Origin of the sequence: Francisella halioticida (assembly GCF_002211785.1) — a bacterium.
Lineage (GTDB): Bacteria > Pseudomonadota > Gammaproteobacteria > Francisellales > Francisellaceae > Francisella > Francisella halioticida.
This window is the reverse complement of record NZ_CP022132.1, coordinates 1,842,776-2,197,430: the sequence shown is the minus strand read 5'-3', so window position 1 is coordinate 2,197,430 and position 354,655 is coordinate 1,842,776. Positions and strand designations below refer to the sequence as shown.

Below are 354,655 nucleotides of genomic sequence, written 5' to 3'. Positions count from 1 at the left end.
AACTAAAATATATCCAAAGACCTTTATAAACAAAGGGTTAGATGTTTTTAAAAGCAAAAAATAACTGAATGAGTAAGATTGTATTGTAATAATGCTAAAGAAGCAATCATAAAAAAACCAGCCTGTGGATAATTATGTTAATTAATTTGTTTATTTTCTGTTTAAACTATTGTTCATTAACTTATTCATAAATATGTTGATATTTTTGTTGATAATTCTGATTATTTTTCATCCACATTTTTATCCATATTAATTTTATATTACTTCTACACTCTTATACATTCTTTTCAATATACTTAAAACCTTTTAAATAACTAGTTTATAGAAAGTTATCAACACTTAAATGCCTACATAATAAATAATAATATAAAAAAAGAAAAAATACTTTATATAAGTATAATAAAAGAAAAAAGGCTTAAAAATATAAAAAAAAATTATTTTGTTTATAATAAATGTTAGTTAAATTTTAAAATCTTTTAATAAATGTCTTTAAATACAGAAATATTTCTAAATATAAATAAATATGAACAAAGAATAGCAGTTAAAGAAAATAATGTTTTAAAAGAAATTTTAATAGAAAGAGATAATCAAAAAAGAATAGTTGGAAATATCTACAAAGGAAAAATAATAAGAGTTTTACCTGGAATGCAAGCAGCTTTTGTTGATATAGGTTTAGAAAAAGCAGGCTTTTTACATTTATCTGAAGTTATTCCCATAGAAAGAGATTATAGCGAAACAGATGAAAAATTTAAGCTGAAAAAATTAAATACCGAAGATATTAATAAGTGGTTACGTGAAGGACAAGAGGTTTTAGTACAAGTAGTAAAAGAAAGTATAGGGAATAAAGGAGTTAAGTTAACATCTCATTTATCAGTATCATCTAGATTTTTAGTTTTTTTACCAGATTTAGATCACATAGGAATCTCTTTAAAAATAAATATAGAAGAAGAAAAACAAAGATTATTAGATTCAATACAAAAAATAACACAAAGTGAAAACCCTCGTGGTTATATTTTACGAACAGCTGCTGAAGGAGCTAGTTTTGAAGAGTTAGAAAATGATATAAAGTTTTTAAATACTTTATGGCAATATATTTTAGATACTTCAAGCACTATTATAAAATCAGGCATTGTTTATGAAGACTTTAGTTTAATAATAAAAACAATTAATATTTTTGCTAATGATAATCCTAATAAAATCCTTGTAGATAATATTGATTCATATAAAGAAATTTGCCATTTTGCTGATAAATATATTCCTGGCTTAAGAGATAAAATAGAGCTTTATCAAAAACATAATATTTTTGAAGAATTTGATATAGAAAATGAGATAAATAAAGCACTAAATAAAAAAGTTTATTTAAAATCTGGAGGTTATCTAATAATAGAACAAACCGAAGCAATGATAACAATAGATGTAAATACAGGAGGTTTTATTGGCAGTAAAAATCTTGAAGAAACTATTTTTAAAACGAATTTAGAAGCTACAAAAGAACTAGCAAGGCAACTTAGATTAAGAAATCTAGGAGGTATAATAATAGTTGATTTTATAGATATGATGGATCAATCAAATAAAAAGCAAGTTTTAGAGGCTTTAAAGAAAGAATTAGAAATTGATAAGGCTAAGACTAGTGTTAGTGACATATCAGAGCTAGGATTGGTTGAAATGACTCGTAAAAGGGTTCAGGAAAGCTTAGCAAGGACTTTATGTAAACCTTGCGAGCATTGTAATGGCAAAGGAAATGTTAAAACATTACAGACTATTTGCTATGATATTTTTAGAGAAATAAAATCTGAAGCTATAAATTATCCTAACTATAATAATTTTTTATTAATTTCTTCAAAAAAAATTATTGATTATATTGAAAGAGAAGAGTCTATATGGCTTGCAGAATTGGAGTTATATATACAAAAAAATATCCATTTAAAATCTGAAAATAACCATATATACAATCAATATGACATAATTCCATTAAATTAAAAAAAATAAAAAAATGTTATTGACAGTATTACAAAAGAATATATAATACTAACTCATAGTCGCCGACTTAGCTCAATAGGTAGAGCAACTGACTTGTAATCAGTAGGTCGCCAGTTCGATTCCGGCAGTCGGCACCATAAAAAACGGAGTGGTAGTTCAGTTTGGTTAGAATACCTGCCTGTCACGCAGGGGGTCGCGGGTTCGAGTCCCGTCCATTCCGCCATATTCTCATTAAGGTCTATTTCTTAAAACTCAGTTTCCCCTTTTTACTTCTGATATGATTTAGACCTTAATTTATTCTATTTTCTTGATGTATAGTAATTTCGATTTTACGATTTTTATGATATAAAAAATCAAAATGTATGTTTCAAAGCAAAATAGCTTTCAACATTTCTCAAAATCATCCACAAAAAGGCTTAAACTGCCTAAATTTATAGACCTATAGATACACTTATCCTAGTAGAGCTACACGGGTATTCGTTTTCTGCTAGCTAATTAGGTATGAAATTGCATTAATTGTTTGGTTGATTTTACAATGACTCTAAATGAAGGTAATAATTGAGCTCCACATAATATACATTTTAAAGGATCAACATTAAAAGATAGTAAAGACATTTGTTGGTAAGATATATCAACTTTAACTTTAGGCTTATGTCCTAATATCTCATAAATCTTAGGTAATAATTCACCTCTGACAGCATTAGCTAGAAATCCATAATACCTAATCATTCTAAAGCCTTTTTCAGGTATATGTTGAATGAATCTTTCGATAAATTCATCCATAGTAAGCTCTAGGTCTTGGTGTTTACTATTTCGATGATTAAGAAACCTAAATTTGATTGTATTACCATCATATGATCATACCCTCCTATTTGGGACACTTAGGTGTTAAGAAAAGGAGACAAGATGAGATATACAAAAGAGTTTAAAGATGAAGCTGTTAAATTATGTTTACAACCAGATGCAAATAGACGAGAAATAGCAGATAACTTAGGGGTTAAATATAAAACCATTTGCAGTTGGATATCCAAAGCCATGTCAAACCCTCAGAAAGAAATAAAGATAGATTATAAAACGCAGTACCAGCAACTATCTTTTGAAAATACTGATTTGAAGAAAAAACTCAAACAGGCAGAAACAGAGCGTGAAATACTAAAAAAGGCAGCAGCGTACTTTGCAAAGCAAAATCTGTAAGGTACGCCTTTATTAAGGAGCATTATAAAGTTATGCCAGTAACAACACTATGTAAATCTTTGAATGTGAGCACATCTTCATATTACAGATGGATTCATAAACCTATAGGTAAAAGGCAATGCTGAACTAGATGATGCTATTTTAATGAACATAAATCTAGATATGGAAGTGTTAGGATATACAAAGAGCTTAAAGATATGGGTTGGAAAGTTACTCAACCTAGAGTATCTAAACGTATGAAATTACTTGGTTTACATGCTAAAGCGGCTCGTAAGCATAAGAAAACTACAGATTCTAACCACAACAAACATGTTTATGATAATTTATTAGAACAAAACTTCACTGCTTTATCTGTAAATCATAGGTGGGTTACAAATATAACTTATGTACCTACACAAGAGGGGTGGCTGTATCTTTGTGTGATTATACACTCTGATAAATGGTCACAGTACTGTAGCAAACAATATCAAGACATTATTAAAGAACACTGGCTACTATCAAGTATGAGCTCTAAAGGATGCTGTTACGATAATGCTGCTTGTGAAAGTTTCTTTGGAACTTTAAAAGTAGAGTTAGTACATGATGAAAGCTATAAAACTAGAGAAGAAGCTAAACTATCAATATTTGAATATATAATGGAAAATGAAGTAGTAAACTGTCCCAAATTGACGGGGTAGATAAATATTCTTTTATTTTAGACATCGCTATAGGTGGTTTTTTGATATATCTTCCAATGTATGTGATAGTATGTTCATAATAAGAAACTATGATTGATTTTATCTCTTAAATAAGAATATATATTTTAATAAAAAGAACTTTTGTTTAGTAAATTAAATAATGTATTAGAGTCTTTTACAAGCTTACTAATTTGAATGTAATTGAAAAGATAGATACATAAAAATGGGATCGCTTTCATCAGCAAAATATACATTAATATATTTATTATATGTATCCCTTTGTTTATATATTGATATTATTTTGTAATGGTGTATCATTACAAAGATACAAAATAATTATTTTTTTAAAATTATGGCTTCAAGCAAGAATGGCTGGAATCAATTAATAGATATTTTAGCCAAAACTACAGATTCAAATGATATATCCGCTCTTTGTGACTTTCTATTTACTAAAGAAGAGAAAGAGCAGGTAAATAATAGAGTTTTATTAACTAAGCAATTAGTAAATAAAACTAAATCACAAAGGGAAATATCTAAAAATTTAGGGATTAGTATTTGTACAGTAACAAGATGCTCTAATGCTTTGAAAGAATGTTCCATAAAAATAAAAGAAATATTTGGAAAATAATATTAAAAAATTAGTAAGGTAAATAATGATAGATAAAAAAATACCCAAAGAAGAAAATAAAAAAGGCTTTTTAGTATCAAATATACATAAAATAGATTATCAAGAAGACTTAAACAAATGTTTTGTTAATTTATGTACAGATAAAAAAAATACTATCTTATTAGAATCTGCAGAGATAGATACAAAAGATAAATTAAAAAGTATTTTAGTATTAAATAGTGCTTTGAGAGTTTCATGTATAGGTAATAAAGTTATTATAAAAGCTTTATCTGAAAATGGAGAAAGTGCTTTAAGTACTATAAAAGATAGAGTAAAAAGTAGCATACAAACTAATTATAAAAATAAAGAAGTAATTTTTACTTTTAATAATAAAAAAGCTAGCAACCATAATGAGCATGAAAATCTTAAAAAAGAATCTGTTTTTGATGGTTTAAGATTAATAAAAGAAAATTTTGAAGTATCTAATAAATTTAGTATATTTTTGGCTGGATTATTTGCTTATGACGTAGTAGGTAACTTTGAAAATATAGATAATGTAAAACGTAAAAATAAATGTCCTGATTATGTGTTTTATTTAGCTGACACTATTTTAGTTAGTGATCATAAACAGAAAAAAACTTATATTCAAACTAATAGCTTTAATTCTAAGAATATTAAGGAACTATGCAGTAATATTAAGTTTATTAAAGAAAATATAAATAATAATGTAAGCATTAAAATTGAAAAGTTTGATAATTTAAAACCACAAGAATCAATAAATGATAGAGATTTTTGCAATATTGTTGATCAGTTAAAATCTCATATTATAGATGGTGATATATTTCAAGTTGTACCATCAAGAAGCTTTTTTTTGCCATGTCAAAATTCTTTAGAAGTTTATAAAGAACTTAAACGCACAAATCCTAGTCCTTATATGTTTTATATGCAAGATGAGGACTTTATACTTTTTGGAGCATCACCAGAAAGCGCCTTAAAATATCAAAAAAACACTAATCAAGTTGAAATATATCCTATAGCTGGTACACGTAGACGTGGTAAAAATTCTAATGGTAGTATTAATCCAGATTTAGATAGTAGAATAGAATTAGAGCTTAGATTAGATATAAAAGAAAATGCTGAACATATGATGTTAGTTGATTTAGCTAGAAATGATGTTACAAGAATATCAAAAACAGGGACTAGATATTTAGCAGATCTATTAAAAGTTGATAAATATAGCCATGTAATGCATTTGGTGTCAAGAGTAGTTGGCCAACTTGCTAATGATCTGGATGCACTTCATGCTTATCAGGCATCTATGAATATGGGAACACTTACTGGTGCTCCAAAGATAAAAGCTATGCAATTAATTTCTGAAGTAGAAAAACAAACAAGAGGCGGATATGGTGGAGCTGTAGGCTATCTAAATGGTTATGGTGATTTAGATAGTTGTATAGTCATTCGTTCTGCTTATGTTGAAGATAATATTGCAGAAATTCAAGCAGGGGCTGGTGTAGTCCTAGATTCTATACCTATAGCAGAAGCTGATGAAACTAGAACAAAAGCACAAGCTGTAATAACAGCTATTAAAAATGTACATGGAGTATAACTAATGGCAAATATTATATTTATAGATAATTTTGATTCTTTTTCTTATAATTTAGTTGATGAGTTTAAAATTTTGGGAAATAATGTTGAAGTATATAGAAATAATTTATATTTAGAAGTTTTGCTTGATAAAATAAATTCAGTAGAAAACCCAATAGTTGTTATATCTCCAGGCCCTGGTAGCCCAGCTAATGCAGGTTGTATAGTTGATTTAATTTCTATAATAAAAGGAAAAGTTCCTATAATAGGTATTTGCTTGGGCCATCAAGCTATAATAGAAGCTTATGGTGGGATAATTTCACATGCTAATGAAATAGTGCACGGAAAGATATCTAAAGTAAAACATAATAATCATACTATTTTTAATGATTTAGAATCTCCATTAACTGTGGCTAGATATCATTCATTAGTGGCAATAAAAGTACCTACAGGGTTAGAAAATATAGCTGAAGTTAATGATCTAGTTATGGCTGTTGTAGATGATAAAAATAAAGTTTGTGGTCTACAATTTCATCCAGAATCTATAATGACAATACATGGTTCTAAACTTTTAGATAATGTAGTTAAATGGATACAACAATGAGTGATTTAAGAAAGATAGTTGATAAGTTGTATAATTTAGAAGATTTGAGTTATCAAGAAAGCTATCAATTATTTTATTTTTTCATTAAAGGTGAAGTAGAGCTAGCTCTACAAACAAGTATATTAACGGCTCTTAAACTGAAAAAAGAAACACCTATCGAGATAGCAGGAGCAGCAAAAGCATTGGTTGATAATACCAAAAAATTTCCAAAAATTAATGGAGATTTAGCTGGTATAGTGGGCACAGGAGGAGATGGTTTTAATACCATTAATATATCTACAACTGCGGCTATAGTTGCAGCTGCAGCAGGTTATAAAATAGCTAAATATGGTGGTAGAAGTGTATCAAGTAAATCAGGATCTTTTGATCTTTTAGAATCTTTTGGAGTAAATATAGAACTTTCACCAGAAAAAACTAAAGAATGCATAAATAAAAATAATTTAGGTTTTTTATTTGCTCCTTTTTATAGTAAAGGTTTTAAGTATGTAAAACAAGCCAGGTCAATTCTGAAAACTAGAACTATTTTTAATATTCTTGGACCTTTAATAAATCCAGCTAAACCAAACAAGGTTATTATAGGTGTTTATTCTAAAGATTTAATTTTGCCAATGGCAAAAACTTTAATTAATTTAGAAATAGAAAGAGCTTTAGTAGTACATGGAAGTGGTTTAGATGAAGTTGCGATACACGATGATACTTATATTGCAGAGATAAAAAATAATAAAATTAAAGAGTATATCGTTTCACCAAAAGATTTTGGTATAGATAGTTTTGCTATTAAAGAAATCGAAGGTGGTTTACCACAAGAAAATAAATATATTATAGAGCAAATTCTTTTAGGCAAAGGAAAAAAAGCTCATAACATTGCTGTTGCTGTTAATGTGGCAATGCTTATGAAGCTTTATGGTAAAAATAACTTAATGGAAAATACACAGTATATTTTAGAATTAATTAAGTCTGGTAAATGTTTTAAAATTTTAGAAAAAGTTAAGAATTATGGGAATAAATAATGAAAAAAATAGTTTATAGTTTATCCATATTATGTTGTAGTTTAGGATTTTAAGCCAATGAAAATATCAAATATGATAAAGCTGTTTTTGCAGGTGGTTGTTTTTGGTGTTTAGAGTCAGATTTTCAATATATGCAAAAACATCCCAGTTTAAGCCATAATGGTATTATAAATATTGTCTCAGGCTATGATGGAGGGTTACAAAAGTACCCTACGTATAAAAAAGTATCATCAGTAACTACAGATTATAAAAAAAATTAGTTGAGGTTATATATAATCCTAAAAAATTAGCTATAAAGAGCTAGATGTATAGTAATTTCGATTTTACAATTTTACGATTTTTATGATATAAAAAATCAAAATGTATGTTTCAAAGCAAAATAGCTTTCAACATTTCTCAAAATCATCCACAAAAAGGCTTAAACTGCCTAAATTTAATGAATAGCGATTTCGATATTGCGTAAAAAATGCTGAAAAATCCAAATTTCAGATAATCAAAAAATGACAAAACTCATATGCTCACAAAAATACACTTATCATAGTTATTTGATACTAAAATAAAGTTATTCTTAACCAATTCCATATTCCAGACGAATTAATCCCTGTAGTGCTAAATAATTCGTTTTCTTTTTGCCAGATGTTCATGGTGATTCATAAAATCTTTTGAGCTCAATCCAATTACAGTACCTGTGAGTAGTAGTTGCGAACCACACAATATGCATTCTAAAGGATCAACAGTAAAAGATTTTTTGTACAGCTCAGCCCATTTGGTTTTAGTGGTAGCTTTAGGATCTTGCTTAAATATCTGATATATCTTCGGCAACAATTTACCTCTAACACAGTTTGCGAGAAAGCCGAAGTATCTGATGAGTCTAAATCCTTTGGGAGGTATATGCTGAGTAAATCTATCTAAGAAATCATTCATATCTAGAGTTTCATTTTTGAATTTAGATATTTTGTGATCTAAATATCTAAATGTAACTTCTTTACCATCATAATGCTTTAAGCGAGACATTGATATAGGTGGTCTTCGGATATATCTACCAAGATATGCTATTGTGTTTTTTGGATTATTTGTAGGCTCTGCAAAATGTATAACCCACTGTTTATTAAACTGTTCGTCAATTTCAGTTTGTGTAAGATGCTCTCTGAGTAAGTTTAAAACTCTATATCGCCACATAGGCATAATCACCTTTTTTACAAACCTAATTTTCTTCCAAACATTTTTATCATTAATACCGCCCATAGTTACTGACATGTGTAGATGAGTATTCCAATTAAGAGCTCTACCAAAAGTATGGATAGCCATAAACATCCCAATACGAATACCTTTTTGTTTCTTGGCAATTTCATTGAAAATATCGCCAGCTATCTTTGGAAGTTTGTTAAGAAGTTTCCAATCTTTGAATAATGGCCATAAAGTATCAGGCATTGTTAGAGTTATATGTTGCCAGTCACAATTAGGCAAAGTTTCTAATTGCTCATTAATCCAATCGTTGGTTGGTTTAACTCCACATGTTTGACAATATCTACATGAGCAACTATGAGTGACATTCTTGGAGTGTAAGCATTTGGGGTTAGAGCAGCTGTAGTGATGAAAACCTCTGGCACGGATGCCACAAGCTAAGCATCTTAACTATTGTCTCAACTACCTCAGTTCTGATGATATCTTTATATGTTTGATAATAATCCCACCAAGCATTTTTATACTGCAGTAGCTCTTGGATTTTAGTTGGTGTTCTAATTGGTCAAATATAAATCAAACGAAGTTGATTTATATTGTATCAAAAAACCCTAGTTTGGTTAAGATTTAAGTTACCAACGCAGTTGGTTACCTTGATGAATAGCGATTTCGATATTGATGAATAGCGATTTCGATATTGCGTAAAAAATGCTGAAAAATCCAAATTTCAGATAATCAAAAAATGACAAAACTCATATGCTCACAAAAATACACTTATCATAGTTATTTGATACTAAAATAAAGTTATTCTTAACCAATTCCATATTCCAGACGAATTAATCCCTGTAGTGCTAAATAATTCGTTTTCTTTTTGCCAGATGTTCATGGTGATTCATAAAATCTTTTGAGCTCAATCCAATTACAGTACCTGTGAGTAGTAGTTGCGAACCACACAATATGCATTCTAAAGGATCAACAGTAAAAGATTTTTTGTACAGCTCAGCCCATTTGGTTTTAGTGGTAGCTTTAGGATCTTGCTTAAATATCTGATATATCTTCGGCAACAATTTACCTCTAACACAGTTTGCGAGAAAGCCGAAGTATCTGATGAGTCTAAATCCTTTGGGAGGTATATGCTGAGTAAATCTATCTAAGAAATCATTCATATCTAGAGTTTCATTTTTGAATTTAGATATTTTGTGATCTAAATATCTAAATGTAACTTCTTTACCATCATAATGCTTTAAGCGAGACATTGATATAGGTGGTCTTCGGATATATCTACCAAGATATGCTATTGTGTTTTTTGGATTATTTGTAGGCTCTGCAAAATGTATAACCCACTGTTTATTAAACTGTTCGTCAATTTCAGTTTGTGTAAGATGCTCTCTGAGTAAGTTTAAAACTCTATATCGCCACATAGGCATAATCACCTTTTTTACAAACCTAATTTTCTTCCAAACATTTTTATCATTAATACCGCCCATAGTTACTGACATGTGTAGATGAGTATTCCAATTAAGAGCTCTACCAAAAGTATGGATAGCCATAAACATCCCAATACGAATACCTTTTTGTTTCTTGGCAATTTCATTGAAAATATCGCCAGCTATCTTTGGAAGTTTGTTAAGAAGTTTCCAATCTTTGAATAATGGCCATAAAGTATCAGGCATTGTTAGAGTTATATGTTGCCAGTCACAATTAGGCAAAGTTTCTAATTGCTCATTAATCCAATCGTTGGTTGGTTTAACTCCACATGTTTGACAATATCTACATGAGCAACTATGAGTGACATTCTTGGAGTGTAAGCATTTGGGGTTAGAGCAGCTGTAGTGATGAAAACCTCTGGCACGGATGCCACAAGCTAAGCATCTTAACTATTGTCTCAACTACCTCAGTTCTGATGATATCTTTATATGTTTGATAATAATCCCACCAAGCATTTTTATACTGCAGTAGCTCTTGGATTTTAGTTGGTGTTCTAATTGGTCAAATATAAATCAAACGAAGTTGATTTATATTGTATCAAAAAACCCTAGTTTGGTTAAGATTTAAGTTACCAACGCAGTTGGTTACCTTGTAGAATATTTTTACCGTCGTATAAACCCTACCAATTCAAAAGGACAGTTTTGTGATAAAGGTAAGCAATATAAATCTACAATTTATTATATGAATGAAAATCAAAAAACTATTGCTGATGATGTTACAAAAAAACTAAAAAAAATATTTAGTAAAAATAATAAAAAAGTATATACTCAGATTTTGTCAACGACAAAATTCTATGAAGCTGAAAAGTATCATCAAAATTATCATTATAAGAATCCTAAAAGGTATTGTTATTATCGTACAGGTTGTGGGCGTGATGAAACAATAAATAAAGTTTGGAAAAATATAGATTGGAAATATAGTAATGTAGTTCCTTTTAATATAGCATCTAGCTATGCAGAATGTTTAACTAGATAAATATGAGAATAGTAGGTGTATCAACAAAAGTTTCTAATGATAGAGATGATTTACTTGAACAAGCATGGGAATTATTCTTTAATAGTGAAGTTTTAGAGTATCTCAATGGACAAAACTTATCTCAAGATATAATATCAGTTTATTATGAATATGAAGGTGATCATACAGCCCCTTATACTCTTTTAATAGGTTATGAAGTAAATAATTCTTTTGAAACTCCGATAGGCTTAGATTCAGTTATTCTTGAGAAGAATCATAAAATTTTTAGGGTAGAAGGAGACCTTCCTGATGCTGCTATAGAAAAATGGCGAGAGATTTGGAGTGATAATTCTAAAAAAAGAGTATATAAAGCTGATTTTGATAGATATAATCCAATCGAAGATTTTGTTGAGATTAATGTTGAATATAGTAGCTATTAATTAATAATGTAATAGATATATATTAGTTTTTGATTAAATATAAGCTTTAGGTATATATTAATCTATTTATGACCATGAATCACTTAATTGTTTAAATGCCATTTTATATAAAAAATTTAAATAAATTAATTAATTAAAAATTATCATGAAACCATTTATAAATTTAGATGAAATAGACACTTTTGAAGAGTCTAAGGAAGGTTCTTATCAAGAAAAATTTGCAAGTATTAGTGATAAAAGAGGAGCAAAGCTTTTAGGATATAGTATTACAATAGTTCCACCAGGAAAGAAAGCTTGCCCTTTCCATAATCATAGAATAAATGAAGAAATGTTCATTATCCTTGAAGGTGTTGGAACTTTGCGTTTTGGTGATATTGAATATCAAATACAAAAGCATGATATTATAGTTTGTCCTCCAGGAGATAGAGCTGTTGCTCATCAGATTTTAAATACAGGAAAATATGATTTGAAGTACTTTTGTATTAGTAGGAATGAACCTTACGATATTTGTGAATATCCAGATTCTAATAAGCTCATGTCGATGGTTGGAGAAGTAGGTAACAGTAAATTAAGACATATTTTTAGAGTTTCTGATGAGGTGGATTATTTTGATGGAGAAAAATAATCATATTATTCGTTTTAAAGTATAAAAATTAAACTTTTAAATATTTTTCGTTTAAAATATTACTTAAAATTAAAAAGAAATATTAATAAGTATGGAAACTATATTAGCAAAAATTGTTGAAGCAAAAAGAAAATGGCTTTTTTCTAAAAAAAGATTATTCCCTTTAGAAATTTTTAAAAATGAAGTTGATAAAACTGATAGAAAATTTTATGAGGCTTTAGACTCTCAAAAAGCAGTCTTTATATTAGAATGTAAAAAAGGCTCCCCTTCTAAAGGAATTATTCGTAAAAAATTTAATTTAAATGAAATAGCTTCAGTATATAAAAAGTATGCAAATGCCATTTCTGTTTTGACTGATGAAGAGTTTTTTATGGGAAGTTTTACAAATTTAGAAATTGTAAGAAATCAAGTAACACAGCCTATACTTTGTAAAGACTTTATTATAGATGAATATCAAATATATTTAGCAAGACACTATAAAGCCGATGCTATACTACTAATGCTTTCTATTTTGGATGATAATGAATATAAAAAACTAGCTAAAGTTGCTAGTCGTTTTGGTATGGGAATACTTACAGAAGCTAGTAATGAAGAAGAACTTCAAAGAGCTGTAAATCTAAAAGCAAAAGTGATAGGTATAAATAATCGTAATCTTAGAGATTTATCCATAGATTTAAATACTACTCGAGTGTTGGCTCCTAAAGTACCAAAAGATACTATTGTTATTTCTGAATCTGGGATTTATAAAAATCAAGAAGTAAGAGAGCTTAGAAACTGTGTAAATGGCTTTCTTATAGGTAGTTCTATTATGGGTGAGCGTAATTTAGAGCTTGCTGTGAGAAAAATAATATATGGATTTAATAAAGTGTGCGGGCTAACATCTGTAGAAAATGCCCAAAAAGCTTATGATGCAGGTGCTATTTATGGAGGATTTATATTTGTTAAGAAGTCGCCTCGATATATAAAATTTGACATGGCAAAATCTATAGCTAGAAAAGTTAAATTAAATTATGTGGGTGTCTTTGCTAACGCTAATATTGAGGATGTTGTTAATACGTCCTATGATTTGAAATTAAGTGCGATTCAGCTTCATGGTGATGAAGATCAAGAATATATAAATATTTTAAAATCTAAATTACATAGAAATCGCCAAATATGGAAAGCTTATGGAGTAGATAAAACTATTCCTAAGTTATTAGATAATGTTGACTATCATTTATTAGATGCTCAGATAGATGGACAATCTGGAGGTACAGGCAAAAGTTTTGATTGGGACCTTATTAAAGATAAAAATAATATAATATTAGCTGGTGGGTTAAGTTCTAAAAATATAGCTAAAGCAATAGAGTTAAAATGCTCTGCGTATGATATTAATTCGGGTGTTGAATCTGAACCTGGTCAAAAAGATCAGAATAAGTTAAAAGAAATTTTTGATGTTATTAGAAACTACTAATAATTTAAGATTATTTTTTAGATATTTATATATTAAGACTTTTTCGTAAAAAGTTGTTTATATTTATAGTTAATATAAATTAATCTAGAGAAGGTCTAATTTTTCTTGACAACTCTGCAGCAGAGTTGGTTTTTTAAAGAATTATTATACTTGTCATGTTGTATAATAATTGTAACTAATCTTAGTGGCTGCTATTCTTAAGTATAAATAAAGTTGACTTAAAAATTATTATGTCTCAGCCTAAAATTAAGTATTTAAAAGACTATAAACCAAGTAATTATCTTATAAATGAAACTCATCTAACATTTAATCTAGATGAATCAAAAACAATAGTAACAGCAGACTTACATATTACCAAAGATCCTGCTAATAATGAAAGTAACTCATTGGTTTTAGATGGTGTAGATTTAAAACTACTATCAATTAAAATAGATAATAAAGATTTATCAAAATATGATTTTGATATAAATAATAACCAGTTAATTATCCATGAAGTCCCTGGAAATTTTATTCTAAACACTGTAGTTGAGATTAATCCATCTGCAAATACCTCTTTAGAAGGATTATATAAATCAGGAGATGTATTTTGTACACAGTGTGAGGCCACTGGTTTTAGAAAAATTACGTACTATCTAGATAGACCTGATGTAATGTCATCTTACACTGTTAAAATCATCGCTAATAAGCAAAAATATCCTGTTATTTTATCTAATGGAGATAAAATTGATTCTGGAGATATTTCAGATACTTTACATTTTGCCACATGGAAAGATCCTTTTAAAAAACCTTGCTATTTATTTGCTTTAGTGGCTGGAGATTTAGCTAGTATTAAAGATACTTTTACTACTAAATCAAATCGTAAGGTTAATCTAGAAATTTATGCATTTAAACAAGATATTGATAAATGTAATTATGCAATGCAAGCTGTAAAAGATTCAATGAAATGGGATGAAGAAAGATTTAACTTAGAGTATGATCTTGATACTTTTATGATTGTTGCTGTACCGGATTTTAATGCTGGTGCAATGGAAAATAAGGGTTTAAATATATTTAACACTAAATATATAATGGCTAGTGATAAAACGGCTACTGATAAGGATTTTGAACTTATTCAAAGTGTTGTGGGACATGAATATTTTCACAATTGGACAGGTGATAGAGTTACATGTCGTGATTGGTCTCAGCTAAGCTTAAAAGAAGGTTTGACTGTATTTAGAGATCAAGAATTTACTTCTGATTTAAACTCAAGAAATGTTAAGCGTATAGATGATGTACGTATTATTAGAAGTGCTCAATTTGCTGAAGATGCTAGCCCTATGTCTCATCCTATTCGTCCAGAATCGTACATTGAGATGAATAATTTCTACACTGTAACTGTGTATCATAAAGGCGCTGAGATTATTAGAATGATTCATACTTTATTAGGCGAAGAAGGTTTTCAAAAAGGTATGAAACTATATTTTGAAAGACATGATGGTCAGGCTGTAATATGTGATGATTTTGTAAATGCTATGGCAGATGCTAATAATCGTGATTTTAGCTTGTTTAAGAGATGGTATGCTCAATCCGGCACACCAAATATTAAAGTTAGTGAGGATTATGACGCGCAAAGTCAAACTTATAGCTTAATATTAGAGCAAACTACTCGACCAACTGCAGATCAGAAAGAAAAACAAGCTCTTCATATACCTGTTAAAATGGGACTGATCACTCCAGAAGGTGAAAATCTCGTAGAGCAAGCTATTGAGCTTAAAGAACAAAAGCAGACTTACACTTTTGAGAATATTACAGCAAAACCAGTAGTTTCATTGTTTAGAGATTTTTCGGCACCTGTGAAGGTTGAGCATAAGCGTACTGAAAGCGAACTATTACATATTATTAAATATGATAATAATGCCTTTAATCGTTGGGACTCTTTACAACAGTTAGCTATAAATATGATTTTAGCTAATTCTGATGTAAGCGGTGAGTTCTTGAATGCTTTTAAATCAATTCTAAACGATAAAGAATTAGATAAAGCATTAATTAGTGATGCTCTACTAATACCAAATGAGTCTACAATTGCTCAGACAATGCCTGTAATTGCAGTTGATGATATTGTTTTATCACGCAAAAAAGTTGTAAACCAACTAGCAGATAAACTAAAAGATAATTGGTTAGCTATATATCAAGAATGTAATGATAATAAGCCATATACTCTTTCAGCTGAGCAAATTGCTAAGAGAAGGCTAAAAGGTGTATGCTTAAATTATTTAATGAATGCTAGTGATCAAACTAAATGTACTGAGTTAGCGCAACAACTATTTGATAATGCTGATAATATGACGGATCAACAGTCAGCATTTTCAGCACTTTTAAAGTCAAATGATAAACAAATTCGAGATAATGCTATCAATAAGTTCTATAAGCGTTGGAAGCATGAAGATTTAGTAGTAAATAAATGGTTAGTATCTCAAGCTCAAATCTCTCATGAATCAGCCTTAGATATAGTTGAAGGCTTAGTTAATCACTCTGCATACAACTCTAAAAACCCTAATAAAGTTTACTCACTTATTGGTGGCTTCGGTGCTAATTTTTCACAATATCATCGTAAAGATGGTTTAGGATATGCTTTCATGGCTGATATAGTCCTAGAGCTTGATAAAATCAACCATCAAGTTGCTGCTAGAATGGCTCGTAATTTAATGAGTTGGAAGCGCTATGACTATGATAGACAAGCTCTGATGAAAAAAGAACTTGAAAGAATCAAAGCATCAAATCCAAGTAAAAATGTCTTTGAGATTGTTAGTAAGAGTTTAGATTTATAGTCGTTTGTATATTTACTATCAATCTATTTTAATAAAATACAAAAAACAATATGATTTATAGCTCTATTAGAGTTACTACTCATAAATAAAGACTACTGATTTAACATCTATAGTTATTCCCGCGCAGGCGGGAATAAGAGATCCCCGTGTCAAGCACGAGGATTTTATATGGTATTTTTTTACTTATAAGATTGGAGTATGATTAAATCAACAATCTTAAATATTCTTTCTGTAATATTTTCTACTTTTAAGAATATCCAAAATATTTAATATTTTATTGTAAGTTCTTTATGGGGTATATCAAAAGCGTATTATAAGAATGTATGATCTACCCCGTCAATTTGGGACAGTTTACTACTTCATTTTCCATTATATATTCAAATTGATATGGAGTCATATAATTTATTGTAGAATGTCTCCTTTTTGTATTATAGTAAGCTTCAATATATTCAAATATTGATAGTTTAGCTTCTTCTCTAGTTTTATAGCTTTCATCATGTACTAACTCTACTTTTAAAGTTCCAAAGAAACTTTCACAAGCAGCATTATCGTAACAGCATCCTTTAGAGCTCATACTTGATAGTAGCCAGTATTCTTTAATAATGTCTTGATATTGTTTGCTACAGTACTGTGACCCTTTATCAGAGTGTATAATCACACCACTAGGAAAATTTCTTCTAAATAATGCCATATTTAAAGCATTACAAACTAAATCCGCTTTCATCCTAGAATCCATTGCCCAACCAATAACTGATCTTGAGAATAAATCTATAATCACACAAAGATACAGCCACCCCTCTTGTGTAGGTACATAAGTTATATCTGTAACCCACCTATGATTTACAGATAAAGCAGTGAAGTTTTGTTCTAATAAATTATCATAAACATGTTTGTTGTGGTTAGAATCTGTAGTTTTCTTATGCTTACGAGCCGCTTTAGCATGTAAACCAAGTAATTTCATACGTTTAGATACTCTAGGTTGAGTAACTTTCCAACCCATATCTTTAAGCTCTTTGTATATCCTAACACTTCCATATCTAGATTTATGTTCATTAAAATAGCATCATCTAGTTCAGCATCATTATATTGCCTTTTACCTATAGGTTTATGAATCCATCTGTAATATGAAGATGTGCTCACATTCAAAGATTTACATAGTGTTGTTACTGGCATAACTTTATAATGCTCCTTAATAAAGGCGTACCTTACAGATTTTGCTTTGCAAAGTACGCTGCTGCCTTTTTTAGTATTTCACGCTCTGTTTCTGCCTGTTTGAGTTTTTTCTTCAAATCAGTATTTTCAAAAGATAGTTGCTGGTACTGCATTTTATAATCTATCTTTATTTCTTTCTGAGGGTTTGACATGGCTTTGGATATCCAACTGCAAATGGTTTTATATTTAACCCCTAAATTATCTGCTATTTCTCGTCTATTTGCATCTGGTTGTAAACATAATTTAACAGCTTCATCTTTAAACTCTTTTGTATATCTCATCTTGTCTCCTTTTCTTAACACCTAAGTGTCCCAAATAGAAGGGTATGATCAATTCCCTAAATAGTCCCTTTATGGGAACGCTGTTTTATAAAACAACAGTTATTCTCAGTCAGTCAAATATCGCCAAAAATCATTTTAGCTGCTTTCTTTGCTTTACACAACTCGACTATTATATTTCATATGCTAATGCAGTTGTTGTAATTGTTGTTATTGGTTGCTTACCAGGTAGGCTTACATTAGTACCATTTAGCTGGAACTGAAGCTGGAGGCTCAAGTTTTTATATAATTTAACTGATAATATAGCATTGCTTTGATATATAAATACATTAGGGTTGACAGTATTATTATCCTGATACGCATAGTTAACTATAAAATCTTCTCTAAAACTCGAATCTTTTGTAAAATTCCATACATATTGCAAGCCTGATTGCCCACCAAATCCATTAGAAAATTGACCTGTGCTAATAAGTTCGTTTTGCGTTAAGCTTGGTCCTGCTGTTAGATTTAATGACATATCATCACTTTTATATAAAACTCTCTTATAGCCCGCAGATTCCATAAAAACATAATTAAAGACATCTAACTCATCACGCAAGAAGTTCAAATTACCATATACGCCGTTAACTTTATCAAAATCCCATGAAGTCTTAGCATTTAACTGTGCCCTATTTACTCTAACTCCTGATTTATCAGAAACCGTATCATTATGGCTATATAAATAGTTAAATAATAAATTATTTTGCCACTGCTCTGTTGGCTTATAATTAATATTTATTCCAACATTTATGTTGGTAGTAGCACTATTACCAGTAACAATACTTCCACCTAAACCAATAGATGTACCTTTCCAAGGACTATTATCTTTCTTTTCTTCTTTTTTATTATCTTTTAAGGTTACTTGTTTAAGTTTGGTTGAGGATGACTCTGCTTTAGCTTCTACATTATCTTTTGTAGGAATATGCTTATCTTGTTCTTTATTGGTTGTATTATCTGATTGCTCTGCTAACTTTTTATATTTCTCAGCTAATTTATTATATTCTAAATACTTCTCCATAGCACCTTGCTTGGTAATAGCATCTAATGACGTAGTAAAACATAAAAATGCAAAAAGAATTACAATGTTTTTCTTAATATTACCACCTTGCATTGAGTATCCATTTTAGAGATAAAATATAACTGCTAGAGTAACACATTTTATAAAAAAACAGATATATTTAAGACCTGATAGCTAGTATGCATATAAAATCTAGTTTGATCATAACAATAAATAGAAATATAGGTTCTGTCGCAAACTGACAGTATCATGAGTATATAGTATAATTTTATCATAGATTTTATTTCAAAATACAAATGATAGATTTCACAGTAAACTGTCCCTGTTATTCAATACCACTTTATAAAATATTTTTATTCCTTGCTTTTATGCAGCATCTAAAATACCAGAATATACTTCATCAGGAGTCATATATCCAATACTAGAATGTAGTCTTTCATTGTTGTAAATATCAATATATTCTTTGATACCTACTTTAGCCTCTTTCATAGTTATATATGATGCCGGATAAACATTTTCATATTTCAGTGTTCTCCAAAATCTCTCAATTGCAATATTATCTATAGATCTTCCTTTAGCATCCATAGATTTATTTATTTTATTATCAGATAATATTTTAATATGCTCTTTTGCTGTATATTGAGTTCCTTGATCAGAGTTAAAGATATCAGGTTTACCATATTTAAATAACGCTTCTTTTAACACACTAGTTGTTAGATGTGTATCCATAGTATTAGAAATCTTCCAAGCTAGTATTTTCTTGCTATGCCAATCTATTATGGCTGCTAAATATGCATACCCACATTCTAGTCTAATATACGTGATATCAGCACTCCATACCTTATTAGCTTTATCTATAACAACCTAATTCGTCTCATTTTTAAATACATTAAGTAAGTATGGATATTTCTTGTGTTGCTTATTAATGACAGTTGTCTTTTTTTTAGGATACAATGCCTTAATACCCATGAATTCCATAGCACTTTTGATTAGCTTCCTTCCAACTAGAAATCCTAATCTATTTAGCAACTTTACTAGCCTTCTCGTACCATAATATGGATGTTTAGTATGTATCAAATCTATTGCATTTAATAGTTTAATATCATCATTACTACTAAATTTTGATATTGGTGTATAATAGTACACACTCTTAAATACAGATAATAGTTTAAGCTGATTATTTAAAGATAATTCTAGCTTAGTATCTACAGAGTTTACTCTATCATTTGATGATACCAAGCTTTTTAGCTTTCCCATTAAAAAATCCCTCTCTACTATTACCTCGACTAGTTTTTTACTTGTTGCATCTTTATCTTTTCTAAGCTCATCTATTTCCTGCTTATACTCCTTAACAACAGAGCTTTTATCAAATGCTAAGCAAGCATTAGATAAAAATTGCTGCTTCCAATTGTGCACGTTTTTAGGAAGTAAATCATACTTACTTGCTATCTCATTAACTGTCATATCGCCTTCTAGCAATTCTATAATTACTTTAGCTTTAAAATCAGCTGTATACGTTACTCTTTTTTTACTCATTTATCTATTTCCTAATTTATCTAGTTAAGTTTAACATCTAGGAATAAAAATCTTTCTAAAATCAGTAGCTTTTTCTGGGGACATTATACAATCGTTGGGTTATCAAATATTCTAAAGAATTAGAGATAGTCTTTAGTAATAGTTTTAGAAAATATGGTAGCTATATAAGCTGGAAGATGGATGAAACCTACCTTAAGCTTAAAGGTAAAGATGTTTATTTATACAGAGCTATAGATAAACACGGAGATACTTTAGAGTTTATGGTTAGTGAAAAAAGAGATGAAAAAGCTTCGCGTAAATTCTTTAAGAAAACTATTGGTAAACATGGTTTACCAGATAAATTAAATGTAGATAAATCAGGAGCCAATGAAGCTGCTTTATTAACTATCAATATCTTTCTATTCTTGCTTGGTATATGGTTAACCTATGGTATAGAGATTAGACAAAACAAATATCTAAATAATTTGATAGAGCAAGATCATAGAAGTATCAAAAGATTGATACGCCCCATGATGGGTTTTAAATCTTGGGATTCTATGGATTCTACTATAGCTGGTTATGAATTAGTAAATATGATTAAAAAAGGTCAGCATATTTACGCTGAAAATATGACTGTTTGGGATCAATTTTATAGCATAGCTGGATAACTGTATCTAGAGGATAATTATTTTATAAAAATTGTGACTATACTGGCAGTTTGCGACAGAACCGAATACTGGATTACCCATCTATAGATAGTTGAGTTATATAGTTACTAAAACGCTATCTAAACTTAGTCGAGACTTTGGTAATCTTGAGTTATAGTCATTTTCTTGATGACGATACCCTATAGCTAGAGCTACGTCACATTGATAGCCAGAAAGTTCATTTTTAAATTCTTCGTTAACTAAATCAATATCTATACCTTCCAATGGGGTTGAATCTATTTTAAGACGAGCTAATGTATGTAGAGTATTACCAAATGCGATATATGTTTGTGCTTTTGTCCAGCGACTATTATCTCCATTCTCATCAGTATTAAGATCGACAAACATGAATGCTCCAAAAGCATTTTCACGATCTTGAGACTTTGTCCTACCATCGACAATTTGTTTATCTACAACTTTAGCATAATCATCACGAGTATAGCGTGGGTTATACGCAAATAGAATAATATGTGAGCTATCAAATACATGAGGTTGGTTAAATTGAAATTTGTTGACAAAAGTTTTACTCATTCGCTTTTTAGCTTTCTCGCTTTCAATAACAACAAATCTCCATGGCTGTGAGTTTATAGATGATGGTGATAAGCGCATAGACTCAAACAGCACATTAAGATCCATTTGAGTAATCTTCTTGGTAGAATCATATTTTTTGGTAGTACTTCTAGAGAGCATGTCTATAATAATTTGATGGTCCATATTTAAGAGCCTTTATGTTAACTTTAATTAATTAAATTGTTTAAAGTATATAATACTATACAAATTTTATATTTTTATTTTTTCAAGCTAAAAATTTTATTCAAACTAACCGATGTGATACAATTCTATTGAAAAGAAATGAGTAATTATCTATAAAAGGAAAGCAATGCCATTACTAACTATTATCGCAAATATTTATGTTAAAAAAGAGTTCCAAAGCCAAGTAAAAAAAGAGTTATTGAAATTAGTTGAAATAACCCGTAATGAAAAAGGGTGTTTACATTATCAACTTCATCAAGACAATGATGATGAGCTACATTTTATGTTTTATGAAACATGGGAAACTAAAGATTTACTACAACAACATTTAAGCAGTAATCACATGAAATCGTATATTAAAGCTACTAATAATATGATTAGCTCATTGCAAATAACCAAGATGAAAAAAATATAGTTTCTATTACAAAGTACTTGAAGATAACTACACCATTAAAATGTTTATATTTAAATTCATTCATAATAAATTAGACAGAAAAATAAAGTAAAGTTTAATAAAATAGCTCCAATTAGTCAATATTTGCAACAGTGTCGGAATACTCCATAACATTATCTAAAATCTTACTAATTTTGATAGGAGCATCAGAATAATGATTAATATTTTTGTATTCTAATCTATATGAAGAATTCATACGTATTTGTACAGCTATATCAGAAATATATTCTAATAGTTCACATAACTCCTGCGTTAAATAAATAGCTTGTTTGTTCATATTAATGTCCTCACAGTTTTTCCTTTTTTCTTACCTCATTCGTGGTTAAAAAAAGAGAAATATTATTTATCCATCATTGGTTTACCTTTTAAATCAGCAAATGTTCTTTCACATTGGGGATATCCTGTACAGCCCCACCATTTGCCTTTCTTACCATCACGTTGTTTAAGATCAGATCCACAATCAGGACATTTATCTTTAGATATTTTAGGTTGTACAGGCTTGCCTCTACTATCCTCTAAAAATGTCTCACAACCATTTTTTCTTTCAGAACACATCCAATAAAAGCCTTTCTTAGGTGGCTTTGATTTAAGGCGTATTAATTCATGCTGACATTTAGGACATGGGTTTTTAACAAACTTTTTAACATTACCTATTTGACCTATAATAATCGGTTCTGTCGCAAACTGTCAGTATCATGAGTATATAGTATAATTTTATCATAGATTTTATTTCAAAATACAAATGATAGATTTCACAGGTAGGCACTTTACCAAATTATTGATACTTCAAGCAGTCAGATGGTATTTATCATATCCATTGAGTTATAGGCATGTAGAAGAACTAATGAAAGAGCGAGTAATTAAGGTAGACCATAGCACTATCAATCGTTGGGTTATCAAATATTCTAAAGAATTAGAGATAGTCTTTAGTAATAGTTTTAGAAAATATGGTAGCTATATAAGCTGGAAGATGGATGAAACCTACCTTAAGCTTAAAGGTAAAGATGTTTATTTATACAGAGCTATAGATAAACACGGAGATACTTTAGAGTTTATGGTTAGTGAAAAAAGAGATGAAAAAGCTTCGCGTAAATTCTTTAAGAAAACTATTGGTAAACATGGTTTACCAGATAAATTAAATGTAGATAAATCAGGAGCCAATGAAGCTGCTTTATTAACTATCAATATCTTTCTATTCTTGCTTGGTATATGGTTAACCTATGGTATAGAGATTAGACAAAACAAATATCTAAATAATTTGATAGAGCAAGATCATAGAAGTATCAAAAGATTGATACGCCCCATGATGGGTTTTAAATCTTGGGATTCTATGGATTCTACTATAGCTGGTTATGAATTAGTAAATATGATTAAAAAAGGTCAGCATATTTACGCTGAAAATATGACTGTTTGGGATCAATTTTATAGCATAGCTGGATAACTGTATCTAGAGGATAATTATTTTATAAAAATTGTGACTATACTGGCAGTTTGCGACAGAACCCTTTGGATATCCAACTGCAAATGGTTTTATATTTAACCCCTAAATTATCTGCTATTTCTCGTCTATTTGCATCTGGTTGTAAACATAATTTAACAGCTTCATCTTTAAACTCTTTTGTATATCTCATCTTGTCTCCTTTTCTTAACACCTAAGTGTCCCAAATAGGAGGGTATGATCATAGTTAACTTATTGCCTGTAGCTGGTTTAATTCCATGGTATGGATATATTATATTAATAATCATTCTAGCTATTAAGCCTATGAGATCTAATTTATTTTGGTAAGAATGAAACTTATTTCTTTTAAGAACCAATTAATTATATAGTTAACCCAAAAATATCATGTTGAATACATAAGAAATAGCATCAGATAAATAATCATGTGGAAGTAAATAGAAAAAGCAATACTAATATTAGGTTGAAGTAGTAGCTTTAGCTTGATTAGGTGACATCTTGTCGTAGTATGAAACATACAGATTTAAGATTAAAAGTATTATATATAAAAATATAGTATAATAGCAGCGAACTATAAGGATAAAAAAAGTTTTATAATTTTTAATTATTAAAAATAGAGTTATCCCTTAATCATATCAATAAATTAAAGTTATCTATTTTAAATACACTTTATTAGATTTAATAATAATTTGTAACTATCTTTAGATTTTATTTTTGTTCATAAATGCATTAAAAATTTAAAAAGTAAGAGTAGTTTATTATGAAAAAACAAAAGACAGCAATTATTTATTGCGAAGCAAATTTTGGTAAGCTTGATGGTAAAACAGCTAATGGATTAATCAGATATTCTGATGAATATAAGATCTTAGCTGTAATTGATAGCACTAAAGCAAATTTAGATTCTGGTGTTGTGCTTGATAATATCCCAAATGGGATTCCAATATATGATAGTTATATATCTGCATTAAAAGAGCTACCCAATAAAGCTAATTACTTTATATTAGGAATGGCTCCAGCCACGGGTATTTTATCAAATAAAGAACGTAAAATAATTATGGAGATAATTAAACTAGGAATAAATATTATAAATGGATTGCATGTATTTTTAAATGATGACCCTGAATTATCATTTACAGCAGCTAAACATAATGTAAAAATATTAGATATTAGAAAGCCCCCAGAGAAAAAAAACTTAAGAATATATAATGGAGATATTTCTAAAGTAACTTGCCCCATAATCGCTATATTAGGTACAGATTGTGCTATTGGCAAGCGCACAACCACTAATATACTTACAAAGATTTTTAATGAGGCAGGATATAAGGCTGTTATGGTTGGTACAGGTCAAACTAGCCTAATTCAGGGAGCAAAATATGGTGTAGCAATAGATGCAATACCCTCACAGTTTTGTATTGGTGAGCTAGAGGCGACTGTGGTTTCAGCATTTAACGAAGAGCAACCCGATATTATCTTTGTTGAAGGCCAAAGTTCTTTAAGTCATCCAGCTTTTTCTAGTAGTTCTTTCATTCTTCGAGCTTGTTGTCCAGATGCAGTAATTCTCCAACATGCGCCCAAAAGAGAGTATCGTTGTGATTTTGAGAATATAAAAATGCCAAAGCTTAGTAATGAAATAAATCTGATAGAAACTTTCTCACAAACTAAGGTTATAGGTATTAGTATTAATCATGAAAATATTGATGCTGCTGAGATTAAACAAATAATAAATAACTACAGTAAAAAATATAAAATTCCCACAGCAGATGCATTAAGATCATCTCCTGATTATTTCATCGATATGATTGTTTCAGAGTTTCCACAGTTGAGTGGTAAATTTAATACTTAATGGCAACACCTCGACTAATAATAGATCTTAAAAAGATAGAGCATAATGCTAAAGTATTAGTAAGTCGCTTAGGTCATTTAGATATATCTGTGACTGGTATAATAAAAGTTATGCAAGGTTCACCAATTATAGCAAGAGCTTTGATGAGATCTGGAGTTATCTCTATTGGAGACTCTCATATCCAAAATATAGAACTAATGTGTAGAAATAATATTCCAATTCAGATGAGTCTAATTCGTTCGCCTATGCTTAGTCAGATTCAACGAATTATATTATCAGGTTCTATCAGCTTTAATAGCGAAATTATAGTAATAGAAGCTCTTTCTAAAATGGCATGTAAATTAAACTTAAATCATCAAATTATATTAATGATTGAATTGGGTGATCTCAGAGAAGGTATTTTACCAAAAGATGTTTTAACTTTTATAGATAAAGTTTTAACTTTACCAAATATTAGTCTTAAAGGAATAGCAACTAATTTAATGTGTTTGAATGATTGTGCTCCAGATGATACTAAAATGAGCCAACTGTCATCTATAGCTGATTCTATCGAAAAAACGTTCAATATTAAATTAGATATAATAAGTGGTGGCAATTCAGCAAATCTTAATTGGGCACTAAATAATAAAAGTAATATTGGTAAGATTAATAACCTTCGTCTTGGAGAGGCTATTTTTATAGGTATGAATCCCTTAGATAATAGTTTAATTAAAGGGTTATACCAAGATGCAATATCTCTTGTTGCAGAAGTTATAGAGTCAAAAGTAAAACCAAGCGTATCAAGTAACAATAAAAAATATCAATCCATTCTAGCTATTGGAAATCAAGATATAGATTCTAATGGGGTTAAATGTCTATCTGGTTATAAAATTTTAGGGGCAACAAGTGATCATTTGATTATAGACTCTATGAATAAGTTAATTCCTATAGGAACTGAGCTTAATTTTATTATTAACTATACTTCTCTTCTTAAAGCTATGATGTCATCACTAGTAGAGAAAGTTTTTATTTGAGTTAATTTAGATACCATTTTTTATTGATATGGATATACCATTAGGGGTTCCGTTCCTATAAGCCAAATAATGTTAAGTTTAATTTTGCAAGCTAAATTAGCTTTTCTAAACTTAGATAAATTAAACAACATATTCAAACCTTGAGATCCTTTATTTACAATACTTATAAGTTATTTCATAAAGTTTAAAAAAAGAACCGTTATTTTGAACTCTAATATTAAAATCATAAAATTAGCCAAATTATATAAAATCCTCTACAATGTATGTATATCAAATCTTTTCCAATTTAAATGTGGCCCTTCATCGCACATAGCTTAACACCGGTCCTATTTGCAATATAACGCTTCAGATTACTCACTAAAAAAATTTTCTGTATTAATTCTGTTTGATTCAATGGTTATTAACTCATTAGTTAAAGTCTTCGTTAAAGTAAATATGCTAGCTACTGCATAAGATGTAAAATCATCTAATAATTTTTGTGCTTTCTCAGGAAATATTTGATATATTTCCAAATATTTTTTTTCAAATACTATTTGTTTATCTTTTATTTGTGTATTTAATGCACTATAGCCATGTTTAATTATTGGAGCATATTCAGTAAAATTTAGCATTCCTATCATTTGTAACTTTCTAAATATCCAATATGCTGAAAAATCATCTGCATTATTATCGCCTATTTGATATGCTGAAGGGATTTTAGCTCCATAGTAAAAAGGCATATAAATACTTAAAGCGCCCATTCCTAAGCTTAAGTATTTTATATTTGCTATAGATATAGGTAAATTTTTTCTTAAACATAATATATGAGACTGTTTAGTTCTATATACTGAAATTGGTCTTATTTTTGACGGAAATTGATAAGTATTTAGTAGAGTTCCCTCAAAATGGCTTTGTAAACCCTTTTCTATATCCGTAATTGAAATTTTCTTTTCTGGCATTAAGAAAGTTGGTAAACTATTCTTGTAATAAGATTTATTTTTTTCTGAAGAAGTAAATACGTTTTGTAAATACTTAACCCGTGGATAATTATAATCTCTGTCTGATAAATCGTCTTTACTATAAATTTCTCTGAAATTAAAATCGCCTGACTTATATAGTTCAGAATCTCTAGCAAAATTAATTAGATTCTTAGACATTAAAATATTTTTTTTATCCTTAAAGTTTATAATTCCTATTCTACTTTGATTAGCTGATATAAAATACTTATCATTTGGTATTCTTAATGCTACCCAATTATGCCCTCCAGCATTTTCAAGGTACCATGCCTCATACTTGTCAGCGAATCCTACCCCAAACCCTTCAGCTGAACCATAATTTTCAATTATATTACCTAAACATTTAACACCCTCTTTAGCCGTTTTAATTTGTGGTAATATAATTGTTATTATAGCCTCTTCTGACACACCATCTTTAAGATATGGATCATTTTCTAAAACTTTATTATTACTAAAAATTGTTTCTGTTGCAGACATCCCCACGCCAACATCATTGAAACCAGCCTCTTCAAAGCTTTTATTATGAGATTGCCATGCTGGCAATCCAGAATACCCTAATAATTTATTAGGTAATTGATATTTAAATTTATTATTTAAATCCATAATATTTTGATATAAATACCCGTAGCGCATTGGTGAATGGTAAATAAACCTTGAGGCATTATTACCAAGTCCACCATCATCATTTCTAGCAAGAATGATGCTTCCATTATTAGATGCTTTATTACCAACAATAATAGTCGTGCATGAAAACTTTCCCATTATAAAGTATCCTTTTAAATTAAAATTAGCTATTTTTAATGATCATTCAACATTTTAAATCTAATATTTAATTTCCATTTGTAAACTCCTTAATTAAGTGCTTGTTTTGTTTTAAATATAATTGACTCAAATATTGCTATACCTCTATCAACTATATTGATGATCGATTTACTATTTTCAACATCGTTATTTTTAAGATAAGCTTTTAAAGCTTCACACCTTTTAACCTGAAAACCACACTCTTTAACTGTTTCATGAAAATTATTTGACTTAATAGCATTACTTAGAACATGAAACTCATGGATAACATGGGAGTACTCCATAACATTATCTAGAATTTTACTAATTTTGATTGGTGCATCAGAATAATGATTAAGATTTTTATATTCTGACCTATATGAAGAGTTCATGCGTATTTGGATAGCTATATCAGAGATATATTCTAATAGCTCACATAATTCTTGTGTCAAATTGATAGCTTGTTTATTCATATTAACGTCCTACAGTTTTCTCATTGCTTTACCTCAATCGTGGTCAAAAAAAGGGAAATAACATTATTCCCCTTTTTCTTTATCGACTTTTTTGCCTTTGAAATTAATTTCAAAAAGAGGTTCTGTCGCAAACTGCCAGTATAGTCACAATTTTTATAAAATAATTATCCTCTAGATACAGTTATCCAGCTATGCTATAAAATTGATCCCAAACAGTCATATTTTCAGCGTAAATATGCTGACTTTTTTTAATCATATTTACTAATTCATAACCAGCTATAGTAGAATCCATAGAATCCCAAGATTTAAAACCCATCATGGGGCGTATCAATCTTTTGATACTTCTATGATCTTGCTCTATCAAATTATTTAGATATTTGTTTTGTCTAATCTCTATACCATAGGTTAACCATATACCAAGCAAGAATAGAAAGATATTGATAGTTAATAAAGCAGCTTCATTGGCTCCTGATTTATCTACATTTAATTTATCTGGTAAACCATGTTTACCAATAGTTTTCTTAAAGAATTTACGCGCAGCTTTTTCATCTCTTTTTTCACTAACCATAAACTCTAAAGTATCTCCGTGTTTATCTATAGCTCTGTATAAATAAACATCTTTACCTTTAAGCTTAAGGTAGGTTTCATCCATCTTCCAGCTTATATAGCTACCATATTTTCTAAAACTATTACTAAAGACTATCTCTAATTCTTTAGAATATTTGATAACCCAACGATTGATAGTGCTATGGTCTACCTTAATTACTCGCTCTTTCATTAGTTCTTCTACATGCCTATAACTCAATGGATATGATAAATACCATCTGACTGCTTGAAGTATCAATAATTTGGTAAAGTGCCTACCTGTGAAATCTATCATTTGTATTTTGAAATAAAATCTATGATAAAATTATACTATATACTCATGATACTGACAGTTTGCGACAGAACCCGATATCTTCATCATACCTTACATTTTTCCACCTAATAGATTTATGTAGTAAATCACATTCCTTATTTGTCTGATATATTACAGGCCTAGCACCCATATTGAACAATTCTCTTTTATTAAAAATAATCCCAAACTCACTATATCTATTTTTACCAAATCCATTTTTCTCAATAATTCCTTTAGGAGTTTCGGTAAAACAAATACAATCCCATTTTCCTTTTATATTTTCACAGGACCCCAATAATACTCCATTATCTAGTATTTCTAATAAATTTTGAAAGGAAATCTCTTTGCTTTCACCTTTTGTAAAATGTATTAACTTATCTGATAGATCACTTCTTTTCATTAAGACCTCTGTCATCATTTATACTGTCCTGCGACTTTTAATCATTATGCTACCTCTAATGGTGCCACATGTTTGTGTGTCTGTTTCGCACTATATAAATCATATAGCATTTGTAAATTTAGCCAAAAGTCAGGTGTTACTCCAAAAGTTTCACTTAATGATAATGCACTGTCGGCTGTTATTCCTCTTTTGCCATTTACAATCTCATTAACTCTTGCATAAGTCCAACCTAAATGATTTGCTAATTTTGTTTGTGTTATTGATAGAGGTTCAATAAATTCATGTAGTAATATTTCACCTGGATGTGTTGGTTTTCTATTTGATGGTATAAGCATAATTTTACTCCCTATAGTTACTTAATGATAATCAACTATATCAACATCATAAGCATTGTTATCTTTCCATTTAAATATCACTCTATATTGGTCGTTTATTCTAATTGAGTGATATTCTTTTAAATTGCCTTTTAATTGCTCTAAACGATTATTAGGAGGTATTCTTAAATCTTCTATAACTTTGGCAGCATTAACCATATCAAGTTTTCTAATAGCTGTTTTATATATTGTATTTGGTATTTTACGAGCATGCTTACTTGAGACACCATTATATATATCGTTGGCTGATTGACTTGCAAAATTTATTATCATGAATCAACTATTTAACTTTCTATATTTATATGATATATCAATACTCGATATAATAATAGCTTTATTGAAATATTCTTACTTTAATTTCAAGTCAGAACACTTTACTATATGATCTTTTAGTTTCAAATCGGGGTTTTTAATATTTTTGTAATAGAAACATCTTTGAAAATCATGCTGTTTACTTGTAATTATTTTTGCATATCCTTTCGGAATTGCTTGACCATCCTTTAAAGTTTTTGGTTTTTCGCTGAAATATACTATATCAAGTACATTAACACTACCAAGCTTAACAGCAGTAACTCTTGAATATCTTTCAGCTTTACTCCAAGCAGTTCTATTTACTTTAGGGTATTGAGGTGTCATATTAGCCATAGAGAAAGTAGCTTTTTGTGCTGATTTATCATAATTAAAAGCTCCATTAGGGGCTAAATGACCTCTATCAAAACCTGTCTTTTTATATGAATAAGGACTCATTCTACATTTTACTGGAAGTCGTGAGTCTGCATGGAATTTAACTCTACTTCTACTTAGTTTTTTCTTATACATGTCTGCTTTTGTAATATTATAGTCAACAGCTAAAGCTGACTTATAATTATAGTCAAAACATATATCCATATACTTATTATGTAATACTTGACTACATTTGAAGTTAGATAAAACAAGCCTATTATTTATATCAGCATATAACAAAGTAATAGGTGCGCAGGTTAACAGTATTAATAAATATATTTTAGATTTCATAATTTCTCTTAATTATATGGTTATGTTTTTTGTTAGTCTTTTTATTCTTAAAAGCTGTTAGTAGCTAGTAACTATTTTGTTTTAAATTAATGGCGTTCCCGAGATGATTCGAACATCCGACCTGTCGCTTAGGAGGCGACCGCTCTATCCTACTGAGCTACGGGAACATAATCTATAAACTATTCTTATTTTTACTTGTAGCATCAAAATTAAAAGCGATAACAGGAATCATGTTCATATCATCAGCATTTAGTTCAGTTGCATATCTACATTTATCTTTACCAAATTTATTAGCAATAGCATCTTTAACGGCATCAATCCTACTTGATTTACTATCTGATGTTGCAAACATATCAATCTGTCCTTTATCTTTATCATATAGTTTATCGCATGCTAAACCTACTTTATATAAAGGTTCACCTTTCCATAGCTTTAAATGTTCAATTATTGACTTATTGAAATTTGTATCTGAGCTAGTGTTATGTTCAAAATTATATACTTTTTTAATACAGTGTCTTTGTGCTTGTAGGAATATAGCTACTCGAGGAGTAACAAAATCTTGTGACCTTAGTCTTCTAGTTAATCGATGAGCTAATTGATGTAGCACTCCTTCTATCTGATTTCTATTTGTTGTCTTTGGAGGTAATACTTTACTATGACCAATAGATTTAGGTTTTTGATATTTTGTGTTAACTGGTACTGGATCATGACCAAGGCAAGCTGATTGTAGCCTAGCTCCAGTATCTCCACGAATACTAGATAATAGATTTTTAGGAGCATGTTCTAAATCACCACATTTATAGTATCCTTTTGAATTTAGATAATTAACAAGGCTTGGTCCAATACCACACATTTTAGCTAAGTCATGATTAGCAATATAGTCTTTAATTTGATGAGGTGGAACTATTGTAGTTTTACCTTTATTTAATCCAGCACAGAATTTAGCTGTAAGCTTACCTTCACTAATACCAATTGAACAGACAATACCGCCACTAACCTCAAAAACTATTTTTCTAATTAAAGTAGCAATGTTTTCTACGGATTTATATAAACTTAAAACAGGCTTTAAATCCATAAAACATTCATCAATACTAAATACTTCAACATCTGGAGTGATATTTTTAATAGCATTCATAATATTTGCGGATATTTCAGAATATCTATTAGGTCTAGATGATCTAATAACAATATCAGGACATAAGGAATAAGCTTCTTTTAAATGCATTCCTGTTCTAATTCCATAAGACCTAGCTATATAACATGAAGATATTATAGTAGTTCCTGAATTACCATTAATAACGACGACTGGTTTATTTTTAAGCTCAGGGAAATCTACTTTCTCACAAGAAGGGAAAAATGCCTGCATATCGACAAGAGCAATACATCTAGTCCAAACATCTTGTGTATCCATGATTTTCTCTAATTGTTATTAGCTTATCAATTATTTTATTCGCTTCTGCCATAGAAGCAACATTAATATTTTTACGGTGGGATAATTTAGTAATTTTAGATCCATAATCACAGACAACTAGAATATCATTAAATAAGTCGTTAATAATTGAGATATTGTAATATTTAGTATCTGTTTCCATTTGGATCATAATTTATTCAGAAAGGTATATCATCATCAAAGTTTTTATTGATTTCATCAAACGATGGGACATTATCCTTAGCAGTTTTACCTTTAACCTTGGCATAGTCATCATTTACTGTCTCAGCGGCTGATTGATTATTTGTCGGAGCAGAACCTTGTTGAGCTTCAGGATAATTATCATAACTAGGAGCAGGGCGGTTATCTTGATTACCACCACCTAATAATTGAAAGTTACTAGTAATTACCTCTGTAGAGTATCTATCTTGTCCAGAGTTATCTTGCCACTTATTAGTTCTAATTCTACCTTCAACATATAAAGCATCACCTTTTTTACAATACTGTTGAATAACCTCAGCACCTTTACCAAAGATAACTACTCTATGCCATTCAGTTTGAGTCTCTTCTTTGAATACTTCATTAGTAGCTAAACTAATAGTAGCAACTATAGTACCACTTTGAGTCTGTCTAATTTCTGGATCATTACCAAGCCTACCAAGAAGTATAACTTTATTTACTGTGCCTTTAGCCATAATTAACCTTTAATAGTATCTTTTAGAGTTTTACCAGCTTTAAAACTTGGCACAGTAGCTGCAGCTATTTTAATAGGTTCACCAGTCTTTGGATTTCTACCATCTCGAGCAGCTCTTTTCTTAGCTTGGAATGTACCAAAACCAACAAGAGTAACATCTTCTTTCTTTTTAAGAGAATCTGTCACAGCATTAGTCAAAGCATCTAAACAAGTTTTAGCTATTTCTAAACTTACATCAGCATCAGCTGCAATAGTATGTATTAATTCATTTTTATTCATATATTTTACCTCTTTATTATTTTGGCAATAGTTTTAAAAGCACTGTCAAAACTAACTATATAATTAGTTTCTAATTGTTGTAAAGTATAAATCTACTTTATTACATAAGCTTTTTATTTATTTTGTTCAAAAGTATTTGTGATTCTGCTTTTGATACTCCGCTAAAACTAGTACCTTTAATATATAGTTTTGCTTGATTTGGATTACTTGCTACTGGACTAATAGCAAAATCCACTTTTTTACCTTGATTGTTTTGGGCTTCTATCATGTGAGTATTATCTTTACTATTATTCTCAGTTTTAATAACTGTATATCCAGAAGATTTTAAAATATCATTAACTGCTTGTGTAACTTCTTTAGGAGTTTTCTCGTATGCATTAGATGCATCTGGATTATTCATCCAATTATAAGCTAGATAGCCAGTAGCAACCCCAGCTAAAGCTAAGCCTGTAATTGCCATTTGAGTATTACTACAGCTTGTTAATGCTAGTGTAGATATACCAAGTGCTACAAAGAGTTTTGTTGTCTTATTCATCGTTCCATTTATCCATTGATTTGATTAATTCAGCGAATATATCAGACATTAATAGTAGATCTGCTTCTTGGCTTTCATTATTATTAAGATCTTTAATTCCATCTAAAAACTTAATTGATTTAAATTGTAGTTTAGTATTAACAGTCATAGCTAATTGCTCATTCCAGACTATAGCTAATTCAGTGATATATCCACCAGCTTCTACAAATGATTTGATTTGCTCATTTAACATAGCTGATCCTTGACATGAAATATTAGCTACACCGTCACCAATATCACTAGTAAGTTTACATTTGTCTGATATCTCAACATCTAAAGGATTAGCATTGTCTATAAACCAATTAGTAAGTATTTCTGTTTCATCTTTTTGTACTGGTTCAAATCTAGCTTCACATCTTTGTAGTAATTCTAATATATCAGCTATTTGATTATAAGATACGTTATCAATAATTAAATAGTTATTTGTAAGATCTAAATAGCCATAGATCTTTTTAAATTTACTAAATGCTTGGGGTAATAGTCTTTGCTCAGTATCTTCTTTGATTTCAGTTTTTTCTTTTTTACCGACATAACGAGTTTCTTCTAACTCTTCTATATATGCTTGTGCTTCTTGATTAATAATTTGAGCTGGAAGTAGTTTGTCTTGAGTCATTAAACAAAAAGCCGCTAAATGATTAAATCTAAAAAGACAGTTTTCTTCACCTTTAATAAAGGGGTTTATAAATCCTTTAGTTGATCTTTGGGATTTACTACACGGTATAAAAGCCAATTTATTAATTGAATCTTCAAAGATATCAATATTAATATCAGTAATTTTAAATGCAGTTAGGTTTTTAAAAAACATAAATTATTATTTCCAATTTTATATTTTATTATTAAGTTATTATTATTTTTCTTTAAACTGGTCTTCACCAGTTTCTTTTAAGAACTCAAAAGCTTTTATTAATGATTTCTCATGCCATTCTGTAAGCTGATACTGTTTAGCAGATTTACCTATTTTTAATAGTTGATTATGCTCGATTCTTAGTATTTTCTTTTCTAAATCTTTTTGCTGTTCTTTTAACTTTTGTAATTGTTCAGATTGTGTAGTAGCCATTCTGTAATTTCCCATTTTAGTTATATAATTAATGATAACAAATTTATCTATTTTTATAGATATTTTTCAAAACCTTATCAATCTTATTTTGAATTTGAGAATTTCTTCTAGCTATAAAATACGGTTCTGTCGCAAACTGTCAGTATCATGAGTATATAGTATAATTTTATCATAGATTTTATTTCAAAATACAAATGATAGATTTCACAGGTAGGCACTTTACCAAATTATTGATACTTCAAGCAGTCAGATGGTATTTATCATATCCATTGAGTTATAGGCATGTAGAAGAACTAATGAAAGAGCGAGTAATTAAGGTAGACCATAGCACTATCAATCGTTGGGTTATCAAATATTCTAAAGAATTAGAGATAGTCTTTAGTAATAGTTTTAGAAAATATGGTAGCTATATAAGCTGGAAGATGGATGAAACCTACCTTAAGCTTAAAGGTAAAGATGTTTATTTATACAGAGCTATAGATAAACACGGAGATACTTTAGAGTTTATGGTTAGTGAAAAAAGAGATGAAAAAGCTTCGCGTAAATTCTTTAAGAAAACTATTGGTAAACATGGTTTACCAGATAAATTAAATGTAGATAAATCAGGAGCCAATGAAGCTGCTTTATTAACTATCAATATTTTTCTATTCTTGCTTGGTATATGGTTAACCTATGGTATAGAGATTAGACAAAACAAATATCTAAATAATTTGATAGAGCAAGATCATAGAAGTATCAAAAGATTGATACGCCCCATGATGGGTTTTAAATCTTGGGATTCTATGGATTCTACTATAGCTGGTTATGAATTAGTAAATATGATTAAAAAAGGTCAGCATATTTACGCTGAAAATATGACTGTTTGGGATCAATTTTATAGCATAGCTGGATAACTGTATCTAGAGGATAATTATTTTATAAAAATTGTGACTATACTGGCAGTTTGCGACAGAACCTATATTATTAGTAGTTACCATGTCATTTATCTTTGTTATTATAGATGATATTTCTTTAGTTTAGTAAAATAAGATATCATTGATAGTCTAAGTGGAAAAATATTAAGATATGAACTCTAGATTTATTGGTTCAGTTTTCCTTATAGTTGGTACAACTATTGGTGCTGGAATGTTATCGTTGCCTTTAGTTGTAGCAGCATGCGGCTTTATGACTGCGGCTATACTCTTAGTTTTATCATGGAGTATTATGTACATTACGGCCTTAAAACTGTTAAATGTTTGTACAGAATATCCTTTAGGTGCAAATTTTACAACAATGATGTCATCAAGAGCACCAAAGCTATATACATTTTTTTTTAGCATTATTTATTTGCTATTATTATATTCTTTACTATCAGCTTATACTACCCAAGGCTCTTCACTTATATCTACAATAGGTGGTGTAAATGAGCCAAGTAAATCGCAAATTGGAATATCAGCAATTGTTTTTATACTAATATTTGCAGCATTAATGTTTAGCTATAAATTAAGTGATTATACAAATAGAATTTTTGTTACCTTAAAACTAGTGTTTTTTATAGTAGCTACGGTAATTATGTTATTTTATATAAATAAATACTATTTAAATGATATGCCGTCAGGTGCTTCAGCACTTATATTTGCTTGGCCAACTCTTTTGCCAGCGTTTGGTTTTCATAATATTATTCCTGTTATTTATGAATATCAAAAAGGTGATATTAAGAATATTAAGAGAAGTATACTTATAGGTAGTATAAGTGTTTTAATTATTTATATAGTGTGGGTGTTCTTATCTTTAGGAGTCCTTCCTCAACACGGATTATTTAGTTATCATGTACTATTTTTGTCAGGAGATGATACGCCAAGTGGTTTAGTAGAAGAGATTAAAGCAATATCAGAGTCAAATGCATTGGGGGTCACACTAAACTTATTCATTCATATTGCGGTGATAACATCTTTCATAGGTGTTGGTATATCCATGATGCATTATATCCGTGATCTATTTATTAGATATAATAAACACGTACATAGTTTAGTTGTAGCTTTGATATGCTTTATTCCTCCATTAATCTTTACAGTATTTTATCCAAGAGGGTTTATCTTAGCATTACAGTATGCAGCAATATTTGCGGTTATAATATTTGTTTATACTCCAACATTTCTTAGTGCTAGAAAAGATCTTAAAGTGAATTTTTCACATATATATGCTGTATCAATGGGGAGTGCAGTGATTCTTTTTGAGATCTTTAATTTATGTTTTGATACTAATCCTTATGTAGGCTAGTTTTGGCTAAAAACTTTATTTACACCATAAGGGGATGGCGCATCGCTAATATTAGCAAGAGTGGTGTGAATAAGCATGCAAAAATGACCCCTTTTAGGGGTAAATTAGCACAGAAAAATGCCCCCCCTGAGGTGTAAACTACCCTACATTTTTTATAAATATAGGGCTTAAATTAAGGTGATAAAAATGGATAAAAAAACAGCCATTTTAGTAATGCGTCGTGAAGGCAATTCAATAAGTTAAATATGTACTAGCCTGAATGTGTCAAAGAACACAGTCAGAAAAATTATCCGAGAAAAAGATGTTGAGTATATTCCTAAACAATAAACTGGGTTCTGTCGCAAACTGCCAGTATAGTCACAATTTTTATAAAATAATTATCCTCTAGATACAGTTATCCAGCTATGCTATAAAATTGATCCCAAACAGTCATATTTTCAGCGTAAATATGCTGACTTTTTTTAATCATATTTACTAATTCATAACCAGCTATAGTAGAATCCATAGAATCCCAAGATTTAAAACCCATCATGGGGCGTATCAATCTTTTGATACTTCTATGATCTTGCTCTATCAAATTATTTAGATATTTGTTTTGTCTAATCTCTATACCATAGGTTAACCATATACCAAGCAAGAATAGAAAGATATTGATAGTTAATAAAGCAGCTTCATTGGCTCCTGATTTATCTACATTTAATTTATCTGGTAAACCATGTTTACCAATAGTTTTCTTAAAGAATTTACGCGCAGCTTTTTCATCTCTTTTTTCACTAACCATAAACTCTAAAGTATCTCCGTGTTTATCTATAGCTCTGTATAAATAAACATCTTTACCTTTAAGCTTAAGGTAGGTTTCATCCATCTTCCAGCTTATATAGCTACCATATTTTCTAAAACTATTACTAAAGACTATCTCTAATTCTTTAGAATATTTGATAACCCAACGATTGATAGTGCTATGGTCTACCTTAATTACTCGCTCTTTCATTAGTTCTTCTACATGCCTATAACTCAATGGATATGATAAATACCATCTGACTGCTTGAAGTATCAATAATTTGGTAAAGTGCCTACCTGTGAAATCTATCATTTGTATTTTGAAATAAAATCTATGATAAAATTATACTATATACTCATGATACTGGCAGTTTACGACAGAACCCCAAAATTCGGTGCCTATAGGAGTCAATTTTCAATGCCTATTGACAGCATCTGATTTTTTATATTTTTGAATTATAAGAAATTTGGATTTTTCAGCATTTTTTACGCAATATCGAAATAGCTATTCATCAAGAGCCTCAATAAGTATTTTAGTGAAATCCCTTAACATCAAAAATATATATTACATACAGTCATAATATTGAGTAATTAAAACTACTTGATATAGTTAGTGAGTCCATGTATGTCTCTCAACAAGAGTAACATAAGTTATTTTTCACCAATTATTAAAGAAATTTTTTCTTTGATATTCTTACTCTTATTAACAGTATTTATGTATATACATTCTTTATGTAATATTTTGAACCCTGATGATTCCAAGGCTTGATAGTTATGATTATCACAATTACCAAATGCTATAAGTATTTTTTGATTTTTATATATTAAATTATAGTTTCTTAAAAAGATTGGTTTACTTTTAGAAAATGCTGCCAAATAATATTCTTCATAACCCCCAACATACAAAATTGGTTCTTGATAATACTTACTCCAAAATACATCTGCTTTTTTAGCTATATCATTACCTACATTTTCAGAAATAATATTACTATTAAAATATTTAACTAAATTATAAGATGCAAAAATCACAAACTGTAAAGTTACCAATATAAAAATAAGTTTTTTAAAATTTATACTTTCTACTATTTTTAAATTAAATAATTTATAAATGGCAGGAATAAATAAGGCCATTAAAGGTAATACCCAACCATCTGGAAGCTTGCCATAAAAACTTTGTAATAATGAAACAAATACTAATGGATATAGCCATACAGCTACTAAAGGGTGTGTAATATTATAAATAAAGCTTTTATTATTACTAGTTATTTTTTTAAATCTAATAAAAATGTATATTATTACAATAGGAGCTGCTGAGTAAATGAAAGGCAGTATATTATAAAACTGCCCTATAAAGAAATTAACAAGTAAGCTATAGTGATGAGAATTCCCTGATGAATTAGCTTCTTTAAATATCCATAATATAGGAGTATAATTTTGTTTAATTATACCTAATATTGCTGGTATTATTGCTATACAAAATACAATTGCCGCGGTAATTAATTTAGAAAGATACTCTTTTTTAAAGTAAAAAATAATATATATAAACATTATTCCTGAAAGTAATAATATTTCAAATTTAGCATATACACCTAAAGCAGTAAACACTGCTAACATTAACCAATTCTTATAGCTATTATCATCAAATATAAGAATAAAATAATATGATGTAATAACCCAAAAAGGTAAAAGTATTAAATTCTGATTATACATTAAGAAATACTGTAATATATAATATGCACCAAATGTTGAAATTATCGTTATAAAGGTAGCGTCTTTCTTTGAAAAAAATCTTTTACAAATCTTATAGGTGTAAATTAAAGAAACTAATACGCATACACCACTAGATAAAACATCTGCTAAAATAGCATCGTCACCTGTTATAACTGATAAAATTTTTAATAGAAAGGCTCCTAATCCTGGATGCTTATCATACATTATACTAAGAGAATTCGACCATGCTAAATTTTCAGCTGCATTTCCAGCTATTGCATATCTATTATAAAATAATGCTGTTAATCCCACCCATATAAATAAGTATAAAAACAAATATACTATTAAATATTTATTTATGTTCTTTTTTTTTAGAATATGCCACATAATAAACTATCCCAACCATAATAATTTTATTTATTATGACCTAAATTAATTATTAAAACTAGTATTATACCTGTTATTCTCAGTGAGAGCAATATTTTATTTACTGATCATACCCTCCTATTTGGGACACTTAGGTGTTAAGAAAAGGAGACAAGATGAGATATACAAAAGAGTTTAAAGATGAAGCTGTTAAATTATGTTTACAACCAGATGCAAATAGACGATAAATAGCAGATAATTTAGGGGTTAAATATAAAACCATTTGCAGTTGGATATCCAAAGCCATGTCAAACCCTCAGAAAGAAATAAAGATAGATTATAAAACGCAGTACCAGCAACTATCTTTTGAAAATACTGATTTGAAGAAAAAACTCAAACAGGCAGAAACAGAGCGTGAAATACTAAAAAAGTCAGCAGCGTACTTTGCAAAGCAAAATCTGTAAGGTACGCCTTTATTAAGGAGCATTATAAAGTTATGCCAGTAACAACACTATGTAAATCTTTGAATGTGAGCACATCTTCATATTACAGATGGATTCATAAACCTATAGGTAAAAGGTATAATGTTCCCAGAAAAAGCTACTGATTTTAGAAAGATTTTTATTCCTAGATGTTAAACTTAACTAGATAAATTAGGAAATAGATAAATGAGTAAAAAAAGAGTAACGTATACAGCTGATTTTAAAGCTAAAGTAATTATAGAATTGCTAGAAGGCGATATGACAGTTAATGAGATAGCAAGTAAGTATGATTTACTTCCTAAAAACGTGCATAATTGGAAGCAGCAATTTTTATCTAATGCTTGCTTAGCATTTGATAAAAGCTCTGTTGTTAAGGAGTATAAGCAGGAAATAGATGAGCTTAGAAAAGATAAAGATGCAACAAGTAAAGAACTAGTCGAGGTAATAGTAGAGAGGGATTTTTTAATGGGAAAGCTAAAAAGCTTGGTATCATCAAATGATAGAGTAAACTCTGTAGATACTAAGCTAGAATTATCTTTAAATAATCAGCTTAAACTATTATCTGTATCTAAGAGTGTGTACTATTATACACCAATATCAAAATTTAGTAGTAATGATGATATTAAACTATTAAATGCAATAGATTTGATACATACTAAACATCCATATTATGGTACGAGAAGTCTAGTAAAGTTGCTAAATAGATTAGGATTTCTAGTTGGAAGGAAGCTAATCAAAAGTGCTATGGAATTCATGGGTATTAAGGCATTGTATCCTAAAAAAAAGACAACTGTCATTAATAAGCAACACAAGAAATATCCATACTTACTTAATGTATTTAAAAATGAGACGAATCAGGTTGTTATAGATAAAGCTAATAAGGTATGGAGTGCTGATATCACGTATATTAGACTAGAATGTGGGTATGCATATTTAGCAGCCATAATAGATTGGCATAGCAAGAAAACACTAGCTTGGAAGATTTCTAATACTATGGATACACATCTAACAACTAGTGTGTTAAAAGAAGCGTTATTTAAATATGGTAAACCTGATATCTTTAACTCTAATCAAGGAACTCAATATACAGCAAAAGAGCATATTAAAATATTATCTGATAATAAAATAAATATATCTATGGATGCTAAAGGAAGATCTATAGATAATATTGCAATTGAGAGATTTTGGAGAACACTGAAATATGAAAATGTTTATCCGGCATCATATATAACTATGAAAGAGGCTAAAGTAGGTATCAAAGAATATATTGATATTTACAACAATGAAAGACTACATTCTAGTATTGGATATATGACTCCTGATGAAGTATATTCTGGTATTTTAGATGCTGCATAAAAGCAAGGAATAAAAATATTTTATAAAGTGGTATTGAATAACAGGGACAGTTTACTAGAGAAGAAGCTAAACTATCAATATTTGAATATATTGAAGCTTACTATAATACAAAAAGGAGACATTCTACAATAAATTATATGACTCCATATCAATTTGAATATATAATGGAAAATGAAGTAGTAAACTGTCCCAAATTGACGGGGTAGATCATTCATTGATGAATTTAGTCTCTGATTTATTTCTAAATTTAGTCCAAAGATTGAATTGTCCTTTTTTAAACATCCTCATCCATTCATAACCAATAAGTGTAGCATTAGCTGATTTCATGGTTTTAAAACCATGACAATTTTTTTAATTTTTTTGTCATAGTAATTTTAAGAAGTATCTTTTTTTGATATTTGATGATTTATGTTATAATGTTATAACAATATTAAAGGAGATTAAAGTTATGAGTATTGAAGTATCAAAAAGAGAATTTGTTCATAATGTATCTAAGTATGTCTCATTGGTAAAAGACACGTCAGATAAAATTATTGTTACCAATAGAGGAAAGGGTGAGTGCATTTTATCAGCAGTTAGCTCACAAAAAAAAGCTAGAAAAGAAGCTTTAGCAAAAATAAGAAATAAATTTAAAGATAAACTGAAATGTGACAATATTACAGAGACAGTGTTACCAGAAATGAATTTATAATTATGTTGAGAAAGCCTGTTGTTTTAGATACATGTGCTATAGCATATCTTTTTCTATCTGGTGAACTAGATACTAAGCATCAGGTAAGCAAAGAGTTATTATCCTATATAGAAGATAATGGAGCTATTATTCTTTCAATATCATTTGCTGAGCTAGAATGTTTAATAAGGAAAAACTATAACTCATTATCATCTAAGAATGTGGATGAGCTATACAAAGAATTATCTAAAGCTTTTGATATTGTTGATATAGATACAGATTTATGGTTAGAGGCTGTTAGGTTAGAATGGGAGCATAAAGATCCAGCAGATAGATTAATCGTAGCATATGCTAAGTATTATAACTATCCTGTAGCTACATCAGATCTTAAGATTAAAAGTTACTACGATAATACGATTATATGAAGTGTCGCAAAGACTAATAGAAGGTGACAAGGAATAATTTGTGCAGTTAGATTTGTTCACACATGAAGAGGTTAAGTTAAAGCCTCGAAGAAATCCAGGTAGACCGTCAAAGATAACAGAAGAAAAAGTCTTTGCTGTTATGAATGATATTAACAAACAATCTAGCAATAAGAAATTAACTAACAAAATAATTATCCAAAAGCATAATATTTCAGAACGCACATTCTATCGCATTAAATCTGGTGATAAAAAATACTTAGAGCAATTTAATTTAGCAGTTCAAAAAGAATCAGAAGAATTTTCTTTAATCTTATCTGAATAATTGTTACAGCAAGGTATTAATAATGGAGACATCAAAGCTATCAAATAATGCTATATTAATTTCAAGTCAGAACACTTTACTATATGATCTTTTAGTTTCAAATCGGGGTTTTTAATATTTTTGTAATAGAAACATCTTTGAAAATCATGCTGTTTACTTGTAATTATTTTTGCATATCCTTTCGGAATTGCTTGACCATCCTTTAAAGTTTTTGGTTTTTCGCTGAAATATACTATATCAAGTACATTAACACTACCAAGCTTAACAGCAGTAACTCTTGAATATCTTTCAGCTTTACTCCAAGCAGTTCTATTTACTTTAGGGTATTGAGGTGTCATATTAGCCATAGAGAAAGTAGCTTTTTGTGCTGATTTATCATAATTAAAAGCTCCATTAGGGGCTAAATGACCTCTATCAAAACCTGTCTTTTTATATGAATAAGGACTCATTCTACATTTTACTGGAAGTCGTGAGTCTGCATGGAATTTAACTCTACTTCTACTTAGTTTTTTCTTATACATGTCTGCTTTTGTAATATTATAGTCAACAGCTAAAGCTGACTTATAATTATAGTCAAAACATATATCCATATACTTATTATGTAATACTTGACTACATTTGAAGTTAGATAAAACAAGCCTATTATTTATATCAGCATATAACAAAGTAATAGGTGCGCAGGTTAACAGTATTAATAAATATATTTTAGATTTCATAATTTCTCTTAATTATATGGTTATGTTTTTTGTTAGTCTTTTTATTCTTAAAAGCTGTTAGTAGCTAGTAACTATTTTGTTTTAAATTAATGGCGTTCCCGAGATGATTCGAACATCCGACCTGTCGCTTAGGAGGCGACCGCTCTATCCTACTGAGCTACGGGAACATAATCTATAAACTATTCTTATTTTTACTTGTAGCATCAAAATTAAAAGCGATAACAGGAATCATGTTCATATCATCAGCATTTAGTTCAGTTGCATATCTACATTTATCTTTACCAAATTTATTAGCAATAGCATCTTTAACGGCATCAATCCTACTTGATTTACTATCTGATGTTGCAAACATATCAATCTGTCCTTTATCTTTATCATATAGTTTATCGCATGCTAAACCTACTTTATATAAAGGTTCACCTTTCCATAGCTTTAAATGTTCAATTATTGACTTATTGAAATTTGTATCTGAGCTAGTGTTATGTTCAAAATTATATACTTTTTTAATACAGTGTCTTTGTGCTTGTAGGAATATAGCTACTCGAGGAGTAACAAAATCTTGTGACCTTAGTCTTCTAGTTAATCGATGAGCTAATTGATGTAGCACTCCTTCTATCTGATTTCTATTTGTTGTCTTTGGAGGTAATACTTTACTATGACCAATAGATTTAGGTTTTTGATATTTTGTGTTAACTGGTACTGGATCATGACCAAGGCAAGCTGATTGTAGCCTAGCTCCAGTATCTCCACGAATACTAGATAATAGATTTTTAGGAGCATGTTCTAAATCACCACATTTATAGTATCCTTTTGAATTTAGATAATTAACAAGGCTTGGTCCAATACCACACATTTTAGCTAAGTCATGATTAGCAATATAGTCTTTAATTTGATGAGGTGGAACTATTGTAGTTTTACCTTTATTTAATCCAGAACAGAATTTAGCTGTAAGTTTACCTTCACTAATACCAATAGAGCAGACAATACCTCCACTTATTTCAAAAACTGTTTTTCTAATTGTGAATAAGCATGCAAAAATGCCCCCTTTTAGGGGCAAATAAGCACAGAAAAATGCCCCCCTGAGGTGGTAAACTACCCTACATTTTTTATAAATATAGGGCTTAAATTAAGGTGATAAAAATGGATAAAAAAACAGCCATTTTAGTAATGCGTCGTGAAGGCAATTCAATAAGTGAAATATGTACTAGCCTGAATGTGTCAAAGAACACAGTCAGAAAAATTATCCGAGAAAAAGATGTTGAGTATATTCCTAAACAATATCAACGTAAAGTGACTTTTTACCCAAAGTTACAAGACTATATCAAGATACTTGAAGAAATGCTTGCACATGATTTGAAGCTAGAAAAGAAATCTCAGAGAAGTACTCGTAAATATCATAACCAGTTAGAAGCTCTAGGCTATACAGGCTCTTATGATTCTGTAAGAAAGGTATGTTAAGAAATACTACGAAAAACACACTGCTCAACTAAAGGATAGCTTTATACCACTATACTTTGACCCTGATGAAGCTTACCAATTTGATTGGAGTGAAGAAACTGTAGAGTTAGGTGTAAAGATAACTAAAATAAAATTAGCTCATTTTAAATTGTCTTATAGCAGGATGTTTTTTGTGATTGCATACCTAAGAGAAAGTCAAGAAATGCTGTTTGATGCACATGATAAGGCTTTTGAGTTCTTTGGTGGAGTAACTCAAAGAGGTATCTATGATAATATGAAAACAGCAGTAGATAAAGTGTTTGTGAGCAAATCCAACCGTAAGTTCAATCAAAACTTCTTATGTATGTTAAAGCATTATGTTATAGAGCCCACAGCATGTAACCCAGCTTCAGGATGGGAAAAAGGACAAGTAGAAAACCAAGTTGATAATATCAGAGATTGGCTATTCAAGCCAAGGTTGAAATTTGATACATTGGAGGAGCTTAATAGACATTTACAACAAAGAGTATTAGATATATCTAAACAACGCAAACATACAGAAATAAGAGATAAAACTATTTATGATGTGTTTAGACAAGAAAAAAGCTTATTGCGAGACTTTAGTTCCCCCTTTAATGGGTATAAAGAAATTACACGCAAGGTAGATAAGACCTGTTTGGTTAGCTACGATAGTAATAGATATAGTGTCGCTTGTGAATATGCTAATAGATCTGTAGATGTTAGAGCTTATCCAAGCAAAATAAGAATTTTCTGTAATGGTAACAAGATTGCTACACATGATATATGTTTAGATAGAAATAAAAGGATACTTAACCCATATCATTATCTAAACCTTTTGGAAAGAAAGCCAGGAGCGTTGAGAAATGGAGAACCTTTTAAAGATTGGGTTTTACCTAAAAGTATTTTAAAAGTTAAAGATCTTCTGATGTCTAAGAACGGTGGAGATAGGCAAGCTGTTGAGGTTCTATTATCTTTGAGAGATTATGGCATTGAGGCTGTTGAAATAGCATGTGACTTAGATATTGGTAGTAATGTTATAAATTCTCAGCATATTATAAACTCAATAATACGTTTAAAATGTGAGAAAGGTGCACCTATAGTTGATGTTGATGATAGTCTAAAGCTTAAGAATCCACCAATAGCTAACTGTAATAATTATAATCAATTATTAGGAGGTCTATAAATATGATAGAACTTCAAGAGTATTTAAAAAAGTTACATCTAAGTACAGTTTTAGATGGTCTTAAAGAGATTGATAAGGATGATACTCAATATTATAAGTGGTTAGAGGAGCAACTTGAGAAAGAGGTCAGTTATAGAGCTGTTAAATCAATTAATAATCAAATTAAATTGGCTAAGTTCCCTACAGCTAAATCTTTGGATGAATTTGATTTTGATAAGAGTGTAATCAACAAAGAGCTTGTTATAGGCTTACAAAGCACAGGTTTGGTAGATAGTAAGCGTAACATTATTTTAGTTGGTGGTTACTGGCACTGGTAAGACTCATACAGCTATAGCCATTGCTAGAGAAATAGTCAAATTAGGTAGGAAAGCAAGATTTCACAATATCGTTGATTTGGTTAACCAATTAGAGCAGCAGAAGTTAAACAATAACTCGGGAAAGCTTGCGGAAAAGTTAAAATCAATGGATGTGATTGTTTTAGATGAATTGGGCTATTTACCTTTCTCAAAGTCTGAAGGAGCTTTATTATTCCACCTTCTGAGTAAGTTACATGAAAATGTATCTTTGATTATAACTTCAAATTTATCTTTTGGAGAATGGACACAGATTTTTAGTGATAAGAAGATGACTTCAGCTATGCTAGATCGTTTAACTTTTAACTATGAAATTATTGAAACTGGCAATGATAGTTTTAGACTTAAAAATAGGAAATAAAACAGATGATTTTGACTGACTAAAAATCAGTCATTTTAGGTCCTCTAGGGGGTCAAAAATTCGGTGCCTATCGGGGTCAATTTTCAATGCCTATTGACATCAAGCATCACCAGAGAGTCTTTTCTACGCTTTTATGGGAGGAATAGTTTTTAATTTAGCCAATATATTGCTTGTTCCTGCTATTGATATAGCTGGGATGTCTGTGGCATTTCCTTTAGCTATAGGTTTAGCTTTGGTTATAGGAGTTATTACAAACTATATAGCAACACCTTTGGGTCAACCTATGGTATTGTTTTTTAGGAGTCTTAAGTGTACTTGCAGCAATTATTATTGATGCGATTATATATAAGCGTATTTCCGATAATAAAAACAAAAATATGCTAAAAGGCTTCATAGTTTCCATAATATCAGGTATTCTAATGGGCTTTTTCTACCCTTTAGTTATAAAATAAATATCTAGTAATTTTGTTACTCCTCAAGCTGGCTTGATGACACCTTATACAGCTAGTTTTATATTTGCATTGGGAATTTTTATATCAAATTTTGTAATTAATGGTTGGATGATTAAGTTTCCTATTTCTGGTAAAAAACTTAAATTTAAAGATTACTTCTCACAAGGTACCCCTTGGTTACATATTATAGGTATTTTAGGTGGAGTAATTTGGGGCGTAGGATCTTGTTTGAATTTTATAGCTTCTGGTATTGCTGGACCTTCTATTTCTTACGGCTTAGGTCAGGGAGCAACAATGGTAGCCGCTTTTTGGAGGGTATTTATTTGGAAAGAGTTTGCCAAAGCCCCAAAAGGTACAAATAAGCTGATAATTTTAATGTTTATAACATATTTATTAGGATTAACACTTATTGTTTTAGCTAAAAATATTTAATAATAAAACTTGGGTTATTAAAAATTAAAAACTTCTAAATACATTAATAACTCTACCAATAATTTCAGCTTCAGAAGGTTGTTTTATTTCATTATTATTTTGAAAATCTGAATTAAGAGGCATTAGGTATAGTTTTCCATCTTCTATATATACAAGCTTAACAGTAGCCCCATCAGAGTTTTTAGCAACTATAACTTTTCCAACTAGATTCATTATATTTATATCATTAGGATCAACAATAATAGTTTCTCCCTCCTCTAGAGAATATTTGGCATATTTTTTATCAAGCTTTTGTTTATCATTATAGTCATAGTTCATGCTACTACCTTTAACTTCTAATAAGAAACCATTTTTAGGTATCATGTTAAATGGTAAATTCACATACCTTATAGGGTCTATTTCATAGGATGATTGAGTAAATTCCCCAGCTTGAACATATGATAATACGGGTACTCTAATAGACATACTACTAGTCGTGCTTGACTCGTCTATGTCTAAAATTTTCATTACCTCTAAATGTGTATCATATGCTGGAGAGTTAATACCTGCGACCCAATGTTTAATAGTTCTCTCACTTTTACCTAATATTTCGGCAAGTTCTTTTTGCTTCATTCCTATTTTTTTAAGAGTAGGTTTTAGATCTTTAGAATATTTAAACATAAACTATAACGCATTTTGGATTTTATATAATTATAAGATTTTTATTTAAAGCAATCAATAAAATAATTAAAAATAAGTGTATTTTATCTTCACTTTAGTGAAAAATATGATATATTTTAAAATGTAAGGTGAAAAAATAAGGCACTAAATAGAATAAAGAAAGCAAACATAAATTATTCAAAAGCTTTTTATAAATTTATTTTTCTAGGCTTAAAGAGTAATTTATAAAAGAGGAGTTACTTATGCGCAGATATTGTATAATTCAAGAGAATAATAAAGTAAAAAAATTGTTATCAATAATAAAAACTCATTATAAAGCAGAGTATGGAGATTCTTTAATACAAGAAGTTAATCTTAGTCATGTTATTAACAAAGTATATAATAATAATATAAAAAAACTGGTCAAAGATCTTTGGCAAGATTTAGAGCTTAAATTAGGATATGAAATAAGGTTACTAGAAGTTAATAGTAAAGTTAGTATTCTTCATAAACTTAATAGAAGAGCTAAAGACTTGTGCTTTATAGTAAAGATTAGAGCAGATATAACATCGGAAGGTATTTTCGATTCCATATATAATGCTTCTGATTTCAAAGTAAAACTAAGAGCAATAAAAGTATAGTTTATTTTCAAATTATTTATTAACTAAAAAAACACTCACAAAGCTTTTACCCTGAATATCATCTCCAGTATTAGATGTATTTTTTGTATTATCTATCTTTATATAGTTATCTAAGGATGCAGAGTATATTTTAATTTTTGGTAATTTATTTATTACATTAGTAATCAAAGGATTTTATAATACCCCATGAAATTTTAACAACAATTTTGAGAATTTAGTTCCTAAAGTAGCTAAACTATAAATGAGCAATTTAGGATAAATGTAAATGAGTAATAAGAGAAAAATATATACCGTTGAATTTAAGACTAAAGTTGTCTTGGAAGTATTGGGGAAAGATCAAACAATCACACAGTTATCAGTAAAATATAATATTACGCCCAAAAACATAAATAATTGAAAAACAGCCTTTTTAGAAAATGCTGAGTTGGCAATGGATCCATCCAAATCAGTATCACAATATAAAAAAGACAATGCAAAGCTTCAAACCAAGATAGATCAGTATTCTAAGAAGGTTGGACAACTAACAATTGAGAAGGAATTTCTTGAGGGAAAGCTCGTAAGCTTGGGATTATCTGATAGAAAAGCGATGATTGATCCTAAGCATAAATTATCTGTTGTAAAACAAAGTTTCTTATTAGAAGTTTCTAGAGCTGGTTTATATTACAAGCCTGTGGTTAACGAACATAAAGAAGAAGTAAAAGCAAAGCTTATACAGATACATGAGGAGATTCCCTGCTACGGCTATATAAAAGCTCATAAGCAATTAATAGAAGATGGGTTTAGCATCTGTGAGAACACAGTACAAAAGTATCGTAAAGAGTTAGGCATCAAAGCTATATTGGCGGTGAAAAAACCAAACTTAAACTTATCTGAACCTAACAAAGAGCATGCTATTTATAGTTACAAACTAAAAGGTTTAAGCATATTGAGACCTAATCAAGTTTGGTCTACAGATATTACATATATTAAGACTGATGCTGGCACAGTTTATATGGCAGCTATTATTGATTGGTACTCTAAGGCTGTACTAAGTTGGGAGATATCCAACACTATGGATAGTAGTTTAGTTATGAAAGTTTTAAATGAAGCTCTGTATAAATATGGAGTACCAGAAATATTTAACACTGATCAAGGTAGCCAGTACACATCTAACATTCATATCCAAACATTATTGGATAAAAAAATTACTATATCTATGGATGGTAAAGGTAGAGCAACTGATAACATTTGCATCGAAAGATTTTGGAGAAGTGCTAAATGTGAGAGATTTTATTTAAATCAATATCCTGGCATTGTTGAACTAAGAAACGATGTGGATGATTATATAGATTTTTATAATAATAGAAGATTTCATGAGTCTATCAATTATAAAAAACCTATGGAATTTTATTACGATAACTTATTGGAAAAACGGGCGGCTTAGATGGGAACTAAATAATTGAAAATATTGTTTAATTTATTGGGGTAGTATAATTATCTATAATTCAGGTCGCAAACGCAATTTGCATTTCTTGACTCCTATACCTACAAAAATTCAGATGGAGTCCTTGACATTTAAAAAGATACCTAATATCATTAAATAATTATTTACTTTTATTTTATGTCGCATGAGATGTGAATTAATGCCACTTCTAACTGATGAGAAATTGCTAAATTCTTGCTTTAATGATGTTAAAGCAAAAAGAAAGAATCTCATTATATCAGTGAGTGATCCTCTATACTTAAAAAATGGAATAAACGACTGGATCAAACTTCTCATCAACTAATAAACTTAAAGGTGACCTGAATGTTACTTCTGCAACAACAACTAAAACGACTGGATCAATATATCAAACTTCGAGAATCTGAACGCCGTACAGTCTTCGGACACAGTAAGGCCTCTAAACTCGCAGCCGCTAAGTCTGCACGTGCTTGGCTGACAGGTGACCTTGATCTGATCCCAGTCAAACACCGAACCGCTCTTGCTCAAGGCAGACTTGGTAGTATATTTGAAACCTTTTGTAAATACTCGCAGGATCGGAAAACCTGCTTAACCTTGCCGTCTACTGATCCTCGTGTGAAACGAGCGGGCTTCCTCAATTTAATACATTTTGTCTGGCTCGGCAAACCAATTTACGACTTCAATCCTCAGTTATTCAAAAATTTACAACTTTACGCCACTATCTCGGACATGCCCGTGATCTTGTGGGTGGACAAAGTTCAAGCCACCATACGGCAACCATTAATAAATACCACGAGTCGGCTGAATTTAATCGAGCACCCCTCGCAAGCTGATGTTGGGTGCATAAACATTATAGACTTGAAATTAATTGACGAAGAACTATCTAACCTAGTACCTGATCTGAGTTCGATAGAAGATTATAACTTTTTTAAAGGCTACCGTTTGTTTGACGCACAGCTGCCCCGTTTTGAAAAAGCCGACCAAATTATTAGACGTGTTCGACACACTATTAATACTAACTCAGACATGGCCCACCGCTTTCGACATCTCGATGTGAGAACCACTTCTAACAAACAAAATTATGCTATAGCTAGTGACTACTATCGAATCTTGATAGTATATCTCTTTGGCGGAATGTATCAAGACTGTGACAACGGTGTCGTTGCCCCGAATAATTCTGTACAACACGCCAGACTTAAACGCTGTAACATCCTGGGAAACACTCTATATAACTCTAAATCGTTCGGGAATAGTTGTTTCGCATCATTGCGGCGTAATAAAGCCCTGCTTTATTACATGGTCTTTATGATTTATGACATCTCACCATTAATCAACATATCTGGTGAATCTTGGAGTGACTTGAGTCCTATTCGTCGAAAATTCCAGACCCGTGCGGAATACAACGCGGCGGTCCAGGAAGAGTTACGCGACGTACAGAGCGACATAGCACGCACTCCCCTTGAAAAACGTAATGGAGAGCTGTGGGAACGCAAACTTCAAACGTTCAATGACGACTGTGAAACCGTTCGGCGCGATGTCGCTGCCGGGCGAATCGCTAAGGCAGATGAAGAATACGGGTGGGATGTAACGAACGAAGAACGATTCAATATGGTTCATTCTTTGAACTCTGCCAGCGACACGTTCGAACGAGTTCAAAGACAACAAATCCCATCCGTCCTACCTGGTTTCACAGCTCAGCATGAAACTCGTAATCTCCTAGAACGTGATTTCAAAAATCCCGCCGGGTTCACCTATGATAAATTTAACAATATCAATCTCTCTTCACCTAAATTTGATGTGACGATGCAAAGAGGTCCGGTACTTTTAACTCTTTTGTGCATGGCTCTTGAAGATCAAGGGGACAATTTGGAACTCGCTGAATTTCCTTTCTTCTCACGATTCCGCGTCGGTACAGACCACGCGTGGATGTAAATAGTTAAAACTTAAACTACCGATTTACCTCATCTTTCGTGCTTTTGACTCTCTGATAGAACACGATCCTTCGGGACCGTATGTTTCTAGATTTTCCATTATATCTTCACTGTGCCTCGGCTTCATATAATATATTGTCAGTAATTCTCAGTCAGAATTGTAGTGGGTTTAAACCAATAATATTATTGTATTAGTTTCGCACTATTTTTTGTATTTTAGTTCCAAAAATCATTAGACCTGTTTCTGAATAAAGATATTTTTGTCAAAGATTCATGAAATCAGCTAAAATATACAAATACTAGAAAAGCACTATATATCTTAATGCTAGACATAGAAAAAATTTTGACAGATGAAAGAATATGTAGGGCCTTAACAGGACAAAGCATCTCATTGATATATAATCTACTACCTATGTTTGAAGAAGCATTAATATCATTTAAATCTAATAAGAAAGATAGAAAGCGAGCTATTGGAGGAGGACAAGAAGGTAAATTACCAACTACCAAAGCAAAGTTAATTTTCATACTAATTTATTTAAAAGTATATCCGACATATGACCTATTTAGGGTATTAACAAATCGTAGTATAAGCAAATGTTATGAATCAGTAAAGCAGCTATTACCCATATTAGAACAGGCATTAGGTAAGTCATATGTTTTGCATAAAAGAAAAATTAAGTGATTAAGTGAGTTTTACAGTGGCTTTGGAAATATTAAAGATATTTTTATCGATGGAGATGAGCGACCAGTTCAAAAACCTAAGAATACTAAAAAGCAAAGAAATCTATATTCAGGTAAGAAGAAAAGTCATACTAGAAAAAATATAGTTGCTTGTGATCATAGTAGAAAGATCTTATTTTTATCTCCTACTAAATCAGGAAAAAGACATGATAAAAAATGATCATACCCTCCTATTTGGGACACTTAGGTGTTAAGAAAAGGAGACAAGATGAGATATACAAAAGAGTTTAAAGATGAAGCTGTTAAATTATGTTTACAACCAGATGCAAATAGACGAGAAATAGCAGATAATTTAGGGGTTAAATATAAAACCATTTGCAGTTGGATATCCAAAGCCATGTCAAACCCTCAGAAAGAAATAAAGATAGATTATAAAACGCAGTACCAGCAACTATCTTTTGAAAATACTGATTTGAAGAAAAAACTCAAACAGGCAGAAACAGAGCGTGAAATACTAAAAAAGTCAGCAGCGTACTTTGCAAAGCAAAATCTGTAAGGTACGCCTTTATTAAGGAGCATTATAAAGTTATGCCAGTAACAACACTATGTAAATCTTTGAATGTGAGCACATCTTCATATTACAGATGGATTCATAAACCTATAGGTAAAAGGCAATATAATGATGCTGAACTAGATGATGCTATTTTAATGAACATAAATCTAGATATGGAAGTGTTAGGATATACAAAGAGCTTAAAGATATGGGTTGGAAAGTTACTCAACCTAGAGTATCTAAACGTATGAAATTACTTGGTTTACATGCTAAAGCGGCTCGTAAGCATAAGAAAACTACAGATTCTAACCACAACAAACATGTTTATGATAATTTATTAGAACAAAACTTCACTGCTTTATCTGTAAATCATAGGTGGGTTACAGATATAACTTATGTACCTACACAAGAGGGGAGGCTGTATCTTTGTGTGATTATAGATTTATTCTCAAGATCAGTTATTGGTTGGGCAATGGATTCTAGGATGAAAGCGGATTTAGTTTGTAATGCTTTAAATATGGCATTCTTTAGAAGAAATTTTCCTAGTGGTGTGATTATACACTCTGATAAAGGGTCACAGTACTGTAGCAAACAATATCAAGACATTATTAAAGAAACACTGGCTACTATCAAGTATGAGCTCTAAAGGATGCTGTTACGATAATGCTGCTTGTGAAAGTTTCTTTGGAACTTTAAAAGTAGAGTTAGTACATGATGAAAGCTATAAAACTAGAGAAGAAGCTAAACTATCAATATTTGAATATATTGAAGCTTACTATAATACAAAAAGGAGACATTCTACAATAAATTATATGACTCCATATCAATTTGAATATATAATGGAAAATGAAGTAGTAAACTGTCCCAAATTGACGGGGTAGATCAGTATCTAGTGATAGCTGATTTTGGAAATATTGTACCAATGCAATCAGTTTGCGACAGAACCGAGAAGAGCCATTATTATCTGATAAAATCAGTCTTAGCACTCACCTAATACTTCAAACTCATCATATTCAAGTAGTGCGCTACCATCTTGTTGAATTTGCCAATATTCTTCATGAACAATACCAAAAGCTTTGTTCATTTTCCACTTAGATTTTAATATATAACCATTTTCTTTGGGCTCCCAATTCACCTCAGAGTAACTGACATTAGAGAAACCATCATCGATTAATTTTTGCCAGAAATTTTGTATTGATTCTTTACCTACAAACTCTCCAAAAGGTTTAGCGACCATTGTGCAGTTAGAGGTATATTGTTCGGCACAGCCTTTAGCGTCCTTTGCATTAAATGCATCTTGCCATTTTTTTATAGCTAATTTACATTTATCTAGATTATTCATAATTTATAATTTATAATCCTTATAAAATATTGATATTAAACTCTAACTATAACATTAATTTTGGACACCGTCAAGCTAACTCCCAAATCTGGAAGTTGAACTACAAAATCAGTGATTATGGTATGTTTTTTAATTTTATGGCTTTGGTTGTGAAGAAAACTTATTTTTCTTATCTGAATTAAGATATTTTTATATTTTGGCGTTGTAGATATACACTTATCCTAGTTTAAGGACTATTTCATTGTAAAAAATGTAGCTCAAAATTATTTTTTCTAATATTTTCAATGGTTGTTCTGATTACATCAATAGCACTTTCTTGAAGCTTTACATATAATGTTCCCAGAAAAAGCTACTGATTTTAGAAAGATTTTTATTCCTAGATGTTAAACTTAACTAGATAAATTAGGAAATAGATAAATGAGTAAAAAAAGAGTAACGTATACAGCTGATTTTAAAGCTAAAGTAATTATAGAATTGCTAGAAGGCGATATGACAGTTAATGAGATAGCAAGTAAGTATGATTTACTTCCTAAAAACGTGCATAATTGGAAGCAGCAATTTTTATCTAATGCTTGCTTAGCATTTGATAAAAGCTCTGTTGTTAAGGAGTATAAGCAGGAAATAGATGAGCTTAGAAAAGATAAAGATGCAACAAGTAAAGAACTAGGCGAGGTAATAGTAGAGAGGGATTTTTTAATGGGAAAGCTAAAAAAGCTTGGTATCATCAAATGATAGAGTAAACTCTGTAGATACTAAGCTAGAATTATCTTTAAATAATCAGCTTAAACTATTATCTGTATCTAAGAGTGTGTACTATTATACACCAATATCAAAATTTAGTAGTAATGATGATATTAGACTATTAAATGCAATAGATTTGATACATACTAAACATCCATATTATGGTACGAGAAGGCTAGTAAAGTTGCTAAATAGATTAGGATTTCTAGTTGGAAGGAAGCTAATCAAAAGTGCTATGGAATTCATGGGTATTAAGGCATTGTATCCTAAAAAAAAGACAACTGTCATTAATAAGCAACACAAGAAATATCCATACTTACTTAATGTATTTAAAAATGAGACGAATCAGGTTGTTATAGATAAAGCTAATAAGGTATGGAGTGCTGATATCACGTATATTAGACTAGAATGTGGGTATGCATATTTAGCAGCCATAATAGATTGGCATAGTAAGAAAACACTAGCTTGGAAGATTTCTAATACTATGGATACACATCTAACAACTAGTGTGTTAAAAGAAGCGTTATTTAAATATGGTAAACCTGATATCTTTAACTCTGATCAAGGAACTCAATATACAGCAAAAGAGCATATTAAAATATTATCTGATAATAAAATAAATATATCTATGGATGCTAAAGGAAGATCTATAGATAATATTGCAATTGAGAGATTTTGGAGAACACTGAAATATGAAAATGTTTATCCGGCATCATATATAACTATGAAAGAGGCTAAAGTAGGTATCAAAGAATATATTGATATTTACAACAATGAAAGACTACATTCTAGTATTGGATATATGACTCCTGATGAAGTATATTCTGGTATTTTAGATGCTGTATAAAAGCAAGGAATAAAAATATTTTATAATAGTGGTATTGAATAACAGGGACAGTTTATTATATAGTATTTGAGATTCCGCTGATAGGTGGAAGAGATTACTACACATCAAAAGTCCTATGTTATGATAATGCTGCTTGTGAAAGCTTCTTTGGAACTCTAAAGGTAGAGTTAGTGCATGATGAAAAATATAAAACTAGAGATGAGGCTAAATCTTCAATCTTTGAATATATTGAGGCTTATTATAATACTAAAAGGAAGCATTCAACTATAAATTACATGACTCCTAGTCACTTTGAATATATAATGAAGAATGAAGTTAACAACTGTCCCAAATTAGCAGGATAGATCAATTTCTAACCATGCGCGGTGGTGGAGTTACATCTCTTGACATTAGTAATCCTTCTGAGCCGAAAATTCTAGATCATTGGCAATCCAAGAAGAAAATCATGGGAGATGTAGAGGGGCAAGATTTAATTGGAAACACCTTAGTTGTCACAGGAAGAAATGGTTTTTTATATTTATTAAATATATCAAATCCAAAAAATATAACTCTTATTAAAAGTTATAACGTTCCTGGATTTAATGGAGAGTTTTCTTTACTACACAATAAAGTGTATAAGCAAGGTAAAAGAGTATGTTGCGGTAACATCAGCTCTTATGAATAAACTAGTAATAATTGAGATAACTCATAACCAACCAAAACTAATAAGTTCAATAGAAACGGTTAAAGGTATCGAAGCTGTATATATTAAGAAATATAATGATCACATATATGCTATTGTCGGAGGTTTTTTTAGTAATTCAGTTGAGGTTTTAGATATTATAAATCCTAAAGTTATTAGATATTCTAAGGCTATAACAAAACCTTATTATCTCCAGATGTGCTCTAATATTGCTAAGAATTCTGATATTTTATACATGGCCTTATGGGGGAGTAAATGTAGAGGGCTGGCAAGTTTTAATATAAAAGACCCCGCGAATATTAAAGAGTTAAGTCATATATGTACCAAACAATCAGCCAAAGCTAATAGGGTTAGAATAGAGAATAATTACGCATTTTTACCTTTAGAACAATAAAATACCGGAGCATTAAGTATAATCGACATTGCTAACCCTTATAATTTAAAGCAAGTTGCTGTAATAAAAAACATTCCAAATATAAAGAAATCATATACATTAAGCGTGAAAGATAATTATATCTATATTTTTGGTACAAAAGCCAATAATTTGACTATTCTTAAATTAAACAAGTAAAGCATTTATATGGTCGAAGGGATAGCTTAAAGTTTATCCGTTGATATCTATATTGAATCTAGGTATTTTTAGAGTTAGGCATAAAGTTATGATATTTTACACGCTCTCATTAATCTCCTGTTGAGGATAAAGTAACAATTTTTATTGTGTAATCATTGTAATAGTTATGAATAAATATATTTTTGCCACTGTATTGAATATCTAGAATTTTATTCCCTGTTGAATCAGTAATTATCCTTTGATTTTGAGTTTCTTTAACAGATGCTCCACTATTTAAAAACATTTTATTAACTACGTCTATAGGAGCTTGGCTTATTATAAACTCAATTAAGCTTTGCTTTACGCCTATATCTTTATTTGGCATTGGTAGACTACTACTTTTTATGTTTTTACCGTTATAGCTAAGTTTGAATAAAGATCCTCCCCAAGCAGATAGGGCTATCATAGTTATGCTTTTAGAGTTGACTTTGACTATAACTCTTGTAGTGAAGTGAGTTTTTTTACCATTATCTATATATGTTGCAGAAACAATTTGAGAGATGGTTGTGTTTAATTTTAGCTGCCTAGGTTGAGGTAATACAGCAGCTACCTCTGGTGTTATATTTATCTGATTATTAATCTGCTTCTTTGATTGTAAAAATGAGCAGTTATAGAGTAAAAAACAGATGATAATTACTAAAAATTTATTGTTCATGTGTTACCTTTGTTACTATTGGAGATAAGATAAATGCTAAAGTAATACCAGTTAGTGCTGTAATTCCAAAGTACTCTATAGCGGGAGTACTGCTCAAAGATAATAATCCGAATGTTAAAACGGTTGTTATTGCGGATAATGATAAAGCTAACATTGTACTATTAAACTTATGATCATGACTTTCTGCTAAAAATAGCACATAATCCATACTTATACCCAAAACCAAAATTGTTGCAAGTATGCTAAATAGAGTAAAGGGGATATCAAAAATTCCAAGTATAGCTATAGAGGATAAGCAAGATAGTATAGGTACTAAAATATAAATAAGAGATTTTTTGAAACCATATCTTAGAACTAATCCAATCCAGAGTAAAAATATTACACCAATTAACACATAAGATATTATTGATTTATAATGTCCAAATATTTTGCTAATTTGTTTAGTATCGTCGATTACGTAAACATTTTTTTGATTAGTCAAAAGCTCTTTGAGTTTAGATATATCTATATTCTTTGATAATAGTATAGCTAAGGCCTTGTAGTTACTTGGTTGTTCTCCTAAATATAAGAAGCTTGTTTGTTTAGATATGGGATTATTTAGCCAGTGTGAAAGAGTTAGTGGAGAAAATGAGATCTCATTTAAGTTTGTAACAAGCTGTTCTTGTTGAGCCTTTGTAAAGCCTACTTTATTTAAATATTGTTGCATATATTTACTATGTATGAGTTTTTTTGTTTCATCATAGTTTTCTTTTTGTTGATTAATACTCGGAATGTAGTCACTAATACTTATTAAAGGGTGATTTATATTTGTAAAGTTCTTTCTTATTATACTGGATGTTCTATGGGCTTTTTCTATAAGTTCTTTATTCGAATTAGCTAAAACAATAATATAGTTAAGGCCAATGTTGCTTCCTATTACTTGTTTTATGTATGCTTCTTGCTTTATAAGCTTTTCAGATGTTGGCTGCAATATGTGAATATCATCGTTTGAATGTGTCTTATAAACTCCTACCATAGCTAATATAAGTATACTAAAAAAGATTACAAAGCAAATTTTGATACTTAAATTTTTCCAAAAAGATAAATATCCGTTTGAAAGGTGTAATAATATAGGGTGTTTGGCTGGGTATTTTACTTTTGAAAGAGCATAAGGGAAAAAGCAAACTACAGTAAAATATGAAACACTTAACCCTGTAATTGCAAATATGGCAAGCTGGCGTAATCCAGGAAAAGGTACTAACCCAATTATAATAAAAGCTATAATAATATTTATAAGTGCCAGAGTAATGCCAGAGAGTATTTTATCTAAGCCTTTTTTTGAACATGAGTTCTTACCTGCTAAAAGCATCTCAGAGTAGAAAAAGAAAGCGTAGTCTACTGAGACTCCGATTAAACTAGCTCCAAAGACTAGTGTGAATAAAAACACACTGCCAAAAATATAGTGAGTAACTACAAACGCTGCAACAAAGCCACATAGTATTGAGAAGACTGTAAAAAAGAAAGGCTTAATTGATTTAAATGTAAATATTATTAGTAATAAAATACCAATCAAGCCACCTATTCCTATAGTGTTTACTTCATGGTGAGCAGATTGCGCACCAGCATTGGCGTAAAAAAGCATACCAGTTTTTAATACTTCTATGTCATTTCTTGAAACATCATTGATGGCAGTATCTATGACATTCATTAAATTTTTTTGAGAAGTTAAGGAAAAGCTTTTACCTTTGGTTTCTGTTTTTATTAGAACATAATATTTATTATTTTTCTTTGCTATAAGAAAACTGTTATTTAATTTAAGTTTAGAGCTTGGTTTTGGGAGGTTAAACAAAAAATTTTGATATGTAAAAAAAGGATCACTATTTAGCAGTTTTCTATTTACTATTCCTGTGGGGTTATAAATATTTGCTAGAGCATTTTGGTATATTCTTTCATAATTATGGGATGTAAGTAAATCCTTATCTTTGGGACTTAGCAATTGTAATCTGTATGGAAAGTAAAATGATCCCCAAGAAAGCTCTTGTGTAGAGCTAATACCAGTATTTATTTTTTCGAATAGATTACTTTTTTTCAGTAAGATGCTAAACTTACTAGCAGCTAATTCGGCTTTTTGTTCATTATTTTCTCCTACTAAAAATATAATATTATCACTTATCTCATTTGAAAATTTACTTGTAGCGGATACTAAAGTTGGAGATGAGTGCTGCGAGGGTAGTAATGCTAATATATTAGTATTTAAATTAGGGTTTCTGGCGATATATAGACCAAAAATAATAAAGCTAATAACAATAGCTATTGCCCATAGGATAAACCGAATAATATACTTATCTTTCATTGCTTATTTATTCTTTTTTATATTGAGTAACTGTATTTTTATTATGTTATTTTGAGTATCATTAACTTCAATATGTGTAATATATTTTCCACCTTTTAAGATTATTTTCTTTATAGCCTTATTAATAGGTGTAGACTTTGGACTAAGTACTATAGTCCATTTATCTGTATTACCTTTAAATTTCATATTAAAGTACTCATTAATAGATGAGGCATCACCTTTTAGCATAGACATAAAAATATTTGTAAAGGTAAAGACTACAGGCTGTTTTTCTTGGGTAAGAATATTTTGAGGATTATCCATTATTGTTTGTGAAAGCTTATTTTTTGATAATTTTAGCTCAATCTTAATTGGCTTTTGTTGTATCCAAATTAAAGAGTTCTTACCTTTTAATTGAAAAGTTCCTGAAGATTTAAGGTCATTATCTAGACCTGAAATTTGTCTTGTTTGTATAAATTTTCCTGAAATATTTGAGTTTGATGTAAGTTGTTTTTCAACAGATATGAAATCCTGATTTTGAGATGCAGGAGCTGCATACAAAGATACGATAGTAATAAAAATGCTAAGAATGAATAACGTTATTTTTTTCATTTTCAATTAGACCTTTTATTTTTTGTTGCCATTGTTTAGGGGTTATAAAGCATGTTTCTTTTTTTTCAATGTTAACTGCTAGTTGAACTATAGAGCCTTCTGTGATTTTTATGTCTGTACTTTGATCTCTTATGATGTGATTTATTTTTAGTCGATACTCAAATTCTATAAGATCACATTGTATATATATTTTTTGTTTAAATGAGGCTGGTTTGATACATTCTAGTCTTACGTCCACTACAGGCCAAGCATATCCATCATTTTTCATCTGGATATAGTCATAATTTATATGTTCTAACATGCCACATCTAGCCATTTCAAAATATTTAATATAATGACCATGCCAAACAATCTGGAGCATGTCTGTATCAAAAAATGGTATTTCCATATTGAAATAGTAGGTAAATAGACTATGTTGTTTCATCTGATCTCTCCACTATACCAAAAATCAAAAAAATTGAACCACTGCAGACTATATAGTTTACAGTATAACTCAAGTAAACTTGCATATTGTTGAGAATATTTTTCTAGATCGGCTTTCCTATTCTTTTTATTCAGAGTTATACCATCTAGACTAAAATTATCAAAAATTAGGTCAAAAGTGTCATTTTTTTTAGGGCAAAGCATAAAATAAGCAGGGCACTTTAAAAGAGAGGCTAGAATAAAAGCTCCTTGAGGAAAAGCAGCTTTCTCTCCTAGGAAAACTGAATTAACCTCTCTTTCGGGTTTTGTTATAGAAGTTCTATCAGCAGCTATGACAATAAACTCACCATTTTGTACACGATCATATAAGTTTATAGCTAATTCTGGTGAAACTTCTTGTACACAGATCATTCCTATCTCATATTTAGAAGTCACTTTGGTTAACAGCTTATTAAACTTTGGAGCATGTTTACTAAAAACAAGAGCATTTATTTTCATTTGATAGTCATACTTAGAAAGAGCTCTTGCCACATCTAGATTACCTATATGAGCAGTAAAAATAATGCCGCCTTTTTTTGAAGATATAGCATTATTTAAGTTACTTCTATGTTGCTTGGAGAAATTTATATCTTTCATTGTAATCTTACCATTCCATACAGCAAACTTATCTATAATCATTTCTCCAAATGCTAGAAAATGTTTGAAACTGTGAAGCCATAATTTAAAACCACAAATATTTTTATCTAAATGCTGGATATATATAAAAGAACTTTTACGAGCATCTTTATAGAGTAAAAAATAATAAAGCATAATAACATACATAATTAAATATGTTATCCTACGACCAAATAGTCGAAATAAAATAAGTGTAAACTTCAAACCAAATAGGCCTCCGGCTTCTTTTATTCTAGACCAATGCTTCAATTAAATTTTCTCCTTGTTAGTAGAATGGGGATCCTAAGTAACATGCCTGCTACTAATTTAGTATGTGTCCATGATATTTTGACATTATCTTTAAACATTCTAAAGTTAGAGTAACCATTTTTTGGATAAATAATCTTTGTATCTATAAATTGGATGTTTATACCTGCCCAATACATTCTAACAATTATATCAATATCAAATCCCATTCCTTTGGAAAAGCCTCTTTTTTTAGCCACTTGCATATAAGGTGTCAGAGGGTATATTCTAAAACCACACATTGCCTCTTTTATTTGTAATGTCCATGTTTCTATAGCTACCCAAAAGTTTGTTATTTTACGGCCGTGAAGTCTACTTTTAGGTATACTATCATCATATATGGGTATTCCAGATACTAGGTCAAAAGGGTACTTATTAATCTTATCTATAAATAATGGAATATCTGTAAAGTTATGCTGTCCATCGGCATCTATTTGAAGTATATGAGTGTAATTTAGCTCAAAAGCTATTTTTGCGCCAATTGTTACAGCTGACCCTTTGCCTTTGTTTGTACTAAGCATAACCGTTTTCACTATATTACTAAATTTTGAGTCTAACTTCTTGATGGACTCTTTCGTCGTCTTATCATTACCATCATCTATGATAATAATAGGTAGGTTAAACTTGGAAATATTTTTTATCGTATCATATATCTGCTTTCCGTGCTTATATACGGGCACAATCACACATAAGTTTATCTCAGCCATAATTTATTTTACCTAAAGATGCTTGCTCATTATTTAATAAGATTTCAAAAGAAATACAGTTGTTATTATTGATTAACTTGATTGTTATTTGGCTATCAGGCAATATGGCCATTTTAAATTTAGTTTGAGGAATTTCTGAAACAGAAAACCTATCAAGCTTAAAAACGTGATTTGCTAGGTTTATAATAAGCTCTAGTTGAGCTATTCCTGGAAGTATTGGATAATTGTCAAAATGACCTCTAAAAAAATCACACTCTTTGGAGACATAAGAGGATATTACAGCACTATGATCATTATCTATCTTTATATTTTTGATTTCGAAGTAATTTTTTATCATTTAGGGCTCGTTTATTTTTATGGAGCTTTTTTATGAGTCTCTCATATATCGCTAACTATTGTCAAACTGGTTTTAAATGCAGTGTAAAGACATCTAAATTATTTTGATAATTATGCTAATTTAAGCGTTTATTAAATTTCTTATTCATAATAATTATATGAATTTTCCAAAGTTTAAAGTATTTTATACATTTATGCTTCAAATTCTTTAAGTATAACGCTTAGACTATGTTTACCTTGGGTGTTTGTTGGGATATTGTTGATGAACCTCCATTGTTTAGGAATAGTTTCTATACTAAAATATTTTTTCAAATAGTTTTTAAACTTAGAGACTAATTCTTGCTTTTGTATATGACTAAGTATCGATTTTCTGTTTTCAGAGAGACAAACTAAAACTGCGATATATTCTCTATAGCTTTCTCTTTTAATACAAGCAGCATCTCTAATTAAAGGATTTTCAATGAGAATTTCTTCCATATGAGATAAAGATACTCTTTTGCCTGCTATCTTGACAGTTCTGTCAATCCTACCCTTAAGAGTAAAGCTATTATTTGGATGTATTTCTACTACGTCTTGCATAGCTTGCTCAGGATCTTTGAAAAAAGGTGATTTAACAATGAGTAAATTATCTCTTATAAGTATATCAACTCCTTTAAAAGCATTCCAATTGCTATTTATAAGTTGTTGTCTATAAGCAATCACTCCTGTTTCTGTACTTCCATAGATTTCTAGTATAGGAATATTATAGTGTTCATTGAATTCACTAGCATTATCACGTTTTAATTCACTAGCAGCTGAAATAAGTAAACTATTTTTAATATTATCAACTCTTGTGCGCAAATGAGAAATAATCAAAGGTGTTGTTATAAGAATTACGTTGTCCAGAGCTAGTTTTCTATTGATATTTTCTGGTATAAATAATTTTGTTGTGTGTATTATCTTTTTATTTAGTAGTGGATAAATTATAAAAAAGCTAAATCCATAAAGATGCTGATGTGAGACAGTTGAGTAAACTTGAGCCTTTCTAAGGCCAAACTCATTTATCTTTTTATTCAAAACAAAACTCTCTTTCTCTAGATTGATTGTATTTTTGATGTATTTTTTGTATTCCCTTGTTGATCCCGATGTAAAAAAAATAGAGTCGGTATTTTTGATAGAAAACCTTTTTGTACTCCTTGTATTAAAGCTAATATCATCATCAAATATTATAATATCATACTCTGTTTTAAGCTTATTTAGAGTTCCTTGCTGATTATTAGGAGGCATTACTGTAGTTTTACCGAGGAAGTTGCATGCAATCCAAGCACAACAAAAAAAGTAAACATCATCTATAGCTAAAGCAATTTTTTGTTTATTTAAAAGTGAATTTCCCCAAAGATTAGCAAGAGAGTTAATATCTGTTATAAACTGTTTGGCTGAGATTTCAGAGGAGTTTTTTATAAATACTGTCCTAGATGGACTTTGTTCAAATAAACTTAATACTTCTTTAAGCATGACTATCGAAATTGCCTCCTAATGAAAAATCTAATAATTATCTCAATCGTAGCTAGTAATCCAATAAGAAGATAGCTTATTAATCCATTATATAGTGTCCAAATTTCTATAGATCCAAAAACTGTAAATGTTGATACCAGTGCATTTAAGCAGAAAAAGATACACCAAGAGAATGTTACACACCAAGTGTATTTGATAGCGTAAGTTGGCAAGGGAAGTTTGTTTACTCTTTCTGCAAATTTTGTGATGATGCTTTTTTCTTGAAATAGAGAGTAGGAGAAAATGCCAAATAGTATTATATTTACAAAAATAGGATACAGCTGCATCACTATTATGTTGTTTATAAGTGCCGCAGTTATCGCTAATACAACCCCCATAATACAAATAACTTTCCAAATAATATTCTTATCTTTGATAATTAATGATCTTAAACAGAATAGTAAAGCTATTAGTAAACCAATATATTTTAAAGATAAGGATTTGATTCCCACAAACACAATAAAAGGATATAATATTGTTAGGGAAATAAGAATGATTTTAAATGAATTTTTCACTGTAAAGGGGCTACTCTGATTCCATAACTTTTGAAATAATATCGACTACATCCTTTATTGTTCTAACAGACTTAAATTCCTCAGGGCTGAATTTACGTTTAGTAATACTTTGTAACTGAACTATTAGATCGACAGCATCGATACTATCTAGTTCTAAGTCTTCATACAGGCTAGATTCTAGAGATATATCACCCTTATCTATTTCAAATAATTCCTGTAGCATATCTTGAAGTTTAATAAAAATTTCTTCTTTAGAAAAACTCATGCTTCACACCATTAAGATTTATTTTTTTCTACAAACTTTGCTAGAGATGCGACGGACCTAAAATGTTTTTTAATATTCTCATCTGCTACATCAAGGCTTATATTGTAACATTTTTTTAAATAAACACCAATTTCTAAACCATCTATAGAGTCAAGGCCTAATCCACCATCAAAAAGAGCCTCATTGGCATCAATTTCATCTGGAGTTATATCCTCTAAATTTAGAACTTCTATAATCATTTTTTTTATTTCTTCTTCCATACCTGTATCTTACTCATGCTTTATAAACGATCTTTTTGGGAGAGTGCTATCTGTAAGTATCTTGTAAGTCTTCGTGCAGCTAGCGAAGGGAGTCCATTGGCTTCCTTAATAAAGCTTTCAGAGTCAATCTCATCTCCTACAACCACCTTAAAAACAGGGGTTGAATCTGGAATGTTATACCATTTACTATTTTTTGTCAAAGTTGCGGGGTGGCAAAATATATGGATAATTCTTATTTTGGCTTTTGTTCTAATTGCTAGTTGAGATGCGCCTCTTTTAAAATCTAGAGGTTTTCCTGGTTTTGATCGCGTACCTTCTGGAAATACCAGAAGGTTTCTACCTTGAGCAATAATGTTATTTAATTCAGAAATAGTTTGTTCAGGGTTTAAATTTGGGATATACCCAGCTGTTTCGATAACATGCCTAAAAAAGAAATTCTGCCATAAGCTATGTTTTACAATATTATCACAAAGTTTAAGTCTTGACACTATTGCAACGTAGTCAATTAAAGTAGGATGATTTGCTATTAGGATACAACCTTTAGCTTGTTGTAACTTTTCGATATTTTCAAATTGAAATCGTATTACTCGTAAATGATGCACCATTCCAATAAAGAATCTAAAAACATAACTTATTATATGTTGGGCATGTTTTACTCTAGATTGATCATCTTTAATAAAAAGACTGATAAAAGGGAAATAAATATATCCTAGGATAGCTCCTCCAAAACTAAAAGTTAAGAAGCAAAATCCTTGAGCAAGAGCTCTATACAATTTGTTTAATTTTTTCATATTTTAATTTCTTTGAATTGTAAGCTTAGATAGTATTAAAGTTTCTTTTACTTCTTTTGTTAACCAGCTTGCAAATATCAGTGCAGGAGGGATACTATTATAACTAATATTTTTTTTATTTATAGAAAGGTCGATAGCTTGACTACTACCAGAAATTGGCTTTTTAGATACAATAAAGCTGACTCCATAAGCTAAGTTGTATTTTATGTTTAATTCATTAAAGATTTCTGGAACATTATCATCAAAGACCGTTAATAATACAGTATTGAAGTCTTGTAACTGTGTAATGGAATCTATTAGTCCCATTTGAAAGGTTTCCTTATTAGCTGCAATTGAGTTAAAAGGGATACTGAGATTTTTATGAGCTGAGATGAGTCCAGATGGCGTATTATGTACAGATTGCGAAAAGCTATTTGGAGAAAGGATTTGGTTATTAGAAATATCTTTGAGTATGTTTATAGTATTATTGAGTTCTCCGTGCTGAGATGCAAAAACAGCGGCGTCAATATGTTGAAAATTAAATTGAGGTAGTGATATTGATATGGCAATTTTACTAGATCTGCTACACCTTCTTCTGATATTGGTTGGAATTAAGGACGTATTTATATCAATTTCTTTTTCTAGAAAAAGTTTATTGTTGATATGGCTTATTGTTGATATATCTTTTAAGCTTGGTGCTAAAGTGAGTAAAGAGCTAATATAGATTTTCATACATAGCCTTAAGTTATATTAATGCAAGGAGTATAGCATATTTTGTATATGTATGATGAGAATAATGCCAGCATTTTAATGTACATATTAACTTTTTTGTGACATCATCTAGGCAACACACTTACTATAAACCTTGCGAAATGAAGAGAGTATTAAATGATTGATATTAATCTAACGGCCAAGGTCGTTATAATCGGAGCAGGACCTTCTGGAAGTGTTGCAGCGTCTTTGTTAGCACAAAAAGGGTATGAAGTAATAATTGTAGAAAAAGAACAGTTTCCTAGATTTTCAATTGGTGAAAGCTTACTGCCTCAATCAATGACATTTTTTAAGCAAGCTGGACTGCTTGATGAAATTAGCAAAGAAGAATGTTTTCAATATAAGAATGGAGCTGTTTTTAGTAACAGTTTTAAATTTACATCTGTAGATTTTAATGAGAAATTTGCGAATGGGTATTCGTCAACATATCAGGTTAAAAGAGGAGTTTTTGATAAGATTTTAGCAGATAAAGTTGAAAGTTCTGGTGTTAAGGTTTTTTATAAAACTCAGGTGAAAGATGTTTTACAGAATAGTAAAGGTATTCAGCTAAAGGTATATAACTTAGAGACCCATAAAGAATACTTTATAGATGCTGAATTTATATTAGATGGGAGTGGATTTGGCAGAGTATTGCCAAGGTTACTTAATTTAGAAACCCCTTCAGAGTTTCCTACTAGGCATGCTTATTTTTGCCATATTAGAGATAATATAAAAAGAGAGGATTTTGATAGAAATAAAATATTCATTGGGATTCATCCGAGGCAAAGAGATATTTGGTATTGGTTGATTCCCTTTGCTGATGGTACCGCATCAGTGGGTGTTGTAGTTCCTAATGATTTCTTTAATGATAATAACTCGACCACCACTAATGAGCACGTATTAAAAGATTTTATTCAACAGATGCCATACTTAGATAGTATTTTAGAAAACGCAGTGTTTATTACAAATGCTCAAAAAATAACAGGATACTCTTCTAATGTTTCTAGGTTATATGGGGATAATTACGCTCTTTTAGGTAATGCAGCAGAGTTTTTAGATCCTGTATTTTCCTCAGGTATTACTATAGCTGTTAAATCTGCTTCATTAGCTGTAAATGTTTTGGATAAGCGCTTTAGAGGAGAAGAAGTTGATTGGAGTGAGGAGTTTGTTAAACCTTTATATGTAGGTATTAATACGTTTAAAGAATTTGTCCATGCTTGGTATTCTGGAGAGCTCCAAAAAATTATTTTTCAAAGTAATATTAATTCAAGTATAAAACGGATGGTAATATCGGTATTAGCTGGATATGCTTGGGATGAAAATAACCCGTTTGTAAATGACAGTAAAAGAAAACTGAAGCTTTTATCTAGTTTATGCTCGGATATATAAAATCTCTTTATCTTATTATATTGCCTTTAAGAGCTACTCCAGTCATTATTAGTCCTTCAGCGCATACAAAAGTCTTTGAGTTGTTGGTGGGGTTGTTTTTCCAATTAGATTCTATATTAGCTACGCCTTTACCGTTAACAGCTTGAGCTTGCTTCTTCAAGTCAATAAGAGCAGAATAGAATACCCAATTACAAGCTTTTAAATTACTTTTTAAGACTCCATTTGACCTGTTACTTGTATATATTGTTTCCCCTTTTGTATATTCAAAAGGTTTAGAATCTTTGCCAAAATAAAATTTAAAATCACCAAGTTGAGTTTTTACTTTTTTTGGCATAGAATCCATAGCATTTTTAATTTCCATATTATAAATATCATTACTGGCATAGTTTAACATTGGTGTTGATAGTAAGATCACAAAGCACAGCACCTTTAAAAATATAGATTTATTCATGAGTTGTTTTTTTTAGGTTTAATCAGTGTTTAAATAATATCATGATAAGTGATCTTTTGATAATAAAATCAACTACCTGTTACAAGTAGTAGCAAGGTATGAGTTGCTCTAATCGTAACTTTAGCTATTCTTGCTTTACGTAATCTATTGTGTTATTTGTCCTAATTTAACATAGTTTGGTATCATACTTTCATGCTACCTACAAAATATCTATATCTATAACTTTCCTTTCTAAATATGCGAGAGTAAACTTTGAATATGTCTATTGCTATGCTAATCCTACGTGGAAATTAACTGAACTAAAAAGTGTACATATCTTTATCTATTTCAACTTCTATAAAATTGGCTAGTACTTAGTTCTAGCTTGGTATATTTCCCTGGAACTACCATTATACGCCCTAAAAGACGGAAAATAAAACTCTAAGAGCTTAAAATTTCTTAAATATAAGAGAGGTGTTAACTCCTCCAAAAGCAAAGTTATTAGACATAATATAGTTCAGATCAGTTTTCTTAGGCTTTTTTAAATAATTAAGTTTGGCGCATCTATTATCAACCTCTAGTAAGTTTACATTAGGTATTATTAACCCTCTGTTCATCATCTCTATAGATAGCCATGCTTCTAACGCTCCACAAGCCCCTAATGTATGTCCGAAATAACCTTTCAAAGAGCTTATATTCATATCTTTATTAAAAACTTTTGAGGTTGCTATACTTTCAGCAATATCTCCAAGCTCTGTGGATGTTCCATGAGCATTAACATAATCTACTTCACCTGCTTTTATTTTTGCATCTTTTAGAGCAAGCTCTAAGGCTATTTGTATTTTGTCTGCAGTTGGTTGAGTCACATGTTCAGCATCACAATTTGTTCCATATCCAACGACTTCAGCATATATTTTAGCACCACGATTTTGTGCATGTTCTAAAGATTCTAAAATTAAGGTTGTAGCACCTTCACCTATCACTAGACCATCACGATCTTTATCAAAAGGTCTCGGAACATGTTCTGGATTATCATTTTTTTGACTTGTTGCAAAAAATGTATCGAAAATTGCTACTTGACTTAAGCACAATTCTTCAGCTCCTCCTGCTATCACAATATCTTGCATGCCATATTTAATATTTTCATAGGCATACCCAATAGCTTGGCTGCTAGATGTGCAAGCACTTGATGTTGGTATTAAGCGACCTGTTATACCAAAAAATAAAGCAAGATTGACAGCACAGGTATGGCTCATACCTTTAATATATGTTGTAGCATTTACATTACCTATTTTTTCTTCTGTAAGAATAGAAAGTAGCTCAGAAAGAGGTTCAGGACTACCTGAACATGAGCCATAAGCGATACCGGTTTTGCCGTTGCTCAAAATATCCTGTTGGTTTAGTAAATTAGCATCACTTAGTGCCTGGGATGTAGCTAGAGTGGCTAGTTTTGATACTTTACCCATGCTACGAGTTTTTTTACGAGATGCTTTGGGAAATTCAAAATCATTTATAGGCGCCGCTAGTCGAGTATTTAAACCATCTATGTGGTCCCATGGCATTCTTTGAGTTGCTGTTTTACCTTTTAAAAGTTTTGAAAATATAGAATCTGCGTCGTTACCAAGTGCAGTTATCCCTGACATTCCTGTAATGACAACTTTTTTCATTAAGCTAAACCTCCATTTACGGATATAACTTGCCTAGTTATATAGCTTGCGGAGTCTGACATAAGAAATTCTGCTAGGCATGCAACTTCATCAACAGTACCAGCTCTTTTCATAGGGATATGTTTTACTATCTCATCGTAATGCTCTATTTTATTGGTCATTTCAGTTTCTATAAGTCCAGGAGCAATACAGTTTACAGTTATTTTCCTCTTGGCTAACTCTACAGCTAAAGCTTTTGAAGCTCCTATGATGCCTGCTTTAGCAGCACTATAGTTTACTTGGCCTCTATTTCCAATAACTCCAGAAACTGAAGACATGTTTATTATTCTGCCGCCTTTTCTAAGTTGTATCATTGGCATAATACATGGTTTTAAGACATTGAAAAAGCTATCTAAGTTTACATCAAGGACACTAAACCATTCTTCTTTAGACATGGCTGGGAATGCACTATCCTTGCATACACCAGCGTTATTAACTATACCGTAAAATGCTCCTTTTTTATCTATATAGTTAGTTATCCTCTCCATTGTTTGTTCATTATTAGATACATCAAAACTGATAATATCAGCTGAATAACCCATATCTAATATTTGTTCTTGAACATTCTTTGCCCCATTTAAATCCTTATTATAGTGTATAGTTATATGTCTTTTTTGTGATGCTAGTTTCAAAGCTAATGCTTTCCCTATACCTTTGCTAGCTCCTGTGATTAGTATTCTTTTCATTTAAAAGCCTCTTTTAAGGATTTTTTTTGTGTCATTAATATCTTCTGGTTGATAAGCGTTCATTGTTACAGTAGCAACAATACTATTATTTAACTTTACTTTGCAATTAAATACTCCAGTTCCTTTATCTAATACTATGCATTCAGCAAAGATATCCAAAGTATTACCTAGCTTATATTCCTTTATACTTGTTTTGTATTTTCTTATACTTAGTAAAAAACCTATAGATGGTTTTATACATGGATCAGGATTATTTACTTTGGAGTAGACTGCTGAAGTTTGTGCCATCATTTCTATAGATACCCAGTGGGGGATACTATTAGTTTTTTCTATAAAAAATAGATTATTTTCTCTTATTGTTGATCTGCAGTGGATAATTTCATTGTTAAAACTAATAAACTCATCAACAAGTCTCATGGTATCTGTTTGAGGAATTAGAAGGTCTATGCTACACATTACTACCCCCTATTATTACGCTTACATTATTTCCACCAAAGGCGAAAGAGTTACTCATGAAGTAGGCATCATTATATTTAGTATCTTTGGTTATTATACCAGGATAAGAAATAATATTTTTATCAGAAATACTCTGTTTGGGAAGCATTTTTTTTGGATTATATTTATTGGAAGCAAGAAGCCAGCAGAAAGCGATTTCTGTAGCTCCAGCAGCACCTAATGTGTGGCCTGAAAGATGCTTGGTTGAACTACAAGGAATAGTAACTTGTTTAAAAGTATTTCTAACGGCATTAATTTCCATACTGTCATTGAGTATAGTTGCTGTACCATGCAGGTTTAGGTATCCAATATTACAAGGTTCAATATTTGCATTATTGATAGCTTTCAGCATGGCCGTTTTTGCACCGTCTCCCTTAGGATCTGGGGAAGTTATGTGATATCCATCAGAAGATTCACCTACACCTAAAAGTGAGATTTCAGATTTATCTCGTGACATGATAAAAATAGCGGCACCTTCACCAATGTTTATTCCATTCCTATGATCATGAAAAGGCTTACAAATACTTTCTGATACTAAGTTGAGACAATCAAATCCATTAAGTGTTAGGTCGCAAAGGGTGTCACAGCCGCCAACAATAACTGCATCACATAAGTTTTGTTTAAGCAAGCGTGCTGCAGAAGCAAAAGCTTTTCCGCTTGATGAACATGCAGTTGAGATTGTATAGGACATATTTTCAAGCTTAAAATAATCTTTTAAAAACTCACTAAGCCCACCAGGCTCCTGCTGCTCATAACTAAACTCTTTTGGAAGAGTTTCTTTTTGAAGTTTATTACTAATAGCTTTTTCACCATTATCAATTCCTGATGTACTGGTACCACACACTACAGCAACTCTATCTTTTCCATATTTAAGAATGGTAGTTTGTATTTGATGTTCTATCTGTAGGCAGGCATGTAGTATTAGTTGATTATTTCTGCAGTTATATTTTTTTAGTTCAGCAGATATGTCGGGAAGTTTAGTTTTAACAGAACCAACAAAAGTTTGTTTACCAGAAATGAGATTTTTCTTAGTTTGTAAGCCTGTCTGGTTTTTTAATATTGAATCAGTAACTTCCTCTTTTGAATCTCCTAAGCTATTTATTATACCTAGGGCGTTTAAATATATTTCATTTTTTGCCATAACACTAAAAATTTTAAAGAGGTAACTTTACTTTATAGTATATGTGCTATTATCGAATATTTAAATAGTTTTACTCCAAGGAAAACGCATCTAATTTTTATGAATAAGAGGTTTGATAACTTATTTTTTAAGTTATTAATTAATAAATAGAGCTCTAACACATACATAATAGTTTTTTGCTAGGCAATACTTGCTTTATTTTAAGGAGATTATTAATGTTATTTATATTTTGTTATTGAAATATTTTATTCTCAACATACTTAGCAAAAGCTTTATGTGCATAGCTAGTTGGATGTACTTGCCCAGCAAAAAGATACTTATTATACTTACCATTTATATAGTTTTTAGGAATACATATAAGCGCATTTGAGCCATTGAAGTTGCATGCAGATTGTGTCACATTAGAAAATTTATACTCAGTACTGCCTATTTTTATTTTTTTATCCTTAACAATTGTGTTAAAAAACTTTTGGGAATCAATAATGTTTATACCTTTAGGAGAAATATCTCTTTTCAACTCGTCATTAAAAGCTCTTGATAGAGAATTAAATAGTGAGGTTTTGAAACTGTGTAAGTTTTTGCCATTAGCTGTAGCTATAGGCGTTATTCCCAGATCAGGTAAGTTAATAACATATATATTTCTTGGTTTTGCTCCGTGCTTAATTAGATAGCTTGTGTCGTATGCAATATCCTTTGCAGCATTAACCATACCTCTTATTTCATTAGTAGGTGAGACATTATCCGTGACTAAATATTTTACTAAAAAGTAAACTTTTGCCAATATTGATTGATTATTTGTAAAACTCTCAAGCTGTAAAAAAGTATTATTTGCTCCTGCCCATATAATATAGATAGTATTAGGGTTAGCTTTATTATTATGTTGTTTTAGATAACTATCAATCTGATTATACTTTTCGATTGTGTTTTGTTGACTATTGTCACAGCTTTCACCTGCTCTCAAGGGTCCTATAGGTGGTGGGGTATAGTCATCTTTTTCACCGATACCATTACAAATTGTAGTAGCTCCTCCAGCTGCATAATCATTACCACTTAAAGATGGCTTTACAGATCTACTTATGTTTTTCTTTGGAGTGAAAATGTTATTAGGAGTTGCTATGCTCTTATTATTTATACCTAAATATTGTGGCCATACTGTATAACCTTCGTTAGGACTAGAATAAGTAGCTTGTTTAACTTTTTTTGAATTTCCAAGTATTGTTGGCCAATCTTTATCAATATTATGAAAGTTATTTGTATAACCTGAATCACTTAGACTATCTCCAAATACTACTATATTTTGAATTTTTTCTCCAAAAGAGCTTTGTATAAGTAAAATTAAGGATATAGATAGTAAAAAAAAAATTCTTAACACAATGGTTCTATTGTCTAATTAATCATAAAGAGAGATATAATACTCAAATAATATTCTAAAAGCTATACTTCTTTAATAACCAGTCTTATCAAGAAATTTTTTTATAGCAGTTTAAAATACGTAATTTATTAGCTTGAAAAATAGCAACTAAGCCTCAAATTTATAATAGATAAATATTTTTATTTGGGGAAAATTAATTAAATGGATATAAATAAATTCACAATAAAGTTACAAGAAGCTCTTGCTGATGCTCAATCATATGCATTTCAGCAAAAGGCTATTGAATTTACATCAGCTCATTTGTTAAAATCTTTATTAGAGCAAAATGATAGTGTAGTAATATCAATACTAAGTGTTTGTGGAGTTAACTCAAAAGATCTTACCAAGGTTGTGAATAATATTGTTGATGGGGTAGCTATATTATCAGGAGAAAGTAATCCACAAGTATCTCCATCTCGAGATTTAATATCCACATTGCATAAAATGCAGGAGTTAGCAAGTAGAAATGGTGATGAGTTTATCTCAAGTGAGATTTTTCTATTAGCTTCTCTAGAAGACAAAAGTTTAACAGAGCTATATAGTAAGTTTGGTATTACAAAAGAAAAAATTACAAAAGCAGTTAATGATTATCGCGGAGGGGAAAAAGTGAGTAGTCAAAATCAAGAAAATATGAAAGGTGCATTAGATAAGTATACTGTAGATCTAACAGACTTAGCAAAGAGAGGAAAAATTGATCCAATTATTGGCAGAGATAGTGAAATTCGCAGAACAATACAAGTACTACAAAGAAGAACAAAAAACAATCCTGTACTTATAGGAGAGCCTGGTGTTGGTAAAACTGCTATTGTAGAAGGTTTGGCACAAAGAATTATAAATAATGAAGTACCAGAAGGTGTTAAAGGTAAAAAAGTATTATCATTGGATATGGGAGCATTATTAGCAGGGGCTAAATTTAGGGGAGATTTTGAGGAACGTTTGAAATCTGTACTAAAAGAATTGGCAAAACAGGAGGGTAATGTAATCTTATTTATTGATGAATTACATACTATGGTTGGTGCAGGTAAATCTGAAGGTTCTATGGATGCTGGCAATATGCTCAAACCTGCTTTAGCTAGAGGTGAATTAAAGTGTGTAGGTGCAACAACTCTAGATGAGTATCGTGAGCATGTTGAGAAAGATTCAGCTCTTGAAAGAAGGTTTCAAAAAGTGCTCGTGGATGAACCTAATGTTGAGGATACTATTGCCATACTTAGGGGTTTAAAAGAAAGGTATGAACTGCACCATGGTGTGAACATCACAGACTCTGCTATTGTGAGTGCAGCAACCCTATCTCATAGATATATAAGTGACAGACAGCTACCAGATAAAGCTATTGATTTAGTTGATGAAGCGGCAAGCCAAATCCGTATGGAAATTGATTCTAAGCCAGAAAAAATGGAAAGCTTATATAGAAAAATTATCCAACTTAAAATGCAGCGCGAACAGCTAAAAAAAGAAAAAGATGAAGCTACTAAAAAACGCCTAAAAATACTTGAAGAAGAAATAAAAGGTTTAGAATCTGAATACAAAGGCTTTGAAGAACTTTGGAAAGCTGAAAAACTAAAAATGCAAGGGGCTAGCAAGCTTAAAGAAAAACTTGAAAAAGCTAAGTTTGAATTAGAAAAACACCAAAGAACTGGTGATCTGACAAAAATGTCTGAACTACAATATGGTGTAATCCCTGAGCTTGAAACTCAGATAAAACAAATAGAAGCAACTGAAGCAGAACCTTCTGAGAACAAACTAGTAAGAACATCTGTTACAGAAAATGAAATTGCTGATGTAGTTTCTAAAGCTACAGGAATACCAGTATCTAAAATGATGGAAGGGGAAAAAGAAAAACTTCTAAATATGGAAAGCTTCCTACATAAAAGAGTAATTGGTCAAGATCAAGCTATAAAAGCAGTATCTAACGCTGTTAGAAGATCTCGCTCAGGCTTATCAGATCCAAATAAACCAATAGGCTCATTTATGTTCTTAGGCCCAACAGGCGTTGGTAAGACAGAGCTTACAAAAGCCTTAGCAGAATTTCTGTTTGATGACCAAGATGTAATGCTTAGAGTAGATATGTCTGAGTTTATGGAGAAACACTCAGTAGCAAGATTAATAGGTGCACCCCCAGGGTATGTTGGTTATGAGCAAGGTGGTTACCTTACAGAGCATGTTAGAAGAAAACCGTATTCTGTAATCTTACTAGATGAAATTGAAAAAGCACATGCTGACGTATTTAACATACTACTACAAGTATTGGATGATGGTCGTTTAACTGATGGCCAAGGTAGAACGGTTGACTTTAAAAACACTGTAATAGTTATGACTTCAAATCTTGGATCACACAAAATTCAAGAGATGCAAGATCAAGACTATGAAACAATAAAGTCTGTTGTAATGGAAATGGTACTTAGTCATTTCAGACCAGAGTTTGTAAACAGAGTTGATGATGCTATTGTCTTTGAACCTCTAAATAAAGAGATGATAACTGAAATAGCTAAGATACAGATCAAACGCTTAGAAAAACGATTAGCAGATCTAGACATAGAATTAGAAGTTACACCTAGAGCTATGGATAAATTAGCTGATGCTGGATTTGATCCTGTATTTGGTGCTAGACCTCTTAAGCGTGCTATCCAAAACAATTTAGAAAATCCTCTAGCTCTTAAATTACTAGATGGTGAATTTAAAGCTGAAGACAAAATTACTGTTGATGTGGACATTGATAACAGTATAGTTTTCTCTAAATAAATTTTCTTTCTAAACCAAAATTATTCAAATTTTCTAGTAAATAATAGTTACTATATTCAGTATATTGATCCAATTTTAAAACAATACTATAGATGAAGGCTCTTGCTAATGTCAAATTGGCTTCGGTGAGCAAAAGAAGATACGAATGTTATTGATACCTTGATCTAGAAGGTTTTATTTGCTACTTGATCGTTTAATTATAGTGTAAATATAAATGTGTTTAGTGCTTGGGTAAATACTACTACAATGGTTATGGATAATACTATATTTCATAAGAGGTAAAGATATATTAAATATACTTTAAAGCCTATATTTAGCTAGCAAAACAGCCTTACAGTTTTCTTACTAAATTTACTCCATCGCTTATCGAAATTATACAAAATTTGACTCTATTATCATTATAAATTAATTCATTCAGCTTACGAATAGTGACTGTACTTTCTTCATTATCTGAGTTATTAGCAACTTTTCCAGACCAAAGAACATTGTCTATAGCAATAACTCCACCAGAATTCATTAAACTTAATGTTTGCTCATAGTAATTTATATAGTTAGGCTTATCTGCATCAATATAAGCAAAGTCAAACTTCTTATCTAACTGTATAAATTTATCTAAAGTTTCTAGTGCTGGCGCTATATTTAAATTAATTTTATGCTCAACATCGGCTTCCTGCCAAAAGTGTTTATATGGATCAATATATTCATAGCTAATATCACAAGCCTCTATTTTACCATTGGCTGGTAAAGCTTGCGCCATAACTAAAGTAGAGAACCCACGGAAAACACCTATCTCTAAAATATTTTTGGCATTGATCATCTTTATAAGTAGGCTTATTAATTGAAGTTGATTTGGTGAGCTAAGCATATTACTAAACTTATCATTTTTAGCTTTATTAAAAAGTTTTTCTGTAACTCTATCCAGATTTACAGAGTTATCATCAATATATTGATTAAGGTTAGAGTTATTAAACAAAGACTCAATTGACATTATCGAATTCTCAAAAATTTAGACACGTATCAATCACTATAAACGATCAATGCTATGAAAAAAAGAGAGGTTATAATTTTTTAAATTTTTTTAGTAATAGAAAATGTCCAAAACCAGAATATAAGGGAATAAACTCCCCACCACTCGATAATACTTTGATTTCGATGGGTCGGGGTCATAAATATTGATACAATCATCGTTATTATTGTTACTAGTATAGCTAGTCTACGCAATATTATAGGTAGTTTATTTATTTTATCAGTGTATTTATATTCGATAACCGTATACCAAACCTGGCATAATGTCATTAAGGCAAAAAATACTGCAACACTCTTTAAGTGAAACTGCATAGGTGTGTTCTGACCATCGATCACTGATGTGCCTATTATCAGCCCTATGCAGCCAACTATAGCTAAAAATAGTATAATTGTGCCTTGCTTTATAACAGCTTTACTATTACCGCTTATCTGTACTAACAATTGTTGTATAAAAAAGAAAATAACAGCCATAAGCGTTGCTGTAGGTATTAAAATAGCCTTTAGCATATACTTCTCATATGATGTAAAGCCTGCATGTGTTATATCTGAGCATCCAGATATAAATGGATTACATAGCGTATTATGATGGTCTGCTATAGATACAAGATAGGTAGCAAAGAAAAGAACAGCTACAGATATTGTCGTAACTGCTATAAGTTTTCTTGGGTCAAGTTCGGCTTTCATATTCAGTTAACTCCAATGTAATTCTAAGAGTTATGGTATCATTAGTTTATAAATATTTCTAATGTTAAGATAATTCTTTATAAAACGAATGATATTTACCTTTGATTTATCTGTGCTATAATCTGTGGGTTTTCTTTAAAAAAATATTAAGTAAAAAACGAAAGGATTTAAATAAAATGCCATTTGTAGTTACTGAAAATTGCATCAAATGTAAGTATGGTGATTGTGTTGAAGTTTGTCCTGTAGATTGCTTCTATGAAGGTCCAAACATGCTTGTGATTAACCCAGATGAATGTATAGATTGTGCTCTATGTGAGCCTGAATGCCCTGTTGAAGCTATTAAATCTAGTGATGATTTGACTGAAAGCGAAGAGCAAATGCTTGAGTTAAATAGAGAGCTTGCTAACACTTGGCCAAACATAGTAGAAAAATGTGATCCATGTGAAGATGCTGACAATTGGGCATCTGTGCCAGATAAGTTAAAATATTTAGAAAAATAATATCTATCCTATCTCTATTTTTATCGATGTAATTAAATATCTTACGTATTGCGAGATTGTTTAAAGTCTAAGGGCAAAATTTATATCTTTGTTAAGATATATTCCGTTGTATTTCTATTCATTCTCATTATGAATCAGATAGAAATAATAAGTTATAATAGTACGGTTTTTTGATAGGTTTCTAAAAGGGTAAAATAGTAGTATTTAGATATGTTCAATAATTGCTAAAAGGTGGGCTTTGAGCTCTGATAAGTAATGGGTGTAATACTTCTGCCCGAGTTGCTAATGAGGATTATGCTATGTTTTTACCAAAACATTGATATGTTCGTATTGGGAAGTATCAAAATATACGTATTAGTTGAGGATGAAGAATTAGCAAAAGTTATATAATAAGCTCTTAGTTCTAAAGAGGAGTCTTAAAGAAATAAAGATTTGTAACTCCGGTTAGAAAAGACTACTTATCGGATATTAAAATATTAATAACTCCAGAACTAATATAAGCTAAACTTATGTAAATTATAAAAACTATATATTTTACTCTAATTAATCCAGAGATCATAATAGATTTATAAAGTCCATATTCTATAAGAGATTATAAAATGAAAAAAGTAATATTAGCTATATTAATAGTATTTGGTTTAATTTCAACAAGTTTTAGTTACGGAGTAGCTACTCAAGTTTCTAGCGGTTCTTTTCCACCTCCAGTATTACAGTTGGCACCTTAAATATAAAATGTCAAAATTGTATCCCTTATTAGCTACTCAAATCTCTATATTGAAAGATTTTTTATTTTTATAAAACTTTGTTTTTCAGTACTTAGAGATACCGGGTTTTAAATATTATAGCCTTTAAAATTTAGCTTGAGTAGTATTTAATGCCTCTTTTAATTTTTTCTTTACCATTTTCAGTTCGCCATTTATTAGTATCTCTCAGGCTATATGCACAACCACAATATTCCTGCTGATAGAATTTTTCTTTCTTAGATATTTCCAACATCCTATAAGAACCTCCTTTTTTACGCCAGTTTAAGTCCCAATACTGAATGTTTTCAAATAAAGATGCTGCTTTTTTACCTGATGTATTTATCTGTTCCATATTTTTCCACTTAGAAATCCCTAATGTACTAGATATGAGTGTAAAAGCATTCTTGCTAGCATATTCAGCAGTTTTGACAAACCTCATATCAAAACACATTGTACATCTGATACCTTTTTCTGGTTCATTTTCCATGCCTTTAGCTAAGTTAAACCAGTTATCTTTGTCATAGTCAGCATCAATAAATGCCATACCTAACTTATCAGCATATCTTTTATTTTCTTCTTTCCTTATTATATATTCTTCTGTTGGATGAATGTTTGGGTTATAAAAGAAAATAGTGACATCTATATCTGACGCAGCTAATGCATCCATAACTTCACCAGCACAAGGTGCACAACATGAGTGTAGTAATATTTTTTTACTATTATCAGGAGTTTCTAGCTTAGGCCTCTTATAGTTATCTAATAAATACTCTTCATTCATCATAGCTTATAGTTTCTCTAAATTTATTATATTTTTATTAACGTAATATTTATTTTAATAAATTAATGAAGCCATATATACCAAAAATACTATTTTTTAAATAATCTCTATTAAACTAACTTGTAAAAAGCGATTAATTAACTAATAAAAAACATAAAGATCCTATAAAATGAAAAAATTTTTACTATTTGTTTTTTTAGTAATTTTTTTAAATAGCTGCACATTTCAACATAGGCCAGATCATTTCTCTGTAGCCCCTTTAAAGAAAAGTAATCATAGTAAATTACTTACTAATAAAAACGCGAATAATCAAGATTTTTTTAGTAATAAGTAATATATTATTTCCATCCAAGTTGGTGTTCTATAGAAAAGTTTTATAGAATTAGCCTCACCTTAATATAATATTAAATGAAAATGCTAAAAAAATATTCTCTATTAATTGCTATAGGGCTTATCTGGGGATCACAATTTATTTTCCAAAAGGAGGCTATCGAGAGCTTTCCTCCTATATTAATAGCTTTTGCAAGATCGTTAATTGGCTGTATAGTACTTTGTAGTGTTTGTTATTTTTTTAAACTAAAATCAAACTCTTTTAAGAAGGATTTTGCCATATACTCATTAATATCTTTTTTAGAAGCTACTATGCCATTTATGTTAATACCTTGGTGGCAAAAGTTCACGAGTCCATCAATTACAGCTGTTTTGACTGGAACAATTCCTTTCTTTGTTGTTTTGCTAGGGCCTTTAGTCATAAGGTCAAAAATCACTTTATCAAATATATTGAGCATTTCTATAGGATTTATTGGTCTTATAGTACTTTTTTACCCTGATTTAGTATCTCAAAATCATTCTTTTAATATATTAGGTATATTAGCTATATTAATAGCAACAACATCTTTTGCTTTAGCTTTACTGTTATTAAGTAAATTCTGTTTTCATGATACTCCTCTATTATAGTTTAGAGAAATATTCTTATCGCTTCAACTATACAATTAATTATATTAGTAGCTATATTTAAACCTAATTATAGTGGTATTCATTACTCAATACTTTCTTTATTTTCATTATTATATTTAGGAGTTTTTTGTGCAGGAATTGTTTATTTTCTATATGCGTCTCTTATAAAGCTTACTGGCCCAGTATTTACGTCCTTCACTAACTATCTTGTACCTTTATTTGGAGTTGTTTTTGGTATTTTAATAAATCATAATCCATCTAATTTCACTATTTGGATTGCTTTAGTAATTATTCTTTTTGCAGTTAGTTTGAACTATATAATTAGACACTAAAGTAATAATTTTTACTTAATTATTCTTTTCTATACTAGATTTGTTTTTTTTGATAAAATATAAATGTAATCTAAAACAAAAGGAGAATACAAATGAAGTGTCCATTTAAAGAAAGTGAATCATGTAGTAAAAAAAATGGATTATATGCTTTGGCGATGTTTTTAACCGTACTTGGTGTTGCTGTAGCACTAAAAATTATTACCTTAATTTTATGTATATTTCCAGGATCTATACATGAAAATACTTGGCTAGTAGTTATTTCTATTGTTTTAGTTCTATTTGCTGCTAAATGTCGTAAAAGTGGGCATTGCTGTGGCTTAGAGTCTAATAATAGCTCATGTACTAAAAAAGAATCTGATAAAGAATGCTGTAATAAAGATGAAGAAACTAAAGATGGTTCTCAAAATTAATTTTTCTTAGTATTTGATTTTTATCTATCTCTTAGATTTAAATTATTTTTTTGGAGTTTGTACATAAATGCAATATTTAAAGCAGGGCGATTGCATGAAATTAAATTACTAATCTAAATGTTATAATATTGCATATTTATTTACATGAGTAGTATGCAAATTGGACATAATAGAAGCTTTAAAAAAGATAGAAGACCCGAGGCAACAGGGTAAAATAGATTACTCATTAGTAAATATACTTTTCATATCAATATGTGCAATTTTTAATAGTGCTGAGACATGGGAAGATATTGTAATGTACGCTAAATATAGAGAAGATTGGCTATCTAAATACATTGATATGTCCACTGGGATTCCAAGTTAGTATACTTTTAGAAGAGTGTTCGGATTAATATCTCCTGATGAAATCAGCCAGCTAACACAAGATATTATATCTAAGTTTTTTACCACTCAGAAGCAACATATCTGCATCGACGGTAAATCTATGAGGGGTAATAAGTCTAAAGCCAAGGGTATCAGGCCAGTTCAAATAGTTAGTGCATGGTCAGAAACTCTAGGTATAAGTTTAAGTGAGGTTAGTGTCGATAAGAAGTCTAATGAAATCACAGCAATCCCTTTGTTATTGGATATATTAGACATTGATGGTAGCACTATTTCAATAGATGCTATGGGTACACAAAAAGAAATAGCGGAGAAGATTATAGATAAAAATGCTCACTATGTATTAGCACTAAAAGGCAATAAAGGTAAATTTTTCGATACAGTACAATCATACATGCAAGAGCATGGTCAGACATCTAAAGATCTTAAGTCTGATTACTTTGATGAGTCTCACGGCCGGTGTGTTAGGCGTCGTTTTTTTGCTGTAGATATACCTGATCACATACAAGATATAAATGAGTTTAAGAATCTTAAAAGTATTATAGCTACTGAGAACATTTCTATGAGATCTGCTGATGCTCCAGTTACATCAGAATGGCGTTATTTCATAACTGATCACGATAAAAATGAAACTCTTATTCCAGATTATGTTAGAGGACACTGGGGAGTTGAAAATAAGTTGCACTGGCAACTTGATGTTCATTTAGGTGATGATAAGGATAAAAAGTTAGATCGCAATGCAACTGAGAATATTTCTAGAATAAAACGATTGTTGCTTAATTTGGTAAAGAAAAATGATGCTAACTCTAAAAAAAGTGTCAGGAGCAGGCTGAAAATGATGCTTTGGGATGAAGAATATTTTTTAAAGATTCTTTCAACATAAAAATATCCACTTGTTTTAGCCTAAAAAGATGTTGTTGTAGCAATAGCTATGCTTAAAAATTGATAAAACCGTCATATTTAGTATAAATCTCATGAGACACCGAGATTTATAAAATTTTATAGGATAATTACATTCAATTTTTTATTCAAAATAAATATCTATATTTCATGCAATCGCCCTGATATTTAAAGCAACATTGTGAGTTTACCTTAAATGAAGGCTTACAAGAATATAATAAAAACTATCCTTTTCTAAATTCTAATGATGGCCATGATGAAGCTAGTAAATGGTTTAAAAAAACCATGATATAACTCATGTTTTATTTGGAGCTATCCCTTTTGAAATTAGAGGTGAAGCTATAAATGATACTTGAACTTTAGTAGGTACAAATGTTACTTTTAAAGGTTATAAAGAGTTTTTTAAATTTGTAAACTATAAAACAGTTATAAATAGTTATCTTAAAAAATATAAGTATAAATTTGTAGTTTATTTGGTAATGCTTAAATATATACCAGCATGCTTACTAGCGGTATTTAAAGCTTATAGAATGTCTAAGAAGTGGGATTGGTATAATTATAATAACTATTTAGATATTCCTCTTAGAGATATAAGAAAAGAGTTTAATATAAAAGTTATAAAGCCTTAGAAAAAATCTTTTTTAAAATTATAATTGAGCTATTTTTATTTAGCACAATAATCTCTTTGGTTTACTAATACTATATATAAACCTGCCGATATAACTATAAAAACTAAGATAAATAAATCATAAGAAGTAATATTTTCATATACAAATCCAAGTATTAACTCAGCAACTAAATATGCGAAAATAGCCCATGAAGAAGCAAAAGCTTTTACAATATTAGCTATATTTCCTTTACTATCCATATAAGCATATATTAGGAAAAATACTATATGAAGTGTTAAAGCTACTATTAAGTTAAGTACACCTGCTATCATCAATAAATAGGTTAGAATCATATATACAAGAAATGCTACAAGTCTAGGAAAAAGTATATAGTTTATTGGCAATGGATCATTTTTATTGCTTTTAATTTTTGCATAAGCAATAGGTAGAGCAATACAAGAAACTAAAATAAATGTAGTTGTCAAGGATGCTATCATTTGCCAGTTTCTAAAGAAAAATATCAAAACTATAGAGCAAATAAATGTAAATATAAGTGAAGTGCGAGAAATATTAACTCCCTTCGTTACACTAGCAAAATATGCAGGCATCTGCTTTGCTTTTGACATTTCATTAAGCATACGAGCACTACCACCTAAGTATACAATGCCTGTTCCTGATAGACTAATTAAAGCGTCAGCATACAAAACTATAGCTAGAGCATTTATGCCTAATATGCCTGCTAGTTGAGCTAGAGGAGATTCAAAGTTTAGGCCTCCCCAACCATTCGTTAACATTTTCTCAGGCACTGCGCCTATGAAAGATATCTGTAATAAAAGATATATAAATAATACTATTAGTACACTACTAACTAAAGCTATTGGTATATTTTTTCTTGGGTTTTCCAGTTCTGCTGAAAAGCTGGCAGCCATTTGAAATCCAAAGAAAGAATAAAAAATACCACAAGAAACAATGGCATTAAAAACACCGCTTACACCTTTAGGCATAAAACTAACATTACTACCACTAAAGTTACTAGAATGAAATGCTGCGAACATAATTATCAAAGATGTAACTATAGGTATAATAATTTTCAAAGAAGTCAAAGAGTTATTTATTTTTGATAATGATTTTATTCCCCAGTAATTTATCAATGTATATACCAGCATAAATAAAACAACTACAACTACCCCTAAAAAAGTAAGTTCTCCACTACTAAAAATATAAGGAGTAATTGGTTTATAGATAGAAGAAATATACTGTGTAGTGGCCATAGCTTCTGATGGCACAATAATAAGTCCCAACATCCAGTTTGATAATCCTGTCACAAAACCAAAATGTTGATTATGTGATAATGTTATTAATTGTGTAAATAATCCATTTGTTTGATATTTAACAGCAATTTCCGCTAATAAAAAGGCCATTATAAGAACTATAAATGCACCGATAATCCACGAAAATATCGATGCAGCTCCTGCTGCTTGAGATGCGTAGTATGATGCATATAACCATCCACTGCCTACCATGGTACCTACACTTAATGCTATAGCAGTAAATAAACTAGGTTTTTTTTGTTTTTCATATTTTGTCTAAAATATTTTTTTTAAATAGATACATTATTCTTAACTATGAATAAATAATCAATATTTTTATTCTAAAATTTCTATAGCTCTTGTAATATATAGTTTTGAAATCTTATTGGATGCCATTAAAATACTCTTGGCTTAAGTTATATCTAAAATAGCATAATAAGTTTCAAAAAAAATAATTTATAGTTACTATATTGTTCTATATTTATTTATTGCTTTTCATAAATGCTTCATATACTTGATTTTTGTACAATGATTGTTAATTTACTGTGTACTTTCTTACTTGCGGGACTTTATGTGGTTGGTTGGCCTATTGGTATATTAGGTCTTATTATGAGTGCCAGTTTATTCTCAATCAGTGGGTTATATGCTGATGCAATATTACAAATAGTTTTGTTGTTTAGTTTTGGTTATGGTTGGTATACCTGGCAGAGAAACCCAGCTGGTGATAAAGTTATTGTGCATAGGCTTAATGTTATAGGATGGCTAAAGGTCTTATTCTATATAGTATTATTGGGATTGCTTGTTTCGCAGCTACTTATAAGCTACACAAATTCAACAACTCCATATATGGATGGATTTACTAGCACTGCATCATTAATTTGCGTATTTTTAGCAAGCAGGAAGGTTGTTGATAATTGGATAATTTGGATTTTTGTTGATTCTACATACGTGTTCTTATATGTTTATAAGAGTTTATTTTTCGCAGCAATTACTACACTTATATACTTAATGGTGGCAATACATGGATATAGGCACTGGAAGAAGGCGGTGTAATTATGCTATTAGATGCACATGTTCATTCAGATAAATACTCGTTAGATGATTTTAAGAAAGTTGTTATTGAATGTAGAACTTATAATATAAAGCTTTTATCTGTTGCAATGTGTATACCATTATACGAGAATATAAAGAATTTAAGTCATAAATACGAGTTTATTATTCCTTCTTTTGGAATTCATCCATGGAAAGCAAGATTGTACGCTAATAAATTAACATCTATTGATCAATATTTGTCTGAAAATGAGTTTATAGGGGAAATAGGATTAGACAAAAGATTCTTGAAATATGCATCTCCTTATGCTGATCAGCAAAAAGTATTTGAATATATTATTTCTCATTCTCAAACAAAAGGTGAGCTTTTGAACTTACATACAAGTGGTACAGAAATAGAAGTTGTAGATTTATTAGATAAATATAATTGTAATAGGTTTATGGTTCATTGGTATTCGGGGAAATTAGATACTATAGATAAGTATTTAGCTTTGGGAGGTTTTTTCTATTGGAGTTGAAGTGTTGTTTAGTAAGCATATTGAGCAGATAGTTGCTAAACTGCCTCTTGAGAGAATTTTAGTGGAAACAGATAATCCTTCGGCACATTCGTGGCTTCTAGGTGAGGAAGTTAATAATGGTATGCCGACGCTGTTATTTAAAGTTATAGATAAAGTTAGTGAAATAAAAAAAATTCCAGTAGATGAGTTTTTTAGCTATTTAGAAAAAAATCAAAAAAATATTTTATTTTAACAGTTTGCGATATTCATATAAGTCAAATATTGGATTTTTATTGGAGGTATTAGTATTGTGTCCAATGCCAGCTGAGTAGGGTGTTACTATAGTGTGAGAAATAAAACCAAATCAATATGTAAGTAGAATTAAGATGATTATTGTTGAAAATATTCTAACTAACCTTTCATTATTTAAGTCTTCTATATTATTTTGATTTAATTGATTTTCCTATTAACTCTTATTACCATTAAGCTATAGTTTCAAAATTAGAAAAAAATCTTTTTATTAAAAAGCCTTTTTCTCTGAGAGAAAGAATTATAGATTATGGAAAGGTTTGTTAAAAATAGCGTATCAAAATATTTGTACAATAAGTTTTATAAGATATTATTATTTGATAAATCTCAAACTAAATTCAAAGGTGACCTTATGCCATTATATCCAGAAATTGAACCGTATAATGAAGAGTTTTTAGAAGTTTCTGATACTCATACAATATTTTTTGAAGAATGTGGAAATCCTGAAGGTAAGCCTGTTGTATTTATTCATGGAGGTCCTGGCGGAGGTATTCAACCTAGCTACAGGCAATATTTTAATCCAGAGAAATATCGTATTATCTTGGTTGATCAGAGAGGTTGTGGTAAGAGTACACCATTTGCAGACTTACATGAGAATACAACTTGGCATCTGGTAGAAGATTTTGAGAAAATCCGCAAAAAGTTAAGTATTAACAAATGGATGGTTTTTGGAGGTTCTTGGGGGAGTACATTAGGTTTAGCATATGCGCAAACACATTCAGAGGTCGTCACAGAGCTTGTTCTTAGAGGTATATTCTTGGGAAGATATAAAGAAATATCGTGGTTGTATCAGTATGGGGCGAGTGAAGTGTTTCCTGATATGTGGGAGCAGTATATAGCTCCAATACCATCAGAGTCCAGGGATGATTTTATATCTGCATATCATAGTATATTGACTGGTAGCGATGATGATCTTAAGAGGAAAGCTGCAAAAGCATGGAGTGCTTGGGAGGCTTCAACAAGTAAGCTACATATAGACCAAGAATTAATAAATAAATACTCAGGAGACAAATTTAGTTTAGCCTTTGCAAGAATAGAGAGTCATTTCTTTAAGAATAAACTTTTCTTAGAAGAGGCTCAGCTACTAAAAAATGCTCATAAAATCAAAAATATACCAGGAGTTATCGTACAAGGGCGTTATGATATGGATTGTCCAGCAGTTAGTGCTTGGGATTTACATAAAGCTTGGCCAACAGCTAAATTAGAAATCATTCCAGATGCTGGCCACTCTATCAGTGAGCCTGGAATTATAGAAGCATTAGTTAAAGCAACAGATAGTTTTGCTAAATAACCATTTTAAATTGGTTGCATCAATTTTAGCTCTATAAGGCTTTTAAAAGTCTATCAAAAAGGCAATATTTCAGTGAGATATATATTGACAAAACATATATTTTTGTTTTGAAATAAAATAATTTTAAGCTAGAGATAAGAAGTTACAAAAAAGTTTAAAAATATTCAAAAAAGCGCTTGCGTTTTGGATGGATGATGCGTATTATATGTCTTCACCGGCTGACGAGTGATGTTGCTGGTAAGAGGCTAAGGTCTTTTAAGATATTTAATAGATATATTATATACAAACACTTTGTTAAAGAATTTGAGTAATCAGTAGTTAGAGTCAGAATTTGAGAATTAAACTGAAGAGTTTGATCCTGGCTCAGATTGAACGCTGGTGGCATGCTTAACACATGCAAGTCGAACGGTAACAGGAGAAGCTTGCTTCTTGCTGACGAGTGGCGGACGGGTGAGTAACGCGTAGGAATCTGCCCATTTGTGGGGGATACCAGTTGGAAACGACTGTTAATACCGCATACTATCTGAGGATTAAAGGTGGCCTTTGTGCTGCCGCAGATGGATGAGCCTGCGTTAGATTAGCTTGTTGGTGGGGTAAAGGCCTACCAAGGCTACGATCTATAGCTGATTTGAGAGGATGATCAGCCACATTGGGACTGAGACACGGCCCAAACTCCTACGGGAGGCAGCAGTGGGGAATATTGGACAATGGAGGAAACTCTGATCCAGCAATGCCATGTGTGTGAAGAAGGCTCTAGGGTTGTAAAGCACTTTAGTTGGGGAGGAAAGCTTATGAGTTAATAGCTCATGAGAAGGACGTTACCCAAAGAATAAGGACCGGCTAACTCCGTGCCAGCAGCCGCGGTAATACGGGGGGTCCGAGCGTTAATCGGAATTACTGGGCGTAAAGGGTCTGTAGGTGGTTTGTTAAGTCAGATGTGAAAGCCCAGGGCTCAACCTTGGAACTGCATTTGATACTGGCAAACTAGAGTATGGTAGAGGAATGGGGAATTTCTGGTGTAGCGGTGAAATGCGTAGAGATCAGAAGGAACACCAATGGCGAAGGCAACATTCTGGACCAATACTGACACTGAGGGACGAAAGCGTGGGGATCAAACAGGATTAGATACCCTGGTAGTCCACGCTGTAAACGATGAGTACTAGCTGTTGGATTCGGTGTAAAGGATCTAGTGGCGTAGCTAACGCGTTAAGTACTCCGCCTGGGGACTACGGCCGCAAGGCTAAAACTCAAAGGAATTGACGGGGACCCGCACAAGCGGTGGAGCATGTGGTTTAATTCGATGCAACGCGAAGAACCTTACCTGGTCTTGACATCCTGCGAACTTTCTAGAGATAGATTGGTGCCTTCGGGAACGCAGTGACAGGTGCTGCACGGCTGTCGTCAGCTCGTGTTGTGAAATGTTGGGTTAAGTCCCGCAACGAGCGCAACCCCTATTGATAGTTACCATCATTAAGTTGGGTACTCTATTGAGACTGCCGCTGACAAGGCGGAGGAAGGTGGGGACGACGTCAAGTCATCATGGCCCTTACGACCAGGGCTACACACGTGCTACAATGGGTATTACAGAGGGCAGCGAAGTAGCGATATGGAGCGAAACTCAGAAAGGTACTCTTAGTCCGGATTGCAGTCTGCAACTCGACTGCATGAAGTCGGAATCGCTAGTAATCGCAGGTCAGAATACTGCGGTGAATACGTTCCCGGGTCTTGTACACACCGCCCGTCACACCATGGGAGTGGGTTGCTCCAGAAGTAGATAGCTTAACGAATGGGCGTTTACCACGGAGTGATTCATGACTGGGGTGAAGTCGTAACAAGGTAGCCGTAGGGGAACCTGCGGCTGGATCACCTCCTTAACGGAAATACGAAAAAAATAATAAGCTTTGACTATTGGTTTTCAGATAATTTAGCTTAGTGTTTGTAGATAATATATTTTAGTGTAAATAAAATACGGGTCTGTAGCTCAGTTGGTTAGAGCGCACCCCTGATAAGGGTGAGGTCGGTAGTTCGAGTCTACTCAGACCCACCAGTTTTTGGGGCCATAGCTCAGCTGGGAGAGCACCTGCTTTGCACGCAGGGGGTCAGCGGTTCGATCCCGCTTGGCTCCACCATTGTTTTATTTGCATGATATAGAGATATTTAACAATTTAGTATAGAAATAGACTTAAGAGAATAAGTGCAAGCGGTGGATGCCTTGGCATTCAGAGGCGATGAAGGACGTGTTAATCTGCGATAAGCTTCGGTTAGTTGGTAAATAAACTATGATCCGGAGATTTCCGAATGGGGGAACCCACCTAACATCAGTTAGGTACTCACTCGATATGGAGTGTAGAGCGAACGAGGGGAACTGAAACATCTAAGTACCCTTAGGAAGAGAAATCAATTGAGATTCCCATAGTAGCGGCGAGCGAAGTGGGAAGAGCCTGGTATGATTTAGCTATAATTATAGTAGAACAAGTTGGGAAGCTTGACGATAGAGGGTGATAGTCCCGTATACGAAATAATCATAGTGGAACTAAGCATACGAACAAGTAGGACGGGGCACGAGAAACCTTGTTTGAACATGGGGGGACCATCCTCCAAGGCTAAATACTCCTGAATGACCGATAGTGAACTAGTACCGTGAGGGAAAGGTGAAAAGAACCCTTATAAAGGGAGTGAAATAGAATCTGAAACCGCTTGCATACAAGCAGTAGGAGCACGATTTAGTTGTGTGACTGCGTACCTTTTGTATAATGGGTCAGCGAGTTACTTTTAGTGGCAAGGATAACTGAATAAGGGATCCGTAGCGAAAGCGAGTCTTAATAGGGCGACTAGTCGCTAGGAGTAGACCCGAAACCGGCGCGATCTATCCATGGCCAGGTTGAAGGTTAGGTAATACTAACTGGAGGACCGAACCCAATAATGTTGCAAAATTATGGGATGAGCTGTGGATCGGAGTGAAAGGCTAATCAAGCACGGAGATAGCTGGTTCTCCCCGAAAACTATTTAGGTAGTGCCTCGTGTATAACTGATTGGGGTAAAGCACTGTTTCGACGATGGGGGTTTTACGACCTTACTGACTCGATGCAAACTCAGAATACGATCAAGTTCAATCACGGGAGACACACTGCGGGTGCTAAGGTCCGTAGTGGAGAGGGAAACAGCCCAGACCGCCAACTAAGGTCCCCAAGTCATAGCTAAGTGGGAAACGAAGTGGGAAGGCCCAGACAGCCAGGAGGTTGGCTTAGAAGCAGCCATCCTTTAAAGAAAGCGTAATAGCTCACTGGTCGAGTCGGCCTGCACGTAAGATTTAACGGGGCTAAGCTATGCACCGAAGTTGCGGAATATATAGTATATATTGGTAGGGGAGCGTTCTGTAAGCCGATGAAGGTGAATTGAGAAGTTTGCTGGAGGTATCAGAAGTGCGAATGCTGACATGAGTAACGTAAAATAAGTGAGATTCTTATTGGCCGAAAACCCAAGGATTCCTACGCAATGTTAATCAACGTAGGGTAAGCCGGCCCCTAAGGCGTAGCTGAAGAGTGAAGTCGATGGGAAACAGGTTAATATTCCTGTGCCGCTTATATGAACGAAGGAGGGACGGAGAAGGTTAGGTAGGCCTGGCGAATGGTTGTCCAGGTAAAAGTATGTAGGTAGAGATGCTAGGCAAATCCGGCATTTTGTTGATCTGAGATACGAGACGAAGTCAAACTTGTTTGACGAAGCTATTGATACCAAGCTTCCAGGAAAAGCTTCTAAGTATATTGTATAAGTGACCGTACTGTAAACCGACACTGGTGGGTAGGTAGAGAATACTAAGGCTATGAGATAACTCTGGTGAAGGAACTAGGCAAAATGACACCGTAACTTTGGAAGAAGGTGTGCCCTTGATGGTGATAAGACTTGCTCTTTGAGCTGTTGGGGGTTGCAGATACCAGGTGGCTGCGACTGTTTATCAAAAACACAGCACTCTGCTAAATCGTAAGATGAAGTATAGGGTGTGACGCCTGCCCGGTGCTGGAAGGTTAATTGAAGGGGTTAGCGCAAGCGAAGCTCTGGATCGAAGCCCCAGTAAACGGCGGCCGTAACTATAACGGTCCTAAGGTAGCGAAATTCCTTGTCGGGTAAGTTCCGACCTGCACGAATGGCGTAACGACGGCCACACTGTCTCCACCAGAGACTCAGTGAAATTGAAATCGCTGTGAAGATGCAGTGTACCCGCGGTTAGACGGAAAGACCCCGTGAACCTTTACTACAGCTTTGCACTGGACTTTGAATATTTATGTGTAGGATAGGTGGGAGACTATGAAGCATGATCGCTAGATTGTGTGGAGTCGACCTTGAAATACCACCCTTGAATATTTAGAGTTCTAACTCAGGAGAAATTCGAGGACAGTGTATGGTGGGTAGTTTGACTGGGGCGGTCTCCTCCTAAAGAGTAACGGAGGAGTACGAAGGTGCACTCGGTATGGTCGGAAATCATACCTAGAGTATAAAGGCAAAAGTGCGCTTGACTGCGAGAGTGACGGCTCGAGCAGGTACGAAAGTAGGTCTTAGTGATCCGGTGGTTCTGTATGGAAAGGCCATCGCTCAACGGATAAAAGGTACTCCGGGGATAACAGGCTGATTCCTCCCAAGAGTTCATATCGACGGAGGAGTTTGGCACCTCGATGTCGGCTCATCACATCCTGGGGCTGAAGCAGGTCCCAAGGGTATGGCTGTTCGCCATTTAAAGTGGTACGCGAGCTGGGTTCAGAACGTCGTGAGACAGTTCGGTCCCTATCTGCCGTGGGCGTTAGAGATTTGAGAAGAGTTGCTCCTAGTACGAGAGGACCGGAGTGAACGAACCACTGGTGTTCCGGTTGTTTCGCCAGAAGCATTGCCGGGTAGCTACGTTCGGAAGGGATAACCGCTGAAAGCATCTAAGCGGGAAGCCTCCTTCAAGATTAGATCTCTCTAGCTATAAGCTAGTAAGGAACGTTGGAGACTACGACGTTGATAGGCTGGATGTGGAAGTACAGTAATGTATGAAGCTTACCAGTACTAATGATCCGAGAGACTTAAGTCTATTTCTATGCTGAATTGTTAAATATTTTTAATCCAAAACATAAAGTTTTGGCGATGATAGCTTGTAGGAACCACCTGATCCCATTCCGAACTCAGAAGTGAAACTATAACACGCCGATGATAGTCTGGCATTTGCTCAGGTGAAAGTAGGTAGTCGCCATCTTTTTCGAATATCAAAGTCTCAACAACAAGAGCACAATATGAAAGCCTTGCCTAATCAGCAGGGCTTTTTTTGTTTCTGACGATTAATAATTTTACATACAAGAAGTTTAACTATAGTCATATTTTCCGTAAATATCATTTAAATAATAATTGTTACCATTGCTTTAACAGTTAAATAATACTGTTTAGTTTAAAAAATAGGAGATATTATTATGGAATTAAAAAAGGTCGCAATTTCAGCATTAACGTGCTCACTTATGGGTATAGGTTCATTTGGAGTAGCAAATGCTGCAGATGGTAGTTTAACTCCGAATGGAAAGTGGGTAGGTGGATATTATGTTGATTGGTCTTATTGGCGTAAACCTGTTGGAGTTAAAAAAAAATATGGTTTCAGGAGAGAAGCCTAGTTTTATAACTTATGCATTTTTAAGTATTAAAAACTCTAGTGATAAATCTTCACAACAAAGCTATGGAGGTATGACTTATGGTAGTGCAGGGATTGATCGTCTTGATAATGGTATAGTATATAACTTAGATCTTAAATTAGAGCCTAATGTAAATAATAAAATTCAGAGTTATTTAAAAGATTACGCAAGACAAAATAATGTCCCTTTATTAGCTTCTATTGGGGGCTGGAGCTTTGCCTCACAATTTGACCATATGTACAATGATGCTAAGAACGCTGCTAATGGTGGTGAAATTACAGCAAATAATCCTGTAGTTAAGACATTCGTAGATTCTACTCTTAGATATGTTGAAGCTCATGGCTTAGATGGTATAAACCTTGATTGGGAATATCCTGGTTATCTTAGAGGAGGTAAGTTAAATGCTAATGTTGTTCAAGATGAGGGTAGATTCTTTACATTAATAGTTGAATAATTACGTTCAAAATTTGGTAGTAATTATTTATTAACTGCTGCAGTATGGTCAAATATGAATAAAGATAAAATTACTGCAGATGGCTCTATAAACTGGGGTGAAGTATCTAAAAATCTTAACTGGATTGATCTAATGTCATTTGATCAACATGGTGAATTTGATGCTGCTGATGGAGGTAGTGGCAAAGCACTTTCTATGACCGAAATCAAGGAACTTGAAGTTGCAATAAAATCTTATATCGATGCAGTTGTTCCTGCTAAGAAGATCATATTGGGCATACCAGCATATGCGCGCGAAATGATTGTGAAAGATGTACCTACGGCATCGAATAATTTTGGTTATAATGAAAGCTTGAAATATACTAATATAGATCAGGTGTTTAATGCATTCAAACAAAATTACTATGATAGTGGTAAATATCAATATGCTTATAACGCAAATCCTGATGCTTACAATCCTGCTGGTGGTATGGTTGATTTTAAAGGATCTTATAATTATTCATGTTTTGTTAATTTAGTTTCTGGTGGTGCTGAGCAATCAACATGTTCAGTTAATAATTCTTCTTTAGATAATCGTGAAATATGGGAGCTAAGTTACCTACAGGTCTTAAGCTTGCTTATTTAAAAGGTAAAGATGATGTAGATGATGTCGCATGGATGTATTCTGATGCAAGATGGTCTGTTGTACCTATCAAGATGGTCTGTTGTACCTATCAAGGTAACCAACTGCGTTGGTAACTTAAATCTTAACCAAACTAGGGTTTTTTGATACAATATAAATCAACTTCGTTTGATTTATATTTGACCAATTAGAACACCAACTAAAATCCAAGAGCTACTGCAGTATAAAAATGCTTGGTGGGATTATTATCAAACATATAAAGATATCATCAGAACTGAGGTAGTTGAGACAATAGTTAAGATGCTTAGCTGTGGCATCCGTGCCAGAGGTTTTCATCACTACAGCTGCTCTAACCCCAAATGCTTACACTCCAAGAATGTCACTCATAGTTGCTCATGTAGATATTGTCAAACATGTGGAGTTAAACCAACCAACGATTGGATTAATGAGCAATTAGAAACTTTGCCTAATTGTGACTGGCAACATATAACTCTAACAATGCCTGATACTTTATGGCCATTATTCAAAGATTGGAAACTTCTTAACAAACTTCCAAAGATAGCTGGCGATATTTTCAATGAAATTGCCAAGAAACAAAAAGGTATTCGTATTGGGATGTTTATGGCTATCCATACTTTTGGTAGAGCTCTTAATTGGAATACTCATCTACACATGTCAGTAACTATGGGCGGTATTAATGATAAAAATGTTTGGAAGAAAATTAGGTTTGTAAAAAAGGTGATTATGCCTATGTGGCGATATAGAGTTTTAAACTTACTCAGAGAGCATCTTACACAAACTGAAATTGACGAACAGTTTAATAAACAGTGGGTTATACATTTTGCAGAGCCTACAAATAATCCAAAAAACACAATAGCATATCTTGGTAGATATATCCGAAGACCACCTATATCAATGTCTCGCTTAAAGCATTATGATGGTAAAGAAGTTACATTTAGATATTTAGATCACAAAATATCTAAATTCAAAAATGAAACTCTAGATATGAATGATTTCTTAGATAGATTTACTCAGCATATACCTCCCAAAGGATTTAGACTCATCAGATACTTCGGCTTTCTCGCAAACTGTGTTAGAGGTAAATTGTTGCCGAAGATATATCAGATATTTAAGCAAGATCCTAAAGCTACCACTAAAACCAAATGGGCTGAGCTGTACAAAAAATCTTTTACTGTTGATCCTTTAGAATGCATATTGTGTGGTTCGCAACTACTACTCACAGGTACTGTAATTGGATTGAGCTCAAAAGATTTTATGAATCACCATGAACATCTGGCAAAAAGAAAACGAATTATTTAGCACTACAGGGATTAATTCGTCTGGAATATGGAATTGGTTAAGAATAACTTTATTTTAGTATCAAATAACTATGATAAGTGTATTTTTGTGAGCATATGAGTTTTGTCATTTTTTGATTATCTGAAATTTGGATTTTTCAGCATTTTTTACGCAATATCGAAATCGCTATTCATCAATATCGAAATCGCTATTCATGAACTTTTCTGGAGCTCCATCTCAGTCTTATGATGACTATCCAGTATTTACTTTTGATACACAACAGACTGTTAAATTTAAAATTGACAATATTGTTAAAAAGTATGATCTTGGAGGAGTATGGTTCTGGACTTTAGGTAGTGATTCATTAGAATCATCAAGTGCTGCAAAATACTCATTATTCCATGCTGCTTATCAAGCACTGAATGGAGGTACTCCTACTCCTACTCAGATCCCAGAGTATGTTGAGGAAGCTAGCTATAGTGCTGGAGATAAGGTTAGTATTAGTAATATAATATATGAATGTAATAAACCTTGGCCTTATGGTGGATGGTGTAGTCAAGCGTCTTTTAGACCAGATGGAATGTATGGTAGTAATGCTTGGACTAAGATAGGTACTGTTCCAACGCCAACACCAACACCTACTATTCCAGATTATTCTACTGGAACTAGATATAGTAAAGGTAACCAGGTTATGGTTGGTAATAGAGCATATCAATGTAAAAGCAATAGCTTATGTAAAAGAAGTTTCTTTAGACCAGGCAGTCAATTTGGTGGATTCGCTTGGAAAAGAATATAAAAAATTATATCTAAATCTTTTTTAATAGTTTCTTTTATAAATTTCAAAAGACTGATCATATCCTCCTATTTGGGGTTAATTACAGATAGCACTGTTTTTTCTGGAGTACCCATCTCAAAGGTATGTGCTACAATGGTTTTACGCTGTTTAATTTTTACTAATTTGGTCCAGTAAATTTTTAACAATCCCTTTAATATCAATGCTTTCAGCGTTCTCAGAAAAAACAAAATTTTAAGGAAAATTTATGTGATGCCACGAAAGAGGTGAAAGTCTTTTTATTCAGTCTCAGTTCGGAGTTTAAACCCTTATAAAATAAGTGTTTAATTTCGAGTAAACTCACTAAGAATTACAGTATCAAAAATCTAAGCTTAAATCATAATAAAGTAAGGTTTTTAGGATTTAATAGTTTTACTAACTCTGATTTTTTAATATTAGTTTCAGATACTGCTACATCTACAACTGACATGTTTTTTTCATAAGCTTTCTTTTGCTATTAAGGCAGCTTTTTTATAACCAACATACTCATTAAGTGCTGTTGCAAGAATGGGATTTTTTGAAAGATTTTTATTAATATTATCGAATCTTACTTTAAATGTTGCAATAGCTTTCTCTGCTAAATGCTCAGCTGAATTACCCATTAAAGATATACTTTCTAAAAGGTTGTGGGCTATAACTGGTAACATGACATTTAATTGAAATAAACCACTTTGAGCACCTGTTGTTATGCAAGTATCATTACCTATAACTTGAGCACAAGTCATACAAACTGCTTCTGGTATTACAGGGTTAACCTTACCAGGCATGATACTACTTCCAGGTTGTAAGGCTTCTAACTCTATTTCATTGAACCCTGACAAAGGACCACTATTCATTATTCTTAAATCATTAGATACTTTCATTAAACTAGTAGCCATGCTTTTTAAGCATGAAGATAGTTCTAGGCTATTTTCTTGACCACTTATAGAAGTAAAGTAATTTCTACTAGGCTTGACATCAACTGTGGTAATATCTGTAAGTACCTGTGCAATATCTTCAGCAAAATTATCAGGTGCATTAATACATGTTCCTATTGCAGTACCTCCTTGAGCAATCCTACAAAATCTAGGAATGCAATCCTCTAAACGTTGAATATTTTCTTCAAATTGATACCGCCATCCAGATATTTCTTGTGAAAAATCTATAGGCATAGCATCCATTAAATGCGTTCTTCCTGTTTTAACACATCCTCTTAAATGATTTTCTTTTTCTCTGCATATTTCAATAAGCTTTTTTAGTTTTGGCAACAAATTATTTTTTACTAATAATAGTGATGAAACTGTTATGGATGTAGGTATTACATCATTGCTACTTTGACTCATATTTACATCATCGTTAGGGTCTAATAATATATTGAATTTTTCTTTTGCTATACCTGAAATGACTTCATTGACATTCATATTAGTACTAGTACTAGTACTAGTACTAGTACCAGAACCAGTCTGAAATATATCCAACGTAAATTGATCCAAATAATTATTAGATCTAAGTTCTTCACAAGAATTTTGTATAGCATTGAGTTTTTTATCAGATAATTTATTAGATTTATTATTAACAATAGCTACTGCTTGTTTTATATAAAGTACAGCATCTATAAACTCTTTTGACATTTTTAAATTACTAATTTTAAAATTATTTATAGCTCTCTGTGTTTGAGCCCCATATAAAACGCTTTCTTTAACATCAACATCACCTAAACTATCTGTTTTAATAGGCATATCTCAAACTCCTTTATGTTTAAATATAAAAAGTTACAACTTTCAGAAAAATATTTTTTCTATAGACTTATATATTGCCATGCTACAGGAAAACATCTTCTTAACTTTTCATGTGAGAATGTATAGTTAAAAAAAGAAGCCCAAAAATAATAGAGAAACAAGAAGCTAATAAAATAGCAAGTTTTATGCTATTCATAAATTGCTCCTGTGAAGCCAGATTGGCAATAAATAGTGCCATTGTGAATCCAGCTCCTGCTAGTATTGCTCCTCCAATTAATAATCCCCAATTTAGATCGGATGGAAACTTAGCAATTTTTGTAACTATAGCCAGCCAGCTAAATAATAATATACCAATAGGTTTACCTAATACAAAAGCCACGAATATAGAAAATATAAGATAGCTATTTATATTATTAAATGAAAGAGTTATGCTAGCGTTTGCTAGTATAAAAAGTGGAAGTATAACAAAATTAACCCATGGATGTAGAATTACTATTAATCTTTCTATAGGCGATAATGATTCACGAATAGCTATTTCAGCCATATATAAGGTATGCCTATCTTTAGTATCATAACTATTTTCCTTATTTGTAGGATGAGAAGTTACATTATTAAGAATATTATATAATCTTGTATCATCAACCCATCTTCTAGAAGGAGTCATTAAACCTAAAATTACTCCCGCAATCGTAGCATGAATTCCAGAAACATCAAATAAAATCCATATTATACATCCGATGACAATATATATTTTTAGATCACGAACACCAACTATACCCATTAAACGAATTATGATTAATACACTTACTGCTAGTATAATTATCAACCAATATAAATGATGACTATAAAAAAAAGTTACTACAAGTATAGAACATACATCATCAACAATAGCTAAAGAAAGAAGAAAAATACGTAAGCTATTATTAATTCGAGAACCTAATATTCCCAAAGCTCCGACTACAAGAGCTGTATCTGTCACCATTACAGTACCCCAAGAAGATATTTCAGGTCTACCCTGTAGTAAAATAACATAAAATATTACAGGTATTAACATCCCACCTAATGCTGCCAATGTGGCAAAAATCCCTTCACGAAACTTATCTATTCCACCAAAAGCAAAATGTCTTTTTAACTCCAAAGATATTATGAAAAAAAATAGAGTCATTAACCCATCATTAATCCATTCTTTTATTGATTTTGAAAAATCATAAGAACTTATATGAACCCCAAGTTTTGTTTCCCAAATTTGACTAAAACTATTAGCCCAAGGAGAATTTGATAAAATTAAAGCTACTATTGTAGAAAATAATAGTATTAATCCACTTATAGCTTCTATATGTAGAAAGCGAGATAATGGATTTGATAGTTTGTTTATAAATTCTTTAGGTAAGCGTACTGACTTTACCTCAGAGTCATGTATTTTACTCATGTTGAGAACCTTTATATTGATAACTTGTTAGCAGAACATATGATAACTAAAACGTTAGATTCATTATTGTAGATATAGTGCGTTTTTATAATAAAGTTTTTAGTTCTCTTAAATAATCTTTTGTTTTTCTTAAACCTTCTGATTGATTATTACATATCTCTGGTCTCATATTTTGATTTTGTGCATCCATCTCTGAAGAACAATCTATAGCATTTTGTTCAAGTAAATATATTTTTCTCTTTTTATTAATTCCCATTCTATATATTAGATTTGCTTCTTTTAGCATATTCATTTGTTCACCAGCTTAAGGTATCGTTTGCAGGTAAACTAGCTACCAATTAAACGACCGTTTTCTTGGTTATTAAGATATTATGACATTTTAGCATAAAATTAACAAATAAACTCATTGCAAAAAACTAAATGAGTTTGTATCATCATTTTTATCTTTATTTATACATATTTTAGCTTTATGTTAATTGGTTACGCTCGTGTCTCAAAAGCTGATGGTAGTCAGATTCTTGATTTACAAATTGATGCTTTAGTAAAAGCAGGCATTAATCAAAAAAGAATTTATAGTGATCATGCGTCTAGCCGTAAAGATTCAAGACCAGGATTAGAATCATGCCTTAAAGCATTACAGCCAGGAAACACATTAGTTGTTTGGAAACTTGATCGTCTAGGTAGAGATATGAAGGACTTAGTAACCTTGGTAGATGAGTTACATGAATCAGGTATTAACTTCAAAGTATTAGAAGGTCATGGTGCTCAAATAGATACCACTACAGCTAATGGTAGACTTATATTTGGTATATTTGCATCGCTTGCCGAGTATGAGCGTGAGCTAATAAGAGAAAGAACTTATGCTGGTTTAGCAGCAGCACGAGCTAGAGGTAGAAAAGGTGGTCGTCCCTCAAAAATGGATAAAGCTACCTTGAGAATGGCTATGTCTGCAATGTCTGATAAAAATACTATAGCTTCTGATATAGCTAAAAGATTAGGTATAACAAACTACCACACTATATAAATATGTAAATGGTGATGGCTCTCTTAAAGCTGCTGGAGAAAAGATAATAAATAATGGCAATTCATAATAGTTTAAAAATACTAAATAAGGGAGAAATAGCTGAGTTATTTGATATCCCCAAAATTGATGCTCAAGATCGAGAGTTATTCTTTGAACTGACTATTGAAGATGAAGAGTACTTATCTACCCAATCAGAACTTATAAATAAGCTCGATTATATTTTACAAATTGGCTATTTCAGAGCAACACGTTATTTTTATAAGTTTAAGTTTGCTGATGTAATTGAAGATGCTCAGTATATCATTAATAGATATTATTCTAGACAAGCTATTCCTAAAAGGCTAGTTGATAAAAACAAGTACTATGCAGCCCAGCATTTTATTATGAAAATATATAATTATCGACGATGTGATTCAGAGTTTCAAATTGAACTAGCTAGACAGGCAAACCGTTTATCACAAAGAGATTTAACACCTAGATTTATTTTTGATTAACTTTTGCACTATTGTGAGCAGCATCAAATAATACGACCTAAATATTCAACTTTACAAAGTATTGTATCAAAAGCCATTCTTAGAGAAGAAAATAGACTAGTAGTGAAACTCGGGAGTTTACTGAATAAAGAGTCAAAAGATACACTAGACTCTCTAATTTCTAATGATAATACGATATCTAGTTTAGCTTTGTTAAAGCAAGATGCTAAAAGCTTTACAACTACAGAAATGGAGGCAGAACTAGTTAAACAAAAAAGATTGTTAAGGTATATAAAAAATCAAAACATGTTCTTCTATATCTTGGTCTTTCTAGGCAGAATCTTAATTATTATGCTGATATCTGTGAATACTATAGCACGTATAGAATTAATGAAATAAAGATTAAAAAAGCTCGTTTGCTTATTATATGCCTAATATGGCAAAGGTTTATGAAAATAACTGATCATTTGATAGATTTTTTCATCTACAAATTAAACTGGTATGAGACAGAAGCTGAAAAGCATGCTAATGATCAAATATTAGAAGCAAAAGTTAAAGTAGATAAGAATATAAAGAAAGCGGCTAAAATTATAAAAATTGTAGGTGATGAGAATGTTGATCCAATAAGTATTAGACCAAATTGTTTTAACATAGTGAGCCAAGAGAAGTTTAGTAAGTTTACTAATAACTTCGCTAAACCAATTTTGGATCAACAACAATATCTTTGGGAGTTTTACGATGATGAAAATGGGTCAATAAAACGTAACTTACGTAATATTGCACTATCTTTTGACATTGATTTTGGCAATCAAGATAATCTTAAAAAAGCATTCGAATATGTTAAAGATTATTGGCAAACTGCTGATAAAAATAAAGCCCCCATAGCCGAAGACGTTCCTATTAATTTTATTAGCAAATCAAAACACAAATATATTATATATAAAAAATTAGTTAAGCCCACCTCTAAAAAAGTGAGAAAGCTTGCTCATATAAATATTAGAAGATATGAAATGGCAATTTATCAAGCTTTATCATCAGCCATTACAAGTGGTAATATTTTTATTCAAGTAGTGTTAACTACCGTAGCCTAGAGTCAGAAATAATCAAAAAAGCAATCTGGAGTAAGGATAAATCTAATATATTAAAATCATTATCAGATTGCATAAATACTGACGATATTTCCAGCATATTAGCTGAACTTAAAGAGGAGCTTTCAGATCAGTATAAGGATGTTAACCAAAGAATTAAATCTAAAGAAAATGAGTATATCAAAATTGATGAAAATGGTGGTAAAGTTACTTGGCGTTTACCCTATAAGAGAGAAGATGATTCTGCGGATAACCCATACTATGAGAAGTTTACATCTACAGGAATATCCGAAGTTATTGATTTTGCAGCCAATAATACTAACTTCTTTGACAGCTTCAAGCATATATTAAATAAAGGATCTAAATCAAAACCTCGTAATAAAGATCTCAAAGCATATTTGGTATCTCAAGGAGAGGCTATTGGGCATAAGAAAGTAGCTGAATCTTCAGATGTTAGCTATCAAAACCTAATAGATATTGAAGGTAAGTTTATAAGAGTAGACTCACTTGTAGAAGCTGGAGATATTATTATAGATGCAATTTCAAAGCTACCAATATTTAAATATTATAATCTTTCAGATTATGGTATACATGCTAGTTTAGATAGTCAAAAAATAGAAATAAAATACCAAACAATTTTATCTAGATACTCAACTAAATACTTCGGCTATGGAAAGGGAGTTGTTTCATATAGCCTAATAGCTAATCACTTACCAGTTAGCACTAAGATTATTGGTGCTAATGAGCATGAAAGTCATTATGTTTTGGATATTATTTATAATAATAGTAGTGATCTGAATATTACTACAGTCTCTGGCGATATGCATTCAGTAAATAGAGTAAACTTTGCACTATTGAAGTTATTTGGTTACAGCTTTATGCCTCGAATGCCTTCTATAAATTTAAAGGCTGAGCACTCATTAGTTGCCTTTAAAGGCATGAAAAGCTTTAAAAATGATCTTATAAAACCATCTTACACTGTTGATGAAGCGTTAATTATTAGTGAGTGGGATGAGATTCAAAGAATATTAGCATCTATAGCTAAAAAAGATACTTCACAGAGTACAATTATCAAAAAGCTATCATCGTACTCTAGAAAAAATAGGACTCTTAGAGCTCTTACTGAATTTGATAAAATAGTTATGAGTATTTATGTTTTAAAGTATATTGATGATATTCAATTACGTAGAAATGTTCATCGTGCACTTAACCGTGGAGAAGCATTCCATCAGCTTAGAAAAGCACATTATTCCAAGTTAATGGCAAAAAAATACTAGGGAAATCAGAAAATTAACTAGAAATAAGTAATCAGTGTAACAGAGTGTTAGCTTGTTGTATCATTTACTATAATGCATGCTTGCTTTCTGAGTTATTAGAACATGTTGAAAGTGAAAATAATAAAGAATTGGGTGATCAAATTAAGAAACTCTCACCTGTAGCATGGCAACATATTATCTTACTTGGAAATTTTGTTTTTTCTGAAGTTACTGAAAACATTGATATTAAAGGGATTGTGAAAAATGCACTGGACAAAATTAGTAAAAATTAAGCAGTGTCTAACCATTGTAGCACATATCTTTGAGATGGGTGATTCAGAAAAATCAGTGCTATCTGTAATTAACCCCTATTTGGGACACTTAGGTGTTAAGAAAAGGAGACAAGATGAGATATACAAAAGAGTTTAAAGATGAAGCTGTTAAATTATGTTTACAACCAGATGCAAATAGACGAGAAATAGCAGATAATTTAGGGGTTAAATATAAAACCATTTGCAGTTGGATATCCAAAGCCATGTCAAACCCTCAGAAAGAAATAAAGATAGATTATAAAACGCAGTACCAGCAACTATCTTTTGAAAATACTGATTTGAAGAAAAAACTCAAACAGGCAGAAACAGAGCGTGAAATACTAAAAAAGGCACAGCGTACTTTGCAAAGCAAAATCTGTAAGGTACGCCTTTATTAAGGAGCATTATAAAGTTATGCCAGTAACAACACTATGTAAATCTTTGAATGTGAGCACATCTTCATATTACAGATGGATTCATAAACCTATAGGTAAAAGGCAATATAATGATGCTGAACTAGATGATGCTATTTTAATGAACATAAATCTAGATATGGAAGTGTTAGGATATACAAAGAGCTTAAAGATATGGGTTGGAAAGTTACTCAACCTAGAGTATCTAAACGTATGAAATTACTTGGTTTACATGCTAAAGCGGCTCGTAAGCATAAGAAAACTATAGATTCTAACCACAACAAACATGTTTCTGATAATTTATTAGAACAAAACTTCACTGCTTTATCTGTAAATCATAGGTGGGTTACAGATATAACTTATGTACCTACACAAGAGGGGTGGCTGTATCTTTGTGTGATTATACACTCTGATAAAGGGTCACAGTACTGTAGCAAACAATATCAAGACATTATTAAAGAACACTGGCTACTATCAAGTATGAGCTCTAAAGGATGCTGTTACGATAATGCTGCTTGTGAAAGTTTCTTTGGAACTTTAAAAGTAGAGTTAGTACATGATGAAAGCTATAAAACTAGAGAAGAAGCTAAACTATCAATATTTGAATATATTGAAGCTTACTATAATACAAAAAGGAGACATTCTACAATAAATTATATGACTCCATATCAATTTGAATATATAATGGAAAATGAAGTAGTAAACTGTCACAAATTGACGGGGTAGATCAGCAAATGTTGATTTAGCTAAAGTGAAAGTGCAGATTGCACGTCAGCAAAGTCGTTTAGTTAGAGCACCGACAGATGGTGTTATTGTTGACCGTATTCATGGTCTTGGAGGTGTGATAGTCAAATCTACAGATGCTTTAGCAACAATTGTACCAGATAGTAAGTCAAGGATAGTCGAGCTATGGTTAAATAGTATGGATATTCCATTAGTGAGTGTTGGTGATAAAGTGATGTTGCAATTTGAAGGCTGGCCAGCAATACAGTTTAGTGGTTGGCCTCAAGTTGCTATAGGAACTTTTGAGGGAGAAATTATATTTATTTCTCCACAAAATAATGCTCAAGGACAATTTAAGATTTTTGTAAAACAAAGTGGTAAACGTGATTAGCCGTCTCCGGAAGTGCTTAGGTTAGGTACAAAAGTTCATGGTTGGGTGTTGTTGAATAATGTTAGTCTAGGATATGAATTATGGCGCAGGTATAATGGTTTCTCAATAAATTTAAATAGCAGTGAGCTTCGTATTGGTGTTAATAAAAATAAAGTAGTGAAGAAGTCAGTGACTGTCAAAGAGCAAATAAATAGCCAGCCATCAAATATAAAATAACACTGTATATCTTTCTTTATTTTTATGAGTATCTTATAATTCCAAAGGTATTTATTTCTAATAATTTATTTAGGTGTTTAAATGGACAAAAAATTAGTAAAACATATTGCTAAGTTATCTAGTTTTGATTTGACTGATGCACAGCTTGAGCAATATACACAAGATCTGACAAATATCTGTGAGATTTTAGATACGGTCAAAGATTTTGATGCGCAAGGTGCCAAACCTATGGTTTCACCTATTAGTATGGATTTTAAATTTCGTGAAGATATTCCACAAGATCAAGATAATAGAGCAAGTTTTGATAAATTTGCTTGTGAAATTGTTGACGATTACTTTATGGTGCCACAGGTTGTTAAATAGGATGAACAATGTCATATATTAAAAAAATAAGAGCACGTCTAGACAATGGCGAGATAACTTCAGTTGAGTTAGCTAGGCAGTATGTAACTAAGATAAAAGATCAAGATAAGCAAATAAACTCTGTGATTACTTTGTGTGAAGAGCAGGCTATAAAAGAAGCTCAAGAAGCTGATCGTGTTATATCTGAAGGTAAACAAGGGCTACTAACAGGAATTCCTATTTTGCATAAAGATCTTTTTTGTACTAAAGATATAAGAACTACAGCCGCATCAAAAATGTTAGATAATTTTATTGCTCCTTATGATTCTACAGTAACTAAGAATTGTAAAGACCAAGGGATGGTAACTCTTGGAAAGGTTAATATGGATGAGTTTGCTATGGGTTCTACTAATGAACATAGCTACTATGGTGCTGTAAGTAATCCTTGGGACTTAGAAAGAGTACCTGGTGGGTCATCAGGAGGCTCTGCTGCTGCAGTGGCTGCTGGGTTTGCACCAGTTAGTACAGGTTCTGATACGGGAGGTTCTATTAGGCAGCCCGCCAGTTTTTGTGGTTTGACAGCAATGAAGCCAACATATGGTAGCACGTCTAGGTTTGGTATGGTTGCATTTTCATCATCGTTTGATCAGGCTGGGATATTTGGCCACTATGCAGAAGATGTTGCTATTATGTTAGATACTATTGCTGGAGAATGTGAGTTTGATTCTACTTGTGTAGGAGTTGAGATTAATCACTTTACTAAAGATTTAGAGAAAGATATTGCTGGGAAAATAATAGGTGTAGATAAGAGCTTGATCAAGGACTTACCTACACGAGTCCAAGAAGCAGTGCAAAAAACTTTAGAAAAGCTAAAAGGATTGGGGGCTGAGATTAAATTTGTAAAAGTTCCAGACTTAAAAGAGGCTTTATCAACTTATTACATTATTACTCCAGCAGAAGCGGCTGCTAATTTAGCTAGATATGATGGTATTAGGTATGGTTATCGTAACCCTGAAGCTAAGGATTTAGATGAATTATATATAAAATCACGCACAGATAGCTTTGGTGAGGAGGTTAAGCGTAGAATTATGATAGGAAACTATGTGTTAGCATCTAGTCAATATGATTCATACTATAATAAAGCTCAGCAGTTACGCAGAGTAATGACAGATCAGATTAATAAAATCTTTGCTGAAGTTGATGCTATATTTATGCCGGCATCGCCGAGTGAGGCCTTCAAAAAAGGTGATAAACTTGACCCTGTTTCAGCTTATTTATCTGATATTTACACAATTACAGCAAATATTTCTGGTTTGCCTGCTATATCATTCCCAATTGGTTTTGCAAATGGTTTGCCTGTTGGTGGACAGCTTATGGCAAAAGCATTTAATGATAATGTTTTAACGCAAATAGTAACACAGTACCAAAAGCATAATGGTGTTGAAGAATTTATCTTAGAACAAGCGAGGATTTAAATAGTGAATTGGGAAATGGTAATAGGACTAGAAGTTCACATTCAGTTAAGCACTAAATCTAAGCTGTTTTCAACTTCAGCTACAAAATACGGTCAACATCAAAACACGCAAGCAGCATTTTTGGATTTGGGTTTACCAGGGACATTACCTGTAATAAACAAAGAAGTTATTCATAAAGCAACGATGTTTGGCTTAGCAATAGATGCAAAAATTTCAAAAAATAGTTTTTTTGCACGTAAGAATTATTTTTATCCAGATTTACCTAAAGGTTATCAGATAAGTCAGTCGACAAACCCTATAGTGCAAGAGGGTAGTCTAGATATTGAGACTTCAAAAAGCCAAAAAACAATCCGTATAGAAAGAGCTCATTTAGAGGAAGATGCTGGTAAGTCTATCCATGGTTATATTGCTGGTGAAACTGGCTTGGATTATAATCGTGCAGGGACTCCTCTTTTAGAAATTGTGACGCATCCGGATTTTAGGTCTGCTGAAGAGGTTTCTGTGTATCTGAAAAAGCTACATCAATTGGTTAAGCACTTGGGAATTTGTGATGGTAATATGCAAGAAGGTTCATTTAGGTGTGATGTAAATTTATCTATCAGACCAGAGGGTCAATTAGAGTTTGGTACCCGTGCAGAACTAAAAAATATTAACTCATTTAGATTTATTGATAAGGCCATTGAGTATGAGTATGCTCGTCAAATGGCTGTAGTAGAGTCTGGAGGTAAAGTTGTTCAAGAGACTCGACTTTATGATGCTGATGCGAATGAAACACGTTCTATGCGTGCAAAAGAAGATGCTTTTGATTATCGTTACTTTCCGGATCCTGATCTTTTACCATTAATAATCACAGATGAATATATTAACAATATAAGAAAACAGATGCCTCTTAAACCAGAAGAGCGTGAAGCATTATATTGTAAGCATCTAGCGGATCAGGAAGTAGAGTTTTTATTATCAAATCTTGAAGTAGCGGACTACTATGATAGAGTTGCATTGGTAATAGGACATAAACCAGCGTATAATTGGGTAACAGTTGATTTGATGTCAATGTTAAATAGAGCTGAAAAAGAGTTCGCTGCTGATGTAGTTCCGGCTGAGGTTTTATTGGATATTATTAACAATGTGCAAAAGGATGTTATTTCACAAGCTAATGGTAAAAAAGTTATAGCTGATTATATTGAGTCAGCTGATTCGGTAGAAGCTATTATTGAGAAATTGGGCTTAAAGCAAGTTTCTGATGAGGGAGCTATACGTGAGTTAGTTCAAAGTATAATAGTCGCTAATCCGCAGCAGGCAGCAGATTTTAAGGCAGGTAAGACTAAGCTAATGGGCTTCTTTGTTGGTCAAGCTATGAAAGCAAGTAAAGGCAAAGCAAACCCTAAACAGGTTAATCAAATAGTTCAAGAAGAGCTTAATAAATAGGAAGAAGGTATTATGAGGAATACAAATAAATTTTACTATGATCTTATGAAGTTAAACGTTTTAAGTAGTAGTTATGTTGATGATGCTTACAAAGCTGCTTGGGAAGGTAATGTTTATCCTCTTTTTCACGATAGTAAATATGAGTTTCATTATGAAACTGCAAAGTATTTTGATAGAGCGGATGAAAAAACGATAGATAAGCTTTGCTCATTACTAGATGATTATATTGATGAGAAAGCAGATTTTACTGATTTTGAGAAAAAAGTAGAGAAAATAGTTGGTAAGGGGAATACTTTTTATGTCTTAAATTATATCTTTAAAGCAGGACAATATAAGAAGCTTTTAGCAAACATTCAGTTAAATAAAATGCATTTTAGTCAGCATTTTATTGATCGTTTTGAAGTTAATGGTTATTGGACTTAATATTCTAGATACTTTTTTTAAAATCTTATATATATACAGAAAGATCTAAGGTGACTGTATTCATATGTTTATCATTATACAATTGTTGATATGAATACTCTATCCCCATCAAAATATTATTATCAAAATAAGCACGTTGTGAAGAAAGTAGTAATTGTCTTTGTATTCCTATTGGAGATTTTCCAAGAGAAAGGGGGGATGCTGTCAAGGGCATAGGTATATTTGTAGCATTATAAGTTTGTCCATATGAAATACCAAAGTTGGTATTTCTATCTTCTAGTACTAAAGAGTAGTTTGCAGCTGTATACCATCCCCCTGCTAAAACATTTTCATTTATATCATTGAAATCATTTCTATTTGTTGTACTTGCCCAACCAGCTCCAATATTTAAAAAGCCATCGTATATAGTATAAGTTAAGTTACCGTTTATATTGAAGCTTCCTATACTATCGTTAGGGCTATCTTTGCTTGCTAAAAATTGACTTATAGAAGCATTACCTGCTCCAGCTATATTGTAGACATATCCTGTATTTAAGCCAATAGCTAAGTTTTCAGTCAAGCTCTCTGCATAGAACATCCCTGTTGAAAAGTTGGCCTGATTGTCATTAGATCCAAAAACAGCAATATTTGCATTTAATATATCATTCTTATAATTAAGAGATATATTTGTTGTTCTTCCAGGTGCTAGAAATCCTGTTATCCCTCCAGTCCATGGCCCACCGCCACTAAAAGCTCCAACAGAAAGCTTACTTCTTCCAGCAGTTAGAAAAAATGGTGATGTATCTAAGTTTCCAAGTATGACAAAGGCATTTTCTAGTCCAAAGTTATTTAGTTCACTGGTACTAATATCAAATTGTGCAGTAACATAATGTCCGATATTAGATAGAAAATATAAGGTTGCTGATGTTAGAAATATATTTTGCCCATGGTTTGCTAAAATATTATTTTTATTTGATATTCCACCACTGCCAAACCATGCTTGAGCATCAACTTCAATTTTTCCACCTAAAAATATAGAATAGCTGTCAAACTTATTTCGTTGTCCAATTACTGTAGATGCAAATAAGCTACCTGATATCATACCAATTGGTATACTATTATTACCTGAATAAGATCCAAGAAAGGTTATTTGTCCTCTAGTTGTAATTGCTGGGGCACCTCCTACATTGATAGCTCCATTGAGGTCAAAGATTTTTCCTAAAGGCTTACTTTTTAAATCAATAATCGAACTGTTATTGTCAATACTTATAGCAATTTCGTAAGAGTCTTTATTATTAATAGTAGAGTATGAATCTATTTCTTTAATTTTTGAGTTATATGTAGAGAATTCAGTTTGATTTTGTTGTAGATTTTGTATTTCAGATTTTAAGCTTTGTATTCTTAACTTTAATTCTAAGGTTTGTTCTAATGTGCTTGATGTTTGATCCTTATTCTTTGAAAAGCTTATTTCAATGGTAAGAATAAAAATAAATAAAGTGTATATTATATGAAGAATATTTATATGTACTAGCATTATAAATAAGTTATAGGATAAAAGCATAAGCAAATATTATATTAAATGATAATGATAATCAACATCATTTAGATTGCGTGGTTAGGTTTTTGATGAAGGAATCAGTAAATGTACAGGAAAATATTATATATTTTATTGAGTTATATTGTGAGGTAGCTTTTTTAGAAGAAAAAATGCAATTAAGAAACTTGGTATTGAGAGAGTTCCTCCTAATATGAAGAGCATAGAATAACCAATACGAGTAGCTAAAAAACCACTAATAGACATACCTACGATATATATAAGAAGCTCAGCACATACTAGTATTGTAAAATCTGTACCTGCTTGGTCTTTTGAGCTGAATTTCATAAATATGGTATATAAAACGATCATTTCCATAAGCCGGGAGGCCATATTCAATAAAACAATACTAAAAATGATTATTTGATTATCTATTTTATATAAGCTAATAATTCCAATAGAGAAGTAATAAAATCCTCTTATTATTGCCAATAAAGTTAAAAGAGAGGTTTCTCTATAGAAATTAAATAAGTAGCTTATTAAAGCAGCTCCAAAAATTCCAATGATAGCACTGCCAGCTCCCATTATTATACCTATTGTACTTAGAGGGATATGGGAGTCCACTAAAAATTATAATGTCCCCAGAAAAAGCTACTGATTTTAGAAAGATTTTTATTCCTAGATGTTAAAGTTAACTAGATAAATTAGGAAATGGATAAATGAGTAAAAAAAGAGTAACGTATACAGCTGATTTTAAAGCTAAAGTAATTATAGAATTGCTAGAAGGCGATATGACAGTTAATGAGATAGCAAGTAAGTATGATTTACTTCCTAAAAACGTGCACAATTGGAAGCAGCAATTTTTATCTAATGCTTGCTTAGCATTTGATAAAAGCTCTGTTGTTAAGGAGTATAAGCAGGAAATAGATGAGCTTAGAAAAGATAAAGATGCAACAAGTAAAGAACTAGTCGAGGTAATAGTAGAGAGGGATTTTTTAATGGGAAAGCTAAAAAGCTTGGTATCATCAAATGATAGAGTAAACTCTGTAGATACTAAGCTAGAATTATCTTTAAATAATCAGCTTAAACTATTATCTGTATCTAAGAGTGTGTACTATTATACACCAATATCAAAATTTAGTAGTAATGATGATATTAGACTATTAAATGCAATAGATTTGATACATACTAAACATCCATATTATGGTACGAGAAGGCTAGTAAAGTTGCTAAATAGATTAGGATTTCTAGTTGGAAGGAAGCTAATCAAAAGTGCTATGGAATTCATGGGTATTAAGGCATTGTATCCTAAAAAAAAGACAACTGTCATTAATAAGCAACACAAGAAATATCCATACTTACTTAATGTATTTAAAAATGAGACGAATCAGGTTGTTATAGATAAAGCTAATAAGGTATGGAGTGCTGATATCACGTATATTAGACTAGAATGTGGGTATGCATATTTAGCAGCCATAATAGATTGGCATAGCAAGAAAACACTAGCTTGGAAGATTTCTAATACTATGGATACACATCTAACAACTAGTGTGTTAAAAGAAGCGTTATTTAAATATGGTAAACCTGATATCTTTAACTCTGATCAAGGAACTCAATATACAGCAAAAGAGCATATTAAAATATTATCTGATAATAAAATAAATATATCTATGGATGCTAAAGGAAGATCTATAGATAATATTGCAATTGAGAGATTTTGGAGAACACTGAAATATGAAAATGTTTATCCGGCATCATATATAACTATGAAAGAGGCTAAAGTAGGTATCAAAGAATATATTGATATTTACAACAATGAAAGACTACATTCTAGTATTGGATATATGACTCCTGATGAAGTATATTCTGGTATTTTAGATGCTGCATAAAAGCAAGGAATAAAAATATTTTATAAAGTGGTATTGAATAACAGGGACAGTTTAGGGTATTCGTTTTCTGCTAGCTAATTCGGTATGAAATTGCATTAATTGTTTGATTTTCTGGAAGTCCTCTATAAACGGCCGTGTTTAATATGTTTAGAGGTAGTTTTATACTATATTTTTCTGGGTGAGATATGTTTGACATAGTTCTTATTGATTGCATTGCTAAGTATTGGTCTGGTAATTTACCAAGAAATATAATATCTTTATCAGCAATGTATTTAGCAAGCTGTTGCATTATGGCATTTTTCCATTGCCATGGGTGAACAGGTAAAATATAAAAATCATTAGGGTTTTTATCATTCATACTAATCATTTTATTAAAACTTTCCAAAGTTTCTAAATTGATCTCTTTATTTATTATCTGTGAGTAGTCTAGATTTGATACGCATGAGAAAGTCACTAAATTTTTATTTATAGCTATCCAGGATAGGTTTATGATTTTTTGCATTTCAGGAGCGTAGTTCGCATAGTCTGAGGCATTAAAACCAATACGTCCTTTGTTTATTACAAACCATGGGTGGCCTATCATATTACCTTCTATATATGCATAAGGAAGTTTATATATATCTTTGGCAGAGGGTTTATTTTTATCTAATATAGCAATATCTGCATATATAGTATTATTAAGCTCTTTTATAAAGTGAGCAGTTGTTGTAGGGTTTATTTTTGTAATAGGTAATGTATCTATAATAAGTTTTATAGCATCATTAGCAATCTCATGGTTATTCTTTTCGTATCTTGTGACAGAATTTTTATGGATAATAAGATTTCCATAAATTCTTTTAGAAGCTTTAAATTTATAATATAAAGAAGAATTAATTTCTAGAGTATAAAATTCTTGATCTATATCCTTTTGAACTAGACTAAAAATTCCCTCATAACTAAACTCAGAAATTATTTTTTCTAATAGATTTGTGCTAGCTATTTTATAGTGATTTACTTTATTATTCATAGATATAATCTCCTAATATTTTTTTGGTATTCCAAAGCTTGAGAAAATATAATTTGATGGAATGCGATAAACTTCTTCATTAAGAAGTTTATTAGCTATTATAGTATTTCTATATGCACCTAGTCCTAAGTCAGGTGTGCCAACACCATGGGTATGCATTTCAGCATTTTGGACAAAGATATTTAGATTTGTTCCTTGAGTTACCAGTTTGTAATCTCTTGTTATATTGAGTTGATTATTCTCATCACGCTTAATGAATTTATTTATATTTGTAATAGTTTTGTCTATATCTGTCTTATATCCAGTTGCTGCAATAACCCTCTCTGTCTTGATTAAAAAATCTTTGTTTTGTTGGTTATGATAGAAAGAACAATAAAGCTTACTGTTATCATTTACTGTTATTAATTCACTATTTGCAATAAGTTCGACGCTATTTTTATTTTGTATTGTTTCTTCATAGAGGGCGTCATAAATATCAGATATAGTTTTGGCACTTATACCTTTATATAATAAGCTTTGTTCTTTTATAAGCTTTGGCTTTTTTATATTAGGGAGATTATAAAAATAATCAGTATAGTCAGGTTAAAAATATTCTAGTCCAAGCTTAGAATACTCCATAGGAAAAAAGCCTTTACTTCTAGTTACCCAAGTGATTTTTGTCGAATCCTTTTTTGATTTCATTAAATATAAAAATATCTCACCAGCGCTTTGGCCAGAGCCTACTAGAGTTAGATGTTTATCTTTTAGAATTTCATTTTTTATATTGATATATTCACTACTATGATGGATATTTTTTGTATTGGATATATGAGAGGGTAGTCTAGGTATTGTTCCTAATCCTAGCACAATATTTTTTGTTAAATATTTTTTTTCATTACCATATTTATCTTTAACCGTTACATTCCAGAATTCATGATTAGATTCTTTTAGGTATTCTATATTTGTAACTTCATAACCAAATTTGCAAGAGTTACAATTTTTAGCAACCCATGAGCAGTAATCATTATATTATTGTCTTGGAATAAAAAAATTTTCTTTAAAGTAAAACTTATAAATGCGGTTTTGCTTATTTAAGTAATTTAGAAAAGTAAATTTACTAGTTGGGTCAGCCATGGTTACTAAATCTGCTAAGAATGGTACTTGTAGCGTAGTCCAACTCATCATTAATCCTGGGTACCAGTTAAAATCTTCTTTTTTATCAAAAAAAATACTCTCTAGAGATTCATCGTTTAAAAGAGCCGCTAACCCCAAGTTGAACGGGCCTATACCTATTCCAATAACATCATAAATTTTCATACAATCTCCTTAAAAGGATTATTAGTGTTAACATAAATTGATTGGCTTGTTAAAGGTGCTTGTAATTCATCAAGACCATTAAGCCTTGTATGTAAATTAGCTTTTAGTGGAAACTGTCCTAGATTTAGAATTTTTTTTATGAATTTATTACACGTTTGATATTTATCTAAAAAGCCTTCTAAAAAAGCGATGGTTATTTTTATCAAATCTCTCTCGCTAATATAGCCTGTGTTAGCTACAGCTTCTATAACAGAGATTAGCTGATTAACTATAAAATAATAGCAGAAATGATGATCTATAAATTCCTGAGATCCTTCACATAAATCACTAATATCTCCAAAGTTAGCTTTATTAAGCTCAGGATGATCTTTTATATAATAATATCCTTGGCTATCACGATAGTAACTTTCAACAGGTAAACCATGCTCTAATTTAACCAGTAAGTTTTGTTGATGGGCTTCTAGAGCAATGCCATATTTTGAGTATAACCAAAGTATGGGAGTAACAGCTACAGATAAATATGTTTCAAACCAGTAAATAGCAGCATCATAAGTAGGGGCATTATTATGCACACTAAAGTATTGAATTAGCGAGATAATACGAGTTCTTTCGTTAAATGGGTTAGGCTCAGTTAAGCTAGCAATGCATGCAATATCATCTTGTGGATTAAAACTTGCATCACGAATAATACATATGCTTGGATCAAAAATTTTATTATTAACTTTGATTGCTGAGAAAGCCGGATCTGTAATTAAACTAAAGTATGGAAACTTTTTATTTAAGATAGGTTTCAAATGCTCATTATATAATCTATGAACAGATAGGCTTCGGCTACATTCTTTAGCTAAGTTTATCCTGACTGAATTTGTGATAGCAATACTTAGTGAAAACTTTAACATGATATCAAATTTTGGTGAATATAAAGTCCTAACTGATGTAGTTGGATAAAACCATGGCCCCATAATACCAATATCAATAATTTTATTTTCAGCCTTATATTTTTTTATTTCATCTTGTTGTGCTAAATAACTGGCTTGCCAAGGGTGTAGCGTAAAAAGCTGATAGTTCTTATTTTGTTTTATTAGAATATTTTCTTTCTCTAAAAAGCTTAAAAAAATATCATTAACATTTTTATTAAGTAGAGAGCATGTCTCTAATATATTTTTATCAACGTACATATAGTGAAGTTGTAACTTTCCATTTGTTTCAGGAGAATATTTGATAAATTCGCTTTTTGAAAAACCTTTTCTACTTTTAGGGTCAGGTTGTAGTCTATGTCCTCTTATTAGGTTTTGCTCATTTGCAATGAAAGAGCTTTGGCAACCAAAAAACTCATCAAGTTTATGTTTTCTATTTTGTAATATAGAAGTAATATTCATTGTGGAATCTGCTATTCTGTCTATAAGATCTTTTTTCCCATTTAATTTCTTAGTAATTAAAAGCACTGCTTCAAGAGGGTCTAATTTTAACTTCTCTTCTTGCTTAATCAGATAACAAGGGAGTTGCCATATTGGTGATTTTAGTATTGGAGAAATTTTTACTGAGATTTCAAACCTGGATTTTATAGAGTCCAAATTTATGCTAAATTGATATCCATTGTCTAAGTTTTTATTTAAGCTGTAATCATTAAATTCACGATAGTAGCAGTTAAGAAAATTCTTTAGTGTTATTTCATTGGCGTATTTAATCATTTTTATTTACCTCTATTTGGTTTTTGAGTAAATTGCCATGTGTTTTTATTTGGCTAATGCAGTCATTAATTAATTCTTGTGTGATCATTGGGTTGACTAGAGTAATCTTTAAATAGATATTTTTATTAATTTTTGTTTGTGCAATAACAAAATTACCGCTATGAAATATAAGCTTATGGATCTTACTATTAATAGAATTTAGATCAGCTAAATTTAAGCTATTATAGAAATATCTAAAGACAACAGTATTAAGGCAATTATCAAGGTGTTGATACTTTTTATATGCTAGTTGTAAATTGTCATTATTACTTATTGATTTGATAGTTTCTATAGTTGTCTCAATAATGTAATTAATCCATTTTGAAAATAAATTTGTGCCACTACACTGTAAAGATATAAAAATCTTAAGAGCGTCAAATCTACGTGTTGTTTGAATTGATTTATCTACTAAATTTAAACAATCAAAGCCATCTTTTTCTGGATTAAGATACTCTGCATGGTAATTAAGAAGTTCAAAGCTTAATTTATCTTTACAAAAAAAAGCACCACAGCTAATGGGTTGAAAAAAAAGCTTATGAAAATCAACGGTTATAGAATTAGCTAATTCTAAGCCGTTAAGTCGATGTTTATATTTATCAGATAATATTAACGCTCCGCCAACAGCGGCATCTGCATGAAGCCAGATATTGTTTTTATTAGCAATTTTCGCTATTTCTTTAATATTGTCAATACAGCCAAAATCAGTATCGCCAACTGTCGTAACTATGCATATAGGTATTAAGTTCTGCGTTTTAAGTTTAGCTATTTTTAATATTAAATCCTGTGTATCTAGTTGGAGGTTATTACCCGTTTTTATTAGCTCAATAGAGTTTTTGCCCAACCCTAATATAGATAGAGACTTATGCACAGAAAAGTGTGTTTTCTCTGTGCATAATATCCGAAACTTGTTAGCAATATCTGGCAAACCGAAGTCTACTACTTTATGCTTTAGGATATTTTCGCAGAAGTGATCTCTAGCTAAAAGTAGCCCCATTAAGTTTGATTGTGTTCCACCACTTGTAAATATACCATCTGATTTTGTACTATCTTTATAGATTAGTGAGTTTAGCCAGTCGGTAATGTTTTGCTCAATATAGGTAGCAGTAGGACTTTGATCCCAAGAGTCCATGGATTGATTTAGTGATGAAATAAATACTTCAGCAATTAATGACGGTGTCATTACAGGACAATGTAGGTGTGCCATTGATGCAGGAGAATTTATATTTAGAGAATTTTTAAAAATATCACTTAATTGATTTTTTATAATGCTATTTAGTTTTTGAGGTTGCTCATTTATTTTGAACTGATTAACTATATTCTTTAGCTGATCTGTAATTACTTCTAAAGCATCTTGTACGCTACGCTTATATAAATTAATACTTTCATTAGAGTTATTTAAGAAATACTTATTAAGGTTTAAACTCATATATTCTCCTTAATAGAGCTTTCTAATATTTCTACTACTTGATCAATTTGCTCTTCAGTTATAGTTAGAGGAGGTAAGAACCTAATAGTTCCTCCAAAACGCCCTCCAAGTTCAACGATTAAGTTTTTATCAAAGCAAGCTTTCTTGATTTTTAGGGCTCTTTCTCCATCTGCTGGTAAACTCCCAATAATGTCAGGTTTAAATGCAGTATTGACTATTTCCATACCTATCATTAATCCTTCACCACGAACATCACCTATGATGTTATATTTGGTTTTTAGCTCATTTAATCTATCCAAAAAATATTTACCATTTTTACTTACTTGTTTCAAAAATTTGGGATTATTAACTTTATTTAGAACAACACTACCAGCAGCCATAGCTAAAACATTGCCTCGAAATGTCCCTGTATGAGCTCCAGGTTTCCATGTATCTAAGTAGCTTTTATACAGAATTACAGATATTGGAAGACCGCCTCCGAGTGCCTTTGATAGAACTATGACATCTGGATAAATTCCAGATTTCTCAAAAGCATATAAGTACCCTGTTCTACCTATTCCACACTGAACCTCATCAACAATTAGAGGAATATCTAGTTCTTTAGTAAGTTTTCTTATAGCTTTTAACCATTTTACTGGAGCAGGGATTACACCTCCTTCACCTTGAATTGGCTCTAATATAATAGCTGCAGGTTTTTTTATACCACTTTCAGGATCTTTTAATAGGCGAGAGATCATTTGTATATTTACATCAATACTTTGTTCATCTTTTAATCCAAAAGGGCAACGATAAGAGTATGGATAAGGAAGAAAATGCGTGTAGGGAGTAAGTCCACCAACATTTTCTTTTGGTTCTAGGTTCCCCATTAGAGAGAGAGTGCCCTGAGTCATACCGTGATAGGCGCCATGAAAAGCAATAATGTTTTCTTTACTAGTTGTGATTTTACATAATTTTATAGCAGCTTCTACTGCATCAGATCCACTAGGACTACAAAATTGAATTTTTGTTTTATCATGGTAAGAAGGTGGTAAGCTATTTAATAATTGATCCATAAAACTATGTTTTTCTTCAGTAAGTAAATCTAGTGTGTGTATAGGGGTTTCTCTATCAACTGTTGTAAGTATAGCTTTTGTGATTTCTGGGTGATTATGGCCGAGAGCTATGCTCCCAGCCCCTGCTAAGCAATCTATATAATCTTTTCCTTGTATGTCTGTTAGGTAGATTCCACGAGCTTTTTTTATTACAAGTGGATTCTTTCTCGGGTAGCTTCTAGCATTTGATTCCCAGTCAGATTGATTTTTTAGCATTAATTGTTGAATAAGGAGGCTCATGTGAATATCACTTTAATTAGCATTGATAATCATTATCATTTAGAATATATTTAAATGCAATCATTAATTACAAAAAAATAATCTTATGAAAAAAAAGACTAATGTTGCAAAGTTTGGAGGAACCAGTGTAGGAAATGTTTCTGCAATACAAAAATGCGTGAATATAGTAAAAAAATAATGATATAGGAATTATTGTGGTAAGCGCTCAGGCAGGAGTTACTGATTTGCTTGAGAAACTTTTAAATAGTGGTGCCAGTAATTATAGAGAAATCATTTTGAAATTACATGATATTGTAGATCCATTAGTTGACTATGTTGGCAGCGTAGATTGCTATATAAACTCTTTATTTAATGAGCTAGATGTTCTGTGTCAGATGCTGTACCAATCTAGATCAAAAAATCTAAAATTACATGCGCCGATACTGGCTTTTGGTGAGAGAGTTTCGGCGTATGTTTTTAATCAAATTTTGAAGAAAAATAATATAGATTAAGAATATATTGATGCGAAAAAAATTATAAAAACACAGGGCTGTTATATTAAAGCAAGACCAGTTATTGAAGATATTGCTAGCCAAGCAAAAAAATATCTAGAAAATACCAGTAAAATACTTGTCCTTGAAGGTTTTGTTAGTTCAAATAGTAAGAGCGAGACAACCGTTTTGGGTAGAGGTGGAAGTGATTATTCAGCGGCTCTTGTAGCTGAAGCTATCAAAGCACATATGTTGTATATTTGGACAGATGTCACAGGTATTTACCAAGCAGATCCAAAGCTTGTACCTAAATCACAGATAATAGAAAGGATAAATTTTGAAGAGGCTATTGAATTGGCTAGTTTTGGTGCAAAAGTTCTGCATCCTGATACACTATTTCCTGTACTGAGAAGTAATACAAAAGTATTTGTTGGCTCTACCTTTTGTCCTGAAAAAGGAGGTACATATATAGATAATGGTAAAAGTGATAAAAGAAGTATGATTAAGGCTATTACTGAACGAGGAAAACAAACTTTAATCAATGTGAAATCTCTGAATCAGAATGTAGCAGGACTAATTGATCAAGTATTTTTAGTCTTAAAAAAAATATGATGTAAAGGTAGATATAGTAAACTTAACAAAGATAATTTTTTCTTTTGTTATTACTCAGCCTGATAGTGTCATAGAGAAATTAATACTTAAAGATTTAGCGCAATTAAAAGAGGTGGAAATAACTTTAGAGCATAATTTATTTTTAACAACAGTCGTTGGGAATAGTTTGGATAAAATACCACGACTGTTAAGTAATATTTTAGATAGATTAGGCTCTTTAAATGTTAAACTGTCAGGGTATGGTGCTACTGGAAAAAGTTTATATTTATTAAGTGACAATGATAACTTCTTAGAAAAAGTGTATAAGGAGTTATTTTAAACAAATCAAACGAAAATCATTTTTTCCTGCAAGATTTACATTTGGTATAAAGGTTTAAACTATGATCTATTAACTCTGCGCCAAATGATGCAGCGATTTGTTTTTGAAGTTTTTCTATTTCTTCATTGTAGAACTCTTGAATTTCATTGCATTCGATACATATTATGTGATCATGATGACTTCCTTGATTTAGTTCATACATAACTTGATCATTGTCTAACTTAAGCCGACTTATTATTCCAGCTGATTCAAACTGTCCAAGAACTCTATATACAGTTGCGATGCCTGTACCACTTCCTTGAGATTTAAGTTCAGAAAATATATCATCGGTACTAAAGTGCTTATCAAGATTTTCTTCAAATAGTTTTAATATTTCCAAACGAGGCTGGGTGACTTTAAAGCCAAACTTTTTTAGATCAAAATTTTTAGAATTCATTTTTTACTTTTCTGACTTTGACTATTTCTTAGAATGAATTTTGACATAGTTCTTACCATTAATGCAAATATTAAAACGTATTTTAGGTAGCGTATTTGGTTAAAATGTTATTAATAGAGTTATTTTAGCCATAAGTTAGTATTTTGTGAATTATATATTAAGTTAATGTGTTGCCTGAATCTTTTAATGATACATCTGCTGTAAATACTCTTCTAGCTTTGTACTTGGGGGTTAATTATGCTATCATTGGCTTACTAATTATATTTATAAAATCCTTCTATGGTTATTAGTGTTTATGAGCAATTTGCTCCAATTTTGATATTTCTTATTATTGCCTTTGGTTTGGGTGCCGCTTTTGCAATAGTGGGTAAGGTATTGTCTACTATTGTTGGCGCGAACAATCCAGGAGAAACAAAGGGTGAAACATTTGAATGTGGGTTCCCAACATTTGGTGATGCAAGAGAAAAGCTAGATGTTAGATTCTATCTGATTGCTGTACTTTTTTTGGTTTTTGATTTGGAACTGGCATTTATTATTCCTTGGGGAATAAATTTAAGGGCTAGCGCTGGTCATCCAGCTATTTCAGGGCATGCGTTTGTGGCAATGATTATATTTTTGGCAGTGCTGTTTTTAGGGTTGATATATGCCTGGAAGAAAGGAGCTTTAGAATGGGAATAGGTAATGAAAATAAAGGATTCATAACAGCAAGTGCAGATGCGCTTATAAACTGGGTGCGAACTGGATCTCTTTGGCCTGTTACAACAGGTTTGGCATGTTGTGCTGTTGAGATGATGCACGCAGGAGCGGCAAGATATGATTTGGATAGGTTTGGCATTGTTTTTAGGCCATCCCCAAGACAGTCTGACGTGCTTATTGTTGCTGGGACTCTATGTAATAAGATGGCGCCAGCACTACGACAAGTATATGATCAAATGCCAGATCCTAAGTGGGTGATTTCTATGGGTTCATGTGCAAATGGTGGTGGCTATTATCACTACTCTTATTCTGTTGTTAGAGGTTGTGATAGAATTGTTCCCGTTGATATCTACGTTCCAGGATGTCCTCCAACTGCTGAGGCTTTAGTTTATGGGATTATACAACTGCAAAATAAAATTATTAGAACAAATACTATAGCGAGGAAGTAGTGGTGAGCGTTTCTTTACAGGATCATTTTGATAACTTAGGTAAAGTTCTAGATGGTTTAGGTGTTAAAAGCTATATTGCTTATGATGAGATTACAGTTGTTGTAAAAGATCAAAGAGATATTCATATTGTTCTTAAGAAACTCAAAAAAGGATATTCCTTTGAGCAGCTAACTGATGTGACAGCCGTTGATTATTTGACTTATGGTCAGTCTGATTGGCAGATTGGTAAAATTGTGTCGCAGCAAGGTTTTTCAAGAGCACGTCAGCAAGGTTTTGAGACTACTGATGTTGTAAATAGGTTTGAAATTGTTTATCAGTTGTTAAGTATGGCAAATAATACTCGCGTTAGAGTTAAGTGTAAGCTGAAAGACTCTCAAATTATTCTGATAGAATCTGTTAGTGATCTTTGGCCTTCGGCTAATTGGGCTGAAAGAGAGGTTTATGATATGTTCGGAATCTATTTCAATGACCATCCAGATTTAAGAAGGGTGCTAACAGATTATGGTTTTGTTGGTCATCCTTTAAGAAAAGATTTTCCTCAGACTGGATATGTTGAAATGCGCTACGATGAGAATCTTGGAAAAGTTGTGTATGAGCCTGTAGAAATTGATAACAGAGTGAATGCCCCAAGAGTTGTTCGTAATTAATAAAACTGTGGATTTATAATATGGCAGAGTATAAGAATTATACGTTGAATTTTGGTCCAGTTCACCCGGCAGCACATGGTGTTCTTAGGCTTATTTTAGAGCTTGATGGTGAGAATGTTGTTCGAGCAGATCCGCATGTGGGATTGTTGCATAGAGGTACAGAAAAGCTTGCTGAATACAAACCATATAATCAAAGCATAGGTTATATGGATAGGTTAGATTATGTATCTATGATGTGTAATGAACATGCCTATGTTATGGCGATAGAGAAGCTACTTGAGTTAGAGGTGCCAGAAAGAGGTCAGTATATTCGAGTATTATTTGCTGAAATGACAAGGATTCTTAACCATCTTCTATGGGTTGCTGCTTGTGGTATTGATTTGGGTGCGATGACAGTTTTTTTGTATGCTTTTAGAGTCAGAGAAGATTTGTTTGACTGTTATGAAGCTGTTTCTGGGGCACGTATGCATGCAGCATATTTTAGACCAGGTGGCGTGGCTCGAGATCTGCCAACAAAAATGCCTCAGTATAAGCAAACTAGATTTACTAGTAAAAGGAAGACTAAAAAGATAAATGCTAATAGACAAGGTAGTATGTTAGATTTTTTAGATTCTTTTGTTGTTGATTTTGAAAAATCTCTTGATGAGATTGATACTCTTTTAACAGATAATAGGCTATGGAAGCAGAGAACAGTTGATATTGGTGTTGTGACTGCTGAGAGATCTAAAGAACTTGGTTTTACAGGCCCTATGCTTAGAGGTAGCGGAGTCGCTTGGGATCTTAGAAAATCCCAACCTTATGAAGTTTATGATAAGTTAGACTTTGATATTCCTGTTGGCGCAAATGGTGATTGTTATGATAGATATCTTGTTAGGATGGCTGAAATGCGTGAGTCAAACAAGATTATGAAACAATGTGTTGATTGGTTGAGGGCTAATCCTGGTCCTGTGCTTTCAAATGATCATAAAGTTGCCCCCCCAACAAGAAATGCAATGAAGAATAATATGGAAGAGTTGATTCATCACTTTAAGCTTTTTTCAGAAGGTTATTGTACACCAGAAGGAGAAGTTTATGTTGGGACTGAACATCCTAAGGGTGAATTTGGAGTGTATATAAAGTCTGATGGTGCGAATAAACCGTATAGGTTAAAAATGAGAGCTCCTGGGTTTGCAAATATTAGTGCAATGGATGAGTTATTGGCGGGACATATGCTGGCGGATGCTCCAGCAATTATCTCAACGATAGATGTTGTGTTTGGTGATGTGGATAGGTAGAGGAAGGATGTCTTTAGTAGATTTAATATCGCTTCAAGCGAGAGAAGATATTGATAGAGTTTTAAGTAAGTTTCCAGCAGATCAAAGAAGATCTGCTATTTTAGAAGGGTTGCATATTTTACAAGATCAAAATGGTGGTTTCTTAACTGATGAATTGCAAACAGCTTTAGCAGAATATATACAGGTTAGCAAAGTTGATGTTTATGAGGTTGCCACATTTTATTGTATGTATGATTTAAAATCGGTTGGCAGGCACAAGTTAAACCTTTGCACTAATGTTTCGTGTATGTTAAATGGGGCATATGATATTTTAAAGCATATTGAGAAAAAGCTTAGTATCAAACCTGGCCAGACGACAAAAGATGGACGTATAACTCTAAAGGAAGTAGAGTGCCAGGGTGCGTGCTGTGGTTCACCGATGCTTGAGGTGGATAAAGTTTTTTATGAAAATTTGACTATAGAAAAGGTGAATCAACTTATTGATTCTTTGGAGTAGTTGTAAATGGCTAATGAAGTTTGTTTTCGAACTCTACATTTAAGTGAGTCACATAGCTTAGAGTCTTACTTATCTGTAGGAGGTTATTCTTATTGGAATAGGGTGTTAACTGAAAAGATTACTCCTGAACAGATAATAGAAGAGTTAAAAATATCTGGGCTTAGAGGTAGAGGTGGTGCAGGATTTCCTACCGGATTAAAGTGGAGCTTTATGCCACGTAATACGCCTGGACAAAAATATGTGGTTTGTAACTCAGATGAGGGTGAACCAGGAACTTGTAAAGATAGAGAAATTCTTAGAAGAAATCCTCATCAGCTTATAGAAGGTATGGCTATTGCTGGCTATGTGGTTGGTGCTACAGCTGGGTATAATTATACAAGAGGAGAATTTTATGAGCCGATAAGGAAATTTGAGGATGCCCTTATAGAAGCATATCAAGCAGGTATATTAGGTTCTAATATTAAATCATCAGGTATTTCATTTGATTTATATTCTGCTGTTGGTGCTGGTGCATATATATGTGGAGAAGAGACTGCTCTTCTAAACTCTTTAGAAGGGAAGAAAGGACGTCCAAGATTTAAGCCTCCATTTCCGGCCTTTGTAGGTTTATATGGTAGGCCAACAAATATAAATAACACAGAAACTTACGCTTCTGTTCCCACGATATTACAGCATGGGGGCGAGTGGTTTAAAAAATTGGGTACTAAAAAAAGTGGTGGTACAAAACTATTTTGTGTTTCTGGACATGTTCAAAAGCAAAGAGTTGTTGAGATTAGCTTAGGGATGTCTTTTAAAGAATTGTTAGAGATGTGCGGAGGCGTACGTAATGGTCATAAGCTAAAAGCAGTGATTCCTGGGGGAAGTTCTTCGAAGATCTTAACTGGCGATGAAATGATGCAGGTTAATATGGATTATGAATCTATAGGTGAAGCAGGCTCAATGCTAGGTTCTGGAGGAGTTGTAGTTTTAGATGAAACTACTTGTATGGTAAGGACTTTAGCTAGGTTAGCAGATTTTTATCATGAAGAGTCCTGTGGTCAGTGTACTCCATGTAGAGAAGGTACTGGCTGGTTGGCTCGTACATTACATAGAATTGTTGCTGGAGAAGGTAAGCCAGAAGATATAGATAATCTTGTAAGAGTGGCGACTAATATTGAAGGAAATAGTATTTGTGGTTTAGGTGATGCAGCTGCATGGCCGGTGCAAAGTTATATAAATAAATTTAGAGATGAATTTGTCTATATGATTGAGAATAGTGGTAAAAGTATAGTGGATCAATAGTTGATTGAGGTAGTTTTGTGTCAGACAATAAAGAGTCCAAGAAAATAAATATAGAGATTGATGGTAAAAATTATGAAGCTTTACCTAATCAGTCAATTATAGAAGTTGCAGATGATAATGGTATTTACATTCCAAGGTTTTGCTATCATAAGAAGTTATCCATAGCTGCTAACTGTAGAATGTGCTTAGTTGATGTTGATGGTGCCAGACGTGCATCTCCAGCTTGCGCAACTCCTATTATGGATGGAATGAAAGTGAAAACTCGTTCAGAAACAGCACTAAAAATGCAGAAAGACATGATGGAGTTTTTACTAATAAATCATCCTCTAGATTGTCCTATATGTGACCAAGGTGGTGAGTGTGAACTCCAAGATATTGCTATGGGTTATGGTAAAACAGCTTCTGAGTATGTTGAAACAAAAAGAGCTGTTGAAGATCCTGATTTAGGCTCATTGGTAGCAACAGATATGACAAGGTGTATTTTATGTACGCGCTGTGTTCGTTTTGGCGAGGAAGTTGCTGGAGTTAAAGAATTAGGTGTTATGGGAAGAGGAGACCATTCTTCCATTAGTACTTATGTTTCTGGTGACATGGTTGACTCAGAAATATCTGGAAATGTAATTGACTTATGTCCAGTTGGAGCTCTTACATCAAAACCTTTTAGATTTAAAGCAAGGGCTTGGGAGCTTAAGCAATATCCATCGATTTCAGCAGGCGATGCTTTGGCAACGGAAATAAATGCTCATGTTTATCAAAATAAATTAGTTAGAGTTGTCCCCAGAGAGAATGAGACAACAGGAACATGGATCTCTGATAGAGATAGATTTGAATATGCTGGATTGTATAGTCAAGAAAGAATTCAGCAGCCAATGATTAAAAAGTCAGGTGGCTGGTCTAATGTGTCTTGGGAAGAAGCTCTTGATTTTGTTAAAGTAGCTATTGAAAAAACTAAAGAAAAAGATGGGGTTGATGCTATTTCAGCTATTATGTCTGAAGCTTCATCATCAGAAGAAATGTTTTTGATGAAAAAATTACTAGCTTCTGTAGGCTCAAAGAATATAGATGCTCGTGTTAGGCAATATGCTGATATTTCGGGAATTAGTTCTGGTAAAGGCCTTAGCTGTTCTTTAGATGATATTAGAAATAGTGACTTCATATTAGTGTTTGGCTCAAATATCAGGAAGGAATATCCATTAGTTAACTTAGCAGTTAAAGATGCTGTTGAAAAAAATAGTGCGAGTGTTGTTGCTTGGAATGTTTGTGATTATAGTTTTAACTATGATATTAAGCAGGTTAGACTAGCTGCAGATAATATTCAGTACATAGCTTTATCATTACTTAAAGCAATTTTTGTCAGAGCAAACTTGCCTTATGGTGATTTAGATGAAATATTAAGAAAAGTTGATCCTGCAGCAGAGATAAGGGAAACTGCTGATAAAATAATAGCTGCAGAGAATCCAAAAATAATTATTGGCCAAGATATCGTTAACTCAGATGGCTTTGAGACAGTTTTTTGTGTATTGGATGTTTTAGAAAAAGTTACAAACATTAAAGGTGGTGTTTTAACGAGTAATGTTAACTCAGTGGCCGCGGATAGAATTTTAAGTTCATCTAAATCAAAATTTAGTACTTACAAGTGTTTGAATGGTCAAACAAACACCAAACTTCTTTTAACAGCACATACTGAATTAGCTAAAGATAGTTTGTATGGTGAGCAGAAGCTTAGAAAAGCTTTAGATGATATAGATATAGTTGTAAGCTTTACTCCATTTGCAGATAAGTTTACTAAAGATACATCAGATATAATTATTCCGATAGCAACTCATTATGAAACAAATGGTAGTTTTGTTGATATGTTTGGCAACAAGAAAAACTTTAAACAAGTTGTTAAGCCTTTTGCTGAAAATAAAGAGTTGTGGAGAGTGTTAAGAGTCGTTGGTAATCTTCTTAACTTAGAAGGTTTTGAATATGATTCTATAGATGAAATCTCTGAAGATGCTTATGCTAATCGAGCTAGAGTATCTATAAACCATGTTACTCAAATATTAAATGCTAATCTTGATTACCAAAAAAACATAGCATTTTTAGCGTCTAATCCAACTTATGGGTCTAGCAGTTTACTAAGAAGAGCAGAGCCACTACAGCAAACAAAAGATGCTAAGAGGTTTGTCGGAGTGAGAATTTCTCAAGAGTTGGCTGAAAATATAGGTCTAAGTACTGAGTCAGGAACTGTTAAGATTTATGATATTGATAATGAGATAAATCCGGAGGTTGTTGTTGATGCAGGTTTACAGGCTAAAAATATTATGATTCCAAGAAGTCTATTTAAGGATTTCATGCTTGGAGATAGTCTGAATATTAAGCTAATAGAGGGGGAGGTATAATATGATAGGCTATGTTTTATGGACGATACTGTATACATTGTTAATAATAATTCCTCTAATATTGGTTGTTGCATACTATACTTATGCAGAAAGGAAGGTTATTGGATATATGCAAGATAGACTTGGACCTAATAGGGTTGGTTCATTTGGTTTATTGCAGCCAATATTTGATGCTTTAAAGCTTTTTTTAAAAGAAATAATTATACCGAATAACTCAAATAAGTATTTATTCTTTATCGCACCAATTTTAGCTTTTGCACCAGCATATGCAGCATGGGCAGTTATTCCTTTCTCAAAAGGCGTCGTGTTATCAAACATGAATTTAGGTTTGTTGTATATATTAGCAATGACTTCATTTTCAATTTATGGAATTGTAATAGCTGGCTGGGCGTCAAATAATAAATACTCGTTATTTGGAGCTTTAAGAGCAGGCGCTCAAGTTATATCTTATGAATTAGCTATGAGTTTTTCTATTGTAGGTGTTGTGATTGCAGCAGGTTCAATGGGAATTATAGGAATTATAGATGCTCAAACTGGTGGTATATGGCACTGGTACTTTATTCCATTGTTTCCACTGTTTATTGTATATTTTATCGCTGGTATAGCTGAGACAAATAGAGCTCCTTTTGATGTTGTAGAAGGCGAATCAGAAATTGTTGCTGGACACCATATAGAATATACAGGTGCTAGGTTTGCTTTATTCTTCTTAGCTGAATATGCAAATATGATTTTAATAAGCATTTTGACATCTATTTTATTTTTAGGTGGTTGGAATTCGCCATTCCAAGCAACTCCTTTAGAGCATATATTTAGTTTTGTACCTGGTGTTATTTGGTTATTTGGTAAAACTGGTATGTTTATGTTTATGTTTTTATGGGTGAGAGCTACATATCCTAGATATAGATATGATCAGATTATGCGTCTAGGTTGGAAAATATTTATACCTTTAACATTTGTTTGGGTCGTAGTTGTTGCTTGTATGGTTAGATTTGGCTTAGGGCCTTGGTGGTAAAAGGATAGTGATATGAGAAATGTAACGAATTTTTTTAAAACCTTTTTACTGTGGGAGCTTCTAAAAGGTCTTAAAGTAACAGGAAAGCACTTTTTTACGCGCAAGGTTACTGTACAGTATCCGGATGAAAAGACGCCAATATCAAATAGATTTAGAGGTTTGCATGCCCTTAGACGTTATGAGAATGGTGAGGAGAGATGTATTGCGTGTAAGCTATGTGAAGTTGTTTGTCCTGCTTTGGCGATTACAATTAACTCAACAGAAAGAGAGGATGGCTCACGTAGAACATCTAGCTATGAGATAGACTTGTTTAAGTGTATTTTTTGCGGTTATTGTGAAGAGTCTTGTCCTGTTGATTCAATTGTTGAGACAAGCATTTTGGAATACCATTTTGAAGAGCGTGGTGAGAATATTATGACAAAAGCTAAGCTTCTTGCTGTAGGGGATAAGTATGAGTCGCAAATAGCTGCTGATAGACTGCAAGATAAGGATTTTAGGTAAGAAAATGATTGTGACAGATATTTTATTTTATATTTTTGCATCGTTAGCTATTATTTCTGCTTTAGTATTAGTGTTGGGGAATAACCCAGTTAACTCTGTAATTGCTATGATTTTTATATTCATATTTACTGCAGCTGTTTGGATTATTCTACAACAGGTATATTTAGCATTATTGCTTATAGTTGTTTATGTTGGCGCAGTGTTGGTAATGTTCTTATTTGTAGTATTTATGTTAGATCTACATGTTGAGAAAGAAGGAAGAGTAGGTAGGTTTTTTTACGCTTTAGCAGCCATAATTGTTTGTGCTATATTTGCAACGATTATTAGTTATGCTGTAACACACGTATTTGCAAGTTCTAGTATGCAAGGTGGAGTTGGTGGTGTAAAAATAATAGGTTCAACTATGTTTAATAAAAATAACTTATATGTGTTTGAACTTATAGATTTTATATTGTTAGCAGCAATGACTGCGGCAATAACATTAACGTTACGACCAAAGCGTAAGGATAATAAATCAGTTAATCCAGCTAAACAGGTTAAGGTTAGGGCGAAAGATCGTCTAACTATGGTAAAAATACCAAGTAATAAAGAGGGTGCGAAAGATGGGCAGTAGTATCTCAGTTTCAGTTACAGATGGGTTGATTTTCAGTACAATTCTATTTGTTATAAGTGTTGCGGGCATTATTATAAATAGGAGAAGCATCCTTATACTTCTTATGTCTATAGAGCTAATGCTTTTAGCAGTCAATACGAATTTTTTGATATTTGCTAATATGCATCATCAGGCTATGGGAGGAGTTTTTGTGTTCTTTATAATGGCAGTAGCAGCCGCTGAAACAGCAATAGGTTTAGCTATTGTTGTTGCAATATCAAGAAAACGTAAAACTATTGATTTAAGTAAACTTAATACACTGAGAGGTTAATCAAGCTATGATAATAAGTAATCAACTAGCAGCTGTATTAATCGCGGTTATAGTTTTAGCACCTTTACTAGGAGCAATAATTGCTGGTTTTGGTGGCAAATCTGTTAAAAATTCAGGTGTTAATTTTTTCACAATTACTTTATGTGGACTTTCTTTTGTTCTTAGTGTGATTTTAGCTTACGGTGTATTTGGTGGTTCTGAAGTCTATAGTGTTAGCTACTATCAGTGGGCCCCAGTCTCAAATATGTTTTCTTTTGATGTTGGTTTTACTGTAAACAGAATCACAGTATATATGATGCTGATTGTAACGTTTGTATCAACACTAGTACATATTTACTCTATTGGTTATATGAAAGGTGAAGAAGGGTATGCGAGATTTTTCTCTTATATTTCTGGCTTTACTTTTGCAATGCTATGTTTGGTCATGGGTAACAATTTTCTACTTTTATTCTTTGGTTGGGAAGGTGTTGGCTTATTCTCGTATTTATTAATAGGTTTTTACTTTAATAGAGATAGTGCTAATATAGCAAGTTTAAGAGCTTTTATTGTAAACAGAATAGGTGATTTAGGTTTCTTGCTAGGTGTAGGAGCTGTTATTCTGTATACAGGATCAGTTGATTATACAACTGTTTTTGCGGCTTTACCTAATATTGATAATACTCAGGTTGTACACTTTTTAGGAATTAGTTTTAGCCCAGTTACTTTAATATGTGTACTTTTATTTATCGGAGCGATGGGTAAATCTGCACAATTTCCACTACATTCTTGGCTAGAAGGATCGATGGAAGGTCCTACACCAATTTCAGCGCTAATACATGCTGCAACAATGGTTACCGCAGGTGTGTTTATGGTTGCTAGACTTTCTCCAATGTTTGTTTTATCTGAAGCTGCTTTGAGTTTTGTGCTTATTATAGGGGCAATTACATGTTTGTTTATGGGCTTAATTGCTATTGTACAAACAGACATTAAGAGAGTTATTGCATACTGTACATTATCGCAACTTGGTTATATGATGGTTGCACAAGGTGCTGGGGCATTTTCAATTGGTATGTTCCACCTTATGACTCACGCAATGTTTAAAGCATTGTTATTCTTAGCAGCTGGTTCTGTAATTATTGCAATGCATCATGAGCAAGATATTCGTAGAATGGGAGGTTTAAGAAAATATATGCCTATAACTTACTTATGTATGTTTATAGGTGCATGGGCGCTTGCAGCATTGCCTCCATTCTCTGGTTTCTTCTCTAAAGATTTAATTATTGAGGCAGCCCATACAACAACAGTATTTGGCCATCAGTTTGCCTACTATATGGTGTTGGCATGTGCATTTGTAACATCTTTTTATATATTCAGAATGTTTTTCTTAGTCTTTCATGGTAAAGAGAGGATGTCTGATGAAGAAAAATCACACCTTAAAGAATCTTCTTTAAGTATATTGATACCTCTAATATTACTGGCTATACCTTCTGCCTTTATTGGAGAGTATTTCTTTACTAGTATATTGTCGCAAAGTCACGGGCTGTTTGGTAATACGATAAGCTCATATACTCAAGCTGGATTGCATGGAATGTCTGTTACAGCTGATTTAGCGAGTGAGCCTAGTACTTTAAATGCATTTACTTTTATTAAGCATTCAGTTTCAACTGTGCCTTTTTGGTTAGCTATAAGTGCTTTAGTATTATCATATGTACTACATATATGGATCCCAAGTATTCCAAGAGCTTTAGCTAGTACAAAATCTGGAATTGGAATTGTTTACCATATTTTGGTTAAAAAATATTTTATCGATGCATTATATGATGTTGTTTTCGTAGCTATTTTCTTAGCTATTAGTAATTTTTTATGGAAAGCTATAGATATATTCATTATAGATAAGGCAGTTGTACAAGGCACATCTAACTTAATTTATCATACAGGTGATAGTTTTAGAAAGATCCAACGTGGATATCTGTTTGACTATGCATTTGTGTTGATGATAGGTGTATTGTTATTTATGGTTTTGCTGATTTTAGTTTAGGCAGGTTAGGGGTAAATTTGTATTATGAATTTAGGAAATTATTTATTAAGTTTGATAATTTGGCTACCAATTGTTGGTGGCTTTGTTGTCTTAGCAACAAAAACTAAAGAGTTGAATGGAGATGCTGCACGCTGGGTTGCGTTAGTATTTAGCTGTTTAACTTTAGTGCTATGTGTGCCGCTAGTAACAGCTTTTGATTATGGTAGTTCTGCTATGCAGTTTCAGGAATCTGTTACGTGGTTCAAAGTTTTTGGTATGCATGATGTTTATTATGGACTTGGTGTTGGTGGCTTTTCAGTATTGTTTATAGTTTTGACATGTTTTGCGACATTAGTAATTGTGTTGGCTGCGTGGACATCAATTACGACTAAAATTAGGCAGTACATGGCAATATTTTTAATTACGTGTGGTCTAACAAATGGTGTTTTCTGTGCGACAGACTCGATATTGTTCTATGTCTTCTGGGAGGCACTACTTATTCCAACGTGTCTTGGTATTGGTATTTGGGGTGGTAAGAACAAAGCATATGCTGCTGTTAAATATTTCATGTATACCTTCTTTGGTTCGGTATTTTTGCTGGCTGCCATACTATATATACAGACAAAGGTAGCGGAGTCACCTTCTGATATTTTAGTAAGTGCTGATACTTATTCTATTCAGAACTTTATTGCTTGGGCAACACACTCTCAAGCATTAGCAAATGGTGTTAATTTTACCCTTACTGCACAGTGGCTTGTTTTTGGAGCATTTTTCTTGGCATTTGCAGTTAAAATTCCAATGTGGCCATTCCATTCGTGGTTGCCAGATGCTCACTCAGAGGCTCCTGCGGGTGGTTCTGTTATCCTTGCGGCTTTGATGCTTAAGTTAGGTGCATATGGTTTCTTGAGGTTTGCTATTCCTATGTTGTCAGAAGTTACGGCATCTTTAGAGTATGCTTTAATTATATTATCTTTGATCGCTATAGTATATGTTGGTATAGTTGCTGTAGCTCAAACAGATGTAAAAAGGCTGATCGCATACTCATCAATCTCACATATGGGGCTTGTTACTCTTGGTTTATTCTCAATCTTTATTTTAAAAAATGCAAACACGGTTCTAGGAACTACTCATGCACAGCTTGCTATTCAAGGTGCTGTATTTCAAATGATAGCCCATGCGTTTTCATCAGGGGGAATGTTTATAGGTATCGGTTATTTATATTTAAGAATGCATACAAGGCAGATTTCGGATTTTTCTGGTGTGGCTAAAACTATGCCTATATTTGCAACGTTTTTCTTACTTTTTTGTATGGCTAATGTTGGCCTACCTGGTACAAGTGGTTTTGTTGGAGAGTTTATGATTCTATTGGCAGTATTTCAATATTCTCCTTTAATAGCCTTGATTGCAGGTTTAACTCTGATAATAGCACCTATATATACACTATGGATGTATAAGAGAGTTTTCTTTGGAGAAGTCATATCTACGCAAGTAGCTAATCTTACAGATTTGAATAAGATGGAGTTGTTTGTATTTATATTGTTAGCGGTGCCGACTTTATTGTTTGGTTTCTATCCAGAGCCGATATTGCATCTTTCTGCTGCTGCATCGGCAAATATTGTTGGTTTATCTCTATAAGGTGGTGTTTTGATTATGAATTTATCAATACTTTACATATTACCGGAAATATTATTAGCTGTTGGTATTATTGCTATAATGTTTTCAGGATTATTCTTACATGGAAAAATAAGAAATATAAATTATATATTTTTCCAAGTATTCGCAGTGTTAGCTCTTATAGCAACATTTGCTAAAATCTACTTGCTTCAGTCAAGTGGATCTGTGTTTGAAGGACAGGTTGTATTTAGTGGTTTTGCTTATACCTTACAAATTACTATATTAGTTTTATCTCTGTTTGTTGCGTTGTACTCAAGAGACTATGTTAGAGATAGGAAAATATCTGATGGTGATTTTTATACCCTTTTAATGTTGTGTATATTAGGGGCGATGGTTCTAACAGCAGCACATAGTTTAATAACTATATATGTCGGTTTAGAACTTTTATCACTACCTTTGTATGCTTTAATAGCCATTTATAGAAATTCAGGTGAGGGCTTAGAAGCTGCCATTAAATACTTTGTATTAGGAGCGATTGCTTCAGCTCTTTTACTATTTGGTATGTCATTTGTTTATGGAATTACAGGTCAGCTAGATATTTCAGGAATAGCTCATGCTTTAGCACAGAATAACTTCACAGGTTTGGAGCAGAAATTTTTACTTGTTTGTTTAGTAATGATGATTGCAACATTCTTATTTAAGCTTGGAGCATTTCCATTTCATATGTGGCTACCTGATGTTTATCAGGGCGCACCAAATGCAGTAGCTAATATTGTTGCGACTATTCCTAAGGTAGCAGCTTTTGCTATGCTTGTGAATATTCTTTTTGTAGGCTTTCCTTCATTAAAAGACTCTTGGGTGTATTTATTTAAAGTAATTGGTATATTATCAATATTTTTTGGTAGTTTAGTTGCTTTATCACAAACTAATATAAAGAGGCTGCTTGGATACTCAACAGTTTCACAAATAGGTTTTGTACTTTTAGCTACAACATTAAATCCTCAAGGATATGCATTAACTACAGCAAGCTTCTATGTGATTGTTTATGTATTTACTGCCTTAGCAGCTTTTGGTGTGCTTACAACTATTAGTGTTGGTGGTTATGAAGTGCAAACTTTAAGAGATCTGAAAGGCTTTAATACAAAAAATTCTTGGTTGTCGTTTATTCTACTTATAGTTTTATTCTCAATGGCTGGTATTCCTCCATTTGGTGGTTTTATAGCTAAGCTATTTGTTGTGATGGGGTTAATAAATGATGGTAACTATATTTTAGCATGCTTTGTGTTGATGATGGCTGTGATAGCATCATTCTATTATGTTAGAGTTATTAAAACTATGTACTTTGATGAGCCTGAAAATGATCGTAAAGTAGAAGCGTCTTTATTAACTCTTGTTGCATTAAGTGTGAATGGCTTAGTTTTATTATTCTTAGGTATTATGCCTATGCTTCTTCTAGGTGTTCTTTCCCAGGTTACAGACGTTATATAAAGTTTAATCATTATTGCCTATTTATTTCATAACTTTTATACTTCTAATTAGAAATAATTAATTTTTTGTTGTTATGAAAGAAATTTTAGGTCCAGTAAATGATGTTATCAAAAATTCTAAAGAGAATATAGTTAACAAAAGTCTCAAGAGACTTGATGTTGTTAGTAGAGAAGAGTTTGAAACTCAAAAAAAGATATTGTTAAAAACAAGGCAAAAGCTTGAGCAGATAGAAGCAAAATTAGATACGCTTCTTGATGATAAAGGCTGATATGTCTTTAGCAATATTAAAAAGTAGAGCTCAGCTCGGTATTGAGGCTCCATCAGTATCTATAAAAGTTCATTTATCCAATGGGTTGCCAGGATTATCAATAGTTGGTCTACCTGAAGCAGCTGTTAAAGAAAGTAAAGATCGTGTCCGTAGTGCAATTATAAACTCGGGTTTTAATTTTCCAAATAAACGAATAACTATAAATCTTGCTCCTGCTGATTTGCTTAAAAGTAGCGGACGTTTCGATTTGCCAATAGCATTAGGTGTTTTATACGCTTCTAGACAAATTAATCCAACCAAAAAAATTGATGATTATAAGTTTGCTGGCGAATTATCTTTAAGTGGAAAACTTAGGAAAATATCTAGTGCTATCTCAATGGCAATAAAATGCGTACAGAATAATAAAAAACTTATTATTCCACTTCAAAATGAAAAGTAAATAGCTCTTGTAGAAGATATTCATGCGTACGCTTTAAATGATTTAAATCAAGTTGTTGATTTCTTATCTGGTGACATGGTCAAACAAAAAATTAAGTTTGAAACATATATTAGTTTTGATGGTTTGTATCAGGATCTAGAAGATATTAAAGGGCAGTACCAGGCTAAACGAGCCTTGGAGATAGCTGCTGTAGGTGGGCACAATATTCTTTTAGTGGGTCCTCCGGGTACAGGTAAGACAATGTTGGCTAGTAGGTTAAACTCTATTTTGCCACCACTAGACAAGAAAGAGGCTCTATCATCAGCTATGATTGCCTCAATTAAAGGTGAATCAGGTATTGCAGAGAGTTTTTATAAAAGACCATTTAGGCATCCTCACCATACCTCTTCAGGAGTATCTCTAGTTGGAGGGGGTAGCAATCTGATCTACCCCGTCAATTTGTGACAGTTTACTACTTCATTTTCCATTATATATTCAAATTGATATGGAGTCATATAATTTATTGTAGAATGTCTCCTTTTTGTATTATAGTAAGCTTCAATATATTCAAATATTGATAGTTTAGCTTCTTCTCTAGTTTTATAGCTTTCATCATGTACTAACTCTACTTTTAAAGTTCCAAAGAAACTTTCACAAGCAGCATTATCGTAACAGCATCCTTTAGAGCTCATACTTGATAGTAGCCAGTGTTCTTTAATAATGTCTTGATATTGTTTGCTACAGTACTGTGACCCTTTATCAGAGTGTATAATCACACAAAGATACAGCCACCCCTCTTGTGTAGGTACATAAGTTATATCTGTAACCCACCTATGATTTACAGATAAAGCAGTGAAGTTTTGTTCTAATAAATTATCAGAAACATGTTTGTTGTGGTTAGAATCTATAGTTTTCTTATGCTTACGAGCCGCTTTAGCATGTAAACCAAGTAATTTCATACGTTTAGATACTCTAGGTTGAGTAACTTTCCAACCCATATCTTTAAGCTCTTTGTATATCCTAACACTTCCATATCTAGATTTATGTTCATTAAAATAGCATCATCTAGTTCAGCATTGCCTTTTACCTATAGGTTTATGAATCCATCTGTAATATGAAGATGTGCTCACATTCAAAGATTTACATAGTGTTGTTACTGGCATAACTTTATAATGCTCCTTAATAAAGGCGTACCTTACAGATTTTGCTTTGCAAAGTACGCTGTGCCTTTTTTAGTATTTCACGCTCTGTTTCTGCCTGTTTGAGTTTTTTCTTCAAATCAGTATTTTCAAAAGATAGTTGCTGGTACTGCGTTTTATAATCTATCTTTATTTCTTTCTGAGGGTTTGACATGGCTTTGGATATCCAACTGCAAATGGTTTTATATTTAACCCCTAAATTATCTGCTATTTCTCGTCTATTTGCATCTGGTTGTAAACATAATTTAACAGCTTCATCTTTAAACTCTTTTGTATATCTCATCTTGTCTCCTTTTCTTAACACCTAAGTGTCCCAAATAGGAGGGTATGATCAGTTAATAAAGTCGCTATACAAGAAGCAATAAGTTATAGAAAAATGGACAAATTTATTAAGTAGCTTTAGAATAATAACATTATGAAATAACTAAAGTAGTCTGAAGTAAAAATTGCTCTATTTTTAAACTACTTTATTTTCTATAATTATTATCATGAATATAATTGAACGCTAGTTAGCGTTTTTGGAACGAAAAGGTACTATTTTATGAGAGAGCTTTTTTTAGATGCATTTGGTGAAAAGAAATTAGACAAGCCTCCTATATGGATTATGCGCCAAGCAGGTAGATATTTACCTGAGTATAGAGCAGTTAGGTTAAAGTTTGAGAACTTTATGGATATGTGTCGTGATGCTGAAGCTTGTTGCGAAGTAGCGCTTCATCCATTAGATCGGTATGATCTTGATGCTGCTATCGTTTTTTCAGATATTTTAACAATTCCTGAAGTGATGGGAATGGATCTTAAGTTTATTAAAGGTGTTGGACCAGTATTTTCGGATCCTATCGAATTTGAGAAGGATCTAGATAAACTAAAATCTGTGGAAGAGAGTGTTGGAGGTTTAGAATATGTTTATAATGCTGTTAAAACTACTAAATCAGCAATAAAAGTGCCTTTGATAGGTTTTACAGGTAGTCCATGGACTTTAGCTGCGTATATGATTGAGGGTTCAGGATCAAAACAGTTTAATAAGTTACGAAAAATGATGTATTCAAATTCTGAATTAATGCATACTTTACTGCATAAATTAGCTGATATAACAGTTATATACTTACTTGAGCAGGTTAAGTCAGGAGCTAACTCTTTAATGATTTTTGATACGTGGGGGGGAATTCTACCATTGGAGCAGTATAAAGCATTTTCTTTAAAATATATGGAGTGTATTGCTAAAAGAGTTAAGCAAAGTGTAGATGTTCCAATTGTGTTTTTTACTAAAGGTGGCGCAAACTTTTTTGGTGAGTTAAAAGATAAGTCTTGTGACGGTGTAGGTGTTGACTGGAATATGACTATAAAGCAGGCCCGTCACAGAGTTGGTGTAGGCAAAGTTCTTCAAGGTAACTTTGATCCTGCTTTTCTTTATGGGAGTTCAGATAGTATTAGGCAAACAGTTAAGAAACATATGGAGTTTATTCAATCAGATAGATTAAATAACTATATTGTGAATCTCGGTCATGGTATTTATCCTGATATAGATCCTGATAATGTTAAAGTAATGGTAGATGCTATCAGAGAATTTAGTGTTTAGGAAAAACTTAATTACAATAAAGATTTATTAAAAGTCTTGACATAGTCGAAAACACTGTTATTATATACAGCTATAGACGCGGGGTGGAGCAGCTTGGTAGCTCGTCGGGCTCATAACCCGAAGGTCGTTGGTTCAAATCCAGCCCCCGCTACCAATCATGAATTTTTTATAAAGGCCCTTTAAGGGCCTTTTTGATATCTGGAGATATGAAAGATCTAAGGGGTGAAAATGTTACTAGATAATTTATATGATATAGTAGAACCCATCGCGGCTGACTTAGGCTATATTTTATGGGGGATAGAGGTTGTAGTAGGAAGTGGCAAAGTTACTATACGTATCTTTATTGATCATGAGGGTGGCGTTTCTGTTGATGATTGTCAGACTATTAGTAAAGAAGTTAGTACAATGTTTGATGTTGAGGATCCTGTATCTGGAGAATATGTCTTAGAAGTATCTTCTCCAGGCATGAATCGCCAGATTTTCAATATAACTCAGGCACAAGCACTGGTAGGTTTCAATGTGAAAGCTGTTACTTTAGCACCTGTTGAATTACAGACAAAGTTCAAGGGCTTGCTAAAAAAAGTTGATGGTAATAATGTTATTCTAGAGCTAGAGAATAGCAAAGAGGTGAGCTTTGATTTTGATGAGCTTAAAAGGTTAAGAGTGTCACCAGATTTTAGTTAGATAGAAGGAATTAGATATGAGCAAAGAATTATTGTTAGTATTAGAAACTGTAGCTAATGAAAAAGATATTTCAAAGGATCTTTTATTTGAGGCTATGGAAGAGGCTTTGGCTATTGTAACTAAAAAAGAACTTGATGAGCAAATGAATATAGAAGTTACTATTGATAGGGTAACAGGAGATTTTACAGCGAATAGAGTTTGGCATATTGTTTCTGAAGATGAAGATTTAATAGATTATTCAAAGGAGCTCTATGAAGATGTTGCTCAAGAGAAAGGCTATAATGTTAAAGCTGGTGATGTGATTCGTGAGCCAGTAGAAGTTAAAGAATATGGTCGTATAGCAGCGACAATGGCGAAACAAATTTTGATGAAAAAAATCAAAAACTTTGAGAAAGAAAAAACAGCAAAAATTTATCAAGGTAAAATCGGTGATATTGTTTATGGTGAAGTTAAAAGAGCAACATATGAAATATTGATTATTGACCTTGGTAGCAATGCTGAAGGTATCTTGCTTAAGAAAGATCTTATCGCTAGAGAAAGATTCCGTGTTGGTGATAAAATTAGAGTGTGCGTAGAAAGCGTTGAGCAGGATGAGTTTGGCAAACCAAACACTGTGATGCTAAGTAGAGCAAGTAATACAATGCTAAAAGCATTATTTAAATTAGAAGTTCCAGAAGTGGAAGAAGAGCTTATAAATATAGTAAGTGTTGTTCGTGAGCCAGGTTTTAGATCTAAGGTAACAGTTAAAAGTAATGATAAGAGAATTGATCCTTGTGGTGCATGTGTAGGTGTTAGAGGCTCAAGGATTCATTCGATAATGAATGAATTAAATGGTGAGAAAGTTGACGTTATTCTTTGGGATGAGGATGCTGTACAGTATGCAATTAACTCTTTATCTCCTGTAGATTCTGAGGACATATTAGAAGTTAATGTTGATGAAGAGTCAAATGCAATGGATATTGTTGTTAAGCAGGAAAGTTTATCTAAGGCAATTGGAAAAAATGGTGTTAATGTAAGATTAGCTAGTGCTCTTATTGGTTGGAGAATAAATGTTCTATCTGATACTGAGCAAGAAGAAAAGCAAATATCTATAGTAGAGAAGTTTGTTGAAGTCTTAGATATAGATCATGATTTTGCTTTAGTATTGATAGAGGAAGGCATAGAGACTCTTGAAGATTTGGCTTATTTGGATAGAGATGAACTTTTAGAGATTGAAGGCTTTGGTGAAGATGTTGTTGATGAACTTCAAGAAAGAGCTAAAGCAGCAGTTTTATCAGAAGCTTTAGGCGATGGTGAGCCAGCGGAAGACTTACTAAATATGCAAGGAATGAATCAAGATTTAGCAAATCAACTAGCTCAGAATAATATAGTTACTATGGAAAATCTAGCAGAATTATCAGTTGATGAGCTACTTGATATTGTGGTTATGGATGAAGAACAAGCAACAGATTTAATTATGCAAGCTAGAGCTCCTTGGTTTGAATAGGAAAGTACACGTATAATATAGAGTACAAGGGAGAGGAAAATGGCAGATATTACAGTTGGGCAATTGGCACAACAAACCAACAAAGATGTAGATACATTACTAAAACAACTTGAGTCTTTTGGTATATCTAAATCTAATGAAAAAGATACACTTACATCTGATGAGATGAAGACACTTTTAGCAAAAATTAACAGTGCAAAAAGCCCATCAACTAGAAAAAAAGTAACAACTATGCAGCTTGATGGTAAGCATAAAATAAATGTTTCAGTTAAGCGCAAAAGACGTGTTGCTAAAAGAGTCGAAGATGTTAAACCAGTTGCTCTGGATAGTGGTGCACAAGCTCAAGAACAATCTGTTAATGATGCTCAGCCTGTGACTGAATTCAAAAAAGAACAAGCTTTAGCTCCAGTAGAAAAGAGATTTGAGAAAGAAGTTAAGACTGTTGCGACACAAGAGTTTAAAGCATCTACTGTAAAAAGTAGTGGTTTTAAGATAACGTCAATGCCTGAGGTAGTCTCGAAGGCAAACAACCAAGAAGAGAATACTTCTAAAGCAGATGATGCTAATAGTAAACAATTAAAGAAAAAACCTGTAAAGAAAGCTTTTTCTGAATCTACTAGTAATACTAAGTATAAGAGAGAAGAAGAAGAAAAAAAATCTAAAGCTAAGAAAACTAGTGGTAAAGGATTTAAAAAAGCTAATCCTAGACAGTTATCTCAGCTTACAGGTGATTTAGACTCATTTGATGGGTTTAGCTCTAGAAAAGGTAAGGTTAAACCTTCAAAAGTTAAAAGGCAAGAATTCACAAAACCTGTTGAAAATACAGTAAAAACTGTAGAAATATATGAGGGAGTCACTGTTAGTGACCTGGCACAGAAGATGGCTGTTAAAGGTGCTGAAGTTGTTAAAATATTATTTAATATGGGCGTAATGGCAACTATTAATCAGTCTTTAGATCAAGATACAGCGATTTTAATAGTTGAGGAAATGGGCCATAAATATACTCTACATAATGAAAATGCTTTAGAAGAAGCTATTACAACAGTTGATAGAAGTGGTCATGAACAAATTTCAAGAGCGCCAGTAGTTACTATTATGGGTCATGTTGACCATGGTAAGACATCTTTACTTGATTATATTCGTAATGCTAGGGTTGTTGATGGTGAGGCAGGTGGTATAACACAGCATATTGGAGCATATTCTGTAAAAACTAAGAAAGGATCTTTAACCTTTTTAGATACTCCTGGGCATGAAGCTTTTACCTCTATGCGTGCTAGAGGTGCTAAGAGTACGGATATTGTAATTCTAGTTGTAGCTGCAGATGATGGCGTAATGCCACAGACTGAAGAAGCTATTCAACATGCTAAAGCTGCTAAAGTTCCAATAGTTGTAGCTGTAAATAAAATAGATAAAGATGATGCTGATCCAGACAAGGTTATTGGAGAGTTAGCTCAGAGAAATGTTATCCCAGAATCTTGGGGTGGTGATGTGATGTTTGCCAATGTTTCTGCAAAAACAGGAGAAGGTGTTTCTGGGCTTTTAGATGCTGTGTTATTACAATCTGAGGTGCTTGAATTGGAAGCTTTTGCTGATGGTAATGCTGAAGGAGTTGTTGTTGAGTCTCGTTTAGAAAAAGGGCGTGGTCCGGTTGCAACTGCATTAGTTCAGAATGGTAAGCTTAAGCAAGGCGATATAATTCTTTGTGGTAAGGAGTATGGACGTGTTAGGGCTATGTATAATGATCTTGGTAGTCAAATCGAGATAGCAGGACCTTCTACTCCAGTTGAGATACTTGGCTTGTCAGGTGTTCCAGCAGCTGGAGATGAGATGATTGTTGTTGAGAATGATAAGAAGGCAAAAGAAGTTGCAACACAAAGGGCTCAAAAACAAAAAGAAGCTAAAATTGCTCAAGAACAAGCTCTTAAGTTATCTAATATGTTTAATAACATGGGTAAAGATGGAGAACAACAAATACTTAAAATTATTCTTAAAGGTGATGTCCAAGGTTCTGTAGAGGCTATTAGAGAGTCATTGAATAAGCTTTCAACAGAGGACGTTAAGGTTGATATTATTGCTGGTGGTATCGGTGGAATTACCTCATCTGATGTTACTTTGGCAGTTGCTTCAACAGCTGTTATTGTTGGTTTTAATGTTCGTGCTGATGGTGCAGCTAAGAAGTTAGCTGAGAGTGATGGTGTTGAGCTTCGTTATTATAATATTATTTATGACTTAATAGATGATGTTAAGAAAGCGATGACGGGTCTGTTATCTCCAGAGATGAAAGAGCAAATTATTGGTATTGCTGAAGTTAGAGAGGTTTATAGATCATCTAAGTTTGGTTCAATCGCAGGTTGTATGGTTATTGAAGGAACTGTAAAAAGAACTAATCCTATCCGTGTACTAAGAGATAGTGTTGTTATTTATGAAGGAAGCCTTGAATCACTGAAAAGATTCAAAGATGATACAGCAGAGGTCAAAAAAGGCATGGAATGTGGTATCGGTGTGAAAAACTATAATGATGTCCACGCAGGTGATCAAATAGAGGTATTTGAGGTTATTGAAGTAGCTAAGGAGCTATAAGTATTATGGCTGCAGAAGGTAGAGTACAAAGAGTAGCAAGTGAATTACAGAAGGTGATATCATTATTGCTACGTACTAAAATAAAAGATCCTAAACTTGCTACGGCAACTATAACAGAAATAGATCTTTCTAGAGATTTGTCGTATGCAAAAGTTTACTATACTTGCATTGTTGCTGAAGATGGTGAGTATATTTCAAAAGCTTTTGATAAATCAAAAGGTTTCTTCAGGTCATCAATAGCAAAATCTTTAAATCTAAGAATAGTGCCGAATCTTAAATTTATCTATGATAAATCACTAGATTACGGTATGGAAATGGAAGATAAAATACAAAAAGCTTTAGATGCAGATTCTAAGATAATCAAGAAAGATGATAAGTCTCTTGAAGATAATTATAAAGATAGCAGTAAAGAAAATAAAGCTGAAAAATTGAGGTAGATTTTCTATGAGCAAACTTACTGCTATTAGAGGGTTTAATGATACATTGCCTGAGCAAAGCCACAAGTGGCAGTTTTTAGAATCTAAAATAAAATCCATTCTTAATAATTATAATTATGATGAAGTTAGGCTTCCAATTCTAGAAAAGAGTGAACTTTTTCATAGAAGTGTTGGTGAAACATCTGATATTGTTTCAAAAGAGACATATGATTTTTTTGATAGAAATGGGGATGGTCTGACTTTACGTCCAGAAGGAACTGCTGGGTGTGTAAGAATGGTTATAGAAAATAGCTTAGCCAATAGAGGACAAACCCAGAAGCTCTGGTATTGTGGACCAATGTTTCGTTATGAGCGCCCACAGAAAGGGCGCTATCGTCAGTTTTACCAGCTAGGTGTTGAAGCTTATGGCTTTGATTCGATCGGTATTGATTTAGAAATTATTTCTGTGGCATGGAACTTATTTAAAGAGTTGGATATTTCAGGGCATGTTACACTAGAGTTAAATAGTTTAGGCTCTAATACTAATAGACAAGAGTATGTTAAAGCGCTATTGAAATATTTAGAGACATATCACAATGAGTTAGATGAAGACTCTATTAAAAAGTTAAACAAAAACCCTTTGAGAATATTAGATTCAAAAATATCAAAAATTCAAGAAATTCTTGAGAATGCTCCAAAACTAATAGACTTTATCGATGATGAATTAAAGCTAAGATTTGAGCAGACTTGTGAATATCTTGATGCAATAGGGGTTAAATATGTGGTCAACTATAACCTTGTAAGAGGTTTAGACTATTATAGTGGATTAGTTTTTGAATGGACGACTGATAAGCTGGGCGCACAAAGTGCCATTTGTGCTGGAGGGAGATACGATAGTCTAATAGAAACTCTTGGTGGTCAAAAGGCTGGATCGATAGGTTTTGCTATTGGTATGGAACGTTTGCTATTACTTTTAGAGGAGCTTGGTAAACTATCAATCAAAAAAGATGTTTGCGATGTTTTCTTTGTGTTAGATAAAGAACAATTACATAAATCTTTCACAATAGTTGAAAATGTTAGGGCTGCTCTTCCTTGTTTAAGAATTTGTATGGATCTTAAGAGTGGTGGTTTTAAATCACAATTTAAAAAAGCTGACAAATCAGGTGCAAAAATTGCTGTAATAATTGGTTATGATGAATTCCAAAATGGAGTTGCTAGTATTAAGTATCTTCAACAAGAGCATCCTCAGAAACAAGTTTTATTGAGTGAGCTGGTAAATTTTTTAGAAAGATAGGGGTATGAAATTAAAATTACATAATATAAAAGGTTATGCTTGGATTGTTGTCGTTCTAAGTTCATTCTTGTTGATAGACAAGTATATAATGAATGTCTCTCCTAGTTTAATTGCTAATGATTTGATGAGTAGTTTTTCAATAGATGCTACTGAAATGAGTGCAATGGTTTCATTGTTTTTATGGTCTGTGGTGTTTTGTCAGTTTTTTATAGCTGGACCAATTGTTGATAGATTGGGGTTTAGAAAGGTTAGCTTCTTTTCTTTGATCTTATCTGCTGTTGGGTTATTACTGTTTGTTTTATCAGCAGATATTCATAGCTTTGTTCTAGGTTGCGTCTCAAGATTAATTATTGGTATTGGAGCATCTTTTGCAACAGTGGGATATATAAAAGCAGCAGCAGTATGGTTCAGTCCACGTAAATTTGCATTTGTTTGTAGTTTTCTTATGACGGCTGCAATGACTGGAGCATTATTAGGACAGGTCCCTTTAGCGTATCTTATAGAGCTAACAGGATCATGGCATACAGCTTTAGAGAGTTATGCTTGTTTTAGTGTTGTTATGGCGCTGCTTTATTTGGCTTTAGTCAGAGATTATAATCCCTATGCATTACATGTAAATGAAAAAACAACTGACTCAGGAACCCTGGCAAGTATAAAGAAAGTATTATTAAATAAAAATAATTGGTATCTTACTTTATATACAGGCTTAACTTTTACAACAATAGATGTCTTTGGTGGAATTTGGGGTAATAATTATTTTAGAGAGTTATATGGAATAACTTCAAAAGATGCATCATTTATTGTATCTATGATGTTCTTAGGTCTTGCAATAGGCTCTCCAGTTATAGGGAAGCTTTCTGAAAAGTTTGATAACAGGATAGGAATAATGGTTGTGTTTCATATTATTGCAACTATTTCATTGGCAGCTGTTTTACAGTTTAAACTTACACCAGCTTTTTCTGGGATTTTATTGTTTACATTTGGCTTTTGTCTGGGTGTTTATATGTTGGCTTTTGCTATAGGTAATAGAATTAATCCTATAGTTGTAGCAGCAACAGTTGCAGCTCTTATCAATACGGGAGAGCCATTGCTTGGAGCATTATTTGATCCTCTTATCGGACATATGCTAGATATGACATGGACAGGTCAATATATTGATGTTAATAATAGTATTACTAATGTAGTTTCAAAAGGCGCACATAGGTACTTTGGAGTCGAAGCTTATCATAATGCCTTCTTGATATTAGTTTTAAGTATGATTGTGTCATTTTTCTTATTAATTTTAGTTAAAGATAGAGAAGTTAAGTGAAAAAATGAATCTTAAAGAAATATATTTTGAAAAAGTTAAGAAGCTTAATTTAAAAGCAGACTCTTTACAAATTGAGGCTGTAGAAAGTTTACAAGAGATAGTTGATCAACTACTTTCGAAAAAGGTCTCAAAAATTAGATTATTTACTAAACCTATCTATCCATTTATTAATGGATTGTATATGTGGGGAGGTGTTGGTAGAGGTAAAACATTTATTATGGATATTTTCTATAATAACTTACCTATAGAGAAGAAAAAACGTCAGCATTTTTCGCATTTTATGAAAAGCATTCATTCACAACTGAAAAAGTATCAAGGTAAAAAAAATCCTATATCAAAAGTGGCTTACGATATGGCTAAAGAAATGCAAATAATATGCTTTGATGAATTTTTTGTTGAAGATATTGCTGATGCAATGATACTAGGGGGTGTTTTTACAGAACTGTTTAAGCTGGGAGTAGTCTTAGTAGCAACTTCTAATATAGAGCCAGAAAAATTATATCGCAATGGCTTACAAAGAGAGCTATTTTTGCCAGCGATTGATATTTTGGTTGAACATGTTAATATTCTAAATTTAGATTCTGGTATAGATTATCGCTTTCGTTTGCCCACAGATTATATGAATTATTTATATCCATATAATGAGCAAAATCGGAAGAACTTTTTTGATAGATTCTTTATAAGAAACAAGCATTTTGATAAAGATTCTAAAATAGAGGTTTTAGGAAGAAGTATTTCTACACTGCTTTTAAGTAATAGTGATGTTTGTTTTGACTTTAAGGTTATCTGTGGTAACGGTAGAAGTTCGCAAGACTATATAGATATTTGTGAGAGGTTTGAGCAAATATTTATATATAATTTGGTTGGTTTTGATGAGTATAATGAAGATATGGCGAGACGTTTCATTGCTATTATAGATGAGCTTTATGACCAAAATAAAAAAGTCATAATTTTGGCTAATTATGATTTTAAAGATATGTATAAAGGTGAGAGACTAAAATTTGAGTTTCAACGAACAGTGAGTCGACTTAACGATATGCAAAATCCAAGATTTGGAGCATTAGATGAATAAGGTTCAGTTTCTTGAGGTTTCTGAAGATGTTAATAGTCAACGTATAGATAATTTTTTAATAGGGCAATTTTCAAGGTTGCCTAGGTCTTTAATTTATCGCTGGATTCGAAAAGGAGAGTTACGAGTAAATAAAAAAAGAGTGAAACAAACATCACGAGTTAGTGCTGGAGATATTGTTCGAGTACCTCCATTTAGTCTTGAAGAAGATCAAAAACAAATAAGAATATCACAATCGCATCTTGATTTTCTTGAACAACAAATACTCTATGAAAATGACGATTATATGGTTGTAGATAAGCCATCAGGAATGGCAGTACATGGAGGGTCTGGAGTAAGTTCAGGGTTAGTAGAGCGCTTAAGACAGTTACGACCAAAGGCTAAACGTTTAGATTTGGTTCACAGGTTAGATAAGGAAACTTCTGGCTGTGTCATCTTAGCTAAAAAGCACAGTTCACTGGTTTACTTTTTTGATTTATTTAAACAGAGAAAGGTTAATAAAGTTTATTATGCTATAGTACACGGTAACTGGAATAAAACTATTAAAGAAATAGATTTACCATTAAAAAGAACAGAAACTATGGATGGTCAGAGGCTTGTTAAAGTTGATAGGAAAGAAGGCAAGAAAGCTTTTACAAAAATTATATCTGTCAAATATTTAGGTGATTATAGTTTACTTGAGATTAAATTAGAAACCGGACGAACTCATCAGATTAGAGTGCACACAAAATCTGTAGGTAATCCTATTGTTGCAGATAAAAAATATGGCTTTACCAATAAAGATGAGCAATTACTTAATAAAGGTGTTGATAAACTATTGTTGCATGCAGGTAGATTAGAGTTTTTTGATGAAAAACAACAAAAGAAAATATCTATAACTGCTGAACTAGATAGAAAATTTGATAGATTTTTATTAAATTAGGCTTTAGTATCTTTAATCATGATTAAAATTATTAGTGATGCAATCATACTAACAACAAGTGTTGTAAAAGCAAAGTGGTAAGAGCTTAGATCAAAGTATTTGATATCTACTGAACTTGTGTGTTGAGAGACTATTTCACCTGCTTTATTAATATATTTACCAGTCCAAGACAAGTCTAAGAAATATCCTATTAGTGGATCAAATATAGCTCCTAGAATAGGTTCTCCAGTATTTATAAAAGCAGCAACTGTGGCAGTTATTATGATTGGATTGATACGGTTGCCTATAGCAAATGAAAGCATATAAATTCCCAGACATAAGCCAAAAATAAATAGCAATATTGCTGATATTGTAGCACTAGTTTTTGCTAGCAAAACAAAACTGATGGCTATAGTACCTATTATATGAAAAAATATCATTACACCTTTTCGACTATTAAGAGTTTCAGATAGCTTACCAATGATAGGGGATCCTATAGCCATACCAATAAATATCATTGATATTATGCTAGCAGCTTCTTCTTTAGAAATGTGATAAGCCTCACGAAAATATGCATTGCCCCAAAACCCTGCAAATGCATCAACAGCTGTAAAACTAAGTCCAACATAAAATGTTAAAAGCCAATTGTTCTTGTTTTTAACAACTTCTTTTAGGGCATCTATAGTCTTTAGCTGGTTGTTAGGGGAGTTAGCATTAGGTTGTTTGGGGTTAAAATCACGGACAATAATATAATATACAACACCCATTAGTAAACTAGCTACAGAAAATAGTAGCATAGCCATTTTCCAGTCACCGCAAAGACTAATTAAATATGCTAGAGGGGCTTGAGCGCATAATGCTCCAATCATTGCGGCAGTGGCTAAGAAACTCGCTGCAAAAGCAAATTTACGAGGTTTAAACCATACTGAAACGGCTTTAAGGTAAGATATTGTAGCAAAAGAAACACCTAATCCTGTAATTATTCTAGCGATATATGCCATGCTAAGACTACCAATATTTGCTGCAACTACAAACAATATAACTCCAATAGCTGAGATGATTATTGAGATAGGGCTAATTAATCTAAAACCAAATTTATCAATAATTGGCCCAGCTAGAAAAAGTTGACAAATAATAATGGACCAGAAAAAAGCAGAGCCTAAAGCACCTGTTTCTGTGGCATTTGTACCAAAATTTGCCATCATGTTATCTGTAATAAGGCTTGGAAAAACCTGCATGACATATTTGTCAAACAACAAAAAAGAACTTAGTATAATTATTATCCAAGCATAGCCTCGTATGTTGTGTATTTTTTGCTCCATAAATCTATTATTGTATTATCAAGATATAAGTATAAGCTTTAATTTTAAGCTTGAAAGCATACTAATTCAAGATAAAAGCTTTTCTTTTCTAATATAATATTTTTTGTTATGATAAGGAATGATTTTTATTAACTGATGTATATGTTTATGCTAGCAAACATAAAGATTGATGCTAAAAAGTTTGTATTGATGCAAGTAACCTTAGTTCTGATTGGCTATATTGTTACACTTACATTTTTTAATTATCCATATGCAAATTCTTTTTTTATGGGAGCTATAACTATGTTTATTGCTAATTTTGTATTTTTTGGTAGACTTTTTATCAGCAAACAGTTCTCTCCTGGTGTTGAGATTGCTGTTTTTTATTTAAGTGAGTTACTTAAGCTAAGTATAGTAGTAGTCATAACTATAATGTTAGCCATTTATGTAAAACCGAAATTATTTTCTTACATTTCTGGATTAGTTTTGTTACAATTAGTGGCGTGTTTTGTGCCTATCTTGTTTAAGAAGACCAGATAGGATTATTTTTGTGGTTTGAAATAAAAATATAATACTTTTAGAGTAATATTTAATTTATATTGGTGGAAAGTTTAATGGCAAATACAGAGGCAGGCTCTCAAATAGCTACTGAATATGTTCAGCATCATTTGCATCATTGGCAAATAAGCTTAGGAAAAGGTTCTTTCTGGCAGCTTAACGTTGATTCGCTTCTAGTAAGCGGAATCTTAGGTGTTGTTTTTATTCTTGTGATGTTCTTGGTAGCGAGAAGAGTTCATTCTGGTGTACCTGGTAAACTTCAAAATATAGTTGAGGCTATATGGGAATGGATGGATGGATTAGTTGCCGAAAACTATCATCATAAAAGAGATTTTGTAACCCCTTTAGCTCTTACAATATTTGTCTGGGTTGTTTTAATGAATCTCATGGATCTTTTACCTGCAGACCTTTTTGGTTGGATCCTCAGTTTTTTTGCAGGAGGTCATGAGCCTTATTTTAGGGTTGTTCCTACAGCTGATCCAAATGTGACATTTGCTATGTCTATAGCAGTATTTTTCTTGGTTGTCTTTTATAACCTTAAAGCAAAAGGGTTTGGGTTGTTTAAAGAAATTTTAAGTGCGCCTTTCGGTATTTGGTTATTTCCGCTAAATATATTTTTTAGATTAGTTGATGAGATTGTTAAACCAGTTTCTTTATCACTGCGTTTGTTCGGTAATATTTTTGCCGGTGAACTTATCTTTATCCTTATAGCTTTGTTACCTTGGTGGTTCCAGTGGATGTTAGGTGGAGTGTGGGCTATATTCCATATATTAATAGTTTTGATACAGGCATTTGTATTTATGATGCTAACTGTGGTGTATTTGAATATGGCTCAAGAAGCCCATTAGTTTTAGTTAACTTTAAAAAATAAATCTTTAGAAAAAACAGGAGAAATGAAAAATGAATATGTCTTTACAAGTATTAGGGAATTTAAATGGCTTGACTGCAATTGCAGTTGCTTTGTTGATTTCTTTACCTGCATTAGGAACAGCTATTGGTTTTGGTGTTCTTGGTGGTAAGTATCTTGAAGGCGTTGCTCGTCAGCCTGAGCTAGGAGGTATGTTGCTTGGTCGTATGTTTATTGTTGCTGCTTTTGTGGATGCGTTTGCTGCAATCTCAATAGCTATTGGCTTTTTAGTTCTTTATGCAAACCCTCTAGCAATCTCTGGTTTAGCAGAGGCTGCTCAAAAAGTAGTTGGTGCATAGATAAAATTATAAAATCATGAATTTCATTATCTAAAGGATAAGTAGATGGATATTAATATAACCCTAATAGGCCAAATGATAACATTTGCAATCTTTGTTGGTTTTACAATGAAGTTTGTATGGCCACCACTGCGCAAAGCTTTAGACGAGCGTAGAGAGAAGATAGCTGAAGGTTTAGCTTCTGCTGATAGGGCATCTAGAGAATTAGAAGTTGCTAAAAGAAAATCAGCTGAAGTTTTGCGTGAAGCAAAAGCAAAGGCCACTGAAATAGTCGAGAATGCTTATGTTAGGGCACATAAGGTTGATGAACAAGCAAAAGAAGAAGCTATTGCAGCAGCTGATAAAATTAAGAGTATGGCTATGGCTGAGATTGAGCAAGAAAAAATTAAGGCTAGAGAAGAACTTAAAGAAGAACTTGTTGGCTTAGCTATGGCTGGTGCTAGTAAGATCATATCAGCAAAAGTTGATCAAAAAGCTAGTTATAAGATTTTAAAAGATTTTGTAGAGAAGGTATAATTTTAATAAGGTAGACACATGGTAAATCTAAGTGTGATTGCGAAACCATATGCAAAAGCTGCATTTGAGTTTGCAAATGAAAATAATCTACTACAAGAATGGTCTAAGTCACTCAAGTTATTTGCTGAGTTAGTTAAGGATAGTTCTATTTCAGAGGTTATATCCAGTCCTGTTTTTTCGCAAATAGAAATTGTACATGAGTTAGAAAATCAATTAGATGAAAATTTTTTTAACTTTCTTAACTTAATAGCTGAGAATAAAAAATTATCTGTTTTGCCAGAAGTAGCGGAGCAGTTTGAAGCTATTAAAAATATTCATAACAATACTAAAACAGCAAATGTTACTTTAGCATATGAAGCTGATGAAGATTTGTTAGTTAATTTAAAAGAAAGTATAGAAAAAAGATTTGAATGCTCTATAGATGTTAAAGTAGATATCGATCCTTCAATAATTGGTGGAGCGATAATTAAGGTTGGCGATACAGTTATTGATAGTTCTGTATCTGGTCGTTTAGAGAATTTAAAAAATATTTTGTTATCATAAATTATAGGAAGTGAGCTTATGCAATTAAGTCCATCAGAAATAAGTGGTTTAATAAAACAAAGAATTGAAAAGTTCGATAATGCTATCGAGCTTAAGTTAGAAGGAACGATCGTTAGTGTAGCTGACGGTATTGTTACTATATATGGTCTGAATGATGTAACTGCTGGTGAGATGATTAAATTACCAGGAGATGTTTACGGTCTTGCTCTTAACTTAAATACTGACTCTGTTGGATCAGTTGTATTAGGTGAGTATGATCATATCAAAGAGGGTGACAAAGCATACTGTACAGGTAGAATATTAGAAGTACCTGTTGGAGAAGCTCTACTTGGAAGAGTTGTAGATGCTTTAGGTAACCCTATTGATGGGAAAGGTGAAATAGAGACTGACCATTCATCTCCAATCGAGAAGATTGCTCCAGGGGTTATTTGGAGAAAGTCTGTAGATCAAGCTTTACAAACTGGTATTAAATCAATTGACTCTATGGTTCCAATTGGAAGAGGTCAAAGAGAGCTTATTATTGGTGATAGGCAGATTGGTAAGACAGCCATTGCTATTGATACAATTATCAACCAAAAAGGATCTGGTGTTAAGTGTATTTATGTAGCTATTGGTCAAAAGGCTTCATCAATCGCTAATATAGTTAGACAGTTAGAGGAGCATGGAGCTATGGAGCATACTATTATTGTTGCTGCGACAGCTTCAGATTCTGCTGCATTACAATATATCGCACCTTATGCTGGTTGTTCTATGGGTGAATATTTTAGAGATCTTGGAGAAGATGCTCTTATTATCTATGACGATTTAACTAAGCAAGCTTGGGCTTATAGGCAAATTTCGCTATTATTGAGAAGACCTCCAGGACGTGAAGCATATCCAGGTGATGTTTTCTATCTTCATTCAAGACTTTTAGAAAGAGCTGCTAGAGTGAACGAAGAATATGTTGAGAAATTTACCGAAGGCAGAGTAAAGGGTAAAACGGGTTCTTTAACTGCATTACCTATTATTGAAACTCAAGCGGGTGATATATCAGCATTTGTACCTACAAATGTAATCTCTATTACTGACGGCCAGATATTCTTAGAGACAGATTTGTTTAATTCAGGCTTAAGACCTGCGATTAATCCAGGTAATTCTGTATCTCGTGTTGGTGGTGCAGCACAGACTAAAATTATCAAGAAATTAGGTGGTGGTATTCGTCTGGCTTTAGCTCAATTTAGAGAGTTAGAAGCATTTTCTCAGTTTGCTTCTGACTTGGATGAAGCAACAAGAGCCCAGTTAAGTAGAGGTCAAAGAGTAACTGAACTTCTAAAACAGAAGCAGTTCTCTACACTATCTATTGCATTAATGGCTTTATCATTATATGCAGTTGATAATGGCTATTTAGATAGCTTAGGAGTTTCAGAAGTTATACCTTTTGAAGCAGCCTTACATGCTTTAGCTGAAGATAAATATGCTGATATAATTGCTGATATTAATCAGACAGGTAAATATGATGCAGAAACTGCTGATAAGTTGAAAACTATTGTAGAAGACTGCAAAGCAAATCAAGCTTGGTAGGAGTGTAGACTATGTCTAATGCTAGAGAAATAAAATCTAAAGTAGCCAGTGTTAAAAATACTCAAAAAATTACGGGTGCGATGGAGCTAGTTGCTGCGAGTAAAATGAGAGGTGCTATCGTTAGAATGAATAATGTGCGTCCTTATGTTGAAAGTGCTAACACTATTATTAAGAATGTTACTGCTGCTAGTATTGATTATCCTAATCCTTATCTATTTGATAGAGAAATAAAAAGAGTAGGTTATATCATTGCATCAACAGATAGAGGTTTATGTGGAGGCTTAAACATTAATCTTTTCAAGCATATACTAAAAGATATAAAGAAATATTTTGATAGTAAGGTTGATGTTGATGTTTGTGTTATTGGTTCAAAAGCTGAAACTTTCTTTGCAAAATTTAAAGATGTAAATGTTGTAGCAACAGCTCATTATAATGATAAAGATTTAGATGGTAGTGTTCGAACTATAGGCGGTGCTGTTAAGGTAATGTTAGATAAGTTTACAAATGGTGAAATTGATAGGTTATATATGGGTGGAAACCAATTCTTAGGCACTATCAAACAAAAGCCAAGACTACAGACGCTATTACCTATTCAAGATATCTTCTCAGAAAAAGAGATAAAAGCGAATAAAGAACAAGCTTCTAAAGGCCATTGGGATTACATCTATGAAAGGGATATAGAAGAGGTTTTGAATGCTCTTTGTATTCGGTATATTGAAGCTCAAGTTCGAGGAGCAATATTGGAAAATGCTGCATGTGAGCAGGCTGCTCGTATGATGGCTATGAAAAATGCAACTGATAATGCTAGTGACATTATTGATCAGTTGAAACTAGATTATAATAAAGTAAGGCAGGCTATGATTACACAAGAGCTTGCAGAAATTTGTTCAGGTGCGGCAGCAGTTTAGGAGAGGTAAATGAGTACAGGTAAAATTATTCAGGTAATTGGAGCTGTTATCGATGTAGAATTTTCTAGAGATAACACTCCAAAAGTATATGATGCTTTAAATGTAGAAGAGGCTGGTCTAGTACTAGAGGTGCAGCAGCAGATTGGTGACGGTGTGGTTCGTACTATTGCAATGGGATCTAGTGATGGTCTTAGACGCGGTATGGAAGTTAAAAATACTAACGCTCCTATTTCTGTGCCAGTTGGACAAGGTACTCTAGGGCGTATTATGAATGTGTTGGGTGAGCCAATAGATGAGGCTGGACCTATTGAATATACTGAAACAAGATCTATACATCAAGCTCCTCCTGCATATGATGAGTTAGCATTAAGTACAGAAATTTTGGAAACAGGTATTAAAGTCGTTGACCTTATTTGCCCATTTGCTAAAGGTGGTAAAGTAGGTTTATTTGGTGGTGCAGGTGTTGGTAAAACTGTAACAATGATGGAGCTTATTAATAACATTGCTAAAGAACATAGTGGTTACTCGGTGTTTGCAGGTGTTGGTGAAAGAACTCGTGAGGGCAATGATTTTTACTACGAGATGAAAGACTCAAACGTACTAGATAAGGTATCTTTAGTATATGGTCAGATGAATGAGCCGCCAGGAAATAGATTAAGAGTAGCTCTTAGCGGTTTAACAATTGCTGAAGGCTTCCGTGATGAGAAGCGTGACGTATTAATGTTTATTGATAATATCTATCGTTATACTCTGGCAGGTACAGAGGTTTCAGCTCTTTTAGGACGTATGCCTTCTGCGGTAGGTTATCAACCAACGTTAGCAGCTGAAATGGGTGCGCTGCAGGAGAGAATTACATCTACTAAGACTGGTTCAATTACTTCAGTTCAGGCCGTATATGTGCCAGCAGATGACTTAACAGATCCATCTCCAGCAACGACATTCTCTCATTTAGATGCGACAATTGTACTATCACGCCAGATTGCTGAGCTAGGTATCTATCCGGCGGTTGATCCATTGGATTCTACATCTAGACAGTTGGATCCTTTAGTAGTAGGCTATGATCATTATGAAACAGCTCGTGCAGTACAAAAAGTACTACAAAGATATAAGGAATTAAAAGATATTATTGCGATTCTTGGTATGGATGAACTATCTGATGAAGATAAGAAAACTGTAGATAGAGCACGTAAGATCCAAAGATTTTTATCGCAGCCTTTCCATGTTGCTGAAGTATTTACTGGAAACCCTGGTAAGTTTGTATCATTAAAAGATACTGTTTCTAGCTTTAAAGCTATTGTTAATGGTGAATATGATCATTTACCAGAGCAAGCTTTCTACATGGTTGGCTCTATACAAGAAGCGATCGAGAAAGCCAAAACTCTATAAGTAGGGTGAAAATATGATAAAAAATTATCTACAAGTTAATGTTGTAAGCCCTTTAGGGTCAGTCTTTAAGGGTGAAGCTGATATAGTAAGTCTTCGTGGCTCAGCAGGTGAAATGGGTATAGCCTATGGACATACTGAGTTATTGTCAACTATGCCTGCTGGCGTTATAAATATCAGAAAAGATGAGCATACTGATGTTTTATATGTGTCTGGAGGAATTCTTGAGGTTACTCCAACTCGAGTAACCATTATGGTTGATGATATGGAGAGAGCAGAAAACCTTAATCAAGCAGAAGCGGAAAAAGCAAAGGCTCGAGCACAAGAAGCTCTTAAAAATCCAGATGCATCTAAACTGGACATAGAAGCTGCGGATAAAAGGTTGAAAGAGGCTGATGCTCGTCTTAAAGCTCTTAACTCTTCTAAAGGTTTATATTATTCAAAAGATGATTAATAAATATAAAACTAACTACCTAGTTACTGTAGTTTTCACAAATATTCTTTTGAGTACATTTAAACATAACTAAATATACTGCAATGTTGTATAAAGATTTATATGAAGATATAATAGATTTTTATACTATATCTATAGTTTTAAAGTATGCAACTTAAGAAAAATACTTCTTTAATAGTATTTTTGTTTTTTATATTTGCTAATTTTCTTTTCGCAGAAGAGATAGGTGGTTCTACTACAAAACAATTAAGTTCCCAGGCTTCTTTAGGTGATGAACAAAGAGGTAGCTCAACTACTTCTTTACCAGATAAAATAATAGCTGGTTTTTAGATATTCGTACTCCAAGTTCAATGAAAAGAGTAGATATAAAGCAGGTGAAAAAAGATGGCTATAATGTCATAGTTTTGGCATTTGGTGAAGTTCATGGAACCAATATAGACTTTTATTCTTCTAATAGGTCATCGAAAAGTCTAGAGCATGCTGTTGTTAATAAGATTAAACAAGCTAAAAAAATGCATATGGAGGTATTAATAGCTGTTGGAGGGTTCCTAATACTTTTCCCCTGGTATAAAAAAAGGCCAAAGTGATCCTGTAGTTTTGGGAAAAGGAATGTCTGATAAGCAAATAAATGAATTAGCTGAAAATATAGTTGCTTTTCTTGATAAATATAATATTGATGGAATAGTTTATAGCTTTAAAAAATATACCTCTCCAAATTTCATTGATAAGCTTTCTACTAAATTGAAAAAAATAAATCCCAATATCATAATTTCTATAGCTCCTAGTGTTAAGGATTATAAGTTAGTAACAACTGGTAGAAGCAATGATTATGATAAAACTATACAAGATGGTAATATTGATTACATTATGTTGTTGGAATTTAATACCTACCCAGAATATGATCCAAATTTTATTTTTGACAGTTATGAAAAAATAATTAAAAATACTAAGATACCATTAAAAACTAAAATATATATCGTAGAACCGACAACAGCAGTAGCTGGAGGCGTTGATACAATTTATCCTTCTCAAGGAGATGCAACAACGTCGCTAACTACTCAACAAGCCGTTAAATTAATGCTTCCATAGCTTGAAAAACTAAAATTTAAACCTAGATATGTTGGTATTGCAGGGTGGTCGCTAAATATTGATTATGCTGCTGATTTATATGGCAGTCACAAGCACGTGCCAGGAACTTTTGCAAAGGATCTTAGAGACTGTATTTATAAAAATATTTGTAATTCTATGCAAAATAAAATTCAAGGGTCTGTTGTTGCTGGTTTTTTACCTCTCTGGGGTAAAAATAGTTCGTATAATATTTTTGGTAAACAAGTAACCTCAAAGCCTATAGATATTCAAATACCAAAATAAAAGGAGTATTGTGACCAGTATCCTGGTGTTTGTAAAAATAATGTAATAATAACAGCATATTTGACCTATAGTAATAGTCAAGGCTTTAGGTTATCCTTTAATCAAGAGAATGGTAGTCCGAAGAAAATATATTCTCCGGAACAGCTGAAAGCTTTCGTTAAGTATATGACAGCTAAAGGCAAGCATGTATTAATTTCTTATGGTGGTGAGACATCGCATATTGATTGGAAAACTATTAATTTTGATGGTGTTAAAAAAATAGTTCAAGATTATGGTTTTAATGGTATAAATTTTAACTTAGTTGGTACAGAGATTCCTGGAAATCAAAAGACAGCAGCTTTGGCAGCTAAAAAAATAAAGGAGTTGTGTAATTCTCTAAAACAGAAGATACCGAATTTTTGGTTAACATTTTCTCCTAAATGGCATTACATAGTAACTCCAGTGGCAAAAAATAATAAAGATAGTATTTTTGTGAATCACGGCTATATTGATCTTCTCAAAGATATTGGTATAAATAATATAAACTATATATTTTTAAATACTTATGCTGAAAAAGTAGTAGATGGAATTTTTAGCTTTGATAAAGTTTAAAGATGGTAGTTACTTAAAAATCACACCTCTAGAAGGGTATGATAAGTTTCTAGCCTCACTAGCATGGTCTTTGACAACAGACGAAGGTTATAATGCTAATCTACCAAAATATAGTAGGGCGAATGAATCTATTCATATACCTGCTAATAAATTAGTATTTATGATTCCGGCAACTAAAGGTTCTGTGCATGGGGGTATGACATATGTATGATCTACCCCGTCAATTTGTGACAGTTTACTACTTCATTTTCCATTATATATTCAAATTGATATGGAGTCATATAATTTATTGTAGAATGTCTCCTTTTTGTATTATAGTAAGCTTCAATATATTCAAATATTGATAGTTTAGCTTCTTCTCTAGTTTTATAGCTTTCATCATGTACTAACTCTACTTTTAAAGTTCCAAAGAAACTTTCACAAGCAGCATTATCGTAACAGCATCCTTTAGAGCTCATACTTGATAGTAGCCAGTGTTCTTTAATAATGTCTTGATATTGTTTGCTACAGTACTGTGACCCTTTATCAGAGTGTATAATCACACCACTAGGAAAATTTCTTCTAAAGAATGCCATATTTAAAGCATTACAAACTAAATCCGCTTTCATCCTAGAATCCATTGCCCAACCAATAACTGATCTTGAGAATAAATCTATAATCACACAAAGATACAGCCACCCCTCTTGTGTAGGTACATAAGTTATATCTGTAACCCACCTATGATTTACAGATAAAGCAGTGAAGTTTTGTTCTAATAAATTATCATAAACATGTTTGTTGTGGTTAGAATCTGTAGTTTTCTTATGCTTACGAGCCGCTTTAGCATGTAAACCAAGTAATTTCATACGTTTAGATACTCTAGGTTGAGTAACTTTCCAACCCATATCTTTAAGCTCTTTGTATATCCTAACACTTCCATATCTAGATTTATGTTCATTAAAATAGCATCATCTAGTTCAGCATCATTATATTGCCTTTTACCTATAGGTTTATGAATCCATCTGTAATATGAAGATGTGCTCACATTCAAAGATTTACATAGTGTTGTTACTGGCATAACTTTATAATGCTCCTTAATAAAGGCGTACCTTACAGATTTTGCTTTGCAAAGTAAGCTGTGCCTTTTTTAGTATTTCACGCTCTGTTTCTGCCTGTTTGAGTTTTTTCTTCAAATCAGTATTTTCAAAAGATAGTTGCTGGTACTGCGTTTTATAATCTATCTTTATTTCTTTCTGAGGGTTTGACATGGCTTTGGATATCCAACTGCAAATGGTTTTATATTTAACCCCTAAGTTATCTGCTATTTCTCGTCTATTTGCATCTGGTTGTAAACATAATTTAACAGCTTCATCTTTAAACTCTTTTGTATATCTCATCTTGTCTCCTTTTCTTAACACCTAAGTGTCCCAAATAGGAGGGTATGATCAGTAGAAAGTATGAATGCTTAATTGGGAAACAAAATATGCAATGATTTATCTAGGAAAAAAGATATGCTGCTTGGAATGGTGTGATAAATAAACCTTTAAATCTATCTAATAATTAATACTCCTGATTGACAGGAGGGTTATGCTAAGGTGATTTTATATACCTAGATGGGATAAGTATTACAAGGCTGGTACAATCGCTACAGCCAATAACCAGCAATCAAGTTTATGTGCTGAAAGTTTATAATCCATGGGTCAATATAGAAGTGATGCTTGGGCAAAAGTATAAATCATTTCTTTGGTGAGAATAGATTAATTATAGATCCGAAAGAATATCAGCTTTGGTCATGAGTCTTAAGATTAAAGTAATTTAAAAAGTTATTTATTTTCGAACTGAAATCTACTTAATTGTGTCTATTAGTTCTTGAAGCTCTCCGGAATCTTTCATTTCCATTATGATATCGCAGCCGCCAACTAGTTCACCTTTGGCCCAAAGTTGGGGAAATGTTGGCCAGTCAGCATATTTTGGTAAAATAGCTCTGATATCTGGATTTTCTAAAATATTTACAAAAGCAAATGGCTTTCCACATGATCTTATCGCTGTCGCAGTATGAGCAGAGAAGCCACATTGAGGTAAATTAGGAGAGCCTTTCATATATAAGATAATATCATTTTCTTTTATTTGTTTTTCAATTCGATCTACAACTTTTTGCTCTTCTGGTGTATACATCACAAATTTTCCTTTTGTTTGTTAGCTAAGTAAGTTTAGAAATTTAGTTTAAAAGATGATAGCATATTATATTAAATTGGTATAGTATCAAAACGTTACAAATATTTTAAAAATAAGTAAAAGGAGTAATAAAATGAAGTTTAAATTGCCAAAGTTACCTTATGCTCAAGATGCTCTAGAGCCTGTGATTTCAAAAGAAACTATAGAGTACCATTATGGTAAGCATCATCAAACATACGTTACAAATCTGAATAATTTAATAGAAGGAACTGAGCATTCAGGCCAAACTATAGAAGAGATTATAAAAGCATCTTCAGGTGGCTTATTTAATAATGCTGCTCAGGTCTATAATCACACTTTTTATTGGAATTGTTTCTCTCCAAACAAAACTAAACCGTCTAATCAATTAAAGGTAGCGATTGTAGAGACCTTTGGTTCTTTTGATAAATTTAAAGAAGAGTTTTCTAAAACAGCAGTTACTACGTTTGGTTCTGGTTGGGCTTGGTTGGTTAAGGATTCATCTGGTAAGCTAGAGATTCTTAGCACGAGCAATGCTGGATGTCCTTTAACTAATAATAAGCATCCATTATTGACTTTTGATGTGTGGGAGCATGCATATTATATTGATCATCGTAATGCTAGACCAAAACATGTTAAAGCTTTGTGGGATATCATTAACTGGGAATTTGTTTCCGAACAGTTTGCAAAGTAATTAAATATATGGCTAAAAGTAAGTTATCTTTAATATCTTTCATTACCGGGGTATTGTTAATATTCTTGGCAATGCTAATTGTAGTGTTATTCCCAAATCTTAAAATTACTGAAACTGTAAAAAATATAGTTCTATTGATTCTTTTGTTTCCATGGGCTGTTTTCATTTTGTCTATCCTATTTTATAATAAAAAAAGTAAGAGCTAGTTCTATTCAAGGTTGGCCATTAACTTTATTTTCTCTTTAAATAAGTAAATAACTATAGAAACTATAATTCCTACTATAAAGCTAAATATAAATAGTCCTTCCCAGTTATAAAGGCTTTGGATATATCCAGCAAGAGGGCCAATAATAACTCTACCTAGAGAATCAATGGAGCTTAAAATTGCAAATTGGGTAGCTGAGAATTTTACATTAACAAGACTCATTATCATAGCAACTAGTATCGCGGTTCCCATTGCTCCGCAGAAATATTCTACAGCAACAGAAGATACCATTAGGTAATAGTTTTTGCCAACTATGGCTAGTAAAGCATAGGTCAGGTTTGCACAGGCCATAATAATGCTAAAATATAAGAAGCTTTTATAAACACCTATTTTTTTTGCGATTAATCCTCCCACGACCAGCCCAGCCAGAGAAGGAAGCAATGCAAAGGCTTTATATGCGATAGCAATTGTAGTTTTATCAAACCCTAAGTCAATAAAGAAAAGAGAGTTTAATGAAAATGCGATAGCATCAGCAAGCTTGTATGCGATAATAATAATTATAATAATAAAAGCTGTATAAAGTCCTCGTCGTGTAAAGAATTCAATAAAAGGTAGTATGAAAGCATCTTTAAAGTTTTTTGGATAATCTTGGAATTCACTTTCTTTTAATATAAGTGTGTAAAGTGGACATATGATAAAAAATGGCACTATCATTAGCCATGCTAGATTCCAGTTGTTGTTTAACTTCTCTACTATAATTAATACAATTGATCCTGTTACTAGCATACCTATTCGATATCCCATAACAGCCACAGCATTTCCTAATGCTCTTTCTGATTCTGTGAGGATTTCAGTTTGATATGCATTTATAGCTATATCTTGAGTTGCTGAAGTGAAGCATATTAAAAAGCCAATAAAAGCTATTATAAAAGGAGAGTTTGCAGGAGAGAATCTACTCATAACTATTAATAATAGAATTAAAGTTATTTGTGTTAGAAGAATCCAGCCTTTTCTACGTCCAAATTTAGGTATTTTTATTTTATCTAAAAAAGGAGCCCATAAGTATTTAAATGTATACGGTATAGCAATAAGTGTTAGAAAGCCAATATCTTTTGTTTCTATGCCATTGTCTTTATACCAAAGAAATAAAGATGATGCTGTAAGCATAAGTGGAAAGCCTGAAGCATAACCTAGCACAAACATGCTAAACATCTTAGCCTGTTTAAAAGGAGCTGAGAGCTTTTCTATTAATGTGGGATTGTTAGTCATTCTTTCTATTAAATTATAGATAAACTAATAGAAGAATAATTTAAATTAAAGAAAAAGTAAATAGATTAATTGGAGGAAAAATTATAAGTCCCTACTAGTTTCACCAGTGTATAACTGTCTAGGGCGACCAATTTTTTGTGCAGAGTCATTAACCATTTCTATCCATTGAGATATCCAACCTGATGTTCTAGCAAGAGCAAATATTGCTGTGAACATGTCTTCAGGGATGCCCATAGCTTTTAGGATAATGCCTGAGTAGAAATCTACATTAGGGAAAAGTTTTCTCTGAATAAAGAACTCATCTTGTAATGCAATTTCTTCTAGTTTTTTAGCTACTGTTAGAAGAGGATTATCACTATTGCCAAGCTTGGCTAGAATTTCTTCACAGTTTTTCTTCATAGCTGTGGCTCTTGGGTCAGTGTTTTTATATACTCTATGACCGAAGCCCATTAGTCTAAATGGATCATCTTTATCCTTAGCTTTAGCTATATACTTGTCAATGTCATTAATACTGCCAATTTTAGATAACATTTTAAGAACAGCTTCATTAGCTCCTCCATGAGCAGGCCCCCAAAGAGCAGTAATGCCTGCAATAATCGCAGCATATGGAGATGTTCCTGTAGACCCCGATAGTCTGACTGTAGAGGTAGAAGCATTTTGTTCATGATCTGCATGTAAAACAAAAATTGTATCCATAGCTTCTACATGTAAAGGGTCTGGTACATAGCTTTCATCTTCAGCAAACGTTAGGTATAGAAAGTTTTCAGCATAACCAAACTCGGGTTTTGGCTCTAGAAATTTTTTACCTTGATTGTGCCTGTGTGCTAAAGCAGCAATAGTGGCTACCTTTGCTATTAAATTTTTAGCTGTAGTATCTTGATCTTCTTTTTGACCTCTATGAATATATTCAGCAGCCAAGACATTAACACCAGCGATTAAGCTGGACATTGGATGAGCATGCTGAGGCAGTGCTGAAATTGCTGATTTCACATGCTCACAGACTGTCATTTTGGAAACAATTTCTTTTCTGAAAGCTGCTTTTTGCTCATCTGTTGGAAGAATGTTGTAGATTAAGGCGAAACAAAGCGTTCTATAGTTTGATTTTTCAACCCATTGCTCTATTGGGTAGCCTCTATGAAGAAGTATCCCTTTGCCTCCGTCAATGTATGTTATTTGTGATTCACATGCAGCTGTTGACATGAATCCAGGATCATAAGTAAAAACACCATGTTTTACTAGTGAAGAAACGTCTATGCAGTCATTACCTAGACTAGGAGAGTATACTGGTAATTGTATATCAATATTTTTTTCTGCATATTTAAGAGTTGCGTATTTGCTCATTAAAATTGGCCTCCAAATAAAAGAGTTGATCAAAAAAACCTTATACAAGTTTGTTTGCAGTAAAAAGATACCTTGTAAATAATACACACGGTATCACCACAAATGAAAATAATAAGCTAAAGATTGCTTTTTTGCAAATAAAAAAACACATACTACAAAAGCTAGGTATAAATATAAATATTTTGTTGCTTTTATTGATGAATAAAATTATAGTCAAAACTTTGCTTAAATTATTTGAATTTGATTCTACAAAAATATATTATTAATGTGTCGTATAACATTGGTTTGAGTCTAGTTTATTTTATATATAAAAATTGCTTCGGAGGGACATCGAGCGTGAAAAAAATTACCAATATTGACTTAATGTCGATAAAATCGTATAACTTTCCTGTTACCGCGATAAGTTCTATATTGCATCGCATATCAGGGGTGATTCTGATAATCGCTATACCATTAGTCATTGTAGGCATGAATTATTCTCTTGCCGGACCAAGTGGTTATGAAGATACTGTGTCCGTCTTAACAAAAAGCTGGGTTAGTATATTCTTTTGGTTATTTTTGTCTGCAATAACTTATCATGTGTATGCTGGTATTAGACATATGATTATGGATATAGGTTTTGGTGAAAGTATGGGAGTTGCTAAATTTACGTCTCTAACAGTAATTGTCTTAGGCGTTCTATCAGCTATTTTTTGGGGGTGTTACTTGTGGCTATAATTTCATTAACTTCTTCAGGTGTTAAGGACTTTTTTGTCCAACGAGTTACGGCTGTAATTATTGCTGTTTATTTTGCATATCTTTTAATTGAAGCATTATGTTTATCTCACTCAGGCAGTTTAAATTATGATAGCTGGAGGGGACTGTTTACTGACGGGATGTTCTTCAGGATTGCTACACTTATTGCTTATCTGGCGATGTTTTTTCATGCTTGGGTAGGAATATGGATTATTTGCGGTGATTATATTAAGTGTGCCTGGGCTTCTGCTCTTGTTATGCTAAGTTTTGTTTTAGTTTATGTATTCTGCTTTTTTTGGTTATTTGCAGTTTTATTTTTCTATTAAGAGGTTGTTTTTATGAGTATAGCTACACAAGAATTTGATGCTATTGTTATTGGTGCTGGTGGAGCAGGTTTGAGAGCAGCGTTTCAATTATCCCAGTCTGGGTTTAAAACTGCTGTTGTTTCTAAAGTTTTTCCTACAAGATCTCATACGGTTGCAGCCCAAGGTGGTATTGCAGCAGCTTTAGGAAATATTAAGTATGATGATGATCTTCCTTCTGATGACTGGAAGTGGCACATGTATGATACAGTAAAAGGATCTGACTATATCGGTGATCAAGATGCTATTGAGTATATGTGTGAACATGCACCACAGTCTATTATAGAATTAGAGCATATGGGCATGCCTTTTTCACGTTTAGAAGATGGTAAAATATATCAACGTGCCTTTGGTGGTATGTCAAGAAATTTTGATCCGGCAAATCAAGCAAAAAGAACATGTGCTGCTTCTGATAGAACAGGGCATGCATTATTACATACTCTTTATCAAGGTAATTTAGCACATAAAACTAATTTTTATACTGAATGGTTCGCTGTTGATTTAGTTAAAGCTGATGATGGTAGTGTATCTGGTGTTATTGCTTTATGTATAGAAACTGGTGAGACAGTGTTTTTAAAGTCGAAGTTAACTATATTAGCAACTGGTGGAGCAGGACGTATTTATGAGTCTAGCACTAATGCGTATATTAATACTGGAGATGGTATGGGGTTAGCCTTAAGAGCTGATATTCCTCTTCAAGATATGGAGTTTTGGCAATTTCATCCTACTGGTATTGCTGGTGCTGGTGTTTTAGTTACTGAAGGATGTCGTGGTGAAGGAGGTATTCTGCGCAATAAAAATGGTGAGAGGTTTATGGAGCGTTATGCTCCTAATGCTAAAGATCTTGCCTGTCGTGACGTTGTATCAAGAGCCTCTCAACAGGAAATTATGGAAGGTCGTGGTGATACATTCGGCGGCTCAAACTGTGTATGGTTAGATTTAACACATCTTGGTGAAGATGTGATTGATGAGAGACTACCTACAGTTAGGGAACTTGCTAGAACATTTGCTGGTGTAGATCCTGTAGAGAAACCAATTCCAGTGGTGCCAACATGCCACTATCAAATGGGAGGTATTCCAACTAATAAGCACGGGCAGGTTATTACGCAAAAAAATGGTGAAGATGAAATTATTGGCGGTCTATATGCTGTTGGTGAGTGTGCATCAGTGTCTGTACATGGAGCTAATAGATTAGGTAGTAACTCTTTGCTTGACTTAGTTGTGTTTGGTAGGGCAGCAGGAATGCATGCTGAACAAAGCTTAAAAGAAGGAATGACTTTAAAAGAAACTTCTCAAGAAAATGTTGAGAAAGCTACTGCTAGAATTAAGAAATGGGACTCTTCTGAGGATAGAGGTTGCAAAGAAAAAATCTCTGAACTTAGAAAAGAACTTCAGCAAACAATGCAGCAGTACTTCTCAGTGTTTAGGCAAGAAAGTACAATGAAAGAAGGCTTAGATAAATTATATAAGCTGAGAGAAAGGTTAGAAAATGCTGTCTTAGAAGATAATTCTAGAGTATTTAATATGATGAGAATAGAGGCTTTAGAGCTTGATAATCTGATGTTAACAGCAGTTTCTACAGCTAAGCTTGCTTTAGAAAGAACAGAGTCAAGAGGAGCTCATTCAAGAGTTGACTATCCTGATAGGGATGATAAAAACTGGATGAAGCACACGTTATACTCCTTAGATGAAGATAAAACATCCTCTCGTGGTGTAAATATGTCTCCAACTAAAGTTAAAGCTTTTCAACCAGCAGAACGTAAGTATTAATTACAAGGATTTATATAATGGACGTAAGATTTAAAATTTATAGATATAATCCAGAAGTTGACAATAAGCCTTATTATGATGAATATACAGTTTCAGTAGAAAATGAAGGTGTTAAGGTTTTAACTGCTTTAGAGCTTATTAAAGAACAAGATCCTACTCTTGCAATGAGAAGGTCATGTCGAGAAGGCGTTTGCGGTTCTGATGGTATGAATATCAATGGTAAAAATCGTTTAGCTTGTATTACTTCTATCGGTGAATTAAGACAACCTATCAAGGTAAATCCATTGCCGGGCCTGCCTGTGGTTAGAGATTTGATTGTTGATATGAAGCAATTTTACAAAAACTATGAGAAAGTTAAGCCTTATCTTATAAATGATGATGAGCTTCCTGTTAAAGAGAGATTACAGTCTCCAGAGGATAGAGCTAAATTAGATGGTTTGTATGAGTGTGTTTTATGTGCTTGCTGTACTACATCTTGTCCATCTTTTTGGTGGAACCCTGATAAGTTTATAGGCCCGTCTGGACTTTTACAGGCTTATAGATTTATTGCTGACTCAAGAGATACGGCTACTAATGAGAGACTTGAAGATTTGAAAGACCCGTTTAGTCTATTTAGATGTAGAACTATTATGAATTGTGTTTCAGTATGTCCAAAAGGATTAAATCCTACAGAAGCAATTGGTAAGATAAGGTCTGCATTATTAAAAAAAAATGTGTAAAAAATTAAAACCTGTATTTAGGTATTTATATGGAAAAAAAACAATCAGAATTTAGTCAATGGCTAGATACTACGCAGTTCTTTGGTGGTAATCTAGAATATCTTGAATCAATATATGATGATTATATTTTGGGCAATTACGAAGGAATAGATCCTAAGTGGTTGTCCTTTTTTGATTCTGTAGCTACTGCAACAGATACTGTACATAGAGATTTGGTTAATGAGTTCAAAAATTTAGCTAAGCATAAAACTGGTAGTACTGTTGTTGTTGGTGAAAATGATATAACTTTAAAAGTGAAATCTTTGATTAAATCATATCGTTCACATGGTTATAAATCAGCAAACATAGATCCGTTAGGTCTGACAAGATTTAAAAGAGATTCTGGACTTGAGTTATCTGCTCATGGTTTATCTAGTAATGATTTGTCTGAAGAGGTGAGTCTAGGAGATTTTACCAGTAATAAATCAATTCCTCTAAATCAAATTATTGAAAAAGCAAAATCAATTTATGAATCAAACATTGGCTATGAGTATAGGTATATTGGTAATAAAGAAGAAAAGCTTTGGTTACAAGATAAAATAGAAAATTCACCACCTGCTTCTAGTAGTGAAAAGAAATGGATCTTACAACAGTTGGTTGCAGCAGAAGGATTAGAGAAATATCTTGCTCTTAGGTATGTTGGTCAAAAAAGATTTGGTTTGGAAGGTGGGGAATCTCTTATACCGTCATTACAGCATATTATAGAAAAATCAGTTGCTAAGCATGAGACACGTTTTGTGCAGTTAGGTATGGCACATAGAGGTCGTTTAAATGTTCTTGTGAATATTTTAGGTAAGAATCCTAAGGAATTATTTGAAGAATTTGAAGGTAAGCAGAGTGAAAAGAGCTTATCAGGTGATGTAAAATATCACTTGGGTTATTCTAACTACAGAAGTGTAGATGGTAAGGAGGCAAAGATTGCTTTAGCATTTAACCCTTCTCATCTTGAGGTTGTTGACCCTGTTGTTGAAGGAGCAGCTAAAGCCATTCAAGATAAGCTTGAAGGAAATGTGCAGAACAAGGTTTTACCTATTCTAATTCATGGAGACTCTGCTTTTTGTGGACAAGGGATTGTAATGGAAACATTTGGATTCTCACTTACAGATGCATATGGAACTGGCGGTACTGTACATCTTGTTGTTAATAACCAAGTAGGGTTTACAACAAGTAGTAAATTTGGAGTTAATAGAAGTAGTAACTATTCTACTGATATTGCTAAAATGGTGGATGCGCCTATTTTTCATGTTAATGGCGATGATCCTGAAGCTGTTGTTAAAGTGACTGCTATTGCTTTAGAATATCGTATGAAATTTAATAAAGATGTTGTTATTGATTTGGTTTGTTATCGTAGAAATGGTCATAATGAAACAGATGAACCTTCAGGAACTCAGCCAGAAATGTATGAGGTAATTAAAAAACTTCCTACTACCTTGAAACAATATAGTGAAAGTTTGATAAAACAAGGGATTACTGATGTTGACTTTGTTTCTAGACTTACTTCAGGATATCGTAGTAAGTTAGATGAGGGTCGAGTCACTGTTGATATTCTTGATAGAAGCACAATCAAAGATAAGCTAAAAGTTTGTGATTGGGTGCCATATATAGGTAAACAAGAAACTAAGTATGATTATAAGCCAATATCTAACGAAACTCTTAAAGAACTTGCATTAAAAATGAGCACAGTTCCAGAGGATGTCAAAGCTCAAATGCAAGTTAAAAAAGCTATTGCAGATAGAGTCAAAATGGCTAATGGTGAACTTCCTTTAAACTGGGGCTTTGCAGAATCTTTGGCATATGCAACAATACTTGATCAGGGGTATCCTGTAAGAATTTCTGGTGAAGATAGTGGTAGAGGTACCTTTTCACATCGTCATGCAGTAGTTAAAAATATGGATACTAAATCGCCATTAAAAGAATATGTTCCGTTAGAGCATATTAATGAAAAAGCTAGGTTTGATATTATAGACTCAACTCTTTCAGAATATGGTGTTTTAGGATTTGAGTATGGTTATAGTTGTTATAGCCCAGATTCTTTAGTGATTTGGGAAGCACAGTTTGGTGACTTTGTTAATACTGCCCAAGTTGTGATAGATCAGTTTCTTGTTGCAGCTGAAGAAAAATGGGGTATTTTATCTGGATTGACTATGTTTTTACCTCATGGTCAAGAAGGTGCTGGTGCTGAGCATTCATCTGCAAGATTAGAGAGATTTTTAAGCTCGTGTGCTAATAATAATATGCAGGTTTGTACACCAACAACACCCGCGCAAATTTACCATCTTTTGAGACGTCAAGTTATTAGACCTCTTAGAAAACCTCTGATAGTAATGACACCTAAGAGTTTACTAAGAAACCCTATGGCAGTTTCATCATTAGACGAGTTAGCTAAAGGTAAATTCAAGCCAGTAATTGATGATGTAAATGCTAAAGCTAATAAGATCAAAAAGCTAATATTATGTAATGGTAAAGTATATTATGATCTTATGAGTAGAAAACAAGATAAGTATGATGATATTGCAGTTGTGAGATTGGAAGAGCTGTATCCATTTCCTAGAGCAGAGGCAGCTGAAATTTTTGCTAAATATGCAAATGCTGAAAAAATTGTTTGGTTACAAGAAGAGCCACAAAATAAAGGAGCTTGGTATAATATTAGACATTTTATTGAGAAACTTGTACATAAGGACCAACAATTATTGTGTGTTGCTAGAGAAAGGTCATCTACTCCAGCAGTTGGTTACCATGCTCTTTACGTTAAGCAGCAACAAGAAATTATAGATAAAGCTTTAGAAATATAAAATAAATTATTACTAGGAGTAAAAAATGATTAAATTAAAAGTACCTATGTTTCCAGAGTCAGTAGCAGATGGCACATTAGCCCAGTGGAATAAAAAGGAAGGTGACTTTGTAGAAGAGGGTGATATTTTAGCGGAAATAGAAACAGATAAAGTTGTATTAGAAGTTCCTGCAACAGTTAATGGTATCTTAAAAAGTATTAAAAAAAATGAAGGTGATATTGTTCTTTCTGAAGAGGCTTTAGCAAGTATTGATACAGATGCCTCTCCATCGCAAGAAACTAAAGAAAAAAAAATTGCTCCTCAATTGGAAGTATCTCAAGAGAAAACGGCAACAGGTGCTGAAATAGATGTTAAAGCTCCAGTTTTTCCAGAATCAGTAGCAGATGGCACAATCTCCGAATGGCATAAAAATGAGGGTGATACTGTCTCTGAAGGTGATATTTTAGCAGAAATAGAAACAGATAAAGTTGTACTAGAAGTTCCAGCAGCGTCAAATGGAACTTTAGCAAAAATATTAAAGCCAGCTGGAGAGACCGTTCTTTCATCTGAGATGATTGCTAATATTGTTGAAGGTGCTGTAGCTATTTCGTCACAGATTAATCAATCTGACAAGCAATCTGCAAAGTCTAATAGCAACGATCCTCATTTAGTTCCATCAGCACGTAAAGCTTTCAATGCTAGTGGACTAGATTCAGCAGCGAGTATCCAGGGCACAGGTAAAAAGGGACGCATAACAACTGATGATGTTAAAAAAGCTACAACTATTTCAAGTAGTAGTACACAACAGGCTCCAGTTGCACAGCAAGGCTCTAGGTTTGAGAAGCGAGTTAAGATGACTCGTTTACGTCAAACTATTGCAAATAGATTAGTACAGGTCCAGCATACAAATGCAATATTAACTACTTTTAATGAAGTAGATATGACAGCGGTAATGGAGCTTAGAAAGAAATATAAAGATATGTTTATTAAAGAGCATGATACTAAGCTTGGCTTTATGTCTTTCTTTATCAAAGCTGCGACTGAAGCTCTTAAGAAATTCCCTGATGTTAATGCATCTATTGATGGTGATGAGGTTGTTTATCATAACTATTTTGATATTGGTATTGCAGTAGGTACTGACAGAGGCTTAGTAGTTCCTGTACTAAGAGATACAGATGATAAATCTTTAGCTGATTTAGAAGTAGATGTCTTTGACAAAGCAATTAAAGGCCGTGATGGTAAATTAGGGCTAGAAGATATGCAAGGTGGTACATTTACTATTACAAATGGTGGTACTTACGGTTCTATGTTATCTACACCTATCATAAACTCGCCTCAGAGTGCGATTTTAGGTATGCATAATATTGTTGAGCGTCCTATGGTTGTAAATAGTGAGATTAAGATTCGTCCAATTATGTATTTAGCTTTATCTTATGATCATAGAATTATTGATGGTGGTACTTCTGTAAGATTTCTGAAAATGATTAAGGAATTATTAGAAGATCCAAATAGAATTCTTCTTCAAGTTTAAGTTTTTCTTTTTAATTTTTTTTCTAAAAGGTATTTTTCTATGAGTTTAGATTTTATAAAAAATAAGATTGTTGCTGTGTCAAATTTTCCTAAGTCGGGTATTATATTTAGAGATATTACTCCTTTACTAGCTGATCCTAATGGTTTAAAGTTAACAGCTCAAACGATGGCAGATGAGCTGAAAAAAAATGAAATTAAGCCAACAGTAATTGCAGGTACAGAAAGTAGGGGCTTCATTTTTGGAGTTGCACTTGCAGAAGTTCTAGGCTTGGGTTTTGTACCTGTGAGAAAGCCTGGTAAGCTTCCTAGAGAGACTCATAAAATAAACTATGAGTTAGAATATGGTAGTGATAGCTTAGAAGTTCATAAAGATGCATTTACAGCAGAAGATAAAGTGCTTGTGGTTGATGATTTATTAGCTACTGGTGGAACTGCAAAAGCAACAACTAAGCTTATAGAAAAAACAGAAGCGAAAGTGGCTGCTCTTATTTTTGTTATGGAGCTTGATGGTTTAGGTGGTAGAGAAGCTCTAGAAGGCTACAATGTTTCGGCATTATTAAAATTTTAAAAGGTAAGTTATGGCAAAGTACTTTGGCACAGATGGAATTAGGGGTGATGTTGGTAATTCAACCATTACAGCCGAGTTTATGCAAAAATTAGGTAATTCTGTTGGTTCTTTAATCAATGATAAAGGCTATGCAAAATTTGTAGTTATCGGTCAAGATACACGTAGTTCAGGCAGGCTTTTAAAGTTTGCTTTAGTTTCAGGATTAAATGCTGCGGGTATAGATGTAATAGACCTAGGAGTTGTGCCAACTCCTGTAGTGGCATTTATGACAGTTAAACATAAAGCTTCTGCTGGATTTGTAATTACAGCATCTCATAATAGATTCACTGATAATGGTGTTAAACTATTTTCATCTGATGGTTTTAAACTTGATGATTCCTTAGAAGAAGAAGTTGAAGCTAAAATTGATAGTAACTTTATTTATCAACCTGAGTATAGGTTTGGTAATTATAAGGTTTTAGATAACTCGATTGATGAGTATATGTCAGAAATATATGAGCGTTTTGGAAGTATAGTAAAATACAAAGGTAAAGTAGTCGTTGATTGTGCTCATGGTGCGGCATCACATAACTTAGAAGCTTTACTTGATAAATTTAATATTGATTATGTTTCAATTGCTTCTAATCCTGATGGTGTAAATATAAATGTTGAGTGTGGTGCTACTTGTATAGATAATATCAAAAAAGCTCTGAAAGAACATAATGCTGATCTAGGTATTTCTTTAGATGGAGATGCAGATAGAATAATCATAGTCGATGAGAATGCTGAAGAGATTGATGGTGATGGGATTTTAAATATTGTTGCTCAGCATAGCGACATTTGTGGAGGGACTAATGGTATAGTTGGCACACAGATGACAAACATGAGTTATGAAAATCACTACAAAGCTAATAACATTCCATTTGTACGATCTAAAGTTGGTGATAGATATGTGCTTGAAGATCTAAAAAAATATGGTTATAAAATTGGTGGAGAGTCATCAGGTCATGTGATTAATCTAAATTTTGGTACTACAGGAGATGGTTTATTTACAGCTATACAATTACTAGCTATTTTTTCACATGTAGATAAACCTGTATCTAAGTTTAAACTACAAGGTGATATGCTTATGCAGCAAACTTTGATTAATGTACCTTTAACAAGAAAAGTTACAGCACAAGATTTAGAAAAAATGGTTGGTGATGTTACAGATGTAGAAAAGAGATTAGCTAGTAGGGGTAGAGTTTTATTAAGACCTTCTGGAACGGAGCCTGTATTGAGAGTTATGGTTGAAGCAGATGATGATGTTTTAGCTTTAAAGGAAGCTGAATATTTAGTAGAACAAGTAAAACAAAAGTTGGTATAAAGATGCAAAAATTAATTATGGGAAACTGGAAGATGAACGGTAGCTCTACAAGTATAAAAGAGCTTTGTAGTGGTATTTCTCAAGTAAAATATGATAGTTCAAAAGTTGGTGTAGCTGTTTTTCCATCAAGTTTATATGTAAAAGAAGTGATCTCTCAGCTGCCAGAAAATATAGGTATAGGCTTCCAAAATATTACTTTTTATGATAATGGTGCTTATACAGGAGAGATATCCGCTGATATGCTACATGACGTTGGTTGTAGTTATTTGTTAATAGGACATTCTGAGAGAAGGGCTCTATTTGATGAGTCAGATAAAGATGTTTTCAAAAAAATAGAGAAAGTTATAGATACATCTGTAATACCTGTAGTATGTATTGGAGAGTCATTGAAAGATAGAGAGGACGGCAATCTAGAAAAAGTTTTAGAAACTCAGCTAAAACTAGTTTTAAATAATCTTTCTATTAACCAATTAGCAAAAATTGTTATTGCTTATGAACCTGTATGGGCAATAGGAACGGGAGTTGTAGCATCTTTAGAACAAGTACAAGAAACACATCGGTTTATCCGCTCATTAGTTGCTAAAGTAGATGAAAATCTTGCTAAAAATATGAAAATAGTGTATGGTGGTAGCCTAAAAGCTGGAAATGCTAAGGATATATTAAATCTACCAGATGTTGATGGTGGTTTAATTGGTGGAGCGTCTCTTAAAGCTTCTGAGTTTAACGAAATAATAAATCAAGCAAATAAAATATGTACGAAATAATTTTAACTATAGATATTATTGCAGCTATTGCGATTGTTGTACTAGTTTTACTACAACAAGGTAAAGGCGCTAATATGGGCGTATCTTTTGGTGGTGGAGCTTCAAATACAGTTTTTGGAAGCAAGGGAGCTGCGTCTTTCTTGTTTAAGATGACAGTGTTTTTCACAGCGCTATTTTTTTTGTGTTGTCTTAGTTTGGGATATTTAGGTAAAAGTTCTAACTCACATGCCACTGCGAGCTCTGCTAGTTCTGAAAAATCGATAGCTAGTCAATATGATCAGTATCAGCAAGAAGTTTCCAAAGCATCAGGTACTAAGCAAGAAGCAGCTACAAAAAAATAATCTCATAATTTGATCTTTTGCACTGGTGGTGGAATTGGTAGACACGCCATCTTGAGGGGGTGGTGTCCGTAGGACGTGTGGGTTCAAGTCCCACTCAGTGCACCAAAAAATTATTCTTTAGAAAAAACTATATTATTTTTTTAATTTTATAACTAATATATAATTATGCTTTGTTATAAATTTACAAATCCAATATGAAGAATATTGCTAAAGAAGTTGTAGATAGAAATATTATTGAAGGTACTAGATATTTTATATCCTTGGTCGAGCTTGGTTCATATACAGCAGTTAAAAATTTTTATTCCGTAGAAATAAATACGGTTAGAAGTAAGCTTGAAATATTAGAGGCATTCTTAGAAGTTAAATTAACACAAGCTAATAGTAATAAAATAGATATAACAAAAGATGGCATGAAGTATTATTTATCTTGTCATCGACTTTACACAGATCTAGAAAGTAGTATTCTAAGTGCAAAAGATAAAGGCATAGATAAGCTAAACTATATAAGAGTTTTTGGTACTAGAGTATTTATAAACTATCTGTTACAAAACCTACATGAAATCGATAAAAACTATACCTTTACTTTTGATAGTTATTTACTATATCAGTCAAACACTTATTTTCACCATTTGAATAATTATGATATTGCAATTGTAACCTCTAAAGATTTAGATAAGATTGACCAAGATCGTTGGATAATATGCACAAGTGTTGATTCAGCTAACTTACCCTCGAGAGTTTATGCTGGAGAGGAAATAATTAAAGAATATGATCATTGATAATGAACCTAATAATATATTAAAAGTGCCTTTCGTTTTTAGAAGAGACACTATGAATGATCAAAGCTTAAATTTTAAGTTTGATGATTATACTACCCCAATAAATTAAACAATATTTTCAATTATTTAGTTCCCATCTAAGCCGCCCGTTTTTCCAATAAGTTATCGTAATAAAATTCCATAGGTTTTTTATAATTGATAGACTCATGAAATCTTCTATTATTATAAAAATCTATATAATCATCCACATCGTTTCTTAGTTCAACAATGCCAGGATATTGATTTAAATAAAATCTCTCACATTTAGCACTTCTCCAAAATCTTTCGATGCAAATGTTATCAGTTGCTCTACCTTTACCATCCATAGATATAGTAATTTTTTTATCCAATAATGTTTGGATATGAATGTTAGATGTGTACTGGCTACCTTGATCAGTGTTAAATATTTCTGGTACTCCATATTTATACAGAGCTTCATTTAAAACTTTCATAACTAAACTACTATCCATAGTGTTGGATATCTCCCAACTTAGTACAGCCTTAGAGTACCAATCAATAATAGCTGCCATATAAACTGTGCCAGCATCAGTCTTAATATATGTAATATCTGTAGACCAAACTTGATTAGGTCTCAATATGCTTAAACCTTTTAGTTTGTAACTATAAATAGCATGCTCTTTGTTAGGTTCAGATAAGTTTAAGTTTGGTTTTTTCACCGCCAATATAGCTTTGATGCCTAACTCTTTACGATACTTTTGTACTGTGTTCTCACAGATGCTAAACCCATCTTCTATTAATTGCTTATGAGCTTTTATATAGCCGTAGCAGGGAATCTCCTCATGTATCTGTATAAGCTTTGCTTTTACTTCTTCTTTATGTTCGTTAACCACAGGCTTGTAATATAAACCAGCTCTAGAAACTTCTAATAAGAAACTTTGTTTTACAACAGATAATTTATGCTTAGGATCAATCATCGCTTTTCTATCAGATAATCCCAAGCTTACGAGCTTTCCCTCAAGAAATTCCTTCTCAATTGTTAGTTGTCCAACCTTCTTAGAATACTGATCTATCTTGGTTTGAAGCTTTGCATTGTCTTTTTTATATTGTGATACTGATTTGGATGGATCCATTGCCAACTCAGCATTTTCTAAAAAGGCTGTTTTTCAATTATTTATGTTTTTGGGCGTAATATTATATTTTACTGATAACTGTGTGATTGTTTGATCTTTCCCCAATACTTCCAAGACAACTTTAGTCTTAAATTCAACGGTATATATTTTTCTCTTATTACTCATTTACATTTATCCTAAATTGCTCATTTATAGTTTAGCTACTTTAGGATCAAAATTGTTGTTAAAATTTCATGGGGTATTATAGATGATGACTCACATTTTTTAATTAAGAATGTTAAATATGTTGTTGAAGATGATAATCAAAAAATAAAATTAATACAAAATAATTTAGCAGCAGGTGTTTTGGTTGAAAACTATGATGAAATTTCAAAATGATTCTCTATGAGACAAGTAAAGAATATTTCTGCTAAGACTTTTCACGATAGGCAAACAGTTATTGTTTCAAAATATCTGAAGGATAGAACAAAAATAATTAATTTTTTAAAGAATCAGATTGATAAATATGTAAATATGGTCTTTAAGGATGAAAGTTAAAATATTACAAGAAATTGAGTACTAACATTGTAAATGTTATATTGAGTATTAATAGTTAAATTAATTAAGAATGGAAAGGGTTAATTATGAGAAAGTTAATTTTAAATATATCTGGTATTGCTTTGTCAATAGCTATGTTGTCATCCACGGCTATGGCTGATGATATTCCACCTGCTGGGTCTCTGCCTATTAGTAAGATTGTTGCTAATATATATTCTCAAGGGTATGATGGAATTAATAAAGTAGAATATGAGGATGGTGTTTATAAAGCAAAAGTTATCAATAAAGATGGCCAAGAACAGTATTTATACATAGATCCAACGACAGGTACTGTCCCAGCTAAGAAGTCTAAAATAAAAGAGATAAATATGAGTCAAGCAATAAATGCGGTACCTAAAGATAGATGCAAGACAATTACAGAGATTGATAACTCTAAAGGAGCATTTAAAGTAGAATGTCTAGATTCCAATAATCAAGAGGTTAAAGTAGTTATTGATGCAATAAGTGGAAAAGTTTCTCAAGTTAGATACGATGATTAAATAAAAAGGTTAATGCAATCATTTAAAAATAAATATCCTTTTTGTGTTGGTTTGACTTGATTATCTATGATTTGAAGTAAGCCTCTATTTAGACCAATCTGCAATTTTTCTTGAATAACATCATTAGATAAGAATGTTTGCTTTTCAAAAATATCTAAAGAAAAGCCATTTTTAAGTCTTAGTGTATTTAACATAAATTCATAAATTAAATTTTGTTGTGTTACTATATTGGAATCTTTTATAAAATTCTTGACTTGAGTGTATATCTTTGGGTGTTTATGCTTCCAGGATCTTTTTATTTCTTTTGTTTTAAGATCTGTGATTTTACTGTGAGCTCCTGCTCCAATTCCGATATAGTCGCCAAACATCCAATAGTTAGAGTTATGTTTTGATCTTAGATTGTTTTTTGCATATGCAGAAATCTCGTATTGTTTGTATCCCTTGTTATCAAGAAGCTTTTTACCGGCCAATTCAATATTTTCTAAAGTTTCCTCATCTGGGAGCTTTGGTGGCTTAGCTGCAAATAGAGTATTTGGTTCAATAGTTAGTTGATACCATGAAATATGTGTTGGTTGCATAGTTATAGCTTCTGAGATATCAAATATTCCATCATCAAGATTTTGGTTTGGTAAACCATGCATAATATCTATGTTAAAGTTTGAGATTCTTGATTTTTTAATTTCTTCGATAGTATTGTAGACATTTTGAGTATTATGAATTCTACCTAAGCTTTTGAGCTTTTCATCTTGGAAGCTTTGGACACCAAGAGATATTCTATTTATACCAATATTTTGATAACTTGATATTGAACCTCTCTCTATAGTACCTGGATTCATTTCTAAAGTTATTTCACAATTGCTATTAAGTCTAGCATTTTTACCTATATGTTCTAAGACTTTATTAAGATACTCTGGTTTAAATAACGATGGTGTTCCTCCACCTATAAAAATACTAATTACTTCTCTATCTTGTAGGTCATTAATATGATCATTAAAGTCAGTTATAAGTCGTTTGTAATATTGTTTAGATAGGTATAAGTCATCTTTTATAGCATGTGAGTTAAAGTCACAATATGGGCACTTGCGAACACACCATGGGAAGTGAATGTAGATGCTGATTTGTTCTTGTATGTTAAACATGATTTGAAGCAGTTATGTTTCTATTTTAATGCTTTTTATTTTCACTATTTATATAAAGTTTTTTCATTATATAAACAGGGCGATGTTTCGATTCTATAAATATTCTACCTATATATTTTCCAAGTATGCCAATACTGATCATTTGTAAACCACTAAGAAATAATAAAATAGTTATTATTGACGCATATCCAGGAACATGTATACCAAACAAAATTACTTTGGCAATTATAAAAAGGCCATATAAAAAAGCTATTAGCGCAACAAATATCCCTAGATATGACCAAATTTCTAAAGGAGCTTTGCTAAAGCTAGTTATTCCATCTATAGAAAATTTAAAAAGTTTAAAATAATTCCACTTGGTTTCACCAGCAATACGAGATTCTCTTTTGTGATAAAGAATTTTTTCTTTAAATCCTATCCAGGCAAATAGACCTTTATTAAATCTAATTTTTTCTTCCAAAGATAAGAAAGCATCAATTGCTTGACGATTAAGTAATCTATAATCTCCAGCATTAGGTATTAATTTTGTATCATCACTTATTTTATTTATAAGCTTGTAAAAAATACCAGCAGTTTTTTTCTTTGTGTTGCTATCGGTTTCCCTATTTTCTCTAACGGCAGTAACAACTTCATAGCCATCTAACCAATGCTTAATCATATCTGTAATTAATTCTGGAGGATCTTGTAAGTCAGCATCTATAGAAATTGCAGCATCGCCTGAGCAATTATCAAAACCTGCATATAAAGCAGCTTCTTTACCAAAGTTTCTTGAGAGATCTACAATCTTTATATTTTGATTTATTTTTTGTCTTTGTAGTAAATCATAAAGGGTGCTATCTGTGCTGCCATCATTTATAAAAACAAGTTCATACTTGACTGGAAGCTTCTCAACAATAGGTATAAGTCTATTAAAGAGGTGTTCTAAGCCATCATGTTCATCTTTGACAGGAATAATAATACTAACCAATTTCATCTTATTAAATCCATTTGAGAGTGGTTCACACAGTCATAGATCAGATTCTATACTAAATATCTTCTTTTGAAAAGGTTTTAAATACTTGGAGTGCACGTTTAGTTAATCCAGTTTTATTACTATTTTGTCTAATATTTGTTTATTATGCCGTTCGTCTTGTTTTAAAATCTAGAGCCGTAGCTATATTATCTACTGTTATTACAATGACAACAATAATGATTTTATTTGTTGGTAGATATTTGGATATAGACCTAGGTATAGCTGTATTTTTAAATTTAACTTTGCTCAGCTATTGGATAAGTTTAAAGTATGATGATAACTATAGGAAGAGTACTTACTGGCTTATTATAGCGTTTGTTTTTTCAGGGTTAGCTGTAATGACAAAGGGACTTATGGGAATAGTGTTTCCTATGGCTATAGTCGGAATATATTCTATAGTAATGCTAGAGTGGAAAAGATTACTTGATATTAGGCTATATCTAGGACTAATAATAGTGTTGGTTATATCTGTACCATGGATTGTTGCTGTAGATGATCGTTATTCTGGGTTTGCTTATTATTATATAATGGTTCAACAGGTATTAAGATATGCAACAAACTCCCAGGATAGAGATGTTTCTATTATTATTTATTTTCTTGCATCGATAGCTGCATTTTTCCCTTGGACATTCTTTTTACCTCAAGCTCTTAGAAAATTTTTCTCTAAGAAAAGTTTCAAAGATAGAAAAAATAATAAACTGGAGTGGTTTTTATTTATATGGGGAAGTTTTATCTTTGTATTTTTTGCTATGTCGAAGTCTTTTCTGTTTGGCTATTTAACACCTTTAATATTGCCTTTTGGAATATTGATAGCTATATATATTGATAAGTTGTCAAAAGGAAGTTTTTCTAAACTTGATAAGCTATCTATAATAGTTCCAACATTCTTATTTGCCTTACTGCCTATAGCAAGCATAGTAATTTTAGCCCTGCCTATGGTTAGAGGATATATTTGGCAAGTGGCAATTTTATTATTACCAATATTTATTATTTCAATACTCGCGACATTTATTCTTGTTAAGGCTATTAAAAAAAACAAGAGCTTAAAAAGGTAGTTGCTTGTTTTTCTGTAGTGATGATATTTGTAGCAAATTTTGGCTATTGGGTGGGAGCGTATTTAGATGGTAAAAATGTAGAAAAATTCGCAGATGATATAAATTTGATAGCTAAAAAGTATCTAAATATTAAGCTTTATACTAGCCATAGGTTTTATGAAATAGGGTTTTATACTAAAAAAATACCTGTGATGATAAATGATGAGCAAGAATTGGATTATGCTAAAAGTTTTAAAAATTCAGGTACGAAAAAATATATGATGACCTATGATGAATTTATAAGCACTTGGAATAGTTCAAAAAAATTAGATTTAATTATTATTAGAAATAAGCATAATACACATTTAAGAGAAAAAGACCATGCTTTTACAGATTATAAAAAAGATATTGATAAGAATAAGTTTTTTGTTTTAGATAGAACTAATTATGCAACATTAGTGGCAAATAGGAATATCTCAATTTAGGTTTTAAAGATTAAAAATTTACTTACAATAAAAGTATATACAGCAACCAGTCCCATAGTAATAAATAAAGCCAATAGATACTGTATTTTCAAAATATGTAGCAGTATATAGTAAATAGATTCGTTTAGAGCTAAGCCAATCATTACATTTATAAAAAATTGTGAAGCAGCTCTTTTATGAGATTTTGTTGTAGTTGAGAACGTAAGAAACCTATGACCAAAATAGCTAATATTAAAAGCAATCAAAAAAGCAAAGAAATTAGCTACTAATGGCTTAAAGATATTCAGTTCAACAAGTAACCAGACGATAATAAAGTTTGTTATTGAAGCTAAAATACCAACAAAGGCAAAGAAAATAACTTGTTTTTTTAACATTGTTTGTGGAGTTTTGATGCTGTTGTTTATATTATAACTATTAGTAACAATTTTATAAGAGAAAGTTGGGATGCAGATAATAAAATATCAATTAGGGATAGTAGAAAACCTACCTTCATCAGCGAAGTATATGATGTTTAATCTAAAAAAAGGCGTAGATATAAAGTTCGGCTTAAAGGTATTACAAAGATTTGTTGATGGTAAAAGTGCAGTCGCAGGTTTTGGTGGAGATCTTTTAGAGATGTTTAATATACCTAAAGATGAAAACTATCAAAGAGCTAAATTTAATAATGAAAGAATGTCAGATAATGATGGTTATGATTTAGTGTTGTGGTTGCGAAATGATGACATGGGTGAGTTATTTCATAATGCTGCAAATATTAGAAAAGCTCTTAGCGATTATTTTTCTTTTGAAAAAAATATTTCAAGCTATATATATCATGGTAAATATGATCTTTCTGGTTTTGAAGATGGAATAGAAAACCCAAAAGGTGAAGAAGAAGTCCCTGCTGCTATAGCTATGGATGGAAGCCTAGAAGGATCAAGTTTTTGGGTGCTTCAACAGTGGTTACATGATTTTGATTGGTTAAATAGTGCTAGCCAAACACGGAAAGAAGAATGCATAGGTAGGTCGCTAGACGACTCACATCAATTTAAAAATTTAAAAGATTTTGCTCATGTGAAAAGATCTGCAAAAGAGAATTTTGAACCAGAAGCATTGCTTCTGAGAAAATCTATGCCTTGGTCAGATGATAGTTTAGAAGGTGGTTTTATGTTTTCAGCATTTGCTCCTTCATTTAGATCTTTTAATCTACAGATGGGGAATATGCTTGGTGGCAATGATGGCATAATAGACGGAGTGTTTAAATTTTCTAAAATCATTCAAACTAGTTATCTATGGTGCCCGCCATTTAAAAAAGGTAGACTAGATATATCTTTGTTAAGATGTTGATAGTATTTTGAAAAAAATAATTGAGGAAGTTTATGAAAATTATAATTAAATGGTTTTTGGTTTTTTTAGTAATATTTATTGTGGTTGGCTTAGTTGTATATATTAAAGAGGAAAAATATATAAGACAAGAAACCATGCTAAATCAAAACCATCCCAAGCCTAAGGTAGTTCCGAATAAGCATTATAATAATAAAATAATTTTTATTAATTTGAATACACATACTAAAGATATACATACTAAAGATACACATACTAAAGATACACATACTAAAGATACACATACTAAAGATACACATACTAAAGATACACATACTAAAGAGAAAAAAAAGCTAGCTCAAGATATTATATTTAAAGGAAACTATATTAAGCTAGGGTTTGTTGTTGGGAACTATTCTAGTGGTGACGTATCTTTAGACCTTACAAAAAAGTCAGTAAAGGTGACATGTCCTAGTGGTTTTGCTATCTTTCCGAATATTGTAATTACTGATTTTGGCTCTCAAAGCGAGACCCTTAGATGTAATAGACAGGAAGGTTGCGATGTTTTTTTTGACATGTATATCAATGGGATTGGTTTTTTTGCTCAGGCACGAAATGAAGCTAAAAATTCTGTAATTAGTTTAGTTAAAAATGATAAAGATGGAGTTGGAGCTATATGTGTTAAAAAAGATCAAATAAAAGATTGGAAATAATTTTTAAATTTAGAATTTATTTGATGATAAGAGTTAAGGAAATTTATGCGAGGTGTAAAATATATATTAATAGTATTAATAATTACTAGTTTAGCTGCTTGTTCTAAGGGAAATAATGAAACAAGTCAAACTGTTTTATTTACAGGAGATTATGCAAGATCAGGATTTAAACCAGGTGCATATGGATCAGAACTAGGAGCTTTAAATTTATCTATTAATCAAGTTAAAATAACTTGTCCAGATGGTTATGTAATTCCTTCTACTATTGGTGAACTAAGTTTTGGCCCTAAATTGCCTCAGGCTACCTGCGATAGAAAAGGGGGTTGTCAAACAGTTACAGTATTACTAATAAATCCTAAAACTTTTTCTGTTAAAAAAGAGTCTGTACCTGCTGATAAGCTAACTTATATGCAAGCAAATAATAAGATAGCATTAGGGGCTGTGTGCGTTAAAAAAGATCAAGTGAAAAATTGGGTTTAGCCTTATAAAAAAGCGATATGTCAAAACTTGATTTGATGTAATCTTATTAGCTTCATCTTTACTTAATTCTGATGTTCTTCGAGCTTATAAGACATAAGCAGAATTTACTATAAAACCTAATTCAATTACCAGTTAATTTAGCTAGAGTTATTATTTTGTATAACTGTTTTTAGTTAGTGCCATTTGTTATTTTTGTATAGCTCCTTTGAAATTATATAGGGTTTTATGTTTTCTACTTTTAATTCTCCTTCTTTTAGACTTAAGGTTTTTTATCAAAGTTTTTCTAAAAGGGTATTATTATAATGTAGCTTAGAATAATTGATAAATATATCCAAAAATTTTGGTAATTGTGGCATAAGAAGTTAGATATCTTAAATTAAAGATAATATTTTTTTAAGCAGTTCTATATAAAGAGAGGAGTTAAAATCAAAGCTTTGAAGAGGTTTATTTTATATACAAATAAGCTTTTACAGGTTAAAATGTACCTGTATGCAAAAAAAATATGGTATCTACGGAGGTTAAAGCATGTCTGATATTAAAAATATCACTAAGCTGCAGATAGAAGATAAAGGAAATAAATATTCTCTATATAGCTTAAAGAAACTTTCTCAAGAACTTGGTAAAGATGTAAATCGTCTGCCATATTCAATAAGAGTATTACTTGAAAACCAACTAAGAAATATCGATGGTTACAAGGTAAAAGAAGAAGATATGAATAAGGTACTAGACTGGGATGCAAAAGCTAGTTCTAGACCTGAGGTTCCACATATGCCTGCTAGAGTTGTAATGCAAGATTTTACAGGTGTTCCAGCAGTAGTTGATTTAGCGGCTATGAGAAAAGCTATCAAAGATGCTGGTGGGAATGCTGATAAAATTAATCCCCTTGTAGATACAGCCATGGTTATCGACCACTCTGTTCAAGTAGATTACTATGGTACAAAAACAGCATTAGCGCAGAACGTAGCAAAAGAGTTTGAAAGAAACGGTGAAAGATATAGCTTACTTAAATGGGCACAAAAAGCATTTGATGATTTCACAGTTGTACCACCAGGAATGGGTATTATCCACCAAGTGAACCTAGAGTATCTTGCAAAAGGTGCATTGGTTAAAAATATAGACGGTGAAAGTATAATTTATCCAGATACGTTAGTTGGTACAGATTCTCATACTACTATGATCAATGGTGTTGGTGTAGTAGGTTGGGGTGTTGGCGGTATTGAGGCCGAGGCTGTAATGCTTGGTCAACCATACTATATGGTACTTCCTGATGTTGTTGGTGTAAAACTTACTGGTAAACTAAAAACTGGGGTAACAGCTACTGATTTGGTTCTAAAAATTACTGAAGTACTTAGAAAGCACGGTGTAGTAGGTAAGTTTGTAGAGTATTATGGTGAAGGTTTAGAGAGTTTGTCTCTACCAGATAGAGCTACTATTGCAAATATGGCTCCAGAGTATGGTGCTACTATTGGTTTCTTCCCTGTTGATGAAGTTACTTTAGATTTCTTTAATAACACTAACCGTAGTGAGCTTGTAGATGCTGCGCGTGAGATGTATAAAGAACAGTTACTATTCAGAGAAAACCCAGCTGAAGAGCCAGAATATTCTAGCGCTGTAGAAATTGATTTATCTGAAGTTGGGTCTAACCTTGCAGGACCTAAGCGTCCACAAGATAGAGTTGCTTTCCATGATATGAAGAAAGCCTTTGCAGAAGCTTTAGTCCATGAGCAAGGTTTACATGGCTTTGGTCTATCTAAAGAAGAGATTGAAAAATCTGTAGAGGTAAAAGGTCTTGATGAGTCTATTACACATGGTTCACTTGCTATTGCTGCAATTACATCATGTACAAACACATCAAATCCATCATTACTTTTAGGTGCAGGTTTGCTTGCTAAAAAGGCAAATGAAAAAGGCTTAAAAGTTAAGCCTTTTGTTAAGACTTCTTTAGCTCCTGGATCACAGGTTGTGACTCAATATTTAGAGAAAGCTAATTTACTTCCAGAACTTGAAAATTTAGGCTTTAACTTGGTTGGTTATGGTTGTACTACATGTATTGGTAACTCAGGACCATTAGATCAGCCTGTAGTTGATGCAATTGATGAGGCAGATCTTGTAGTAGCTTCTGTAAGTTCTGGCAACCGTAACTTTGAAGGACGTATTAACCCTTACGTTAAAGCGAATTATTTAGCATCACCAATTCATGTTGTAGCTTATGCTTTAGTTGGTACAGTTGATTTTGATCTGGTTGAAGATGCTATTGGAGTTGATGCTGAAGGTAATAAAGTGTATCTCGCAGATGTATGGCCAACTACTGAAGAAATTGCAGCTATTCAATCTGATGTGATTAATTCAGCAATGTTTGAGAAAGCATATGCGACAGTACTTGATGGTACACAAGATTGGCAAAAACTTGATGCTCCTGAAGGTAAGCTATATGAGTTTGATAAATCTTCCACTTATATTCAGTGCCCTAGCTTCTTTGAAAAGTTTGCAGAGGGTAATGATAATCTTGATATCAAAGGCGCTAGGACTCTTTTGATGTTAGGTGATTCTGTAACTACAGACCATATATCGCCAGCTGGTGCAATACCAGAAGAGTATCCTGCGGGACAATATTTAAAATCACATGGGGTTGAGAAAAAAGACTTTAACTCATATGGTTCTCGTCGTGGTAACCATGAGGTTATGATGAGAGGTACTTTTGCAAATATTCGTATTCGTAACCTACTTTTAGATAATGTTGAAGGTGGTTTTACTAAGTATCATTTCGATGGTTCTCAACAATATCTATTTGATGCTGCAATGAAGTATAAAGAGAAAGATGTTCCATTAGTTATTTTAGCAGGTAAAGAGTATGGAACTGGTTCATCTCGTGACTGGGCAGCTAAAGGTACTTTCTTACTAGGTGTTAAAGCTGTTATTGCTGAGAGCTATGAAAGGATTCATAGATCAAATCTAGTAGGTATGGGTGTATTACCTCTTGAATATGTTGATGGACAAAGTGCTAAAACTCTTGGTTTAGATGGTTCTGAAATGTTTAATATCAAAAACTTAAATAATATTCAGCCGCGTCAAAGAGTTGTTGTTGAAGCTGTACATCCTGAGACTGCTCATACAACAACATTTGAAGCTTTAGCACGTTTGGATGCAGATGTTGATGTTGATTATCTGAAAAATGGTGGTATTTTACAAACTGTTTTAAAAGACATGATGTCATCTGATACTTCCCAAAGCTCTAGTGCTACTGAATCAAAACCTTCATCAGAGTGCTCTTCAGAAACATCTTGTCCATTTGCTAAAATGGCAAATTTCTTTAAGAAAATATTTAAATAGTTTTTTCTCTTTTTATTAGATGTTAGTCTAATATCTTTGGATTATCCTTCCAGTATGTAACATTATTATTTTCTAGGTTAACCTTTATTCTATCTGTAGTATCTGGATGCTTCATAAAAAACACGATGGATATTGCTATATCATTTGTATGATTTTCAACTTGGTGGAGCTCATTTCTATCTAACTCTATTGTAGTCCCTTCATTAAATAACATTGGTTTAGCTTTTGGGAGTTTATGCTTAGATGGGTATGGTTTAGCTATACTACCATACAAGTATTGAGTTTCTAAACCTTGTATTGTTATCGATGAAGACCAGGTATCATGATTATGAATAGGAGTTGTGTAGTGTGCTCCCCATGCTTGTATGCTTAAGCAATGCTCATCTTTGGCATTTAAGTGTATAGGTAAAATGTAGAATCTGTCGTCATCAATATTTTTTCTAAAAAAAGATAAGTTAAACCAAGTATCTTTTGTTTTATATAGCTTTAGAAGCATTTCTTTTACTACTTCTTTTTTTTCTTCTAAACATTGTGATTTTTCAATTTTAGATATAAATGGGGTAGTTATTTCTGTAATTTGATTAAGCATTTTATTTACTTATTCAAAGTCGCTTTATAGTACATGACTTTAAATGATACCTTAACTTTATACTACCCCAATAAATTAAACAATATTTTCAATTATTTAGTTCCCATCTAAGCCGCCCGTTTTTCCAATAAGTTATCGTAATAAAATTCCATAGGTTTTTTATAATTGATAGACTCATGAAATCTTCTATTATTATAAAGATCTATATAATCATCCACATCGTTTCTTAGTTCAACAATGCCAGGATATTGATTTAAATAAAATCTCTCACATTTAGCACTTCTCCAAAATCTTTCGATGCAAATGTTATCAGTTGCTCTACCTTTAGCATCCATAGATATATTTATTTTATTATCAGATAATATTTTAATATGCTCTTTTGCTGTATATTGAGTTCCTTGATCAGAGTTAAAGATATCAGGTTTACCATATTTAAATAACGCTTCTTTTAACACACTAGTTGTTAGATGTGTATCCATAGTATTAAGAAATCTTCCAAGCTAGTATTTTCTTGCTATGCCAATCTATTATGGCTGCTAAATATGCATACCCACATTCTAGTCTAATATACGTGATATCAGCACTCCATACCTTATTAGCTTTATCTATAACAACCTGATTCGTCTCATTTTTAAATACATTAAGTAAGTATGGATATTTCTTGTGTTGCTTATTAATGACAGTTGTCTTTTTTTTAGGATACAATGCCTTAATACCCATGAATTCCATAGCACTTTTGATTAGCTTCCTTCCAACTAGAAATCCTAATCTATTTAGCAACTTTACTAGCCTTCTCGTACCATAATATGGATGTTTAGTATGTATCAAATCCATTGCATTTAATAGTCTAATATCATCATTACTATTAAATTTTGATATTGGTGTATAATAGTACACACTCTTAGATACAGATAATAGTTTAAGCTGATTATTTAAAGATAATTCTAGCTTAGTATCTACAGAGTTTACTCTATCATTTGATGATACCAAGCTTTTTAGCTTTCCCATTAAAAAATCCCTCTCTACTATTACCTCGACTAGTTTTTTACTTGTTGCATCTTTATCTTTTCTAAGCTCATCTATTTCCTGCTTATACTCCTTAACAACAGAGCTTTTATCAAATGCTAAGCAAGCATTAGATAAAAATTGCTGCTTCCAATTATGCACGTTTTTAGGAAGTAAATCATACTTACTTGCTATCTCATTAACTGTCATATCGCCTTCTAGCAATTCTATAATTACTTTAGCTTTAAAATCAGCTGTATACGTTACTCTTTTTTTACTCATTTATCTATTTCCTAATTTATCTAGTTAAGTTTAACATCTAGGAATAAAAATCTTTCTAAAATCAGTAGCTTTTTCTGGGGACATTATAATTTTTCGTCGTTTAGAAAATAAGATTCCTACACTTGATCAATTTGGAGCTCCTAAAATTCTTAAAGAAGTACAAGCTAAAAAAGGTGGTTTAATTCTTGTAACTGACCCCACTGGTTCAGGTAAAAGTAGTACTTTGGCAGCATTAGTTAATGAAATAAACAAAAAAGAGGATTCTCATATTTTAACTATCGAAGATCCTGTTGAGTTTGTCCATGTTAGTCAAAGAGCGTTAGTTAATCAACGTGAAGTAAAAAGAGATACTAAAAGTTTTAATGCGGCATTAAAATCAGCACTTAGAGAAGATCCTGATTGTATTCTTGTTGGTGAAATGAGAGATTTAGAGACTATTCGTTTGGCATTAGAAGCCGCTGAGACAGGACATTTGGTTTTTAGGAACTTTTTACATACAATGTCAGCTATTAAAACTGTTGATAGGGTTATTTCGGTATTTCCTCCTGCTGAGCAAGAGTTAGTACGAAACATGCTAGCAGAATCTTTACAAATAGTTATTTCACAAAGATTGCTAAACGTAAAGGAGGGGGACGAGTTGCTAGCTATGAGGTGCTTATTTCTAACTCAGGTATTCGAAATATGATCAAAGAAAATAAGCTTTCTCAGATATATACAGCCTTACAAACAGGTACTTCAAAAGGTATGTCAACAATGGAGCAAAGTATAGAGAATCTGCTTAAAGAAGGAACTATTACACCAGAAGAGGCAGCTAAGTATATAGTTGTTAGATAATTTAATAGCCTAGTTTCTCTTTTATTTTTCCTCTAAAAATATAATAAGCATAGCCAGTATAAAGCAATAACAATGGTATCATAATAATAGCGGGTATTAATGTAAATAATAAAGTTGTATCACTGGCTTGAGCTTGTAAATAAGTTATTTTATAAGGTATTATATAAGGGAAAATAAGAGTTAACATGCTTATATAAGTAAATATAAAAATAGCGACTGCTAGCCAATATGGTAGAACATGGTTCTTTGCATCAATAACTTTTATTAAGATGAAAAAGCTAATTAAAGTAAGAATGAATAATTCTCCTAGTATTACCATCTTGTATAAGTTATTTAGAGGAAGATTTACATATAATGGTGTAATAATACCTATTATAAGCATCATAAAGGCCAGAATCTTACTACAGTTTTTGGCAAACTGTTTTGCTTTTGTGAGTAACTCATCTTCAGTTTTTAGTATTAAGCGAGTAGCTCCTAATAGGCTATAGCCAAAAACCAAAGTAATTCCAGTTACAGAAGAAAACCCAATACCGTAGAAAGTGTTATGTGGGAATCCAATAATTAACTCACCAACTATGTAGCCTTGTAAAAAAGTAGCTACAAAAGATGATATGAAAAATAAACGATCCCAGTTCTTGATACCTTTTTGTGAAGACTTTAATCTAAACTCAAAGCATATCCCTCTAAGTAGTATCATTACTACAAGTAAAATTGCTGACAGGTATATTTTCGGAAAAATATATGCAAATGCTATTGGGAACATACCGTAAAAACACGCTAAAGCAAAAACTAACCATGTTTGATTACCATCCCATGTGGGGTAATAAAACACTTGTTGCTATATCTCTTTGATGATCATTTAGGAAAGGAAATAATATTCCCATTTCTAAGGCAAAACCATCTAAAATAACATATAAAAGTAAAGCAAATGCAATTATAATCAACCAAATTAGTGCTAAATCCATGATTTATTCCTCATCACTTATATTCTTTTCAACTGATTGAAAGTATGAGTAAGGCATTCTTTCTTCTCCAAGACTACTTGGACCATCTTTCACAATTTTTAGTAAATATTTGAAATAGAAGTAACCGAATATAATAAAGTAAACAATGATTATCGAAGCTAATGAAATAAAAACCTGCCAAAAACTAATATCACTTACAGAATATTGAGTTCTGAGAATATTATAAACAACCCATGGTTGCCTACCAAACTCTGCAGTGAGCCATCCTGTGATAATTGCAACAAAACCTAGAGGTGTTGTTATTGTACAAAGTTTGAGAAACCACTTTGATGAATATATTTTTTTTCTTGGTAATAGCGTTGTTCCAACTAAGCCAATTAAAATCATTAGTGTACCAATACCAACCATTATTCTAAAACTATAAAACACGACTGCTACTACAGGCCTATCTTTTTCAGGGACTGATTTTAATCCTATTAGTTTACCATTAAGTTTATGAGTATTTATCAAAGACGCTAGCTTAGGAATTTCTATGGAAAATAAGTTTTTTTCTTGAGATTCGCTTGGATATGCAAAAATAACAAAAGGAGCACCTTTTTGTGTATTCCAAATGCCTTCTATAGCAGCTGTTTTTAGAGGCTGATTTTCATGAACTTTTCTACCAACATCATCACCAACTAAAAGCTGACTTAAGCTTAGTATTAATATTGATATTATTGAAAACTTAACACAAGTTTTTGCAAAAGAATGATGCTTATCTTTTATAAGATAATAAGAACTAACTCCCAAAATAACCATCAAGGTACTTAGGTAGGCAGCTAAAAGCATATGTATATACCTAGGAATCACAGATGGGTTAAATATAACGTGATACCAGCTATAGATTTCAAACCTACCATTTATATAATTAACACCATCAGGAGTCTGCATCCAAGAGTTTGCTGACAATATCCAAAAAGCTGATAGTGTAACACCAACAAATATGATGAAGTTTGCTAAGAAGTGCATGTATTTATTGATTCGACCCCAGCCAAAAATCATTATCCCTAAAGCACCTGCTTCAATAAAAAACGCTGTTAGAACTTCATAAGTAAATAAAGATCCAAGTACAGGCCCCACCTTCTCTGCAAATCCAGCCCAGTTAGCTCCGAATTGGAATTCCATGACAATACCTGAAACAACGCCCATACCGAATGTTAGAGCAAATGTTTTTGTCCAAAACTTAACAATAGACAGATATTTGTCATTTTTTGTAATTAACCAAAGAGCCTCAAAGATCATCAAAAAAGTTGACAATCCTATACTAAAGGCTGGAAACAGTATATGAAAGCTTACGGTGAAAGCAAACTGTATTCTTGAAAGAATTTCGACCCAGTACATAGAAAAACTCTTATTTATTAGTGCTACTTAAAATCCAGCTTTAAAAGCTAGTTATTCTCGGCTGAGAGGACTGAATTTGTAACTATAGAGTCTCATATTGTAGTAGTATGCTCAAGTTATTTTAATAATAAAAATAAAATGTAAGGTTCATTAGTATATTTTTATCAATATAATTGTAAGTATAGTGAAGGAAGTATTATGAGGAATAGAATGAAAATATTAATAGCAGGAGGTTCGGGATTTGTCGGTAGAGAGCTATCTAAACATCTAAGTAGTAAATATGAACTAACTCTTTTAACTAGATTAGAAAAGAATATTCTAGAAAACTATCATAACTTAATTACATGGGGGCAGTTAACAGAGCAAAATATTACTAAGTACGATATTGTCATAAATTTATGTGGTTACAATATTGGTCAGAAGAGCTGGAGTAGAACAGTTAAAAAAAGAATATTATCAAGCCGTATTGAGCCAACTAATAAATTGGTCAAGCTTATAGGAAATAAAAACATTTGGTTAATAAATGCTAATGCTATAGGATATTATAATTTTTCTAAATTAATCCAAGATGAATATAATCATAGTAGAGATTATGATAAATTGAACTTTGGGCAAGAAGTTGTTGATGAATGGGAGAAATGTTTAGTTGACTCTCAGCTTCAAAGATATACAATTTTTCGCTTTGGAGTGGTTATTGGTAATGGTGGAGCTTTGCAGAAGGTATCTATGTCAGCCAAACTTGGATTTATAGCTATGTTAGGAGATGGTCTTAATTATATGAGTTGGGTCAGTGTACATGATTTATGTAGAGTTTTTGATTTTGTTATTAATAATAAATTTGATAATAAAGAAATATTTAACCTTACATCACCAAATGTGTGTCAACATCAAGTATTAATGAAATTGTTGAAAAAGTATTTAGTTAAAAAATATATAATCAAAATGCCAGCGTTTGTAGTTAAGCTACTGTTTGGTCAGATGGGTGAGGAATTATTACTTTCAAGTCAGAATATTAAACCTACAAGATTACTTTCAAAAGGCTTTGTGTTTGAAGATCTAAAAATGCAAAAAGCCTTAGAAAGATATATGTAAACAAGTAAAACCTCTGTTACTAATTTATAGTTGACTTTCAGAGCTGTAGTTTGTAGGTATTTTAACTGTTACAGTAAGTCCTTTTTGGTCAATATTATTTTTAGCAGAAATTTTGCCATGATGAAGTCTAACAATCTCTGTAACTATTGCTAGGCCTAATCCACTACCATCTTCACCAGTTCCAGTTTCGCGATAAAACCTATCAAAAATCCGATCAATGTTTTCTTGAGGAACACCAATACCATTATCTTTTATCTTAACAATTATGATGCTATCTTCTTGGTAAGAATGTATTTCAATATTTCCTCCATTTGGAGTATATTTTATAGCATTTGAAATTAGGTTTTTAAATAGTATTCCAAGCAGATAGTCATTACTGTAACAATAGATTTGATTTTTACATGGAAAGAATGATACTTCAATATCCTTTTCAATTGCTTTAATAGCATTATCTGCAATAAGAGTTTCAAGGGTTTTATTAATCATAAGCTTTTTACCAAATGTAATTTGTTCATTTGGCTGAATTCGACTGAGTGTTAATAGTTGATCAATAATATGTGAATATCTATTGGTTGAGCTTTCAATCTTTACTAGCTTTTGTTTAATCTCTCCAATATCGTCTGATGCAAGTGCAATTTCGACTAGTGTTTTGACGCCAGCAATAGGCGTTTTTAACTCGTGAGCAGCATCACCAGAGAAGCGCTTTTCTCTTTCTAATGTTTCATGGAATTTTTCAATTAGAGAGTTTATCTGTTCAACTAAAGATTTAATTTCATAAGGAATGATATCTTCATCAAGTTTTTCATTCTTACGAGGGTTTATTTTTGCAACACGTTTATTTATACGTTTAAGAGGATGCAGAGCAGTCTTTAAAATATAATATATAAAAGCGATTAAAATTATGTAGGTTGAAGCTAATAGTATTGCAAATTTAAAAATTATTTGTCTAGAAACTTTATCTTTAGCCTCATTGTTTGCAAATATCGTTATGATTTTGTCATTATCCGTTTTTAATGTATATATGTACCAGTGTTTTTTGGTTCCTGATGCATTACTATAGAACCAGTCAAAACCAGCTTTTGAAACAATACTTTCATAATCTTTATGAAAAATTGGAAGATTAGAAGTTTTTAATAATAACTTTTTATGCTTAAGATCATAAACAATAAAGCCAACACTTTCATTATGATTTTTAATATCTAAAAACGATGAAGATATTTTATTGACAATTATATTTGTAGCATGTTTATCACTTTCTAAAGGATATATTTTCAAAACTGTCTCAATAACTTGAGCGGCAGACCTTAATTGATAATCAAAGAGAGCATCGTTTTGATGTTTAACTTGATAGAAACTAAAAACTGATATTACAAGCATAAATACAGCAAAGAAGCTTGCGAAAGAGACAACCAAAAAACTTAATATTGAGCCTTCTTTCTTATTTTTTATAAACATGCTATTTGTGCTTTTATTCAACTTATTGGTATATTATAAAGAATTTTGAAATTTATTATTAGTTTTATAGTTGTTATAATAATTTGTAATATTTAAAAATTATATAAGAGTGTATAGTTTACTAAATTTTATGAGTAAAATAGCTAAGCCTTTCTATACAAAATATTATGAGTGTGCGACTTTGTACTTCTATACAGATGAGGATCTTAGGTTTGATCTTGTTATAACCTGCCCTCATGCAGATCTTGGGAGTAACTTTACTGAATTTGATTATCCTGCTATAAAGCAGTTAGTGAAATTAGAAAAAAAAGATTTTGATGATTTCTTATCGATTGAATATGACTTTGGAACATATTCTCTTAGCCATGCTATAGCTCAAAAATTATATTCAGAATATAGTTTATATACTTTAATTATGGAACCAACATTTCCTCGTTCAATATTAGATGCTGGAAGGCTATATCCAAATTGTATAAGAAATATTATTGACTATGACCAGCATCCTAAATTAAAAAATTCTTTGGTAAAACTTTATGATGAGTATATGCAGAAACTTTGCCATGTTGTTGCAGTCGCCAAGAACTATAATGCTATTTCTATAGATTTGCATACGATGTCTAGTTACTCTCCAAATGTTATCCAAGAGAGATATTCTGAGGCAATAATAGAAACTCCAGAAACATTAGATGATTATATTGATTTATACAGAAAGGCACATATGGAAGGAGAAAAAAGAATAACTGAGCTTTTTACGGGAGATGCTCGTAATGGTATTTTTGCTTCTAAAGAGCTGTTAGGATCTTTGTCTTGTGAATTAGAAGCAATGGGTATAGATATACAGTACGATAAGCCATATATTCTTGCTGAGCATTTAGTGGCTCACTACCTTGTTTGCGAATTAGAAACTGTCTGTATTGATATACCTAAGGACCTTTTATCTAAAATAACAACGGCAGATAATGAAAAATACGATATAGCTAACTTAGAAGTTGATCAAAAAAAGTTAATATCAATGGCCGAAGCTTTTGCTAAGGCTATTGCTGGTACGTGTAAACAAAAACAATTGAAAGGCGCATAATTTATGGCAATAAAAACAACAAATTCTATTTCTGAAAAAATTTGGGGCAAAAAAGCTATTCATATACCTAATACTACAGATATATATGGAGCTGATTTAGTTAGCTCTTTTGTAGATAAGTATGTTACGCGTACACTCTGTTTACTTGCTAAAGACCATAAAATAGTTTTGCCTAAGAAGACTCATGATGAAGTCAAAAAAATAGTTTCTTATTTTAATAAGATTGGTCTTGATTATATAAATATGGAAAATTTTATATTTCTGCATAATGAACATTATCGGTTCTCAACAATTGTTATGAATTATGTAGATCAGATTCTAGAGTTTAGCAATCCTGAGTATACACATCTTGTACCTTTTACTTCAGCCACTGCAATTGAATTATTAGGAATTAAATATAAGAAAAACTATGGATTATCAGAGGCACTTTCTCAATTTTTAAATGATAAGTCTTTCTTAAGGCAGATGTTACATGATAAGGGCATATTAGTTCCTAGTGTAAACATAATTTCAACAGTTAGTGATGATGACTATGTTAAAAAAGCATTAAAAATATATCGTAAATATGAGAATAAAGGTATATATGAATGCGCTGTAATTATACCTAGAGCTTGCTCAGGTTATGGCATCCATTGTTTTCAAAGTGAAAAGGCATTGAGAGAAATTTTAAAGCTCATGAGAAGAGTGGAAATATTTATGATTGATCCATGGTTAGACAATCTTGGGTCGCCGGCTTTTCAAGTAAGTGTTGCTGATAAAAAAGATGACGATATTTGTTTAGGACTAAGTGATCAAATGCTAGATGGACAGACTCATTTAGGCAATAAATATAAATCTGAATTTAGTGATGAGCCAGCTGTTATTGAAATGTGTGATGAGGTAACTGAAATTCTACGTGATATGGGAGTTCGAGGAATTGTTGGTGTTGATCTTTTGATACGTAAAATAGATGGAAAGATTGTTCCATACGTCTTAGAAGTTAATGCAAGACAAACAGGAGCAATATATGCTGGATTTTTAGCCTATGAAATACGTAATGGCGAACATAAACCGTGGGTTGGACATAATAATGTAGTTGTACCAGAAGGTTCAACGATAGAAGACTATCATGAGTATTTAAAGTCAAAAGAAATAGATTATACGTATGGTGATAATGAAGGTGTTATTATTACCTGTATAGGAAATCTTGAACTAAACCATAAAGTAATGATTTTAGTTATCGCTGATACTGATGATCGTTTAAATGAAATTCTTGATATAGCAACTTCTTTTGAATAAATATTTTTCCATATATTAAATCTAATCTATTTTATTTAGTGTAGCTAGTAATTAAAAGTAATCGAAAAGAGCATTCTTTGGATATCCTATTATTTTATTGCTTGAAGTATGCCTGTAATTATCATTTGTGTACTAATAATTGTTAGTATCATTCCCATAAGTCTTTCGATTGCTCTCATACCTCTTTTGCCTAAAATACGCTTTAAAAAAGGAGCAATTAAAAGTATTAATAAGGTGGCAAGACAGGCCAGGGTTATTGATAGCCAACTTAACCATAAGCCTATACAATTGTGCTGAGCTATGATCATGACCATTGCGATACTTGAGGGGCCTGCCATTAAAGGGACTGCTAATGGCACAATAAAAGGGTCTGTATCATCTTCGGGTCTCATATTTTCATCAGATATCATCTTTAACGCCATGATAAATAAAATCACACCACCTGAGACTTGTACTGCTGCGACAGAGATACTCATTAAGCTTAAAATAGTTTTACCACAGAAGAAAAATAAACTGAGTATAAAAAAAGCTATTATCATTTCCCTTATGATTATTTTTCTTTGATCAATACTGTTGTATTTTCTAAGTATACTTAGAAATATAGGAATATTACCGATTCCGTCTGTTAATAAAAATATTGTTACAAATATTGTGTAAAAATTCATAGTTAATCTGCCTATTAAAGTGTTAATCAATGTTAAAACAAATTTAACTTTGATTAAAAAAACATGTCCTAAATTTATTTCTGTAATTTATTTGATGTTACGTTTTTAAAAAGTAAGAACATTAGCTTTTGTTTGAATGTATGTAATCTATCATATTGTTTTCATTGATGCCACTTTCTTCAGCATGAACTGTCTATACTAAACTATAGCTTTTGTTATATAGACTGTTGAAAATTTAAGTTCAAAGATTATATATTTGAAAAATATATCTAATCATAACTATCATAAATTTATAAATATTTGTGATTTTTAAAACGTATCGAGAGGCTCAAAAAACGATATATTCAAATAGTAAGCATTTTGAATAAATAGCTAAATAATTTAATAAGTCTTTTATATGCATGATTTATAAGATATGAAATTAAGTTTATGCATAAAAAATTATATGGAGTATAGATGATAGATGAGGTTTTAGACAAGAAGACCCCAAAAACAATGCTAATATTGATTACTGTAGTAGCGGCATTAGCTGGTCTTTTATTTGGTATTGATACAGGGGTGATTTCTGGTGCATTACCAATTTTACAAAAAAATTTTAATATAAGTACATTTGAGCAAGAGACTGTTGTAAGTGCAGTTTTATTTGGTGCTTTTATAGGTACTATAGTGGGTTCATTTCTATCTAGAAGATTTGGGAGGAAGACTTCTTTAATAATCGCAGCAGCTTTATACACGATAGGATCATTACTTTCAGCAAGCGCATCTGGACCAGACAGCTTAATATTCTATCGCCTTATTTTAGGTTTTTCTGTAGGAATAGCTGCTTTTGTAGCACCGATGTATTTATCTGAAATGGCCCCTAAGCATTTACGTGGTGGTATTATAAGTATGTATCAGGTTATGGTATATGTCGGAATTTTACTTTCTTTTATCAGTGATACTGTTTTTAGTTATTTTGAATCATGGCGCGGAATGTTAGGCATTATTGCTGTTCCATCGATTATCATGTTTCTTTTATTATGATTGCTACTAAAAAGTCCTAGGTGGTTGTTTTTAGCAGGTAAAGGTCAAAAGGAAGTAGAAGAAGTTCTTTTGAAAATAAGAAGAAACAGCTCTGAAATTCAGACTGAAATAACAGAGATGAACACTGTAGCACAACAGACAAAAAATGATAGTGGCTTAAAACTTTTCTTCTCAAATAATAATTTTAGAAGAGTAGTCGGTCTTGGCGTGTTGCTGCAAGTTATGCAGCAGTTTACAGGGATTAATATGATATTTTATTATGCTTCTAAGATATTTGGGATGGCAGGATTTGAATCAACAACTTCTCAAGGCTGGGTTACTGTATTTATTGGTGTAGTTAATATTATAGCATGCTTAGCTGCAATTCCTTTTGTTGATAGAAAGGGAAGAAAACCTCTGCTATATTATGGATATGTTGGCATGACTATATCAATGCTATTATTATCGATAGTTTTCTATATTGGAGTAACGTCATTATTTATAGAAATATTAGCAATCATTGCAATCTTGGGTTTCTTAATAACTTTTGCATTTAGTTCAGGGCCTGTTATTTGGGTACTATGTGCAGAAATTTTCCCATTACATGGTCGTGATTTTGGTTTATGTGTAGCAACTTGTGCAAACTGGATATCAAATTTTATTTTAGCTCTATTCTTCTTGAGTATGCTTAATGCTATAGGAGCTAGCAATACCTTTCTGGTTTTCACTATTTTTAATTTTATTTGTTTATTCTTTATCTATTTTCTGTTGCCAGAAACAAAAGGTGTTTCACTGGAATCTATTGAGGAGAAACTTAGTTCAGGAGCATCTTTAAGAAATATTGGAGAGTAATGATGAAACGTATTGCTGAGATTATCCGAGTTAAGAAAGATAGGCTTTCTGAGTATGTAAAATTACATAATAATATTCCTGATGAAGTTTTAGTAGAAATAAAAAAAGCAAACATAAGTAATTATTCTATTTTTCTCGATAAAGAAACCTTGTTTGCCTATTTTGAATATACTGGTGATGACTTTGAAAGAGATATGTCGAGAATGGCTAAATCTGAAATTATAAAGATATGGTGGCGTAAGACTGATTTATGCCAAGAGCCTTTTTTAGATAGAGATCAGGGAGATTGGTGGAAGAAATTAGAGCAAGTTTTTTTATGGAGTAAATAGGTTAGGTATCCTACTTCAAATATAAATAAATTAGTAATTGTTATAAAGGAGTAATTATGAGTAGGTTAAAAGGTAAAGTTGCAATAGTTACAGCAGCTGGTCAAGGTATAGGCAAAGCAACGGCTTTGGCCTTTGCAAGACAAGGAGCCAAGGTGTATGCTACGGATATTAACAGGCAAACGTTGCAAGAACTTTCTCAAGAGTGTAGCTTCATTGAAATATTTGAATTAGATGTTACTAAGCAGCAACAAATTGAGAGCTTTGCAAATAAGATAGGTAGTGTTGATATATTATTTAATTGTGCAGGATTTGTTCATCATGGCACGTTTTTAGAAACAGAAGTTTCAGATTTGGACTGGTCTTTTAACTTAAATGTACGTTCTATGTATTTTATGATTAAAGCTTTTCTACCAGTTATGTTGGAACAAAAAAGTGGTTCAATAATTAATATGTCATCAGTAGCATCTAGTATCAAAGGTGTACCAAATCGTTTTGTTTATACTACAACTAAAGCCGCTACTATTGGCTTAACAAAATCAATAGCAGCAGATTTTGTTAAAGATGGCATTCGTGTAAACGCAATTTGTCCAGGAACTATTGAATCTCCATCTTTATTAGCTAGGATCAAAGCTCAAGGAGGCGAGCAGGCCAGACTGGACTTTATTAATCGCCAGCCTATGGGTAGATTAGGTGTAGTTGATGAAGTTGCTGCATTAGCTGTTTATTTAGCTAGTGATGAAAGTGTTTTCGTTACCGGTGGGCAGCATGTCATAGATGGTGGTTGGGCAAATTAAAATAAATTTAAATTATGAAAGAATATAGATAATAAAGGAGAATATGGAAGATGAAATTCTTACGTTATGGAGAGGTAAATAATGAAAAACCTGCTGTTTTGGATGAAAAGGGTAATGTTAGAGATTTATCAGGGCATGTAAAAGACATTTCCTCACAAACGATTAATTATATTTTAGAAGAGCTTATTGTAGATAAAGATTTTAATATCGAAGAATTACCAATAGTAGATAAAGCAAATATTTTACGAATTGGTGCTCCAATTTCAGGCGTTGGTAAATTTATCTGTATTGGGTTAAATTATATTGATCATGCAGAAGAAAGTAAAATGGCACGACCATCAGAGCCACTTGTTTTTTTCAAAATTCACAAGTGCTTTATGCGGCCCTAATGATGATATCATTATTCCTCCAAATTCTAAGAAGGTTGATTGGGAAGTAGAGCTAGGTGTAATTATTGGAAAAGATGGTATTCATATAGATGAAGCTGATGCGATGTCACATGTTGCAGGATTTTGTGTTATTAATGACCTTTCAGAGAGAGAGTTTCAACTATAAAGACATGGTCAGTGGGTTAAAGGTAAGAGTTATCGTAATTTTGGTCCTATTGGTCCTTGGCTAGTTACTCAAGATGAGATCAATGATGTTGATGATCTAAATATGCATTTATCAGTTAATGCTAAAGAGTTCCAGAATGGTAATACAAAAGACCTAATTTTTAAAATACCTCATTTAATATCCTACCTTAGTCAGTTTTGTGATTTAAAAGAGGGAGATATTATCTCAACAGGGACTCCAAAAGGAGTTGGTATAGGTCAAAATCCTCAAGTTTATCTAAAAGCAGGAGATAGTGTTGTGCTATCTATAGCAGGTTTGGGAGAGCAAAGACAAAAAGTTATTAATTACAAAGCATAAAGGCTGGCTATAACTATGATTATAAAAGATATAACAGTTCATGATATACGCTTTCAGACTTCGAAAAGCTTAGATGGCTCAGATGCAATGAATAAAGATCCTGATTATTCAGCTGCATATGTTATTTTGCATACAGATCAGGGGTTACAAGGTCATGGTTTAACATTTAGCATAGGTCGAGGTAACGAGGTCTGTGTAGCAGCAGTAGAAGCCTTATCATACTTAGTTAAGGGTCATGCTTTGTCTGAGTTTACTAATGATATGGGTAAATTCTTGAAATATATCACAGGTGATAGTCAATTACGATGGTTAGGTCCTGATAAAGGAGCTATTCATTTAGCAACAGCTGCTATTGTAAATGCTGTATGGGATTTATGGGCTAAGGTAGAAAAAAAACCTTTATGGAAATTAATTACGGATATGTCCCCAGAAGAGCTTATTAAATGTATTGATTTTACATATATAACAGATGTCATAACTCGATCAGAAGCTTTAAAAATTCTTAAAAGCAAAGAAGCTACAAAACATCAGCGTATCCAATAAATGCTTGAAAATGGTTACCCAGCTTATACAACTTCAGCTGGTTGGTTAGATTATTCTGATGATAAACTTAGAAGGTTATGTCAAGAGTCAGTAGATTTAGGCTGGAACTATATAAAGTTAAAAGTAGGTGAAAATATCGATGATGATATTAGACGATGTGGTATTGCTAGAGAAGTTATAGGAGCTGATCGACGTTTAATGATCGACGCCAATTAGTGTTGGGAAGTAAGTGAAGCTGTTGAGTGAGTTAATAAACTCAAGCGATTTGATCCATGGTTTATTGAAGAACCTACAAGCCCTGACGATGTGTTAGGGCATAAGAAAATACGTCAGCAAATTAAACCAGTTAAGGTAGCAACAGGAGAGCATTGTCAGAATCGCATAATATTCAAGCAGTTTATTGAATCTGGAGCATTAGATGTTTGTCAAATTGATAGTTGTAGACTAGGTGGAGTTAATGAAATTTTAAGTGTTTATCTTATGGCAGCTAAGTATAATATTCCAGTTTGTCCTCATGCTGGAGGAGTTGGCTTATGTGAATATGTTCAACATCTTTCTTTTATTGATTATATTGCTATTTCCGGAACACTTGAAGATAGAGTGACTGAGTATGTTGATCACTTGCATGAACATTTCGTTAATCCTGTAGTTATTGAAAATGGTTGCTATAGGGCTCCAATGGCTCCTGGTTATAGTATAGAAATGTTCCAAGAGTCATTAAAAACCTATAGTTACCCTCTTGGTAAAGCATGGTGTCAAGTGTAAAGAAGAGATAATTTATGAATTATAGAAAGTTAGGCAAACTGCCATTAACTGTATCAGAGATAGGCTTTGGTGGAGCTCCAATAGGTAACCTATATACTAGTGTTAGTAATGATCAAGTTACTTCAGTTATAGATTCTGCTTGGGAGCAAGGAGTTCGCTATTTTGATACAGCTCCTCAGTATGGCCATGGTTTAAGTGAGCATCGACTTGGTTATAATTTGTATAAATACCCTAGAGATGAGTTTGTGCTATCAACCAAAGTTGGCAAGGTTTTAACTCCTGCTCGTGGAAATTTTAAGACTGATGAAGAGTGGTTTGTAAATCCCTTACCTAATGAAATTCATTATGATTATTCCTATACTGGCTTTATGAGAAGTATTGAAGGGAGCTTACAACGTTTGGGAGTAAATTATCTTGATATTGTTCATATCCACGATTTAGATAGAATAGTTTTAGGTAGTGATTTTGAAAGGCAATTTGCTATTACTATGAGATCTGGTTATAAAGCTTTAGAAGAGCTAAAAAACCAAGGGATAATAAAAGCAATTAGTTTGGGTGTAAAACAATGGCAAGTTTGTGATCAAGCTTTACAGCAGGCAGATTTTGACTGCTTTATGCTACAAGGGAGTTATACGCTTTTAGACCAAAGTGCCAAGGAATTTTTAAATACTTGCTTTCAAAAACAGATCGCTGTATTACAAGCAAGACCCTTTGAATCAGGTATTTTAGCTACAGGTATCCATAAGGATATGAAATATAATTATATTTCTCCAGATGAGAATATCCAAAAGAAAGTTATGGAAATACAAAAACTATGCACTAAATATAACTTAGCTATAAATGCTGTAGCATTAGCTTTTCCTCTACGTCACCCTAGTATGGCTTCTGTAGTTACAGGAATGAGACAAAGTAGCGAATTAAGAAACAATATTGAAGCATATCAGAAATTAATCCCCATTGGATTGTGGCAAGATCTAAATGAAATATTGATCTAAATTATGGAACCAAACTTATGATACTTGATTCGCATGTGCATTTTATAGACTATCAGAATAATAAGGATGATTATCCATGGATAGATTCTAATATGGATGTCCTAAAGCAAGAGTTATTGCCTCAACAACTATATCATGATAGTCGAATATCTAATGTAAATTCAGTGATAGCAATACAAGCAGTACGATCTATAAAAGAAACAGAATGGTTATTAAAACTTGCTACTGAAAATGATTTTATTGCAGGAGTTGTTGGTTGGGTTGATTTAAGTTCAAACAGTGCTTTGATAAATCTAAGAAAACTTAGCAAAAATAATAAATTTATCGGTGTTCGTAACATGCTACAAGATAGAGAGAATATTGATTTTATGTTATCAGATGATTTCTGTAGAGGAATATCATCATTAAGTTTATTTGATATTAGTTATGATCTATTAATAAAGCCAGAACATATAGAGAATGCATCTAAGCTAGTTTCTAAATACCCAGATATAAAATTCATAGTTGATCATATGGCAAAGCCTTGTATAAAAGATCAAAAATTTGAAGGCTGGAAAGAGGATATGATTGAATTATCAAAATATGAGAATGTAGCTTGTAAACTCTCGGGATTAGTTACAGAAGCAGATACAAATAATTGGAAGTTTGCAGACTTCACAGGCTATTTAGATATTATCTTCCAAAACTTTGGTAGTAATAGAGTCATATATGGTTCAGATTGGCCTGTTCATAAGCTTGCCAGTACATATCGACAACAATTTAGTATAATAAATGATTATATAATAAATAATACATCTAACGTCAAACAAACTTATGAGAAAATATTTTTTAGAAATGCTTTAAGTTTTTATCCACGCTTAAAAATTAGTAATTCTTAGCAATGAGAATAGTATTTCACCTATTTTTTGTGTGCTCAAGAAAACAGCCTGTATTTGTGTGGGCGAATAAACATTCTTGGTTTTACATTACAAAAATTTTGGAAACTATATTAACTTTAGATATTTTAAAATCTAAAAAGCTTATAATTTAAGCATTGATTTATTTTGGAAGAAAGAAGGCAAAAGGTATACCAATAACAGCTGTAAAACAAATGCTTAGAAGAATCTTTGGAGTGGCCACATACCAGCCATTACTCCAGGAGCTGCTCGAATAAAAAAAATCATAACTATAGCTTAAAGTTGCAATCAAACATATTGTCCGCAATAGTAATCAAAAAAATTGTGAGATTCATCCATGGAATTATTAACTTAATGTTTCAAAGTTATTAGCACATCAAAGAAATATTGATTATTCAAAATAGAATTTTTAATTGATCTCTTCGTATTAATAATAAGTATTATTAGTCTGTTCTATAATTTCTATTTAAGTTCATCTACTATTTTTTGTTGTTCAATATCTAGTTTAACAGACTTTGATTTATCACTAGCAATATACATATAGACAACAGGTAGGACAACTAAAGAGAAAAGAGCTCCAATAACTAGACCACTTGATATAACTACACCAATACAGTTCCTACTTACTGCACCAGCTCCTGTAGAGGTGACAAGAGGAATTACACCAACAACCATAGCTGATACAGTCATTAATATCGGTCTTAAACGTTGTGATGAGGATTTGACGATTGCATCATATTTACTTAATCTTTCATGTTTTTGTAAATGATTGGCAAACTCAACAACCATAATTCCTTGTTTTGATATTAGTCCTATTAGTGTTACTAGACCAAGCTCAGTGTAGATATTTAGTGAAGCCCAACCTGCACCAATATATTGCCCGACATATAAAGGAATCAAGGCTCCTGAAATAGCCATTGGGATGGTTACTAGGATAACTAGTGAATCTCTAAAACTTTCAAATTGAGCAGATAGAGCTAAGAATATTAGCACAATTGCAAAAGCAAAGGCGACCATCATGGTATTGCCATTTTCAACATATTGGCGAGCTGAACCTGAGAAATTATATGAGAATCCCGCTGGTAGTTGGTCTCTAACTACATTTTTAACATAATCAACAGCTTGTCCCTGGGTGACACCGGGCGCCATAACTGCAGAAATTGTTGCAGAGTTTAGCTGTTGGAAAGTGTTTTGTGTTAGAGGTTGTCCTTTTGTTTTAAATGTCATTAGAGCTGATAGGGGAACTTCGGAATTAAATAAATCTGAAGAGTCATCTGAGCGTATAAAGATACTTCCTAGTTGTTCTTGGGTTAACATCTCATTTCTAGCTAATTGAGGTATCACTTGGAAACTATAACCTTTGAGGAAGAAATAGTTTATGTAACCACCAGCATATGAAGAGCCAAGTGTTTTGGCAATATCAGCCATTGTGATTCCTAGGATGCCTGCTTTTTCACGATCTATGTTTATATCAACAACAGGGTTATCAAATTTAAGGTCGCTTTGTGTAAAAACAAATAGGCCACTTTTCATCATCTTATCAATGACTTTATTAGTAATGTCATTTATTGCTTTATAATCATTAACACTTTGAATAACCAGAGAGAGAGGGGCACCTCGAGGAATCCCCGGTAGAGAAGGCATTTGTTGTACATATGTTTGTATACCAGGCAATGCAGTTACTCTAGATTGGATTAAGTTAGCTGCCTTTTGCTGAGAAATTTTTCTGTCATCCCAAGGTTTCATAATAAATCCACTAAAGATTACATTAGAACCCATTACACCGTTTAGAATAAAAGTATCTTTTTTACCAGGTACTTTGTCTAAAGTTTGATTTAGCTTTTTACCAAAAGCTTCTGAGTAATTAATATTCGCAGAAGATGGGGCTTGACCTATTACCGCAATAAATCCCTGATCTTCAGTTGGAGCAAGTTCTGATTTGATGCCAGTCCCCATTATAAAACAGCTAATAAGTACTATAATTCCCATTATAGCAATGGCTGGTTTTATATCTAAAACAAATATGAGTAAAGACTTATATTTTGCTGTTAACTTACTAAATACTGAATCTACAAATTTCACTAATTTAGAGCTCATCATTTGGCGATTAAGTACTTTTGAACATATCATTGGCGATAGTGTATAGGCAACTATACCAGATATAAGTACAGCTCCAGCAAGTGAGTAGGCAAACTCAGTAAATAATTGTCCTGTAAATCCTCCCATCATTCCAATAGGAGCATATACGACTAGTAGAGTTAAAGTCATTAATACTACAGGGTTAGCTATTTCTCTAGCCCCTTTTATTGCTGCAGGGAAAGGTTCCATGCCTTCTTCAATATGGCGATAAATATTTTCAAGTACAACAATAGCGTCATCAACCACTAATCCTATGGCAAGGATCATCGCTAATAAGGTTAGGAGATTTATTGAGAATCCCATCATGCTCATTAAGAAAAAAGAGCCTATAATTGATAAAGGAATAGCTATTACAGGTACAATAATTGCTCTTAGTGACCCTAAAAATAAAAACATTACAATAGACACGATAATTATTGCTTCAGCAAGAGTGTGAATAACCTCATCAATTGAGCTTTCTATATATAAGGTTTGGTTGTAAGCAATATCAACATCTAAACCATTAGGTAAGCTGGCTTTAATATTTGGAAGTTCTTTGATTAGATTGGCAACAACTGAAAGGGGATTATCTTCTGGTGAAACTACTGCACCTGCAAGTACAGCATTTTTACCAGCAAAGTATACTGAAGAGTTATAGTCTTGAGCGCCAAGTTCTACTTTTGCAACATCTTTCAGTCTAACTACTTGTTTACTACTTTTTTTGATAATGAGGTTTTCATAGTCTTGGGCTTTAGACATACTTGTCTCAGGGTTTAGCGTATAGTTTAAATATGGTCCTTGTATTTGACCACCAGCTGAGACCAAACTGTTAGCGCCAATTGCTTGAGATAGCTCATTAGGAGTTATGCCATATTCTGCCATACGAGATTTGTTAGGATATGCACGCATTGCATATGGCTTATTGCCCCATACATCTATTTCTGATAATCCACCTTTAGCAAGTAGTTTTGGTGTTAGCTCTGAGTTTATATATGCAGATATTTCTGAGGAATCCATTGTTTTACTGGTAAAAGCAAGAATTAATGCGGGGAAATTATCAGCTGGATTTAATTTGATTGCAGGAGAATAAGCATCTTTGGGTAGTTGATTAAGAACAGAGTTTACATTTTGTACAACTTCAGATAAAACATCATTAGAGTTATAGCCAAGCTTAACATATACCGTAATTGTACTAGTTCCTAGGGCAGACTCAGATGTCATATAGTCGATGCCTTTTGATGAGCCGACAGATGCTTCTATTGGTCTAGTTACAAATGCTTGAATCGTTGCTGGGTTTGCGCCTGGGTATGATGTTGTAACTGTGATGGTTGCACTATCAATATAGGGATATTGCCTAATCTGAAGGTTAAAAAATGAACCAACTCCAACAACAATAATCATAAAACTTATTGAAAGAGATAAAACAGGTCTTCTTATGAAAATATCAATAAGACGCATTGTTACATTCCTTGTTCATATATATTATTGTTTAATTTTACGCTATTGTTTAGCATCGCATCACTTCCCTTATGGAGTTTGTTTTGTCCGGAAGTGATTATTGTTGTTCCAGATTTTAAACCATTAACTAGAGCAAGATTGTTTCTTGTTTCTATGACATTAATGTTAGCTTGACCAACTTTATATAGGGTTTTATCTAAAGTAACAGTTTTCATCCCTCCTTCTGCTGTAGATGTATATGATACTTTTTGAGGCTTACCATCCTTGTTTAAAACCGGTTTTAAAGTAAATACCGACTCTCCATACAAACTGTATGATACCGCGTTTCTTGGAATTACAATGGAGTCTTTTTTTATTGGTAGGCTTACATGAACAGTTAAAAACATACCAGGGACAATTTGACGTTTTGTATTTTTGTATGTTGCTTGAACCATTATTGATCTGTTTGAGTCATTAATAAAAGAGTTTATGGCAGTGATTTTTGCAGTAAATTTCCTGCCAGGATATGAGTCAGAATAGAAGTTAATGCTTTGTCCTATTTTTATCATACTAACTTTGTTTTGTTGTATTGAGAATGTAATAAAAATTGGATTTACTTTTGTAAGTGTTGCAGCGTTGTCACCATTCTTAAAGTATTGCCCTAAACTTATGTTTCTAAGACCTATTTTGCCATCAAAAGGAGCTTTAACTTCTTTAAAACCAATTTGAGATTCAATGTTTTGTACTTGTGCTAAGGCTGCTAAATAGTTTGCGTTAGCTTTATCTGCAGTTTCTTTTGATGTAGCTCTTTGCTCTACAAGCTTGTTATAACGGCCTGTGGTTATCTTAGCAAGTTTTAGTTTTGAAAAAGCTTCCTCCAAATTTGCTTTTAATTGGCTTGTATCTAATTTGAAAAGTAGGTCGCCTTTTTTTACTTCTTGCCCACTTTTGAAATTAATTTCACTAACAATACCACCAGACTGTGATGAAATTTGTGTTGACTGAATAGCTTGTGCTTCACCAATAGTATTAATAATTTGTTGCCAATCTGTTTTTTTCACAATAGTTGATGTAACTGGAACAGGTTGAGGCACATAAGATGCCATACCTTTTTTTATCATGCTTTGTATAAACTCAGCAAATCCAAAGATGCTTCCAAATATTAGCAGTGTTGCTACCACCACTACTACCGAGGCAACATTCTTATTTTGTAGTTTGGCAAGTAATGCTCTTATTTTTTTAATTTGAAATATGAAATAAACAATTGTCAAAGTTAAACCTAATTTGCCTAAGATTAGCCATGCAATTATGATTGTTATTACGCCAAAGATAGTGTAGTTTTTTTTATTAGCATTAATTTTTTGTTTAATTTTTTCAAAAGTTTTTTTGAAGTCCACAGTTTTATCTCACTATTTTTTAAATATTTTTATAAAAAGGCTGATACAATTGACTACCAGTAAGCAGCTAAAGAATAAAAAGCTATAAACTGCTAGGCTATAGCCAGAAATCTGTTTAGAGATTTCTGAGCAACTTTCAACTGATCCTGTAATCGATTTGGTAACACTAAGTAAAAACGGATTATCTATCCCACCACATGAAGCAACATTTGTTGTTGGAGTGTTGGTGAAATACTGTAAATGTATTTGGTCTGCGGCGACATACATGCCTAGGATTATAACTGCTAAAGTCATTATTTGTATGGCTAGTGAAAAGCCTTTTGGTGATTTTTTAATCCATCCTAATATACTAAAAACTAGTATACATAGTACAGATAATTGTTGTAAAAGACACATGGGACATGGCTTCCACCCAAGAATAGTCATTGTAAAAACAACTGTACATAAGGTTAAAATACAGACTACGGTGTTGATAGGAAAAATATAGTTGTTGATGTTTCTCATTCTGCGAAGTATTTTTTTATAAAAAAGGCTTTCGCAATTGTATCACAATTTTAGTTCATTTTTTATAGTATCAATATAGAGATTATTTATGGAGTTTTTTAGATCACTTTTATGAGTGTCAGTTACTATTCTCTGCACATTTAAATTATTAATGATATCTATAGTTCTTTCTAGAGATTTATAATTTCTTAGAGCCTTTTTTGTTTTGGTAATATTTATGTACTTTACGTACACCTCAGTACCTTTTTTAAACAAGATTCTATTTCTTAGTAAGTTTGCACTTTTTATAAGGTTTAAAGCTATTGATGCATTTATGTGGTCTTCCAGTATTTGTCTGATATTAATGGCTGCATTTAGTATTTTAAATTGTTCATTTGTTAATAATAATTCTCTCTTTATGCATTCTAGATGTTTTTTAGGAATTTCTAAAAAACATAAGGCAATTTTTTGCCTTGTATCTGAGTTTATATACTTATGGTTGTTAAAGAAATTTGTGTTAGGTATCAATCTAAGTAAGTTTTTTATTGTTGGAAATACTTTTTCTAATGAGCCTAGATTATCTAGTGTCTCAAAAAAAACTTTAGGGTTTGTAAGAGCTTTAATAAATTCTATATGCAAACGCTCTTTTGAAAGATGATCTAATTCATCAGTTTTTGAAAGGTATCTTGCAAGTTGTTTAGTTTCATATGCTACCGAGAAGTTAAATTCAGAAAGTTGAGACTTAAATCTGGCTAATCGAATAACCCGTAAAGGATCATCAATAAAAGCTTCTGAGGTATGTCGTAAAACTCTGTCTTTGACATCTTGTTGGCCATTGAAGGGATCTATTATATTGCCATTTTCCCCTATAGCCATAGAGTTAATAGTTAAATCTCTACGTTTAAGATCATCTTCAAGGGTTGTATCTTTTGAGAAGAATGTTTCAAAGCCGTGATATCCTTTTGCAACTTTCTTTTCTGATCTGGCAAGAGCATATTCTTCTTTTGTTTTTGGGTCTAGAAAAACTGGAAATGAGGAGTTGATTTTAAGATATCCTGTAGATAACATTTGTTCTTCAGTTGCTCCAACAACAAGCCAGTCTCTATCTTTGTGAGACAATCTTAGTAATCTATCTCTAACTGCACCACCGACTAGATATACTCTCATCATTCAGCTAGTTAAATTTGCTTAGCTTTATATTAACAGAAAAAAGTGTATAATTATTCGTTACTTAATGTCGTTTAAAAGCATCTTTTTATAAATTATGGCAAATATGATTGATAAATTAGACCTTAAATCACAAGGCCCAGGGTCTCTTAGTGGTGAAATGTCAAGTAAAGAAAAGGTAACAACTCTTTATAAAAGGCTATTAGGCCAAGTTAAACACTTATGGCATTTCTTGGTTTTAGCTGCTATAGGTAGTATATTTTTCTCAGCAGCTGATGCTTCGATGATATACCTTATAAATCCTATACTAAACTATGGTTTTGGTGCTGGTGGAGATGTCACCAAGCAAAGTGCTAGTATCTTGATGTTGATGGGTGTTGGTATGGTTGGGCTATTAACAATGAGATCTATAGGGTCTTTTCTGTCTAGCTACTTTATAGGCTCGCTAGGACAAAAAGTTGTATATAAGTTTAGAAAAGACATCTATAAACGATTTATGAATCTACCAGCGACTTTTTTTGATAAGCATTCTTCAGGTCAAATTATTTCAAGGCTTTTATACAATGTTGATCAGGTTACTGAAGCTACATCAACGGCTATTATAACAGTAGTTCAAGATGGTACTTTTGTAATAGGTCTTGTGATAGTGATGGTTATATCAAGTTGGCAGCTATCTTTATTTTTGATATTAGTTGGTCCATTTTTAGGTGTATTTATATCTCTGATAAACAAGAAATTCAGATCATTAAGTAGAAATACTCAGTCATCCATGGGTAATGTTACCCATACTGCGGAAGAAACTCTTAGAAACTATAAAGAAATAAGAATATTTGGTGCACAAGATAAACAACAAAATAAGTTTTTTAAAAGTCTTGACTATACCTATTCTCAACAGATAAGAACAATTGCTTTAGATTCTTTAACATCACCTATTATTCAGATTATAGCATCTCTTGTTTTGGCACTTTCGTTATTTACAATTGCTATTTTTGGTACTAATGAAGGTGGAGGATCATCTTGGTTAACAGCTGGCTCCTTTGCATCTTTCTTTGCAGCAGCAGCAGCTATTTTGAAACCAATAAAGAATCTTACCAAGGTAAATGTGGTTATTCAGAAAGCTGTGGCAGCAACTGAGGATATCTTTTATATTCTTGATTATCCAGCAGAAGAAGAAACTGGTAAAAAAGAGCTTAAGAATATATCTGGTGATGTAAGCATTAAAGATGTAAGTTTTGCCTTTAGTACACTTAATGTTTTAAATGGCGTAAGTGTTGATATCAATGCTGGTGAAACAGTGGCATTCGTTGGTAAGTCAGGTAGCGGGAAAACTACACTTACAAGTATTATTTCAAGATTTTATACCCAGCATAATGGGCAGATAGTTCTTGATGGTGTAGACACTCGTGAACTATCATTAGAGAATTTAAGATCTCATTTATCGATGGTTTCACAAAATGTTCATCTATTTGATGACACTGTTTATAATAATATTGCTTTTGGTTTATCAAAAGAAGTCTCAGAAGAGGAAGTTATAGATGTTCTTAAAAGAGCAAATGCTTATGATTTTGTCCAAGAATTGCCAGAAGGTATGCATACAAATATAGGGAATAATGGCTCTAAACTATCTGGGGGCCAAAGACAGAGAATTTCAATAGCTAGGGCATTATTAAAAAATGCGCCCATACTAATATTTGATGAGGCTACTAGTGCGCTAGATAATGAGTCAGAAAGAGTTGTTCAGCAAGAGCTTGAGAGCCTAACTAAATCATGTACAACTTTGGTCATTGCACATAGATTAAGTACAGTTGAAAGTGCTGACAAGATTGTTGTTATGGATGGTGGGAGAATTGTTGAAAGTGGTAAACATGAAGAGCTTCTGGAACAAGGAGGTCTTTATACTAGATTATATAAATCTGGACTTGAGTAGTTAAATGATAGACAGATTCTGGTACCAGCGAAATCCAAATTTGTTGAGCTATATTCTAAAACCTATTTCTAGTATTTTTTCAAAAATTGCTACTAATCGCAAACTAAAACAGCAACAGACACAATATAAATCAAAGATACCTGTTGTTATCGTTGGTAATATATCTGTTGGTGGTACAGGAAAGACTCCTGTAGTTAGAAGGTTAATTCAAGAATATCTAACTGAAGATAAGCATCCTGTAATTATCAGCCGTGGCTACGGTGCAAAAGCTGAAAGCTATCCGTTTGAGGTTAGTTCAGATACTCCGGCTGATAAGTGTGGTGATGAGCCAGCGATGTTGTATGATGCTTTAAGTGGCCAAGTGCCAATAGTTATATCACCTCAAAGAGTTGATTCTGTAAAATATATTGAAGAAAAATATCCAAGTACTGATGTTATAGTTAGTGATGATGGTTTACAGCACTATAAGCTTGCTAGAGATAAAGAAATAGTAGTTGTGGATGCCGGTAGAATGTTTGGTAATCAATTATGCATTCCTGCTGGACCCTTAAGAGAGCCTGTTGATAGATTGAAATCAGTTGATGAAATTATTGTTATTGGTAATTGTTCTGAAGAAGATAAAAGCTACTTAAGAAATTATAATCAAAATATTACTTTTGCTAAGATTGCTGCAACTGAGTTTGTGAATATTGTCTCAGACGAAAGAGTATATAAAGATCAATTTTTGAATAAAAAAGTTGTTGCTGTGGCGGGTATCGGTAATCCAACTAAATTTTTTCAAACTTTAGTAGATAATAGAGTAGATATCGTTGATAAAAAAATATTCAAAGATCACTATAAGTTTGAGCAAAAGGATTTTGCTAATATTAAAGATAACCAAGCAGTCGTTATGACATATAAAGATGCTATCAAATGTAAATCTTTTGCCAGAGATAATTGGTGGTATCTAGATATAGAGTTATTATTGTAGCTTTAATTGTATGTTAAGGGAAACTGGTCATATTAAAATATGGATAAACGTTGGAAGGATGAATATTAAGGTTATTCTTTCATTTATAATATGATCACCAATTAATTTTTTAGTTTGAGCTAAATTCTAATTTTTAGATATGGCGAATTTAAATATAGTTAATAAGATTAAGCTTAATAAAATTGTACAAAACCCAGCTAGCATGAATGGGACTTTTGATGTCTGGGCATTGAATAAATTATAATAATCTCCATGTAAATAATTTTGAAATAGATCATTATATGTCCTTTCCTTTTGGTAATTTTGCCTATACAAATTCATTTAGAGAAGAGTTATATGATAGCTTTGAAACTTATGCTGATACCACATTTGAATTAATAGATGCTTTATCATCATCAAATGCTAAAACTGCTGTTGAGCTATCTTTATCCCCATTTTTTACTCGACAATATAGCAGCATATCTCAGATACTAAAGATAGAATCACAATCATCGATATTGGGTAAAGTGGGAACAAAATTGATTAATGAAATAAAATTAAACAATTCATCCAACATACATTTTTATGCTCTAGATGAAACATCAATCTTAAAGCCTAACTCAAAAAGCATGGATAGAAGAAGATTTGTTTATGGATTGACTAATGGTACGGGTAAAGTTGGCATAGGTCATTCATACTCTTATTTAGTATACTTAGGCAGGAGATGGGGCAATGGGTGGTACCTGTTAATTTGCAGCGAGTGACTGCTGCTGATTCTGGTATTAGTGTAGGCTTAGATCAATTCCATAAATACATATCTAATCAAGAGAATTCAGGAGATATTAATGTTCTGATTGGTGACTCAAAATACAGTTCAATGGAATGTATTCATAGAGTTTACTCAGAACATAATAATACATTATTGTTAAGCAGGCTTAACTCTGTTAGAAATTTATCTTTTCAAGATCATAGTGATAATAAGCTCAAAAAATATGGTGAGTCTTTTAAATTAAATGATGAATCAACATGGACTACAGCTCCATCTGATTCTGAACAATGTGAAATAGTTACCACACGAGGAAAAGTATATACTGTAAAATTGACTCGTTGGAATAATTTAATTATTCATGGAAAAAGGAACATGCCAATGCATGAGAATTGTTTTGATATTGTTAAAGTTCAAGTTTTTAAAGACAATGGAGATCCAGTATACTACAAAAATATGTGGTTGATGTTAGCTGGCAAAGATAGAGGAAAGCTGACTAGTTTTGAAATATTTTCTAGATATTCAAGTAGATTTAATATTGAGCATTTCTTTAGGTTTTCTAAGCAACATTTACTTTTAGGTAAATATGAAACTCCAGATACTCCAACACTAGATATTTGGAATCAAGTTAGTGTACTTGCCTACATAAATTCACTTGCATGTGCAAGTTTATTGGATACGGATTTATTACATCCTTGGCAAAAACAAATGCGTAAAAACAATAGTATTTACACGCCTTATCAAGTGCAAAGGAATCTATCAACCATATTACAAGAGATTGGTTCACCAGCAAAGCATTGTGTATATAAATCTCATGGATATGGACGAGCTCCAGGTACTATTTTAAATAAAAGAGCTTCTTATCAGCCTTATAAAAAATCAGAAAATAGTGAGTATGGTAAAAAACAAAAAATACCAGACTCTAAGATAGTTTTGAAAAAGTCTAAAAATGAAATAATTAGTGTTCTAGAACTAACAAATCATCAAACTAATTTGTTAAATTCCTATATAAATTAGGCAGATTTTAGAAAATTATATAGTATTTGAGATTCCGCTGATAGGTGGAAGAGATTACTACACATCAAAAGTCCTAATGAAACTATGTGGTGTAAGAGTTAGTTTTGACTCAACAAATGTAAATAATGATGCTGTTAAGGCATTAGAAAAAGTTATCATTGCAGAAGCGGTACCATAACCTGTCGAAATAGAAATTATACCTAAAGAAGTGAACATTGGACCTAAAAATCCAATACCAAATGTTATGACATAAATACCTATCAACATGATTATTGGTATACTAGAACTAAATAACATTACTCCGATAGTAATGATTGTTAACATAATTACAGGCATTCTTTTTTTATGAAGAATATGGGATAGCTTACCAACCAAAATTGTTGAGACCACATAGGTTGCAGCTAATAATAAGATAACTATATAGAAAGAGATATGTATAGTTGAAGTTTTGTGTTGTAGCATTAGTCCTAAATTAACTAGTATTACCTGGATGTATGTACAGTAACAGAGAGCTAAGCTAAACATTGAGATAATAAAAGTTTTATTTTTAATATGAGATAACAAAATATGATGTATTGCAGATAAACTGATAAGCTTTTGAAGCTTAGCATCTTGGCGAAGTATTTTTTGACTATATATTAAGAGTGAAATTTCAACAATAGCTACGATAAGGTAGCTTGTTTGCCAGGTAGAAAATTTCGCCATTACGTTTCCATATAGTGTTCCAAAAGTTGGAGCTAAAACTAGTAATGCTGATAATATAGCATAGGTTTTTTTAGGTCAACGTGGTCTTTTGCGTGTCTTGTAATAAGTGAGCGAGCAATACCTGGATAACATCCTGTACCAATGCCTATGCAGAAAAAAGCAAAATATAATACATTTTTGTTTCCAGCGAAGAAAGCAATACATAGTCAAGTTATTGAAATTATTTGTGCATATTTTAAGATTTTATATGCGCCGAAAATATCAGATAAACAAGTGAAACTAATTGCTGAAATTGAAAATGTCATAAAGAGTATTGATATTGCTAAGTGAGTGTCTTGAATAGATACTCCTAGATTAGAACTTAATCTTGGCTGTAATCCAACAGAGAACATTAGGCTAAAATAACCTAAAAAAATAAGTAAAAACCCAGTGGTTTTATAAGACTGTTGTGAGCTTGGCATTAGAATTGTTTTTGATGAGATACAGTCTTCCAGTGTAGCAAATAAAGTTATCTGGTTGAAGCCATTTTGTATCAAATAATATGTCTAGAGAGAAGTGTTAGTGTGAAAAAATAATCTTTGATTTTAATATGAAGATATTATTATACTAGTAGGGATCGTTAAATAAAGTAACCATATAGAGTTAATATTAGTAATCAATTTGCTATACTTTGTTATATATATTACCATTTACCTTGATGTAAATATTCTGGTAAACCTCTATGCAAAAAATAGTTCTAGTTGATGGCTCATCTTATTTATTTAGGGCCTACCATGCGTTACCAAATCTTTCTAATAGTCAGGGAGAGCCAACTGGTGCTATTCTTGGAGTGATTAATATGCTCAAGAAATTACCAGCTATATATAATACTGAATATGTTGCAGTAGTTTTTGATCCTAAAGGTAAAAATTTTCGTCATGAGATGTATTCTGAATATAAAGCCAATCGTAAAGCTATGGATGATGAGTTAAGAGTGCAAATACAGCCTCTTCATGAAATTATCAAAAAGATGGGTTTTCCTCTTATTGTAAAAGATGGTGTAGAAGCTGATGATGTCATTGGAACGTTAGCAAGAGAACTAGAATCACAAGGTTATGAGATTGTTATCTCTACAGGTGATAAAGATATGGCGCAGTTGGTTACTGAAAAAGTGGTTTTGTATGATTCTATGAAGAATATAACTGCAGATATATCTGGAGTCTTAGATAGATATCAGGTTCGACCAGATCAAATAATAGATTATTTAGCTCTTATGGGGGATTCTTCTGATAATATTCCGGGCGTGCCTAAAGTCGGTTCTAAAACAGCAGTTAAGTGGTTACAACAGTATGAGAATATTGATGGCGTAATAAAGAGCTCTAATGAAATAAAAGGAAAAGTTGGTGAGAATTTGCGAAACAGTATTGATCTTTTAAGATTATCATACCAGCTTGCAACAATAAAATGTGATCTTGATCTTAGCTTGAGTATAGAAGACCTTAAGTGCCAAAAAGCAGATACAGACTACCTCGCATCAGCTTTTGCAAAATATGAATTTAACTCACTACTGAGAAGTTTAAATGTAGACACTAAATCAGCATCAGCTAAAGTACAACTTCCTAAAACTATAGAGGTTGAATATAAGACTGTTTTATCGGATCAAGAACTCAATGGTTTGGTAGAAGTTTTAAGAAATAGTAATATTTTTTCCTTTGATACTGAGACGGACTCTTTAAATACTTATGAGGCTAATTTGGTAGGGCTATCTTTTTGTGCTAAAGAGGGTGAGGCATATTATATTCCTGTGCAGCATAGATATCTAGGTGTCCCACAACAGCTTGAACTAGACATGGTTTTAGAAAAATTAAAAGTAATATTTGCAGATTCTAAAAAAGCAAAGATTGCACATAATTTTAAATTTGATGAGAAGGTGCTATCGAAATACGGTGTGGAAATTAGGGGGGAGATTCATGATACTATGATTATGGCTTATGTGTTGAAAAGTAGTGGTAATCATGATATGGATAGTCTTTCTAAGGAGCATCTTGATATTTCACCGATCCCTTACAGTGAAATAGCTGGCACAGGTAGAAAAAAACAAACTTTGGACCAAATAGAGATTGAGGTGGTTGCCAAATATGCTGCTGAAGATGCCGATATTACTTTTAGACTTTTTAATCATCTGAATAGTTTTCTTGATAAAGAAGCAAATCTTTATAACTTATATTCTCAAGTTGAAATGCCTCTTACGCTTATCCTTAATAATATGGAGAAGATAGGTGTAAAAATTGATGCTGATAAATTAATAGAGCAAAGTGCTAGCCTTAATAAAAGTATTATTAGAATTCAAGAAGAATGTTATGAACTTGCAGGATTAGAGTTTAATTTATCATCTCCAATGCAGTTAAGAGAAATCCTTTTTGAAAAGATGGACATTCCGGTAATTAAGAAAACAGCAAAAGGTCAAGCCTCAACTTCTGAAGAAGTGTTGGTTCAACTAGCTGAAGAATATGGAATAGCTGCTTTAATTATGAAATATCGCCACCTGTCTAAGTTGAAAAATACTTATACTGACAAGCTTCCTAAAACGCTAGATAGTGATTCAAGAGCACATACTTCGTATAATCAAACAGGGACTGTTACAGGAAGACTATCATCTTCTGATCCAAACTTACAAAACATACCAATCAAAAGCCCTGAAGGACGTAAAATCAGACAAGCGTTTGTTGCCGAAGATGGAAGCTGTATAGTTGCTGCAGATTATTCTCAGATTGAACTTAGAATTATGGCACATCTATCAAAAGATGAAAACCTTCTTAAAGCTTTTAACAATGGCTTAGATATTCATAGTGCAACAGCTGCTGAGGTTTTGGGTATTGAGATTAGTGAGGTTACAAATGAGCAAAGAAGAAGAGCAAAAGCTATAAACTTTGGTCTTATCTATGGTATGAGCGCTTTTGGTCTGGCAAAACAGCTTGAGGTAGCTAGAAATGAGGCACAAGAGTACATAAATGTATACTTTAATCGCTATCCAAAGGTTAAAGAATATATGACAAAAGCTAAAGAGTTTGCTAAACAGAGTGGGTATGTTGAAACAATACTTGGTCGTAGACTATATTTGCCTGAAATTAGCTCAAGAAATGTGATGCAAAGAAATGCTGCTGAAAGAGCTGCAATTAATGCTCCAATGCAGGGAACGGCTGCAGATATTATAAAAAAAGCGATGATAAAGGTTAACACCATGATCTCTCAGGAGTATAATGGCAAGATTAAAATGGTAATGCAGGTCCATGATGAACTTGTTTTTGAAGTTGAAAAAAATAAAGTTGAAGAAATTTCTGCAAAAATAAAAGAAATAATGGAAGATGCGATTAAGCTTAGTGTACCCCTAGAAGTCAATGTTGATACTGGTGATAATTGGGATCAGGCACATTAATATATATTAGGATTTATTATGCTACTAGTAATGGATGTAGGCAACTCTCATATGCATATTGGAGTTTTTGAAGGAGAACAGATAGTTAGCCAAATTAGATATTCAACTTCATCGGTTGATTCGACTTCAGATCAGATGGGAGTTTTTTTAAGACAAGCTTTGAGAGAAAATTCTGTAGATTTAAATAAAATAGATGGTTGTGCAATATCTTCTGTAGTGCCTCATCTTAACTATTCATTAGGGTCTGCAGTTATAAAATACTTTGATATTAAACCATTTTTTATTAGTATGGATAATACAGGTCTTGATATGTCAGCGGTTGAAGCACACCAAGTAGGAGCTGATCGGATTGCTAGTTGTATTGGAGCTGTAGCAGATCATCCAAATAAAGATCTTCTAATAATAGATTTAGGAACAGCAACTACTTTTGATGTTGTTACTAAAGACAGACAGTACTTGAGTGGTTCAATTATGCCTGGTGTCAAATTGTCATTAAATGCTTTATGCGAGGGAGCTTCTCAATTATCCTCTGTAACCATTATAAAACCAGAGGTTACTATTGGCTATGATACTAAGACTAATATTCGATCTGGACTATATTATGGTCACCTTGGAGCTTTAAGAGAGCTTAAGAATAGAAGTCTAGGAGAACTAAAAAATAAGAATGTGTATACTATAGCAACAGGTGGTTTTGCTAATTTGTTTAAAGATGAAGGGATATTTGATGAAATATCTCCTGATTTAATTTTACGCGGTATAAGAATTGCATTCTTAGAGAATAATTAAAATCAAAAGGTTCTATGAAATGTTAAAAAATAAAAAAGTAGTTATTTTAATGTTTGACTCATTTGGTATTGGTCAGGCCCCTGATGCGGCACAGTTTGGTGATCAAGGTTCAGACACATTAGGCCATATAGTTGAATATTTTAGTAAAAATGGCATGAATCTTAAATTGCCAAACCTCTCTAAAAGAGGTCTTAAGAAAGTTGCTGAGCATAATAGGAATGCTTTGTTAGCTCAAGATATCTCAATATCTGATAGCATTGTAAATTCAAAATATGGTTATTGTGCTGAAATAAGTAAAGGTAAAGATACTCCTAGTGGACATTGGGAACTTGCAGGTGTACCTGTAATGTTTGACTGGTATTATTTCACTACAAAAGAAAATCAAAGTTGCTTTGATCAAGAATTTATAGAGAGGTGGGTTGATAAAGCAGGTCTTAAGGATGGTTTTATAGATGCTGGGTATGCATCTGGGACTGAAGTTCTCAAAGAGCATGGTTGTGAAAGTTGCGTAACTAAAAAACCTATAGTATACACATCAGCAGATAGTGTTTTTCAAATTGCTGCTCATGAAGATTATTTTGGTTTAGATAAGCTTTTAAATATTTGTAAGATTGCCCGAGAGATTCTTGATGATATGGGAATGAAAGTAGGTAGAGTTATTGCGCGCCCATTTATTGGAGAATCTGCAGATGAGTATGTTCGTACGGGCAACCGTAAAGACTTTTCAATTTTACCTCCAGGACCTACTCTACTAGATAAGCTGAAACAAGCCGGTGGAAAAGTTGTCTCAATTGGCAAGATTGCGGATATTTATGCAAATCAAGGTATTAGTAAACAACTTAAAGCAACAGGTTTAGAAGAGCTTTTTGATAAAACTGTGTCAGAATATTCTTTAGCAAAGGGAAATACACTTATATTTACTAACTTTGTTGATTTGGATTCAAGCTATGGACATCGTAGAAATCCTAAAGGTTATGGCAAAGCTTTAGAATATCTAGATACAAGAGTTTCCGACTTAGATAACTTATTAGATGATGATACTATCGTTATATTAGCAGCAGATCATGGTTGTGATCCAACAGCTCCAGGTTCTGATCACACCAGAGAATGTATACCATTCTTACTTTGGGGTAAGAAAATAGAATCTGAATTCATTGGACAAAGAAATACTTTTGCTGATATTGGTCAGAGTATTGCTGATTTTATGGGAGTTGAGCCATTAAGTTTTGGTAAATCAATATTTGAGAAAAATGATGATTAGTAAACAAAAAATAGTATCACTCATGGATTTAACACTATTAGGTGGTGATGATACAGACGAAGATATTCTTAAACTGTGCTCTAAAGCTAAAAACTCCCTAGGTGATGTTGCTGCTTTATGCGTTTATAAAGAGTTTATTCCAGCTGTTAAAAAAGAGCTTGGGGAAAATTTTAAAGTTGCCACTGTAGTTAATTTTCCTAGTGGGGGTGCTAGTATTAAAGATGTCCTTAGTGAGACAAAACAAGCTTTGATATTAGGCGCTGATGAAATTGATTTGGTTATAGATTATAAAGAGTATATTGAGAAAGAAAGCTCTGAAAGATCAAAGCATATGGTCTCTCAGGTTAAAGATCTCTGTAGTAATAAAGTACTTAAAGTAATAATAGAGTCTGGTGAGCTTCAATCAAGAGATTTGATTGAAAGAGTATCTTCTGATGTCATAGTTGCTGGCGCAGATTTTATAAAAACATCAACAGGAAGGACTAAGATCGGGGCAACTCTTGAAGCTGCTGAAACAATGTTAAAGATTATTAAAGAATTAGATGAAAAAGTAGGGTTTAAAGCTTCTGGTGGAATAAAGAACTACGCACAAGCAGTTACATATGTTGAATTAGCTGATGAGATACTCGGCAAAGAGTATGTGAATCCCACAACTTTTAGGTTGGGCGTAAGTAGTCTTTTAGATAACTTATTAAATAATTTAAGGTTAGAAAAAAATGATTACTAAATTGATATTTTTTGTTTTAGGTGTTGTTGTTGTTTTTATCTTATCGTTTTTGTGGAGTAGTGATAGAAAAAAAATACGCTATAATTATTTGGGCATAATACTCATTGTACAAATATTGTTAGCTTATTTTCTACTAAGATCTTCTATTGGTGAAGATATTGTAGGTGTTATCGTTAGAGGTTTTGATGTATTGCTTCAGTGTGCTAATGATGGAACTAGATTTATTTTTGGTTCCCTTACTGATATGGATGGTGGACATTTATTTTTCTTTACTGTAGGTATGCCTATAGTTCTTATGTCAGCATTAATTGGTATTTTACAGTATTTCAAAATATTACCTGTTATTATCAAGGTTGTTGGTTTTATTTTGTCTAAGATTACAGGGATGGGAAGATTGGAATCATTTAATGCTGTAAGCTCTCTATCTGTTGGTCAGTCAGAGAACTTTATTGCATATAAGAAGATTATAGGTCATTTGCCATCAAATGTTTTGTACACGATGGCAGCTACAGCCATGTCTACGGTATCATTGGCTATTTCAGGAGCTTATATGCAAATGCTTAGTGTGAAGAATGGTTTTGATCCTAAGTTTGTTATAGTCGCTATGGTGATGAATATGTTTGGTACATTTTTTGTGCTTACTGTTATTAATCCATATGATAAATCAGAAGATATAAGCTTTGATAGTTTACATGAAGCATATGATGAGAGATCAGAAAAACAAAGTTTCTTTGAAATGTTGACAGAGTATATTTTAGATGGTTTCAAGGTGGCCGTAATTGTGTGTGCAATGCTAATAGGTTTTATAGCATTGATCAGTTTATTAAATACGTTATTTATTTCTATATTTAGTATATCGTTTACAGGAATTTTAGGTTATGTTTTTTATCCATTTGCATGGGTTTTGCACATTCCTAATAATCAGATTCATTTGGCAGGTCAAATAATGGGTACCAAGATAGTTACTAATGAGTTTGCAGCTATAGACTTTATGGTTAAGCATTCTGCTGAGTTAACATCACACACAAAAGCTGTAGTATCTGTTTTTCTTATATCTTTTGCAAATTTTGCATCGATAGGTATTATTATTGGAGCTATTCAGGCTCTTAGCAAAGAGGCATCTGTAAAAGTGGCAAAATTTAGTTTGAAGATTTTATATGGAGCTGTGTTAGTTAGCTTGTTATCTGCTGTGATAGTAGGGTTTGTTGTTTAAAGGTTAAAAGATGCAAAGTAAATTTATTGTAATAGAGGGACTTGATGGGGCTGGCAAAAGTACAGCTATTGGTTTTATTAAGAAGTATTTACAGGGAAAAAATTTACCGGCAGTTTATACTCGCGAACCTGGTGGAACAAAAATAGCTGAAGATATTAGAAGATTAGCATTAAAAAATTATACAGATGAATCTGTGCATTCTGATACTGAATTGCTTTTAATGTATGCAAGTAGATTGCAGCATGTGCATAGTTTGATAAATCCATCTTTACAAAAAGGATTAAATGTAGTCTCAGATAGATTTTATTGGTCAAGTATGGCCTATCAAGGTGGTGGTAGGGGTATTGATTCAAAAAAAATAAGAGCTTTAAATAATGGTTTTCTTAAAAATTGCGAGCCTGATTTAATTATATACCTTGATATTGATCCTATAATTGGTTTACTGAGAGCTAACAAGGTAGGTAGTCCAGATAGGATAGAACAGGCCGGTCTTAAGTTTTTTAATAGAACTCGAGAAGTTTTTAAAGATCTTGTTAAAGAATCAAATAGGGCAGTAGAAATTGATGCCTCTCAGTCTATAGCTAGTATTGAAAAGCAAATGTATAAAATATTAGATAATTATTTTAGTTTTTAAAGTGAAATATTTTTAGTAAACTTCTTTAATTAAATATTTATGACTAGATTAATATTAAGTCGTCATGCTGACTTTACTTCAGCATATCACTATAGAATAAACTTTAAAGATCTTGAAATAAATTCAGGAGGATTAGTAAGTTATAGTTTTAATGATGGTTTAATTATAACTTCTAAAAATTGGAGACATAATGAACGAACTACTAAAACAAATTGCAAAACGTAGAACTTTTGCTATTATTTCGCATCCAGATGCAGGTAAAACAACTATCACGGAGAAAATGCTCCTTTTTGGAAATGCCATTAAAACAGCAGGAACAGTTAAGGCAAAAAAGAGTGGTGTGCATGCAACATCTGACTGGATGGAAATGGAAAAACAAAGAGGTATTTCAATAACTACCTCTGTGATGCAGTTCCCATATAATGATCGTGTGGTTAATTTACTTGATACTCCGGGACATGAAGACTTTTCAGAAGATACGTACCGTACACTTACAGCAGTTGATTCAGCTTTAATGGTTGTAGATGCTGTCAAAGGTGTTGAAGATAGAACTATTAAACTGATGAATGTCTGTCGCCTACGTGATACTCCTATTGTGACTTTTATGAATAAATTTGATAGAGATACTCGTGATCCATTAGAACTTTTGGATGAGGTTGAAGATATCCTTAAGATTAAATGTGCTCCCATGAACTGGCCTATTGGTATGGGCAAGTACTATAAAGGTGTTTATGATCTTTATAATGATGAAGTTACTTTATTTGAAACAGGTCATGGTCATGAGATTTATCCATATAAAAAAATAAAAGGCTTGGAAAACGCTAAAGATTCTATAGGTTTAGATTTATATGATGATCTAGAAATGGAAATTGAGCTTGTAAGAGGAGCGAGTCATCGATTTGACGAGCAAGAATTCTTAGAAGGTAAAATTACTCCTGTATATTTTGGTACGGCATTAAGTAATTTTGGTGTCAAAGAAATGATGGATGGGTTTACAAAATATGCTCCTGCACCTCAGCATCGTGAAGCTGATCAAAGAAGTGTCCAGACAGATGAGAAAAAACTAAGTGGTTTTGTTTTTAAAATTCAGGCCAATATGGATGAAAAACATAGAGATAGGATAGCATTCTTTAGAATTTGTTCTGGTAAGTATGAGAAAGGAATGAAAATTTTTCATGAAAGAACAAGTAAGATGATGCAAATTTCAAAAGCTTTAACATTTATGGCAGGAGAGAGAACTCAGGTTGAAGAAGGTTATGCTGGAGATATTATAGGCTTACATAATCATGGAAGTATCCAAATTGGTGATAGTTTTACACAAGGTGAGAAATTAAAATTTAAAGGAATACCTAATTTTGCTCCTGAGATATTTAAAAGGGTCAAATTAAATGACCCATTGAAAATGAAAGCATTACAAAAAGGTTTAGTACAGCTTTCTGAAGAGGGTGCTACGCAAGTATTTAAGCCTATAATATCTAATGATTTAGTTGTTGGAGCCGTTGGTGTTTTACAATTTGATGTGGTTGCTCAACGTTTAGCAACAGAGTATAATGTAAAGTGTTCTTATGAAGGTGTGAATGTTGTTTTGGCACGTTGGTTTTTTTGTGATGATGGCAAAAAGCTCAATGATTTTAAGAAAAAATATGAGGCTAATTTGGCATATGATGGGGCTGGTTATCTAACGTATCTTGCACCTACAGGTGTCAATTTGCAGTTGGCTCAAGATAAAAATCCAGATATTATTTTCAGTGCGACAAGAGAGCATTAAAATCATATGCTTTTTAAGTAGAAAAAATATGCTATAATTTTCAAGTCTTTGTTTATAGGTTACTAGGGTGCTAAATGTTTAAAGGTATCAATAAAATTCTTATTGCTGGGGTTGCTTTAGCAGCTATACAGTCAGCTTTATCAATGGAAATATATACTGTTAAGTCGGGAGATTATTTATATAAGATAGCAAAAATTCATTCAGTAAAGGGGATAAGTAATTCTGAATTGACGGATGCTATAAAAGGAATAAATAAATCAGAAATACCCGGTATTGTCGATAATAGAATAAAAATCGGCGATAAGCTGGCTATTCCGACAACAAAGGGTGAAGTTGAAGATGGCTTGACTTTAGTTAGAAATCAGATGATTCAAGGTTCATACGATCAGTCAGATAATAACTTGCCATCTACTCCAAATAACTCTGGTAAAGCTAGGCTTAGTGATAAATCTATGGTTCCAACACCAAAAGAAACGATCACATCAGCAGTACCTAGTGTAATTAGTCAGGATAAGATACCAGTGTTAGTTCCTGGGAATAGTAATCCTGCAAATAGTAGTGCTTCAGAAACATCAGCAGTACCTAGTGTAATTAGTCAGGATAAGATACCAGTGTTAGTTCCTGGGAATAGTAATCCTGCAAATAGTAGTGCTTCAGAAACATATGGAAGTAACTTAAATAGTGGTATTGACTCTAATAGTATAAGTGAGACAGCATCGTTGGATGAAAATTCAGGATCACTTTTCTCTTCTTTGTTTAAACTAATAGTTTATATAGCTATTTTAGCAGTAATATTTTTCATAGCTAAAAAGTTTTGGGAAGGTAGAAATTCTAAAAAAGAACAAAAGTTAGAGATTTTAGGCAAAAGAAAAAGAGATCACTTAATGTCAAGGATTTCTCCAGTTGTGTCAGATAATGATTTTTATAAATCTGATAATGCTCAGCAGCAGACCTCTCAAGAAGAATTCGATTTTTTTGCTAATAATGAAAAATCAAACTCTGAAGATAAGCTAGAAATAGATCAACAGGAGTCTAATGTTGAAGGAGAATCTAAAGACTTAGATATTAAAAGTCTAGAGAGTGATTTTCAGAATCAAAAAAATGTAGCTATTAAAACTGAAAAAGGTGTAGTATTTGAGACTACCAGTGATGATGTGATTGTTGGCAATGATTATAACGAAGTTGAAGAGCTTGATTCTCAAGACCAAACTGAGCAAGAGCTTCAGTATATAGATGAGCTAATTGAACAATACTTAGACAGTGAAAAATATCTTGAAGCTAGTATAACAATACAAGATGCGCTGGAAAAAAATCCAAATAATATTGAGTTACGTTATAGGCTTTTGGAAGTTTATGCTCAGGCTGGCGATGAAATTGCTTTTGAGGGAGAAGTTCACTTTATTAAATCTAAGAATATAGTGAGCATGTTTGATCCATTACATCAGAAAATTGCTAAGCTTAGAGACAAATACTTTGAATAAGCCTGTTTAACATAATTTTTAGAGAAAAAAATGCTTTTTAAAAAGAAAAAAAATGTCGAAAGTAATTATGTTTCCTCGACCCAACCAGAGAATAATAAGAAAAGACTATTTTCAAGGCTACAATCAGGACTCTCAAAAACTGCAGGTAAGTTTGGGGGTGGTCTAAGCACTCTATTAATGGGGCAAAAGGTTGTCGATGAGGATCTTCTTGAAGATATCGAAATGCAGCTTTTAACTGCTGATGTTGGTGTTGAAGCTACGGATGAGATAATAAAACATTTACGTGATAAAGTAGCAAGAAATGAGTTACAAACAGCTGATAAGCTTAATGATATAATTCAGCAAAAATTAACAGAAATAATACTACCTTGCCAGCAACCTTTAGAAATTAATTCAGACAATGCTCCTTATGTAATACTAGTGGTAGGTGTTAATGGAGTTGGTAAAACTACAACAATAGGCAAACTTACAAAGAAGCTACAATCTCAAGGTAAGTCTGTTATGCTTGCTGCTGGAGATACTTTTAGGGCTGCAGCTGTAGAACAACTCTGTGAATGGGGAGATAGAAATAATACTCAAGTGATATATCGACATGAAGGTGCTGATAGTGCTTCTGTAATATATGATGCTATTGGCTCTGCTAGGGTAAAAGAAGTAGACGTTGTGATCGCTGATACTGCAGGTAGGTTACATAATAAAGATAATCTTATGCAAGAGCTTAAAAAAGTAGTTAAAGTTATTAAGAAAGTAGATAGATCTGCTCCTCATGAAGTTATGCTTGTAGTCGATGCGACAACGGGGGGTAATGCTCTTAGCCAAGCTGAGGCTTTTCATGATATAATTGATCTTACTGGAATAACTATAACAAAACTTGATGGTACAGCTAAGGGAGGAATTGTTTTCTCGATAGCTAGAAAGCTTGGTTTACCACTTAGATTCGTTGGTGTTGGAGAGAAAATAGATGATCTTCAAGCTTTTAATGCAAAAGACTTTATAAGAGCTCTTTTTGATACACAGTAATTAGTGTAAATATTTATTAACTGATTTTAATATTTTAAACTTATTCACTTTGCTTAGCAGATATTATTGAATTTAATTAGTTCGTTTTTTTATAATTGATTTTAATGTGAAAAGGAATAACTAAACTGTCCCTGTTATTCAATACCACTTTATAAAATATTTTTATTCCTTGCTTTTATGCAGCATCTAAAATACCAGAATATACTTCATCAGGAGTCATATATCCAATACTAGAATGTAGTCTTTCATTGTTGTAAATATCAATATATTCTTTGATACCTACTTTAGCCTCTTTCATAGTTATATATGATGCCGGATAAACATTTTCATATTTCAGTGTTCTCCAAAATCTCTCAATTGCAATATTATCTATAGATCTTCCTTTAGCATCCATAGATATATTTATTTTATTATCAGATAATATTTTAATATGCTCTTTTGCTGTATATTGAGTTCCTTGATCAGAGTTAAAGATATCAGGTTTACCATATTTAAATAACGCTTCTTTTAACACACTAGTTGTTAGATGTGTATCCATAGTATTAGAAATCTTCCAAGCTAGTGTTTTCTTGCTATGCCAATCTATTATGGCTGCTAAATATGCATACCCACATTCTAGTCTAATATACGTGATATCAGCACTCCATACCTTATTAGCTTTATCTATAACAACCTGATTCGTCTCATTTTTAAATACATTAAGTAAGTATGGATATTTCTTGTGTTGCTTATTAATGACAGTTGTCTTTTTTTTAGGATACAATGCCTTAATACCCATGAATTCCATAGCACTTTTGATTAGCTTCCTTCCAACTAGAAATCCTAATCTATTTAGCAACTTTACTAGCCTTCTCGTACCATAATATGGATGTTTAGTATGTATCAAATCTATTGCATTTAATAGTCTAATATCATCATTACTACTAAATTTTGATATTGGTGTATAATAGTACACACTCTTAGATACAGATAATAGTTTAAGCTGATTATTTAAAGATAATTCTAGCTTAGTATCTACAGAGTTTACTCTATCATTTGATGATACCAAGCTTTTTAGCTTTCCCATTAAAAAATCCCTCTCTACTATTACCTCGACTAGTTCTTTACTTGTTGCATCTTTATCTTTTCTAAGCTCATCTATTTCCTGCTTATACTCCTTAACAACAGAGCTTTTATCAAATGCTAAGCAAGCATTAGATAAAAATTGCTGCTTCCAATTGTGCACGTTTTTAGGAAGTAAATCATACTTACTTGCTATCTCATTAACTGTCATATCGCCTTCTAGCAATTCTATAATTACTTTAGCTTTAAAATCAGCTGTATACGTTACTCTTTTTTTACTCATTTATCCATTTCCTAATTTATCTAGTTAACTTTAACATCTAGGAATAAAAATCTTTCTAAAATCAGTAGCTTTTTCTGGGAACATTATAAACTTTACTCTTTATTCAGCTTTATTAATGTTTTATCGTATACATAGTGATAAAGCTATAATTTTTTTGATAAGAAATACTCAAATGCTAGATTTATAAAATTTCCTGGTATATGATCAAGTTGAGAGCTATTATTTTCTCTTTTGTGGGGAAGTAGTTTGTATTGTCAATTTTAAGTATGAGGTAATCTTAATATATGTCGGAAATAAGTAAAGAAAATATTAGAACTCCTTTTTGGGTTTTATGGACTCTTGAGTTATGGGAACGTTTTGGTTATTATGGTTTACAAGCAATTTTAGCAATATATTTTGCTAAACATCTTGGCTTTAGTGATGCTAACGCAATGCTGATTTTTGGTTCTTTTTCAGCTCTTTTATATGGAGGGCCATTGATTGGTGGATGGATAGGTGATAACTATCTAGGTGCTAAGAGAACTATTTTTGTAGGTGCTGGAATTCTGGCATTATCATATTTTTGCTTAAGTATATCTTCAAGTTTGTCTGGTATATTTGATATAAGCGAAAGAGCCGCAGTAATGTATTCTTTAGCTGGAGTGGCTATTGGTGGTGGTTTATTTAAAGCTAATCCAACGTCTCTTATATCAAAGCTGTATAGTAAAGGAGATCCAGCTTTAGATGGCGCAATGACTCTTTATTACATGGCAATTAATGTTGGATCTTTTGTTTCTATGATTATTACTCCTATTGTTGCTGCAAAATATGGTTATATGCATGCGTTTTTTGTATCTGCTTTTGGTATGTTTTTAGGATTACTTAGTTATACTTTTTTCTATCCTAAAATTATGCATGTAGCAACAGAAGCTGGCTTAAAGAAAATAAGTTACTCTAGGTTATTGGTAGTTATTGTTGGGGCTTTTGTAGCTATATTAATTACAGGTAACATTTTGGAACATACAGATTTATGTAGAGTTATTGTTGGAGCAATTACAATAGGCGCATTAGTTTACTTTTTTATGAAACTTTTCCAGCAAAATAGTCATGAACAAAAAAGAATGATTGTTGCTTTAATACTTATTGTTCAAGGTATAATATTTTTCGTTTTATATCAGCAAATGCCAACATCGCTGAACTTCTTTGCAGTAAATAATGTTGATACTCATTTTCTTGGAATGAATTTAGAGCCAGAGCAGTGGCAGGTTCTTAACCCTCTTGTGATTATTATAATGTCTCCAATACTGTCTGTTTTATACAAAAAAATTCCTGGGACACATGTAACAAAATTTTGTTTTGGTATGACTCTTTGCGCATTAGCATTTTTAGTGTTGTATTTTCCTCAGTTTACTACAACTACAGGTGTTGTTTCAGGCTGGTGGCTTGTTCTTAGCTATTGGTTACAATCTACAGGTGAGCTTTTAATCTCAGCATTAGGATTATCAATGGTTGCTGAGCTTTTCCCTAGAAAAATGAGTGGATTTGCTTTGGGGATGTGGGCTTTAACAACAATGGTTGCAGGTCCTATTGGTGGTGGTGTTGGAGCATTAACAGCCCCTCCTGTAGGAGAACATTTTACTAAGCTTGAAAGTATTGCTGTTTATGGCCATGTATTCTTGATAATAGGTATATTTGTAGCAGTTGTTGCAATTATTATGTGGGTATCTCGTGGTTGGTTAAACAGAATTATTGAAAGTACTCGGGCATATGTTAATGAGAATTTACATAACCCAAATGATGATTTTCTTCTAGATAAAGGCCACTAAATTTGGTCTAAACACCTTTGGATGTACCATTTTTTATAAAATTGAAACCACATTTAAATTTTTTTATAGATGTTTGTAAATAACTTTTTTAATTCTTATTTTTCAGTAACTTGAAGTAATTTCTAAATTTCATTTTCTTAATTCGTTCTAATATGCAAAGGCTTTCTAATGTGAATAATAGGTTTTATAGTCATGAGATAGAAGTTATAGAAAACTTAGAACATTATTTATGAATGCGAATAATTTAATAAAAGCCATAAAGAATTACTTTATTAGAATATGCTACAACACTTATTTTAGTGGTCTATATATAATACCCCATGAAATTTTAACAACAATTTTGAGAATTTAGTTCCTAAAGTAGCTAAACTATAAATGAGCAATTTAGGATAAATGTAAATGAGTAATAAGAGAAAAATATATACCGTTGAATTTAAGACTAAAGTTGTCTTGGAAGTATTGGGGAAAGATCAAACAATCACACAGTTATCAGTAAAATATAATATTACGCCCAAAAACATAAATAATTGAAAAACAGCCTTTTTAGAAAATGCTGAGTTGGCAATGGATCCATCCAAATCAGTATCACAATATAAAAAAGACAATGCAAAGCTTCAAACCAAGATAGATCAGTATTCTAAGAAGGTTGGACAACTAACAATTGAGAAGGAATTTCTTGAGGGAAAGCTCGTAAGCTTGGGATTATCTGATAGAAAAGCGATGATTGATCCTAAGCATAAATTATCTGTTGTAAAACAAAGTTTCTTATTAGAAGTTTCTAGAGCTGGTTTATATTACAAGCCTGTGGTTAACGAACATAAAGAAGAAGTAAAAGCAAAGCTTATACAGATACATGAGGAGATTCCCTGCTACGGCTATATAAAAGCTCATAAGCAATTAATAGAAGATGGGTTTAGCATCTGTGAGAACACAGTACAAAAGTATCGTAAAGAGTTAGGCATCAAAGCTATATTGGCGGTGAAAAAACCAAACTTAAACTTATCTGAACCTAACAAAGAGCATGCTATTTATAGTTACAAACTAAAAGGTTTAAGCATATTGAGACCTAATCAAGTTTGGTCTACAGATATTACATATATTAAGACTGATGCTGGCACAGTTTATATGGCAGCTATTATTGATTGGTACTCTAAGGCTGTACTAAGTTGGGAGATATCCAACACTATGGATAGTAGTTTAGTTATGAAAGTTTTAAATGAAGCTCTGTATAAATATGGAGTACCAGAAATATTTAACACTGATCAAGGTAGCCAGTACACATCTAACATTCATATCCAAACATTATTGGATAAAAAAATTACTATATCTATGGATGGTAAAGGTAGAGCAACTGATAACATTTGCATCGAAAGATTTTGGAGAAGTGCTAAATGTGAGAGATTTTATTTAAATCAATATCCTGGCATTGTTGAACTAAGAAACGATGTGGATGATTATATAGATTTTTATAATAATAGAAGATTTCATGAGTCTATCAATTATAAAAAACCTATGGAATTTTATTACGATAACTTATTGGAAAAACGGGCGGCTTAGATGGGAACTAAATAATTAAAAATATTGTTTAATTTATTGGGGTAGTATACTTAATTACCACAAATTTAAAACTAGAATATGAAAAGATTTAATAAGTTTGAGCTCTATCACCATAGTTTTCTAGCCAATCTCGACGATCTTTAGACCTTTTTTTAGCTAACAGCTTATCTAACATCTCACTGTCATCGTAAATATCGGATATAGTTAGTTGTAATAATCTTCTGGATGATACATCCATAGCTGATTCACGTAGCTGTATAGGATTCATCTCTCCAAGACCTTTAAAACGCATGATGTTAATTTTGCCTGATAATTTAGAGTTTTCTGCTAAAATAGTTTCTTTTTCGCCCTCATCTAATGCATAAAAGGTATTTTTACCAATATCAACTCTAAATAAAGGTGGTTGAGCTATATAAATATGGCCATTTTCAATAAGTTTTCTAAAATGCTTTAGAAACATTGCACATAATAACGTAGCAATGTGCAATCCATCAGAATCAGCATCTGCAAGAATACATATTTTGTTATATCTAAGTCCAGATATATCATCACTATCAGGATCAACACCTATCGCTGTAGCTATATTATGAACCTCTTGGGAATTCATAATAGTATTAGCATCAAGTTCCCAACTATTTAAAATTTTACCTTTAAGAGGCATCACTGCCTGAAAATTTTTATTACGAGCTTGTTTTGCAGAACCGCCTGCTGAGTCTCCTTCTACAATAAAAATTTCAGTTGAGCTTACATCTGAGCTAATACAATCTGTTAGTTTCCCAGGTAAGCGAATAGATGTATTCATTATGCGTTTGCGAGCAGTTTTTTTATCTGCATTAATACGTTTTTGAGCAATACTATTGATATTCTCTATTATTTGGTGAGCTTCTTCAGTATTTTGGTTAAGCCATATTGTTAGTAGATCTTTTATTGTTGTTGCAACAAATGCAGTTACATCTTTATTAGATAGCTTTTCTTTAGTTTGGCCGGCAAACTGTGGGTTTGTTATTTTTAATGATATAACATAGTTTAATTGAGCAAATGAGTCATTTGCTGTAATTCTTATATTTTTAATGCTAAGAGAGTTTTTTTCTATATATGTTTTTACAGCGTCATAGATACCGTTTTTAAGACCTGTGACATGAGTTCCATCTTGAGGTGTCGGAATTAAATTAACATAACTGTTTTTTATAACTTCAGAAGGAGTTTCACACCAGCAAAAAACGGCATCTAAAAAAGATTCTCCATTTGAAAAATTATCTATCATAAAAGGTTTGTTTGGAAGAGTACTAGATTCTAGCTTATGATCTAAATAGTCCTTAAGCCCATCTTCAAAATGCCATGCTAACTTTTCTTTTTTAACTTCATTTGAATATTTGATTGTAAGAGCTTTACAAAGAATTGCCTTTGCCTCAAGTAAATTTTTTAGAGCTTTAAGATTTATCTTTATATCATCAAAATATTTATTATTTGGCCAAAATCTAATTTTTGTGCCAGTATTTTTTTTACCAACGGTATCAATAATTTCTAAATCTTTAGTTTTAAAACCATTTTCAAATACTACATGATAAAGTTTACCATCTCTTTTAATGTCAGCTTCAAGCTTACTTGATAATGCATTAACAACAGAAACACCAACGCCATGAAGACCTCCAGAGTGAGTATAGTTCTTATTGCTAAATTTACCACCCGAGTGGAGCTTAGTCATAATAAGTTCAATTCCTGACATCTTATGCTCTGGATGGATATCTACAGGCATTCCGCGACCATTATCAGAGATTTCGACACTATTATCTTCATAAAGAATGATGTCTATTTTGTTGGCAAAGCCCGCTAAAACTTCATCAACGCTATTATCTATAATTTCTTGTATTAGATGGTTAGGGTTTTCTGTATTAGTGTACATTCCTGGTCTTTTTTTGACAGGGTCAAGGCCAGTTAGTACTTCAATTGATTTAGCATTATAGTTTTGCATTAATATTAATTAGATTGATAAATTATATTTATTAAAGGAAATTTTATCACATAATATGCTTAATTCGTAAGCTTAGTAAAGTGTTAGTAGCTATTTCCTTAAGAAGTAGCAGCTATAAGGTAGAAATACTATAAGTCCAATTAAAGGTAACAGTATAAATGCAAGCGATAGTGTAAATTCACTTCCTAGATTAATTTGACTCATAATTGCTGTTGTAATTGAAGCAATTCCCATTTGCATAAAGCCCATTATCGATGAGGCAGCTCCAGCAGTTGTAGTGAAATTTTCTAAAGCTATAGGAGTTAGTAAAGGTACGCTAAAAGATACTCCTACAAACGTTAGCGATAGTATAGCTGTTAAAGCTAGAGATAATTCTAACCCAGTAAGTTTTTTAAATGCATAAACTAGTAAAACTCCTGAGACTAAAGTACAAGCCATACCAAAATTAATAAGATACTTATAAGCTATTATATGACTAAGTTTTGAGCAAACAATAGAGCCTGAGACAACAGCAATAACCATTAAAGTAAGTAAGTATAAAAAGTTTGATTTTTCTAGTTTTAATATATTTACAAATATATCCGGTGCGGTTACAAGACAAGCATATATGATACTGATATTTAGACCTAATACAAAAGTGGCAAAAAAGAATTGGTGATCTTTAAATAATGAGAAATAATTTTTAAATAGAGATTTTATTGTTAAAGCTTCAAAGTTTTTTTCTCTAATTGTTTCAGGGAAAAATATAGCAACTTTCATAAAAAGCAGACTTGCTGCAATCAGTAATACCCAAAATATTAGTGATGGGCTTAAAAACACACCAAGTATAGCTCCAAATGCAGGAGCTAATGCAAATGCTATATTCATAATAGCAAATATTGCTCCTTGCTCGCTGATCTTAAAGGCATCTTTAACAGCAACAGTGGCAATAACCCCCCCAGCAGCAGCCCCAAAACCTTGTAGAAGTCGAGCATATATTAAGGTATCAATATGATCACTAAATAAGCATATTATCGAGCTAATTATAAAAAAGCATGACCCAATTAGCATTATTGGTTTACGTCCAAATCTATCAGAGAAAGGACCGTATAAAATTTGGCTAATAGAGTAACCTAGTAAGTATGAGGTTATTGTAAGTTGAACGTGAGGGTAATCAGTACTAAGAATTTTCTTTAACTCAGGTAGTGCCGGAGCGTAGATAGTATCGCCAAACGGTCCTAGAGAAACCATTAAGATTAAAATGAATATTGATGGTCTTATACCTTTATACATTAGCAGATTTACCTTTACTAAAGTCTCCTATTATTATATTAACTTTTAAGCCTTTTGCATCTTCTTTTTTAGATTTTTTAATTGCTTCTGCTATAGCAGTCGGTTTAATTGATGGATTAATATGATTAACATTATTGCCCTTATCAACTTTATAGTCGCCGAGAATACTTTCATATATAACTTTATCACTATAAGCATCAACTAAGTAAGTTGTACCATCTTCAGCTTCAATAAGAATTCCCTCTTTTGTTGGTATTAATTGAGCAGAGATTCCTGTATTTGGAAGTAATGTAGGTGTTGGTGTGAGTTTATATCTGCCAAGGTATTCACCATTTAGTGAACTAAAAAAGTGTAGATATCCTTGATAGTCAGCTACAACTATTAAACCTTTGTAATATACTGGAGCAGTTATCTTACGCCATTTTAGTGTATCTTGAGTCCAAACTGTTTCACCATTTTGGATGTTATATGCTTTAAGTTCACTATCTGCTTGAGTTGTAAAAATAACATTATTATCAATAGCCATGTTACTGATTATAGATGCTTTTTTCGCCCATAGCATTTTTCCAGAATCTTTATCTAGAGCTACTATAGCCCCTTGAAATGCTGCAAAGATTAAATAATGCTGATACAGCATTGGATTTGCAGTTATATCAACCATTTTATCTGCTGGAGATGATCCGTGAGCAATAGCTATTGGTATATTAATAGTTTTATCACCATTTTTAACTGTAAAACCAATAACAGTACCAAAAGCAGATCCTATCATTACTGTATCATTTAGTACGATAGGAGAAGAGTTTCCAGGTAGAGTTAATTCTGGGATGTTGTTTGAGGCTCCCCACTCTTTTGTTCCATTTCTGGCATCAAAAGCTGAAACAGAGCCATCATGAGTATGAGTATAAATGTAGTTGCTATAAACAGTTGGCTGAGCAAATAGACTACTTGGAGCTTGACTAAGCCACAGAATTTTACCAGTTTTAGCATCTAAGGCGGTAATTTTGCCCTTAATTGAACCAAAAATTACAGAATTTGCGATAGTGTTTGGTTCAGCAGATAAGCTTGAATTAGTATTTTTTTTCCATATTACATCACCATTTTTCATTGATAAGGCATATACCATACCATTTTCATTAGGAACAAATGCTATACCATCTGAATATGTTGGCGCTAAATTGTAGTTGCCTAAACCATTATCACCATTGCCAGTGGTTTCTTTCCATTTTACTTTTATATGAACTTGTTTAGGTGGCTTCTCATTAAGAGGAGTTGGAGGCGGTACATTACTTTTAGAACAACTAGCTATTAAAAAGGACAATAGTAGGGGTATTGTTAAAAAATAGGATTTTTTCATTGTTTCTAATTTAGTAGTTATTTATTAGTTGAGTAATTACTTGTTTAAATTTAGCAGAGCTAGTTGGGTCTTGCAGAGCTTTATGCCAAGCACCTAGAGCTTTAGTTTTATCATTCTTTTGATGATACGCTTGACCTAAAAGCACCAAAGGATAAGCTTTATTGTTTAATGCTCCTAAGCTTTGTAAAGTTTTTATTGCTTGGTCTGACTGTTTAGATGCAATGTAAAGACTAGCAAGTCTAGTTTTAGTAACGTTAGTCAAACTATTATCAGGATTGTCTTTGATACTTTGTTTTAGTACTTTTATCGCTTTTGGTAGATTTGTGATATTCATATTGAAATTACTAGTATCTAATTTCGTTGGGGTTATATACAAATCTGCTAACTGCCAGCTAGCAAATATACCAAAGCTAGTATTTGGGTACTGATTTACAACTGATGTAAATTTAGATATTTTTGTACCTGACGTTACATCTAGATTTTCGCTAGCAATTAAAGCTTTTTGATAAGCATTGGATGCTTCTAAAATTTTTTTGTGATTGTTTGAGTTATAAAGCTGGAATATTATTATGCATATCATTGCTACAATAACTATCCCAATTATTGTGTAGAATGTTTGGTTTTGTTTTTTAGTTAAACCTTTAATACTCATATTTATGATTTATTTTTTCAATAAATTTTACAACATCTTAACATAAAAGTAGTAAACGTTCTAAGTTTATTAATCAGATTAGAATGTAATGTCTAATACTTTTATGCTAAAATAAACCTTCGTTTTTCTAAGTTAATTATTTGTAATACGTTTTTATTTTTAATATGGCATTAATATCTTTAGCAATTGATTATAAGAAGTCTCCAATAGAGGCCCGTAGTGAGTTTGCACTCTCTGGTTTAGATGTATCTATGTTATATAGATCAATACTTGCTATAGATAATGTCATTCATGCGGTTATTCTGTCGACATGCAACCGCACAGAAATATACCTAGAAATATCAGATCTGAGAGTAGTTGATGATGTTTTGTTATGGTGGCAAGGATATGTTAGAAACCCTCAATATACGATAAAAGATTATCTTAAACTAAGGCAAGGTACCGAAGTTATTATGCATCTTATGAAACTTGCATGTGGCTTAGAATCAATGGTTTTAGGCGAGCCACAAATATTAGGGCAAGTTAAAGATTCATATACTTTAAGTAAGAAAAATCATGCATTAGGTAAGGAACTAGATAGAGTCTTCCAGAAAGTTTTTGCAACTGCAAAAAAAGTACGTAGTGAAACTAGAATTGGACACTGCCCAGTTTCGGTTGCTTTTTCAGCAATTACTTTAGCTAAAAAACAATTAGATAATATCTCGACAAAAAATGTACTTATTATTGGTGCTGGACAAACAGGGGAATTATTATTTAGGCATGTTACAGCTCTAGCACCAAAGCAAATTATGCTAGCTAATAGGACTATTGAAAAAGCAGAGAGAATTACCTCTGCTTTTAGAGGTGCAAGCTCACATTCGTTGGCAGATTTAGAAAGACTAGTAGAAAAAGCAGATATTATAATTACAGCTGTAAATGCGAAAGATTATATGATCTCAGTAGATGATATTGATATTAAGCCAAGAATTTTTATAGATATCTCAATACCTCAAGCCTTGGATCCTAAGCTAGGAGAGATAGGTGAAAATGTTTATTACTGTGTTGATGATATTAATGCGGTGATTGCTGATAATAAAGATAAAAGAAAGCATGAGAGTTCTCGATCAGAAAAGATTATTGTCAAATCACTAGAAGAATATTTAGAAAAAGAAAAAGCAATTATATCAAATAGTGCTATCAAAGAGCTTTTTGATAAGGCTGACGGTTTAGTTGATTTTTCTTTAGAGAAAAGTTTAGCTAAGATTAGAAATGGCAAAGATGCTGAAGAAATTATAAAAAGATTTGCCTATGAAATTAAGAGGAAAGTTTTGCACTATCCTGTGATGGGTATGAAAGAAGCTTCTAAGCAAGGCAGGAGTGATTGTCTTGTATGTATGAAACGTATGTTTGGTTTAAATGTGGAAAAATAAATGAAAGATTCAATTAAAGCAAAATTACAAAGTTTGATTGAAAGGCATGAAGAAGTAGGTGCCTTACTAAGTGATGCTGATATTATTTCAGATCAAAATAAATTTAGAGATTTATCAAGAGAATATTCACATCTAGAGCCAATAGTAAAAGCATTTAAAGATTATTCTCAAGCCCAAGAAGATAAAGAAGCAGCTCAAGAAATGCTTAGTGAAAAAGATGCTGAGCTTGTTGAAATGGCAAAAGAAGAGCTTAAATTAGCAAATGAAATTATAGAGAATCTTGAGGCAGAGTTACAGGTCCTTTTGTTACCTCGTGATCCTAACGATGATGCTAATGTTTTCTTAGAGATTAGAGCTGGTACTGGAGGCGATGAGGCTTCGATATTTTCTGGTGATTTATTTAAGATGTATTCTAGGTATGCAGAGCAAAGAGGTTGGAAAGTTGAAGTGATTTCAGCCAGTGAAGGTGAACATGGTGGATATAAAGAAATTATTTCAAAAATTAACGGTGAAGGGGCATATTCACAGTTAAAATTTGAATCTGGTGCTCATAGAGTACAGCGTGTACCGGCAACGGAGTCTCAGGGTAGGGTACATACATCAGCTTGTACTGTTGCAGTTATGCCAGAAGTTGATGAGGTAGAAGGAATTGATCTAAACCCAGCAGATCTAAAGGTTGATACTTTTAGAGCTTCTGGTGCAGGTGGGCAGCACGTTAACAAAACTGATTCAGCGATTAGGATTACACATATTCCAACGGGTGTTGTTGTAGAGTGCCAAGACCAAAGATCTCAACATAAAAACCGTGCCGCAGCAATGTCAATGTTAAAGTCAAGACTACTTCAGGCAGAGATAGATAAGCAACAAAAAGAGCAGTCTGATACACGTAAAAATTTAGTCGGAAGCGGTGATAGGTCTGAGAGAATTAGAACTTATAATTACCCACAAGGTAGAGTTACAGATCATCGTATAAATTTGACTCTTTATAAGCTTGATGAAGTTGTAGAGGGTAGTTTAGATAGTATTATCCAACCTTTAGTTTTAGAGTATCAAGCAGATCTTTTAGCAACAATGTCAGATGAGTAATTATACAATTTCATCTTTTACTTCTTATATAATTAAAAATTATAAGCAAGGACAGCTCAATGAGTTATCCTTACATGATCAAGCTCAGTTCAAATCTATCTACATAGAGACTCAATGTTCTACTGATGACTTGTTTATATTTAAAAATGATATTCAGGCAATTATTTGTGATGTTTTAAATGTTGATAAGACTTATCTATATTTAAATTCTGATAAAATCTTAGATGACTATATTGTTAAAAGAATAGATACTGAAATTTATCGTTATCTAAGTGGAGAGCCTTTGGCTTATATCCTGGGCTATAAGTATTTTTGGGAGCAAAAGCTTTTTGTAACGCAAGATACTCTTATCCCACGAGCAGATACTGAAGTTCTGATTGAAGCTGTTTTAGGTGATGTATCAAATAAAGATACTAAGTTAAATATACTTGATTTAGGGACTGGAACTGGAGCTATAGCTTTGGCACTAGCATCTGAATTACCAAAGAGTCAAGTTATAGCAGTTGATTTCTCAAATAAAGCGTTAGATATAGCTAAGAAAAATGCTAAAGAAAATAAAATATCTAATGTTGAGTTTATCCAAAGTGATTGGTATGAAAATATGGGTAGTAGAAGATTTGATATTATTGTTTCTAATTCTCCTTACATTGATTTTGATGATGAGAATATTACTCAAGAGGTAAAAAAACATGAGCCTCAAAGTGCTTTATTTTCCAAAGATAATGGCTTAGCAGATATTAAAACTATTGTTTCTCAGTCTCCACTACATTTAAATACAAATGGTCATATATATATTGAACATGGTCTTAACCAAGCAAATGATGTAGCAAATATCTTAAAATTTAGTCAGTTTATTAAAATTGAAACTACTAAAGATTTGAATAATAAAGATAGATGCACACACGCTATATTTAACAAAAATTTGATATAAAATCTTTTTTTTAAACTATATTTAATTTTAAAATAATAGCCTTTTAATAGCCACTCAAGAAACCCTAGTTATTGAATCAAAATGATTAGATTTAAAAGGATTAGATGTGTTCTATGATAAGATTTATATACACAAATTGTGAATTTGTAAAGTTGATGGAGCTTATGAAAAGTGTAAAAAATAAAGGATTTATAATATTGGAGGTGTTAATATCATCTGCCTTAGCTATGTTCTTGTTTTTGCGGTTTTTTACACTATAGGTAATATAATTTGCTAAAGCAATTTTAATAGAGAAGAAAGTTGAATTAGCTGATGAATTAGATAATAGAATTAGTGACTTTATGCTGACATGAAAGTTTAATGATGGCTCAACTACAAATATGAATTTTTCTAAATCTATAGGTGTGGATAATATCCAAATATTTACTGCAGTAAATGAGAATTTTGACCTACAGATAATAAAAAGAGCATATGCTAAGAGTTCGGTTGTAGATATAATAACCCAGGAGTTAGGCGCCTTTATGCAAAAAGCTAATGAAATATACATAAATTCAGGAGTTACTGTAATAGATGATCCTTCAATAATTGCGCAGATAGATGCCGCGAGAAAACAACTATTGTCTTCTAGTACTGAGAATCATTCAAGTAGTACAGGGGTATCATTAAATTTAGGTAATACTCAGCTTAATACAACACAACCTTTGGATAATTCTCCTTTTGACTTTTTTGGAGCACGTGTGCTCATTGGTCCTATGACTAATGCAGATATTACACCCTCTGGAATAAAATGGCATTGTACACCTTATGGATTTACTAAAGATCTTTTGCCTTCATGGTGTGTTGTATAAAATATAGGAGTTTATTGTGAGACTAGAGATTAAAGTAAGAAAGCAAAAAGGTTTTACCTTAATTAGCCTTTTAATCTCTAGTGCTATAGCAATGATCGTTATGGCGGCTTTAATAGTTTCCTATATTACAATAAAAAATGAATACAATTCACATAAAGATAAAACAGAGATCGAGACGAAAGAGCTATTAGTCAAAGGTATTATCTATGATTTTGTTAAAGATGTTGGCTTTGCGTGTAAGTTTGGATACTTTAATCAAGACTATTATGATAGTACGTCAGATTCGTTAGATGGTTATTTTACAAATAATTCAGCAATTACGATGGGTTTGCTTCCTTTCTCAAGTGGGTCGAGCTTTTCAGAAGCATTAAAAAAAGACTGTAAAGGGGAATGTTTTCAGGCGGGTAGTGATTATATTATGATTAAAAAAGAAGAAAGCCATACAGAATTTAGTGCCACAAATGCCTTGGATTATACTACCCCAATAAATTAAACAATATTTTCAATTATTTAGTTCCCATCTAAGCCGCCCGTTTTTCCAATAAGTTATCGTAATAAAATTCCATAGGTTTTTTATAATTGATAGACTCATGAAATCTTCTATTATTATAAAAATCTATATAATCATCCACATCGTTTCTTAGTTCAACAATGCCAGGATATTGATTTAAATAAAATCTCTCACATTTAGCACTTCTCCAAAATCTTTCGATGCAAATGTTATCAGTTGCTCTACCTTTACCATCCATAGATATAGTAATTTTTTTATCCAATAATGTTTGGATATGAATGTTAGATGTGTACTGGCTACCTTGATCAGTGTTAAATATTTCTGGTACTCCATATTTATACAGAGCTTCATTTAAAACTTTCATAACTAAACTACTATCCATAGTGTTGGATATCTCCCAACTTAGTACAGCCTTAGAGTACCAATCAATAATAGCTGCCATATAAACTGTGCCAGCATCAGTCTTAATATATGTAATATCTGTAGACCAAACTTGATTAGGTCTCAATATGCTTAAACCTTTTAGTTTGTAACTATAAATAGCATGCTCTTTGTTAGGTTCAGATAAGTTTAAGTTTGGTTTTTTCACCGCCAATATAGCTTTGATGCCTAACTCTTTACGATACTTTTGTACTGTGTTCTCACAGATGCTAAACCCATCTTCTATTAATTGCTTATGAGCTTTTATATAGCCGTAGCAGGGAATCTCCTCATGTATCTGTATAAGCTTTGCTTTTACTTCTTCTTTATGTTCGTTAACCACAGGCTTGTAATATAAACCAGCTCTAGAAACTTCTAATAAGAAACTTTGTTTTACAACAGATAATTTATGCTTAGGATCAATCATCGCTTTTCTATCAGATAATCCCAAGCTTACGAGCTTTCCCTCAAGAAATTCCTTCTCAATTGTTAGTTGTCCAACCTTCTTAGAATACTGATCTATCTTGGTTTGAAGCTTTGCATTGTCTTTTTTATATTGTGATACTGATTTGGATGGATCCATTGCCAACTCAGCATTTTCTAAAAAGGCTGTTTTTCAATTATTTATGTTTTTGGGCGTAATATTATATTTTACTGATAACTGTGTGATTGTTTGATCTTTCCTCAATACTTCCAAGACAACTTTAGTCTTAAATTCAACGGTATATATTTTTCTCTTATTACTCATTTACATTTATCCTAAATTGCTCATTTATAGTTTAGCTACTTTAGGAACTAAATTCTCAAAATTGTTGTTAAAATTTCATGGGGTATTATAGATACGACGCTTAGTGTTAAATCAGTAAGTGATATTAGTGTAGGAGATTATTTATTATTATGTAATAAAAATAGTATAAATTTAGTTAGAGCTTCGAGTATAAATGCTAGTACGAATGTTACTGGTTTATCTAGTAAACCTCAAAATACAGAGTACTATCCAGGAGACTATGTTGGCAAGTATTCTTTAGAGATACTTTATATAAGAGATACTGGCCAGAAAGATGCTGATGGTCAGGATATATATTCATTATATGTATATATAAAAGGAAATTCATCAGCAAGTAAGTCATATGAGTTGGTACGAGGGGTGCAAGATATGCAAGTTGAGTATGCAACAGTGAGTAGTGGAAACGTTGTGTGGCATAGTGTTTTTTCGGATACTGCTATAGATACCTCAGGATATTCAGCAATTAAGGTGTCGTTTTAGTATTGATGGTAAAAGCTTTAATAAGGTGGTTAATTTATAGGATTTTTATATGAGAATTAAAAATATAAGAGGATCTTCATTGTTAGCGGTACTTATATTTGCCTTTGTTATAATGGTTGTAATATCTGCTTTGGCATACAACTTCAATGTAAGTTCTCTTTCAATAAAAACCCAAATAGATGAGACAGAGAATATAAATGTTTATGAGGGGTATTTTAAAAATGTTATAGGCTTAGCAGATTTATTAGCAGATTCTGAGGCTACTATTGATCAGTTTAAATTTCTCACACAAGTTAATAGTATTACTCCAGGATTTAATTTTGAGAATGCGAATATAATGCTATATGGTTCAACACCATCTTTAATTAGTTATAATTTAACTCATCATTCTTATGATGATAATGTTCATAAGTATTCTCGAAACTTTATATTTAATATTTTACCAAATATAACTATGACACAATATAAAGAGACAATAATTCCATTAAATCTTCCATATATAAATACTGATGCAATGAGTAGCGCTTTAAAAAATTACAAATTAGGGACATCACAAGACAATAAAATAGCTATATATGGCGGATACATAGGATATATTCAGAAGCCAATATTTGATAATGATTATGGTTCAGAAGGAGGGGAGAGTGGAGAGTGTAAAGGTAAAGGTAAAGGTAAAGGTAAAGGTAAAGGTAAAGGTAAAGGTAAAGGTAAAGGTAAAGGTAAAAAAGATTGTGGCACTCCTAAACAAGATCATCATATTGTAATATGTCATAAGCCAGGTAGTCAAAATAAGATTATGAGTGTCGCAGGATTAAGCTGGGAAGGTCATCGTGGCCATGGAGATTATCGAGGTGCATGCTTTGATAACCCAAGTGAAACATTAGTTATTAATGCTTACGGTAACAATTTAGATATTGGTTTTCCAGTAATTTTGTCATTAAGTAATTATAAGCTTAGTGTGGGCTGGAGTCTTGTTGGAGGAGAATGGAATTTTCATTTAGCTATATATGATTTTGATAGAGTGTATACATCGTCAACGACTCTTTCTAACCTTCGTAGTAATCCTTCGCAAGCTAGAGTAAATTTATCTAATTGGCAAGAAGTTCAAGGTCTAGCAGGTGCTGATGGAGATATAACTTTAGTTAAATGGTATTATGATGATGCTCAAGAAGCATTGAAACTTTTAATTTTAGAGAAATTTCTTAGATCTTGGAGTTATGAATTAGATACATATAAGACAACATATAATAATTATAGTAAGGCTTATACAGCTGTTAAAACAGATAAATATACTGTTGGTAGCAATGATTTTGATAGCTCAAATATTCATATATTTATATCTGATGCTTTATTTACGCTAAACTCGGGAGCTACCTTAATTTTTGAACAAAAAAATATTCTAGATTTTAATTTAGGAGGCAACTATCTTTTTGGTGATGGTACTGGCTCAAAAAAAGCTACTTTAGCTGCGGATGTACTTGATGATCCAATCTTGGTAAAGAAAAATGCAACTCAATTTTATATAATGTATTTTAATAATGATAAGTTGTATATATATCTTTATAGTCGAGGAATATCTGTGCCTACTTCAGTCGCACTGCAAGATTTTCCAGGGGAGATTATACAAAAACTCATCGTAAAATTCGGTGCATTGTTTATTGTTACAGACAAGAATATATATGTTGAAGATATTTCCTCAAGATCTTTAATAAGTGTCGTACCTACATCCTCAGGATCAAACTTTCAGATAAATCGTGATGGAGATGGCAAGATTTATGCTATGAGTAATGGCTTACAGTGTAGTATTGATGGCAACTGTAATAATGCCCTTAGAATATATTTGGATACCGGTTGTTCAGCAATGTCAAAATTAGATGGAATTGGCTTACACCTTAATGTAGTATACAAAAGCTTTGAGCATTAAAAGTTCAAAAAAAAATAATATTAGATATACTGGTATTCTATAATATAACAATATGTGAAATTAGGTTATTTATCTTATGATTTTTTATAATTCCTTATCTGGAAAAAAAGAAGAGTTTAAGCCGATTGAGGTGAGTAAGATTAAAATGTATGCATGTGGTGTGACAGTTTATGATGATTGTCATATAGGTCATGCGAGGACTTATATAGCTTTTGATGTTATTAATAGATATTTTAAGTATCGTGGATTTGATGTTACATTGGTAAGAAATATTACTGATATTGATGACAAAATTATCAAAAGATCAAACGAGAATAAAGAATCTACCGCTGAGTTAGTTGATAGAAATATTAAAGCAATGCACGACGTTTTTGCAAGATTAAATATTCTTGAGCCAACCAGAGAGCCAAGGGCTACAGAGACGATTCCTGAGATGATAGCTATGATTGAAACACTTGTTGATAAAGAGTATGCATATCAAGGCTCGAATGGTGATGTTTTTTATCGAGTAGCTAAGTTTGCTGATTATGGTAAGCTAAGTAAGCAAAATCTTGAAGCATTACAACAAAGTTCAAGGGTTGATGTCGTTGATGAAAAAGAATATCCTATGGATTTCGTACTTTGGAAAATGGCAAAAAATGGTGAGCCTGCTTGGGATTCACCGTGGGGAGCTGGACGTCCAGGTTGGCATATTGAATGCTCTGCAATGTCAAAAAAGCTACTAGGTGAGACTTTTGATATTCATGCTGGTGGTTCTGATCTTAGATTTCCTCATCATGAGAATGAAATAGCTCAATCTGAGGCTTGTAATGGATGCACATTTGCTAATTATTGGCTTCATTCAGGTATGGTGAAAATTAATGCTGAGAAAATGTCTAAATCTTTAAATAATTTCTTTACAATAGTTGATGTATTAGAAGAGTATCATCCTGAAGTTGTCAGATATTTTTTGGCTTCTACGGTTTATAGAAGTGAGATTAATTACTCAAAGGAAAATCTTGATAATGCAAGAGCTTCTATCGAAAGATTATTTAATGCTCTAAGAGATGTTGAGCCTATTGAAGTAAACCTTCCTGATGATGCTAGTCAGTATGAAGAGAAATTTATAAAGGTGATGGATAATGATTTTAATACTCCAGAAGCATTAGCTGTTTTATTTAGCTTAGCTAAGAAAATAAATATTCTAAAGGCTACAAATAAGTATAAAGCTAGTGGATATGCGTATCTTTTACGCAAGCTTTGTAATGTATTAGGTATATTATTTACAGATATAGAAGAATATTTTAAGCAAGATGATGACGTTGATGATAGTGAGATTGAAAAACTCATTGCAGAAAGGACTCAAGCAAAAAAAGACAAAAATTATGCTAGGGCTGATGAAATTAGAAATCAGCTTCAAGAGCAAGGAATAATATTAGAAGATAGTGTATCTGGTACTACATGGAAAAAAGGTTAGTGAATGTATAGTCAAGAAAAACAACAGGATATTATAAATAATTTACATACGATAAGAGACTATATACGTTGGTGTATTTCTGAAATGTCGGTTAATCAAGCATATTTTGGCCATGGTTCTGACTCTGTTTGGGACGAGGCTGTACATTTGGTTCTTTCAGCGATTAATGTGTCGTATGATATAGATAGTGATATGGTTGCATCTAAACTCTTAATGGAAGAAAAACAGCGAATAATAGGGTATGTTTATCAAAGAGCATGTCAGCGTAAACCGTTACCGTATATTCTTAAGAAAGCATGGTTTGCAGGTATGGAGTTTGATATTGATGAGAGAGTAATTATACCTCGCTCCCCTATAGCGGAGCTTATAGGTAATGATTTTGCTCCATGGGTTAATGATATAGGTGATGTAAAAAATGTTTTAGATTTATGTACGGGAAGTGGTTGTATAGGTATTGCATCAACAACTGTTTTTGAAGATGCAAATATTACTTTGGTAGATATTTCTGATGATGCTCTAGCTATAGCAAACCACAATATAAAGAAGCATCAGATTACAGATAGAGTACAAGCCGTAAAATCAGATTTATTTGCTAATTTAAAGGGACAAAGATTTGATGTTATAGTATCAAATCCTCCTTATGTAGATAAAGAAGACTTAGATAGTATGCCTAAAGAATATCACTATGAGCCAAGATTGGCTCTTGAAGCTGGAGATGATGGGTTAGATCTTGCTAAAAAAATAATTTTAGAAGCAGACCTATATATGACTGAAAATGGTGTGTTGATTGTGGAGGTTGGTAATAGCCAATATACTTTGATTGAAATGTGTCCAGATATTCCTTTTACATGGTTGAGTTTTAGTGATGGTGGTGATGGTGTATTTTTACTGACTTATGAGGAACTTGTTAAATATAAAGATTTATTTAAGCAGTATTTTAGTAATCAGAATCAGTTAAATAATAAAAGTTTTGTAATTTAATATAACTTTATAGGGGTTGTATATGACTAGTGGCCCATTCAAGAGAATATCTTCTGATAAAACGGTTATTTTAATAATTTGTCTTTTTGGACTTATGTCTCAGTTTGCTACAGATAGCTTTACTCCATCTTTACCACATATTGCAAGCTATTTTGGTGCAATAGATAGAGATGTTAAGTTTACAGTTGGAATATATTTCTTAGGTATGGCATGTTCAATGCTTGGTTTTGGCCATCTTTCTGATAAATATGGGCGTAAGCAAGCACTTTTAGTGGGCTATGTAGTTTTTTGTTTAGCTAGTGTTCTTTGTATGCTAGCACAAAGTGAAAATCAACTGCTATTTTTTCGTTTTATACAAGGTATAGGGATGGGAAGCTCATTTGTATCTTTTAGAGCTATTATGAAAGATGTATTTAGTGATAGTCAGTCATTAGCTAAGGCAAGTCTTGTAATCAGCAGTATTGTGTCTTTGACTCCACCTTTGGCTCCAATAACAGGAGGTTTCATACAGGAGTATATTGGATGGCGTGGTAATTTTGCACTACATTCATTAATGGCTATTATTATTATTATGTTTTTGGTAAAATATCTACATTTGGAAGCTATACCAAAAAGTAATTATAAGCTTTTAGAATCATATAAGAGGGTTTTGTCAAATAAGACTTTTGTTTTAAATGCTATTTGTAGTGGCTTGGCATTATCTTTGGTTTTTGTGTTTGCAACACTTTCACCATTTTTCTTTCAAGAGCGTTTAAAATTTTCAGCAATTGAATTTTCATTTTTATCAGCAGCAATAATTATTCCTTCGGCAATATTCTTGATTATCTTTAAAAACATAATAAGTAAACTAGATATGAATAAGGTAATACTATATTGTGGGTGTTTTTCAACACTTAGTGGTTTAGTACTGGCTTTCTCATATTTTGTGTTTGGAATAGCTCCTTTAGTAATTGTTATATTATGTGCGCTAGCTTTTTGTGGTAATGTTTTTCAATATACAGCTACCTATGTATGCGCATATAAGGATGTCCATACAGAGGTAGGTGTTGCATCAGCTATGTTTGGGTTTATACAAATAATTGTTACCACATTAGTATCATCAGCTGTTTCTTATGTGAATTTAAGTAATCAAATTATCTTTGGGATACTAATGGCTATTCCACCATTTTTGATAGTTTTGTTGAAAATAGTTGATATCAAGAAATTATTAAATAAGCATGACTAAATAATATGATCATACCCTCCTATTTGGGACACTTAGGTGTTAAGAAAAGGAGACAAGATGAGATATACAAAAGAGTTTAAAGATGAAGCTGTTAAATTATGTTTACAACCAGATGCAAATAGACGAGAAATAGCAGATAACTTAGGGGTTAAATATAAAACCATTTGCAGTTGGATATCCAAAGCCATGTCAAACCCTCAGAAAGAAATAAAGATAGATTATAAAACGCAGTACCAGCAACTATCTTTTGAAAATACTGATTTGAAGAAAAAACTCAAACAGGCAGAAACAGAGCGTGAAATACTAAAAAAGGCACAGCTTACTTTGCAAAGCAAAATCTGTAAGGTACGCCTTTATTAAGGAGCATTATAAAGTTATGCCAGTAACAACACTATGTAAATCTTTGAATGTGAGCACATCTTCATATTACAGATGGATTCATAAACCTATAGGTAAAAGGCAATATAATGATGCTGAACTAGATGATGCTATTTTAATGAACATAAATCTAGATATGGAAGTGTTAGGATATACAAAGAGCTTAAAGATATGGGTTGGAAAGTTACTCAACCTAGAGTATCTAAACGTATGAAATTACTTGGTTTACATGCTAAAGCGGCTCGTAAGCATAAGAAAACTACAGATTCTAACCACAACAAACATGTTTATGATAATTTATTAGAACAAAACTTCACTGCTTTATCTGTAAATCATAGGTGGGTTACAGATATAACTTATGTACCTACACAAGAGGGGTGGCTGTATCTTTGTGTGATTATAGATTTATTCTCAAGATCAGTTATTGGTTGGGCAATGGATTCTAGGATGAAAGCGGATTTAGTTTGTAATGCTTTAAATATGGCATTCTTTAGAAGAAATTTTCCTAGTGGTGTGATTATACACTCTGATAAAGGGTCACAGTACTGTAGCAAACAATATCAAGACATTATTAAAGAACACTGGCTACTATCAAGTATGAGCTCTAAAGGATGCTGTTACGATAATGCTGCTTGTGAAAGTTTCTTTGGAACTTTAAAAGTAGAGTTAGTACATGATGAAAGCTATAAAACTAGAGAAGAAGCTAAACTATCAATATTTGAATATATTGAAGCTTACTATAATACAAAAAGGAGACATTCTACAATAAATTATATGACTCCATATCAATTTGAATATATAATGGAAAATGAAGTAGTAAACTGTCCCAAATTGACGGGGTAGATCAGTCTTTATTCATTTATGATAGGGGTGGCCTTCTAAAATTGTATAGGATCTATATAGTTGTTCTGCTATTATAATACGTACAATAGGATGTGGAAAAGTCATTTTAGATATGGATATTTTTTCTTTTGCGAGATCTTTTATACTTTGATGAATACCGTCTGGACCTCCAATTAATATTACAATGTTTGGATTATTAAATTTCCAATTTTGCATTTTATCGGCGAGTTCCTCTGTAGAGATAATTTTAGATTTCACATCAAGTATCACTAAATGATCTGAATTATTAATTTTATTTAAAATTATCTTGGCTTCTTGTTCCATCCATATATTAGGATTGCCTGTTTTGGTTCTTTTTGCTATTGGTAATTCTATTAGCTCAATAGCAATACTTTTGCTAAGTCTTTTTTTGTATTCGTTAAATCCATCCGTAACCCACTTAGGTGGTTTTTCTCCTAGAGATATAATTTTTATTTTCATTTAAAATTTCTTGTTTTCTAAAATAATATAATGTTTTTTGTTACTTACTGCATAAGCTACTGCGACATACTTTTTTCATTGTAGAAAAAGTATACAAAACTGCTTAGCATAACGCTATCATAGCCTAGAATGGATGGAAAATAAAAAATTCTTTGTTCAAACAGTTTTATTTTTTTAAACTACTTTCCATTAATGTGCATTTTTAATTAGCGAGAGATTTAGTATTTACAAGTTAAAATTATCTTGTGAAACAAAGTAGATTATTCTTAGATAGATCTTGATTAAACTCATATCCTGCGACATTAAACTTTTTAATGTCATTGATGTTTTCTATTTGATTTTCAAGGATAAATCTAGTCATTAACCCACGAGCTTTTTTAGCATGGATTCCTATAGTTTTAAATATTCCATTTTTATTCTCTTTAAAGTCTATATCTAACCATGTAGCATCTAGAACTTTTCTATCTATTGCTTGTGAATATTCATTTGAAGCAAGGTTAATTAGAGTTTTATTTTTTTGTTTAGCAAAAAAATAATTTAATTGCGATGTGATTTTATTTTGCCAGTATTTATATAAGACTTTCTCATCAATTTTTATTTTTGTGCCCATTTCTAGCCTATAGGCTTGCATCAAATCAAGAGGTCGTATAAGTCCATATAGTCCGGATAACATTAGTAAATGATCTTGCGTATACTTGACTGTTTGATTATCTAGAGTTTTAGCATCTAGACCCTTGTAAACATCTCCACTAAAGGTAAAAATAGCAGCTTTTGAATTTGAAATATCATAGTTGTTTGGATTGAAGCTATTATGTTTATCAAATACTTTTTGAGCTAATTTTGAGCTAATTTTCATTAGTTTTTCAATTTCATCTATTTCATAATGTTTTAGCTTGTTAATCAAAAGATTAATCTGATCTTTAAAAATAGGTTGAGTGAAATTGTAGTTTTCTTTTAAAGGATCAAGATTCTGACTTTTCGCTGGAGATATTACTATAATCATTTTGTATTATTTTGTGAATGCTTTGGCTTAATAATAGCAATTTACATTAGATAATGGAATTTGCTTTGATAGCTTGTAATATATATACATATCTAGTAATATGTACATTGCTAACTTGGTTTCCACGCAATGGTAGGCTGTGAACCCCACCAGATCCGGAAGGAAGCAACGGTAACAGTTGATCCATGTGCCGTGTTAAGGCTAAGTTAGCAATTCAAAGATACAAAATTTACTTTTGATATGTTTTTTTATAATAGTATTATTTTAGTGTATGGTGTAATGTAAGTCATAGTGAACTATTTTTTATGATGAAATGAATTTTTCTAAATTAGAAAGCATTATTAATTATGATATTGACCATGGTTTTCCTGGTGCTGTAGTAAGTGTTTTATATCAAGGTGAAGAAGTTTATAAGAAAACTTTTGGTTATGCTTGTCGGTATGATAAAGAGGGCGAAAAGCTTACAAATCCTCAAGCTTTAACACAAAATATGTTATTTGATGTTGCATCTATAACAAAGATTTTTGCTACGACGTATGCTGTTATGTATCTTTATCAACGAAACCTTATAAATCTAGATGCTTTAATTAGTGAATATATTCCTGAATTTAAGTTTGTTAATACAACTTATATCCCTAGTGTTCGTGATTTGTTGTGTCACACTAGTGGAGTTGAGCCATTTTTTGATTTTTATAATAACCACACAGCTGATCTACTATATAGTCAAGACCGCCAGATAACTGTAAAGCTTTTGAAAACAAAAATGTCTGTAATCGAGCCAGCACATAAATATTGTATATATAGTGATATTGGTATGCAAATACTGGGATGTGTGATTGAAGCTATTACAAAGAAGCAATTAGATATTTTTCTTGAAGAAAATATTTATTCCGCAATAGGTCTAAAAAATACATGTTTTAATCCATTAGAAAGAGGCTATTTACCAGAAAAGATTGTAGCAACTCAAGTTGATGGGCACTGTAATTTTGGTACAACGAATTTCAATAGTATAAAGACAGATACTTTAAGAGGCTATGTACATGATGAGAAAGCTCTATACTCTATGGGGGGAGTTGCTGGACATGCTGGGTTGTTTTCAACTATAGATGATGCAATTAAACTAGCAGAGTTAATATATAGAGAAAATGATGTTTTTTCTAAAGATGTCGTTAGGATATTTAGTCAACCATATGACACTAATAGTGCATTTGCTTTAGGGTTCTGGACCGCAAAAGGTAGAAAAAACAGACATCTATTTGGGGAAAACTGCAGTGATCAAACAATAGGCCATACAGGATTTACAGGTCAGTGTTTTGTCTCGGATTCCAAGAATAAAGTTACTGTTATGATCATGACAAATAGTGTGCATAGTACTATTATTTATCCTAGGATATTTGAAGGTAAAACATTTAGAACAGGCATGTATGGGCAGTTAATAGATTCAGTTTACGATGAGTTAGAAATATAGGTGATATTTGTGAATTTAAATTTTAGATATAGTTTTAAATATATATTGACGGTATATATTTTAGCTGCGATATTAGGCGGTTATGCTTTGGCTATTGTAGGAGGCATTGGTGAAGAAATACGTCGTAGCTTTCACTTAAATACTCATCAGTTATCAATATTACTAGGACTAGTATTTTTAGGTGGAGTTTTAGCAAAGATAATTTGGCTAGCTACCGACTATATCGGGCGAAAATTTATGATTTTAATTTTTGTGGTGTTTTATATTATAGGAACCTATATTTTTGTGATTGCCCAAGGGTATGAAACATTAATCGTTGCGAGGCTAATCCAAGGAGGATCCATCTTATTGGGGTCTTATGCTTTTCCTATATATATAACAGAAATTTCTCCAGCTGATCGTCGTGGTAGGTATGTAGCACTGTTCCAGTTATTATGGACTGCTGGCATGTGTCTTTCTGGGGTTTTAATATTCTTATTTTATGATGTGCTCGATTGGAGCGAATACTTTTATATAACGTTGACTATTGGTGTTGTTTTGTTAATAGCTTCTAGCTTTTTACCATCTAGTCCAACCTGGCTAGTGCTCAAAAATAGAATTGATGCAGCATATAATGTTATTAAAAAAACTCAGCCTAATCTTACAGATACTGAAATTAAAAAACATATTGAAGATATTAAGATTAGCCTAAGAATACATGCTCCTAGGAGTTTTGTTAATAAGCTTTTAATAGGTAAAGATATTTGGCCTGTGGTAATAGTTACTGTAGTTTTGATTTTAAATCAACTTACAGGGATTAATTTTATTGTTTTCTCATCTGAGTTAATAATAGCACCACTAACATCAAGTAGCTATGTTGCTCATACAGCTAACTTTCTTATCTTAGCTGTTAACTTTGTTGTTACAATTTTAACAATATTTGTTATTGATAAGTGGGGTAGGAAGAAAGTTATTTATATGGGGCTGACAGTAGGGTTAGCTAGTATGCTAGGGCTAGTTATTTTATATAGTCTTCCTAATTTTGCATATAACTATGTATTAGTGATTATCTTGTTAACAATATGTATAGCAGGATTAGCATTTGGGCCCTCTGGGGTGATTGTGACTCTTATAAATGAATTGCTGCCGAATAGAGTAAGGATAATAGGAATATTTATGGCGGGAGTTGTATCAATGCTATTTTCATTTTACTTTATAGGTTATTTCTTAAAAATAGGTCAAAACTGGGGTTTTAATGTAATGTTTGGCCTATTACTTATAAGCTCATGTATTTATTTTTGGGTTGTTAAAAAATTTGTTCCGGAAACTGCTGGTAAGACACTTGAAGAGATTGAAAATAAATTTGAATAATCTTAGGTAATTTTTTTATTAGTACTCGGCGATATACTGAATATTTTAGCCAAGTTTAATATTAATCAAACTAATTTTTCCTAATTAAATAGCTATATATAATCCAAAATTAACTTTCCACGCTATCTGATTAACTAAAAATTCATCTAAAATTTGGAATATATCCATTTTTTTAGAAATACTTGAAGAGATAAGTTATAGCTTTTGTATTATAAAAATATATAATTTAAAGGCTATCCAAATTAGCAGGCATTTATACTTTTGTAAGGAATTGTAAGCTAAAAGCATAACTTAGTTATTTTTTATAAAGTTTAACTAGATAAAATTTTTATCGTTTTGTTACATCTATATTCTAAAGTGGAAAAATCGTGGTAGCTATGAGTGGACTTGAACCACCGACCCCAGCATTATGAATGCTGTGCTCTAACCAGCTGAGCTACATAGCCACAAATGATGTAGCATATTATATTTACTTTATAGTAATTGTCAATATTAATTAATCACGATATTAAAAAAAATATTACTAATGTTTTATTACTTGCTAAAAGGGTTGGTTTTGTAGTACGATATAAGCCAAGAGTACAAAGGGATTGATCCCTCTATAAAATGATAAAAGAATAAAATGTCTGAAGGTAGAAATAAATTAAACGATTTTTCGCTATTACAATCTTTACTGGGTGGTTCTTCTAAAATAGAAGAAAAGACTTCTAGGATGAAACAAGCAAGAGATAAAAACATCTCAAAGAACAAGAATACATCCAAGGTGCCTGCTAAAAAAGTAGAAGATAGAGATACATCATTTATTCGAATCCCTCAATACGGCCATAGAATAAATAATAAAATAGTCGATGAGTTACAGAATCCCCAAATAGAAAATTTTGAGGAACTTATAGTAACAGTTGATGTTGAGAAAGAAAGACAAAAAGAAGAAGCTAGGTTATTTAAGTGGCTATGTAAACGTTTTCCAAGATGTTTTGATCCTATGAATAAGAAACCTCTTAAAATAGGTATAAGTCCAGAAATAGAAATAATCTATCAAAATGAGCACTTTGCTCCAGTTGATAATCTAGTGCTTAGAAATGTTTTACGTCGTTATGTTGGAGATACTCGCTATCATAAAGCAGTCTTTGAATTAAAACAAAGATTTAACCTTCAAGGTCAACCGGTTGAAGATTATTCTTCTGAGCATATTGAGTATTCTAAAAAGCGTTTAGATGAGATTGCTGAAAAAGCTGAGTTTAGAGCAAAGGGTCTAAGTATGAAAGACTATTACGAATACAAAAAGCAACAATTAGAAGAGGACGTTGATACAAAAGAATAAGTTTTTCGTCCAGAAAAATTATCTAAAGTTATTGTCTATTTTGATCTTTAAGTTTATTATTTGATTAATACTGTAATCTATGGCTTCTAATATCCATGAGTTTTTTTAAATTTTATAAGCAAAGGAATATATTATTCTATATAAGTATCTTTGTTTTGTTGGCCGTAAGTTTGTTATCAAGCTGTGCAAAAGATAATGGTATAGCTAGAGAGCTTCCCTTGATAAAGCACAACTATTCAAAATCAAAGCATACAGCATATCAGATTTTTGGTTTTGATTATGCAACTACTCCTAAAGATATATATAATGTTGTTAATAAGGTGCCAACCAAATTTACAGTAAATGTGTATATTGCTGATAATGAAAACTGTGAATTTACTTATACTAAAGATGAAAGTGGCGACCACCAAGGTCAGTTTAGAAGCTCACAATCTTTCACGGCATATTTATCTGGTAAAAATGAACTACTGAGACTTGAGTGTGAGGGTAAACAATCAAATATTGATTATAAAATAGTAGCATATGCAAATGGTGTGGAATACGATAATATTGGGAATTTGTCATACTTAGTTGAATCAGGGGTTATCTAAAAGTTGATTATTTTCTCCAGAAATCTGGTATGAAGAGAACTAATAATGTGAATATTTCTAGACGTCCTGCAATCATTGCAAAGTCACATATCCAAAGAGCATCTTTGGGAAGATTCTTAAAATTAGAGCTGATTTCACCTAAGCCAGGTCCTACATTTGATAATGTTGTTGCGATTGTTGAAAATGCAGTAGCAATATCTAGCCCACAACCCAATAAGGCTAACCAGCCAATTGCAAAGACTATAATATAAACAGAGATAAAACCAGATACTCTATTAAGAGCTTGTTCTGAGATGTTTACGTCATCTAGTTTTACGGTAAACATTCCCTGAGGATGGATTACTCTTTTTGCTTCAAGCATAGCTTTCTCTTTAAAAAGAATAGCACGTATCATTTTCAGGCCACCAGCTGTAGATCCACCACAACCTCCGATAATTGCTATAAACATAAGTAAGACTGGCAAAAAACTAGGCCATAGATAGTAATTTGTATCAGATACAAACCCTGCGCTGGAACTAATAGATATCACTTGGAATACGCTATTAAAAATTATATGGAATGTATCATAGAGACTGCTACTAGTGTTAGCTAGTAGTGTGATACTAACTATCAAAGATGTGAAAAAAAGGAAATAAAAATATGCTTTAAATTCAACATTCTTAAAGTAGTGGTTAATCTTAAATTTTGATAGTGCTATATAATGTGCCTTAAAGCTGGTAGCTCCTAAAAAAAGGAAAATAGCACAAACAAGAAGCACACCTGTTGATTTGTTTGTCATGCTAGCATCACTAGGAGTGAATCCACCTGTTGAAACGGTCGAAAACGTATAACATATGGCATCAAATGGTCCCATACCAACAATTAGATATGATATAAAGCATAGAAAAGTAAGTAACAGATATACCATCCATAATGCTTTTGCAGTACTAGAAATCTTTGGAGCAATTTTATCATCTTTCCATTGACCTGTTACTTCAGCTTTATATAGTTGCATACCTCCAACGCCTAGTAAAGGAAGAATCGCAACTGTTAAAACAACAATTCCCATACCACCAAAAAACTCTGTTTGTTGGCGATAAAATAAAATACTATTAGGAAGCTTATCTAACCCTTCAATTACAGTACCTCCTGTGGTGGTAAACCCAGATACAGATTCAAATATAGCATGTGTAAAAGACAAATCTAAGCCTGGAAATGTCATATACGGGATAGCTCCAAATACTGAAACGAATATCCAAACTAGAGCCACGATTAGAAAACCATCTTTATTTGACAGTTTTTTATCTGATTTGCGAGCAATAAACCATAATAAAAAGCCACATAAAAAAGTGACAGTAAAACTTGAAATAAAAGGGTACGAATTATTTTCTTTATAAATATAATCAATGATTATAGGACTAAGCATAGTAAGACTTAGGAACATCAAAAATATACCAATTATTTTAGGTTTTTGGCTTAACTTCATTAATTAACGCTTCAAAAGCTTTATATTTTAGATGTTTAGTTTAGTACAATTATCCTAAAGCTACAAGTTCAACGACTAACATATGAAAGTTGTCAACTAAAAAGAGACTCAGAAACGAAGTTCTATTTTTCTAAAAAATCCTAAAGCTATAGACTATTTTCGCCAAAAATCTGGCATAAAAAGAACTAATACTGTAAATATTTCCAGACGACCCGCAATCATAGCAAAATTACATATCCAAATAGCATGATTAGGTACGGTCTTGAAATTTGAACCAATTTGACCTAATCCAGGACCTACATTTTACAGTGTTGTTGCAATTGCTGAAAATGCTGTATCTGGACTTAGGCTACATGCCAACTAGTAAAAAAGCTATAAAGCAGAGAAATGTTAGTAAGACATACACTAACCACATTGCTTTGGCTGTAGTTGATATCCTTGGAGCTATTTTTTCATCTTTACCTAAACTGTTACCTCAGCTTTATACAGTTGCATGCCATCAACACCTCTAACAGTGGCAAAATAGCAACAGTTAAGACCACAATCCCCATACCTCCAAAGAAATGTGTTTGTTGGCGATAATATAAGATGCTATGAGGTAATTTATCTAAATCTGTTATTACAGTCGCGCCAGTGGTGGTAAATCCTGAGATTGATTCAAATATAGCATGAGTAAAAGATAAATCTAGCCCAGGAAATACCATATAAGGAATACCATATAAGGAATACCATATAAGGAATACCACCAAAGACTGTAACAAAAACCCAAACAAGTGTAACAATAACAAAACCATCTTTATTTGTGATTTTTTTGCTTGCTTTACGTCCAATAAACCATAATAAAAAACCACATAAAAATGTTATCGTAAAGCTTAATAGAAAAGGATATATATTTGACTCGTTGTAGATATAGTCAACAACAATAGGTGTAAGCATTGTAAGGCTTAAAACATTAAGAACATACCTATTATCTTAGGGTTTTGACTTAACCTCATCGACACAATACTTAAAAGCTATATTTTACTGGTGACTTTGATGTTTAGTTTAGTATAATTATGTTTAAGCTACAAGGTAAATTATTAGTATCTAAGAGAGGTTCTTACTATGATGAAACTTATATTAAGGTTAGCTCATCTATTTGATAATAAAAAAGATAGAGCATACGTGAGTGAGGCAGATAAGCTTTTACAAGAGTTTGATAAAACCAATCCTCAAAAATCAGAATCACAAAAAAAGGAAATTTTGAAGCATAGAAATATTTATAAAAGGGAAGAAAAACCAAAAACTAGCTTTTTAGATGGTTAATCTTGATTCATATGCTTTATCTAATATTTTTTTAAAAAGCTAAAATCAAACAGGTCTTCTTCTGACTCCGTTATGTGTCAAGCAAACTTAGCAATTCTAATACAGCTTGAACTCTTAGCCTGCAATACGTTCATCATGTAGAGATGTCTCAAGCTATAATAATGAAACAAGAAGTAGTTCAGAAAATAATACCCTTAATAAGGGTTATGGTTCCAATGTTCTAAATGCTGGAACTAGTGGTGATGCAGTTAATTTAGGTTGGAATGGAAATAGTTAAAGTAACTATGGTGGTGCATTAGGTAGTGATAATCTGGTTATTAAGATAGAAGGAGATTCTTTAGGTGGATTATGAAATCTTATGTTTTAGATCTTGATCTTCATGAGGTAGCTACTAATTTTTCAGATGGTGATCCTTTTCTAGGAGAAGTTTTGAGAATGTAAAGATTATAAATTCAGAAAATGGTGAAGAAGTTTTTTTCAGCAACTAAAAACCTAGATAAAAGTTAGACTAAAGTATACTAAATTTTATACATATATTTTATAATCTGAGTGAAGCTCTTGAGAGAGTAATTATGACTATATGATTTGGTTTTTTGCTGGTATACTGTGTATTATTTTTTTGGAAGGATGTAGATGAAAAAGAAATTTGTATCGTTATTGTTATTGTGTTCGTTAACTTTTTATCTCTAAATAGTTGTTTTTGGTTAGCTATAGCGGGTGTTGGTGTTGCAGGAGCATATATGGTTGATAAGAAGTAGTTTCTTAAAAATTATTAATAATATTCTTCAGTGTTCTTAGGGTTTAAAATTAATTTAGACAAGCTTTTTAATAGAGCCTAAGCCAGTAAATAAATAGGAAAATATAAAGATTTTTGCATAATTAAACTTTTTATTAATCTTAGTAAGTAAGCAAAAAATCATGAACGTTAATATTATCGATTATTGTAGTTATGTGTACTCCATGGATTTAGATATTCTCGAATAGATGTTTTATAATATGTATCATTTATTGCAGATTCTAGATCAGATAGACTTTTTTTAACCTCTTCATCCTTAGATTTATATAATAAAGGATAATTCTCTTCAATATATTCGAGTTTTTGTTTTAGATTTGGAAGTAAATTAACATTTTGTTCATTTTTATAAAACTTTGCATAATAATTTTAAATTAAAGTTTTTATGGTACTATTTTCGGTAACTTATACCTTATATTCACTTAATAAATCCTGTAAACTATCATAATTAACTTGAGCAGCATCTCGCTTCTCATTAATAAGGTTAAAAATTCTTTCTTTATATGAACTATTACTTAAACTGTTTATACCTCTCATATTATAACCATGGTTTACGGCTTTCTTTGGCGCCATGAAAATATCAAGAACTTTTTTGACATCTTTGCCTGTATTCATATAATCTTTCAGTGCTTTAGAGCCATCTACCATGAGATTATAAAAAGCAACTCCTTGGTTTTGTCTCATAGTCGCAAATTGTGCACCATCTAAGCTGAAGGAACTTGTTCCTGAAAAAGGTTTTATTGTTGATCCTAGCGACGATGCAATGTCACTGGGTGAAGAGGTGGATGATACCATAGAGCCAATTTCTTTCACAAAATCTTTAATTTGTATGTCTTTAAGATTAGAAAATTGTTTTTTTAGAGTGCTCTCATATCCTCCGTATAAATTAATAGCCATTCGTGGAACTTGAACTCCTAATATTATCAAATCTATCACTTGATTCCAAAAATCTAGGTTTTCAGGATTTTTATGACTTATATCAACTCGTTGTCCACAACGACTCATGTATAAGTGTGATCTACCCCGTCAATTTGGGACAGTTTACTACTTCATTTTCCATTATATATTCAAATTGATATGGAGTCATATAATTTATTGTAGAATGTCTCCTTTTTGTATTATAGTAGCTTCAATATATTCAAATATTGATAGTTTAGCTTCTTCTCTAGTTTTATAGCTTTCATCATGTACTAACTCTACTTTTAAAGTTCCAAAGAAACTTTCACAAGCAGCATTATCGTAACAGCATCCTTTAGAGCTCATACTTGATAGTAGCCAGTATTCTTTAATAATGTCTTGATATTGTTTGCTACAGTACTGTGACCCTTTATCAGAGTGTATAATCACACCACTAGGAAAATTTCTTCTAAAGAATGCCATATTTAAAGCATTACAAACTAAATCCGCTTTCATCCTAGAATCCATTGCCCAACCAATAACTGATCTTGAGAATAAATCTATAATCACACAAAGATACAGCCACCCCTCTTGTGTAGGTACATAAGTTATATCTGTAACCCACCTATGATTTACAGATAAAGCAGTGAAGTTTTGTTCTAATAAATTATCATAAACATGTTTGTTGTGGTTAGAATCTGTAGTTTTCTTATGCTTACGAGCCGCTTTAGCATGTAAACCAAGTAATTTCATACGTTTAGATACTCTAGGTTGAGTAACTTTCCAACCCATATCTTTAAGCTCTTTGTATATCCTAACACTTCCATATCTAGATTTATGTTCATTAAAATAGCATCATCTAGTTCAGCATCATTATATTGCCTTTTACCTATAGGTTTATGAATCCATCTGTAATATGAAGATGTGCTCACATTCAAAGATTTACATAGTGTTGTTACTGGCATAACTTTATAATGCTCCTTAATAAAGGCGTACCTTACAGATTTTGCTTTGCAAAGTACGCTGCTGACTTTTTTAGTATTTCACGCTCTGTTTCTGCCTGTTTGAGTTTTTTCTTCAAATCAGTATTTTCAAAAGATAGTTGCTGGTACTGCGTTTTATAATCTATCTTTATTTCTTTCTGAGGGTTTGACATGGCTTTGGATATCCAACTGCAAATGGTTTTATATTTAACCCCTAAATTATCTGCTATTTCTCGTCTATTTGCATCTGGTTGTAAACATAATTTAACAGCTTCATCTTTAAACTCTTTTGTATATCTCATCTTGTCTCCTTTTCTTAACACCTAAGTGTCCCAAATAGGAGGGTATGATCAAATGTATTCATAGAGTTTACTCAGAACATAATTAAACTGTCCCTATTATTCAATACCACTTTATAAAATATTTTTATTCCTTGCTTTTATGCAGCATCTAAAATACCAGAATATACTTCATCAGGAGTCATATATCCAATACTAGAATGTAGTCTTTCATTGTTGTAAATATCAATATATTCTTTGATACCTACTTTAGCCTCTTTCATAGTTATATATGATGCCGGATAAACATTTTCATATTTCAGTGTTCTCCAAAATCTCTCAATTGCAATATTATCTATAGATCTTCCTTTAGCATCCATAGATTTATTTATTTTATTATCAGATAATATTTTAATATGCTCTTTTGCTGTATATTGAGTTCCTTGATCAGAGTTAAAGATATCAGGTTTACCATATTTAAATAACGCTTCTTTTAACACACTAGTTGTTAGATGTGTATCCATAGTATTAGAAATCTTCCAAGCTAGTATTTTCTTGCTATGCCAATCTATTATGGCTGCTAAATATGCATACCCACATTCTAGTCTAATATACGTGATATCAGCACTCCATACCTTATTAGCTTTATCTATAACAACCTGATTCGTCTCATTTTTAAATACATTAAGTAAGTATGGATATTTCTTGTGTTGCTTATTAATGACAGTTGTCTTTTTTTTAGGATACAATGCCTTAATACCCATGAATTCCATAGCACTTTTGATTAGCTTCCTTCCAACTAGAAATCCTAATCTATTTAGCAACTTTACTAGACTTCTCGTACCATAATATGGATGTTTAGTATGTATCAAATCTATTGCATTTAATAGTTTAATATCATCATTACTACTAAATTTTGATATTGGTGTATAATAGTACACACTCTTAGATACAGATAATAGTTTAAGCTGATTATTTAAAGATAATTCTAGCTTAGTATCTACAGAGTTTACTCTATCATTTGATGATACCAAGCTTTTTTAGCTTTCCCATTAAAAAATCCCTCTCTACTATTACCTCGACTAGTTTTTTACTTGTTGCATCTTTATCTTTTCTAAGCTCATTTATTTCCTGCTTATACTCCTTAACAACAGAGCTTTTATCAAATGCTAAGCAAGCATTAGATAAAAATTGCTGCTTCCAATTATGCACGTTTTTAGGAAGTAAATCATACTTACTTGCTATCTCATTAACTGTCATATCGCCTTCTAGCAATTCTATAATTACTTTAGCTTTAAAATCAGCTGTATACGTTACTCTTTTTTTACTCATTTATCTATTTCCTAATTTATCTAGTTAAGTTTAACATCTAGGAATAAAAATCTTTCTAAAATCAGTAGCTTTTTCTGAGGACATTATATATAATATGATTTATTAAGTTCTGACTTATATGTTACAAACTATGGTGATGGGAATACCTCAGCTAAAATACCATATAGAGATCCTCTAATTCAAGATAAAGAAAGTATTTTATGGGTAAAAAGTTGGGTAGCGATCTTAGATCAATTAAGCTTGATGGTTTAATATCATTTGTAAAAATAAATAAAATTTTAGATCACTGCTGATTATTTTGAATCAAAAAAATGCTGATCTAATTATATAAAAACATGGTGAATCATATGATTATCTCTTCTCCCTCTGACTACCGCGAAGCAGCAAAAAGAAAACTTCCTCGTTTTCTTTTTGATTATATTGATGGTGGTGCAAATATAGAACAAACATTACAATCTAATGTGTCAGATTTATCTAGAATTAGGCTAAGACAAAGAATCTTAAAAAATATCAAAGATCTAAGCTTAAAAGCATCATTATTTAATCAAGAACTATCAATGCCAATTATCTTAGCCCCTGTAGCACTAAGTGGAATGTATGCGCGTAGAGGTGAGGTTCAACTAGCCAGAGCAGCTAAAAATAGTGGTATTGATTTAATACAATCTACAGTCTCCGTATGTTCAGTTGAAGAAGTATCTTCAGCATTGACCGAACCTCCTTGGTTTCAACTTTATGTACTTAAAGATCGTGCTTTTATGAAAAATATGTTGCAGCGAGCTCAGAGATTGGGTGTTACAAAGTTAGTTTTTACGGTAGATATGCCAACGCCAGGTACACGATATCGTGATGCACACTCTGGTATGTCAGGTAAGTTCTCTGCTCAAAGACGGATATTGCAAGCCTGTATGAAACCAGCATGGGCACTTGATGTTGGATTACTAGGAAGACCTCATGATTTAGGAAATATTTCAAAATATCTAGGTAAAAAAATAAATCTCAAAGATTATATTGGTTGGTTAGCTCAAAATTTTGACCCCTCTATTAGTTGGAATGATTTAGAGTGGATAAGGGAATTCTGGAAAGGGTCTCTTATTATAAAAGGAATTTTAGATTCTGAAGATGCAAAAAGTGCTGTGAAATTGGGAGCTGATGGAATTGTTGTTTCAAATCATGGTGGCCGTCAACTTGATGGTGTGGCTTCATCAGTCAAGGCTTTACCAAAAATAGCAGATACTGTTGGGAATGATTTAACGGTATTAGTGGATTCAGGAGTTCGTTCGGGTTTAGATGTGGTTCGTATGTTAGCATTAGGAGCAAAAGGTGTATTACTTGGGCGATCTGCAACTTATGCTTTAGCTACAAAAGGACAGTGTGGTGTTGAGAATTTATTGAATATATATGCTCAGGAAATGAAAGTTGCAATGACTTTGACAGGAGTAACTAATGTTAATCAGCTAAGCAAAAAAAATTTAGATATATAATATGACTTCTTAAAACATGAACATCTAAAATAGATTTTTAATGAAATGATTATATTTTTAAAATATTATAATGGTTAATTTTTTTATAAAAGAAGCTAAGTAAAATATATGTTATTATTAGAGATGATATTAAAGGTTACTTTGATATAGGTCGTAGTGAGATGGGCTAGTTTTTTTTGCTAGAGACCATAATAAAACTGCAAAAATACCAAGACAAATATATATGGTAATTATTTGGATCATATTTGTAAGTTTAATATGTGAAAATAGTATTAACCCAATACCACTAAAAAACATTTTTATAGAGCTCTGAACAGCACTAGCTATGCCTTTGTCTTTTTTTATACTTTGCATGCACATTGAGATTATCAAGGCTGCTGCAATACCACATAAAAAAGCTGTGCCAATACCAAATATTACTATGGTAAAAGTGTCTGTGTATATTTTGAATATCAATATAAGCACGATAAAATGAATCAAGTATAGCTTGAGTAGTACGCCAAGAATTTTTTCAGATGAATATTTATAAAGAAAGCGTTGTAAACAAAAAGCACCTGCTGCTAAGCTTAATGCATAAAACCATTGGTTATAACGCTTAAATGTAAGTTATGTAATACAAAAGGAAGCATATTATAAAAACTTATAGAATAGACATAGATTAAAGCTGAAAATAAACTCATAATAAAAAATATCTATCCTTGAAAAATTCTAAATATTTATTGACAGTAGTTTTAAAATTTACTCTATATTTTATGATTTTAGAGGTCTCTGGCATTAATTTAAAAATAAGTAAAAAAACTATAATATTTATAGTCACTAATGTAATTAGAGAAAGTCTTCATGAACTAACTGATTGAATAAATGCCCCTAGCACAGGAGCTATAATATCCCCAGAAAAAGCTACTGATTTTAGAAAGATTTTTATTCCTAGATGTTAAACTTAACTAGATAAATTAGGAAATAGATAAATGAGTAAAAAAAGAGTAACGTATACAGCTGATTTTAAAGCTAAAGTAATTATAGAATTGCTAGAAGGCGATATGACAGTTAATGAGATAGCAAGTAAGTATGATTTACTTCCTAAAAACGTGCATAATTGGAAGCAGCAATTTTTATCTAATGCTTGCTTAGCATTTGATAAAAGCTCTGTTGTTAAGGAGTATAAGCAGGAAATAGATGAGCTTAGAAAAGATAAAGATGCAACAAGTAAAGAACTAATCGAGGTAATAGTAGAGAGGGATTTTTTAATGGGAAAGCTAAAAAGCTTGGTATCATCAAATGATAGAGTAAACTCTGTAGATACTAAGCTAGAATTATCTTTAAATAATCAGCTTAAACTATTATCTGTATCTAAGAGTGTGTACTATTATACACCAATATCAAAATTTAGTAGTAATGATGATATTAGACTATTAAATGCAATAGATTTGATACATACTAAACATCCATATTATGGTACGAGAAGGCTAGTAAAGTTGCTAAATAGATTAGGATTTCTAGTTGGAAGGAAGCTAATCAAAAGTGCTATGGAATTCATGGGTATTAAGGCATTGTATCCTAAAAAAAAGACAACTGTCATTAATAAGCAACACAAGAAATATCCATACTTACTTAATGTATTTAAAAATGAGACGAATCAGGTTGTTATAGATAAAGCTAATAAGGTATGGAGTGCTGATATCACGTATATTAGACTAGAATGTGGGTATGCATATTTAGCAGCCATAATAGATTGGCATAGCAAGAAAACACTAGCTTGGAAGATTTCTAATACTATGGATACACATCTAACAACTAGTGTGTTAAAAGAAGCGTTATTTAAATATGGTAAACCTGATATCTTTAACTCTGATCAAGGAACTCAATATACAGCAAAAGAGCATATTAAAATATTATCTGATAATAAAATAAATATATCTATGGATGCTAAAGGAAGATCTATAGATAATATTGCAATTGAGAGATTTTGGAGAACACTGAAATATGAAAATGTTTATCCGGCATCATATATAACTATGAAAGAGGCTAAAGTAGGTATCAAAGAATATATTGATATTTACAACAATATACTACCCCAATAAATTAAACAATATTTTCAATTATTTAGTTCCCATCTAAGCCGCCCGTTTTTCCAATAAGTTATCGTAATAAAATTCCATAGGTTTTTTATAATTGATAGACTCATGAAATCTTCTATTATTATAAAAATCTATATAATCATCCACATCGTTTCTTAGTTCAACAATGCCAGGATATTGATTTAAATAAAATCTCTCACATTTAGCACTTATCCAAAATCTTTCGATGCAAATGTTATCAGTTGCTCTACCTTTACCATCCATAGATATAGTAATTTTTTTATCCAATAATGTTTGGATATGAATGTTAGATGTGTACTGGCTACCTTGATCAGTGTTAAATATTTCTGGTACTCCATATTTATACAGAGCTTCATTTAAAACTTTCATAACTAAACTACTATCCATAGTGTTGGATATCTCCCAACTTAGTACAGCCTTAGAGTACCAATCAATAATAGCTGCCATATAAACTGTGCCAGCATCAGTCTTAATATATGTAATATCTGTAGACCAAACTTGATTAGGTCTCAATATGCTTAAACCTTTTAGTTTGTAACTATAAATAGCATGCTCTTTGTTAGGTTCAGATAAGTTTAAGTTTGGTTTTTTCACCGCCAATATAGCTTTGATGCCTAACTCTTTACGATACTTTTGTACTGTGTTCTCACAGATGCTAAACCCATCTTCTATTAATTGCTTATGAGCTTTTATATAGCCGTAGCAGGGAATCTCCTCATGTATCTGTATAAGCTTTGCTTTTACTTCTTCTTTATGTTCGTTAACCACAGGCTTGTAATATAAACCAGCTCTAGAAACTTCTAATAAGAAACTTTGTTTTACAACAGATAATTTATGCTTAGGATCAATCATCGCTTTTCTATCAGATAATCCCAAGCTTACGAGCTTTCCCTCAAGAAATTCCTTCTCAATTGTTAGTTGTCCAACCTTCTTAGAATACTGATCTATCTTGGTTTGAAGCTTTGCATTGTCTTTTTTATATTGTGATACTGATTTGGATGGATCCATTACCAACTCAGCATTTTCTAAAAAGGCTGTTTTTCAATTATTTATGTTTTTGGGCGTAATATTATATTTTACTGATAACTGTGTGATTGTTTGATCTTTCCCCAATACTTCCAAGACAACTTTAGTCTTAAATTCAACGGTATATATTTTTCTCTTATTACTCATTTACATTTATCCTAAATTGCTCATTTATAGTTTAGCTACTTTAGGAACTAAATTCTCAAAATTGTTGTTAAAATTTCATGGGGTATTATACAATGAAAGACTACATTCTAGTATTGGATATATGACTCCTGATGAAGTATATTCTGGTATTTTAGATGCTGCATAAAAGCAAGGAATAAAAATATTTTATAAAGTGGTATTGAATAACAGGGACAGTTTACTTAATTATATTAGAATTAACTTTCTACGACCAAACCTATCGCTTAGAAAACCATATGGTAATAGAAAAATTCCAAGTATAAGCATATATATTAGAACACTATTTTTTAGTATTGATTGAGATGTGGCAAAATCATTTTTTATATATGGTAAAGAAGGGCTTATGAAGTCTATAGACATCAGGCCAGTTAAGACTAATTAGACAACTAAACGCTAGAGATACACGGTATGCTTTAAGCACAGCTTTACTTACATAAGTTAGGATTCCCATATGATATCATACAACTAAAAATAATCGTCATTTAAATATTATTTAAATCCTGAAACCCTGTTTTGCTATGGAATTTGTATTTATCCATACTGCTCAGATATACTAATTTTAGTTCTAATTTGAGATTTTATATATTAGAGGTAATTTTATGTCTGTTACATTATATGGTAATCGTTTTGTAATTTACACTAAGAAAGTATTAGCTGTTTTAGATTTAAAATCCATTCCATGCACTCTTAATACAGAGACTCCAAAAGAGTATGAAAAAATTCACCCATTAAAGCAAATTTCTGCTATCGTTGATGATGAACCTGTTGCAGATTCATCTGTTATTTGTGCCTTTTTAGATAAAAAGTATCTTGAAGGTATGTAATAGGTATATTTTGTTGAGTAGTAAAAAAATAGTTAATTATGAATTCGTATATGCTTTAAAAAGCTTAGGATTATTTTTTAACCATTGATTGAATTGATTAACTAGCTTTTTACCATTAGCCGTTTTATTGAACATAAAGGCTTTAAAAGAGCTATTGCTATCTATTTGAACTGGTATTTGGCATACTTGTGGGTTAATAGAATGTTGATATGCGATTTCTACGCTATCAGTAATCATTATGTTAGGGTGAATATTACCTAAGCCATTAGTTATCGATTTTACAGCTAGCTTATTATCGTTTATTATTAGAAGATTTGCATTCTTAAGTTTTTGTAATGCAAACTTTTCATTAGTACCACCTCTATTTTCAATGACTAATGTTTTTGAATTATCGATATCTTCAAAATTTCTATATCTATTTAAGTTTTTGCAGTCTGTCATGGCAGCCTTTCTAGAAGTAGCTAAAGGAGTAGAAAATACGAAGTCTTTTTGACGTTGAGCAGTTATAGTCATTCCACCTACAAAAACTTGAAACTTATTTGCTTTAAGGTCTTCTGAAGCAGTTTTCCAAGAAGTTTTAACAAATTTAATATTTTCTTTTTGGGCTTTGGCAAACTCTTTTATAAGTTGTATATCTTTACCATTAAATGTATTAGTTGTTTTGTTATAATTGGAAAAAGGAAGGTAGTCTCCAGTAGTTCCGACTACAATATCACAATATCCAGATGTAAAAAGAAATAAGCTTGCAATAGTTATATAGATAAGTTTTCTCATAATTAATTTATATTTAAAGTTATTGATTATAAGATTCTATACTAATAGACAGATGAAAAAAATATTTGATAGTAAAGTTTGTAAGTATTAGTCTTCTTTTTTATCCATTTTACCTGCAACAAAACAGCCTATGCCAACAGCAGCAAATGCTGAAATTATCCATACTAAATAAAACATAATAAATCTCCTTTTTTAGTACATCTCATGTGAGTTAGCTTTTATTTCTGCAGCAGATGTTCTACGCCCATTTGCCCACATTTTCTTATATACAAAGAATGTATAGCTAAATACTATTGGAAGTATAATAGCAACGGCACATAGAATACCTATTAATGAAGTTTGACTACTACTAGCATTAAATATTGTTAAGCTGTATTTGTAATCACCAACATTAGATACCATAATGAATGGGAATAATGCAAAACCAATTGTTAACACTGAACCAAACAGTGAGGTTAAACTTGCTAAAAATGCTGAACCATCTTTATCTTTATTGTTAAATACAATAACAAGTATTGCAGCAGCAACGGCTAAAACAGGTGCGAACCACATCCAAACATGTGCATGGTTAAAGTTATAGAACCATGAGTAGCCAGTTGTTATTTTACCTGCTGTAAATGCATGATGCAATGCACTAGATGCATGTGCAAAAGCTGGATCTGTAACGTACTGATAGCCTGGGATAAAAGATATCCAAACCGCAGCAACTATAAATAGTACGATATATATAACTGTTGTAATGTTGGAGATCTTTTTGAATCTATCTCTTAGCACACCGTCTGTTCTAAGTTTGCCATAAGTAGAACCATGCATTAATGCCATATTTAGAGCAAATACTCCAAATAGTAATGCAAAAGGAGTTAGTAGATTTAATAATGTAACCCACATAGATTGGTACTGGCCATTTGTCACTGTACCATAAATTAGTCTAGCTGTATCATCATAAGATATTGGGAAACCAAGGTATAGATTGCCAACAGCAACACCCATAACAACTATAGGAATGATACTGCCTAGAACAAGCATCCAGTCCCAGAAGTTTCTCCATTTGTCACTATCTATTTTCTTTCTATACTCAAAAGCAGGCGGTCTTAGGAAAAGTCCCCATAGTACAACTAATATTGCGATGTATAATCCTGAGAAACTTGTAGCATAAACTTGTGGCCAAATGGCAAAAAGTGCACCGCCGGCAGTAATAAACCAAACTTGAGATCCATCCCAAGTAGGTCCTACAGTATTTATGATGGCTCTTTTTTCATAGTTATCTTTACCAACAAACTTAGCAAGAATACCTATCCCAAAGTCAAAACCAACTGTTGCAGCTACTAAGAATATAAGAACTCCAACAACTAGCCAAGAGATAATTTGTAAAACATCTAATAACATTTATCTCTCCTTATTTATCTTTATTGTTTTGTTCAAAATGATACTTACCAGAACCTAGTGAGCTAGGACCTAATTTTGCATATTTGAACATTAAGAATAGCAATACCGCAAATAGAGAAGTATCTATTAGCAAGAATATTAACATAGAAGTACCAATATCAGCAGCTGTTAAGGCTGATGAACTAATACTTGTAGGTAGCTGATGATACACAGTCCAAGGTTGACGACCATGCTCTGTTACAAACCATCCACATACACAAGCAATAAATGGTAGTGGAATTGATAAAGTCATAACTCTTAGGACAAATTTACTAAACTTAGTATTACCAAGAGAGTTTTTCGCTAGAAGTACTAAACCAACAAACATTAATGCAAATAGTAAGAAACCGATTCCTACCATTACTCTAAATGTCCAGAAGATACTAGCTACATCAGGTACCATATTGGTTGCAACTTGTTTTATTGCCTCTGGATTGTTAGCTAGCTTAGCAATTGTTGCTGAGTCAGCTTTACCATATTTTTCTTGGGCAACTTGAACAAGTAATTTACCAAAGCCCATGTATCTTTGATACTGAGGGTTGTTATAATTTGCATAATTACTATTAGGAGTATCGCCTTTGTGACCAGACTCTCTCCATTTTAGAAGATCTGCATAAGCAAGACCACCATCTCTAATCATTACAATAGCAGCTGGAACTTTCTCATATTTTTGGGGATTAGCTGCAGCTACAGTAGGAGAAACATCAGCTGTTTCACCTGTTTTAATATTCCTATAATAAGCTAGATTAGGATCTCTTTTACCATTTTGCATTTCTCCGTATAGTATAGCTTTAACACCAGGAACTTGAGCAGTTGTCGTGTGTGTTGCTATTAGACCAAGCGCCATAGGAAGTTTTATGCTGTAATTATCTTCTTGCTTTTCTTGATCAGGGAATGTTATAGCGTTAAATGATGCTGGAGCTGGTGAAGTATTCCATTCACCTTCAATAGCTGCCATTTTTAATGGTTGTACTTTCCAAGCATCTTGTCCATTAGCATCACCAAAGAAGATAGCCATAGTACAAGCTACGATACCAAACCCTAAACCAACAGCTAGAGACCTCTTAGCAAATGTAGTATCACGACCTTTAAGTAGGTAGTATGCACTGATACCTATAACAAAAGTTGCGCCAGTTGTGTATCCAGCTGTGATTACATGTCCAAAATTTGATTGAGCAGTAGAATTTAAGAATACATCTAGTAAGCTAACAGTTTCCATTCTCATAGTTGAAGCAACAAATTCAGCTCCTACAGGGTGTTGCATATAACCATTTGCAACTAGAATCAGTAAAGCTGAGAAGCTAGAACCTATAGCTAAACAAAATGTAGAAAATAAATGTTGTTTCTTTGAGAGCTGATCCCAACCAAAGAAAAATAAACCAGCGAAAGTCGACTCAAGCATGAATGCAGCCATACCTTCAATAGCTAGAGGGGTACCAAAAACATCTCCTACTGATTGTGAGTAGTATGACCAGTTGGTACCAAATTCAAACTCCATGGTTAGACCAGTGATAATTCCTAGAGCGAAGTTTATTCCAAGTAATTTACCCCAAAACTTCACCATATCTTTATAAACTTCTTTACCTGTCCTTATGTACATTAGTTCCATCGTGAATAAAATCCACGTTAGTCCTAAAGTTAAAGGAACAAATAAGAAGTGAAATGATACTGTTAGACCAAACTGCAATCTTGCTAAGTCAACAGACATGAGCGTTGGTAACATAATGTTGCTTCTCCTTATGATATTCGAGTAACGAAAGGTTGTTTTTTTTCTAAAAATAGAAAGTTGGAAAGAAAAATTGGCCTGTAATTAGAGTAGTCACTTTTTCTAACCTTTAACTGTACACATGGATTCTAACATAAAAATTGCTTAAATCAAAAATTAAATATGTGCCTAAAGCATTGTAAATAAAGAACTTTACTATACCAAAATGGTATAGTTTATGTCTTTTCTTGAGGAATATTTATATCTAATATAGTGGTTATTTTATTAAATTCATTTTTTGAATAAACAAAGCTTCATCAAATTCTTTTTTATCAATCTTTATATATATAGAATTCTCTTCAAAACATATTATTGATTCATATAAGCCCTTTTCTGAAGCAATTATTTTCTTTAATTTTTTTTCTAGTTCTGGGGTTATTTTATCAAGTTTATAAACTTTTGAGTTTAAGTAGGTTGGCTCAGCCATTATTAGTGTAACTAAAAACCATAAAAAAGCTAGAATTGTACAGAAAATTAGAACCCCAGATATATGAAATTTGTGGAATATGATTCCTCCCATTACTCCACCGATAAATATACCAAAGAATTGACAGCTAGAAAAAATACCCATAGCAGTTCCTTTACTACCGGCAGGAGCTATTTTCGAAACCCATGACGGTAGGCATGATTCTAAAAATGTAAATGCAGCAAAGAAAAAAGTCAAAACTATACTTAGAATTATCGTATGGTTGAAGCTTATTACCAAAAGACCTAGACAGGCACTTAAAAGTAAAACTGCGATAATGAAGAATTTTCTCATTTTACGCTGTGTTTCCGCGATCATAACAAATGGAAACATCATACTAAAAGATATAATTAGTACAGGAAGGTATATAAGCCATTGATAGTCAGAAGATATCTGTAAAATATTTGTAATAATTGGAGGAATTACTATAAATAAAGCTGTAAGTGTTGCATGCAGAGTAAAGATACCATAATTAAGCTTTAATAGCTCTTTATGGGTTATGATATCTTTAATGAGTGTTAAAACAGGTTTTGCCTCGTGATGAAAGCTTGGAGTTTTTGGAGTTGGTATTTTTGTTAAAATAAAAATACTAATACCCCCACAAACTGCAGTTAGCCAAAAAATACCAGATAGTCTGATAATACTGTTTAGTATAGAGCTTATCATCATTGCTATTAAAAATGAAAAGCCAATTGACATTCCTATAAGAGACATGGCCTTAAGGCGGTTTTCTTCTTTTGTTGAGTCAGCAACTAAAGCAGTTAGCGTACTTCCTATAGCTCCAGCACCTTGTATAGCACGCCCAATAATTATTCCATATATAGTGGTTGAGCAGGCCGCAACAATACTACCAATGATAAAAAATATTAAACCAATTAGTATAATAGGTTTACGTCCAAACTTATCTGATAAAATACTTAATATGATTTGTAGCATTGCTTGACTTAAGCCATAAACACCCAGAGCTAGCCCTATTAAAAATGGTGTTGCGTATTGTATATGGTTAATATATAAGCTAAATATCGGGAAAATAATAAATAGGCCAATCATTCTAAAGCCATATATTAGAGAGATATTTATGGTAGTTCTTAATTCTTTGTTGTACATTAAAATTTTTATTTGTAATAAAAATATTGATGAGTATAGCGAATATAAAGCTATATTCAAATACTAAAAATATTTATTTAATTAATGAATTTCTTTTCATATTTATGTAATATGAATGTAATTTACTTGGTAAAGTGTATGTTTAGAAACTAAACGATTTGTATTTAATTGTAATTTAAAAGGAATGTATTTATGAACTGTAGAAAATACTTACTAGTATTTGCAAGTATAATTGGGGTGCTGTCTTTATCTAGTTGCAAAGGCGGTATTTGGAATCCAATGGGCGTTATTACATCACAAGAAAAACAGTTGTTAATATTTGCAACTGTCATTATGCTTTTTGTAGTTATTCCAGTTATTATTTTGACACTTTGGTTTGCTTGTAAATATAGAGATGGTGCTGATTCTGAATATAAACCAACTTGGAATCATAGTAATAAACTAGAAATAATCTGTTGGGGCGTACCTTTTGTAATAATTTTGATATTATCAATTGTCACATGGAAAACAACGCACACGCTAAGTCCATATAAACCTTTAGAGTCAGATAAGAAGACTATAGAAATAGATGTGGTTGCTTTGAACTGGAAATGGATGTTTATCTATCCTGAGTATGATATAGCTACAGTTAATTATATTGAGATACCTAAAGATCGCCCAATTAATTTCAAGATAACATCAGCAGCACCAATGAACTCTTTCTTTATTCCAGAGTTAGCAGGACAAATATATGCAATGACAGGTATGACAACCCAGCTACATGTAATTGCTGAGCATGAAGGTAAGTATAGAGGTTTTTCCGCAAACTATACAGGTATAGGTTTTGCTGAGATGCAATTTTATACAAAGGTAACTAGCCAAGCTGATTTTGATAAGTGGGTTAAAGAAGTTAAGGGTGGGAAACATCAATCATTAACATGGAATTACTTCTGGAAGGATCTTGTTAAAGATTCTATAGATAATCCAGTAGCATACTATTCTCATGTTGATAAGAATTTATTTAATCATATTGTTATGTCGTATATGATGCCAAATTATAAGCCTGGTGATATGGCTAATGGAATGTCTAGTATGCACCATGGTCATGACATGCATCATAATCATAGTATGTAATTAGTTAAGTAGTAGTTTATAAATAGGAGATAAGTATGCTAGAAGCATTAATTGGGAAACTAAGTAATCCACATTTAGTCTTTCCATACCTATATGAGCCAGTAAGCCAGCAGTTAATCATATTGGCAATGTTTATTGGTATCGTAGTTGCAGGTGTGGTAGTTCTAGGTGGCATTACATATTTTAAAAAATGGGGTTACTTATGGAGAGAATGGTTTACAACCGTTGATCATAAGAAAATAGGGACAATGTATACTATCGTTGCATTAGTTATGATGTTTCGTGGGTTTGCTGATGCAGCAATGATGAGAACTCAGCAGGCATTAACTTCTGGTAATAGCACTGGTTATTTAATTCCTGAACATTTTGATCAGATTTTCACAGCTCATGGCGTGATTATGATATTTTTCGTAGCTATGCCTTTAGTGTTTGCACTAATGAATTGGGTCATTCCTCTGCAGATTGGTGCTAGAGATGTTGCTTTTCCTTATATGAATTCTTTGAGTTTCTGGTTATTTATTGTAGGTGCTATGCTGATAAACATTTCTCTATTAGTTGGAGATTTTGCTCATGCTGGGTGGCTTGCTTACCCACCTTTTTCTGAAATTACCTATAGCCCGACAGTTGGAACTGATTATTATATATGGGGTCTACAGATATCTGGAATTGGTTCATTAATGACAGGTATTAATTTCTTCGTAACTATCATCAAGATGCGTTGTAAAGGAATGACTCTAATGAAAATGCCAATATTTACGTGGGCATCTTTCTGTTCTGTTATTTTAGTAATAGCAGCATTTCCAGTGTTAACAGTGACTTTGACACTATTAACCTTAGACAGATATTTTGGTACGCACTTCTTCACAGTTTCTGGTGGTGGTGACCAAATGATGTATGTAAACCTTATCTGGATATGGGGACATCCTGAAGTTTATATTCTTGTGCTTCCTATGTTCGGTGTATTTTCAGAAGTTGCAGCGACTTTCTCTAAGAAGCCTCTATTTGGATATACAACAATGGTTTGGGCTAGTATAGTTATCACTATATTGTCATTTACAGTATGGCTTCACCACTTTTTTACAATGGGAGCTAGCGCAAATGTCAATGCATTCTTTGGAATCATGACAATGATTATTGCGATTCCTACAGGGGTTAAGATCTTTAATTGGTTATTTACTATGTATAAAGGTCGTATAACATTTGCAACACCTATGATGTGGCTTATAGGTTTCATGATAGTTTTCTCTGTTGGTGGTATGACAGGTGTATTATTATCAGTGCCAGGTGTTGACTTCCAGATGCATAATAGTGTATTTCTGATTGCTCATTTTCATAATGTTATTATTGGTGGGGTTGTCTTTGGTGCATTTGCTGGTCTTACATTTTGGTTTCCAAAAGTATTTGGCTTTAAGTTAAATGAGCGTTTAGGTAAGTGTGCATTCTGGTGCTGGTTAGTAGGTTTCTTCGTTGCGTTTATGCCTTTATATATTCTAGGTATGATGGGAATGACAAGAAGACTATATCACTATGATGCATCAACTGGCTATCAACCTTTATTAATTGTTGCTTGGGTAGGTGCTTTGATTATTGGATTAGGTATCTTATTCCAAGTTCTACAAATTCTTGTGAGTATTAAAGACAGAGAAAAAAACCGTGTTGGTTCAGATGCTTGGGGTTATGGGCGTACTTTAGAGTGGGGTATTCCATCGCCTGTGCCTTTTTATAATTTTTCGCATGATCCAGTTGTTGAAGAGCGCGATGCTTACTGGGATCATAAAGAAAAAGGCCTAGGCGTTGATAATAAACCACTTATCGATGATAAAAAATATGAAGATATTCATATGCCAAGAAATACTTCTGTAGGAGTTATTATTGGGGCGTTTAGTTTTGTGTTTGGTTTTGCTGCTGTGTGGCATATTTGGTGGTTAGCTATAGTAGGTGTTGTTGGTATTATCAGCACAGTATTATGTAGATCTTTTAATTATAATCTTGACTACTACGTAAAAGCTGATGAAGTTAAAGATGTTGAAAATAAATATAATCAACAAGGGGAGTTACGCGTATGAATACAGTAACTGCAGAGAATCATCACCACGAACATCATTTTGATGGTTCTAAAAGTGTATTTGGTTTTTGGATTTACATAATGAGTGACTGTGTGCTTTTTGCAACATTATTTGCGGTGTTTGCAGTGTTTCATGAGCACACTTTTGGCGGGGTAGCTTCGCACGAGATTTTTAACCTACCATTTGTGTTTGTTGAAACTATGCTTTTATTAGTAAGTAGTTTTACATTTGGTTTGGCAATGCTTAACCGTAATTCTGGTAATATTGGCACAGTCATAAAGTTTTTATGGATAACTTTCTTTCTAGGTTTGGGCTTTATATGCATGGAAGTGTTTGAGTTCTATGAGCTAGTAATGGAAGGTCATACTTGGTCGTCAAGTGCATTTTTATCATCTTTCTTTGTTCTTGTTGGGACTCATGGTCTGCATGTAACAATGGGGCTTTTATGGATTGTAAGTATGATATTCCAGCTTAAGAAATATGGTATGAATCCTATGGCTAAAACAAAACTTACTTATTTAGGGCTGTTTTGGCATTTCTTAGATATCGTATGGATATTTGTATTTTCAATAGTTTACTTATTAGGAGCAGTATAGTATGGCTAAAGAACATTTATATGATCAAGCTACTGGTGCTGCATATGGAACTTATAAAAGTTATATAACGGGTTTTGTTCTATCTGTTATAACAACAACGATAGCTTTTGTACTTGTTGGGTTTAGTTTGTTACCTCCAATAGCTTTGTGTGTTGCTGTGGCAATTTTAGCTATTGTACAACTTTTTATTCAGCTAGTATATTTCTTACACCTTAGTACAGATTCAAAGGCGCTATGGAATTTGGTAAGTGCAATATTCGCAGCTATTATTGTAGTAATTGTAGTCGCCGGTACTATGTGGATCATGTTTGATTTGTATGACATGATGATGTAACTCTTTTAAACTAGCTTTCTTTTATGATGTCTTTGAAAAAATATTTCCAATTAGCTAAGCCAGGTATTATTTTTGGCAACCTTATTACTCTTACAGGTGGGTTCTTATTAGCAACGCATAGAGAAATTGGTCTTGAGTATTTAGCCTTATTCTTTTATGTGATGGTAGGTGTTGCTTTAATGATAGCAGCAGGTTGTGTATTTAATAATATCTATGATAAAGATATTGATGGTGCAATGACACGCACAAACAATCGCCCATTAGTTACTGGAGATATTTCTATAGTTCAAGCAGCTATATATGGATTTATATTATTTATATTGAGTTGTCTAGTACTATATTATTTTGTAAATCTTATAACCTTAAGCATTATAATTGTTGGTTTTGTTATTTATGTAGGGATCTATACATTATCAAAACGTATGACTGTACATGCAACTGTATTAGGAGGTATCTCAGGTGCTATTCCTCCAGTAGCTGGATACACCGCTGTTGTTAACGGCTTAGACTATAATGCTTTAGGCTTATTTCTTATTTTATTTTTTTGGCAAATACCTCACTCTTATGCAATAGCAATATTATATATGGATGATTATAAAAAAGTCTCCTTACCAATGCTACCTTTAGTTAGAGGGATAACGTATACCAAAAAAATTATGTTGATATATCTAGTACTATTTGTATTATCGTGTAGCTTACCAATGTTGCTAGGAGACGCAGATTTATTATCTTTTGTTTTTTGTATGCTTATATCTTTATTTTGGTTATATAAGTCTATGAAGTCTTATATCAGTGATGAGGATAGAGTTTTTGCGAAAACAGTGTTTAAATTTTCTATTATTGTTATTACAGTGATTTGTTTAACTTTTGGTTAAATAATTTAAATGCTTATAAATCGATATTTAAACTTTTTGCTATTGCTTTAAGTTTTTTCATAGTTTCAGGTAGCTTTCGAATAGCAATCCATTGTTTAGCTAACTCTTTATCTTTGTAAGCAGGATAACCCATATGACTCTCACCAGCAGGGATATCCCACATAACACCAGCTTTAGCACCAACTTTAGCACCGCTACCAATATTTATATGGTCTTTAACACCAGCATTGCCCGCAATTACAACACCGTCACCAATAGTAACTGAACCACTAATTCCTGCCTGACCACAGATCATGCAACCTCTACCAATTGTAACATTGTGACCTATTTGGACTAGGTTATCTATTTTTGTGAAATCACCAATTATGGTAGAACCATACTTTGCAAGATCTATACAGGTGCCAGATCCAATATCAACATAACTACCAATTACAACATTACCAATATGAGGTATTCTAATAATACTTTTACCATCTTGTGATGGTCTATAGCCAAATCCATCGCTTCCAATGGAGCAGTTTGAATATAATCGACAAAAATGACCTATTTTTGTTCTTTCACGAATTGTTGTATTTGGCCATATTATACAGCTTTGGCCTATGCTTGTTTGGTCATAGACACATACATTAGCATATATTATTGTGTTATCACCAATAGATACATTTTTGCCAACGTAAGCTCCTGGTCCAATAGATACATTTTTGCCTATTTTGGCTGTTGGATCTATGACAGCTTTTTCATGGATACCATTTTGCTCTGGGTTAGGTTCTGAGAATAACTCTAAGGCTATAGCCATCGCAAGATCAGCATTTTCTACAACTATTAGAGGTTTATTATTGATGCCTAGTAGTTCTTTACTTATATCTTCACTAACTATAGCGGCAGAAGCATTAGACTCTTTCCATAGTCTAATATGTTCATATTTGTTTATAAGAGTTAAATCATCTTGGCTAGCAATACTAGCATAGTTTAGGCCTGATATTGAGACGTTTTCATTTGATGGATTTATCAGTTTGCCACTGATTTGCTGAGAGATTTCTTTAACAGAATATTTCATGTAAAAATTTAAAATTTATTTTAAAGATTGACTTAAGGGTAACAGTTTTCTTTGGTTTTTTATACAAAAGAATTAATCACCGACTCCAAAGTCAGTATTATCTATAAGTATTTCAAATTGAGGGTCATCAAAAAGCTTACAGTATTCTTTTAAAAACCATTTTTTTAAACTTTCATCTGCTTTAATACGGGTTGTATTATTAACATATAGATTAATAGTTGTATGCTTAAAGTGGTTCTTTGCTATTTGAATATCTTTTCTGATAAGCTCTTTAGTTTGCCCTTGGACACCTATTAATAGACAAACTGAATCAAACATCTTACTTAGTTGCTCTGGAGAGTCATGATAAAATCCTTTATTTAATAATTTTTCTCTAAAGTTATAATCAAAACTTTCAAGCCCTGTTTTTATAAAGATTTCAGTTTCAAAAATATCTTTAATTTTATGTAAATGATCTTTATACATCCAGTGAGCTTCAACGAAAAGTAATTTGATGTTTTTTTCTTCTATAACTTTTTTGATACGATTTTTTGTTTGTAATGGTAACTCAAAAATATTCCCAGAATTTATAATCTCTAATATTCCAAATTTACCTGTGACATTTTTTAAGACTTCAAAATTTATACTATTAATTTCATCAATATTTTTAGAGTTATCCAAGATATAGTCACAAAATGTACATTTACCATAGGCACATGGTCGGCTTTTTAGAAGAACAATTTCGCGCTTGTATCTATGCACATTTGTTATTTTGCTATAGCGTTGCATTATTTAATGTACTCCTGTGCTTGGACTAGAGCAAGCTCATCGGTATTTAATTCATGAGTTACTCTAAAAATTCCGTCTAAGCATTCTGTAACTGCTTTTAGAGCTTCTGTTAGATTTTTACCTTTTAATAAATAACTTAGAAACATTGCTGCAGTGATGTCCCCTGAGCCACTAACTTTAGGTCGGACTTTGTATTTAGGGGATTCTAGATGGGAAAAAGTGCCTTTGTTATATATTGCTATACCAGTTTTTGCATTACTAAAAGATACGCTGGTTACTATAATTATTAGTTTATTATTTTTTGTTATCTTAATTAGTTTTTTACATGCTTTGGCAATATCATCATAATCTTTAATCTCAGTACTACTGAGTATACCCAATTCAAATAAATTTGGTGTAATAATGTCAGCTAATGGTAATAGATGTTCAAGAAAAATGCTAGGATGATCTTTAGATGCAAAAATATGCCCGTGTTCTTGGTCATCATATTTGTCACCAAAAACTGGATCACAGCAGTACAAGCTATCACGATTTTCTTCTTTAAGCTCGGTGACAGTGTTAGCGATAACTTTTGCGACTTCAAGATCACCAATATATCCAGATAAGATAGCATCTTGCTTGGCTAAAAAATTGTTAGCTATCATTCCATCTATAACGTTTTGAATATCATTAGAATTAAAGAAAGACCCTTTAAAAAAATCATATTGAGTGTGATTTGATAACTGTACAGTATATATAGGAGATACATCTATACCGAGCTTTTGCATTGGAAACACAGCTGCTTTATTTCCTGCATAACCATAAGCAACATGTGATTGTATAGAAAGTACACGAGGTGTTTTAAAAGACATTTAATGTTATAGACCTAAGTTTATTCTTATATTTGCAAGTAAATCAACGGATGCTTGTTTATCACCAAGCTTACCAATTTTTGTGTATATATTGACTGTACTTCCATTAGCTTTAACTATTCTAACATTAAAATTATCAATGCCTGACTCATTAAAGTAATTTTTATCTGTTGCAAATGTTCCAGATATATCAGCAGATTTATTATGTATAGAACTGTTCGTGATATTATAAATCTTACTGTTGTTAAGTGCTAGTTTAGTAGCATCATAAACACTGCTTATACTAGTATTATCTATCTGAGCTGAGAAAGTACCATTTACGGATCTAACAATAGAGTCACCAGTATTGTTAAGGTCATTAGATAAGCTAGCATTGCTTGAGCAACTTGTAAGAGCAGAAATAGCTAATACACCAACAGCTAAAAGTTTAATTTTTTTCATTTTGATTTACTCCTTTATAGTTAACTGGTAAGAATTTTATAATAGTATTTGTTTTTTGTAAATTAACTATATAAGGTTTAAACCCTTGCAAAAGTAGTAATAGCCCCTATACTTCTAATCAAGAGATTTACAATTTGGGAGGATATTGATGTCTGTTTATAGTCAATTTGGAGAGTTATTAGAGTTTTTAAATAATCGTGTTGTAGGACAGGAAAACCTAAATAAACGTTTACTTATAGCGTTGTTGGCAGGAGGACATTTGCTTGTTGAAGGTGCTCCAGGACTAGCAAAAACTACAGCGATTAAAACTTTGTCAGAGAGTATAGACTGTTCATATCATAGAGTGCAGTTTACTCCTGATCTTTTACCTTCAGATTTAACAGGTACAGAGATATATATACCACAACAGCAGCGTTTTGAATTTCAGTCTGGACCTTTATTTCACAATTTACTTTTGGCTGATGAGATAAATAGAGCCCCAGCTAAGGTTCAATCAGCATTGCTTGAAGCAATGGGTGAGAAACAAATAACAGTAGGTAAACAGACATATCCACTATCTGATTTGTTCATGGTGATGGCAACACAAAATCCAATTGAACAAGAAGGTACATATCCATTACCAGAGGCTCAGCTAGATAGATTTATGATGTTTGTCAAAATTGAATATCCTGATCCAAAAACTGAAGCAAAAATATTAGCTATAAGTAGAGGTGAAGCTTTAGGACATAAACTTGAGCACCCAAGTATTCACCAAGATACTATCTTTAAAGCGCAGCAAGAAGTTTTAAATATCAGGATTTCTGATGCTGTCGAACAATATATTATTCAGTTAATACTAGCTACTAGAGATCCTTCAAAATATAATCAAAATATTAAAAAATGGATTGCATTTGGATCTAGCCCAAGAGGAACAATTGCTTTAGATAGAGCTGCAAGAGCTCATGCTTGGCTTATAGACCATGATTATGTTTCGCCAAGTGATATCCATGCGGTTGTTTACGAGGTGTTACGTCATAGAATACTTCTGACTTTTGAAGCTGAGGTTGATGGAGTAACAACAGATGATGTTATTACTGAATTATTGAAGGTTGTGCCGATACCGTAGGGTTATATGATTTAGGTTTAGGTAGGGACAGCAAATTATGACTTGTCCTTACGACACGAAACAATATCATAAAGAGAAATTATGAAAAATTACAAAGGAATAAAACCTGATGTTCAAGAGCTTTTAAGTTATCGTTATCAAACTAAATCTCTCAAACTGTTCGCTAGTCAGAGAGTAAATAGTGTAAATGCTGGAAATAGCCTTTCTAAGGCAAAGGGTCGCGGTATGGACTTTGATGAAGTTAGGCATTATCAAGCTGGCGATGATATTCGTTTGATGCACTGGTCTCTTACAGCGCGATTAGGTAAACCTTATACAAAAGTTTATCACGAAGAAAAAGAGAGAAGTTTATATTTTGTTTTGGATCAGAGTAAAACTATGCATTTTGGAACTAGGGAGTGTTTTAAGAGTGTTAAAGCTTCAAATACTCTTGCTTTGATAGGTTTTGGGGCATTAGAGGCACATGAAAAAGTTGGTGGTATAATTTTTGACGATAATGGTTATAATTTTTATCCTGCAAAACAAAATAAATCAGCTTTAGTCAAGATGTTTAACTTTGTTGCAAATGATGATAAAAAGTATCAGTTATCCTCTGATAAAGGACTTGCTGAAGCTTTAAAGTTTATTTATGCAAAGGTTCGCAGCAGTAGTATAGTAGTTGTTATAAGTGATTTTAGCAGCTTTGATGAAGAAGCTAATAGATATCTTAAGCTATTAAATAATAAAAACTCAGTTATCAATGTATTTAGTTATGATCCTATAGAAAAAGATCTTCCTGGTTTAGACACTTACTATTTTAGTGATGGTAAGCAGAAAGTTGTTTTAGATTCTGCAAGTAAAAAACAAAATCAAGTTTATAAGAATATTTATAAAAGTAGACATGATGCTATAGAAGAGTTTTCACGTAAGAATAAGACAGGCTTTATAGAGATTGCTACAAATGATAGTTTGGTTAAGACAATAAATTATGGGGTAGCAAATTATGCAAAATAATAATCTTTTAGCGCAATTAAAAGATATTTATTTGCCTGATAGAATTTCCCAGTTATGGCCATTGGCATACGGATGGTGGATAGTCTTAGGTATTATTGTTCTAATAATTATCTTAGCAATGATTATTTTACGCATAAAGAAAAAGAAAAAACAATATAAGAACTCTATAATAGATGAGTTTAGACAAGAAGTGGAGAATGTCTATAAAGATGATCCAATGCATGTTTTAGAAAGTATATCTGTGTATTTAAAAAGAGTTGCAATGCAAAAGTTCCCTAATGAGCAGATAAAAACTTTATACGGTGAAAAATGGTTGGAGTTTTTAGATTCAAAGATAGATGATGAGAGTTTTGAAACAACTAAAGCAAGATTGCTTGAAAATACCTATAAACGAGTTGAGTTAGATAGGCTAACTTTTGATGAAATAATGGTTGTAGCTGAGAAGTGGTTGAGGAGAGTCATATGATAAATATTGAATATCCTTGGTTTCTTATTTTGGTGATTTTGCCTGTATTGGCGTATTGGATTTTCCCCAGAGCTAAAAATAATCAGCAATCAGCATTAAAAATGCCTTTTTTTGATGAATTACAATCACAACTAGGTAGTCACAGTGCTCATGACTTCACAAAAGCGAACTATTTTAAATATATTCTAGCTATTATTTGGCTGCTTTTGATTATCTCTGGATCAGGAATTCAACGGTTAGGGAAACCAATTAGTATGCCACAAAGTGGTAGAGCTTTGATGATGGCTATAGATCTTTCAGGAAGTATGGCTATACAAGATATGGAAAAACTTAATGGAAAAATGGAGTCAAGATTTGATCTGGTCATGCGGGTGGCAAATCAGTTCTTAGATACTCGAAAAGGTGATCGTGTTGGACTTGTGCTTTTTGGAACACGAGCATACCTACAAACCCCATTAACATTTGATATTCCAACAGTTAAAAAAATGCTCGATGATTCTAGTATTGCTATAGCTGGGCCAAATACGGCAATAGGTGATGCGCTTGGCTTGTCTGTCAAAAAATTAGAACCATATCCAAATGATTCAAAAGCTATTATATTACTCACAGATGGTGATAATACTGCAGGTTTGCTACAACCATTGCAAGCTGCAGAGATTGCTAAGCAATATGGTATAAAAATCTATACGATAGCTCTTGGTGGTGGGCAGATACTTATTCAGACTGCTTTTGGAAAAAAATTAGTAAATACATCAGAAGACTTAGCGATAGATACCTTAAAGAAAATAGCTGAGATGACTGGGGGACAATACTTTAGAGCTCAAAATAGTAGTTCTTTGAAAAATATATATAAAGATATAGATAAGCTTGAACCAATCAAATTAGATAAAACTATAGTTAGACCAGTTACATATCTTTATCCGTGGAGTTTAGGTTTAGCATTGATTTTGAGTTTTGTAGTTGCTGGAATTTGGCTAAAACGTAGAGTAGGGCACTAAATATGGACTTTCATCTATTAAGACCTTGGTGGCTTTTGGCCTTAATACCTGTAGGTATTTTGATTATATTATTTTTTAAATATTCAGCTAAATCTAATAGTTGGAGTAAGTATTGTGATAGTCATTTACTTGAACATGTGACTATAGGACAAGATTCAAAAACAAATAAAACATTAATGCCTCTAATGTTTTTGATTTTATGGGGTGTAGCTGTATTTGCATTAGCAGGACCAACCTACAAGCATAAAGATATTCCAGTTTATCAAAAAAATATTTCAAGAGTTATAGCTCTAGATGTTTCTCAATCTATGGATACTGCAGATGTATCGCCAAGTAGACTGGAGCGCGCTAAATATAAAATACTTGATATATTACGTAGAATAAAAGAAGGCCAGGTTGGGATGCTAGTATTTTCGAGTGAGCCTTTTGTTGTTACCCCACTGACTTCAGATGCAAAAACTGTTGCAAATCTAGTCCCTGTATTAAATTCAGATATTGTTCCAGTACAGGGACATAATATTACAAGAGCGATAAAGAAATCTGCGAAACTTATTGATCAAGCTAGAGTATTAGATGGACAAATTATATTGGTAACTGACTCAACTCCTTCTACTAAGGCAATAGAAGAGGCGAAGGATTTAGCTAATAAGGGTATAAAAATAGATGTATATGCTATAGGGACTCCTCAGGGTGTAATAGCTAAAGATGCGAAAGGTAATTATCTTAAGAATACGAAAGGCGATATTCAATATTTTGGGGTTAATCTTTCCAAACTTAGATCTTTAGCAAATGCCGGAGATGGTAAGTTAGTAACTTTGACAAATAACAATGCAGATATTAAGAGTTTGCTGTCAGAAAAAATAAATGTAGGGACAAAAAAATCAAAACAGGATTCAGTAAATATCTTTTGGCAAGATGATGGTATCTATATTGTATGGGTGTTGAGTATTTTGAGTGTTTTTATCTTTAGAAGAGGTGTTTTGGAGAGAATATGTCGTTAAAGAAATTAATATTTGTTTTAATGCTGATACCTAGTCTTTCTTTTGCTAGTGGTTGGGATGATTTATGGCAAACAAAAGATCAGCAAGGTATGAGTTACTATGATAGTGGTAATACCAAAGAAGCGGCTGTAACTTTTGAGAATAGTGATTGGAAGGGGGGGTCATATTATAAGTCTGGTGATTATAAAAGTGCATATCAAGAATTCAAAAAAGATACCTCAGCAAAAGGACTTTATAATCAAGGTAACGCTTTGACGCATTTAGGTGATTATAAGAAAGCTATAGATACTTATAAAAATGCTATTAAAAAAAGACCAGATTTTGAAGATGCTAGAAATAATTTAGAAATAGCAAAAGAGTTAGAAAAGCAAAAAAAGAAACAACAGAACAAAGACAATAAGAATAATAAAGATAATAAAGATAATAAGAATAATAAAGATAATAAAGATAATAAGAATAATAAAGATAATAAGAATAATAAAGATAATAAGAATAATAAAGATAATAAGAATAATAAAGATAATAAGAATAATAAAGATAATAAGAATAATAAAGATAATAAGAGTAATAAAGACAATAAGAGTAATAAAGACAATAAGAACAATAAAGATAAGCAAAAAGCTAAACAAAACAATATAAATCAGCGTCAGAAAGAACTTGATAAAAAAGAATCGAATAAACTTTTATCAATGATTGATGATGATCCAGGCGGACTTCTTAGAAATAAATTTGCACGTGACTACCAAAGAATGATAGGAGATAAACGTGAAAGCTAAACTATTTAAATTAATAAGTATTTTTACATTATCAATAATGGTCGTAAATATTAGTTATGCTAAGGTATCAGCTACTGTTAGTAGAAATCATAATGAAAAAGGAGAAACATTTGAACTGGTTTTACATCTAGATAGTTTCAACATTCGACCAAACCTAGATGTTTTGAATAAAAACTTCACTGTTTATAATACAAGCACTAGTAGTAAAACGACTATTATCAATGGTAAGAGAAATTCTCATTTTGAGATGATAGTTACCTTGATACCAAATAAAACAGGTAGACTGGTAATACCTGCAATAAAGATTGGAAATCAAACAACAAAACCAATTGATATAGAAGTGGATAAAGAGCTTTCCAATGAGGAGCAAAGTAAGTATCAAGATCTTTTTGCTATAGGTACATTAGATACTAGTCAGACTTATGTAAATGTGCCAGTTTTGTATACTCTAAGAATATATACTTCAAGGCCAATATTAAGTCTACAACCTAAACCATTTGATATAAAAAAGTCAGATATTAAAACAACAAATCATCGTAAAACTTATCAAAAGAGTATAAATGGTAAGCTATATGATGTTGTTGAAGAGAGTTTTTTAATAATCCCAAATACTACTGGAGCTATAAAAATTCCAGCGATTGTCTTACAAGCTACTATTCCTAATGCTTTTGGTCAGCTTGGGACTAAGATAAAGTTATTCTCAACTAAAGCTAAAACCCTAAATGTTAAACCTGTTCCAAACAATATAAGTATTAAAGATTGGTTCCCTGCGTCAGAGGTGAAAATCAGTGATAATTGGTCACAAGATAAAGGTGTCAAGGAAGGACAGCTTTTAACTCGAACCGTTAAAGTTAAAGCCGAAGGTGTTTTAAGTAGTGATATTCCTGATCTAGAGTTTAAATCGTCAGATGTTTTTAACGTATATCCAGAAAAGCCAGAGCTGCAAGATATTGAAAAAGGGGGGCATCTTACAGGTGTTGCAACTTATAAGATTGGCTATATGCCTATTAAAAAAGGTAAAGTTACAGTACCTGATGTTAAGCTTAAATGGTATGATGTTGATACGCATAAGTCTAAAGTAGCCACCTTAGCAACCAAGACTTTTGATGTTCAAAAAGGTAAGATGTTAAATAATCTTGTTGGTAATAATAGTCCACCACCACAAATTATTGAAAAAACTGTACAAGATCCTTTCTGGCGGGATATAGCTATAGCTTTCATTGTTTTATGGGTATTGACTTTAATATTGTTAATAAAAAATAGATATTCAAAGAAAGTAGTTAAGGTTATAGATGAGGTTGAATCTGAGCAAGCAGAGAAAATAGTAGGTCTAAAAGAAATTAAAAAAGCATGTTCTAGTAAAGATAATATTCAATTGCAGAAAGCTATCATCAGTTGGGCTAATACTAAGTCAGATAAACATATATTTTCACTATTGGAGATAGCACGAGTTTTCCCAGAGTTAGAGAAAATTCTGAAAGATCTGAATGGTGCAATATACGCTAAAAAAGATTTTAACCAGTATAAAGAGTTACTAGAGTTAATTAAAAAAGTTAAGAAGGTTAAAAAAAATAAATCTAATAATTTAATAAAGGAGCTATATGAATGATAGATATAAAAAAAATACTTTTTAGTATATTTATGCTTTTATCAATGGTAGTTATAGTTAATGCAGAAACTGTTTTAGTAACAGGATTTACTCCCTTTGGTGGAGATAAAATTAACTCAGCTTGGCAAGCAGTCAAAGGTCTACCAGATACTATTAATGGTGTGACGATTGTGAAAAAGCAATTACCAGTATCATTTAAACGTTCAACTGAAAAATTAGATAATTTAATAAAACAATATAATCCAGATATTATTATAAACGTAGGAGAAGCTGGAGGTAGATCAGCAGTTTCTCTTGAAAGAGTTGCTATAAATGTTGATGATGCTAGAATCCCTGATAATGATAGTAATCAACCTAAAAATAAAAAAATATCTGAAAAAGGTAAAAATGCATATTTTACTAAGCTACCTATCTACCAAATAGATAGTTTAGTAAAAGAGCAAGGAATTCCAGTTTATGTATCTAATACTGCTGGGACTTTTGTATGTAATCATATTATGTATCATTTACTACAATTATTAAATAAAAGATATCCTAATAAAATTGGTGGATTTATACATATTCCATATGCTCCTGTCCAAGTTGTTAATAAGAAAAATACTCCTAGCATGAGTACTTCTGATGCCACACAAGCATTAGTGAAAGCTATACAAGTATCAATCAAAGCTCAAGGGTAGCTAGCTATGCAGATGATAAAGAAGGATTGGAAGTATTATCTAGGGCTTATGCTTTTTTGCTTGTCATTTGCACCGTATATAATAGTTTTTTGTATAATGCCTTTTTTAGATTTATCGACAGCCAGCTATTTGGCAGTGTCATCTATATTACTAGTAAGTGCAGAAGGGGTGTTTGTTTTATCTGTAATGCTACTTGGAAAAACTATAGTGGATGCAATAAAGGCAGGTATAAAGAAAATATTTAAATCTGCTTTTTCACAACAAAAATCTATTAGTTATCAAAGATACTTGCTTGGTATGATTATGTTTTTTGCAAGCTTAATATATCCTACGGTAATTACTGAAATGATCCTTATTTTTAATAAGATTAAAGAAGTAGGTGAGCTTAATATGGTTTTTATTTTATTTAGTGGAGATGTAATATTTATAGCAAGTTTCTTTGTTCTAGGATCTGACTTTATAACAAAATTAAAGTCAGCATTTAAGCATCAGCAATAGTATAAGCTTAGCTTATTTATGCTAAACTAGCATTTAAATATGAAATGCCTACTTAGTCAGAATACTTATTTAGAAATATTCTGTAAAAGTTTCGGTATAAAAGCTAAAGACATTTTTTATGAAAGTTGAATTTCAAGTTTTACAAACATCTGAACAGAAAGTACTTCTAGATTCTATAGTTGATCATGTTTTAGAGAACTATAGACGTAGCACATTTGCAATTTTAGCTCCTACAGGGATTGCAAAAGAACTAGATGAAAGGTTGTGGCAACCAGGAGAAGAATCCTTTATCCCCCATCATTGCGCTATAAGCGCTAGCCAGTATAATCAATATAAAAATATTCCTATCCTTATAACAGATAATCTATTTATTACTTCTGGCTTTGATGTGTTGATAAATATTATGGATGTAGCTGTAGATCCTCAAAGGATTAAGATAAAAGAGCTTAAAGAGTTTGTTTATCAAGATGAGCAGGCCTTGTTAGCTTCACGTAAAAAATATATCTATTACAAAGAATATAATTTAGAAATTAATACGATAAAAGAGTAATATACTACCCTAATAAATTAAACAATATTTTCAATTATTTAGTTCCCATCTAAGCCGCCCGTTTTTCCAATAAGTTATCGTAATAAAATTCCATAGGTTTTTTATAATTGATAGACTCATGAAATCTTCTATTATTATAAAAATCTATATAATCATCCACATCGTTTCTTAGTTCAACAATGCCAGGATATTGATTTAAATAAAATCTCTCACATTTAGCACTTCTCCAAAATCTTTCGATGCAAATGTTATCAGTTGCTCTACCTTTACCATCCATAGATATAGTAATTTTTTTATCCAATAATGTTTGGATATGAATGTTAGATGTGTACTGGCTACCTTGATTAGTGTTAAATATTTCTGGTACTCCATATTTATACAGAGCTTCATTTAAAACTTTCATAACTAAACTACTATCCATAGTGTTGGATATCTCCCAACTTAGTACAGCCTTAGAGTACCAATCAATAATAGCTGCCATATAAACTGTGCCAGCATCAGTCTTAATATATGTAATATCTGTAGACCAAACTTGATTAGGTCTCAATATGCTTAAACCTTTTAGTTTGTAACTATAAATAGCATGCTCTTTGTTAGGTTCAGATAAGTTTAAGTTTGGTTTTTTCACCGCCAATATAGCTTTGATGCCTAACTCTTTACGATATTTTTGTACTGTGTTCTCACAGATGCTAAACCCATCTTCTATTAATTGCTTATGAGCTTTTATATAGCCGTAGCAGGGAATCTCCTCATGTATCTGTATAAGCTTTGCTTTTACTTCTTCTTTATGTTCGTTAACCACAGGCTTGTAATATAAACCAGCTCTAGAAACTTCTAATAAGAAACTTTGTTTTACAACAGATAATTTATGCTTAGGATCAATCATCGCTTTTCTATCAGATAATCCCAAGCTTACGAGCTTTCCCTCAAGAAATTCCTTCTCAATTGTTAGTTGTCCAACCTTCTTAGAATACTGATCTATCTTGGTTTGAAGCTTTGCATTGTCTTTTTTATATTGTGATACTGATTTGGATGGATCCATTGCCAACTCAGCATTTTCTAAAAAGGCTGTTTTTCAATTATTTATGTTTTTGGGCGTAATATTATATTTTACTGATAACTGTGTGATTGTTTGATCTTTCCCCAATACTTCCAAGACAACTTTAGTCTTAAATTCAACGGTATATATTTTTCTCTTATTACTCATTTACATTTATCCTAAATTGCTCATTTATAGTTTAGCTACTTTAGGAACTAAATTCTCAAAATTGTTGTTAAAATTTCATGGGGTATTATAATTTTAAAAGGTTCTGTTCTGCTTTTGCATTTAATACAGTTGCTTGATCTTTTTCGTATTGAGATTTGGAGCTACTTTATTTTGATTCTTTATCAAGGTTGCCAGCATCAGTAGTTAGATTACTTGCTTGTAGCTTTTCATCTTTTGCTTTTTGGTTTAAGTCATGCTGTTGTTGCTCTAAGTTTGCTCTTTTTTATTAGGGCCACAAGATGCTAGTAATAGTGCACAGATTCGAGTAATTAGTATGGTTGTTAACGTTTTCTTAAAGTTCATTTTTTTCCTTGATTATGTATTCAAACATATGTGTTATATGGCTTCTGAGATAAGTGATCTCATTCCTTTATAAAGATATTATGATAGAGAAAAAGATGTTAGTAAATACTAAGCTGTATAGATTAATGTTTTATGTATTTTTTATTAAATAGTTATTTAAAATAAATTAACTGCATGAAGAAACATTATAAAACAAAATATAGTTATAACCCCTGCAGTGAAGTTTAGCTCATTCTTATTACAAAAGATTGAAATTAAAAACCAGATTATAATTCCAGTAGCAATTCCTGTTGATATTGATGAAGATAGGGTCATCATAATGATAGTAAAGAACGCTGGAGTTGCCTGAATAAAATCATACCAGTCAACTTTTGCTACTTGCTGCATCATCATTATACCTATTAATACAAGCGCTGGTGAAATTACCTCTATAGGAATAGAACTTATTAATGGAGATAAAAATAAAAATGGTAAAAACATTAGCCCGGCAAATATTGCTGTAAGACCAGAACGGGCTCCTTGAGCAATACCTACACCAGATTCAACAACAACTGTTGATGGGCTTGAGCCTAGTATTCCTGATACTGTTGCGCTTGCAGCATCTGCAAGAAAAGTTTTTTTAAGTTCTTTATCTCTATAGTTGTGCTTTCTTTTCATACTTGCATAAAGACTTGAGATAGTTCCTGTACCATCAAATAAACTTAGGAAACAAAAGGTAAAGATCGTTGGTAATATAGCAAACTTTAGACCATTAATAAGATTTATTTGTCCAATTAATGAGAAGTCTGGTAGGCTTATCATGTGGCTAGGAAGTGATACTATTTTCTCATGACTAATATAAGATAGTGGAAATGATATTATATATCCAATAAGAATAACTATAATAATTGAAGCAGGAATTTTTTTGATAAACAAAATTATTAACAAAACTAAGCATATTAAAAATAATACAATGTGTGGATTAATTGTATTAAGAGTTAATAGGCCTTCATGGGATGTTATGAAATGACTATTTACAAGACCAATATAAGCTATAAAGAGTCCTATACCCGCACCTAAAGATTGCTTAATTGATTTGGGTAGACTAAGCATAATCCTAGTACGGATATTTAAAATCACCAGCAAGCTAAATATTATTCCAGACCAAAACGTTGCTCCTAGTACTGTTTGCCATGGTAAGTGATAGACTGATACAGCTGTATATGAAAAGAAAATATTCATCCCCATTCCTGGTGCAATTACAAATGGATTACGAGTGAAGATTCCCATAATTATACTACCAAAGGCAGATACTAGAATAGTACTGGTAACTAATGCATTACTGGGCATGCCTGCAGAAGCTAAAATCTTTGGATTAACCACAATAATATATGAGATTGCTAAGAAAGAGGCTAGGCCTGCCAAAAATTCTTTTTTTATGGATGTGTTATTTGCTTTTAAGTCAAAAAAAGACTCTACTTTATTTAACATTTTTATACTACCAAATTACTAAAAACTATATTTTAGTGATAAGTAGTAAAAAAGTCTATTTAGTTTTACTAATATCAAAAAAAACAAACCAAATAGGCCGTAAAGTGCTTGATTTAATAATTACATTAATATTACACTGTTAGAATTGATTAGTTTTAAGAGGATATTTAAATGAAAAAACTTTATAAAGTTTTAGTTGTTACTCTAGGTTTATTGAATTTTTCAGCCAATGTATTTTCTTATGTTTTAAAAGTAAATAATCCCGAGTTCATAGCTGATATAGTGTAAAAAAAACTCTATTTTGCGGTAGAGTAAACATCTTTTTCAAAAAATGACAAATAAAAATAAAAGGAGAATAATATGAATAATACTAAGTTTAGAAGGGAAGGGAATAAGTATATAGTATCTCAAGAAGATATTAACTTTTTTCATGAAAATGGTTATGTAGTTTTCCATGATGTTATTAATGAAGAAGAGTTGAAAAAAATTGATAAAATTTATGAGATTTTTCTAAAAGGTGAAGTCAAAAACATGGGAAGAGATTTTGTGACATGAGTAGCGGTTTTGATACTAAAGTAGAAAGCTTTAATTTAGTAAATAATATGTTACCAAGAATTTATTATCCTAATTTACAAGACAACATTTTTGAACAAGTAACATCTTACATGGCTAAGCAATTACTAGGGAATGACATGACTATAGATTATGATCAATTTTTAAGTAAAAAGCCAGGTAAGACTAAAGCGGCTTTTGCAATGCATGAAGATATGGGGTATTGGCCTAAAGATACACCTGATACTAAAACAGCTACTTTTTGTTTAGCACTTACTCCATCTAATAAAGAAAATGGTTGTTTGCAGTTTATACCGGGTTCGAATAAGAGTAAAAAAATAGTGAAGCATAAACCAATTCAGCTTGACCCAAATAAAAAGAATGAAAATAGAGAAGATGCTCATGCTCTAGTCTTAGATGATAAAGATATTAAAGGTGAAGTTGTTCATGTTGAAGTGCCTAGAGGTTCTATTACTGTTCATGATTAATGGATTATTCACGGTTCTGCTGGAAATACTTCTGATAATTGGAGAAAAACCTACGTGCTTGCGTATAAATCTCAGCAAACGGTTGATTTTGAAAGATCAATAGGCTTTACACATTCTCATAATGATAGGATTAATGCTGCTATTCATAAAACAAAGTAGTTAGTTAATCTATTATAGTCGCATACTTTGCTTTCTAAAGTGAAATTTTATTTTAAAGTAGTTCTTTAATTTTTATCACAAGTATTATAATTCAGGAAAATTAAATGGAAGATCAAAAAGAGTATAGAAGAATTGTTTATTTAATAGCAATAATAGCTGCCTTAGGAGGATTATTATTCGGTTTAGATCAAGGATTTGTAGCTACAGCTTTAAAGTCTATAAAAACAGCCTACTCTCTTACAACGTATCAAGTTGAATCATACACGGCTATACTTGCTATTGGAGGAGTGTTTGGTACTGTGTGTGCTGGTTTTACGAATAAATTTATAGGACGAAAGAATTCTTTGGTTTTAGCTGGGATTATATTTACATTGATGTCTTTTGTATCGGCGTTACTGCCTAGTTTTGAGATTTTAAAATTAGCTAGATTTTTTTAGGTTTTGCAGTAAGGATAGCTTCATTTTATGTACCTTTATATTTGGCAGAAACAGCACCAAAAAAAATAAGAGGGGGAATAGGAGCATTATTTCAATTAATGATTACTGTAGGAATCTTTGTTATAACCCTGGCAAACTATTTAATATCAAAGCTTATAGGAAATATTGAATTATCTTTAACGACTATGTTTATATTTTTATTAGTATTTTCTTTATTAATGCTTTTATTTTGCTTATTTTTACCAAAGAGTCCAAAGTGGTTGATGGCTAAAAATAAAAAGCCTCAAGCTATAGCTATTTTAAATCGTTTATGGGATAGTAAAAGTTCAATAGAGAAGGAAATACTGAGTTCGAGGCAACTAGAGCTAAGACAATAAAAGAGCCTATTTATAAGTTAGTATTTGAGAAATTTTTTTAAAAGTTTTACTTGTAGGTGTGGTTATTCAAATGTTTCAACAATTAGTCGGGATTAATTTTATAATCTACTATGCCCCTACCACTCTAGGCTATGCTGGACTAACTGGTGCATTTGCTATATTGATTCTATATTTTATACTTATGTTGTTCACTTTTCCTGCACTTAAACTTACTGATAGATGGGGGCGAAAAAAAAACTATTGTATACTGGGTCAGTAGTTATGATGATATCCATGCTACTTTCAGCACTTTCCTTCTATATGTTGGGTAAGTTAATAGGTATACAAAATGATTAAGTGATATTTTTTAGATATCTATTATTAGCTTCTTTTGCTATTTATATTATGGCGTTTGCTGTAAGTTGGGGGCCTGTAACTTGGATTATATATTCTGAAATATTTCCTTTTAAATCTAAAGAGATAGGTATGACTATAACAACAATGGTAAACTGGACTTTTGTTGGTATTGTTTCTTTGACTAGCTTGTCAGTTATGAAAGAGTTTGGTAATTTTGCATCTCCCTTAATGTTTGCTGCTTTTTGTTTATTATCTATTATATTTTTAAAACTATTTGTTCCAGAAACAAAAGGTATAAGTTTGGAAAAAAATAGAGAGTAATTTAATATCAGGATGTAAGCTTAGAGACTTAGGTGAAGAAAAAATCTTAATCGTAAATTAAGTTTATTACTTTAGTTTTATATATTTTTTGTATAGTTCATCTAGCTGCTGTCTAATATTAATACCAATTTGTTTGTAATCATACTCACGTAGATTTGCTAAAGATACTCTCGCAGAAGGGTGTTCAACGTCAAAGCCTTTGCCTGGTAATAAGACAATCCCAGTTTCAACTGCTAAAATTTTTAAAGCTTCTGAAGCACTATAATTCCTTATTAACCATCTAGAAAAATCTTTGTTATATATTTTTTGTGTGAGTTTTTCTAAGTCTAGTAGTATGTAATAGCCAACATCATTCTCATCAATATCTATCTGTAGTTTTTGTGAAATAGAATTATGTAAAATATTATAACGTCTATGAATGATATTTTTGTCCTCTTTACGATAAATATCTTGATTATCTAATAAGCTAGAAAGTGCAAATAATGTCATTTGTAATTGTTGAGGTAGTGATATTCCAGCAGTATTATTTAAAGCTATTGAGCGACTATCAGCAACTAATCTATCAATGAATTTTAGTTTTCTAGAGGATGTTGTTAGGTATCCATAATGTTTATCAAGCTCTTCTAATTTTTGATTATCTAATCCTTTTATTAGATGATCGAAAACATTATTTTTATGTAAAGCAATAGTGCCAATACGCCAACCTGTTGCGCCAAAGTACTTTGAGAAAGAGTAAACACAAAGAGTATTATAAGGACATTTAGAAAATATAGATTCAAAATTATCTGAGAAAGTAGCATATACATCGTCAGTAATAACTATAAGATCTTGTCTTTCATTTTTGATTATCTTAGCAATTTTATCTAAGACGAAGTCACTCATTTTTACAGAAGGGGGGTTGCTGGGGTTTACTAGGCATAGAATTTTTATAGCAGGATCTATTAATTTTTCGAGTTCTTTATCTGGTACTTGACAGCTATCTTGCTCACTAGCGTGAATATGAACTATTTCATTGTTGTATTCAGGTAAGATTGGAATCTCAAGGTAAGGAGAAGAAATAGGTGTGATCATCGCTATTTTATCATTTTGTTTTAGTAATCCATTTATCTTTGCAGACTGAAAAATATATGTCATTGCTGCAGTGCCACCTTCAGTTGCAAAGATATCAAACTCTAAAGGAGTGTCAGAATTTTGATATAGTTCATTACGTAAATAATGCATCACAATATTTTCTGAGATAGGAAGCATCCTTGGTGGATAAGGATAGTTGCAGCCTAAAAAGGCTTCAACCATTTCGTATAGAAAATCTGCTTTGCTGACTCCCAAATGATCATTTACAAATGAAAGAGCTGCTTTTAAAAAATCAATACCTTTTTCGTTTTCATTAAGTAAAGTGTAATAATCAAACCTCTCAATAATGCTTTTTTTTCTGATAGGCCTCCAAAAAGATTGTCTAAATAAGAATAGGATCTTTCAGACTCTTTAATAGCAAAATCTCCTAAGCGTAAAAAGGCATATCTAGGCGCTATTGCTAAAAAATTAAGATTTCCTCTACCAGCATTTAACATGAGTCTGTCTGTTTTACCTTTTGCTAATTTTATTAACTCTTCTTTGAATTCAAGTGGGCTTAGATTTTGTTTCTGCATAGTTTTTTTAAGTCCTTATTTTGGTATGATTGTCCTAGGAAAAATAATGTTAGGCCATCTTCTTTGATCGCGGTTATTGCTTGAGGGCCAGCTGTGATTCCAACACGAGCAATAAATATTGCTAAATCAATATCTCTGATAAAGTTTGCTGCTCCCAAAAGAAGGTTACTGTATTGATGTTTTATAGATTTAATATAGTCATATATTTGTCTTAATACAAAAATTTTATGTTTTATTTTGCCAACTAAACCCCTTAAGCTAATGGTTAGAAATAATACTATAAAAAGATCTCTAAAAGTGCTGGGAATTTGCTCTAAAGACATTTTGAAAGCTATCTGTATATAGTTATGTAGTTATGTAGTTATGTAGTTATGTAGTTATGTAGTTATGTAGTTATGTAGTTATGTAGTTATAAGTATAACAAACCTATAAAGCATAATACTTAACTTAAAACGTTATTTTTATTGAGTATTTATATATCCTCCAGGAATAGGCTCTATTAAAGATTTAAGCTCTAGTTCAAAAAGGATTGTTGTCACTTGATTATATGGGAGTTTAGATTTTATAATTATGTCATCTAGAGTTGTTAATTCTTTATTGATAATATCAAAAATATTTTTTTCAGAGTTGCTTAGATTTATTCGCTCTTGATTATTTAGTCGTGTACTGGATTGAGTGTTATTTTGGAATATATTTATTTCTTGAAAAATGTCATTTATATCACTAACAAATTTGGCTCCTTGCTTTATTAGTTCATTACATCCTTCGCTGGTTTTACTAAAAATATTCCCTGGTATTGCAAAAACTTCTTTGTTTTGATCTAAGGCTAATTGAGCTGTAATTAATGAGCTGCTTTTTTTGGCAGCTTCAACGATTACAACTCCTTTTGCTAAGCCACTAATTATACGATTTCTTTGAGGGAAGTTATGACGTAGAGGATCTGTACCTAAAGCAAATTCAGAAATTATTAAGTTATTAGTTTCAATAAGCTTATTATAGAGCTCTCTATTTGAACTGGGGTATATTACATCAACACCGGTTCCAACTACAGCTATTGTGTTTAGATTATTTTCAATTGCAAACTTATGTGCTAAAGTATCAATACCATATGCAAGTCCACTTGTTATTGATATTTGCGAATTTTGAAGGTCAGAGCAGAGCTTTTTTGTTACGTTCCTTCCATAGGCGGAATGATTCCTTGCCCCAACTATAGCTAATTGTGATTTTTTTATAAGTTCTATGTTTCCTATACCATATATTACAGTAGGAGGGCTTGCTAGTTGCTTTAGATTTTCAGAATAATTACTATCTAAAAAAGTTAATATTTGGTTTTTTGGGTGAGCTAACCATTTATTGACTTTCTCTAGATATTTGTTGTATTTTTTTGCATTTAAAAAATCTATAGTTTCCTGGTGTAAAGATAAGGACTTTAAATATTTAGAAGGTTGTTTAATGATTTCTTCAAAACAAAAACCTTCTGATAAAGCTTTTAAAAAACGACTGGTACCAAAATATGGAGTGTGTGATAGGATAATTAGATTTTTTGTGTTGTCTTGCATTACAAAGTAGTTGTTGCCATTGCGTTATCAGTTATTTCTTGTAAAGAATTTACTACGAGCATTATAGAGTAATGGTCAGACTTTCTATAAATAAAACCATATCCTATATATCTTGGAGGCACTGGGAAGCCATCTGTTCTTGTTGCATGTTCATACAAGATCATTTCAGTGCCTACTTTTAAACCGTCAGAAGAACCTTTGTTCAAGAGAATGCTATTATAAGATGATGAGAACGTATTTGTATTCATTACATCTTCCATAACATTAGCTATAACTCTGTCTTTTACTCTAAAAGTTTCTTCAGGTAGCTTCTCAGATATAATATCATCGGGAATAACATAATCGCCAACACTGGCTTCACGATTCATATTCTTTGTTTGTAATGCTGTTATACCTTGGTAAGTGAATTTATATATTGCAGACCCTAGTTTATAAACTTTCTGGTCGTCATTAAAGTTAGCAATTGATTTTGGTTTAGACACTATAATAAAGTTACTACTGTCATCTTTTGTGGTATATTGTTTATTGGCAAATATGGTGAAGTTAGGTCCTAGCACAGGTCTTTTTTCTCGAGAATCATATATTTCAGAAGTATCTTTTAGTTGGTTACCATTAAGAAGGAATACATTTGAAAAGAACTTAGAATAATCTGATGGGCGTAAGTGTTTTAAACTTTGTTCAATATTATCAATTTGCTCAACCAATTCGCTTTCTATGGATATTTCTACTCTTTGGTTGATAGCTCTATTTGCATTAGAATCATTGGGGGCTATAGGGTCTTGGTATCCCATCGCTTTAACTGTAATGCCGTCTGCTGGCTCTATACTATCATTTTGTTCTAACCCTTTCTTAATTAGGTATTCTCTGACACTAATTGCTCTATTTTTAGATAGTCGAATATTGTGTTCAGTTAGTAGGTTTTTATCGGTGATAAGATCTGAGTCGATTTTGCCAGCATAGCCTTTTACCGTGAATTTGGTTGTGCCAGTAAGCTTTAGATATGCATATAGTTTATTTAAAACGGCTTTAGCTTGATTGTTTAATGTAAAACTATCAGTGTCGAATTTAATATTTGTTTCTATTAAGTCTGTACCTTGTTGACGTTGGATACAGATAAATGATTTATCACTTTTGAGCATGTTTGAAGTGCAGTATTTCATTGTTGGGAATGATAATGGCTTATTATCTTCTTGGTCCTTTTTATCCATAGTGTCACAGCTTGTAACAAATACTGCAAATATTATCAAAGGAATAGCGTATGATAGTTTTTTCATATTTTATACATATCTAAAGAAGTTATCTATGAAAGTTATTTTACTATAATTCTAGGACGTTTGTGTAGAGTATTTATAACATTTTGTTTAAGTATAAATATTGTTTTGTACAAAGATTAGATGACTAAAAATCTTAAATATGATATCTTGGGAAGCAAAATATTAAGTGATAAAAGATAGTATGAAAGTCGCGTTAGATAGTTTTGTGAAAATGCATTTTAAATTTAGACTTAAAGATGGTTCTATTGCTGAGGATACAGAAAATTACAATAGGCCTTTTATCTTTCAAATGGGTCAAGGCTGTTTTACTAATAAGGTTGAAAGTGAGCTTGTAGGGATAGTTATTGGTGAAAGTAAAAGAGTTGTATTAATGCCAGAGGAAGCTTTTGGTGAGAAGCATCCAGCGAGTATTTATTCTGTACCAAAATATAGGTTTCCTAAAGATATGGATCTAGAAGAAGGGTTAATTGTATCGTTTAGTCAAAAAGACGGCTCTAAGCTTCCAGGGCTGATTACAGAGATTGGCAAAAATGATGTTACAGTTGATTTTAACCATCCATTATCAGGGCAAATAATAGTTTTTGAAGCTAAAATATTAGATATTGCAGATGAAGAGGGTAAGTTAAATGAAAATATTGCTAGCTAATCCTCGTGGTTTTTGTGCAGGTGTCAGTAGGGCTGTAGAAACAGTTGAGAAAGTTTTAGAAGTTGAGAAGTATCCTGTGTATGTGCGACATGAAGTGGTTCATAACAAGGTAGTGGTAGATTCCCTTAAAAAAAATGGAGTTATTTTTGTCAAGGAAGTTGATGAAGTTCCTGATGATTCTGTGTGTGTTTTTAGTGCTCATGGAGTTTCTCTAAAAGTTGAAGAAGCTGCCATTAAAAAAAATCTTGTCCTTTATGATGCAACTTGCCCTTTGGTTACAAAAGTTCATCGAGGGGTTAGGCTAGCTAGTAATAATGATGCTGAATGTGTTCTTATAGGACATAAAGGACACCCAGAAGTTCAAGGTACCATGGGACAATATCGTAGTAAAAAAGGTGCTATATATTTGGTTGAAAATGAAGCAGATGTGTTTAAACTAGAAATTAATAACCCTGATAATTTTTACTATGCGACACAAACAACTCTCTCTGTTGATGAGACACAGAGCATAATACAAGCTTTAAAAGATAATTATCCTAATATAAAAGGACCTAAAAAGGAAGATATTTGTTATGCGACACAAAACCGCCAAACTGCTATAAAGGCAATGCTCAAAGAAATAGATATGCTAGTAGTAGTGGGTTCTAAAAATAGCTCTAATTCAAACAGACTTAAAGAGTTGGCAACATTAGAGGGCATAGATTCTTATTTGATTGACAACCCTTTGGACATTAAAAGATATTGGTTTGAAAACAAGGAAGTTTGTGGTGTAAGTGCTGGAGCATCAGCTCCTGAATATCTTGTTCAGGAAATAATCTCTAAGATATCAAAGATTTGTGGTGGTGATGTTACAGTAGATGAATTTGATGGGATTAAAGAAGAAGTTCATTTTCCATTACCAAGGCTTTTAAAACAAAAAGCTGCTAAAATAAAAGCGGAGTAATTTATGCAAAGATCTATAAGAGGCGCAACAACAGTAGTAAAGGACACTAGAGAGAATGTTGTTGAAGCGACAAAAGAGCTTCTATATTATATATTAACGAGAAATTCTGTAGATTCTAAAGATATTATAAATATTATGTTTACTGCGACTTCTGATATAAGCTCTGTTTTCCCAGCAGTTGCTGCACGTGAAGTGGGCCTAGTTGATGTACCACTTATAGATTGTCATCAAATGATGTGTGACAATGCTTTAGAACTTTGTATTAGAGTTATGTTGACATATAATACAGAAAAGAAACAAGAAGATATTAGGCATGTATATTTGCATGAAGCAAAAAAACTAAGGTCTGATTTAATAAAATAAAAGGTACGTTATGTGGTTGTTAGAAAATATAGATATGAAAAAATCTAAATATATACTTCCTAGCTTATTTACTAGTGCTAGTTTATTATTTGCTTTTTTAGCTATTGTATCAGCATTTCAAGAAAATTTTTTTTCATGTGCTGTATATATGTTATTATCTGGCTTTGCAGATGCCTTTGATGGTAGAGTTGCTAGATATACACATACTCAAACAGAGTTTGGGGCAGCATTAGATAGCCTAGCAGACGTTGTTTCTTTTGGAGCAACTCCTGCTTTAGTTATGTATTTTTGGACGTTACATAATTTAGGATCTTTAGGAGCTGCGATTTGTTTTTTATATTTATTAGCAGTAGCATTGAGATTGGCTAAGTTTGATACCCAGCCATCTCCCAAAGATCTTAGTGAAGATGATATAATTGAACGTAAATTATATTTTTATGGGATGCCTTGTCCTGCAGGAGCGGTTACAATTTCGGGCCTTATTTGGATGGGGCAAGGAACATTTATAGGGAATTATACTTTCTTGACAGTAAGTATTACAACTTTTACAGCTTTGTATTTAGCCTTTATGATGGTTAGTGATATTAAGTTTAGAAGTTATAAAGATAGCGATGGCCATGGCCATATTAGTAATATTTATGTGATATGCTTTATGCTAATTATTTTAATGTTATTTACTATGCCAGAGAAGTTATTATATTTGCTAATGATTGGTTACGCTTTATCTGGTCCAATTTCTCACTATAGGTATAAGCAGAAAATGAAGAATAGTGACTTAAATGCTAAGTCTAGTGTCGATGGCAAAAAAATAGTTGATGCTGATTCTTAATGTTCCAATAATTTTATTCTTTAATTGAAGTATCACGGTTATTCTTTGAGTTTTGTTCACTAGTTACTTTTTTTGATTGTTTTAAGTCTGGATTATTTGAATTTAAATCTTGTTGCGTTGGTGGGGGAGATATATATTTAAATTGATCATGAGATGTTGAACATGAAGTTAGTATTGTCGTAATGGTACAAAGTCCAAGAAAAGTTATCTTTTTCATATATGTATAATTAATGAATAAATTATATATTATTAATAATAATAACAGACTTATGTATAATTTAAGTAAATTAAACTGTTTATAATTTTAAAATCTTTACGTATAATGTTGCGAACAGGCATGTGCAAAAATAAAAAAACATAAACTTTTAGGATTAATTATGCAAGATAACTCTCTTTCTCTAATTCAGTTGATATGGCATGCAAATTTTATTGTTCAGCTTATAATGATAACTTTAATTGCGATGTCAGTTTATTCTTGGGCTATAATGCTTGAAGTAAATAGTCGAGTTAAAAAGTATTGTAATGAGCAAGCCCAGTTTGATAAGTTATTTTGGGCAGGTCATCATATTCAAAAATTATATGATTATTATTTGCAGCATAAGGAAAATATTTTTGGTAAATCAATAATATTTTGTTCGGCATTAAGAGAGTTTAATAACCTTAAGGAAACAGGAGTTTTAAAAGGTGATACCATACTTGAAGGTATGGAAAGAACTGTGAGCATAGCAATTGCTCAAGAGGCTAAAGAACTAGATAAAAAGCTTCCTGCTTTGGGTACGATAGGTGCTGTTGCACCATATATTGGTTTAGTAGGTACCGTTTGGGGGATTATGTCATCGTTTAATACCCTTGGCGGTGTTGAGCAGGCTACGATATCTGTTGTTGCACCTCATATTGCAGAGGCTTTGATTGCGACTGCTTTAGGTTTATTTGTAGCTATTCCAGCGGTTATAGGACACAGTAGATTATCAAACCAGGTAGATGATGTATTATCAAGTTATGAATCATTCCAAGATGATTTATGTATCTTGCTTTTAAAAGAAGCGCATAGAGATCAAGTGCAGCACCAGAATCAAGAAAGCTAACAAAGGCTTTTAGATATGAGAAAAAGAAACAAAAAAATTTATAGAAAGAAAAGACCAATGGTACAAATTAATGTAGTTCCTTACATTGATGTTATGTTAGTACTTTTGGTTATTTTTATGATTACAACACCAATTTTAACTCAAGGTGTAAAAGTAGATCTGCCCAAATCTAGGTCAGAAAAAATACCATCTAATGATAGTAAACCAATAGTTGTTACTGTAAATAAGCAAGGAGAATACTTTATTAATCAAGGTGTTAGTAATCCAAAAGTGTCGTTAAGCTCTAGAGATCTTGCCAATGCTGTAGTAACTTTATCGCAGCAAAATCCTGGTAAACCAGTTTATGTTAGAGGTGATAGTAGTGCTAGTTATGGTGAGGTGGTAAAAGCAATGGCTCTTATCCAAAGAGCGGGCGTTGATAAAGTGGGGTTAGTCACAGAAGATGGCAAATCTTAATTACCAAAAATTATTACAATCTTTTAAGAAACAAATTGAGCAAAATCCTTTTGTGGTAAAAGCAATACTTATCCATGTAGGTATAGTTTTGGTTCTTTACATATTGTCTTATATAAGTGTATTAAAGTTTGATTCAACTTCAGCATCTTTGAATGCTGAAGTTGCAAACACCCCAAAACAAATGCAAGTTATTCAAGCTACATCAATAAGTAGTAACGAGCTTAATAGACAGATATCAAACTATGAAAATCATCAACAAGAATTGCGTCAAGCTAAGCAAAATGTTAAAGATGCTAGGCAAAAGGCTTTACAAAGACATAAAGAATTAATGAGACAAAAAGTTGAAGCAGAACGTAAAGCTCAAATTGAGGCGAAAAAGAAAGCAGCTTTAGAAGCAAAACGTAAAGTGCAAGAAAAGCAACGTAAGTTAGAGCAGCAAAAACAAGCTAAATTAGAAGTAGCACGGAAAGAAAAAGAAGATATTAAGAAGAAAGCTGAACAAGAAAAGCAACGTAAGCTAGAAGCACGCCAAGAAAAGTTAGCAAAAGCAAGGGCCCAAGCAATAGCCGCAGCTAAAAGACAGGCCGAACAGAGTCAGGCTCAAAGAGCAATTTATAGTTATATATCTGAATATCAAACTAGAGTAGGTGATAATTGGATCAAAGACCCATGCAGAGGTATCTATAATTTACCAAGAGCTATTATTAGAAATGGTAGGTTTATTAAGTTGACAGGAACTTCTGGTAGCTACATGTGTGATCAGTCATTGATTAATGCAATTAAGAATACAACTCCTCCTCAAATTTCAAATAATGCAGCAAGAAAAACTATACAAACAGAAAATATAAGTTTTATATTTAAACAAACTTAATAAGGAATAATAATGAAAAAAATCATCGTGAGCTTTTCAATATTAATTTTTTTAGTATCAAATATATATGCAGATTTAGTCGCAGAAGTAACAACAGGTATTATACAGAAACCTTTAGTCTCTGTAATGAGCAATAATGTTGTAAATCAATTTCCTCAAAATATAGATTCTATAATAGTTTCTGATTTGAATCATAATGCTAAGCTACAAGGTTCTGATACTATAAAGTATGAGATAAAGCAAAAGCAGAATGTTCCTTGGAAAAAAATTAAAGGTGACTATGTAGTTCTAACAAAATATATTAAAAATTCTTATAATAATTATACTGTAGAAGTACAAATCCTCAAAAGAAATGATACAGGCTATATTCAGTCAGTTACATATAAGAATATTAATATTTCTCTTATGAGAACGTTAGCACATAAAATTTCAAATTATGTTTATAAGAAGCTTACAGGAGAACAAGGTTTTTTCTTAACAAAGCTTGCTTATGTTAAAGTAAGTAATCCATATGCTAGATATGGAAGGGTTTATGAGCTGATTATATCTGATTATGATGGCTTTAATAAACACATGGTGCTTAGACAAACTGATAACCCTATTGCGACACCATCGTGGTCGGCAGATGGTAGAGATATTGTTTATTCAAGCTATAGTGGTGGTAGTATGGGCGTTTATGAGTTACAAATAGCTACGGGAAAAGTAACTCGTTTAACTAACTTTAAAGGAATTAATAGTTCACCATTATTCTCTCCAGATGATAGAAAGATTGCTTTAGCTTTATCTAAAAGTTATTCTGATCAGACAAATATATACATTATGAATTTAGTTACAAAAGCTCTTAAAAGATTAACTATAAATGGTATAAATACAGCGCCAAAATTTTCACCAAATGGTAGAAGTATAGTGTTTACATCAGATAGAGGTAATGGTAGACCAAACATCTATGTTGCTCCTGTGAATTCTAAATACCCTCAGTCCTCAAGATTAAGTAGTAAAATATATCAAGGGTATGAGCCAAATTATACTCCTAATGGTAAAGATATAGTATTTATGTATCAAAGATCGCGCTCAAGTGGCATTCAAATAGCAGATTTTAATTTAACTAATGGAGATATAACTACCTTGACAAAAGGTAAGTCTGATAGCTCGCCAACTGTTTCACCATATGGTAATATGATTGCATATATTTCTACAAATTCAAAAGGTTATAGCTCTTTAGATATGGTATCATTAGATGGAGATAATCAATTTAGTGTTGATGCGGCTAATAATGGTGGCATTTTGATTCAGTCGCCAAGCTGGTCGCCAAAAAACTATTAAGGGGTTTTGCTGAGGGTTTTTACTAAATTTTATACCTTTATTGCTATTGTAACATTATTGGCAGGATGTGCTTGGTATAAAGGTCCCCCATTACAAGCAAATGCAGATGCTAATCTTAGTGGCTCCTCACTCAATGAAACATCAGGGCCTAATATTTTTTAGTACACTTAAATCAGGTCAAAAGGCTGGAAGCGGGTATACTGGATTTGCTGATAATGGTGGTAATTTTGAAACCACAAGTTTTGATAATGTTGCTTAATATAAATAAATAGGAGTTGTAAACTATGAAAAAGAGTCTTTTGGGAGTTGCAATAGTAGGTTCTGTACTTATGTTAGCTAGTTGTTCTAGTACTAGACCAGATAATAGTGATTTAATCAAAGATAAGTATGCTGGAGTTGATAGTTCTCAAGCTTTACAGATGTCTTCACAAATTTATGGATCTGATAGCTTAAGTTCCGATGAAGTTGATCAAATGAAAAAAGAGCTTATGGGTATCAATTGTAGATCTGTATATTTTGGTTTTAATAGCTACGATGTTACTGGGGATGCTAAAGACTGTTTAGATAAGACAGCTTATTACTTGATAGCACATCCAAATCAGCCTATTAAGTTATCAGGTAATACTGACCCGAGAGGAAGTGAAAAGTACAACTTTAACTTAGGTCAGAAACGTGCTGAGGCTGTTTATAATTATCTATTAAACAAAGACGTAAATAAAGATCAAATATGTGTTGTTAGTTATGGTAAGTTAAAACCTGCTGCGGACCCAACTCAATTTTATGATGAGTTTAATACTAGTGACTCAGGCACTATAAGCGATACTGACAAGTATAAAGCTGAAGAAAAAGCATACTATTTAGATAGAAGAACAGAGCTTGATTTTGGTGTTAAATGTGATCAAAGTGAATCATCTGATAAATCTATTAACTAAATCTAATTTTATTCTTTGTCTATTTTTTTTAATCAAATTACTCTACAATAATCGCATAATTTTTTATTAAGTTTAATTTTTATGATTAAAATTCCTAAAATTGGTTTTGTTAGTTTAGGTTGTCCTAAAAATCTTGTTGACTCTGAGCGTATAATTACTAAATTAAAAGCAGAAGGTTATGATCTAGTTGATAGTTATAATAATGCTGATATGGTTATCGTTAATACGTGTGGTTTTCTGAATTCTGCTATTGATGAATCTTTAGAAGTTATTGGTGAAGCAATAGCTGAGAATGGTAAAGTTTTAGTAACAGGGTGCTTAGGTAATAAGGCTGATTTAATTAAAGAAAAGCATCCAGAAGTTTTGAGTATAACAGGACCTCAAGATTATGAAAATTTAATCGAGGCAGTACACACACATGCACCTATATTTGTTAATGATTTTGTATCTTTGGTACCACCGCAAGGAATCAAAATTACACCAAGACACTATTCATATCTGAAAATATCAGAAGGATGTAACAATACCTGTACTTTTTGTATTATTCCAGATATTCGTGGTAAATTAAAAAGTCGCTCGATTGATAATATTATGCGTGAAGCCGAGAAGCTTAAAAATGCAGGTGTAAAAGAATTACTCGTAATATCACAAGATACTTCTGCTTATGGTGTTGATATTAAATACAAACCTGGGGTATGGAATGATAAAAAATATCAGAGTAATATTTTAGATCTTGCGACAGCCATTGGTGATTTAGATATGTGGACGAGAATGCACTATGTATATCCGTATCCTCATGTTGATAAGATTGTACCACTTATGGCTCAAGGAAAAATACTTCCTTATTTAGACGTACCACTACAACATTCATCTCCTGAAGTTCTAAAAAGAATGAAGCGTCCGGCTCATACACAAAAAACTCTTGACAGAATCAATAAATGGCGTGATATTTGTCCAGATATAACTATTCGTAGTACTTTTATCGTTGGTTTCCCTGGTGAGACGGAAGCAGATTTTGAACACTTATTAAACTTCGCTGATAAAGCACAACTTGATAGAGTTGGTTGCTTTAAGTATTCAGAAGTAGATGGTGCAAGGGCTAACAAGTTTGATAACTTGATTTCTGAAGAAGTTAAGCAACAAAGATTAGATCAGTTTATGGGGTTACAAGCTCAAATAAGTGCCGATAAGCTTGAAGGTTTTGTTAGTACGGAACAGCAGATTATCATTGATTCGATAAACCATGAAGAAAACTATGCAATTGGTCGTACAAGGTATGATGCTCCAGAAGTAGACGGACAAGTTATAGTTGGTGATGCTGCAGAGAGAGGTCTAAAGGTAGGTGAATTTGCTAATGTTAGGATTACAGAGTCTACTGAGTATGATTTAATTGCTGACTAATTTCCTCTTATTAAACATTTTTGAATACTAAGCTTTGAGACTGTCCTAGGATAACTAAGTTATGCTATGATAGCTTTCATGAGAAGAAGTAGATTGAGGCATATAAGCAAGATAAATTAATAGAGTTATTTATAGCGGGAAGTACAGCACGAACTGTATCAGAACTAGTATGAATAAATAAGACTACAGCTAGCTATTATTTTTATATATTAAGACTGTTTATTTATGAAAACAATAAGCATTAAGAAGTGTTTGTTGGAGAGATTGAAGTAGATGAAAGTTACTTTGGTAATACTCGCGAAGGTAAAGGAGTGGATGGCAAAGTTAAGAGTGACGCACTATTGTCAATAACTGGAGAAAAAGTTAAGCTAAGCAGGGCAAGTGTATTAAAATTATTCGATTAGTTTGAATAAGAATTTTTGATCCCATTATAATACCCCATGAAATTTTAACAACAATTTTGAGAATTTAGTTCCTAAAGTAGCTAAACTATAAATGAGCAATTTAGGATAAATGTAAATGAGTAATAAGAGAAAAATATATACCGTTGAATTTAAGACTAAAGTTGTCTTGGAAGTATTGGGGAAAGATCAAACAATCACACAGTTATCAGTAAAATATAATATTACGCCCAAAAACATAAATAATTGAAAAACAGCCTTTTTAGAAAATGCTGAGTTGGCAATGGATCCATCCAAATCAGTATCACAATATAAAAAAGACAATGCAAAGCTTCAAACCAAGATAGATCAGTATTCTAAGAAGGTTGGACAACTAACAATTGAGAAGGAATTTCTTGAGGGAAAGCTCGTAAGCTTGGGATTATCTGATAGAAAAGCGATGATTGATCCTAAGCATAAATTATCTGTTGTAAAACAAAGTTTCTTATTAGAAGTTTCTAGAGCTGGTTTATATTACAAGCCTGTGGTTAACGAACATAAAGAAGAAGTAAAAGCAAAGCTTATACAGATACATGAGGAGATTCCCTGCTACGGCTATATAAAAGCTCATAAGCAATTAATAGAAGATGGGTTTAGCATCTGTGAGAACACAGTACAAAAGTATCGTAAAGAGTTAGGCAGCAAAGCTATATTGGCGGTGAAAAAACCAAACTTAAACTTATCTGAACCTAACAAAGAGCATACTATTTATAGTTACAAACTAAAAGGTTTAAGCATATTGAGACCTAATCAAGTTTGGTCTACAGATATTACATATATTAAGACTGATGCTGGCACAGTTTATATGGCAGCTATTATTGATTGGTACTCTAAGGCTGTACTAAGTTGGGAGATATCCAACACTATGGATAGTAGTTTAGTTATGAAAGTTTTAAATGAAGCTCTGTATAAATATGGAGTACCAGAAATATTTAACACTGATCAAGGTAGCCAGTACACATCTAACATTCATATCCAAACATTATTGGATAAAAAAATTACTATATCTATGGATGGTAAAGGTAGAGCAACTGATAACATTTGCATCGAAAGATTTTGGAGAAGTGCTAAATGTGAGAGATTTTATTTAAATCAATATCCTGGCATTGTTGAACTAAGAAACGATGTGGATGATTATATAGATTTTTATAATAATAGAAGATTTCATGAGTCTATCAATTATAAAAAACCTATGGAATTTTATTACGATAACTTATTGGAAAAACGGGCGGCTTAGATGGGAACTAAATAATTGAAAATATTGTTTAATTTATTGGGGTAGTATACATCTAGCTTTCATTCTTTTAGTTTTGATACCTACTTTAAGGTTATCTTATATCGAACTCAGATTAATATATGATCATTTATTTAAGAAGATCTAATGTTTTAGGCTACTATATTTGTAAGCTAATTTTCTCAATGTTTTTATTATCTAGAGATTTAATAAATAGATCATATTAACAAAATAAGCTAGTTAAATTACTATTCCTTTCTATAATAGAGATGGTAAATATTATTCATTTGCTTTATGGGATGATAAATAAGAGAATTTAGTTGTAAAGCTAAGAGTATAGAATGAGGATTAAAAATAAGGAGAATTTATTCTATATGGTTCTATAATACCGACGGAGAAAAAAGATGAAAAAATATAATTTATTTATAAATAATAAGAGCACCGTCAAGTTAACTAATTGTGGTGTAGAAAAGCACTTCCACTAAATTTTAGAAACAGTAAACCTCTTTAGCTGCTTCTTGCCATATATTCACCGCTTCATTAAATTTAGTTCTTTGCGTTTCTCTAGAATTTAAATATCTACCTACTGGCACTGCAAATAGATTTCTAACTTTACCCATGAGTGTTAATGTTCTTTGAATTCCACCAGGTGATTTAAATTTGATTAAACTCTTTTCCTTTCTACGTGTAGGTTGATGTGCATTCTCTACTCTATTATTTAGACCTTTGTGTCTTCTATGGTCTGCCTTAGTCATGTGTTTGATTGGCTTTGTATAACTCTGCAACTTATCAGTGACAATAACTCGTGGTGATGGGTAAGAACCTAATAGTCTAGTTAGAAAGCGTATAGCTGCTTTCTTATTCTTACGCTTCTGTAGAAATACATCCAACTCATTACCATTAGAGTCTACAGCTCTCCATAGTATAAACTTAACTCCATTCATTTTAATAATCATCTCATCTAGATGCCATTTGTCTGTCGGTTTAGGCTCTTTCTTTTTTATTACATCAGCAAAAGATTTACCAAATTTATTACTCCATATTCTTACTGTTTCATAACTTACTAGAATGCCTCTGTATCTGAGCATTTCTTCTATATCTCTATAACTGGTATTAAACCTATGATACATCCAAATAGCATAACCGATAATCTCTGCTGGATAACGATATCGTTTAGGTTTGTGTGTAAGCATGATTAAGAAAAATAATATGATTTTTTATAATTATACACTAGATGGATTTAGACGTAGTTAACTTGACGGTGCCCTAATTTGTTAAATTCCTATATAAATTAGGCAGATTTTAGAAAATTATATAGTATTTGAGATTCCGCTGATAGGTGGAAGAGATTACTACACATCAAAAGTCCTATTATAATTGACTAATAATGTAAAATAGTTTAAAAATTAATTAAATTTGAAGATAGTTTTATATGAAAATGAATTTTATACAAAAATATTTTGCAGTTATAGTTATCCTAAGTGTTGTATTGGCTATTTCTATACCATCTGTATTTATACCATTAAAGCCTTATATCACCTATTTATTGGCTGGAATTATGTTGATTATAGGGATACATTTAAAAGCAAAAGATTTTGTGAAAGTGGCTAGTTTAAAAGGAAAGCTATTAATTATACTGTTTCTAAAATTGATTGTGACATCTGTAGCAGCCTTTATAATAGGAAAGCTTTTAGGCTTAAATTTGATGGCATTAATAGGTTTGGTTATTGTGGGAACTTGTCCTGGAGGCACGGCTTCTGGGGTAATGGCCTTATTAGCTAGAGCAAATATATCATTGGTTGTTAGTTTAACTTTCTTAACTACTTTATTAGCTCCAATATTTATGCCATTAATTATTTATTTTTTCTTCTCAAAAAGTATCAAACTAGATTGGTTTGGTATGTTTGAAACTATGGCAATAATAGTTATTGTACCGGCACCGTCAAGTTAACTACGTCTAAATCCATCTAGTGTATAATTATAAAAAATCATATTATTTTTCTTAATCATGCTTACACACAAACCTAAACGATATCGTTATCCAGCAGAGATTATCGGTTATGCTATTTGGATGTATCATAGGTTTAATACCAGTTATAGAGATATAGAAGAAATGCTCAGATACAGAGGCATTCTAGTAAGTTATGAAACAGTAAGAATATGGAGTAATAAATTTGGTAAATCTTTTGCTGATGTAATAAAAAAGAAAGAGCCTAAACCGACAGACAAATGGCATCTAGATGAGATGATTATTAAAATGAATGGAGTTAAGTTTATACTATGGAGAGCTGTAGACTCTAATGGTAATGAGTTGGATGTATTTCTACAGAAGCGTAAGAATAAGAAAGCAGCTATACGCTTTCTAACTAGACTATTAGGTTCTTACCCATCACCACGAGTTATTGTCACTGATAAGTTGCAGAGTTATACAAAGCCAATCAAACACATGACTAAGGCAGACCATAGAAGACACAAAGGTCTAAATAATAGAGTAGAGAATGCACATCAACCTACACGTAGAAAGGAAAAGAGTTTAATCAAATTTAAATCACCTGGTGGAATTCAAAGAACATTAACACTCATGGGTAAAGTTAGAAATCTATTTGCAGTGCCAGTAGGTAGATATTTAAATTCTAGAGAAACGCAAAGAACTAAATTTAATGAAGCGGTGAATATATGGCAAGAAGCAGCTAAAGAGGTTTACTGTTTCTAAAATTTAGTGGAAGTGCTTTTCTACACCACAATTAGTTAACTTGACGGTGCTCAATAAACTTGCACATGCAAGTGAATTTATGTAGGCAAGTACACTAACTTGATTCCAAATATCTAGTGTTGGAGTATCTGGAGTTTCATATTTACCTAAAAGTAAATGTTGCTTAGAAAACCTAAAGAAATGCTCAATATTAAATCTACTTGAATATCTAGAAAATATTTCAAAACTAGTCAGCTTTCCTCTATCTTTGCCAGCTAACATCAACCACATATTTTTGTAGTATACTGGATCTCCATTGTCTTTAAAAACTTGAACTTTAACAATATCAAAACAATTCTCATGCATTGGCATGTTCCTTTTTCCATGAATAATTAAATTATTCCAACGAGTCAATTTTACAGTATATACTTTTCCTCGTGTGGTAACTATTTCACATTGTTCAGAATCAGATGGAGCTGTAGTCCATGTTGATTCATCATTTAATTTAAAAGACTCACCATATTTTTTGAGCTTATTATCACTATGATCTTGAAAAGATAAATTTCTAACAGAGTTAAGCCTGCTTAACAATAATGTATTATTATGTTCTGAGTAAACTCTATGAATACATTCCATTGAACTGTATTTTGAGTCACCAATCAGAACATTAATATCTCCTGAATTCTCTTGATTAGATATGTATTTATGGAATTGATCTAAGCCTACACTAATACCAGAATCAGCAGCAGTCACTCGCTGCAAATTAACAGGTACCACCCATTGCCCCATCTCCTGCCTAAGTATACTAAATAAGAGTATGAATGACCTATGCCAACTTTACCCGTACCATTAGTCAATCCATAAACAAATCTTCTTCTATCCATGCTTTTTGAGTTAGGCTTTAAGATTGATGTTTCATCTAGAGCATAAAAATGTATGTTGGATGAATTGTTTAATTTTATTTCATTAATCAATTTTGTTCCCACTTTACCCAATATCGATGATTGTGATTCTATCTTTAGTATCTGAGATATGCTGCTATATTGTCGAGTAAAAAATGGGGATAAAGATAGCTCAACAGCAGTTTTAGCATTTGATGATGATAAAGCATCTATTAATTCAAATGTGGTATCAGCATAAGTTTCAAAGCTATCATATAACTCTTCTCTAAATGAATTTGTATAGGCAAAATTACCAAAAGGAAAGGACATATAATGATCTATTTCAAAATTATTTACATGGAGATTATTATAATTTATTCAATGCCCAGACATCAAAAGTCCCATATAAGGATACATCTTTTTATCTTTAAAGTTATTTAAAACATAAAAACAAGTTTGGAAAGCCATAATAAATTGCTATAATGAATTTGCTAAACTATTTTAATTCATATAACAAACAATAGTACGAGGTGAAATTATGATGAAAAAGAAACTAATAACAATTGCGACATTATTAGCAACTTCTATGACAATTACGTCGTGTACGGTTGGAGCTGTTGCTGTGACAGGTTTGGTTTTAGCAAGTGTTGCAGTAGGTGCTTTAGCATATAAATGGATGGAAGACCCTACTGCTTACAATGCATATACAAAAAACAGAGAAACTGTTTTTTCAGCTGCTACACAAGTATTAAAAGAAAATAAATATACTACTACAAAACAAACAGTTGATCAGAAAAAATCTGAAATCAAAGCTGTTTCTCCAACAGGAGACTCTATTAATATTGTAGTTCAATCTGCTAAAAATAATCCTAATCAATCAGCTCTTTATATTAAAGATGATAGTAAAACTGATGCAACTATTATACTTAATAAAATTAACGATAAGCTTGCAGATTCAAAATAATACCAACAAATAGTTTTTTAGCTTTTGTTAAGAATATGCTTTTTAATCTGAATTTATAATTTAAATGATCTTATTATCTATACTTAAACCTGATAACTGAATATACAGATTTTTTCTTAATTACTTTTCTAAATTAGTCATTAAGAGATTAAAACTATATTTAGATTAAACTTTCATAATAAAAGAGTTAGGAATTTCTTCAGCGGTTGATAACCAAATGGTCTTAGTTTGTAAATATTCGTTTAATGACTCTTCACCATTTTCACGACCAATACCAGAATCTTTATAACCCCCATACGGAGCTAAAGTAGAAACGGCTCTATAAGTATTTATCCAAACAGTACCTGCTTGAATTTGGTTACTAACCCTAATAGCTCTTTGCATACTAGTTGTCCATATTCCTGATGCTAAACCATAAGTAATATCATTCGCTAATTTAACTACTTCCTCTTCATCACTAAATTTAATGACTGATAATACAGGACCAAATACTTCTTCTTGAGCTATTCTCATATCATTTTTAACATTAATGTATATTGTTGGATTAATAAATAATCCTCCTTTATCAGATGCTTTACCACCTAAAATACAAGTTGCTCCATCCTCTTTCACAACATCAAAATATTCTAAAACTTTATTATATTGCGCCCTGTTAGCCATAGGCCCCATTTCAGTTGTCTCATCCATAGGATTACCTTGTTTAATCCTTGATGCAATATTTTTTATTTTTCCACTACTTCGTCGTGAACTTCTTCATGAACAAATAATCTTGAACCTGCTATACAAGTTTGCCCTGATGCTGCAAATATACCAAAAACAGCTCCATTAACAGCATTATCAATATTTGCATCATCAAAAATTATATTTGGAGATTTTCCTCATAATTCTAAAACTACAGGCTACTAGCACTAGTGTATACTTTTTGCCCCCCCACAGGCCCTCCAGTAAATGCTACTAATGAAATTTTAGGATTTGATGCTAGGCTCTCTCCTATTTCATTACCAAAACCTGTAACAAAATTAATAACACCATCAGGAAATCCTGCTAATTTGAATAAATTTGCAAATTCTAAACATGAAGCAGAAGCTTCTTCAGAAGGCTTTATAACTATGGTATTACCAGCTGCTAAAGCAGGTCTATTTTCACAGTAGTAGTTAAAAGAGGTGAATTCCAAGGACTTATAGCTAGTATAACACCAATAGGCTCTTTTTTTGTTATTACTAAATTTTGGCTGCCATCTGAAGGTAAAACCTCTCCTTTAATATTACTAGCTAAACCTGAAAATATTTATAATTATTTACCAGTGATTTAACCTGGGCTTTCATCTCTGTAATAAGTTTACCATTATCTTTTGATTCAGTAGTTGCAAGTAAATCAATATTTTCTTCAATTAAGTCTGCTAGATTAAGTAATAATTTTGATCTTTGGAAGGCACCGTCAAGTTAACTACGTCTAAATCCATCTAGTGTATAATTATAAAAAATCATATTATTTTTCTTAATCATGCTTACACACAAACCTAAACGATATCGTTATCCAGCAGAGATTATCGGTTATGCTATTTGGATGTATCATAGGTTTAATACCAGTTATAGAGATATAGAAGAAATGCTCAGATACAGAGGCATTCTAGTAAGTTATGAAACAGTAAGAATATGGAGTAATAAATTTGGTAAATCTTTTGCTGATGTAATAAAAAAGAAAGAGCCTAAACCGACAGACAAATGGCATCTAGATGAGATGATTATTAAAATGAATGGAGTTAAGTTTATACTATGGAGAGCTGTAGACTCTAATGGTAATGAGTTGGATGTATTTCTACAGAAGCGTAAGAATAAGAAAGCAGCTATACGCTTTCTAACTAGACTATTAGGTTCTTACCCATCACCACGAGTTATTGTCACTGATAAGTTGCAGAGTTATACAAAGCCAATCAAACACATGACTAAGGCAGACCATAGAAGACACAAAGGTCTAAATAATAGAGTAGAGAATGCACATCAACCTACACGTAGAAAGGAAAAGAGTTTAATCAAATTTAAATCACCTGGTGGAATTCAAAGAACATTAACACTCATGGGTAAAGTTAGAAATCTATTTGCAGTGCCAGTAGGTAGATATTTAAATTCTAGAGAAACGCAAAGAACTAAATTTAATGAAGCGGTGAATATATGGCAAGAAGCAGCTAAAGAGGTTTACTGTTTCTAAAATTTAGTGGAAGTGCTTTTCTACACCACAATTAGTTAACTTGACGGTGCTATTGTACCAATAGTTTTAGGGATTTTGATTAGTAAATTTACTAAGCTAAGTGACTCAACTTTAAAGATAATTTCTAATATTCCAATACTTTTAATTATATTGATAGTAATGATAGTAGTAGCTTTAAATAAAGAGACTATCATGCTTGTACCAAAGAATATTATTCTAAGCGTTATAATACTTAGTGCAGTTGCTAACATTTTTGGCTATCTAATAGGAAGGATTTTAGGTTTGGATTTTGAAAGTAGGCTAGCACTACTCTTTGAGTTTAGTATATTAGATGTTGGCTTAGGGATCGTTATTGCTTTAGTCTTTTTTGGTAATCAGGCTGCTATCGCAGCAACTTTTTATGCAATTTGGCAAAATGTTATTGGACCTATAATCGTTAATTTTGTAAATATACGTCGAAATACTAAATTGAAATCTTTTTAAATATTTATTGACAAAAAAGTCTAATTTAGAATATAATATCTAAAAATATATAAAATTCATGTTTTATGGATTCTAAATTTAAAGAATATTTCAATATAGCTGAAGCTATTAGTAAGTTATTATATCCTTTTGCTGAGGTTGTGATTCATGATTTAAATAAGCAACAAATAAAGGCTATTTTTAATCCTATATCTAAGAGAGAGGTTGGTGATTCATCATATATGGATGATATAGATTTAGATGTTTATGATGAGCTTCCTAAGGTAATAGGGCCATATGAAAAGCTTAATTATGATGGCCGTAAAATCAAAAGTATAATCACTGTAATTGAAAGTGATGAAGGAGATGTTATAGGAACATTATGCATGAATTTGGATATTTCTGTCTTTGATAAATATCAAGGTTTAATAAATATCTTCTTAAAAAATAATGACTATAAAATGTCTGAGCAAAAACAGAGTTTGTTTAAAGATACATTATATGAAAAGATAAATAAATTTGTGCAGAAATATTGCATAGAGAAAATCTTATGTGTGGATAATCTTACTCGTTCTCAGAAAAAAAACCTAATTCTGGAGCTTAAAAATCAAGGTGCATTAGATGGTAAAAATGCAAGTCAGTACGTTGCAAGAGTGTTAAGTGTTAGTCGAGCAACAGTTTATAATTATCTTAAATAAATAAACTAGAGGAAAGAAAGTAATCAATGCTATTAATATTAGGAGCTATAGTTGGTTTTGTAGCAGGTTTTATATCTACGTTACTTGGGGGGGGCGCTGGCTTGGTAGCAGTACCAGCGTTTTATTATATTATAGTGCATACTTATGGCTCTAGTTTTGCTATGCAGATAGCTCTTGCAACATGTTGTGGAATGTCTATATTTCTTAGTTTGATAGCTACATATAAGCATTATCGCAAAGGTAACATACATTTAGGAAAACTAAAATATTATCTAATATATTTAGCTATAGGAGCTATTTTAGGTTCGATAATAGCAAAGTATATAAATACCGATTTATTAAAAATGATTTTTGCAATACTATTGTTTGGTAGCGGTATATGGATGATACTTCATAATGATAATAAAATTGTGAAATTACCAAGAAGTGCCAGATATGGTATATTTAGTTTTTGTGGAGTAATTAGTGTTTTGGCTAGTTCAACAACCTTTGCTACTATGTTTTTTATAAAAATAGGAACAGACATAAAAAAAGCAGTAGCTATTACTAGTGTGTGTGTATTTATTAACGCACTTATAGCTACATTTGTTCTTACTTATGGAATTAATATAAATGTTCCATCTACTTTTGGGTATTTGAATGTCCCTTTACTGATATCTTCTGGTTTACTTTCTTTGATTGGAAGCCTTTTGGCAGTTAATTATTTAGGGGTAATATCTCCTAAGCTACTTAGATCTTTGTTTATAGTTTTGATGTTTGTATCTGGCATTATTATGATTGCTTAAAAAGTTGAAAATATAAGCTTTTACTGTATACTTTATATTTCTTTGGAGAGGTGGCCGAGTGGTTGAAGGCGCACGCCTGGAAAGCGTGTATAGCTTAACGGCTATCGAGAGTTCGAATCTCTTCCTCTCCGCCATAAGTGAAAAAATATTTTTATGATGTATATTTATCCTAATCCTAATTTTAAGAATCTTTGATGATAGAAAAGAGGCTATGTTGTAACTACTTGATGTCTACAGCCCCAATTGTATTTAATGAAAAATAGGAATCTTTATTTCTATAAGTTTTCAAATAATTACAACAGAGCTTAAAAAACTATCAGGCTACAGTCCTTTATTTATAAGGATTCTTCTACTCACTGAGAATTTCTGTTAATAATATGTACCTTGGCGATAATCCCATGATAGAAAATAATCTGATAAATTTATCATAATCTTATCTATATCTAAACCTTTACGAATGACAATAGGACAGGGTGAGATTTTCCTTTGACAATTTTGGTGAGGAATTAAATTACCTTCGTTATCCACCATTGAAACCATTACTCCTTGCTCATAACGTGTATCTACAGACTTTCCTGGTTGAATCGATGCAACATAATCATCAGCACAGATTAATAAATCAGCTCCTTCTTCAATATCATAACCAACACCTGAAATCATTCCTTTATTTCCTTTTCCGGAAGGATTAGCTGAACTAGCAAAACATAATTTTCTATGTTTCTCCCATAACTGTGAAGCAATTTGTTCACTAGGTTTTCCAAATTTAATAACGAAGCAGCTCGTTGAACGTTTATCCATAATAAAATCTTTACTTTCTTCAGGGATAAGTTTTTTCGCTTCCTCTTTCCAGGGTAAAATACAACCTAATAAAATATCATCTTGCCAATGTTTTTGATAAAAACTTAAAATTTCTGGAGTCATCTCTGCTAAGCTAGTCAATTGCTCTATTGATGAACATAAGACAACACCAGGCTTATTTTTATTTCGTTTTTTGACTTGAAATTTTTTTTCTAAGCCTACTTTATCAGTTCCCATAATTATATATCCTACTTTTGTAGGGCTTACTATTATATTTTCTGTATAATACCCCATGAAATTTTAACAACAATTTTGAGAATTTAGTTCCTAAAGTAGCTAAACTATAAATGAGCAATTTAGGATAAATGTAAATGAGTAATAAGAGAAAAATATATACCGTTGAATTTAAGACTAAAGTTGTCTTGGAAGTATTGGGGAAAGATCAAACAATCACACAGTTATCAGTAAAATATAATATTACGCCCAAAAACATAAATAATTGAAAAACAGCCTTTTTAGAAAATGCTGAGTTGGCAATGGATCCATCCAAATCAGTATCACAATATAAAAAAGACAATGCAAAGCTTCAAACCAAGATAGATCAGTATTCTAAGAAGGTTGGACAACTAACAATTGAGAAGGAATTTCTTGAGGGAAAGCTCGTAAGCTTGGGATTATCTGATAGAAAAGCGATGATTGATCCTAAGCATAAATTATCTGTTGTAAAACAAAGTTTCTTATTAGAAGTTTCTAGAGCTGGTTTATATTACAAGCCTGTGGTTAACGAACATAAAGAAGAAGTAAAAGCAAAGCTTATACAGATACATGAGGAGATTCCCTGCTACGGCTATATAAAAGCTCATAAGCAATTAATAGAAGATGGGTTTAGCATCTGTGAGAACACAGTACAAAAGTATCGTAAAGAGTTAGGCAGCAAAGCTATATTGGCGGTGAAAAAACCAAACTTAAACTTATCTGAACCTAACAAAGAGCATGCTATTTATAGTTACAAACTAAAAGGTTTAAGCATATTGAGACCTAATCAAGTTTGGTCTACAGATATTACATATATTAAGACTGATGCTGGCACAGTTTATATGGCAGCTATTATTGATTGGTACTCTAAGGCTGTACTAAGTTGGGAGATATCCAACACTATGGATAGTAGTTTAGTTATGAAAGTTTTAAATGAAGCTCTGTATAAATATGGAGTACCAGAAATATTTAACACTGATCAAGGTAGCCAGTACACATCTAACATTCATATCCAAACATTATTGGATAAAAAAATTACTATATCTATGGATGGTAAAGGTAGAGCAACTGATAACATTTGCATCGAAAGATTTTGGAGAAGTGCTAAATGTGAGAGATTTTATTTAAATCAATCTGATCTACCCCGTCAATTTGGGACAGTTTACTACTTCATTTTCCATTATATATTCAAATATTGATAGTTTAGCTTCTTCTCTAGTTTTATAGCTTTCATCATGTACTAACTCTACTTTTAAAGTTCCAAAAAAACTTTCACAAGCAGCATTATCGTAACAGCATCCTTTAGAGCTCATACTTGATAGTAGCCAGGTTCTTTAATAATGTCTTGATATTGTTTGCTACAGTACTGTGACCCTTTATCAGAGTGTATAATCACACCACTAGGAAAATTTCTTCTAAAGAATGCCATATTTAAAGCATTACAAACTAAATCCGCTTTCATCTTAGAATCCATTGCCCAACCAATAACTGATCTTGAGAATAAATCTATAATCACACAAAGATACAGCCACCCCTCTTGTGTAGGTACATAAGTTATATCTGTAACCCACCTATGATTTACAGATAAAGCAGTGAAGTTTTGTTCTAATAAATTATCATAAACATGTTTGTTGTGGTTAGAATCTGTAGTTTTCTTATGCTTACGAGCCGCTTTAGCATGTAAACCAAGTAATTTCATACGTTTAGATACTCTAGGTTGAGTAACTTTCCAACCCATATCTTTAAGCTCTTTGTATATCCTAACACTTCCATATCTAGATTTATGTTCATTAAAATAGCATCATCTAGTTCAGCATCATTATATTGCCTTTTACCTATAGGTTTATGAATCCATCTGTAATATGAAGATGTGCTCACATTCAAAGATTTACATAGTGTTGTTACTGGCATAACTTTATAATGCTCCTTAATAAAGGCGTACCTTACAGATTTTGCTTTGCAAAGTACGCTGCTGCCTTTTTTAGTATTTCACGCTCTGTTTCTGCCTGTTTGAGTTTTTTCTTCAAATCAGTATTTTCAAAAGATAGTTGCTAGTACTGCGTTTTATAATCTATCTTTATTTCTTTCTGAGGGTTTGACATGGCTTTGGATATCCAACTGCAAATGGTTTTATATTTAACCCCTAAATTATCTGCTATTTCTCGTCTATTTGCATCTGGTTGTAAACATAATTTAACAGCTTCATCTTTAAACTCTTTTGTATATCTCATCTTGTCTCCTTTTCTTAACACCTAAGTGTCCCAAATAGGAGGGTATGATCACATTATTGAACTAAGAAACGATGTGGATGATTATATAGATTTTTATAATAATAGAAGATTTCATGAGTCTATCAATTATAAAAAACCTATGGAATTTTATTACGATAACTTATTGGAAAAACGGGCGGCTTAGATGGGAACTAAATAATTGAAAATATTGTTTAATTTATTGGGGTAGTATACTGGATTAATTAATTAACTGCTTGATTAAATGATGATGAATTCCATTCCACTTTTTTATTTGACATTTCCAAATTCTCAAATTAAAAACATTTATGATAGTAAGAGGATATATTATATATTTACTAAATAGTAATAATTTTATAGCATGTCATAACATATAAAACTATAACAATTATAGATAAAATCTAGAATATTTGAAATTAGCGGTCAATAGTTGCAACAGAACCATATATTATACTGTATCGAAATATGTAGTCGAGTTTTTAGATGTGTCCTTATCTTAAAAGAAATTCTTGAGATAGGATGAATTTTAGCAGTTTTAAAATTATCTTGTAATGAGTTGACTTGCTATGTTTTTGTACCTATAGCCTGAACTACTGAACCAATGCCTGTATGATAAATTCCTTCAATCACATCAAGAACAAGTTCAATTAAATGCTTAAAGTTTAGGTTTGTAAGTTCGTTAGTTATAGATTCTTTAGATTGCATTATATCTACAGAATTACCACCGCCAGTTCTATTTTTCAGTTGTTCTGGCCTATAAGCTTCAAGAAGAAATACACCTCCTACTTTTAATCCAGTCTCTATATTTTTATATAGTTGTTTTCTTACTGAAGATGATACTGGATTAAATATAGATATAATTCCATCCCACTTATTTTCTCCTAAATCATAATCAGCTAAATCAGCATGAATAAGATCTATACTAACACCCATTTTATCGGTAAGTTTTTTGGCTTTATTTAAACCGACTATAGATGAATCAACTGCAGTTACAGAGTATCCTTGTTGAGCAAGAAAAACTGCATTTCTACCTTCACCTTCAGCTAGACTAAGAACATTGCCTTTAGGAATAAAATGAACATTTGCTTCTAAAAATTCATTTGGCTTTTTTCCGTATACATACTCTTCAGTGTTGTATCTTTCATTCCACATCTTTATGCTCCAATTATATTGCTTAAGCATATATTAGTTAAAATATAATGCTTATTAGTTTGTTGATTTAATTAAGACTTTCAAAAAAATAAGCTGGCTGAGCTAAGTCTAGTGTCTATAATCTTTTAGAAAATCATTTCGACAAGCTTAAGAACTTTTTTTATTAAATCAACAGTCTTTAAGCTCAAACGATTAATAAAACCAATGTTGGATTTTAAATCTATGAAAATAGCTAATGCCACTATCACAGGCTATGAATGGATGAGAATGTTTAAAAAGGGTCAATTTAATATTTTGACTAAAATGAGAAATAAGTCTGAAGCTAGTTTTATAAATGAATTATTTGATGTCTATAGCCCTAATTGTATCTAATGAAAAGTGGGAATCTCTATTTCTATAAGTTTTCAAATAATTGCAACATGGCCAAAGAGCTAGACCAATACAACTAATCACGATAGCATATATTTTTTATTATAGCGTAGAGCTGTCATTATAAAATTAAAATGTTCAGCTGAGATTTGAGTCTTTAAGCCATGTTTTGCATATGCCCCAAAAGCAACTGATATAAATCCAAAGATTACACCTATCAATAGATTCATCCTATACTATCCTAGATATATTGAAGCAATATTATAATAAAAATTATTAATCCAGCCCAATGATTATCAGAAAAAGCTTTTATACAGTTAGTGATACCTAGCTTTTTGTAGATAAAATAATCTTTAATAAAAAAGAATGCTGCTATTAAGATCCCTAAATAGAAAATTATATTAAAATTGCAGTACAAACCAAGAACAAAAAGTAATATTAAAGAGATAAAGTTAAATAAAAATATGTATTTAAATACTTTACCACCAAATAAAACAGCAGATGATTTTAGACCTATTTTTAAATCAAACTCTCTATCAGCTAAAGCATAGACTGTATCATAGGCTATAGTCCAACATATTGTTGATAAATAGAAAATTAAAGCTTCTAAGGGTATTTTATTTTGAATGGCTGAAAAAGCCATAAATATACCAAAGTTAAAAGCTAATCCTAACATTAACTGTGGTACAGCAAAAAACCTTTTACAGAATGGATAGAGTATGGCTAAAAATAAAGCTATAAAAGATAAGAGGATAGTAAAAACATTTAAAAAAAGGACGCAAATAAAAGCAATTATGGTAAGAATTAAACAAATATAAATAGCATTTTTTACACTAAGTTTACCACTTGTTAAAGGTCTAGTACTGGTGCGTGTAACATGTTTGTCAAAATCAATATCTGCTATATCGTTAACAATGCAACCAACTGTACGCATAACTACGACACCAAGAGTAAAAATAATCCAGTATTTAATGTTTGGAATCCCATGGTCTGCTAAAACCAAAGCTGTAAGTGTTGGCCATAAAATCAGAAGTATTGGAATAGGGCGATGTAGCCGCATTAGCATAAAATATGCATTTAGCTTTTCTTTACTAAGCATAATATTGTTCCGGTAAAATTAGAAAATATTCTGTAATTAGAAGTTTAAGTTTTTTGTCATTTTTGTATATAAAAATGGAACTACGGGAGAATATCTCTTGTTTGGTGTTTCTACCAGTTTCTTGATGAAAATCTTTAGTAGATAATTGACGAATTATAAATTCATCTCTATCAAATTTTGACTTATCAAAAAGTAAATTATCGCCAATTGGTTTTGTGCCTAAGCTCTCTAACTCTTGGGTAAAATAATTATAAGTGTTTTTTGGAACAATTGTTCGAGCAAAAACAAAAGTTTTATCTGAGTTAGAAAGTGTAACTTGTCTTACAAGAGCATCATTTACACCTAGTAACCTTGCTTCTAGTGGTATTACATGAGTGATTTTTTGTGAAATTTTATCCAATTTTATGTCACCATAGAACTTAGATAAGCTAGTAACTAAATTTTTAGCATCATTAAGCCAATATTGTTTAGCTTTGTCTAAGCTATCTTTACTTATTATACTCATATCTTAGAAATACCTTAAAGTTAAGGTTTCTTATTTATTTTCGATTTGTATAATTATACACTTATAAAGTTATGAAATTAATAAAAGGATTCCAAAATGCGCCCAAGTGGTAGAAATAATGATCAATTACGTAATATAAAAGTTACGCATAATTTTACAAAACATGCTGAAGGCTCTGTTCTTGTGGAATTTGGTGATACTAAAGTTCTTTGTACAGCTTCAGTGATACCAGGTGTACCAAGATTTAAAAAAGATTCTGGAGAAGGATGGTTAACTGCTGAGTATGGTATGCTTCCACGTTCGACACATACTAGAATGGATAGAGAAGCAGCTCGCGGTAAGCAATCTGGTAGAACTCAAGAAATTCAGCGTCTAATAGGTAGAGCATTACGAGCTAGTGTTGACTTGACTAAAATAAGTGAGAATACTATTAAGGTTGATTGTGATGTAATTCAAGCAGATGGTGGAACTCGCACAGCTTCTATAACAGGAGCATCATTAGCGATAAAAGATGCTATCAAGTATATGAAAGACAAAGGTATGATAGAAGCCAACGTTAATCCACTTTTATCACAGGTGGCAGCTATTTCTGTAGGTATTTACAACAATGAACCAGTATTGGATCTTGATTATGATGAGGATTCAAATGCTGAAACTGATATGAATGTAGTAATGAATTCAAATGGAGGAATGATCGAAATTCAAGGAACAGCAGAAGGCAAATATTTCTCAGAAGAAGAATTTGCAAAAATGTTAGGCCTTGCTAAAAAAGGTATTAAAGAGATATTTGAGTTAATATTCTAAAAAAATAATTTTCTAAATATTTTTTATATAAGAATTTATTTTTACTAGTAAATCAAAATCTTTTGATTTTAATTCAAATAAGAAGTCTTGTAGAGGCTCACTTTTTGCAAAAAGTAGTCGCTGCTCTATTTGCTTAATTTGTTCTTTTAGAGTTTCTCTTTGTTGATATAAATCTTTAAGTTCTTTGTTTGTGTTCTGGAAGAAGTCTTGAATATTATCTTCTTTTTTAGCTTGCAGCTTAGTTTTAAGATTAGAACTAATATTCGATATTCTAGCTGTAGATAGTTTTTTTCTACCTAATGAAAGTTTTTTACGTGGTTGTTGATCTGACATTTATTTCACTTATTTTGCGTTAAATTTTCTTTTTAGAATTATAGCTCTGAATGAGATTTCCTGATTATTATAATATATTTATCAAAAAAAATGTAGATTTAACGAGTTGTGAATGTTAAAAGATGTGATTTTTTGATATTTATGTTTATTATGACTTAACTCCAATTGATGCTAGTCTTTTTTCTATGGAAGGGTGAGTAGAGAAAAAATCTGACATATCACCACCATTAATACCCGCACTTAGCGGATCAAATATATAAGAAGCACGGCGAAGATTTTCATTTTTGTTGTGTTTATAACCATATTGAGCCTCTTGTGTATTACTATCATTTGCGATTTTTATCAAAGCATTTGCCATAGGCATATTCGTACGCATTAATTCAACTGCTCCAGCATCAGCCATATACTCTCGAGTTCGGCTTAAGAATAGCATCATAAATATTGTAAATATCTGTAACGCATATCTTAAAACAATAATTATGATGAAAAAAACTGCAGCATTATTATTACGATTGTTATTACTACGATTGTTACCTGAGAAAAGGGCTGAATAGAATAAGAAATCCATAATAATTAACATCATATTTGATAAAACCATTGTAAATAGGTTTAGCTTAATATCTTGATTACGGATATGTGTTAGCTCATGTGCCATTACTGCTTGGAGTTCATCGCGGTTTAGAGCATTTGCAAGCTTTGTTGTAATAGCGACCATTGCAGATTTTTCAGAATATCCTGATGCGAAAGCGTTCATATAGTTAGCATCAATTAAAAATACCTTAGGCATATAACGCATTCCAGCAGCAACTTTCATTTCTTCAACAACATTGTAAACTTTTTTTGCTAAGGGATCTTGATTATCAGCATTAATCTCATGATATTCTGTACCAGAGAGCATGATTTTGTCATACATCTTAAAAGTTACAAAAACCCATATTATAGCAATTACTGATATTATCATAGTAGCATATGGAGGTATTTTGAAGGTTACTAGCCACATAAATACTTGGCTAATCGGCAACTGCTTACCAGTATGTGAGTAGTAATAATTTGCAAGCTCACCGTAACGCCAAAAAGTATCAACAAAAATTCCTAGTAAAAAAAACACAACTAAGAATGTTGCTATTACAAAATAGGTTCGACGAGTATTTTTGCGAACAACATCTCGCCAATTTACTGAGCCATATTGAAGATTATCAGTATTTGACATTTTATAGTTCCACTCGAGAGTCTTCTAATTGCTGTTTTTTTTCTTCGGAGATATTCCAGTAAATAAAATTTTCATTTAGTTTTTTGAAAAAATTAACCATAATGCCAGCGAAGAAAGATTTCTTGTGGGCATTATATCTTTCTATTGAATCATTAAGAGCTTGCTTGGCAAAAGCCAGTTTATTCTCAGTAGATGTGATTTCTTCTTGCAGTTGAATTACATTTTGATTCGCTTTTAGCTCTGGATAATTTTCAAACTGAACACTTATGCCTTTTGCTAGGTCAGATATTTTGTTTTCAGCACTAATTCTTGTTTGAGTATCTCCTTGTTCTTTTGCAATATTGGCTTTACTTCTTAGAGCTACTACTTGCTTTAAGGTAGTTTGCTCATAATCCATATATTTTTTTACAACATTAACTAAAGAGTCAAAAACTTTAGCTCTACGATCCAGTTGAACATCTATTTGTTTTTCTGAATTTTTGACAGTTTCTATTTCAGCTATTAGTTTGTTGTACGTCATTACTATATATACTGCAATTATTGCAATAATAATTAGTAGAATTATTCCAAATGACATTTTTCTCTCCTTCTTATGGGTTATCTAAATATAAAGATGGTACGAAATAATTATTTTTCAAGCTTATTTTATATTTTCCTCTATGAAATTACAGAAACTCTTTGTTAAGGCTGTATTGTATTTTTTCTTATGTAATAGTTTATATAAGTTACGTCTGAGATCAAGATCTTGTATTTTAAGTGTTTTATATTTATTAGTATCCTCAGAATGATTTGTTATTATTTCAGATTAGCACGCTAAACAGTCACTGTGAGCAACATACTGCTTTATTGCCTCTGAGTTACTTAAGGTAATTGCTTTTTTTATACTCGACGTATTCTCTTTAAGAGCATTAAAAAAAATATCAAAAGTACCAGAGCCTTGCTCTCTAGTAGCCCACTCATACTTTAGAAGATCTTTTATCTTTATATTTTTCTTAGCATGTAATGGGTGGTTAGGTCGGCAAATAATCTTCAAATCGTCTTTTTTCCATAGATTAGCTTCTATATTTTGATTATCACATTCACCTTCTATAAAAGCGACATCACAGCTTAAAGACTCAACATGATTAATAATTTCTTTAGTATTGCTAGATATTATTTCAAAGTTTGTATTTGGGTGGATTTTTCTAAATGTAGCTACATACTTAGGAAGTATATAGTTTGCTATTGTTGTACTAGCACCTATAGTTATTTTTCCTGATAATTCAGAATCATTATCACTGAAAGTTTCAAACTCTTGAACCTCATCTAATATCTTTATAGCCTTGGCTAGAAGATTTTACCATTAGCGTTTAGCTTCATCAGTTTGCCAACACGATCAAACAAAGTTGTATCAAGCATATTTTCAAGTTGAGATAGTGACATACTTGCAGCAGCTTGAGAGATAAAGCATTTTTATGCTCCAGCACTAATTGACTCTGCTCTGGCAGTATGAACAAAAACTTGAAGTTGCTTTAATGTGATTCGCATATAAACTTTAGTTAAACTTATATTTCTAGATTGTATTATAAGATTTTCTGATATGCAATATTAGAATTACTAATTAATTCGACAGCAATTACTTAAATATAATATAAAATTAATATAATATAAAATTAATATAATATAAAATAAAACAAGCAAGAAACAGTAAGAGGGAAAGAAATGAAAGCACTTAAAAAATATGAATGGACCATAATTGGAGCAGGTCCGGCGGGCATGGTAACATTAGGATTTTTGTTGAATAATGGTGTTGAAGCTAGTGATATACTTTGGATTGATCCTTCTTTTAAAGTCGGAGATTTTGGAGAAAAGTGGGGTGAGGTAAGTAGTAATACTTCAGTAGAACTTTTTTTCAGATTTATGGAAGATATAAAATCATTTAATTATGAAAAAAATAACCAGAAATTTGCTATAGATAGTTTTGATAGGCAGGGATTTACTTTATTAAAAGAGGTTGCTAAGCCTTTACAGTGGGTTACGAATGATCTTTTAAAGAGAGTTGATTATAGTAAAGATGTGGTTACAGATCTAAAAATATCTGATGGTGCTTGGAATCTTTGTGGAGAGCATGGTAAGTATATTGCCAAAAAGATTGTTCTTGCTACAGGGGCTTTACCAAAGTCATTAAATATTCATAACTTTGAAGTAACTAAAGAAGTTGATTTGTCGATAGCCCTTACTCCTAATAAGTTAAAACAAGAGCTTGAATCTGATGATAAAGTGGCAGTTTTCGGTTCTTCTCATTCTGCTATGATAATTATTAAAAATTTGCTTGAATCTGGAGTTAAAGAGGTCGCTAATTTTTATCTAGAACCATTAAAGTATGCTGTTAATATGGGTGATTATATTCTTTATGATAACTCTGGCTTAAAGGGAGAGACAGCTAAATGGGTTAGAAAAAATATTTCTCAGAATTTAGATAGTAGGATTAAAAGATATTTGTCTACAGATGAGCAGGTTAACAAGCATTTACATAAATATAATAAAATTGTTTACGCTACAGGCTTTCAACAAAGAGTTCCAAGTGCAGAAGGGATTGATGTAAGACGATATGATCCGACAACAGGAATTATAGCACCAGGACTTTTTGGTGTCGGTATAGGCTTTCCTCAGAAGGTTACAGACCCGAATGGTAATGTTGAGTTAAATGTCGGATTGTTTAAGTTTATGAAAGATATTAAAAGAATGTTACCATTATGGGAAAAATATGATATCTAGATTACTTTAATAATCTTAGAGCATTTATTATAACAATAAGAGTTGTTCCAATATCCGCTGCAATGGCCATCCACAAAGTAGTTAAATTTGCCATAGCAAGTGATATGAAAATAGCTTTTACAGCTATAGCAAAAGTTACATTCTGTTTTATTATATCTAATGTTCTTTTTGAATGTTTGATTAGCCATGGTAGTTTACCAATATCATCAGACATCAGTGCGATATCAGCAGTCTCTATAGCAATATCATTACCAATAGCTCCCATAGCAATCCCTAGATTTGATCTGGCAAGGGCAGGAGCATCATTAATGCCATCACCTATCATTGCAACATTTTTATATTTATTAACAAGTTTTTCAACTTTTGTAACCTTATCTTCAGGTAAAAGTTCAGCATGAAATTCATCAATGCCTGCTTGCTTAGCAATAGCTATAATGTCCCCAGAAAAAGCTACTGATTTTAGAAAGATTTTTATTCCTAGATGTTAAACTTAACTAGATAAATTAGGAAATAGATAAATGAGTAAAAAAAGAGTAACGTATACAGCTGATTTTAAAGCTAAAGTAATTATAGAATTGCTAGAAGGCGATATGACAGTTAATGAGATAGCAAGTAAGTATGATTTACTTCCTAAAAACGTGCACAATTGGAAGCAGCAATTTTTATCTAATGCTTGCTTAGCATTTGATAAAAGCTCTGTTGTTAAGGAGTATAAGCAGGAAATAGATGAGCTTAGAAAAGATAAAGATGCAACAAGTAAAGAACTAGTCGAGGTAATAGTAGAGAGGGATTTTTTAATGGGAAAGCTAAAAAGCTTGGTATCATCAAATGATAGAGTAAACTCTGTAGATACTAAGCTAGAATTATCTTTAAATAATCAGCTTAAACTATTATCTGTATCTAATGGGACTTTTGATGTCTGGGCATTGAATAAATTATAATAATCTCCATGTAAATAATTTTGAAATAGATCATTATATGTCCTTTCCTTTTGGTAATTTTGCCTATACAAATTCATTTAGAGAAGAGTTATATGATAGCTTTGAAACTTATGCTGATACCACATTTGAATTAATAGATGCTTTATCATCATCAAATGCTAAAACTGCTGTTGAGCTATCTTTATCCCCATTTTTTACTCGACAATATAGCAGCATATCTCAGATACTAAAGATAGAATCACAATCATCGATATTGGGTAAAGTGGGAACAAAATTGATTAATGAAATAAAATTAAACAATTCATCCAACATACATTTTATGCTCTAGATGAAACATCAATCTTAAAGCCTAACTCAAAAAGCATGGATGGAAGAAGATTTGTTTATGGATTGACTAATGGTACGGGTAAAGTTGGCATAGGTCATTCATACTCTTATTTAGTATACTTAGGTCAGGAGATGGGGCAATGGGTGGTACCTGTTAATTTGCAGCGAGTGACTGCTGCTGATTCTGGTATTAGTGTAGACTTAGATCAATTCCATAAATACATATCTAATCAAGAGAATTCAGGAGATATTAATGTTCTGATTGGTGACTCAAAATACAGTTCAATGGAATGTATTCATAGAGTTTACTCAGAACATAATAATACATTATTGTTAAGCAGGTTTAACTCTGTTAGAAATTTATCTTTTCAAGATCATAGTGATAATAAGCTCAAAAAATATGGTGAGTCTTTTAAATTAAATGATGAATCAATATGGACTACAGCTCCATCTGATTCTGAACAATGTGAAATAGTTACTACACGAGGAAAAGTATATACTGTAAAATTGACTCGTTGGAATAATTTAATTATTCATGGAAAAAGGAACATGCCAATGCATGAGAATTGTTTTGATATTGTTAAAGTTCAAGTTTTTAAAGACAATGGAGATCCAGTATACTACAAAAATATGTGGTTGATGTTAGCTGGCAAAGATAGAGGAAAGCTGACTAGTTTTGAAATATTTTCTAGATATTCAAGTAGATTTAATATTGAGCATTTCTTTAGGTTTTCTAAGCAACATTTACTTTTAGGTAAATATGAAACTCCAGATACTCCAACACTAGATATTTGGAATCAAGTTAGTGTACTTGCCTACATAAATTCACTTGCATGTGCAAGTTTATTGGATACGGATTTATTACATCCTTGGCAAAAACAAATGCGTAAAAACAATAGGATTTCTAGTTGGAAGGAAGCTAATCAAAAGTGCTATGGAATTAATGGGTATTAAGGCATTGTATCCTAAAAAAAAGACAACTGTCATTAATAAGCAACACAAGAAATATCCATACTTACTTAATGTATTTAAAAATGAGACGAATCAGGTTGTTATAGATAAAGCTAATAAGGTATGGAGTGCTGATATCACGTATATTAGACTAGAATGTGGGTATGCATATTTAGCAGCCATAATAGATTGGCATAGCAAGAAAATACTAGCTTGGAAGATTTCTAATACTATGGATACACATCTAACAACTAGTGTGTTAAAAGAAGCGTTATTTAAATATGGTAAACCTGATATCTTTAACTCTGATCAAGGAACTCAATATACAGCAAAAGAGCATATTAAAATATTATCTGATAATAAAATAAATATATCTATGGATGCTAAAGGAAGATCTATAGATAATATTGCAATTGAGAGATTTTGGAAAACACTGAAATATGAAAATGTTTATCCGGCATCATATATAACTATGAAAGAGGCTAAAGTAGGTATCAAAGAATATATTGATATTTACAACAATGAAAGACTACATTCTAGTATTGGATATATGACTCCTGATGAAGTATATTCTGGTATTTTAGATGCTGCATAAAAGCAAGGAATAAAAATATTTTATAAAGTGGTATTGAATAACAGGGACAGTTTACTAATGTTATCTTTTATACCATCTTGTATTGCAATAGCTCCAATTATTTTTCTATCATTACCTACAAATATTAGTGTAAAGCCATTATCTCCAAGTTTAGTTGTTTGCTCGTGTAAAGATTTGTTATTACAAAGTCGCTTTTCATGAGCAAAAGCATGACTACCAAGCCAAAAACAGCTACCTTTAATTTCTCCTATTACTCCTTTATCTCCAAGCACTTTAGTATTTGTAATCTTATCAAAATCTATATTATTTTGATTTGCATAGTCAATGATTGCTTTAGAAATAGGATGATCAATGGTGTTTTTCTAGACTAGCTGCTATAGAGATTAACTGTTGTTCTGAAAATTATCACTAGCAATCGTATTTTTTACAACTGGGTGCCCTTGAGTTAAAGTTCCTGTTTTATCAAAAGCAATAGCTTTAAGTTTTGTAGGAATCTCAATGAAATTGCCACCTTTAATTAAAATACCATTTCGTGCAGCCTTTGCTAAGCTAGAAACTATAGATATTGGGGTTGATATAACTAGCGCACAGGGACAAGCTATTACAAGAATAACTAAATTGATATATCCATTTAATCCATGGTTGTGCTAGGAACAATGGTGGAAAGATCGCGATTAGTATAGCTAGTACTATCATGCAAGGAGTGTAAACTCTAGCAAATTTATCTACCCATTTTTCCGATGATGAACGCTTTGATTGAGCACGTTCTACAGCTTGAATAATTTTTGCTATGGAGGAATTATCCGCTGTTTTTGTAGTTTTGATTTCAATGGCTGAGTTACCATTTATACTGCCTGCAAAAACTTCATCACCAATTTATTTTTCTACTGGGATTGACTCACCTGTAATTGGAGCTTGGTTTACAAAACTATCACCTTTTATAATAACTCCATCAAGGGCAATTTTTTGACCAGGTTTGACAAGTAGTCTTTTACCTACATTAATTTCTGTTAAAGATTTTTCCTCGAACTCTTTATCGTGACAGCAATACACTAAAGCTGTATCTGGCGTTAGATCCATAAGCTTGGCTATTGCCGAGCGGGCATTACCAACACTCCATGATTCTAATACAAGAGAAAGAGAAAAGAGAAAGCTTACAACAGCAGCTTCAAAAAAACTGTCCAATAGCTGCAGCACAAACAATAGCAATTACCATAAGTAAGTTCATATCCGCATCAAATCGTTTTACAGAAGAAATAGCTTTAGGGAAAACAAACCAACTACCAAATAATATAGCTAAGATATAACTAAGCTGTGATATAACAATTAACGTTGCATTAGAACCATTATCACTATCTATAAATGCCTTTATTAAAACCATGATCAAAAGCATGTAATAGGTATGCAAAGACAATTAAAATACCACTAATTAATGTTGTAATTAAGCGAAGGTGTTTATCAATGAAGCTAGGGTTTTGATTATTTGAAATATAATCTTGCCATATTACAGCACTTAGACCAGATTTTTTTATTGAAGAAATAATTTCTTTTGTAGAAATATCTTGCTGATCTATTAAAAGCTTTCCATTAAGTAAGTCAAATTGCATATTTTCTTCTAATACCTTCTTACCTAAAGCTTTTTTTATAATATTTACTTCTTCAACACAGTCTAAACCGTATACTTTGAATTCTAAATATTGATTACTGCTACTCATAGGAAGCTCTCCTTTGCATGTATTTCAGGTAAATGTTCGAGCTTTTCTTTTATCATCTGCTTAATTATTTTTTGATCATTTTGGATAGTATTATCATCCTCAAGTATTTTTAAAAGCCAATTTAATTGTCCTTTATAAATAGAGTTAAAATAAAAATAATGGAATCGTCCTTGCTTGCGTTTATGGATGAACCCATTACGCCTAAGAATATCTAAATGCTTAGAGATAGTGGAGTTAGCAAGTTTGAAAATATGTGCTAAATGACAAAGACATAATTCGTGTTGGTATATTACCATTAAAATTCGAATTCTTGTCTCATCGCTTAGTGCCTTTTGAAAGTCGACTATATCTGCTAGTTTCATCTTTATAACTATGTTTCGCTAAATAACGAAATAATATAGTTAAAATAATATCTTTTTCTGGGGACATTATATAGCATAGTTTTATGAATAATTTTATTTTTTCTTAAAATAGATTTAAGATTAAACATAAGAATTGTTTACACTTTAATAACTATAGAATATAGTAGAAATAAAACATATATATAGTTTTATTTTATGCAAAAAAATATACTCGTTCTAGGAGCAGGAGCATGGGGTACGGCATTGGCTTTACAACTTGCTTATAAAGGATATGATGTCAAGATTAGTTCTTGGAGAGAAGAGCATAATCAACAAATGTTAAAAGATAATAATAATTTTAAATATCTTCCAAGTATAGAAAAATTCCCAGATAAACTAAGGGCTATTCAAAATTGGCAAGGTAATATTGATGGCTTTGATGATATATTGGTGGCGACTCCTAGTTCTGGTTTTAAAGATATTATTTTAGAGCTTAAAGAACTTATACAACCACACCAAAATATAATCAGTGCAACAAAAGGGTTCTGCCATGATACTTATGCTTTATTAAGTGAAATTGTTGAGGATATCTTGCCAGATGTGAAATTTGCATTATTAACAGGTCCTAGTTTTGCTAAAGAAGTTGCAAATAAACTACCAACAGCGGTAGTAGTTGCATCTAAAGATATTGACTATGCAAAGCATGTACAAGAATTATTTAGCAATGAAAACTTTAGATGCTATACAACTACGGATATTATAGGTGCTCAAGTTGGTGGAGCTGTTAAAAATGTTCTTGCGATAGTAGCAGGTGCAGCTGATGGTATGGAGTTCGGTGTGAATGCTCATGCTGCTTTAATTACACGAGGTCTTGCTGAAATTAAGAAATTAGGACTTAAGTTAGGAGCAAACTTAGAAACTTTTATGGGACTTAGCTGCTTAGGAGACTTGCTTTTAACGTGTTCTGATAATCAATCACGTAATCGTAGGTTTGGGCTCTATCTTGGTCAAGGTATGAATATAGAAGAGTCATTAACAAAGGTGAATAATGTTGTTGAAGGTTATTCAACAGCAAAAGCAGTTTATACTCTTGCTAAGAAATATGATATAGATATGCCTTTAGTCTTTGCTGCTTATAAAGTCTTATATGAGTTAGTAGAGCCTAAAGATATAGTTAAAGAGTTAATGACTCGCCAGCTAAAAAATGAAAGCTAAGTTTTAACCTCCAGCAACTTCTTTTGGCACATAATCCTTAAGATTTGTTTCTTGCATTCTAACTCTTGTATTAAATGCGTAATTTCCAACTTTGACAAGAGGTTTCACAAGAGTTGAGTTTTCCCAGAGACTATTTTCTTTTACCTGTTCAAAAGAATTAAGAGTTGAACAAACTATTGCAAATACAAAACTAAAACGTACTAAAGCAATAAAAAAAGAAAATATAGTCTTTGTAAGACTTTCCTTTTCTTTGTTGTTGCGTAAAAATACTTTCATAATTCCAAATATTATTAAATATGCACCAAGAAGGACTAGGATAAATGATACAATATATGCAATATTAGGATCATCTATTAAAGAATTAATATACGCTTGTTGTATTTTTTGGGCTAAAATTCCGGCTAGCACAACTGAGAAAATCATTAAAACTAATAAAACTATATTTTTAAATAATCCTTTTACTGACGCAAATAGGCTTAGTATTAAAATTACTACAATTATTAAGATATCTAAAAAGTTTATATTCTCTAAAAATGTCATATCTTTTATCCTACTATTATATCTTTTATTTGATTAAGATTAGTTATTCCAATAATTTCAATATTTTTGGCAGATATTGTTTTTGAGATATTTGCCTGAGGAACTATAATTTTTTTAAAACCATGTTTTTTTGCTTCATTAATTCTTTCTATCCCATATGGAATAGGGCGTATTTCTCCAGATAAACCAACCTCACCCACTATTAGCATATCATGAGGTATCTCTATTTCTTTGATGCTTGAATAGATTATTAAAATAAGAGCTAAATCAATACTTGTTTCGTTTATTTTAATACCACCAACAACATTTAAAAAAACATCCTTATCATATAGATCAATATGCATATAGCGTTGTATAACTGCTAAAATCATTGCAAGACGATTACTGTCAATACCTACACACAATCTTCTTGGAGGTTGATTAATATTTTTATCAACAACTAAAGATTGAAGCTCAACTAATAATGGGCGAGTTCCTTCCCATACAGAGACTATTACACTACCAATAAGGTTTGTACGACCATTATTTAAAAATATAGCTGAAGGATTTTTAACCTCTTTCATACCTTTATCAGTCATAGCAAATATGCCAATTTCATTTACAGCACCAAATCTATTTTTAAGTGCACGCATCATACGATATCTACCATTATCTTGTGATTCAATGAAGATTACAGCATCAACAATATGTTCCAAAACTCTGGGTCCCGCAACATCTCCTGATTTTGTAACATGTCCAACAAGAAAAATAGCTATCTCATGTTGTTTAGCAACTTGTGTTATATATGCTGTAGATTCACGTACTTGGGACACGCCGCCTATCATAGATTGAAGTTCGGGGTTATATATAGTTTGAATTGAATCAATAACAATAACTTCTGGCTTGTGCTTAATAATATAATTAGATATTTGTTCAATATTTGTTTCACACATTATCAACAGATTATCTTTAGGTAAACTAAGCCTTTCTGCCCTTAATGCTATTTGCTCTAAAGATTCTTCTCCACTCACATATAAGACTTTTTTGCTTAAAGATAAAAAGGCCATTATCTGTAAAAGGATAGAGGATTTTCCAATACCTGGGTCTCCACCGACTAGAGTTACAGAACCTTTAACTATTCCTCCACCAAGAACTCGATCAAACTCAGATATACCAGTCGATATACGAGAGTGTTCTTTACCTTTAATATTTGAAAGAGCTGTGGCTTTTGTAATACTTCCTGAAAATCCAGCTCGAGACTTTGGAGTTTTTCTAGCATCTACTTGGACTTCCTCAATCAGAGTATTCCATTGATTGCAACTGTAACATTGTCCTTGCCAGCGATGCGAAGTAGCACCGCACTCTTGACAAATAAATATAGTTTTTTGCTTTGACATAAAAAATTACTTTATTTTGTATCCTAATAAATATTTACTAAGAATTCTTTCAGTTTCTGAAGAATTCGGTCCAATAAATTGGACTATATAACGGTATTGATTACTATTTTCGTTATTTGATAAACGAATATTTTTAGGATAAATAGAAACTATTCGTGCTTCACAACCAACCTGCTCTTTAAGTTCTGTTAGTGTGATTGATATTCTAATAATGTCTCCAAGATGGAGAATTTTAGGGGTATTAATTTCCATGCCCCCATCCTTAATTATGCGAAAATGTAAACCATTAACTTGTTCGCGTTGATCGAAGATGTATTCTAATTCTTGCTTGATATCTTTTTCACTATAGTCTACAGATATCTTACCTTCAACTATGTCACTATCAAAATTGTCATGCTCTTTTTCATGTTTTTCTTCGAGAGTATCTGGGGTTTCTTTTACTTCATTAAAATCATCATCTAATAGAGAAGGGTCTATATCTAGACTTTGACTTTCATCTAAGTTAATTTCAATGACATTAATATTTTCATCTGAATCATCATTATCAGAATCAGTGTTAATGTTGTACTCAGAACTTTGCGAATGATCAGCTTCACTTTCAAAATCGTTATTTTTCTCTATTAAATCATCATGTCTATGTTGTGATTCTTGAGATTCTTCATCAAGCACTCTAGCTCGAGGTTTTTTCTCATTATCTTTTCCCTTGCTATTTCCAGCTCCTTTTTTTAGAAGATCTAATCTACTATTCATTTTATATGCCTCTTTGATCGTGATCTAAATATTTTATAACTAATATATATAATACTTGAAAGTAAAATAAGTATAAATATAGATAGATATCTATTATTAGATATCCAGTTGGATATGTCTACATGGTTGACAAATTTTAAGATAGCATAACCAAATAAATATCCTAAAGTTATGTAAATAAATGACCATACAAAGCTACTTAAAGCATCTAGGCAAATAAATTTATATTTACTAACTTTACTAAGGCCAACTATTAAGGTAGTTACTGTTCTTAAACCGTATAAAAATCGGATACTAAGAATGGCTAATGATTCATATTTTTCTAAAAATTCTGAAGACTTTTTAGCTTTATAGCTCCAAGATGCTTTTCTTTGAATAAGCTTCTTACCAATAAATTTAGATAGGATAAATATCGTATTATCGTGAGCAATAGCTCCTAAAGTTGCGGCTATGATTACTAAAGGATAACTAAATAGGCTTGCTGCTGTAGCAATACCTACCATGATTAAAAAAATCTCACCTTCAATAAAAACAGCTAAGGCTACAGCTAAGTACCCCCAATGAATTAAGAGGTTTGAAAACTCTTGCTCACTCATAATTATTTCATATAAGCTTTTGTAATTAGTAGCTCATCTAGTATTACTAGAGCTAGCATAGCTTCAGCTATTGGCACACCTCTTATGCCAACACAAGGATCATGCCTACCTTTGGTTATTATTGTTGTATCATTACCATTGGTATCTATACTTTTACCTGGTTGCAAAATACTAGAGGTTGGTTTAAAAGCTAATTTTGCAGTGACATCTTGCCCAGTTGAGATTCCTCCTAAGATTCCCCCAGCATGATTTGTTAAAAAGCCTTGATCTTGAGTTATTTCATCACGATGCTGACTACCTCTTTGAGCAACACAACTAAAACCATCTCCAATGCTTACAGCTTTTACAGCATTTATACTCATTAGCGCATGAGCAATATTAGCATCAAGCCTGTCAAAAACAGGTCTTCCCAGACCCGTTTCTAAACCAGTTGCAATAACAGTTACTTCAGCTCCAATTGAATCACCTTGTTTACGGATTTCATGAATTAATTTTTCACAGTTTTCGATAGCATTTTTATCTGCAATAAAAAAAGGATTTTGATTAATAAAACTTTTCTCTTTAAAGTTTATCTTTAGATCTCCTATCTGTGAGCAGTATCCATAGATTTCTATATTGTAGTGTTTCAATATTTTTTTAGATATTGCCCCAGCTGCAACGCGCATAGCTGTTTCTCTTGCTGAAGATCGACCTCCTCCGCGATAGTCCCGAATTCCATATTTCTTAAAATATGTGTAATCAGCGTGACCAGGGCGAAATTTATCTTTTATTTCGCCATAATCTTTTGATTTTTGGTCTTGGTTTTTTATGATTAATCCAATAGGTGTACCTGTTGTTTTACCCTCAAAAACGCCTGAAATTACTTTGACTTCGTCTGGCTCTTTACGTTGCGTTGTAAATTTTGATTGTCCTGGTTTACGTCTGTCTAGTTCTATTTGAATATCTTCTTCACTTAATGGGATATTACTTGGGCAGCCATCAATGATTGCGGCAAGAGAGTCTCCATGGCTTTCACCACATGTTGTTACGGTAAAAATTTTACCAAAAGTGTTTCCTGACATGCTTGATAACAGTAAATAGTTTATGTGCTTATAATAACATAAATACTAATTTTATTTTATGTGTATCTAGGTTCTATTTTATAAGTTTATAGGCCAGGTTTGTGATATAAGGCAATATTGGTATAATAAAAGTTAACGTTAGTATTGAAGATTTAGCTATTGTTGGAACTATTAAAAGGTATTATTTTTTTGTAAAAGCTTCTTTATACCCAACTAGAAAAATAAGTCTAGACAAAAACTATAAATAGATAATTATAAACAATATGCGATCTATATATATTGTGAAAGCATATAATTAGTTTTTATGGTAATTTCTATAATAAATCTTTTGAGTCAATAAAATTAGTATTACTGGGAGTATTGAGATGGCATTAGTTTTATAGATTATGTCCCAAGAAAAGAGTATACAACTTAACAAGTACAAACAAGTACAAACAAGTACAAACAAGTACAAACAAGTACAAACAAGTACAAACAAGTACAAACAAGTACAAACAAGTACAAACAAGTGCCTGCTAAGGCTATCAGTATGAAAGCTAAACTATATCCATCTGCTCTTTTTTGTTTATAATTTTTATAAATTTGTGGAAACCAGAAAACTATGCTTATATTGAAACCAATATGTTGAGCAATTTTATATATGATTGTTGAATTTGACCCCATTGAGAGCATTGCAACTGCAAAACATATTATAAAAAATAGATTTGCTAATTCAGGGACTTTTCTGGATAGAAAGGTGATCTGCAATTGCTGGATACATACCCCAAGTAGATAAAATATAGCCACAACCGCATATTGCCATTTATATCCGTACCCTATAGTTATAACCATATCACATAAGATAGAAACAAAAATTGCAAATTGAGATAAAACACTTATATTAGATAATCTTTTCCTATGTTTCATATTGTATATGACTTGAGGGATATACTGTATCGAGTATGCAAAAAAACCGGTGTTAAGTATTATTGCGCCGATAAGTTCTTTAGTGATAATACTAACCTCAATCTAAATTAAGTGATTTATTAATATCGTATAAGCTTTTTATTAAATATATTATCTTTATTTTAAATTTTTGTTAAAAAGATATAGATATGCACTGTATCCATCTTTTTTCATATCGGCTTTGGGGATAAATCTAAGAGCTGCTGAATTCATGCAGTATCTTTTACTAGAAGGCTTGGGACCATCATCAAAAATATGTCCTAAATGAGATTTTCCATGTTTGGATAGAACTTCTGTTCTATTCATAAACCAGCTATTATCAACTTTTGTAACTATAAATGATTGATTAATTAATCGGTTTAGTAAAACTAGGCCAACCAGTTCCTGAGTTATATATTTGTTTGTTGAACTAAAAAGAGGTTCACCAGAAACTATATCAACGTATATACCTTGTTTATGGTTATTCCAATATTTATTATTAAATGCTCTTTCAGTACCTCCTTTTTGGGTTACATAGTATTGTAGTTTACTAAGTTTACTAAGTTTACTAAGTTTATTAAGTTTGCTTAGAGCTTCTGGCTTATTATAGCTTTGCCATTTTGAAGTTTCAGAGAATCCAAGTATTGGAACAATTAATATTATAAATGTTAAAAGTTTCTTCATAATAATTATGAATTCTATAATACCCCATGAAATTTTAACAACAATTTTGAGAATTTAGTTCCTAAAGTAGCTAAACTATAAATGAGCAATTTAGGATAAATGTAAATGAGTAATAAGAGAAAAATATATACCGTTGAATTTAAGACTAAAGTTGTCTTGGAAGTATTGAGGAAAGATCAAACAATCACACAGTTATCAGTAAAATATAATATTACGCCCAAAAACATAAATAATTGAAAAACAGCCTTTTTAGAAAATGCTGAGTTGGCAATGGATCCATCCAAATCAGTATCACAATATAAAAAAGACAATGCAAAGCTTCAAACCAAGATAGATCAGTATTCTAAGAAGGTTGGACAACTAACAATTGAGAAGGAATTTCTTGAGGGAAAGCTCGTAAGCTTGGGATTATCTGATAGAAAAGCGATGATTGATCCTAAGCATAAATTATCTGTTGTAAAACAAAGTTTCTTATTAGAAGTTTCTAGAGCTGGTTTATATTACAAGCCTGTGGTTAACGAACATAAAGAAGAAGTAAAAGCAAAGCTTATACAGATACATGAGGAGATTCCCTGCTACGGCTATATAAAAGCTCATAAGCAATTAATAGAAGATGGGTTTAGCATCTGTGAGAACACAGTACAAAAGTATCGTAAAGAGTTAGGCATCAAAGCTATATTGGCGGTGAAAAAACCAAACTTAAACTTATCTGAACCTAACAAAGAGCATGCTATTTATAGTTACAAACTAAAAGGTTTAAGCATATTGAGACCTAATCAAGTTTGGTCTACAGATATTACATATATTAAGACTGATGCTGGCACAGTTTATATGGCAGCTATTATTGATTGGTACTCTAAGGCTGTACTAAGTTGGGAGATATCCAACACTATGGATAGTAGTTTAGTTATGAAAGTTTTAAATGAAGCTCTGTATAAATATGGAGTACCAGAAATATTTAACACTGATCAAGGTAGCCAGTACACATCTAACATTCATATCCAAACATTATTGGATAAAAAAATTACTATATCTATGGATGGTAAAGGTAGAGCAACTGATAACATTTGCATCGAAAGATTTTGGAGAAGTGCTAAATGTGAGAGATTTTATTTAAATCAATATCCTGGCATTGTTGAACTAAGAAACGATGTGGATGATTATATAGATTTTTATAATAATAGAAGATTTCATGAGTCTATCAATTATAAAAAACCTATGGAATTTTATTACGATAACTTATTGGAAAAACGGGCGGCTTAGATGGGAACTAAATAATTGAAAATATTGTTTAATTTATTGGGGTAGTATAGAATATATTTTTAAATATTTGTATTATGTTTAGTATAATATTGGGACATTAGGTGTATATGATGGCTGTAAATATATCTTATAAAATATTTGGTATAGTTTTAATTTTAGTTTTAATTTTAGTTTTATTAACTAGATTTTCTCTTTTTGAAGAAGAGCCATACGATAGATGTCATGATGGTGAATTAATTGTTCATATGAAAAGCACAGATACAAATAAAGAGGTGGGGACAATTACAATAGCACCTTATATCCAAAATGGTAAGCGAGAAGGCATGTTGATAACACCACACTTATATAACTTGCCTAAATCTAGCACACATGGGATACATATCCATGTTAATCCAAGTTGTAAAAATAAAAGGAAATTGGCGGGAGGGCATTGGGATCCTCAGAATACTGGAAAACACTTAGGTCCGTATAATGAGAATGGTCACAAAGGTGATTTACCTGTTCTTGTTGTTAATTCTAATGGCACAGCTACTAAACCTATATTAGCTCATAAATTAGATTCTTTAGAGGAGCTTGTTGGGCACAGCATAATGATTCATGAGGGCCCAGATAATTATTCAGATAAACCTAAGCCTCTCGGTGGAGGTGGTAATAGGATGTGGTGTGGGGTTATTACAGATTAATTATTATGCATTATGAAACAATAATCCGTCTAGGTTTCTTTATAGGAATATTTTTAGTTATAGCTTTATGGGAGCTTTTTGCTCCGATGAGGAAACTGAAAATACCAAAGAAGAAACGTTGGCTTAATAATCTAGTATTAGTAGTATTAAATACTTTAGCAGTTAAATTTATTTTTCCTACTACAGCTGTTGGAATTGCATTACTTTGTGGCCACTATAGCTTAGGAATACTTAATATATTACAGATACCTTTATGGTTTAAGGTTGTCATAGCTTTTTTAGTCTTAGACTTTGCTATTTATACTCAACATGTGTTGTTTCATTATCTACCTTTATTATGGAGGTTTCATAAAGTTCATCATATTGATTTAGATTATGATGTTACTACAGGTTTACGTTTTCATCCTATTGAAATAGTTTTATCGATGTTAATCAAGTTTGCAGTAATCTGCTTCATAGGAGCACCCGTGTTAGCTGTAGTTATTTTTGAGGTTACCCTAAATGGGTTAGCTTTGTTTAATCATGGTAATATTAGAATTTTTAAAAAGCTAGATAAGTTTTTAAGAGTTTTTATTGTTACTCCTGATGTTCATAGGATTCATCATTCAACAGTTCCTTCTGAAACTAATTCTAACTTTGGTTTTAATTTAATTTTTTGGGACAAATTGCTTGGAACATATAAAAAGCAGCCTAAAAAAGGTCATATATCAATGGATATAGGTTTAGATGAATATAAAAATTCAAAGACTCAAAAACATGCTTAAAGTTCCCTTTCTTAGATAGTTTTGTATTTATGCTTGTGCTTGAATTGTTGATTAATTTAATTGATAATAATAACTAATCCAATTAGATACAGAGATGTTGTTAATGTCAGATATAAATGAATTAGGTAAAGTTTATGAGCGTCCTTGGGGAACTTATCAAACAATTAATTTTACAGAAAAAAGTCAAACTAAAATTATCACGGTAAAATCTAAAGGACATCTTTCTTTGCAAAAGCATTTTAAAAGAGCTGAACACTGGGTTGTTGTAACAGGTAAACCGACGATAACAGTTGATGAGAGTGTTAAAGAATATTGTGTTGGTGAACATATTTTCATCCCTAAAGAATCTGTGCATAGGCTAGAAA

General features: G+C 31.9%; 379 protein-coding genes, 10 tRNA genes, 3 rRNA genes, 1 other RNA gene and 31 pseudogenes (1 of these 424 only partly in view). 260 read left to right on the top strand and 164 right to left on the bottom strand.

Annotation, left to right across the window (positions count from 1 at the left end; genetic code table 11):
• Positions 1–483 precede the first annotated feature (483 nt).
• The 3 genes from CDV26_RS11755 (at position 484) to CDV26_RS11745 (ending at position 2,203) form a co-directional block, all read left to right on the top strand.
• Positions 484–1,980 (top strand): Rne/Rng family ribonuclease, encoded by a 1,497-nt coding sequence (locus tag CDV26_RS11755; protein WP_088773407.1) that lies wholly within the window; start codon positions 484–486, stop codon positions 1,978–1,980.
• 61 nt (positions 1,981–2,041) lie between these two features.
• Positions 2,042–2,117: transfer RNA gene (locus CDV26_RS11750), tRNA-Thr, on the top strand.
• An 8-nt stretch (positions 2,118–2,125) separates the two neighbouring features.
• Positions 2,126–2,203 (top strand) — tRNA-Asp (locus CDV26_RS11745).
• Positions 2,204–2,475: 272 nt separating this feature from the next.
• Here CDV26_RS11745 and CDV26_RS11740 read toward each other — a convergent pair.
• Complete coding sequence (locus tag CDV26_RS11740) at positions 2,476–2,820, bottom strand: transposase (protein ID WP_088773406.1); 345 nt, start codon at positions 2,818–2,820, stop codon at positions 2,476–2,478.
• 45 nt (positions 2,821–2,865) lie between these two features.
• Here CDV26_RS11740 and CDV26_RS11735 point away from each other — a divergent pair, with 45 nt between their 5' ends.
• The 7 genes and pseudogenes from CDV26_RS11735 to CDV26_RS11705 form a co-directional block, all read left to right on the top strand.
• Positions 2,866–3,174: a transposase gene (locus tag CDV26_RS11735; RefSeq protein ID WP_157671285.1), complete on the top strand. Its 309-nt coding sequence runs from the start codon at positions 2,866–2,868 to the stop codon at positions 3,172–3,174.
• Between the two features lie 197 nt (positions 3,175–3,371).
• On the top strand, positions 3,372–3,851 hold the full coding sequence (locus CDV26_RS11730) for an IS3 family transposase (protein WP_088773405.1): 480 nt from the start codon (positions 3,372–3,374) through the stop codon (positions 3,849–3,851).
• Between the two features lie 352 nt (positions 3,852–4,203).
• Positions 4,204–4,479, top strand: coding sequence for a trp operon repressor (trpR, locus tag CDV26_RS11725; RefSeq protein WP_088773404.1), 276 nt, complete (start codon positions 4,204–4,206; stop codon positions 4,477–4,479).
• Positions 4,480–4,504: 25 nt separating this feature from the next.
• The gene (locus CDV26_RS11720) at positions 4,505–6,067 is read left to right on the top strand and encodes an anthranilate synthase component 1 (RefSeq protein WP_420809885.1); all 1,563 of its coding nucleotides are present in this window, start codon (positions 4,505–4,507) and stop codon (positions 6,065–6,067) included.
• 3 nt (positions 6,068–6,070) lie between these two features.
• Positions 6,071–6,649 carry an aminodeoxychorismate/anthranilate synthase component II gene (locus CDV26_RS11715; RefSeq protein WP_088773403.1) on the top strand — a complete coding sequence of 193 codons (579 nt, stop codon included), beginning with the start codon at positions 6,071–6,073 and terminating at the stop codon, positions 6,647–6,649.
• A complete protein-coding gene (gene trpD, locus CDV26_RS11710) occupies positions 6,646–7,659 on the top strand; it encodes an anthranilate phosphoribosyltransferase (protein ID WP_169709739.1) in 1,014 nt (337 codons plus the stop codon). The genes CDV26_RS11715 and trpD overlap by 4 nt, the downstream gene beginning before the upstream one ends.
• Positions 7,656–7,951: pseudogene (locus CDV26_RS11705) on the top strand (peptide-methionine (S)-S-oxide reductase); the annotation flags it as partial. The gene trpD and the pseudogene CDV26_RS11705, both read left to right, overlap by 4 nt.
• Positions 7,952–8,268: 317 nt before the next feature.
• Here CDV26_RS11705 and CDV26_RS11700 read toward each other — a convergent pair.
• Positions 8,269–9,403: pseudogene (locus CDV26_RS11700) on the bottom strand (IS91 family transposase).
• Positions 9,404–9,692: 289 nt separating this feature from the next.
• Positions 9,693–10,827: pseudogene (locus CDV26_RS11695) on the bottom strand (IS91 family transposase).
• 90 nt (positions 10,828–10,917) lie between these two features.
• Between CDV26_RS11695 and CDV26_RS11690 the strand changes: the two are divergent.
• The 5 genes and pseudogenes from CDV26_RS11690 to pepN all read left to right on the top strand — a co-directional run.
• Positions 10,918–11,304: pseudogene (locus CDV26_RS11690) on the top strand (peptide-methionine (S)-S-oxide reductase); the annotation flags it as partial.
• A 2-nt stretch (positions 11,305–11,306) separates the two neighbouring features.
• Entirely contained in the window at positions 11,307–11,723 is a 417-nt protein-coding gene (locus CDV26_RS11685; protein WP_088773400.1) for a GyrI-like domain-containing protein, read from the top strand.
• Positions 11,724–11,868: 145 nt separating this feature from the next.
• The gene (locus CDV26_RS11680) at positions 11,869–12,348 is read left to right on the top strand and encodes a cupin domain-containing protein (RefSeq protein ID WP_088773399.1); all 480 of its coding nucleotides are present in this window, start codon (positions 11,869–11,871) and stop codon (positions 12,346–12,348) included.
• A 91-nt stretch (positions 12,349–12,439) separates the two neighbouring features.
• Complete coding sequence (gene trpCF, locus CDV26_RS11675; protein ID WP_088773398.1) at positions 12,440–13,801, top strand: bifunctional indole-3-glycerol-phosphate synthase TrpC/phosphoribosylanthranilate isomerase TrpF; 1,362 nt, start codon at positions 12,440–12,442, stop codon at positions 13,799–13,801.
• Positions 13,802–14,031: 230 nt separating this feature from the next.
• Positions 14,032–16,608 carry an aminopeptidase N gene (gene pepN, locus CDV26_RS11670; protein ID WP_088773397.1) on the top strand — a complete coding sequence of 859 codons (2,577 nt, stop codon included), beginning with the start codon at positions 14,032–14,034 and terminating at the stop codon, positions 16,606–16,608.
• A gap of 328 nt (positions 16,609–16,936) precedes the next feature.
• Here the strand turns inward: pepN and CDV26_RS11665 are convergent, their stop codons facing one another.
• The 6 genes from CDV26_RS11665 to CDV26_RS13415 form a co-directional block, all read right to left on the bottom strand.
• Positions 16,937–17,608, bottom strand: a complete 672-nt coding sequence (locus tag CDV26_RS11665) for an IS3 family transposase (RefSeq protein WP_088773513.1) — start codon at positions 17,606–17,608, stop codon at positions 16,937–16,939.
• Complete coding sequence (locus CDV26_RS11660) at positions 17,566–17,781, bottom strand: hypothetical protein (protein ID WP_088771820.1); 216 nt, start codon at positions 17,779–17,781, stop codon at positions 17,566–17,568. The genes CDV26_RS11665 and CDV26_RS11660 overlap by 43 nt, the downstream gene beginning before the upstream one ends.
• Before the next feature lie 32 nt (positions 17,782–17,813).
• Positions 17,814–18,122 carry a transposase gene (locus CDV26_RS11655; RefSeq protein WP_157671628.1) on the bottom strand — a complete coding sequence of 103 codons (309 nt, stop codon included), beginning with the start codon at positions 18,120–18,122 and terminating at the stop codon, positions 17,814–17,816.
• Positions 18,123–18,270: 148 nt separating this feature from the next.
• Positions 18,271–19,248: a DUF481 domain-containing protein gene (locus tag CDV26_RS11650; RefSeq protein WP_088773395.1), complete on the bottom strand. Its 978-nt coding sequence runs from the start codon at positions 19,246–19,248 to the stop codon at positions 18,271–18,273.
• A 273-nt stretch (positions 19,249–19,521) separates the two neighbouring features.
• Entirely contained in the window at positions 19,522–19,971 is a 450-nt protein-coding gene (locus CDV26_RS13420) for an IS3 family transposase (RefSeq protein ID WP_245806583.1), read from the bottom strand.
• A gap of 48 nt (positions 19,972–20,019) precedes the next feature.
• A complete protein-coding gene (locus CDV26_RS13415) occupies positions 20,020–20,691 on the bottom strand; it encodes an IS3 family transposase (RefSeq protein WP_245806464.1) in 672 nt (223 codons plus the stop codon).
• A 74-nt stretch (positions 20,692–20,765) separates the two neighbouring features.
• Here CDV26_RS13415 and CDV26_RS11640 point away from each other — a divergent pair, with 74 nt between their 5' ends.
• On the top strand, positions 20,766–21,338 hold the full coding sequence (locus CDV26_RS11640; protein WP_157671677.1) for an IS6 family transposase: 573 nt from the start codon (positions 20,766–20,768) through the stop codon (positions 21,336–21,338).
• A gap of 96 nt (positions 21,339–21,434) precedes the next feature.
• On the opposite strand, the gene CDV26_RS11635 is transcribed toward CDV26_RS11640, so the two are convergent.
• Positions 21,435–22,091 carry a nitroreductase family protein gene (locus tag CDV26_RS11635; protein WP_088773393.1) on the bottom strand — a complete coding sequence of 219 codons (657 nt, stop codon included), beginning with the start codon at positions 22,089–22,091 and terminating at the stop codon, positions 21,435–21,437.
• Between the two features lie 166 nt (positions 22,092–22,257).
• On the opposite strand from CDV26_RS11635, the gene CDV26_RS11630 reads away from it, so the two are divergent.
• On the top strand, positions 22,258–22,545 hold the full coding sequence (locus CDV26_RS11630; RefSeq protein WP_088773392.1) for a putative quinol monooxygenase: 288 nt from the start codon (positions 22,258–22,260) through the stop codon (positions 22,543–22,545).
• A 112-nt stretch (positions 22,546–22,657) separates the two neighbouring features.
• On the opposite strand, the gene CDV26_RS11625 is transcribed toward CDV26_RS11630, so the two are convergent.
• Both CDV26_RS11625 and CDV26_RS11620 read right to left on the bottom strand, forming a co-directional pair.
• Complete coding sequence (locus CDV26_RS11625; RefSeq protein WP_088773391.1) at positions 22,658–22,861, bottom strand: hypothetical protein; 204 nt, start codon at positions 22,859–22,861, stop codon at positions 22,658–22,660.
• Between the two features lie 62 nt (positions 22,862–22,923).
• The gene (locus CDV26_RS11620; protein ID WP_088773390.1) at positions 22,924–23,139 is read right to left on the bottom strand and encodes a topoisomerase DNA-binding C4 zinc finger domain-containing protein; all 216 of its coding nucleotides are present in this window, start codon (positions 23,137–23,139) and stop codon (positions 22,924–22,926) included.
• A 187-nt stretch (positions 23,140–23,326) separates the two neighbouring features.
• Between CDV26_RS11620 and CDV26_RS11615 the strand changes: the two genes are divergently transcribed.
• Positions 23,327–24,025 (top strand): IS6 family transposase, encoded by a 699-nt coding sequence (locus CDV26_RS11615; protein ID WP_088773374.1) that lies wholly within the window; start codon positions 23,327–23,329, stop codon positions 24,023–24,025.
• A 37-nt stretch (positions 24,026–24,062) separates the two neighbouring features.
• Here CDV26_RS11615 and CDV26_RS11610 read toward each other — a convergent pair whose 3' ends face one another.
• Entirely contained in the window at positions 24,063–24,236 is a 174-nt protein-coding gene (locus CDV26_RS11610; RefSeq protein ID WP_157671627.1) for a transposase, read from the bottom strand.
• A 564-nt stretch (positions 24,237–24,800) separates the two neighbouring features.
• Between CDV26_RS11610 and CDV26_RS11605 the strand changes: the two genes are divergently transcribed.
• Together CDV26_RS11605 and CDV26_RS11600 are read left to right on the top strand one after the other, a co-directional pair.
• Complete coding sequence (locus CDV26_RS11605; protein WP_088773388.1) at positions 24,801–25,883, top strand: N-acetyltransferase DgcN family protein; 1,083 nt, start codon at positions 24,801–24,803, stop codon at positions 25,881–25,883.
• Positions 25,883–26,896, top strand: a complete 1,014-nt coding sequence (locus CDV26_RS11600) for an alanine racemase (protein ID WP_088773387.1) — start codon at positions 25,883–25,885, stop codon at positions 26,894–26,896. The genes CDV26_RS11605 and CDV26_RS11600 overlap by 1 nt, the downstream gene beginning before the upstream one ends.
• Positions 26,897–27,246: 350 nt before the next feature.
• On the opposite strand, the gene CDV26_RS11595 is transcribed toward CDV26_RS11600, so the two are convergent.
• From CDV26_RS11595 to CDV26_RS11530, 15 genes are all read right to left on the bottom strand, one after another.
• On the bottom strand, positions 27,247–28,653 hold the full coding sequence (locus CDV26_RS11595; RefSeq protein ID WP_088773386.1) for a C69 family dipeptidase: 1,407 nt from the start codon (positions 28,651–28,653) through the stop codon (positions 27,247–27,249).
• 89 nt (positions 28,654–28,742) lie between these two features.
• Positions 28,743–29,144, bottom strand: coding sequence for a hypothetical protein (locus CDV26_RS11590; RefSeq protein WP_088773385.1), 402 nt, complete (start codon positions 29,142–29,144; stop codon positions 28,743–28,745).
• A 181-nt stretch (positions 29,145–29,325) separates the two neighbouring features.
• Positions 29,326–30,024 (bottom strand): IS6 family transposase, encoded by a 699-nt coding sequence (locus tag CDV26_RS11585; RefSeq protein WP_088773372.1) that lies wholly within the window; start codon positions 30,022–30,024, stop codon positions 29,326–29,328.
• Positions 30,025–30,067: 43 nt separating this feature from the next.
• Positions 30,068–30,442 (bottom strand): hypothetical protein, encoded by a 375-nt coding sequence (locus CDV26_RS11580; RefSeq protein ID WP_157671626.1) that lies wholly within the window; start codon positions 30,440–30,442, stop codon positions 30,068–30,070.
• A gap of 44 nt (positions 30,443–30,486) precedes the next feature.
• Positions 30,487–30,777, bottom strand: coding sequence for a HigA family addiction module antitoxin (locus CDV26_RS11575; RefSeq protein ID WP_088773383.1), 291 nt, complete (start codon positions 30,775–30,777; stop codon positions 30,487–30,489).
• 21 nt (positions 30,778–30,798) lie between these two features.
• Positions 30,799–31,089 carry a type II toxin-antitoxin system RelE/ParE family toxin gene (locus CDV26_RS11570; protein ID WP_088773382.1) on the bottom strand — a complete coding sequence of 97 codons (291 nt, stop codon included), beginning with the start codon at positions 31,087–31,089 and terminating at the stop codon, positions 30,799–30,801.
• Positions 31,090–31,164: 75 nt separating this feature from the next.
• Positions 31,165–31,830: a DNA/RNA non-specific endonuclease gene (locus CDV26_RS11565; protein WP_088773381.1), complete on the bottom strand. Its 666-nt coding sequence runs from the start codon at positions 31,828–31,830 to the stop codon at positions 31,165–31,167.
• 90 nt (positions 31,831–31,920) lie between these two features.
• Positions 31,921–31,997 (bottom strand) — tRNA-Arg (locus CDV26_RS11560).
• 5 nt (positions 31,998–32,002) lie between these two features.
• Positions 32,003–33,241, bottom strand: coding sequence for a Y-family DNA polymerase (locus CDV26_RS11555; protein WP_088773380.1), 1,239 nt, complete (start codon positions 33,239–33,241; stop codon positions 32,003–32,005).
• Entirely contained in the window at positions 33,216–33,422 is a 207-nt protein-coding gene (locus CDV26_RS12335) for a hypothetical protein (RefSeq protein WP_211276372.1), read from the bottom strand. The genes CDV26_RS11555 and CDV26_RS12335 overlap by 26 nt, the downstream gene beginning before the upstream one ends.
• A 16-nt stretch (positions 33,423–33,438) precedes the next feature.
• Positions 33,439–33,954 (bottom strand): single-stranded DNA-binding protein, encoded by a 516-nt coding sequence (locus tag CDV26_RS11550; RefSeq protein WP_088773379.1) that lies wholly within the window; start codon positions 33,952–33,954, stop codon positions 33,439–33,441.
• A gap of 2 nt (positions 33,955–33,956) precedes the next feature.
• Positions 33,957–34,232 (bottom strand): HU family DNA-binding protein, encoded by a 276-nt coding sequence (locus tag CDV26_RS11545; RefSeq protein WP_088773378.1) that lies wholly within the window; start codon positions 34,230–34,232, stop codon positions 33,957–33,959.
• A 100-nt stretch (positions 34,233–34,332) separates the two neighbouring features.
• Positions 34,333–34,767, bottom strand: a complete 435-nt coding sequence (locus CDV26_RS11540) for a DUF3568 family protein (protein ID WP_088773377.1) — start codon at positions 34,765–34,767, stop codon at positions 34,333–34,335.
• Complete coding sequence (gene rdgC, locus CDV26_RS11535) at positions 34,760–35,611, bottom strand: recombination-associated protein RdgC (protein WP_088773376.1); 852 nt, start codon at positions 35,609–35,611, stop codon at positions 34,760–34,762. Before rdgC ends, CDV26_RS11540 begins: the two co-directional genes overlap by 8 nt.
• 42 nt (positions 35,612–35,653) lie before the next feature.
• Positions 35,654–35,863 carry a hypothetical protein gene (locus tag CDV26_RS11530; RefSeq protein ID WP_088773375.1) on the bottom strand — a complete coding sequence of 70 codons (210 nt, stop codon included), beginning with the start codon at positions 35,861–35,863 and terminating at the stop codon, positions 35,654–35,656.
• A gap of 194 nt (positions 35,864–36,057) precedes the next feature.
• Here CDV26_RS11530 and CDV26_RS11525 point away from each other — a divergent pair, with 194 nt between their 5' ends.
• Together CDV26_RS11525 and CDV26_RS11520 are read left to right on the top strand one after the other, a co-directional pair.
• Positions 36,058–36,756 carry an IS6 family transposase gene (locus CDV26_RS11525; RefSeq protein WP_088773374.1) on the top strand — a complete coding sequence of 233 codons (699 nt, stop codon included), beginning with the start codon at positions 36,058–36,060 and terminating at the stop codon, positions 36,754–36,756.
• 172 nt (positions 36,757–36,928) lie between these two features.
• Positions 36,929–38,122, top strand: a complete 1,194-nt coding sequence (locus CDV26_RS11520) for an amino acid permease (RefSeq protein WP_088773373.1) — start codon at positions 36,929–36,931, stop codon at positions 38,120–38,122.
• A 394-nt stretch (positions 38,123–38,516) separates the two neighbouring features.
• On the opposite strand, the gene CDV26_RS11515 is transcribed toward CDV26_RS11520, so the two are convergent.
• Together CDV26_RS11515 and CDV26_RS11510 are read right to left on the bottom strand one after the other, a co-directional pair.
• A complete protein-coding gene (locus tag CDV26_RS11515; protein WP_088773372.1) occupies positions 38,517–39,215 on the bottom strand; it encodes an IS6 family transposase in 699 nt (232 codons plus the stop codon).
• A gap of 338 nt (positions 39,216–39,553) precedes the next feature.
• Complete coding sequence (locus CDV26_RS11510) at positions 39,554–40,999, bottom strand: glycosyltransferase family 39 protein (protein WP_088773371.1); 1,446 nt, start codon at positions 40,997–40,999, stop codon at positions 39,554–39,556.
• Positions 41,000–41,283: 284 nt separating this feature from the next.
• On the opposite strand from CDV26_RS11510, the gene CDV26_RS12330 reads away from it, so the two are divergent.
• The 6 genes and pseudogenes from CDV26_RS12330 to CDV26_RS11485 all read left to right on the top strand — a co-directional run bounded on the left by CDV26_RS12330 (position 41,284) and on the right by CDV26_RS11485 (position 44,233).
• On the top strand, positions 41,284–41,442 hold the full coding sequence (locus CDV26_RS12330) for a hypothetical protein (RefSeq protein WP_157671347.1): 159 nt from the start codon (positions 41,284–41,286) through the stop codon (positions 41,440–41,442).
• A gap of 204 nt (positions 41,443–41,646) precedes the next feature.
• Positions 41,647–42,816, top strand: coding sequence for an IS3 family transposase (locus CDV26_RS11505; RefSeq protein ID WP_088773370.1), 1,170 nt, complete (start codon positions 41,647–41,649; stop codon positions 42,814–42,816).
• A 53-nt stretch (positions 42,817–42,869) separates the two neighbouring features.
• A pseudogene (locus CDV26_RS14100) lies at positions 42,870–43,022 on the top strand (IS3 family transposase); the annotation flags it as partial.
• Positions 43,023–43,264: 242 nt separating this feature from the next.
• Positions 43,265–43,507 (top strand): hypothetical protein, encoded by a 243-nt coding sequence (locus tag CDV26_RS11495; protein WP_088773369.1) that lies wholly within the window; start codon positions 43,265–43,267, stop codon positions 43,505–43,507.
• A gap of 5 nt (positions 43,508–43,512) precedes the next feature.
• Positions 43,513–43,911, top strand: coding sequence for a type II toxin-antitoxin system VapC family toxin (locus CDV26_RS11490; RefSeq protein ID WP_211276371.1), 399 nt, complete (start codon positions 43,513–43,515; stop codon positions 43,909–43,911).
• Between the two features lie 40 nt (positions 43,912–43,951).
• A complete protein-coding gene (locus CDV26_RS11485) occupies positions 43,952–44,233 on the top strand; it encodes a helix-turn-helix domain-containing protein (protein WP_088773367.1) in 282 nt (93 codons plus the stop codon).
• 50 nt (positions 44,234–44,283) lie between these two features.
• On the opposite strand, the gene CDV26_RS11480 is transcribed toward CDV26_RS11485, so the two are convergent.
• From CDV26_RS11480 to CDV26_RS11470, 3 genes are all read right to left on the bottom strand, one after another.
• Positions 44,284–44,949 (bottom strand): DNA/RNA non-specific endonuclease, encoded by a 666-nt coding sequence (locus tag CDV26_RS11480; protein WP_088773366.1) that lies wholly within the window; start codon positions 44,947–44,949, stop codon positions 44,284–44,286.
• Between the two features lie 90 nt (positions 44,950–45,039).
• Positions 45,040–45,116: transfer RNA gene (locus tag CDV26_RS11475), tRNA-Arg, on the bottom strand.
• Positions 45,117–45,121: 5 nt separating this feature from the next.
• Positions 45,122–46,006, bottom strand: a complete 885-nt coding sequence (locus tag CDV26_RS11470) for a DinB/UmuC family translesion DNA polymerase (RefSeq protein WP_088773365.1) — start codon at positions 46,004–46,006, stop codon at positions 45,122–45,124.
• An 83-nt stretch (positions 46,007–46,089) separates the two neighbouring features.
• On the opposite strand from CDV26_RS11470, the gene CDV26_RS11465 reads away from it, so the two are divergent.
• The 5 genes from CDV26_RS11465 to CDV26_RS13410 all read left to right on the top strand — a co-directional run bounded on the left by CDV26_RS11465 (position 46,090) and on the right by CDV26_RS13410 (position 49,188).
• On the top strand, positions 46,090–46,407 hold the full coding sequence (locus CDV26_RS11465) for a helix-turn-helix domain-containing protein (RefSeq protein WP_088771689.1): 318 nt from the start codon (positions 46,090–46,092) through the stop codon (positions 46,405–46,407).
• A 43-nt stretch (positions 46,408–46,450) separates the two neighbouring features.
• On the top strand, positions 46,451–47,590 hold the full coding sequence (gene istA / locus CDV26_RS11460; protein WP_088771690.1) for an IS21 family transposase: 1,140 nt from the start codon (positions 46,451–46,453) through the stop codon (positions 47,588–47,590).
• 2 nt (positions 47,591–47,592) lie between these two features.
• On the top strand, positions 47,593–47,907 hold the full coding sequence (locus CDV26_RS11455; RefSeq protein WP_088771691.1) for an ATP-binding protein: 315 nt from the start codon (positions 47,593–47,595) through the stop codon (positions 47,905–47,907).
• Positions 47,888–48,304, top strand: coding sequence for an ATP-binding protein (locus tag CDV26_RS11450; RefSeq protein ID WP_157671368.1), 417 nt, complete (start codon positions 47,888–47,890; stop codon positions 48,302–48,304). The genes CDV26_RS11455 and CDV26_RS11450 overlap by 20 nt, the downstream gene beginning before the upstream one ends.
• Before the next feature lie 488 nt (positions 48,305–48,792).
• Complete coding sequence (locus CDV26_RS13410; protein ID WP_245806463.1) at positions 48,793–49,188, top strand: L-rhamnose-proton symporter family protein; 396 nt, start codon at positions 48,793–48,795, stop codon at positions 49,186–49,188.
• Positions 49,189–49,212: 24 nt separating this feature from the next.
• Here the strand turns inward: CDV26_RS13410 and CDV26_RS11440 are convergent, their stop codons facing one another.
• Positions 49,213–49,848, bottom strand: coding sequence for a LexA family protein (locus tag CDV26_RS11440; protein ID WP_088773364.1), 636 nt, complete (start codon positions 49,846–49,848; stop codon positions 49,213–49,215).
• A 242-nt stretch (positions 49,849–50,090) separates the two neighbouring features.
• On the opposite strand from CDV26_RS11440, the gene CDV26_RS11435 reads away from it, so the two are divergent.
• The 9 genes and pseudogenes from CDV26_RS11435 to CDV26_RS11405 form a co-directional block, all read left to right on the top strand.
• Entirely contained in the window at positions 50,091–50,468 is a 378-nt protein-coding gene (locus CDV26_RS11435) for a normocyte binding protein 2b (protein WP_088773363.1), read from the top strand.
• Positions 50,469–50,733: 265 nt separating this feature from the next.
• A complete protein-coding gene (locus tag CDV26_RS13755) occupies positions 50,734–50,865 on the top strand; it encodes a transposase (RefSeq protein WP_169709695.1) in 132 nt (43 codons plus the stop codon).
• 33 nt (positions 50,866–50,898) lie between these two features.
• Positions 50,899–51,891, top strand: a complete 993-nt coding sequence (locus CDV26_RS11430) for an IS3 family transposase (protein WP_088771586.1) — start codon at positions 50,899–50,901, stop codon at positions 51,889–51,891.
• 363 nt (positions 51,892–52,254) lie between these two features.
• On the top strand, positions 52,255–53,841 hold the full coding sequence (locus tag CDV26_RS11425; protein ID WP_088773362.1) for a glycosyltransferase: 1,587 nt from the start codon (positions 52,255–52,257) through the stop codon (positions 53,839–53,841).
• A gap of 342 nt (positions 53,842–54,183) precedes the next feature.
• Positions 54,184–54,522 (top strand): helix-turn-helix domain-containing protein, encoded by a 339-nt coding sequence (locus CDV26_RS11420; RefSeq protein ID WP_169709738.1) that lies wholly within the window; start codon positions 54,184–54,186, stop codon positions 54,520–54,522.
• Positions 54,523–54,552: 30 nt separating this feature from the next.
• Positions 54,553–54,741, top strand: coding sequence for a transposase family protein (locus tag CDV26_RS14095; protein WP_088773511.1), 189 nt, complete (start codon positions 54,553–54,555; stop codon positions 54,739–54,741).
• A 27-nt stretch (positions 54,742–54,768) separates the two neighbouring features.
• A complete protein-coding gene (locus CDV26_RS11410) occupies positions 54,769–55,077 on the top strand; it encodes a transposase (protein WP_157671249.1) in 309 nt (102 codons plus the stop codon).
• Between the two features lie 32 nt (positions 55,078–55,109).
• Positions 55,110–55,325, top strand: coding sequence for a hypothetical protein (locus CDV26_RS12325; protein ID WP_088771820.1), 216 nt, complete (start codon positions 55,110–55,112; stop codon positions 55,323–55,325).
• Positions 55,244–55,955, top strand: a pseudogene (locus CDV26_RS11405) (IS3 family transposase); the annotation flags it as partial. The gene CDV26_RS12325 and the pseudogene CDV26_RS11405, both read left to right, overlap by 82 nt.
• Positions 55,956–56,053: 98 nt before the next feature.
• Here CDV26_RS11405 and CDV26_RS11395 read toward each other — a convergent pair.
• The gene (locus CDV26_RS11395; RefSeq protein ID WP_088773359.1) at positions 56,054–56,416 is read right to left on the bottom strand and encodes a YybH family protein; all 363 of its coding nucleotides are present in this window, start codon (positions 56,414–56,416) and stop codon (positions 56,054–56,056) included.
• Between the two features lie 417 nt (positions 56,417–56,833).
• Between CDV26_RS11395 and CDV26_RS11390 the strand changes: the two genes are divergently transcribed.
• The 5 genes and pseudogenes from CDV26_RS11390 (at position 56,834) to CDV26_RS11370 (ending at position 59,080) form a co-directional block, all read left to right on the top strand.
• Positions 56,834–57,148, top strand: a complete 315-nt coding sequence (locus tag CDV26_RS11390; RefSeq protein ID WP_157671624.1) for a transposase — start codon at positions 56,834–56,836, stop codon at positions 57,146–57,148.
• On the top strand, positions 57,132–58,004 hold the full coding sequence (locus CDV26_RS11385) for an IS3 family transposase (protein WP_088773358.1): 873 nt from the start codon (positions 57,132–57,134) through the stop codon (positions 58,002–58,004). Before CDV26_RS11390 ends, CDV26_RS11385 begins: the two co-directional genes overlap by 17 nt.
• Before the next feature lie 116 nt (positions 58,005–58,120).
• A pseudogene (locus CDV26_RS11380) lies at positions 58,121–58,348 on the top strand (IS3 family transposase); the annotation flags it as partial.
• 14 nt (positions 58,349–58,362) lie between these two features.
• A complete protein-coding gene (locus tag CDV26_RS11375; protein ID WP_088773356.1) occupies positions 58,363–58,668 on the top strand; it encodes an LVIVD repeat-containing protein in 306 nt (101 codons plus the stop codon).
• Positions 58,661–59,080, top strand: coding sequence for an LVIVD repeat-containing protein (locus CDV26_RS11370; RefSeq protein ID WP_088773355.1), 420 nt, complete (start codon positions 58,661–58,663; stop codon positions 59,078–59,080). Before CDV26_RS11375 ends, CDV26_RS11370 begins: the two co-directional genes overlap by 8 nt.
• Before the next feature lie 286 nt (positions 59,081–59,366).
• Here CDV26_RS11370 and CDV26_RS11365 read toward each other — a convergent pair whose 3' ends face one another.
• From CDV26_RS11365 to CDV26_RS11305, 12 genes are all read right to left on the bottom strand, one after another.
• Positions 59,367–59,951, bottom strand: a complete 585-nt coding sequence (locus CDV26_RS11365; protein ID WP_088773354.1) for a DUF3261 domain-containing protein — start codon at positions 59,949–59,951, stop codon at positions 59,367–59,369.
• The gene (locus tag CDV26_RS11360; protein WP_088773353.1) at positions 59,941–62,283 is read right to left on the bottom strand and encodes an MMPL family transporter; all 2,343 of its coding nucleotides are present in this window, start codon (positions 62,281–62,283) and stop codon (positions 59,941–59,943) included. Before CDV26_RS11360 ends, CDV26_RS11365 begins: the two co-directional genes overlap by 11 nt.
• 3 nt (positions 62,284–62,286) lie before the next feature.
• Positions 62,287–62,874 (bottom strand): LolA family protein, encoded by a 588-nt coding sequence (locus tag CDV26_RS11355; RefSeq protein WP_088773352.1) that lies wholly within the window; start codon positions 62,872–62,874, stop codon positions 62,287–62,289.
• A complete protein-coding gene (locus tag CDV26_RS11350) occupies positions 62,846–63,298 on the bottom strand; it encodes an acyl-CoA thioesterase (RefSeq protein ID WP_088773351.1) in 453 nt (150 codons plus the stop codon). The genes CDV26_RS11355 and CDV26_RS11350 overlap by 29 nt, the downstream gene beginning before the upstream one ends.
• The gene (locus CDV26_RS11345; protein WP_157671623.1) at positions 63,295–64,107 is read right to left on the bottom strand and encodes an LpxL/LpxP family acyltransferase; all 813 of its coding nucleotides are present in this window, start codon (positions 64,105–64,107) and stop codon (positions 63,295–63,297) included. The genes CDV26_RS11350 and CDV26_RS11345 overlap by 4 nt, the downstream gene beginning before the upstream one ends.
• A 110-nt stretch (positions 64,108–64,217) precedes the next feature.
• On the bottom strand, positions 64,218–64,964 hold the full coding sequence (locus CDV26_RS11340) for a glycosyltransferase family 2 protein (RefSeq protein ID WP_088773350.1): 747 nt from the start codon (positions 64,962–64,964) through the stop codon (positions 64,218–64,220).
• Positions 64,957–65,301, bottom strand: coding sequence for an ApeI family dehydratase (locus CDV26_RS11335; RefSeq protein WP_088773349.1), 345 nt, complete (start codon positions 65,299–65,301; stop codon positions 64,957–64,959). Before CDV26_RS11335 ends, CDV26_RS11340 begins: the two co-directional genes overlap by 8 nt.
• 191 nt (positions 65,302–65,492) lie before the next feature.
• Positions 65,493–66,794, bottom strand: coding sequence for an acyl-CoA synthetase family protein (locus tag CDV26_RS11330; protein ID WP_088773348.1), 1,302 nt, complete (start codon positions 66,792–66,794; stop codon positions 65,493–65,495).
• Positions 66,795–67,358: 564 nt separating this feature from the next.
• Positions 67,359–67,613 (bottom strand): acyl carrier protein, encoded by a 255-nt coding sequence (locus CDV26_RS11320; RefSeq protein WP_088773346.1) that lies wholly within the window; start codon positions 67,611–67,613, stop codon positions 67,359–67,361.
• A gap of 11 nt (positions 67,614–67,624) precedes the next feature.
• Positions 67,625–67,873, bottom strand: a complete 249-nt coding sequence (locus CDV26_RS11315; protein WP_088773345.1) for a phosphopantetheine-binding protein — start codon at positions 67,871–67,873, stop codon at positions 67,625–67,627.
• Positions 67,874–67,893: 20 nt separating this feature from the next.
• Positions 67,894–68,664, bottom strand: a complete 771-nt coding sequence (locus CDV26_RS11310) for a lysophospholipid acyltransferase family protein (RefSeq protein WP_088773344.1) — start codon at positions 68,662–68,664, stop codon at positions 67,894–67,896.
• 3 nt (positions 68,665–68,667) lie between these two features.
• On the bottom strand, positions 68,668–69,375 hold the full coding sequence (locus CDV26_RS11305; protein WP_088773343.1) for a beta-ketoacyl synthase chain length factor: 708 nt from the start codon (positions 69,373–69,375) through the stop codon (positions 68,668–68,670).
• Between the two features lie 156 nt (positions 69,376–69,531).
• Here CDV26_RS11305 and CDV26_RS11300 point away from each other — a divergent pair, with 156 nt between their 5' ends.
• Complete coding sequence (locus CDV26_RS11300; protein WP_088773342.1) at positions 69,532–70,782, top strand: NAD(P)/FAD-dependent oxidoreductase; 1,251 nt, start codon at positions 69,532–69,534, stop codon at positions 70,780–70,782.
• Between the two features lie 7 nt (positions 70,783–70,789).
• On the opposite strand, the gene CDV26_RS11295 is transcribed toward CDV26_RS11300, so the two are convergent.
• The 6 genes from CDV26_RS11295 to CDV26_RS11270 all read right to left on the bottom strand — a co-directional run bounded on the left by CDV26_RS11295 (position 70,790) and on the right by CDV26_RS11270 (position 76,612).
• A complete protein-coding gene (locus CDV26_RS11295) occupies positions 70,790–71,197 on the bottom strand; it encodes an excinuclease (protein WP_245806462.1) in 408 nt (135 codons plus the stop codon).
• Between the two features lie 464 nt (positions 71,198–71,661).
• Entirely contained in the window at positions 71,662–72,879 is a 1,218-nt protein-coding gene (locus CDV26_RS11290; RefSeq protein WP_088773340.1) for a beta-ketoacyl-ACP synthase, read from the bottom strand.
• Positions 72,879–73,604 carry a 3-oxoacyl-ACP reductase FabG gene (gene fabG, locus CDV26_RS11285; RefSeq protein WP_088773339.1) on the bottom strand — a complete coding sequence of 242 codons (726 nt, stop codon included), beginning with the start codon at positions 73,602–73,604 and terminating at the stop codon, positions 72,879–72,881. The genes CDV26_RS11290 and fabG overlap by 1 nt, the downstream gene beginning before the upstream one ends.
• Complete coding sequence (locus CDV26_RS11280; protein WP_088773338.1) at positions 73,605–74,060, bottom strand: hotdog family protein; 456 nt, start codon at positions 74,058–74,060, stop codon at positions 73,605–73,607. It abuts the gene before it with no gap.
• On the bottom strand, positions 74,053–75,240 hold the full coding sequence (locus CDV26_RS11275) for a beta-ketoacyl-ACP synthase (protein ID WP_088773337.1): 1,188 nt from the start codon (positions 75,238–75,240) through the stop codon (positions 74,053–74,055). The genes CDV26_RS11280 and CDV26_RS11275 overlap by 8 nt, the downstream gene beginning before the upstream one ends.
• 232 nt (positions 75,241–75,472) lie before the next feature.
• On the bottom strand, positions 75,473–76,612 hold the full coding sequence (locus CDV26_RS11270) for an SGNH/GDSL hydrolase family protein (RefSeq protein ID WP_157671621.1): 1,140 nt from the start codon (positions 76,610–76,612) through the stop codon (positions 75,473–75,475).
• 201 nt (positions 76,613–76,813) lie between these two features.
• On the opposite strand from CDV26_RS11270, the gene clpB reads away from it, so the two are divergent.
• Positions 76,814–79,393: an ATP-dependent chaperone ClpB gene (gene clpB, locus CDV26_RS11265; RefSeq protein WP_088773335.1), complete on the top strand. Its 2,580-nt coding sequence runs from the start codon at positions 76,814–76,816 to the stop codon at positions 79,391–79,393.
• A 331-nt stretch (positions 79,394–79,724) separates the two neighbouring features.
• Here clpB and CDV26_RS11260 read toward each other — a convergent pair whose 3' ends face one another.
• Together CDV26_RS11260 and CDV26_RS11255 are read right to left on the bottom strand one after the other, a co-directional pair.
• Complete coding sequence (locus CDV26_RS11260; RefSeq protein WP_088773334.1) at positions 79,725–80,381, bottom strand: O-methyltransferase; 657 nt, start codon at positions 80,379–80,381, stop codon at positions 79,725–79,727.
• Positions 80,382–80,461: 80 nt separating this feature from the next.
• On the bottom strand, positions 80,462–81,103 hold the full coding sequence (locus tag CDV26_RS11255) for a Frag1/DRAM/Sfk1 family protein (RefSeq protein ID WP_088773333.1): 642 nt from the start codon (positions 81,101–81,103) through the stop codon (positions 80,462–80,464).
• A 176-nt stretch (positions 81,104–81,279) separates the two neighbouring features.
• Between CDV26_RS11255 and fdxA the strand changes: the two genes are divergently transcribed.
• Together fdxA and CDV26_RS13750 are read left to right on the top strand one after the other, a co-directional pair.
• Positions 81,280–81,603 carry a ferredoxin FdxA gene (fdxA, locus tag CDV26_RS11250; protein ID WP_088773332.1) on the top strand — a complete coding sequence of 108 codons (324 nt, stop codon included), beginning with the start codon at positions 81,280–81,282 and terminating at the stop codon, positions 81,601–81,603.
• A gap of 599 nt (positions 81,604–82,202) precedes the next feature.
• Positions 82,203–82,328: a hypothetical protein gene (locus CDV26_RS13750; RefSeq protein WP_088773331.1), complete on the top strand. Its 126-nt coding sequence runs from the start codon at positions 82,203–82,205 to the stop codon at positions 82,326–82,328.
• A 130-nt stretch (positions 82,329–82,458) separates the two neighbouring features.
• Here the strand turns inward: CDV26_RS13750 and CDV26_RS11240 are convergent, their stop codons facing one another.
• The gene (locus CDV26_RS11240; protein ID WP_088773330.1) at positions 82,459–83,124 is read right to left on the bottom strand and encodes an epoxyqueuosine reductase QueH; all 666 of its coding nucleotides are present in this window, start codon (positions 83,122–83,124) and stop codon (positions 82,459–82,461) included.
• Between the two features lie 408 nt (positions 83,125–83,532).
• On the opposite strand from CDV26_RS11240, the gene CDV26_RS13405 reads away from it, so the two are divergent.
• From CDV26_RS13405 to CDV26_RS13395, 6 genes are all read left to right on the top strand, one after another.
• The gene (locus CDV26_RS13405) at positions 83,533–84,081 is read left to right on the top strand and encodes a DMT family transporter (RefSeq protein ID WP_245806461.1); all 549 of its coding nucleotides are present in this window, start codon (positions 83,533–83,535) and stop codon (positions 84,079–84,081) included.
• A gap of 11 nt (positions 84,082–84,092) precedes the next feature.
• Complete coding sequence (locus CDV26_RS13400) at positions 84,093–84,413, top strand: EamA family transporter (RefSeq protein ID WP_338029178.1); 321 nt, start codon at positions 84,093–84,095, stop codon at positions 84,411–84,413.
• A 92-nt stretch (positions 84,414–84,505) separates the two neighbouring features.
• The gene (locus tag CDV26_RS11230; RefSeq protein ID WP_088773329.1) at positions 84,506–84,823 is read left to right on the top strand and encodes a hypothetical protein; all 318 of its coding nucleotides are present in this window, start codon (positions 84,506–84,508) and stop codon (positions 84,821–84,823) included.
• A 160-nt stretch (positions 84,824–84,983) separates the two neighbouring features.
• Positions 84,984–85,187, top strand: a complete 204-nt coding sequence (locus tag CDV26_RS14090; RefSeq protein WP_088773328.1) for a transposase family protein — start codon at positions 84,984–84,986, stop codon at positions 85,185–85,187.
• Between the two features lie 15 nt (positions 85,188–85,202).
• On the top strand, positions 85,203–86,087 hold the full coding sequence (locus tag CDV26_RS11220) for an ISAs1 family transposase (protein WP_088773327.1): 885 nt from the start codon (positions 85,203–85,205) through the stop codon (positions 86,085–86,087).
• A gap of 496 nt (positions 86,088–86,583) precedes the next feature.
• Positions 86,584–86,733, top strand: coding sequence for a hypothetical protein (locus CDV26_RS13395; protein ID WP_245806460.1), 150 nt, complete (start codon positions 86,584–86,586; stop codon positions 86,731–86,733).
• A gap of 35 nt (positions 86,734–86,768) precedes the next feature.
• Here the strand turns inward: CDV26_RS13395 and CDV26_RS11210 are convergent, their stop codons facing one another.
• Positions 86,769–88,235 carry an APC family permease gene (locus CDV26_RS11210; protein WP_088773326.1) on the bottom strand — a complete coding sequence of 489 codons (1,467 nt, stop codon included), beginning with the start codon at positions 88,233–88,235 and terminating at the stop codon, positions 86,769–86,771.
• 288 nt (positions 88,236–88,523) lie between these two features.
• On the opposite strand from CDV26_RS11210, the gene pnuC reads away from it, so the two are divergent.
• From pnuC to CDV26_RS11150, 13 genes and pseudogenes are all read left to right on the top strand, one after another.
• The gene (pnuC, locus tag CDV26_RS11205; RefSeq protein WP_088773325.1) at positions 88,524–89,075 is read left to right on the top strand and encodes a nicotinamide riboside transporter PnuC; all 552 of its coding nucleotides are present in this window, start codon (positions 88,524–88,526) and stop codon (positions 89,073–89,075) included.
• A 2-nt stretch (positions 89,076–89,077) separates the two neighbouring features.
• Positions 89,078–89,822, top strand: a pseudogene (locus CDV26_RS11200) (TatD family hydrolase).
• A gap of 408 nt (positions 89,823–90,230) precedes the next feature.
• Positions 90,231–91,169: a prolyl aminopeptidase gene (gene pip / locus CDV26_RS11195; protein ID WP_088773509.1), complete on the top strand. Its 939-nt coding sequence runs from the start codon at positions 90,231–90,233 to the stop codon at positions 91,167–91,169.
• 340 nt (positions 91,170–91,509) lie between these two features.
• A 16S ribosomal RNA gene (locus CDV26_RS11190) occupies positions 91,510–93,043 on the top strand.
• Between the two features lie 96 nt (positions 93,044–93,139).
• A tRNA-Ile gene (locus CDV26_RS11185) sits at positions 93,140–93,216 on the top strand.
• 6 nt (positions 93,217–93,222) lie between these two features.
• Positions 93,223–93,298 (top strand) — tRNA-Ala (locus tag CDV26_RS11180).
• A 51-nt stretch (positions 93,299–93,349) separates the two neighbouring features.
• Positions 93,350–96,237: ribosomal RNA gene (locus tag CDV26_RS11175) — 23S ribosomal RNA — on the top strand.
• A 46-nt stretch (positions 96,238–96,283) separates the two neighbouring features.
• Positions 96,284–96,399: ribosomal RNA gene (gene rrf / locus CDV26_RS11170) — 5S ribosomal RNA — on the top strand.
• Together the 16S, 23S and 5S rRNA genes with 2 tRNA genes alongside form the textbook arrangement of a ribosomal RNA operon.
• Positions 96,400–96,610: 211 nt before the next feature.
• Positions 96,611–96,805 carry a hypothetical protein gene (locus CDV26_RS12315; protein WP_157671620.1) on the top strand — a complete coding sequence of 65 codons (195 nt, stop codon included), beginning with the start codon at positions 96,611–96,613 and terminating at the stop codon, positions 96,803–96,805.
• A pseudogene (locus CDV26_RS13385) lies at positions 96,735–97,901 on the top strand (glycosyl hydrolase family 18 protein). Before CDV26_RS12315 ends, CDV26_RS13385 begins: the two are co-directional and overlap by 71 nt.
• The gene (locus CDV26_RS12310; protein ID WP_157671617.1) at positions 97,859–98,014 is read left to right on the top strand and encodes a hypothetical protein; all 156 of its coding nucleotides are present in this window, start codon (positions 97,859–97,861) and stop codon (positions 98,012–98,014) included. Before CDV26_RS13385 ends, CDV26_RS12310 begins: the two are co-directional and overlap by 43 nt.
• A gap of 70 nt (positions 98,015–98,084) precedes the next feature.
• Positions 98,085–99,218, top strand: a complete 1,134-nt coding sequence (locus CDV26_RS11155; RefSeq protein WP_157671630.1) for an IS91 family transposase — start codon at positions 98,085–98,087, stop codon at positions 99,216–99,218.
• Between the two features lie 193 nt (positions 99,219–99,411).
• The gene (locus tag CDV26_RS11150) at positions 99,412–99,993 is read left to right on the top strand and encodes a hypothetical protein (protein WP_088773322.1); all 582 of its coding nucleotides are present in this window, start codon (positions 99,412–99,414) and stop codon (positions 99,991–99,993) included.
• A 473-nt stretch (positions 99,994–100,466) separates the two neighbouring features.
• Here CDV26_RS11150 and CDV26_RS11145 read toward each other — a convergent pair whose 3' ends face one another.
• The 3 genes from CDV26_RS11145 to CDV26_RS11135 all read right to left on the bottom strand — a co-directional run bounded on the left by CDV26_RS11145 (position 100,467) and on the right by CDV26_RS11135 (position 103,468).
• On the bottom strand, positions 100,467–101,747 hold the full coding sequence (locus CDV26_RS11145; RefSeq protein WP_245806457.1) for a class II fumarate hydratase: 1,281 nt from the start codon (positions 101,745–101,747) through the stop codon (positions 100,467–100,469).
• Between the two features lie 100 nt (positions 101,748–101,847).
• The gene (gene nhaA, locus CDV26_RS11140) at positions 101,848–103,176 is read right to left on the bottom strand and encodes a Na+/H+ antiporter NhaA (RefSeq protein ID WP_088773321.1); all 1,329 of its coding nucleotides are present in this window, start codon (positions 103,174–103,176) and stop codon (positions 101,848–101,850) included.
• Between the two features lie 85 nt (positions 103,177–103,261).
• Positions 103,262–103,468, bottom strand: coding sequence for a hypothetical protein (locus CDV26_RS11135; RefSeq protein WP_088773320.1), 207 nt, complete (start codon positions 103,466–103,468; stop codon positions 103,262–103,264).
• 177 nt (positions 103,469–103,645) lie between these two features.
• On the opposite strand from CDV26_RS11135, the gene CDV26_RS11130 reads away from it, so the two are divergent.
• The 14 genes and pseudogenes from CDV26_RS11130 to CDV26_RS11070 all read left to right on the top strand — a co-directional run bounded on the left by CDV26_RS11130 (position 103,646) and on the right by CDV26_RS11070 (position 112,736).
• Positions 103,646–104,200 carry a recombinase family protein gene (locus CDV26_RS11130; protein ID WP_476701693.1) on the top strand — a complete coding sequence of 185 codons (555 nt, stop codon included), beginning with the start codon at positions 103,646–103,648 and terminating at the stop codon, positions 104,198–104,200.
• 53 nt (positions 104,201–104,253) lie between these two features.
• Positions 104,254–104,694, top strand: a complete 441-nt coding sequence (locus CDV26_RS11125; RefSeq protein ID WP_088773319.1) for a DUF4158 domain-containing protein — start codon at positions 104,254–104,256, stop codon at positions 104,692–104,694.
• 3 nt (positions 104,695–104,697) lie between these two features.
• A complete protein-coding gene (locus CDV26_RS11120) occupies positions 104,698–105,072 on the top strand; it encodes a hypothetical protein (protein WP_088773318.1) in 375 nt (124 codons plus the stop codon).
• Positions 105,073–105,122: 50 nt separating this feature from the next.
• Positions 105,123–105,764 carry a hypothetical protein gene (locus CDV26_RS11115; protein WP_088773317.1) on the top strand — a complete coding sequence of 214 codons (642 nt, stop codon included), beginning with the start codon at positions 105,123–105,125 and terminating at the stop codon, positions 105,762–105,764.
• An 8-nt stretch (positions 105,765–105,772) separates the two neighbouring features.
• Positions 105,773–107,038 (top strand): Tn3 family transposase, encoded by a 1,266-nt coding sequence (locus CDV26_RS11110; protein ID WP_088773316.1) that lies wholly within the window; start codon positions 105,773–105,775, stop codon positions 107,036–107,038.
• Positions 107,039–107,118: 80 nt separating this feature from the next.
• Entirely contained in the window at positions 107,119–107,310 is a 192-nt protein-coding gene (locus tag CDV26_RS13745; protein ID WP_276328721.1) for a Tn3 family transposase, read from the top strand.
• 92 nt (positions 107,311–107,402) lie between these two features.
• Complete coding sequence (locus tag CDV26_RS11100) at positions 107,403–107,726, top strand: transposase (protein ID WP_157671387.1); 324 nt, start codon at positions 107,403–107,405, stop codon at positions 107,724–107,726.
• 16 nt (positions 107,727–107,742) lie between these two features.
• Positions 107,743–107,958: a hypothetical protein gene (locus CDV26_RS12305; protein WP_088771820.1), complete on the top strand. Its 216-nt coding sequence runs from the start codon at positions 107,743–107,745 to the stop codon at positions 107,956–107,958.
• Positions 107,916–108,467 carry an IS3 family transposase gene (locus tag CDV26_RS11095; RefSeq protein WP_088773314.1) on the top strand — a complete coding sequence of 184 codons (552 nt, stop codon included), beginning with the start codon at positions 107,916–107,918 and terminating at the stop codon, positions 108,465–108,467. The genes CDV26_RS12305 and CDV26_RS11095 overlap by 43 nt, the downstream gene beginning before the upstream one ends.
• A 7-nt stretch (positions 108,468–108,474) precedes the next feature.
• Positions 108,475–109,071, top strand: a pseudogene (locus tag CDV26_RS11090) (HlyD family secretion protein); the annotation flags it as partial.
• A gap of 81 nt (positions 109,072–109,152) precedes the next feature.
• The gene (gatC, locus tag CDV26_RS11085) at positions 109,153–109,434 is read left to right on the top strand and encodes an Asp-tRNA(Asn)/Glu-tRNA(Gln) amidotransferase subunit GatC (RefSeq protein WP_088773313.1); all 282 of its coding nucleotides are present in this window, start codon (positions 109,153–109,155) and stop codon (positions 109,432–109,434) included.
• Positions 109,435–109,442: 8 nt separating this feature from the next.
• Complete coding sequence (gene gatA / locus CDV26_RS11080) at positions 109,443–110,888, top strand: Asp-tRNA(Asn)/Glu-tRNA(Gln) amidotransferase subunit GatA (protein ID WP_088773312.1); 1,446 nt, start codon at positions 109,443–109,445, stop codon at positions 110,886–110,888.
• A gap of 3 nt (positions 110,889–110,891) precedes the next feature.
• Entirely contained in the window at positions 110,892–112,313 is a 1,422-nt protein-coding gene (gatB, locus tag CDV26_RS11075) for an Asp-tRNA(Asn)/Glu-tRNA(Gln) amidotransferase subunit GatB (protein WP_088773311.1), read from the top strand.
• 12 nt (positions 112,314–112,325) lie between these two features.
• Positions 112,326–112,736: a hypothetical protein gene (locus CDV26_RS11070; protein WP_088773310.1), complete on the top strand. Its 411-nt coding sequence runs from the start codon at positions 112,326–112,328 to the stop codon at positions 112,734–112,736.
• 25 nt (positions 112,737–112,761) lie between these two features.
• Here the strand turns inward: CDV26_RS11070 and fslE are convergent, their stop codons facing one another.
• Positions 112,762–114,249 carry a rhizoferrin import outer membrane protein FslE gene (gene fslE, locus CDV26_RS11065; protein ID WP_088773309.1) on the bottom strand — a complete coding sequence of 496 codons (1,488 nt, stop codon included), beginning with the start codon at positions 114,247–114,249 and terminating at the stop codon, positions 112,762–112,764.
• Positions 114,250–114,381: 132 nt separating this feature from the next.
• Positions 114,382–114,834 carry an MFS transporter gene (locus CDV26_RS11060; protein WP_245806456.1) on the bottom strand — a complete coding sequence of 151 codons (453 nt, stop codon included), beginning with the start codon at positions 114,832–114,834 and terminating at the stop codon, positions 114,382–114,384.
• 134 nt (positions 114,835–114,968) lie between these two features.
• On the opposite strand from CDV26_RS11060, the gene CDV26_RS11055 reads away from it, so the two are divergent.
• Positions 114,969–116,138: an IS3 family transposase gene (locus CDV26_RS11055; protein ID WP_088773213.1), complete on the top strand. Its 1,170-nt coding sequence runs from the start codon at positions 114,969–114,971 to the stop codon at positions 116,136–116,138.
• 70 nt (positions 116,139–116,208) lie between these two features.
• On the opposite strand, the gene CDV26_RS11050 is transcribed toward CDV26_RS11055, so the two are convergent.
• From CDV26_RS11050 to CDV26_RS11030, 6 genes and pseudogenes are all read right to left on the bottom strand, one after another.
• On the bottom strand, positions 116,209–117,144 hold the full coding sequence (locus tag CDV26_RS11050) for an IucA/IucC family protein (protein ID WP_245806455.1): 936 nt from the start codon (positions 117,142–117,144) through the stop codon (positions 116,209–116,211).
• Between the two features lie 12 nt (positions 117,145–117,156).
• Positions 117,157–117,303: a hypothetical protein gene (locus CDV26_RS13380; RefSeq protein ID WP_245806586.1), complete on the bottom strand. Its 147-nt coding sequence runs from the start codon at positions 117,301–117,303 to the stop codon at positions 117,157–117,159.
• Between the two features lie 195 nt (positions 117,304–117,498).
• Positions 117,499–118,440 (bottom strand): annotated as a pseudogene (locus CDV26_RS11045) (lysine N(6)-hydroxylase/L-ornithine N(5)-oxygenase family protein); the annotation flags it as partial.
• Positions 118,437–120,131, bottom strand: a complete 1,695-nt coding sequence (locus tag CDV26_RS11040; protein ID WP_088773308.1) for an IucA/IucC family protein — start codon at positions 120,129–120,131, stop codon at positions 118,437–118,439. The pseudogene CDV26_RS11045 and the gene CDV26_RS11040, both read right to left, overlap by 4 nt.
• The gene (locus tag CDV26_RS11035) at positions 120,124–121,596 is read right to left on the bottom strand and encodes a pyridoxal phosphate-dependent decarboxylase family protein (protein WP_088773307.1); all 1,473 of its coding nucleotides are present in this window, start codon (positions 121,594–121,596) and stop codon (positions 120,124–120,126) included. The genes CDV26_RS11040 and CDV26_RS11035 overlap by 8 nt, the downstream gene beginning before the upstream one ends.
• A complete protein-coding gene (locus CDV26_RS11030) occupies positions 121,593–122,903 on the bottom strand; it encodes a diaminobutyrate--2-oxoglutarate transaminase family protein (protein ID WP_245806454.1) in 1,311 nt (436 codons plus the stop codon). Before CDV26_RS11030 ends, CDV26_RS11035 begins: the two co-directional genes overlap by 4 nt.
• A 218-nt stretch (positions 122,904–123,121) precedes the next feature.
• Between CDV26_RS11030 and CDV26_RS13375 the strand changes: the two genes are divergently transcribed.
• The 3 genes from CDV26_RS13375 (at position 123,122) to CDV26_RS13365 (ending at position 124,328) form a co-directional block, all read left to right on the top strand.
• Positions 123,122–123,418 (top strand): amino acid kinase family protein, encoded by a 297-nt coding sequence (locus tag CDV26_RS13375; RefSeq protein ID WP_245806453.1) that lies wholly within the window; start codon positions 123,122–123,124, stop codon positions 123,416–123,418.
• Positions 123,419–123,424: 6 nt separating this feature from the next.
• A complete protein-coding gene (locus tag CDV26_RS13370; protein WP_338029177.1) occupies positions 123,425–124,009 on the top strand; it encodes an amino acid kinase family protein in 585 nt (194 codons plus the stop codon).
• Between the two features lie 112 nt (positions 124,010–124,121).
• Positions 124,122–124,328: a hypothetical protein gene (locus CDV26_RS13365; RefSeq protein ID WP_245806452.1), complete on the top strand. Its 207-nt coding sequence runs from the start codon at positions 124,122–124,124 to the stop codon at positions 124,326–124,328.
• A 16-nt stretch (positions 124,329–124,344) separates the two neighbouring features.
• Here the strand turns inward: CDV26_RS13365 and CDV26_RS11020 are convergent, their stop codons facing one another.
• Positions 124,345–124,764 (bottom strand): Fur family transcriptional regulator, encoded by a 420-nt coding sequence (locus CDV26_RS11020; protein WP_088773305.1) that lies wholly within the window; start codon positions 124,762–124,764, stop codon positions 124,345–124,347.
• Between the two features lie 279 nt (positions 124,765–125,043).
• Here CDV26_RS11020 and ndhC point away from each other — a divergent pair, with 279 nt between their 5' ends.
• The 17 genes from ndhC (at position 125,044) to CDV26_RS13355 (ending at position 140,676) form a co-directional block, all read left to right on the top strand.
• Entirely contained in the window at positions 125,044–125,442 is a 399-nt protein-coding gene (gene ndhC / locus CDV26_RS11015) for an NADH-quinone oxidoreductase subunit A (RefSeq protein WP_088773304.1), read from the top strand.
• On the top strand, positions 125,433–125,909 hold the full coding sequence (locus CDV26_RS11010) for a NuoB/complex I 20 kDa subunit family protein (protein ID WP_088773303.1): 477 nt from the start codon (positions 125,433–125,435) through the stop codon (positions 125,907–125,909). The genes ndhC and CDV26_RS11010 overlap by 10 nt, the downstream gene beginning before the upstream one ends.
• Before the next feature lie 2 nt (positions 125,910–125,911).
• Complete coding sequence (locus tag CDV26_RS11005; RefSeq protein ID WP_088773302.1) at positions 125,912–126,556, top strand: NADH-quinone oxidoreductase subunit C; 645 nt, start codon at positions 125,912–125,914, stop codon at positions 126,554–126,556.
• Positions 126,557–126,576: 20 nt separating this feature from the next.
• Complete coding sequence (locus CDV26_RS11000) at positions 126,577–127,830, top strand: NADH-quinone oxidoreductase subunit D (RefSeq protein WP_088773301.1); 1,254 nt, start codon at positions 126,577–126,579, stop codon at positions 127,828–127,830.
• A 7-nt stretch (positions 127,831–127,837) separates the two neighbouring features.
• A complete protein-coding gene (gene nuoE, locus CDV26_RS10995; protein WP_088773300.1) occupies positions 127,838–128,326 on the top strand; it encodes an NADH-quinone oxidoreductase subunit NuoE in 489 nt (162 codons plus the stop codon).
• A 6-nt stretch (positions 128,327–128,332) separates the two neighbouring features.
• Complete coding sequence (gene nuoF / locus CDV26_RS10990; RefSeq protein ID WP_088773299.1) at positions 128,333–129,607, top strand: NADH-quinone oxidoreductase subunit NuoF; 1,275 nt, start codon at positions 128,333–128,335, stop codon at positions 129,605–129,607.
• A gap of 17 nt (positions 129,608–129,624) precedes the next feature.
• Entirely contained in the window at positions 129,625–131,991 is a 2,367-nt protein-coding gene (gene nuoG, locus CDV26_RS10985) for an NADH-quinone oxidoreductase subunit NuoG (RefSeq protein ID WP_088773298.1), read from the top strand.
• Position 131,992: 1 nt separating this feature from the next.
• Positions 131,993–133,003, top strand: a complete 1,011-nt coding sequence (gene nuoH, locus CDV26_RS10980; protein WP_088773297.1) for an NADH-quinone oxidoreductase subunit NuoH — start codon at positions 131,993–131,995, stop codon at positions 133,001–133,003.
• Positions 133,004–133,015: 12 nt separating this feature from the next.
• The gene (gene nuoI, locus CDV26_RS10975) at positions 133,016–133,504 is read left to right on the top strand and encodes an NADH-quinone oxidoreductase subunit NuoI (RefSeq protein WP_088773296.1); all 489 of its coding nucleotides are present in this window, start codon (positions 133,016–133,018) and stop codon (positions 133,502–133,504) included.
• A gap of 4 nt (positions 133,505–133,508) precedes the next feature.
• A complete protein-coding gene (locus CDV26_RS10970; RefSeq protein WP_088773295.1) occupies positions 133,509–134,117 on the top strand; it encodes an NADH-quinone oxidoreductase subunit J in 609 nt (202 codons plus the stop codon).
• Positions 134,107–134,427, top strand: a complete 321-nt coding sequence (gene nuoK / locus CDV26_RS10965; RefSeq protein ID WP_088773294.1) for an NADH-quinone oxidoreductase subunit NuoK — start codon at positions 134,107–134,109, stop codon at positions 134,425–134,427. The genes CDV26_RS10970 and nuoK overlap by 11 nt, the downstream gene beginning before the upstream one ends.
• Positions 134,428–134,434: 7 nt before the next feature.
• Positions 134,435–136,444: an NADH-quinone oxidoreductase subunit L gene (gene nuoL, locus CDV26_RS10960; RefSeq protein ID WP_088773293.1), complete on the top strand. Its 2,010-nt coding sequence runs from the start codon at positions 134,435–134,437 to the stop codon at positions 136,442–136,444.
• A gap of 24 nt (positions 136,445–136,468) precedes the next feature.
• On the top strand, positions 136,469–138,058 hold the full coding sequence (locus tag CDV26_RS10955; protein WP_088773292.1) for a complex I subunit 4 family protein: 1,590 nt from the start codon (positions 136,469–136,471) through the stop codon (positions 138,056–138,058).
• A gap of 15 nt (positions 138,059–138,073) precedes the next feature.
• The gene (locus CDV26_RS10950) at positions 138,074–139,525 is read left to right on the top strand and encodes an NADH-quinone oxidoreductase subunit N (RefSeq protein ID WP_088773291.1); all 1,452 of its coding nucleotides are present in this window, start codon (positions 138,074–138,076) and stop codon (positions 139,523–139,525) included.
• Positions 139,526–139,598: 73 nt separating this feature from the next.
• Positions 139,599–139,793, top strand: coding sequence for an accessory factor UbiK family protein (locus CDV26_RS10945; protein WP_088773290.1), 195 nt, complete (start codon positions 139,599–139,601; stop codon positions 139,791–139,793).
• Positions 139,780–140,232: a magnesium chelatase domain-containing protein gene (locus tag CDV26_RS13360; RefSeq protein WP_245806451.1), complete on the top strand. Its 453-nt coding sequence runs from the start codon at positions 139,780–139,782 to the stop codon at positions 140,230–140,232. Before CDV26_RS10945 ends, CDV26_RS13360 begins: the two co-directional genes overlap by 14 nt.
• Before the next feature lie 75 nt (positions 140,233–140,307).
• Positions 140,308–140,676: an ATP-binding protein gene (locus tag CDV26_RS13355; protein WP_245806450.1), complete on the top strand. Its 369-nt coding sequence runs from the start codon at positions 140,308–140,310 to the stop codon at positions 140,674–140,676.
• On the opposite strand, the gene CDV26_RS10935 is transcribed toward CDV26_RS13355, so the two are convergent.
• Entirely contained in the window at positions 140,658–141,209 is a 552-nt protein-coding gene (locus CDV26_RS10935; protein WP_088773314.1) for an IS3 family transposase, read from the bottom strand. The genes CDV26_RS13355 and CDV26_RS10935 overlap by 19 nt on opposite strands.
• A 181-nt stretch (positions 141,210–141,390) precedes the next feature.
• On the bottom strand, positions 141,391–141,714 hold the full coding sequence (locus tag CDV26_RS10930; RefSeq protein ID WP_157671387.1) for a transposase: 324 nt from the start codon (positions 141,712–141,714) through the stop codon (positions 141,391–141,393).
• A 237-nt stretch (positions 141,715–141,951) separates the two neighbouring features.
• On the opposite strand from CDV26_RS10930, the gene hemE reads away from it, so the two are divergent.
• The 10 genes from hemE (at position 141,952) to CDV26_RS10880 (ending at position 152,746) form a co-directional block, all read left to right on the top strand.
• Positions 141,952–142,986: a uroporphyrinogen decarboxylase gene (hemE, locus tag CDV26_RS10925; protein ID WP_088773289.1), complete on the top strand. Its 1,035-nt coding sequence runs from the start codon at positions 141,952–141,954 to the stop codon at positions 142,984–142,986.
• A gap of 77 nt (positions 142,987–143,063) precedes the next feature.
• Positions 143,064–143,140: transfer RNA gene (locus tag CDV26_RS10920), tRNA-Met, on the top strand.
• Positions 143,141–143,214: 74 nt separating this feature from the next.
• A complete protein-coding gene (gene rimP / locus CDV26_RS10915) occupies positions 143,215–143,670 on the top strand; it encodes a ribosome maturation factor RimP (protein WP_169709736.1) in 456 nt (151 codons plus the stop codon).
• 16 nt (positions 143,671–143,686) lie between these two features.
• A complete protein-coding gene (nusA, locus tag CDV26_RS10910; protein WP_088773287.1) occupies positions 143,687–145,156 on the top strand; it encodes a transcription termination factor NusA in 1,470 nt (489 codons plus the stop codon).
• A gap of 39 nt (positions 145,157–145,195) precedes the next feature.
• Entirely contained in the window at positions 145,196–147,736 is a 2,541-nt protein-coding gene (infB, locus tag CDV26_RS10905) for a translation initiation factor IF-2 (RefSeq protein WP_088773286.1), read from the top strand.
• A gap of 5 nt (positions 147,737–147,741) precedes the next feature.
• A complete protein-coding gene (rbfA, locus tag CDV26_RS10900; protein WP_088773285.1) occupies positions 147,742–148,173 on the top strand; it encodes a 30S ribosome-binding factor RbfA in 432 nt (143 codons plus the stop codon).
• Positions 148,174–148,180: 7 nt separating this feature from the next.
• On the top strand, positions 148,181–149,446 hold the full coding sequence (gene hisS, locus CDV26_RS10895; RefSeq protein WP_088773284.1) for a histidine--tRNA ligase: 1,266 nt from the start codon (positions 148,181–148,183) through the stop codon (positions 149,444–149,446).
• 4 nt (positions 149,447–149,450) lie between these two features.
• On the top strand, positions 149,451–150,755 hold the full coding sequence (locus CDV26_RS10890; RefSeq protein ID WP_088773283.1) for an MFS transporter: 1,305 nt from the start codon (positions 149,451–149,453) through the stop codon (positions 150,753–150,755).
• A 4-nt stretch (positions 150,756–150,759) separates the two neighbouring features.
• Complete coding sequence (gene zapE / locus CDV26_RS10885; RefSeq protein ID WP_088773282.1) at positions 150,760–151,827, top strand: cell division protein ZapE; 1,068 nt, start codon at positions 150,760–150,762, stop codon at positions 151,825–151,827.
• Positions 151,820–152,746 (top strand): RluA family pseudouridine synthase, encoded by a 927-nt coding sequence (locus CDV26_RS10880; RefSeq protein WP_088773281.1) that lies wholly within the window; start codon positions 151,820–151,822, stop codon positions 152,744–152,746. The genes zapE and CDV26_RS10880 overlap by 8 nt, the downstream gene beginning before the upstream one ends.
• On the opposite strand, the gene CDV26_RS10875 is transcribed toward CDV26_RS10880, so the two are convergent.
• On the bottom strand, positions 152,743–154,047 hold the full coding sequence (locus tag CDV26_RS10875; RefSeq protein ID WP_088773280.1) for an MFS transporter: 1,305 nt from the start codon (positions 154,045–154,047) through the stop codon (positions 152,743–152,745). The genes CDV26_RS10880 and CDV26_RS10875 overlap by 4 nt on opposite strands.
• Before the next feature lie 147 nt (positions 154,048–154,194).
• Here CDV26_RS10875 and CDV26_RS10870 point away from each other — a divergent pair, with 147 nt between their 5' ends.
• The 15 genes from CDV26_RS10870 (at position 154,195) to CDV26_RS13330 (ending at position 163,327) form a co-directional block, all read left to right on the top strand.
• Positions 154,195–154,566 carry an ATP synthase subunit I gene (locus tag CDV26_RS10870; RefSeq protein WP_088773508.1) on the top strand — a complete coding sequence of 124 codons (372 nt, stop codon included), beginning with the start codon at positions 154,195–154,197 and terminating at the stop codon, positions 154,564–154,566.
• 74 nt (positions 154,567–154,640) lie between these two features.
• Positions 154,641–155,432: a F0F1 ATP synthase subunit A gene (gene atpB / locus CDV26_RS10865; RefSeq protein WP_088773279.1), complete on the top strand. Its 792-nt coding sequence runs from the start codon at positions 154,641–154,643 to the stop codon at positions 155,430–155,432.
• Positions 155,433–155,484: 52 nt separating this feature from the next.
• Positions 155,485–155,790, top strand: a complete 306-nt coding sequence (locus CDV26_RS10860) for a F0F1 ATP synthase subunit B (protein ID WP_088773278.1) — start codon at positions 155,485–155,487, stop codon at positions 155,788–155,790.
• A gap of 45 nt (positions 155,791–155,835) precedes the next feature.
• Positions 155,836–156,306 carry a F0F1 ATP synthase subunit B gene (locus CDV26_RS10855; RefSeq protein WP_088773277.1) on the top strand — a complete coding sequence of 157 codons (471 nt, stop codon included), beginning with the start codon at positions 155,836–155,838 and terminating at the stop codon, positions 156,304–156,306.
• A gap of 18 nt (positions 156,307–156,324) precedes the next feature.
• Positions 156,325–156,849, top strand: a complete 525-nt coding sequence (locus CDV26_RS10850) for a F0F1 ATP synthase subunit delta (RefSeq protein ID WP_088773276.1) — start codon at positions 156,325–156,327, stop codon at positions 156,847–156,849.
• A gap of 18 nt (positions 156,850–156,867) precedes the next feature.
• A complete protein-coding gene (atpA, locus tag CDV26_RS10845) occupies positions 156,868–158,409 on the top strand; it encodes a F0F1 ATP synthase subunit alpha (RefSeq protein ID WP_088773275.1) in 1,542 nt (513 codons plus the stop codon).
• Between the two features lie 11 nt (positions 158,410–158,420).
• Positions 158,421–159,317, top strand: coding sequence for a F0F1 ATP synthase subunit gamma (locus tag CDV26_RS10840; RefSeq protein ID WP_088773274.1), 897 nt, complete (start codon positions 158,421–158,423; stop codon positions 159,315–159,317).
• Positions 159,318–159,326: 9 nt separating this feature from the next.
• A complete protein-coding gene (gene atpD, locus CDV26_RS10835) occupies positions 159,327–160,703 on the top strand; it encodes a F0F1 ATP synthase subunit beta (RefSeq protein ID WP_088773273.1) in 1,377 nt (458 codons plus the stop codon).
• Between the two features lie 13 nt (positions 160,704–160,716).
• On the top strand, positions 160,717–161,154 hold the full coding sequence (locus CDV26_RS10830; protein ID WP_088773272.1) for a F0F1 ATP synthase subunit epsilon: 438 nt from the start codon (positions 160,717–160,719) through the stop codon (positions 161,152–161,154).
• A 147-nt stretch (positions 161,155–161,301) separates the two neighbouring features.
• Positions 161,302–161,484, top strand: a complete 183-nt coding sequence (locus CDV26_RS10825) for a hypothetical protein (RefSeq protein ID WP_088773271.1) — start codon at positions 161,302–161,304, stop codon at positions 161,482–161,484.
• 20 nt (positions 161,485–161,504) lie between these two features.
• Positions 161,505–161,741: a hypothetical protein gene (locus tag CDV26_RS13350; RefSeq protein ID WP_088773270.1), complete on the top strand. Its 237-nt coding sequence runs from the start codon at positions 161,505–161,507 to the stop codon at positions 161,739–161,741.
• A gap of 22 nt (positions 161,742–161,763) precedes the next feature.
• The gene (locus tag CDV26_RS13345) at positions 161,764–162,243 is read left to right on the top strand and encodes a glycosyl hydrolase family 18 protein (protein WP_088773269.1); all 480 of its coding nucleotides are present in this window, start codon (positions 161,764–161,766) and stop codon (positions 162,241–162,243) included.
• A gap of 96 nt (positions 162,244–162,339) precedes the next feature.
• On the top strand, positions 162,340–162,525 hold the full coding sequence (locus CDV26_RS13340) for a hypothetical protein (protein ID WP_088773268.1): 186 nt from the start codon (positions 162,340–162,342) through the stop codon (positions 162,523–162,525).
• Positions 162,526–162,690: 165 nt separating this feature from the next.
• Positions 162,691–163,116, top strand: a complete 426-nt coding sequence (locus tag CDV26_RS13335; RefSeq protein ID WP_088773267.1) for a glycoside hydrolase family 18 protein — start codon at positions 162,691–162,693, stop codon at positions 163,114–163,116.
• Positions 163,103–163,327: a hypothetical protein gene (locus tag CDV26_RS13330; RefSeq protein ID WP_245806448.1), complete on the top strand. Its 225-nt coding sequence runs from the start codon at positions 163,103–163,105 to the stop codon at positions 163,325–163,327. The genes CDV26_RS13335 and CDV26_RS13330 overlap by 14 nt, the downstream gene beginning before the upstream one ends.
• 1 nt (position 163,328) lies before the next feature.
• On the opposite strand, the gene CDV26_RS10795 is transcribed toward CDV26_RS13330, so the two are convergent.
• The 4 genes from CDV26_RS10795 to grxD all read right to left on the bottom strand — a co-directional run bounded on the left by CDV26_RS10795 (position 163,329) and on the right by grxD (position 165,270).
• Positions 163,329–164,000 carry an IS3 family transposase gene (locus CDV26_RS10795; RefSeq protein WP_088771712.1) on the bottom strand — a complete coding sequence of 224 codons (672 nt, stop codon included), beginning with the start codon at positions 163,998–164,000 and terminating at the stop codon, positions 163,329–163,331.
• Positions 163,958–164,173: a hypothetical protein gene (locus tag CDV26_RS10790; protein ID WP_088771820.1), complete on the bottom strand. Its 216-nt coding sequence runs from the start codon at positions 164,171–164,173 to the stop codon at positions 163,958–163,960. Before CDV26_RS10790 ends, CDV26_RS10795 begins: the two co-directional genes overlap by 43 nt.
• 16 nt (positions 164,174–164,189) lie before the next feature.
• A complete protein-coding gene (locus CDV26_RS10785; RefSeq protein ID WP_157671496.1) occupies positions 164,190–164,513 on the bottom strand; it encodes a transposase in 324 nt (107 codons plus the stop codon).
• Positions 164,514–164,940: 427 nt separating this feature from the next.
• Positions 164,941–165,270 (bottom strand): Grx4 family monothiol glutaredoxin, encoded by a 330-nt coding sequence (gene grxD, locus CDV26_RS10780; protein WP_088773265.1) that lies wholly within the window; start codon positions 165,268–165,270, stop codon positions 164,941–164,943.
• Positions 165,271–165,403: 133 nt separating this feature from the next.
• Between grxD and CDV26_RS10775 the strand changes: the two genes are divergently transcribed.
• A complete protein-coding gene (locus tag CDV26_RS10775) occupies positions 165,404–165,982 on the top strand; it encodes a superoxide dismutase (RefSeq protein ID WP_088773264.1) in 579 nt (192 codons plus the stop codon).
• Between the two features lie 208 nt (positions 165,983–166,190).
• On the opposite strand, the gene CDV26_RS10765 is transcribed toward CDV26_RS10775, so the two are convergent.
• Together CDV26_RS10765 and CDV26_RS10760 are read right to left on the bottom strand one after the other, a co-directional pair.
• Positions 166,191–167,456 carry an AmpG family muropeptide MFS transporter gene (locus tag CDV26_RS10765; protein WP_088773262.1) on the bottom strand — a complete coding sequence of 422 codons (1,266 nt, stop codon included), beginning with the start codon at positions 167,454–167,456 and terminating at the stop codon, positions 166,191–166,193.
• 81 nt (positions 167,457–167,537) lie between these two features.
• Positions 167,538–168,797: a citrate synthase gene (locus tag CDV26_RS10760; RefSeq protein WP_088773261.1), complete on the bottom strand. Its 1,260-nt coding sequence runs from the start codon at positions 168,795–168,797 to the stop codon at positions 167,538–167,540.
• Positions 168,798–169,064: 267 nt separating this feature from the next.
• Between CDV26_RS10760 and sdhC the strand changes: the two genes are divergently transcribed.
• The 12 genes from sdhC to CDV26_RS10695 all read left to right on the top strand — a co-directional run bounded on the left by sdhC (position 169,065) and on the right by CDV26_RS10695 (position 180,520).
• Entirely contained in the window at positions 169,065–169,514 is a 450-nt protein-coding gene (gene sdhC, locus CDV26_RS10750; RefSeq protein ID WP_420809884.1) for a succinate dehydrogenase, cytochrome b556 subunit, read from the top strand.
• Positions 169,490–169,858: a succinate dehydrogenase, hydrophobic membrane anchor protein gene (gene sdhD, locus CDV26_RS10745; RefSeq protein ID WP_088773259.1), complete on the top strand. Its 369-nt coding sequence runs from the start codon at positions 169,490–169,492 to the stop codon at positions 169,856–169,858. Before sdhC ends, sdhD begins: the two co-directional genes overlap by 25 nt.
• 12 nt (positions 169,859–169,870) lie before the next feature.
• Positions 169,871–171,664 carry a succinate dehydrogenase flavoprotein subunit gene (gene sdhA / locus CDV26_RS10740; protein ID WP_088773258.1) on the top strand — a complete coding sequence of 598 codons (1,794 nt, stop codon included), beginning with the start codon at positions 169,871–169,873 and terminating at the stop codon, positions 171,662–171,664.
• A 17-nt stretch (positions 171,665–171,681) separates the two neighbouring features.
• Positions 171,682–172,383, top strand: a complete 702-nt coding sequence (locus CDV26_RS10735; protein WP_088773257.1) for a succinate dehydrogenase iron-sulfur subunit — start codon at positions 171,682–171,684, stop codon at positions 172,381–172,383.
• Between the two features lie 29 nt (positions 172,384–172,412).
• The gene (locus CDV26_RS10730) at positions 172,413–175,214 is read left to right on the top strand and encodes a 2-oxoglutarate dehydrogenase E1 component (protein WP_088773256.1); all 2,802 of its coding nucleotides are present in this window, start codon (positions 172,413–172,415) and stop codon (positions 175,212–175,214) included.
• 25 nt (positions 175,215–175,239) lie between these two features.
• Positions 175,240–176,724 carry a 2-oxoglutarate dehydrogenase complex dihydrolipoyllysine-residue succinyltransferase gene (odhB, locus tag CDV26_RS10725; protein ID WP_088773255.1) on the top strand — a complete coding sequence of 495 codons (1,485 nt, stop codon included), beginning with the start codon at positions 175,240–175,242 and terminating at the stop codon, positions 176,722–176,724.
• 39 nt (positions 176,725–176,763) lie between these two features.
• On the top strand, positions 176,764–177,291 hold the full coding sequence (locus CDV26_RS10720) for an adenine phosphoribosyltransferase (protein ID WP_088773254.1): 528 nt from the start codon (positions 176,764–176,766) through the stop codon (positions 177,289–177,291).
• 10 nt (positions 177,292–177,301) lie between these two features.
• Positions 177,302–178,636: a phosphoglucosamine mutase gene (locus CDV26_RS10715; RefSeq protein ID WP_088773253.1), complete on the top strand. Its 1,335-nt coding sequence runs from the start codon at positions 177,302–177,304 to the stop codon at positions 178,634–178,636.
• 2 nt (positions 178,637–178,638) lie between these two features.
• Entirely contained in the window at positions 178,639–179,400 is a 762-nt protein-coding gene (tpiA, locus tag CDV26_RS10710) for a triose-phosphate isomerase (protein WP_088773252.1), read from the top strand.
• Positions 179,388–179,741, top strand: a complete 354-nt coding sequence (gene secG, locus CDV26_RS10705; protein WP_088773251.1) for a preprotein translocase subunit SecG — start codon at positions 179,388–179,390, stop codon at positions 179,739–179,741. Before tpiA ends, secG begins: the two co-directional genes overlap by 13 nt.
• Before the next feature lie 19 nt (positions 179,742–179,760).
• Positions 179,761–179,846 (top strand) — tRNA-Leu (locus CDV26_RS10700).
• Between the two features lie 89 nt (positions 179,847–179,935).
• Positions 179,936–180,520 carry a LysR family transcriptional regulator gene (locus CDV26_RS10695; protein ID WP_088773250.1) on the top strand — a complete coding sequence of 195 codons (585 nt, stop codon included), beginning with the start codon at positions 179,936–179,938 and terminating at the stop codon, positions 180,518–180,520.
• A gap of 137 nt (positions 180,521–180,657) precedes the next feature.
• Here the strand turns inward: CDV26_RS10695 and CDV26_RS10690 are convergent, their stop codons facing one another.
• Positions 180,658–181,650: an IS3 family transposase gene (locus CDV26_RS10690; protein ID WP_088771586.1), complete on the bottom strand. Its 993-nt coding sequence runs from the start codon at positions 181,648–181,650 to the stop codon at positions 180,658–180,660.
• Between the two features lie 33 nt (positions 181,651–181,683).
• Positions 181,684–181,815 carry a transposase gene (locus CDV26_RS13740; protein ID WP_169709695.1) on the bottom strand — a complete coding sequence of 44 codons (132 nt, stop codon included), beginning with the start codon at positions 181,813–181,815 and terminating at the stop codon, positions 181,684–181,686.
• A 458-nt stretch (positions 181,816–182,273) separates the two neighbouring features.
• On the opposite strand from CDV26_RS13740, the gene CDV26_RS10685 reads away from it, so the two are divergent.
• Positions 182,274–182,726: a PepSY domain-containing protein gene (locus CDV26_RS10685; RefSeq protein ID WP_088773249.1), complete on the top strand. Its 453-nt coding sequence runs from the start codon at positions 182,274–182,276 to the stop codon at positions 182,724–182,726.
• Here the strand turns inward: CDV26_RS10685 and hemW are convergent.
• Entirely contained in the window at positions 182,723–183,865 is a 1,143-nt protein-coding gene (hemW, locus tag CDV26_RS10680) for a radical SAM family heme chaperone HemW (RefSeq protein WP_088773248.1), read from the bottom strand. The genes CDV26_RS10685 and hemW overlap by 4 nt on opposite strands.
• 25 nt (positions 183,866–183,890) lie before the next feature.
• Complete coding sequence (locus tag CDV26_RS10675; RefSeq protein ID WP_088773247.1) at positions 183,891–184,838, bottom strand: glycosyltransferase family 2 protein; 948 nt, start codon at positions 184,836–184,838, stop codon at positions 183,891–183,893.
• A 56-nt stretch (positions 184,839–184,894) separates the two neighbouring features.
• Between CDV26_RS10675 and CDV26_RS10670 the strand changes: the two genes are divergently transcribed.
• Positions 184,895–185,932: a phospholipid carrier-dependent glycosyltransferase gene (locus CDV26_RS10670; protein WP_088773246.1), complete on the top strand. Its 1,038-nt coding sequence runs from the start codon at positions 184,895–184,897 to the stop codon at positions 185,930–185,932.
• Positions 185,933–185,982: 50 nt separating this feature from the next.
• Complete coding sequence (locus CDV26_RS10665) at positions 185,983–186,396, top strand: hypothetical protein (RefSeq protein ID WP_157671613.1); 414 nt, start codon at positions 185,983–185,985, stop codon at positions 186,394–186,396.
• On the opposite strand, the gene CDV26_RS10660 is transcribed toward CDV26_RS10665, so the two are convergent.
• Positions 186,393–186,770: a GtrA family protein gene (locus CDV26_RS10660; RefSeq protein ID WP_088773244.1), complete on the bottom strand. Its 378-nt coding sequence runs from the start codon at positions 186,768–186,770 to the stop codon at positions 186,393–186,395. The genes CDV26_RS10665 and CDV26_RS10660 overlap by 4 nt on opposite strands.
• A 70-nt stretch (positions 186,771–186,840) precedes the next feature.
• Between CDV26_RS10660 and CDV26_RS10655 the strand changes: the two genes are divergently transcribed.
• The 4 genes from CDV26_RS10655 (at position 186,841) to acnA (ending at position 192,221) form a co-directional block, all read left to right on the top strand.
• Positions 186,841–187,722 (top strand): Dyp-type peroxidase, encoded by an 882-nt coding sequence (locus CDV26_RS10655; RefSeq protein WP_088773243.1) that lies wholly within the window; start codon positions 186,841–186,843, stop codon positions 187,720–187,722.
• Positions 187,723–187,754: 32 nt separating this feature from the next.
• Positions 187,755–188,411, top strand: a complete 657-nt coding sequence (locus tag CDV26_RS10650; protein ID WP_088773242.1) for a hypothetical protein — start codon at positions 187,755–187,757, stop codon at positions 188,409–188,411.
• Between the two features lie 45 nt (positions 188,412–188,456).
• Positions 188,457–188,891 (top strand): hypothetical protein, encoded by a 435-nt coding sequence (locus CDV26_RS10645; protein WP_088773241.1) that lies wholly within the window; start codon positions 188,457–188,459, stop codon positions 188,889–188,891.
• 525 nt (positions 188,892–189,416) lie between these two features.
• The gene (acnA, locus tag CDV26_RS10640; RefSeq protein ID WP_088773240.1) at positions 189,417–192,221 is read left to right on the top strand and encodes an aconitate hydratase AcnA; all 2,805 of its coding nucleotides are present in this window, start codon (positions 189,417–189,419) and stop codon (positions 192,219–192,221) included.
• A 22-nt stretch (positions 192,222–192,243) separates the two neighbouring features.
• On the opposite strand, the gene CDV26_RS10635 is transcribed toward acnA, so the two are convergent.
• The 3 genes from CDV26_RS10635 to CDV26_RS10630 form a co-directional block, all read right to left on the bottom strand.
• Positions 192,244–192,810, bottom strand: a complete 567-nt coding sequence (locus CDV26_RS10635; protein WP_088773239.1) for a hypothetical protein — start codon at positions 192,808–192,810, stop codon at positions 192,244–192,246.
• A gap of 107 nt (positions 192,811–192,917) precedes the next feature.
• Positions 192,918–193,289 carry an integrase core domain-containing protein gene (locus CDV26_RS13325; protein WP_245806447.1) on the bottom strand — a complete coding sequence of 124 codons (372 nt, stop codon included), beginning with the start codon at positions 193,287–193,289 and terminating at the stop codon, positions 192,918–192,920.
• A 4-nt stretch (positions 193,290–193,293) separates the two neighbouring features.
• Positions 193,294–194,097, bottom strand: coding sequence for a transposase (locus CDV26_RS10630; protein ID WP_245806446.1), 804 nt, complete (start codon positions 194,095–194,097; stop codon positions 193,294–193,296).
• A gap of 88 nt (positions 194,098–194,185) precedes the next feature.
• Between CDV26_RS10630 and CDV26_RS10625 the strand changes: the two are divergent.
• Positions 194,186–194,931: pseudogene (locus CDV26_RS10625) on the top strand (type IV pilus twitching motility protein PilT); the annotation flags it as partial.
• Position 194,932: 1 nt separating this feature from the next.
• Here the strand turns inward: CDV26_RS10625 and CDV26_RS10620 are convergent.
• Together CDV26_RS10620 and CDV26_RS10615 are read right to left on the bottom strand one after the other, a co-directional pair.
• Positions 194,933–195,896 (bottom strand): annotated as a pseudogene (locus tag CDV26_RS10620) (cytochrome d ubiquinol oxidase subunit II).
• Positions 195,897–195,899: 3 nt separating this feature from the next.
• Positions 195,900–197,216, bottom strand: a complete 1,317-nt coding sequence (locus CDV26_RS10615; RefSeq protein ID WP_245806578.1) for a cytochrome ubiquinol oxidase subunit I — start codon at positions 197,214–197,216, stop codon at positions 195,900–195,902.
• 270 nt (positions 197,217–197,486) lie between these two features.
• On the opposite strand from CDV26_RS10615, the gene CDV26_RS10610 reads away from it, so the two are divergent.
• The gene (locus tag CDV26_RS10610; protein ID WP_088773237.1) at positions 197,487–198,368 is read left to right on the top strand and encodes a TIGR01777 family oxidoreductase; all 882 of its coding nucleotides are present in this window, start codon (positions 197,487–197,489) and stop codon (positions 198,366–198,368) included.
• A 24-nt stretch (positions 198,369–198,392) separates the two neighbouring features.
• On the opposite strand, the gene CDV26_RS10605 is transcribed toward CDV26_RS10610, so the two are convergent.
• Positions 198,393–199,823 (bottom strand): sensor histidine kinase, encoded by a 1,431-nt coding sequence (locus CDV26_RS10605; RefSeq protein WP_088773236.1) that lies wholly within the window; start codon positions 199,821–199,823, stop codon positions 198,393–198,395.
• 130 nt (positions 199,824–199,953) lie between these two features.
• Here CDV26_RS10605 and CDV26_RS10600 point away from each other — a divergent pair, with 130 nt between their 5' ends.
• Together CDV26_RS10600 and CDV26_RS10590 are read left to right on the top strand one after the other, a co-directional pair.
• Positions 199,954–200,901 carry a hypothetical protein gene (locus tag CDV26_RS10600; RefSeq protein ID WP_088773235.1) on the top strand — a complete coding sequence of 316 codons (948 nt, stop codon included), beginning with the start codon at positions 199,954–199,956 and terminating at the stop codon, positions 200,899–200,901.
• Positions 200,902–200,904: 3 nt separating this feature from the next.
• Positions 200,905–202,179, top strand: a complete 1,275-nt coding sequence (locus tag CDV26_RS10590) for an ATP-grasp domain-containing protein (protein ID WP_169709733.1) — start codon at positions 200,905–200,907, stop codon at positions 202,177–202,179.
• A gap of 89 nt (positions 202,180–202,268) precedes the next feature.
• On the opposite strand, the gene CDV26_RS10585 is transcribed toward CDV26_RS10590, so the two are convergent.
• Positions 202,269–202,844: a MarC family protein gene (locus CDV26_RS10585; RefSeq protein WP_088773234.1), complete on the bottom strand. Its 576-nt coding sequence runs from the start codon at positions 202,842–202,844 to the stop codon at positions 202,269–202,271.
• A gap of 456 nt (positions 202,845–203,300) precedes the next feature.
• Here CDV26_RS10585 and CDV26_RS13320 point away from each other — a divergent pair.
• The 9 genes and pseudogenes from CDV26_RS13320 to CDV26_RS10550 all read left to right on the top strand — a co-directional run bounded on the left by CDV26_RS13320 (position 203,301) and on the right by CDV26_RS10550 (position 209,914).
• Positions 203,301–204,698 (top strand): annotated as a pseudogene (locus CDV26_RS13320) (sugar porter family MFS transporter).
• Positions 204,699–204,700: 2 nt separating this feature from the next.
• A complete protein-coding gene (locus tag CDV26_RS10575; RefSeq protein ID WP_157671611.1) occupies positions 204,701–205,027 on the top strand; it encodes an L-rhamnose mutarotase in 327 nt (108 codons plus the stop codon).
• Between the two features lie 56 nt (positions 205,028–205,083).
• A complete protein-coding gene (locus CDV26_RS10570) occupies positions 205,084–205,821 on the top strand; it encodes an SDR family oxidoreductase (RefSeq protein WP_088773232.1) in 738 nt (245 codons plus the stop codon).
• A gap of 50 nt (positions 205,822–205,871) precedes the next feature.
• Positions 205,872–206,210 (top strand): hypothetical protein, encoded by a 339-nt coding sequence (locus CDV26_RS13315; RefSeq protein WP_245806445.1) that lies wholly within the window; start codon positions 205,872–205,874, stop codon positions 206,208–206,210.
• A pseudogene (locus CDV26_RS10565) lies at positions 206,131–206,733 on the top strand (fumarylacetoacetate hydrolase family protein). The gene CDV26_RS13315 and the pseudogene CDV26_RS10565 overlap by 80 nt, the downstream one beginning before the upstream one ends.
• A 15-nt stretch (positions 206,734–206,748) precedes the next feature.
• Positions 206,749–207,276, top strand: a complete 528-nt coding sequence (locus CDV26_RS12715) for an enolase-like domain-containing protein (protein WP_211276368.1) — start codon at positions 206,749–206,751, stop codon at positions 207,274–207,276.
• Positions 207,277–208,041: pseudogene (locus CDV26_RS13310) on the top strand (enolase C-terminal domain-like protein). It abuts the gene before it with no gap.
• A gap of 14 nt (positions 208,042–208,055) precedes the next feature.
• Positions 208,056–209,036, top strand: coding sequence for an aldo/keto reductase (locus CDV26_RS10555; RefSeq protein WP_088773231.1), 981 nt, complete (start codon positions 208,056–208,058; stop codon positions 209,034–209,036).
• A gap of 17 nt (positions 209,037–209,053) precedes the next feature.
• Positions 209,054–209,914 carry an amidohydrolase family protein gene (locus CDV26_RS10550; RefSeq protein WP_088773230.1) on the top strand — a complete coding sequence of 287 codons (861 nt, stop codon included), beginning with the start codon at positions 209,054–209,056 and terminating at the stop codon, positions 209,912–209,914.
• Between the two features lie 480 nt (positions 209,915–210,394).
• On the opposite strand, the gene CDV26_RS10545 is transcribed toward CDV26_RS10550, so the two are convergent.
• The 4 genes from CDV26_RS10545 to CDV26_RS10530 all read right to left on the bottom strand — a co-directional run bounded on the left by CDV26_RS10545 (position 210,395) and on the right by CDV26_RS10530 (position 216,534).
• Entirely contained in the window at positions 210,395–213,508 is a 3,114-nt protein-coding gene (locus CDV26_RS10545) for an efflux RND transporter permease subunit (protein WP_088773229.1), read from the bottom strand.
• Between the two features lie 2 nt (positions 213,509–213,510).
• Positions 213,511–214,884 (bottom strand): efflux RND transporter periplasmic adaptor subunit, encoded by a 1,374-nt coding sequence (locus CDV26_RS10540; RefSeq protein WP_088773228.1) that lies wholly within the window; start codon positions 214,882–214,884, stop codon positions 213,511–213,513.
• A 12-nt stretch (positions 214,885–214,896) separates the two neighbouring features.
• Positions 214,897–215,310 (bottom strand): disulfide bond formation protein B, encoded by a 414-nt coding sequence (locus CDV26_RS10535; protein ID WP_245806444.1) that lies wholly within the window; start codon positions 215,308–215,310, stop codon positions 214,897–214,899.
• Positions 215,311–215,430: 120 nt separating this feature from the next.
• Complete coding sequence (locus CDV26_RS10530; protein WP_088773226.1) at positions 215,431–216,534, bottom strand: CCA tRNA nucleotidyltransferase; 1,104 nt, start codon at positions 216,532–216,534, stop codon at positions 215,431–215,433.
• A 97-nt stretch (positions 216,535–216,631) separates the two neighbouring features.
• Here CDV26_RS10530 and msbA point away from each other — a divergent pair, with 97 nt between their 5' ends.
• From msbA to CDV26_RS10510, 4 genes are all read left to right on the top strand, one after another.
• Complete coding sequence (msbA, locus tag CDV26_RS10525) at positions 216,632–218,461, top strand: lipid A export permease/ATP-binding protein MsbA (protein WP_088773225.1); 1,830 nt, start codon at positions 216,632–216,634, stop codon at positions 218,459–218,461.
• Positions 218,462–218,465: 4 nt separating this feature from the next.
• Complete coding sequence (gene lpxK / locus CDV26_RS10520) at positions 218,466–219,431, top strand: tetraacyldisaccharide 4'-kinase (protein ID WP_088773224.1); 966 nt, start codon at positions 218,466–218,468, stop codon at positions 219,429–219,431.
• Between the two features lie 281 nt (positions 219,432–219,712).
• Positions 219,713–220,174, top strand: a complete 462-nt coding sequence (locus CDV26_RS10515) for a hypothetical protein (protein WP_088771607.1) — start codon at positions 219,713–219,715, stop codon at positions 220,172–220,174.
• Positions 220,135–221,193 (top strand): hypothetical protein, encoded by a 1,059-nt coding sequence (locus CDV26_RS10510; protein WP_157671279.1) that lies wholly within the window; start codon positions 220,135–220,137, stop codon positions 221,191–221,193. Before CDV26_RS10515 ends, CDV26_RS10510 begins: the two co-directional genes overlap by 40 nt.
• Positions 221,194–221,250: 57 nt before the next feature.
• Here CDV26_RS10510 and CDV26_RS10505 read toward each other — a convergent pair whose 3' ends face one another.
• The gene (locus CDV26_RS10505) at positions 221,251–221,955 is read right to left on the bottom strand and encodes an MFS transporter (RefSeq protein ID WP_157671675.1); all 705 of its coding nucleotides are present in this window, start codon (positions 221,953–221,955) and stop codon (positions 221,251–221,253) included.
• A 90-nt stretch (positions 221,956–222,045) separates the two neighbouring features.
• On the opposite strand from CDV26_RS10505, the gene CDV26_RS10500 reads away from it, so the two are divergent.
• The 10 genes from CDV26_RS10500 to ftsY all read left to right on the top strand — a co-directional run bounded on the left by CDV26_RS10500 (position 222,046) and on the right by ftsY (position 234,203).
• Positions 222,046–222,228: a hypothetical protein gene (locus tag CDV26_RS10500; protein WP_157671609.1), complete on the top strand. Its 183-nt coding sequence runs from the start codon at positions 222,046–222,048 to the stop codon at positions 222,226–222,228.
• A gap of 391 nt (positions 222,229–222,619) precedes the next feature.
• On the top strand, positions 222,620–225,313 hold the full coding sequence (polA, locus tag CDV26_RS10495; protein WP_088773221.1) for a DNA polymerase I: 2,694 nt from the start codon (positions 222,620–222,622) through the stop codon (positions 225,311–225,313).
• Positions 225,314–225,331: 18 nt separating this feature from the next.
• A complete protein-coding gene (locus tag CDV26_RS10490) occupies positions 225,332–226,099 on the top strand; it encodes a type III pantothenate kinase (RefSeq protein WP_088773220.1) in 768 nt (255 codons plus the stop codon).
• 19 nt (positions 226,100–226,118) lie between these two features.
• Positions 226,119–227,360, top strand: a complete 1,242-nt coding sequence (locus CDV26_RS10485) for a phosphopentomutase (protein ID WP_088773219.1) — start codon at positions 226,119–226,121, stop codon at positions 227,358–227,360.
• Positions 227,326–228,087: a deoxyribose-phosphate aldolase gene (gene deoC, locus CDV26_RS10480; protein ID WP_211276366.1), complete on the top strand. Its 762-nt coding sequence runs from the start codon at positions 227,326–227,328 to the stop codon at positions 228,085–228,087. Before CDV26_RS10485 ends, deoC begins: the two co-directional genes overlap by 35 nt.
• Positions 228,077–229,300: a NupC/NupG family nucleoside CNT transporter gene (locus tag CDV26_RS10475; RefSeq protein WP_088773218.1), complete on the top strand. Its 1,224-nt coding sequence runs from the start codon at positions 228,077–228,079 to the stop codon at positions 229,298–229,300. Before deoC ends, CDV26_RS10475 begins: the two co-directional genes overlap by 11 nt.
• A gap of 10 nt (positions 229,301–229,310) precedes the next feature.
• A complete protein-coding gene (tmk, locus tag CDV26_RS10470; RefSeq protein ID WP_088773217.1) occupies positions 229,311–229,934 on the top strand; it encodes a dTMP kinase in 624 nt (207 codons plus the stop codon).
• Positions 229,935–230,124: 190 nt separating this feature from the next.
• A complete protein-coding gene (locus CDV26_RS10465; protein WP_088773216.1) occupies positions 230,125–231,702 on the top strand; it encodes a peptide chain release factor 3 in 1,578 nt (525 codons plus the stop codon).
• A 74-nt stretch (positions 231,703–231,776) separates the two neighbouring features.
• Complete coding sequence (locus CDV26_RS10460; protein WP_088773215.1) at positions 231,777–233,183, top strand: LysM peptidoglycan-binding domain-containing protein; 1,407 nt, start codon at positions 231,777–231,779, stop codon at positions 233,181–233,183.
• A 30-nt stretch (positions 233,184–233,213) separates the two neighbouring features.
• Positions 233,214–234,203 (top strand): signal recognition particle-docking protein FtsY, encoded by a 990-nt coding sequence (gene ftsY / locus CDV26_RS10455; RefSeq protein WP_088773214.1) that lies wholly within the window; start codon positions 233,214–233,216, stop codon positions 234,201–234,203.
• 175 nt (positions 234,204–234,378) lie between these two features.
• Here the strand turns inward: ftsY and CDV26_RS10450 are convergent, their stop codons facing one another.
• The gene (locus tag CDV26_RS10450; protein WP_088773213.1) at positions 234,379–235,548 is read right to left on the bottom strand and encodes an IS3 family transposase; all 1,170 of its coding nucleotides are present in this window, start codon (positions 235,546–235,548) and stop codon (positions 234,379–234,381) included.
• Positions 235,549–235,832: 284 nt separating this feature from the next.
• Between CDV26_RS10450 and CDV26_RS10445 the strand changes: the two genes are divergently transcribed.
• From CDV26_RS10445 to CDV26_RS10440, 3 genes are all read left to right on the top strand, one after another.
• Positions 235,833–237,353: an oligopeptide:H+ symporter gene (locus tag CDV26_RS10445; RefSeq protein WP_088773212.1), complete on the top strand. Its 1,521-nt coding sequence runs from the start codon at positions 235,833–235,835 to the stop codon at positions 237,351–237,353.
• A gap of 399 nt (positions 237,354–237,752) precedes the next feature.
• Entirely contained in the window at positions 237,753–237,884 is a 132-nt protein-coding gene (locus tag CDV26_RS13735; RefSeq protein ID WP_169709695.1) for a transposase, read from the top strand.
• Positions 237,885–237,917: 33 nt separating this feature from the next.
• Complete coding sequence (locus tag CDV26_RS10440) at positions 237,918–238,910, top strand: IS3 family transposase (RefSeq protein WP_088771586.1); 993 nt, start codon at positions 237,918–237,920, stop codon at positions 238,908–238,910.
• An 88-nt stretch (positions 238,911–238,998) separates the two neighbouring features.
• Here the strand turns inward: CDV26_RS10440 and parE are convergent, their stop codons facing one another.
• The 4 genes from parE to CDV26_RS10420 all read right to left on the bottom strand — a co-directional run bounded on the left by parE (position 238,999) and on the right by CDV26_RS10420 (position 244,154).
• Positions 238,999–240,882 carry a DNA topoisomerase IV subunit B gene (gene parE / locus CDV26_RS10435; RefSeq protein ID WP_088773211.1) on the bottom strand — a complete coding sequence of 628 codons (1,884 nt, stop codon included), beginning with the start codon at positions 240,880–240,882 and terminating at the stop codon, positions 238,999–239,001.
• 90 nt (positions 240,883–240,972) lie between these two features.
• Complete coding sequence (locus tag CDV26_RS10430) at positions 240,973–242,154, bottom strand: multidrug effflux MFS transporter (protein ID WP_088773210.1); 1,182 nt, start codon at positions 242,152–242,154, stop codon at positions 240,973–240,975.
• Positions 242,147–243,508, bottom strand: coding sequence for an outer membrane protein assembly factor BamB (gene bamB / locus CDV26_RS10425; protein WP_088773209.1), 1,362 nt, complete (start codon positions 243,506–243,508; stop codon positions 242,147–242,149). Before bamB ends, CDV26_RS10430 begins: the two co-directional genes overlap by 8 nt.
• Before the next feature lie 10 nt (positions 243,509–243,518).
• Positions 243,519–244,154 carry a YfgM family protein gene (locus tag CDV26_RS10420; protein WP_088773504.1) on the bottom strand — a complete coding sequence of 212 codons (636 nt, stop codon included), beginning with the start codon at positions 244,152–244,154 and terminating at the stop codon, positions 243,519–243,521.
• A gap of 170 nt (positions 244,155–244,324) precedes the next feature.
• Here CDV26_RS10420 and CDV26_RS10415 point away from each other — a divergent pair, with 170 nt between their 5' ends.
• From CDV26_RS10415 to CDV26_RS10395, 5 genes are all read left to right on the top strand, one after another.
• Positions 244,325–245,569, top strand: coding sequence for a glutamyl-tRNA reductase (locus tag CDV26_RS10415; protein ID WP_088773208.1), 1,245 nt, complete (start codon positions 244,325–244,327; stop codon positions 245,567–245,569).
• Entirely contained in the window at positions 245,570–246,655 is a 1,086-nt protein-coding gene (gene prfA / locus CDV26_RS10410) for a peptide chain release factor 1 (RefSeq protein WP_088773207.1), read from the top strand. It begins immediately after the preceding gene.
• Entirely contained in the window at positions 246,648–247,586 is a 939-nt protein-coding gene (gene prmC, locus CDV26_RS10405; protein WP_088773206.1) for a peptide chain release factor N(5)-glutamine methyltransferase, read from the top strand. The genes prfA and prmC overlap by 8 nt, the downstream gene beginning before the upstream one ends.
• Before the next feature lie 380 nt (positions 247,587–247,966).
• Positions 247,967–248,434: a hypothetical protein gene (locus tag CDV26_RS10400; RefSeq protein WP_245806443.1), complete on the top strand. Its 468-nt coding sequence runs from the start codon at positions 247,967–247,969 to the stop codon at positions 248,432–248,434.
• A 16-nt stretch (positions 248,435–248,450) separates the two neighbouring features.
• Entirely contained in the window at positions 248,451–248,927 is a 477-nt protein-coding gene (locus CDV26_RS10395; RefSeq protein ID WP_157671607.1) for a PilW family protein, read from the top strand.
• 28 nt (positions 248,928–248,955) lie between these two features.
• Here CDV26_RS10395 and CDV26_RS10390 read toward each other — a convergent pair whose 3' ends face one another.
• Positions 248,956–249,948, bottom strand: coding sequence for an IS3 family transposase (locus CDV26_RS10390; protein WP_088771586.1), 993 nt, complete (start codon positions 249,946–249,948; stop codon positions 248,956–248,958).
• A 33-nt stretch (positions 249,949–249,981) separates the two neighbouring features.
• Positions 249,982–250,113, bottom strand: a complete 132-nt coding sequence (locus CDV26_RS13730; protein WP_169709692.1) for a transposase — start codon at positions 250,111–250,113, stop codon at positions 249,982–249,984.
• A gap of 568 nt (positions 250,114–250,681) precedes the next feature.
• Between CDV26_RS13730 and CDV26_RS12595 the strand changes: the two genes are divergently transcribed.
• From CDV26_RS12595 to CDV26_RS10360, 7 genes are all read left to right on the top strand, one after another.
• Complete coding sequence (locus tag CDV26_RS12595; RefSeq protein ID WP_088773204.1) at positions 250,682–252,556, top strand: hypothetical protein; 1,875 nt, start codon at positions 250,682–250,684, stop codon at positions 252,554–252,556.
• Between the two features lie 76 nt (positions 252,557–252,632).
• Positions 252,633–254,012, top strand: a complete 1,380-nt coding sequence (gene cysS, locus CDV26_RS10380) for a cysteine--tRNA ligase (protein WP_088773203.1) — start codon at positions 252,633–252,635, stop codon at positions 254,010–254,012.
• 3 nt (positions 254,013–254,015) lie between these two features.
• A complete protein-coding gene (gene prmB / locus CDV26_RS10375; RefSeq protein WP_088773202.1) occupies positions 254,016–254,993 on the top strand; it encodes a 50S ribosomal protein L3 N(5)-glutamine methyltransferase in 978 nt (325 codons plus the stop codon).
• 22 nt (positions 254,994–255,015) lie between these two features.
• The gene (locus CDV26_RS10370; RefSeq protein WP_088773201.1) at positions 255,016–256,218 is read left to right on the top strand and encodes an MFS transporter; all 1,203 of its coding nucleotides are present in this window, start codon (positions 255,016–255,018) and stop codon (positions 256,216–256,218) included.
• Between the two features lie 36 nt (positions 256,219–256,254).
• The gene (locus CDV26_RS10365) at positions 256,255–256,578 is read left to right on the top strand and encodes a transposase (protein WP_157671496.1); all 324 of its coding nucleotides are present in this window, start codon (positions 256,255–256,257) and stop codon (positions 256,576–256,578) included.
• A gap of 16 nt (positions 256,579–256,594) precedes the next feature.
• Positions 256,595–256,810, top strand: a complete 216-nt coding sequence (locus CDV26_RS12290; RefSeq protein WP_088771820.1) for a hypothetical protein — start codon at positions 256,595–256,597, stop codon at positions 256,808–256,810.
• On the top strand, positions 256,768–257,439 hold the full coding sequence (locus CDV26_RS10360) for an IS3 family transposase (protein WP_088772064.1): 672 nt from the start codon (positions 256,768–256,770) through the stop codon (positions 257,437–257,439). Before CDV26_RS12290 ends, CDV26_RS10360 begins: the two co-directional genes overlap by 43 nt.
• Positions 257,440–257,451: 12 nt before the next feature.
• Here the strand turns inward: CDV26_RS10360 and rlmH are convergent, their stop codons facing one another.
• On the bottom strand, positions 257,452–257,919 hold the full coding sequence (gene rlmH / locus CDV26_RS10355; protein WP_088773200.1) for a 23S rRNA (pseudouridine(1915)-N(3))-methyltransferase RlmH: 468 nt from the start codon (positions 257,917–257,919) through the stop codon (positions 257,452–257,454).
• 238 nt (positions 257,920–258,157) lie between these two features.
• The gene (gene yaaA / locus CDV26_RS10350; RefSeq protein WP_088773199.1) at positions 258,158–258,922 is read right to left on the bottom strand and encodes a peroxide stress protein YaaA; all 765 of its coding nucleotides are present in this window, start codon (positions 258,920–258,922) and stop codon (positions 258,158–258,160) included.
• 113 nt (positions 258,923–259,035) lie between these two features.
• On the opposite strand from yaaA, the gene ffs reads away from it, so the two are divergent.
• From ffs to CDV26_RS10335, 3 genes are all read left to right on the top strand, one after another.
• Positions 259,036–259,132, top strand: an RNA gene (ffs, locus tag CDV26_RS10345) — signal recognition particle sRNA small type.
• A gap of 103 nt (positions 259,133–259,235) precedes the next feature.
• Complete coding sequence (locus CDV26_RS10340; protein ID WP_088773198.1) at positions 259,236–260,390, top strand: serine hydrolase; 1,155 nt, start codon at positions 259,236–259,238, stop codon at positions 260,388–260,390.
• Between the two features lie 9 nt (positions 260,391–260,399).
• Positions 260,400–261,740, top strand: a complete 1,341-nt coding sequence (locus CDV26_RS10335) for an MFS transporter (RefSeq protein ID WP_088773197.1) — start codon at positions 260,400–260,402, stop codon at positions 261,738–261,740.
• A gap of 369 nt (positions 261,741–262,109) precedes the next feature.
• Here CDV26_RS10335 and CDV26_RS10330 read toward each other — a convergent pair.
• Positions 262,110–262,186: transfer RNA gene (locus CDV26_RS10330), tRNA-Met, on the bottom strand.
• A 176-nt stretch (positions 262,187–262,362) separates the two neighbouring features.
• Between CDV26_RS10330 and CDV26_RS10325 the strand changes: the two genes are divergently transcribed.
• Positions 262,363–263,061, top strand: a complete 699-nt coding sequence (locus CDV26_RS10325) for a ProQ/FINO family protein (RefSeq protein ID WP_088773196.1) — start codon at positions 262,363–262,365, stop codon at positions 263,059–263,061.
• A 95-nt stretch (positions 263,062–263,156) separates the two neighbouring features.
• Positions 263,157–263,651: an FTL_1709 family lipoprotein gene (locus tag CDV26_RS10320; RefSeq protein WP_088773195.1), complete on the top strand. Its 495-nt coding sequence runs from the start codon at positions 263,157–263,159 to the stop codon at positions 263,649–263,651.
• A gap of 7 nt (positions 263,652–263,658) precedes the next feature.
• Here the strand turns inward: CDV26_RS10320 and CDV26_RS10315 are convergent, their stop codons facing one another.
• Both CDV26_RS10315 and CDV26_RS10310 read right to left on the bottom strand, forming a co-directional pair.
• Positions 263,659–265,116 carry a potassium transporter TrkG gene (locus tag CDV26_RS10315; protein ID WP_088773194.1) on the bottom strand — a complete coding sequence of 486 codons (1,458 nt, stop codon included), beginning with the start codon at positions 265,114–265,116 and terminating at the stop codon, positions 263,659–263,661.
• Between the two features lie 153 nt (positions 265,117–265,269).
• Positions 265,270–266,111 (bottom strand): annotated as a pseudogene (locus CDV26_RS10310) (potassium transporter TrkG).
• Positions 266,112–266,220: 109 nt separating this feature from the next.
• Between CDV26_RS10310 and CDV26_RS10305 the strand changes: the two are divergent.
• Positions 266,221–266,421: a CBU_0585 family protein gene (locus CDV26_RS10305; protein WP_088773193.1), complete on the top strand. Its 201-nt coding sequence runs from the start codon at positions 266,221–266,223 to the stop codon at positions 266,419–266,421.
• A gap of 1,198 nt (positions 266,422–267,619) precedes the next feature.
• Here the strand turns inward: CDV26_RS10305 and CDV26_RS10300 are convergent.
• The 6 genes from CDV26_RS10300 to CDV26_RS10280 all read right to left on the bottom strand — a co-directional run bounded on the left by CDV26_RS10300 (position 267,620) and on the right by CDV26_RS10280 (position 270,704).
• Complete coding sequence (locus CDV26_RS10300; protein WP_088773192.1) at positions 267,620–268,219, bottom strand: hypothetical protein; 600 nt, start codon at positions 268,217–268,219, stop codon at positions 267,620–267,622.
• A gap of 87 nt (positions 268,220–268,306) precedes the next feature.
• Positions 268,307–268,903, bottom strand: coding sequence for an IS3 family transposase (locus tag CDV26_RS10295; protein ID WP_088773502.1), 597 nt, complete (start codon positions 268,901–268,903; stop codon positions 268,307–268,309).
• Positions 268,861–269,076, bottom strand: a complete 216-nt coding sequence (locus CDV26_RS12285; RefSeq protein ID WP_088771820.1) for a hypothetical protein — start codon at positions 269,074–269,076, stop codon at positions 268,861–268,863. Before CDV26_RS12285 ends, CDV26_RS10295 begins: the two co-directional genes overlap by 43 nt.
• 32 nt (positions 269,077–269,108) lie before the next feature.
• Positions 269,109–269,417 (bottom strand): transposase, encoded by a 309-nt coding sequence (locus CDV26_RS10290; RefSeq protein WP_157671249.1) that lies wholly within the window; start codon positions 269,415–269,417, stop codon positions 269,109–269,111.
• Positions 269,418–269,533: 116 nt separating this feature from the next.
• Complete coding sequence (locus CDV26_RS10285) at positions 269,534–270,406, bottom strand: IS3 family transposase (protein ID WP_088773191.1); 873 nt, start codon at positions 270,404–270,406, stop codon at positions 269,534–269,536.
• Positions 270,390–270,704, bottom strand: coding sequence for a transposase (locus tag CDV26_RS10280; RefSeq protein WP_157671605.1), 315 nt, complete (start codon positions 270,702–270,704; stop codon positions 270,390–270,392). The genes CDV26_RS10285 and CDV26_RS10280 overlap by 17 nt, the downstream gene beginning before the upstream one ends.
• A 347-nt stretch (positions 270,705–271,051) precedes the next feature.
• Here CDV26_RS10280 and lldD point away from each other — a divergent pair, with 347 nt between their 5' ends.
• Together lldD and CDV26_RS10260 are read left to right on the top strand one after the other, a co-directional pair.
• Entirely contained in the window at positions 271,052–272,185 is a 1,134-nt protein-coding gene (gene lldD / locus CDV26_RS10275) for an FMN-dependent L-lactate dehydrogenase LldD (protein ID WP_088773190.1), read from the top strand.
• 968 nt (positions 272,186–273,153) lie between these two features.
• Complete coding sequence (locus CDV26_RS10260; protein WP_088773189.1) at positions 273,154–274,266, top strand: IS3 family transposase; 1,113 nt, start codon at positions 273,154–273,156, stop codon at positions 274,264–274,266.
• A gap of 33 nt (positions 274,267–274,299) precedes the next feature.
• On the opposite strand, the gene CDV26_RS10255 is transcribed toward CDV26_RS10260, so the two are convergent.
• Positions 274,300–275,292 carry an IS3 family transposase gene (locus CDV26_RS10255; RefSeq protein ID WP_088773188.1) on the bottom strand — a complete coding sequence of 331 codons (993 nt, stop codon included), beginning with the start codon at positions 275,290–275,292 and terminating at the stop codon, positions 274,300–274,302.
• Positions 275,293–275,325: 33 nt separating this feature from the next.
• Positions 275,326–275,457 carry a transposase gene (locus CDV26_RS13725; RefSeq protein ID WP_169709695.1) on the bottom strand — a complete coding sequence of 44 codons (132 nt, stop codon included), beginning with the start codon at positions 275,455–275,457 and terminating at the stop codon, positions 275,326–275,328.
• A gap of 16 nt (positions 275,458–275,473) precedes the next feature.
• Between CDV26_RS13725 and CDV26_RS12580 the strand changes: the two genes are divergently transcribed.
• On the top strand, positions 275,474–275,623 hold the full coding sequence (locus tag CDV26_RS12580) for a hypothetical protein (RefSeq protein ID WP_169709732.1): 150 nt from the start codon (positions 275,474–275,476) through the stop codon (positions 275,621–275,623).
• 59 nt (positions 275,624–275,682) lie between these two features.
• Here CDV26_RS12580 and CDV26_RS10250 read toward each other — a convergent pair whose 3' ends face one another.
• A complete protein-coding gene (locus tag CDV26_RS10250) occupies positions 275,683–275,856 on the bottom strand; it encodes an MFS transporter (RefSeq protein WP_245806442.1) in 174 nt (57 codons plus the stop codon).
• Between the two features lie 239 nt (positions 275,857–276,095).
• Here CDV26_RS10250 and CDV26_RS10245 point away from each other — a divergent pair, with 239 nt between their 5' ends.
• Positions 276,096–276,320 (top strand): glutathione S-transferase N-terminal domain-containing protein, encoded by a 225-nt coding sequence (locus CDV26_RS10245; RefSeq protein WP_088773187.1) that lies wholly within the window; start codon positions 276,096–276,098, stop codon positions 276,318–276,320.
• A 36-nt stretch (positions 276,321–276,356) separates the two neighbouring features.
• Here CDV26_RS10245 and CDV26_RS10240 read toward each other — a convergent pair whose 3' ends face one another.
• The 5 genes from CDV26_RS10240 to CDV26_RS10220 all read right to left on the bottom strand — a co-directional run bounded on the left by CDV26_RS10240 (position 276,357) and on the right by CDV26_RS10220 (position 281,857).
• Positions 276,357–277,094: a transporter substrate-binding domain-containing protein gene (locus CDV26_RS10240; RefSeq protein WP_088773186.1), complete on the bottom strand. Its 738-nt coding sequence runs from the start codon at positions 277,092–277,094 to the stop codon at positions 276,357–276,359.
• Between the two features lie 87 nt (positions 277,095–277,181).
• Entirely contained in the window at positions 277,182–277,271 is a 90-nt protein-coding gene (locus CDV26_RS10235) for a cytochrome bd oxidase small subunit, CydX/CbdX family (RefSeq protein WP_088773185.1), read from the bottom strand.
• Between the two features lie 15 nt (positions 277,272–277,286).
• Positions 277,287–278,480: a cytochrome d ubiquinol oxidase subunit II gene (gene cydB, locus CDV26_RS10230; protein ID WP_088773184.1), complete on the bottom strand. Its 1,194-nt coding sequence runs from the start codon at positions 278,478–278,480 to the stop codon at positions 277,287–277,289.
• Between the two features lie 10 nt (positions 278,481–278,490).
• Positions 278,491–280,242 carry a cytochrome ubiquinol oxidase subunit I gene (locus CDV26_RS10225; protein ID WP_088773183.1) on the bottom strand — a complete coding sequence of 584 codons (1,752 nt, stop codon included), beginning with the start codon at positions 280,240–280,242 and terminating at the stop codon, positions 278,491–278,493.
• 259 nt (positions 280,243–280,501) lie between these two features.
• The gene (locus tag CDV26_RS10220; protein WP_088773182.1) at positions 280,502–281,857 is read right to left on the bottom strand and encodes an MFS transporter; all 1,356 of its coding nucleotides are present in this window, start codon (positions 281,855–281,857) and stop codon (positions 280,502–280,504) included.
• Between the two features lie 192 nt (positions 281,858–282,049).
• On the opposite strand from CDV26_RS10220, the gene cyoA reads away from it, so the two are divergent.
• Genes cyoA through cyoE form a run of 5 tightly spaced genes read left to right on the top strand, consistent with a single transcriptional unit; the run spans position 282,050 to position 286,841 of the window.
• Entirely contained in the window at positions 282,050–282,970 is a 921-nt protein-coding gene (gene cyoA, locus CDV26_RS10215) for a ubiquinol oxidase subunit II (RefSeq protein WP_088773181.1), read from the top strand.
• Positions 282,971–283,005: 35 nt separating this feature from the next.
• Positions 283,006–285,036, top strand: a complete 2,031-nt coding sequence (gene cyoB, locus CDV26_RS10210; RefSeq protein WP_088773180.1) for a cytochrome o ubiquinol oxidase subunit I — start codon at positions 283,006–283,008, stop codon at positions 285,034–285,036.
• Positions 285,033–285,632 carry a cytochrome o ubiquinol oxidase subunit III gene (cyoC, locus tag CDV26_RS10205; protein WP_088773179.1) on the top strand — a complete coding sequence of 200 codons (600 nt, stop codon included), beginning with the start codon at positions 285,033–285,035 and terminating at the stop codon, positions 285,630–285,632. The genes cyoB and cyoC overlap by 4 nt, the downstream gene beginning before the upstream one ends.
• Before the next feature lies 1 nt (position 285,633).
• Positions 285,634–285,966 (top strand): cytochrome o ubiquinol oxidase subunit IV, encoded by a 333-nt coding sequence (gene cyoD / locus CDV26_RS10200; RefSeq protein ID WP_088773178.1) that lies wholly within the window; start codon positions 285,634–285,636, stop codon positions 285,964–285,966.
• A gap of 26 nt (positions 285,967–285,992) precedes the next feature.
• Positions 285,993–286,841, top strand: a complete 849-nt coding sequence (gene cyoE, locus CDV26_RS10195) for a heme o synthase (RefSeq protein WP_088773177.1) — start codon at positions 285,993–285,995, stop codon at positions 286,839–286,841.
• Positions 286,842–286,854: 13 nt separating this feature from the next.
• Here the strand turns inward: cyoE and lpxD are convergent, their stop codons facing one another.
• The 4 genes from lpxD to CDV26_RS10175 form a co-directional block, all read right to left on the bottom strand.
• Positions 286,855–287,898 (bottom strand): UDP-3-O-(3-hydroxymyristoyl)glucosamine N-acyltransferase, encoded by a 1,044-nt coding sequence (gene lpxD / locus CDV26_RS10190; RefSeq protein ID WP_088773176.1) that lies wholly within the window; start codon positions 287,896–287,898, stop codon positions 286,855–286,857.
• Positions 287,899–287,970: 72 nt separating this feature from the next.
• Positions 287,971–288,666, bottom strand: coding sequence for a radical SAM protein (locus CDV26_RS10185; protein ID WP_088773175.1), 696 nt, complete (start codon positions 288,664–288,666; stop codon positions 287,971–287,973).
• On the bottom strand, positions 288,666–289,517 hold the full coding sequence (pdxY, locus tag CDV26_RS10180; protein ID WP_088773174.1) for a pyridoxal kinase: 852 nt from the start codon (positions 289,515–289,517) through the stop codon (positions 288,666–288,668). The genes CDV26_RS10185 and pdxY overlap by 1 nt, the downstream gene beginning before the upstream one ends.
• Before the next feature lie 6 nt (positions 289,518–289,523).
• The gene (locus tag CDV26_RS10175; protein WP_088773173.1) at positions 289,524–289,958 is read right to left on the bottom strand and encodes a DUF3568 family protein; all 435 of its coding nucleotides are present in this window, start codon (positions 289,956–289,958) and stop codon (positions 289,524–289,526) included.
• A gap of 148 nt (positions 289,959–290,106) precedes the next feature.
• Between CDV26_RS10175 and CDV26_RS10170 the strand changes: the two genes are divergently transcribed.
• The 10 genes from CDV26_RS10170 to CDV26_RS10125 all read left to right on the top strand — a co-directional run bounded on the left by CDV26_RS10170 (position 290,107) and on the right by CDV26_RS10125 (position 298,631).
• Positions 290,107–291,063 (top strand): AAA family ATPase, encoded by a 957-nt coding sequence (locus CDV26_RS10170; RefSeq protein ID WP_088773172.1) that lies wholly within the window; start codon positions 290,107–290,109, stop codon positions 291,061–291,063.
• 81 nt (positions 291,064–291,144) lie between these two features.
• Positions 291,145–292,056 carry a DUF58 domain-containing protein gene (locus tag CDV26_RS10165; protein ID WP_088773171.1) on the top strand — a complete coding sequence of 304 codons (912 nt, stop codon included), beginning with the start codon at positions 291,145–291,147 and terminating at the stop codon, positions 292,054–292,056.
• Positions 292,046–292,522: a DUF4381 domain-containing protein gene (locus CDV26_RS10160; protein WP_088773170.1), complete on the top strand. Its 477-nt coding sequence runs from the start codon at positions 292,046–292,048 to the stop codon at positions 292,520–292,522. The genes CDV26_RS10165 and CDV26_RS10160 overlap by 11 nt, the downstream gene beginning before the upstream one ends.
• The gene (locus CDV26_RS10155) at positions 292,519–293,520 is read left to right on the top strand and encodes a VWA domain-containing protein (protein ID WP_088773169.1); all 1,002 of its coding nucleotides are present in this window, start codon (positions 292,519–292,521) and stop codon (positions 293,518–293,520) included. The genes CDV26_RS10160 and CDV26_RS10155 overlap by 4 nt, the downstream gene beginning before the upstream one ends.
• A 2-nt stretch (positions 293,521–293,522) precedes the next feature.
• Entirely contained in the window at positions 293,523–294,521 is a 999-nt protein-coding gene (locus CDV26_RS10150; RefSeq protein ID WP_088773168.1) for a vWA domain-containing protein, read from the top strand.
• Positions 294,512–295,297 (top strand): tetratricopeptide repeat protein, encoded by a 786-nt coding sequence (locus CDV26_RS10145; RefSeq protein ID WP_088773167.1) that lies wholly within the window; start codon positions 294,512–294,514, stop codon positions 295,295–295,297. Before CDV26_RS10150 ends, CDV26_RS10145 begins: the two co-directional genes overlap by 10 nt.
• Positions 295,287–296,906: a BatD family protein gene (locus tag CDV26_RS10140; protein WP_088773166.1), complete on the top strand. Its 1,620-nt coding sequence runs from the start codon at positions 295,287–295,289 to the stop codon at positions 296,904–296,906. The genes CDV26_RS10145 and CDV26_RS10140 overlap by 11 nt, the downstream gene beginning before the upstream one ends.
• Before the next feature lie 5 nt (positions 296,907–296,911).
• On the top strand, positions 296,912–297,583 hold the full coding sequence (gene pcp / locus CDV26_RS10135; RefSeq protein WP_169709748.1) for a pyroglutamyl-peptidase I: 672 nt from the start codon (positions 296,912–296,914) through the stop codon (positions 297,581–297,583).
• 15 nt (positions 297,584–297,598) lie between these two features.
• Positions 297,599–298,081, top strand: coding sequence for a transporter suffix domain-containing protein (locus CDV26_RS10130; RefSeq protein WP_088773499.1), 483 nt, complete (start codon positions 297,599–297,601; stop codon positions 298,079–298,081).
• A gap of 118 nt (positions 298,082–298,199) precedes the next feature.
• Positions 298,200–298,631, top strand: coding sequence for a DNA polymerase III subunit chi (locus CDV26_RS10125; RefSeq protein ID WP_088773165.1), 432 nt, complete (start codon positions 298,200–298,202; stop codon positions 298,629–298,631).
• A 49-nt stretch (positions 298,632–298,680) separates the two neighbouring features.
• Here CDV26_RS10125 and CDV26_RS10120 read toward each other — a convergent pair whose 3' ends face one another.
• The 4 genes and pseudogenes from CDV26_RS10120 to CDV26_RS10110 all read right to left on the bottom strand — a co-directional run bounded on the left by CDV26_RS10120 (position 298,681) and on the right by CDV26_RS10110 (position 301,671).
• Positions 298,681–299,673, bottom strand: coding sequence for an IS3 family transposase (locus CDV26_RS10120; RefSeq protein ID WP_088773091.1), 993 nt, complete (start codon positions 299,671–299,673; stop codon positions 298,681–298,683).
• A 33-nt stretch (positions 299,674–299,706) separates the two neighbouring features.
• A complete protein-coding gene (locus tag CDV26_RS13720; RefSeq protein WP_169709695.1) occupies positions 299,707–299,838 on the bottom strand; it encodes a transposase in 132 nt (43 codons plus the stop codon).
• An 85-nt stretch (positions 299,839–299,923) separates the two neighbouring features.
• Positions 299,924–300,201: pseudogene (locus tag CDV26_RS13305) on the bottom strand (hypothetical protein).
• Positions 300,202–300,357: 156 nt separating this feature from the next.
• Positions 300,358–301,671: an NCS2 family permease gene (locus CDV26_RS10110; protein WP_088773164.1), complete on the bottom strand. Its 1,314-nt coding sequence runs from the start codon at positions 301,669–301,671 to the stop codon at positions 300,358–300,360.
• A 360-nt stretch (positions 301,672–302,031) separates the two neighbouring features.
• On the opposite strand from CDV26_RS10110, the gene CDV26_RS10105 reads away from it, so the two are divergent.
• From CDV26_RS10105 to CDV26_RS13700, 5 genes and pseudogenes are all read left to right on the top strand, one after another.
• Positions 302,032–302,226: a hypothetical protein gene (locus CDV26_RS10105; RefSeq protein WP_088773163.1), complete on the top strand. Its 195-nt coding sequence runs from the start codon at positions 302,032–302,034 to the stop codon at positions 302,224–302,226.
• Entirely contained in the window at positions 302,223–302,711 is a 489-nt protein-coding gene (locus CDV26_RS10100; RefSeq protein ID WP_088773162.1) for a phytanoyl-CoA dioxygenase family protein, read from the top strand. Before CDV26_RS10105 ends, CDV26_RS10100 begins: the two co-directional genes overlap by 4 nt.
• Positions 302,712–302,974: 263 nt before the next feature.
• A pseudogene (locus tag CDV26_RS14085) lies at positions 302,975–303,684 on the top strand (MFS transporter).
• A gap of 70 nt (positions 303,685–303,754) precedes the next feature.
• Positions 303,755–303,943, top strand: coding sequence for an MFS transporter (locus CDV26_RS13705; protein ID WP_255321820.1), 189 nt, complete (start codon positions 303,755–303,757; stop codon positions 303,941–303,943).
• A gap of 125 nt (positions 303,944–304,068) precedes the next feature.
• Positions 304,069–304,341, top strand: coding sequence for an MFS transporter (locus CDV26_RS13700; RefSeq protein ID WP_276328720.1), 273 nt, complete (start codon positions 304,069–304,071; stop codon positions 304,339–304,341).
• Between the two features lie 66 nt (positions 304,342–304,407).
• Here CDV26_RS13700 and CDV26_RS10090 read toward each other — a convergent pair.
• The 4 genes and pseudogenes from CDV26_RS10090 to CDV26_RS10075 form a co-directional block, all read right to left on the bottom strand.
• A pseudogene (locus CDV26_RS10090) lies at positions 304,408–305,987 on the bottom strand (bifunctional aspartate transaminase/aspartate 4-decarboxylase).
• A 32-nt stretch (positions 305,988–306,019) separates the two neighbouring features.
• Positions 306,020–306,193, bottom strand: a pseudogene (locus CDV26_RS13885) (aspartate-alanine antiporter-like transporter); the annotation flags it as partial.
• A gap of 255 nt (positions 306,194–306,448) precedes the next feature.
• Entirely contained in the window at positions 306,449–307,546 is a 1,098-nt protein-coding gene (dprA, locus tag CDV26_RS10080) for a DNA-processing protein DprA (protein ID WP_088773161.1), read from the bottom strand.
• On the bottom strand, positions 307,546–308,820 hold the full coding sequence (locus CDV26_RS10075) for an OmpA family protein (protein ID WP_088773160.1): 1,275 nt from the start codon (positions 308,818–308,820) through the stop codon (positions 307,546–307,548). Before CDV26_RS10075 ends, dprA begins: the two co-directional genes overlap by 1 nt.
• 181 nt (positions 308,821–309,001) lie before the next feature.
• Between CDV26_RS10075 and CDV26_RS10070 the strand changes: the two genes are divergently transcribed.
• From CDV26_RS10070 to CDV26_RS10010, 14 genes and pseudogenes are all read left to right on the top strand, one after another.
• On the top strand, positions 309,002–309,466 hold the full coding sequence (locus CDV26_RS10070) for an FKBP-type peptidyl-prolyl cis-trans isomerase (protein WP_088773498.1): 465 nt from the start codon (positions 309,002–309,004) through the stop codon (positions 309,464–309,466).
• A complete protein-coding gene (gene ispH, locus CDV26_RS10065; protein ID WP_088773159.1) occupies positions 309,447–310,409 on the top strand; it encodes a 4-hydroxy-3-methylbut-2-enyl diphosphate reductase in 963 nt (320 codons plus the stop codon). The genes CDV26_RS10070 and ispH overlap by 20 nt, the downstream gene beginning before the upstream one ends.
• Before the next feature lie 3 nt (positions 310,410–310,412).
• The gene (gene aroH, locus CDV26_RS10060) at positions 310,413–310,772 is read left to right on the top strand and encodes a chorismate mutase (RefSeq protein ID WP_088773158.1); all 360 of its coding nucleotides are present in this window, start codon (positions 310,413–310,415) and stop codon (positions 310,770–310,772) included.
• 10 nt (positions 310,773–310,782) lie between these two features.
• Positions 310,783–311,601: a CDP-alcohol phosphatidyltransferase family protein gene (locus CDV26_RS10055; protein WP_088773157.1), complete on the top strand. Its 819-nt coding sequence runs from the start codon at positions 310,783–310,785 to the stop codon at positions 311,599–311,601.
• 377 nt (positions 311,602–311,978) lie between these two features.
• Positions 311,979–312,686 (top strand): protein TolQ, encoded by a 708-nt coding sequence (gene tolQ, locus CDV26_RS10050; protein ID WP_088773156.1) that lies wholly within the window; start codon positions 311,979–311,981, stop codon positions 312,684–312,686.
• A 15-nt stretch (positions 312,687–312,701) separates the two neighbouring features.
• Positions 312,702–313,142: a protein TolR gene (tolR, locus tag CDV26_RS10045; RefSeq protein ID WP_088773155.1), complete on the top strand. Its 441-nt coding sequence runs from the start codon at positions 312,702–312,704 to the stop codon at positions 313,140–313,142.
• Positions 313,129–314,013, top strand: a complete 885-nt coding sequence (locus tag CDV26_RS10040) for a cell envelope integrity TolA family protein (protein WP_088773154.1) — start codon at positions 313,129–313,131, stop codon at positions 314,011–314,013. The genes tolR and CDV26_RS10040 overlap by 14 nt, the downstream gene beginning before the upstream one ends.
• Before the next feature lie 12 nt (positions 314,014–314,025).
• Positions 314,026–315,336 (top strand): PD40 domain-containing protein, encoded by a 1,311-nt coding sequence (locus tag CDV26_RS10035; protein WP_088773153.1) that lies wholly within the window; start codon positions 314,026–314,028, stop codon positions 315,334–315,336.
• 9 nt (positions 315,337–315,345) lie between these two features.
• Positions 315,346–315,595: pseudogene (locus CDV26_RS13880) on the top strand (hypothetical protein).
• Positions 315,596–315,620: 25 nt separating this feature from the next.
• Positions 315,621–316,268: an OmpA family protein gene (locus CDV26_RS10025; RefSeq protein ID WP_088773152.1), complete on the top strand. Its 648-nt coding sequence runs from the start codon at positions 315,621–315,623 to the stop codon at positions 316,266–316,268.
• A gap of 81 nt (positions 316,269–316,349) precedes the next feature.
• Positions 316,350–317,669: a 30S ribosomal protein S12 methylthiotransferase RimO gene (gene rimO / locus CDV26_RS10020; protein WP_088773151.1), complete on the top strand. Its 1,320-nt coding sequence runs from the start codon at positions 316,350–316,352 to the stop codon at positions 317,667–317,669.
• Positions 317,670–317,747: 78 nt separating this feature from the next.
• Positions 317,748–318,028 (top strand): annotated as a pseudogene (locus CDV26_RS12565) (IS1595 family transposase); the annotation flags it as partial.
• A gap of 160 nt (positions 318,029–318,188) precedes the next feature.
• Positions 318,189–318,320, top strand: coding sequence for a transposase (locus CDV26_RS13695; RefSeq protein ID WP_169709695.1), 132 nt, complete (start codon positions 318,189–318,191; stop codon positions 318,318–318,320).
• 33 nt (positions 318,321–318,353) lie between these two features.
• Complete coding sequence (locus tag CDV26_RS10010) at positions 318,354–319,346, top strand: IS3 family transposase (protein WP_088773150.1); 993 nt, start codon at positions 318,354–318,356, stop codon at positions 319,344–319,346.
• Positions 319,347–319,831: 485 nt separating this feature from the next.
• Here the strand turns inward: CDV26_RS10010 and CDV26_RS10005 are convergent, their stop codons facing one another.
• Positions 319,832–320,536 carry an IS6 family transposase gene (locus CDV26_RS10005; RefSeq protein WP_157671597.1) on the bottom strand — a complete coding sequence of 235 codons (705 nt, stop codon included), beginning with the start codon at positions 320,534–320,536 and terminating at the stop codon, positions 319,832–319,834.
• A gap of 245 nt (positions 320,537–320,781) precedes the next feature.
• Between CDV26_RS10005 and CDV26_RS10000 the strand changes: the two are divergent.
• Together CDV26_RS10000 and CDV26_RS09995 are read left to right on the top strand one after the other, a co-directional pair.
• A pseudogene (locus CDV26_RS10000) lies at positions 320,782–321,279 on the top strand (bile acid:sodium symporter family protein); the annotation flags it as partial.
• A 72-nt stretch (positions 321,280–321,351) separates the two neighbouring features.
• Positions 321,352–322,056 (top strand): IS6 family transposase, encoded by a 705-nt coding sequence (locus CDV26_RS09995; RefSeq protein ID WP_157671597.1) that lies wholly within the window; start codon positions 321,352–321,354, stop codon positions 322,054–322,056.
• A 3-nt stretch (positions 322,057–322,059) separates the two neighbouring features.
• On the opposite strand, the gene CDV26_RS09990 is transcribed toward CDV26_RS09995, so the two are convergent.
• Entirely contained in the window at positions 322,060–322,824 is a 765-nt protein-coding gene (locus CDV26_RS09990) for a hypothetical protein (protein WP_157671601.1), read from the bottom strand.
• A complete protein-coding gene (locus tag CDV26_RS09985; protein ID WP_088771607.1) occupies positions 322,785–323,246 on the bottom strand; it encodes a hypothetical protein in 462 nt (153 codons plus the stop codon). The genes CDV26_RS09990 and CDV26_RS09985 overlap by 40 nt, the downstream gene beginning before the upstream one ends.
• 211 nt (positions 323,247–323,457) lie before the next feature.
• On the opposite strand from CDV26_RS09985, the gene CDV26_RS09980 reads away from it, so the two are divergent.
• Positions 323,458–323,880, top strand: a complete 423-nt coding sequence (locus CDV26_RS09980; RefSeq protein ID WP_157671599.1) for a DUF3568 family protein — start codon at positions 323,458–323,460, stop codon at positions 323,878–323,880.
• A 165-nt stretch (positions 323,881–324,045) separates the two neighbouring features.
• Here CDV26_RS09980 and CDV26_RS13690 read toward each other — a convergent pair.
• Positions 324,046–324,722, bottom strand: a pseudogene (locus tag CDV26_RS13690) (aldehyde dehydrogenase family protein).
• 50 nt (positions 324,723–324,772) lie between these two features.
• Positions 324,773–325,259, bottom strand: a pseudogene (locus CDV26_RS14080) (aldehyde dehydrogenase family protein).
• Between the two features lie 124 nt (positions 325,260–325,383).
• Between CDV26_RS14080 and CDV26_RS09960 the strand changes: the two are divergent.
• From CDV26_RS09960 to CDV26_RS09940, 5 genes and pseudogenes are all read left to right on the top strand, one after another.
• A complete protein-coding gene (locus tag CDV26_RS09960) occupies positions 325,384–326,088 on the top strand; it encodes an IS6 family transposase (protein ID WP_157671597.1) in 705 nt (234 codons plus the stop codon).
• Positions 326,089–326,139: 51 nt separating this feature from the next.
• Positions 326,140–326,571 (top strand): annotated as a pseudogene (locus CDV26_RS09955) (bile acid:sodium symporter family protein); the annotation flags it as partial.
• A 65-nt stretch (positions 326,572–326,636) separates the two neighbouring features.
• Positions 326,637–327,248 (top strand): helix-turn-helix transcriptional regulator, encoded by a 612-nt coding sequence (locus CDV26_RS09950; protein WP_088773145.1) that lies wholly within the window; start codon positions 326,637–326,639, stop codon positions 327,246–327,248.
• Positions 327,249–327,274: 26 nt separating this feature from the next.
• The gene (locus CDV26_RS09945) at positions 327,275–328,033 is read left to right on the top strand and encodes a sulfite exporter TauE/SafE family protein (RefSeq protein WP_088773144.1); all 759 of its coding nucleotides are present in this window, start codon (positions 327,275–327,277) and stop codon (positions 328,031–328,033) included.
• Between the two features lie 44 nt (positions 328,034–328,077).
• Positions 328,078–328,167 (top strand) — tRNA-Ser (locus CDV26_RS09940).
• A 235-nt stretch (positions 328,168–328,402) separates the two neighbouring features.
• On the opposite strand, the gene CDV26_RS09935 is transcribed toward CDV26_RS09940, so the two are convergent.
• Positions 328,403–329,068, bottom strand: coding sequence for an L-threonylcarbamoyladenylate synthase (locus tag CDV26_RS09935; RefSeq protein WP_245806440.1), 666 nt, complete (start codon positions 329,066–329,068; stop codon positions 328,403–328,405).
• 134 nt (positions 329,069–329,202) lie between these two features.
• Between CDV26_RS09935 and CDV26_RS13680 the strand changes: the two genes are divergently transcribed.
• Together CDV26_RS13680 and CDV26_RS09930 are read left to right on the top strand one after the other, a co-directional pair.
• Complete coding sequence (locus CDV26_RS13680; RefSeq protein WP_169709695.1) at positions 329,203–329,334, top strand: transposase; 132 nt, start codon at positions 329,203–329,205, stop codon at positions 329,332–329,334.
• Positions 329,335–329,367: 33 nt separating this feature from the next.
• Entirely contained in the window at positions 329,368–330,285 is a 918-nt protein-coding gene (locus tag CDV26_RS09930; RefSeq protein WP_088773142.1) for an IS3 family transposase, read from the top strand.
• Here CDV26_RS09930 and CDV26_RS09925 read toward each other — a convergent pair.
• The 4 genes from CDV26_RS09925 to CDV26_RS09915 all read right to left on the bottom strand — a co-directional run bounded on the left by CDV26_RS09925 (position 330,226) and on the right by CDV26_RS09915 (position 331,338).
• Entirely contained in the window at positions 330,226–330,399 is a 174-nt protein-coding gene (locus CDV26_RS09925; RefSeq protein WP_088773141.1) for an IS3 family transposase, read from the bottom strand. The genes CDV26_RS09930 and CDV26_RS09925 overlap by 60 nt on opposite strands.
• Complete coding sequence (locus tag CDV26_RS09920; protein ID WP_088773496.1) at positions 330,396–330,824, bottom strand: IS3 family transposase; 429 nt, start codon at positions 330,822–330,824, stop codon at positions 330,396–330,398. The genes CDV26_RS09925 and CDV26_RS09920 overlap by 4 nt, the downstream gene beginning before the upstream one ends.
• Positions 330,782–330,997, bottom strand: a complete 216-nt coding sequence (locus CDV26_RS12270) for a hypothetical protein (RefSeq protein ID WP_088771820.1) — start codon at positions 330,995–330,997, stop codon at positions 330,782–330,784. The genes CDV26_RS09920 and CDV26_RS12270 overlap by 43 nt, the downstream gene beginning before the upstream one ends.
• Before the next feature lie 140 nt (positions 330,998–331,137).
• The gene (locus tag CDV26_RS09915; protein WP_157671595.1) at positions 331,138–331,338 is read right to left on the bottom strand and encodes a transposase; all 201 of its coding nucleotides are present in this window, start codon (positions 331,336–331,338) and stop codon (positions 331,138–331,140) included.
• Positions 331,339–331,342: 4 nt separating this feature from the next.
• Between CDV26_RS09915 and CDV26_RS12265 the strand changes: the two genes are divergently transcribed.
• Positions 331,343–331,501 carry an IS3 family transposase gene (locus CDV26_RS12265; protein ID WP_157671593.1) on the top strand — a complete coding sequence of 53 codons (159 nt, stop codon included), beginning with the start codon at positions 331,343–331,345 and terminating at the stop codon, positions 331,499–331,501.
• Positions 331,502–331,899: 398 nt separating this feature from the next.
• Here CDV26_RS12265 and CDV26_RS09910 read toward each other — a convergent pair whose 3' ends face one another.
• From CDV26_RS09910 to CDV26_RS09895, 4 genes and pseudogenes are all read right to left on the bottom strand, one after another.
• Entirely contained in the window at positions 331,900–332,487 is a 588-nt protein-coding gene (locus tag CDV26_RS09910) for a class I SAM-dependent methyltransferase (protein WP_088773139.1), read from the bottom strand.
• Between the two features lie 426 nt (positions 332,488–332,913).
• A pseudogene (locus tag CDV26_RS09905) lies at positions 332,914–333,086 on the bottom strand (DUF423 domain-containing protein); the annotation flags it as partial.
• Between the two features lie 11 nt (positions 333,087–333,097).
• Positions 333,098–333,955, bottom strand: coding sequence for a 4-hydroxybenzoate octaprenyltransferase (gene ubiA / locus CDV26_RS09900; protein ID WP_088773138.1), 858 nt, complete (start codon positions 333,953–333,955; stop codon positions 333,098–333,100).
• Positions 333,948–334,460, bottom strand: a complete 513-nt coding sequence (locus CDV26_RS09895) for a chorismate--pyruvate lyase family protein (protein WP_088773137.1) — start codon at positions 334,458–334,460, stop codon at positions 333,948–333,950. The genes ubiA and CDV26_RS09895 overlap by 8 nt, the downstream gene beginning before the upstream one ends.
• Before the next feature lie 96 nt (positions 334,461–334,556).
• Between CDV26_RS09895 and rph the strand changes: the two genes are divergently transcribed.
• Positions 334,557–335,264: a ribonuclease PH gene (gene rph / locus CDV26_RS09890; RefSeq protein WP_088773136.1), complete on the top strand. Its 708-nt coding sequence runs from the start codon at positions 334,557–334,559 to the stop codon at positions 335,262–335,264.
• A gap of 12 nt (positions 335,265–335,276) precedes the next feature.
• Here rph and CDV26_RS09885 read toward each other — a convergent pair whose 3' ends face one another.
• From CDV26_RS09885 to CDV26_RS09870, 4 genes and pseudogenes are all read right to left on the bottom strand, one after another.
• On the bottom strand, positions 335,277–335,597 hold the full coding sequence (locus CDV26_RS09885; RefSeq protein ID WP_088773135.1) for a hypothetical protein: 321 nt from the start codon (positions 335,595–335,597) through the stop codon (positions 335,277–335,279).
• Between the two features lie 148 nt (positions 335,598–335,745).
• Entirely contained in the window at positions 335,746–336,807 is a 1,062-nt protein-coding gene (gene htpX / locus CDV26_RS09880; RefSeq protein ID WP_088773134.1) for a zinc metalloprotease HtpX, read from the bottom strand.
• Between the two features lies 1 nt (position 336,808).
• Positions 336,809–337,384 carry a LemA family protein gene (locus CDV26_RS09875; protein WP_088773133.1) on the bottom strand — a complete coding sequence of 192 codons (576 nt, stop codon included), beginning with the start codon at positions 337,382–337,384 and terminating at the stop codon, positions 336,809–336,811.
• Between the two features lie 63 nt (positions 337,385–337,447).
• A pseudogene (locus CDV26_RS09870) lies at positions 337,448–338,334 on the bottom strand (LysR family transcriptional regulator).
• A gap of 174 nt (positions 338,335–338,508) precedes the next feature.
• On the opposite strand from CDV26_RS09870, the gene CDV26_RS09865 reads away from it, so the two are divergent.
• Positions 338,509–339,564 (top strand): FAD-dependent oxidoreductase, encoded by a 1,056-nt coding sequence (locus CDV26_RS09865; RefSeq protein WP_088773132.1) that lies wholly within the window; start codon positions 338,509–338,511, stop codon positions 339,562–339,564.
• Position 339,565: 1 nt separating this feature from the next.
• On the opposite strand, the pseudogene CDV26_RS09860 reads toward CDV26_RS09865, so the two are convergent.
• Positions 339,566–340,006, bottom strand: a pseudogene (locus CDV26_RS09860) (HAD-IC family P-type ATPase); the annotation flags it as partial.
• 76 nt (positions 340,007–340,082) lie between these two features.
• Between CDV26_RS09860 and CDV26_RS12260 the strand changes: the two are divergent.
• Genes CDV26_RS12260 through CDV26_RS09840 form a run of 4 tightly spaced genes read left to right on the top strand, consistent with a single transcriptional unit; the run spans position 340,083 to position 342,378 of the window.
• Entirely contained in the window at positions 340,083–340,505 is a 423-nt protein-coding gene (locus CDV26_RS12260; RefSeq protein WP_157671591.1) for a transposase, read from the top strand.
• 37 nt (positions 340,506–340,542) lie between these two features.
• Complete coding sequence (locus CDV26_RS09850; RefSeq protein ID WP_088773130.1) at positions 340,543–340,833, top strand: hypothetical protein; 291 nt, start codon at positions 340,543–340,545, stop codon at positions 340,831–340,833.
• 35 nt (positions 340,834–340,868) lie between these two features.
• Entirely contained in the window at positions 340,869–341,786 is a 918-nt protein-coding gene (locus tag CDV26_RS09845) for a hypothetical protein (protein ID WP_088773129.1), read from the top strand.
• Positions 341,776–342,378 carry an IS3 family transposase gene (locus CDV26_RS09840; protein ID WP_245806439.1) on the top strand — a complete coding sequence of 201 codons (603 nt, stop codon included), beginning with the start codon at positions 341,776–341,778 and terminating at the stop codon, positions 342,376–342,378. The genes CDV26_RS09845 and CDV26_RS09840 overlap by 11 nt, the downstream gene beginning before the upstream one ends.
• 20 nt (positions 342,379–342,398) lie before the next feature.
• Here the strand turns inward: CDV26_RS09840 and CDV26_RS13285 are convergent, their stop codons facing one another.
• On the bottom strand, positions 342,399–342,650 hold the full coding sequence (locus tag CDV26_RS13285) for a hypothetical protein (protein WP_245806438.1): 252 nt from the start codon (positions 342,648–342,650) through the stop codon (positions 342,399–342,401).
• A gap of 226 nt (positions 342,651–342,876) precedes the next feature.
• Between CDV26_RS13285 and CDV26_RS13280 the strand changes: the two genes are divergently transcribed.
• On the top strand, positions 342,877–343,029 hold the full coding sequence (locus CDV26_RS13280) for a hypothetical protein (RefSeq protein WP_245806585.1): 153 nt from the start codon (positions 342,877–342,879) through the stop codon (positions 343,027–343,029).
• 225 nt (positions 343,030–343,254) lie between these two features.
• Here CDV26_RS13280 and CDV26_RS14130 read toward each other — a convergent pair whose 3' ends face one another.
• The 4 genes from CDV26_RS14130 to CDV26_RS09830 are packed head-to-tail and all read right to left on the bottom strand — an operon-like array spanning position 343,255 to position 344,455.
• The gene (locus tag CDV26_RS14130) at positions 343,255–343,575 is read right to left on the bottom strand and encodes a P-type ATPase actuator domain-containing protein (protein ID WP_476701692.1); all 321 of its coding nucleotides are present in this window, start codon (positions 343,573–343,575) and stop codon (positions 343,255–343,257) included.
• Positions 343,547–343,759: a hypothetical protein gene (locus CDV26_RS13270; RefSeq protein ID WP_212789410.1), complete on the bottom strand. Its 213-nt coding sequence runs from the start codon at positions 343,757–343,759 to the stop codon at positions 343,547–343,549. Before CDV26_RS13270 ends, CDV26_RS14130 begins: the two co-directional genes overlap by 29 nt.
• Positions 343,731–344,093: a heavy-metal-associated domain-containing protein gene (locus tag CDV26_RS13265; protein ID WP_212789409.1), complete on the bottom strand. Its 363-nt coding sequence runs from the start codon at positions 344,091–344,093 to the stop codon at positions 343,731–343,733. The genes CDV26_RS13270 and CDV26_RS13265 overlap by 29 nt, the downstream gene beginning before the upstream one ends.
• On the bottom strand, positions 344,090–344,455 hold the full coding sequence (locus CDV26_RS09830) for an ArsR/SmtB family transcription factor (RefSeq protein ID WP_088773127.1): 366 nt from the start codon (positions 344,453–344,455) through the stop codon (positions 344,090–344,092). Before CDV26_RS09830 ends, CDV26_RS13265 begins: the two co-directional genes overlap by 4 nt.
• A gap of 195 nt (positions 344,456–344,650) precedes the next feature.
• On the opposite strand from CDV26_RS09830, the gene CDV26_RS09825 reads away from it, so the two are divergent.
• A complete protein-coding gene (locus tag CDV26_RS09825; protein WP_088773126.1) occupies positions 344,651–345,649 on the top strand; it encodes an NAD(P)H-dependent glycerol-3-phosphate dehydrogenase in 999 nt (332 codons plus the stop codon).
• Positions 345,650–345,652: 3 nt separating this feature from the next.
• Here the strand turns inward: CDV26_RS09825 and CDV26_RS09820 are convergent, their stop codons facing one another.
• The 7 genes and pseudogenes from CDV26_RS09820 to msrB form a co-directional block, all read right to left on the bottom strand.
• Positions 345,653–346,189, bottom strand: coding sequence for a CvpA family protein (locus tag CDV26_RS09820; RefSeq protein ID WP_088773125.1), 537 nt, complete (start codon positions 346,187–346,189; stop codon positions 345,653–345,655).
• A gap of 5 nt (positions 346,190–346,194) precedes the next feature.
• Positions 346,195–347,565 carry a DNA repair protein RadA gene (radA, locus tag CDV26_RS09815; protein ID WP_088773124.1) on the bottom strand — a complete coding sequence of 457 codons (1,371 nt, stop codon included), beginning with the start codon at positions 347,563–347,565 and terminating at the stop codon, positions 346,195–346,197.
• Positions 347,566–347,571: 6 nt separating this feature from the next.
• Positions 347,572–348,315 carry a PilZ domain-containing protein gene (locus CDV26_RS09810; protein WP_088773123.1) on the bottom strand — a complete coding sequence of 248 codons (744 nt, stop codon included), beginning with the start codon at positions 348,313–348,315 and terminating at the stop codon, positions 347,572–347,574.
• Positions 348,312–348,911, bottom strand: coding sequence for a DedA family protein (locus tag CDV26_RS09805; RefSeq protein WP_088773122.1), 600 nt, complete (start codon positions 348,909–348,911; stop codon positions 348,312–348,314). The genes CDV26_RS09810 and CDV26_RS09805 overlap by 4 nt, the downstream gene beginning before the upstream one ends.
• A gap of 2 nt (positions 348,912–348,913) precedes the next feature.
• The gene (gene aroC / locus CDV26_RS09800) at positions 348,914–349,972 is read right to left on the bottom strand and encodes a chorismate synthase (protein WP_088773121.1); all 1,059 of its coding nucleotides are present in this window, start codon (positions 349,970–349,972) and stop codon (positions 348,914–348,916) included.
• A gap of 295 nt (positions 349,973–350,267) precedes the next feature.
• A pseudogene (locus CDV26_RS09795) lies at positions 350,268–350,965 on the bottom strand (PQ-loop repeat-containing protein).
• A 69-nt stretch (positions 350,966–351,034) separates the two neighbouring features.
• Positions 351,035–351,580, bottom strand: coding sequence for a peptide-methionine (R)-S-oxide reductase MsrB (msrB, locus tag CDV26_RS09790; protein ID WP_088773120.1), 546 nt, complete (start codon positions 351,578–351,580; stop codon positions 351,035–351,037).
• A 105-nt stretch (positions 351,581–351,685) separates the two neighbouring features.
• Between msrB and CDV26_RS13675 the strand changes: the two genes are divergently transcribed.
• From CDV26_RS13675 to CDV26_RS09770, 5 genes are all read left to right on the top strand, one after another.
• Positions 351,686–351,817, top strand: a complete 132-nt coding sequence (locus CDV26_RS13675; protein ID WP_169709692.1) for a transposase — start codon at positions 351,686–351,688, stop codon at positions 351,815–351,817.
• A gap of 33 nt (positions 351,818–351,850) precedes the next feature.
• Positions 351,851–352,843 carry an IS3 family transposase gene (locus CDV26_RS09785; protein WP_088771586.1) on the top strand — a complete coding sequence of 331 codons (993 nt, stop codon included), beginning with the start codon at positions 351,851–351,853 and terminating at the stop codon, positions 352,841–352,843.
• Positions 352,844–352,953: 110 nt separating this feature from the next.
• Positions 352,954–353,526, top strand: coding sequence for a superoxide dismutase family protein (locus tag CDV26_RS09780; RefSeq protein ID WP_088773119.1), 573 nt, complete (start codon positions 352,954–352,956; stop codon positions 353,524–353,526).
• A gap of 5 nt (positions 353,527–353,531) precedes the next feature.
• Positions 353,532–354,290, top strand: a complete 759-nt coding sequence (locus CDV26_RS09775) for a sterol desaturase family protein (RefSeq protein WP_245806437.1) — start codon at positions 353,532–353,534, stop codon at positions 354,288–354,290.
• A 103-nt stretch (positions 354,291–354,393) separates the two neighbouring features.
• A protein-coding gene (locus CDV26_RS09770) for a phosphomannose isomerase type II C-terminal cupin domain (RefSeq protein ID WP_088773118.1) crosses the window boundary here: on the top strand, positions 354,394–354,655 show its 5' portion. Its footprint extends 101 nt past the window's final position; 262 of the gene's 363 nt are visible here — the first part of the coding sequence; its start codon is at positions 354,394–354,396; its stop codon lies beyond the right edge, outside the window.

Coding starts and splice junctions, on each gene's coding strand:
- CDV26_RS11030 (WP_245806454.1), bottom strand. CDS start 122,903: ATGCTAAAAAATCAATCTGACTGGGAATCAAATGCTAGAAGCTACCCG.
- CDV26_RS11605 (WP_088773388.1), top strand. CDS start 24,801: ATGAAAAAACAAAAGACAGCAATTATTTATTGCGAAGCAAATTTTGGT.
- CDV26_RS10075 (WP_088773160.1), bottom strand. CDS start 308,820: ATGAAAAAACTATCATACGCTATTCCTTTGATAATATTTGCAGTATTT.
- CDV26_RS10040 (WP_088773154.1), top strand. CDS start 313,129: ATGGCAAATCTTAATTACCAAAAATTATTACAATCTTTTAAGAAACAA.
- CDV26_RS09930 (WP_088773142.1), top strand. CDS start 329,368: ATGGATCCATCCAAATCAGTATCACAATATAAAAAAGACAATGCAAAG.
- CDV26_RS10695 (WP_088773250.1), top strand. CDS start 179,936: ATGAAGAATATTGCTAAAGAAGTTGTAGATAGAAATATTATTGAAGGT.
- CDV26_RS11570 (WP_088773382.1), bottom strand. CDS start 31,089: ATGATAATAAATTTTGCAAGTCAATCAGCCAACGATATATATAATGGT.
- secG (WP_088773251.1), top strand. CDS start 179,388: ATGTACGAAATAATTTTAACTATAGATATTATTGCAGCTATTGCGATT.
- CDV26_RS09995 (WP_157671597.1), top strand. CDS start 321,352: ATGCTTACACACAAACCTAAACGATATCGTTATCCAGCAGAGATTATC.
- CDV26_RS09865 (WP_088773132.1), top strand. CDS start 338,509: ATGAAAGCACTTAAAAAATATGAATGGACCATAATTGGAGCAGGTCCG.
- CDV26_RS11125 (WP_088773319.1), top strand. CDS start 104,254: ATGGCAATTCATAATAGTTTAAAAATACTAAATAAGGGAGAAATAGCT.
- CDV26_RS11650 (WP_088773395.1), bottom strand. CDS start 19,248: ATGCAAGGTGGTAATATTAAGAAAAACATTGTAATTCTTTTTGCATTT.
- radA (WP_088773124.1), bottom strand. CDS start 347,565: ATGTCAAAGCAAAAAACTATATTTATTTGTCAAGAGTGCGGTGCTACT.
- nuoL (WP_088773293.1), top strand. CDS start 134,435: ATGATAATAAGTAATCAACTAGCAGCTGTATTAATCGCGGTTATAGTT.
- rph (WP_088773136.1), top strand. CDS start 334,557: ATGCGCCCAAGTGGTAGAAATAATGATCAATTACGTAATATAAAAGTT.
- CDV26_RS10460 (WP_088773215.1), top strand. CDS start 231,777: ATGTTTAAAGGTATCAATAAAATTCTTATTGCTGGGGTTGCTTTAGCA.
- CDV26_RS10645 (WP_088773241.1), top strand. CDS start 188,457: ATGCGAGGTGTAAAATATATATTAATAGTATTAATAATTACTAGTTTA.
- CDV26_RS09785 (WP_088771586.1), top strand. CDS start 351,851: ATGGATCCATCCAAATCAGTATCACAATATAAAAAAGACAATGCAAAG.
- CDV26_RS10070 (WP_088773498.1), top strand. CDS start 309,002: ATGAAAGTCGCGTTAGATAGTTTTGTGAAAATGCATTTTAAATTTAGA.
- CDV26_RS11730 (WP_088773405.1), top strand. CDS start 3,372: ATGGGTTGGAAAGTTACTCAACCTAGAGTATCTAAACGTATGAAATTA.
- CDV26_RS10160 (WP_088773170.1), top strand. CDS start 292,046: ATGCAAAATAATAATCTTTTAGCGCAATTAAAAGATATTTATTTGCCT.
- CDV26_RS11340 (WP_088773350.1), bottom strand. CDS start 64,964: ATGGCTGAGATAAACTTATGTGTGATTGTGCCCGTATATAAGCACGGA.
- CDV26_RS11590 (WP_088773385.1), bottom strand. CDS start 29,144: ATGAATAAACAAGCTATCAATTTGACACAAGAATTATGTGAGCTATTA.
- CDV26_RS11020 (WP_088773305.1), bottom strand. CDS start 124,764: ATGAATTCTAAAAATTTTGATCTAAAAAAGTTTGGCTTTAAAGTCACC.
- CDV26_RS10475 (WP_088773218.1), top strand. CDS start 228,077: ATGATTACTAAATTGATATTTTTTGTTTTAGGTGTTGTTGTTGTTTTT.
- CDV26_RS12270 (WP_088771820.1), bottom strand. CDS start 330,997: ATGCCAGTAACAACACTATGTAAATCTTTGAATGTGAGCACATCTTCA.
- CDV26_RS10970 (WP_088773295.1), top strand. CDS start 133,509: ATGATTGTGACAGATATTTTATTTTATATTTTTGCATCGTTAGCTATT.
- CDV26_RS13270 (WP_212789410.1), bottom strand. CDS start 343,759: ATGGTTTTAATAAAGGCATTTATAGATAGTGATAATGGTTCTAATGCA.
- CDV26_RS13700 (WP_276328720.1), top strand. CDS start 304,069: ATGGCGTTTGCTGTAAGTTGGGGGCCTGTAACTTGGATTATATATTCT.
- CDV26_RS11715 (WP_088773403.1), top strand. CDS start 6,071: ATGGCAAATATTATATTTATAGATAATTTTGATTCTTTTTCTTATAAT.
- hemW (WP_088773248.1), bottom strand. CDS start 183,865: ATGTTTAACATACAAGAACAAATCAGCATCTACATTCACTTCCCATGG.
- CDV26_RS09845 (WP_088773129.1), top strand. CDS start 340,869: ATGGATGGAAGAAGATTTGTTTATGGATTGACTAATGGTACGGGTAAA.
- CDV26_RS09945 (WP_088773144.1), top strand. CDS start 327,275: ATGCTATTAATATTAGGAGCTATAGTTGGTTTTGTAGCAGGTTTTATA.
- CDV26_RS11395 (WP_088773359.1), bottom strand. CDS start 56,416: ATGAATAATCTAGATAAATGTAAATTAGCTATAAAAAAATGGCAAGAT.
- CDV26_RS10955 (WP_088773292.1), top strand. CDS start 136,469: ATGAATTTAGGAAATTATTTATTAAGTTTGATAATTTGGCTACCAATT.
- CDV26_RS13380 (WP_245806586.1), bottom strand. CDS start 117,303: ATGCATACCCATGGTGTTGGCACACCTGACTTAGGACTAGGTGCATAT.
- CDV26_RS10370 (WP_088773201.1), top strand. CDS start 255,016: ATGACTAGTGGCCCATTCAAGAGAATATCTTCTGATAAAACGGTTATT.
- CDV26_RS10790 (WP_088771820.1), bottom strand. CDS start 164,173: ATGCCAGTAACAACACTATGTAAATCTTTGAATGTGAGCACATCTTCA.
- CDV26_RS11755 (WP_088773407.1), top strand. CDS start 484: ATGTCTTTAAATACAGAAATATTTCTAAATATAAATAAATATGAACAA.
- CDV26_RS11095 (WP_088773314.1), top strand. CDS start 107,916: ATGGGTTGGAAAGTTACTCAACCTAGAGTATCTAAACGTATGAAATTA.
- rbfA (WP_088773285.1), top strand. CDS start 147,742: ATGGCTGCAGAAGGTAGAGTACAAAGAGTAGCAAGTGAATTACAGAAG.
- CDV26_RS12305 (WP_088771820.1), top strand. CDS start 107,743: ATGCCAGTAACAACACTATGTAAATCTTTGAATGTGAGCACATCTTCA.
- CDV26_RS09920 (WP_088773496.1), bottom strand. CDS start 330,824: ATGGGTTGGAAAGTTACTCAACCTAGAGTATCTAAACGTATGAAATTA.
- CDV26_RS11010 (WP_088773303.1), top strand. CDS start 125,433: ATGGGAATAGGTAATGAAAATAAAGGATTCATAACAGCAAGTGCAGAT.
- CDV26_RS12335 (WP_211276372.1), bottom strand. CDS start 33,422: ATGGAAACAGATACTAAATATTACAATATCTCAATTATTAACGACTTA.
- CDV26_RS10720 (WP_088773254.1), top strand. CDS start 176,764: ATGAGTTTAGATTTTATAAAAAATAAGATTGTTGCTGTGTCAAATTTT.
- CDV26_RS10795 (WP_088771712.1), bottom strand. CDS start 164,000: ATGGGTTGGAAAGTTACTCAACCTAGAGTATCTAAACGTATGAAATTA.
- CDV26_RS11260 (WP_088773334.1), bottom strand. CDS start 80,381: ATGTCAATTGAGTCTTTGTTTAATAACTCTAACCTTAATCAATATATT.
- CDV26_RS13730 (WP_169709692.1), bottom strand. CDS start 250,113: ATGAGTAATAAGAGAAAAATATATACCGTTGAATTTAAGACTAAAGTT.
- CDV26_RS10570 (WP_088773232.1), top strand. CDS start 205,084: ATGAGTAGGTTAAAAGGTAAAGTTGCAATAGTTACAGCAGCTGGTCAA.
- CDV26_RS09935 (WP_245806440.1), bottom strand. CDS start 329,068: ATGGGAACTGATAAAGTAGGCTTAGAAAAAAAATTTCAAGTCAAAAAA.
- CDV26_RS10415 (WP_088773208.1), top strand. CDS start 244,325: ATGGCATTAATATCTTTAGCAATTGATTATAAGAAGTCTCCAATAGAG.
- sdhA (WP_088773258.1), top strand. CDS start 169,871: ATGAGTATAGCTACACAAGAATTTGATGCTATTGTTATTGGTGCTGGT.
- CDV26_RS10165 (WP_088773171.1), top strand. CDS start 291,145: ATGAAAAATTACAAAGGAATAAAACCTGATGTTCAAGAGCTTTTAAGT.
- CDV26_RS13280 (WP_245806585.1), top strand. CDS start 342,877: ATGAAATTGCCACCTTTAATTAAAATACCATTTCGTGCAGCCTTTGCT.
- CDV26_RS11680 (WP_088773399.1), top strand. CDS start 11,869: ATGAAACCATTTATAAATTTAGATGAAATAGACACTTTTGAAGAGTCT.
- CDV26_RS13675 (WP_169709692.1), top strand. CDS start 351,686: ATGAGTAATAAGAGAAAAATATATACCGTTGAATTTAAGACTAAAGTT.
- CDV26_RS10280 (WP_157671605.1), bottom strand. CDS start 270,704: ATGAGTAAAAAAAGAGTAACGTATACAGCTGATTTTAAAGCTAAAGTA.
- odhB (WP_088773255.1), top strand. CDS start 175,240: ATGATTAAATTAAAAGTACCTATGTTTCCAGAGTCAGTAGCAGATGGC.
- CDV26_RS09780 (WP_088773119.1), top strand. CDS start 352,954: ATGGCTGTAAATATATCTTATAAAATATTTGGTATAGTTTTAATTTTA.
- CDV26_RS12325 (WP_088771820.1), top strand. CDS start 55,110: ATGCCAGTAACAACACTATGTAAATCTTTGAATGTGAGCACATCTTCA.
- tolQ (WP_088773156.1), top strand. CDS start 311,979: ATGCAAGATAACTCTCTTTCTCTAATTCAGTTGATATGGCATGCAAAT.
- CDV26_RS13360 (WP_245806451.1), top strand. CDS start 139,780: ATGATAAAGGCTGATATGTCTTTAGCAATATTAAAAAGTAGAGCTCAG.
- CDV26_RS11210 (WP_088773326.1), bottom strand. CDS start 88,235: ATGGTAGGCAGTGGATGGTTATATGCATCATACTACGCATCTCAAGCA.
- CDV26_RS11280 (WP_088773338.1), bottom strand. CDS start 74,060: ATGTGTAGCATAGACCTTCTAATTCCTCAAACAGATACCATGAGACTT.
- CDV26_RS10515 (WP_088771607.1), top strand. CDS start 219,713: ATGTCCTTTCCTTTTGGTAATTTTGCCTATACAAATTCATTTAGAGAA.
- cyoC (WP_088773179.1), top strand. CDS start 285,033: ATGAATACAGTAACTGCAGAGAATCATCACCACGAACATCATTTTGAT.
- rdgC (WP_088773376.1), bottom strand. CDS start 35,611: ATGTTTTTTAAAAACCTAACTGCATTTAAAATTACTGATATTAATATT.
- CDV26_RS10760 (WP_088773261.1), bottom strand. CDS start 168,797: ATGAGCAAATACGCAACTCTTAAATATGCAGAAAAAAATATTGATATA.
- CDV26_RS10575 (WP_157671611.1), top strand. CDS start 204,701: ATGAAACGTATTGCTGAGATTATCCGAGTTAAGAAAGATAGGCTTTCT.
- tmk (WP_088773217.1), top strand. CDS start 229,311: ATGCAAAGTAAATTTATTGTAATAGAGGGACTTGATGGGGCTGGCAAA.
- CDV26_RS10150 (WP_088773168.1), top strand. CDS start 293,523: ATGGACTTTCATCTATTAAGACCTTGGTGGCTTTTGGCCTTAATACCT.
- CDV26_RS10655 (WP_088773243.1), top strand. CDS start 186,841: ATGCAGATAATAAAATATCAATTAGGGATAGTAGAAAACCTACCTTCA.
- CDV26_RS10735 (WP_088773257.1), top strand. CDS start 171,682: ATGGACGTAAGATTTAAAATTTATAGATATAATCCAGAAGTTGACAAT.
- CDV26_RS10440 (WP_088771586.1), top strand. CDS start 237,918: ATGGATCCATCCAAATCAGTATCACAATATAAAAAAGACAATGCAAAG.
- hemE (WP_088773289.1), top strand. CDS start 141,952: ATGAGAGAGCTTTTTTTAGATGCATTTGGTGAAAAGAAATTAGACAAG.
- CDV26_RS10240 (WP_088773186.1), bottom strand. CDS start 277,094: ATGAGAAAACTTATCTATATAACTATTGCAAGCTTATTTCTTTTTACA.
- CDV26_RS11520 (WP_088773373.1), top strand. CDS start 36,929: ATGAACTCTAGATTTATTGGTTCAGTTTTCCTTATAGTTGGTACAACT.
- gatC (WP_088773313.1), top strand. CDS start 109,153: ATGGACAAAAAATTAGTAAAACATATTGCTAAGTTATCTAGTTTTGAT.
- CDV26_RS13325 (WP_245806447.1), bottom strand. CDS start 193,289: ATGGATACACATCTAACAACTAGTGTGTTAAAAGAAGCGTTATTTAAA.
- CDV26_RS10690 (WP_088771586.1), bottom strand. CDS start 181,650: ATGGATCCATCCAAATCAGTATCACAATATAAAAAAGACAATGCAAAG.
- CDV26_RS10220 (WP_088773182.1), bottom strand. CDS start 281,857: ATGTACAACAAAGAATTAAGAACTACCATAAATATCTCTCTAATATAT.
- cyoE (WP_088773177.1), top strand. CDS start 285,993: ATGTCTTTGAAAAAATATTTCCAATTAGCTAAGCCAGGTATTATTTTT.
- CDV26_RS11350 (WP_088773351.1), bottom strand. CDS start 63,298: ATGAAACAACATAGTCTATTTACCTACTATTTCAATATGGAAATACCA.
- nuoH (WP_088773297.1), top strand. CDS start 131,993: ATGATAGGCTATGTTTTATGGACGATACTGTATACATTGTTAATAATA.
- CDV26_RS11255 (WP_088773333.1), bottom strand. CDS start 81,103: ATGAAAGCCGAACTTGACCCAAGAAAACTTATAGCAGTTACGACAATA.
- pip (WP_088773509.1), top strand. CDS start 90,231: ATGCCATTATATCCAGAAATTGAACCGTATAATGAAGAGTTTTTAGAA.
- nusA (WP_088773287.1), top strand. CDS start 143,687: ATGAGCAAAGAATTATTGTTAGTATTAGAAACTGTAGCTAATGAAAAA.
- CDV26_RS11505 (WP_088773370.1), top strand. CDS start 41,647: ATGAGTAAAAAAAGAGTAACGTATACAGCTGATTTTAAAGCTAAAGTA.
- CDV26_RS10295 (WP_088773502.1), bottom strand. CDS start 268,903: ATGGGTTGGAAAGTTACTCAACCTAGAGTATCTAAACGTATGAAATTA.
- CDV26_RS09825 (WP_088773126.1), top strand. CDS start 344,651: ATGCAAAAAAATATACTCGTTCTAGGAGCAGGAGCATGGGGTACGGCA.
- pnuC (WP_088773325.1), top strand. CDS start 88,524: ATGCTTCATATACTTGATTTTTGTACAATGATTGTTAATTTACTGTGT.
- fabG (WP_088773339.1), bottom strand. CDS start 73,604: ATGAAAAGAATACTAATCACAGGAGCTAGCAAAGGTATAGGGAAAGCA.
- nuoE (WP_088773300.1), top strand. CDS start 127,838: ATGTCTTTAGTAGATTTAATATCGCTTCAAGCGAGAGAAGATATTGAT.
- CDV26_RS11495 (WP_088773369.1), top strand. CDS start 43,265: ATGAGTATTGAAGTATCAAAAAGAGAATTTGTTCATAATGTATCTAAG.
- cyoB (WP_088773180.1), top strand. CDS start 283,006: ATGCTAGAAGCATTAATTGGGAAACTAAGTAATCCACATTTAGTCTTT.
- CDV26_RS10935 (WP_088773314.1), bottom strand. CDS start 141,209: ATGGGTTGGAAAGTTACTCAACCTAGAGTATCTAAACGTATGAAATTA.
- CDV26_RS11335 (WP_088773349.1), bottom strand. CDS start 65,301: ATGATAAAAAATTACTTCGAAATCAAAAATATAAAGATAGATAATGAT.
- CDV26_RS13335 (WP_088773267.1), top strand. CDS start 162,691: ATGACAGCTAAAGGCAAGCATGTATTAATTTCTTATGGTGGTGAGACA.
- CDV26_RS10715 (WP_088773253.1), top strand. CDS start 177,302: ATGGCAAAGTACTTTGGCACAGATGGAATTAGGGGTGATGTTGGTAAT.
- CDV26_RS11620 (WP_088773390.1), bottom strand. CDS start 23,139: ATGTGTTCTGAAAGAAAAAATGGTTGTGAGACATTTTTAGAGGATAGT.
- prmB (WP_088773202.1), top strand. CDS start 254,016: ATGTATAGTCAAGAAAAACAACAGGATATTATAAATAATTTACATACG.
- yaaA (WP_088773199.1), bottom strand. CDS start 258,922: ATGATTATAGTAATATCTCCAGCGAAAAGTCAGAATCTTGATCCTTTA.
- CDV26_RS09895 (WP_088773137.1), bottom strand. CDS start 334,460: ATGAGTATAATAAGTAAAGATAGCTTAGACAAAGCTAAACAATATTGG.
- CDV26_RS11000 (WP_088773301.1), top strand. CDS start 126,577: ATGGCAGAGTATAAGAATTATACGTTGAATTTTGGTCCAGTTCACCCG.
- CDV26_RS12260 (WP_157671591.1), top strand. CDS start 340,083: ATGAGTAAAAAAAGAGTAACGTATACAGCTGATTTTAAAGCTAAAGTA.
- CDV26_RS10320 (WP_088773195.1), top strand. CDS start 263,157: ATGAGTTTTTTTAAATTTTATAAGCAAAGGAATATATTATTCTATATA.
- aroC (WP_088773121.1), bottom strand. CDS start 349,972: ATGTCAGGAAACACTTTTGGTAAAATTTTTACCGTAACAACATGTGGT.
- aroH (WP_088773158.1), top strand. CDS start 310,413: ATGCAAAGATCTATAAGAGGCGCAACAACAGTAGTAAAGGACACTAGA.
- CDV26_RS11360 (WP_088773353.1), bottom strand. CDS start 62,283: ATGAAAGATAAGTATATTATTCGGTTTATCCTATGGGCAATAGCTATT.
- atpB (WP_088773279.1), top strand. CDS start 154,641: ATGGCAAATACAGAGGCAGGCTCTCAAATAGCTACTGAATATGTTCAG.
- CDV26_RS12285 (WP_088771820.1), bottom strand. CDS start 269,076: ATGCCAGTAACAACACTATGTAAATCTTTGAATGTGAGCACATCTTCA.
- CDV26_RS11430 (WP_088771586.1), top strand. CDS start 50,899: ATGGATCCATCCAAATCAGTATCACAATATAAAAAAGACAATGCAAAG.
- CDV26_RS11465 (WP_088771689.1), top strand. CDS start 46,090: ATGGATAAAAAAACAGCCATTTTAGTAATGCGTCGTGAAGGCAATTCA.
- trpD (WP_169709739.1), top strand. CDS start 6,646: ATGAGTGATTTAAGAAAGATAGTTGATAAGTTGTATAATTTAGAAGAT.
- CDV26_RS11365 (WP_088773354.1), bottom strand. CDS start 59,951: ATGAACAATAAATTTTTAGTAATTATCATCTGTTTTTTACTCTATAAC.
- CDV26_RS11685 (WP_088773400.1), top strand. CDS start 11,307: ATGAGAATAGTAGGTGTATCAACAAAAGTTTCTAATGATAGAGATGAT.
- CDV26_RS10855 (WP_088773277.1), top strand. CDS start 155,836: ATGGATATTAATATAACCCTAATAGGCCAAATGATAACATTTGCAATC.
- CDV26_RS10300 (WP_088773192.1), bottom strand. CDS start 268,219: ATGAGTCGTTGTGGACAACGAGTTGATATAAGTCATAAAAATCCTGAA.
- ndhC (WP_088773304.1), top strand. CDS start 125,044: ATGGTTATTAGTGTTTATGAGCAATTTGCTCCAATTTTGATATTTCTT.
- CDV26_RS10120 (WP_088773091.1), bottom strand. CDS start 299,673: ATGGATCCATCCAAATCAGTATCACAATATAAAAAAGACAATGCAAAG.
- CDV26_RS10185 (WP_088773175.1), bottom strand. CDS start 288,666: ATGCAACGCTATAGCAAAATAACAAATGTGCATAGATACAAGCGCGAA.
- CDV26_RS10860 (WP_088773278.1), top strand. CDS start 155,485: ATGAATATGTCTTTACAAGTATTAGGGAATTTAAATGGCTTGACTGCA.
- CDV26_RS10945 (WP_088773290.1), top strand. CDS start 139,599: ATGAAAGAAATTTTAGGTCCAGTAAATGATGTTATCAAAAATTCTAAA.
- CDV26_RS11390 (WP_157671624.1), top strand. CDS start 56,834: ATGAGTAAAAAAAGAGTAACGTATACAGCTGATTTTAAAGCTAAAGTA.
- CDV26_RS09980 (WP_157671599.1), top strand. CDS start 323,458: ATGAAAAAGAAACTAATAACAATTGCGACATTATTAGCAACTTCTATG.
- CDV26_RS10235 (WP_088773185.1), bottom strand. CDS start 277,271: ATGTTTTATTTAGTATGGATAATTTCAGCATTTGCTGCTGTTGGCATA.
- CDV26_RS10600 (WP_088773235.1), top strand. CDS start 199,954: ATGAGTAAAATAGCTAAGCCTTTCTATACAAAATATTATGAGTGTGCG.
- CDV26_RS10875 (WP_088773280.1), bottom strand. CDS start 154,047: ATGGAGCAAAAAATACACAACATACGAGGCTATGCTTGGATAATAATT.
- nhaA (WP_088773321.1), bottom strand. CDS start 103,176: ATGAGTAAAATACATGACTCTGAGGTAAAGTCAGTACGCTTACCTAAA.
- dprA (WP_088773161.1), bottom strand. CDS start 307,546: ATGCAAGACAACACAAAAAATCTAATTATCCTATCACACACTCCATAT.
- CDV26_RS10175 (WP_088773173.1), bottom strand. CDS start 289,958: ATGAAAAAAATTAAACTTTTAGCTGTTGGTGTATTAGCTATTTCTGCT.
- CDV26_RS10340 (WP_088773198.1), top strand. CDS start 259,236: ATGAATTTTTCTAAATTAGAAAGCATTATTAATTATGATATTGACCAT.
- CDV26_RS10055 (WP_088773157.1), top strand. CDS start 310,783: ATGTGGTTGTTAGAAAATATAGATATGAAAAAATCTAAATATATACTT.
- CDV26_RS11310 (WP_088773344.1), bottom strand. CDS start 68,664: ATGAAAAAATTAAACAAATTGTATAGAGCTCTTGCTCAAGGATTTTGC.
- CDV26_RS10305 (WP_088773193.1), top strand. CDS start 266,221: ATGATGAAACTTATATTAAGGTTAGCTCATCTATTTGATAATAAAAAA.
- rimO (WP_088773151.1), top strand. CDS start 316,350: ATGATTAAAATTCCTAAAATTGGTTTTGTTAGTTTAGGTTGTCCTAAA.
- CDV26_RS10170 (WP_088773172.1), top strand. CDS start 290,107: ATGTCTGTTTATAGTCAATTTGGAGAGTTATTAGAGTTTTTAAATAAT.
- CDV26_RS10250 (WP_245806442.1), bottom strand. CDS start 275,856: ATGTCTATAGACTTCATAAGCCCTTCTTTACCATATATAAAAAATGAT.
- CDV26_RS13755 (WP_169709695.1), top strand. CDS start 50,734: ATGAGTAATAAGAGAAAAATATATACCGTTGAATTTAAGACTAAAGTT.
- cysS (WP_088773203.1), top strand. CDS start 252,633: ATGATTTTTTATAATTCCTTATCTGGAAAAAAAGAAGAGTTTAAGCCG.
- CDV26_RS11665 (WP_088773513.1), bottom strand. CDS start 17,608: ATGGGTTGGAAAGTTACTCAACCTAGAGTATCTAAACGTATGAAATTA.
- CDV26_RS11480 (WP_088773366.1), bottom strand. CDS start 44,949: ATGAAATCTAAAATATATTTATTAATACTGTTAACCTGCGCACCTATT.
- CDV26_RS10430 (WP_088773210.1), bottom strand. CDS start 242,154: ATGTATAAAGGTATAAGACCATCAATATTCATTTTAATCTTAATGGTT.
- CDV26_RS13750 (WP_088773331.1), top strand. CDS start 82,203: ATGAAAAAAGTAATATTAGCTATATTAATAGTATTTGGTTTAATTTCA.
- CDV26_RS11345 (WP_157671623.1), bottom strand. CDS start 64,107: ATGCTTTATTATTTTTTACTCTATAAAGATGCTCGTAAAAGTTCTTTT.
- CDV26_RS11615 (WP_088773374.1), top strand. CDS start 23,327: ATGATAGATTTCACAGGTAGGCACTTTACCAAATTATTGATACTTCAA.
- CDV26_RS10465 (WP_088773216.1), top strand. CDS start 230,125: ATGAACGAACTACTAAAACAAATTGCAAAACGTAGAACTTTTGCTATT.
- CDV26_RS10255 (WP_088773188.1), bottom strand. CDS start 275,292: ATGGATCCATCCAAATCAGTATCACAATATAAAAAAGACAATGCAAAG.
- CDV26_RS10245 (WP_088773187.1), top strand. CDS start 276,096: ATGTCTGTTACATTATATGGTAATCGTTTTGTAATTTACACTAAGAAA.
- CDV26_RS11050 (WP_245806455.1), bottom strand. CDS start 117,144: ATGAATAATAAAGTAAATCACTATAAAATAGCTAGCACAAATCTATTA.
- CDV26_RS10850 (WP_088773276.1), top strand. CDS start 156,325: ATGGTAAATCTAAGTGTGATTGCGAAACCATATGCAAAAGCTGCATTT.
- ubiA (WP_088773138.1), bottom strand. CDS start 333,955: ATGCTTAGTAAAGAAAAGCTAAATGCATATTTTATGCTAATGCGGCTA.
- trpCF (WP_088773398.1), top strand. CDS start 12,440: ATGGAAACTATATTAGCAAAAATTGTTGAAGCAAAAAGAAAATGGCTT.
- nuoK (WP_088773294.1), top strand. CDS start 134,107: ATGGGCAGTAGTATCTCAGTTTCAGTTACAGATGGGTTGATTTTCAGT.
- CDV26_RS10775 (WP_088773264.1), top strand. CDS start 165,404: ATGAAGTTTAAATTGCCAAAGTTACCTTATGCTCAAGATGCTCTAGAG.
- CDV26_RS09910 (WP_088773139.1), bottom strand. CDS start 332,487: ATGTGGAATGAAAGATACAACACTGAAGAGTATGTATACGGAAAAAAG.
- CDV26_RS10110 (WP_088773164.1), bottom strand. CDS start 301,671: ATGTTAAATAAAGTAGAGTCTTTTTTTGACTTAAAAGCAAATAACACA.
- CDV26_RS10155 (WP_088773169.1), top strand. CDS start 292,519: ATGATAAATATTGAATATCCTTGGTTTCTTATTTTGGTGATTTTGCCT.
- CDV26_RS11375 (WP_088773356.1), top strand. CDS start 58,363: ATGCGCGGTGGTGGAGTTACATCTCTTGACATTAGTAATCCTTCTGAG.
- CDV26_RS09985 (WP_088771607.1), bottom strand. CDS start 323,246: ATGTCCTTTCCTTTTGGTAATTTTGCCTATACAAATTCATTTAGAGAA.
- CDV26_RS11315 (WP_088773345.1), bottom strand. CDS start 67,873: ATGGAAGAAGAAATAAAAAAAATGATTATAGAAGTTCTAAATTTAGAG.
- zapE (WP_088773282.1), top strand. CDS start 150,760: ATGAATCTTAAAGAAATATATTTTGAAAAAGTTAAGAAGCTTAATTTA.
- CDV26_RS13315 (WP_245806445.1), top strand. CDS start 205,872: ATGAAATTCTTACGTTATGGAGAGGTAAATAATGAAAAACCTGCTGTT.
- CDV26_RS11660 (WP_088771820.1), bottom strand. CDS start 17,781: ATGCCAGTAACAACACTATGTAAATCTTTGAATGTGAGCACATCTTCA.
- CDV26_RS10840 (WP_088773274.1), top strand. CDS start 158,421: ATGTCTAATGCTAGAGAAATAAAATCTAAAGTAGCCAGTGTTAAAAAT.
- CDV26_RS09805 (WP_088773122.1), bottom strand. CDS start 348,911: ATGAGTGAGCAAGAGTTTTCAAACCTCTTAATTCATTGGGGGTACTTA.
- CDV26_RS10675 (WP_088773247.1), bottom strand. CDS start 184,838: ATGAAATTGGTTAGTATTATTATTCCTGTCAAAGATGAACATGATGGC.
- gatA (WP_088773312.1), top strand. CDS start 109,443: ATGTCATATATTAAAAAAATAAGAGCACGTCTAGACAATGGCGAGATA.
- CDV26_RS11600 (WP_088773387.1), top strand. CDS start 25,883: ATGGCAACACCTCGACTAATAATAGATCTTAAAAAGATAGAGCATAAT.
- CDV26_RS09850 (WP_088773130.1), top strand. CDS start 340,543: ATGTCCTTTCCTTTTGGTAATTTTGCCTATACAAATTCATTTAGAGAA.
- CDV26_RS11230 (WP_088773329.1), top strand. CDS start 84,506: ATGAAGTGTCCATTTAAAGAAAGTGAATCATGTAGTAAAAAAAATGGA.
- CDV26_RS11320 (WP_088773346.1), bottom strand. CDS start 67,613: ATGAGTTTTTCTAAAGAAGAAATTTTTATTAAACTTCAAGATATGCTA.
- CDV26_RS11525 (WP_088773374.1), top strand. CDS start 36,058: ATGATAGATTTCACAGGTAGGCACTTTACCAAATTATTGATACTTCAA.
- CDV26_RS13680 (WP_169709695.1), top strand. CDS start 329,203: ATGAGTAATAAGAGAAAAATATATACCGTTGAATTTAAGACTAAAGTT.
- CDV26_RS10950 (WP_088773291.1), top strand. CDS start 138,074: ATGAATTTATCAATACTTTACATATTACCGGAAATATTATTAGCTGTT.
- CDV26_RS11115 (WP_088773317.1), top strand. CDS start 105,123: ATGAAAATAACTGATCATTTGATAGATTTTTTCATCTACAAATTAAAC.
- CDV26_RS11355 (WP_088773352.1), bottom strand. CDS start 62,874: ATGAAAAAAATAACGTTATTCATTCTTAGCATTTTTATTACTATCGTA.
- CDV26_RS10445 (WP_088773212.1), top strand. CDS start 235,833: ATGTCGGAAATAAGTAAAGAAAATATTAGAACTCCTTTTTGGGTTTTA.
- ispH (WP_088773159.1), top strand. CDS start 309,447: ATGAAAATATTGCTAGCTAATCCTCGTGGTTTTTGTGCAGGTGTCAGT.
- CDV26_RS09830 (WP_088773127.1), bottom strand. CDS start 344,455: ATGAAACTAGCAGATATAGTCGACTTTCAAAAGGCACTAAGCGATGAG.
- pdxY (WP_088773174.1), bottom strand. CDS start 289,517: ATGTCTTTTAAAACACCTCGTGTACTTTCTATACAATCACATGTTGCT.
- CDV26_RS11510 (WP_088773371.1), bottom strand. CDS start 40,999: ATGTGGCATATTCTAAAAAAAAAGAACATAAATAAATATTTAATAGTA.
- CDV26_RS13355 (WP_245806450.1), top strand. CDS start 140,308: ATGGTCAAACAAAAAATTAAGTTTGAAACATATATTAGTTTTGATGGT.
- prfA (WP_088773207.1), top strand. CDS start 245,570: ATGAAAGATTCAATTAAAGCAAAATTACAAAGTTTGATTGAAAGGCAT.
- CDV26_RS09875 (WP_088773133.1), bottom strand. CDS start 337,384: ATGTCATTTGGAATAATTCTACTAATTATTATTGCAATAATTGCAGTA.
- CDV26_RS12290 (WP_088771820.1), top strand. CDS start 256,595: ATGCCAGTAACAACACTATGTAAATCTTTGAATGTGAGCACATCTTCA.
- CDV26_RS10730 (WP_088773256.1), top strand. CDS start 172,413: ATGGAAAAAAAACAATCAGAATTTAGTCAATGGCTAGATACTACGCAG.
- CDV26_RS10590 (WP_169709733.1), top strand. CDS start 200,905: ATGGCAATAAAAACAACAAATTCTATTTCTGAAAAAATTTGGGGCAAA.
- CDV26_RS11290 (WP_088773340.1), bottom strand. CDS start 72,879: ATGAAAAAAGTTGTCATTACAGGAATGTCAGGGATAACTGCACTTGGT.
- pepN (WP_088773397.1), top strand. CDS start 14,032: ATGTCTCAGCCTAAAATTAAGTATTTAAAAGACTATAAACCAAGTAAT.
- CDV26_RS10650 (WP_088773242.1), top strand. CDS start 187,755: ATGAAAATTATAATTAAATGGTTTTTGGTTTTTTTAGTAATATTTATT.
- polA (WP_088773221.1), top strand. CDS start 222,620: ATGCAAAAAATAGTTCTAGTTGATGGCTCATCTTATTTATTTAGGGCC.
- CDV26_RS11575 (WP_088773383.1), bottom strand. CDS start 30,777: ATGCTTATACCATCAAATAGAAAACCAACACATCCAGGTGAAATATTA.
- CDV26_RS10025 (WP_088773152.1), top strand. CDS start 315,621: ATGAAAAAGAGTCTTTTGGGAGTTGCAATAGTAGGTTCTGTACTTATG.
- CDV26_RS11555 (WP_088773380.1), bottom strand. CDS start 33,241: ATGGATACACAAGATGTTTGGACTAGATGTATTGCTCTTGTCGATATG.
- CDV26_RS10530 (WP_088773226.1), bottom strand. CDS start 216,534: ATGAGAGTATATCTAGTCGGTGGTGCAGTTAGAGATAGATTACTAAGA.
- CDV26_RS09775 (WP_245806437.1), top strand. CDS start 353,532: ATGCATTATGAAACAATAATCCGTCTAGGTTTCTTTATAGGAATATTT.
- CDV26_RS10145 (WP_088773167.1), top strand. CDS start 294,512: ATGTCGTTAAAGAAATTAATATTTGTTTTAATGCTGATACCTAGTCTT.
- CDV26_RS10315 (WP_088773194.1), bottom strand. CDS start 265,116: ATGAAGTTAAGCCAAAAACCTAAAATAATTGGTATATTTTTGATGTTC.
- CDV26_RS10890 (WP_088773283.1), top strand. CDS start 149,451: ATGAAATTAAAATTACATAATATAAAAGGTTATGCTTGGATTGTTGTC.
- trpR (WP_088773404.1), top strand. CDS start 4,204: ATGGCTTCAAGCAAGAATGGCTGGAATCAATTAATAGATATTTTAGCC.
- CDV26_RS11435 (WP_088773363.1), top strand. CDS start 50,091: ATGCGCAGATATTGTATAATTCAAGAGAATAATAAAGTAAAAAAATTG.
- fslE (WP_088773309.1), bottom strand. CDS start 114,249: ATGCTAGTACATATAAATATTCTTCATATAATATACACTTTATTTATT.
- CDV26_RS11545 (WP_088773378.1), bottom strand. CDS start 34,232: ATGAATAAAAATGAATTAATACATACTATTGCAGCTGATGCTGATGTA.
- grxD (WP_088773265.1), bottom strand. CDS start 165,270: ATGTATACACCAGAAGAGCAAAAAGTTGTAGATCGAATTGAAAAACAA.
- rimP (WP_169709736.1), top strand. CDS start 143,215: ATGTTACTAGATAATTTATATGATATAGTAGAACCCATCGCGGCTGAC.
- CDV26_RS10605 (WP_088773236.1), bottom strand. CDS start 199,823: ATGTTTATAAAAAATAAGAAAGAAGGCTCAATATTAAGTTTTTTGGTT.
- nuoF (WP_088773299.1), top strand. CDS start 128,333: ATGGCTAATGAAGTTTGTTTTCGAACTCTACATTTAAGTGAGTCACAT.
- CDV26_RS10685 (WP_088773249.1), top strand. CDS start 182,274: ATGAGAAAGTTAATTTTAAATATATCTGGTATTGCTTTGTCAATAGCT.
- atpD (WP_088773273.1), top strand. CDS start 159,327: ATGAGTACAGGTAAAATTATTCAGGTAATTGGAGCTGTTATCGATGTA.
- lpxK (WP_088773224.1), top strand. CDS start 218,466: ATGATAGACAGATTCTGGTACCAGCGAAATCCAAATTTGTTGAGCTAT.
- tpiA (WP_088773252.1), top strand. CDS start 178,639: ATGCAAAAATTAATTATGGGAAACTGGAAGATGAACGGTAGCTCTACA.
- CDV26_RS10100 (WP_088773162.1), top strand. CDS start 302,223: ATGAGTAGCGGTTTTGATACTAAAGTAGAAAGCTTTAATTTAGTAAAT.
- CDV26_RS11040 (WP_088773308.1), bottom strand. CDS start 120,131: ATGATTAAATACGCCAATGAAATAACACTAAAGAATTTTCTTAACTGC.
- CDV26_RS09885 (WP_088773135.1), bottom strand. CDS start 335,597: ATGTCAGATCAACAACCACGTAAAAAACTTTCATTAGGTAGAAAAAAA.
- CDV26_RS09925 (WP_088773141.1), bottom strand. CDS start 330,399: ATGAGCTCTAAAGGATGCTGTTACGATAATGCTGCTTGTGAAAGTTTT.
- acnA (WP_088773240.1), top strand. CDS start 189,417: ATGTCTGATATTAAAAATATCACTAAGCTGCAGATAGAAGATAAAGGA.
- CDV26_RS11595 (WP_088773386.1), bottom strand. CDS start 28,653: ATGGGAAAGTTTTCATGCACGACTATTATTGTTGGTAATAAAGCATCT.
- CDV26_RS13735 (WP_169709695.1), top strand. CDS start 237,753: ATGAGTAATAAGAGAAAAATATATACCGTTGAATTTAAGACTAAAGTT.
- CDV26_RS11455 (WP_088771691.1), top strand. CDS start 47,593: ATGATAGAACTTCAAGAGTATTTAAAAAAGTTACATCTAAGTACAGTT.
- CDV26_RS11625 (WP_088773391.1), bottom strand. CDS start 22,861: ATGAACAAACAAGCTATTTATTTAACGCAGGAGTTATGTGAACTATTA.
- CDV26_RS11425 (WP_088773362.1), top strand. CDS start 52,255: ATGTTACTTCTGCAACAACAACTAAAACGACTGGATCAATATATCAAA.
- CDV26_RS11540 (WP_088773377.1), bottom strand. CDS start 34,767: ATGAATAAGACAACAAAACTCTTTGTAGCACTTGGTATATCTACACTA.
- CDV26_RS12310 (WP_157671617.1), top strand. CDS start 97,859: ATGGGAGCTAAGTTACCTACAGGTCTTAAGCTTGCTTATTTAAAAGGT.
- CDV26_RS12595 (WP_088773204.1), top strand. CDS start 250,682: ATGAGAATTAAAAATATAAGAGGATCTTCATTGTTAGCGGTACTTATA.
- msrB (WP_088773120.1), bottom strand. CDS start 351,580: ATGAAGAAACTTTTAACATTTATAATATTAATTGTTCCAATACTTGGA.
- clpB (WP_088773335.1), top strand. CDS start 76,814: ATGGATATAAATAAATTCACAATAAAGTTACAAGAAGCTCTTGCTGAT.
- CDV26_RS10450 (WP_088773213.1), bottom strand. CDS start 235,548: ATGAGTAAAAAAAGAGTAACGTATACAGCTGATTTTAAAGCTAAAGTA.
- CDV26_RS13410 (WP_245806463.1), top strand. CDS start 48,793: ATGACACCTTATACAGCTAGTTTTATATTTGCATTGGGAATTTTTATA.
- CDV26_RS11515 (WP_088773372.1), bottom strand. CDS start 39,215: ATGATAGATTTCACAGGTAGGCACTTTACCAAATTATTGATACTTCAA.
- CDV26_RS10225 (WP_088773183.1), bottom strand. CDS start 280,242: ATGTTACCAACGCTCATGTCTGTTGACTTAGCAAGATTGCAGTTTGGT.
- CDV26_RS11630 (WP_088773392.1), top strand. CDS start 22,258: ATGCCATTACTAACTATTATCGCAAATATTTATGTTAAAAAAGAGTTC.
- CDV26_RS10390 (WP_088771586.1), bottom strand. CDS start 249,948: ATGGATCCATCCAAATCAGTATCACAATATAAAAAAGACAATGCAAAG.
- rlmH (WP_088773200.1), bottom strand. CDS start 257,919: ATGAAAATAAAAATTATATCTCTAGGAGAAAAACCACCTAAGTGGGTT.
- CDV26_RS10510 (WP_157671279.1), top strand. CDS start 220,135: ATGGGGCAATGGGTGGTACCTGTTAATTTGCAGCGAGTGACTGCTGCT.
- CDV26_RS12330 (WP_157671347.1), top strand. CDS start 41,284: ATGTCAAACCCTCAGAAAGAAATAAAGATAGATTATAAAACGCAGTAC.
- CDV26_RS10005 (WP_157671597.1), bottom strand. CDS start 320,536: ATGCTTACACACAAACCTAAACGATATCGTTATCCAGCAGAGATTATC.
- CDV26_RS10400 (WP_245806443.1), top strand. CDS start 247,967: ATGAATTTTTCTAAATCTATAGGTGTGGATAATATCCAAATATTTACT.
- CDV26_RS10585 (WP_088773234.1), bottom strand. CDS start 202,844: ATGAATTTTTACACAATATTTGTAACAATATTTTTATTAACAGACGGA.
- CDV26_RS10325 (WP_088773196.1), top strand. CDS start 262,363: ATGTCTGAAGGTAGAAATAAATTAAACGATTTTTCGCTATTACAATCT.
- CDV26_RS10260 (WP_088773189.1), top strand. CDS start 273,154: ATGAGTAAAAAAAGAGTAACGTATACAGCTGATTTTAAAGCTAAAGTA.
- CDV26_RS11580 (WP_157671626.1), bottom strand. CDS start 30,442: ATGAAAAGAAGTGATCTATCAGATAAGTTAATACATTTTACAAAAGGT.
- CDV26_RS11130 (WP_476701693.1), top strand. CDS start 103,646: ATGTTAATTGGTTACGCTCGTGTCTCAAAAGCTGATGGTAGTCAGATT.
- CDV26_RS13350 (WP_088773270.1), top strand. CDS start 161,505: ATGAAAAGAGTAGATATAAAGCAGGTGAAAAAAGATGGCTATAATGTC.
- CDV26_RS13695 (WP_169709695.1), top strand. CDS start 318,189: ATGAGTAATAAGAGAAAAATATATACCGTTGAATTTAAGACTAAAGTT.
- CDV26_RS09820 (WP_088773125.1), bottom strand. CDS start 346,189: ATGACATTTTTAGAGAATATAAACTTTTTAGATATCTTAATAATTGTA.
- CDV26_RS11585 (WP_088773372.1), bottom strand. CDS start 30,024: ATGATAGATTTCACAGGTAGGCACTTTACCAAATTATTGATACTTCAA.
- CDV26_RS11135 (WP_088773320.1), bottom strand. CDS start 103,468: ATGAATATGCTAAAAGAAGCAAATCTAATATATAGAATGGGAATTAAT.
- CDV26_RS10360 (WP_088772064.1), top strand. CDS start 256,768: ATGGGTTGGAAAGTTACTCAACCTAGAGTATCTAAACGTATGAAATTA.
- CDV26_RS12715 (WP_211276368.1), top strand. CDS start 206,749: ATGATTATAAAAGATATAACAGTTCATGATATACGCTTTCAGACTTCG.
- cyoA (WP_088773181.1), top strand. CDS start 282,050: ATGAACTGTAGAAAATACTTACTAGTATTTGCAAGTATAATTGGGGTG.
- CDV26_RS11565 (WP_088773381.1), bottom strand. CDS start 31,830: ATGAAATCTAAAATATATTTATTAATACTGTTAACCTGCGCACCTATT.
- CDV26_RS09990 (WP_157671601.1), bottom strand. CDS start 322,824: ATGGGGCAATGGGTGGTACCTGTTAATTTGCAGCGAGTGACTGCTGCT.
- CDV26_RS13395 (WP_245806460.1), top strand. CDS start 86,584: ATGCTTAAATATATACCAGCATGCTTACTAGCGGTATTTAAAGCTTAT.
- CDV26_RS09840 (WP_245806439.1), top strand. CDS start 341,776: ATGGGTATTAAGGCATTGTATCCTAAAAAAAAGACAACTGTCATTAAT.
- CDV26_RS11305 (WP_088773343.1), bottom strand. CDS start 69,375: ATGAAAATCTATATTAGCTCTTTACTCACTTTAGCACCAAGCTTAAAA.
- CDV26_RS11145 (WP_245806457.1), bottom strand. CDS start 101,747: ATGCCTATTAAAACAGATAGTTTAGGTGATGTTGATGTTAAAGAAAGC.
- hisS (WP_088773284.1), top strand. CDS start 148,181: ATGAGCAAACTTACTGCTATTAGAGGGTTTAATGATACATTGCCTGAG.
- CDV26_RS11060 (WP_245806456.1), bottom strand. CDS start 114,834: ATGGGAGCTGGCAGTGCTATCATTGGAATTTTTGGAGCTGCTTTAATA.
- bamB (WP_088773209.1), bottom strand. CDS start 243,508: ATGAAAAAATCCTATTTTTTAACAATACCCCTACTATTGTCCTTTTTA.
- infB (WP_088773286.1), top strand. CDS start 145,196: ATGGCAGATATTACAGTTGGGCAATTGGCACAACAAACCAACAAAGAT.
- CDV26_RS13740 (WP_169709695.1), bottom strand. CDS start 181,815: ATGAGTAATAAGAGAAAAATATATACCGTTGAATTTAAGACTAAAGTT.
- CDV26_RS09960 (WP_157671597.1), top strand. CDS start 325,384: ATGCTTACACACAAACCTAAACGATATCGTTATCCAGCAGAGATTATC.
- prmC (WP_088773206.1), top strand. CDS start 246,648: ATGAGTAATTATACAATTTCATCTTTTACTTCTTATATAATTAAAAAT.
- CDV26_RS13725 (WP_169709695.1), bottom strand. CDS start 275,457: ATGAGTAATAAGAGAAAAATATATACCGTTGAATTTAAGACTAAAGTT.
- atpA (WP_088773275.1), top strand. CDS start 156,868: ATGCAATTAAGTCCATCAGAAATAAGTGGTTTAATAAAACAAAGAATT.
- CDV26_RS13345 (WP_088773269.1), top strand. CDS start 161,764: ATGTCTGATAAGCAAATAAATGAATTAGCTGAAAATATAGTTGCTTTT.
- CDV26_RS10825 (WP_088773271.1), top strand. CDS start 161,302: ATGCAACTTAAGAAAAATACTTCTTTAATAGTATTTTTGTTTTTTATA.
- CDV26_RS10630 (WP_245806446.1), bottom strand. CDS start 194,097: ATGAGTAAAAAAAGAGTAACGTATACAGCTGATTTTAAAGCTAAAGTA.
- lldD (WP_088773190.1), top strand. CDS start 271,052: ATGATTATCTCTTCTCCCTCTGACTACCGCGAAGCAGCAAAAAGAAAA.
- CDV26_RS13265 (WP_212789409.1), bottom strand. CDS start 344,093: ATGAGTAGCAGTAATCAATATTTAGAATTCAAAGTATACGGTTTAGAC.
- CDV26_RS10555 (WP_088773231.1), top strand. CDS start 208,056: ATGAATTATAGAAAGTTAGGCAAACTGCCATTAACTGTATCAGAGATA.
- CDV26_RS10660 (WP_088773244.1), bottom strand. CDS start 186,770: ATGTTAAAAAAACAAGTTATTTTCTTTGCCTTTGTTGGTATTTTAGCT.
- CDV26_RS10545 (WP_088773229.1), bottom strand. CDS start 213,508: ATGCGTCTTATTGATATTTTCATAAGAAGACCTGTTTTATCTCTTTCA.
- CDV26_RS11035 (WP_088773307.1), bottom strand. CDS start 121,596: ATGAGTTTAAACCTTAATAAGTATTTCTTAAATAACTCTAATGAAAGT.
- msbA (WP_088773225.1), top strand. CDS start 216,632: ATGGCAAATATGATTGATAAATTAGACCTTAAATCACAAGGCCCAGGG.
- CDV26_RS10765 (WP_088773262.1), bottom strand. CDS start 167,456: ATGACTAACAATCCCACATTAATAGAAAAGCTCTCAGCTCCTTTTAAA.
- CDV26_RS13415 (WP_245806464.1), bottom strand. CDS start 20,691: ATGAGTAAAAAAAGAGTAACGTATACAGCTGATTTTAAAGCTAAAGTA.
- CDV26_RS11300 (WP_088773342.1), top strand. CDS start 69,532: ATGATTGATATTAATCTAACGGCCAAGGTCGTTATAATCGGAGCAGGA.
- CDV26_RS11370 (WP_088773355.1), top strand. CDS start 58,661: ATGAATAAACTAGTAATAATTGAGATAACTCATAACCAACCAAAACTA.
- fdxA (WP_088773332.1), top strand. CDS start 81,280: ATGCCATTTGTAGTTACTGAAAATTGCATCAAATGTAAGTATGGTGAT.
- parE (WP_088773211.1), bottom strand. CDS start 240,882: ATGCAAAACTATAATGCTAAATCAATTGAAGTACTAACTGGCCTTGAC.
- CDV26_RS10830 (WP_088773272.1), top strand. CDS start 160,717: ATGATAAAAAATTATCTACAAGTTAATGTTGTAAGCCCTTTAGGGTCA.
- CDV26_RS12315 (WP_157671620.1), top strand. CDS start 96,611: ATGGAATTAAAAAAGGTCGCAATTTCAGCATTAACGTGCTCACTTATG.
- CDV26_RS10125 (WP_088773165.1), top strand. CDS start 298,200: ATGAAAGTTGAATTTCAAGTTTTACAAACATCTGAACAGAAAGTACTT.
- CDV26_RS10535 (WP_245806444.1), bottom strand. CDS start 215,310: ATGACTATTCTTGGGTGGAAGCCATGTCCCATGTGTCTTTTACAACAA.
- CDV26_RS11635 (WP_088773393.1), bottom strand. CDS start 22,091: ATGGACCATCAAATTATTATAGACATGCTCTCTAGAAGTACTACCAAA.
- CDV26_RS11550 (WP_088773379.1), bottom strand. CDS start 33,954: ATGGCTAAAGGCACAGTAAATAAAGTTATACTTCTTGGTAGGCTTGGT.
- CDV26_RS10635 (WP_088773239.1), bottom strand. CDS start 192,810: ATGCTTAATCAAATTACAGAAATAACTACCCCATTTATATCTAAAATT.
- CDV26_RS11070 (WP_088773310.1), top strand. CDS start 112,326: ATGAGGAATACAAATAAATTTTACTATGATCTTATGAAGTTAAACGTT.
- CDV26_RS10105 (WP_088773163.1), top strand. CDS start 302,032: ATGAATAATACTAAGTTTAGAAGGGAAGGGAATAAGTATATAGTATCT.
- CDV26_RS10870 (WP_088773508.1), top strand. CDS start 154,195: ATGCTAGCAAACATAAAGATTGATGCTAAAAAGTTTGTATTGATGCAA.
- CDV26_RS11440 (WP_088773364.1), bottom strand. CDS start 49,848: ATGTTTAAATATTCTAAAGATCTAAAACCTACTCTTAAAAAAATAGGA.
- CDV26_RS10500 (WP_157671609.1), top strand. CDS start 222,046: ATGCAGAAAAAAGCAAAATATAATACATTTTTGTTTCCAGCGAAGAAA.
- CDV26_RS10610 (WP_088773237.1), top strand. CDS start 197,487: ATGAAAATATTAATAGCAGGAGGTTCGGGATTTGTCGGTAGAGAGCTA.
- CDV26_RS11720 (WP_420809885.1), top strand. CDS start 4,505: ATGATAGATAAAAAAATACCCAAAGAAGAAAATAAAAAAGGCTTTTTA.
- cydB (WP_088773184.1), bottom strand. CDS start 278,480: ATGTTATTAGATGTTTTACAAATTATCTCTTGGCTAGTTGTTGGAGTT.
- CDV26_RS10035 (WP_088773153.1), top strand. CDS start 314,026: ATGAAAAAAATCATCGTGAGCTTTTCAATATTAATTTTTTTAGTATCA.
- tolR (WP_088773155.1), top strand. CDS start 312,702: ATGAGAAAAAGAAACAAAAAAATTTATAGAAAGAAAAGACCAATGGTA.
- CDV26_RS11530 (WP_088773375.1), bottom strand. CDS start 35,863: ATGGCTACTACACAATCTGAACAATTACAAAAGTTAAAAGAACAGCAA.
- htpX (WP_088773134.1), bottom strand. CDS start 336,807: ATGTCAAATACTGATAATCTTCAATATGGCTCAGTAAATTGGCGAGAT.
- CDV26_RS13405 (WP_245806461.1), top strand. CDS start 83,533: ATGAAAATGCTAAAAAAATATTCTCTATTAATTGCTATAGGGCTTATC.
- CDV26_RS11240 (WP_088773330.1), bottom strand. CDS start 83,124: ATGAATGAAGAGTATTTATTAGATAACTATAAGAGGCCTAAGCTAGAA.
- CDV26_RS13720 (WP_169709695.1), bottom strand. CDS start 299,838: ATGAGTAATAAGAGAAAAATATATACCGTTGAATTTAAGACTAAAGTT.
- CDV26_RS10880 (WP_088773281.1), top strand. CDS start 151,820: ATGAATAAGGTTCAGTTTCTTGAGGTTTCTGAAGATGTTAATAGTCAA.
- CDV26_RS11150 (WP_088773322.1), top strand. CDS start 99,412: ATGAACTTTTCTGGAGCTCCATCTCAGTCTTATGATGACTATCCAGTA.
- CDV26_RS10490 (WP_088773220.1), top strand. CDS start 225,332: ATGCTACTAGTAATGGATGTAGGCAACTCTCATATGCATATTGGAGTT.
- ftsY (WP_088773214.1), top strand. CDS start 233,214: ATGCTTTTTAAAAAGAAAAAAAATGTCGAAAGTAATTATGTTTCCTCG.
- CDV26_RS11330 (WP_088773348.1), bottom strand. CDS start 66,794: ATGCTTAAAGAAGTATTAAGTTTATTTGAACAAAGTCCATCTAGGACA.
- CDV26_RS11055 (WP_088773213.1), top strand. CDS start 114,969: ATGAGTAAAAAAAGAGTAACGTATACAGCTGATTTTAAAGCTAAAGTA.
- cyoD (WP_088773178.1), top strand. CDS start 285,634: ATGGCTAAAGAACATTTATATGATCAAGCTACTGGTGCTGCATATGGA.
- lpxD (WP_088773176.1), bottom strand. CDS start 287,898: ATGAAATATTCTGTTAAAGAAATCTCTCAGCAAATCAGTGGCAAACTG.
- CDV26_RS10550 (WP_088773230.1), top strand. CDS start 209,054: ATGATACTTGATTCGCATGTGCATTTTATAGACTATCAGAATAATAAG.
- CDV26_RS11275 (WP_088773337.1), bottom strand. CDS start 75,240: ATGGCAAAAAATGAAATATATTTAAACGCCCTAGGTATAATAAATAGC.
- nuoI (WP_088773296.1), top strand. CDS start 133,016: ATGAGAAATGTAACGAATTTTTTTAAAACCTTTTTACTGTGGGAGCTT.
- CDV26_RS09950 (WP_088773145.1), top strand. CDS start 326,637: ATGGATTCTAAATTTAAAGAATATTTCAATATAGCTGAAGCTATTAGT.
- CDV26_RS13705 (WP_255321820.1), top strand. CDS start 303,755: ATGTTTCAACAATTAGTCGGGATTAATTTTATAATCTACTATGCCCCT.
- CDV26_RS10010 (WP_088773150.1), top strand. CDS start 318,354: ATGGATCCATCCAAATCAGTATCACAATATAAAAAAGACAATGCAAAG.
- CDV26_RS09810 (WP_088773123.1), bottom strand. CDS start 348,315: ATGAATAGTAGATTAGATCTTCTAAAAAAAGGAGCTGGAAATAGCAAG.
- CDV26_RS10485 (WP_088773219.1), top strand. CDS start 226,119: ATGTTAAAAAATAAAAAAGTAGTTATTTTAATGTTTGACTCATTTGGT.